The following is a 459,286-nucleotide window of genomic DNA, read 5'->3' as shown; positions in this document are numbered from 1 at the left end:
AGGTGCCACCAATACCAAGGCTGACGGAGCCATTGGTTGGGCCCAAATCGGAGACTGCTCCGGGAACGGAGTCCTCAAATCCTACAGAAATCGCGCCAGAAAACTTGTCGGAGAACCGCTGACCAACCCCAAGTGTGTAGGTGATGGTGTCGTCTTCATAGGCGAGGATGACATTGCCGGGATAGTTGGGCGACTCGATTGAGAGCTGCGACCAGTCAACCCAGCGCACAGAGCCAAACACCATCGTGTTCGAAGCTACTCCCGTCTGGAATTCAAGGTTGAGTGAATGCGGCGTTTTGAAATCGGAATAATGCGACCCGATGCTGCCGTTTTCGTCCATCCGGACGGTGTGGTCGATGGAAGAGTTGTAGGTCAGCGCCACTCGTGCTGCGATGTCGGGGCGTTCCCACGCGGCCCCCACCAAATAGCCCAAATCATAAGCCGTGCTGGAGGTCATTGAGTAGCCGGCTGCAGGGACATCAAGGTTGGCGCTGGCGCCTTGACCGCGCAAGCCGCCGTAAACGGAGAACCCGTTTTCCAGCCGCGCCCGCATGAGCGCGGTCAGGGTTTCGGTGGTCGCCTGAGCGCGCAGGTTGTCGGGCGATCCGGGGCCACCGGACAGGGGGTAGTCGGGGCTATAGTCAACTTTGGCGCCGAAAGGTTGGTCGTAGATGATGGCCACATCCAGCCGGTCATTGATCGATTGTTTGTAACCAAAGCCGGTGATGCCGTGGCCAACACCAACGTTGCCTGAGGGCGCACCGCCTAAGGTTCCCGACACGCTTGGGCTGACGAAACCATAGCTGAATTGGGCAACGGTGCCTTCTTCAAAGATCAGATTGATGCCTTGTCCCGAGCGATCAAGACCGCCGGCGAAGGCGCTTCCTGCGGAGATGGAGAGGGCGGTGAAGCCGAAAATCGTGTGTTTCATGCGTGTCCTTTAGGTGCGGTCAAAAGACCAATGCTCTGGCCCGCCCAAGGGCGTCACAAATGGTTAGTATTTGGTTTCTAATTGAAGCGGCTTCGCGGGTTACCAGACGGCAATTCCGCGATGGAATTAGGGGGCGGTTCCGAGTGGGGCCAGTTGACGTTTAGGGCAACGTTGAGTTTGGGCGGGAACCTGCCCGTTAGCGTTTCATCCTGGCGAACACCCGCCCATCCAGAACCAACAAACCAAGGGCCAACAAGGCAAAGCCAGCGTAGGCGCGCGGTGCAAGGGTTTCCCCAAGCGTCAATGCGCCAAGAACGATGGCAAATGGTGGGATCAAGAGCGTCACAAGCATCAAATTGCCGCTGCCTGCCATGTCGAGAACCCGGTAATAAAGCAGATAGGCGCCAGCGGTGGCAATGCTGGCACAATAAGCGATGGCGACCCATGTTATGGGCTCGAGCGCAAAGGTGATTGGCCCGTCAAATGCAATCGCCAGCGGCACAGCAAACAGCGACGCGCCGGTCAGCATTCCGGCGGCAGCAATCTGTGGAGGCTGACCCGCGAGGCGTTTGCGCGCCCAAACGCCCGCCAGCGCGTAGGACAGCGTGGCGGCGACTGCGGCAAGTTGGGCGATGCTATGGGGATTAAAATTCGTGAGATTGTGCAGGCCGATTGCTGTTGCGACACCAAGAAAGCCCAGCGTGACCCCAACCGTTTTGCGCAGGGTCAGGCGTTCGTCGGGCAGCAAAAGCGCCGCGACAAGCACACCAAAGATCGCCGTGGTGGCATTGAAGATCGAGGTGAGACCGGTTTCGATGTGGAGTTGCGCCCAGTTTAGCAAGCTGAAAGGAATGATGTTGTTCAGCAGCCCCATAACGAGGAAGGCGACCCAAACCGAGCCGGAGCGCGGAATGGGCAAACGCCGCATAAGAACCACGCCCCAGAGGATCAAAGCGGCCCAGAAAACACGGTGGGCGACTAGCGTAAAAACAGGCACCTCGTTGAGCGCGACCCGTGACGCCAGAAAAATGCCGCCCCAGATGACGGCAAGCAACAAGAGTTCGATCCATGCTTGGGCGGAGAGAGATTTTTGGTCAGCCATGAGGGCATCCATACGGGAATGTCAGACCCACGCGACCCGTTCCTTGCGCATTGCGCTGGTGGTGCATCACTTTTTTGCCGAGCTCAATCTGGATTCAGTAATAATATTCAAGTAATTACCGCTGAATATTAAGGCAGCACCGATCACAACAAAGATGTCGATGGTTTCGTTATAAAGCAGCGCCCCCACCAGAGCGATCAAAGGCAAGCGGACAAAATCGATGGGCATAACCACTGCCGCAGGCGCGAGACCCAGTGCCGTTGTCAAACAGAAATGCGCAACAAGACCGGCACAGGCAATGAGCACCAGCCACGGGGCCGTTGCGGCAGATGGCAGAGCGATGTCGCCGTCAATGCCTGCGCAAATCACGCCAAACGCCGCTTGCATGACTGTCAGGTAAAACAGGATGCAGGTGATGGGTTCTGTGCGCGTCAGCTTGCGGGTGAAAAGCGCAGATAGTGCGAAGCCGATGGCGGCCATGAGCGCGGCAAGCTGACCGAAGGAGACGCTGTCGGGCGTGGGGCGGGCCACAATCAGAATGCCGACAAATCCGATGGCTGCCGCCACAAGGCCAATCGGGCGCAAACGTTCGCCAAGGATCAGCGGAGACAGCAGAATGGCCCAGATGGGTGAGGTGAATTCGAGCGCGAACACCTGAGCAAGCGGGATCACGGTGATCGCGTAAAACCACAGATTTTGCCCCGCGAAGTGGCTGATATTACGGATAAAATGCAGCCCCAATTTGCGACGATGGATATGTGAAAGCGTGCCGCAGAGGCGCGCAGCGATGACAACAATCACGATGCCGACGAAACTGCGGTACATCATGATTTCGAAGGTATCGAGTTCAAGAGATACCGCACGTCCGGCGATGGCCATGGACGTGAAAGACGCAATGGCCCCCGTCATCCAGAGAGCGGCTTTGAGGGTGTCGTTCATGCTGGGAGCTCTTTGACCTGATAGGTGCGTTCAATGCCTTTGGTTGTAAAAAACCACGGCGACGCTTTGGTGCGTGTTTGATGTGCGTCGAACGCGGCGCGGTTGATGAAGAGTTCCGACACATGAAACCGGTTCGGAAGCTGCGGATCCTGGGTGACGTCAAAGGACAAACAACCGGGCTCTGCGCGGGTCAGCGCGATGTGCTCTGAGAGGGCCAGTTTTACAGCCTCAAGGCGATTATCAGGCACATCAATATGGCCGGTCAGTTGGATTTTGGGATCAGTCATAGCCTGAAAATTCCATAAGGTCGCTGAAGGAGTCGTTGAAAGCGGTTGCGACTTGGGGTGGGAAAACGTCGTGCCATTGGCCGGAGGAAGGGTTGCGCACGTGTTTGGACAGCGATTTGGTGGCGGCATACCCACCTGCGATGCGGCGCCACAGGGCGCGCTCGGCGCGGTTGAAACCGTAGTGGGCGGCCAGTGCCTCAAAGGCGGCCGGTTCGTTGCCGAGGATGTCCTCGTAGCGCAAGATCAGGAGGTCCGAAGGCGGCGAGGCGAGCCATTGCGCCATGGCGTCAAAATGATGGGTGCGGAAAGCGATTTCGGCCATCAGGCCCTCAGCCAGTGGCAAGCGGTTAAGGCAGTCTGTGAAGCTTTCGCCTTGGCGCATTTGTGGTGGGACAGCGCTGTTTACGTGACGCCAATCTTCTGGCGCGGGATCGACCATGTGGCACCATTTTTCAGCGCCGCGTTTGTGGTAAAAATAGCCTGACACCACCAGATCGCGCGGGTCCCGGACAAACAGAGATGCGCGCGGGGCGTTGGAAAGCTGCGCGAGATCAACAAAGTGGTTGTTGACGGACGCCATATCCAGTTGGGGCTGGGCTTGTGCGAAGGTTGTGATGTTGCTGTTGAAATGGGCGCGTTGACGGCCCGTTGCGTAGGCAAAGGTTTCCGCGACGCGGTTGTAGTATTTCGTGAGATTTTTGTGGAAAGAAAAATGCACGACCGGCGTGGAAGACCGCAGCGGGTAGGTGGCCCCGCGCCAAAGGGCGGCAGCAGCAGTGGTGAGCGTCGTCATCGGGGTCTTTCCAACCTAGGTGTCCCTTGGTCGCGCAAAGACGAAGAAGATGCCACAAAAAAAACGCCGCCCGGATCGGGGCGGCGTCTTCTCAATTGGTCTGATCCTCGGCACAGCGTCAGGCGTTCGGCGCTGAAAACAGTCCGACGGACTGTTTTCGGGCACGCCTCATTCCCACTCAATCGTGCCCGGAGGCTTGGAGGTGATGTCGTAGGTGCAGCGGTTGATGCCTTTGACCTCATTGATGATGCGCGTGGCGGTTTCACCAAGGAATTCGTGGCTGAACGGATAGTAGTCCGCGGTCATGCCGTCCACCGAGGTCACCGCGCGCAGAGCACAGGCGTAGTCATAGGTGCGGCCGTCGCCCATCACGCCAACGGTGCGCACAGGCAGGATGGCGACAAAAGCCTGCCAGATATCGTCGTAAAGGCCGTGTTTGCGGATCTGGTCGATGTAGACCGCGTCCGCTTCGCGCAGGATGTCGAGCTTTTCACGGGTGATTTTACCGGGGCAACGGATCGCAAGGCCCGGTCCGGGGAACGGGTGGCGCCCGATGAAGGATGCCGGCAGGCCAAGTTCGCGACCCAAGGCGCGCACCTCGTCTTTGAAGAGTTCGCGCAGGGGTTCAACCAGTTTGAGGCCCATTTTTTCGGGCAGGCCGCCAACGTTGTGGTGGCTTTTGATGGTCACAGACGGGCCACCGGAGAAGCTGACGCTTTCGATGACATCAGGATAAAGCGTGCCTTGCGCAAGGAATTCGGCGCCGTCGATGGTGTCGGCATGTTTCTGGAACACATCGATGAACAGCTTGCCAATGATTTTGCGTTTGGTTTCCGGATCAGACTGGCCGTCGAGTTCACCCAAAAACAGGTCGCTTTCGTCGGCGTGGATCAGTTTGATGTTGTAGTTGTCGCGGAACATCGCGACGACCTCGGGGGCCTCGTTCTTGCGCAGAAGACCATGATCGACAAACACGCAGGTCAACTGATCGCCAATTGCTTCGTGCAGCAGGATGGCCGTTACCGAGCTGTCGACGCCGCCCGAGAGGCCGCAGATAACCTGTTTGTCGCCAACCTGTTCGCGGATTTTGGCGATCATTTCCTGACGGTAGGCGCCCATGGTCCAGTCACCGGAGAAACCGGCAATTTTGACGAAGTTTTCATATAGTTTCGCGCCATTGGGAGTGTGGTGCACTTCGGGGTGGAATTGCACGGCATAGAAGTGGCGAGATGGGTCGGCGGTGATCGCGTAAGGCGCGTTCGGGGAGGTGCCGTAGACCTCAAACCCCGGGGCGATGTCGCTGACGTGGTCGCCGTGCGACATCCAGACTTGTTCGTCACCGTCGGCAAACCAGCCATCCAGAATGTCGAGTTTGCTTTGCGGGGTCACGTAGGCGCGGCCAAATTCGGCAGTGCCGTGGCCGCTTTCGACTTTGCCACCAAGCTGGGTCATCATCGTTTGCTGACCGTAGCAGATGCCGAGGATCGGCACGCCGTGCGCGAAAATCTCTTGAGGTGCGCGCGGGCTGCCCTCGCGGGTCACGCTGTCGGGACCACCGGACAGGATCACGGCCTTGGGATCAAAATCGCGGACAAAGTCCATATCGACGTTCTGATAGGGGTGGATTTCGCAATAGACGTTCAGCTCGCGCAAGCGCCGGGCGATCAGCTGTGTGACCTGGCTGCCGAAGTCAATGATGAGGAGGCGGTCATGGGAAATATCGGACATATGCGGCGCATAGGCCATGGCGGGCTTTGGCGCAAGAGACTCTGTGTGTGGGGCACAGATTTGTCGCCTTTTTTGACCGATTGGTCGTGTTTGCGGGGTCTGACGTGGCGCGTCGAGGTCAGAAGTGTCGTAAAGCAATTGTATATTTAAGGTATATACATGAATCTCTGGATATCGACCGACCTGACGAACGGTGCTCTGAATTTATTGTTGGCGTTGACCTGTGGTGCGTTGATTGGATCGGAGCGGCAAGTGCGGCAACGCATGGCCGGGCTGCGTACAAATGCGCTCGTGGCTTTGGGTGCTGCGAGTTACGTCGTGTTTTCTTCGCTGTACCCGAACGAAGTCAGCCCGACCCGTGTGGCTGCGCAGGTTGTGTCCGGTATCGGTTTTCTAGGTGCCGGAATCATCTTTCGGCAGGGGTTTACGGTTCATGGGCTTAACACGGCCGCTACGTTGTGGTGTTCGGCGGCGGTTGGGCTGATGGCAGGTGCCGGGCATCCGGGGTTTGCAGCGATCGCAACCGCGATGGTGGTGTTTGTCAATCTGGGGCTGCGGCCCTTGGTGACATGGTTGAAACGCAAAACCCGGGCCGGTTTGCCGCTCAATCAGGAATATGAGGTTCAGCTTACCTATGCGCCGAAGGAAGAAGAGGTTGTGCGGGCGCTGGCTATCGGGGCGTTGACGCAGATGGGCGTTCTGATCACCACCATCGAACGGCGGGAAAGGGATGCAGAGAAAGCGGTTTTGGGGATCCTTCTTACCATTGAGGAGCGCAGCGAGGTGCAGTTGGCGCAGCTGCTGGCGCCATTGATGTTGGATGGACGCGTTTCAAAAGTTGCCTGGGACGCCAGCGACGGGGGCTAAATTCCCAAAAGCGACGATTGTCGGGGGGTATGTCGCAATCTTGCGTCAAAGGCCGCTAATGCGCCGCGGCAAGGTCGCAAGGCGGGCTACACCTTCAAAGAGATTGTGACCAAGACAACGCTTTGGAAGGACCAACCATGGCAGAAGCAGCAACCCGTAGACGGGGTGGCGGAGGTGCAGCGCGGCGCGCGGCACGGACCGGTGTGAAAATCGAGACTGCAAAGTTCATCGAGCGCAACATACCGCTTTACGAAATCCTCAATGACGAGGCTTTGGACATCATCGAAGCCAACGCCGAGACCTTGCTGGAAGAGGTTGGTGTTAACTTTGTGAACAACAAAGCCGCTCTGGATCGCTGGAAAGAGGCCGGAGCCACAGTGGATTATGAGGCGGAGCGCGTGCGTATCCCGCGTGGACTTGCACGTGAGTTGTGCAAGACGGCGCCGTCCAAGATTGTTCAGCATGCCCGGAACCCTGAAAAAACCGTGGAAATTGGTGGAAACACGTTGGTGTGCGCGCCAGTTTACGGCCCGCCGTTTGTGCGTGATGCCGAAGGTGGTCGCCGCTATGCGACGATGGACGATTTCCAGAAGTTCGTGAAACTGGGGTATATGTCCAAGTGGTTGCATCATTCGGGTGGCACGGTGTGTGAACCGACAGATGTGGCCGTGAACAAGCGCCACCTTGATATGTTGTTGGCGCATATGACTCTGAGCGACAAGCCGTTCATGGGGTCGGTGACCGAACCAAGCCGCGCGCAGGATAGCGTGGACATGTGCGAAATCCTGTTCGGTAAGGAGTTCGTGCAGGAAAACACGGTGATGACCTCGCTGATAAACATCAACTCGCCAATGACGTTTGATGACGTGATGATGGGTGCGTTGGAGGTTTACGCCAAAAACAACCAGGCCTGTATTGTGTCACCGTTCATAGTGGGCGGCGCGATGGCGCCGGTCTCGGTGGCGGGAACATTGACGCAAGTGATGGCCGAAGTTCTGGCAGGCATCGCTTATAGCCAGTTGATCCGGTCTGGCGCGCCAGTGATATTTGGGGCCTTTGTGACGTCGATCGACATGAATTCTGGGGCGCCGACATTTGGCACGCCGGAAGCCAGCCAGATCCTTTATGGTGCCGGTCAGTTGGCGCGGCGTCTTGGCTTGCCCTTCCGTTCGGGTGGTGGGCTATGCGGGTCGAAGTTGCCCGACGCGCAGGCCGCATATGAGACCGCACATACCCACAATGCGGCCTTGATGGGCGGCGTGAATTTTATGCTGCACAGCTGTGGCTGGCTAGAAGGTGGGCTGGTGTCGAGCTTTGAAAAGTTCGTGATGGATGCTGACCAGTTGGGCACGTTGCACAAGATGGCTCAAGGCATCAGTTATGATGAGGCCGCACAAGCGATGGACGCGGTCCGCGAAGTGGGGCCGGGCGGTCATTATCTTGGCTGTGCGCACACGCAGGAACACTTCAAAGAAGCGTTCTGGCGGTCCGAATTGCTGGATTATAAGCCGTTTGAAACCTGGTCAGATGAAGGCGCGCGCGATACGCAGGCCTTGGCCTCGGCACGGGTTGCCACGTTGTTGGCAGCATATGAGCAGCCGCCGCTGGATCCGGAAATCGAAGCCCGGTTGCGCGCTTATGTGGAGCAGAAAAAGGCGTCTATGCCAGACGCCTTTGTGTGACGCGGGTCCGCTGCTGCACTAGCCCTGTGGTTGGGTCATGCGCAACAATCGCGCCTCAGCCATAAGAGCAATCAAGACATCGACATGGGCCACCAGCGAATAGCCGGTGGCCTTTTGTGTGCGCGCAACATTGAGCGCGGACTCTTTGTCAATCAGACGCAAAACCGCAGCCCCATGTTTGGGTAGTTTTCCGGGGCCGAGGTGTCGGTACAAATGGGCCTCTCGTCGGTAAGCGTCACATCCGGCGCGCGCAGCGCGGACCAAGAGGCGTGGGCGTTTCAATCCGTCGAGTATTGAAAAAATGTCGTGCATGGAATCGGCCTCATTTTGTTTGGCGTCGGCAACAAAGCACAACCAATGAGGGTGTTGCGCGTCTGCAAAATCTACGTACGCGTGATTTTCCAAGCGTTTAACCTTGAGCAACAGGCTTCTTGCGACCCGGTTTTGCCACTGGGTGCCCGCCTGACAAGTCCAAATATGTTGATAAATTTGGGGACAAGGCTGGGGGAAACAATGGCAATATTTTTGACCATTTTTCAGTAAGGAGTTTGTTTATGCGTTTTGATTTGCCTCGTTCCAGTGGTCTGCCGGCTTGGGTGCCGCAAAGTGTTGCGCGCTATGTGGCGCATACAGAACACGGCCTGTCTATCCGCGAACTGGCGCGGCGCGACGGGTGTCATGCGTCAACCGTTTTGCGCCAGATCCGAAAGTTGGAAACCATGCGCGATGACCCGATGATTGACGCGGCATTGGAGCGTTTTCGGGCCTCAAGCCTTGCGGGAAAAGGGCGTAAAACCAAAGCGTTGACTATTGGGGCTCAAGTTATGCCCGAGGCCGCGACTTTGCAGCGAGAGGCGCGGCGTATATTGGCGCGCCTGTGTGAAACCGGAGCCGTTCTTGCGGTGGCAGAGGGCATGGAGAACGCGGTTGTTGTGCGTGATATGTCCCAAGGCGAGACACTGCGCACGGCAACTGTGGCGCAAGGGGTCGCGCAGGCTATGGCCTTGAAAGATTGGATTCAGAGCAGCGGTCAGGGCAAAGTGAGGCGCTATTCTATCACAGCCGGTGGGCGTGCTGCGCTGAACAGGATGTTGGCCGATGAAGCCAACATTGCTCAGGGCTTTGCCGAGGCACAGGACACCTTTGCACCAAGCGGCGCGCTGCAACCCTCGGTGACCGGCACGCGCCCCGTGAGGTTTACTGCAGCAGAAAGCCCGCTGGTGGCTTTGTCGCGGCGTAAAGACAAGGAAGGCGCGCCATTTTTGGACACGGGGTTGGTCGCCGCAGGGGAGCGGTTGCGAGAGGATTTTGAATTGGCGCAGATGGGGACAGAGCGCACCCAAATGTGGCACGCATTTTTGCGCGACACAGGGCGGGTCGCCTATGCGACAAACGGTACGGATGCGGCAGAGCTGGCCCGCCTGCGGGTGTCGGATGCCCTATGTGATTTGGGCGACGGGCTGGCCGACGTTGCGTTGCGTTGTTGTTGCTATCTTGAAGGGCTGGAAACGGTTGAAAAGCAGCTTGGATGGTCGGCGCGCTCGGCAAAAATTGTACTGCGGATTGCGTTGGGACGGCTGCGGGATCACCATGCCGATCGGGCTGGCGGTAGCGGCGATTATATCGGGTAGTTTTCCCACAGGCGCCGAATTGGCAGAAACCTGCAGGCCGCATTTGTGTCAGAACTTGAATACAGCGCCGATTCTGGGGCCGTGAGTGACCGTGTCATACGTGAAGTGAGATGGCGTGCCTGCCACGCCACTTTCGAAGTCAACGCCTTGGGCCCGATAGCCGATTTCCAAAGCAAATTTTTCATTTGCATACCATGTTACGCCTACCAAGGCGGTCCAGGCAAAGTCTGAAGCGATGCCAAATCCGCCAATGTCGCCCTGAAGGTTGAGGGCCCAATCGCTGTTGGGAAGCTGTTTTTCAAAGCGGATACCGATGTGCGGGTCCACCCAGTTGTCGCCCATCGAGACGTTGGCACTTGTTGCTCCGAGTGTTGCTGCCACGTCGATGTCTGTGTCCCACCAGCGGACACCACCGTAAACGTCGACCAAGGTGTCGGGGGTGTCGACAACACGGCGGAAGAGCGTCGCCGTAAGGACGCCTTGAAAAATATCAGCGTCAGCGGTCCCGAGGCCGCCGGCAAAGGTTCCGCTGTCGCTGAGGTCCATAAAACCGTAGTCGAAGTTGAAACCCCAACCGTTGGCGTTGTATCCCTCGAAATATCCCATGAAACCTAAATCAAGACGCTCGATGATGTCCGCAGGATTCACGCTCAGCCCGACATCGGTCAACCGGCCCAGCGAGGATGTGCCGTCAATGCTTGGTGCAAGTACGTAGGGAGCTAACTTCCAACTCCAATTGTTTTCTGCCAGCACAGCAGACGGAAGGATGGTCGCAGACATCAATGTCGCATAGATCCATTGGGAATTTCTCATGAGTCACTCCTCGGCAAAATCTTGTGAGGATGATAGCGCGCCGAAGCTGTGTCGGGGGAAGTTTTTTCAAGCGTGCGTGGAAAACAGTAGGCACGTAACACACAAACAAACGCCCGCTGCTGAATTTGCAACGGGCGTTTAAGGAATCCAGTGCCGCGTTATGGCGATAATGCCTTAAGCGGCGGTCTCGACGTTGGCCGCTTCAAGATACTTCAGAAGTGTCTCTGGCGAGCTCTCGCCATAGGGATCTTCGCCAAAGTTATCATCAAGGCCGGGCTCTTCGAACCACGCCTCAACAACGCCGTTGTTGATGATCGCGGCATAGCGCCAGGACCGCAGGCCAAAACCGAGGTTGTCTTTGCGCACGAGCATACCAACCTTGCGGGTGAATTCGCCGGAACCGTCCGGGATGACGTCGACGTTTTTGACGTCTTGGGCTTCGGCCCATTTGTTCATCACGAAGCTGTCGTTGACGGACATGCAGTAGATAGAGTCGATGCCAAGTTCCTGAAAACGTGCGAAGTTATCCTCAAATCCAGGCAGTTGATACGTCGAGCAGGTTGGGGTGAAGGCGCCGGGCAGCGAGAAGAGAACAACGCGCTTGCCTTTGAAGTAATCGTCGCTGGTCATGTCCTGCCAACGGAACGGGTTGGGGCCACCAACGGCCTCGTCGCGGACACGGGTTTTGAAGATAACATTTGGGAGCTTTGCGCCAACTTGCATCGGTATTTCCTTGGTAGTGGGTTGCTTTGCGCCCGATCTATATTGATTCCAAATTAGCGTGCAATGCTGCATTTGCATCATGCGATGCTGCGACTGAATATGCACAAAATTTGATCGGAATGCATAGCTGGGTTGCAGCTCTGGCCCTAGCGGGTCAGGTGCACTATGCTATGCAGTCAAGAACTATAATTTACCCTGGGGAAACGACCTTGCGTGATCTGAAAGTGCCTGAGCAGCGGCATCCGGAAAAAGCCCACCGCCCGGACAATGCCCAGCCGAGAAAACCCAAATGGATTCGCGTGAAAGCGCCAACGGGTGAGGGGTATAACGCCACCAAAAAGATCATGCGTGAAAACAAGCTGGTCACAGTGTGCGAAGAGGCGGGGTGTCCGAACGCTGGCGAATGCTGGAGCCAAGGGCACGCGACCATGATGATCATGGGTGAGGTGTGCACGCGCGCCTGTTCATTCTGTAACATTGCGACGGGCAAGCCGCCAGAAGCATTGGATGCGTTTGAACCCGGCCGCGTTGCGGATGCGGTGGCAAAGCTGGGGCTGAACCATGTTGTGGTGACCTCGGTAGACCGTGATGACATCGAGGATGGTGGTGCAGAGCATTTCGCGCAGACCATCCGCGCGATACGGCACCGCAGTCCGGGAACAACAATCGAGATTTTGACACCAGACTTTTTGCGCTGTGATCCCAAGGTGTTGGAGGTCATAATTGAAGCACGGCCAGATGTGTTTAATCACAACCTGGAGACCGTTCCAGGGCTTTATCCTGAGGTGCGGGCCGGTGCGCGGTATTTCCACAGCTTGCGGCTTTTGCAGCGGGTCAAGGAAATGGATCCGACGATGTTCACAAAATCCGGCATCATGGTTGGTCTGGGAGAAGATAAGTTGGCGGTGACGCAAGTCATGGATGACATGCGCGCAGCCGACATCGATTTTCTGACCATCGGTCAGTATTTGCAGCCAACGCCAAAGCACCACGCGGTGGATCGGTTTGTGACGCCTGAAGAATTTGAGAGCTATGAAAAAGCGGCCTATGGCAAAGGCTTTTTGATGGTTTCTGCAACGCCACTTACACGGTCGTCGTATCACGCGGGTGACGATTTTGCCCGTCTGCGCACCGCGCGTGAAGCGCAGCTGAACAAGGCGTAAAGTATAGCCGGTAACGTTGAAAAAGGCCGCTCTTTCGGGCGGCCTTTTGTTTTTTATCAAGCGCTTAAGGCAGAGCCTTAAGATAGGCCGTTACAGCCTCTCGATCTTCGGGTGTCAGGCGTGCGAGGTTTTCCACCACATGCGCCATATGTCCACCTGCGCTGTCGAAATCCGGGGTAAACCCAGTTTCAAAGTAATAGGTCAGATCGGCGTCAGACCATGATAGTTCGGCGGGGGTGATGTTGGGGATCGTGCCCTTGCCGGACGGATCGGGCGCGCCCGTAAGCCAAGCCGATTGATCCATGGCGCCAAGTACGTTGCGGGGTGTGTGGCATTCGCCGCAATGGCCCATTGCCTCGACAATATAGCGACCACGTTCAAGTTGCTCGGTACTTGCGGGCATGATCCAGTTATCGTTCAGATAGAGCCATTTCCACCCACCGACGCTGCGCCGAATGTTGAACGGGAAGCCAACCTCGTGCGGTTGGCTGGGCGTGACGCTCGCGGGCAAGGTCGCAAGAAAGGCGTGCAGGTTGACCACGTCTTGCGGCTGCATCCGTATGTAGGACGCGTAGGGAAAGGCGGGATAGTAATGCTGTCCCTCTGGCGAGACACCGCGCAGCATGGCGTTGGCGAGGTCGGTTGCGGTCCAGCCGCCGATCCCGTGTTTTGGGTCAGGCGAGATGTTGGGAGCAACAAATGTTCCAAAGTCAGACGGGAATTTTTGACCACCTGCGAGCAAAGGAGTGTCTGAGGCTTCAGCCCCGGGTGCCGTGTGGCAGGACGCGCAGCCCGAGGCGTGAAACACGGCTTCGCCAAGGGTCGCGTCGGCTGTAAGGCCCTCAAGGGTATCGGCCTGCAAAGTGTCGGCGCGGGTGATCCAGAGGAAGACGGCGCCGCCGAAAAAAGCGAGCGCACAAAAAGACATCAAAAAGCGTTTCATGAAGCCACCTTAGCACAAAAAAGACCGGCAGCCGAGAGCCGCCGGTCTAAAGAAATTCGAGTTAGTCTAATCAGTTGGCCGGTTCGCGATAGGCTTTGTGGCATGCACCACACGCGCCACCAACTGCACCAATCGCGCCACGCAGTGCGGCGAGATCTGTGCCAGCCGCGGCTTTCATGGCCACTGCGGCCTCGCCAAGCGCCATGCCTTTGGCTTGAACGTCTGGGAAGTTGGACCACATGTCCGCCTTGGCACGGGTTTTGTCGTTGGACGCACTGTCAGAGCCCTGTGGCCAGAACGCGCCGGGGTGCAGCATGGTGACAGCGGCAAGATTGTCGGCGGCTGCAGATGCGGCTGCGGCGTCATAGTCGACGTCGCCTTTGGCCATCGCGCCCAGTGTGCCAAGCGAGAAGGCGTAAAGCTGCATTTGTGCCTGACGGGCCTTGATGGCGCTGTCGATGTGGTCATCTGCGAATGCGGTAGCACCGACAAGGGTCAAAACCGCGGTGAGAGTGGTCAGGGCAAAAGTGCGTTTCATAAGGCTACTCCTGAAATGTGGGATGTTGGCAATCATATCTTCAAGAAAACTCTATCTGTGAAAAAATCGAATACCATTTGTAATTTTTGCAGGGTATATATGCGATTTATGCACAGTGAGAATTGGGACGACTTGAGATTTGTTCTGGCGGTGGCGGAAAACGGCACCGTCAGCGGCGCGGCGCGTCAACTGGGGGTGAACCACGCCACGGTTTTGCGCCGGGTGGCGGCATATGAGACACGCTTTGGTGTGGCGATTTTTGACCGCACGGCAAAGGGTTACACGGTGCGGCCTGAACGCCTTCGTATGATCGAAGCTGCGCGAGAGGCAGAAAACGCGGTCCAGTCGGTGGCGCGGATGTTGCAAGGCGAGCAAGCGCCGGTGATGGGGTCGGTACGGGTGTCGAGCACGGATTCGCTGTGCCAATTTGTGCTGCCTGAAATCGTCGGCACGCTTCACAAGGACGTGAGCGGGCTGCGAATTGCGCTGATGAGCACCAACGCCCGCAGTGATTTCAGCCGCGCGCAGGCCGACATTGCGGTGCGCCCGACGGATGAGTTGGGCGAGGACATGGTGGGCGATGTTGGCGCGCAGCTTGGGTTTGGCGTGTATGCAACGCAGGAGACTCAGGCGGATTGGTTGGGCATGGCGGGGCCATTGACGCGGTCTTTGGGCGCGCGTTGGATGGCGGAGCGTGTGGCACCTGAGCAGATTGTCAGCGCGGCGGACAGCTTTGTGGTTTTGACCTATATGGCGGGAATGGGGCTTGGCAGGGCGGTGATCCCCTGTGTGCTGGGCGATGCGGATGTGAGGCTGAAAAGGCTGGATGACGGCGGGTTGCCGTCAGCACCGATCTGGGTGGCAAACCATGTGGATATGGCAGGTGTTAGCCGGATCGAGGCGACGCGGCGCTATCTACTGGAGGGGCTCGACGGGATGAAAGAGAGGTTGTTGGGGCGCGTTTAGGGCGTGGTCTTGATCCGAACCTTGGTGGCGTTCAGGTCTGGCAGTATGTCATCGAGACCAAAGAGTTTCTCGATGCCGGCAATTGCGAGACAGATGGCGATCACGCAAAACACCAGGATAACCCGCTTTTTGGATGGCGGACGCCGCACCCACATCGCCATCTTCATAAAATGGCGCGGGTTCATTCCGTAAAGCGCACCTTGCCGATGAAGGGCAGGTTGCGGTTGCGTTGGGCAAAGTCGATGCCATAGCCGACCACAAATTCATCCGGAATGGAAAAACCGATCCAGTCGGCGGCAATGTCAGCCTCGCGGCGGGAGGGTTTGTCCAGCAACGCGATGGTTTTGATTTTGGCCGGGTTTCGCGCAGTCAGAAGGTGCATCACATGGGTCAGGGTGTGGCCGGTGTCGACAATGTCTTCGACGACAAGAACGTCGCGGCCTTCAATCTCGCCGCGCAAGTCTTTGAGAATACGCACTTCCCGGCTGCTTTCCATGGCGTTGCCATAAGAGCTGGCCTCAAGAAAATCGACTTCGACTGGCAGATCGAGTTCGCGCACCAGATCGGCGATGAACACGAAAGAGCCGCGCAAAAGGCCAACAACCACAAGCTTGTCGGTGCCTTCGTATTCGCGTTCGATCTCGGAACTGAGGCCCTCGATACGCGCCGCAATCGACTTGGCTGAGATCATTTGATCGATGACATATGGACGCTCTGACATGAGACCCTCTTGATTTACCCGGTGTCGCGCAGCTATGTGCGCGGGCAGGACAGTGCATAGCGACCCAGTTTGGCGCTGTCACGACGAAAATGGAACGACATGCCGACGCACTCTGAAACTCGCACGCTGCCGTATTCGGCACAGCAAATGTATGATCTTGTGGCAGACGTCGCGGCCTATCCGCAATTTTTGCCATGGTGTTCTGCCGCACGTATTCGGTCGCGGACGCCGCGAGGCGCCTCGGAGGAGATGCTGGCGGACCTTGTGATTTCCTTCAAAGTGTTCCGCGAGCGGTTTGGCAGTCGCGTGGTATTGCTCCCGGATAGCAAACACATAGACACTGAATATCTGGACGGGCCGTTCAAATACATGAAGTCGACGTGGGATTTTGCGGATGTGGACGGGGGCGTTGAGGTGAAGTTCTTTGTGGACTTCGAGTTCAAGAACATCATCCTGCAAAAGGCGATAGGTCTGGTGTTTTACGAAGCCATGAACCGGATTGTTGGCGCCTTTGAGACGCGGGCAAAAGCGCTTTACAGCTGAGCACAAGGAGAAAGACCATGATCACCGAGAAACTGGCGGCGTTCGTGGCGGATTTTCCGGCAGAGGCGGTTCCTGAAGACACAAAACACATGCTGCGCTTGTCGATGCTGGACTGGGCGGCGTGCGGCATCGCGGGCGTAGGTGAACCCGTTGCGCAAGCGTGCCACGCTTTGGCAGTGGAAGAAGGCGGTGCTGCGCAGGCCAGTTTGTTTGGCGGAGGCCAAGCGCCAGCGCGGACGGCCGCATTGGTAAATGGCGCGACCAGCCACGCGCTTGATTATGACGATACGCATTTTGCGCACATTGGCCATCCAAGTGTTGCTGTGTTTCCGGCGGCCTTGGCTGTGGCGGAACGGGAGGATGCGGACGGAGTGGCCATGCAACAGGCCGCTCTGTTGGGGATCGAAGTTAGCATCCGCGTTGGTGTCTGGTTGGGACGCGACCATTATCAACACGGCTTTCACCAAACCGGCACGGCCGGAGCGTTTGGCGCGGCTGCGGCTGCGGCGCGGTTGTTGGGATTTAGCACGGCACAGGTGGCGGCGACGTTTGGATTGGTGGCCACACGCGCCAGCGGACTGAAGGCGCAGTTCGGGACGATGGGCAAACCGTTTAATGCGGGCATTGCCGCGAGTAACGGGGTTGAAGCCGCGCTTTTGGTTGCCAATGGTTTGGCCGGCAATCCGCATGGGCTTGAGGCCGCACAAGGGTTTGGGCCAACGCATCGCGGCGTTGCTGACCTGTCCGCGCTTAACGGGCTGGGCGAGGCTTGGTTGATGGACAGCATCAGCCACAAGTTTCATGCCTGTTGCCACGGGCTGCATGCCACTCTGGAGGCGCTTGGTGGGATGAACCGGCCAGCGGCAGAGGATGTCGCGTCGGTTGAAGTCACGACGCATCCGCGCTGGATGTCAGTGTGCAACCAGCCGGCGCCGACCGAAGGCTTGGGCGCGAAGTTTTCTTATCGCGTGGTGGTGGCGATGGCTTTTCTGGGGCACGACACGGCGGCTTTGGCGAGCTATTCAGATGCACTTTGTGCGGATGCCGATGTGATTGCGGTGCGCGATCGGGTGGCATTGGCGGAAGACCCTACGCTGAGCGAAATGCAGGCGCGTGTGCGTGTGACATTGAACGATGGAACCTGTCTGGACGCGTTCCACGATCTGGATGCGCCGGTTTTGCTTATGGACCGTGAGGATCGGCTGCACGCAAAGGCTGTGGCCTTGGTCGGAGCGGAGCGGCAACAGGCGCTTTGGGAGATGATTTGCGCGGCTGAGATGTCGACGCGGATCGGCGCCGTGCTGCGCTGATCGCAGAGGAGATGTGCATAATAAAGTAGAGTATGTCTGCAAACACCGTTTGCAACAGGAGGCCGGTCATTCGCTGCGGTGAAGGCTTAAGTCGGCAGTGGTGGGACAATGCTGCCGCTCGCCTTTTTGGGATCAAGGATCCGCAGGCAGCCCAAAGCAGAAGTAGCAATTGTTTGCTGCTTCAGTTTAAGCGGACATTGGCGGAAATTGAATGGGCGTCTGCGATGCGGGGCAGAGCTGAAAATCGATTGAAAATTGAAAAGGCGGTGTTATCGGATGGCGACGTTAAGCAGCTCATCTATAGACTTTGCCTTTCTTTCCATCGCCCTCAACATCTCACTCTCGGACCGAAACAAACCTACTTTTAGGTTTGCGACCTCAATTTGCACACGTCTGAAGTGCTCCTGAGCCAAGTCGAAACCAAGATCTGTTGGAGCGAAAACGAAGTGCGACGTTTGTTCTGCAATTATCTCGTAATACGCGATCGATCTCGACGTTTCCGCTCCCAAACTCTCAAAATCTAAATCCGTGCCTTCGACCCCTGAGAGGTCGGTCAATTCTAGCATCCCTGGCGAAAAATCAGGGTGTTCAAGCGTGTTGAACGTAGCTTGCTCTAGTTCGCAGGTCTCCACAAAGCCCCAAAACTTAGTGTAAACCAAGTTCAACTCTTTATGCACCGACACTTGAAAGCTCATCTGAAGATGGAATGTTTAGCGCAGCAATAAGTCAACCGCTAAATGTATGTTATGTGCGACAACGCAGTGACAAGCCACTTTGCGCTCTTCGCTGTCGTTTGACACACTTGCCAACTTGGTCCGTTATCGGGCGCTGTCGTTAACTTTGCAAACCCCACTTCCTGCGCTTTGCTAGCATTGATGAAGAGCGCAGCATTTTGCAGAGTTGGGCTCAAAATGAGAGTTCGCCTCCTAGAGCCCATTGTCTGTTTCCAAATCGCCGTGTCCAAGACCAAATGCGGGCATCACCAAAAAGAAAAGGGGCGACCCGAAGGCCGCCCCAGTTGGAGTGTCGTTCCAGTATCTTATGAGGCGATGTCGTAGGCGCGTTCGCCGTGCACCGCGAGATCAAGGCCGTTGACTTCGGTTTCCTCATCCACACGCAGAGGCGTGATCAGGCCGACCAGTTTTACCAGCACGAAAGTCACGACCACAGTGAAGACGCCAACGATGGCGAGGCCGCCAAGTTGGGCAACCCAAGCGCCCTGACCGAAGACCGCGATCATGAGTGTGCCGAAGATGCCGCCGACGCCGTGCACTGCAAAAACGTCAAGCGTGTCGTCGATGTTGAATTTGTTGCGTATGAGGTTCACAGCTTCCTGACACAGGATACCCGCGATGGCACCGATGAGTAGTGCCTCAACCGGGCCTACAAAACCCGACGCAGGGGTGATCGAGGCAAGACCAGCGATCGTGCCTGTGACCAGACCAACCAGAGAAGCTTTGCCGTATTTGATGCGTTCCCACAAAGCCCATGTCAGAGACGCGGTGGCGGCCGAAATGTGGGTCACTGTGAGCGCCATGGCTGCGCCGCCATCTGCTGCGAGTTGCGAGCCGCCGTTAAAGCCAAACCAGCCAACCCAAAGCATGGCAGCACCAATCATCACCATCCAAGGCGCGTGCGGCGGCGTTGTGCGGTGTTTGCGGGCGCCGAGCATCACAGCCAGCACCAGAGCAGCAAGACCTGCGGTTTCGTGCACCACAATGCCACCGGCAAAGTCACGCACGCCGATTTCACCAAAGATGCCGCCGTCGGCCAACATGCCGCCGCCCCAGATCCAATGCACCACAGGCGCGTAGCACAAGAGCATCCAGAGGCCGGAGAACAACAACACAAAGCCAAAACCGATACGTTCAACATAGGCGCCGACAATAAGTGCAGGCGTGATGATCGCGAAAGTCATCTGAAAGGCAAAGAACAGTACTTCGGGCAGGGTGCCCGACAAGCTGTCAGCGGTGACGCCTGAGAGGAACATTTTGCCAAGGCCGCCCCAGTAGCCCGATCCGCCGCCGCCAAAAGCGATGGAATAGCCAAATGCCAACCAAAGAATGCTCATTAAACAGGCAATGGCGTAGGTTTGCATGAAGACGCTGAGCACATTTCTTGCCCGTACAAGGCCGCCGTAAAACAGCGCCAGCCCCGGCAGTGTCATGAACAGGACCAAGGCTGTCGCCACTATGATCCATGCGGTATCCGCTCCGTTCATATTTATTCCCTCTTATTCCGTAAGTGATGGTTTTCAGCCAAAGAGCCGAAAAGCTGCTCAGAACAAAGGCGCAAGTGTGAAGGGTGCGCCTCAAACATGGGCGTTTTGCAATGTGATTAAAAAATGGGCGAGAAGGAGTGCTTGATGATTATTTTGACATCAACTTTCTAAGGCGGCTTTACACAGCAGCGCCATCGCATGATTCCGAGCGGCCTCGCGCACTTGCCTGCGACCCAAAGCGCCAAACTCCACGGTTTCAGTGGTGCAGGTTCGGCCGATTGCGAGGCCAAAGCATACGCGGCCTTCGGGTTTGAACTCTGATCCGCCGGGGCCTGCAATGCCTGTGACCGACACCACCAGTTGGGCATCGGAGTTCACCAGCGCCCCAAGAGCCATTTCTCGGGCGACGTCCTCGGAGACCGCCCCAACCGCCGAAAGCGTCGCTTCGCGCACGCCAAGCATCTCGGTTTTGGCGAGGTTGGTATAGGTGACAAAGCCACGCTCAAACACGTCGGAGCTGCCGGCGACTTCTGTCAGCGCGGCTGCGACCATGCCTGCGGTGCAGCTTTCGGCAGTTGCGATGCGCAGGCCGGCTTTTCGGCAGGCCTCAAGGAGTGCGGCGACGTCCACCACTACATAAAGGCCGCGTGCCAGGCATAGCCCAACAGGCCGACGCAAATCATTGCAAACAAACCGGCGAACACGTCATCAAGCATTATGCCAAGGCTGTTGTGGAGGCGATCTGCCCAGCCAACAAGGCTTGGCTTGGTAATATCAAAGAGGCGGAACAGGACAAATGCGGCGATCAGGCCGGGCCATAGTTTCCAGATGGGAACGCCAGCGTGCTGTGCGCCAAGGCTTACAATCCAAAGGGCGAGCCATTGGCCGACCAACTCGTCGATGATGATTTCGGAGGGGTCTTCGGTCGGGCGGGCAGCTACTTGATCCGCAGTGGCCCACCAACCGATAAAGAACATGGCGAGTGTGCCAACGACAAGCGCATAAAACCCGCCAATCATGTGAATAAAAACGGCAAGAGGCACAGCGGCGGCTGAGCCTAACGTGCCGGGCATGGAACTGAGGAAACCGAGACCCAGCATCGTCGCAATCATTTTGCTCATTTTGTCACCAATGTTGCGGTCGCGATGGCTGCGATGCCTTCTTCCCGACCTGTGAAACCCAGTGTTTCGCTGGTTGTGGCCTTGATGGAAATGCGGTTTTCCTCAAGCGTCATAATTTCCGCCATCCGCGCGATCATCGCGGGCGCATGTGGACCGATTTTTGGCCTCTCGCAAATCAGAGTACAGTCAATATTGGCGATTTTGTAGCCCATATCGGCGGCCAGTTGCACCGCATGTTCAAGGAAAATGCGGCTATCGGCACCTTTCCATTTCATGTCGCTAGGCGGGAAGTGGCGGCCGATGTCACCTTGCGCCAGCGCGCCGTAGATGGCGTCGGTGACCGCGTGCATCCCAACGTCGGCATCGCTGTGACCCTTGAGAGCTTTGTCGTGAGGAATGCGCGCGCCACATAATATCACATGGTCACCTTGCTCAAAGGCGTGCACGTCAAAGCCATTTCCCAAGCGTATATCCATAGGGCCTCTCAGGTGTTGTTCCAGCCGATCAAAGTCGTCAGCAGTGGTGATTTTCAGATTGGTTTCGCGGCCTTCAGTGATGGTCACGTCAATCCCTGCGGCGCGTGCGATTTCCACGTCGTCTGCGGCCCCGCCGACATGTGCGCGGTGGGCTGCGAGAATTGATTTGAAGTCAAAGCCTTGCGGGGTCTGAGCGCGAAAGAGGCCTTCGCGGTTTTGCGTGCCTGACACCGCGCCTTCGTCGCCTTGCCACAAGGCGTCGGTGACGGGAAGCGCAGGGGCGGCGCCTGTCGCGCCGTTTTGTAGCGCCTTGATAACGCACGTAATGGTGTGCGGGTCAATTCCGGCGCGGGCCACGTCGTGTATCAGGACGTGTGTTGTGTCGCTCTGCGCCAGTGCTTCCAGCCCATTGCGCACCGAGGCATCACGGGTCGCGCCGCCGGAAACATGTTTGCCCGGCAACGACCTGCCAAGCGCAAGGTCGTCAGGGTGCAGAACCAGAACAATCTCGTCAACGTCTGGATGGCGGTCAAAGGCCGCCAAGGTCCAGTCGATCACGCGTTTTCCCGCGAGAGGGCGCCATTGTTTGGGCGCGCCCGGACCAGCGCGCGTTCCGCGCCCTGCGGCAACGATCACCGCCGCCGTTTTTTGAAGAGAGTTGGTCATGCACTCTGTCTAAATCCTGCAACGCCGAGAGGCAATCGACCCCTTGGGTGTGATTAAAAATTAGGCAAATGCGTAAAACTGTACCTTTTTGAGCTACATATCGATTGAGGGCATGAAGAGACTCGGATACCTAGACCTCAATGCACAAGGATTAAGCAAGTGACCGTTCAAGTCGCACATCTGACGTTAGACCCGCCGGTTTTTCTGGCGCCGCTCGCGGGCATCACGGATCGCCCGTTCCGCGATTTGGTGTCGCGGTTTGGCGCAGGTCTTGTGGTGAGCGAGATGGTCGCAAGTCAGGAAATGGTACAGGCAAAGCCCGGTGTGCGGGAGCGCGCGGAACTTGGGTTCGGCGAGGCGACCACATCGGTACAACTGGCCGGACGTGAGGCCCACTGGATGGCCGAAGCCGCGCGACAGGTTGAAGCAAGTGGTGCGACGCTGATCGACATCAACATGGGCTGTCCGGCGAAGAAGGTGACCAGCGCCAGCGGTGCAGGGGCCAGCGGGTCGGCTTTGATGAAAGACATCGACCATGCGTTGACGCTGATTGAGGCGGTTGTGGGCGCGGTGGATATTCCGGTGACGCTAAAGACCCGGCTGGGGTGGGATGGCGACATGCTGAATGCGCCTGAGCTTGCAAAGCGGGCGGAGGACGCGGGCGTTCAGATGATTACCATCCACGGGCGCACACGCTGCCAGTTTTACAAAGGTCACGCCGACTGGGCCGCAATTGCGGCCGTCAAAGATGTGGTGTCGGTTCCAGTGATCGCAAACGGCGACATTACCAACAGCGCGGAAGCGCGTGCAGCAATTGAGGCGTCAGGTGCGGATGGCGTGATGGTGGGGCGCGGGGCACAAGGCAAGCCGTGGGTATTGGCACAGATCGCAGCAGAGCTGCTTGATGCACCTGCGCCAGTTGTGCCCACCGGCGCGGCGCTTTGTGATGTGGTGCAGGGGCACTATGAGGCGATGTTGTCATTTTACGGCGCCGATTTGGGGCTTCGGGTGGCGCGCAAACATTTGGGCTGGTTCATGGACGGCGTCGGTACGGGATCTGTAGTGCGTCGGCAGGTCTTGACCAGTCGCGACGCGGCCGAGGTGCTGGCATTGCTGCCGGACGCGCTCGCAGGTCAAAACAACAAAAATACCAAAGAAGAGGCCGCATGAGCACCGACAACCCGATATGGAATTCAATGCCGGTCCCTGCGTTGTTGGTGGATCGCCACGACAATATCCTTAACCTCAATCCCGCAGCCGAGACGTTTCTGAACGCATCTACAAAGGCGATGGCAGGTCAGCCAATTTGGGACAAGGTAATGATCGACGCGCCTCTGGAAGATGCGTTTCGACGCGCGCGTGTTCATGGCACACCTTTGTTTGTGAATGACGCGGACGTTGGCACCGGCGAGGGACCGCCTGTGCAATGCAATCTGCAAATTGCGCCGCTGACGGAATCTGACGGCGAGATGCTGTTTATGATTTCTTCGCGGGAATTGGCCGGGCGCTTGACCCGCAGCCACGGCGTGAAGTCTTCGGCTAAATCGGCAATTGGCATGGCGGAAATGCTGGCCCATGAGATTAAAAACCCGCTGGCGGGCATCACCGGTGCCGCGCAGTTGCTTTCCATGAACCTCAGCCAGGAAGATCTCGAACTTACGGATCTGATTGTTGAGGAAAGCCGCAGGATTGTGAAATTGCTCGAGCAAGTCGAGCAATTTGGGAACCTGTCACTTCCTGCGCAGAAACCTGTCAACATTCACGACGTTCTGGATCGTGCGCGGCGGTCTGCTTTGTTGGGCTTTGGCGCACACATGGCCATCATAGAGGACTACGATCCGTCGCTGCCACCGGCAGCTGGTGATGCGGACCAGTTGGTTCAGGTGGTGCTGAACCTTCTGAAGAACGCCTCGGAAGCTGCTGACAAAAAAGGTGTAATCAGGATCAAGACCTACTACGAACACAGTTTTCGGTTGCGGCGGGCAGATGGCGGTGGCCGCCTGTTGCCTCTGCAAGTGGAAATCATCGACGACGGTCCCGGATTGCCGCAGGACATTCAGGGGGACATTTTTGACCCCTTTGTGTCTGGGCGCGAAAACGGCACCGGATTGGGGCTGGCACTGGTCAGTAAAATCATCTCGGACCACGGCGGTATGATCTCTGTGGACAGCGTGCCCGGGCGCACGGTCTTCAAACTTTCTTTGCCGCGTGCCGGTAAGGACACAATAGCAAAATATGAGGAGAGCCACTGATGGATGGCACGGTTCTGGTCGCGGATGATGACCGCACGATCCGCACGGTTTTGACGCAAGCTTTGACGCGGGCTGGGTGCAAAGTGCACGCAACTTCGTCGCTGACCACCCTGATGCGCTGGGTCGCAGAGGGCAAAGGCGACGTGGTGATCACGGATGTAGTCATGCCGGACGGCAATGGCCTTGAGATGTTGCCCAAGATTGCTGAGGACCGACCCGGTTTGCCGGTGATTGTGATTTCCGCACAAAATACGATCATGACCGCCATTCAGGCGGCTGAAGCGGAAGCCTATGATTACCTGCCCAAGCCGTTTGATCTGCCAGATCTGATGAAGCGCACAGGGAAGGCATTGGAGTTGAAACGGCGCGCACCTACAGAGCCGCAGGGTGACAAAGACCGTCCGGATGAATTGCCGCTGGTTGGGCGCACTCCGGCGATGCAGGCGCTGTATCGGCTGGTTGCGCGCGTGATGAATACGGATCTTCCCGTGTTGATTTCCGGTGAAAGCGGAACGGGCAAGTCGTTGATTGCGAGAGAAATTCATGACTTTTCTGACCGTAGATCGTTGCCTTTTGTGGTGGCAAACGCATCGGAACTGGTGGACCTGGAGGGCCCTGCGCGGGTCTTGGCCAAGGCCAAAGGCGGCACCATTCTGATTGATGAAATCGGAGATATCGACGACGAAATTCAGGCGCGGATTGTGCGCATGATTGACGCGCCGGGTGAACAAAACCCGCGGTTCATGGCAACCAGCCAGATTGACCTTCAGCAGGCCATGGAAAAGGGCCGTGTGCGGCAAGACCTGTATTACCGATTGAATGGGGCAACCGTGCATGTGCCCAGCCTTCGCGAACGGGTGGACGACATTCCTTTGCTGGTGGACCATTTTCTAAATCGGACAGAGCGCGACGGCGCGGCGACGCGTGTTTTCTCGGAAGACGCAATTGAAATGTTCAGGGCCTATAGTTGGCCGGGCAATGTGCGCCAGCTTGAGAATGCGGTTCGGCGTTTGGTGCTTACCGCGCAAAGCGAAGAGATTTCGCGAACCGAAGCCGAAATGGTGCTGGGTGCGCAGCCTCAGGTGGGTCCGCTTTTGGGTGGCGAGGATACCGAGAAATTGTCGGCATCGGTTGCGCGGCATTTGCGACGCTATTTTGATCTGCACGGTAATATGTTGCCGCCCGCGGGCTTGTATGGGCGTATTCTGCGCGAGATTGAACTGCCATTGATCGAGATCGCTTTGGATGCCACCGGAGGAAATCAGGCAAAATGTGCCGATTTGCTTGGCATCAACCGAAATACCCTGCGAAAAAAGATAACCGATCTGGATATTCACGTGACACGCAGACGCAAGTTGATGTAAATAGGCCACATAACCGTGATGTTTTGGCCGCAGGTCATTGATCACACATAATATGGCGGTGTGTTGCTTCGTCGACACTATATCAATTGAGGTCGTCGGGTGTTTAGCCGGACTGAAACCACGCGGTGGGTTAGATTTCAACGTTTGCGGCGCCTAAGGCGTGTCCAGAATGTCGCAACGTTGGCGTTGGTTGTTTTGGGACCAGCTTTGGCCCTGAGTACGTTTTTAGCGATGGGCCCATTTGCGTTGGGTGCTTCGTCAGGAGCGTTGCGCTCAATCTTGTTGGCAGATTTGGTCTACGTGCTGGTCGTGGCGGCGTTGGTGTTGCGCCGCGTTGCCAGTGTGATCTCGTCGCGGCGGGCAAAATCGGCCGGATCACGGTTGCACCTGCGCCTTACGGGTGCGTTTGCGGTGCTTGCGCTTGTGCCGGCGGTGACCGTGGCGGTCTTTGCAGGTCTCACCGTAAATATCGGTCTGGAAGGCTGGTTCAGCGACCGGGTGCGTCAGGTGATTGGCAATTCCGTTGCGGCTGCGCAGGCTTATGAAGCGGAACATGTGATCGACCTTGAGGCGGATGCGCAGGCCCTGGCGGAGTTTCTGGACGAAAATCGCAGGCGCACTTTCGTGATGGATGAAGGCGACCTGAGGGTGGTTTTGACCAATGGGCAGAGCCAGATCCAGCGTGGTTTAAGTGAAGCGTATGTCATTGATGGGACTGGGGAAATCCGTGCACGCGGAGAACGGTCTTATTTGTTTGGCTATGACGAACCAGATCGTGAAACATTTCAGGCAGCGGCCAACACCGGATTGGAAATCGTTCGTGATCTGGAAAACGGGGAGTTGCGGGCCTTGGTCCGTCTTGATGCTTTTACCGACCTGTTTCTTTATGTGAGCCGCGAAGTAGATGCCGAGATTTTCCATCTGCTAGACGAAACGCGGGAAACCGCGAAGCTTTACGAGCAATTGGAGAGCGAGCGCGGGCGGGTTCTGTTTGAATTTGGCCTCATTTATATTGGATTTGCGTTGATCCTGATTTTAGCGGCCATTTGGATGGGCATGTGGTTTGCCGAGCGTTTGTCGCGCCCTGTCGGGCGCCTGACTGGTGCTGCGCAGCGCGTTGGCGCGGGGGATCTGGATGTTCAGGTTCTGGAAGAAGACGGTGATGACGAGATTGCGATGTTGGGTCGGTATTTCAACCAGATGACCAAACAATTGAAAGCGCAGCGCGAAACTCTGCTGGACAGCACGCGTCAGATCGAACGGCGGCGACGGATGTTTGACAGCGTGTTGAGTTCTGTGACGTCAGGGGTTGTTGGTCTGGACGGCGAGGGGCGCGTGGCCTTTGTGAACCGATCGGCACAGCGGCTGCTGGAATGGTCTGATGATCAACAGGACGTGGTTCTGGCGGTTGCGGTTCCTGAGTTTGGGGCGTTGTTGCTAGACCTAAAGGACAGTGGGCGTGAAGTCGCGCAGCAGGAAATAAAGGTCACCCGCAGTGGTCGGTTGGAAAACCTGTTGGTGCGTATGGCGACGCGCCGCCGCGAGGACGGATCGCTCGAAGGATATGTGGTGGCGTTTGATGACGTTACCGATCTGGTGTCGGCTCAACGCATGGCCGCATGGGGTGACGTTGCACGGCGCATTGCGCATGAAATCAAGAACCCGCTGACTCCTATTCAGTTGAGCGCGGAACGGATCAAACGTAAGTTTGCCTCGAAGGTGGGGGAAGATCGTGCCACGCTGGAACAGATGACCGACGTGATTGTGCGCCAAACCAACGATCTGCGGCGCATTGTGGATGAGTTTTCCAAATTTGCCCGTATGCCTGAGCCAGACCGCAAAGATGTGGACCTGACTGAATTGGTTGAGGCTGTGCTGTTGTTGCAGGAGACGGGTCAACCAGACGTGACTTTCCGCAACGATATTCCTGATGCGGCGGTGATTGTGGAACTTGACGACACCATGATCACGCAGGCGTTGACCAACTTGATCAAAAACGCCGGTGAAGCCATTGAAAGTCTACAGGAAAAAGACCCTGGACTGGTGGTGACGCCGGAGATTCACGTGGCATTTTCAGTGGATAGCGACGCGGCAGTGATCACGATAGCGGATAACGGGATCGGCTTGCCAGCCGATCGCGCGCGGTTGTTTGAGCCTTACGTGACAACACGAGACAAAGGCACGGGCCTGGGCTTGCCGATTGTTAAGAAGATCATCGAAGAACACGGCGGCCAGCTTGAATTGCTGGATGCGCCGGAATTTGAGCAAAATTCCCACGCAGGCGCGATGGCGAAGATCACTTTGCCGATCCGCAAGACCGGATCTAATGCGGGTAAAGATAAGAAGAAAGGTGAGTTGGCAGTATGAGTGACATTCTGATTGTGGACGACGAGCGCGATATTCGCGAGTTGATTTCCGACATTCTGGAAGACGAGGGTTTTACGACGCGCAAGGCCGGAAACTCCGACGACGCAATGAAAGCTGTTAATGAGATGCAGCCGGCGCTGATGATCCTCGATATCTGGCTCAAGGACAGCAATATGGATGGCATCGACATCCTGAAGGCGGTCAAACATGATTATCCTGAGGTGCCTGTGGTGATCATTTCAGGACACGGCAATATCGAGATTGCCGTCGCAGCGATCAAGCAAGGCGCATACGACTTTATCGAAAAACCTTTCAATATTGACCAACTGATGGTGGTCATCCGGCGCGCAATGGAAACAAGCCGATTGCGACGCGAGAACACCGAGTTGAAACGGCAGGACGGCACACCAGCGGATCTGATTGGCGAAAGCGCGGCCTTTAAGGCGATGGTTGGCCAATTGGACAAGGTCACCCGCTCAAATGGTCGGGTGATGCTGACCGGTCCCGCAGGCGGCGGCAAAGACGTGGCAGCGCGCTATATCCACACCAATTCCAATCGCGCGGCGGCGCCGTTTGTCACGGTTAACTGCGCAGGCATGGAGCCGGACCGGGTGGAAGACATGTTGTTCGGTCGCGAAAGCGCTGAGCGCGGTGTAGACCCTGGATTGCTAGAGCAGGCGAATGGCGGCATCATTTATTTTGATGAGGTGTCGGATATGCCGCTTGCGGCGCAGTCGAAAATTTTACGCGTGCTTGTCGATCAGCAATTTCAACGGGTCGGCGGGTCTGAAAAAGTCAAAGTCGACTTGCGGGTAATATCGTCTACGAACAAGGATTTACAGGCAGAAATCGAGGCGGGCACATTCCGGCAAGAGCTGTTTCACAGGCTGAATGTCGTGCCGATTGCTGTGCCGTCGCTTGAAGAAAGGCGCGAGGATATTCCGGCCTTGGTGTCGCATTTTATCGCGAGCTTTCATGAACAACAGGGGCTGCCTTTGCGGGACTTGAGCGATGACGCGATTGCTTTGATGCAGACAATGGTTTGGCCGGGAAATGTGCGCCAGCTGAAGAATTTGATCGAGAGAGTTCTGATATTGGGCGACTCCAGTGATGCCATTGAGGCCGGTGAATTGCCTGACGAAGGCGGTGCAAGCGAAGAGGAAGGCCGAGTTGTGCTGTCTGGCGCTTTGGCGACTTTGCCGCTGCGTGAGGCGCGTGAGGCGTTTGAGCGTGAGTACCTGTTGACCCAAATCAATCGGTTTGGCGGCAACATCAGCCGCACCGCCAGTTTTGTCGGCATGGAGCGCAGCGCGCTGCACCGCAAACTCAAATCACTGGGTGTGGTCACCTCAAACAAGGCGGGTGCACGGGTCGCGCGCGTGTCTGACGAGGACGACACCGACGAGGACACGCGCCAAGCGATCTGACGGTCGGTGCAGGGCAGCGACAGGCGGTCAGCGCCTAGATTGGCTTGCTTAGGTCGACCAGCACGCGACCGCTATCGGTGCGCAGGCCACAGATGTTGGTCGACAGCGCTGGCAATGTCGAGATCGGGGCGAACGAGCGGCCCGCAATTTGCTCTTCTTTGCAAAATGGGATCGTGGCCCATTCATAGCCGCCCGCGATCATACAACTGCGCGCGCCTTCGCGGCGGCGGGCTTCGTTGATGTCATATTGCTCCACACGGTGGCTGATGACTTGGCCATCACCGTTAAAAACTGGCACCCAATCGGTAACAATTCGAGGTGGGTATCGCGCGGCAGCATCTGAATTGCACGCGCCCTGATCAATGTTGAGCTGAGTGCGGGTGACCCCCGGTTTGTACATCTGGCGAAAGTCCGTGCAGCCAACGACCAGCGTCAATATCAAGCAGGCAAACGCGATACGTTTCATAACGGCAGTCCTTTCAAAGCGGTTTGTTGAGGTCGATCAAAACCGTCGTGCGGTTTTCCGTTCGCACCGCGCAGATGTTGGGAGACCCGCCAGTGGGTGGGCGCGCGACGGTCTGGTATTGTCTTCCGCTCAATTGCTGCGTCGTGCAGATCGGATGCACCACCTGTCGATAGCCCTGAAGGGTCATACAGTCGCTGAGATGTTGGGCTCGTAAGGGTGCGTTGGCGTCTCGGGCCTGAACATAGCTGCCGCCAAAGCCTCCGCCATACCCGCCGGTATAAATGCTGCCATAGCCGCCAAAACCGGGGGTGGATTCGGTAAACACAGCGGCGGGGAACAGGCCGTTGGCCTCTTGTCGGCATTGCGCGAAGGTGCGCGTGGTGGTGTCACCGGATGCACCGGACTTGGAGTAACTGACGTAAGAGGTTGGCGCGCAGGCGCTTAGCGCGACCCCAAAGACCAAAACAGTGCTGATTGATCTCAACATAACGGAACCCCCTGATAACACTCTAAAAGAAAGCCTGAACCATGCGTAAAGGTCAATGGTAGTGTTTGACGCGGCTATTGGCATCTGTCATCTCTTGACGCAAAGCCGACGGGGAAAACTCATGAAGGTCATAATCTGTGGGGCCGGGCAGGTCGGGTGGCAGATCGCCCGCCATTTGTCAGGTGAAAACAACGATGTGACGGTGGTGGACAGCAACCCCGAGCTGGTTCGCCGCGCCACTGATACGCTTGACGTACAAGGCATTGCAGGCTTTGCAAGTTACCCTGAAGTTCTGGATCGGGCCGGCGCGCGCGACGCCGATATGGTGATCGCGGCCACCTATTCGGACGAGGTAAACATGGTCACGTGCCAAGTGGCCCATTCGGTTTTTGCTGTGCCACGCAAGATTGCGCGTCTGCGCAGCCGGTCTTATTTGAGTGCCGTCTATTCAGACCTTTACCGGCGGGATCACATGCCAATTGATGTCGTGATTTCTCCGGAACTTGAGGTGGCTGAAGCGGCTCTTAAGCGATTTAGCGCACCGCGCGCGTTTGACACAGAGATGTTTTTCAAAGGCAAGGCGCAGATGCTTGGCATCCGGCTTGAGGAAGACTGCCCTGTGGTGAACACGCCGCTGCGGCAGCTGACAGATCTGTTTTCGACACTGCGCGCGGTTGTTGTGGGCGTTCGGCGTCATGGCCGCCTGTTTGCCCCGGAACCCGGAGACCAGCTTTTTGTTGGCGATGAGATTTACGTCTTTACCTTTGCCGAGGATGTGGCGCGCACGATGGAGGTCTTTGGCAAGACCCAGAAAAAACAGGATCGTGCAATTATCATCGGCGGTGGCAATGTTGGTCTGATGGTGGCACAGCGCCTGGAAAGTCAAGTCAATCGGGTGCGTACAAAGGTGATTGAGCGCAATCGTGCGACGGCTGAAAAAGCGGCTGAGAAGCTGGAGCGTACAATTGTTTTGAATGGCGACGGTTTGGACGGTGCATTGTTGGCTGAGGCCGGTGTGGAACGCGCTGATGCGGTGCTGGCAGTGACTGACGATGACAAAACCAATATGCTGGCGTCGGTGCGGGCAAAATCGGCGGGGTGTCCGCTGGCCATTGCCTTAATCAACGATCCAACGCTGACTCCCTTGATGCAGCCATTGGACATTGATGCATTCATCAATCCCCGTGCCACAACCGTAAGCTCGATTTTGCGTCATATTCGGCACGGTCGGGTGAAATCAGTCTATTCGGTTGGCGATGCTGAAGCGGAGATCATCGAGGCCGAAGTGCTTTCAACGTCGCCGATTGCTGGTCAACTGTTGCGCGACATTGATTTTCCGGAAGGGGTTTTGATCGGGGCAATCCTTAAAGGAAACGAAGTGCACAAGCCCCGTGGCGGCATACGCATCGAAGAGGGCGATGTGATCGCGGTATTCAGTCTTTCTGCGGATGTTCCTGAAGTCGAGCGGCTCCTTCAGGTGTCGATCGATTTCTTCTGACGTTATGAGCACGCGCGATCTTAAACTGCCGCTGTTTCTTTACATCGTTGCCGCATCCGGTGCGGCCATGTTTGTGCCAGCGATTGTTGCGTCTGTTCAGGACTTTCATTTCTTTGCGAGGATGTTCTTTTACAGCGGTTTGCTGGTGCTGTTTGTCAGCGGCATGATCGCGCTGGCGCTGGCAGGAACCCAGCGCAGAACACGCACAGTGGACAATCTGCGCGCTTTGTTTTTTGCGTTCACCGTTTTGCCGGTAATCCTTGCGTTGCCGTATTACGAAGCGATGGGGTCTATCACTTTTGTGGACGCCTATTTTGAGATGCTGAGCAGCCTGACAACCACGGGTGCAAGTGTCATTCGCCATCCCGAGGCCGTGTCGGATGCCATTCACTTGTGGCGGGGTCTTGTGGGCTGGTTTGGCGGTTTGTTGATGTGGGTGGCGGCAGGCGCTGTGTTTGCGCCTTTGTCGTTGGGCGGATATGAAGTCACGGCGTTGGGTGAACCCGGGCAGGCAAGCGCGTCGTACGGCCAGATGCAACGGGCGGACCCTATGAAACGCTGGTTGCGCAGTTTGCAAACGCTTCTGCCGATTTATATTGGGCTGAGCATTGCGCTTGCTGTCATGCTTTTGGTTCTTGGTGAGAGGCCACTGGATGCGGTGATGTATGCCATGGCGACGATGTCCACCAGTGGGATCACGGCGTCACGGGGCGTTTCTGAGGGCCTGTCTGGTATCGGCGGTGAGCTCATTATCTTTCTCTTTTTGCTTTTCGCCCTGTCGCGGGCGACATTTTCTGCGGACACCGGCAATGTGCGACGTTCTAATTTGTGGCTCGATCCTGAATTGCGCCTTGGGTTTTTGATTGTCGTCGTCGTGCCAACCTTCCTGTTTCTGCGGCACTGGGGCTTTACGCTTAGTGAGGAGAGTGGGGCGGATTGGTCGTCTGCGTTTTTGGCCGCTTGGGGCGGGCTTTTCACAACCTTGAGTTTCCTGACCACCACCGGTTTTGAGAGCGCGGGATGGGCGGACGCGCGCAATTGGTCGGGACTTGGGACACCCGGGTTCCTTTTGATGTCTCTTGCGCTGATTGGTGGTGGCGTGGCCACCACGGCCGGAGGGGTCAAACTATTGCGGGTCTATGCGCTTTACTTGCAGGGTTTGGGAGAGATGGAGCGGCTGGTGCATCCGTCCGTTGTTGTCGGCAACCGTCGTGCTGGTGCCCGCCGGATCAGGCGGCGGGGCGCGGTGATTGCTTGGGTGTTTTTCATGCTGTTTGCGATGTCACTGGCTGCAGTGACCGTGGCGCTTGCAATGTTTGGCAGCAGTTTCGAGGACGCGCTGATCCTCGCGATTTCGGCGTTGACCACGACAGGTCCGCTAACGCAACTGGCACCTGAGGTGCCGATTGAACTTTACGACCTTAACAATGCCAAAAAACTGATTTTGTGCGTCGCGATGGTATTGGGCCGACTGGAAACCTTGGCGATTATCGCGCTTCTGTCGCCTGATCTGTGGCAGAAATGATGCGATCCGGTTCAAGCCCTTGCTCGAAACGAACATTTTGGGCTGGAAAGTCTTAAAATCGCACTCCATACTCCGACCGCACGACTTACCCGCACCCGATGCACACACAAGAACAAAGGCAAGCACAATGGCTTCGGATCGACAGAATCTTCAAGACGCATTTTTGAACCATGTCCGGAAAACCAAAGTTCCGGTCACTATCTTTTTGATCAACGGTGTCAAACTTCAGGGTGTTATCACCTGGTTTGATAATTTTTGTGTGTTGCTGCGCCGAGATGGGCAGAGCCAGTTGGTCTATAAGCACGCGATCTCGACCATCATGCCTGCACAACCTATCTCGCTTTATGAAGGTGAAGACGCCTCTTGATGGAGCATGAAACGCAGGTTACCCGCGCTTGGGTCCTGCATCCCGATATTACTGGCGCCGGCGATCGGCGTGAGGCCTCTTCCGCTTTGGAGGAGGCTGTCGCTCTTGCGGCTGCTTTGCCGAACCTGGAAAGCGTCGGGTCTACGACTGTGCGGCTGTCTAAGGCCCAGCCCGGCACGTTGTTTGGCACGGGCAAGATTGAAGAGCTTCGCGCGATGTTCGAAGCCAACGAGGTTGAACTGGTCCTGATCGACGGGCCTGTCAGCCCAGTCCAACAGCGCAATCTTGAAAAAGCGTGGAAAGTCAAAATTCTTGATCGTACCGGTTTGATCCTCGAGATTTTCTCGGATCGGGCGCGCACGCGTGAAGGCGTGTTGCAGGTCGAGATGGCCGCGCTGAGTTATCAGCGCACGCGATTGGTGCGGGCATGGACCCACCTTGAACGCCAACGTGGTGGGCTTGGGTTTGTTGGTGGTCCCGGCGAAACCCAGATTGAGGCCGACCGGCGGGCGATTGATGACCAGTTGGTGCGTTTGCGTCGGCAGTTGGCCAAGGTGGTGAAAACCCGCGAGTTGCATCGCAAGGCGCGCGCGAAGGTGCCGTTCCCGATTGTTGCACTGGTTGGGTATACCAACGCTGGCAAATCTACGCTGTTCAATCGGGTGACTGGCGCCGATGTGATGGCAAAGGACATGTTGTTTGCCACATTGGACCCAACAATGCGTGCGGTGGAATTGCCCAACAACGGGCCTGAAGTGATCCTGTCCGACACTGTGGGATTTATCAGCGATCTGCCTACGCAGCTGGTGGCGTCGTTCCGCGCAACCTTGGAAGAGGTTTTGGCCGCCGATTTGGTGCTGCATGTCCGTGATATTTCCCATCCGGAGACGCAACATCAATCAGAAGATGTCACCGCGATCCTTGAGACGCTTGGGCTGAGTGAGGCCACACCACAGATCGAAATCTGGAACAAAATTGATCTTCTGTCGGGCGAAGACCGCGAAGCGGTGGTGGCGAAAGCGGCGCGGGAAGAGGCGATCTTTGCTGTGTCGGCTGTTAGCGGGCAGGGTTTGGACGAGATGTATGCGGCCATTGGACAGTCTTTGGCTGGTGACAAAACACGTGAACAGCTCACGCTGGCTTTTGCCGACGGGAAAGGACGCGCGTGGTTGTTCAAAGAGGGCGTGGTGGAAAGTGAGACCCAAACGGAAGATGGGTTTGAGATCACCGTTCTATGGACTGCAAAGCAGCGCGCGCAGTTCGAAAGCATATAATTCTTGTTTGCCACACGGACCGCCGAAACGCGAATGTCGCAGCGGGAATGATTGTCAAAGAAAGACTGAGCATTGGCCAAGTTGTTAAGGCCAAACTGAAGTATCCAATCACGCGCGAGCGAGGCCGGGGCTTAAATTACAGACTCCGCACCGAGCAAGAAAACACAGATCTGGTTCTCTGCATTCTTACGACGGCCCGTTGACAGGTTTGGTTGCTATGGCAGTGAAGGCGTAAGAGTGGTCACTCCGACAGCTGCGGCGCGGGCGAGATCTTCGTCCAGTGACATCGGGATATATTCGCCACGCCGCCAGAGTTGCGCCATATCATCATAAAAACGTGACAGAAAATGCCCGGACTGACCTGTCGAAATAATGAAAATTGAGCTGTCCGGATCAGCAAAGTCATAGACACCGCGATATCCGGCGGCATGTACGTTTTGGAACGGGCGCTCGCCTTTGCCGCTTGTTAATCCACGTTGCAGGGTGTTGTCGCCGCCAGAGGTGGATTGGCGGATGTTCACAAAGTAGCGCAGCACCGGCACGTTGCCGAGCACCGGGTGGTCGTGGGTCGCCTGATGCACGTCGCCCCATCGTAGGCTTTCAATCTGGCGCCCATAACGTTCTTCGATTGTAATCAGCGCGTCATCCAGAGCAAGCCGCGCCATGTCGGCGCAGGTTTCTTCGGGGGCACTTTGGCGCACATTGCACCATTCGGCCGCGCCATCGACATTGCGAAAAACCCGCTCGATAAAGACCGGATCCACGTGGGTAAACACATCGGCAAGCGTTCCTATGTCGTCACGTATCAAGCGATCCTGAAGGGCCCGCATCCACGCGGCAAAAATCAGCGGTTCAGGCAAGTGTTCGTTCATCTCGCCGTTCCATTCTGACAAAAGCGTCAAGGCGCGCTGGCGCTGGTGTTCGCGCGTGCCTTTGGCTGCAGCCTCGCCGGTGAACCACAGATCGGCGCCGACCAATGGCAACAAGGCGCGGGCGGTGAACGATACGGTATCAAGCTGGGCTTCGACAAAGCTGTCTCGGGTGTGCACTTCGCGGGCCTGCATCAGGCTTTTCCAACGCTCCACCCGTTGGCTATCGCCCCAAACATAGGACATGTGAAGTGGAAACGGACGGTCGACGACCTTGTTGTTGGTGTTGCCGACGATGCCGCCGACAGGTGCCACAAACCCCGGATTTGTTGTGAACGGGAAGGCGCCTTGCCAACGGTTTTCACTGCGCCAGCCAAGGCTTGGCATGCGGCCTTGAGATTGATGATCGGTGGCGCGGCGAGGCAGTTTTCCGATGACTTTGAGGGCGATGTTTTCTTTGTCCGCTAACGTCAGATTCAGGACAGGTGCAACGTGCGCCTCCGAAACAGTTATCGCTTGAGCGATGTTTCTGGAGCGCATCAATCCAATGACGGCGCTCATTGATGTGTCGGTGTCGCTAAGCGCCGTCCAAGCCAGAGAGGCAACATGTCCGGGTGGTGTGACGCTTACGATGTCATAAAGAGCGCCGGGCAAAACCGGGCCATTGTCGGTCCAACGCAGTGTGATCGTCACTGGCGCGGAGTCCTTGATACTGATGATAGACTTGCGGGTTCGGAACCGCTTGAAGCCTGTCGGTGTGCGGTATTCTTCGGAATTGTCCGGGTTGAGTTCCTCGATAAACAGGTCCTGATCGTCGGCATGCGCGGCCGTCAGCCCCCAGCCAAGATCGTCGCCCCGTCCGGTTAGGACCGCAGGGATTCCTGGAATTGTGCCACCGATCACGCCGCCTGTTTCCAATTCAAGCCGTGCAAGATACCAAATTGCCGGCGCCGACAGGCCGAGATGGGGATCGTTGGCCAAAAGGGTGCCGCCGGACGCGCTCCGCGTGGTGGCCGCTGCCCATGCATTAGAGGCGCCAGCCAGTCCATACTGCGGAAAGGGCGAGAGCGGTGCGGACGCTTTAGGTGGCAGTGCCGCATAGCGCGGCATCTCTGGCATAAGAGCGGCGTACTCGGGCAGGGCGGCGATGCCGGTTCCCGGCGCCAACGGAAGAATGTCGTCAATGCGTTTGGGATCAGACAATGTCAGCGACAGGCGCGCACGGATAACTTCGTGTTCAAGATGTCCTGTCATTTGCAGCGCCATCAGTTTCTGGACGCCGATGGAATCCGCGGGTACCCAAGGGGAAATGGACTGAGGAAAAATGAAGAGTTCAGGCGCACCGCGGCCAAGCGCGTTCAGGTTGATCTCGTCGATGCGGGTGTTGACGCCGTTGGCGTAGGCCTTGAGCGCGGTCAGCGTTTCCGGGGTTTGAACTGCAACCGAGGCGCGTGCGTGACCTGCGAGATCCAGACGGCGCATGAGCGTGTCAGTTTCAAGCGTTTGGTTGCCAAGTGCTTCGGACAGGCGACCTTGCACCGTGCGCCGCAACATGATCATTTGCCACAAACGGTCCTGAGCGTGGGCATAGCCGAGCGCGAAAAAAACGTCCTGATCGGTTTCGCCAAAGATATGCGGGACATTGGCATTGTCGCGCACGATCTCGATGGGCGCGCTTACGGCGGAGGTTTGCAGAAGCTTGTCGTATGTCGGTAGGGATCGGGAGGCCAAATAGTAGGCCATTGTCACAGCGCACACGCTCAGAATCACAAGTGCACTGGCGATGCGCAAAAGCCATTGAAACAAGAGCGTCATAAAGGTGTCCCGGATAATTCCTTGCCATTTTGCCAGTCAGGCGAGACAAGTAATACGCTGATTGAAGTTGAGGGGAAAGTAGATGGCGAAAGTTGCCTTTTTGGGTCTGGGCGTAATGGGGTATCCGATGGCCGGACACCTTGCAAAAGCAGGCCATGATGTGTGTGTGTTCAACCGCACCACCGCCAAGGCAGAGGCCTGGGCGAAGGAAAATGGCGGGCGGTTCGGCGCCACGCCTCAAGACGCCGTTGCGGGTGCGGATTTTGTAATGTGCTGCGTTGGTAACGATGACGATTTGCGGCAGGTTTGCGTAGGAGATTCTGGCGCGTTTTCAGGTATGTCTGAGGACACGATTTTTGTGGACCACACAACGGTGTCCGCAAAAGTGACCGCCGAGCTTTACACAGAGGCCAAGACGCGCGGAATTTCCTTTGTCGACGGACCGGTTTCTGGCGGTCAAGCCGGGGCGGAGAATGGCGTTCTGTCGATTATGTGCGGCGGAGATCAGCAAACCTTCGATGCAGCAGAGCCGCTCATGCAGGCTTACGGTCGCTCTATCAAGCGATTGGGAGAAAGCGGCGCAGGGCAGTTGACCAAAATGGTCAATCAGATTTGTATTGCTGGATTGGTTCAGGGCCTTAGCGAGGGTCTTCATTTTGCCGAAAAGGCAGGACTGGACGGACGTGCGGTCGTTGATGTGATCGCAGGCGGTGCGGCTGGTAGCTGGCAAATGGCGAACCGCTATGAGACCATGATCGATGACGAGTTCGAACACGGATTTGCCGTCGATTGGATGCGCAAAGATTTGGGCATTTGTCTGGATACGGCTGACGAGGTTGGAGCTTCGCTTCCGGTGACGGCTTTGGTCGATCAGTTTTACAAAGATGTGCAAAAACTTGGCGGCGGGCGTTGGGACACCTCGAGCTTGATCAAACGCCTGCGCGCGATGGGTTAAGCAATCCGGCGCTGCGGAAAAGTTGCATCATCAGCGACCAATATGGCGTCCCATCCGGGGCGTCATCTTCTAACAAGGCTTGCGCCGGAGCGTTGTGGCCTTTTCGTGCGCAGATGTGAACCGCGAGTGGCGCGTTTGCATCTTTGGCAGCCCGATCTGCAAGCCGCGCGTTTTCAGGTGAAACCACCCGATCATAGTGGCTGTGGATCATCATACTGGGTGGTCCATTCGGATCCAGCGCCCAGGGGTGCACCAAGGCGGAACCAAGCCCGACAACGGCGTCAGGACGGCAGTTGGTTTTTAAGTTTTCTGCTGGGTGCGCGGCCGCCAGTCCGGCAATTCCACCCGCCGAGATCCCGAGTACGGCTGTCTTTTCTGGTTTTATGTCATGGGCTTGTCGATGAAACGTCAAGTAGGATTGTGCGGCGCCAAGGTCTTGGCGTGCTGCCTCAAAGGCGCTGCCCATAAGCCTGTCCGCTAGTTTCACGCCACTGCGTTTTGAACGGTGCTTGTTGGTTTTGACCGCCAATCGCGTCTCTTCTGACAAGGACTGTGGCGGCGTGCCAAGCCGATAGGATACGGCGGCCATCGCCAGCCCTTCGGCCGTAAGCATCTCCGCAAAACGGGTGGTGCGTTCGCCTTTACGACCACCCTTGAAAAAGCCACCTCCATGAGCGTGGATAACGGTGCCTGACGCAGGACCGTCGGGCAAAAACAGATCGAGCGCCAACGGGACCCCGTGGCGCTCGGTGTAGATGATATCCGGCAAACACCGCATTCGCGGGTTAGGGGATGATGCGCGAGTATTTGACGCCTTCAAGTGTTGCGCCAACTTTGAGCCCGGCCTGGGCAAAAATCACAGCGATGACCGGAGCCAACAGGTTTGTGGTTTCTGCGCTCATATTGCCCGCCTCGTTGGCGACAACATATTCCATTCCGGCGCCGGCGGCCCAGCCGCTGGAACGGCGGAATTCCGAAAGGGCACCTTCGGTCATGAAGAACAAGACGTGCGCGTGCTGTTGCGCGCCAATCTGGAGGCCAAAGCTGCCTTTGGTGGCGGAATAATAGTCTACCGTCGTGTTGTTGATACGCAGCGCGCCGCGCCCATAGCCGGCGCCAAAACCAAAGCCCGCCTCGGTGATCACCGGCATCACCAGAATACCGGTGGCCTTGTCTCGCAGGTCGGTTGTGTTTGGGTATTCGGAGTAGAGAAAATTCAACGTTGCATCGACTCGTGCGTCGATTTCGTTGGCGCCGTTGGAGCCTACTCCGTTGCCGCATGCAGCGGTCATGCCCGCCGCTGCCATTCCGCTGAGCGCGAAGCCGCGCCGTGTCATGTTGTTCATGTCATTTGCCCGTATGTGGTTTGTATCTTGTTTTTACTGCTTCTACCGCCGGTTTTTCCGGTTTGGCATTACTATACGCAATTATAGCGGTTCTGTCACCCTATGCGACAGCGTCGACATGTCATTGTTTATTCAAATATTGCGCCACTTTGGGTGCGAAATAGGTCAGGATGCCGTCGCATCCAGCCCGTTTGAAAGCCATCAGGCTTTCCAGCATGGCCTTGTCGCCATCGATCCAGCCGTTTTGCGCGGCAGCCGAAATCATCGCGTATTCGCCACTGACCTGATAGGCGCATGTCGGCACGCCAAAGCTGTCTTTGACACGTCGGCAGATATCCAGATACGGCATGCCCGGTTTGACCATGACCATGTCGGCGCCTTCGGCCAAATCGCGTGCGACACAGCGCAATGCCTCGTCGCTGTTGGCTGGGTCCATTTGATACGTGGTTTTGTCGCCCTTGAGCGCGCCTGATGCGCCTACGGCATCGCGGAAGGGGCCATAAAAGGCGGAGGCGTATTTTGCGGCATAGCTCATCAGCGTTACGTTTTGATGGCCGGAGGCCTCCAGAGCGGCGCGAATGGCACCGATGCGGCCGTCCATCATATCGCTCGGCCCAATGATATCGGCGCCCGCGTCAGCTTGGGCAAGGGCTTGTTTGACAAGGGCTTCGACGGTTTGATCATTCAAAATCTGTCCATCCACAACAAAGCCGTCATGGCCGTTGATATTGTAGGGATCGAGCGCCACATCGGTCATCACAGCGATTTCGGGAACGGCGTCTTTGATGGCGCGGGTGGCGCGGTTTGACAGGTTGTCGGGGTTCCAGGCCTCGGCACAGTCTTCGGTCTTGAGCGACGGGTCAGTGTAAGGAAACAGGCAAATCACCGGAATGCCCAGATCAGCGGCTTCACGAGCGGCCTCGACGATTCTGTCCACCGATCGGCGCATGACGCCCGGCATTGAGGTCACGGGTTCTTCAATTCCTTCGCCGTCGCGTACAAACACAGGCCAGATCAGATCATCCACCGTCAGAGTGTTTTCGCGCACAAGTCCGCGGAAAGCTGCGGATTGACGAGTGCGGCGCAAGCGAGCGGTCGGGAATGGGGCAGGCAATTGGGTCATGTTGTCCTCAGCGTAACGGCTATGTCAGAGGTGCCACGTAAATTCGCGCACCTCAAGGGCTAGGAATTGCCGGCGCAGCGCGGTATGTCGGTTAGAAATCTTTACAGGCAGACATATCTTGGACCTGAGCCAGACAATTTTCGAACTCATCGACATGCGCAGCTTCTCCAACCTTTGGTATTGGATCGCCTTGGCCGTGGCTTGGTCATCCGCCAGCCACTGGGTGTTGGGTGTGCCTTGGGACACCGTTTTGCGCGCCCGCCGCGTAGGGGGGCAGTCTGTGGTGGACCTTCACGATCTGGTCCGTATCAACACCAACCGCATTCTTCATATCGCGGATGTGTCCGGCATATGGTTGATACTACTCGCGTTTTTTGTTCATACCTCGCTGATCGGTCTCGGTTTTTTCTACAGTGTAGAATTTGCTCAGGCGGTGTTTTTGTTGATGGGGCCGATGACTTTGGTGGGTGCCATGAGCGTTCGCACTGCACGCAGGGTGCAGGCTGAGGAGAGTGAAGGCGAAGATTTGTGGCGGCGACTGGGGCGCCACAGATTCTGGGTGCAACTTGTTGGGATGCTTTCGATATTTGTGACCTCTCTTTGGGGCATGTATCAGAACTTTCAGATTTCTCCGCTGGGCTAACGCCCGGCGCGGCCATGACTGGATGAACAGACCATGCGTGATGCGCAACACATTCTGGTGGGCGGTGCGCCCGAAGGCTATGACGCCAAGCTGATTTTGCAAGAGATTGCGAGCTCTGGCCGGCCGGTGATTCACGTGGCCCGCGACGACAAGCGGTTGGCGGCCATGCAGGCGGGGCTTGCGTTCTTTCAACCTGATATGCCGGTGATAGCCTTTCCCGGTTGGGATTGTCTTCCCTATGACCGGGTGTCGCCCAATGCGGATATTTCAGCCACGCGCATGGCGACGTTAGCGGCGTTGGTGCACGACATGCCGTCGCAGTTTGTTTTGCTGACAACCCTGAACGCGGCGACCCAGCGGGTTCCGGCGCGGGAATTGTTGAAAGAGGCGGCGTTCAAGGCGCAAGTTGATGGACGGATCGACGAAGGCGCGCTTCGCAACTTCCTTGTACGTATGGGATTTACGCAAGCACCTACGGTGATGGAGCCGGGCGATTATGCTGTCCGTGGTGGGATCATAGACATCTTCCCCCCAGGTGACAGCGGGCCAGTCAGGTTGGATCTTTTTGGCGATGTTCTTGATGGGGCACGTCGGTTTGATCCGGCAACTCAACGCACCACCGAGAAACTGGAACGTGTCGAGCTTGCACCCGTCAGCGAGATCATTTTGGATGATGCTGCGATCACGCGGTTCCGGCAAAATTACCGGATCGAATTTGGCGCGGCAGGCACTGATGATCCGCTTTACGAGGCCGTTAGTGCAGGGCGCAAGCATCAAGGTGTCGAGCATTGGTTGCCGTTCTTTCATGAACGACTTGAAACTTTGTTCGACTACTTGCCGGATGCCGCAATTTCGCAGGACGATCAATCAGATGCGGCCCGAATTTCACGTTGGGAGTCGGTGGTAGATCAGTACGAGACCCGCAAAATAGCGATGGGTCAGAAAAGCCGCGTCGACACTGTCTACAAACCAGTTTCACCGGAACTGCTGTATCTGGATGAGACTGCTTGGGATGAAATTGTGACCGGACGGCGGGTGTTGCATTATAAGCCGTTGCCGCAGGCAAGCGGACCGGGCGTGATCGATGCAGGTGGGCGCATCGGGCGCAACTTTTCACCAGAAAGACAATTGGAAAACGTAAGCCTTTTCAGTGTTTTGGGTGACCATATTCGTGCAAAAATGGCGATGGGTCCCGTTGTCGTTGCGAGCTATTCGGAAGGCGCACGGGAGCGTCTGAGCGGGTTGATCGAGGACGAAGGTCTGGCTGAGACCATCCCTGTGACCGATTCAAGCAGGATTGGTAAAGCCGGATTGTTCCTTGCCGTATGGTCGTTGGAGCATGGCTTCGAATCCGACGCTATGACGGTGATATCCGAGCAAGATGTGCTTGGTGATCGCCTGATCCGCGCGCCGCGTAAGAAGCGTAGGGCCGAGAATTTCCTAACCGAAACCCAGGCCCTCAGTCCGGGTGATCTGGTGGTGCACGTGGACCACGGGATCGGGCGGTTTACCGGCCTTGAAGTGGTCACCGCGGCGGGTGCGGCACATGAATGCATAACGCTTGAATATGCCGAACGATCAAAGCTTTACCTTCCAGTCGAAAACATAGAGTTGTTGTCGAAATTCGGCCATGACGAAGGGCTGTTGGACAAGTTGGGTGGCGGTGCTTGGCAGGCCAAGAAAGCCAAGCTCAAAGAGCGTATCCGCGAAATGGCAGACCGGCTTATTCGCGTAGCAGCGGAGCGGGAATTGCGTAAGGCGCCAGTTCTGGAGACGGAGCACCACGTCTGGGAAGAGTTCTCAGCGCGTTTTCCGTATCAGGAGACGGACGACCAGCTGCGTGCGATTGAAGATGTGATTGGCGATCTTGGGTCGGGGCGACCGATGGATCGGTTGATTTGCGGCGACGTTGGTTTTGGCAAAACCGAAGTGGCGATGCGCGCGGCCTTTGTTGCGGCGATGTCGGGTCAACAAGTAGCGGTGATCGCACCAACCACGCTTTTGGCCCGGCAACATACCAAAAGTTTTGCAGAGAGATTTCGTGGATTTCCGTTGGAAATCAGATCCCTGTCGAGGTTTGTGGGCGCAAAAGAGGCCGATAAAACCCGAGACGGTCTGAGCCGTGGTACTGTGGATATCGTGATCGGCACCCATGCGCTTTTGGCGAAAAGCATTCGGTTCAAGACCCTCGGGCTATTGATCATCGATGAAGAGCAACACTTTGGTGTTTCTCACAAAGAGCGGCTCAAACAGATGCGCAGTGATGTGCATGTGTTGACCCTGACCGCGACGCCGATCCCACGCACATTGCAACTGTCGTTGTCGGGCGTGCGGGACTTGTCGATCATTGGAACGCCACCGGTCGACCGTTTGTCGATCCGCACCTATGTGAGCGAATTTGATGCCATCACAATTCGTGAGGCTTTGCTGCGCGAGCACTATCGAGGCGGACAGTCGTTTTATGTTGTACCTCGTGTGGCTGATCTACCTGATATTGAAGCGTTTTTGCGAGATCATGTTCCTGAGGTCAGCTTTGTTGTGGCCAACGGCCAGATGGCGGCCGGTGAGCTTGATGACCGGATGAACGCGTTTTACGACGGCAAATATGATGTGCTTTTGGCCACGACAATTGTGGAAAGCGGGTTGGACATTCCGACGGCCAACACCATGGTTGTGCACCGGGCAGATATGTTTGGTCTGGCGCAGTTGTATCAAATTCGCGGCCGCGTTGGACGATCCAAGACGCGGGCCTATGCCTATTTGACCACAAAACCGCGGGTGAAACTGACGCCGGCGGCGGAGAAACGGCTGCGGGTATTGGGGTCGCTGGACACATTGGGAGCCGGATTTACCCTTGCTTCTCAAGACCTTGACATTCGAGGCGCAGGTAACTTGCTGGGCGAGGAACAGTCAGGGCAGATGCGGGATGTGGGCTATGAGCTTTATCAATCCATGCTTCAAGAAGCCATTGCCAAGATCAAAGCTGGAGAGCTTGAAGGATTGTCAGAAGCGGATGACCAATGGGCGCCGCAGATCAATCTTGGTGTACCGGTTCTGATCCCAGAAAACTATGTGCCGGATCTGGATGTGCGTCTGGGTCTGTACCGCCGTCTGAGTGGGCTTCAAGGGAAAGTCGAGTTGGAGGGTTTCGCCGCCGAACTGATTGACCGGTTTGGGAAATTGCCGAAAGAGGTCAATACCTTGCTGTTGATTGTTCGCATCAAGGAGATGTGCAAGAAGGCCGGTATTGCCAAGCTGGATGGGGGGCCAAAGGGTGCCACTTTGCAGTTCCACAATGACAAGTTTGCATCACCTGCGGGGTTGGTCGAATTCATTCACGATCAGCAAGGGCTGGCCAAGGTCAAAGACAACAAGATCGTGGTGCGGCGCGATTGGGCCAAAGACAGCGACAAGATCAAAGGTGCCTTTGCGATAGCACGTGATCTGGCGCAAAAGGTGGTTACCGAGAAGAAGCGCAAAAGGGCGGCAAAATCCACGTCGGCATAGCGTCGGTATCGCGGATGTAATGCGTCAGTGCCGTTTCAAGGCAAAATAGCGGGGCAAGGTCTGCAGGGATCGCGCACCGGTTGGGGCAGTCACACTGCGATTTGCTCCAGACGTCGCATGTGCAACATTAGCCCGAAGCTGAGGGTCAAGAGAACCGTCAGGGACAACGCTAGAGGCAATGCGGTGCCGTCATACATCAAGGCGATGGGTGCTGCCAAAAACGCCCCGAGTATGGTGGACACGGCGCCCATAACCGAGGCGGCTGTACCGGCCATATGGCCAAGAGGTTCCATGGCAAGAGCGTTCAGATTGCCGATGGTCATGCCGACAAAGAAGAATCCGCAAAGCTGCCAAAACGCAAAAGCGTAGAATTGCAGGTCGAGGTTCTGGATGATGGTCGCGGCGATCATGGCGATGCCGATGAACACCTGCAAGCCAAGCGCCACTGTCACCAGATACCGCATGCCGAGCCGCATCACGAGGCGGGCATTGAGCAGGCTGGCGGACCCGGAGAGCAGGGCAATCCCAGCAAACCAGTAAGGGAATTCTTCGGCGCGTCCGTAGGTTTGGTCGTAGATCGGATGAACCGAGCTGATCAAAGCAAAGAGGCCACCAAATACCAAAGATTGCACCATCATAGAGGTGCGGACCGCCGGGATCTTCCACATGTCGCGCATACCTGAGATGATTTTGGCAATGCTGAACGGGCGGCGGTTTTCCACAGCCAGCGGTTCCGGCAGGCGGAAACCAATCCATAAAACGGAAATCAGAGAAAAGATGATAAACGCGACGAAAATGCCCCGCCAAGATGAAACATCAATAATGAACTGACCGAGCAGCGGCGCAATCGCCGGAACCAAGGTAAAGACCATCATCGCGAACGACATAATCCGCGCCATTTCGCGGCCGGAATACAAATCGCGCACAATGGCAAGCGTCACAATGCGCGGACCCGCGGCACCGAGACCTTGCATCAGACGGGCAGCAAGCACCCATTCCAGTGTTTCGCTGTACCAGCCGATGAAAGCACAAAGCGAGTAAATTGCCGCGCCGCCGATCAGCACAACTTTGCGCCCAAAGCGATCCGAAAGCGGGCCGGTGAACAGCGTGCCAATGCCCATGCCCATCACAAAGGAGGTGATGATCAGCGTTGCGCGGTTGAGGTTGCCCGGGCTGAGTTCTTCGGCAATCTCGGGCAAGGCGGGCAGCATCGCGTCAATCGAGAAGGCGATCGTTGCAAACATCATGGCACAAAGCGCGATGAATTCGACCTGCGACATAGGCAGGGAGTCTTTTGTCATGTCTGCTTCCTTCGCAACACCCGGGCGCAGGCTGCTAAGAAGACGCCGCGCGTCTTGTTGGCAGGCCAACGGCTGGGGTCAACTTGAATATGTTATCCGGCGTCCAAAATGGGCCGCGGGATTGTTATTATTTAACGCGGGGACGAAAGAGCGACAAGACAGAAAGTGAACATCTGTTCAGACTGTTTTAGCTATCTTGCTGCGCCTTAAGTTCGTTCATGACCTGACGCCAAAGTTCAACCGACTGCGCCCCCGGAACAGCGTGTTGGTTTGCGACAATGAAGGTCGGCACAGAGTTCACACCCATTTCGCGGGAATGCGCGTCACGTTGCTGAATGCTTTCGATGTCGGCATCGCTGCTTAGAAGTTTGGCAACCACAGCGGCGTCCATTCCGGCGGTGTCTGCCAAATCGGCCAAAACCTCGGCGTTGCCAATGTCGCGGCCCTCTTTGAAGTAGGCTTTGAACAAGGCGTTCACCACGTCGTTTTGTTTGTTTTCGATACCGGCCCAATGGATCAGACGGTGGGCGTCCACGGTATTTGGGGTGCGCTGGATGGCACCAAAATCGATATCAATACCTTCTTCTTCGGCGTGGCGGGCGATTTCGTCATACACACGTACGGCGTTTTCTTTGCCGCCGAATTTGGTTTCGAGATACTCGCGCCGGTCCATGCCTGCTTTGGGCATGTCGGGATTGAGCTGGAAAGGATGCCATTCGATCGTAAACGGGTGGTCGTCTTCGGCTTCCATCGCTTTTTCCAAGCGGGTTTTGCCAATAAGGCACCAAGGGCAGATGGGGTCGGACAGGATGTCGAGTTTGATCATGATTGGGCCTTGAATTGGTCGCGCAGGGCGCGTCGGCTGAGTTTGCCATTGGGGTTTGTCGGCAGGGTGTCCAGCCGTTTGAAAAGTCGCGGTTGCTTGTAGCGCGCAAGCGTCTCTTGGGCAAAGGCTTTGAGCGCGGTTTCGTCCAGATCGTGATCGGACGTGTAAAACGCGGCAATGACGCGCACGTCGGTTTTTATCTCTACGTCGGTGGCGGCGACGCCGGTGATGCCGGAAAAGCGGGACAGGGCGGATTCAACTTCGATTGGCGAGACGCGAAAGCCGCCGGCGTTCATCATGTCGTCGGCGCGGCCCGAATAGGTGATGTAGTTGTCTCTATCCATCGTGCCGCGGTCGCCGGTCAGAAACCAGTCGCCTGCATATTTGTCAGCGGTGTCTTGCGGGGCGCCGAAATAGCCAAGCATCAGACCCGGATCGGTGTGGTGTACGGCGATGGTGCCTTCTTCTCCCAAAGCTATGGCATCCCCGTTTTCGTCCAACAGTGCGATGCGGCGGCCGTTTTGCGGGCGGCCAAGGGTGCCTGCGTGCGCCGGCGCGGCGGGGCTGGAAGAGATAAAGGTGGAGCACTCTGACATTCCGTAAGCCTCATACAGAGCGGTGTCTGTCGCAGTGGCCCAGTCTTCGCGGATGGTTTCGGAAAGTTTTTCGCCGGCGGTCAGACCGTGGCGCAAGTCGGGCAGGTGGATATCGGGGGTATCGGACAGCAGCTTGCGAAATACGCCCGGAGCCGCGGCAAAGATCGTGGCTTTGTGTTTGGCCAATAAGGCGGGCAGGGCGGTTACGGCTGTGCCCTCGGCAGGGATCAGCGCAGTGGCGCCGATTGACCATGGATCCATCAAGCCGGTGCCCAGCGTGTAGGTCCAGTTAAACGCGCCGGCATGCAGCAAGCGATCTGATTGATGAAGACCGTACCAGCCATCAAACATCATTTGACGCGCCCAGATGGCGCGATGGGCGTGCATCACAGCGCGGGGTTTGCCGGAGGTTCCTGACGTGTAGATGATGTAGGCTAGCCGGTTCGGATCACCCATCGCATAGTCCGCAGGCGGCAGGTCACGCATGGCATGCAGAGTGTCAGTGGCGAGGATTTTGCAGCCCGGATTTTTGGGGCAGGGCACATCGGGGTCGTGAAGGATCGCTTTGGGCGCGAGGTCCGAGACCATCTTGGCAACGTCCGCTTCGGTAAGCTGCGACGACGTGGGCACGGGGATCAGGCCAGCGGCGATACAGGCGAGGTAGGCAATTGGGAATTCCACAGTATTGCCAAGACGCATTAGGATGTGATCGCCGGGGGTGAGGCCGTGGTTCAAGAGGCCGGTTGCGGTGCCAAGCACGGCAGACTTGAGCGCGGCATATGTCCATGTCTCGGAGGTGTCACCCAGCACCGTCAGCGCAATTTTGTCGGGCAGGTCATCGGCATGTGCCAGCACATGCGCCGCCATGTTGAAAGGTGCGGGGCAAGGGCGAAACGGGCCGTTGTCAAAGATGGATTGCATGTGCCTTGCGTAAGCGCGCGGGCACAGGGTTGCAAGGGGAACGGTTGCGCCCTGCGGTATGGTTGCGCTAAATGCGCGGTATGACAGGAAAAGACCCAAAATCGTTGATCCGTATCGCCCGCGAGAGTGGTGGCCATGATCATGTGGAGCCGCTTGATCTTGGTGTGCGGGTGCGTGAGTTGCGCAAAGCGCGCAACTGGACGCTGGAACAGGCAGCCAATCAAGCGGGATTGGCGCGCTCGACGCTTTCCAAGATCGAAAACGGGCAGATGTCACCGACCTATGATGCGGTGAAAAAGCTGGCGGTCGGGCTGGAGATTTCGGTGCCGCAGCTGTTCACGTCTCCGCAAAAGGAGCAGGTCAACGGGCGCATGTCTGTGGTCAAATCCGGCGAAGGCACGCATCAGGTGACCACCACTTATGAGCATGAATTACTGGCCGAAGGGCTGCGCAAAAAGGCGATGTTGCCGTATCGGGCGCGGGTGCGCGCGCGGTCGATGGACGAATTTGACGGCTGGGTGCGCCATGACGGTGAAGAGTTCCTTTTCGTGCTGACCGGCGTGATAACGCTTTACACCGAGTTTTATGAACCGGTGGAGATGCGGCGCGGGGACAGTGCCTATTATGACGGGACCATGGGGCACAATGTGGTGTCACTGAGTGACGACGATGCCACTATTCTGTGGGTGACCTCGTTGGTCTAAGCGCGGTGAACGCAAGCGATTGTGTCGCACAGAGCATGTGACACTACTGCTTGCCCTGCGATAAAATCCCCTGCTAATTGGTAATCAAGACTTGATACATTCGTGTGAACCTTTAACGCGGATAGAGAAGCAGCAGAAATGGCAGGCCATGAAAGATTCGGTACAGGTTGAACAAACGGAAAGTGCGCGCAATTGGGTTCGCACACTCGCCAAGTATCGCGAACCGAATTCTTTGCGCAGCGGGTTTGAGCTTGGTGTCAGTCTTGGACCGTTTGTAGCACTGTGGGTATTGGCCTGTTGGGTCGCACATTACAGCTATCTCGGCGCATTTCTGATTTCGGTTCTCAATGGTCTGTTCCTGTTGCGTCTGTTTTGCATTCAACACGATTGCGGCCACGGTTCGTTTTTCGCCAACCGTGACGTAAGCGACTGGATCGGGCGCGGCTTGGGGATTGTGACGCTGACACCCTATGACGTGTGGCGGCATTCACATTCCATCCACCACAGCCATGCCGGTGACCTTAGTCATCGCGGCATCGGTGACATCATGACCCTGACCACGGAAGAATATCACCAGCGCACACCATTTGGCCGTTGGTTGTATCGCCTTTACCGCCACCCTGTTGTGCTGTTTGGTCTGGGCCCGACTTATATCTTTATTTTGCAAAACCGGCTGCCGGTTGGCTTTATGAAACAGGGCAGCAAGTTCTGGGTGTCGGCGATGGGCACCAATGTGGGCATTGCGGTTCTGATGACTGCGATTGCGTTTTTTGGTGGGTGGCAGGCGTTGTTCCTGGTGTTCTTGCCTACCATCCTGATCGCGGCGTCGATTGGCATGTGGCTGTTTTACATTCAGCACCAGTTTGAGGAGACCCAGTGGGACGACTCTGAGGATTGGCAGTTGCACGAGGCCGCTTTGCACGGCAGCTCGCACTATGACCTGCCGCCGATCCTGCGCTGGTTCTCTGCCAACATCGGCATCCACCATGTGCACCACCTGTATGCGCGCATCCCGTTTTATCGGCTTCCCGAAGTTTTGCGGGATCATACGGAGCTAAAGGACATGGGGCGGATGACGCTCTTGGAAAGTCTGAAATGCGCCAAGCTCGACTTGTGGGATGCAGGCAGCCGAAAACTTGTGAGCTTCAAGGAAGCGCGGCGTATGGCCAAAGCGAGATCCGGTGCCACATAAACATTAAAGCGCGGCGAGAGCCGTGCCGAGATCACCGTACCCTGTAAAACGACGTTCAAAAGCCAGCCCGAGACGATCGGCGCAGGCTTTTGCTTTTTCAGTCAGGGCCGCGTCGTCGGTTTGCGCCTGATAGACCAGTTTCTCGTAGTTTCCGAAGTACATGTCTCGCAACTCGGGATGCCGGTCCAACCCCATAGGTTTGATAATAAACGCATCAAACTGGCGGACGAGGAAGTCGGTCAAATAAAAGGCGGTGAACTCGTCTTCGGAAATTTCTGCGAAGCGGTCGTTGCCTTCAAAGAAGCTGTAGCAATGTGGTCCGGCAATCATTTCGACGCCAAGGTCATCGCAAGCCTGTTGAAGCAGGCCGCCAGTGCCGCAGTCTGCATAGACAACAAATATCTGATCATAAGCGTCGCGGTGTTTGGCGACAGCTTCGCGCACAGCGGGAGTGATTTTTTCGGGATGGATGTGAAAAATCGCAGGCAAACAGGTCAGGTCCATGTGGGACCAGTTGTTGAGCTTGATCAGGTCGAGGATTTCACGGGCCAGAGCGCCGCATGCAAGCAAAAGCGCGCGGCCTGAGGGATGGTCAGGCGTCATGCCCGTTTCCGTTAGTGTTGTGTCGTTTGGCAGATCCATAGCGCCACCTTAAAGAAAAATGGCCCACCCCTTGGGGCAGGCCAGACCCGGAAATCCGGGGGGAGTGGTTCTGGCCAAAGAGCGCGTTATGCGCTCATTTGATTGTGTTTGCGTGCGACATAGTCTTTGGCGGTTTCCACCGCCACGGCCGCATCACGGCAATACGCGTCAGCGCCGATGGCTTTGCCGAACTCTTCGTTCAGGGGCGCGCCTCCGACAAGCACGATATAGTCATCGCGCAAGCCTTTTTCGATCAGCGTGTCGATTACAACCTTCATGTAAGGCATGGTTGTGGTCAGCAGAGCAGACATGCCGAGGATGTCGGGTTTGTGCTCTTCTAGCGCTTCAAGATAGCTTTCGACCGGATTGTTGATGCCCAGATCGACCACTTCAAAACCGGCGCCTTCCATCATCATAGCGACGAGGTTTTTGCCGATGTCGTGGATGTCGCCTTTGACAGTGCCAATCACCATGGAGCCCATACGCGGCGCGCCGGTTTCTGCCAGCAGCGGTTTCAGGATGGACATGCCGCCCTTCATTGCGTTGGCGGCCAAAAGAACCTCTGGCACAAACAGGATGCCGTCGCGGAAATCATTGCCCACGATGGTCATGCCACCCACCAATGCCTCTGTCAGCACACGGTAGGGCGCCCAGCCGCGTCCCAGCAGGATATTGACGGCTTCCATGATCTCTTCTCTGAGACCATCATAGAGGTCGTCAAACATCTGTTGAACGAGTTCTTCGTCATCAAGTTCGGACAGGATGATGTCGTCTTCTTCTTCGGACATGGCGGAATCCCTGAAAATCGCCGGCGTCTATCGCGCGGAATTGGTGGTCATTATGTGTCCAGCTTTCGACAATTTGTCGCGGCTGCACTGTCTGATTAGCGACATAGCCCGTGTCGGGTGCGACCTGTAGTTTAGAAATCCCCCAAAGCGCTGAAAAATTTTCATGGTTATCATGGGGTCGTTGCATGTGTTCCCTATTTGTTCTATTTGTGAGGCATGTCTGGTGATTTGTCTTTGAAAGTTGAGGCCGAGCGTCGCCGCGGGCGTGGTGCGGTCAGCAATGCGTCCGGCCGGTTTGAGCCTGTACGCGAAGAGATTCAGGACGGGTGGGAGATTGAGGAGGCACGCAACGCTTTTCGCACCTTTGTCGAAGAAGAACGGCCAAGAAGCGTGATCAGCCGCAACACCTCGCCGGATCTGAATTTTGATCGCTCGATCAACCCGTACCGCGGCTGTGAGCATGGCTGTATTTACTGTTTTGCGCGGCCAACGCATGCCTATCTGGGATATTCACCAGGGTTGGATTTTGAAACCCGTTTGGTGGCACGACCCAAGGCGGCGGAAGTTCTGGATCAGGAGCTGCGGCGCAAAGCTTATAGTGTTGCGCCTATGGCCATCGGGACCAACACGGACCCGTATCAGCCGATTGAGCGACAGTATCGTGTGATGCGGCGGGTGCTAAAGGTGCTGCGCGATTTTCGCCATCCGGTGGCAATTGTCACCAAAGGCACGTTGATTGAGCGTGACATTGATATCCTGAGCGAGATGGCGCGCGACGGGTTGGTGCATGTCGGGCTGTCAATTACCACGCTGGACAATGAGACGTCACGCAAGATGGAACCGCGCGTTCCGCGCCCGGCGCGACGGTTGGAGACGATGCGGCGCCTTGCGGCTGCGGGGATACCGGTACGGGTCATGATTGCGCCGGTTGTGCCCGCGCTGACGGATCACGAATTGGAGGGCATTTTGGAGGCCTCTCGCGAGGCCGGAGCCACGGCAGCGAGTTGGATCATGTTGCGGCTTCCGCGTGAGGTGTCGCCGCTGTTTCGGGAATGGCTGGAAGAGCATTATCCGGACCGCGCATCACGGGTGATGGCGCGGGTGCAAGAGATGCACGGCGGGCAGGATTATGACGCGCAATGGGGCAAGCGCATGCGCGGTGAAGGCTTTTACGCGGAGATCATTGCGCAACGCTTTGAGGTGGCGCGCAAACGGTTTGGGCTGGCAAAGGTGCTGCCCGATCTGCGCACAGACCTGTTTGAGGCGCCTCTGGCGCAGGGCGATCAATTGGCGTTGTTTTGAAGCCTGAAGTAACAGCCAAGCCAAAGTTTTGAACAGTTTTCTGTTGGTCCGAACGATCGTTCTGTGTAGGGGGGAGCCACCACTCAGAACGTAAGAAGACCAATGAAAAAACTGATACTGGCCATCATCATGATGATGGCGACACCGCTCGCGGCGGATGTCCATGTGCGCGATGCGGACACGATTGTTGTAGACGGCACACCGGTGCGGTTTCAGGGCGTCGATGCGCCAGAGTTGAAAACCCGGGCGGGTCAGGATGCCAAGCGTTGGATGGTGAATTATCTGCGCGGTCAGAAGGTGAACTGTGATTTGACGGGAGAGCGGTCTTATGACCGCTACATCGGGGTTTGCTATGTCAAAGGACAGGACATCGGCGCGGCTGTGATCGCGGCAGGGCATGCGCTCGATTGTCGGCGTTACTCTGGCGGACGGTATCGGCACTTGGAGCAGCCTTCGGCCAAGAGCCGCATCAAACGGGCAGGATATTGTTCCTGAGAGGTGTTCTGGATTTTAGGGGACATTGCCGCAAAAAGAACGTTGATTGAGCGCGCGCTCATTGAGGTGTCTAAATTACGTGGGCCGCGAAAAGTTGCGGTGAGGCCATAAGTTACGCGGCCTCTCGGCGCTCTGACGGTAGGCTCTGCGTTTGGTGTCCATCACCCAGAACTGAGTATCTTTCGTTAGGTGTCTGAAGCCGGGTCGGAGAGATGAAAAAGGTCGATTGCGTCTGCGAGCCCGCGCACCTCGTGCGACCCGCACCCTGTAAACAGCTCGGGAGTTGCCTCGGCAACTGATCTGGTTGCCAACACCCGTTGCCCTATGAGTTTTGTCAAACCTTCGATCCTGCTGGCGACATTGACCGCTCTGCCAAGTACAGTGAAGTCCAGTCTTCCAGGGCTCCCGATATTTCCATAACTGACCTGCCCTGCATTTATGCCAATGCCAATGTCGAGAGGCGGCATTTTTGTCTTTGCGCGCTGTTTATTGAGCGCAGCCAATCCAGTGAGGACTCCTTTTGCTGCGCGTGTCGCCTGCTGGCACTGATGGGACCGATCTGCGGGCGACCGAATTGGAAAGATAGACAGGATGCCGTCGCCGATAAACTTTAAGACGTCTCCGTCCATTTCTTCTACTGACTGCACGACAACGTCAAAATAGCCTTCCAAAGCGTCAAATACGTCGGTCTCGTTCGAGCTGTCGGAAAGCGCCGTGAAACCGCGTAAATCAGAGAACATGACAACCGCTTCCAGAGTTGTACGTTCCCCGCGTTGAATGGCCCCGCTCCAAACCGCCTCGCTTGGGCCGTCGCCAAGGTAAGTGCGGAGCAAGCTTTTTGAAGATTTTCGCATGGTCACCGGTTCCAGCGCCGAAGCGAGTCCGGGTTTGGCGGCCTCGATCATCTCTAGGTGTTTGGGCGAAAAACCATTTGGAGATTGGGTCGCGAAGGTACAGCCGTGTTGTGATTCATCGCCATAGGTTAGCAACGTGGCGTAATAGTCCGTGCCACCTGCTTGGGCGAATTCCAGATAAGAGACGTGGTCTTTTTCTGGATCAAGGTCACGTAAACTTTTGTGCAAGGGGCGCTGGTTCTCCAGAATATATTCGAAAGCGCTTCCCAAATAGCCGTCGGTCAACATGCGCGCATGCGTGACATCGTATGTTTCCGTTGCTTCAGGCGTCCAGACAACCCCCCAGGCAATAAGGAGCGGATTGGCAAAGCGTTGCCCGATATTCACCCGCCAAAGCGGGACACCTGCGTCGATCAACGTCGCGCATAAATGCGAAACGACCTTGGTCGGGTCGTTCGAGACACGGCCCTCTGTTATCATCCAGCGGTTGAGATCATCGATTGCATCCATAGACCCAGACTAGTCACTCAAATTGGAAACTACAAAGGTCGCGGGACAGGCGGGGTATGGTGGGAGGCTCGCAAGCTGATGTGCGTTTGGTTTTTTAGGAGCAGCCGGTCATCCATCAACAGATTACGATCGCTTTGTCCTGCTTGGCGGACACTCAAGGTCCGCCCATGCTGTGCCGAGTTTCCACAATTTGTCGTCGGCTGAAATCGGCTGCGCCCGAACGGTCTCAGCAGCTCGGGCGCAGTGTTTCTGAGTCGGTCAGGTCGCCCGACGACGTCCGCGACGCTCGCGCTTGGGGGCGCCAGCGTCATCGCCAGTGCCATCGGTCGCTGAGGAGAAGCCGCCAAGTTTTTCGGCGATCTGCTCGAGCGTCGGGCGCTCGCCGCGCGGGCGGGTTTCCAGCGCCTTGCGCATGGCGTTCAGGTGTTCGGGCATGGTGCCACAACATCCGCCGATGATAGTTGCGCCGCAGTCCCGCGCCATGACAGCATAGTCTCCCATAAGTTCGGGCGTGCCGTCATAGTGGATGTGACCGTCGTGATACTTTGGGATGCCGGCGTTGCCTTTGGCCACGATCAGCTTTTCGGTGCCCTGAGCCGAGAACCCAAGAACAGTGCGAAGAAGGTCTGATGAGCCGGTGCCGCAGTTGGCGCCAAAGCCAAGCGGGGCATTGGGGATGTCGTCGACCATTTTCACCATGTCGGCGGAGGTCACGCCCATCATGGTGCGCCCTGCAGTGTCAAAGGACATGGTGCCCACCCAAGGCATGTCGGCCAGCGCGAAAGCTTCGGCGGCGGCTTTGTATTCTTCGGGGGCGGAGATGGTTTCCAGCCACAATACGTCGGCGCCGCCTTCTTTGAGGCCTTCGGCTTGTTCGTGGAAGATTTCGACCGCATCTGCGTGGCTGAGCGTGCCGACTGGTTGCATGATGTCGCCGGTGGGGCCGACAGAACCTGCGACAACAACTGTGCGACCTGAGGCATCCGCGACGTCGCGGCCCAGCTCTGCGGAGATGCGCGAGAGTTCACGGGCGCGGTGGGCGGCATCGTGCAGCTTCAGGCGGGAGGCGTTGCCGCCGAAAGAGTTGGTCAGGAAAATGTCTGAGCCGTTGTCGACCGCAAAGCTGTAGAGCTTTTTGATGCGGTCGGGGTGCTCTTCGTTCCAGAGTTCCGGCGCGTCGCCCGAGCTGAGGCCCATGTTAAAAAGGTTGGTGCCGGTGGCGCCATCCGCCATAAGCCAGTCACGGGTTTCCAGAAGTTTGGAAAGAGCATTTGTCATTGGAGTCTCCGTGGAAAATCACAAGGGCCGAGCAAGCCTTGGGGGTGTTGAGTTGGCCGTCATGTGCCACGCGCGCGTGCGGGATACAAATGCATATTACACATGACGATTATGAGGCCAGTGACAGAGTGTCAGAGTTGGCATTGGGCACGGGCGCGTCACTTTGTGTGCTGCTGATCGGGGTGGCTGGTGCGCTGCGCAGGTTGACGGCGCGGATCACATCAATGGCGGCGAATGTCAGTTGGGAGGCCGATGGGGCCGCCATAAACAGCGGCTGCCAACTTGGGGCGAAAGAGGATTTGAACTGGCGCAGGCCCGATCCGCCGCCATAGGCATAGAACTGCGCGCGCAAGAAGCGCTCGATACGGGGTTTACCGGTGGGCATTGCAGGCGCGGCAGCGAGTGACAGGCGCGGCACGGCTGTTTTGGCCGCGCTTTCGATGGCGGTTTGCACCAGCAGATGCATGGTGCCGTCTGGCGCATCCGGAAGAACACGCATCAGATCCAGACACCATTCATGCGCGGTGGCGTGAAAGCTGACGAAGCCCTGCAGAATGCCGTCGCGGTAAGCAAGAAACACTTTTTGGCGGTGGATATAGCCTTCCTCAAAGCGGCCCATCGTAACACCGCGGGGCACGCCGTGTTGGTCTTCCCAAAGGGCAGAAACGCGGGCCATGTCTTGGAGCGGCAGATCGACGGTCTTGTCGCAAACCCGCACATCAGCCTTTTGCGCCTGACGCAATTTGCGGCGCAGCTGCCGGCGTGTTGGACCGTCTGTTGTGTGGCTTGAAGGCGTGAGGACGGCCTCGTCCGAGATATGCGCAACCGACCAGCCGGATTTGCGCGCATAAACGGCCTGACGGGCGCCGATCTTGTATTTGCAAGCGATGCGGTTTTGATCGCGGGCCGCTTTTCGCAGGACTGGCATCATGGCGCCAGGGTTGCCTTCGACCGGGTCAAACAAAGCCAACAAGGTCTGGCCAGTGCGGACTGTGCCACAAGAGCCTGTGGCGTAGGTCAGGATGGCGCCACCGTTTTGGCGGATGACGCCCAATTCGGCGCGCGACGCGGAAGATGGCGTGGACGCTTCAAACGGCACAAAAGTGTGGTTAGAACGACTGTGTTCGGTCCGCATTGGTTGCCAAACGCGGTGAAGTAACACGGCGGCGGCCAACAGCGCAGGCAGCGCATAATAGACCGCGCGGAAGGCCAAAACCGCGCAAAGTAATCCAGTCTCGGGATGCTGTGGCAGCAGCGCAATTAGCGTGAGTTCAAACGGGCCAACGCCACCGGGAGATCCGGAGAAAATGGCGGCGCCCAGAGCAATTAGAAAAACCGGTATCAGCGTGGCGAAGGGAAGGGCTGTTTCCGGTGGCAGCAACATCCAAAAGGCCAACGCGGCGAATCCCGTGTCCAGAATACACAGTGCCAGAAGCGTGCGCAGGGCCGACAAGGTTGGCAAGCTGAGCTTGCGGTTTTTGCTATTGAGGACGGGAAAGAAAAAGGCAATCAGGCAGACCACAGCGGCGGCGATCAAAATCACCAGTGGTAGAAAAGGTGGCACATGTGGTGTCGGCAACGCCAACGCGGCCAGTGAGATGGTGACTGCGAGTGTGCCCAAAAAAGTCACAGTGACAAAACCTGTCACCTTGGCTGCGTCTTTGGCAGATGTGTCGGGGTGCATGCGCCAGCGCACAAAGCCGCCGACAATTGCCCCAGCGCCGGTGGTCTGTCCAATTGCGATGGCCGTAGCGCCTTCTAGCATGGCCTCACGCTGTGGGTGGCGCATCTGGAAGTGACGGCGCGCGATGACATCATAGCGTGAAATGGCGAGAAAGCTTAGCAGAGTGGCTAAAAGTGCCACCATCCAATTGCCAACCGGAACCGACAGCACAGCAGCCCAAACTGCGGCGAGATCGAAGGTGCCAAGCCGCGACGACAGCATCCAAAGACAGGCGCCACCAAGCAGCACAGGCAAGGCATGGCGCGACAGAACACGCAAAAGTTTAGGACGGGCAGGGATCATGCTAACTCGAAACCGACAGGTGCCAATTGCACCTAAGCCAGAGTTACTCCGGCAGATGTTTCTGCAGGATTAACATGAGAGCCCCAAAAGGGAATTGTCGAAGCGACGCCAAAGACCGAGCGGTCACATTTGGCGTTCTAGGAAAAAACGCGCAGGCCGGAGCCTGCGCGCTAGATTTCGAATGCCGCCGGATCAAAGTTCCTGGAGCATCTGATATTTGGCTTCACCCATCATTTCCACGAGTTTGAGGCGTACGTGGGCCTCTGTGGTCAGGTCGCCAAGATAGCTCATGACTGCTTCAACCACGTCTTCGTCGCCCACTTCCTGAAGATCTTTCTTTACGAGCTCACGGCCGAAGGCGCGGGCTTGTTCAACAGTTTCACCTTTTTTGGCGGACGCCCAAACGGCCATAAACCGGTTGCGGCGCATGCGCGCGATGAATTCTTTTTGTTCATCTCTTGCAAATTTGGCTTCAAATGCGGCTTCGCGTTCATCAAAAGTGCTCATTTGCCCCTGTCCCTCCAGTGGATATTCCATGATTCACTTATGCGATTTGGGAGGTATTTTGGCAAGCATTGGCCCGCCGCTTGCGACAATCTCACCCATAGCTTAAGAGAGCGCCTAAATCCGGGACTCATCCCGCGTGAAAGGAACATCGCCATGGCCCGCGGCAAGAAAATCTATGAAGGCAAAGCCAAGATCCTGTTTGAAGGCCCAGAGCCCGGCACGATTGTGCAATACTTCAAGGACGACGCCACCGCGTTCAATGCCGAAAAACAAGATGTGATTGACGGCAAGGGCGCGTTGAACAACCGCCTGAGCGAGTATTTCATGACCGGGTTGAACCACATTGGCGTGCCGACCCACTTTCTGAAACGTCTGAACATGCGTGAACAGTTGGTGCGCAGCTGCGAGATCATTCCGTTGGAAGTGATTGTGCGCAACTATGCCGCTGGATCGATGTCCAAACGGTTGGGCATTGAAGAAGGCACGCAACTGCCGCGGCCGATTGTGGAATATTGCTACAAAGACGACAGTCTGGGTGACCCGTTGGTTTCTGAAGAGCACATCGCTGCGTTTGGCTGGGCCAGCCAGCAGGATATGGATGATATTCTGGGGCTTGCGCTGCGGGTGAACGATTTCATGAGCGGTGTGATGTATGGCGTCGGGATCAAGCTGGTGGATTTCAAAATTGAGATCGGCCGCGTCTATGAAGGGGATTTCCAGCGATTGGTTGTTGCGGATGAGATCAGCCCGGACAGCTGCCGCTTGTGGGATCTGGAAACTGGTCAGAAGCTGGACAAAGACGTGTTCCGCCGCGATCTGGGCAGTCTGACAGATGCCTATGCCGAAGTCGCACGGCGTCTGGGTGTGATGCCCAAGGGCACCGGCCCAAAGCCGACCTTGGTGAACTGAACAATTGACGCCTGTGCCCAAGATGGGCGCCGGTTTTGAATTATTGGAGCCTGTCACCGCAAACGTGACAACCAACCGGAGAGAGATCAAATGAAAGCCCGTGTGTATGTCATGCTGAAAAACGGTGTTTTGGACCCACAGGGTGAGGCCGTGCGTCACGCGCTTGGAAGCCTTGGCTTTGATGGTGTTGAGGGTGTGCGTCAGGGCAAAGTGATTGAGCTGGATCTGGCAGAAGGGTCCACCGAGGCCACCGTGACCGAGATGTGCGAGAAGCTTCTGGCCAACACGGTGATCGAAAGCTACCGGGTGGAGATGGGCTGATGAAAGCAGCGGTCATTGTTTTTCCGGGTTCCAACTGCGACCGCGATCTTGCGGTGGCCTTTGAGCAAGCTGGCGCAGATGTCACGATGGTTTGGCACAAAGACACGGCGTTGCCGGACGGCATAGACATTGTCGGCGTTCCGGGTGGCTTTAGTTTTGGCGACTATTTGCGCTGCGGCGCGATTGCGGCAAATTCCCCTATTTGTCAGTCTCTTATCGGTCATGCTGAACGTGGCGGCTATGCGTTGGGTGTTTGCAACGGTTTTCAAATCCTGACTGAGACGGGCCTTTTGCCTGGCGCGTTACGTCGCAATGCGGGGCTGAAGTATATCTGCCGCACGGTTGGTCTTAAGGTCACGACCGCGGACACCGCGTTTACGTCAGGCTATGGCGTCGGTGATGTGGTCAACGTGCCGATTGCGCATCATGACGGCAATTATTTTGCGACCGACGAGAAGCTGGCGCAGCTGCGGGACGAAGACCGGATTGCCTTTACCTATGAAGACAACCCGAATGGTTCGGTGGCCGACATAGCCGGTGTCGTGAGCAAGAACCGGCGCGTTCTGGGAATGATGCCGCATCCGGAAAGGGCAGCGGATGATGGCCATGGCGGCACTGACGGTGTGGCGATGTTCCGCGCGTTGATGGACCAGTTCGCCACAGCGTGACTTGAGCACAGCCTGCGCGGCACGTAAGCTGTGCGAATGACAGATGACAAGGCTTACGATCTCATGACCGCCCGGCCATTGTTGGCGACGTGGCTGACACGCGTGGCTTTGTTGCTGATCGTGGCAATTGCCGGTGTGACGATGTATGTCACCAACAGCTTTTTGACGGATCGTTTCACAGAAAATACCCGCAATCGGGCAGAGCTGCGGCTTGCGCTTTACTCGGGCAATCTTGTGAGCGAGTTGCGCCGCAATGCGATTGTGCCGCAGTTACTGGCCAAAGATCCGGCCTTGATTGGCGCGCTTAATTCCAGTGATTTTTCACGATCCACCGCGCGACTGATTTCTTTTGTCGATGAAATCGGTGCTGCATCGCTTTTGTTGCTGGATGAAACCGGCAGGACGGTTGCCGCAACGGACCGCACTCGGCTTGGTGCCAACTACCGCAGTTCAGAATTTTTTGTGAACGCGCAACGCTCCAACGTGACGCTTTTTACGCTGGCGGTCGACGAGGCTGGGGTGCACCGGTTTGTGTATTCCCGCAAGGTCGAAAACCTTGGCGGAACAATCGGCGTGATCGCAGTCGAGGTGGATTTGCGCAAGTTTGAGCGGACCTGGGCGGGAATTTCGGATGCGGTGTTTGTCACGGATAGCGAAGGCACCGTTGTACTGTCCACCGAGCCGCGTTGGCGTGGGTTGACCGAGGTTGAAGCCTTGGAGCGACAACCGGCGCAGGGTGCGATCGAAAGGGCGTTGCAGGTCACCAATGATTGGACCCAAGCGCCGGCGGACGCTTATTTTGCCGGCGAAGCAGTGATGCGGATGAGTTCGCGCATCCCGTTTCGCGGGTGGACGATGACGTCCTACACTACATATGCGAGTGTTCGCGAGAAGGTGAATGCGGTTTTGGCGCTGGAAGTGATGGGATTCGCCATGCTGATCGCATTGGTGTTTTATCTTTCGAGCCGAAAAAGTGCGTTGCGAATGGCGCTTGTTCAGCGGGAGTCGGTGGAACTTCGCGCATTGAACAGCCGCCTTCAGCGGGAAATAGCCGAGCGTGAACGTATGCAGTTGAGCCTGGAAGTGGCCGAACAGAGCCTTGCGCAGAGCTCAAAATTGGCCGCTTTGGGAGAGATGTCGGCAGCTGTCAGCCACGAGCTTAATCAACCGCTGGCGGCCATGCGAACATACCTTGCGGGCGCGCGTTTATTGGTCTCAAGAAACCGCCCCGATGAGGCGCTTTCCTCGTTTCAGCGCATCGATGATCTGATCTCACGCATGGGGGCGATCACTAAGCAGTTGAAGTCATACGCACGCAAGGGTGGGGATGAGTTTCGCCCTGTAAATATGGGTGATTCCGTGTTGTCGGCGTTGTCGATGATGGAACCGCAACTGCGACAACGTAAGGTCAAAATTAGTAAGATTGTACCGGATCAGCCGGTGCGCGTGATGGGGGATCAGGTCCGGATTGAACAGGTGATGATCAACCTGTTGCGCAACGCGTTGGATGCCACCGAAAGTGTGTCGGATCCAGAGATTGAAATCTTGCTTGCCGCAGGGGAAACTGCCACTCTAACCGTGCGGGATAATGGCGCTGGAATCAAAGACCTGGATAACCTTTTTGAGCCATTTTTTACAACCAAAGCACCCGGCGACGGAGTCGGTTTGGGCTTGGCAATTTCGTCAGGGATCATAAGTGACTTGGGCGGGCGGTTAACGGCCAGAAATGGTCAGTCCGTGGGCGCTGTATTTGAAGTGCAGTTGCCAATCTTGAATGAAGATATTGAAGCAGCGGAGTAATTACGCGTGGCACAGGGCATGAAGATCGCCATCGTTGATGACGAACAGGATATGCGCCAGTCGATCAGCCAGTGGCTGGCACTGTCGGGGTATGACACAGAAACATTTGCGAGCGCCGAAGATGCGCTCAAGAAGCTGGGGCCGGATTATCCGGGCATTGTGATCAGCGACATAAAGATGCCGGGTATGGACGGCATGCAGTTTCTTAAGAAGCTTATGGGCAGCGACAGTGCTTTGCCTGTGATTATGATCACCGGACATGGTGACGTGCCGATGGCCGTTGAGGCGATGCGCGTCGGTGCCTTTGATTTTCTGGAAAAGCCGTTTAACCCTGATCAGATGACTGCGCTGGCCAAAAAGGCCACAAATGCGCGTCGCTTGACGATGGATGCGCGGGCATTGCGCCGCGAATTGAGCGATGGCAGCCAGATCATGAACAAACTGATCGGTACGAGCCCGGTCATGGAGCGCCTGAAAGAGGATATTCTGGACCTTGGTCAAGCCGATGGTCACGTGTTGATTGACGGCGAAACAGGCACCGGTAAAACGCTGGTGGCGCATGCTTTGCACGCTGTTGGCAGCCGCGCCGGTAAGAAATTCGTTTTGGTGAGCTGTGCGGCCTTTGAAGAAGATGCTTTGTCCAAGCGGCTTTTTGGTCCGATGAATCCGGAAGACAGCCAATTGCCCGCCGTTGAAGAGGCGCGTGGTGGCACCTTGGTCCTGGAAGACATCGAAAGTCTGAGCGATACAGCCCAAGCCAAGCTTTTGAATGTGATCAACGAGCAGGGCACACCCGCTGAGACCCGAATCATCGCGATCTCAAATATGCAAGAACAGGACCGCACCTGCGAGGATGCGTTGCGGTCTGATCTATTCTACCGACTGGCCGCGCTGCGCATCACGGTGCCACCGCTGCGTCAGCGGGGGGAGGATATTCTGTCGCTGTTTACCCGCCTGTCGGAGCAGTTTTCCGATGAGTATGGCTGTGATGCGCCCAAAGTCAGCGCGCAGGAAGCCGCGCAGCTGTTGCAGGCGCCTTGGCCTGGAAACGTGCGTCAGTTGATCAATCTTGCGGAACGCGCCGTGTTGCAGTCCCGACGCGGCGGTGGAACAATTGCGTCGCTGCTGATGTCGGATCACGATGAGATGCAGCCTGTCATGACCACCGAAGGCAAGCCGCTTAAGGAATATGTCGAAGCGTTCGAACGCATGTTGATTGACAACACCATGCGCCGTCATCGCGGCTCGATCGCTGCAGTGATGGACGAGTTGCGTCTGCCGCGCCGGACACTGAACGAGAAGATGGCCAAATATGGCTTGGCGCGGGCGGACTATTTGTAAGAGTACTCGGCTTTGTGAAGAAACGAATGCCGCAGATCCAGTTGGACCAGCGGCATTTTCCTTGAAACAGGTATCTTAACCCTCCATTGTTTTTCCAAGCTTTGGTGAGGTGAAGAATGTATCGTGTTTTGATGTCTTTGACGGCGGCGATTTCTGTTATTGGCTATGCCGGTTCGGCGACGGCCGATGATGACGAAAAATTGGCAGACGATCCCACCAAAATCATCACAGTTGTCGGGGTAAGCTATTCCGACAAAGTGACGGTGTCAGGGTCGGTCGCGATTGGTCCGGTTTCCAAGATCAATGTCCGCGTGTCGGACACCGGAGAGTGGTCTGTTGGCGGGTCCTATTTGTTCTCGTTTGGCATTGTAAATGTTGCGGCGTCGCAGCGAGAGCTTAATTCCGGTGTCACCCAGACCCAGTATTCCATTGGAAGTTTTGCGCCACTGATCAACCCAAAAGATGACCCGAAAGGATGGCGGGTCTTTGCGGCCTTCGGGGTCAATTGTACTGAAGGCGTGATTGCCAATTCAGCTTTGGATATTGGCGGTCTGGATGGGCTAACGGTCACCAGCCGTGGTGGCTACATTGGGGCAATGGCCCTCAAGCCTTTGTCTGATGCGATCACTTTCAAAGGGGTCGCCATGGTGTCGCGTGGAAGCAATAATTACGAAGGCTACGGAGTCGGGGGAGGTCTGACATTCAATCTGTCGGATCGGGACACAATAAATGTAATGGCGTTTTACTCGGACAACAGTTTCGGTCAGAACGACAGCTTTAATATCGGGTACCGCCGCGAGTTCTAAAGTGTGGCACCACACGCCCAAAGAGGCGTTTTTCATCGGGACATAGATTTAAGTTATGACATTGAATATCGCCGCCGAAGGCTTTTTGTTCGACATGGACGGCCTGCTTTTGGACACGGAACGGCTGTTTCTTCGCGCGTTTCTGACAATGACTACGGATTTGGGCATCGCGGCAGCCAAGGCCGAGGCATTTTTTGTGACGTTGGTGGGGACTTCGAGTGCGGTGACAACATCGCGTTTGTCCGCGTTTTTGCCAGAAGGTGTCGATATTGCTGAATTTGATGCCGAGTGGCGGGATCTGCATCTTCAAAACGTGGCCCAAGGCGTGCCGCTTAAGCCACACGCGCGTGAGATTGTGGATGCAATCAAGGCGCGTGGTTTGCCGGTGGCAGTGGTCACCTCGACGCGCGCACAGCCTGCGCGTCATCATCTGGAGCAGGCCGAGTTGTGGTCGTTGTTTGACGCCGTCATCGCCGGTGATGAGGTCACAGCCAACAAACCCGATCCCGAGCCCTATCTGGCCGGCGCGCGTCGTCTTGGGCTGGCCGCATCGTCTTGCATCGCATTTGAAGACAGCGATCTGGGCACCACTGCGGCTGTGCGGGCAGGGTGCCATACGTTTCAAATTCCGGACCTGCGTTCGGCAGATGTGCCTTTGCCGGATCTGGGACAGACGATCGCCCGCGATCTTGGGCAAGCTGGTGAAGACATTGGTTTACTAGATGGGTGTCTCCGCAAATAGTTTTGGGATGAGAAAACCTGTATTTCGCCCCGGTTAGGACTTCGGTCGGCTTTGCGGGATAAAGCGCTATTTCGCTGCGGCTGCGCCAATGTCGGGTTTCAAACTAACGCGCTCTCAACGCATCCAGCATCGGGCAATCGCTTAGTCCCTTCGTGCAGTTTGCGACCAGCTCAGCCAAAGCACTCTCAAGCTGTTGAAGCTCTGCCAGCTTCGCCTGCACATTGAATAGATGCTTGCGCCCAAGTTGCTCGACCGTCTCACACGCGTCTGATGGGGCATTAGCCAAATGGCGGAGCGCAACGGCGTCGCTTATTGAGAACCCCAAATCACGGCTTCGCTTGATAAACCGGAGTTCAGATATTTCAGCATCTGTATAGGTTCGCCGCCCAGACGCGGTCCTTCCTGCTGTAGATATGATCCCCTCACGCTCATAGTAACGGATTGTCTCTATTGAGACGCCACTAAGGCGGGATGCCTCACCAATTGCAATCATGTGATCGAACTCCACTTGCTTCTGTAGTGGCTACAGGATGCATAACTTCTCGCATGATGTCGAATACTGAAAATCTTGAAGATGATGCCAAAGGGCCGAACAGGCTACTGATTGGCGGCGCTGGCTTCCTTGCTTTGCTAAGCGCATCCTGCTGCGTTTTGCCAATTGGTCTTTCAATCATAGGGTTGGGTGGAACATGGCTTGTCATGCTCGGGCCATTTGTCGAGTATCGGGTCGAGTTACTGGTTGTCGTAGGATTGGTGCTGGCTTGGGGATGGGTTCGCCTTTGGAGGCGTTGGAAATGCGCGAGTCGCAGACGTTCAACCGTTGTCATTCTTGGCTTCACAACGCTGGCCTTTTTTCTTGCCGCCAGTTCCCCCCTCTGGGAAGAAGACGCGGCGCGAGCGATGTTTGCTTTTTTTAGACAAAATCGATGAGGGCCTGATGCCGATAATTTCAGGATTTCTACCACTCATGGGATACACGCAATGGCGACGCAAATAATCAATGTGAACCTTCAATCCACAATCACATGCCCCGAATGCGGTCACGTTGCGGAGGAGACTATGCCGACCGATGCGTGCCAGTGGTTCTATGAATGCAAGTCCTGTCACACGGTTTTGAAACCGCTTGAAGGAGATTGCTGCGTTTATTGTTCTTACGCGACTGTGCCGTGCCCTCCGATACAGGAAGGCAAGTCCTGCTGCGCATAGCTGCCGTTAGGGAGTTCGCAGTAAGTAGTAAAATGGGCTCAAAGTGAATATTCGCTGCGGTCGTTCCAAAGTCCGCTTTCGAGAGTGCTTGGACCGACACGACGTGCGGACATGGCCTAATAGATCGTGGTTTAACAACGCCAGCCTGGCGGTTGGTCGATTCCCCATTGTGTTTTCCACAGGGGTGCCTTTATGTAGAGGAGTCGGATTGCGCACCAGATGCGCTCCGAATGAGTTTCGCTGATCAGTGTGCGTTACGAGCCCTTTAGACCAATATAGCGTCACAGGGCGACCGCCTGATTAGACCGATTGGGTCCGGGAAGCCGGACCAGATAAGACGCCCCTTTTCGGGCTTAGAACAGGCGTTGGCGTGGCACGGCCCGCAACGTCGGAGAAGAAACGCGATGAAGCGCGCGACGATATTTAAAGACCGAGCAGAGGCCGCCCGCGGCCCCCTCGGCCGCGCGCATCCCCTCGCTCAAACAAGACACCCCCGACAATCCCTTAACCTCGGTCCCCCGGGACGCGGGCGATTGCGGCGGTGCGAATGGACAACATGCCAAAGAAAATGCTTATCGATGCCACCCACGCGGAAGAGACCCGCGTTGTTGTGGTTGATGGAAACAAGGTCGAGGAATTTGACTTTGAATCGGAAAACAAACGCCAGCTAGCTGGCAACATATATCTCGCAAAAGTTACACGGGTAGAGCCATCGCTTCAGGCGGCCTTTGTGGACTATGGTGGAAACCGCCACGGTTTTCTTGCGTTCTCGGAAATCCATCCGGATTATTACCAGATCCCAGTTGCGGACCGTGAGGCGCTGCTTGAAGAAGAGCGCGCCTATGCCGAGTCTTTGAAGGCTCGCGACGAGGAAGACGATAAACCAAAGAAAACACGCTCGCGCAGCCGGTCTCGGACGCGCAAGAAAACAGACGAGGCCGCAGTCGCGGACGGGTCTGCAGAGGGTGTGTCTGAGGCTACTGAAACGGATGATGCAGCTGCGGTGCAATCTGAGAGCGGTGCTGATGAAATCTCCGGTATGGAGACCATTGATCTGACATCTGACGCTGAGGAAAACGGCGCGGAAGAGGCCGTGGCCGACGCTGAGGTGGTAGAGGCCCCTGAGGCGGCTGAAGAGGCCCCGGCCGAGATCGCGGAAGCGGATGAAAGCGCAGCAGATGAAAGCGCGCCGGAGCCTGAGGTGGTTGCCGAGGTTGAGGTTTCTGAGGACGCAGCCGCGGCCAAGGATGACGACGCCAAGGGTGACGATGCCAAAGGCGACGAGGACAAAGGTCCTAAGACGATTGCGGCATCAACCGAAGGCGAAGACGCCAAAATCAGTATGGATCCGGAGACCGGAGAGGAAACTGAGGTTGAAGCTGAGGCGCCTGTAAAGGCTGAAGCTGAGGCTGAAGCGCAACCTGCTGATGAGGCCGTGGTTGAGGCGGACGTATCTGAGGAAACTGCAGAGGCGCCAGAAGATGCTGCGCCCGCAGAAGAGACTGCTGAAACGACGGCTGAAGAGACCGCGGACGCGTCTGCCCAGGAAACGTCCACTGAGGAGGCGGATGCCGGCAGCGATGAAAGCAGCGACGAGGAAGACGACGGCAAACGCACACGTAAGCGTCGGTCGCGCAGCCGGTCCAAGCGGTCCAACGCAGCGGAAAAAGACGAAAGCATCGAGTCGGTCGCAGACGACGACGACAGCGAGGACATTCGTCCGCCGCGCAAGCCGCGTGCCCGTCGTTACAAGATCCAAGAAGTTGTCAAAGTGCGCCAGATCATGTTGGTGCAGGTTGTCAAAGAAGAGCGCGGCAACAAAGGCGCTGCCCTGACGACGTACCTGTCGCTGGCGGGTCGCTATTGCGTGCTTATGCCCAACACCGCACGCGGTGGTGGCATTTCACGCAAAATCACCAACGCACCCGACCGTAAGAAACTCAAGGAAATCGCGACCGAGATCGACGTGCCAACCGGCGCCGGTTTGATTGTGCGCACGGCAGGGGCCAAGCGTACCAAATCCGAGATCAAGCGTGATTATGAATACCTGCAACGCATGTGGGAGCAGATCCGTGAGCTGACGCTGAAATCCATTGCGCCTGCAAAAATCTATGAAGAAGGCGACCTGATCAAACGGTCGATTCGTGACTTGTATTCGCGCGAAATCGACGAAGTTCTGGTGGAAGGCGAGCGCGGTTACCGCATCGCCAAGGACTTCATGAAAATGATCATGCCGTCCCACGCAAAGAACGTTAAACAGTATCAAGAAACACTGCCTCTGTTTGCGCGCTATCAGGTGGAAACCTATCTGGGCGGGATGTTCAACCCGACCGTGCAGCTGAAATCCGGTGGCTACATCGTGATCGGTGTGACAGAAGCGCTGGTTGCTATTGACGTGAACTCTGGTCGTGCCACCAAAGAAGGCTCGATTGAGGAAACTGCGACCAAAACCAACCTTGAGGCCGCCGAAGAAGTGGCGCGTCAATTGCGTTTGCGCGATCTCGCCGGTTTGATCGTGATCGACTTTATCGACATGGACGAGCGCAAAAACAACGCCGCCGTTGAGAAACGGATGAAAGACAAGCTCAAGACTGATCGTGCGCGCATCCAAGTGGGCCGTATCTCGGGCTTCGGTCTGATGGAAATGAGCCGTCAGCGTCTGCGTCCCGGCATGATCGAGGCCACCACACAACCGTGTGCGCATTGCCACGGCACAGGTTTGATCCGTTCGGACGACAACCTTGCGCTGTCGATCCTGCGTCAGATCGAAGAGGAAGGCACCCGCGGCCGGTCTCGTGAGGTTCTGGTCAAAGCGCCTGTGTCGATTGCAAACTATCTGATGAATGCCAAGCGCGAACATGTCGCTCAGATTGAGGCCCGGTATGGTCTGTCTGTGCGCATCGAAAGTGATCCGCATCTGATCTCGCCGGACTTCTCGATTGAGAAATTCAAGACAGCGACCCGTGTTGTGGTTGAAGCAATGCCGGTTGTGTCCGTTGACACATCGATCATGGACGAGATCGACAGTGCCGTGGATGTCGTCGAAGGCGAAGCGGTTGAGGTGACCAACGACGAAGCCGCGCCAGAGGCCGGGCCAGAAGCCGGTGACGAAGAGAACAAACCCAAGAAGCGCCGTCGTCGTCGTCGTCGCCGGAAGTCTACAGGCACTGGCGAGAACGGTGAGGCAGGTGACACTGACGCGTCAGCAGCGGATGGTGCTGACAACGCAGACGCCAGTGGTGACGAGACGCCGAGCGACGAGAGTGAAGCTCAGACAACCGAGGATGGCGCAGAGCAATCTGAGGCGGAAGAAAAGCCCAAGAAGACACGCTCGCGCAGTCGTTCCCGTAGCCGGCCACGGTCCAAGAAAGTGACGGATGACACTGTATCTGAGGCGGATCAAACGCCGGCCGAACCTGTGGAAGGTGAAGTTGAGGCTGTTGCTGAGGCACCTGCGGAAGCAAGCGCTGAACCTGCTGCACCCGTGGCTGAAGAGACCGTAGTCACGGAAACCCGTGTCGAGGACGCCCCACAGGCTGAAGACGCAGTTGCAGCTGAGCCGGTTTTGGAAACAGCGACTGCAGAGGTTGAGGTTGTTGCGGCCGTCCAAGAGCCGGTTGCGGTTCCTGAGCCTGCGGCACCGCCGAAGCCCAAGCGTCGGGGCTGGTGGTCGCGCTAAGCGATTATTGATACACTAAAAAACGCCGGGCGATTTGCCCGGCGTTTTTGTTTTGGCGGTCTGTGTCAGCCTTTGACGATGACAAATTCCAGAGTTCCGGAGTTTTCGGTCATGCCTTGCATTTCATGCCCCGCCTCGTTGCAGAAATGCGGCACGTCAACAATGGCGGCGGGATCATCCGCGAGCAGGCGAATTCTTGTGCCACTGGCAAGCGGCATCATGCGCTTACGTAGGCGCAGAACGGGCAGGGGGCACAGCAAGCCGATGGCGTCGATTTCGTGATCCATGTCATTTACTTAGGCGGGCTGCGGATTACTGTCCACAGAGTTGTGACTTTGCTTGGCGTGACGTTGGCAAAGCGATGGGGTAAGGCTGAGACATGTTTGGAATCGACGTCATAGATGCGGGCCTGTTGCCCGCCATGTTGGTCGCGCTGTTTGCTGGCGTGATCTCATTTCTTAGCCCCTGCGTTCTGCCGATTGTGCCGCCATATCTGGCGTATATGAGCGGGGTGAGCGTTAGCGAGTTGCACGAAGAGAAAGCTGCGTCGCGCAAAGCAACGTTGACGGCTTTGTTTTTTGTGCTTGGCCTGTCCACGGTGTTTCTGTTCTTGGGATTCACCGCGTCGGTATTCGGTGCGTTCTTTTTGCAAAACCAACAGGTATTCAACACGGTCGCGGGTCTATTGGTGATGCTTTTTGGGGCGCATTTTGTTGGGGCTATCCGTATCCCGTTTCTGTTGAAGGAGGCCCGCGTCGACGCCGGCGATCGCGGTGGGGATGCGTTTGGTGCTTATCTTTTGGGATTGGCGTTTGCGTTTGGATGGACCCCCTGCATCGGCCCGATCCTGGGCGCGGTGCTGTCGATGGCCGCGAGCGAAGGCAATCTGGCGCGTGGCACAATTCTGTTGGGAGTCTATGCGATTGGCCTTGGCGTGCCTTTCATTCTTGTGGCGGCCTTTATGCACCGCTTGAGCGGGTTTATGACCTGGATGAAGCGCCATATGGAGCAGGTTGAGAAAATTATGGGCCTGCTATTGTGGACCATTGGCCTGTTGATGCTGACCGGTGGCTTCTCCAGTTTTTCATATTGGCTTTTGGAGACCTTTCCGGCGCTGGCAACCGTGGGATAGGGCTTAATTTTGTCGGATTGGCGGGTTAGGGTCTCGCCAAGGAGACAGAGCGAGATATGGGCAAGAGCAGCCACAGTGCGGTGCGAAAGCGTCGGGTGTTTTACATCCCGGGATATGACCCGATCCACCCGCGGCGATATCGCGAACTCTATCGTAAGGAAGGCGCTTCACAGGCGGAGATTTCCGGCTATGACGTCGCCTTGTCCGCCAAGGTGGCGGGCGACGGTCCATATGGGTGGCACGTGGCCGCAATCATCGAGGACGCGCAGGTTCACTCAGATTTTGAAGTGCTGGTGTGGTCTGACATCGTGCGCGACAGTATGGATCAGGGGATACTTGGCACCTACGGGCAACTGATCCGGACGGCGGTAACCTATATCGGGTCCGGCGCGTTGTGGCGGTTGATGAAGTTGCGAAAAGGCCCTGTGATTGCTGCGCTTTATCCGGTGTTATTCCTGTTGGTTCAGCTCGGTGTGGCCTTGTTGGTGGCGTGGGGTATTGGTGCGCTTATCGGAATTTGGTTGCCTGACTGGGTCGGCCTGGCTGGATTGGCGGTGGTCCCGCCGATTTTGAATTGGTTCCGAAAAAAAGACGGCAAATTCTTCGCCTACTACTTGATGCATGACTACGCTTATTCAGCCCAATCAAAGGGCGAAGATCCCCCAGAGCTTGCCGCGCGCATGGCTGAATTTACGGACAGGATTGCGGCGGCGTTAGAAGACGACGTAGACGAGGTGCTGGTGGTTGGTCATTCCAGTGGTGCGCATTTGGCGGTGTCCATTCTGGCTGATTTGATCCGCGACGGACGGGTATCGTCAGGCGGGCCGTCATTGGGGTTTCTGTCGCTGGGTCAAGTGGTGCCGATGGTGTCGTTTTTGCCTAAAGCCCATCGTTTGCGCCGCGATCTCGCGTTTCTGTGTCAACGAGATGAACTGACTTGGGTGGATGTGACTGCGCCGGGCGACGGGTGTGCCTTTGCGCTGTGTGATCCGGTCAGCGTCAGTGGTGTTGCGCCCGAAACTGGCAAACGCTGGCCGTTGGTGGTCTCAGCAGCTTTCACGCAGACCTTATCAGAGGCGCGTTGGGCGGAGTTGCGGTGGCGTTTTTTCCGGCTGCATTTTCAATATATGTGCGCGTTTGACCGACCCGGAGATTATGATTATTTCAGCATCACCGCAGGCCCAAAAACGTTGGCTGAGCGGTATGAGGGTCGTGGCCCGTCAAAGTCGCGCATTGAGCATCCGGTGAACAAATTTTCGCAGGTGGAACCATGAGCGAGAGCGGGCAAAAGCACCCTCCGAAGCCGCCGGCGAGGCCGGATAGAGTGTCGCTTCGTCAATATGTAACGCTGTTTCGCAAAGACATTCTGTCGGCGCAACCTCAGCGGCTTTATCGGGCATGGATGGCTGAGTTCAAGACACCATTTTTCCGCTCGTTCATGATCAATCAGCCGGATTTGGTGAAGACGGTTTTAAAGGATCGGCCGGAGGAGTTTCCAAAGTCCGAACGGGTGACCGAAGGTTTGCGTCCGCTGTTGGGAAATTCGGTGTTTGTCAGCAACGGCGAGGTGTGGAAGCGGCAACGGCGCATCATTGATCCAGCATTTGAAGGTGGACGGTTGAGAGACACCTATCCGGCGATGTTGGCGGCGGCTGAGGCTGCTGTGGCGCGGTTGGGCGAGCGGGCGGGCGACGTGGTGGAGATTGAGGAAGAGACGTCTCATGCGGCGGCGGATGTGATTTTTCGCACGTTGTTTTCTATTCCGATCGAGCATCACGTTGCCCGCCGTGTCTTTGACCAATTCAAAATCTACCAACGCAGCCAACCCATTGTGAACATTGCTGCTTTTGTGCCAATTCCAAAGTGGTTTCCGAGGTTTTTCAAGCGGGACACCAAACAATCCGCAAAGATGATCAATCATTTGATCCGGCAGTTGACCGAAGACCGCATGAAGGCGATTGAAGCGGGCACCGCGCCGGACGACCTCGCCACGAAGATAATGACAACCGAAGACCCTGTGACTGGAAATCGGTTCGATACGGATGAAATGATTGACCAGGTGGCGATATTTTTTCTCGCCGGACATGAGACCAGTGCCAGCGCGTTGGCGTGGGCGCTGTATCTGATGGCGACACATCCAGAGTGGCAGGAAAAAGTTGCGTCAGAAGCTCAGGATTTTGGAGGGGAATTCTCTGATGTGTCGCGGCTGCGTATCAGTCGCGACGTGTTTCGCGAAACATTGCGGCTGTATCCGCCGGTTCCGATGATGGTGCGGCAAGCGGGGTGTCCGCAGACCTTTCGGGAAAGAGCGGTTCCTAAAGGGTCGCAGGTGGTTGTGTCGCCATGGCATCTGCATCGCCACGAGCGGCTATGGGACAATCCCGACGGGTTTGATCCGGCACGATGGGAGACGGAGAACGGCAAGGTATGTGCGCGGGAGGCGTATATTCCGTTTTCGACCGGCGCGCGCGTCTGCACGGGCGCCGGATTTGCCATGGTTGAGGGGCCGTTGATCCTGTCGCTGATCCTGAAACGTTTCAAGGTTCAACCGGTTGGGCCGGAACCGGTGCCAGTCGCGCATCTGACGGTGCGGTCCAAAGATGGCATCAAGCTGCGACTTCAACGGCGATAATGTGTGTGTGCGAACACTGAGGTCGTGACAGTCAGGCGACGGTTGGCTCTTTGGCAACGCTGTTCAACCAGTCGGCCCAACTCAACCGCCAGTCGCCTTCGAAGGTCGTGGCACCTTCAAAAATATCTGCGTCCGCGTCACGGTCAGCAAAGCTGAGTTTAAACCGCAGCTGGTCCTCGGCCAGTGCGAACTCTGGTGGGGAGGGCAGCTTTGTTGCGATCAACTCTGTTTGGCTCCAATCCGACGATGCGTCGGCCACAACACAGCAGGCGTGCGGCGCGTCGCGCAGCGATGTTCGCGGCTGGCGGCCAAAGATTTGCAATTCCGGTGATATCAACGTCAGGCTTTGGATGTGGGGCGCGATTTTTGCAGTGGGTTTTGTCAAGGAGGACAGCCATTTCAGGGCCACCATCGTTCCATTTCCGATAGCTGCGATGTGCAACGGAGCGGTTTGCGCTCCCATGGTCGAGATCATCTCGGACAAATCGTTGACGCGCGGGGCAAACCGCTCTTTGCCGTTCGGATTCCAAAGGCGGCGCCAAGCCACTTTGGCCACCGGATGAGACGCGGCGGCAAGGGCGGCATAGATTTTTTCTTCTCCCGCAAAGTCGCGCGCGCGCTCGCTGGCCGTGAGTGGCATGATGAGTACCACTGGTGCGTTGCCCGGTTTTGAGGATTGAACTGGGTGACTTAAGATAGCGTGTCGCGTTTCTGCGATAATTACCGAAGCCTCAGCGGGCGAATGGGCAAGGACGGTCATTTCTATTGTCCTGTCGAGTTGAGTAGATCTGCTCCGGCTTAACGGAGCGGGAAACGAAAGCGCCGACCCGTGAGGTCGGCGCCAGCCTTGATTTCCGTGAGTGATCAGACAGGTCTGTCTGGATCCGCAAGTCCGCCAAGGCTAACGGGTGCGGAGATCAGAGCCGCCCTAGGGGGAGGGAGGGAGGGAGGGACGACCCTGATCAACCTTGGCAAAGGACAGCAATGCGTCCTTGCATGATCTTCAAATAGGGTTTGATACGTCGATTCAATTGAGAGTTTTTCACGTTTGTTTGTGTATTTCTGCCAAACGGCAAAAGTTCGCGAGGAAAATGACAAAGAGGCAATAAATCGCCTAAAAAATTGGGATTCAGGCGACAAAAATCGCCGCCTACGTTTGACCGATACTCCATTCAATCCGGCTTTGGTCTTTCATGTAGCGGCGGGTTGACCTCTTGGACTGGCTGCCGCCTAATCAGTTCAAATTTTCAGGGGCAAATATGCGGTTCTTTTTTCAGGTGCTGGCTGAAGCGTTTAGCGAGTTTCAACGCAAAGGCGGGTTTGTACGCAGTTCGCATTTGGCGCTGTCGTTCATGTTTGCCTTGTTCCCGTTTTGCATTTTTGCCCTGTCGTTGGCGGCAGTGTTCAGTCGCGCTGCGGATGTGGACCTTTTGATCGATTTTGTGCTTGGGTATTGGCCGCCGGAAATCGTCAGCCCAATCGAACGGGAATTGCGTGCCGTTTTGCAATCAGGGGCGGGGTCTTTGACGTTTGGCGCCCTGCTGTCGATCGTGTTTGCCACCAATGGCGTTGATGCGGTGCGTGTTGTGGTCACCGAAGCCTATCGCGACACCGATCCGCGACCATTCTGGCGCGTGCGCCTCTTGGCGCTGTTGTTTGTGGTGGTTGGCACAGTTTTGATCCTGTCGACGGGCATGCTGAGCGTGGGGATTCCATTGGTCTTGCTGTATTTTGAGGACGTGGTGCCTTGGTTGACCCAGTCGATTTTGAGCAACGATCAGTTTCGGAGTGCGCTCACCATTGGTCTCTTACTCTTCTTTCTTTATGCCTGCCATCGCTGGCTACCGGGTGTGAAACATCGCTTTCGGGATGTGGCACCGGGTGTTGTTCTGACGGTTTTGTTGTGGAGTGGCGCGTCTAAGGGATTTGCATTCTACATCAGCAACTTTTCAACCTATTCCGTGACCTATGCCGGATTGGCTGGGATAATGTCGGTATTGGTTTTTCTGTATGTGATGAGCGCGATCTTTGTGTTGGGCGCCGAGTTTAACGGCCGCTTAATGGTGCGTCGCCACGCTGATGAGACGTCACAGCACAGGGGCAAACAGGCGGGCGACGGGTGACAGGACCCGCACCCACAGTGGTTGCTGATGCAGCGGTGTTGTAAGTTTGAGGCTGCGCGAAAAATCGTCTTCAAACATGATTTCAAGGTCGCGGGCGGCAACTGTGTCAAACAAAATGGCAGTCTGTTCAAAATTCAACTGACAGGACCGATTGTCGAGGTTGAGTGTGCCAACGGAGGCAATTGTGTCATCCACAAGCACGCATTTCTGATGCATGAAACCTTGTTCATAGGTGTAAAAAGAGACGCCTGATGCGCGCAGCTCATCAAAGAATGCAAAGGCCGCCAGCCATGTGATCCAGTGGTCGGCTTTGGCGGGCAGAAGGATGCGTACGTCGATTCCCTTGAGGGCCGCCAGATGCAATGCCGAGACGATGTCGGCATCTGGTACGAAATAAGGCGAGGCAATCCACAGCCGTTCTTGGGCGGCGGTAATACAGCCATTGAAGTAAAGGCTGCCGGTGTCCATCTTGTCGGCGGGACCTGCGGCCAGGATCAGCCCGTCCTGATCGGCAGGTTGAACATCCATAACCCAGTTTAAGTCATCGATCAGGCTTTCTTGCGCCGCCCAATGCCAGTCTTCTGCGAAGATCAGTTGGAGTTGTTGCACCAAAGGACCCTTAATACGGCAATGGGTGTCACGCCATGGGCCGAAGGCTTCGTCGAGCCCCATGTATTCTTCTCCGACGTTCAGGCCGCCTGTAAAACCTACGTCTCCATCAACCACCAAAGTCTTGCGATGGTTGCGGAAATTAACCTGGAACCGTTTGGTGGGCCCACGCAATGCGTTGGTATCCAACATGCGAACGCCGGCATCCGTCAAACGTTTGATATAGGAGCGGGTCAGGCGGCTGCACCCTACTGAATCATAGAGAAAGCGGACCGATACGCCCCGTTCACGTGCCGCGAGCAGGCGGTCAGCGAGAGCTTGTCCGGATGTGTCGTCGCGTACAATATAGAACTGGACCAAAATGTAATTCTCGGCGGCTTCAATTGCCGCATGGATGGCGCCAAAGGTTTCATCTCCATCGATCAGCAAATCGAACTTGTTGCCTGAAATGACAGGACTGGCGGCAATGGTTTCAAAAAACTTGGCATCTGCGTTCTGGGCGGCGGGTTTGGGAGGGAAATCAAGCCGTGTGGCTTCAATCCTAGCGGCGAGTTCTTTGCTGTCCCGTCGGGCCGTGACGTAGCCCCTGACTTTGGAATGGCCAAGAAACAGGTATGCAAAGACCGCGATGTAGGGCGCTGCAATTAGGAAAACAACCCAGGCCACTGCGCCTTGGGGCGTGCGTGATTGGGACAAGGCGCGAAAGGCAAACAGAACAGCAAGCCCTTCTAAAAGAATTAAAAAAACGAGTGAAATCGAAACAGTCATAAATGGTCCGCCACGTACTATTACGGGTAAGAGAGCGCTTTTCGCGGTAGTGATGCGTCGATAGTGTTACGCGAATTTCGGGGAGAGGAAAGTTTTATGAAAACGATCGACGCATTGTTTGACGCCCGCAGTCGGGAGTTTTCGGCGCAGGACTTCCTTGTTGTGCCATCTGATGCGGGACGCGCGTATTATCCGGATGGGGTAAACTGGAGCTACGGCGAGGTTGCAGCGCAAGTTGATGCGCTGTGCGGAGCCTTGAGGTCCGCGGGATATGGGCATGGTCACCGGATCGCGGTTTTGCTGGGCAATCGGCCTGAAATGATGGTGTGGAAGCTGGCCTTGGCGCGGTCGGGGATTTCGTGGGTGCCGGTCAATCCGGACTATCGCCCCGCCGAGGTCGCCTATTTGCTGCAAGACAGCCAGTCAGTGCTGGCGATTTCAACGCGGGAGTTGCGCGACTTGATGGATGCCGGCGTGGCGGAGGCGGGATTGACTGTGCCGGTTGTCGTGATTGGTGATGGAGCGGCGTTTCCGACCGCTGCCTATGCGCCACCAAAAGCCGACCAATCGGTCACCCGCGAAACAGAAGCCAGTCTGATCTACACGTCCGGTACCACGGGGCGGCCAAAGGGCTGTATCCTGAGCCACGGATATGAAGTCGAGATGGGCCAGTGGTATGCGGGACGCGGCGGATTGATCCGGTTTGAGGCGGGCGTGACGCGGGTCTATTGCCCGCTGCCGTTGTTTCATGTCAACGCGGCGATCCTGTTGTTTTTGGCTGTCGTTGAGAGCGGGTCTGCGCAGATCATGCCGGAGCGTTTCAGCGCCCGGTCGTGGTGGCGCGAGATTGTCGAAACCGGTGCGACGGCTGCGCACTATCTTGGCATTGTCATTCCCGCGCTGATGAACAGAGAGCCGGATGAATATGAAAAGAAACATAAAATTCAGTTCGCGGTTGGCGCAGGTGTCGAGCCGACATTGCATCGCCCCTTTGAAGAACGGTTTGGATTTCCGCTGATTGAGGTTTGGGGCATGTCAGAGATGTGCCGGATCCTAGGTGATTATGAGGAGCCCCGCAGCATCGACACGCGTGCAATTGGCCGACCAATGCCGGGGCTTGAAGTGCGGGTTGTGGATGGCGATGACAATGAGGTTGCGCGCGGGATGCCTGGTGAGATGGTCATTCGTTACAGTGCGGAGACCCCGCGCAGGGGCGCCTTTTCCGGCTATTTGAATCTGCCGGAAGTGACCGAGGAGGCGTGGAAGGGCGGATGGTTTCATACCGGCGATACGGTAACGATGGACGACACGGATATGATTTGTTTTGTGGATCGCAAGAAGAACATCATTCGCCGGTCGGGTGAAAACATTGCCGCTGCCGAGATTGAGGCGTGTTTGCAGGAACATCCCAATGTGGAACGTGTCGCCGTGATCGCGGTGCACGATGACATGCGCGACGAAGAGGTCATGGCCTGTGTGCAATGTATTCACAACGACGATGGGGCGGCTGCGCAAGCGCTATATGACCATTGTTTTGCGCGGTTGGCTTATTACAAGGCGCCTGGATGGCTGCGGTTTGTGCCTGAGGTGCCGGTGACCGGCACACAGAAGGTACAGAAACACGCGATGTTTGCGGAAGGTGAAGACCCGACCGCTGAGGCGCATGATTTCCGGCATTTGAAGAAACGGGGCTAACGCCGCCTACTTTTCAGGTGATCAACCAAAATGGGCCAAGCTTTGGAAGTCAAAGCCTGGCCCGAATTTGTTGTGTGCTTTTCGTTAGCGCTTAAGCGCGACGACGGCGGCTGCCACGACGACCACCACGGCCACCAGCCTCTCCATCCGCTGACGGTGGCTTGTTGGTGCGGATCCATTGCGAGCCAGAGTCGTCGTTGTTGGTCAGGAAGTTGGCGGCGCGGATGGCCTCCATTTCCTTACCTGCGCGGGATTTGGTCGAACCGATGCCAAACAGGCGGCAGATGGTTTCGTCGTCCATACCGTCGGGGATCACGATGCCCGCTGCTTCGATTTCGGCGCGCTTTTCGGCCAGTTTCTTTGGACCAACGGGAATGGCAACCGGGTTCATGATGGCGGAAGTCATGCCAGCGCCCATGGCCATCGGTAGGAAGGCGTTATTGATGCCGTGGCGGTTGGGCAGGCCAAAGGAGATATTGGACGCGCCACAGGTGGTGTTTACACCGAGCTCTTCGCGCAGGCGGCGCACAAGGGTGAAGACCTGAAGCCCGGCGGTGCCCATGGCGCCAATCGGCATCACCAGCGGGTCAACCACGATGTCATGCGCGGGAATGCCGAAATCCGCGGCGCGTTCGACGATCTTTTTGGCGACAGCAAAACGCACGTCGGGATCTTCGGAGATGCCTGTGTCGTCGTTGGAAATCGCGACAACAGGTACGTTGTATTTTTTGACCAGCGGCAAAACCAGCTCAAGGCGTTCCTCTTCGCCTGTGACCGAGTTCAGCAGCGGGCGGCCTTCGGCAGCAGCGAGGCCATTTTCCAGCGCGCCGGGGACCGAACTGTCGATGCAGAGCGGGCAGTCGGTGACTTCCTGCACTTTTTCGATCAGTTGGCGCATCAAGGTTGGCTCAACAAAGTTGTTGTCTGCATAACGGGGGTCTTCGGCCATTTTGTTGGAGAAAACCGCGCCGGAGTTGATGTCGAGCACGGTCGCGCCAGCGGCAACCTGTGCGATGGCATCGGCTTGCACTCGGGTGAAATCTCCGGCTTCCAGCTCGGCGTTGAGGATTTTTCGACCGGTTGGGTTGATGCGCTCCCCGATCACGGTGAAAGGCTGATCAAAGCCCATCACCGCGGTTTTGGTTTTGGATTCAATAATTGTGCGGGTCATGCGCGGTCCTTAGTTGGCGTTGGCGGGCTGTGCCGAGGCACCACCGTTTTCAATGGCCCAGTTGGCATTCGTTTTGATGCCGCCAAGCGGGAAGAAGTGCACCGATTCAATGTTGAAATCGGGATTTGCGGCCTTGTGAGCCGAGAGTTCCGTGAGAACGTCGGTTGGCTCATACGGCAAAAGCAGTTTGGAGACATCCATCGCGCGTTTTTGCAGCACTTTGAGGGACGGGCCGACACCACAGGCGATGGCAAATTTGATCAGGGTCTGCAGCTTGGCAGGGCCAGCGATGCCGATGTGGATTGGGATATCAATGCCTGCAGATTTCACGCCGTTGGCCCAGTCGATAATCGGGCCAGCCTCAAAAGCGAATTGGGTAGCAAGCGCCATTTGCGCGTCGGAACGGTTTGAAAAATCCTGTTTCCACTGCAAAGCCGCGTCGACGTTGGCGGTGCCGCCGGTCGGGTCGATGTCTTTATTGCCTTCAGGGTGGCCCGCAACGTGCAGTCGGGTGAAGCCGGCTTTGTCAAACAAGCCGGTTTCCAGAAGCTGCATTGAGTCGGTGAAATCGCCGTGTGGTTGGGCGACGCCACCTGCCAGCATAAGCCCCTGTTTCACGTCAGCTTCGCCCTGATACATGGCTATCCAGTTTTCCAGAGTGGCGGCATCTTTGATGATGCGCGCTGGGAAATGCGGCATCACGTCATAACCTTCGTCGGCAATACGTTTGGCCGTGGCAACCATGTCCTCGATCGGGGTGCCTTCGATATGGGCGATATAGACGCGTGTACCTTGCGGCAGAAGTGCGCGAAAATCCTCAACCTTGGAAGCCGTGCGCGGCATGACCTCAATGGAGTAGCCTTGCAGAAAAGCCTGCATTTCGGGAGACGTGGTGGTTGTTTCGTCTGTCTTACGCTTAAAATTCAACAAAGCCATTGCGGCCTCCCAAAACGAGGGGCGTGTCATGCCCAGCCTTCATTAGCGATCAGCGTTTTGAGGCGCTCTTGATCGAACTCTTCTTCGAGCCGGGCCACTTCGCTGTCGCAAATGGCCTGCGCCTCTCCCTCAACCGGATAGGGTGTCGCCTTGCGCCATTCGGCAAGATAGGCGTCTGCATCCTTGGCCCCAATCTTCATCGCCGCGCGGTCGATCGCCTGTTCAAAGCGCTCGGCCAACGGTTTCTTGGATCCACGACGGCCTTTGCCCACGATGACCTGGGCTGGGATGTCGCGCCAATAAACGATGGTGACGTCGGGCATGGGGGTGATTCCTCCGGTGTTGGTAGATTCATTCGTAAGTCAGACGCGCCAACAGTTTTGGCTCATTTTCGACAAGGTGATCGCTTTCCGCGACCTCACGTCGTTGTAGCGACCCATGGCGGGGGTGCACAGGCGTAGCGGCTTGAAACTTTTGCATGAAGAAGTTGAGGCCAAGCAGGCGGGCAGGGGATTGCGCCCTTGTCGGGGACGCACTACGTTGAAGGCAACACGATATGGAGGGCGTTACAAATGGCGCCCAAGCGTCCCGAAGGTGCGGGCGCGTTCCCAAAACCGGTTGAAAGCCCCGCGCCGAAACCGCCCGATCCGAGCACGCTCTATGCGGCGCTCGATCTGGGCACGAACAGTTGCCGCATGCTGATTGCCCAACCTAAGGGCAGTCACATTCATGTGGTCGACAGCTTTAGCAAGTCTGTCCAGCTTGGCTCCGGCCTTGAGACCACGGGACGGTTGTCGCGTGGATCGATGCGGCGGACGATACAAGCCTTGCGAATCTGTCAGCAGAAATTGAAGCGTCACAAGGTCAAACGCATGCGTTTGGTCGCCACAGAAGCCTGTCGGCGCGCCAAGAACAGCCGTGATTTTATCCGCCAAGTGCGGCGTGAGACTGGCCTGCAGTTGGAGATTATCCCAACAGAGGAAGAGGCGCGTCTGGCAGTGATTTCCTGCGCGCCTTTGGTGAGCACCAAAACGCAGCAGTTGTTGGTGGTGGACATTGGTGGCGGATCGACCGAGCTGGTGTGGATTGATTTGACCTCGGTGCCAAGTCGCGACCGGCCCAAAGCGATCATGCGGCTGCACAGTGGATTTCGTGGCGACGACAGCCCGTTTCCAGGTGCAAAGGTGGTGGATTGGATCAGCGTGCCGTTGGGCGTTGCGACATTGCGTGACCAGTTTCGCGATGTAGAAGACGATGCCGCGCGGTTTGCGCTGATGAGCTGGTTTTTTGAAGAAAACCTAGCGGAATTCGCCCCGTATAAAGATGCGCCACCCAGCGAAGGGTTCCAGATTGTCGGCACCAGCGGTACGGTGACAACCGTGGCCGCCAGCCATTTGGGGCTGCGGCGTTATGATCGCACAAAAGTTGACGGGTTGCGCATGACCAGTGACCAGATCGACAAGGTGATCCGCGGCTATCTGGAGCTTGGTCCGAAAGGGCGGAAAGATGATCCGCGTATCGGGCAGGACCGGCACGCATTGATCATGTCGGGTTCAGCAATTTTGCAAGCGTTGTTGCGCTGTTGGCCAACGACGCGGCTGTCTGTTGCTGATCGTGGGCTGCGCGAAGGACTGCTTTACGCCCAAATGAGCGCAGATGGCGTGTTGGAAGACGGCCCGTATTGAGGTATTGGCCAAGTCTTCGAAGAAGAATGTGCGGAAAACTCAGTGACCGCGTGAGGTGATGTAATGGCTAAAAGTCCAACGGGTAAAAATACCTCGGGTCGCGGGTTGCGCGATCTGACGGTTAAGGTGAAGACGGCGCGAGGGCGCCGGTTGAGCTCGACGCGCTGGTTGCAGCGACAGCTGAACGATCCTTACGTGCAGCGTGCCAAGGCCGAAGGCTATCGCGGTCGCGCGGCCTTCAAGATCATGGAAATCGACGACAAATACCGTTTTCTCGTTCCGGGTGCGCGGATTGTGGACCTTGGTTGTGCGCCGGGTGGCTGGTTGCAAGTGGCTGTGCCACGGGTGAATGCGCTTGGTGAGAAATCCGGCAATAAAATCGGCACCATTTTGGGCATCGACCTGCAAGAAGTGGAAGCGGTTGCAGGGTGCGATATCCATCAGCTTGATTTCATGGACGAAGGGGCTGACGAGCAGGTTAAAGAATGGCTTGGTGGCAAGGCTGATGTGGTGATGAGCGACATGGCGGCGTCGAGTTCCGGCCACAAACAAACCGACCACTTGCGCATTATTTCGTTGTGCGAAGCCGCAGCCTATTTTGCCTTTGACGTATTGGACGACGGCGGAACCTTTGTGGCCAAAGTCTTGGCAGGGGGCGCTGAAGGTGAGCTGCAAAAGCTGCTCAAGCAGAAATTCACCAAGGTGGCAAATTTCAAACCGCCGAGCAGCCGTTCGGATAGTTCCGAAAAATTCGTTGTAGCTTCGGGGTTTAGGGGGCAATCCTAAACCTACTTCCGGCCTAGGCCGCCGGCCGTAAGGATGCTGACGCGGTTTTTACGAGAAACTCGCTGACAAAATCAGGTTGAGTGGTGGAGGCTGGTGTTTTGGCAGATTGCTGCACCAGGTTTTCTTGGCGGATGAGTTCAAACAGACGCTCAAAGCGCGAGGTCTGAACCAGCGCGAACGCAGGCACATGTTTCAAGGCAGATCTCCATAAGCAGCGTGACCGCGAGCAGGCGGGTCACATTATGAAAGCTCTGTATGAAGGGGGTGAATGGCGATTCTGGCCCCGAATTGGGGCTATTTTGCGGACGGCGCGGCCGTGTCACGGTCCGCACTGGTGTCATTTCCCGCGTTTTTCCAGCGGTTGTGGGTCCACATCCATTGACCCGGATGCGCCCGAACCTGCGCTTCGAGGCTCTCGTTGAGCGCTTTGGTCATTTCCTGAATTGTGGTGTGCGGAATGGGAGCCTCGGTAACAATTTCGTAGTTTCCGTCTGGCTGGCGTACTCCGTAGCAGGGTACCAAATCAACTTTGTACTTTAGAGCCAGTTCCGCCGCCGATTCCGCAGTGCGGGCCGGTTTGCCCATAAAATCATAAAGCGGTGCGTTGTTGATGCGCTGATCATGGACAATGCCAACAAAGCCACCGCCGCGAAGATGCTTGATCATATGTGACATGCCACGGCGGCTGCGTTCAAACATCGGCTCGCCAAAATCCGCCATTGCAGCCACATAGTGATCGTTGAAATATGGGTTGGACATGCGCTTATAGAGCACGCCAATTGGCATGCCGCGCGACAAGAATGATCCGCGAACAGCAAGGTAGTTCCCGAAATGACCGGTCACCAAAAGCGCGCCTTTGCCATCGGTATGCGCCTGCTCGAGCACAGCGTTCCCGGGGCCCGAGATCGGCGCCTTTGCAGTGCGGTCAAGGAATGTCTTATCGGAATAAGTCTCCATGAGCATCCGACCCATCGATCGAGGTGCCTGCCTAACAATGGATTCTCGCTCTTTTTCAGAGAGTTCCGGCATCGCCAGTGCGAGATTTTCCCGGATGCGTTGGCGGTTACCCGTTGCGGGAGCAAGCACATTGGTGGCCAGCCAGCCAGCCATACTCAAGCGCGTGTCATATGGCAGGACTTTAACAGCGGCCAGAAAAGCGCGAATTGCGTAGTCTGACAGCTTGTAGCCGAGGTTTCCTTTTTGGGCACTCATCGTGGCAGTCCTGCACTGGAATTGGTGAATTGGTGTAAGGTCGGATATGTAGTGCTCAGCACGGGTCGCTGCAAGGTGTGATGAGCGCGCGATTGCGGTTGCAACGGCGCATTTGGGTTCGTATTTCACAATGAGCCCTTTAGATTAGCTGGCCAAATGCAATGGAGACGCAAGCATGATCCTTGGACATATCGGTGCACGCAAAGGCTCCAAAGGGGTCGTGCGGAAAAACTTTAAGGAATTGGGCGGCAAACCGTTGATCGACTGGTCGCTTGATCAATTGTTTGCGCATCCGATGGTGGATGCCGTGGTGGTGTCCACGGACGACGAGGAAATTTACGCGCATGCCGTTGCCAAAGGTGCCTTGGACATCGGTTTGCGGCCGGCACATCTTGCCACTGACGCCGCCCCGAAATGGGGTGTCTGGCAACACGCTTTGGAGGCCGGACAAAACGCCGCCGGGCGCACGGCCAGCGCATTTCTGGATCTGGATTGCACGTCGCCTTTGCGACAGCCAGAAGACATCACAGGTGCATTGAAACTGTTTCAGAATGACAAGCCTGACATGGTGATGAGTGTCTGTGAGGCCCGCAAGAACCCCTACTTCAATTTGGTGGAACCAGATGAAACCGGGGCGTTGCATGTATCAAAACCCCTGCCAGGAGGCGTGTGGGCGCGTCAGGCCGCGCCGACGGTTTATGAACATGCTGCCAGCACGTATGTGGTGGATCCGGACTATCTTCGAAATGCGTCGACGATTTATGAGGGCCGCGTTGTGCCTTTTGAGATGCCGGCAGAGAGGTGCATCGACATCGACTCGCCATTGGATTTTGCCATGGTTGAGTTTCTGCTGGCGGACTTTTTGAAACGAGATGAGGACAAGTGAGCATGGGTAATCAACTGGACGGACGCACGGTTTTCATCACAGGATCAGGTGGTGTTTTGGGATCCACCTATGTGCGACGCATGTTGGATCAGGGCGCAAAAGTGGTGGCCACAGATCTGGAAGGACCACGCGCGGACAGCTTGGTCGAGACGCATGGCGGTAACCCAAACTTTGGCTTCTATCATCTTGATGTTGGAGACGAAAATGCCGTAACGGGCATTTTCCAGAGGGTTATGGCCGATGGCTGGAAGCCAAATGTCGTGCTGAACAATGCGGCCATTACTGGTGAGATGTTGATGGGGGCTGGCAAGCCTTTTCCGGACTTTGCGGATACATCGGTGGACGATTTTGAGCGCACGATGCGCACCAATCTGACGGGTGCATTTATGATCGCGCGGCAGATGGATCGTGACATTATCGGCAAATACCCCGCGAGCCTGATCAATGTGGCGTCTATGTATGCGTTAAACGGCGCGCACCATCCGATTTATGAGGGCATGCCGTTTAAAAACTTTAGTGCCTATGGGGTTTCGAAAGCCGGTATTCATGGTCTGACAGTTTGGTTAGCCGGTTATTGGGCGCAACGAGACGCAACGGTGAACACGATTTCTCCCGGTGCGGTGTTTAATGGACATAGCGAAGAGTTTCAGCGCCGCGTCGGTGAATTGATCATGCAGAATAGGATGGCCCAACCGGATGAAATCGCGGATGTCATGCTGTTTTTGGCCAGCAAACAATCGGGGCACATGACCGGACAGATGGTCAACGTGGATGGTGGCTTTTCCGCATGGTGATCGCCGTCATCGGTGCAGGCTCTATCGGGCGACGGCATTTTGCCAATCTAGAGGCGTTGGGCGAGAAAGCCGAGTTAATTGGCTGGCGCGGCTTTGATCAGGTAGCTTTTGAAGCGCGTGACGATATCGAAGCGGTGGTGATCGCCACCTCAACGCCGATCCGGCTTTCGCTTATCGAGATGTGCGCTGATAAAGGCTGGCCATTTTACGCAGAAAAGCCATTGGCGTGGCGAGTTGCGCAAGCCGAAGCCATTCACGACGCGGGGCAGGCGGTTGCGGATCGGTCAATGGTCGGGTTCATGATGCGGTATCATCCGGCGGTGCGCGACCTTGCCGCGCGCGATTTGAGCCAAGTGTATGGCTTTCATTTCGAGATCGGCCACGATGTCCGACAATGGCGTGAGAACTGGTCTTTTGCTGGAAGTTATGCGGCTGAGCCTGAGGGCGGCGGCGTTTTGATGGATCTGAGCCACGAGATAGACCTCGCGTTGGCAGTGTTGCCGGGTTTGCACCTGCAGGCTGTGGACAGTGTTGGGCACACGAACTTTCCTGAGGTGGACTTTGCCACGCGACTGCACCTGGCCTCGCCAAGCGGCGCGGTGGGGTCCGTGGCGATGGATTACGTCAGCCCGGTGTCGCTACGGCGCGCGGGACTGCGGGGTAGAGACGAAGTAATCGATCTCGATTTTCTCAAACCAGAGATGAGGGTTGAAAGCGGTGCGGACACGAAGGTCACGCCCTATGTATTTGATAGAAATGACATGTTCGTAGAAATTATGCGTGACTTTGTGGCGCTGGTGCGAGGTCAGAAAACGTCAGAGAACCCTTTGATGCCCCGATTTGATCGGATGCGGGACAGCAGTCTCTTGATTGCGAAAGCTTGGGAAACACGACGGTTCAACGGCGCGGTCGATATGGACATGAGCTGACGCAAACCGCTCCAATCGGGCGGAGTGACTTTCGTTAAGCTAGGTTGGTGGTGCGTTTAGTCGATGTCATGGAAGGCTTTTTGCAGCGTTTGATCCCAGAAATCCGGGTCCTGCAGGATTTCAGCAAAACGATCCGCAGCGCGACCTTCGCCGAAACCTGTGTGTGGCGCGTGCCGTTGGCCCCATTGAGTGGTTAGAAAGTCGGAGATCGCGGCGCGGTCGTCTGCCGCGCAGGTGACCACCGATCCCGATTGGGCACGATTGGTCTGTCGCGTGCCGATATCGAGCGACGGCAGGCCAAGAAAGGGTGCTTCGCGTACGCCGGCGGACGAGTTGCCGATCATGCAGGCAGCGGTCTTCATCAACTCGGAAAAGTGATTAAACCGCATTGACGGAAATTGCCGGAACCGGTCGGTAGGCAGCGTATCCAGCTCTGCAAAGATTGCCGTGGAGCCCGGATCGTTGTTCGGAGCAATCACTACAAAGTTCCGTCCTGATGCCTCCAGCTCGCTAAACAGGGCATGAGCCTGTGCACCGATAGTTTCTTGTTCCGAGGTCACCGGGTGAAATGTCACCAGTCCAAAATCATCAAACGGAATTTCGTAACGCGCTTTGACGTCCTCCAGAGTGACGCCAGACGGGGCCGCGTGAAAATCCAGCTCTGGCGAGCCTATTACATGGATTGAGCCCTCGGGTTCTCCCATGGCCATAATCCGGCGCTTGGCGTCTTCGGAACTCACAAAATGATGGCTGGACAGTTTGGTGTTACAATGCCGGAAGATCTCGTCGATCGTGCCAGACACTTCGCCGCCCTCAATATGGGCGCACGGAATGTAATTGGTCGCTGCCACCAAGGCCCCCGCAAGCGCCTCGATGCGATCACCATGCACCACCACAAGATCCGGACGGGTTTCGGTGACATAGTCAGAAAAGCCCACAACGGTTTTGGCCAGAATGATATCTTGTGGATCATCAGGGCGTTGATTTAGGAACTCATGCACCGTGGCGCCGTGTTGACGGTGTACTTCGATCTTGGTCAAGCCATAGCGATCCAGCATGTGCATGCCGGTGACGAAATAGCTGACTGAAAAATCCGCCGCCTGCAGGGCTGCTGCGAGCGGTTCCAGTTTACCAAAGTCGGCACGGGTGCCAGTGAGAAAGAGAATTGATCGGGTCATGTAATTCTCATGGCGCGGTTTTGGGACGTGTGCAAGCCCGTTTGAGAGATAGCTTTGGTTAGACAGGCACGTCGCGGGCGTACCCTAAGATGTCAAAATCGCGCTGGTAAAGCTCGTGCATCAAGGCCAGATTTTGATCATCAAAGTAGTCTGTGATGGGTTTTTTGGCGGCTTTGGTGACGTTGCTTCGCGCGATGGAAACCCCGTCTAGTCCTAGCCACTCCGCCGCCTCAGAAAAATCTTGGTCAAGGGTTTCAAAACGCAACAACCGATCGACCGCGATCTTGCCGTCTCTGTCGACGACGAAGTGCGTCTGATCTGGCAAATGCGCAAAAAAATGCTCAGTAGGCAAAGCGGGTTTAAGGCGAAATTCGAGGTATTCGGTAAACGTCATGGCGCCGACCTTCTCGGCTGTCCGACGGTTGCGATACTGTTTCATATATTCAAAATGGGAAACTGCATGCGTGTAGGGATTGCGCACCACGCCAAAAGTTTTGAAGCGGTCGAACTCTGGCCGGCCAAGTTTTCGAATAAAGCCACGAGCGGTTTCATGTCCTTTAAAGTGTGCTTTGTCAGCGGCTTCCTGAATTGGCAGACGCCGTGAAAAGCGGCGCAAAAGGGATTTTTTGTCTGCGTCCCTGCTGAACGGGAGAAGGGCGGCCATGAGCGATTGGCCGGCCGTCTTTGGAACATGCAAAAAAATAAAATTATATTCCAGCGACAGTATCATTTCGGTGTCCGCTTCTTCACGTGCTCATGGTTTTCGGTCTGAGCCGCACAGGCATTTGAGGCCATCGCAATCACTGGCCAGTCTTTGTGGCGGCAATACGCGTCTAGTTTGCTCATACCAGAGTCCCTAGTCCAAATCCGACCAGCGCAACTGAGTGTTACGGCTCACGGCTTTGTTCAGTGTCTTGCCGACCACTTTGTCAAAATCATACCCCGCAATTTCGCCGGAGCCCGGGCGGCGGGCCCAGATGTCGGCTTCGGTGATGAGGTGGCCTTCGGGCAGGTCTTTGTCGGCCACAACAGACGCACGGGCGAATGCATAAACCGACTCTTCGGCCTGAGTGCGCTGTTTTGGATTGTTTGCCGCGATCCAGATCTCGCGGGAGCGGTCGATAAGGTGGCGCAGTTCCGACGGATCCATTGAGTTGATGATATCGGGGCCGGCGCGGTAGCGAGTGTCTGTGTAGTGGCGTTCCAAAATGCAGGCGCCCAAGGCCACGGACGCCAGCGCCATTTCCGGGCCGATTGAGTGGTCGGAAAACCCGACGACGGCGTTTGGGAATGCTTCTTTGAGGTCTGTTACCCCGCGCAGGGACACAATTTCGGGCGGCGACGGGTACAGATTTGTACATTCCAGCAAGGCGTAGTCGATGCCAGCGTCCTCGAGAATGGCAACGGAACGGCGCATGGTTTCGATGGTTTGCATGCCGGTCGACATGATCACCGGCTTACCAAACGAGGCGATGTGGCGGATCAAGGGAAGGTTGTCGGCTTCGCCTGAGCCGATTTTAAATGCCGGCACGTCTGCGGCGGCCAGAAAATCGGCGGCTTTGCGCGAAAACGGCGTAGAAATGAAGATCATGCCAAGCTCTTGGCAATAGCGCATCAATTCAAGTTCGTCTTCGGCTGACAGGGCGCATTGCGCCATGACGTCCCAGATCGATACATCCGCGTTGGGTGGAAATATCTCCTTGGCTTCATCGGTCATTTCATCTTCGACGAAGTGGGTCTGGTGCTTGATCATCTCGCAGCCCGAAAGCGCCGCAAGACGTGCCATTTCCTTGGCAACAGCAAGGTCTCCGCCGTGGTTGATGCCGATTTCGGCAATGACCAAAGGCGGCTGATTGGGTCCGATCTCACGGTGGGCGATTTTCATGGTCGGTTCCTTCGTCAAGCAAGGCTGCAGTCAAGAGAACTGCTAGCCGCTATGGCGCAGGGTGTAAAGTTTTCGGGTTGGGTGCCGACGTAGAAAAGAGATGATGAGAGGATCATGGAACAAGGGGGCCACGACATCAAATCAGAGACCCTTGCGCGGCGGTTTTATCGGAGACAAGCCGCTTGGTACGCGGCATGTCCCTGTACAAACTGTGTTGGCCCCAATGAATTTCATGTCAGCGCCGCGTTCCAGCTTAACTGAGCATTTGGCCATGCACACTTGTGCACTACGCTATGCCAACCGGTCCTGATTTTTGTAAGTCACGGGTTGTTGCGCGTTCAAGGTTTTCCGCGTCAACATCAATCAAAATGCTCAACATGGATTCAAGTGTGAAATAGGCCCGCATCACTCTGAAAATCAGGTACTCAGGCAGCGCGATTATCCCTTTGGGAACACCATTCAGTAGGGTGGCGCAAATGGCCACAATCGATGGCGCGCCCGTTGTTACTGCCACGACGGATTGCCAGACAATCGGGCTCATTGGGTTAAAGGCAAACAGAGTCTCCAGAGCGCCAAATATGATGAGCGGAACAAGCATCGCCCGACGGGCCGAATTCACCAACATGTAGGGTAAGATGACCTTGCCGCGCAACGATCGGTTCGACGAATAGATCAGATCCCGGCACCGCGAAGAGATGTGATAGACAGACCGGAACCAGCGCATTCTCTGTTCGCGCATGTGTTTGTATGAGGCCGGTACTTCAGACACGTAGCGCAACTTTGGATCAACGACAGAGTGATATCCCAATTCACCGATCCGGAGAGAGAGGTCGGTGTCTTCGCCGTTCATCCCTTCGACAAATCCGCCAAGATATCTGGGATGTTCCGTTCGCATGACAACGAACATGCCCGGAATGCCGACAACGCCGTTCACGGCCCCCATGGCGACTGAATAGAATCCGTGTTTTACCTGAACTTCGAGAAGGCGCGCGCGGTCAAAAAGGGCTCCTCCCGGGGGCACGGGAACGCCGCCCACTACGCCGACACTGGGATCAGTAAAGAAAGGCATCGCACGGGAAAAGTTGTCTTCACCAACAAGAGTATCGGCGTCCACACGGATGAAGAATTCGGTCTGAACCGCATCGAGTCCTGCGTTTAAGGCATTTGATTTTCCGGGTTTGGGGACATTGATGACTTTGCCGGATGCGGCTTCGCAAGCGGCAAGCGTCGCGCGGGCGATGCCTTCGGTGTCATCTGACGAGTTGTTATTCATGATCAAAATGTGGACTTCACCGCCATAGTGTTTGGCCGCTGTGTCCATGGCCCGGATAGTATCTTCTATAATGTACTGCTCGTTATGCGCGGGTACGACGACCGAAATCGGCGGACGGTACTTTACGGTTTTTGCCACCATTATATCCCAGATTGCCAGCAAATAGAGTTGCCCGAATAGAACGGGCAGGAACAGAAACACACCGGGACCGATGCCGCCCAGAAGTGTCCAGGACCGCATGGTTTTGACTGCGTCGAGATCCATCGATCCGACCCAAAGTGACACCATCGACGCGACCAATAAGGCGGTGGAAAGACGAATGACAGCGCGGGTCGATTTGACGGCTCTGTGTTCAATTCTGATCCTTGAGGGCATAAAGCCGCGCTCAAGTAGCTTAAAGGAATAGACCGCGAACCCGACCAAGCCGGAGACTATGGCGCTAAAGTGCAACGAAAATGATACGTTAAGCCAATATTGTGCGGAGAGGTTTGCAAGGTCGAGCAGGCCACAAATCATGAGGAAAGTGATGGTCATATCTGCCGCAAAGGACAGGCGGGCGATCAGGGTACCCGAACTAAAGCAGCCAAAGGCAATATAGAACGAGACCAGAAAAATTCGGATCGCAATCGCATGGTTGCCTTCGTAGGGAGAAAACACAAAATCCCGGTTCGGAAAGATCTGCGCGCCCGCGGGAGTATTCACCATCCAAAGAAGCATTGCAGCGATCAAAGTGAAGACCGCTAGGGTGGCGGGCGCGCGCCAGACCGGGATAAATCCCGCGAACTTTTTGGGCGCACTGTCAACTGAGATGAAACTGATCTGGTCGCGATTGTCGCTTTGGATTTCTGTTGTCATGTTGCGACCTCCGACAAATCCACAAGTAAAGTGACAGCGGTTGTCTCGGATCCGCGATAATCCGATAAAATGTGCGCCAACGCGTTTCCGTTTTCGTCAAAGGAAATCATCCAAACGGAGTCCATTGATGCAACCTGCCACCGAGACAACGACGCGCCGCGCGGCAAGACATGAACTGTCGGCACATTCGCCAAGTCCTCAGTTTGTGGTCTGTCCGGCAAAACGTTGGACAGCAATGCAACGGCGACTTCCGCCTCCGGTGCTGTCAGCGCATTATCGACGGCAATCTGGCGCCCATCTGCCTGTGCAAGCGTGTTGCGGACCGTCATAAGCGGTGCAGAGAAAGACGTTGATCCCGCGATTAGCGCCGTTTGACTTGTCAATTCCGCAAGAAGGACCGGACCCTCATTGCAATTTCCTGCTGGTTCAGAACTGGACCACGCTACAATTTCAATGACGTTTTTCCGAGCCGGACGGCTGTCGGATAAATCAATTGAACGGGTCAGTCTTGTGGCACCAGCGTTTAACAGCACTTGGTCAATCAGGCGACCATTGAGTGTCACTGTTACTTGCCACCCGGACTCAAAAAGCATTGCGCCGAGCACAATGTCCAAAGAGAATTCAGCAGGCAGAATCGGATTTTGGGCCTCCATCAAATCGTATCGGATCCGCCATGAGTGCATGCCTTGGAACCGGCGTAGGCCAAAGACGGAGCTAGTCGGTGCGAGAGCATCAGACCAGGCAAATTCGGGCTGTTTTGTCGGGCCATTTGAAGGCAAAGCCATGACCGCGGTTTCTGGATTGATTGCGTCGGCGCCCCCTCCAAATTGCACTTCCCAACCCGAGACAGACAACTCGTGTGCTGCGAGCAAGGCCACGACGCTCTGCTGGGGGTCATTACTCCAAAGCAATGCCACCCGACGGCCCGCCATGTTCGCGCGGTCCCGAACACTGAGTGTTGGTTTGTCTAGTGCCAGAAAAAGGGCGCTGGTCGTTTCGATCTCGACGACGGCTTCTAAGCCTTCGTCTTTGCCGCAAGGGGTGAGTGGGCTTTCCCCTTGGAGACTGAACGAAACGACCAGCCGCTCTCTCGTGAGATCTTCCGTGGTGAGGTCAATCCTGAGAGAACGCCCTGCCTCTCCTGGACGCAGCAACAGATCGGCGCGGCGGGAGTTTCCGATTGAGACGCGTAGAACGCCCTCAACCCCAGCCAGCACTTGAACCGTCACATCAAGTTGGAGGTGTCCAGAAGTAGGGCGCGAATCCGTTGGCAAAAAAAACGTCGCACCCTGATAGGCAGGTAAGCCGGATAAGATGATAGGCTCATCCGGGTTGATGCGCTGAGCGATCACATGAGATCGCCCTGTCGCGCTTTGTGGCGAATGATGCGAGGTTTCAAATCGCAATTGGGGACCCTGAAAGACTTCGACAAGCGTTCGCGTGCCGAGTTGCAGGGATTCGGATCGTGAGAGAAAAAGGGCGATGCCAGCCAAAAGGAAAGCAGCGAGGCCCATGCCAATCAATCGCATTTGAGGTCACCACACATTTACCTGAAATACCGGAAGATCCCTGAGCGCACCTCCAAGCGCCCTCAAGGATCAAGCAGGTATCAGGCCGCTTTCTTAACCACGCCGGGGCGTTGATTGTCGGTCCAGGTCGACACACATGGGATCATTTTGTGGATGCACCTGTGAGCGAACTTCGCTGCAACCTCCTGTGTTTCTTCCATCAGACCATCGGCAAGCGTCGTTGGCTGCAAGCCCAAATCCAGGAAAGTTTTGTTTGAGACACGGAGGTCGTTTTCGGCAGCTTCGTTTCGGGGATTGTCCACGTTGGCAATCTTTGCACCTGAAATTTTGGCAACCAACATCGCCAGATCACGCACTGTGTGGGTTTCTGTCATCTGGTTCAAAATGGCGACCTTGCCATTTGGCGCAGGTGGGTTTTCCACGGCCAGTGCGATACAGCGGACTGTGTCTTTGATGTGGATAAAGGCGCGGGTTTGCCCGCCGGTGCCGTGAACGGTCAACGGGTGGCCGACAACTGCTTGCATCAAAAAGCGGTTCAAAACCGTGCCATAATCACCGTCGTAATCGAACCGGTTGACCAAACGAGGGTCGAGCTTTGTTTCGTCGGTTTGCGTGCCCCAGACGATGCCCTGGTGAAGATCGGTGATCCGCAACCCGTCATTTTTTGCGTAGAACTGAAACAGGATCTGATCCATCGATTTCGTCATGTGATAGACGCTGCCAGGATTGGTCGGGTACAGAATGTCACGCTGGTAAATCCGCTGGTCATCCCCTGGAATGTAAACGTTAAGATACCCTTCGGGGATTTCGATGCCGTCGTCGTCATACCCATACACACCCATCGTGCCAAGGTGCACGACATGTGGGTCGATCCCCAGTTCGGTCACGGCAGCCAGAATGTTGTGTGTGGCGGAAATATTGTTGTCGACCGTATAGCGTTTCTCTTCGATCCCTTTCATGGAGTAGGGCGCCGCACGTTGTTCACCAAAGTGGACAATCGCATCCGGCTTGACCGAAGCAAGCAGCGCGGTAAACCGGTTGAACTCGCGCGCTACGTCGATGCTTTCGAAGTCGATGACAAGACCGGTCGCTTCGGTCCAAGCCGCCAAACGCTCTTCTACAGTGGCAATAGGTGTCAGGCTGTCGGCACCCATTTTTTCATCGATCCAGCGCCGAGACAGGTTGTCGACAATCGTAACTTTATGACCAAGCTTCGAAAGATGAAGCGCCGTCGGCCAGCCACAAAATCCGTCGCCGCCGACCACAATAATCTGTTTTTCATTCTTACCCATCGGAGTACCTCACCCAAATTCAAATGCGCTATCAGCGCGTTTCAAGATGGGTTCAGACTATGATAGACGACCGCGCCGCGGGTGATGGTGAAAGAGTATTCTCGGGTTCTGAAGCATGGGCGGCATATGCTAAAGTATAGTCGCGTTACCCGTCTGATGGCGAAAGGAAAGACTTGATGGCAACGGCGGCTGCATCAGCCTCCGTTTGTGCTTGTTTGAGCGCTGCCAGGTAATCCTCAGTCTTTTCGATAGAGCTTGCCCGATCCAATGCGTTTTCGACGCTCTGCAATCCCAACAAACCTGCAGAGCCGCGCAGCTTGTGTACCATTTCCGATATTACGGTTGCCTCGGTGGTGGGTGATTTTTGGGCGAGGGCCCCAAGACCTTCTTTCAATTCTGCAAAAAACCGATTTGCCGTTTGCTGTGTTTTCGTGTCTCCGAGCGCTTTGCGAAGGTCATCAATAACCTCGAGCGCAATCGGGTCCTCCAAACTGGTGCCGGATCGGTCGTTTTCGCGGATCCCAGACAGAGTGAGCTTCAATTCGGAAAGGCGGAGCGGTTTTGTGCAGAACCCGTCCATACCGGCGGTCTTGGATTTTGATCGGTATTCCTCCCGTCCGTGGGCGGTCAGACCAAGAATATAGGTTTGGGCATTTGGACCATTTCCCTGACGGATGCGGCGTGTTGCCTCAATACCGTCCATGAAGGGCATACTGATATCCATGATGATCAAATCGAACTTTGTGCCTTGTGCCTTCTTAAAACCTTCAAGGCCATTGTCAGCTTCGGTCACGGCATGCCCAAAGCCGGTTAACATTTCGCGCAGCACCGAGCGGTTGATTGCGTTGTCTTCAACGATAAGAACCGACTTAATGATCTCCGAGGAAACATGACGCGCCTCAGGCTGTGTTTCGGAAAATTCGGTGGCAACACGTAGCAGAGGAACCGACAGAGTGAAGGTGCTGCCATCGCCGTTATGGCTGTCGACTTTCAGATCTCCGTCCATCAGGCGCGCAATCTTTCGCGAAATTGACAGGCCGAGACCGTCGCCTCTGTTTTGTCGCCCTTCTGAACGGGCAAGAGCAACAAAATCCTCGAAAATGGCCTCAAACTTGTCCGCTGGAATGCCGTTTCCTGTGTCGCGAACCTTAATCCGAACCAGTGTTGTTTCGGGACCATGGATACCCTCAACCGCAACAGTAACTCCACCTTCGTCGGTGAACTTGATCGCGTTGCCGATTAGATTTGTAAGGATTTGATTTATCCGACTGCCATCGCCAAAAAAACTGCCGTTCATTGAGGTATCTATGTCCACTTCCAGTGAGAGACCTTTTTCATCTGCCAGTGTGCGGAGGACGTCGGCGACCCGTTGAACCGTTGCGCGAAGTGAAAACTCGTCGGGAGACAGCGACATAACCCCGGATTCGATGCGGGTGATGTCGAGGGCCTCGTTCACATTCTCCAACAGGATTTCACCGGAGGCCGCCGCCACCTGAACGAAACGTTGTTGTTTCTTGTCCAGTGGTGTCGTTTTCAGAAGATCGAGAACACCCAAAATCCCATTCAGTGGTGTGCGCATTTCGTGACTCATCACCGTCAGAAACTGGGATTTTGCTTTGTCCGCGCGCTCAGCCCGATCTCTCGCCTCGACCAGTTTCTGTTCATTGATTTTGCGCTCGCTGATGTCTCTTATGTAGGCAATGAAGACTTTTTCGCCGTCCCGTTGGGTTGACGTGATGTTGAGCTCGATAGGGAACTCCTCGCCGGATTTACGCAGAGCGGACAACTCGATCCTACCGGCATCGATTACGTGTGGATCCCCTGTGGAAAGGTAGCGCTCCATACCGCTTTCGTGCGCGGATCGATGGTGTTGCGGAACAAATGTCGCCGACATTTTTTGACCTAGAATTTCGACGCGGGACCAGCCGAATATGCCAACAGCGGCTTCGTTGAATTCAATGACTTCGCCCGCTTGATTGGAAATCACGATGCCATCCAGTGACGCGGTCACAGTTGAGGACAATCGATCGGCCGTTGCCCGCAAGGCATCGTCTTTGCTGCGGGCACGTACAAGCAAACGGTCGAGGAAAAGGAGAGCGCCGACGATGCCGGCAATCAGGACAATTGCCAAAAACCCAACGCCGCGAAGCTGGTTGGCAAACGCAACCCTCTCTGCCTCTTTTGCTTCGGTTCCAAGCGTCACTCCGAGAATAGCAAGCCGCCGAACGTCCGGACGCAGGCTGTTGGTCAAAGCGCTAAGGCGGACAATGTCTTGTTTGGAAAGATCCCCTAATTTGTCGATCAAGGCTGTTGAGGCTCTGGTGAAACCTTCGAGCCGCGCAATTATTTCGCGTGCCTCCGGACTTTCAACCCAGAGGTCGCGCCCCAATCCTTTGGTGACCAAATTCACCCGGCTCAGCGTAATGTCGGTCCTAAAACGAAGCGCTGAACTGTCCGGTGCAGGAGCGTTTTCGGCTTGCGCCAAAGCAACGCTCAGGTTTGCGAATTCGGTTTCAAGTTGGAAAACCGTCCATTGTGTGTCGTCGGTTTCAGCGATCAATATTGCACGAAGCTGGCCCGGAAGCCCTGACCACAGCAGGATCAACAAGATTGTTAGGCCCGAAATAGCCCCATAAATTGCAAAGCGTTTTATCAAGCTGGCATTCCGTTTACGTGGACGTCCTACGTTATTTTATGACCAAAAGTTTGCTTAGTTGCCAGACAGAACGCGCGTAGGCCGTTTTTGTACGGTAAGACGGATCGGCGTCATACGGAAATACCATCCAGTATGGGCCTTTGTCGCGCACCGGCATTTCTGTGCCGTTCATACGGGTTGCAACAATCGGATAGTCTTTTCCAATTTCCGCCATTGGAAAATCGACAGAGTAGTCATTTAGTGCTGACATTCTTACGATTGCGCCGGAAAAGCCCGCTTCATCCAAGATGGCGCTCAAAGAGACACCAGAAAAGGCGACGACGCCGTCGGTCCAAATGGTCGATGTTTCAAAGGATGTCTGGGGAAGATTGTCCAGGGTCTCTAAGGAGAACTTTCTGGACGATCCATCTGGTCCCTGAACGCTTACTGAATGCCCCTCGGCCAACACCACACCCGGGCTGAAAACCAGCGAGGCAACTACGGAAAATATCGATGAATACTTCATTGCACACCTCCAAGTTTGCAAGCAACGGTTTGTCAGAATTTAACCTACTCGTGGGAAAGCATTGGGGTAGGGAGCTATACTTAAGTATACGACTGGACTAGATCGGGCGCCTTTCGCGAGGCATAGTTGCACGTGGTGGGTGTGTTAAAGGAGTAACGAAGTGGCGAATGTACTAGTCGCAGACGACCATGATTTGGTCCGGGACACGATCGCAGCCTATCTCGCGCAGTCTGACGGTTTCACGATTGAAACCGCGTCAAGCCTTGGTGAATCCATGGAAAAACTGGCGGGGGCGACACTTTTTGATCTATGTATTTTGGATTATCAGATGCCCGGAATGGATGGTCTTTCGGGTTTGAAGGCCGCAGCAACTGCACACCCTGCGGTAAAGTTTGCGTTGATGTCAGGCGTGGCAACACCAGAAGTTGCTCAGGAGGCCATGGGAACTGGAGCCGTCGGTTTTTTCCCGAAATCCTTGGGGGCGGGATCGCTGGCGAACGCAGTCCGCTTTGTACTGTCCGGCGAGCGATACTTCCCATTTGATCTGGCCGTCGAAGCTGCGCAGCCCGGAAACTCTACGGACTATCGCGGCCTAACTGAACGGGAACGTGAAACGCTCAGAGGGTTGTGCGCCGGCAAGTCTAACAAAGAGATTGCTCGGGATCTTGATCTTCAGGAAGTAACAATCAAACTCCATGTGAAGAAAATCCTCGCAAAACTCGGCGCTAAGAACCGTACTCAGGCGGCTCTTCAGGCTCTTGAAGACAAGTTTAAGTAGCGCGTCTTGAGGTGCCCCTAGTTTCCTAAACGCCTGCCTCGTTCAATTTATTTCGTTCTGTTTCATAGTCGACGGGCGCCAGCATGACGTTGTTGGTGTGTTTGAGCGCGTCCGTAAACCGTATTTCCTCGCTCATATCCGCCTCTCCTTGGTTTCAAAACTACCAAAAAGCCGTCTAAAAATCTTGGGGCACCTGACGCAGTGACAACCGTTTTGCGGTCATCACTGCGCATGCTGCGGCTTAAGAACGCTCTATTGGATATACTTTGCTACGATCGCATCGTAGGTGCCATCTGCCTGAAGCTCTTCAATGGCAGCCTTTAGCTGAGCGGCGATTTCCGGATCGAACGTCAGATTGGAAGCAAGCCACATCGGCGCCTTTTTAATCGGCGCTCCAAGGACAATACTCGAGGGGTCAAAGCCTGCACTTTTTGTCACAAAACGGGCGCGGTGATCAAAGGTATACCAAGCGTCTACGCGCCCCCCTTGGAGCATGCGCGCGGAAGTGAGCGTGTCCACCGCTTCGTTTATCTCTGAAATGCCAGCCTCTTTCAGACGCTTGGTCCTTGGCGACCCCATCAGAGAGGTAACCGTGCCAACAGACCGTGCTTCCTCAATGGAGTTGACCGGCTTGGATGTCGTGGCAAAAACCTCGTTTGTGACGATTACCTCGACAATCCAATTAAACAGATCTTCTCGAGCGGGGCTGCGAAGTGCCGTCATCACAAGGGAGTCAGGTGTTTCTTGGATTTGCTTGGTCATACGTTTGAACGGCAGATATTCAATGTCGAATTCCAAGTCGGTTCGCGCACTGATCTCAAGCAGAAGTTCGTGTGAAATGCCTGGCAGGTCAGGTTCACCAATTGAGAATGGAGGCAATACGGCCGCATAGGTCTTGATCGGCTCTGCCGAGGCGATCGAAGCGCCGCCAGTGGCGAAGGCAAAGCCGATAATTGTAGAGGCAACAAATTGTTTGAACATAGTCAAAGGTCCTTTTTGGGATTTTCGTCCGAAGCATTGGAAAGCTCACAGTCCGAATCGCTGGCCAAAATTCCTTTGTTTTATGAATAAACCGTGTACCGGATGCCAAAATGGATCCTTCAACGTGCGCGGATTTTCGGTCGCAAGACACGCATTTGGCCTAACCAATTATGACGAAACAAAAAACGATGAGTCTCCCCTATTCGGAGTGGTCCGCTCCTGTGATTAGGAAAACTGTGTGCCGAAGATAGCAATTAAGTGACCCGGATTCGAAAGGATTGAATGTAGCTCAGGCCACTGGCGCGCTGCTTTCCTCACTCGCAGATCGCATGTACGGCAAAAGGCGAAGCTCCGCTCGTCCAGCAACGCCCCGTGTCGCTGCTTGCCTCGCGGCGATAAGGCCCACTCTTCGGCAAAATCCTTAGTGCTAGCCAGACTTTATACCGTGCTGCTCACGCGGTGGTTTTTGCCGCCCAAATAAACGGAACTTTGCCAAACATGGCTGCCGGTTCGCTTGTAGACGCGATCTTTACCGCCCAGAATCGAGTGTTTTTCGGCCATTTTTTTACGCACCTCCAACATGTGTCATTTTGTGTAAGAGATGTGTAACGCTAACCCAGAGTCGGTTATGCGCAACTTCACGTCAATTTTGACGCGTAAATTCTAAAATAGCTGTTTTTTATAAGATGGTTAGTGGCGGAGAGACAGGGATTCGAACCCTGGGAACCCGTGAAGGCTCAACGGTTTTCGAGACCGCCCCGTTCGACCACTCCGGCACCTCTCCGCGGTAGGGTCTTGGTGAGGGCGTCGTTTAATCATCTTGGCGATCGGGCGCAAGCAGCTTTTGCATTGTTTTGCCGGGTAAATGTTCTAGCTTTAGAAAATGTCATATTCTGTTCAGGCCCGCGCCGTCCCGTTTCGTCAATCAATGCCGTCGTCCCGGATCCTGTGGGGCGCATTCTTGGTTGCATTTGTTACCGTTCTGCTATGCGCCGGATCAACCCGTGCGGCGGAGCGTGACAAGGTTACCGCGTTTCTTCAGGTCACCGGTTTTGATGTCGCCATCGATTCCATTGCTCTTTCTGCCAGCACAGCACCCTTAATGTTGGGGTTAGAAGAAGACGCGTTCGGGTTGGAATGGACGCTGTTGTCCAAAAAGGTGTTCGACCGGGATCTGATGCAAACCCGCGCGACCGACATTCTGGAAGCCACGTTGAGCGATGAAGTTCTCGCGCATGGTGCGTCATTTTATGCGTCTGAACTGGGACAGCGGTTGGTCACGGTCGAAAATGAGTCACATTTGGCGGATGACGATGAAAAAACAGCCGAAGGTGACCGGTTACTGAAAAACTGGGGAGAAGAGGGCGCTCAGAGAGAGGCTCTTTTTAACCGAATGCACGTTGCCATCGACCCACAGGATATTGGATCGCAAGCGGTTGCCGAAATACAGGTGCGCTTTATTCTGGCGGCGTCTTACGCCGGAGTTGTGGAATTGCGCGCAGATGAAGACGGTTTGAGATCGATGCTTCGGGAAAGTGCGGAAGAGTTTGCCCAAGAGCGTGAGCAGTCCGCGTTGCGCAACGCGGCCTTTACATATCAGACATTCTCGCTTGAAGAGTTGACTGCCTATACCGAAGCATTGGAGGACCCGATGATGATGCAACTTTACGAATTGATGAATGCCGTGCATTTTGAAGTCATGTCCAACCGGTTTGAAGCTCTGGCAAGTGCCATGGGGCAGATTCAGCCGCAGCAAGAACTTTGAAGCTTAATCAAGCAACATGCGCGACCTGTTGGGCGGCGGCGGCCCCCCGCGTTTAAGGCTTGACTTACCCTGAAAACCAACGGATAAGCCCGCATTCGGCGTGAGGTTCGTTCTTTGCGCCGTGTTTTTGTTGACACACAGCCCGAAAAGGGCGCGCTGTTCGAGGCGGCTTAGCCAAAACACCGGAGCCGAAAGGCAAAGGGGCCACAGAATGCGGAGAGATCGAAGGAAATAGGACATGTTCGCAGTCCTCAAGACCGGCGGCAAACAGTATAAAGTACAAGCAGGTGATATCCTGCGTGTCGAAAAACTGGCTGCAGACGCTGGCGAAAAAATTCAATTCAACGACGTGCTGATGGTTGGCGGTGACAAAACCGTTGTTGGCGCACCTTTCGTTGACGGCGCTGCCGTGCAGGCCGACGTGATCGACCAGATTAAAGGCGAAAAGCTGATCAAGTTCGTGAAGCGTCGTCGTAAGCACAGCTCCAAGCGTACCGTGGGCCACCGTCAGAAACTGACATTGGTTCGCATCACCGACATTCTGGCCTCAGGTTCTGAAAAGTCCGACGTTAAAGCCGCGATTGGTTCCGGTTCCGTTGCTGCCGTGGCTGTTGCCGCTGCTGCTCCGAAAAAAGCCGCTGCCAAGAAAGCCGCTCCGAAGAAAGCTGAAGCGAAAGCCGAAGCACCTGCGGGCGCGGACGATCTGAAAAAGCTGTCCGGCGTTGGCCCGGCACTTGAGAAAAAGCTGCTCGCCGCTGGCGTAACAACTTTTGCTCAGATCGCAGCATGGGGCGAAGCCGATATTGCCGAGTTCGACGAAAAACTGTCGTTCAAAGGCCGCATCGAACGCGAAGGCTGGGTTGCACAAGCAGCTGAGCTGGCGAAGTAAGCGAAGTATAGGAGACTAACGATATGGCACATAAAAAAGCTGGTGGTAGTTCCCGTAACGGTCGCGACTCCGCAGGTCGCCGTTTGGGCGTGAAGAAATACGGTGGCGAAAGCGTCATCTCTGGCAACATCATCATGCGTCAGCGTGGCACAAAGATGTGGCCTGGCGAAGGCGTGGGCATGGGCAAAGATCACACCATCTTTGCAACCACCGACGGCAACGTGAAGTTCCACAAAGGCCTCAAGGGCCGCACCTTTATTTCGGTTCTCCCGCTGGCGGAGGCCGCAGAGTAAGCCGACCTTAAGGTTAATGAGACAATTAGGGGGCCGGCTGACACAGCCGGCCCCTTTTTATTTTTGAGCTGAGAGGTTCGCGATGAGCGTCGCCATTGCACAATTTGCCGTTTTTGCCGCAAGCCAGGTGGGCACACCTGGGCCTGCGAACATGGCGCTGTTGGCTACCGGCGCGCGTTTTGGGTTCGTCGCGGCGCTGCCATTTGTGGCCGGTGTTGCGCTTGGCAAACAGTTGATTATCTGGCCCATCGGTTTCGGCCTGATGGCTATGGCCGAAACGATGCCGTGGCTGTTTGAGGCCCTTAAATGGGCCAGTGTGGCGTATATTTGTTGGTTGGCTTGGAAAGTTGCGAATTTGCGGTTGTCACCGCAGAGCGGCGCGTCAGAGAAACCACCGGGTTTTCTGGCCGGTCTTTGGGTGCATCCACTGAACCCTAAAGCTTGGGCAATGATTGTCACAGGTTTTACCAGTTTCGTGAGCCCCGACACACCAACGTTGCAAGCCACAGCGACCATAGCCATCTGTCTGCTAGCGACGCAGGCAATATTTCACCCGATCTGGACGTATGGGGGAGACCGGATCGCACAGCTCGTCGCAGGACGCCCTGCGGAGCGGTATTTGATGAGGACCTTGGCGGCTTTGACCGTCCTGTCGGTTCTTGTTGTATTACTCTGAGGAGGAGAATGGTATGAAACTTGATACCATCGTGAACCAACCCGTGATGGAGGCGGAGCGTTTTGTGCTGCGTCCGTTGCGGCGGTCAGATCAAGGGTTGATCGATATGTATGCGGGTCAGGAAGGAGTGGCACGTATGACCACGTCCATTCCACATCCGCTGCCGCCCGGTGCCACGGAAGCATTCATTTTGCGTGCGCAGACCGAGGACCGTGTGGAAGACGTTTGGGCCATTGACGGATCGCGGGACGGTCAGGCCGAAGTCATGGGTGTGATCGGATTGACCCGTGTGGACGTTGGTCAAGTGGAGATCGGGTATTGGATTGGTCCCGGTTTCTGGAACACGGGTCTTGCCTCTGAGGCGGTACGCACTTTGATTGCGGCCAACCCGCTGGACAGCACTACGATTTTCGCCAGTGTGTTTCAGGACAACCCGGCGTCAGCGCGGGTTTTGACGAATTGCGGCTTTGAATATCTTGGAGACGCGGAAAGCTTTTCGGTGTCTCGCGATGCAAACGTGCCAACGTGGACCTATTCTCTGAAGATGGGCTGAAACCTGATTGAGCCTGAGCGCGCGGCGCGCTATCAGGCACAATGCCTAAAAGGAACCAAAAGACATGAAATTCCTCGACCTAGCCAAAGTGTATCTCCGTTCCGGCGGCGGCGGGTCGGGCTGTGTCTCGTTCCGACGTGAAAAATACATCGAATACGGTGGGCCCGACGGCGGGGATGGCGGCGGCGGTGGTTCGGTGTATGCCGAGGCGGTCGATGGTTTGAACACGCTGATCGACTTCCGTTATCAGCAGCACTTTTTTGCCAAGTCGGGCATTCCCGGAATGGGACAGCAGCGGACGGGTAAAACCGGCGATGACATCATTCTGCGTGTGCCGGTGGGCACCGAGATTCTGGATGAGGATCAGGAAACTGTGGTGGCCGACCTGACCGAAGTGGGACAGCGCGTATTGCTGGCCAAAGGCGGCAATGGCGGCTGGGGCAACCTACACTTTAAATCCGCCACCAATCAGGCACCCAGACGTGCCAACCCGGGCCAGCCAGGCGTTGAACGGACTATTTGGTTGCGCCTAAAGCTGATTGCGGATGTGGGCTTGTTGGGGTTGCCAAATGCGGGCAAGTCGACGTTTTTGGCGGCGACATCAAACGCGCGGCCCAAGATCGCGGATTATCCCTTTACCACGCTGCACCCCAATCTTGGGGTTGTTGGCGTTGATAATGTGGAATTTGTGGTGGCCGATATTCCAGGTTTGATCGAAGGCGCCTCAGAAGGACGCGGGCTGGGCGATCTGTTCTTGGGGCATGTGGAGCGTTGTGCGGTGCTCCTGCATTTGGTGGACGGCTCCTCTGGCACATTGCTTGATGACTATAAGACCATCGTGCAAGAGATTGGAAACTATGCCGAAATCCTTGCGGAAAAACCCCGTGTGATCGTGCTTAACAAGATCGACACGCTTGATGAGGAAGAGCGTACTTTTCTCAAGGAAGAGCTTGAGGAAGTTGCCGGCGCGCCTGTAATGTTGATGTCCGGCATCAGCCATGAAGGCACCACAGAAGTCCTGCGTGCTTTGAGGGCGGAGATAGATGACGGACGCCTTCGTCAAAGAATTGCAGAAAATGCCGACGAGGAAGAAGAGCCTTGGCGACCCTGAGCGACGCAAAACGGGTTGTCATAAAGATCGGGTCCGCGTTGCTGGTGGACCGGAACAAAGGGGCTTTGCGGGATGATTGGCTACATGGGCTGGCCGAAGATGTGGCCATGCTCAAAGCGCGTGGCGCGGATGTGATCCTTGTGTCGTCGGGCTCGATCGCGTTGGGACGACGCGCGCTCAAGTTGCCAACCACTGAACTCTCGTTGGATCAATCACAGGCGGCTGCTGCAGTCGGGCAAATCCGACTTGCGCGGGCTTATGAAGAGGCTTTGGCGCCACATGGGATCACCACAGCGCAGGTTCTGGTCACGCTGGAAGACAGCGCAAATCGACGCCGATATTTGAATTCACGCGCCACTTTGGCGCAGTTACTGTCATTGGGCGTCGTACCAATTGTAAATGAAAATGACACAGTGGCGACCGACGAAATCCGCTATGGTGATAATGACCGACTTGCCGCGCAGATCGCTCTGACGACAGGGGCGGACCGGTTGGTTTTGCTTTCAGATGTCGACGGGTTTTATTCCGCCAATCCGATGGAAGACGCAGCCGCCCAACGCTTTGACATTATTGAAGACATCACCGCCGAGATCGAAAACATGGCGGGCGAGGGCGTTTCCGGGCTGTCTAAGGGTGGGATGATAACAAAAGTGATGGCCGCCAAGACCGCTACGGCTGGTGGTTGCGCCATGGCGATCACCGAAGGCAGTGTAATGCGGCCGATTTTGGCGCTTCAGAACGGTGCCAACGCCACATGGTTTACTGCCCAAGGCACGCCACAGTTGGCGCGCAAACGGTGGATCGGATCGATGAAACCACAGGGCACATTGGTGGTGGATGCTGGCGCCGCGCGCGCGTTGGGGCAAGGAAAAAGCTTGCTTGCGGCGGGTGTCGTCGACGTTCAAGGAGATTTCGGTCGAGGCGATCCGGTGGTGATTGCGGATCCGACGGGTCATAAAATCGGACAGGGGCTTGCAGCTTATAAATCTGGTGAAGCCGTTAAAATCAAAGGCCATCATAGCCGCGATATTGAACCGATTTTGGGGTATCCGGGACGAGCGGCCCTTGTTCATCGCGACGATATGGCGCTCTGATCTGCCTCTATTTTTCTGAACCTCATCGGCACAGATGTATTTATTCTGAAAGCATAAAGCGAAACGCAAAGGACCGATCTGATGAACGACATCGCAGATATCCCCGCCCTGATGACCGAGCTTGGCCAGAACGCCAAAGCCGCTGCAGCGGAATTGGCCTTCGCCCCGGCAGATGCCAAACGCAAAGCGCTTGAAGCGGCTGCTGATGCGGTCTGGAAACAGCGCGCCGACATCATTGCCGCCAACGCCAAGGATCTGGATTTTGGACGCAACAAGGGCCTTTCGGACGCGATGATGGACCGTTTGATGCTGGACGAGAGCCGCATTCAGGGCATTGTGGACGGTTTGCGCGCAGTTGCCGCGCAGACTGATCCGGTTGGCGAAGTGCTGGAGGAGTGGGAGCGACCCACTGGTTTGAACATCCGTCGTGTGCGCACACCTTTGGGTGTGGTCGGCGTGATCTATGAAAGCCGACCCAATGTAACAGCGGACGCAGGCGCTCTGTGTTTAAAATCTGGCAACGCAGTGATTTTGCGCGGCGGGTCCGAAGGCTTTCACAGTTCAGGTGCTATCCATGCTTGCCTTTTGGAAGGCTTGCGTGCTGCTGGTTTGCCATTAACCGCGATTCAGTTGGTGCCCACGCGGGATCGTGCGGCTGTAAAAGAGCTGCTGACAATGACCGACCATGTGGATGTGATTGTGCCTCGTGGCGGCAAGGGACTGGTTGGGCTTGTTCAACGTGAAGCCCGCGTTCCTGTGTTTGCACATCTGGAAGGCATTGTGCATGTCTATTTGGATAAAGCTGCAGACCCCAAAAAAGCCATGGAAATAGTCCTGAACGCCAAAACCCGCCGCACAGGCATTTGTGGCGCAGCGGAATGTCTTTTGATTCACGAAGACCTTGTCGACGGATTGGGCACGGAGGTTGTTTCAATGCTGGTTGACGCGGGTGTTCAGGTCCATGCGGATGGTCCGTTGCAAGGTATTGCTGGCACTGTGGCTGCAACCGACAAGGATTGGGGCAAAGAGTATCTTGATATGCACATCGCAGCGAAGGTGGTGCGTGATTTGGACGGTGCGATTGCACATATCCGCGAGTTCGGGTCCGATCACACCGATTGCATTGTGACCGAGGACGAAGCGGCGGTTGCGCGCTTTTTTGAACGCGTAGACAGTGCGATCTTGATGCACAACGCGTCAACTCAGTTTGCCGATGGTGGCGAATTCGGCATGGGCGCGGAAATTGGCATCGCAACGGGCAAAATGCATGCCCGTGGCCCGGTCGGCGCGGCGCAACTAACCAGTTTTAAGTATCTGGTGACTGGCAACGGAACGACGCGGGCCTAACCCACCCAAAACGTCAGTTCCAGCTGGGTTTCGGTCCAGTTGGCGCTGAGTTTTCGGCCGGTTTGCTGAGCCGCAAGAGGCAACATGCCAAACTGCACTTTGGCAGGCGCGAGGTCCTCCGGCAGGTTGCCGGTCTGAACAGCGGACCACAGGGCACTATCCACCCGCAACTTTTCGCTTTCACCGGTCAGGCGCCAGTTGCCTTCGTCACATTGCACGCTGACCACGCCGCCGAAGGGCAGGGCGGTCTCAAAGCAGAGCAGTCCCAGGAACGCCATCCGCAACTCCGTGCGTTCGACGTGTCCTTGAACCGTCCAATCCACTATCATGCGGGCACCGATGGCCACATGGTCCAAAATGGTATGAATTTCTTGCTCACCCACCTGTTGATCAGCAGACGCGCGGCCAAAAGCAACTCGGAAAAGCCGGATTTTGGCGTTGGCGTTCTGAACACTTTCGCCGATCAAGCCAAGCTCAGGGCCGTTGGCGGACCCGGCAAGTTCGATAAGTTCCATTCCGTTGCCGATGGCTCCAATCGGGCTAATCAGGTCGTGGCAAATGCGGGAGCCTACCAATGCGGCCAAATCCGGTTTATGTGTCATGCTCATCACTCCTGATGCGTGGACTTAGTATGGACGAACTCAATGCCTTTCTTGAACCCGGTGCGCTGGTCACCCATCCGACCGAACCCGATTGGGGTGTAGGTCAGGTGCAGTCCAACATCGGTGGAAAAATCACCGTGAATTTCCGCGAGGTGGGCAAAGTGGTCATCAACGGCAGTCGCGTGGTGCTGTTAGTGGTAAATGAGGATTAACAAGTTAAGATTTAGTTCACGTGTGCCGGTAGGCGTCAACTGCCGGCGGGATTTTTCCCATTTCTGCCAGCTTGGTTGATTTAAGGCAATGCCGCGCCTAAAAAACGCGGCAACAAGAGGCGCAATAGCAGTACCATGACCGCACATACCCCTGATTTTGAAGTGAGACTTGCCAGCTCGGACGAAGATCTGAACGCTGCGCAAAGATTGCGTTATCGGGTCTTCGTCGAAGAATTGGGTGGCGGCGGTGCAATGGTCGATCACGACGCACGGCTTGAGCAAGACAAGTTTGATCCTTTTTATGACCACATGATTTTGATTGATCGCGCGCTTGGGTGCGATCCTTTGGATAAAGTCGTGGGCGTTTATCGCCTTTTGCGCCAGGACATGGCCCTAAAAATGGGGCAGTTTTACTCTGAAGATGAATACGACCTTAGCAAGCTAAAGGCGTCAGGTCGCAAGTTGATGGAGCTCGGTCGGTCATGCTTGTTGCCGGACTATCGCGGCGGAATCGCGATGTTTCATCTGTGGTCGGCGCTGGCAGCTTATGTTGCGGAACATGACGTCGAGATTTTGTTTGGCGTCGCGAGTTTTCATGGCACAGATGTGCACGCGCTGGCGCAACCACTGTCTTTGTTGCACACGCGGCACCTGGCGCCAAAAGACATTCGCACACGTACACAGCCGCAGCATTTTCAGAGCATGGATTTGGTGGCCGAAGATCAGATCGACCGGCGCGCGGCGATGTTGGAAGTACCGGCATTGATCAAAGCATATTTGCGGTTGGGCGGTTTTGTGGGCGAGGGGGCCTTTGTGGACCGTGCGTTCAACACCACAGATGTGTGTCTGATACTGGACACAGCCCGCATGAATGAGAAAAACCGCGCGCTTTATACAAAGGCGCGCCCCGCGTGAGTACCTGGGAGGGCCCAGAGGGGTATTTGCCGCACAAACCCCTGAACCTAGGAGGCTGGATTCGCGTTATCCTGCGCGGTGTACCTTTGGGAATATTGGTTTTTGGCTGCTTGATGCTGTTGCTTTTGGTGCGCATGTTTGAGGCGCCGATGTATGGTCTGCGTCGACCCTGGACGCCGTATATCACACGGTTTGTCTGCCGCGCGGCTTTCCGCATTCTTGGGATCGGATTTTCTTCAAAGGGAACGCCAATGACCCTCCGCGGGGCTGTTGTGGCAAATCACAGCTCGTGGCTGGATATCTTCACGCTGAATGCCCGCAAAAACGTTTATTTTGTTTCCAAAGCAGAGGTGGCCAAATGGCCGGGTATCGGCTGGTTGGCGCGGGCCACCGGGACAGTGTTTATCAACAGGGACCGCCGCGAGGCCGCCGCGCAAAAACGGGTTTTTGAAGACCGGCTCCTGGCGGGACACAAATTGCTGTTTTTCCCTGAAGGCACCAGCACCGATGGGCAACGTGTTTTGCCATTCAAATCAACGCTTTTCGCAGCCTTTTTCGACGCGCGATTGCATGATGAGATGCACATTCAACCAGTGACCGTGCGCTACATCGCTCCGAAAGGCGAAGATGCGCGGTTTTACGGATGGTGGGGAGACATGGGTTTTGGACCACATCTTTTGGTGACTTTGGGAGCTCGCCGGCAAGGTCATGTCGTCGTGGTCTATCACGAAGAACTGAGGGTCGCCGATTTTGACAGCCGCAAGGCATTGGCAGAGGCCGCGGAGCAAAAGGTCCGCGGCGCTTTGGTGTCAAAAGCCTAGCCGTTGTCGTGGGCCTGCGCCCGCTGATAAGCAGGCCGGGCGTGTATCGCTTCCACGAAGCTTGCCAGCGCTGGGTACTGTTTTGCGCCCTCGCCACGCACCGCGATTTCTGCCGGAAAGATCATCATCACATCCACCGCCGAAAGATCGTCTAACACAAAGTGTCCGGAGGGGCGCAGTTGGCTGTCCATATAAGAAAAGTGATTGTGCATCTCGGAGGTGATACGCGGCTGCAAGGGCGCGGCGGCGTCTCCTAGAATTGAGGTATACAGCCCCAAAAGCGGCGGCAGCATGGCGGACCCTTCCGCGAAATGCATGAGCTCCAAATGATCGACATAAGACATCGTGCCTTGTTCCGGGATCATTTGAGGCGCGTGTTTGGCGCAGACCATCTCCACTATGGCGGCGGATTCCGCAATCACACGCCCGTCCATTTCAATGACGGGTGACTTGCCCAGAGGGTGCACCTCGCGCAGCTCTGGCGGGGCCAGCCGCGTCTGTTTGTTGCGGTGGTAGGCCAAAAGATCGTAGTCGACGCCTATCTCTTCGAGCAGCCACATAATGCGCAGAGACCGAGACTTGTTAAGGTGATGCAAACGGATCATGGAAAGGCTCCTTGAGGGATGTCTGTGTGAACTGTACAAAACACCTGTGGCAATGTGAAAATTTTGCAGATTTTGGAACGCGGCGTCACGAGATGTTCGTAAATTCAGAACAAGCTGCGATTGCGGGTTGCACCGCCCAAGTTCCTCGTATAGACGCGCGACATTCAAACCCGCAGGCGGGGTTTGGGCTCGCGCAGGGGAGACATCCCTGTCAGTCCGCCGGTTGGAGCATCCGCTCTCACTTCTCCCCGCCAAGGCGTAAACCGGAAAAGGAAATACAAGCATGGCTCTTCCTGAGTTCTCCATGCGTCAGCTGCTGGAAGCTGGCGTTCACTTTGGCCACCAGACGCAACGTTGGAACCCCCGCATGGGCGAGTTCATCTACGGTTCGCGCAACGGCATCCACATTCTCGACCTGACCCAAACCGTTCCAATGCTGGACGCTGCACTGAACGCAATCCGTGAAACGGTTGCAAAAGGCGGCCGCGTTCTGTTCGTTGGCACCAAGCGTCAGGCAGCTGCACCGATTGCAGACGCGGCTGAAAAGTCGGCTCAGTACTACATGAACCACCGTTGGCTCGGCGGCACATTGACCAACTGGAAAACCGTTTCCCAGTCGATCAACCGGCTGAAAGAAATCGACGAGAAAATGGAATCGGGCGCCGATGGCCTGACCAAAAAAGAACGTCTGGGCATGGAACGTGACCAGGAGAAACTGCAAGCGTCGCTGGGCGGTATCCGCGACATGGGCGGTGTTCCTGACCTGCTGTTCGTTATCGACGTGAAAAAAGAAGCTCTGGCAATTGCAGAAGCCAACAAGCTGGGCATCCCTGTTGTGGCGATCGTTGACACCAACTGCAGCCCCGATGGCGTTGACTATATCATTCCTGGCAATGACGACGCGGCACGCGCTATCGCTTTGTATTGCGATCTGGCAGCCCGTTCGGCTCTCGACGGCATGACCGCACAGATGGGCGCAGCAGGCGTTGATCTTGGCGCATTCGAAGAAGCACCGGTTGAAGAAGTCGTTGCAGAAGAAGCACCGGCTGCAGAAGCCGAAGCGTAACAATTCTTACACGGGGGCAGGGTATAGCCCGCCCTCGTATATCCAATTCTGACGAGGAGAGCCAAAAATGGCGATCACAGCAGCTATGGTCAAAGAACTGCGCGAGATGACCGGCGCAGGTATGATGGACGCGAAAAAAGCGTTGACCGAAAATGATGGTGACCAAGAGGCAGCAATCGATTGGTTGCGCACCAAAGGTCTGGCGAAAGCGGCCAAGAAATCCGGTCGCACCGCGGCTGAGGGCCTTGTGGCCGTTAAAGTTGACGGCGGCAAAGGTGTTGCAGTTGAGGTTAACTCTGAAACCGATTTTGTTGGCAAAAATGCAGACTTCCAGTCGATGGTTTCCGCGATTGCTGGCGCTGCGGTTAACGTGTCTGACGTTGACGCGCTGAAAGCGGCAGATTTGGGCGGCAAGACCGTTGAAGAAACTGTTACCGACGCGGTTGCGACTATTGGTGAAAACATGTCCGTACGTCGCATGGCGACTGTGGAAGGCGACGTTGTGACTTCTTATGTTCACAACCCGGCCACCGACGGCATGGGCAAAATCGGCGTTCTGGTTGCGCTGAAAGGTGGCGACGAAGCCTTTGGTAAGCAAGTAGCGATGCACATTGCTGCTGCAAACCCGCAGTCGTTGTCCGAAGCAGACCTGGACGCGACCATTGTTGAAAAAGAACGCAATGTTCAAATCGAGATCGCCCGTGAATCCGGTAAGCCGGAGCAGGTGATCGAGAAAATGATCGTTGGCCGCATGAAGAAATTCATGTCCGAAGTGACCCTGTTGGGCCAAAACTTCGTGATCAACCCTGACTTGACCGTTGAAGCCGCCGCCAAAGAAGCGGGTGCAGAAATCGTCGGTTACGTCCGCATGGAAGTGGGCGAGGGCATCGAGAAAAAAGAAGAAGATTTTGCTGCAGAAGTGGCAAAAGCTGCTCAAGGCTAATCTTGCCTTAAAAGCGCAATAGAAAGGGCCGGTTCGCTGAACTGGCCCTTTTTTCGAGAAACTCAAGGGAACCTTGGTTTAAGCGTCAAAAAAACGACGCCATCCTGAGGACGGCGCCGTCTCTTTTTCTCGGTCTCCAAAACATGGGGATGGGGAGACCACCGAAAATTGCCAGCCTGAAAACCAAAATTAATCTTCAGACTGACGTCCGGGATTTACCGGTCAAAACAGAGAGCTTCGATATTGCGAAGATCCGCTCTGATATGTTCCAAAGGCCAAAGCCACCACTCACGGAACTGTTTCAGTTTGCCATTGTGTGGGCTAATTGGGCAAGTCAGGGTTACCTTACTAACAAAAAAATCAGGGTCGCGGCGCTTCAAGAAGATATATTTGCTTCATAAATGACGCTTTGAGCAGGGCTTGTGCGGTCGTCTCTACATTCATGGCATCGCGGGCCAACCTGAGGTGCTTTTCAACAGTCGCAGGAGTGCGCTCGATCAGCATTGCAATGTCTTGAATTGTTTTGCCATCGCCGACCCATTCAAGAACTTCACGCTGGCGGCTGGTTAATTCCCGCTCTGAATTTGCATGGGGCAGGGACTGTACTTTGAGGTGAGCAACGTTGTTGATGAGTTCGATCTCCCGTCCGTGTTTGTCCCACATTTCATCAATGTCGGCCTGCGGCAGATCACTGCGTGCCGCCAATGAAATCGCACCTTTGGTGCGCGAAGAAACCGTTGGGAAGCTGACTGTGTAGCCGGCCTGGATTCCAAAACTCTTGTTTACCTCAAGTACGTTTAGCTGTTGATCGCTCAGCGCGCCTTCGTTTAGCGCTTTGGCCGCCATTCCCCAGCTGGCGGCTCCAGAATTGTTCAAAGTCCACTGAAACATGGGCCCGTGAAAATACAGGCCTTCGCCAAGAAACCTGTGCAGATAGGCGGGATCATGATTGGACAGGATAAAGAAGTCATCTACATCGCCAACCATCATGCCGCTGCGATAATTGGTATAACCATAAATGATGCGGTCAAAGCCGAATTTGGCCATGTAGTTGCAGTGCTCTGGCCAAAGCTCTTCTAGTCGCGTGTGTCGGGTCAGATTTTCAATGTAGGCGAGCGTTTCGTTCATTCAAATGGGTCTTTCAAAGTATTCATACACGCGACATATCAACGACACGCCGAGTGGTGTGTACTTGTGACAAGTCGCCAATATCTGTGGTTTTGTGGTGGGTGAACAGTATGAGGAAGCGCGCAACTCTGTCCATAGTAGAATTCGTTGGTGTTTTCGGTACTTTAGGTCATGTAAATATAACATAATACCTATTATGCGCACTATGTTTCCTGACTGGTGACCTGGAACGGTATCCATCAACAAGTCAGATGACTCAATCTGCCCTGCAACAGAAACAGCAAAACTTTGGTTTAACCACCGCCATTAACTTGTTGTATTTGTGGAAATTACCCGCAGGGAAAGCTGGTCCAAGTCTCTAAAACTGCATTGGAGACGCCCGTTAAAAACTTTTGTTCCAAAGTCATCCTAGCGCGTAACCAGCGCCCCGAACCGTGCGCAAAGGATCTTCTCCACCTTGAGCACAAAGAGCTTTGCGAAGGCGCCCAATATGGACGTCCACTGTGCGGCTATCAACATAGATGTCACGCCCCCAAACACGATCCAGCAGCTGTTCGCGGCTCCAGACACGCCCCGGTTTTTCCATGAATGTCGTTAAGAGCCGAAACTCGGTTGGACCAAGCTTTAGCTGCTTTTCGCGGCGTGTGACGCGATGGGTTTCTGCGTCGAGTTCGATGTCTTCAAATTTAAGACGTTGTCCGACGGCCGCCGGTCGGACGCGGCGCAATTGGTTTCGGACGCGCGCCATAAGTTCCAAAACGGAATACGGTTTTATGACGTAGTCGTCAGCGCCGGTTTCAAGCCCCCTCACCCGGTCAACTTCCTCGGAACGCGCGGACAGCATGATAATCGGAATGCCAGCCGTCTCGGTCCGCGTTTTCAGTTGTCTACAGACTTCGATGCCGGAGGTTCCAGGCAACATCCAGTCCAGAACGATGATATCTGGACATACCTCTTGAACGACAATCAAAGCTTCGTCGCCGTCGGGTGCCGTTTCCACATAAAAACCTTCTGCCTGGAGATTGTAGGACAGAACTTCGCGTTGTGCGGGCTCGTCTTCGACAACCAGAACTGTGGGGTGATCTTTACTCATGACAACTTTCCCGTTTGGTCATTCTGCTTCGAGGCGCGTTGCCTTTGGGCGGTTTTCATCTGGCATGTTGCCGGAAACGAGGTAGATGACCTGCTCTGCCACAGACGTGACGTGGTCCCCCATGCGTTCTGTGTTTTTCGCGATGAAATGAAGATGCATACAGGGCGTGATGTGGCGCGGATCCTCCATCATGAAGGTGATGAATTCGCGGAACAAAGCGTTGTACATTTGATCGACGTCTCGGTCTCGTTCGAGAACTTCCTGCGCTTTGTCCATGTCACGCATAATAAACGCGTCTAGCACGTCTTTGAGCATTAGCTGAACTTCGCGTGCCATGCGTTGCAACGCGCCACGAGCGCCCTCGATGGGAGTCATGTGAACCAGCACTGCGTTACGTTTCGCGAGGTTCTTGGCGTAGTCACCAATGCGCTCAAGGTTGCTTGAGATTTTCATCACGGAAAGCACAACGCGTAAATCCAGCGCTGCCGGCGCGCGCAACGCAATTAAGTTGGCACATTCCTCGTTGATCAGTGAATCGAGCGCGTCAATTGCTTGATCACGCTTGATAACTTCGGCGGACAGTTCTTCGTCTTGATCGCGCAGCGCCTGGGAGGCGTCGACGATGGCGGCTTCGACCAAGCCACCCATCTTCATGATGTGAGCCTGGATTCCTTCAAGGTCACGGTCAAACGAGGAAACGATATGTTGATCAGGCATTTGCTGGTATCTCCTTAACCGATCCGGCCAGTGATGTAGTTTTGCGTCCGCTCGTCTTGCGGGTTTGTGAATATCTGCGAGGTGTCGCCGTATTCCACTAGGTTTCCGAGGTGGAAAAAGGCCGTTTTTTGACTCACCCGTGCGGCTTGCTGCATGGAGTGCGTGACGATCACTACTGAGAACTGATTGCGCAGCTCATCAATAAGTTCTTCAACCTGTGCTGTCGCAATGGGATCAAGTGCCGAGCATGGCTCATCCATCAACAGGACTTCGGGTTCCGTCGCCACGGCGCGTGCGATACACAAACGCTGTTGCTGACCGCCAGACAGTCCAGTGCCCGGAGCATCAAGGCGATCTTTGACCTCGTCCCAGATGGCACCGCGACGCAGGGACTTTTCAACGATAACATCAAGATCCGCTTTGCTATTGGCAAGGCCGTGAATTCTGGGACCGTACGCGATGTTGTCATAGATCGACTTCGGGAACGGGTTTGGTTTTTGGAAAACCATGCCCACTTTGGCCCGCAACTGAACAGGATCCACACGTTTGTCGTAGATGTCCTCGTTGTCGATCTTGATGTCGCCCACAACGCGGCACACGTCAATTGTGTCGTTCATCCGATTGATACAGCGCAAGAAAGTTGACTTGCCACACCCCGACGGGCCGATGAAAGCCGTGACCGTCTTGGCGTCAATATCCACGTTCACATCTTTGATAGCGTGCGTGTCGCCGTAGTACACTTGCACATCGCGAGCAGAGATTTTTGTTGTCTTCTGATTCACGGCATCCCCCAAAATTGGTGCGTCATACATGTCTTGATTTTCCTAAGCTTACCAGCGGCGCTCAAAGCGGCGGCGCAAGATGATAGCGATGGCATTCATAAACAGCAGGAATACCAGTAGCACAATAATGGCCCCGGAGGCGCGCTCCGCAAAGGCCGGGTCGGCGCGTTGTGTCCAGTTATAAACCTGAACCGGCAATGCGGCGGCAGGATCAAACAGACCTTCTGGTGGCGCGCCCGGGAACTCGCGGACAAAGGCGACCATCCCGATCAACAGAAGTGGCGCCGTTTCACCAAGTGCCTGCGCAAGCCCGATAATGGTGCCGGTCAAGATGCCCGGTGCAGCCAGAGGCAAAACGTGGTGGAAGACCGCTTGCATCTTGGAGGCCCCTACCCCCAATGCTGCATCTCGGATCGATGGCGGCACGGCCTTGAGCGATGCACGTGTTGAGATGATAATCGTCGGCAACGTCATCAATGTCAGCACGAGGCCACCCACGATGGGCGCCGATTGCGGCAGTCCTGCGAAGTTGATGAAAATCGCAAGGCCGAGAATACCAAACACGATCGACGGGACCGCCGCGAGGTTTGAGATGTTGACCTCGACAATGTCGGTAAACCAGTTTCTGGGAGCAAATTCCTCGAGATAGATCGAAGCAGCCACCCCGATTGGCAGCGTCAGAAAGAGCACCACGCCCATCATGTAAAGTGAGCCCAGAATAGCGACGCCAAGACCCGCGGCCTCGGGACGGTTCTCCGAAGCGTCCGCTCGCGTAAGAAATCCCCAGTTGAAGGACGTTTTCAAAAGGCCCGCGTCTTTAAGCTTATCGGCGAACATCAGTTGTTCAGGAGAAATGTTGCTGTCGCGCTCCGCGCTCTCCATCGTAACCCGGCCCTTGTAATAGCCGTCAATGCGGCCAGAGGTGAGAAACTTGAAGCTGACGGTTTCGCCAATCATGTCCGGGTTATTCAACACGAACCGACGCATCTCAGCGGCGGCCTCTTTAGACACCATCTTGGCCGCGTCTTTGGCTTTCAGACCCTCAACGGCCATGCCGGGCGAGTCCATTTGTGTTTGCAACGAATTCTTGATCAGTGGCGCATATCCAAACGTCGAAACCTTGCGGATCTTGTCAAGATCGCGGGATCCGTCTTTGTCCAGCTTGGCCGGATCGAGGTAGATCTCCAGCGTGACAAAGGTCTGTTTGAAGGCCGACAAGCCGTTGCTCAGAATTGATGTCATCAGACCAGCGAGCGCCAGCATTGCCAACACAATGGCGATTACACCGTACACGCGAAACCGTTTTTCGGCAGCGTTGCGGCGACGCGTACGGTCGTCGACAGTGAGAAGTGACGAAGTGGGTGAAACGTCGGTCATTCGTACTGCTCCCGGTACTTGCGAACGATGTAAAGCGCGAGAACGTTAAGTCCAAGCGTCAGGACAAAAAGTGAAAGGCCAAGTGCGAATGCAACCAGCGTTTCAGGGCTGGCGAACTCGGTATCACCGGTCAGCTGGCTGACGATTTTTACTGTGATGGTGGTCATGGCCTCAAGCGGATTGAGGCTGAGCTTGGCCGCGGCCCCTGCCCCCATGACCACAATCATCGTCTCGCCAATGGCGCGCGAGGCCGCCAAAAGAATGGCGCCGACGATGCCCGGCAAAGCCGCCGGTATGATCACTTGTTTTACGGTTTCCGATTGCGTTGCCCCAAGGCCGTAGGACCCATCGCGCATTGCTTGTGGAACCGCATTGATCACGTCATCGGACAGCGAAGACACAAAGGGGATCAACATGATGCCCATAACGATACCAGCGGTCAGAACGGAAGAAGACGACTGCCCAAGTCCCAAAGGTTGCGCGAAATAGTCTCGCAACAAGGGCCCCACCGTGATTAGTGCGAAAAGACCATAAACAATCGTCGGGATGCCCGCGAGAATTTCGACGGCCGGCTTCACAATCGAGCGCACTCTATTGGTCGCGTATTCGGACAAATAAACTGCGACGAACAAGCCGATTGGCACGGCAAACACAAGCGCCACAAAAGAGACGTAGAGCGTCCCCCAGAGAAGAGGAATAAACCCAAGGTCAGAGCCGCCGGTGAACTGCGGGTTCCAGGTCAGGTTAAAGAAAAAGTCTTTGGCGGGATACAGTTGGAAGAAGTGCAGCGTTTCAAAAACCAGCGATGCGATGATGCCTACAGTGGTCAGGATCGCAACGAGAGACGACAAGATCAGCAGCGCCTTGACGGCTTGTTCTGAAACATTGCGCGCACGGTATTCCGGCTTAATACGGGTCAAAGCAAAAACAAGACCCAACACACTCAGAGCAAGTGCGACGACGGCCATTGCAACCCGCAGCGTGCTGGTCAAAATTCGGAACTCTTTCGCGGCAGCCAGAATATTCTGCTGCACGTCCGAGGCCACAGCCACACCAACCTCTGCCAACAATGCGCGCACATCGGTGGACGCGGTGTTTAGCTTTTCGATGCCAGTTTCGCTCAGCTTTCCAGCTGTCACAGCAACATCGAGGCCATTTGCAATCCGGCGCACATCCGCCATTACCAGCGTGCGCGAACTGCCTTCGGCGATGTCCCCAGAAACGATCATGCCGGAGATTTGGCTTTCGACAAACATTGGTTGCAAAATCAGCCACGCAAAGGTCACCAAGAGCGCGGGAACGGCTGCGAACAGAAACGTCGCTTGTCCGTAATAGCTCGGCAGGGAATGCAACTGGCGAATATCGCCACCTGCTGTGCTGAGAGATTTCGCTCTCCCAACAAAAAAGCCGACGGTCGCAACAGCGACGACGGCGAGAATTACAAGACCGGCGCTCATCTTAACTCCATACGCAGTAAGGTGGTGTCGAGTGATGGCGCCCCCATTTGCAGGGGCGCCATCGTGATCATTGCTCGCTTAGTTCAACGGAGCCATTGGTGTGCCGTTGGCAACCATTTCCTGAGTTGCGGCCAGTTCCGGATCGGAAACCAGACCATACTCTGCCAGCGGGCCATCAGGGCCAGCCATGTCGTCAGATACGAAGAAGTCGATGTATTCCTGCAGGCCAGGGATCACACCCAGGTGCGCTTTCTTCACGTAGAAGAACAGCGGACGGGACACAGGGTATTCGCCGGACGCAACGGTTTCAGTCGACGGAGTAATGTCGTCCATTGTCGCAACAATCAGCTTGTCTGTGTTGTTCTGGTAGAATGACAGACCAAAGACACCGATGGCGTTTTTGTTGGCGTCCAGACGGGCCAGAGTTTCGGTGTAATCACCGTCGATGTCGACAGACAGGCCGTCGGTGCGCAACGCGTGACATGCTTTCTTGTCGCCCAGCAGTTCCAGAGCGCCGGTTGCTTTACAGCCAGCTTCCAGAACTTTTTTGTCGAACACTTCGCGTGTGCCGTGCTTGGTACCCGGGATGAAAGCCAGGATATTGTTGGCAGGCAGGTCGGCATTGGCGTCGGCCCAAGTTTTGTTTGGGTTGGCAACCAGCTTGCCGTCTACGACAACTTCCTTGGCGATGGCATTGAACCAGTCAGCCGGAGTGAAGGCGAAGGACGGGCCGTTGATGTCGGATGCGAACACGATGCCGTCATAGCCAAAGCGCACTTCCATGATGTCGTTCACACCATTGGTTCCGCACAGATCGATGTCGGACTGTTTGATGCGCGAAGAAGAGTTCGCGATGTCGATGGTGTTAGGGCCAACGCCTTCGCACATTTTCTTACGGCCAGCACCGGAACCGCCACCTTCAACAACGGGTGTTGGAAATTCGAAGTTCTCACCGAATGCTTCGGCAACGATTGTGGCGTATGGCAGAACGGTCGACGATCCAGCGATCTGAACCTGATCACGAGCGGCGACCGATGTAGCGGCGATGGCTGCAACGGCGATGGCCGAAGCGGTCAGTTTGACGGACATATGTGTAACTCCAATTGTTCGTGACTGTCGGGCGACAGCCTTGGTGGCCGAAGTAAGCCTCCTAAACAAAGCTTTTGTGACACGCATGTAACAGCAATATGACAGTTCCGGAGGTCGGCGGAAAATCGTCAATGAACCGGTAAGAAAACACTTATCTCGGTACCTTCCCCAAGAACACTTTCAATCTCAAGGCGACCCCGATGGCGGTGGATGATGTGTTTTACGATCGCGAGGCCCAATCCTGTGCCGCCTTTCTCGCGAGATCTGTGGGAATCTATCCTGTAGAACCGTTCTGTGAGGCGCGGCAGGTGAATCTCATCGATTCCCGGCCCGTTGTCGCGAATCGTTAGCCGGACAGCGGGACCGCGCACCCCAAGAACCCGTGGCAGTTCACTCAGAGACAAGGTGACATTGGTTCCTTGCCCACCATATTTTATTGCGTTTTCAATGAGGTTCGTAACCACCTGAAGCAATTGGTCAGAATCGCCAAGCACAGTTTGGTCGCTATTTTCGTTCTCGAAAGTCAGTGCGGATCGATTTTCTTCTGCCAAAGGCGATAGGTTTTGAACTGACGCGTTCACAATGCGGCACAGATCCACTGGATCGGTCGGTCGCATTCGGGAAACTTCTTCGACTTTGCTCAGCGAAAGCAGATCGCCAACCAAACGATTCATGCGGCTTGCTTCGTTGGACATCGTGGTCAGAAAGCGTTCCTGAGCAACGGGATCGTTTTTCGCCGGTCCTTGAAGCGTTTCGATAAAGCCCAGAATGGCCGTCAAAGGCGTACGCAACTCATGGCTGACATTTGCCACAAAGTCCCGCCGCATCTGGTCCAGTTGGCGCTCTTCTGTGACGTCACGAAAACAGACTATACCGCCGCCGCCTTCGACCGGAGAACACAGCACTTCGTATCGGTGCTCCTGACGCCCGTCGTTGTGTAGATACAGACTTCGCTGCTGCTGACGCGTTCGAAGGCATTTTTCCACCGCGTCGTTTAACGCAGGTTGTCGAAAAACCAGAATAAGCGGCCGGTTCTCGCTGGCCTGTGGCTGTAGTTCAACCGCGCGCGCGTTTGCGGCGGTAACACGGCCGTCGGCATCCACAAAGAAAGCCGGTAACGGCACAGCTTCTAGGACGGAGGCGTTGAAGTTCTCGGTCATTGGGTCAGTTGTCTCGGTTACGTTGCTTTTAACGCAAACCAGACGTGTCCTTTTCAACAAAATTATGACAGTCGGCACACATTGCGTTTAATCGGCAATGTGACGCAGCCCACCGGAAAAGCGCCGCGCATTGTTTTGGTAATGCAGGGCAGACATCTGCAGGCCCTGTATCGCCTGATCATCAAGTTGGCGTACAACTTTGCCCGGCGCGCCCATCACCAAACTGCCGTCTGGAATCTCTTTGCCTTCGGTGATCAGGGCCCCTGCCCCAATCAGACAGTTTTTACCAATCTTGGCCCCGTTCAGAACCGTGGCACCCATGCCAATCAGGCTGCCATCGCCAACCGTACAGCCGTGCAGCATGGCCTTGTGGCCGATCGTGCAATTTGTACCGATGGTCAGAGCAAAACCGGGGTCTGTGTGCATGACAGTGTTCTCTTGAACATTGGATCCGGCGCCGATGTGAATTGTTTCATTGTCGCCCCGCAGAGTGCAGCCAAACCACACAGAGGTTTGAGCCTCAAGCACCACGTTGCCAATGACATTGGCATCGGGCGCCACCCACGAATTTGGATCTATGGAAGGCGCCACACGATCAAGTTCGTAAATTGGCATTATGGCATCTCCTGAAACTGGTCCTGCAAGTCCCGCACATGTGATTGAACGGCGGGTTGTTGTTCCCGCCGCATGCGCTCAGCCGTGATAATGGTCTTGAGCTGCGCCTCCGTGGCGTCCAGATTGTCGTTGATCAAGACATAGTCATATGCGCCCCAGTGGCTGATTTCGTCCCAACTTTTGAGCATGCGCTTGGCGATCACGTCTTCGCTGTCTTGCGCACGCGACACCAGACGGCGGTGCAACTCTTCAATTGACGGCGGCAAAATGAAAATCGAAAGCGCATGTTTGCCCAAATCGGAATTGCGGATTTGCTGCTCACCCTGCCAGTCAACGTCAAAAAGCACGTCATTACCTGCTTCGATTGTGTCTTTAACCGGTCCCGCGGGAGACCCATAAAAGTTGCCAAACACGTGCGCATGTTCAAGCATCTGGTTCTCGGAAACCTGTGTTTTGAAGTCGTCCTCGGAAAGGAAAACGTAGTCTCGCCCATTCTCTTCGCCCGGTCGTGGCTGGCGGGTGGTTGCGGAAACCGAAAAACTAAGGCCAGAATCCCAAGTCATCAGCCGTTTTGCCAAAGTCGATTTGCCCGCGCCGGACGGCGACGACAGAATAATTAGGAGCCCGCGTCTCTGTGTCATGTTTCTATTCCACGTTTTGAACCTGTTCGCGCATCTGATCGATCACGGCTTTGAGGTCCAGACCAATTTGAGTCAAATCCACTGATTGCGCCTTGGAGCACAGGGTATTGGCCTCACGATTGAATTCCTGCATCAGAAAATCGAGTTTGCGGCCGATCGGTCCTTCGGTGGCGAGCAACGTTCTCGCGGCGCCAACATGCGCATGCAGACGGTCTAGTTCCTCCATTACATCGGATTTCACCGCAATCATCGCAAGTTCCTGTGCAACGCGCGCTTCATCGGCGCCCTCGGTGTTTTCCATTACCCGCGCAAGGTTTTCGCGCAGCGTTTTCGCAGTGGATTGGCGCCGGGATTCGGCCGCAACCGACGCGGATTTAGTTAAAATTTCAATTTGACTCACTTGTTCCATGAGCACGTCATAAAGGGACTGACCCTCGGCTTGACGCATTTCGACAAAGCTTGAAATCAAGTCCGGAAGCTGCGCAGCGAGCGCGCCCAACAATTTTTTCTGTCCGCTGTCCGGAGCTACATTTTCCAAAACGCCACGCACCGCCATCAGATCTGATGCGCGCGAGGGCTGCAAAGCCACCCCCTGGTCCATGGCTGTAGTTTCGACAACTTGCAGAGCTTGGATCACGGCCTGTAGCTGCTGTTCGTTTACGGCGAGTGTGCCCTGCTCATCGCCTTTGTTTACACGCAGATTGAGGTTTACAGAGCCCCTCCCCAAAGACTTTGACAATGCGCCCTTCACGACCGCTTCAAGTCCTTCGATCCAATCCGGCATGCGCAAACGGATGTCCAATCCTTTGGCATTCACGCTGCGCAAATCCCACGCCCACGTGTATCCGTCTTCCTCACCTTTGAGGGCCGCAAAACCGGTCATCGAATGCAACATGGACTTCTCCTTTTGTCCGTTGATTACTTGATACCTAAAGGCATTGGTCGACTTAGAGCAATGTCGCATGCTATCAGTTAACCATTACAATGGCTTTTTATCGCAAATTGGGAAAAATCTTATTAAACATAAAGGGCATCGGGGGATGTCTCGTGGAATAATTAGTCGCTCTTTTTGACGCGATCCATGTGTGCAATTGGTCGGGAATTTAACTATGGATAAAACTGTAAGCGATTTATCAGTCGAAAATGGGCGAGATGGTGCGCTGGTTCTCGACCGAATGGAGGACTATTGGAGCGGTCTCCGACGTGGAAAGACCGTGCCTTACCGCTCCGATGTTGATCCACGTTCGGTTCAACGCATGCTGCGGCACGCTTTCATTCTGGAGCGGTTAGCGCCAGGTGTCGGAAAGCTTCGGGTTTCTTGCAGCACGCTCACAGATCTACAAGGCATGGACATGCGCGGAATGCCAATCGCGTCGATCATTTCCGAAGAAAGCCGCGAAGAGTTCGCGGAAATTCTGGAACAGGTCTTTGCAGGCCCCGCGACTGCGCGACTTGAATTGTCGACGTCGCGCGGTTTCCGCAAGAACGGCAAACGGGCGTCTATGCTTCTCCTGCCCTTGCGCAGTGATTCCGGCGAGATCAACCGTGTTCTTGGGGCTGTTTCAGTGTTCGAAATTGGTAGGAATGGACCGACCCGCTTTGACCTCACGGAAAGCCTTTTGCACGACGTCAGCGTCAAAGACGACGGTTTGGCCGAGCGCCTTTCCGCGCGTCCGGTCACTTTAGTGGATCGGCAAAAAGCGCTTTCAGCGGATGAGCGTCAGGCCAGCACGGTGGCCACCCGGCATGCGCATCTTAGATTGGTTGTGTCTGATACTTAACAGCCAGAAGGCATAAGTGTCGTACAGAAAAGGGCGGAGCCACTGGACATGGCACTCCGCCCTTTTCTATTTTTGGAAACGCGCGGTGGCCCAAAAGGAAAAGGCGCCTCAATAAAATGAGGCGCCTTTTTTGTTTCTGCTTTGATAGCGATGTTAGACGGCGGCGGCTTGCCGCGTTTCATTCATCGCCGAAAGCTCTTCAGCCACCAAGAAGGCCAGTTCCAAAGACTGCGACGCGTTCAACCGCGGATCACACGCGGTGTGATAGCGGGCTGACAGATCTTCGTCGGTCACCGCACGAACGCCGCCTGTGCATTCGGTGACATCTTGACCCGTCATCTCGAAATGCACGCCGCCCGGTATGGTACCTTCAGCCTTGTGGACACCAAAGAATTCCCGAACTTCGCGCAGCACGCTTTCAAACGGACGGGTTTTGTACCCCGTGGCCGATTTGATTGTGTTGCCGTGCATCGCGTCACAGGTCCAAAGCACATTTGCGCCCTCTTCCTTGACGGCTTTGATCAACCGGGGAAGGTGCTCTCCGACAGAGCCGGCGCCAAAACGCGCGATCAAGGTCAGTCGACCAGCCTCGTTTTCCGGGTTCAGCTTTTCCATCAGAACCTTGAGGTCCTCAGCAGTTGTAGTTGGGCCACATTTCAGGCCAATCGGGTTTTGAACCCCGCGTGCAAATTCCACGTGGGCACCGTCTGGTTGACGGGTGCGGTCGCCGATCCAGATCATGTGACCAGACCCAGCGAGCCATTTGCCCGATGTTGAATCCAGACGCGTCAGCGCCTCTTCATATTCCAGCAAGAGCGATTCATGACTTGTGTAGAAATCCACAGTTTGCAGCGAATGCATCTTGTCCGACGTCACACCAGCAGCGCGCATGAAATCCAAGGTATCGCTGATACGGTTGGCCATATCGCGGTATGTCTCGGCCTTTTCTCCCTCGGTAAACCCAAGCGTCCAGGCATGCACCTGATGCACATCTGCGTAGCCACCCGTTGAAAATGCGCGCAACAGGTTCAGCGTGGCTGCGGCCTGCGTGTAGGCCTGAAGCATTTTTTGGGGGTCGGGTATGCGGGATTCAGGCGTGAAGGCCAGCTCGTTAATGATGTCGCCGCGATAGCTGGGCAGGTCAACGCCATCAACAGTTTCCATTGGCGCAGAGCGCGGTTTGGCGAATTGACCCGCCATACGGCCCACTTTCACAACCGGAACCTTGGCGCCATAGGTCAGCACCATCGCCATCTGAAGCATCACTTTGAACGTGTCGCGGATGCCATCGGCAGAGAACTGTTCAAAACTCTCGGCGCAGTCCCCACCCTGCAACAAAAAGGCCTCACCGCGAGACGCGGCACCCAGTTGGGCTTTCAGGCGGCGCGCCTCTCCGGCAAAGACCAATGGTGGATAGCTGGAGAGCTTGGCCTCGACGGCCTTCAGCGCTGCTTCATCCATATACTCAGGCATCTGGATCCGGGGCTTGTTGCGCCAGTCAGATTTCTGCCATTCAGCCATTGTCTTTACTCCAATTAGACAGTCAGAGCCCGCGTTATACATGTGGGTTTATGATAGCGCTATATGCTAAATTCGGCTCTTGACTGCACCTGCGTTTATAGCGCTAAAGTCGTTGCCTAGACCGGGCTGAGGGGCTCTGTCGCCTTGCAGGGGAAAAGGCTTAAATGTCAGACACTTCCATGACAAATATTTCTACGGGAGATCAGAAGCCAAAACGCTTTGTGTTTGTGCTTTTGAATGATTTTACCCTCCTAAGCTTTGCCTCGGCGGTGGATTGTCTGCGTCTCGCCAATCGAAGATTGGGCCGCAAACACTATTCTTGGGTGCTGGCTGGCGAAAATGGTGACTCGGTGTCTTGCTCCACCGAAACCGAGTTCAAACTGGACGAAGAGCTTGGCGAAACCCGTCGGGACGACACCATTGTCTTGTGTGGCGGGATAAACATTCAGGCGGCCACTACCAAACGTCTTTTGAACTGGTTGCGTCGCGAGGCTCGAAAAGGGCCTTCGATCGCTGGCCTTTGCACCGCGTCATTTACCATGGCAAAAGCTGGATTGCTTGATGGCAAGCGCGCGACCATCCACTGGGAAAATCAAGACAGCTTTAGTGAAGAGTTTGAAGATGTAGAGCTGTCCAAATCGGTGTTCACCATCGATGGAAACCGGATGACCACCGCTGGTGGAACGTCGTCGATTGATCTGTTTTTGCAGATCATCGCCAAGGATCTTGGTGATGAGATCGCCAATTGGGTTGCGGATCAGCAGATTTATAGCTCGATCCGCACAGATCAGGACACGCAACGCCTGTCGGTGCCAACCCGCATCGGCGTGCGCCACCCAAAGCTGAGCATGGTTATCCAGATGATGGAAACCAACATCGAAGAACCGATAAGCCCGTCGTTGTTGGCCAAAGAGGTTGGCATGTCCACCCGTCAGCTGGAACGGTTGTTCCGCCGATATCTGAACCGCTCTCCGAAACGCTATTACATGGAGTTGCGGCTGCAAAAGGCGCGTAATCTGTTGATGCAAACCGATATGAGCGTGATCAACGTGGCCTTGGCCTGTGGGTTTGCCTCGCCCAGCCATTTCTCAAAATGCTACCGTGCGCATTACGAAACCACGCCGTATCGCGAGCGTGGCACGCAATCGGCACGGCTTTCGATTTAGTCAGAACAATGCGTTTAAGTCGTGGAAATCCAAATCATATCTGATGTCCAAAATCTTGCGGATGTTTTCCCGCGAATGCATGAAAAGATAGATATAAAGATAGTCGCCGTCAGACGTCCAATATGACAAAAGCTCCTGCCGGAAGCCGTTTTTGAGTGCTTGCGAACGCACCGTCGCAGATCCCAAAAAATCTTCTTCAAAGAACAGTTGCATCTGGCTGTTGATGGCCCCGCGCTCTTCAGCGCTCATGTTAAGATCAGTCCGGATCAAGTCGATGGCATCGCCGATCTTACGTTGCATCACCAACTCGTTGAAATTGGCCAGACCTTCATTGAACTGGGTGCGCTGGTTTGTTTGTGCACCGCCGGTGTTTGGCACCAAAAGGGCGCTGGCCAAGATCACGGCAAGAATTCTGAGCATGGGAATTTCCAATTTGGTCAATTGATTGTTCTGAAACATTACGGGGTTGGTCTCATTCGGTAAAGCGTTCCGCGATCTTCTGACAAAAACCATATACCGCCCTCAGGACCTTCACGAATATCGCGCACGCGTTTGGTCTCATTGGATTTGATTTGGTCTGTTTCGGTTAGGTTTGAACAACACAGCACGGAGATGTAGTCAAACTTGAGGCTACCCACGAACATGTGGCCCCGCCACTTCGGCCACAACTTGCCAGAATAGATCATCATGCCCGAAGGCGCGATGGAAGGATCCCAATAATGTGCGGGTTGCTTCATGCCCGCTTTACTGGTGCCTTCGCCAATTTTGCCACCTGAATAATGCTGGCCATATGATATCACAGGCCACCCGTAATTTGCGCCTTTTTCGATTTGGTTGACTTCATCGCCGCCCTTGGCGCCGTGTTCAACGGCCCAAAGCAGTCCCTCAAGATCCAGCGCCATACCTTGTGGATTGCGATGCCCGAAGGACCAGGTTTCATCCCGCGCGTCGCTGCGCCCAAGATACGGATTGCCAGATGCCGGATCACCGCTTCGGGTGATACGCAAGATTGACCCGTTGTGACGGTCAAGATCCTGGGCAGAGGGACGATCTCCGCGATCCCCGACAGAGACAAAAAGCGTGCCATCATTAGCTTCGACCAATCGGCTGCCAAAATGACGCCCACCGCTGCTGCCCTCGCTGATCTCAAAGATCACCTTCACATTCGACAAGCGCTTAGCGTCTACGTTCAATTGACCGCGTGCGACCGCAGTGCCTTCGCCGTTTGGCTGCTTTTTCGCGAAGGTTAAAAAAATTTCCCGCCGCTGTTCAAAATCACGCGGTACCAACACATCCAGCAAACCACCCTGCCCTTTGGTCTGCGATTTGGGCACGCCGGCAATTGTGCTGCGTCCTCCGTTTGGGCCGATATGGATCAGCTTCCCGCCAAGCTCCGTGATTAAAAGGCCGCCGTCTGGAAGGAATCCAAAACTCCAAGGTGTCTTGAGTTTGGTTACCACAGCTTCAAAGGTCATTGCTTCCGCCGCGTCACTCGCCATTGGCGTCACAAAAGCCGAGAACACCGTCACTAAAAGACATCGATATAAGTATTTGAAATATGACATAATTAACCACCCATTTAGAGGCCTTCGGCAACTCCTAAAACGGTAGCATCAAACACCTGCCTCGTGTGATCAAGTTTTGGGCAGTTGCCTCTTTTCTTTTGAAAACTCCCCGCTTAGGCTCGCGGCAGTTAAAAAACGAAACGGGAGTGTAAAAATGAAAAAAATGCTTATGGCGACGGCAGCGACCGCGCTAATCGCAGGGGCCGCATCGGCCGAAGACATCAAACTGGGCATCATTCTGGGCTTTACCGGCCCGATTGAATCTCTAACGCCCTCCATGGCGGACGGCGCTGAACTGGCGATGAAAGAAGTTTCCGACAGCGGCAAGCTGCTGGGCGGTTCTACTGTTATGCCTGTGCGTGCTGACTCCACCTGTGTTGACGCCGCCGCTGCTTCGGCCGCAGCCGAACGTCTGATCACATCAGATGGCGTAAAAGGCATCATGGGCGCGGACTGCTCCGGTGTGACTGGTGCGATCCTGAACAACGTGGCGCTGGCCAACGGTGTTGTGATGATCTCTCCTTCGGCGACGTCTCCAGGCTTGAGCCACATGAACAACGAAGACAACGGTTTGTTCTTCCGCACCGCACCTTCGGATGCGCGTCAAGGCGTGGTCATGACCGAGGTTCTGATGGAAGAAGGCATCAAAGAAGTTGCCGTCACTTACACCAACAACGACTACGGCAAGGGTCTTGCTGATGCGTTCCAGGCTGCGTTCGAAGCGGCTGGTGGTACAGTGACAATCAACGCAGCCCACGAAGATGGCAAAGCCGACTACTCGGCTGAAGTTGGTGCGCTGGCTTCCGCTGGTGGTGATCGTCTGGTTGTCGCGGGTTATGTGGACCAAGGTGGTTCCGGCATCGTTCGTGCCGCGATTGACTCTGGTGCGTTTGACACGTTCCACTTCCCTGACGGCATGATCGGCGCCAAACTGGAAGAGAACTTCGGCGACGAAATCGAAGGCTCCACCGGTCAGCACCCTGGCACTGACAGCGCAGGTGCCGCCAAGTTCGAAGAACTGGTCGCTGGCGCGTTTGACGCAACCTCGCCTTTCACACCAGAAAGCTATGACGCGGCAGCTCTGATGATGCTGGCGATGCAGGCGGCAGGCTCTTCTGACCCAGCTGACTACAAAGGCAAAGTCATGGATGTTGCTAACGCACCCGGCGAGCAGATCTTCCCTGGTGAGCTGGCCAAAGCGCTGGAAATTATCGCTGGTGGCGGTGAAATCGACTATGTCGGTGCAACTGCTGTTGAGCTGATCGGCGCAGGTGAGTCGGCTGGTAACTACCGCCAGATCGTCATCGACGGCGGCGCAATTACCACGGCTAAGTACCGCTAATCGCTTACTGATCCGAACTCGAAAACAGCCCGGCTTGTCCGGGCTGTTTTTCAATATATAACGCGCAGCAATGAACTGTGCAGGGGGTGTAACATGATCGTCGTTGAAGACGTTCACAAACATTTTGGGGGCTTTCGTGCTGTTGACGGTGCCAGCCTTCGTATCGAACCGGGATCCATCACCGGTCTCATCGGTCCAAACGGTGCCGGAAAAACCACTCTTTTCAATGTAATCGCTGGCGTTCTTGAACCAACGTCCGGTCGCGTGACCATGGACGGCGAAGACATCACTGGACTGCCGCCGCACACACTTTTTCACAAGGGCCTGCTGCGGACGTTCCAGATCGCGCATGAATTCAGCTCGATGAGCTGCCGCGAAAACCTGATGATGGTGCCCGGCGCGCAATCTGGTGAAACGCTTTGGAACACATGGTTTGGCCGCAAACGCATCGCGGATGAGGAGCGCGCATTGCGGGCCAAGGCCGACGAAGTGCTTGAATTTCTTACCATTGAACATCTTTCCGACCACAAGGCCGGTCAGGTCTCCGGTGGTCAGAAGAAGCTTCTGGAACTTGGCCGCACGATGATGGTGGACGCCAAGATCGTGTTCTTGGACGAGGTCGGCGCGGGTGTGAACCGCACGCTGCTGAACACCATTGGCGATGCGATTATCCGGCTCAACAAAGAGCGCAATTATACCTTTGTGGTGATCGAACACGACATGGATTTCATCGGCCGCCTTTGCGATCCGGTGATCTGTATGGCCGAGGGCAAAGTGCTTGCCCAAGGCACGTTGGATGAGATCAAGGCCAATGAACAGGTGATCGAGGCGTACCTCGGCACCGGGCTTAAAAACAAGGAAAAGCTGAACGCATGAGACGCTGCAGAACGTCGGTAAAACGGCTGCAAAGCGACAGTGCAAATTCAGCGGGGAGTGAGTGATGACGGGCAATCCGTATCAAGACGATCGTGGCAACAAAGATGCCTCGATCACCAATCCCAAAGGCGGCGGAGAGATGACTCCTGCTGTCGGGACTGGCAAAGAAATGAACACAACAGACGCGTTTCTGGTCGGCGACAGCATGACCGGTGGCTATGGCAAAGACGGGCCGGACATCCTGCATGACTGCACGATTGCCGTGAACCCGGGCGAGATTGCCGTGATTGTTGGCCCGAACGGTGCTGGCAAATCTACGGGCATGAAAGCTGTGTTTGGCATGCTGAACCTGCGCCAAGGCTCGGTGCGGCTGGATGGTGAAGACATCACCAATCTCAGCCCGCAAGTGCGCGTGTCAAAAGGCATGGGGTTTGTGCCGCAGACCAACAATATCTTTGGCTCCATGACGGTCGAAGAAAACCTCGAAATGGGCGCGTTCATTCGCAAGGATGATTTTGCCGACACAATGGAGCAGATCTATGGCCTGTTCCCGATCCTTAAGGACAAGCGCAACCAGCCTGCGGGCGAGCTGTCAGGTGGTCAGCGTCAACAGGTGGCCGTGGGCCGCGCGTTGATGACCCAGCCAAAGGTTCTGATGCTGGATGAGCCGACCGCAGGCGTGTCGCCCATCGTGATGGACGAATTGTTTGACCGCATCATCGAGGTCAGCCGCACCGGCATTCCGATCCTGATGGTCGAACAAAACGCCCGTCAGGCGTTGGAAATTGCCGACAAAGGCTATGTGCTGGTTCAGGGGCGCAATGCCTTTACTGGCACTGGCAAAGACCTGCTCGCGGACGAAGAAGTCCGCAAGTCGTTCTTGGGGGGCTGATTGATGCAAGCACATCTTCAGAATACAGCTCTCCCAGCAGCCGCAATTGCCTTGTTGTCGTCTTGCTCCACAGTGGGTGCCACGGACTATTTGGTTACTTGCCAAGTGGAGTCCAACCTTAGCAGCGGCACTCAAACGCTGCGAGTGTGGGACGAAAACGTGGGTGACGATTGCCCGCTGGTCGCAAGCTTTGAAGGCAGCGACGGTATGGAGTGTTTTCAGCAGTTGAAAGGCAGCGAAGAGTTGCGTTTTGCTGGGACCGATACTGACACGTACATCACCGTTCAGACTTCTGGACGCGGTGCGTATGTTTCCTCAGCCGGAAATGACTTCGTGTTCATGACTGGCACATGCGAGGTGTTGAACTAATGGACTTCCTTAACGCCATTGTGGCGCTTTCCAACTTTGTCATCATCCCCGCGATTGCCTACGGCAGTCAGCTCGCGCTTGGCGCGCTGGGGGTGACGCTGATCTACGGCATCCTGCGGTTCTCCAACTTTGCCCATGGCGACACCATGGCGTTTGGCGCCATGCTTGCCGTGCTGATCACCTGGTGGTTCCAGTCGATGGGTATGAGCTTTGGCGTTCTACCGACCGCCCTGCTTGCCCTGCCCTTTGCCATTCTTGGCACCATGGCTTTGATGCTTATCACCGATCGCGTGGTCTATCGGTTCTATCGAGAACAAAAGGCCAAACCCGTGATCCTTGTGATCGTGTCGATGGGCGTGATGTTCATCATGAACGGTCTGGTGCGCTTTATCATTGGGCCGAACGATCAAAAGTTCGCAGATGGCGAGCGGTTCATCATCTCGGTTCGCGAGTTCAAGGCGATGACGGGCCTTAAGGAAGGTCTGGCGATCAAAACCACGCAAGGCATCACGGTTGTGGTGGCGATCATCTGTGTGGTGTTGCTGTTCTGGTTCCTGAACCGCACGCGCACCGGTAAATCCATGCGCGCCTATTCAGACAACGAAGATCTGGCGCTGCTCTCCGGCATCAACCCCGAACGCGTGGTAATGTACACATGGTTGATCGTGGCCGCTCTCGCGACCACCGCCGGTGTGCTTTACGGTCTGGATAAATCCTTCAAACCCTTTGTCTACTTCCAGCTTTTGCTGCCGATCTTTGCGTCAGCGATTGTCGGCGGTCTTGGCAGCCCGCTTGGCGCCATCGCCGGTGGGTTCGTGATTGCCTTTAGCGAGGTCACAATCACCTATGCTTGGAAGAAAGTGTTGAAATATTTGATGCCCGAAAATCTGGAACCCTCCAGCCTCGTGCAGCTTCTCAGCACAGACTATAAATTTGCCGTCAGCTTTGTGATCCTGATTGTGGTTCTGCTGTTTAAGCCGACGGGCCTGTTTAAGGGGAAATCGGTATGAGCGAACCTGTGAAAAATACCGTTCTTTTCGTGCTGGTCTTTGCGATGATCGCGTTGACCGGATTTATGCAAAGCTGGAACGTCGCGTTGCTCATTCTCAACATGGGGCTGATTTCGGCCATCATGGCGCTGGGTGTGAACCTGCAATGGGGCTTTGCCGGACTGTTCAACGTTGGTGTCATGGGCTTTGTGGCGCTTGGCGGCTTGGCCGTGGTTCTGACATCCGCGGCCCCTGTTGAAGGTGCCTGGAGTGCGGGCGGGTGGCGCATTGTCATCGCTCTGCTTGCGGGGGCTGGCACCATCATTGGCACCGTCATGGTGCGCCAACGCATGGCGGCGGGTCGCGCGCGCAACATCGCAACCGTGGCCATTCTTGCAATCGGGTTCTTCATCTATCGCGGCATCTTTGATCCCGCTGTGGAAGCGGTCGAAGCCATCAACCCTGCGCTGCAAGGCAACCTGGGCGGCCTGAATTTCTGGGCACTAGGCCGAACAGCGGACGAGTTGCCACGGCCAGATTATTTTGTTCTCGTCGCCTGGCCAATGGGCGGTCTGCTGGCCGCTGGTGTGGCCTGGTTGATTGGTAAGACGGCGTTGGGTCTGCGGTCAGATTACCTGGCGATTGCGACGCTGGGCATCGCCGAGATCATCATTGCCGTGATGAAAAACGAAGACTGGCTGGCACGGGGAGTGAAGAATGTAAGTGGTATACCGCGACCAGGTCCATACGAAATCACTTTGCAGGCCACAACTTCCTTTGTAAGCCGAGCAGAAGGACTTGGTCTGGATCCAACTACAGCCTCGTCGATCTTTGTGAAACTCAACTACTCGGTTCTGTTCGCTGTTGTGCTGGTTCTAATCTTTGTGATGGCACAGCTCGCCTTGAAAAGTCCTTGGGGCCGCATGATGCGCGCGATCCGTGACAACGAAGTCGCGGCCGAGGCCATGGGCAAAGACGTCACCAACCGTCATCTGCAAATCTTTGTACTCGGCTCGGCTGTGTGCGGCATTGGCGGCGCGATGATGACGACACTGGACGGTCAGCTGACCCCCGGCACATATCAGCCGCTGCGCTATACCTTCCTGATCTGGGTGATGGTGATTGTTGGCGGGTCCGGCAACAACCTTGGCGCTGTGCTGGGTGGCTTTCTAATCTGGTTCTTGTGGGTTCAGGTTGAACCTATGGGCCTGTGGTTGATGCAGTTGATCACATCCGGCATGGCTGAAGGCAGCGGGCTCAAGAAGCATCTGATCGACAGTGCTGCGCATATGCGCTTGTTGACCATGGGCGTGATCTTGCTCTTGGTGCTCAGGTTCAGTCCAAGGGGTCTTATCCCGGAGAAATAAAGAAAAAGGGCGTCCCACGGGGCGCCCTTTTTTGTTGTTAAATAGTTCGGTGGCGCAATCAACGTCCCTTGAACAAGCCGCCCAACACGCCGCGCACAATGCGCCGGCCTGTGGTACCGGACAATTCCTTCACAACCATCTTGGTCATGGCCTCGCCAAACGTATCATCGGCTCTGACGCGCAAAGTGCGCGACGATGACCGCCGCACACGCGCACCTGAGTACCGTCGTGCCGAGGAAAATTCACGCTCTGCCACGCTCATCTCTTCTTCTTTGGCCTCAGCGTCTTGCGCCGCCGCCGCCGCCTTGTCCGCCCGCTCTTTTAAAATTTCATAGGCGGAGCGTCGGTCTTTCAATTGATCGTATTTGCCGGCCATTGGCGAGGCCGCCATCACTGCGCGTCGTTCTGAAAGACCAAGCGGGCCAAGTTGTGAGCTCGGCGGGCGGATCAGTGTGCGTTCCACAATACCCGGAACACCTTTTTTCATCAGCATCGATGTCACGGCCTCCCCGACCCCGACTTCTCGGATCGCTGCTTCGGTGTCAAAACGAGGGTTGGGTCGATAGGTTTCAGACGCCATTTTCAACGCTTTGCGGTCGCGCGCAGTAAAGGCGCGCAGCGCGTGTTGGACGCGATTGCCAAGCTGGCCAAGGATGTCTTCGGGAATATCGTCGGGGTTTTGCGTGACGAAATACACCCCCACCCCTTTGGAGCGGATCAAACGCGCGACCTGTTCAACCTTGTCGACCAAGGCCTTGGGCGCGCCGTCAAACAACAAATGCGCCTCATCGAAAAAGAAGACCAACTTGGGTTTGTCGGAATCACCAACTTCGGGCAACTCCTCAAAAAGTTCAGACAAGAGCCACAGCAGGAAGGTTGCGTAAAGACGCGGCGCACCCATCAGCTTGTCGGCTGCCAGCACATTGATCTGTCCCCGTCCGTCGGCACCCACATGCATGATGTCCATCAAATCCAGCGCCGGCTCGCCAAACAAATTGCTCGCCCCCTGATTTTCCAACACCAGAAGGCGCCGTTGAATGGCGCCAATGGAATGCACGGACACATTGCCATAGCGCAACGCAATTTCGCCCCGGTTTTCACCAAGCCAAACCAATAGGGATTGCAGGTCCTTCAGGTCCAGCAACGGCAACCCTTTTTGGTCTGCCAATCGGAACGCAATGTTAAGAACACCTTCCTGCGCCTCGGTCAGTTCCATAAGACGCGCCAACAACAGCGGGCCCATTTCCGACACAGTGGTGCGCACCGGATGCCCCCGATCGCCAAACAAATCCCAGAACGTGACCGGAAAAGACTCATAGATATAGTCATCAAACCCGATCTGTTCGGCGCGATCGGTAAACGCCTGATGCAGTTTAAACGTCTCGCTGCCCGCAGCCGCCAGCCCCGAAAGATCACCTTTCACGTCGGACAGGAACACAGGAACGCCCGCGTTGGCAAAGCCTTCGGCGAGAATTTGCAAAGTCACAGTTTTGCCGGTTCCGGTGGCCCCTGCAATAAGGCCGTGCCGGTTCGCATATTTGAGCGACAGACCCTGCTTGTCCTTATAGCCTTCGCCGCCGCCGCCGATAAATACTTTGCCGTCCATATCCGTCCCCGGTTTTGAATATCTTTGTTGGCCTTTCGGCTTATTGCCAAGATAGGCCGGGTTGGTCGCCGTCGCCAGCCCTCAATCCGCATAGCCCAATCAGGCTGAAACCTTCATCCGTGTTGAATTGCACAAGATAGGGCGACAAATTCGTTAACAAGTAACCTATCGAAATCCCAATGAAAAATCCGAAACTTGCTGTTGACGGTTCGTAAATAAATTCGTAGCTTCCCTGCAATGAATAAGTCGGCCAGTCCGACGGGGAGTGAAATTAAAAGGGGCCCACCTTGTGGGCCCCTTTTTTTATTCCAACAACCGGCGTCTTTTGCAGGCATCTTATTTCCGAGTATAGAAATCCCGGACGCCCTCTCGATCTTTGTTGCGCTTTTTTCTGACATTCGATGAAGGGCATGCTAATCGGAACACAACTTCACGCTATTGATGGGAAATCTCATGCCCAAGTTTTACCACCTCCTCGTTGCCGCGGTTTTCGCGGTCTTTTCTGGTCCGGCCTTTGCACAGGTTGGATCACTGTCAGACGGTTCGCTGTCTGTTGGCCAAAAGGTCGAACAAGCGCCGCAAGCTCCAACCGGCACGGCCGCAGATGTCACGTCGGTAATTCACGGCGATTGGGACCTTCAGTGCGCCAAGGACGGTCCTGAACCCCGCCCTTGCCGTTTGTACCAGTTGATGAAGGATCAAAACGGCAGCCCTCTGTCGGAGATAACACTGTTCAAGCTGCCTGTCCCTGATGGGACCGCAGTGGCCGGCGCGACCATCATCGTGCCGCTTGAAACCCTTCTTCCTACGCAATTGACCATCACGGTTGATGGTGTGAATGCGCAGCGATACCCGTTTGCCTTTTGCAACCAAGTTGGCTGCATCTCGCGCGTTGGATTGACCGAAGAAGATATCGCAGCGCTTAAGGCCGGTACCGAGGCGTCAATCGTGATTGTTCCCGCCGCTGCGCCAGATCAGATCGTAACAGTCACGATGTCGTTGAAAGGCTTCACCAATGCCTTTGACAACGCCGTTCCGGTTCCAAACTGATCCTTAAGTCTTTTCAAATAAAGAGAAAGCCGCCCACTCCTGAGGCGGCTTTTTTATTTGGGTAACTGATCAGAACCGACGAAGTGCGAGCACTGCGTTCAACCCGCCAAATGCAAACGCGTTGCTCAGTGCAACTTCGACGTTGGCGTCGCGGGCTTCGTTGGGCACCACGTCAATGGCGCATTCCGGGTCTGCTTCTTCGTAGCCGATCGTTGGGGCAACAATGCCATCACGCACCGCCATAATACAGGCCAACAACTCTACTGCACCGGTACCACCAATCAGGTGACCGTGCATGGATTTGGTGGACGACATCATCAAAGCATCAGCGTGCGGGCCAAACACATCCGCAACAGCGCTGCATTCGGTTTTGTCGTTGGCGGCTGTGCCTGTGCCGTGCGCATTGATATAGCCTACGTCCTCGCGGTTTAGTCTGGCATTTTCCAGTGCGCCGGAAATCGCGCGCGCCGCGCCCTGCTTGGATGGCATCACAATGTCTGCGGCGTCTGAACTCATGGCAAAACCCACGATTTCGGCGAGGACGTCGGCACCACGGGCCTTTGCGTGCTCGAGTTCCTCAAAAACAAAAGCACCAGCCCCTTCGCCTTGCACCATGCCATTGCGATTGGCTGAAAACGGCCGGCATGCGTCTTTGGACATAACGCGCAACCCTTCCCAAGCTTTGACCCCGCCAAAACACAACATCGACTCCGCGCCACCTGTGATCATCACCGGAGACATGCCGCTTTGAACCATCTGAAAAGCTTGCGCCATCGCGTGGTTGGAGCTGGCACAGGCGGACGCCACCGTAAAACTGGGTCCCTTGAGGTTGAATTCCATGCTAACGTGGCTGGCAGCCGCATTGTTCATCAACTTGGGCACCACAAACGGGTGCACCCGGTTTTTGCCGTCCTCATACACGGTGCGGTAGTTTTCATCGAGCGTCTGCATACCGCCGCCGGAATTGCCAAACACAACGCCTGATTTGGCGGCGAGATCGCCGTGGAATTCCAAGCCTGACTGACCAATGGCCTCGCGCGCTGCGACGAGAGCAAACTGTGTGAAGCGGTCAAACAGCGCTATCTGTTGGCGGTTAAACAGCTTCTCAGACTCGAAATCCTGTACTTGCGCGCCAATTTGGACCGCAAGCCGTTCAACATCTCGAAGGTCCAAAGGCCCAATGCCACAGCGCCCTTCGCGCATTGCCTCTAGCGTTTGATCAACATTGTGGCCAAGCGCGTTGACCGTTCCTGCTCCGGTGATTACCACCCGTTTCATAGTGTTATCCCTGCCCACGCAGTTCTGCGTGTGATTTTAGGCCTGCTCCGAAACCAGTGACTGGATTCCGGAAATGATGCTCGCGACCGATGAGATGTCAAAATCGCTGGCGCTTGGTTCATTGGCATTGAACGGCACAGATATATCAAAAGCTTCTTCAATTGCGAAAATGCTCTCTACAAGACCAAGACTGTCGATCCCTAGGTCTTCGAGGGTACTTTCAAGGGTCACATCCGAAGGTTCCAAAACCGCCTGTTCTGCAATGATTTCAATAACCTTGTCTTGAATGCTCATGTGATATCCTTTCCAAGCCTCGACTCGATTTAGTCATTGGACCCACGTTTGGAAACAGATTTTTGAAGCTCCGCCATCTGTTTCATAAATCGTGGCAATCTGCGTAGGCTTTTGTACATTTCCAGATTGGTGTCCATCTTGACGGCAGGGTAACCCAACATCACCTGTCCCGCTGCGACTTTGGTCAGGATCTTGGTGCCGCCTCCGGCAATAACGTTGTCACCGATAGTGGTATTGTCGGTCACGCCAACTTGGCCGCCGAAAACCACGTTGTTGCCAATCACCGTTGATCCGGCGATGCCTGACTGAGCGGCAAAAAGACAATCGTGGCCAACCGTTACGTTGTGCGCAATGTGCACGAGATTGTCGATCTTGGTGCCGTTGCCGATACGCGTGTCACGTATGGTGCCATAATCGATACAGGTGTTTGCGCCAATTTCCACGTCATCCCCGATCGTGACGGCGCCCAACGAATGAATGCGCGCCCAGGTCTGGCTGTGCACTTCACCTTGATCCCCGAGGCTTTCGCGGGCTTTTTCCACCCCGGATTCCTCAGGTGTCACGAATGACATGCCATCGGCACCGACCCGCGCGCCGGGTTGGGCACGAAAACGTGCGCCGATAGAAACCCGCGCGCCAATCGAAACATGGTCGCGCAAAAACGCGTCATCGCCCAAATCGCAGTCCGCACCAATATGGCAAAACGGTCCGATCACACAGTTTGAACCGATGCGGGCCCGCGGGCCGATCACCACAAATTGGCCGATTTGCACATCGGCGCCGATCTCGGCGGTTGTATCAATCTGTGCCGTTGGATGGATGCCCGGCGCATAATGCTGTCCAAGGTCCATCATTTCGGAAAGACCGGACATGGCGTATCGCCCACGTGTTGGGATGATCGCCGCCTCCAGCCCCATGGCTTGCCAGTCAGCGCCGGGCCAGAGCATCGCGACCCTTGCCTGGCCCTGCGAAAGGCCGTCCGCAAATTTTGGATTGGTCAGCAAGGCCAAATCGGTGGAACTGGCGCTTGCTGGTTCCGCAACACGTTCAACTACGATGTCGATGTTACCGAAAGCCTCGCAGTCCAAGGCTTTTGCAATCTCATGTACGGTGTATGTCATGGGTTCTCCCCGGGATGCACTCCGGGGGCTATTTATCCCTGTTGACCCGGCAATGCCACCCCTTCATTGGCCAGCGCTTTCCAGATTTTGGCATCCCGACCGTAAACATCACGGCGGTATTGCACCGGCCCTTTGGCCTCGGTGTAGGCCGTGCGGTAAATGATGTGAACGGGAATGTTGACCTCAAGATCAACTCTGGTTTCACGTCCAGTTTTCAAACGTGAATGAAAGAATTCCTTTGGGTTCTCTTCCTGCTTTGCAAGCAGGGCATAGGCGAAATCAAAGGGCTGTTGCAGGCGAATACACCCGTGGCTGTAAGCGCGTGTTTCACGGGCAAACAGTGCCTTTTGTGGGGTGTCGTGCAAATAGATGTTGTGTTTGTTGGGGAACATAAACTTCACCAGCCCCAACGCATTGCGGTTGCCCGGTGCCTGTTTCATGTCAAACGGGAAGTTGCGCGTGGAGAATTGGCTAAAGTCCACCTCACTGCGATCAACGGTCTGTCCACGCGCGTTCACCAGACGCAAATACCCAACCGCATTTGGGTTGTTCTGCAGCATCGGCAGGTATTCCTTGGTAGCGATCGAACGCGGCACATTCCACGTTGGATTGATGACCATATGCTCCATCGTATCCGAAAATTCCGGGCTGCGGCGGTCTGATTGGTTTTTCCCAACAACCGATCGAGTGCGGAACGTCAGTTTGCCGTCGTCAAAAATTTTGGCGGTAAAGTCGGCCAGATTAACGAGGATTTCACGTCCCTCAATCGACCTGTCCAACCAGCGTTCCCGCTCCATTGCGACCATAACCGACTTTAGCCTGTGCTCGGGGCTGCGGTTGATTTCTTCGATTGTTCCTTTGCCGGAAACGCCGTCGGCCTCAAGTCCGTGGGCAATTTGAAAAGCCTGAACAGCCTTTTCCATCGTGCGATCATAACTGGCGGAAGACGAGCGTTGCATAAAGCCCAATGCAATCAGCCGGTCGCGCAGCATCGTCACAGATGCACCTGAGTCGCCGGGTTCGTATTTTCCGCTGGGAACCTGTGCACCCCAACCTCCCGAGGCAATCAGCCCCTCAAGGCGCAGGCGTTCTTTCTTAAGCCGCAGGTATTCAGGGGTCTGAGGCGCCAATCCTTGCATAAAGCCGTTTGGATCCTGGGACGCCACAAACGAGTCCATCAGCTCTTGTTTGTCGCGATAGGCAATTTTGCGCACCAAGCCGTCGTCGATTTTTGAGGGCACCAACATGCCGGACGTCAAATCACGCGCGTACTTAAGATAGATCTGCGTCATCGCCACTTCGACAAGGCCCAAATCCCGGCGCGACCGTGCCGCCGCCATTTGGCCTACCAATGCGTCCACATCGTAACGCGCAGCAGGCAACCCATGCTCATCAGAATTGGCCAAAGCGCGGATCAAAGCTTTGCGTCGCTCGCGGGAAATCTCGGTCTCTGCGGTCCAAACGGCGTCATACTGGACCGACCTATAATAGGCGGCGACACTCGAATTGTGCGCAGCAGCCTCCGCGACGGCCTGTTTGAATACTGGAAACGCGACGGCCGGACTGGCTGTCAAAACTGTCCCCGCAAGAAGCGCTGCACCGATTTTGGACACAACGTGGCGTTGGAACCCTAACAACATATTTTGACCCTCGAACTGTTTTATGTCCGCAGCTTGGCGGTTTGTTTGGTCTACCATCATTAACTGCGTACTTGCTGTCTAATCACAACTTCTTCAAACCACAAACCCCCTGAAAAGTGTGGCCCGGAAACCCGTCAAAAGCGCTGCATGTCGTCAATTTTATAGAACATTTAGCGAACAGTTTGTGCGCCAGAGGCCCCTATATGAGCGTATTGCCACCTGTTAAGCAATTTTTCGCCTAATTCGGTCAGTATGCAAATCAAGTGGAAAACAGTTCTTGGAGCATGAATCCATGTGTGTCATAAATTTCCGACATCTGTGGGGATGGTTCACGAGCTGCGTAACATCGCAGCAACAGGCAAGCGACGGGACAGGCGCTGAAACTATGATTGATAACAGCTCTTCGAGCATTTCTAGGCGCGCGGTATTGGGCGCCTTTGCAGCAACCGCACTCGTAGCTGCACCGACATATTCCAACGCAGCAGGTTTTCTGCGTGGCGGCGGCGATATCCGACGTATCCGCATGTACTCCGGCCGCACGGGCGAACGCCTGGACACAATTTATTGGGTCGAAGGCAAATACATCAAAGACGCCGTGAAAGAGATCAACGCATTCATGCGTGACTGGCGGTCCAATGATGTGATTTCGATCGACACACGCACCATCGACATTATGGCGGCGTCCCATAACCTTATGGATGTTAGCGAACCTTACATGTTGCTGTCCGGTTACCGAAGCCCGGCGACCAACGCCATGCTGCGGTCGCGGTCGCGCGGTGTTGCCAAGAATTCGTTGCATATGACCGGTAAGGCGGCTGACCTCCGCCTCTCATCGCGTTCGGTGAACCAGATGGCCAAAGCCGCCTCAGCATGTCGCGCTGGTGGTGTCGGACGTTATTCCGGATCAAATTTTGTGCACATGGATTGTGGGCCTATTCGCAATTGGGGCCGGTAAGGCACCCTACCCTGTCCAATTTGAGAGGCGTCCTTTTAGGACGCCTTTTTTGTTACTGTCACTGGTTTTGGCTGATCAAAGGCATCGCTTGACTTGAGTATCAACTCGAATTTCACCCGCGCTGCACTCAACTCCTTGTAAAAGTTCAACAACAGCCGCCAAGGCCCGTTGATCCGCTCCAACGCTGAAATTGCCGCAACCACTGTGCCGACGTCGGACAGGCCTTCGCGCATCAACAAGCCGCCGATCAATAAGATGCCCACAAGGCCGATGCCGCTGATGACGTTCATGGCCATCTTCATCGACAGTTTGAGTTTGAAAATACCCCGCCGAGTGAGGAAGATTTGGTCAAAATCCTGCAGGATCTTTTCCTGCACGTGATGAATGTTTTGCACCTCTTCTTCGGAAATGTCGGAAGACGCCTGTCGCAACACAATGGTGCGCTCTTTTACGCGCCGGTTCACCCGCTCCTGCAGGACCAAAACAATCGCGGCCTGCGGCAGGATGATTAAGACCAGAAAACCACCAAGATAGGGCTGCGTTGCGGCGACATAACTGACCACAGATACCAATGTGCCGACCTGCAAAAGCGGGTTCGCCACGGCCTGTCCCACAAAGCGCCCCACTTCCTCGGCCTCGGCCGCGATGATCGTGGCCAATGTGCCGGTGTTTGGTTTTCGTTTGGTGTCAGGGTTATGGTGGGCGCCATAGATACTGGCTCGGATGCGACGAATGATGTCTTCGCCGAGAACGGAACTTTTGTAGTTGAGCGCAAATTTGAAGATGTTGGTGACAATGATCACCGCCAAATAGCCACCACAGAGCCAGAGCAGCTGAGCGATTTCCAAATCCGGCCCAAGACTGTTGATAATGTCTTTCTGGAACTGCAACGGTGCGGCGGCCAGTGCGGCCACGATCAGCGAAAGCACCACAAGTGTCAGCTGTGCCCGTCCGGTGTTGCGCCAAATTCGCGCATAAAGGTCCCACATAGATCGCCATCCTTTTCTTGTGAGTTCACTATTTCACGCTTTGGCGGAAAAGCCAGCCACGGTCGGCGTGTCCAATCAGATCAGGCGCTTTATCAAATTGAACGGCGCAATGGCGCGCGCGTACAAGGTCATTTTGCTGTCTGCTTCCATCGCTAACTCTGCCGGATCAAGTGCGAAATCATCGGCAAATTCCGCCAGATCGGCCGCACCGACACAGCGTTTCCAGTGTACATCGCCCTTGCGCGGGCCATCGTGATTGCCGTGCCCGCATCCTTTGGCCACCAGCGGAGACCGCCACGGGGTCAACTCCGCAACCATCGACTGCGCAGCGTGCCGACCCAAGACGCGCAACAGGCCAAATTCGTTTTCAGCGCTGTTTTTCGCCTTGTCCAAAAATCGCGCAAAGTCAGGGGTGTAAAGCGTCGCCGTATCGTCAAACAGCGGCAGTGAAAGAAAATCTGGCCACCATCGATTTATCCTGTCGGCAAGCATTTCGGCAAGAAAGATGCGGCAACTGCCACAGGTGTGGTGGAACTCGTCGATGCGCAATGCAGCAGTCAGAGAGAATCCTGCGCCATTGGTTTGAAGCGCAGCATGAAAGCCGCGGGTCACAACCAATCCTTCGTCGGATTGTCCCATCGCCGACAAAGCCTGCTGCGCAAAATCACGACGCACCAAATCGTCGCCGTCCAAGAACATCACCGCCCGCGCCCGATGATTGGTGAGCGCCAGGTGCGCGCCTAACAGGTGTTTCTTGCCCTTGTCCTCGCGTACATCCAAAACGTTTTCGGTCCACTCCGGACCATCGCCCAGCAGAACAAAAGTCACCTTCGATCCCATCGCATCGCCCCACGCTGGGATTTTGTGGCACATCACAATGACCGAAATGTCGTCGTGAGATTGCGACAGGCAGGAGCGAATGGTTTGCTTAAGCAACCACTCTACCGCGTTGTAGTCTTTAATATTTCCCCCGCTTGGATGAACGACGGGAATGATAAAACTCACCCGGTCACCTACCACGTTTTGAGGCTCTACGGCCTGCCGCCCCCTTAGGATCGATGGCAACTCTTCCAACGCCGCAAAAGATTGCGTGTCGCCAAACCGATCGCGCCAATTGGGTAAGCTATTTCGCGGCGCCACGAACAATGTGTCACCGCTTGCGGCCACCTGATCCAAGCCCTGTACCGCTCTGCCAAAGGCACAGGCATCAAATTGTTCCAAAACATCCGGGACATTCGGTGCTCTCAATGCATGCTCAATCTGGCCGAACTGCCAGGTCGATGGCATGCGCAATCCAGCGGACAAGCACAGTTGAACAAAGTCACGCTTGTCCCTCGCTCCGAGTTCGGCCGTAATGAGTTTTTGCAAAGACCTCGACATGTCTATCCTTTTGGTAAAGACCAAAATGCCTGCCAAACGGTTCAAGTCAAAGGAAAATGGCGCACCCAGAAGGATTCGAACCTTCGACCTTCGCCTTCGGAGGGCGACACTCTATCCAGCTGAGCTATGGGTGCGTCATTGGCTCTATATCCACAGGAGCCTTTGGCCGCAATCGCAAAATCGCGGCCAAGATTGGTTCAGGCAAACAACTCGTGCGCCAGATGAAGCGCGTCGATCAGAACGTCAACTTCCTGTTCGGTGTTGTACAGGCCAAAGCTGGCCCGGCAGGTGGCGCTGACGCCAAGATGCTCCATCAAGGGGCCGGCGCAGTGGTGGCCCGCGCGCACAGCGACGCCCTTCTTGTCCAGAATGGTCGAGATGTCATGCGCATGCCCTGCCCCGTCGAGCGTAAAGCTAAAGATCGCGGCTTTGTCAGATGTGGTGCCTTGCACCTGCATCCAATTCAGCCCGGCAAATTTTTGGGCCGCATAGTCGCGCAAGCCCGCCTCATGTCTGGCGACGTTGTCCATCCCCAGGTCCATCAAGTACTGCAGCGCCACACCAAACCCGATTGTCTGTACAATCCCCGGCGTTCCTGCCTCAAACATCATCGGCGGATCGTTATAGATCACAGCCTCCTTAGAGACCTCCTTGATCATATCCCCCCCGCCGATAAACGGACGCATCTCCGCCATACGCTCGGCTTTGCAGAAGATCGCGCCGGATCCTGATGGACCGTACAGTTTGTGGCCCGTGATGGCGTAGAAATCACAATCAATGTCTTGCACATCGACAGGCGCGTGAACCGACCCTTGCGAGCCATCCACGAGAACCGGCACTCCCACGGCATGCGCACCAGCTGTGATTGCCTTAACGTCGACCATCGTGCCCAAAACGTTGGAACACTGCGTTACGGCCACCAACTTGGTTTTTGGACCAATCGCATCGATCACGGCTTGCGGATCAAGCGCGCCGGTGCTGTCGACATCCACCCATTTGATCACCACGCCCTGACGTTCGCGCAGAAAATGCCAAGGTACGATATTGGCGTGATGCTCCATCACGGACAGCACGATCTCGTCGCCTGCTTGCATACGTGGCATGGCCCAACCGTAGGCCACCATATTGATGCCCTCTGTCGTGCCCGAATTCAGCACAATTTCGTATTCGCTGGCGGCGTTCAGGAACTTTGCAATGGTGCCACGCACAGCCTCATACTTGTCTGTCGCCAGATTAGAAAGGTAGTGCAAACCCCTGTGAACATTAGCATATTCCATCGAATACGCCTGCGTGATCGCGTCAATCACCACCTGCGGCTTTTGCGCAGATGCACCGTTGTCGAGATAGACCAGCGGCTTGTTATTCACCTCCCTGGACAGGATCGGAAAATCAGCGCGAATTTTGTGAACATCATACATCTCAGGACATTCCAATGACGGTTGCGGTGAACAAAGAAAGGAAAACAGACAGCCCGACAGTCAAGCCCACAGCGGACAAGACAATCACGCCAATGGCTTTGCCAAAGGTTTCAAAACCATGTGCTTCTTTCAGATAGTTGAGCAAAATCCAAACGCCGTATAGGCCAGCAGCCATAACAAACATCTGGGCAAGCGATGGCGACAGGATCATCAGGACAAGGGATGCAACTTGCACGGCAAGCCGCATGTATTGCAGCCACCCGACCATCAGCAAAATGGTGTCAAACGACGCCCGACCACCAAGGCTATGGCCAACCCAATAGAAGGCAAAAACAAAAATGACCGTGGAGGAGCCCAGCATGAACCAAACCAGATAGGGTTGGCTCAAAAGCGGAATAGACATCTCGACAGGTGCGGGAAACAGGGTAATCGACAGGAAGTAGACCAGCGTGTTCAGCGTTACAGCCAGCGCCAGAATGGTCCAACCCGTCATACGGTCAAATCGTATGTTAGACAGAACCTGCGCCGCCTGCGCCGGATCACGGATTGTCAGGCCAAACAGTTGTATCAATTGCTTTTTCATCAGATCCCTTTTCCGGCCTGCAACATGCCGGACATCCAAAACCACAGAAAACAGACCAGCCAGACCAGGCCGACAATCGACAATTGAATCCCCTCGCCGATGAAGCCAGCCACAAGGCCGTGAAGCAAGATCAAGGGCGATGCAGCCAGCATGGCCCAGAACAGCGCGACACGGGATCCATAGGGCGTTTGTTTGCGGCGCAATGCGCGGAAAACAAAATGAATTGCAAAAGCCAACGCGTAGGCCAAAAGCGGCGCAATAAAGAGCCACGCCATGAGCGTGCCACCCAACAACGGGTTAAGCTCTTGGCCGGTCACATGCGCTTCGCGGGCCAGCCGCGGCCACTGCCCTATAAAGGTCACCACACAAGCCGCCATAAGGATCACAAATGCACGGTCCTCACGCTCGCCCATGGCCAAAAGGCGGGCCACAACTTTGTGTGGCCCACGGTAAGTTGCTGCGATGTCGCGAACGACCGGCATCAGTCGCGCCGCCGTTCCAGCCAGCCTTCAAGCCGTGCAAGGATTTCGTCACGCAAGTCTTCATTTTCGATTTCGTCAACGGCCTCGGCGACAAACGACAGAACCATCAGATCCGTGGCGATGTCTTTTGGAACACCGCGCGCGCGCAAATAAAACAACGCATCCTCATCGATCGCACCCGAGGTAGAGCCGTGCGAACACGCCACGTCATCGGCGTAGATCTCAAGCTCAGGCTTGGCGAGAAACTGGCTGTCTTCATCAAGCAAAAGCGATTGGCTTATCTGATAGCCATCGGTTTTCTGAGCGCCGGGTTGCACAAGGATTTTGCCTTGAAACACACCGGTCGCGCCATTGCGCAGCACTTTTTTATATACCTGACGGCTTTCACAGTTCACCGCGTCATGGGTCACAAACACCGTATCGTCGTGGTGGAAATCACCATCACCCAGACAGGCGCCGGCCACATGTGCCACGGCATCATCTCCAGTCAGCTCCAAAATGGCTTCGTTGCGGGTCAGTCGGCCATTCACCGTCAGCGTGAAAGACTTGAACACGCTTTCTGTGCCAAGACGCCCGAAAATATGCGTGACTGCGCGGCGTTCATGATCGCGACCTTGCGCCCGCACATGATGGAATGACGCGCCATCAGCCACATCAACTTCCATGGATTTGTTGAAACGCGCTGCCGCAGGACCGTTTTCCAAAACCGTCAGTTCAGCACCGGCATCAAGTTTGATCACGTGGTGCAGGATCGCGTCCGAAGAATTTGAATTATGGCGGTAAATCAGGTTCACAGGCTTGGACACCTTGCCCGTGACATGGATCACAACACCGTCAGTGGCAAAGGCAGAGTTCAGCGCAGCCAGTGGACGATGCACGGGTGTCTGTCCGTTGATTTCCAACGCCCCATAAAGGTCGCGCACCCAATGGATGTCTTTCTGTGCAACATCCGCAAGGCGTTCAATGCTCAACCCTTCGCAAGCAAGGTCATCTGATTGCGCGGCATCAAACACACCATCCACAAAAACAACTTTGAGCCGGTCAAACCCGTCAAACAGAGGGGTTTCTTGGGCGTCAAATACCAACGCCTCAGGAGCATCGGCCTGTGTCAACGTGTCGGGACGGGTGTATTTCCAATACTCATCACGACGATCCGGCAAACCCATTTCACGCAGGCGCGCCAAAGCGTCCTCGCGCGCCTCGGTGGCCCATTTGCCACCAGCAGGAAGGTTCATACCTTCCAAACGTGCGGCTGTGGCATCCATTTTCTTTGCAGTTACGGCCATTACGCCATCTCCGCCAGAATGTCGGCATAGCCGTTCTTTTCAACTTCAAGCGCCAGCTCGGGGCCACCGGTTTTGATAATCCGACCATCGGCCATGATGTGAACAACGTCCGGTTTGATGTGATCCAACAAACGCTGGTAGTGCGTGATGACCAAAAACCCACGACCTTCGTCGCGCAGCGCGTTCACGCCTTCAGACACCAATTTCATCGCGTCCACATCCAGGCCGGAGTCTGTTTCGTCCAGAATGCACATCTTTGGCTCAAGCATCGCCATCTGCAGGATCTCGTTGCGTTTCTTTTCACCACCGGAGAAGCCAACGTTGACTGGCCGTTTCAGCATGTCCGCGTCGATCTTCAGCGTTTTTGCCTTGGCGCGGATTTCCTGAAGGAAGTCTTTGGCGGACAATTCTTCTTCGCCACGTGCCTTGCGCTGCGAATTCACCGCTGTGCGCAGGAATGTCATATTGCCCACCCCGGGAATTTCGACAGGGTATTGGAACGCAAGGAAAAGGCCCAAGGCCGCGCGTTCTTCTGCTTCCAGTTCCAACAGGTCTTCGCCGCTCAAAGTGGCGCTGCCTTCGGTGACTTCATAGCCATCTTTGCCCGAAAGCACATAGCTGAGCGTGGATTTACCAGAGCCGTTTGGCCCCATAATCGCATGCACCTTGCCAGCTTCGACTTTCAGGTCGACGCCTTTCAGGATTTGCTTGTCTTCGTCTTCAAGTTGGACCTTCAGGCCTTTGATTTCCAACATAATTAATTCCTTCGCGTTTCCTTGGGCGGCCCGAGGCCTGCCCGCTTATTCTACTGTGACCGCTGTGCCGCTGGCCGAAACCATCAACATGCTGTCACCCACAACTTCATAATCCAGATCAACACCGACCACTGCGTTGGCACCTTTGGCAACCGCACGTTCTTCAAGCTCGGCCAACGCGGTTTCACGCGCATCCTGCAACTTGCTTTCGTAAGCACCTGACCGGCCGCCCACGACGTCGGTGATGCTGGCAAAGAAATCCCGCACCACATTGGCGCCCATGATCGCCTCGCCCACGACAATGCCGTGATACGTAGCGATTTTGCGCCCTTCAACAGACGGTGTGGTTGTCACGATCATCGCGGCGGTCTCCTGATCCGTTAGCCCACAGAGCCTTCGAGCGAAATTGCTACAAGCTGTTGGGCTTCCATGGCAAATTCCATCGGCAGCGCTTGCAGCACTTCCTTGGCAAACCCGTTCACGATCAAGGCCACGGCCTCCTCTTCGCCCATGCCGCGCTGGCGGCAATAGAACATCTGCTCGTCATCCACTTTCGATGTCGTCGCCTCATGTTCCACGCGCGAAGAATTGTTGCGCACCTCGATATAAGGCACGGTATGCGCCCCGCATTTGTCGCCAATCAGCAAGCTGTCACACTGTGTATAGTTACGCGAGTTCTTGGCTTTTGGATGCATCGACACCTGACCACGATAGGTGTTTTGCGCCACGCCTGCGCTGATACCTTTGGAGACAATCCGCGATTTGGAATTTTTGCCCAAGTGGATCATCTTCGTGCCGGTATCGGCTTGCTGGTGGTGGTTCGTGATGGCGATGGAGTAGAACTCGCCTTGGCTGTCGTCGCCGCGCAGAATGCAGGACGGGTATTTCCACGTCACAGCCGAGCCGGTTTCAACCTGTGTCCACATGATTTTGGCGCGATCACCACGGCAATCGGCGCGTTTGGTCACAAAATTGTAGATGCCGCCTTTGCCGTTTTCATCACCGGGGTACCAGTTCTGAACGGTGGAATATTTCACTTCGGCGTCTTCTTCGATCACAATCTCGACCACAGCGGCGTGCAATTGCGATGTGTCGCGTTGCGGCGCGGTACAGCCTTCAAGATAGCTGACATAGCTGCCCTTGTCGGCGATGATCAAAGTGCGTTCAAATTGGCCGGTGTTTTCCGCGTTGATGCGAAAATATGTGCTCAGCTCCATCGGGCAACGCACGCCGGGCGGCACGTAAACAAACGAGCCATCCGAGAACACAGCGCTGTTGAGCGTGGCATAGAAATTGTCAGAGACAGGCACCACAGAACCAAGGTATTTCTTGACCAACTCGGGATGCTCTTTGATCGCTTCCGAGATGGAGCAGAAAATGACACCGGCGTCTGCAAGCTCTTTTTGGAACGTTGTGCCCAATGAAACGGAGTCAAACACCGCGTCCACGGCAACCTTGCGGCCTTCGGCGGGTGCATCTTCTGCACCTTCGACACCTGCCAAAATCATCTGCTCTTTCAAAGGGATACCGAGCTTTTCGTAGGTCGCCAACAGCTTGGGGTCAACCTCGTCCAAGGACTTGGGCTTTTCTTCCATGCTTTTGGGGCGGGCATAGTAGTACTGATCCTGAAAATCGACTTCAGGATAGTCCAGCATCGCCCAATCAGGTTCTTCTTTGGTCAGCCAGCGCTTGTACGCTTCTAGCCGCCATTCGGTCATCCACTCAGGTTCGTCGTTTTTGTCCGAGATCAGGCGGACAATGTCCTCGGTCAGCCCTTTTGGGGCATATTCCATTTCGATCTCGGTTTCCCAACCGTATTTGTATTTGCCGCCGACTTCGCGGACAGCATCTACGGTCTCCTGATCGACGCCTTCTTTGACCTGTGTTTGGTCTATTGCGGCCATGTCGTTCTCCTGTTCGTTCGCTCTCACGCCGTTGCTCGCGCAGCCCGTACGTGGTGTTTCCTCATCTGGGTCAGCCACTTATCGGCAAATCCCAGAACGTCCTGTTCTTGTGTTTCCGGACCCAAACTGATCCGGATCGCGCCTGCAGCGGTGGCGTCGTCATACCCCATGGCCTTGAGCACGCGACTTGCGCGCACCTTGCCTGAGGAACAAGCCGAGCCTGCCGAAATCGCATAGCCCGCAAGATCCATCTGCATGACCTGCGTCTCGCCTTTCCAACCTGGTGTGGCGAGGCATGTCGTGTTGGGCAGTCGCGTTGCCGCTTGCCCAATAATGACTGAGTCTTTTGCGTCGGTTTGCAATCTCTCTTCCAGCAAATCGCGCAGCTGTGCAACCCGTTCCCATACGCCATCGGACAAATCTTGCGCTGCTGCCGTTGCGGCGGCTGCAAAACCAGCGGCACCGATCACGTTTTCCGTTCCAGCACGGCGGCCCATTTCCTGCCCGCCACCCAAAAGTTGCGCCGCAACATCTGTGCCGCGTTTCACAACCAGTGCGCCAATGCCCTTGGGACCGCCCAGCTTATGGGCCGAAATCAAAGCCATCGTTGCGCCGGACCAATTGAAGGCCACCGGCAGTTTGCCAAACGCTTGTGTCATGTCACTCACGGCAAGGCCTTCCGGCAAGGTTTGCACCACGCCGGTTTCAGAATTTGCCGCCTGCAACGTGGTTTGTTTCGGATCCAACACAGTCACACAACCGTTAAGGTCGACGTCAAGATCGGCCGTGACCCAGGCACCAACCGCATCATGTTCAATGTCACCCGCATGCAAATCACGTCCGCGCATCGCCAGTGCGGCCGCTTCAGTCGCAGAGGACGTGAAAATCACGTCAGCACCGTCAGCGCCGAATGCCGACGCAATATCGGCCCGCGCGGTTTCAACCACTGCCTTGGCTTTGCGGCCTTCGCCATGCACGCTGGACGGATTGCCGACCACGTCCATCGCCGCGATCATCGCGTCGCGCGCCTCACGCCTGAGAGGCGCGGTTGCATTATGATCCAGATACGTGCGCATCAGGCGTCTTCATCCACCACGGAAAACAATGTTGGCACTGCCGGGCATGGGGCCAATTCATTGCTGATTACGTCTGACAGGCGGGTTTGATGCAAAAACACATAAACATGGGCCGACAGCCCTTCCCACAAGCGGTTCGCCATGCTCTGTGCCCGCGAGCCGCTGGACCCACCGCTGGCACCTGCACCAGTGTGCAAGGCAGACACGGTTTCATCCACCGCAGTCAGTATATCCACGACCCGAATATCGGACGGTGTCCGCGCCAAACGATACCCGCCGCCTGGGCCGCGCACTGATTCCACAAGGCCAGCGCGCCGCAATTTCACGAAAAGCTGCTCCAGATATGGCAGTGAGATGTCCTGTCGTTTGGAAATTTCGGACAAATTCACGAGGCTTTCACCGGGCTGCAACGCAATATCTGCCAGTGCAACCACTGCATATCGCCCTTTTGTTGACAGTTTCATCGTCTTACCCCGCGAATTGATTGACCTTGGGCGCAGCTGTGCTTATCTCGCTTAAGCCCTGTGCGGATTTCGATCCGAGATCAGAAGTTAGAACCGTTCTAAAGTGACCGAGCAATTTCGTCAAGAAATGCTTTACCGAATTTGTAGGAGATAAGCGACACACATGCCCGAGGTGATTTTTCCTGGACCCGAAGGCCGCCTCGAAGGCCGCTACCACCCGCAAAAAGAAAAAGACGCGCCAATTGCGATCGTCTTGCATCCCCATCCGCAATTTGGCGGCACGATGAACAACAAGGTTGTCTACAACCTGCACTATACGTTCTTCAACATGGGTTTCACTGTCCTGCGCTTTAACTTTCGTGGCGTAGGCCGCTCGCAGGGTGAATATGACCAAGGCGTTGGCGAACTCTCTGATGCAGCAAGTGCGCTGGATTACCTGCAGTCGATGAACACCAACTCCAAACATTGCTGGGTTGCCGGTTTCTCGTTTGGCGCGTGGATTGGCATGCAACTTTTGATGCGGCGTCCGGAAATCACCGGCTTCATCTCGATTGCGCCTCCCGCAAACATGTATGACTTCTCGTTCCTTGCGCCCTGCCCCAGCTCGGGTCTGATCCTGAACGGCACCAACGACCGTGTTGCGCCGCCAGCAGACACCCACACGCTGGTCAACAAGCTGCACGAACAAAAAGGCATCACCGTCACTCACACTGAGATCGACGGGTCCGGACACTTCTTCGAAACCGAAGAGTACATGGACCAGATGACAGGCAACGTTAGCGAATACGTGAAACGGCGCCTGACAGAGACCACACGCTGATGGGAACGCTAGATCGGCTGGCTGAAAAGCTGGCCGAAGATACCATGAAAGCGCAAAAAGAACTGGAAAATGAGCGGCTTTTTGTTGAGGTCGGCAGCATCTTGGCGGCTTCTTCTCAGTCACTGGAAGAAGCCTATTTGACCGAGATGCGGGTGCGCATGGCCGAAGAAAAGGCCCGCAACTTCCTGATTAAAAAAGTAAAAGACGCCAGAGCCGCCAAAGCAGAAGCACCGGATGCCTCTGAATGAGCGACCGACTGACGCAACAGCTCGCCTTTCTTAGCGAGGCCGACAAGCTCAAGTCTGTTTATCGCGCGACCAAAGTACTCGATGGTCATCGCCAAGAGGACAGCGGCAGTCACAGTTGGCACATCGCGCTTTATGCGATGATTTTGGCCGAACACGCGACCCGCCCCGTCAACGTCGACCGCGTAATCCGAATGCTGCTAATTCACGATCTTGTCGAAATAGACGTCGGCGACAGCCCTATTCACGGCGATCATGACATTTCCGCTATGGAAGCCGCCGAAGCAAAGGCCGCAGATCGTATCTTTGGCCTTTTGCCCGCTGAACAACGCGAAACCTATCGCGCCCTTTGGGATGAATTTGAAGCTGCCGAAACCGATGACGCGGTGTTTGCCAAATCCATCGACCGGGTTCAGCCGGTCATTGGCAATCTTGAAACCGGTGGCGGCACTTGGCCCGAGTACAATGTGACGGCCAAACAACTTGAGGATCGCGTCGGCTGGAAAGTCGCCAAAGGCGCGCCCGCAATTTGGGACCATTTGCGGATCCGGATTGCCAATTGGTTCGCCCAAAACAGCTGAGATTTACCAGCACTGAGGCCAGCCATAGCCCCACCGCCACGGCAGCCCGGAGCAAGGCGCGCCGCCAACACGCACAGCGTCAAACATCCGGTTTGAAATAAATTCAAACGCTGTCTCGATGGTCTCTTGCGATTGCCCATACAGAAGTTGGAGCGCGGCGCCCTCGCTCTGTGCAACCTCTTGCACGCATTGGCGCAATGTCTCATCTGCAGACAACCGCGCGAAATATCCTGCCTTTGGTGAAACGTCCGCACCGCCAATGTGATAGGCCACATCGTGTTCGACGCAGCATGACTCCCACGGTGGTGTCTCGCCCTGCGTGTCGCGAAAATCCGGAAAGGTTTGCGCAATGGCGCGCCAAACCGACGACATGCCGCCGGAACAGCCATCGGTGGTAAAAGCCGCAAGCATTGCACCGTCCTCGGACCGCGCTTCTGCCAGCCGCTGATGCCACCAGATTTCAAGCTCGGCTATCGTACCAAGCTCTTCCTCTGCGCCAGCCGCGCCTGTAACCACACTCAACAACACAACCCAGACGCCAAAGCGCGCTTTACTCAAACCACATCTCCAGATCCAACCCGATGTAGCCCGCCAATCCTAAAATCAACCGCTCAGATCCGCTGAGATCACGACGCTCGGACAGAACCAAACGGGCCAGTTCCGGTTCATCCGTAATCAGGCCATCCACCCCCATAGAAATCATCGCCGACATCGCCAGTGGGTCATTCACTGTCCAGACATAGACCTTTTTCCCGACCGCTTGGCTTTCGCGTACCAATCGATGGCTTGTGGTCGCGCTGTTTACCGCTAAAAAATCCGCGTTCAGGGTCCACATCTGACCAAGCGACGCGGACGCCAGAAGACCAATGGACCAATCGGGGCGAAGCGTGCGCATTTTTTCGACCGCATCGTATTTCAACGACATGATCTTGACCTGACCAACCATCCCCTCGGCCTCGACAATTTCGGCGACACGCTGCTCCAGTTTTTCGTCATGGCCATAGTATTTCAGCTCGATCAAAACCCCGGACTTGTCTTTTGCCGCCCGCAAGACATCCTCAAGCAGCGGCGCGCGCTCTTGCGCAAATGCGCTGTCAAACCAGCTGCCGATGTCGATGTCCGCGATATCACCGACCGTGGCGTCCCAAACCGTCAGCGGGTTTCCAGCCTGTTTCATAAAATCGCTGTCGTGCATGACGATCACGGCGCCATCCGCCGTTTCCTGAACATCAATTTCAACCCAATCCGACTTTACCCGCACCGCCTCATTGATTGCGGCCATGGTGTTTTCAGGCTTGATTGCGGACGCACCGCGATGCGCGATCACCGCAACTGGCTGGCCGGCGTCAACCGGCGAAATATCCGCCAGCCCCGCGGCACCTGCTCCCCCCAAAACCGCGGCCACCACGGTTACGGCCACCAACGCCGTTTTGGGCACGGTTTTCTGTGCAGCCGCATTTCGGGGCCACCCCGCCTCGTCAAGGATCAAGACGGCCATTGCGCCGGTTGTGAGCGCAGACATCAGAATATTCACCACCACCAAAACCAAGACAATCATCGCCAAGACAACAACCAGAACCTTGGTGCTTTGTGGGACAATCGCCAAAAGCAGATCCGCCAGCAACGACACCGCCCCAAGACCAAGCGCCACAAGTCCTGCACTGAGCGCGCCCCAGACAGCCATGCGTGCCAAAAATGCCCACATGCGCCCCTGCATGCGCTCGCGGCTTTCACGCAACGCATGCGCCGGCGGCGTGCCAGCAAATACCACCAGCGGCAGGCTGAGGGTCCAGCCAAGTAACCGCCACGCCAGCAGCCCAATCCAGACCGCAAGAACAACACCAATCACACCACCTGCACGCCAGAAAATCGGGGGTCGATGGGTCAGGTAATAGTTTATGTCAAACTCAGTCAGCCAACGCAGGAATATGCCGCCCGCGACTGCGAGAAACGGCAAGCTCAACACCAAAATATGCACAGTTAATCGCAACGCCAACGACAGCACCGCCGGCGTGTGAGGTAAGACAATCGCGGCACCATCCCACAGCCCTACTCGGCCATGTTGATGATCATGATGCGCGGCGCCCATCATAAACGCCACGTTCATCACCGCCAAAACCAGCGCCATCGAAATCAGCAAGACGCCGCCAACGGCACCGGCCGGCGACACCAAAAACACGGCGATGTCAAAATCGGCCAACGCCGGTTTTCCGGACATCATCAACGCGGCCTGAACCGTCAACGCCATGATCGGGGCAAACACCACGGCCAGCAAAACGTTGAACGCCAGGTTGGTTTCCACAAACGGCCAGCGAAGTCGCCAACTCGTGACAAATCCATCCTTAACATCCTGAATGGTCGCAGAAATCATGACATGTCCCCTACCGGTTCTCCCCTACACTAACGAGGCATCATTCAAGCGTCGACAAACAAGAGCTTTCGCCTGCATAGTTATCTCGGCGATCAGACATCCAAATCAGTATACAATTGCATACATCTCTTTTTATTCATCGCCAGTTCCGCTAAGGAAGGCCACAACGCGACTCGGTTCACAGGAGATCCTCATGACCAAGATCAAAGTCGACAATCCGATCGTTGAAATGGACGGCGATGAAATGACCCGCATTATGTGGCAGTTCATCAAAGAAAAGCTGATCCTGCCATATCTTGACCTCGACTTGCTGTATTACGATCTCGGCATCGAAGAGCGGGATCGCACCGAGGATCAAATCACCATCGATGCGGCGGAAAAGACCAAAGAGGTCGGCGTTGCGGTGAAATGCGCAACCATCACACCAGACGAAGCCCGCGTCGAAGAGTATGGCCTCAAACAGATGTGGCGCAGCCCGAACGGCACCATTCGAAACATTCTCGGTGGCGTTGTGTTCCGCGCGCCGATCATCTGTAAAAATGTCCCGCGTCTTGTTCCGGGTTGGACCAACCCGATTGTCATCGGCCGCCACGCTTTTGGCGACCAATACAAAGCCAGCGACATGAAATTTCCGGGACCTGGCAAGCTGACCATGAAATTTGTCGGCGAAGACGGCGAAGTCATCGAGAAAGAGGTCTTTGATGCACCGTCCTCCGGTGTTTACATGGGCATGTACAACCTTGATGCCTCCATTCGCGACTTTGCCCGCGCATCGATGAACTACGCACTTAACCTCAAGTGGCCGCTGTACCTGTCGACAAAAAACACCATCCTCAAACAATATGACGGGCGTTTCCTTGAGCTGTTTCAGGAAGTGTTTGACGCGGACTTTGCGGACAAATTCAAAGACGCTGGCATCTGGTATGAACACCGCCTGATCGACGACATGGTCGCCTGCGCCATGAAGTGGAACGGCAAGTTTGTTTGGGCCTGCAAAAACTACGACGGCGACGTGCAATCGGACACCGTCGCGCAGGGGTTTGGCTCTCTTGGCCTGATGACCAGCCAGCTGATGACGCCTGATGGAAAAATAGTCGAGGCAGAAGCCGCCCACGGCACCGTTACCCGTCACTATCGCCAGCACCAGAAAGGCGAAGCCACTTCGACCAACTCGATTGCGTCGATCTATGCGTGGACTGGCGGGCTAAAACACCGTGCCAAACTCGACAACAACACAGCCCTGAACAAATTCGCCGAAACGCTGGAAAAAGTGATCGTGGATACGGTGGAAAGCGGCCACATGACCAAAGATCTTGCACTGCTGGTCGGCCCTGATCAGGGCTGGCTCACCACAATGGGCTTTTTGGAAAAAATCGACGAGAATCTCAACAAGGCGCTCGCTGGTTAATCCGGCTGATCGCGACACACACCAAGGGGCAAGACGTCAGTCTTGCCCCTTTTGCATTTTTTGCATATCGGCCATGCGCTTGCGCCTATGGACAGGCCCGCATTCTCGGGTCAAATGCCCGCCATGGTTAGTTTTCTTGAATCTCCAACCGCCGAGCAACACAGCATTTTTGATGATGTGCAGGGGTTGCTTGTGGGCACGCTTCTTGTGGCGATTTCCGTCCAGTTCCTGCAAGCCACCAATCTGTTCACTGGCCAGATTGCCGGGCTGTCTTTGGTGGGTGCCAAGGCCTTTGACATGCCGTTTGGCATGCTGTTCTTTCTGCTGAATCTGCCGTTTTACGCGATTGCCTTTGCGCGCATGGGCCTCATGTTCACGCTGAAAACCTTCACTGCCGTTGGCCTACTCACGGCGTGGAGCTTTCTGCTGCCGCACGTCATGACCTTTGCCGACTTGCACGTGGCCTTCGCCGCGATCGCTGCGGGGGTTACCGCGGGCGCCGGCCTTATTGTGTTGTTTCGCCACAACGCCACGCTTGGCGGAGTTGGGATCGTTGCTGTTTGGCTTCAGGATTCATACGGAATCAAGGCTGGCTGGGTACAGCTTGCATTCGATGTCTTGGTATTTGCACTCGCTGTGTCGTTTTTTCCCATCAACGCGGTCTTTTACTCCCTTCTAGGCGCGGCAATCGTCAATATTATGATTGCAACCAACCATCGGCGCGATCGCTACATCGCGCGCTAACTGCTCCTTTTGTGACAGGTGAACTATGCCTAAGGCCTATCTGTTTTTGATGATCGCCGTCGTTTTTGAAACCGTCGGTACAACCGCCCTTCAGGCCAGCAACCAGTTTTCCAAAATTGTTCCCTCTGTGATCGTGGTCATCAGCTACGCCGCTGCGTTCTATCTTATGGCGCTGACACTTCGGTATCTGCCGGTTGGGATCACCTATGCGATCTGGTCGGGTCTGGGGATTGTTCTGATTGCTGTCATTGGGTTTTTGGTTTTTGGCCAGAAACTGGATTGGCCGGCGCTATTGGGAATGGGCATGATCGTGCTTGGAATCTTGGTAATTCACCTGTTTTCCAACACTGCAGCACACTAATCACACAATGGGTATGGCCTTTTGCTGCGCCCCGCGTTAGGGCGGGCGCGAACAGGAAAAGGCCAGATTCATGGATCTTCGCAACATCGCCATCATCGCGCACGTTGACCACGGGAAAACCACCCTCGTGGACGAACTGCTGAAACAATCCGGCGCTTTCCGGGAAAATCAGGAAGTGGCAGAACGCGCCATGGACAGCGACGCGCTTGAGCGCGAGCGTGGAATCACGATTTTTGCAAAGCCAACTTCGGTTGAGTGGAAAGACACCCGCATCAACATCGTGGACACGCCAGGCCACGCCGATTTCGGCGGCGAAGTGGAGCGTATCCTGAGCATGGTGGATGGCGTTGTTTTGTTGGTTGATGCCGCCGAAGGCCCAATGCCACAAACCAAATTTGTGACCTCCAAAGCACTGGCTTTGGGACTGCGTCCGATTGTGGTTCTCAACAAGGTCGACAAACCCGACGCTGAACCAGATCGTGCGCTGGATGAATGTTTTGACCTGTTTGCGTCCCTTGACGCAAACGACGACCAACTCGATTTCCCGCATATGTATGCGTCAGGCCGTAACGGCTGGGCAGACAACGAGCTGGACGGTCCACGCAAGGATTTGCACGCGCTGTTTAATTTGATCGTCAACCACGTGCCCGAGCCCAAACAGGTGCACAAACAAGGTGACGATTTCCGCATGCTGGCCACCACTTTGGGCTCTGACCCGTTTGTCGGTCGCATTCTGACGGGCCGTGTTGAATCCGGCACGCTCAAAGTTGGTGCAACCGTTCAGGCGTTGACGCGCATTGGCCAAAAGATCGAACAGTTCCGCGTCACCAAGGTTCAAGCATTCCGCGGTTTGGCACAACAGGACATCGAAACGGCACAGGCCGGTGACATCGTTTCCATCGCAGGCATGTCCAAGGCGACCGTGGCCGACACCATCTGTGCGCTGGCAGTGGATGACCCGCTTGAGGCACAACCGATTGACCCGCCGACCATCACCGTGACGTTTGGCATCAACGACAGCCCGCTGGCTGGTCGTGACGGCAAAAAGGTTCAGTCGCGCGTCATTCGTGACCGCCTGATGAAAGAAGCCGAATCCAACGTCGCAATCAAAATCGCAGACACCCCGGGTGGTGAAGCCTTCGAAGTCTCTGGTCGCGGCGAACTCCAGATGGGTGTTTTGATCGAAAACATGCGTCGCGAGGGTTTTGAACTCTCGATTTCCCGCCCACAGGTGATTATGCGCGAAGAAAACGGTCAGCGCATGGAGCCTGTCGAGGAAGCCACCATTGACGTGGATGACGAATACTCCGGCGCCGTGATCGAAAAGCTGACAGGCACACGCAGGGGCACGCTTGTTGACATGCGCCCTGCCGGTGCTGGCAAAACCCGTATCATCGCGCATGTACCGTCGCGCGGCCTGATTGGTTATCACGGCGAGTTCCTGACCGACACACGTGGCACCGGTGTACTGAACCGGGTGTTCCACGGCTGGACTCCTTTTAAAGGCGCAATCCCCGGCCGTCGCGCAGGTGTTCTTATTTCCATGGAAAACGGCAGCTCGGTTGCGTTTGCTTTGTGGAACCTTGAGGACCGCGGCAAAATGATGATCGGTGCACAGGCCGAGGTTTACACCGGCATGATCATTGGTGAGCATTCCCGCGAGAACGATCTCGAAGTGAACCCGCTCAAAGGCAAAAAGCTAACCAACGTGCGGGCTTCCGGCACCGACGAAGCCGTGCGTCTGACAACACCTGTGACATTGTCACTGGAAGAGGCGATTGCCTACATCAACGATGACGAGCTGGTTGAGGTCACGCCGCAAAATATTCGTCTGCGCAAACGTTATCTTGACCCACATGAGCGCAAGCGGATGGCAAAAGCGGCGCAATAAGCCCGACAAGCCAGTTTGAACTGACAAAAGGAAAAGCCGAAGCATTGCTTCGGCTTTTCTTTGTTTGGCTTAGAGCAACGGGCGGAAGTCCTCGATCGTCACACCATCCTGAGTAAACGTGCAAAACGATCCCGGCGGCACCTCGTCCCAACCTTCTTCGGCCTGTACCAATGGCTCGCTGACCACGGCGCGCCCACTGCGGCTGTCGCTTTTGCGGTGATACACTGTCGGTGCGCGCCTGTCGGAGGCATAGCGGATCGCGTAGAGCGTCTCACCATCTGAAAACGCCGCCGCCAATCGCATATGTGGCGTCACGCCCCGGTCCCGGCTCATGCGCTGCAAAATCCCCACAGCGATTTCCATCGCTTCTTTGGGGGTGTCATCCATGCCTTCGGTCAGCCCCAGCAGAAACAGAACTTCGCTGTCTGTCGCGCCCTTGCGGTCACCATAAAGCGCGTCGGGAATGAGCATGTCCGCGTGACGGCGAAATGTCTCAAATCCACCAATTTGCCCATTGTGCATAAACGACCATTTCCCGACCGCAAAAGGATGGCAATTGTTGCGGCTGGTCGCGGTCCCGGTCGATGCCCGAACATGCGCTAGAAACAGCGGTGATTTCACCTGCGCCGTCAAAGATCTCAGGTTCGGATCTGACCAGGCCGGCAAAAGATCACGGTAAAGACCGGGCTCGGGCCGATCCCCGTACCACGCCAAACCAACGCCATCGCCGTTGGTTTGGGTTTTGCATTCGGTCGCTTGCATACTTTGCTGGATCAACGAGTGATCTGGCCGGGTGACGACATCTTCGATAAATACTGGTGCCCCAATATAGGCAGCCCAACGACACATCCGGCCAATCTCCTGTTGTTTAGTCTGTGGTCTCCACGACCATCAATTCCCGCTCGCTCGCGCCACGCGCATGATTGAGCGCCTCTTGGTATTCTGGGCTGTGATAACAATTCACAGCCGCATCAACGCTCGGAAATTTGGCCACCACATTGCGGGGCCGTTCTTTGCCCTCAAGCTGCACAAAACGCCCACCACGGGCGACAAATTCGCCGCCGTGTTTGGCAATCGCGGGCCCGGCGAGCTCAGCGTATTTTCCATATGCGTCGGCATCCGTGACCGTCACATGCGCAATCCAAAGTGCACCCATCTCTTATCCTCCCAAAACAGCTTCGGCCGCTGCGATCGCAGCATCCGCATTGCTGGCGTCTTTGGCGCCACCCTGTGCCATATCAGGGCGACCACCGCCACCCTTGCCACCAAGCGCCGCAACCGCAGCACGCACCAAATCGACGGCCGAATGTTCACCTTTAAGGTCATCGGTCACGCCCGCAGCCACAGCAACCTTGTCGCCTGTGTCTGCAATCAACAGAACCGCGCCGCTTTCAAGGCGCGTTTTGTGCTCATCCATCAACGGCGGCAGGTCTTTTCCGGACACACCAGATAGAACCTGCGCAAAGAACTTCACGCCGTTGATCTCTTTGGCTTGCGGTGCGCTGTCCTGCCCTGCACCCCCGGCCATCGCCAGTTCACGTCGCAGCGTAGCAACCTCGTTTTGCAAGGCTTTGCGCTCATCCAAGAGAGCCTTAACGCGATCAACGATCTCTGCAGGCTGCGCCTTCAAAGCTGTCGCAACAGCCGCCGCGCGCTTGGCTTCGGCCTCAATATACTTAAACGCGACCTCTCCGGTCAGCGCCTCGATCCGGCGCACACCAGCGGACGATGCGCTATCGCCCAAAAGGACAAAGACACCGATGTCGCCGGTCTGCTTCACATGCGTCCCGCCGCAAAGCTCGAGACTGTAGGTGTCGCCGTTCAGGCCTTTGCCGGTGTTGGCACGCCCCATCGACACAACGCGAACCTCATCGCCGTATTTCTCGCCAAACAGAGCCTGAGCGCCAATGCCGCGCGCATCGTCCGGCGTCATGATCCGTGTTTCTACGGATGTGTTTTGACGAATATAGGCGTTCACATCCAAGGAAACGCGGGCAACTTCATCAGCCGTCAGCGCCTTGTTGTGGCTGAAATCAAACCGCAGGCGGTCACTCGCGTTCAATGAGCCGCGCTGCGCCACATGGTCACCCAATGCCTCGCGCAACGCCTCGTGCAACAGGTGGGTCGCCGAGTGATTGGCGCGGATCGCTTTGCGGCGCACATGGTCTACATCAAGTGCAACGGCATCGCCTTTGGTGATCGCGCCTGTGCCGACCGTCACCTTATGGGCAAACACCTTGCCATCAGCAAATTTGTGTACGTCAGACACGTTGGATACGTCGCCTCGGTTTTCGAGCCGCGAGATGATTCCGTGATCCGCTACCTGACCGCCGCTTTCGGCATAAAACGGTGTCTGGTTCACAACAACCCAGCCTTCAGCGCCTTCTTCCAGGCGATCGACCAAATCGCCATTTTTCACCAGTGCCAAGACCTGACCTTCGGCGGTTTCGGTGTCATAGCCAAGAAATTCGGTTGTGCCGCCGTCTTCGGCGATATCAAACCACAACGCAGCTTCTGCTGCGTCGCCTGATCCCACATGGGCCGCACGCGCCTTGGCTTTTTGCTCTGCCATCGCAGTGTCAAAACCGTCGGTGTCGACTTCGCGGCCTTTCTCGCGCAGCGCGTCCTGCGTCAGATCCAGCGGGAACCCGAAGGTGTCATAGAGTTTGAACGCGGCCGCGCCGGGCAACGGTGCGCCGTCATCCAGACCGCCGAGTTCGTCATCCAAAAGTTTGAGGCCACGGTCCAGCGTCTGCTTAAACTTCACTTCTTCTTGGTTGAGCGTCTCTTGGATCAAAGCCTGTGCCTGTCCCAACTCAGGATAGGCTTGGCCCATCTGCTGAACCAGCGACGGCACCAGTTGATGCATGACCGGATCTTTGGCCCCCAACAGGTGCGCATGGCGCATGGCGCGACGCATGATGCGGCGCAACACATAGCCACGACCATCATTGGACGGCATCACCCCATCCGCCATCAGGAACGAGGTCGACCGCAGGTGATCGGCGATCACGCGGTGGTGTACGTTCTGATCCCCATAGGGATCGGTCGACGTTGCATGGGCCGAGGCCTCGATCAACGCCTTGAACAGATCGGTGTCATAGTTGTCATGGCTGCCCTGAAGCAACGCGCCAATCCGTTCCAGCCCCATGCCGGTGTCGATCGACTGCATGTCGAGCGCCTTCATCGAGCCGTCCTCAAACTGCTCGTTCTGCATGAAAACAACGTTCCAGATCTCAATAAACCGATCGCCATCTTCCTCAGGTGACCCCGGAGGACCACCCCAGATGTGCTCACCGTGGTCATAGAAAATCTCGGTACAAGGCCCGCACGGACCGGTCGGGCCCATCTGCCAGAAGTTGTCAGACGTGGCGATGCGGATAATCCGATCCTCGGGCACACCCATTTTCTTCCAGATGTTAAAAGCCTCGTCATCGGTGTGATACACCGTCGTATAAAGCTTTTCTTTCGGGATCTGGAATTCTTCGGTGATCAACTCCCATGCAAAGCGGATCGCGTCCTCTTTGAAATAGTTGCCAAACGAAAAGTTGCCGAGCATCTCGAAAAACGTGTGGTGACGTGCCGTGTACCCGACGTTGTCCAGATCATTGTGCTTGCCACCAGCGCGCACACATTTTTGCGCTGTCGTCGCCCGCTGATAGTCACGCTTTTCCACACCGGTGAACAGGTTTTTGAACTGCACCATGCCCGAGTTGACGAACATCAGCGTCGGGTCATTTCGGGGCACCAACGGGCTGCTGTCCACGATTTCGTGACCCTGCTTGGCAAAGTAATTCAGGAAGGTCGACCGGATGTCGTTCAAGCTTGGCATCAGAGGGCTCTCTTAGCATGGTTTGCTGTATCGAAGAGGGTTTATAACCAGAGCGCTGGCCTGTCCACATGGCATTGGAAAAACCCGATATCTATCTAGCCATCAGCCTTACGCAAAACATCACCCGTCCGGATCACGCCATCTTGCACAACCGAACATAAAAAGCCGCGCAAACGATAGGCTCGATGTGCAGGATCACGCACCCAGTGATACACATCCGCGCCATAGCGGGCTTTCCATTTGACGCAGCCGTCGTTGAAAACCTCAGACACCCGCAAAACCGCAGAACCCACAGTCAACAATTGCCCTTCCGGAAGGTTTGCCTCGGACGGATCAATATCGGCAGAAAACGTGTCGCCAGGATGCAATGCCTCTCCGTCAGGCGACCAGACCAGATCCAGGATGCGTTTTGGAATGACACAGACCTGAATGCCGGGATGCGGCGCGCCGCCTTCAAGCCGCAACCACGGCTGCGTTGCCCAGCGTTCTCCGGGGATGCCTTGGGCTTTTGTCAGCGTGATCTCATCCACAAACCGCCGCGCATTGCGCTTTGGCCTCAGGCATAAATGCGAAATGGCCGCCCCGTCTTTGGGGGCGGCCAACACATGAGGCAAAGCCTCAGTCAATGTTTCTAGAGACGGGATCAATCTTCGACCAGATCTTCGTCGCCGGGAGGCATCTCAAAATCCAACCCGTGTGCTGCGCGGATCTTGTCTTCGATTTCATAGGCGATACGGGTGTTTTCCTTCAGGAAGGTCTTGGCGTTCTCACGCCCCTGCCCGATCCGTTCGTCCCCATACGAGAACCAGCTGCCGGATTTTTCGACCACGCCCGCTTTGACCCCTAGATCCAAAAGCTCGCCGGTCTTGGAAATGCCTTCGCCATACATGATGTCGAATTCGACCTGCTTGAACGGCGGGGCCACTTTGTTTTTCACAACTTTGACACGGGTCGCGTTGCCAACAATTTCATCCCGATCTTTGACCGCACCAATGCGGCGAATGTCCAGACGAACAGAGCTGTAAAACTTCAATGCGTTGCCACCGGTGGTGGTTTCGGGCGAGCCGAACATAACGCCGATTTTCATCCTGATCTGGTTGATGAAAATCACCATACAGTTGGACCGTGAAATTGTGCCGGTCAGCTTGCGCATCGCCTGACTCATCAGGCGGGCATGCACACCAACGCTGCTGTCACCCATGTCGCCTTCTAGCTCGGATTTTGGCGTCAGCGCCGCAACCGAGTCGATCACAACCATGTTCACAGCACCGGAGCGCACCAGCGTATCAACGATTTCAAGCGCCTGTTCACCGGTGTCGGGCTGCGAAATCAGCAGCTCGTCCAGGTTCACGCCCAGCTTTTTGGCGTATTGCGGATCCAGCGCGTGTTCCGCGTCAACAAACGCACAAACGCCGCCTTTTTTCTGCTCTTCCGCGATGCAATGCAGCGTCAGAGTGGTCTTGCCCGAGCTTTCCGGCCCGTAGATCTCGACAACCCGCCCCTTGGGCAAGCCACCGATTCCCAGTGCAATGTCCAAGCTCAGAGAGCCGGTGGAAGTCGATTCAATCTCCTGCGCGGGGTTGTCCGCGCCAAGTTTCATAATGGAGCCTTTGCCGAACTGACGTTCGATCTGCGCCAAAGCGCTGTCCAGCGCCTTTTGCTTGTCGTTGGATTTCTTGCTGCTCATTGTCAAAAGATCTGCCGTTGCCATGTGTCTGGCTCCTTATTCCATACCCGCGCCTAAGCGGCAATCACTGCCTGCGTTCACCTCTTGTTCTATTTCGTTATGAGATCAAAAGGAGAACAAATCAATCAAAATCTATAAACACAAATTTTCCGCACAACGGTTAAGGAGTAGTTTACAAAACCCGAACAAAATGAACGAAACACCACCCAACTTACTCCGAGGCGCAGTAGATGCTTGTTTTCTGGACCAAAAAGCTTGTGTTCCTGTCGGTTCCAAAAACCGGCACCACTTCCATCGAAGAGGTGCTCAGCCCGCACGCCGACATGGTAATCTCGCATCCGCCCGAGCTTAAGCACGCGCCGCTATACCGGTATAACCGCTTCTTTCGACCTATGTTTGAACGCGCCTGCAAGACGGATGACATGGAAACAATGGCAGTTATGCGCGAACCCGTAAGCTGGCTTGCCAGTTGGTATCGCTATCGGCGCCGTGATGATCTGCATGGGCTCCCAAACTCCACTGCGGATGTGACCTTTGAAGACTTCGTTCAGGAATACATGAAGGGCGAACAAAAAGCGTCATTTGCCAATGTCGGCAGTCAGGCCCGTTTTTTGGAACCCCGCAAAAACGGCCTCAAAGTCGACCACCTGTTTCGCTACGAAGATCAACCCAAGCTGTTGAATTTCCTGGAAACCCGACTGGACCTCAAGATCGACCTGCCGCGTCGCAACAGCTCACCGGACATGCCATTGTCTTTGTCGCCGGACACCCGCACCAAGTTGCTGCGCAAATGTGCCGATGAATTCGAGCTCTACGAAAGCCTTACTTAGTCAGCTTAACTTTGGACGAAACAGCCTCGGTCAAATCGCTCAAGCTAAAGGGTTTGGGCAAAAAGCTCGAATGCGTGATTCGCGCCTGATCGTCGCTGAAACTGTCCTCGGCATAGCCTGACACAAAGATCACCGGAACCTCGGGATAGCTGGCACGCGCTTGGCGCACCCACGTCGGGCCATCCACGCCGGGCATGATCACGTCAGTGACAAAAACGTCGACCTTGGGGTGGTCATTTTCCAGCAACTCGAGCGCTTCTTCGCCCGAACTTGCCTCAAGAACAGTAAATCCGCGCATTTTGAGCGCACGCGTCGCAAACGAGCGAACCGGCGCTTCATCCTCGACCAGCATCACAACGCCGTTGTGGCTGAGAGTTGGCTCCATCGCTGTGCGCTCGATCGTCTCAACAGGCGCAGGTTCGCCCTCACCCAGATACGCCGGAAACATCAACGAGAATCGCGTGCCCTCTCCGACGGTGCTGTCGATAAAGATATATCCGCCGGTTTGTTTGACGATGCCATACGCGGTGGACAACCCAAGTCCGGTGCCCTCTCCGGTGCGCTTGGTTGTGTAAAACGGCTCAAACACCTTTTGCAGCTTATCGGGTGGGATTCCCACGCCTTGGTCCGTGACGCTGATGGTCACGTATTTCCCAATCGGCACCACAACCCGGTCGCGCTCCATGGGTTCCGTCAAATCCAGCCCCTCGGTCACCACGCGGATTTCGCCGCCGTTTGGCATCGCATCTCGGGCGTTCACCACAAGGTTCATCAGCACCTGTTCCAACTGGCGTTTGTCCGCACGAATGGCGGGCAGTACAGGATCGTTGCTCAGGCTAAGGCTGACCTTTTCGCCAACCAAACGGTTGAGCAGATGTGTCAAATCCGCCAGTGAGTTGCGCAAATCCACGATCTCGGGCCGCAGGTTTTGCTTGCGCGAGAACGCCAAAAGTTGCCCCACCAGCGCCGCCGCACGATTGGCGTTCTGGTTGATCTGGATAAGGTCGGCAAAATCTGGATCCCCCTGGTCGTGACGCAACAACAAAAGATCGCAATGCCCTGATATCGCTGTCAAAAGGTTGTTAAAATCATGCGCAACACCGCCCGCAAGCTGCCCGATGGCTTGCATCTTCTGGCTTTGGACAAACTGCGCCTCAAGCGATTTCAGCTCGGTGGCGTCGCTAAGAACAGCAATCAAAGAACTGGTGTCGCCCTCAACCACACGGTTCAGGCTTACCTGAACAAAAGTCTCTTTCTCGTCGCTCTTCAGACGCAGGAATTCGGAATGATGGCCGCCACGACCAGACGCGGCCTCCGCCAACCAATCCGCAATAGATCGCCCAAGCCCTTCCAGAAGGTCGCTCAGCAATGTGTCATCGGTAAGTTGGTTGTCCAACAGCCCCCGCGCAGTGCGGTTGGCCATGATGACTTTGCCGTCCCGGTCAACCTTCAACAAAGCCACAGGCAATTCGTCAAACAGAACCGCCCCTTCCCGCACCACCGGTACTTCTGTGGGCAGCAGATAGATCTCGCGACGGCCAGCCGTGGCCGCAAATTCGGCCACAAGGCATTGCTGCTCTCCGTTGGCCGTCAACACCATCGTGGCCTCGCTCGGAGCGCCCGACCGGTCACCAAACACATCACCCAGCGTCTTTTTACGTTCGCCCAACAAGCTTCGCGCGGCGGCATTCATAAACAATATCGTTCCGGACCGCCCAACCGTCAGCATCGGCAGACGCGGTGTTGCACCATGCGAATGTTCCGCCGTTGGATGAAATGTCTCAAAAATCCAGTGAATCGTCCCGTCAGGCAACCGGGCAACCCGCACTGACAGTGATCCGTCGCGTTGCGGTACCGTTTCCTGCCCTTGGCCCGTTTCTGCCGCCATATCAAGCAGCCGGCTGACCAGGCCTTCACCGTCTACGGCCCGCCGTTTCGCAATGTCTGACACGGTTTTGTCGCGCAACTTAAGATGCGCTTGCGCCGAGATGTTGGCATACAGGATCACGCCTGTTTCATTTGTCAGAATCTGTTCAGTTTTTTCCTGATCACAAAGTGCTTTGACAATTGGCAAACCCGGAGATGCGCCACCAGATGGCTTCGCGCGCCCAAAACTCAACGCCAGCAAGGACACGACAATCACAGCCGCGGTGCCGATCAACGCGATCTGCACCATTGGCTGCGGCACAAAAGCGGAAGCTACCAGAAGCGCCAACGCCGCCAATCCTATTGGAAGAGCACGCCGACGGAATTGCGACTCCACTTGAGGCACGGCCCCGGGGGACCCATCCGAATTGGTCACTTGAACACCTAAAAAATCCTGCAGTTAACGCAAATATGATCCGGATTTTGTTAAACCCGCATTAACACTGCAATGGAATACCGCTTTTTCGTGATTTTAGGCTGACTCGCGCCGAAACTGCGCCACGAAAAACCCATCGCCGTCGCTGTTCATTGGATACCTGCGCGATGCGATGACCGTCCAGTCGCCATGTGTCTTTACAAATTGCGCCAGCTGATTTTCGTTCTCAGCCTGCAACAACGAACACGTCGCATAGACCAAAGTTCCGTTCTGCGCGACCAAACCGGCCGCTTTGGTCAATATCTCGGCCTGCAGGTCGGTCAACTCGGACAAATCCTCTTGCGTGAACCGCCATTTTGCATCTGGTGTGCGCCGCCAGGTGCCGCTGCCGGAACACGGCACATCGCAAAACACCAGATCGTAGGGAGCCTCAGAGCTGGCATCCTCAAGTGTTTGGACGGAAATCCCCGCGCGTTCGGCACGCGCCGGCAAATCTCGAAGTCGCACAGGGTTGGCGTCATGGGCAAAATACTGACCATCACACAGCGCCGCCATAGCAAGCGTTTTGCCACCGCCACCTGCGCAATAATCCATTATTTTCATATTGTTACGAAGCGAAAGCGATGCAACTGCAGCCTGGCTTGAGGCGTCTTGCAGTTCCACCAACCCATCGCGATACGCCGCACTTTGGGCAACGCGCCGAGGGCCTTGGACCACTTGCAGCGCGGTGTCTGCCAACGACAATGGCACCGTCTCGACGCCGTCCTCACGCAGCTGTGCCTGTGCTTCCGAAATCGAAGCTTTACGCAGATTGACCCTCAGGCTCACCGGAGCCCGCGCGCGGATTGCGTCCATTGTGGTGTCAAATTCGTCGGCAAGACTATCTCGCAAAGGGTCAACCAACCACGCAGGCACGTCCAATGGCCTTACGTCGTCCGTTTGTACATCCCGTTCCTCATCGCTCAGAACAGAGGCGGCATAGCCTTCGCCCGTAAACATCGACTCGGGGTCGACGCCGGATAAGCGCAGCACGCCAATCATGACGCCGCGCCCGTCGGCACTGCCACCTGCCTGCGCGGCGGACGCACGTTGGCGCAGCCCGTCAAACACATGATCACGCACCGCCGCCCGATCTTTGGAGCCTGCGAATCGATTGCGCCGCCCCCAACCTGTCAGACATTTCTCCGCCGGAACCCCCGCAAAGATTTCATCCAACAACTCAATCGCAGTCGCAATACGTGCAGCAGGTGTCATTAACCGATCCTATAATTTGGAGATTCGCGCGTGATTTGCACGTCATGCACATGGCTTTCCTTAAGCCCCGCGCCAGTGATTTTCACGAACTTACACGCCTTGCGCATGTCCGCGACCGTGGCGTTTCCGGTATACCCCATCGCCGCGCGCAAACCGCCCACCAACTGGTGAATAACGGTTCCTGCCGGACCTTTGTAAGGCACCTGCCCCTCGATGCCTTCCGGCACCAATTTGTCGCTCGCGGCGTCTTTCTGGAAGTAACGATCGGCTGATCCGCGCGCCATTGCCCCCAAAGAGCCCATGCCTCGATAGGATTTATACGAGCGGCCCTGATACAGGATCACCTCGCCCGGGCTTTCGTCAGTGCCGGCAATCATGCTGCCAACCATGGCACAGCTCGCGCCCGCCGCAATCGCTTTGGCAAAATCGCCCGAGAACTTGATGCCCCCGTCAGCAATCACCGGCACATCGCCTGCGGCCCTGGCGCAATCGTCAATCGCCGTCAGCTGCGGCACGCCAACTCCGGCCACCATGCGTGTTGTACAGATCGATCCCGGCCCGATGCCGACTTTAACCGCATCCGCGCCCGCATCAATCAACGCTTTGGTCGCCTCTGCTGTGGCCACATTGCCTGCAATTACCTGAACCGAATTGGACAGTGATTTCACGCGTCTCACCGCGTCAATTACGCCTTCTGAATGGCCATGTGCCGTATCGATCACCACGATATCGACCCCCGCATCGATCAACATTTCCGACCGCTCAAAGCCGCTGTCCCCAACCGAAGAGGCCGCCGCCACGCGTAGGCGCCCCAGCTCGTCTTTGCAGGCAGTGGGGTTCAAAACCGCTTGCTCGGTGTCTTTCAGTGTCAACAGCCCGGTCAGCTTGCCTTGACCATCATGCACCAGCAACTTTTCAATACGCCGCGCCCGCATCAGGCTTTTGGCTTCTTCCAGATCGGCAGGCTCTGCGAGCATCGCGAGATCGTTGGTGGTCATCATTGCGTGCACTGGTGTGTCATCGCTTTGCGCAAACCGCATGTCACGGTTGGTCACGATGCCCACAACGCGGCTCTGCGCGTCCACCACCGGAAAACCGGTAAACCGATAGCGCTCTATCAGCGCTTTGGCATCCGCCAGCGTCTGGTTCGGGGTCAACGTGACAGGGTTGTAAACAATCCCGCTCTCAAAGCGTTTTACCCGCCGCACTTCGCGCGACTGTGTTTCCGCATCAAGGTTCTTGTGGATCACCCCCATGCCGCCCGCCTGTGCCATGGCAATCGCCATGCGACTTTCGGTGACGGTGTCCATCGCCGAACTCAGCAGAGGTATATTGAGATCAATGGCTTTCGTGACTTTGGTGCGCGTATCTGCCGTTGATGGCAGAACCACCGACGCAGCCGGAACCAACAAAACATCATCGAAAGTAAGCGCCTCACGAATCTCCATCGCACATCTCCTTGGGGGAACCTCGTTTGGCACGTCCCTATCGCATGGCTTGCCCCTGTGGAAAACCCCAAAAACCCGACCGGGATGGCAAAACCCGCCAACGCGGCAGGTCTTTGCCAGTTTTGCGCGCCTTCCCCACAGCATTGGCAAAAAGCGACGCCTTCGAGCGTGACCATGCCGCTCCTTGCCTTTCGCCGCAGATATCGGCAGGTATTCTTCAGCCAAGCGAACAGAACTGAGGCCCAAAGATGAGCAGCGATCCTCTGGTGATTTTCACCCCGTCCGGCAAACGCGGACATTTCCCGATAGGCACCCCAATCCTGACTGCCGCACGGCAATTGGGCGTAGATCTCGACAGCGTCTGCGGCGGGCGCGGCATCTGCTCCAAATGCCAGATCACACCCTCCTACGGTGAGTTCCCCAAACATGGTGTAACAGTCGCCGAGGGTGCCCTGTCGGACTGGAACGCGGTTGAGCAACGCTATGACGACAAACGGGGGTTGCCCAAAGGCCGCCGCCTTGGTTGTCAGGCGGCGGTGCAAGGCGACATCGTGATCGACGTGCCGCCGGAATCGCAGGTGCACAAACAGGTGGTGCGCAAACGCGCCGAAGTGCGTGACATCACGCTGAACCCAACCGTCAAACTGACCTATGTCGAGGTCGAAGAGCCCGACATGCACAAACCCTCCGGCGACCTAGAGCGGCTGCTGACTGCGCTCAAGGCCGCCACCGGCCATGCACAAATTGACGTGGACACGCATCTGTTGCGCGCGCTGCAGTCCATTCTGCGCAAAGGCGCATGGACAGCGACGGCAGCCATCCATCAAGGCCGCGACGACGCAATCCCGCGTCTGATCGCGCTTTGGCCGGGCTTTTACGACCAACCGCTGTTTGGGCTTGCTGTGGACCTCGGCTCCACCACTATCGCAGGCCATCTCTGCAATCTGGAAACCGGCGAGGTTGTGGCCTCGTCTGGCCTGATGAACCCGCAGATCCGCTTTGGCGAAGACCTGATGAGCCGCGTCAGCTATGCCATGATGAACAAAGGCGGCGATCTGGAGATGACAGAAGCCGTGCGCGCCGGGTTGAACCAGCTTGTCACAGACATCGCCAGCGACGCCGAAATCGACAAAACCCAAATCTTAGACTCGGTCTTTGTCATGAACCCTGTCATGCACCATTTGTTCCTTGGCATCGATCCGTTTGAATTGGGCCAAGCGCCTTTCGCACTCGCTACGTCGGATGCGATGGACCTGAACGCCACTGATCTGGGTCTCGATATTGCGGCGGGCACCCGCGCCTACCTTCTGCCCTGCATCGCAGGGCACGTCGGGGCGGACGCCGCTGGTGTTGCCCTGTCGGAGGCACCAAACAAATCCGACGATCTCGCGCTCGTGGTTGACGTCGGCACCAACGCCGAAATTCTGCTGGGTGACAAAGATGGCGTGATGGCCTGCTCGTCCCCAACCGGCCCTGCCTTTGAAGGCGCGCAGATCAGTTCCGGCCAACGCGCCGCGCCCGGCGCCATTGAACGGGTTGAAATCGATCCCGTCACCAAGGAGCCGCGGTTCCGCGTGATCGGGTCCGAGCTGTGGTCTGACGAGGACGGCTTTGACGCAGCCATTGCCACCACCGGTGTAACTGGCATCTGTGGCTCGGGCATTATCGAAGTCATTGCCGAGATGCGCGTCGCGGGACTTGTGGACGCCTCTGGCCTGATCGGGTCAGCCGAGCAAACCGGCACAGATCGATGCTTTCTAGATGGGCGCACCAATTCCTACCGCCTGTGGAATGGCGACGAGGACCAGAAAGAAATCACGGTCACCAACGGCGACATCCGCGCCATTCAAATGGCCAAGGCCGCGCTTTATTCCGGTGCACGCCTGCTGATGGACAAACGCGGCGTTAATAAAGTCGACCGCGTGGTTCTCGCCGGTGCGTTTGGCGCGCATATTTCGGCGAAACACGCGATGGTTCTAGGGATGATCCCCGACTGCCCGCTTAACAAAGTCACCTCCGCTGGCAACGCCGCAGGCACAGGCGCGCGAATTGCGCTTTTGAACCGCGCGGCGCGAACCGAAATCGAAACACTTGTTCGCCAGATCGAAAAGATCGAAACCGCCGTCGAGCCCCGCTTTCAAGAGCATTTTGTGAACGCCTCCGCCCTGCCAAACTCGGCGGACCCTTTCCCGATCTTGCGCGATCTCGTGACGCTTCCGGATGTCAGCTTTAACACCGGCGGCGGCGATGGCGCCACTGGCGGGCGCAGACGCCGCCGTCGCGGCTGACAAAACACTGAAGGTTTGCACGTATAGGGCGATCCGATTAGGATCGCCTTAATCATTTTCAGAAAGCCCATTTTATGTCTCGCAAACTTATCATCTGCTTTGACGGCACCGGCAACGAGGTTGAGAAAAACGAGAGCAACATTTTGCGGCTCTACAAATGCCTGAAACACGACGACAATCAGCTGGTCTATTACGAGCCAGGCGTTGGCACTTTGTCGACCCGCCCGTTTGCCACAACGCCGTTTTCCAAAGCCCGTCTTGTTCTGGGACTTGCCGCTGGTCTTGGCCTGCACAAGAACGTCATGCACGCCTACGAGTTCCTCTGCGAAAACTACCGCGAAGGCGACAGGCTTTATTTCTTTGGCTATTCGCGAGGGGCATATACCGCGCGTGTGCTGGCGGGTTTCATCAACGATTTCGGCCTCGTTGCACCGCATGAAATGCACCTGATCGGCCCGGTGTTCAAAACCTGGCGCAAGATCCCCAAAGACGCCCCGCGCGAGGCATATGCGCCGCTTCGAATTTCCGAGCAGTTTTTCCACATTCGCCGTCCCTCGATCCGCTTCCTTGGGTTGTGGGACACGGTCAGCTCGATGGTCCGCATCCGTCTGAAATGGGGCACTTTCCTCGAATTCGGCTCCAACTCCAGTGTCGATGAAAACCCCTCGGTCAAGGCCGTGCGCCACGCGCTCTCCATTGATGAAACCCGCCGGTTCTTCCGCCATCAGTTCTGGACTGAAGGTCAGGATTATCACGGCACCCGTTTCAAATCCAAAACCAACCCGCCCAAACAGGACGTGACCCAAGTCTGGTTCCCCGGAACCCACACAGATGTCGCAGGCTCGATTCCTGAAAGTGAGGCCGGACTGTCCAAACTCACTCTGGTCTGGATGCGCAACGAAATCGACGGCCTTGGCGTGGACAAGCTGGAGTTCCGAGAGCCGTTTTATGCCCGCTACGTGCTGGGCAAAAAGGACAAGGTCACCGAACGCATGGGATTGGAAATTTCCGAACCCAACGCGCTTGCACCACTCCACAGCCAGATGAAGTTGCGCAAGTTCTGGCCCGTACTGGAAATCATTCCGCGAATGACCAAACGCAGCCGTTGGCCCGATCAAAAAGGCTGGTTTGGCTACTACCTGCCCTTGGCGCAGGAACGCTACATCCCCCCCGGCAGCTTGATTGACCCGTCTGCCTATGAACGCCGCAAAGGCGTGCCTGACTATGCGCCCAAAAACCTGCATCCTTTCCCCGAAGACGACGCGCCGTCATAACCGTCTTCCCCTCAGGTCACGATTGTCCGGCCTGTCGCCTGCCGCTAGTCTGCCTGAAATCCATTAGGTTTCGGAGCCCCCATGTCGATCACCCAATACGAAGTCATTGGCAAAACCGCCGTACTGACGCTGTGCAATGGCGAAAACCGCCAAAACCCTGCCTTTGCGGCGGCCATGCTCGAAGCGCTGAAAATGGTCGAGGAGGACAGGTCCCTTCGTGCCCTTGTCATCACCTCGACCGATGAGAAAAACTGGTCGCAGGGCATCGACCTTAACTGGATGATGGGCGCGCAGCAGTCCGGCAAAGGCGCGGACATCCAAGCCTTCCTGCACGACATGAACACCGTGTTTGGCAAATTGCTGACCCTGCCCGTTCCGGTCATCGCCGCGATCACCGGCCACGCCTTTGGCAACGGCGCCATGCTTGCCAGCTGCTGTGACTTCCGCTTCATGCGCGCGGATCGCGGTTATTTCTGTTACCCCGAGGTGGACGTGAACATCCCCTTCCTGCCCTCCATGGTGAAATACATCCGCAAAGCTGTGCCCGAACACCGCTTTAACGAAATGGCCCTCACCGGACGCCGCCTGACCGCCGAAGAAGCCGCGGCAGACAACATTCTAATGGCAGCGCTGCCCGACGCAAACGCGACCTTCAAGGCCGCCATGGACTACGCAGCATCCTTCAACAAAGGGCGCGGGATTTTTGGCATGCAAAAACAGCGGATGCACGGCCACATTCTGGAAACCATGAAAACCGAAGATACGCCGCTGATCAACGCGAGTGCGCTCACGGCCTAAGCGTCAAAACCAACAGCGCGGCCATTGACGCGGCCGCGCGAACTCTCTAGCTAGCAAGCCCACGGACGCGGGTATGGTGAAAAGGTATCACGGCAGCTTCCCAAGCTTTAGTTACGGGTTCAATTCCCGTTACCCGCTCCAAAAATCACATCAAGTTGACATCATAACGCATCGCTCTTCATAGATTATATGAAAAGCTACCTGTCGCGGTGGTGCCGTATCTTTTCTAACAAGCGTACCGTTGACGCACTTGTGCCTTCCGGCACATCCTGGCCTTCAACCGCTGGCACCAACCCGCCTGCGAGTTCTTTGCCCAATTCGACGCCCCATTGGTCAAACGAATTGATGCCATAGATCACGCCTTCGACAAAAACCCGATGCTCATACAACGCCACGATCTGACCCAACACATAGGGCGTCAAACGCGGATAGAGTAACGTGGTCGACGGACGATTGCCTGAGAAAACCCGATGTTTCGCCAGTTGATCGAGCTTTGCTCCGTCAACGCCCTGTTCAACCAACTGCGCCCGCGCTTCGTCCTCGGTGCGCCCGCGCAACAGCGCTTCCGACTGCGCCAGACAGTTTGCAACCAAAGCCCGATGATGCGCCATCAACTCCGGCTCATGTCCTTCGGCACCAATCAAGAATTCGCACGGCACAACCTGCTGCCCTTGGTGAATCAATTGATAAAACGCATGCTGGCCGTTGGTTCCGGGTTCCCCCCAAACAATCGGTCCCGCCACGCGGTCCAGCGGACTGCCGTCCAGCGCAACTGACTTGCCGTTTGATTCCATTTCCAACTGCTGCAGATACGCGGGCAGACGCGCCAAGCGTTGCTCATAAGGAAGCACCGCACGCGTCGGATGGCCACACACCTGTTGGTTCCAAATACCCGTCAGCGCCAGCATCACCGGCATGTTTTTCTCAAACTCCGCGTTCTGGAAATGCTGATCCATGGAGTATGCGCCGCGCAGAAAGCTCTCAAACGCCCCCGGTCCAATCGCCAACATGATCGCGAACCCGATCGGGCCCCACATCGAATAGCGGCCACCAACCCAGTCCTCAAACCCAAACACCCGCTCGGCAGGGATGCCAAATTCGGCACATTTTTCAACCGCAGTGGAAATTGCGACAAACCGGCCCAATGCCGCCTCACCGCCTGCCCATGCCAAAGCGGACTTGGCGTTCAACAATGTTTCCTGGGTGGTAAAGGTCTTGGACGCGACGATAAACATCGTGCTTGCCGGATCCAGCCCCGCCAACGTGTCCGTCAGATCGCCGCCATCCACGTTTGAAATGAAATGACATTTCGGTCCATCGTGATACGGTGCCAGAGCCAGCACAGCCATCAAAGGGCCAAGGTCAGAGCCGCCGATGCCAATATTCACCACATCGGTGATGCGCCCAAAACTGCCGTCACGCACGGACCCCGCCAGCGCACTCATTCGCGCGCGTGTGGCGTTCACCTCAGGCAACACGTTTGCCTCATCAACCATGACGGCGTCCGCGTCCAGAGCCCGCAGCGCGGTATGCAAAACCGCCCGCCCTTCGGTTTCGTTTATGGCCGCACCGCCAAACATCGACGCCCGTTTCTCGGCAACTCCCGCGGCCTTGGCAAGCGCAACAAGAGCAGCGCGTCCGTTCGAATCCATTGATGTCTTGGAGTAGTCAAACAACAGTCCGTCGGTCTCAACCGAGAACCCTTCCGCTCGTGCTGTATCGGCCCCAAACAAATCTGCAATTGCACGCGTTTTCGCGTCCTCCGACATGGCGTCCAATTCTGTCCACATGGCGTTATCCTTTGCTCCAATGCACGTCTGCACCGCTCAGCACAGCTTTGATCGGGGCCTTCTCAACCGACAAATCACCCGCCGCCTTGAGCGCGGCTTTCTTGTCATCGCCTTTGATGACCAGATGCTTGCGCATCGCGCTGTTTAGCACCCGTGCTGACAACGACACCCGCACGTCGGGCAAATCCGGCTTGCGCACCGGCACCAAAATTGGCGCGTCGTTCGCCAATGCCGCCACAAGACCGTCGCTGTCGGGAAACAACGACGCCGTGTGCATATCCGCGCCCATACCGAGCAAGGCCACATCGACCGGCATCGCGGCAAACAACGCCGCTTCCACGTCGCTCAACACATCTTCAGGCTGCTTGGACGGCGCATAAAACGGCAAGAACCGCGCCCCGACCGCGCGGTTGGTAATAAGCCGCGCCTTGACCAATGCGGTGTTGGACCGTTCATGGTCTTCTGGCACCCAACGCTCATCGGTCAGCATCACATTGACCCGCTCCCACGGCAAATCCACCGCGCTCAGCGCATCAAAAATAGGTCCGGGCGTTGTGCCGCCTGGCACAGCCAAGGTCACGCGGTCTTTGGTGTGCAGGGCCTCGGCCAGATCGTCCGCCAGTACGTTGGCGACGTCCATCATCATCATGTCTACGTCGGGATATGGGATGAAATTCACTTGCTCAGTCCTTTCCATTCGCGCCCGTCCCGGCGCATCATCAGCGTGGCGTCGTCAGGCCCTGCGCTATAGGCATCATAAGGTTTGGGCACATCGCCGCGCGCTTCCCAGCCACGGATAATCGGATCGGTCCACGCCCAGGCGGCCTCGACCTCATCATTGCGCATGAACAACGTCTGATTGCCGCGGATCACATCCATAATCAGCCGCTCATAGGCATCTGGCGTGTCCGCGTTGGGCCCCAGCGCCTCAGCGAAACTCATGTCCAGCGGCACATCCACCAACCGCATACCACCCGGCCCCGGTTCTTTGATGGTTACACCCAGCGTTATGCCTTCGTTTGGCTGCAACTGAATGGTCAGCTCATTGCGATGCCGCCCGGCCTCGGGGCCAAAAATCGAATGCGGCGTGTCTTTGAACACAACCGTAATTTCGCTGTCGCGATGGCTCAACCGCTTGCCAGTGCGCAGATAAAACGGTGTTCCCGCCCATCGCCAGTTGTTGAGATGGCATTTTAAGGCCACGAAACTCTCGGTCTTGGATCTTTCATTGCCCACGTCTTCGCGATAGCTCAACGCACCGTCCGAGGCTGTGTATTGCCCACGCACGATATGATGTGGTTGAACCACATCAAGCGCACGGATCACCTTGAGTTTCTCATCGCGCACCGCATCAGGATCAAAATGCGCCGGTGGCTCCATTGCAATCAAACACAGCAATTGCATCAGGTGGTTCTGCACCATGTCCCGCATGGTTCCGGCGCGATCGTAAAACTCGCCACGCCCCTCGACACCCACGGTTTCTGCGACGGTGATCTGGATATGGTCGATGTATTGCGCATTCCACAGCGGTTCAAACAGCATATTGCCAAACCGCACCGCCATCAGGTTCTGAACCGTCTCTTTGCCGAGATAATGATCGATGCGATAGATTTGGCTTTCGTCAAAATACCGCGCCAACTGCGCATTAAGCGCCCGCGCGCTGTCCAAATCCCGACCGAAGGGTTTTTCCACCACCACCCGGCTGGCTTCATTGGTCAAACCAAAGCGTTGCAGTTTCTGTGCAATTTCAGAAAACAGGCCCGGACCAACCGAGAAGTAGAACGCCCGCACCGCATCGGGTGCAGCCCCTGCCTCCATCAAATCCGTCAAATCTTGCCAGCCGTTGTCGCCGCGCGCATCAATCGCCACGTAATCCACCGTGGCACAGAACTTCGCAACCGCGTCTTCGTCCAGGGCAATCTCGCCCGCGAACTCGCGCAAAGCGTCGCGGACAAACGCGCGATATCCATCTGTGTCAAACGCCCGCCGTGCAGCGCCAATCAACCGGCTTTCGGACGCCATCTGGCCAGAACAAAATCTTTTGAACAAAGCAGGCAGGATTTTGCGCCGTGCAAGATCGCCTGTTCCGCCGATCACCACCAGATCAAATGAGTCCACTGGAATTGTGCGCGAGACCATGTCGTTTGTCTTCCCTGTCATCGCCAGGCCATTCCAGCCCAAGCAACGTTCATTTTGAAATTCGTTAGCGCTAACGAAGCCGTTAACTTGGATGTAGCACCCCGATAGTATCATCGCAAGCGCGCATCACAACTGTGTCACCCATCCGCAAAGGTCTTTACCAGTTGGCCACTTAACGGCTACCTCCGTTGCACCAAAAAGAAGTGACAGGCACATGAAAGACCACGCGACCCCGCTCCCGCTCTCAGCTAAATTTGTGGACCCCCATCTGACGGCCAAAGGCGACACGCGCGCAACCGTATCACTCACGGACCCGCAGACCCTTTGGTTCAACACCGGCACGCTGTGCAATATCGAGTGCGAGAATTGTTATATCCTGTCCTCACCCAGCAATGACGCGCTTGTCTATCTCACGACGGACGAAGTCTCGAGCTACCTCGATCAACTGGAGGATCGAAACTGGGGTGTGCGTGAGATCGGGTTTACGGGCGGTGAGCCCTTCATGAACCCTGAAATGGTCGACATGACCCGCCGCGCGCTGGAGCGAGGCTATGAGGTTCTGATCCTCACCAATGCCATGCAGCCGATGATGCGAAAACGCGTCAAGGAGGGTCTTCAATCTCTAAAGGACACCTACCGCGACAAGCTAACCTTCCGTATTTCCGTGGACCATTACGGCGCTGATTTACACGACAAAGAACGCGGATCCGGAAGCTTTGAGCGCACCCTTCAAGGCATGCGGTGGCTGCGCGACGAAGGCTTTAGAATGGCGGTTGCTGGCCGCACTGTCTGGGGCGAAAGCGACGCAGATTCGCGAACTGGCTACGCGCAACTTTTCGCGGATGAACGCTTTGATATCGATGCGCAAAGTCCTGCAAACACAATGCTTTTTCCGGAAATGGACGAAACTGTGGATGTGCCGGAAATCACCACGGATTGCTGGTCGATCCTGAACAAATCCCCAACCGAGGTCATGTGTTCAAATTCCCGCATGGTGGTGCGCCACAAGGGCGCTGATGCCCCTTCGGTCATCGCCTGCACGCTGCTTCCGTATGACCCGCAATTCGACATGGGTGCCACCTTGGCGGAGGCCGAGCGCGACGTTGCGCTCAACCATCCGCATTGTGCCAAGTTTTGCGTGCTTGGCGGGGCCAGCTGTTCGGCTTAGAGGCTGACAACGTGACCGTCGCGCGCGCTTGCCTGCCCGGTCGCCAATGCGCCGTATACATCGGCGACGGCCTCAAGTCCTGCGTGCTCTTTAAGGTCCAGCCACGCGCTGGCATCCGCTGCGAGCCGCTTCCAACCCGCTGTGATTTGCCGCTCAATCTCGCCGGGACCCCATTCCGCGCGACGTTTCTCAATCTGGCTTGGGGCAAAGAAGAACTGCGGCTTCACGCCAGCAAGCTCCTGTTTGCGCTGGAATTGATCCCAATGGCTGGTGCCCACCGCGCTGGAATGGCGCAATTCTTCAGCCAAATGCGCGTGTAGCTTTTGTTTGACGACTGCATTGCCGGACATGTCCACATAGACCGATGGCACTTTGTCCAGCGTTTCAATCGCATCATAGGTCACAACTTTGTCCGCGCCGGATTGCGCCGCCACATAGGCAGCATTGCCCGACGATGTCAGCCCGATAATCTTGACAGGCTGCCCCTCAAGTTCTGCCAAAAACTTGCAAAGCCCAAGTCCGGTTTTGGATGAAGCACTGCCCACAATCACTTGCTTTGCTTCAAAAAAACTGTTGTCCCGCAACCAATCACTCAACAGGTATGACGTCGCCAACAGCGGCTGCAAAAGCGACTGATACCCCTCGAGGTCTGCGGTTTTTTCCGTGCTGCGGGTATAGCGGTTGTAGACCACCGGCAGTTTTGCGCGATGCTCGCTGGCGTCCAGCACGGTCTTGCCACCCATATCCTGCGGCGTGATTACCAACTCGTCCGCCATTGGCCAAAACCCATAAAGCCGCTCACCAACCTCCAGGACCTCGGAACTGCTTTCAGTCACTTCGGCAAACCCCCAGACCGGCACAATGCCCTGACCTTCGATGCCGGTTGGAAAGAAATGCCAGTAGCCAATCATGAAACCCGACGCAGCATAGGTCACATTGTTCGCCGTCAGCGCAAATCGCCGGATTTTCATCCGCGCTTGCCCCTTGGACAACGCCACAGATGCGACCTCTTGGACTTGAGTCTTTGTAATATCGGCCTGATCTACCAAAATGCGTTGCACAGCGCGCCTCCCTAACGGTCCCTTGCTTCGTATCTAACCTAGCGCGAAGCCACACGCCGCCCAAGCCGCCGCCCCGGTTTTCAACGCCACGTCACCAGCTCGCGCAACCGCGGATTACCGCCCTGACTTGCCTTTCCTCACCTCAGCCATTGCACCCTATATCCTGCCTCTGATATACGTTTTGTAACAAGATATTGACCGCCACAAAGAAGCGAGACCGGGACTTGAGCGACACGCCAGAAACCCCTGAAAACGAAGAAGAATCCACTCACCAGAGGATGATCCACGACGGGCCGACTGTCACCATCGAAGAAGAGATGAGTGCGTCCTATCTCGATTACGCCATGAGCGTGATCGTCAGTCGCGCTATTCCAGACCTTCGTGACGGCCTCAAACCGGTGCACCGACGCATTCTTTACGCGATGCACGAGACCGGAAACAGCCACGACAAAGCCTACCGTAAATCGGCGCGCGCAGTTGGCGAAGTCATGGGTAAATACCACCCCCACGGCGACAGCGCGATCTATGACGCGCTTGTCCGGATGGCACAGGATTTCTCCATGTCACTGCCGCTTCTTGATGGTCAGGGCAACTTCGGCTCGATGGATGGTGATAACCCGGCGGCGATGCGTTACACCGAAGTCCGCATGGACAAACCAGCGGCGTCCCTGCTGTCTGACATCGACAAGGAAACCGTCGATTTTCAAGACAACTATGATGGCAAGGACCAAGAACCAACGGTTTTGCCGGCCCGTTTCCCCAACATGCTGGTCAACGGCGCAGGCGGCATCGCGGTTGGCATGGCCACCAACATTCCGCCGCACAATCTCGGCGAAGTTGTCGATGCCACGCTGGCCTTGATCGAAGATCCCGATCTGACAAGCGAGCAGCTGATTGAATACGTTCCCGGCCCCGATTTCCCGACCGGTGGCATCCTGCTTGGTCGAACCGGTGCTCGCAAAGCCTATCTTGAGGGACGCGGCAGCGTCATCATTAGGTCCAAGACCCGCGTCGAAGAGATCCGCAAAGACCGGTGGGCCATCGTCATCGACGAGATCCCCTATCAGGTCAACAAAGCCTCGATGATCGAAAAGATCGCAGAAACCGCGCGTGAAAAACGCATCGAAGGTATCGCCCACGTTCAAGATGAATCTGACCGCAACGGCGTGCGAGTAGTGATCGAACTCAAACGTGACGCCACTGCCGAGGTCGTTCTGAACCAACTTTTCCGGTTCACGCCGATGCAAACCTACTTCGGCTGCAACATGCTGGCGTTGAACGGTGGCCGCCCAGAACAACTTACCCTTCGCAAGTTCCTGACATCCTTCATTTATTTCCGCGAGGAAGTCGTTGCGCGCCGGACCGCGTTCATGCTCCGCAAGGCCCGCGATCGCAGCCACATTCTCTGTGGCTTGGCGGTCGCAGTCACCAACGTCGACGAAGTGGTTGCAACCATTCGCAGCTCTGCCGACGCGGCCGAAGCGCGCGAAAAACTGATGACCCGTCGCTGGCCTGCCGAAAGCATCGCCGCCTACATCCAACTGATCGATGATCCGACGCATACGATGAACGACGATGGCACCTACAACCTGTCCGAAACACAGGCCCGTGCGATCCTGGAACTGCGCCTGCAGCGCCTGACTCAAATTGGCGTCAAAGAAGTCACCGACGAACTCGAAGAACTGGCAGCTAAGATCAAGGAATACCTTGAAATTCTTGGCTCCCGCGAGCGTATCATGGGCATCATCAGTGATGAGCTGCACGAGGTGCGTGAAAACTTCGCTGTGGATCGCCGTACGCAAATCGTCGACTGGTCCGGCGACATGGACGACGAAGATCTGATCGAACGCGAAGACATGGTCGTGACTGTGACTTCCGGCGGTTACATCAAACGCACACCACTTGCCGATTTCCGCGCTCAGAAACGGGGTGGCAAAGGTATCTCGGGCATGCAAACCAAAGAAGAAGACGTGGTCACCACGCTCTTTGTTGCCAACACCCACACGCAGCTTCTGTTCTTTACGACCGATGGCATGGCATACAAGCTCAAGACATGGCGCCTGCCTCAAGGTGGTCGCACCGCCAAAGGCAAGGCCATCGTTAACATTTTGCCGATCCCGACGGGTGTCTCGATTGCGGCAATCATGCCGGTAGACCGCCCCGAAGAAGAATGGGCCGACCTGCAAATTGTCTTCGCGACTTCTGCGGGAACTGTACGCCGTAACCGCCTGTCCGACTTCACAAATGTGAAATCCAACGGCAAAATCGCAATGAAGTTTGAGGACGACAACGCCGACACAAAACTGATCAACGCGCGCATCTGTACGGAAGAAGATGATGTTATGCTGGTGACCAACTCGGGCCGCGCGATCCGCTTCCCGACAACCGAGGTTCGGGTCTTCAACTCCCGCGCTTCTGTCGGGGTTCGCGGCATCAAGTTAAGCGGCAAGGACGAGGTGGTCTCAATGTCGATCATCCGCCATTTCCGCGCCGAAAGCAAAGAGCGTGCCGCCTATCTCAAAATGCGCCGCGCTGTGGCCGGCTTGACGGATGAAGAAACCGACGACGAAGACATCCCCGCGGGCGAACTCAGCCAAGAACGCTATGCTGAGATGTCTGCGGCTGAAAACCTGATCCTGACAATCACCTCCGGTGGTGCGGGCAAGATCAGCTCGAGCCATGACTATCCTGTTCGGGGTCGTGGCGGCATGGGTGTGGCTGCGATGGACAAGGCCATGCGTGGCGGTGAACTCGTCGCCTCCTTCCCGGTTGAGATGGGCGACCAGATCATGCTGGCAACCTCCAAAGGCCAATCCATCCGCGTGCCTGTGGACGGCATTTCCTTCCGCTCCCGCTCAGCAGGTGGTGTGAAGGTCTTCAACACCGGCAAAAACGAAGAAGTCGTCTCTGTCGCTTGGATCGCAGAGCAAAATGACGACGAAGAGGACACAGATGTCAGCGAAAGCTGATCCTCCTCCATCAAAGACCCGCTTAAACGGCGCCTCAATCGGGCGCCGTTTTTTCTTGGCTTGTCATCCCGATAGCCACATCGCATGTTTACCGGAAACACATATATATTGGAGCCAAGTGATGAAAACACCTGCACTTATCGCGGCCTGCCTTTTTGCGGTCCCGACCTTCGCTTTGGCTGACATGAAACCCGTAGACGCCAGCACTGCCCATGCCGCCTTCAGCGGGGCAAACTACACATGCACTTTGCTCAAGAAGGAGTATGAGATGCAGTTTGCGGATGTCCCTGCCGATGCGCGGGAGTTCCCGTATGAAATTCGCACAGCCAATCAGGTAACACAGGACGCCTATATTGTGACCGATGACGGAGAGATCCATCTGCAAAGCGGGGACATTATTCGCTACCTTGCCTTCAGCGAAGACTCGTTGAACATCGCAAAGACAAGCGTCGGACAAGCTGCGGTCTGCTTGCGCGAGTAGGTCACCTGATGTCGACCGCCACGCTGCCTTTTTTGCGACTCTGACTTCCAACGTTCCCCCTCCTGGCATGAGACGCTGAGACAAGCGTGGACATTGACGAACGGTCTTTTAGCGCATGCTCCTTTTCAAACTGGAACGCAGGCTATGGAACATGGCAATCGTTGAAACTCAGCATGCGTTCAAGGCATTAGATTCAGCGCTTTGACGGTTTAAACATCCTGCCTTTTGGCGGCTCGGCGTACCTTCCCAGTTCACAACGAAAATACTTGCACTCACGGACGTGCAATCTTCTGCATTGCCGCGGCTTAAGGTAAGTGAGATTCTTTGAGTGGAATGAAATTGGAACATCATAAAAAAATAATTCTGAGGCGAGAAATGTTTAAAGATAATGACTTAGCCGCACCGGTCGTGGCTAAAGGAGTTTTGACAACTTGCAGAGTTGTCATAGCCGCTCTTTTGGCCGAACAGGTGTATCATTTTGCAACAAACTCATTTGACAAAACTGTGTTTAGCTCGCTCAATGTCGTTCTTGAGCCAGAGTGGATTAAGGACATAATTTGCGGTCAGCTTGGTGTTGCAGCCGTTCTTCTGGCTTTGGGAGTGAGCAGCCGACTTGTCGCCCTTTGGGCAATAACCGTTGTCATCGCGCTGACTTCTTTCCTTTTTCAAAACGGAGCGGTTTTGTCCGAATTTGTAGCTGCCAGATTTCTTGTGTTTGTCGCTGCAACCTCGCCCATTCTTCTGTTCGGAGGAGGAAGTCTGAGCATCCGACCGACAGGCTGGCACGTGAATAGACCTCCAACGATCAAGTTGGCAGAAAGCTAATGTATCGCGCCTGAAATCACCGCGACCAACTTGGGTATGCTCGATTTGTATCTGAGCATGCCTCTTTTTTTGAACCGAAGAAAAATCTAAGGCGTAAAAGTCAGTGTACTGAAAAATTTTTTCCAAAACAAATTTGAATGTTTGGACAAATATTTCGCATTCGTTGTGAGTTTGGCAGTTACCCAACCACCCACCCAAGTCCGAAACGCAACTCGAAACGGGCTTCAACGAAACCAATCGCTTGATAAGGAACGCTATGGACAAAATGGAAAAACTAAACTGGGATGACCTTCGGGTCCTTTCTGCTGTGATAAAAACGGAGAACTTAACCAGCGCAGCGCGGCGTTTGCAAATTGATCCAACGACGGCCTCTCGACGAATAACGCGGCTTTCAAGTTCAATTGGGTTTCCTGTCTACACCAAGCTGTCCGACGGATGGCGCTTAAACCCACAATTGCAAACTTTTTTCGGCTTGGTAGATGAATTTTGCCACGAAATGGAAAGGGAAATGTCGAAGTTTAAAACTCCTGCGTATGGAAAATCCAGTTCACGTCACGAGCTAGCGTTATCCGCCCCAGCTTCTGTTGTTGCGGGCGTTTTCCTGCCACACCTCTCTGACTTAACTGCGAAGCATCCGGAACTGGGGCTTTCTTTGCATTTTGGCACGCTCATAAAGGTCCTGGGAAACAACGACCTAATAATTACGACTAGTCAACCGTCTCAGGGACGATTGATGGTTCAAAAGCTCGGGCAACTCACTCTTGAAGCTTTCGCGCCAAAAACAATGAATCCGAAAGACCGCAGTAGGTGGATCGGCGGTGTCGGTTTGGAGGATCCGTTTGGGGTTGAAATGTTTGGAAAGACCTTTTTTGGACAAGAGCCTGAACATCGTGTGGACACCTTTGCTGACGCCTTACAACTTTCTCTGAGCAATGGCGCACCAAGCATTCTGCCGAGAATAACCGCCCGCCCAAAACTTGAATTGCTAGACCGATTGGATCCAAAAAACCCCTTAAAAATCAATCTTTTGATGTGTTTCCATGAAAGCAGAAAGGACGATGCGGGCCTCCGAGCTGTCATTGAATGGTTAAAATGGGCTTTCAGCGTAGAGGCTGAAGTATGTCGATCCGCTTACGAAGGCGAATGATTGCCAACCAATCATCCATCGCTTTTGTGCACGGCTGTATATGCAACTATGACGGTTGATATTTCCTCTAAATAGGCGGTTCCTAAGAACACGAGCACTACAACTTTAATTTATAATAACAAAAGTTGAGGCAAAAAAAATGTTAAACCGAACTCCCTCTTTGGGGCCTGCTTCAAGCGCCCTTCTAATCATATGCAAGCTCACTATTGCCGTTCTCCTCGCAGAGCAAATCGTGTACTTTACCCTTGGGGTTGAAGACAAATCCTTGTTGAGTTCTCTCGATCAAATACTTGAATCGTCGAACTTGAAGTTTGTAGTTTGCGGTCAATTGGCGATTGCAGCTGTGTTGTTGACTTCCGGCATCTATAGTCGCGTTATCACGGTTTGGGTGTGGCTTATGGTAATCTCCCTAACGTCTTTCCACTTACAAAATGAAGCAATTGTCACGGGATTTTGGGCGGTAAGAGTGCTCTTGGTTCTCGTCGCTTCCGCCCCAATCCTTCTGTTCACCGAAGCAAAACAATCCAAGCGTCTGCCAACTCGGCGCGCGGGAATTCGTGGTTAAAATTGGTCTAAACCTGCCAAAGCAATGACCACCACGGACACCTGGGCGCGCTCTCGCAAACGTACCTCACCGCAGAGCGCGCCAACTTTTTTACAGCTTGTAGATATCGCCAAACTTGGCTTCCAGATAATCCAGCAACGGCTCACCACTCGGTGCGGCACCTGTCGCGTGAACAATGGTGTCGGCCGGTTTGCGCAGCCCGCCAAATTGCTGCAGGTTTTCTCGCAGCCACCCGGTTGCCACAGACGTGTCCCCCTGTGCCAGTTGGACGTCCAGATCCGGCACCGCCTTGCGCAACGAGTCGTTCAAACATCCGGCATAGACATTGCCCAACGAATAGGTCGGGAAATATCCAAACAGCCCGACCGACCAATGCACATCCTGTAAAACGCCATTGGACGGTTTGTTCACCGCATACCCAAAATCTGCCTCAAACCGATCGTTCCACGCGGCCTCAAGATCATCGACTGCCAGATCGCCCAGCATCAACGCCCGCTCCAGATCAAAGCGCAGCATAATGTGCAGGTTATATTGCACCTCATCAGCTTCGGTCCGGATATAGCCGTCGTTAACGCGGTTCACAGTGCCATAGAAATCCTCAGCGTTATCAACACCAAAATCGCCAAATGCCTCTTTCATTTGTGGGAACAGCCAACCGGAATAGGCGCGGCTGCGGCCCAGTTGGTTTTCATAAATCCGGCTCTGGCTTTCGTGCACCCCCATCGACACACCGCGTCCCAGCGGTGTCAACAAATACGCATTGTCGATGCCTTGCTCATAGGCTGCATGCCCAACTTCGTGGATAGTGCTGTAAAAACAATTGAACGGCTCATCCGTGGTCCGCGTGGTGATCCGAACGTCCAACCCGCTGCCTGAACAGAACGGATGCGTGACCTGATCAATCCGCCCGTGGTCAAAGTCATAACCAAACGACGCCGCCAGCTTTTCTGTCAACGCCATTTGCGCCTCAGACGGAAAGGTTCCGGTCAGTTTCGGCGGGGCTTTCGCTGCCAGAACCGCTTCGCGCAACGCCACAAGTCGGGGCCGCATCGCATCAAACATCGCAGCAATTTCGTTGGCCGTCATTTCCGGCTCGTAGTCATCAACCATGGCGTCATAGACATCGCCACCCGCTGCCAGCGCCTGACCTTCCTGCTGCTTTAGGCCCACAACTTCTTTTAACGTTGGCAAAAACGCAGCCACATCTTCATCGGCCCGCGCCTGTGCCCAGATGCCTTGGGCCCGGCTGGTGACCTTGGCAATCTCTGCTGCCAGATCCGCAGGCACTTTTGACGTCCGCTCAAACGATTTGCGGATGTGGCGCTTTTGCGCGCGCTCAACGTCACCAAGCTTTGCGTCGTCAATCTCGGCCAGCCACGCCCCAACCTTTGGGTCAATCCGGCGCGCGTGCAACACGCTTTCCATCGCGGCCATTTCCTCGGCCCGCTGCGGGGCTGCACCCGCTGGCATGATCGCCTCCTGATCCCAGCCCAAACGGCCGGCAACCTGACCCAAAGCCTGAGTCGTGTGCTCAAACGCCATCAACTGCTTATATGCAGGCATTCTTGTTTTCCTCTTTTCAGGTCGCGTCGCGAACGGACGATGCAATCGGATAATGGCTCAGGAACCGCGCCCGCAGGATCAGTGCCCAAACCGCAATGGCCACGCCCTGATGCACAATCGCGATGTGCACGGGTGCAGCGTAAACAACGGTGGCAACGCCAACGGCAATCTGCACGGCAATCGCGGCAATTGCAGCATTAAACGCAAATCGGGTGGCCGCGTGGGCGGAGCCCTGCGCACGGCGCCAGACAACCACTGCGAAGATCACCAACAGATACCCCCAGATGCGATGTACAAACTGCACAAGTCCAGGATTTTCAAAGAAATTCCGCCACACGGGCTCCAGCATCATGGGATCGGGCGGGATCACCTGCCCGCCCATCAGCGGCCAATCGGTATAGCTGCGACCCGCATCAATACCGGCCACCAAAGCGCCGAGCAGAATCTGCACAAAGCTCATGTGCAACAGGCCTGTCGACAAGCCAAACAACTTTGCCTCTTTGCCGCGCCGCGCCTGCATCAAATCACGCTCTAAGCGCCCCATCATCAGAATGTACCAGCCGATAAAGCCCAAAATGATGAACGCCAGCCCCAGATGCGTCGCCAAACGATAGCTCGCCACCGTGGTCACGCCCTGACCAGAGGTCACGCCGCTGGCAACCATCCACCAACCCACAGCGCCCTGCGCGCCACCAAGCGCACCAATCAACACCAGCCGTCCGGTCCAACCGGTCGGGATTTGTCGTGCCACCAGGAAACCAAAGAACCCAAGCGTCCAGACAAGTCCGATAACCCGCCCCAGCTGACGATGACCCCATTCCCACCAATAGATCGTTTTGAAATCCGCCAGCGTCATCCACTGGTTCTCGATCTGCCACTGGTCGATCTGTTTGTATTTGTCGAATTCCGATTGCCACTCGACTTCACTCATCGGCGGCATCGCCCCTGTCACAGGCCGCCATTCAGTGATCGACAACCCGCTGTCGGTCAGGCGGGTTAGTCCGCCCACCACAATCATCGCCACCACCAGCGCAAAGAGCACCATCAACCAAGCCCGGATGCCGCGCCGCGCGCCCTTGGTGCCGCCATCGATAACCCCAACGGCTTTTGGCGCCTCTTTGGGGGTCTCACCGGATACATCTTCGAAAATGCTGCGTTTCTGGCTCATCGCTGCGCTCCTGATTTGGCTGCGAGGTTATGTCTCTTCTGGGCGCGCTTCAACCACAGATGAACCCTTATTCAGAGCGATCTTTCCAGCGCACCATTTGCCGCATCACGCCGTGCAACATCTGCACGTCCGCCCGTGTCAAACGCATACGGCTCCACATGTTACGCAGATTGATTTTCATACCCTCTGCCTTGGGCGCTGGATAAAAGAATCCTGCCTCATCCAAACGCTCTTCATAGTGACGCTCAAGCGCTTCCATTTCCGAATGCGTCGCCCAGTCGGTTTTCGCCATATCGACGCGCTCAGCCACAAATTCCGTGCTCGCCCGCCGCCATTCATAAGCGGTCAGCAACACGCATTGCGCCAAATTCAGCGAGGCATATTCAGGGTTCACCGGCACATTGATAATGGCGTTCGCGCGCGCAATATCCTCATTCTCAAGTCCTGCCCGTTCCGGCCCGAACAACACCGCAACTTTTTCGCCGCGTTCGATCATCTCCGCTGCCTGCAGCATCGCCTTCTCCGGCGTGACCACCGGCTTGGTCAGCCCCCGCGCCCGCGCCGTAGTGGCAAAAACATAATGACAATCCGCAAGCGCCGCCTCGGTGGTTTCGGTCAGCAAAGCCCCGTCCAAAACCCGTCCAGCGCCCGACGCCATCGCCACAGCCCGCTCGTTTGGCCAACCATCCCGTGGGTCCACAATGCGCATCTTGTCGAGCCCAAAGTTCAGCATCGCCCGCGCGGCACCACCGATGTTTTCGCCCATCTGGGGACGCACCAAGACAAAAGCAGGCTGCGGCTGATCGCTGGACATATCGGCACTCCATGTGGAAATCCGCCCGCTGATACCCCCTCACTCGCTTCTAAACAAGCGCCCCCGCTTCCTCTTGCTGTAAATATCCGCGCCGCAGGCCTAATATCTCTGCATCCAACACGGAGGAATCACATGCCTTATGATGAAGGACACGCCACTCTGATGCGTGAAGAACTTGTCGACATCGCAGGGATCACCGAGAAAAAGATGTTCGGCGGGCTCTGTTTTCTGCTGCACGGCAATATGGTCTGCGGCGTTCACAAAGGCGGCGGAATGGCCCGCGTCGGCAAATCGCGCGAAGCCGAAGCCTTGGAAATCGACGGCGTGGATCCCTTGTCCTTTACCGGACGCCCCATGGGCGGCATGGTCGACATTTCCGAAGACCTTCTGGCCGACGACAACCTGCGCGCCAAAGTCATTGCGCTGGCGCTCACAAACGCACGCAGCTTGCCGCCCAAATAACCTAACCCGCATAGCCAATCCCGATTTTCCGCGTTATAGCGGCGCAAACACCTCGACAGGTACCTAAGGAGAGCCTCGCATGGCCGACACAGAGCAGCCGCAGATCTATCTGATCACGCCCCCGGACATTGAACTCTCCCGTTTTCCCGACCAGCTTGCCGCCGTTCTGGACAGCGCCGATGTGTCTTGTGTGCGCCTTGCCCTTGCCACCCGCGACGAGGACCGCATCTCGCGGGCGGCGGACGCGCTGCGTGACATCACATTTGAACGCGATGTCGCGCTGGTGATCTCCGAGCATGTCCTGCTTGCTGAACGTCTTGGTCTGGATGGTGTGCATCTGACCGACGGGGCGCGTTCTGTGCGCAAAGTCCGCAAAGACTTGGGCGATGACGCTGTCATTGGCGCGTTTTGCGGCGCGTCCAGCCACGATGGCATGACCGCCGGCGAACACGGCGTCGACTACGTCAGCTTTGGCCCCGTGGGAAACACTCCGCTGGGCGACGGCACACTGGCTGAAAAAGACCTGTTTCAGTGGTGGTCACAAATGATCGAAGTGCCGGTTGTGGCCGAAGGCGCTCTTGACACCAACATCATCGCACAGCTGTCGCCCTTCACCGACTTCTTCGGAATTGGCGAAGAAATCTGGAAAACCGACGATCCGGTTGCCCAACTCGCCGAGTTCCGCGCCGCATTCACCGCCTGAGACGTTTTATGACCCAGCCGCCAGACATTCTTTGCATCGGTTCAGTCCTCTGGGACATCATCGGGCGCGCGCCAAGCCACATGCGTCAAGGCTCCGATGTGCCGGGCCGCATCTCCCGCCTGCCCGGTGGCGTGGCCTGGAACATCGCCATGACGCTGGCCCGTTTCGGGGTGCGTCCTGCGACGCTCACCGCCATCGGTCGCGACGCCGAAGGTGACGAGCTTATGACCGCCTGTTCTGAAATGGGCGCGATGATGGATTATGTGTATCGCTCGGCTGATTTGCCCACCGATACGTATATGGCCGTCGAAGGCAAAAACGGCCTGATCGCCGCCATTGCCGATGCCCATTCGCTGGAGGCTGCAGGCGACAAGATCCTGACTCCGCTCGAAGACGGCACACTTGGGTCCCAAACTGCGCCCTATCCCGGCCTGATTGCGCTCGATGGAAATCTGACGCAACGCCTTCTGGATCAAATCGCACGCAGCCCACTCTTTGCAGCCGCCGATTTGCGTGTCGCACCGGCCTCTCCGGGCAAAGCTGAACGCCTGATGCCGTTTCTGATGCATTCGCGCGCCGTGCTTTACGTGAACTTGGAGGAAGCCGGCTATCTCTGCCAAAAAGAGTTCTCCACCTCCCAAGCTGCCGCACAAGGTCTGCTGGATCGCGGCGCCGCTCGCGCGCTGGTCACAGATGGCGGCAACGACGCCTCCGACGGCTCGGACAAAGGCATTATCACACAACAACCGCCCGCAGTTCTGGTGACCCGCGTCACCGGAGCGGGCGACACCTTTATGGCTGCCCATATTGTGGCCGAATCCCAAGGCTGCGCTCGCAAAGAAGCGCTCGACCGCGCCCTCACCGCAGCTGCCAAATACGTTTCCGGAGAACACGCCACATGATGACCCTGACCCGCTCCCCCGAAGTGATCGATGCGCAGAAAAACGGCGCCCCTGTGGTGGCTCTTGAAAGCACCATCATCACTCACGGCATGCCCTATCCGCAAAACCTCGAAGTCGCGCGCCAGGTTGAGGCTGATATTCGCGCTGCCGGCGCAACGCCCGCCACAATCGCCGTGATCAACGGCACATTGCACGTCGGCTTGACCGACGCCCAACTCGAAGGCCTCGCGCAAGCCAAGGATGTTGCCAAAGTGTCCCGCGCCGATATGCCCGTGATCATGGCCAAAGGTGGCATGGGGGCCACCACCGTTGCCGCCACAATGATCGCGGCACATCTGGCCGGCATTGATGTCTTTGCCACCGGCGGCATCGGAGGCGTGCACAAAGGCGCCGAACTCAGCTTTGACATCTCCGCCGATCTTCTGGAACTCGCCGCGACCCCCGTGACCGTGGTGGCCGCAGGTGCCAAAGCCATTCTCGACATCCCAAAAACGCTTGAGGTGCTGGAAACCCACGGCGTGCCTGTGATCGCATTCGGTCAGGGCAGCTTCCCCGCCTTCTGGTCGGCAACCTCTGACCTCACCGCGCCCCTTCGTATGGACAGTGCCGCTGAAATCGCCCGGGCGGCGCTGACGCGTCAGGCCATGAACCTTCCCGGCGGCCAACTCATCGCCAACCCGATCCCTGCAGATGATGAAATCACAGCCCAAGTGCTCGCTCCGGTGATCGCTCAGGCCACGCAAGAGGCCGACGCCCAAGGCGTCTCGGGCAAAGGTGTGACGCCTTTCCTTCTGCAACGCATCTTTGAACTGACAGATGGCAAGTCCCTCGTCGCCAACATCGCTCTGGTCCGGAACAACGCCCGCCTTGCTGCCAAAATTGCCACTGAAATGAGCAGTTTGCGCACCAAGTCTTAAAGTCCCTGTGTCACAGCGGCGCGACCTAAGGTAAACCCGTTGCGCCGCCACGCCGAAATGCCTAACTAGAAGGCAAGGGAACAGCGGGACCAGTAATGACAACACCATTTGATGAAGAGAAACGCAAAGCCAGCTTTTTGGGGCGCCTGCGCTCCAGTTTTCTAACCGGCATCGTTGTCATTTTGCCCATCGCGCTGACCATCTGGTTGTTATGGACACTGGTCGGCTGGGTCGACAGCTTCGTGCTGCCACTTATCCCGGACACGATCCAGCCCGAGAAATACATCGGCATCAACCTGCGCGGTGTCGGCCTGATCATCTTCCTGATCTTCACCGTGGTGGTCGGCTGGATCGCCAAAGGCTTGCTCGGCCGCTCACTCATTCACTGGGGCGAAGGGCTGGTCAGCCGCATGCCCGTGGTGCGTTCGATCTATTCCGGCGTCAAACAGATTGCCGAAACCATCTTTGCACAAACCGAACGCAGCTTCGAAAAAGCCTGCCTGATCGAATACCCGCGTCGCGGCATCTGGGCAATTGGCTTCATCTCGACAACTGCCAAAGGAGAAGTCGCCGACACCGCCGCCACAACCGGCGATTTGATGAGTGTTTTTGTCCCGACCACGCCCAACCCGACCTCAGGATTTCTGCTGTTCTTCCCCAAAGACGACATCGTTGAACTCGAGATGTCGGTTGAGGACGCCGCCAAACTGGTGATCAGCGCGGGTCTGGTCTATCCCAACGCCAAAGACCCCACACAGCCGCCTGAGGCTTGAACAGTCCCACTTCCTCTTGCCCAAAATATCCTGGGGTAGTGACAGCCTGCTGTCACAGGGGCAAAGCCCCTCACCGGCGCGCAGCGCCAGACAAAGCGCGCGCCGCAAGGGGCGCACCGTTAAATCACATCACATCGCAGTCCAACCGCCATCCACGCTGATCGTGGTGCCCGTGATCTGTGCCGCCGCATCGCTGGCCAGAAAGCACACCGTGCCGCCCAATTGCTCCACTGTGGCGAATTCGCGGCTCGGCTGGCGCTCCAGCATCACTTTCTTGATCACCTCATCGCGGTCCATGTCGTATTTCGCCATAGTGTCCGGAATTTGCGCTTCCACCAGGGGGGTTAAAACATAACCCGGACAAATCGCATTACAGGTGATTGGCTCCTCGGCGGTTTCAAGCGCCACGGTCTTGCTCATGCCCACCACGCCATGCTTGGCCGCCACATAGGCCGCCTTGAATGGCGACGCCGTCAAACCGTGCGCGCTGGCGATATTGATCACCCGGCCCCAGCCACGCGCCCGCATGTGCGGCAATGCGGCCGCTGTGGTGTGAAACACCGAATTCATGTTGATCGCGATGATGGCGTCCCATTTGTCGACCGGAAATTCATCGATCGGCGCCACATGTTGGATCCCGGCGTTGTTCACCAGAATATCGCAGCCGCCTGCGGTCTCTACCAAGGCCCGACATGCGTCGCCTTGGGACATGTCCGCCTGAATATAGCGTGCCGCGACACCAAACTCCGCGCTGATCTCTGCGGCCAGCGCGTGATCGTTTTCGTGGTCGGTGAAAGAATTGAGAATCACTTCCGCCCCCGCACGCGCCATTTCCCGCGCCACGCCCAGACCGATTCCCGAGTTAGATCCGGTGATGATCGCGGTTTTGCCCTTCAGGCTCATATCGATTCCCTTCCTTCATTTGTCGCGGCCGCATCATAGCATGCTGCATCAGCAAAATAAGGGAGATCGACCCGCATCCGTAGTCTTACGTAACCCGCGCACCCCAATCACAATCAGGCAAAAAAAAACGCCCGCACGAAGCGGGCGTAAAGTTATTGAGGCAGGTTTCATACAGGCAAGAAACCTATCGAGCAGTGACACCTTTATAAGCATTTGTGCGCCGCACTCCAAGCTAAAAGTTTGAAAAGCCTCATAACCCCCGCTACTGCTAGGCCTAACAAAACAAAGGCAAGTCGGGATTGTTGAAGTAATGAAACCAGTATGTTTCTCGTTAAGAATGGCCCTGACGGCCGCTGCAACCGTTGTTTTCATAGGCTCGCAGGGAATCGCTGACCCGAGCCACGGCATCGCCATGTATGGCGCGCCTGCCCTTCCCGCCGATTTTGACGCCCTGCCCTATGCCAACCCGGACGCGCCCAAAGGCGGGCGGATTGTGACCGGCAACACCGGTGCATTCGATTCGCTTAATCCGTTTGTGCTCAAGGGCAACGCCCCGTGGCAACTACGATTCTTTGTTTATGAATCACTTATGGGCCGCAACCGCGCCGAGCCTTTTGCGCTTTACGGCCTGCTCGCCGAGTCCATCGAGACCGCACCGGATCGCAGTTGGGTCGAATTCACTCTGCGCGACGAGGCCCGCTTCTCTGACGGCTCCCCCGTGACGGTCGAAGATGTCATCTGGTCTTACGAAACCCTCGGGACCGAAGGTCACCCGCGCTACCACTCGCTTTGGAAGCAAATGGAGAGCATTCAGGCCACCGGCCCGCAATCCGTTCGTCTGACGTTCAACACCGACAACCGCGAACTTGCCCTGATCGCCGGTCTGCGCCCAATCCTCAAAAAGGCGCAATTCTCCGATGATGAAATCGCCGATGTAACTCTGAATAATTTCCCGATTGGCTCAGCACCCTACGTCGTGAGCGATTTTGATCCCGGGCGTCAGGTGACTTTGTCGCGCAATCCCGACTACTGGGGCGCAGACGTCCCAGTGCGGCGTGGCACCAATAACTTTGACGAAATCCAGATTGATTTTTACGGCGACGGAGAGGTTCTCTTTGAAAGCTTCAAGGCCGGCTCAGTGTCCTACGCGCGTGAATTCAACGCCGAGAAATGGGCCAACCAATACGACTTTCCCGCGACAGTCTCCGGCGATGTAGTGAAATCCGAGATCCCCCATCAAAAGCCCTCAGGCATCACCGGTTTCGTGATGAACACCCGACGCGCGCCGCTGAATGACATTCGCGTGCGGGACGCGCTGATGCACAGTTTCAATTTCGAATACATCAACGATACGATGACCGGCGGGCGCCAGCCGCGGATCAGTTCCTTTTTCTCAGGCTCGCAACTCGCGATGCGCCCGGGCGCGGCCCAAGACGAGACCGCCGCGTTGCTCACGCAATTCGCCGATGACCTCCCTCCGGAAACCCTTTCCGGCTACACCCTGCCCGCCTCCGACGGATCCGCCCGCGACCGCCGCAACATGCGCACCGCAATCAAGTTGCTCGACGAGGCTGGCTGGGACGTGGTCGAGGGGAAAATGCAAAACGCGGATGATGAGGCGCTGGCGCTCGAAATACTGCTGCCGCAAAATGACTCCCAAAACAAGGCCATCGTCGACATCTGGCGCAAAGCGCTCGAGAACCTCGGCATCGACGTGAGTGTTTCTCTGGTGGACAACGCGCAGTACGCGCAGCGCCTTGGATCGTTTGATTTCGATATCACCAAAGAGCGCCGTGCGCTTTCCCTCAGCCCGGGCAATGAGCAGCGCCTGTATTGGGGCTCGGACGCTGCTGCGCAGCTCGGCTCGCGCAACCTCGCGGGCATCACCTCGCCCGCCGTTGACGCCATGATCACCGAAATGCTGACCGCCGAGTCACAAAAGGACTTTGTCGCGGCAACCCGCGCATTGGACCGCATCCTAACCTCAGGTCGCTACATCATCCCGATCTGGACCTACGCGGTGGGCCGCATCGCGCATCGTCGCGAAATGCGCTTTCCGGATGAGCTGCCGATCTACGGCGATGGCGCCGACTGGATGCCGCAATTCTGGTGGTGGCAAGACTGAGCCCGTCCCCGACTGCGCCGAAATTGACACTGTCGCGATACAGCCGTGTTACCGACGCAATACAGACAGGGGTTTTTGGGAATTGTCCGCCCCCGCCAAAGTCGCTGAAGCGACCCGGCGAAAGGCGCGCGCTTAGGTCTAGAAAAACGCCTGCAAACCGGTCTGCGCGCGACCTAGGATAAGCGCGTGCACATCATGTGTGCCCTCGTAGGTGTTCACCGTCTCAAGGTTCACCATGTGGCGGATCACGCCAAACTCGAGGCTGATCCCGTTGCCGCCATGCATGTCCCGCGCATGGCGTGCAATCTCCAGCGCTTTGCCGCAATTGTTGCGTTTGATGATCGACACCATCTCGGGCGCTGCCTTGGCCTCGTCCATCAAACGCCCAACCCGCAACGCCGCCTGCAAACCCAGCGTAATCTCGGTTTGCATGTTCGCCAGCTTCAGCTGAAACAGCTGCGTCTGCGCCAGCGGTTTGCCAAATTGCTTGCGGTCCAAACCGTATTGGCGTGATGCATGCCAGCAATACTCAGCCGCCCCCATCGCGCCCCAGGCAATGCCGTATCGCGCGCGGTTCAAACATCCGAAAGGCCCCTTAAGTCCTTCTACATTCGGCAAAAGTGCGTCCTCAGACACTGCAACGTTTTCCATCACAATCTCGCCTGTAATCGACGCGCGCAGCGATGCCTTGTGCATAATCTTTGGCGCGGACAACCCCTTGGTGCCCTTGTCCAAAACAAAGCCACGGATCTTGCCACCATGCGCGTCCGACTTGGCCCAGACCACAAACACATCCGCAATCGGTGCGTTGGAAATCCACATCTTTGCACCGTTCAGCACATAGCCGCCGTCGACCTTCTTGGCCGTGGTTTTCATGCTGCCGGGATCAGATCCCGCATCCGGCTCAGTCAATCCAAAACAGCCGATCCATTCGCCGGACGCCAGCTTTGGCAGGTATTTGTTGCGCTGCTCTTCAGAGCCATAGGCGTAAATCGGATACATCACCAACGAGCTCTGCACCGACATCATCGAGCGATACCCACTGTCGACGCGCTCCACTTCTCGCGCCACCAGACCGTAGGTCACATAGCCCGCACCAATGCCGCCATATTCTTCAGGAATCGTTGTGCCCAACAGCCCCATTTCGCCCATCTCGGCAAAGATCTCAGGATCGGTTTCCTCTTTCTCAAACGCAGTTGAGACCCGCGGCGCCAGCTTTTCATCGCAATAGGCTTTTGCCGCATCGCGCACCATACGCTCGTCTTCTTCAAGCTGGCCTTCGATCAGAAACGGATCTTCCCAGTTAAAGCTTCCAAGATCGGGTTTGGATTGAGGTGCCAGATCCTTGGCCATGATTGTCTCCTTTGCGCACGTTGGGTGTCGCATACTACATTTTTATTGTGTCTCAGTCTGCCGAGGCCCGCCCTGGGGTCAAGGCGCCATGCCGCAACTGCCGCCGCGTCCGAGTGAGCTCGCCACAGCTATTGCGCAGAATTCAAGGCGATGCTAGGGAAATTTAACTTGTGTAAGACTTCTGCATCACCGCGCGCCTTGCATCGCAAACCTTACGAAAAAATCTGCTATGATTTTATATCATTCGGAACACCACTCAGAAACTGAAAGTCTGATATGAAACCCCTTGAAGGTTTAAAAGTTGTCGAACTCGCTCGAATCCTTGCGGGCCCATGGGCGGGCCAGTCTCTGGCGGATCTGGGCGCCGAGGTCACCAAGATCGAGGCCCCTGAAGGCGACGATACGCGCCATTGGGGCCCTCCTTTCATTGACCGTGACGACGACCACACAGCCGCATATTTTTATGCGGCAAACCGGGGAAAATCGTCGGTAGTAGCTGATTTTCGCACACCGGAAGGACGAGAGGCTGTCCAAAACCTGGTCAAAGATGCCGATATCCTGATTGAGAATTTCAAGGTCGGTGGGTTGGCAAAATACGGGTTGGATTACGACAGCCTGAGCGCGCTCAATCCGCGCCTGATTTACTGCTCAATCACAGGGTTCGGCCAAACCGGCCCATACGCCAACCGTGCTGGCTATGACTTTATGATCCAGGGTATGTCCGGCCTCATGTCCATCACTGGTGAGCCGGACCATCAGCCTCAAAAAGTCGGCGTGGCGGTTACCGATGTTGTCACAGGCCTTTACGCCACAATCGGTATCCTCGCCGCCGTTGAACAGCGTCATCGCACTGGCCGTGGTCAGCACCTGGATATGTCCCTGTTGGATTGTGCAACCGCCTTGTTGGCCAACCAAGGCATGAATTATTTGGCCACCGGCGATAGCCCCACCCGCAAGGGCAATGCGCACCCAAATATCACGCCTTATCAAGTGGTTCCGACACGCGACGGCCATATCATTCTTGCGGTTGGTAATGACGGTCAGTTCCAGCGCGCCTGCGGCGTTCTCAACATATCGCCGCTTGGCACACATCCTGATTTTGCAACAAATCAGGCCCGCGTCGCCAATCGCGAGGCGCTGACAACTCAGATAGAGGCCGCCACAAGTCTATGGACCTCGGCGGACCTTCTTGAAGCATTGGAACAGGCCACCGTGCCCGCAGGCCCGATCAATTCAGTCGAAGACGCTCTGAACAATCCGCAAATTCAGGCCAGAGGCATGGTCTATGAAACCGACGGCATCCCGGGCATTCGTGGCCCCTGGACCTTCTCAGATGCCGAGCTTGCTTTGGACAAGACAGCCCCCAAGTTACCGTCCGCCAAAAAGTGAACGGTTGGGATTAGATACGACCCATAAGCTATTGTTTTTAAACTATCCTACGATCAACTGCTTTAACTGAAGCGCTTCGTGTTCCAGCTCATTGAGACGGTAATTCACCAAATCACCAATGGTGATCATACCCGCCAGCCCCACGTCCGAGGTCACCGGCATGTGGCGAAACTTGCCTTCTGTCATGCGCTTGAGAACCGACACCAGCAAATCGTCAGGTGTGCATGTTTGAACCTTAGACGTCATGACATCTTCGACCTTTTGCGGCAGCGTCTGCCCCGGAGTGTCCGCCAGTTTGCGTACGATATCGCGCTCTGACAGAATTCCCTGCAACGCGCCGTTGGCATCCGTCACAACCAGCGCACCAATGCGTTTGTCGCGCAGAACTTTCACAGCCTCGCCCAACGTATCCTGCGGACGAATCGCAAACATATCGCCGCCCTTGCGGTCCAAAACCCTTTGGACTGTCACTGCTTCGCCCGACACATTGGTTTGTGTTGTCTGGCTCATAGTACGCGACTTTTCATCGGAATTGCGGTTGGGCGCCTGATAAGAACTGGGCATCAATGGGCTCCTTGCGTGCTGCTTATTCAACAAGTATGTGACCAGCTTAACCGCAAGATTTACCTTTGGGGATTTTTCTTTTGCCCGAGATCACGCTTTCGCCGCCACTGGCCACTGGCCTGTTTGTGCTTTTCGTACTTTCTGGGCATCGTTTTCGGAAGGTCTGGAAAGACGAAGGTCCGCGTTGGCAGCTGTGGCTGTCAGGAGTGATCGCGGCGGTGTGTCTGCTGACGGTCGCGCTGTTCCCGCTCACTGCATAAGCAAAAAAAACCCCTGATGAATCAGGAGTTTTCCGCATCCATTTGGTCAAGCATTTTGCGGGCCCGCGGGCATTGCAGGCGCTCGCGCAGCGGGCTGTCGGGATCAATGTCTTTGGAACAGACAACACATTTGTCGGACCCTGCGATTGCATTCAATCCGCCGCAACTGCCTTTGATCGTCCGTCCGCTAAAGATAACGCCGACGGACATGCCAATCGTCACAATCAGCAGAAAGAAAAAGGCCAGCAGAAAGGTTTCCAAAAGCGATACCCCTTAGGTCAAGGCCGCGAACTTGCTCGACGCGGCGGTCACAAACGCCTTTTCGGCTTTTGACGTGTCACGATCAATGAACAATACCGCGAGATCGTGCGCTTCGGCAACGATCATTCCACGCTCACGGCCCATTGCCAAAAGGCCGGTGGCCCAGGCATCCGCCAACATCGCGTTTTCCGCCAGCACGGTAACCGACGCGGTGTTGTGCGTGACAGGACGACCTGTGGTCGCATCAATAATGTGCGAATAGCGCTGCCCGTCTTCTTCAAAGTAATTGCGATAGTCGCCAGAGGTCGCCATGCCGAGGTTGCTGACACCAACAATCTTTTGCACGTCACGCAACAGCGCGTCGGGCGATTCGATTGCGATCTGCCACGCCATGCCTTCAGCATTCTTGCCTTTGGTCAGGATATCGCCGCCGATTTCGACCATATAGTTTTCGATGCCAAATTGCTCAAGCGTTTGACCGATTTGGTCCACGCCGTAGCCTTTGCCAATCGCCGACAAATACATCTCCGCCTCCGGGTTAAGCTTCTGCAGGCCCGCATCGCTCAGGCGCAGCGCATCGCCCTGCCCGACTTTGGTCATGGCACTGGCAATATCTGCTTCGGACGGCATGTGACCCGGTTTGCCTTTGGCACCAAATCCCCACACATCAATCAACGGGCCAACGGTCAGGTCAAACAGACCTTCGGTTGCCGCATGAACAGCGTTTGCACCGTCCAGCAGCTCTGCCATTTCAGCCGACACAGCAATCGGAGCCGACGTACGCGCGGTGTTGATCTTTGAAATCTCGGACCCAGCGTTCCAGTTGGACATCTGGTTGTCTGTCTTCGCCAGCGATGCATTGATCGCGGTCTGAAGCGCGTCCTTGCTGACCGAATTGGCCGGATCAACCGCAACAACGGTGTAATTCGTGCCCATCGTCTGCCCGCTCAGCAGGATATCAGCAGCGCCGCGTTTGCAGGCCGCCAAAGCGAGAGACATGAAAATAAAACTGCGTCGGGATATAGATGTCATGGCTGGCACGTCATTCAGGGTTGTGGCATCAATACGCTGTCACAGGCGGAACGCCGGACAAAAAAGATGCGCGTTTGAATTTGAGCGCACAGTATTTCTCTCCTCACGGAGAAACAATAGTAAAAACGGTTGAATAAGACTGGTTGAACGGGAAAAAGCGTCGTATACGCTGGCGCAATCAAAACCAGTTACTGATCAACCAAACGACAGGATGACATTGGCGTGCAGCATTTCGTGCTACGAAAAGGCCTGACTCTTCCAGTCACCGGGGCTCCCGGCGAAGGAATACATGAAGGTCCGGCAGTCAAGACCGTGGGGATACTCGGCTCTGACTATATAGGATTGAAACCTCGAATCTCTGTGGCCGAAGGCGATGTTATCGCTGCAGGCGCGCCAGTGATGGCCCATAAAGATTCGCCCGAGGCCGTTGTGGTCTCCCCCGTCTCCGGTCGGGTCAAAGCGATCAATCGCGGCGCGCGACGGGTATTGCAAAGCATCGAGATCGAGGTTGATGCTGATGCAGCGGCGCCCATCGACTTTTCGTCTACCGGTGACATCACCGCCCGCGACGGCCTTGTGGAGCGCCTTTGTGCCGCAGGCCAGTGGGGCGCGTTCCGCACGCGACCTTATTCCAAAGTGCCGGCTGCTGACGAAACGCCAGCGGCGATTTACGTCAACGCGATGGACACCGAGCCGCTCGCCGGTGATCCCGCAGTGATCATTGCTGACGCAAGTGACGCATTCGCCAAAGGCCTCGCCGCAATCGCGACGCTCAGCGGAGGCAAGACGTACCTCTGTCACGCCAAAGGCGCCGATGTGCCCGCCGCTGACGGTGTCGAAGTCGCGACATTCGAAGGCCGCCACCCCGCCGGCCTTGCTGGCACGCACATGCACTTCCTTGAGCCACCCACCGCGTCCAAAATCGTTTGGACCATCGGCTATCAGGACGTGATCGCCATTGGCCGCTTGCTGGAAACCGGCACTGTTGATGCAAACCGTGTGGTTGCTCTTTGCGGCCCGCTTTGTGCCAACCCGCGCTTGGTGCGCACGCTGACAGGGGCTTCAATGGCCGATCTGACCACGGGCGACACAACCGGTGACGCACCCGTGCGTCTGATTTCCGGTTCGATCCTAAGTGGCAAGGCCGGCGGCGCAGCGGAGGCTTATCTTGGCCGCTACGCGCGTCAGTTGACCGTTATCGAAGAGGATCCCAAGCAGATCCCGATGGGCTGGATCCGCCCGATGCCGTCCAAATACTCGTTCCTTCCGGTACTGGGCTCCGCGTTTTCCAAGAAACTCTATCCGCTGACTTCCAACATGAACGGCGGTCGCCGCGCCATGGTGCCACTGGGCACCTTTGAGGAGCTGATGCCGCAGGATTTCCTGCCAACACAGCTTTTACGCGCCCTTCTGGTTATGGACACCGATGAGGCCCAAAAATTGGGTGCGTTGGAGTTGGATGAAGAAGACCTTGGCCTCGTGGGCTTCGCCTGCCCGGCGAAATATGAATACGGCATGGCGCTTCGCGACAGCCTCACCAAAATTGAACGGGAGGGCTGACATGGGGTTGCGCAATTTCTTTGACCGCATCGAGCCGAACTTCGTCAAAGGCGGTAAATACGAAAAGCTGTTCCCCATCTATGAGATGGTCGAAAGCTTTATCTACACGCCCAAGACCGTGACAACAGCCGCGCCACACGCGCGGTCCTACGTCGATATGAAACGCATCATGACCTACGTTGTGATCGCGACGATCCCCTGTATCATCATGGGGCTTTATAATGTCGGCCTTCAGGTCAACTCGGCTTATGAAACCATTGACCCGACCGGCTGGCGCGCTTGGATCATCTCCTCGCTCGGCATCGGCTTCAACGCCGGAAACCCGCTGGCGAACTTTGCCCACGGACTGCTCTACTTCCTGCCGATCTATATCACCACGCTGGTCGTGGGCGGCATCTGGGAAGTGCTTTTTGCCACGGTACGCGGCCATGAAGTCAACGAAGGCTTCCTTGTGACCTCCATGCTGTTTGCCCTGATCATGCCCCCTGCCGCGCCATTGTGGCAGGTGGCTCTGGGTATTTCCTTTGGCGTCGTTATCGGCAAAGAAGTCTTTGGTGGCACAGGCAAAAACTTCCTTAACCCCGCCCTTACCGGCCGCGCGTTCCTCTACTTTGCCTATCCCGCCAATATGTCGGGCGACACCATCTGGACGCCGGTTGATGGCTTCTCAGGTGCGACCGCGCTGTCGATTGGCGCGTCGCAAGGCTATCAGGAACTTGCTGCCAACGGCATGAACTGGATGAACAGCTTCGTCGGAACCGTTCAGGGCTCGATTGGCGAAGTCTCTGCACTGGCCTGTCTGATTGGTCTCGCCTTCCTGCTGATCACCAAGATCGCCAACTGGCGCCTTGTGGTCGGTTGTATGGGCGGCATGATCGGCTTTTCTCTGCTGCTCAACCTCATTGGCTCTGACACCAACCCGATGTTTGCCATGCCTTGGTATTGGCACTTCGTGGTCGGCGGTTTCGCCTTTGGTCTCGTGTTCATGGTCACCGAACCGGTGTCCGCCAGCCACACCAACGTCGGGCGCTACATCTACGGGGCCTTGATTGGCTTCATGGTTGTGATGATCCGCGTGCTGAACCCCGCCTTCCCCGAAGGGATGATGCTCGCGATCCTGTTCGGCAACGTCTTTGCGCCTCTGATCGACTACTTCGTCGTCCAAGCCAACATCAAACGGAGGGCGCGTCGCCATGTCTGATGTTCCCAATCAAAACAAGGGTCCAATCGCCCGCTTTCTGGCTGCTCCACCCGACAGCGTCGGCAAGACGATCTTCATTGCGGTAACGCTGTGCCTTGTGGCGTCGATGATCGTGTCGGCCACATCCGTGGCCCTGCGTCCCCTGCAAGAGCAAAACAAGCTCAAAGACAAGCAGGCCAACGTTCTGCAAGTTGCCGGGCTCTATGAAGACGGCATGGATGTGATCGAAGGCTTCTCGGTTTTTGAACCACAGGTTCTTGAACTTGAAACTGGCATGTTCACCGACGCCTTTGACGCCGCAAGCTTTGACGATCGCGCTGCCGCATCTGATCCGGAACTGTCGGTGCGTCTGACAAATGATCCGGCAGGCATTGGCCGTAAGGCCCAATTCGTCACAGTCTATTTGCTGCGTAACGATGATGGCTCTTTGGACAAGGTGATCCTGCCGATCCACGGCTATGGCCTCTGGTCGACGCTCTATGGCTTCATCGCGCTCGAAGAAAACGGCAACGACATCTTCGGTCTGCAGTTTTACGACCACGGTGAAACACCGGGTCTGGGTGCCGAAATCGACAACCCACGCTGGAAAGCGCAGTGGAACGGCAAGAAGCTGTCTGACGATGACGGCACTTTGCAAATCACGGTCGCAAAGTCGACGCCGCCTGCGGGTGCCGATTACCACGTCGACGCACTTGCGGGTGCCACTCTGACGTCAGTTGGTGTGGACAACCTCGTGCGCTTCTGGATGGGCGAAGCCGGTTTCGCCCCCTTCCTTGAAAACCTCAAAGCGGGAGAGCTCTGATGGCCCAGACCAAGAGAGACCTTCTGATCGACCCGTTGGTCGACAACAACCCGATCACACTTCAGGTGCTGGGCATCTGCTCTGCCCTCGCCGTAACCTCCTCGCTGGAAGTTTCGATGGTGATGGCGCTTGCCGTGACCGCCGTGACAGGCTTCAGCTCGATGTTCATCTCGGTGTTGCGCAACCAGATCCCCGGCTCGATCCGGATCATCGTTCAAATGGTGATCATCGCCAGTCTCGTGATCATCGTGGATCAGGTGCTTAAGGCTTATGCCTATGAGGTGTCCAAAACGCTGTCGGTGTTTGTCGGCCTGATCATCACCAACTGTATTGTGATGGGCCGCGCCGAAGCCTTCGCCATGAAAAACCCGCCGATCGACAGCTTTGTCGACGGGGTTGGCAACGGGCTTGGCTATGGCGCTCTGCTGCTGACCGTTGGCTTTATCCGCGAACTCTTTGGCGCAGGCACATTGTTTGGCTTCACCATTCTGCCAACCGTGAACAACGGTGGCTGGTACGTGCCTAACGGCATGCTGCTGCTGCCTCCCTCGGCGTTCTTCATCATCGGGCTTCTGATCTGGGCTGTGCGCAGCTGGAAAACCGGACAGGTCGAAGAACGGGAATTTAAAATTCAAGTTGTGGAGGGCCACTGATGGAAGGGCTTCTCTCTCTGGCCGTAAAGGCCATCTTTGTTGAGAACCTCGCGCTCTCATTCTTTCTTGGCATGTGTACTTTTATCGCCGTGTCCAAGAAGATCTCGACCGCGTTGGGGCTGGGTATTTCGGTGATGCTTGTGCAAGCCATCACCGTGCCCACCAACAACCTCTTGCTGTCCTATTTGCTGGCGCCAGGCGCGCTGGCTTGGGCCGGATTTCCCGATGTTGACCTGACCTTCCTTGGTCTGATCTGCTACATCGGCGTGATCGCGGCTATGGTGCAGATCCTTGAAATGGTGCTCGATAAGTTCTTCCCGCCGCTCTACAACGCGCTGGGTGTATTCTTGCCGCTGATCACCGTGAACTGCGCCATCCTGGGTGGCTCGCTCTTTATGGTGGAACGCGACTACAACTTTGCCGAGGCGACCACATACGGCCTCGCTGGTGGCTTTGGCTGGGCACTGGCAATCACCGCAATGGCCGGTGTGCGCGAAAAGCTGAAATACTCCGACATTCCCGACGGCCTTCAGGGTCTCGGCATTACCTTCATCACCGCGGGTCTGATGGCTTTGGCCTTCATGTCCTTCTCCGGCGTGAAACTCTGAGGGGCGACACAGATGGAAACTTTTACACTCGGCGTCGTCCTCTTTACCCTGATTGTTCTGGCACTTGTCTCGATCATTCTGATGGCGCGTTCTCGGCTGGTATCAACCGGCAACGTCAACATCACCATCAACGGTGAAAAGACGATCTCTGTTCCCGCCGGCGGCAAGCTTCTGCAAACTCTGGCCGAACAGAAACTCTTCGTCCCATCCGCTTGTGGCGGCGGCGGCACTTGTGCCCAATGTCGTGTGCGTATTCACGCGGGCGGCGGCTCTATCCTGCCGACCGAAGAAAGCCACATCACCAAGCGTGAGGCCTCCTGTGGCGACCGCCTGTCCTGTCAGGTGGCGGTCAAGCAAGACATGGACATTGAAGTCCCCGAAGAGGTCTTTGGCGTCAAAAAGTGGGAGTGCACCGTGCGCTCCAACGAAAACGTCGCAACCTTCATCAAATCGCTCATTCTGGACCTGCCAGAAGGCGAAGATGTGAATTTCCGCGCCGGCGGCTACATCCAGATCGAGGCGCCAGCGCACAAACTGAAATACACCGACTTCAACGTCGAAGACGAGTATCGCGGCGACTGGGACAAATTCAATTTGTGGCAGTATGAATCGGTCGCTTCCGAACCCGTGGAACGCGCCTATTCGATGGCCAACTACCCGGACGAGCGCGGCATGATCATGCTCAACGTCCGCGTTGCCTCCCCGCCTCCGGGCAGCGAAGGCATCCCTCCGGGTCTGATGTCGTCCTATATCTTTAACCTCAAGCCCGGTGACAAGGTGACAATCTCGGGTCCGTTTGGCGAATTCTTCGCGCGGGATACGCAAAAAGAGATGGTCTTTATCGGCGGCGGTGCGGGCATGGCCCCCATGCGCAGCCACATCTTTGACCAACTCAAGCGTCTGGAAAACCGCGATCGCAAGATCAGCTTCTGGTACGGTGCGCGCTCCAAGCGCGAGATGTTCTTTGTCGAAGATTTCGATGGTCTGGCCAAAGACTTCGACAACTTTGACTGGCACGTCGCCCTGTCGGATGCGATGCCCGAGGACGATTGGGACGGCTACAAAGGCTTCATCCACAACGTGTTGTTTGAGGAATACCTCAAGAACCACCCGGCGCCTGAAGATTGCGAATTCTACATGTGTGGCCCGCCTATCATGAACCAATCCGTGATCAACATGCTGCTGGATATGGGTGTGGATCGCGAAGACATCATGCTTGATGACTTTGGCGGCTGATCTGAAATACCACCACCAAAACAAAAAGCCCCGTCAATAGGCGGGGCTTTTTCACGAAATGCAAGCGGAGCCGCAGATCGGTGACCGAATTCTCTGGGCCGGAAACCGCTTCGTGGTAGGAAACGTACGGATCACGGCACCTGCCCGTGCACCGGTATTTTGCTAAGCAGAGCGAGGCGTATGAGTGCAGCGAAAGTCTGGATTGAGCCCAGACCTACGGGCAATTGCAACTTAGCGCGGCATAGTATTGATCTGGGAAGACTTAGTCTCCCGTCAGAAATTCAAGGTAGCTCAAAATGAATGAACACGAACTCTATCAAGAGGTAGAGACAAAAGTAGAAGCGTTTTCGGACCATATTAACAATTTAGATCATACTCTTAGGAGTATTCCTGACGAAACGCTGCGCAAAACGGCTTTGCGATCCTTAGGTGATCTGATGGGCAATCTAGAGACCATCACTTACGAATTTCGGAAGCACCTTGGAACGACAACTCTCTAAGTCCAAACGGCAGCGAAGTCCGCAAAGCGGACGTTGGAAATCTCTAGGTCTCGCCCTGAGGTAAACCTAGGTCTGCAGCGACAAACAGCTGTGGTCTCTATTTTCAGGGGTTTATGGCGGACAGACAGGGATTCGAACCCTGGAGACGGTCTCCCGCCTACACACTTTCCAGGCGTGCGCCTTCGACCACTCGGCCACCTGTCCGTTCCGCGGGTTCTAACGCCAAACGATAGGCGGCTGCAAGAGGCAAAATCAGAAGAATCCCGTGAATTTTCTAGCCAGCCGGCCCATCGTCCAAATGGAGGTAGACGCGTCGGTTCTGCCGGCCCTTTTTCTCGATTTTTCCGATCCTTACGCGGCCGATTTCAGCGGTGTTGGCCACATGCGTTCCGCCACAAGGTTGCAGGTCCACTTGATCGTTGCCCTCGCCGATCCGCACAAGACGCACCTGCCCGGCCCCTTTGGGCGGCTGCACTGACATGGTTTTTACCAAACCGGGATTCGCCTCCAGCTCAGCGTCTGAAATCCACTGCTCACCGACACCCAACTCCCGAGAAATCAGCGCGTTCAACTGAGCCGCCAAACCTTCTTTGTCCTCTGGCGCCTCGGGCATGTCAAAATCCAGCCGACCCTTCTCGACATTGATAGACCCGCCGGTCACAGGCAATGGTATGACCACAGACAACAAGTGTAGCGCCGTGTGCACGCGCATATGGCCGTACCGCCGCCCCCAATCCAGCCGCTGCACCACCAATGTCCCAACTGGCGGCAAAGCCGCAGGTTCAGCCGGCACCAACACGATGTCCCCGTCCGGGGTTTTCATGGTCGTTGCAATTTCAAGCGATTGATGGCCCCACGCCAGAATGCCGCTGTCACCGGGCTGACCGCCTCCGGTGGCGTAAAACATCGTCTGATCCAACACGATGCCACCCTCCGGCGTGTGGGCAACCACTGCACCGTCGGTTTCCTTCAAATAGGCGTCTTCGCGAAACAACAGCTCAGTGGTCGTCACCGGTCTCTCCTTCAAAATCACTTTGGTCCAGATTGTGGGCGCTCTCGCCAGAAGACGCGTCTTTCTTTTTGGGCATCACCGTCTCTTTGGTAAAGTTATGCCGCGAGGATCCCGCAAAATTCTCGGCACCGGGCAACACTTCTGGATTGCGCAGCCACAGGTCTCGTTGCGCAAACGGGATCTCAAAGCCCTCCTCACCGAACCGGCGGGCGATTTCATGGTTCATGTCTGATTTGACCGACAAAACCCAGTTCACATCGCGCAAGATGGCCCGAATCTCAAAATCAAGGGAATCCGCGCCAAATCCCTGAAACACAATCCCCGGCGGAGGATTGGCCAGCACCATCGGGTGCGCTTCCGCAATCTCTCGCAGCACCTGCTCCACGTGTTTGGTGTCGGAGCCATAGGCCACCCCAACCGGCACTATGACGCGCCCCACCGTGTTTCCGCGGGTGTAATTCGTGACAGTGCCCGAAATGAAGTCCGAGTTGGGGACCACAACGTCTGTGCGGTCAAAGGTCTCTATCCGCGTCGCGCGTACCGATATGTCGCGTACATACCCCATCTGCCCGCCAACCTCGATCCAGTCGCCCTCGGTGATTGGCCTCTCGATCAACAGAATGATGCCGCTGACAAAATTTGACACAATGGTCTGCAAACCAAATCCGATGCCAACCGACAAAGCCCCGGCAAACAGCGCAACATTGCCAAGTTCCAGACCGGCGACATTCATCGCAACCAACGCAGCCAGAAAAATCCCGACATATCCCGCGCCCACAACAACGGCATTCTGACCACCGGGATCCAGCTTGGTTTTGGGCAGGATGCTGTCGCGCATCATGCTTTGCGCCAATCGGGTCAGGCCATGACCGACAAAATAGACCAACAAGAACACAAATACGGTGCGCGGTGACAACGTCATGTCGCCAATGCTCAGCCCGTCCGCCAGTTTGCTGCCCATCTCCTGAAGATCGACAACCCGAACGCCCCAAAACAACGCCAGAACCGGCAAAGCCGCCACCACAAGCGTCACACCTACCAAGACCGCCGCAAGCGAGGACTTATCGTCGTCGCTCCCTCCAAGGGCTGCAAAACTCTTTTGGATCAATCGTTGAACAACAAGCAAAAATGCGATCAACAAAACGGTCTTGCTGGTGGCAAATACCAAGAACCCGCCTGCCCGCGTTAACCCAAACACTCCAATCACAACGCTGATCGCCGCCGCCGCCAGCATGAACCGCGCCAAAAACACAACGATTAGCCCAATTGTTGTGTTCTGCGTCTCGTCCTTTGACACCATAAGTTGGCCATGACGTGAAATCAGCCGGCTAAGGATCACAAGGCAACCTGCCCCCAAAACAGCCCAAAGAAAGAACACAACCGACTGTGTGTTAACCTGCCAATTGTCATATCGCGCCAGCTCAGCAAACAGCGTGTTGGCCGCAAGGAAGATCCCGAGAGCATGCAAATCCCTGCGCCCCTGCAACTTTTCTTCTGAGCTAAGCATCACCATCAAAAGCGGGTCTTCATGGCGTGAGAAAATCCGCTCACCCAACCATTTGGCCACAAGGATCTGAAACGTCAGAAGCGGCATGATTGACAGGACAATATCGCCTCTTAAACCGGGCAAATCCGTCGCATAAAACGCTTTGGTCAGGGCAAACACGCCCAGCATCGGCAGAACCACCTGCCCAAACGACACCATAAACATCAAAACCCAGCGTCTGGCGGAGATCACATCGCGCGCCGCCAGCATACGCTGTAGCGTGTCGCGCACCCATCCGCTGCCCCTGAAGAGCAGCAAGCCGCCAATGGCCAAGTAGACAAGTGCCAACGGCAATGACTTCCTAAGCTCTTTGGTGCCGGTTTCGTGCACCCAACTTGTAGAAAGCTCCAGACCGATAAGCTCGAAAGAGCGCATCACATCAGCCAAAGCATCGCCCCAGATCGCTGGGTTAAGCGGCCAGGGCCCCGGTGAAAGCAACAAATCCGTTTGTCGATCACGCATCAGCACATCAATTGATCGGATCAGCTCGCGGGCTTCCGCTTGCGCCAGATCCGCCCGGATCGACGGCGCGCGTTCCATCGCGAGCCGCTTTTGCAATAGATCACGTTCCTGCGCAACATCGTCGGGCTCGCCGCCTTCCGGCACCGGTCCCAAACTGGTCAGCTGAGCATTTATCGTATCGACAGAAACCCGTCGCTTGCCACTTTCCGCACCGAATGAATCCCGCCAGTCGTGAAGCTGCGAGCGCAGTGAATCCATCGCGGCTTCGGAGGCACGGTTGTTGTCGATCGCCTCTTGCGCGCGGCTAACCACACGCTGCCACTCTTCATAGTCAGGTGGCGTACCCTGCGCAAAAGCAGCCGTCACCGACAGTGTGAATATCACCGCAACCGCTGCGGCCAGACGCATCATGGCTGTCATAAAGCCCCTCGCGTATCAGACGTCCTCAAAGACGCCCGGAATACTAGACGGTCCATTCTCGCCCAGCCATTCCGGCGTTGGCAATCCCTTTTCCCGCAAGAAGGTCGGATTGAACAGTTTGGACTGATATCGGGTACCGTAATCGCACAGGATCGTCACGATGGTGTTGCCCGGCCCCATTTGCTTGGCCATGCGCACCGCACCCGCCACATTGATGCCGGATGATCCGCCAAGGCACAAACCTTCTTCTTCAAGAAGATCAAACACATAAGGCAGTGCTTCCTCGTCCGAAATCTGGAAATTCATGTCAGGCGTGAACCCTTCCAAATTGGCAGTGATGCGGCCCTGACCAATGCCTTCGGTGATCGATCCGCCTTCGGATTTCAGCTCACCGTTTTCGTAAAAGTTATAAAGCGCCGCGCCCATCGGATCCGCGAGACCGATCTTTACGCCCTTAGGCTGCAAGGCCTCGGCCACACCGGCCAACGTGCCGCCGGAACCCACCGCACAGGTGAAACCGTCCACCTTGCCACCGGTCTGTTCCCAGATCTCGGGGCCGGTGGTTTCCACATGCGCCTGCCGGTTGGCCACATTATCAAACTGGTTGGCCCAGATCGCCCCATTGGGTTCGGTCTTGGCCAGTTCCGCCGCGAGGCGGCCCGAATAGCGCACATAGTTGTTGGGGTTGCGATAAGGCGCAGCCGGAACCTGAACCAGCTCAGCCCCTGCAAGACGCAGCATGTCTTTCTTTTCCTGGCTTTGCGTTTCAGGAATCACAATTACGGTCTTGAACCCCATCGACGCGCCAACCAGCGCCAGACCAATGCCGGTGTTACCCGCAGTGCCTTCGACGATGGTGCCACCGGGTTTCAGATCCCCCCGCGCAATCGCGTCCTTGATGATGTAAAGCGCCGCACGATCCTTGACCGACTGGCCCGGGTTCATGAACTCGGCTTTGCCGAAAATGTCACAACCCGTCGCTTCACTCACCTTATTGAGCCGGATCAGAGGGGTATTGCCAATCGCTTGGGCCAGATCACGCGCAATGTGCATCTCGGGTCGTCCTTTTCTTGTGTTCGCTTTTCTGTGTAGGCAAGCGCACCGGCAAACTCAAGCGGCAGCGCGCACACGCTCTCGGTGACGTGAAAGCCAAAGCAAAGCCAAAATCAGCGGCGCATTGTCCAACGCCTGACGGTCCACCAGACCCATCACCTCCTCAAAGGAGTAAAGATAGGACCGAATGTCCTCGGCCTCCACTTCAAGACCGGACACACCAACAACTTCATCCGGCAAATCCGCAACGCCAAGGTAGATGTGGAAATACTCGGTGCATCCGCCCGGAGAAGCATAGCATTTCCCTATGCTTTCCAGACGTTGCAAAGTAAGACCTGCTTCTTCTTGTGCCTCACGGTGCGCCGTCTGCACAGGTGTTTCCCCGCCATCCACACGCCCCGCAATTGGCTCCAACTGCCAGGGTTTGTCGTCGCCACGCGCGGTTGGGCCCAGTCGGAATTGCTCCACCAGCATCACCCGATCCCGCACAGGATCATAAGGCAGCACCAGCGCGGCATCCGTCCCCATGAAAACCGCGCGTTTCACGGTTTCAGACATGGTGCCGTCATACCGCCGAAAACTCAGCTCATATTCCTCCATGGAGAAAAAGTTCGCATATGGCCGCTCAAGCTTGCTCACCGTCACATCGCTCAAACTCAGCTGGCTCGGATTGTGCAAAATCTCCTGCGTGCCTGCGATCACCTTTGCGCTCGCCCGCGACTTGATGGTCGGCAACAGCTGGTCCACTTCAGCGCGGCTACGGCTGCCGAAATAACTCATTTCTTCCAGCGCCTTATGCACCGTGAACACCCCGTAAGCGGCCGCCCAGTCCGCGAGCGACCACAGGCCTTCCGGAACCCACGCCGCCGCCTCGCTGACGTAGACCTGCGCGTCCTCGATCCCCTGATCAGAGGTGACCTGCAATGGGATCAGCGCATAGTCATAGCCGCCTTCGTAAAAATCGAGCCTAGCCACGTCGGTTTCCGACAAACCACGCAGCAAAAGCCCGTCAGCATTGCCGTCACCTTTTGCCAGAAACGGAAAATCCTCTCCGCGCACGCCATGTACCAAATGCCCCGAAAGACGCGCCTGTGACATGTCAATCGCGTCCGCTTCCCGTCCCAGCACAACAGCCAAAAGAGGCACATGCCGAAGCGTGCCGTAGACAAACAGATTGGACATGAATTACCCCCAGCGCCGCCGCGCATAATCGGTCGAAACCCCGGACACCACGGCCCCGATCGCAAACATAACAAGGATCACCGGATGGGCCAGATACGACGCATACTCAAGTGAAATAGCAACAACTTGCTCAATGGCTTCAATAGGTTCGGTGTAATGCCGTTTCATTGCACGTTGCAGCATCTCATAGCCGCCAAACACCAGAAGTTCCACAAACACCAATACGACAACACCGGTGACTCCGTTGTTGATCGGCCCCGTACTGCGTGCCTTGGGTCCCATGATCACCCATCCAACGCACAGGCCGACGGCGGCCGCGACCAGAGTCATGGCGCCGGGATTAAACCCTTCGGGCAGCTGCGGTTTCACAAGTTCAGCCCCAAGCGCGCCAATAATGGCGAGACAAATTGCGGCAACCAGTTTGTTTGCGGTGGGCATCAGTTGGGTCTTGATATCGTAATTTGAGTCACGTCGCAGCTTCCACTGTGAAACGCCGCAGCACAAGAGGTCAGATAAAAATTCCACATCCGACGGAACCGAATGTCAAATCCCAGTGGCTGAATTTGGTCCCATCTGGCGTTAAACGTCTCAAACCAACGCCGCAAAGTCTGGCTGTAGCTCTCTCCAAACTCAATGGATCTCTCCACCACTAACCCGGCTCGCTCCACCTCACGGCGCAACGCCACAGGGCTTGGCAACATGCCCCCGGGAAAGATGTATTTCTGAATAAAATCAACATCTTTGCGATAAGAATCAAAGCGTTTGTTCGCAATTGTGATGATTTGCAATGTGGCGTTCCCACCGGGCTTCAACCGCTCCCGAACCGTATCAAAATAAACCGGCCAAAACTTTTCGCCCACAGCCTCGAACATCTCGATACTGGCGATCCCGTCATATGTTGCGGTTTCGTCACGATAGTCCTGCAATTTGAATTCAACCAGATCCGAAATTCCCGCCTTTTCAATGCGTTCCTGCGCAAACTTCAATTGCTCCTCAGAAATCGTCAGCCCGGTCACCCGCAAGCCACGTTCCTTGGCGGCATATTCCGCAAACCCTCCCCAGCCACAACCGATCTCTAAAACATGGTCGCCAGGTTGAACCCCCATCTGATCCACCATCGAGGCATATTTGGCCGTCTGCGCGGCCTCCATACTTTCTTGACCACTGTCAAAGATTGCCGAGGAATAGGTCATGGTTTCGTCCAACCACAATCCGTAAAATTCATTCCCTAAATCATAGTGATACGAGATGTTCTTCTTTGCTTGTGCGCGGGAATTGCGGTTCATCCAGTGGCGCATCCGCTCATAGATGCGCACAAATGCCATTCCCGGAAATCCATCATAGACATCATCGTTGTCAGACCGCAAAAAGTCGCAGAAAGCCTGCAGATCGGGTGTGCTCCACCAGCCATCAAGATAAGCTTCGCAAAACCCAAGCTCACCTTCGCGCATCAACCGCGCAAATGTGTCGCCGTTGTGCACATGCATTTCACACACCGGTCCGGGTAGTGCTCCCTCCGCCCGGAAAATACGTCCATCTGACATAACAAAATCAATGCACCCCTTGTTTGCGTTTTTGGCGATATCAAAAACCGCTGCAAAATACCGTGGCAGGTCGCTCTCATCCTTTGTCGTTGTCAGGACCATCCAAATCTCCCTGTGGTTGGCGTCGTGGGAGACAGGCTAGGCGCTCAAAAGCCTTCTGGGCAAGAAATTATTGCAATTTACGGCTCAAACACGCGGCAAGTGCTGTTGGTCAGCAGAGCTGCAGTCCCAAAAAATCATGGGACATAGATGAATAGCGACGCGCAAGACTTTAAAATTAAACAAAAAGCACATAAAAAGAACCGCGAAGCTTTCGCGGCCTTCTCAGAGTTGCATCACAGAACCGCGTCCAAACTTTCCATGAGCTTCTCGACTTCCGCCTCGGTGGTGTAATGCACAAAACTCAGTCGCAGCACGCCTTTGTTCATGTCCACACCACAGGCATTCAAAGCGCGCACCGCATAGAAATCACCGCCGCCAGCCATGATCCCGCGATCCGCTAGTTGTGTTGCCAAAGCCGCCCCGGGGACATTCGCCGCCAACGCCACCGTTGGTGCGCGGTCCTCGGCCTCCGCTGGACCGATCAGCCGAACGGAATTGCGTGCGGACACATAGTCGAGCAGTGGCTGTAGCAATTTGACTTCGCGCGCCCGCATTAGATCGTGCACCGCCACACCGGTGGCAGTCGGCGTCGCGCCAATCACCCCGTGATGCGCCGCCAATGCTTCGAAATAGTCGACCATGCCGGCGCATGCCGCCACTTGCGCGTGATCCGGTCCGGCTGGTGTGAACCGCTTATAAAGGCTGTCAGCATTGAAATAATGCCCTTGGTTTGGCAACAGCCGTGCAAGGCTTTCGCGCATCACCATGATACCCTGATGCGGCCCGTATGTTTTGTAGCTTGAAAACAGATAGATATCCGCGCCCAACGCGCCGACATCCGGCAAACCGTGCGGCGCATAACTGACTCCGTCCACGCAGACAAATGCGCCCGCCGCATGGCACAACGCGGTGATTTTAGCCACCGGATTGATCTCACCCACGACGTTGGAACAATGTGGAAAACACACCAAACGCACGCGATCATCCAGCAAATCGTTAAGCTTTTCAGGATCCAAATGACCGGTGTCCGGATCAATCTGCCACTCGCGTACTTCAATGCCGTCTTCGGCCAACCGACGCCAAGGCCCTGAATTGGCCTCGTGGTCCTGATTGGTCACGATGATCGCGTCGCCCGGATCCATCCACTGACGGAAAGCCTGCGCCAAGACATACGTGTTTTGCGTGGACGAAGGCCCAAAGGATATTTCGTCGCTCTCGACCCCTAAAAACCCAGCCAGACGCAGACGCGCCTCGTCCATCTCCGCACCGCCGAGTTCACTGGCACGGTAGGGCGCATAAGGCTGCACTTTGCGTTCGCGGTAAAACCGCGTCAGCCGGTCAATCACCGGCGCGCAGGTATAGCTGCCACCGGCATTCTCAAAAAACGCCTGACCTTGCAATGTCTCCTCGGCAAACGCCGGAAACTGCGCCCGTACAAAATCAATATCCAGCATTGCTCACCTCTTTCTGTTTGGGCGCAGCAAACCGCCGCACCCGGCGAAGGTCAAGACCGCTCGCAGCGCAGTTATGTCCGGTCACGCCAGTGCGGCGCGGATTTTGTCGGCTTGTTCTTTCAACACACCAAAATCCGCCATGGTTCCGGGGGGACGCAACTTAAGATCCGCATGGCGCGGCAGCACGTGATAATGCAGGTGAAACACCTCTTGGCCACCGGCCGTTTCGTTGAACTGTTGCACCGTCACACCTTCGGCACCAAAGGCTTGCATCACCGCACGGCCCATCTTTTGTGTGGTGACCAAACACGCCGTTAACTGCGCTGGCGTCGCGTCCAGCATATTGCGACATGCTGTTTTGGGGATCACCAGGCAATGACCGTCTGCTCGCGGCATAATGTCCATGAAAACAAAGGTGTCCTCATCTTCATAAAGCTTTTCACAAGGGATTTCCCCGCGCAGGATTTTTGCGAAAATGTTGTCGTTGTCATAGCTCATGGGCATCTGCCTCCGTCAAAATGCAAAAGCGGGCAAGTTTCCTCACCCGCTGTTGCCGTGATTTGTTGCGCTCTTAGGCGTTGACGTCAACCACAACGCGGCCCTGAACCTGACCTTGCAGAATGTCTGCACCCAATTGCGGCAGATCGCTTAGCGTCGCGGGTTTCACCATGGCTTCCAACTTGTCCATCGGCAGGTCTTTGGCAACCCGCTCCCAGGCGCGCAGACGGTTGTCATAAGGCTGCATCACACTGTCGATCCCCAAGAGATTCACACCGCGCAGCAGGAACGGAATGACAGTCGCAGGCAAGCCCGCACCACCTGCAAGGCCAACGGCCGCAACGGAGCCGCCGTATTTCATCTGACCCAACACCCGTGCCAACATCGCGCCACCAACGGCATCCACACACCCGGCCCAAGTCTCGGCCTCAAGTGGACGTTTCACCGTCTCGTTGATCTCTTCGCGAGCCACGACCTGTGTCGCGCCCAATGATTTCAGATACTCAGCACTTTCCGGCCGTCCGGTCACACCGGCAACCTCGTAGCCACGGTTGGCCAAAATCGCCACCGCCACCGAACCAACACCACCCGCAGCACCGGTCACCAGAACCGGCCCCTGATCCGGCGTCAGGCCGTGATCCTCAAGCGCCATTACCGACAACATTGAGGTAAAGCCCGCGGTGCCCACGGCCATCGCTTGCGCAGGTGTCAAACCCACAGGCAGTGGCACCAGCCAATCAGCTTTAACCCGCGCCTTCTGCGCATAGCCGCCCCAATGCATTTCACCGACGCGCCAACCGGTCAGCACAACTTTATCACCCGGCTTGTAGCGGTCGTCATTTGACGCTTCTACCGTGCCGGCAAAGTCGATCCCCGGAATATGTGGATAGTTGCGCACCAAGCCGCCGCCTTTGGGCGACAGGCACAGACCGTCTTTGTAGTTCACCGTCGAATATTCGACCGCCACGGTCACATCCCCATCCGGCAACGCGCTTTCGTCGATCTCCTTGATCACCGCGCTCGCCAGACCCTCGTCGTTCTGTTCCATCATCAGTGCTTTGAACATTTCATCTCTCCTTTGCGCCGACGGTCAGACCCATCAGCCTCATCTTGCATTATTTGTATGCGACAGAGGCCCTGCCCCCTGCAGCGTTCTCTATTGCCAAAAGGCTTCATAAACCGTCGCCGGACGCACCCCGTCCGGTGTCACCACATCAACTTCAGTGCCGCTGTTCCAATGCGTCATGCGGATCATGCCGATCGACACATTGGTGTTGAAATCAGGTGACCAGGCGCTGCTGCTGATATTGCCCACGTGTTGTTCGCCATCCATCACCGGCCACAGCTGGCCACACGGCGGAACTGGCGCGCCGTGAATTTCAACCGGCCGAATTTGACGCACAGGCCCTTCTTGCGCCACCCGCAACAAGGCATCACGTCCGACACAGCCAATTGCTGTGTTGGTGTTACAGAACCGCCCGAGCCCGCATTCGTGCGGCGTATTGTCGTCGGTCATATCGTTGCCATAGCTCAGCAATCCGCCCTCAATGCGTTCAATCAGGTTCGGACAGCCCGCATGCGCATCCAGATCTTTGCCCGCTTCCATAAGGGCGTTCCACAGCGGCATACCGATGTCACTTCCCTCAACGTAAATCTCAAATCCGCCTTGCTTGGAATATCCTGATCGCGCCACCACCAGACTGCGCCCCTGAAAATCAAACCAGCCGAACCGGAAAAACCGCACGCTGCGAATTTTTTCACCAAACACCCGCACCATCAATTCTTCTGCCTTCGGCCCTTGAACTGCAAGCGGGCTAACGTCCGGTTCATCCACAAGCACGTCAAGGCGATACCCATAGGCGATGCCTTTGACCCAAAACAACAAATCGCTGTCGGCAATCGAGATCCACCAGCGGTCTTCGGCCAGTTTCACCGCCACCGGATCGTTCAACATGCCGCCGGTTTCATCGACAATCGGCACATAATAACACTGTCCGGGCAGCATCCCGCGCAAGTCACGCGGTGTCAGCATCTGCATCAACCGGCTTGCATCCGGTCCGCGTACTTCGACTTGGCGCTCGACGGAAACGTCCCAAATCTGAACCGCCTCTTTCAGATGCCGATAGTCTTCTTCAACCGACCGGAACACGGTTGGCAAAAGCATACGATTATAGGTCGTGTAGGCTTTGACGCCTGCGGCCTCAACACCAACAGAAAACGGTGTCCGGCGCAGCCGCCGCGATGGAGAAATCAGTGCCATGAAGTGTCCTCCGGCATCAAAACAAGATCGGTATCACCCGGAGTCCGCCCAAAGCTTGTCAGCAATGCATGGATTTGCCCGCGATGATGGGTTTGGTGGTTAAACAGATGTACAGCGCACAGCCCCACAGGTTTGTGCATGTCTTTGTCCAGCATTTGCGCATACCACTGCAATTCACCACTTAAGCTTTCGGGGGTAACGCATTCCGCCCATTGCAAAATTCGCTGATCCATGCGCTGACGTTCCTGCGCCCAGATTGCAAATGTCGCGCAAAGATCCACATGATCTTTCGCGGCAACCGCAGGTCCATCACCTCCGTCAAACCGGCTCATCCACAGGGTATCGCCCCACAGAATGTGATTGAGCGTCGCCATGACCGAGCCGAAGAACGCACCACGATCGGCCCGCAAATTCGCCTCGGTCAGCTTTTCACACGCCGCCCGCAGCTGTCCGTTCTGCCACGCGTTATACTGCGCCATCACCAGACAATATTCAGGCGTCGCCATCATCAGCGGGGACCGTGCCAGTCGATCTGACAGATTTCGGCGGACCGACCGTCAAAATCCCACACCCGACCAAAGGCGCGCACCCGCCCCTTTGAGGCCGTCGCCACAGTGATATCCGGACCCATCCAGTATTTGGTATTGGAGATCACGATCTCCTCATCCGCATCTTTGCCTTCCACAGGGAAAACAACGCCATCGATTTTGCGACCCACAGTGATATGGCGCGTCTTGCCGTCGGTGTCATATCTGACTGGCTGACGCTCAACGCCAATGATTTCGCCAACCAGCACGCTAAACAGCCCGGTTGTGCCTTTGGCTTTTCCTGAGAAAATATCGATCAGCGCATTATACGCCGCGTCGCTGGCACGCTCGTCAATGAACAACGCAACTTTCCAGTTACCTCGGCTCATCATGCCGGGAATCTCGATCAACAGACCGATGTTCAGCCCCGACAAATCCACGTCACCGTATTGTCCTTCGTCGATGCGCACACCGCCCCAGGTCTGACAGTGACCTTCGGTTGGCGGGTGCAAACCAAGGCTGACAACGCACGGACAGAACACCGTACAGTTACAGTTCAGGATAAGTTCGCCCTTGATGGTCCAAGGGATTGTACCCAAACCGGATTTTGCCGCCGCCGGATGGCGGTTGTCGATCTTAGCGGGCGCTGTAGTGCGATCCGATGCCATGTTCAGTCCTCCTCAAAGTGTTCCGTTTACAGGGCGCCCACGGCGACCAAAGCCGCCAACGCCAAAAGCGCCGCGCCCAAGGGCCGTGTCACCCACCGCCCGATGTCGGGCAATTTCTCAAAAACCATGATCAGCGTGGCCAGCCCCATAAAGGCGAGGTTCATCACGCCGCCTACAAACGCCAACAACATCAGCGCCCAGCAGCAGCCTAAACAGGTCAACCCAAGCCGCAAACCGTTCCTCCACGCGCCCTCATCCCAGTGCTGCATGAAAAACGTCATCGGCATGCGGCATTTGCTCAGGCAGGCTTCTTTCAGTGTCGAGAACTGATAAATCCCCGCCACTGCGAGCAGCCCCGCTGACAGAAGATTTGACCGGCTTTCCCCCAACGCGCCCAACAATCCGCCCTGAAACAGCGCCATCTGAACCGCTGTGGCCGCCACCGAAAACCCGATCCAAACCACAAAATAACCTGCCACCTGCAGACCGAAGTTTGCCCCAGGCGCTTGCCGCGCTAGATCATCATAAGTGGCAAACGCGGGCAAAGCCGTCGGCGCCATCATCGCCGCGCTCATCACGACCCACATCAACAGCACGCGGGCAAATCCTGCGGCGTCCGGCGTGATCGTGCACAGGCTTGTCCAAAAGTCCGCGCCATAGACCGCATTCAACTGCCGCATCTCGGCAGGAACAGCCATAATGAACAACACAACCCACGCCACAATGATGCCGCCAAACAGCGTCAACCAATGCCAACCGGTCATGGAACGGATGCGATCTGCGACCATCCCGGCGATCCTCCCTTGCCGCGACTCACGTTATGCGATTTAAAATGTCAGACAATTAAACACTCCGCAAATACTAAATGTCAGACAAATGAAAATAGACCCAAAAAGCTCCGCCGACCTGTCGGCTCAAATCGCCAAAGCAATCCGTGACGCCATCGTCGGCGGCGAGATGATTGTTGACGAACGCCTGCCGTCCGAAACCGAGCTTTGCGACCAATTCGATGTCTCACGCTCCACTGTGCGCGAGGCCCTGAAACGTCTGGCCGCGCAAAACCTGATCCGCACCCAGCGCGGCGCCACCGGTGGCGCGTTTGTGCGCCGGCTCAGCTATGATGAGGCGCAGGCCCAGCACGTCACCACATCGACCCTGCTGCTGTCGATGAACGCGGTCGATTTTGAAACCGCCTGCGAGGCCCGCTTCGCCCTTGAACGTGCTTGCGCCCCGCTTTCTGCCGAACGCCGCACGCCGGACAACCTCGCCACAATGCGCGCGGAAATTCACCGCCAGGGTCAGCCGGGTTTGTCCGACGAACGGTTTTGTGATTCCGACGTCGCATTTCACCGAGCGCTTGTCGACGGAGCGGGCAATCCGGTTTTGTCTTATCAACTCGCCGGTGCGGTCGAGGCCATGCAGCCCCTGATGAATATGATCACTTTCACGCAGCGAAATCGTGATCAAATCATCAATCTCCACACCCAAATCGCGGACGCACTTGAGGCACAGAATGGCGTCAGGGCCGACACGGCACTTGCGGAATTGTCGGACTACACCCTGACACTGGGCCGTCAGGCCATGGAGGCCCGCGCCAACCGCGCCAAGTAGTAACCGCTGTGCCCGCTCAGGCGCGGCGATCTCGTCGCCGCTCACGTCCCGCGCTCACGCATATGTGCATCTCGGTACCCGATATGCTGTGGCATGATGGGATAACCCGTTCAAAGGAGCATATGATGCACGCACCTTTTTATAACCGCCGCTCATTCTTGCGCTCTGCCGGGCTGACAACCTTGGCGATTTCCGCGGGATTGGCCTCCCCGGTGACAGCGCAAACCTTCAAGCCAACCAAAACCATGCGGGGCGGTGCCAACAACTATCAACCCAATGCGCCGTTTCGCGACGCGCTTGGAGAGGGCTTCCACATCAGTGGCAAAGTTCGCCTTGCCGGCAAAGGCCAGCCCATCGGTAACGCGCGCATTCAGATTTGGGCCGCCACAACCATCGGCGGCGAGCGCGAACCGCGCAATCACGGCTCGGTGCTGACGCAGGCGGATGGATCCTATCATTTGGAAATGCACCAGATCGTTCCTAATTTCGGTCAACCACATGCGCATCTCGCTTATGATGACCCCCACTTCGAAACCGTGTTTCTGCGCCCTGTGATGCCAAGCGCCAAAGACACCTCCCTGAACGTCGACTTTGTCCTGACACCGGCGTAACCTGCCGTACATGGCGCAAACGGAAACAAAGCGAACACGCCGCTCAAACACCAGTTCCATTGTGATTTGGAGCGGGCTTATTCTCGCCTTGGCGACCCCGCTGATCGTTGCCAGCTTCAACCCCTATCTCGCCTATCGAAATCCCGCCTACATCGCAGCCGGTTTCGCGGGCATCTTGGCATTGTTGCTGCTCATCTTGCAGCCACTCCTCGCAGGCGGCCTCCTGCCAAACGTGCCCCCGCGCACAGCGCGCCTTTGGCACCGCGCCACCGGTAGCCTGATAATTGTGGCCGTTGTCGTGCATGTCGCCGGCCTATTTGTGACCAGCCCGCCGGACACGCTTGATGCATTGTTGCTGGTCTCCCCGACGCCCTTCTCACTCTATGGTGTGGTGGCACTCTGGGGCGTCATCCTAACCGGGCTACTGGTCACACTTCGCCGCAAATTGCCGCTGCGCTATTTGCCTTGGGCTATCCTGCACAACACTCTGGCTTTCTTGATTGTGATGGCGACCGTTGTTCATGCGCTCCTTATAGACGGCACGATGGGACCGCTTACAAAGTGGCTGGCCTGCCTCGTGGTTGTGTTGCTGACCACTTGGGTTTTGTACGACATCCGCATCCGACGGAAAAGGGCGCCCTCAAGCGGCTGAATACGCTGATCGGGTGCACGCCAAATGCACTCCCGCAATACCCACGCAATACCGACGCGTTGCAGACAGGCCTTTTTGGGCCTTTTCTACAAACCCTTGCGACTCGCGCGCGGCACGCTTATCTAAAGGATGTCTCTTCGGGGACTATGGACATAAACGCGCTTGCAATAAACGGATCGGACCCGGGGGCGGTACCCGGCGTCTCCACCAAACATCCTTCATTTGGGGATCATGGGGACGAAATAGGATCGACGGACGTCTAAAGAAGTTAGCTTTGTTTCGGCTGTCTGCCACCGTTATCGGCGAAACTTGTACAATTGCAAATGACAATCGTGCTCCGGCAATGGCAGTTGCAGCGTAAGCTGTAAATGTCGCCGAAACTAACTCCTTGGGTTTAGCGACCTAAGGCGGGGTTCGCAGGCACCTGGCAACAGAAGCCTGCACTTTCCTACACATCCGGTAACCTTTCGCTAACCAATTTGGGTTACTTCTTGACTTGGGGGCTTAGGGTAAAAGCCAATGAACAAAAAATCTATTCTCACCAACTGGTATCAACGCGTTTGGGTCGAATTTGATCTGACAGCCATTGACGAGTATCTCGCGCCCGACACTGAGGCAGAGGGCCTTCTGCCCGAGTTCTCGGTCGATGCTAAGGACTTTCGCGCGCTTGTTCCGATGTGTTTGGCCTTGGTCGAAAACTTGGAAGTAAGCGTCGACAAAGTCTTGGAAGACGGCGATTGGGCGGCTGCATTGATTTCAATGCGGGCAATTAGTCCCACGACAAGCCAGCCTGTGATGGTAACAGGGCAGCTATTTGCGCGCTTTAAAGAAGATAAGATCGTCGAAGCCTACAACGGGCTCGATACCATGTCTTTCTTTACGCAGTTGGGCTTGTTGCCAGAGCAATCCCTGGAATTCTGCTTGTCGGGGCAAAAGGTTGCCTAACGCAAAGGTATAGCTTGCTTTTTGGGGCGGCACGGTTAGCAAAGACACGTGCAACATCAAACGCCCCGATCCGAGCTTTTCCGCACCTTTGGGCGCATTGGGCTGTTGTCGTTTGGCGGTCCCGCCGCGCAAATCAGTTTGATGCACCAAAGCCTTGTTGAAGACAAAGGCTGGCTCAAGGAAAAGGACTTCCTCGGCGCACTGTCGTTTTGCATGTTGTTACCCGGACCGGAGGCCATGCAACTGGCCACTTTCTGTGGCTGGAAGCTGCGCGGAACTATTGGCGGTCTAATCGCGGGATTGTTGTTTTTCCTGCCCGGCGCTCTCGTTATTTTTTCCTTGGTTGCAGTCTATGCCGCGTTCGGAGACACCCCACTTATCAGCGCAGCGTTTTTGGGCGTCAAAGCAGCAGTGGTCGCCATAGTTTTGCAAGCTTTGATGCGTCTTGGCGCAAAAATGCTCACAACATGGCCAAACCGCTTGGTCGCGATGGCCAGCCTCGTTGCACTGTATACCGGGCTTTTGCCTTTCCCTGCGGTGATGGCCCTCGCGGCAATCGTCGGTTTGGCCTTCGGCGCCACATCCGAACCAACCCCAAGCCTCGCGCCATCACACCCAAACATCGCCCACACAGGCCGCACCATTTTGATCTGGGGTGCACTTTGGCTCATTCCTATTGCTGTTCTTTTCACGCTCGACGCGCCATTCCTGCAAGATGTCGCTCTGTTTTTCTCGCGCCTCGCTGTCGTGACTTTTGGCGGCGCCTACGCCGTACTGACCTATATGGTACAGACGGTGGTACAAGACTTCGGCTGGCTTACTACCGATCAAATGATGGACGCATTGGGCCTTGCTGAAACAACACCCGGCCCATTGATCCTTGTCACTCAGTTCGTCGCGACCCTTGCGGGAACACAATTCGGCGGACTCGGATTGGGAATTGCAGCGGGTTTGACGGCCCTCTGGTGCACGTTCACCCCCCTGTTTTTTATGGATTTTTGCAGGCGCCCCGCATGTCGATCGTATTCTTGCGGCCCCAAGATTAAACGCTGCACTGACCTATATTTCCGCGGCTGTTGTCGGCGTCATCGCCAACCTTGGCATCTGGTTCACGATCAATTTGGTTTTTGCGGAAACAGTCCAAACACAGGTCGGTCTGCTTCCTGATCTTTCTTCTATCGATGTCACTGCCGCGGCGTTAACAACGCTTGCCACAGGCTTGATGCTTGGTCTGCGTGTTTCACTTTTGACCACTCTGGGTCTCTGCGCTCTGGCGGCCATTATTGCCAGCCTCGCAGGCGGCGCGCTGTAAAGTCACAAGCCCAAGCGCTAAAATTCGCGCAGTCGTCTTTTGTTTCGCGCCGAATCTACTATGCTGACATCACGTCACTCAAAGAGAAGAGCCATGTCCCGCACCATCGATTATGGAAACCTCATGCACCGCGCCATGCGGTCGCTTATTCAAGATGTGCTCACTGATGTTCAATCCGATGGCCTGCCGGGCGAACACCACTTCTTTATCACCTTTGATACACAGCACCCAGACGTGGACATCGCGCCTTGGCTGATGGATCGTTACCCCGGTGAAATGACCGTTGTTATGCAGCATTGGTATGACAACCTCACCGTTACGGACGAAGGCTTCGGCGTCACGTTGAATTTCGGCGACAATCCGGAACCGCTGTATATCCCGTATGATTCCATCGAAACATTCGTTGACCCTTCGGTCGAGTTTGGCTTGCGCTTTGAAACGCAAGACGACGAAGACGAGGACCACGAACTGCAGGATGAAATCGAAGACGATATCGAAATCGAGGATGTGCCCGAAGAACCGCGCAAAGATGCCGAAGTTGTGTCTCTGGATAGCTTCCGCAAGTAACAGGCAGCCTTAAGTGCCACCCAAACCGTCGTCTTCGCCGCAAATTCTTTTGCGCCGTGCGCGGATTTCCTGTGCCACAAAATCTACAAACCGCCGCACCCGCATGGTTTTGCGCAACTCTCCATGCATCAAAAGCCAAATCCACCGGTTCAACTCAATCTCCGTCCCCGGCAGTTGCACAAAATCGGAATCACCATAGACACAGGACGCTGGCAAATAGCCAAACCCCATCCCGGCCCGGATCATTTCCTTTTGCATCACGACCTCGCGCGCCACATGCCGCGCGTTTGCTTTGCTATACAGGGTGCGGGCACTCCAACGTTGCACATCATCCGTATCGGTCCATGCCACCCAATCAAGCCCCTGCCCGTCCGGACCAGCGCGCGAGACTTTTTCTGCCAAATACGCGCGACTGCAATAGATCCCGATCGCTGTCTGCGCCAGTTTTCTCCCGACCACATCATCAGTCACATCATAGGCGACGCGGATCGACACATCCGCTTCAAAACGGTTGAGGTCCTCAAACTTGTTGGTCACCGAAATGTCCAACGTAATATCCGGATAGGTATCTGAAAACGCGCCAAAAATCTCCGGCAAGAAATCAAAAGCCAAGATCGGCGGCACGGACACTTTCACGATCCCAACAGCCTCCTGATCAAGGCCCAAAACCCGCGCCTTCGCGCCGTTCATGGCATCTTCTGCCGTTTCGGCGAGCGGCAACAAGCTTTCTCCGGCAAGCGTCAATGTCATACCGCCGCGCGTTCGATCAAACAGCCGAACACCATAGCTTTGCTCAAGTGCTTTGACATGGCGATCAACCGTCGCATGAGTGGCGCCAAGCGACAACGCCGCCGCTCTCAGGCTGCCATTGCGCGCAATCGCAAGAAAATACGGCATTGCTGACCAGTCCATCACGTGCGTCCTTGTCTTAAAAACTAACCACAACGTCTCAATTTCAACGGTTCCGGTTCAAAATATAGCCACTTACTTGTTCTTAACAACAGGAGGAGACACCAACATGCCCGAAGTCACGGTTCACACCACCATAAACGCACCAGTCGAGGACGTCTGGACCGCTTGGGATGACTATGCCCACATCGAAAAATTCAACCCTAACCTCAGCCGCTCATTTCTACTGGACGGCAGCCATAACACCGGACTGGGCGCCGAGCGTCAGTGCACTATGACGGACGGCAAGAATTTCATTCAGGAACGCATCGTTGACTACCAACCCAACCGCCGCATGAAAGTTGAAATCTTTGACGGAACCTTCCCGCTCAAGGAAAACTTCGCCACCATCGACATGCGCCAAACTGGTCCAAACAAGACCGAGCTTCATTTCAAAATGGAGTTTGTACCAAAATATGGCCTGCTTGGTCGGTTGATGGTGCCCATGATGAAGCCACAGTTTCGCAAACTTCTTGGGTCGCTGATTGACGCCAACAAGGCCTATATCGAACGTGGCGAAGTGGTCGCGCGCGCCGCGTAACCGACAAATTGCGGGGCTGCGACCATTCGCAGCCCCGCAATACGCCGTTTGTTAGCGGTATCCCACGGTATACAGCATTGATATTCTGGCCGCTTCCGCTAGAAAGCCGATGAACGTAACACCGGAGGTCATGATGGCAGATACCCGCACCGAAACCGACAGCTTTGGCCCGCTTGAGGTTCCATCCGACAAGTATTGGGGCGCACAGACGCAGCGCTCGATCATGAACTTCCCGATTGGCTGGGAAAAACAACCCGTCGCCATCGTGCGTGCGCTGGGCGTGATCAAACAGGCCTGCGCCATGCAAAACAAGGCCACTGGCAGCATAGACGCGACCATTGCGGACGCTGTCATTCAGGCCGCTTCCGAAGTTGTCGCCGGCAAATTTGACGACAACTTTCCATTGGTCGTGTGGCAGACAGGCTCAGGCACCCAATCCAACATGAACTCCAACGAGGTCATCGCCAACCGCGCGATCGAAATCCTTGGTGGTGTGATTGGCACAAAAGATCCCGTGCACCCCAACGACCACTGCAACATGGGGCAGTCGTCCAACGACACTTTCCCAACAGCGATGCACATCGGCGCCGCCATGATGGTACGTGACACCCTCCTGCCCGGCCTGACAAAGCTGGCCGAGGGTCTTGAAGCCAAATCGGATGAATTCAAAGACATCATCAAAATCGGCCGCACGCACACCCAAGACGCCACGCCACTGACATTGGGTCAGGAATTTGGCGGCTACGCTCACCAGATCCGCCAAGGCATCGCCCGCATCAACGCGGCCCTGCCCGGCATCTATGAACTGGCACAAGGCGGCACCGCGGTTGGCACGGGCCTGAACACCCAAAACGGTTGGGGCGAAGCTGTTGCGGCCCATATGGCAGAAATCACCGGCCTGCCCTTTGTGACCGCCCCCAACAAGTTCGAAGCGCTCGCCGCACACGACGCCATGGTCTTTATGTCCGGCGCTTTGGCCACTGTGGCCGGCTCGATGTATAAAATCGCCAACGACATCCGTTTCCTGGGTTCCGGTCCTCGCTCAGGTCTGGGCGAACTGATCCTGCCGGAAAATGAACCGGGTTCCTCGATCATGCCGGGCAAAGTGAACCCGACACAGGCCGAGGCCATGACGCAGGTTGCAGCTCACGTAATGGGCAACAACGCCGCTATGACGTTTGCTGGCAGCCAAGGTCACTTTGAACTCAACGTCTACAACCCGATGATGTCCTACAACCTACTGCAATCCATGCAGTTGTTGGGCGATGTTGCGGACAGCTTCACCACACGTATGCTCAATGGTATTCAAGCCAACGAGCCGCGCATCGACAAGCTGATGAAAGAAAGCCTGATGCTTGTTACCGCGTTGGCACCGACAATTGGCTACGACAATGCCACCAAGGTGGCCAAGACGGCGCACAAGAACGGCACAACGCTCAAAGAAGAGGCGGTCGCGCTGGGCTTTGTCGACGAAGCCACCTTTGACGCGGTTGTGCGCCCTGAACAAATGATCGGCCCCAAAGACTGATTTTATCGGCGGATCAAAAACTTAATGTGGCCTCCGGTTTTCCGGGGGCCATTTTTTTTCATAATATCTGCGACGGAAACCAGCGCTTTGAACGTGTCATATTCACACGCAAAGGAGATAACCGTGCAACGCTTCATTTCTCCCTACTATCTTTGGGTCATCCTCGCCCTGCCCGCAGCCATGATGACCAACCAGCTTGTGACTTCACCGGATCCCCGGATCGCTCATATTCTCCTGCATCCCAGCGGAGAGTTTGCCGCGCGATTTTTGATCATTGCGATGCTGGCGACCCCGCTTACCATGCTGTTCAAAGGCTGGCGTGGCCCGATCTGGCTCAAGAAAAACCGCCGCTATTTCGGGGTGGCATCTTTTGCATATGCTGCGTTGCATACCGTGCTTTATGTTGTCGATCTTGCCACGATTGACCGCATTGTCGCGGATTTACCCAAGTTTTGGATCTGGACCGGCTGGCTGGCTTTCGCGATCTTTATTCCACTTGTTGTCACCTCTAGCGACTATTTTGTGCGACGTATGGGGCCCGGCTGGAAGTCCTTGCAACGATGGACTTATCCCGCCGCGATTTTGACCTTTTTGCATTGGGTCGCTTTGCACAATTGGGAAACGCCAGCCGCCGCTCTTGTGCACTTTACGCCACTGGCCGCCCTAACGATATTCCGGCTGTGGGATTCTCAAAACCGACGCCGCAAACGGCGCTTATCGACACACGCCTAAAAGCGCGCAGCGTGGGCCTTGGCGCCCGCGCGCTCCCGGTTTAGGGTCGGGTCCATGAGCAATGTAACCAACCTCAATCAGTTCCGCAAAACCAAGGCAAAAGTGGCCCGAAAATCGCAGGCGGATGAGAACGCAGCAAAATTTGGGCGATCCAAAGCGCAAAAAAACTCTGAGCAGACCCGTCAGGAAAAATTGTCGCGCAATTTAGACGGCAAGGAAAAAGAATGACCCGACCGGTCAAACGCTCTCTTACCCTGCGCGGTCACCGAACCAGCGTGTCGCTCGAAGATGACTTCTGGCGCGCATTTCGCGAGATTGCGGAGGAAAAAGAGCTGCCAATCAATGCTCTTGCTGCGGAAATTGATGCCCAACGCGATCTCCAAGCAGGCCTCGCCACCGCGATCCGCCTGTACGTTTTGAACCATTACCGGAACAAATCTGCACCTTCCTAATGGCCTTATTGATGGCCGCTGTCCTTAGATTGCTTCAGAAGCAACCAGACGAATCCGCTCAATCATCGCCCGCAATCCGTTAGAGCGTTGCGCGCTCAGATGCTCGTTCAAGCCCAATCGGGTCAATTCCGCGCGGGCATCTATCTTTTTCACGTCAGCCACAGGCACGCCATTGTAAAGCCTACGCAGCACCCCAATAAGCCCGCTTACGATCATTGCGTCGCTGGCGCCCTCAAAGGAAAACACACCCGCCTCAATAGTGGGATGCAACCACACCTGACTGGCGCAGCCATCCACTTTGGTGGCCGCAACCCGCAGCGCATCCTCAAGAGGGTCCATCATCTTGCCTTGATCAATCACATAGCGATAGCGATCTTCCCAATCCTCAAGGAACTCAAAATCCTCGACAATCTCTTCAAAGGCTTCGGTGGCCATATCCGCGGTCTCCTTTTTGACGTTACCGAGTTAATCTCGGAACACCAAAAGGTCCAGCCTTGCCAAACAGACTTTTCAACTGGCCCGTGATCGGGTAACCCATTGAAACAAAGAATGAGGCCCCTTCGATGCGCATTGCCCTTGCTGTTCTCCTGATGTCCACGCTCACTTTGACGGCGTGCCAATCCCGTCTCAATCCATTCAACTGGTTTGGCAACGACCAGGAGGTGCAGGTTGACGTTGACGAAACCGCCGTCAATCCTTTGGTGCCAAATTCAAAAGGCGGCAACTCCATCTTTGGGGAACGGCCCGAACCTGTGTATAGCGGCACTATCGTGGCACAGGTCAAGTCGGTTCAAGTCCACCGTGTTCCTGAGGGTGCGATGATCGAGGTGATTGGCATTTCAAGCATTCATGGCGCCCACACAGTCAAGCTTGACCCGCAAAATGGCGGCCTACCCGAACGCGGCGTTCTGACGTACAATCTCTTGGCGATACATCCTCAGGGCGGCTACACCGGTGGGCCAGAGCAGTCCCGTGAAATCTCAGTGGCGCATATTCTGACACCTGCCCAGCTCGAAGGTGTGCGCACCATTCGGGTTGTTGCAGCCACAAACGCGCGCGAAACTCGGCGCTGAGGTACTTCAAACAAAAGCCCTACCACCGCCGTTTTGCATTGATTCCGCAAATACCAAGCGTGCGTCTCTTAGTCTGTCCCAATGACGCTTCACATCAGCGGTGTAAAAAGGAGAGACTTGGTGCGGCGTAAAAACCCGCCAAGTTCAAACTGGCTCCAAAAACTACGACGACGGGCACAACCAGACGCGAACCTCAAAACAAAATGCAATCTACTATTTGATCTATGAAGCTTTCAGCAAGCCCCAAGTGATCCTCGATAAGAATGCTTTGGGAATTTGACAAACGAATAGATAGATCGCCGTTTTCTTCCTGGGTTACGCCGTTCGCTATCCAGTCCGCCACATCGGTAAAAGTTGCCAATACATCGAATTCGGTTAAATCTAACACATCATGGCCGGTGCCATATGTTCTGAAGTCCGTAATAGTATCGGAAAAGAATCCATTATCGGATCTAAAGACAAATGTATCCGCACCCGTCCCACCGGTGAGCTCATTAAAGCCACTGCCTCCATGTAGGCTATCATTTCCGGTTCCTCCGTCCATGATATCGCTCCCAGAACCGCCATCCAGCACATCGTTGCCAAAAGAGCCATTCAGGCTGTCCGCACCGGCATCCCCGAAAAGGAAATCCGTGCCGGCACCGCCATCAAGGGTATCTCCGCCACTACCGCCATATAGCGTGTCAGCTCCGCCCCCACCATTCAGTGCGTCTAGACCATCCCCACCATCTAATGTGTCGTCGCCTTGTTGCCCTGCTAACTCATCGTTTCCGGTTCCCCCAATCAGCGTATCATGACCGTCGCCTCCTGAAAGGTAATCCGCGCCACTATCACCGGAAAGCAGGTCGTTATCCCTCCCTCCATGGAGAAAATCGTTACCGGTGCCGCCGTATAAGTAGTCATCATCGTCTCGGCCGTAGAGCGTATCTGTCCCGTTTTCGCCATAAAGAGTATCGTTGCCAGAAGCGCCGCCAAGTACGTCATCCCCTGACCCGCCTCTTACAGTGTCGTCTCCTGTACCTCCCCATACGCGATCTGACCCACCTCCACCGTCAATTGTATCGTTGTCGGCTCCCCCAAAAAGACGGTCGTTGCCTCCGCTTCCCGATAAATTGTCGTCGCCCATCGAACCAAACAAGCTATCATTGCCTGCCATTCCTGACAGATCATCGTTGCCGATACCGCCATATAAGGCATCCGACCCGCTTCCACCGGACAGTTCGTCTTCTCCGGAAGAGCCAAAAAGGCGATCTAAACCCTCGCCGCCGGACATAGAGTCGTCTCCGCCTCCACCATAAAGTAAGTCGTTGCCTCCTTGGCCAGACATCTGATCGTTGCCCGATCCACCCCATAATTTGTCGTTGATACCGCCACCGCTACCTTCTAGCGAACCGTTTGTGTCTCCGCCTAAGATCACGTCATCTCCTGGTCCACCGAAGATCGTGTCTTGACCGCTATCTCCAAACAACACATCGGCCCCAACACCGCCGATCAATCGGTCGGCGCCGTCACCGCCGTGGATTGTGTCATCACCGCTTTGACCAAATACGACATCTGCGCTGTTACCTGCAGAAATTTCGTCACTGTCTGCTTTTGCTAGGATAAGATCCTTGCCGTTGTGGCCACTAATTATGTCGGATGCAGAGGTCCCAAAAAACCGTTTTGGCATTGAATAACCCTTTCGTCAGGTAAAGATTACAAACTTTCAATTACCCTAAATTTTTTTGAGATCTCCAACATGTAGAATAAAGTATGGCGATATACCTCTACAGATTAGGCCCTATGTCCAAAAGGATAGAGACTCCAAAAAAAGGTGATCTCCGAAACTCAGACCAGTCACTCGTTTGGATCGCATGCCATCAGCCAGCGCGTGAAATATGGAGGGGATGTTCGCCAAACAACCTTTACAGGGGGTTGTTGGCTCCGGCGGTAGGGATCGAACCTACGACCAATTGATTAACAGTCAACTGCTCTACCGCTGAGCTACGCCGGAATGTGAGGGGTGATATAGCGATGGAATTCTGAGAGGTCCAGAGGCTTTGACCAAGTTTTTGCGATTTGTGCGAAAAAACTTCTACCGGCGTTCAAAAACCGCCAACTCACCCAAGTCTCCAACTGGATCCACAATGTTTTTCCCAACCAAATCAACCAGATGCGCAAACACATTGCGGGTCGCAGCAGGTAACAACGCCGCAGGCGTTTCCGTGTATATCCGGGCCGCCAAAGCCGCAGCCGTGGCAGGTCCATCGCTTAATGCAGCCAAAATCTCAGTCTCCCGCCCGAACCGATGTGACACCAACCATTCCAACCTTTCATGCGGCGCAACAATCGGCGCGCCGTGACCGGCATGAAACACACGCCAAGGCCGCGCCAGCAGTTTGGCGCAACTTTGCATGAAATCGCTAAGATCGCCGTCAGGTGGTGATACAAGCGAACTGGCCCAACCCATAACGTGATCGCCAACAAAACAAACATCGCCCCACGCCAGCGCAATGTGATTGCCAAAATGACCCGGTGTGTGAATCACCTCAAGCGCCCAAGTGTCTCCGGTGATTTCGTCACCTTCTTTCACAACAAGGTCCGGTGAAAACGCCACATCGACACCCTCGCCGCCGCCGGCCAGCCCCTGGGCGGCCAAACGGTCCATGACGGCGCTGCGCCCTGCCTCCGGACCTCCAAAAGCCCACACCTTGGCGCCCACTGTCTGTGCCAGTCGTGCCGCCAGTGGAGAGTGATCCACGTGGGCATGCGTCACCACGACATGCGTGATGGCCTGCCCCGGCCCGACAGCTGCCAAAATCGCATCAAGATGCGCGTCACTGTCAGGACCCGGATCAATCACACACAGTCCACGATTCCCAAGCAGATATGTATTGGTTCCCCGAAATGTCATTGGCGACGGATTGGGCGCCAGAACGCGGCGCAATTGCGGCTCCAACACCTCTGCGACACCAACTGGCGGATCAAATGCAAGAATTTCGGCGTCCATGGTCTTTCCTTCCCCAATGACTCACGGCAAGGTTTAGGCATGTTTTTCAAATGGCTCAAACGCTATATGCCTCGTGGCATCTATGCCCGCGCTGCGCTGATCATCGTTTTACCGGTGTTTCTGCTCCAAGTGGTCGTCTCTTTTCAGTTGGTGCGCCGACATTTCGAAGGTGTCACCAACCAGATGACCTTTGCCGCTGCGCGTGAAGTGCAACTGATCATCAACCTCGTCGAAGATCCGGATCTTGAGGCGGGCGTTGTTCCATCCGTTCTCGACGGGCTCGATATGACATTGACGACGCACAAGACATTGGACGCCAAGGACAGCCGGCTATGGTACGATTTTACCGGTATCATAATCATGCGCGTGCTACGCGAACAGCTGCCGCAATTGCGGGCCGTTCAACTGGCTGATGACAAGGTTGTGCGCCTATTTCTTCAGACCAAACCAACCGCCATAAGTGTAGAGTTTGAAAGGCGGCGCGCGTCGGCCTCCAACTCTCATCAGTTGATTGTCAGCATGGTGTTTTTTGGCATAATCCTGACCATTGTCGCCTACCTTTATATGCGCAATCAATTGCGCCCGATCAAGCGGCTCGCTGCGGCTGCCGAAGCCTTTGGGCGGGGGCGCACCGTGCCCTACAGCCCGGGGGGCGCCATCGAAATACGTGCGGCCGGAAGTGCATTTTTGGATATGCGCAACCGCATTGAACGCTTTTTCGAGCAGCGCACCTTGATGCTCTCCGGTATCAGCCACGATTTGCGGACCCCCCTCACCCGCCTCAAACTCGGATTGTCGATGATCGACGACGACGACCGTGCGGATCTGGAAAAAGACGTTGAAGAAATGCAGCGCATGATCGACGCCTTTCTGGATTACACCCGAAGCGACTACGAGGACCAGCGCACAAAAGTAAACGCGGCCGACTTTGTGCGCGACATTGTCGATGGATGCGCCCGCGCAGGCCAGAACGTCATACTTTATAAAATCAAAGGCGACGGCGACATCTCATTCAGCACCGACACCGTGCGCCGCGCCGTTGAAAACCTCATTGGAAACGCCGTGCGTTACGGAAACCACGCCGAGGTCTCGGTGCGTATTACCGACAAATCCGTGCGCATCCGTGTAGAGGACGACGGCCCCGGCATCGCGTCTCAAGACAGAGAGGAAGCGATTAAGCCTTTCGCCCGTCTCGAGCCAGCCCGCAACCAAAACAAAGGCCCCGGCGTAGGCCTTGGCCTATCAATTGCTGCGGACGTCGCACGTGCACACGGCGGTGTGCTTCGGCTCGGAGAAAGCGAACGCTTGGGGGGGCTGCGCGCGGATTTGGTATTCGGCCTCTAAGGCTTGTCGTGCTCGTTAAGTGATCCGTAACGGGATCACTGCTAAGCGCCGTCTCACAGGAGACCGCATGATACGTACCTCAAGAGACCGCAATTTGTTTGTCATCAGCTGGACGATGCTTAGCGTCGCTATGTCGTATGGGATCAGTTTTCCGCTATTGGGAATACCACGCGACGCAAACATTGTTGCGGCGGCCATTCTTTGTCCCCTGATTATCGCTCCAATTGTTGCAATCTGGACCGGCAACATGATGCTGCGCCTGCATGAAACCAGCCTGCAATTGCGCGCTGCGGCCGAGCGAGATCACCTGACCGGCATTTACAACCGCCAGTTTCTTGTCGGACAGCTTGGGTCTATCTCCGGGGCGCAAAAAGCGGTGGTATTGATGGCTGACATCGATCATTTCAAACGCATAAATGACACCTATGGGCACATTGCCGGCGACCGCGTGATAACCTACGTGGCCCAAAATCTCACCGAAAACTGCCGCGACGGTGACGCGGTCGCCCGTTTTGGCGGAGAGGAATTTGCCGTAGTGATGATCGGCGCGTCGCTGGAACATGGCCTGTCTTCTGCCGAACGCATGCGTCAGGCTGTGGCTGACGCGGACCTCGTTATTGATGGCCGCCACGTCCCCGTCACGATCAGCGTCGGCGTCGCTGTCCGGCACGACTCACAAGACGCAAACGATGTTCTGCATGCTGCCGACACCGCCCTTTACGAGGCCAAAGAAAACGGCCGAAACAGGGTTCAGTTGGCCGCCTGACCACAGTTGTCTATCCAAATACGTGACAAAACCCGCTTCCCAGCATTTGCGGTCTAAATGCCGCAACTTAAGGCCAACGCGCCAAGCTGCGCAGGGATAAACGTTACCTTGATCACAACTTAAAACCTTGTGATGACCGTGGCCCCGACCGATTGAAACTTGTTCATCTCCATCAAAGCAGTTGGCGCGTCAGCAAGGCTGATCCTGTCACCGACCAAACGCGCAGGATCGAGCTTTCCACTCGCAACCATATCCAACATCGCGCCATACCGGTGCGCCTGCATCCCATGCGAGCCCAGCAGTTCAATTTCCTGACCCACGATCTTGGGCATCGGCACAGCTGGCGCTGCTTGGTCTCCCAGCATAAGGCCCACTTGAATGTGCTTCCCCCTTGGGCGCAGGCAGAGGATCGAGTTGGTCATCGTCACCGAATGACCCAATGCATCAATTGACACATGCGCACCGCCTTTGGTTATCTCATGGATCGCTTCCGGCACGTTCGCCTCCGCGCCATTGACCACCGCCACCGCACCCAAGTCCGAGGCCAACGCCAGTTTGGCAGGATCCAGATCTACACCGATCACATTCGCACCCACAGCGTTGGCGATCATCACCGCGGACAAGCCGACACCACCGCACCCATGCACCGCCAACCACTGGCCGGCCGAGACCTTGCCTTGGTCGATCACCGCGCGAAACGAGGTTGCAAATCGGCACCCAAGACTTGCAGCAGCGGCGAAATCCATGTCTTCGGGCAACGCGACAACGTTCAAATCAGCCTGATGGATGCCAACAAATTCGGCAAATGATCCCCAATGGGTAAAACCGGGCTGCTCTTGGTTTAGACATACTTGCTGATGCCCTGCGTGACATTCCGAGCACGATCCGCACCCACAAATAAAAGGCACCGTGACACGGTCGCCCACCTTCCAATTGCTGACGTTTCTGCCAATTGCTTGCACAACTCCGGCAAGTTCGTGTCCTGGAATGTGCGGCAAGTCGATGTCGCTATCGTGGCCCATCCAGCCATGCCAATCGCTGCGACACACCCCAGTGGCTTCAACCTTCAGCACGACGCCATGTGGCTCTGGAATTGGGTCGTCCACAGTTGCGATTTTGGGGGTTTGCTGAAATCTTTCAAAGAGGACGGCTTTCATGACAGGGGCTTTCGGTAGTGGCGCATTTGAAACGACCTTAAGGAATTCTGAAGACACGTCTGTGCCAATCGTACAATTCCCTATCTCTTTTGGGCCGACTGAACCAAGATCAAAGCCACAGCATGGGTATTGAGAACCCAGCCAAAACCCGAGTACGTTCACTTTGCCAGTGCCCTGCACAGCCCTGCCTGCGTCGTCCAAGTCACCCTGTGGATCTCACCCATCCATTCACTCTCTACCGAGAGAAAATTGGAACAGCCACTGGCATAGAGCCGACATCTAGCCCCGTCGGCGCCGGCGGCATTTTGCCCGCCGATCGCACGGACTTCAACGCGGCTTGATCGATCCGGACATTGCCTGACGATTTAAGCAATTTGATCCCGGAAACCGCACCATTGGCTGACACAGAAAACCCAACAATCGCCCGCCCCTTGCCAACGCCTTTGGGCGCGTGGCGGGCAACACGATTGCGAATTTTCTGACCCCACTTGACCATCAATCTCTTGCGTTTCGCTTTTGAAATCGTGGCTGTGTCATCGCTTCCATTTTCGCCCTTTGCAGTGTCTCCCCCGGCACCAGCAGCTCGGCGTGATTGAACCTGAATTGCGCTTTGCGAGGCAGGCTTTGGTTTGGCCGCATCAGCAGGCTTTGGTGGCGCAATAGGCCTCGCTTGTGATGGTGGGACCGGTTCAGCCGGCGGCTTAGGGGCCGCCGGCACTTTCGTGGGTTGAGAAATTCGCGGCGGGCTTGCTTTTGGAATTATAGCGCTCTCAGCCGTTGGTTGCTGAGACGAAGGCGCGCTTGGCGATTGGAAGGAAAGCTTCGGTGGCTCAGCCGCAGGCGCAACGGGCAGTGGCGGCGCGTCAACTGCACTGACCGTCAAGCTAATCTCTTGAGCAGGCGTTGGCAGGTTGGGGTCGGAGACGACCACCAAATCGGCGGGTGCCATTGGCGAGGCTGTTGGCATAGCCGACGACATTTCAGCGACCTCAACAATCTCAGGTGGGCTGTCCCAATTTTCGACCAACATCGCGATGCTGGCGTTGGAGGCCATAACCTGCAAAATGTCCGCGCCCGCTGCACCTGCACTCTCCAAGCCAGTCTCCAACTGCGGCGACACCAGCGCCAGATGCACCGCGACCACCAAGCCGCCAATGACCAATACCTCTGAAGATGCCTGAAGCGTTTTCATCGGGAGGCCGACACAAGTTTCAGGCTTCGCACGCCAGCCGCCGCCAGTTTCGGCAGCAGCGCCGCGATTTTATCAGCACCCACCCCCTTGTCAGCCCGCAGCATCAACGGCGTCTCTTCTGGATAGTCTTGCAAGGCCGACAACACGGCGTCCTCTCCGCGCGCGTCTTCAAAGGCCAACTCACCACCGGCGGCGACAAAAAGGATGGCTTTCCCCTCGGCGGGCGCATCCACATTGGCGAGCGGAGGGTCCACTTCAAATGGCTCGGGCGGAGTGATCTGAGCGGTCATCAAAAAGAACACCAACAACAGAAAAACCACGTTTATCATCGGAACGACGCTTTCGCGCGCCGGGCGTTTTGTGTGGGGCCGAAATCGCATGGTTTCTACTCCACCAAAACCAGCGTTTCATATCCGGCGTCCGCCAGGCGCCCCATAACATCGACAACGCGTTGAAGATCCGCGCCGTCACGGGCGCGCACCACGATTGTGTCGCTATGGGACAACATCATCGCACCTAGATCCGCGAGCAGATCCTCCACCCGAGTGAGGCTTCCATTCAAGCTCAAATCATCGGGTCGCACTTCAACAAGTCTGGGTGGACCTTGGTAAGCGCGATCCGAAGCGGCGGAGAGCGGCAGATTGATCTCCATATCCTGCCCGAACCGCGAGGCGAGCATGAAAAACACAAGCAACAAGAACACGACGTCAATCATCGGCGTGAGACTTGGTTTGCGTCGTGTTGGAGCGGGCGTGAACTGCATTTACTCTGCCGCCAGCGGAACGTCTTGGGCGTTCGGAGCGCTGGTTTGAATTCGGGTAGCAGCGTCCTCCATGTCCTCCTGCGCACGTTGAACAACAGATTCAAACCACGTCAGCGCAACCGAGGCCGGAATGGCCACAGCCATGCCCGCGGCCGTGGTTAAAAGGGCCTCCCAGATTCCGCCAGCAAGGTCTGCGGGATCAGCGCGCGATCCCGCTTCCTGCAACGTTTGAAACGCCGCGATCATACCAAGAACCGTGCCCAGAAGCCCCAACAGCGGCGCGATAGTGGCGATCAATTCAAGTGCGCGCAGTCCCACACGGGCGTCGCCCAGTTTACGGCGTGCAACCCGTTCAATTTCTTCGCGCTGCTGAGCCGCACAAAGCCTGTTTTCTGCGGTAACGCGCATCGTCGCGGCCGCTACCACAGCCCTGAGCGATCGGCGCCCGCTGAGCACAGATTGCGCGCCGTTTCGATCACCTTGACACCAGAGCAACACGGCGTGCTCCGCAGTGCGCCCTGCCCATGCCCCCATCAACACCAGTCGCCATATTTTCCAAAGGATAAGCACACCAGTGATCACCGACAGCGCGGCGATCGCCCAGATTGCTGGGCCACCTTGTTGCAGAAATGAAAGCGCTTCGGCCCACCGTTCTTGAAGATGCATGTCAATGTGCTCCCATCGTGGCCATTTGCGGCAGTATGTATGTGCCGCTGGGCGGCGGCGTGTTGACCTGTACCGCGCAATTGTAGGCGCGGCTTAGCAAGTCGTTTGTCAGGATTTCATCGGGTGTGGACTGGGCAACAATGCGACCATCGCTGATCAAGGCGATTTGATCGGCAAACATGGCCGTTAGGTTCAGGTCGTGCATGACGGCCACAACACCGCCTCCGGCATTGGCAAAGTCGCGGGCGATTTTCATCACTTGCAGCTGATGTGCGATGTCCAACGCGGACACAGGTTCATCAAGAAACAACCAATGCGGGCCCGCCTCTGATATTGGCTCCCATACCTGCGCCAACACCCGAGCCAGTTGCACGCGTTGCTGCTCCCCACCTGAAAGCTCCTGATAAAACCGCGCGCCATAATCCGTCAGTCCAACGCGGGAAAGGGCGGCGGGGATAATTGCGGCTTGGTCGGCAGTCACACCGGAAATCAATCCCAGCCGCACGACCTCAGATACCGTGAAAGGAAAGGCGAGCGGCGTGGCCTGAGGCAGGACGCCCCGAATTGCAGCCAATTCCCACGGCTTGGCCGAGGTGATGTCCCGGTCATTCAACATAACCTGACCGTCGTGAGATGCCTCACCGGTTATGGCTTTCAGGAGCGTCGTTTTACCTGACCCATTCGGCCCAACGATGGCTGTCAATGCGCCGGGCTTGGCGTCAAACGAAACGTCGTGCAGCACGGTGCGTCGACCAAAATGAACGGTGATGTTTTCTGCTCTAAGCATCGATTACATGTCCAAAATGCCGCGACGACGCAGCAATATCCAAAGGAAAAATGGTCCACCGATCACCGCCATGATAATCCCGATCGGCAGTTCAGCCGGCGCGATGACCACGCGACTGATGATGTCGGCCACCAACAACAGCGCGGCGCCAAGCAAGGCGGAGTTTCTCAGCAGATAGCGATGGTCCGGCCCTACCGCCAAACGAAGCAGATGCGGCACCACGATGCCGACAAACCCGATGCCTCCGCTGACCGCGACGGCCGATCCTACTGCGGCGGCGACGGCCAAAATCGCGGTGTTCTTGGTGCGCTGAACCGCGATCCCCATGTGGCTCGCAGCGGTTTCGCCGAGCGCAAGTCCATTGAGTCCCTTTGCTATAAAGGGCGCGGCAATAAAGGCGACGATCATCAGCGGCGCCGCTGTCAAAAGCTTGGACCAGGTCGCCCCGGCGATTGACCCCATTCCCCAAAATGTCAGGGTGCGCAGCTGTGCGTCATCCGCGATGTAAACCAAAAGTCCCGAAATCGCGCCCGTCAACGCGCCAAGCGCGATGCCAGCCAGAAGCATTGTCGCGACAGACGTATGACCTTTGCGCGTGGACACCCGATAAAGGATTATTGTGCTGGCCCAACTTCCCAAAAAGGCCGCAAAGGGGACGAGATAGTATCCCAAGACATCCTGCAAAGCCAAAGGCAACAGCCCGCCCAGAACGATGGCGACAATCGCGCCAAAGCCGGCACCCGCGCTGACCCCAATCAAGCCAGGGTCCGCCAACGGGTTGCGAAACAACCCCTGCATGATGGCACCGGATACGGCCAACGCGGCACCGACCAGCGCGCCCATCAAGGTGCGCGGCAGGCGAATATCCCAAAGAACCACACGGTCTCTTAAACTTAAGTCTTCGCCGCGCAAAAAAGCCCACAGTGTCGACCACAGAGAAGTCCCCGAGGCGCCAATTGCCAGCGATGCAAGCACAGCGGCAACGAGGACCACCAAGAGCGCACCGGTCAGCCGGTTGGCCTGATGAGACCGATCTCCTGCCAGATACACTCCCCTTGGCACTTCAGTTGCCATCGCCATCAGCTTGCAACTTTCGCAAGTGCAGCCGCGAGATCAGAAATCGCCTGCCCTGTGCGCACAGAAAACCCGAGAAGAAGCATACCATCTATGCGTACCAAAGCGCCCTTCTGCACCGCTGGCGTTTGGCCCAGCGAGGGGTGCGCCTTAAGATCGGCCAGTGAGGCGTCATGATCACCTTCCCGATCCATCATCAAAATGACCTCGGCACCACTTGTCACAATGGCTTCGTCGGTGATCGGCTTGAAACCTTCGAACCCAATGGCCGCATTTTGCCCACCAGCAAGCGCGATAATCGCATCCGCACTGGTGTTCTGTCCGCCTGCCATGACGCGCCCACCGGCGGTGGAAAGAACAAACAAAACCTTGGGACGGTGTGTCGCGTCAATCCTGGTCATCGCGGCGGCGATTTCGGCATCCACCTTTGCGGCCAATGCCGCGCCTTTTTCCGGCACACCCAATACCGCGGCCACCGACATAACCTTATCGCCGATAGCGTCTCGGCTAAAACCGCCGTTGACTTCGACCACAGGAACCGCCGCTTCGCGTAGCAATTCGATGGTCTCGATCGGACCTGCACCGGTCTCACTCAGGATCATGTCAGGATTGACTGAAAGCACGCCCTCCGCCGACAAAGCGCGGATATAGCCTACGTCTGGCAAGTCCAGTGCCGCAGGCGGATGGTTCGACGTCGTATCGCGGGCCACAAGCCGGCCTTCTTCGCCGAGCGCATAAACAATTTCCGTAACCGCGCCACCGACCGCAACGACCCTCTGCGGCGCCTCTTCCGCTACTGACATAGAACCGAGTGAAAAGCTCAGCGCGACTGCCACGACTGCTGACGCCGCGGCGCGCGGACCGCACCAGATCATGCCGCCACCTCGGAGAATTCGCCCTCAAGCTCCGCTACTAATGCATTCCAGCGCGCACCGGCATCTTCATCACGCAACACCCCGAAGAACTGCGTGATCAAAGCCCCATCCGCGCCGAAAGCCTCGATAGAAATCGCAGGCCCACGCCGGGTGTTCTTTGTCACGGCATAGACCTCAGCAATGTGATCCTTGCGCAGATGCAAATCATGGCCTTTGTCCAGCACGTTGATCCACGGGCCCATATCGACGATGCGGCTTACGGGGCCAGTGTGGATTTCAATGCAGCCACGGTTGCCGACAAAAATCATGATCGGAATTTCCTTTTCCGACGCTCGGTGCAGTAAGGCCTCGACAACTTTTGGTGCGAGCTTGCGGGCGTGCGGCGCGCCAGCAAGACGATACGCGCCAAGCCGGTTCATCTTCAATTTGCGGGTCAGCTGCATGAACTGGTGCGTATCGGTCAGCTTGTCCCACTCCGCCCGCAATGTCTCAACTTTCTCAGGATCCCCTTTTGGGCCCTCAACCGGCTCGCGCGGATCAACAGTCAATGTGTCTGCCTGATCACTGATCTTCAGCTCATCAACAACAGGTGCCCATTCCTCGATGATCGAGGTCTCGCGCAAATGCACTTTGTGCACTGCGTCACCTGCCGCATCAAACACCTGAATGGAGCGTTTCAGGCCGCGATCTGTTGGTTTTTCCACGGCGAACGCATGTGTCCAAATGCGGGGAAACATGCGCAAATCAATCGCGTCATTAACCACCAAAGAGGCGTGTGCCCCCGATGTGTAGTTGGCATATTGACCTACCTTCTCAATCACACAAGACGGGTTTCGGGTCAGCGCCATGACCTCGCCCAGTCGTGCGAACGCAGCAAACAACGGATCCAGGTCTGCCGTGATCCGCGTCACGCCGTGGCCGACATGCGCAGCCACCAGTTCGGCTTCTGAAATACCCAGTTTGTCCGCGAGATCGCGCTCACGCAGTTTGTCATGTTCTTGTCTGGCTTCACGAATGTCACGCGGAGAAATAGCGGTCGCCACTGCCATGGTGCGCTCCTGTTGTTCTGTTTTTCTGGAAGGGCAGTCTGGCGTGCGACCGATTTGTCGCGTTTGGCTGGCGCCCGTGATCCGAGGGTGAATCACAATGTTGACAGAAATACTCATGTTTAATATCGAACGCAAGACGCTCGATGGAAACTTCGGGAATCAAATCAAAAAAGCTCCACGCCAGCGCCCCAAGCCAGCCCAAGGAATAATCAATTGGAAGGGGACACCTATGCGTGCCTGCATCTCTCGCAAGGCCGTGCTGCTGTGTAGCGCGGCCCTCATTTCGGCAACACCAGCGTTGGCGCAAGACGGACCGACAAACGACTATCTGGATGGCGTTTTGTTGTTGGACGAAATCGAGCTCAAGCGCTCCAAGCGTGACATCAAAACGGAAACCGCAACGTCTGTGACTGTTATAGAACAGGAAGAAATGGACGACCGACAAGCCACCACAATTGGCGAGTTGGTTGACAGTGTCCCGGGCGTGACATTGATCAACGGCGCAACGCCACAAGGTTCAGGGATAAACATCCGAGGGTTTGGTGCGAACGGAACATACGGCAGCGACCAGAAAGTTCTCATCCAAGTAGACGGGGCCACAGTTGGGTCAGAAGAACTATACCGCATCAGCACGCAACTGTTCACTGACCCGCAGCTTTATAAAGAGGTGACTGTTCTGCGGGGCCTTGGCGGGTCCTTTGAATATGGCTCTGGCGCCATTGGCGGCGTTCTGTTGTTGCAAACCAAAGACGCGGCCGATTTCACGGGCGGCGAAGTCGGGTTTCGCTTCCGCCAAACCCTGCAAGCCAACAGCAACGGCGATGGGATCTCCAGCTCTTCGATCCTCGCGTGGCAGCCCACCGAGAATTTCGAAGTTTTGGGCAACGTGACCTACAGCACTCAAAACAATCAGAAAGACGGGTCAGGCGCAGTGATCGGAAACTCCGAGTTTGCACTGCCCTCCTATGCTTTGAAAATGCGCGGACACTTTGGTGACGACCGCGCGCATCGTCTGGAATTCAGTCTCAGCAACTCTTCCGTTCAAGAGCGCGATGTGCCCTATGACAGCTTTGGCACAACCGCCGATTCCTTCGGCAACGTCGATCGCGACATCGAAAATACGGCAGGTGTGCTGACGTATGGCTATAACCCTGCCCACAACGATCTGATCGATCTGCAAGTGCAGTTCAGCTATGCCGATCAAAAGATTGACCAAAGCTATGTTGCTGGATCCTCCCCACTGGAGGGCACCGCAAGCTGGCCGTTTCTGGAACCGCTGGTCAATGCCGATCACCGTTATGAGACAAGCAAGCTTCTGCTCAAAAACAACGCGGTGTTCACCACGGGCCGCGCCAACCATGACATGCGGTTTGGCATCGAGCTGAGCCAGCGAAAGCGGCTAGACGCGTCCTCGGCTCCCGGCGGAACAGACGAACGGCTCGCGGTTTTCATTGTGGACGAAATCGATTTTGGCAATGGTTTGACAATCACGCCAGGCATGCGGTTTGAAGATCAGACCGTATCCCCAAACGACCCGCTTGACCCATCTTATGACAACTCTGCACTGATGGGCGGCGTGTCGGCCCAATACAAGTTTGCCAGCGGATGGTCGGTCTTTGGCAACGCCGGATATACCGAAAGTATGCCTGTGATTGACGATCTCGGAAATCCACTTTTCATGACGCAAAGTGAAAAGGCCCGGAACTATGAACTTGGTGTCGGTTATTCCAACACAGGGATCTTCAACGATCAGGATGCCGTCGCTTTCAAAGCGACCGTTTACAAGACCGACATCTGGAACATCACGTCCTACACTGTGCCCGGAGGCTTTGATCCAATCGACACTGTAGACATGCATGGTCTGGAACTTGAGGCGCGCTATTCTCACGACAACGGGTTCTATTCGGATGTAAACTTGAACCTGCAGCGCGGCGAATATCATTCCGACGCGGCAGGTACCGGCGGGGATTGGGAACAAATCCCGGCTGACCAACTGCGCGTAACTCTGGGCAAACGCTGGGGACGCGAATGGGATCTCAGCATGGAAGTGGTGGCCAACGCGAATATGAGCCGCAGCACCTCACCAAGCGCCTCCAATTTGGTCAACAACCTCCGCGCAACCTATCGTCCCCAAGCGTCTGGTTGGAATGGGCTTGAGGTGCGCATGGGCGTGGAAAACATGTTTGACGCCGACTACACACCGCATCTGGCCACTCGCCCCGCACCGGGTCGAACGTTCAAACTCTCCTTGGCCAAGACCTTCTAAAGGCATCATACCCTTAACAAACTCACTGCGGCGGGTCAGGCTCGCCGCAGTATTTTCAGGCCACCCAGCTTGATCCGACGACACCCATCCGCCCGACAATTCAAAGGTTCGCCAGATGACTCAAAAAGATCCGATCCGCCCCACCGACGACGACGCTAGAAACTTGGCGCGCGGCCTTTTGCGCGACGCAACCTACGGGGCCTTGGCGGTCTTGGATCCCCAAACCGGTGCGCCCTCGGTGACCAGAGTTGCCATTGGCACAACCCCACGCGGGATGCCAGTTAGTCTGATATCCCGGCTCGCCACACATTTCGCTGCTTTGGAGGCCGACCATAGATGCTCGCTACTAATCGGCGAGCCCGGCCCCAAGGGCGATCCGCTCACACATCCTCGTATGACGTTGACTTGCGACGCGACCTTCCTTCACAAGGGAGCGCCCGGACATGACGACTTGCGAACGCACTATCTTGCGTCACACCCAAAATCGAAACTCTACAACGATTTTGCGGACTTCTCATTTGTAAGCTTCGCTATTACAGGCGGCCTTCTAAACGGAGGATTTGGAAAGGCGTTTCGCATCACGTCCCAAGATTTGGCAGCAACGCTAAGCTAATCTATTTCCATCCAGAGCAAAACGGGTCCAAAGCAGCATGGAAAAATCGCCCTGTATCCGCCCAACAAAAGGCCGCCCGTTCAGCACGATAGATGCAAACGGGTCATCACACGACACCAACCAAGTCGTTGATTTGATGGTAGGCCCGGAGGGATTTGAACCCCCAACCAAAGCGTTATGAGCGCTCTGCTCTAACCGTTGAGCTACAGGCCCGCCTGCCTTCAGTGATTAGGCAAGCCGCCCAGCAGCGTCAAGGGGTCATTCCTTGCCATTTCTTCGGCAGTGCCTACGACCTCAAGCGTCAAAACGAACGGTTCCCTTTGCGGCAATGATGCAGTAAGGCAATGCGCCAACGGCACCCGGCAAGGATCACGGACATGAGCGACGGCAAAAACGGCATTACTTACGCAGACGCAGGTGTGGACATCGACGCAGGCAACGCTCTGGTGGAACGTATCAAACCGGCTGCCAAACGCACGAAACGCTCCGGTGTTATGGCTGGACTGGGCGGCTTTGGCGCGCTCTTTGATCTTAAGGACGCCGGTTACAGCGACCCCATCTTGGTTGCTGCCACTGACGGTGTCGGCACCAAACTGCGCATCGCAATCGACACCGGCAACGTTGACGGTGTTGGCATCGATCTCGTTGCCATGTGCGTCAACGATCTGGTCTGTCAGGGCGCTGAACCTCTGTTTTTCCTCGACTACTTTGCCACCGGAAAACTCGACACCGACATCGCTGCCCGCATCATCGAAGGCATCGCCGAGGGCTGTTTTCAGTCCGGTTGCGCGCTGATTGGCGGCGAAACCGCAGAAATGCCCGGCATGTACGAAGCTGGCGATTTTGACCTTGCGGGTTTCTCTGTTGGCGCGATGGAACGCGGTACGGACCTGCCTGCTGGTGTCAAAGACGGCGACGTACTGCTGGGTCTCGCGTCTAACGGCGTGCACTCCAACGGCTACAGCCTCGTGCGCAAACTCGTCGAAGTCTCCGGTCTCAAATGGGACGACACCTGCCCATGGGATAACAGCCAAACCCTTGGCGCCGCTCTGCTGACACCGACCCGTCTTTATGTCAAACAAGCCCTCGCTGCAGTCCGCGCCGGTGGCGTGCACGCGCTAGCCCACATCACAGGTGGCGGTCTGACCGAAAACTTGCCCCGCGTCCTGCCAGAAGGCCTCGGCGCGGAAATCGATCTTGACAGCTGGACCCTGCCCCCGGTCTTTCAGTGGCTCGCCAAAACCGGCGGCATGGACCAGGCCGAAATTCTCAAAACCTTCAACTCCGGTATGGGCATGATCCTATCCGTAGAGGCAGACCATGCAGAGGCTCTGACCCGGTTGCTCACTGACCAAGGCGAAACCGTCACCCGCCTCGGTTCCGTTGTAACAACCGAAGGTGTTGCCTACTCCGGCAGCCTGCTGTGAAAAAACGCGTCGCCATCTTCATCTCGGGCAGCGGCTCCAACATGGTGCGGCTTGTCGAGGATATGGCAGACCCAGACCACCCAGCCGAGGCCGTGTTGGTGCTCGCCAATTCCGCCGACGCCGGAGGGCTCGCCAAGGCGCGCGCGTTAGGTGTGCCAACCGTTTCCGTAGATCATCGTCCCTTCAAAGGCGACCGCCCCGCGTTTGAGGCCGCACTTCAGACGGAACTGGACAAAGTGAACCCCGACATCCTGTGTCTTGCAGGTTTCATGCGCGTCCTGACCGAAAGCTTCGTCGCCCCTTGGGAAGGCAAGATGCTCAATATCCACCCTTCCCTTTTGCCAAAGTACAAAGGCCTGCACACCCACGCCCGTGCTCTCGAGGCGGGTGATGCCGAACATGGCTGCACGGTGCACATGGTTACGCCATTGCTGGATGACGGCCCGATTTTGGGTCAGGCCCGCGTTCCGGTTCAAGACGGCGACACACCCGACACACTCGCGGCCCGTGTTTTACCTCAGGAACATCGACTCTATCCGGCCTGCCTTCGGCATTTTGCAGCCGGAGACACCTCCCGCATCGACCTCTAAGCCAGCTGGAATTGCATTCTTTGGCTTTTCTGCGTAGTGCTTGTGAACAACCAGAAAAGACCAGAGCAAGAAGACAGCCGCATATGAAAACCCTGACCACGACGGAAGACCTCGCCCAATTCTGCAAAGAGGCGCGCGAGCACCCTTATGTGACCATCGACACAGAGTTTTTGCGCGAGCGCACTTACTACTCCAAACTCTGTCTGGTGCAGCTCGCCATGCCGGGCGACACAGACGACAACGCCGTTCTGGTCGACCCTCTGGCAAACGGTCTCTCGCTCGAACCGCTTTATGATCTGTTCCGCGACACATCGGTGGTCAAAGTCTTCCACGCAGCCCGTCAGGACCTCGAAATCTTCTTTGTAGAGGCAGGCGTCTTTCCGGACCCGTTGTTTGACACACAGGTTGCGGCGATGGTTTGCGGTTTTGGGGAACAAGTGGGCTACGAAACGCTTGTTCGGCGCATCGCCAAAACCGGCGTCGACAAAAGCTCACGGTTTACTGACTGGTCGCGCCGCCCTCTCACTGACGCGCAAAAATCATATGCATTGGCGGATGTGACGCATCTGCGCAAGATTTATGAGTTCCTGGCCGCTCAACTTGAGAAGACCAACCGAACCCATTGGGTTCAGGAAGAAATTGGCATTCTGACATACCCGGGCACATATATCATCGAGCCGGAAAATGCTTGGAAACGCGTCAAGACTCGCACCACGTCTCCCAAGTTTCTCGCCATCGTACGGGAGCTTGCCAAATTCCGCGAAGGCTACGCACAAAGCCGCAATATCCCGCGCAATCGGGTTTACAAAGATGACGCAATGGTGGAGCTCGCTTCCACCAAACCGCGCGACCACGGAGACTTGGGTAAATCTCGCCTTCTGTTGCGCGAAGCCCGCAAAGGCGACATCGCTGACGGCATTCTCAAAGCCATCGCCGCAGGCGAAGCCTGCCCGGCGGACGACATGCCCCATGTGCCGCGCAAAGATGACAAACTGCAGGTCAATCCGGCTCTGGCCGATCTTTTGCGCGTCCTGCTAAAGGCCAAAACCGAGACCTCGGGCGTGGCCCCAAAACTGATTGCCACCGCCTCGGATCTTGACGCGCTGGCCGCCGGTCAGCGCGACGTAGCCGCGCTCTCGGGCTGGCGCCGCGAAGTCTTTGGCGATGACGCACTCAGGCTCTGTGACGGCGAAATCGCCCTTGCCGCCAAAGGGGCACAGGTCAAAATCGTCGCGCTCTGACGTCACGCGTCAAAGCCCTACTTCTTCGAGGTTTTCACCAGTGCCTTGGCAACAGCCGAGGCCAGACCAGGGGTAACCGCGCCCAATGGATTACGCGCCATATTCTTAAGCGCCTCCGCGGCTCCGCGTGCCTCATCGGCCGCTATGCGCACTTCGGTCTCAAGATCTTCAAGCGCAAGATCGCGCACCTCTGCAACCGCGTCCACTTCCTCACCAACCGCGACACGTCCGGCCGACATCATCAAAACAAGCGCCAGCAACAGATTGGCCAGTGCAACGATGACTGCAGCGGCCGCCTGCGACATGACCTCAGCCAACGCGAAGAATCCCGCCACATTCAGCATCACAAGTCCCACTCCCGCCGCCAACAAGGCCGCAGCGGCCATTCCGGTTTGGCGCCGAAACACTGCCATGTGGCGCTGCGCAATCAAACGCTCGGAGCGCAGGATAATCGAAATATTACGTGAAATTCGTTTGCTCATAATCCGCTCCTACCGCGACCGTCCAATTAAGTAACCCACCGCCAATGCCCCTAACGCCAGTAAAACCGGCTGTTTCTCGGGCAAGCTTTCGATGGTCTCCAACACCTCACGAACGTCCCGTTCCCAGTCAACGCTCGGTGCCTCTTCCTCCTGCTCCTGCGCAGGCATCTCGGGACGCCGGTCCTGTTCCCGCGCCAATTCAGCCCGCAACTGGATGACTTCCGCCTCAAGTTCCGTTTTTGTCGCCATTACGCTTGCGCCTCCTCAGCGCCAATATCATCGGACGGAGGCGGATCTTCCCCGCCCAATCGACCATCACCCGACATCAAAATCGCCAGCACCCGCGTTGATTTCATATGAGACAGCACAATCAAAAGACAGACAGTGATCGGCACACTCAAAAACGCCCCTGCAATACCCCAGATTGCTGTCCAAAAGGTCAGCGCCAGGATCACCATCAAAGGCGACAGGTTCAATGATTTGCCTGTCAAAGCAGGCTCCAGAATATTGCCAATGCCAAACTGCACCACCCCGCATCCCAAAATAATGACCAAAAATGGCGTCATGCTCTCAAACTGCACCAGCGCGACAATGCTTGGGATCAAGACGCCGATCAACGAGCCCAAGGTGGGTATGAAATTCAGCATGAAAATCAAAACAGCCCAGGTTTCAGCGAAATCAAGCCCCACAGGCTTCATAAAGCAATAGCTGCCCACGCCTGTCAGAATGCTGACAGAGGTTTTGATCCCCACGTAGCGTTGCAATCCCAGCGACACACCATCGCCGATCCGCTGAACGCGCGCCCGCACGTCGGGCTCAGGAAAGGCAATTTCCAGCTTTTGCCGCATCGGTCGACGCTCAACCATCATGAAAGGAATATAAAGCAACACCAGCAAGAGCCCGCTCAGGAACCCCCCTGCCGAACTGATGGCGCCGCTGGCAAACGCTGCAATTTCAAGATCCGCCAAAGCCGACTTCGCCGCCTCAAAATTCTGATCTCCAACGAGGGTCACGACACGGGTCAGGATGCTATCAAACCGGGCCTCATACCGCGGAACTGCTTCGCTGACCGATCCGGCCTGAGCCGCAAAGATGCTCACCATGATCCAAAGGCCAAAAAGCACCAGACACAATGCGCTCAAATGGGCAATCAGGCCGGGAATGCGTCTTGAACCTATGTGCAAATCGCTCACCCGATCCACAATGGCCGTCACCAACACAAAAAGCAGGATCGCAATGGATAGTGGCACCAACACTTCGGCGGCAAAGATTAGGCCGGCAATGGAAAAGAACGCGCTAACAACAACATACATCACGGTTTTGAGGCCGCTCGTTCCGCTTACCATGACCGTCTCCTAAAATGGGTTGCGTCAAAGCAATGTGCAACAACGTTGCGCGCAACTTGTATATCCGTCCCTGCAACCTTGGAAAGCATTGCCTCCCCAATCAAGTGTTTTGTGCCGCCAGAATACAGTTTCAACACTGTGATCTCCGCGCCACATCGGCAAGAAATCACCTCATTTCCGGCACCCACAAGCCCCACTGCTGTGCCATGTTACAAAAATCACAAGACGTCAGAAGGCGTCACCGGGCAACAGACCCGAAACCATTGGAGCAGTACAATGCCATATGTGAGCACCCCCGAGGGCCAAAAGCCCGCGCCGACAAGTAAGCCGGAAAGCAAAGCCCAACCCAAGCCGGAAAAGCCGAAACAGATTTTCACCGACTGGGCATCTATCTGAACCTTGCGCCTGTGCCGCAGCCGACTAAGCTGCAGGCATGAGCACCGCAATTTCATCGATCCGGAACCTCGGCCCCGCCTACGAGCAGGCTTGCGCCCGCGCGGGCATCTCCACCGCCGAAGAACTCCGCGAGCTTGGTCCGGATGAAACCTACGCGCGCCTGCTCAAAACCGGCACCCGCCCGCATTTCATCGGCTATTATGTGCTGGTGATGGGCTTGCAAGGCCGTCCATGGAACGATTGCAAAGGCAAAGAGAAAGACGCGCTGCGCAAGCGGTTCGACGCTCTCAAAGCCTCTTCCCACGACAAAGGCCGCTCCGATCTCGAAGCCGCCCTTGATAAGATTGGCGTCATAGAAAAACGCGCCTGATCTTCCTCTTGCTGCAAATATCCCGGGGAGCGCGAGGGGCTGGCCCCTCGCACCAAACCTCGCAGCAACAGAAAAACGCGAGAGGTCTCCCTCCCGCGTTTCAAATTCTTCCATCAGGAACGTGGCTGGCTTAGCCCACCAACTCCAGACCGGAGAAGAAGTATGCGATTTCAACTGCCGCAGTTTCTGGCGCGTCGGAACCGTGTACGGAGTTTTCACCAACAGATTCAGCAAACTCGGCGCGGATTGTACCGGCGGCGGCGTCTGCTGGGTTGGTTGCGCCCATAACTTCGCGGTTTTTCGCGATGGCGCCTTCGCCTTCCAGAACCTGAGCAACGATTGGCTCGGACGCCATGAATTCGCACAACTCGTCATAGAAAGGACGCTCAGCGTGCACAGCGTAGAACACGCCAGCTTGTGCTTTGGTCAGGTGAATACGCTTCTGTGCAACAACGCGCAAGCCTGCTGCTTCGAACTTGGCGTTGATCGCGCCAGTCAGGTTGCGGCGTGTGGCGTCGGGTTTGATGATCGAGAAGGTGCGTTCCAGAGTCATGTCTGTATTCCTCTAATTTCGGTGCGGACACCTTGCCCGCTTCCAGTTCCAAATTGGCGCCCCGATACCATGCGAATTCCAACTTGAAAAGCAGTGATTGACGCCACGCCCCGCATGGGTCACACCGCCCCCATGCTCAAGATTTCAGACATCTCATACTCCGTCGAAGGCCGCCCCCTGTTTGAGGACGCTTCCGCGACGATTCCCCCGGGCCACAAGGTTGGCCTGATCGGGCGCAACGGCGCTGGCAAAACCACGCTCTTTCGCCTTATTCGCGGCGAATTGGCGCTTGAGGGCGGCACCATTACCCTGCCCCGACGCGCCCGCATCGGCGGTGTGGCCCAAGAGGTGCCGTCCAACGAGGTCTCGCTGATCAACACCGTTCTGGCTGCGGACACCGAACGCGCTAATCTTATGGCCGAATCCGAGACCGCCACCGATCCCGCCCGTATCGCGGAAATTCAGACCCGTCTGGTGGACATCGACGCATGGTCTGCCGAAGCCCGCGCCGGCTCCATCCTCAAAGGTCTGGGCTTTGATCACGAAGAACAACTGATGCCCTGCTCCGCCTTCTCGGGCGGTTGGCGGATGCGAGTCGCGCTTGCCGCCGTTCTGTTTTCGCAGCCCGACTACCTGCTGCTGGATGAACCGACCAACTACCTCGATCTCGAAGGCGCGCTGTGGCTGGAAAATTATCTGGTCAAATACCCGCACACGGTTCTGATCATCTCCCACGACCGCGAACTTCTGAACCGCTCCGTGGGCGCCATCCTGCATCTGGATGAAAGAAAACTGACCTACTACACCGGCCCATATGATCAGTTTGCCAAACAACGCGCTGAACAACGCGCGGTACAGGCTGCGGCAGCCAAAAAACAAGCCGCCCATCGCGAACACCTGCAGGCATTTGTCGACCGTTTCAAAGCCAAAGCCTCCAAAGCCAAACAAGCGCAAAGCCGCGTGAAAATGCTGGAGAAGATGACCCCGATCACTGCGCCCGAAGACGCGGCACGCGTGGTTTTTACCTTCCCAACACCCGAGGAACTCTCCCCGCCGATCATCTCGATCGAGGGCGGCTCCACGGGGTATGGCGACACGGTTGTGTTGAAAAACCTCGACCTGCGCATCGATCAGGACGACCGCATCGCGCTATTGGGCAAGAACGGTCAGGGTAAATCCACGCTTGCAAAACTGCTCTCCGCCAGACTGGACCCGATGGGTGGGAAATTCGTCACCTCCACCAAATTGCGCATCGGCTTTTTCGCTCAGCACCAGGTGGACGAGCTCTACGTTGATGAAACCCCGATCCAACACTTGATGCGCGAACGCCCCGCCGAAGGACAGGCCCGCCTGCGCGCCCGTCTTGCCGGATTTGGCCTTGGCGCCGCGCAAGCCGAAACCGAAGTCGGTCGTCTGTCAGGGGGCCAAAAGGCCCGCTTGTCGCTGCTTCTGGCAACCTTGGACGCACCGCATCTTTTGATCCTCGATGAGCCGACCAACCACCTCGACATCGAAAGCCGCGAAGCTTTGGTCGAGGCGCTCACCGCTTACACCGGCGCGGTCATTCTGGTCAGCCACGACATGCACCTGCTGACACTGGTCGCGGACCGGCTCTGGTTGGTCAAAGACGGCACCGTCAAACCCTACGAAGAAGACCTTCAGGCGTACCGCAAACTTCTGCTCACATCTGACAAACCGATGGGCAAGGCCAAAACCAAAGCCAAACCCGCCGCCAAGAAAGCCAGTCGCGACGACATCCTCACCCTGCGCGCCGAAGTGCGCAAATCCGAGCAACGCGTCGAGAAACTCAACGACATGGCGGACAAACTGGCCAAAAAACTCGCTGATCCCGCGCTTTATGAGGACAGTAAACTTGGCGAGATGGAAGTTTGGCAGAAAAAATATGGCGAAGTGCGCGATGCACAGGACCGCGCCGAAGATCTTTGGATGAAGGCACTGGAAAAACTTGAACGCGCCGGAGGCTGACTGTTAGCCTGACCTCAGAATCGTCGCAGGGATACTCATGGAAACCACCGCGCTCATTTCGGCGTTTGTCACGCTCTTCGTGATTATTGACCCTATTGGGCTGTTGCCGATTTTCATTTCGCAGACGCAAGGCGTCCCCAAGGTAGAGCGTCGCAAGATCGCTATTCGGGCCTGCGTGATCGCCTCTGTCTTGCTGTGCATATTTGCCTTCCTTGGGGAAACCGTTCTCGGATTCATCGGCATTACCATGCCGGCCTTCCGGATTGCCGGCGGGTTGCTTTTGTTCATCACCGCTTTTGACATGTTATTTGAACGCCGTACCAAACGGCGCGAAGGCCAAGCAGAGGAAGCCGAAGAAGAAGACTATCAAGATCCCTCTGTATTTCCATTGGCCCTGCCTTTGATCTCCGGCCCCGGCGCGATCACCACGATCATTCTTCTGACCGGCCAATATAGCGAGATCGAAGACAAGCTTATGATACTTGGCGTGGCTTTCTCCGTCATTGCGCTGCTATTGATGCTCTTCCTCACCGCAGGTTTCGTGGAACGCCTCCTGGGCCGCACCGGAATCAATGTGGTAACGCGCCTTTTTGGTATGCTGCTTGCCGCGCTGTCTGTGCAATTTATCCTGGATGGGCTGCGCGACGTGGGCCTGATGGGCTAAGCCCTCTTTTTTTAACATGATTTCAGACATATATATTGTCCCACAGGAGGACATATGACCGACATCGACATTGGAAATCTGGTCTATCTGGTCTTACTACTTCTGCTGATCGGATACTTTTCCTTGGGCAGAGGCCGCCTGAACCTGAACAAAACGATGCAACACGCGGCGATCTGGGGGCTCATTTTTCTCGGCGCGATCCTGGCCTTCGGGCTGTGGGAAGACATCCGGTCCACTGTGCGTCCTATGCAGACCGTCCTGACAGACGAAGGCCGAATTGAGTTGCCCCGCGGTCCGGACGGCCATTTCCGCGCAACGCTGGATATCAACGGCGTCTCCGTGGATTTCATCGTCGACACTGGCGCCAGTGATCTTGTCCTGTCCAAGCAGGACGCTGCCCGCGCCGGACTTGACCCCGACACCCTGCCGTTTTTCGGCCGCGCCATGACTGCCAATGGCGAGGTGAAAACCGCGCCCGTCCGTTTGGAAGAAATCCGCTTTGGCGGCTACACCGACCACAACGTCCCCGCCAGCATCAACGGCGGCGAGATGCGGGGCTCGCTCTTGGGAATGAGTTATCTGAGCCGGTTTGAACAGATCACGATAGCCGGCAACAGGCTGATCCTGACGCGGTAAAGACCGGCCCTTGCAGTCGCCCCGCGAGGGCAGTTCGAGCTCTGCCGAATCTCTGTTTAGCCTCTGCCGGTTTTGGCCGTTCGTGTCACGTCGTGCGTCATCTTTGCGGTACAAGGCTGACTTCGCTGGCTGCAACACTGCTTATCAATGCGCCAGTGTTCACTGCACGATAAATCGAACGTGGCGGGCGAGCAGCTCCGTCAACATGACGTTGCACCCAGCTTCTAGCTTCCATTTTTTTCAGCGACTGCGACAAAGCACGATCTGTAATCGTTCGGAGGGTTCGCTTGATATCGTTGAACTGGCTCGGTCTGTGGATCGCTGTCAGCACAGGCAAAGTCCATGAGCGCCGCAGCAAATCCTGATCCTCATTGGCCGTGACCCTGTCGATTTTGCTGGCGATTGCCGCGGCCTGAACACCAAGCTCAGTCAATCGAAACTCTGGGCGCAGCGGGTGGCCGTAGCCCGGGTTTCGCTCCATCAATCCGATCGAGATAAGGTGGTCCATACTTTGACCAAATGCTGTCCTGCTCGCGCCAGTTGCAGCCAGCAACGGCGCCTGCCGCCCTGCAATACCATAATGCAGGTTCGCCAAAATCGGGATAGCCCAAGCCCTTGATGTGGTGTTGACAAACGTCTCTATGTCCATAAAGTATAGTTAGCATACTTTTAATAATAAGGAAAGAAAATGCCGCTTATTTCATTGGAAAAAACCATCACAATTTCGCTTTCAGTCAAAGATCGCCATGCAAGTGCCGAGTGGTACGAATCCATGCTTGGTTTCGACACAATCTACCATGCAGACGAGGCGGGTTGGTCAGAGCTTCAAACCAATACAACCGGGGTTACAATTGGTTTGGGCGAGCACACCAAACCTGCGCCGGGAAACTGTGTGCCCGTTTTCGGTATCGCCGATCTGGATATGGCGAGACTTAAACTGGAACAGGCCAACGTGAAATTTGACGGCGAAACAGATGTCGTCGAGGGCATGGTCAAGACGGCCACCTTCTACGACCCTGATGGAAACGCGATGATGCTTGCCCAAGATCTAACCGACGGCACTGCCTGACACGCGGGGCCGGAAAATTGCCGTAGTTGGGCTTTCTCGCAAAATTGAAAGCGGCCATCTGAAATGGTCGCAGCAAGGGTTAGATTGGCGCAAAAACTGCCATTCTCAGGGGGCGCATCAAAGCCCCTACCCCTCTTCCTTCTCCGCCTTCTTCTGCCACGCACCGCTTTCCTCAGACCAATACTGAGCCGCGCAGCCCGCGTCTGTCAGCGCCTTCCACTGCGTGCGCGCATAGGCCACCGCATCCTGATCATAGCCGTCAAACAAGATGCACACACGTTCTGATGCCTGCACTTCCTGCGGGCTCACAACCGCCCCGTCAATTGACATCAGGCACGCCGCCTCATTTGGCGCGTCCACTTCGGTTGTCAAAAGGATCGGCTGCAAATCATCATGCGCGCCCCCTGCAAGACCATGCGCCAGAAAACTGGCGTCCCCCTGTTGCCACAGCTTTTCATCCAGCCAGGCCATACGTTCGGAATTGGTGCCGCGCACGACAATACGCCAGCCAGCCCCGCGCGCCTTTTCCAAAAGGCGCGGCAGGGTCACGTCGACCGGCGCTTGTGTCAGGTGGTAAAAATACGCGGCACCCAAAAGATTTAGACCTCGAACTTGTCGGCCACCAACCGGCTCAGCGCCATCACGCCCCAGCCAGTCGCACCCTTCGGCGCCATCGCTGTGTCGCCTTTCACACTTGCCACGCCCGCGATGTCCAAGTGGATCCACGGCATATCTTCACCGACAAAACGGTTCAGGAATTCCGCTGCGGTGACCGACCCGGCGGGCCGCCCGCCGACGTTTTTGACGTCGGCAATCCGGCTCTTGAGCTGGTCGGCATACGATTTGCCCAACGGCATCCGCCAGGCACCTTCGCCCTCAGCCGCAGCCGCTTTCAGAAACCCGTTGCAAAATGCGTCATCGTTGGAAAACACACCCGCATTGTCATGGCCCAACCCGATGATGATCGCGCCGGTCAAAGTGGCCAGATCCACCATTGCTGCCGGGCTGAACCGCTCCTGCGCGTAATGCATCACGTCACACAGCACCAAACGTCCTTCGGCGTCGGTGTTGATCACCTCAATTGTGTCGCCCTTCATGGATGTCACAACATCGCCCGGCCGGGTCGCATTGCCGGACGGCATGTTTTCGACCAATCCGATCAGCCCGACCACATTGGCCTTGGCTTTGCGCAATGCCAGCGCTTTCATGGCTCCAGCCACAACGCCCGCGCCGCCCATGTCCATTGTCATGTCTTCCATGCCGCCTGCCGGTTTTAGGGAAATTCCGCCTGTGTCAAACACCACGCCTTTGCCCACCAGAGCCAACGGCGCGCTCCGGTCTTCTGCGCCGTTCCATTGCATCACGACAACTTTGGACGGGCTAACAGATCCCTGACCCACGGACAGCAATGCCCCCATGCCAAGTTCTTCCAACTTGTCTTCCTCAAGAACTTCGACATCCACGCCATAAGACTTCAACGCCACCAGCCGATCGGCGAACTCGGTTGTGGTCAATACGTTGGCCGGCTCGTTCACCAAGTCGCGGGTAAAAAACACGCCTTCTGCCACCGCCAAACGCGGTGCTGCGGCTGATTCCACCTCCGCTGGCTTGGACGCCATTACAGTAACTTCGCGCGCGTCGTCCGCCGGGTCTGCTGTTTTGTGCTGGTCAAAACCATAGTCACGCAATGCCAACCCGGCCACAATCTCCGCCGCCTTGGGGTGATTACCAAGCGCCGCAAGCAATGCCGCCGTGCCACGTTTTTTGGCCACCGCCGCCCCAGCTTTGCGGGCGTCTTCAATCGAGCACTGACGCGGCAAGAACACAATGTCCACAGCTTCCGCAGCCATACCTGCAGGCCATGCCAAGCTGACCACATCGCCCACTTTGGCAGTGTCTGCTTTGGCGAGCTGCATCCGCTCGACTGCGCCCTTGGTCAACCGGTTCACGCGCCGCGCCTCTTGTCCAAGATTGCCTTCAATGGGCACCAACAGCGCGACACGGCCTTCGGCTTTGGCAATCTCATCCAGCACGGTTTCGACAAAAGTGAACTTCAGAACTTCGACCACAACACTCTCCATATAGAAATCAGCTACTGCTCATGCCTAACGCGACATCTTCACCTTGACCAGATATCAGTTTTAAGCGCCCATCATTTCCATTAATGTCTGCCAAAACACTTGGGAAAAAATACTGGGGGGATTCTGAGCGGTGAGCAGATTTGACAGATATATCCTGTCCCAGCTCCTGACTCTGTTTGGCTTTTTTGCACTGGTTCTGGTGTCGGTCTACTGGGTCAATAATGCGGTCGGCTTGTTCGACGCTCTGATCGCAAGCGGTCAGAATGTATCGGTATTTCTAAGCCTCACAGTGCTCAGCCTGCCCAATGTCATCCGCTCCGTTCTGCCGGTGGCGGTATTTTTGGCGACGGTCTATGTAACCAATCGGCTTTCGACCGAAAGCGAACTCACTGTGATGCAAGCAACTGGCTTCAGCCCATGGCGACTCACTAAGCCAGTGCTGGTGTTTGGCGTGGCGGTGAGCTTCATGATGAGCGTGCTCACGCATTTTCTGGAGCCCGCCAGCCTGACGGAGCTCTCCAAGCGCCAACAGGAGATAACCGAAAACGTGGCGGCGCGGCTGCTCACCGAAGGCACCTTTCTGCATCCCACGCCCGGTATGACCTTCTATATCCGGGAAATCTCCTCCGATGGCGTGTTGCGCGACGTGTTCCTGTCTGACAGCAGATCGCCGGAACACACCACCACATACACCGCTGCCGAGGCTTATCTGGTCAACGATGACTCGGGCGCCAAGCTGGTAATGGTCAACGGTCTTGCACAGCAACACACCACGTCCAGCGACCGGCTTCTAACCACTGATTTTGCTGATTTTTCGTATGATATCAGCGCACTGACGAATGCCTCCGAAACGCGATCCAAAGACATCAATTACCTCAGCACCTATGACTTGTTGGCCAATGCCGACGCGGTGATGCAGCGCACCGGCCGATCTCCGGGTCAAGTGGCTTACGAGGCTCATGCAAGGTTCGCGCAGGCGTCGGCCTGCATTGTCTTTGCAGTGATCTCATTTGCGGTTTTGCTGATGGGCGGGTTTTCCAGGTTTGGCATGTGGCGGCAAATTCTGATTGCCTTCACCATCCTGATACTGTTGGAGGCGGTGAAAGCGGCGGTGGTGGATCCCATACGCAAAGACGCGACTCTCTGGCCGCTGATCTATCTGCCTACTTTGTTGGGCACCGTACTTTCAGTGGGTATTTTGCGTATGATTTCTGGCCCTTTCCGTATCAAGAAGGTGCCGGCATGACCGTCCATTTCTATTTCGCGCGCAAATTCCTTTGGATTCTGATGGGCATAACAATCGGGCTTTTTACGTTGATCTCTCTGGTCGACCTCATGGAGCAGTTGCGCAGGTTCGATGTCGAAAAAGTTGGTTTTGACACCGTGCTTCAGCTCACGCTCCTGCGCGCTCCGGAAGGCATATATGAGCTGCTGCCCCTCATCGTGATCCTCGCGACGGTTACGCTGTTTATCAACCTGTCGCGCACCTCCGAACTGGTGGTGGTCCGCGCCTCGGGCCGATCTGCAATCGTTTCTGTCATCTCGCCGATAATTGTTGCGCTTTTGCTGGGCCTTGTGGCCATTGGCTCACTTAATCCCATCGTGGCCGCCACATCCGCCTTATACGGAACCAAATCTGAAAAACTCCTGGCCAGCGGTCGCAGCGCGCTCTCGCTTGATGGCGAAGGCATCTGGATGCGCCAAGGCAGCGCCGATGGACAAGCCGTGATTCACGCCGCCCGCACCAACGCAGACGCCACGCTTTTTCAAAACGTCTCAATCGTGGCTTACACGCCGGGCATTGGTCCGGTGCGCCGCATAGAAGCCTTGTCCGCCAAGCTAATAGACGGCGCTTGGGAACTGACTGCGGCCAAAGAATGGCCGCTAGAACCCGGTCTAAACGCCGAGGCCAACGCCATCACCCACGACCTTTTGATTCTGGAAAGCAGTTTAACTCCAGATCGTATCCGCGACCGGTTTGGCAACCCGTCGGCAATCTCGATCTGGGATTTGCCAAAGTTCATCACCGAATTGCAAATCTCCGGATTTTCTGCGCGCCGACATCTTGTCTGGCTGCACATGGAATTGGCCCAGCCGCTGTTTTTGGTTGCGATGGTGATGATCGCCTCGGCCTTTACGATGCGTCACACTCGTTTTGGCAACACAGGCACTGCGGTACTCGTGACAATCCTGATCGGTTTCAGCCTCTATTTCGTACGTAATTTCGCGCAAATACTTGGCGAAAATGGCCAAATCCCGGTTCTGCTCGCAGCCTGGGCGCCACCTGTTGCAAGCATTTTGTTGGCCTCAGGCATACTTTTGCATATGGAAGACGGATGAAGACTGCTGCCCGCTGCCACAATTCCTCACGCCAACGGCTCCGCTTGCTGGCGCTTGTTCTGATGGCAACAAGCATAGCTGTGCCTGCGACGGCGCAATTGATTCCGACGCCAGTCATCGAAGCCCCTCAAAACATGGTTTTGGTTGCGGACAGTGTGTACATCACCGGGGACAAACAGCTCATCGCACGCGGCAATGTCGAGGCATTGGGCGATGATATTCGCATGCTCGCCTCCGAGATCATCTATGACTCCGAAACAGATCGCATCTTGGTCAAAGGTCCGATCCGCATCTATCAGGGCGAGGATATTGTTATCCTTGCCGAAGACGCCGAACTCGACAAAGATTTGCGCAATGGCCTTTTGCGCAGCGCCCGGTTGGTTCTCAGCCAACGCACACAATTGGCCGCGACCCAAATCAACAGGGTTGAGGACCGCTACAACGTTCTAACCAAATCCACAGTGTCGTCTTGTCGGGTCTGCGAGACCGGTAAGCCGCCGCTGTGGGAGATAAGAGCACGGCGGATTGTGCATGACGAAGAAGAACGCCAGGTCTATTTCAATCACGCCAGCCTTCGTGTGCGTGATGTGCCGGTGTTCTACTTTCCCCATTTGCGTATGCCCGATCCCACACTAGACCGCGCTCGCGGCTTTCTAATTCCCACGGCCCATTCTACGTCCCTATTGGGCTATGGCTTAAAAATGCCGTACTTCATCCCGATTGGGCAGTCCAAAGACCTTACGCTGACCCCATATATTTCAAGCAAATCCAAAACTTTGGAATTCCGCTTTCGGCAGGCGTTCAAAAAGGGGCGGATTACCTTGGAAGGCGCTGTCAGCGACGACGAGGTGAAACCCAACGACACACGCAGCTATCTCTTCGCCAAAGGGCGGTTTGGTCTTCCGAAAGATTTCACGCTCAGCTTCGATCTCAAGGCCACATCTGACGACAGTTACCTCAACGACTACGATTTTTCCGACGACGACCGTCTCAACAGTGATATCACCGTGCGCCGCTCCAACCGCGATGAAAACACCCGCTTTGCTTTGCTGCACTTTCAATCCCTGCGGGACGGCGAAGACAACAGGTTCCTGCCAACCATCGTAACGGTCGCTGAAACCGAACGCCGCTACTTCCCGACGTCCATCGGCGGCGAGCTTAGGACCACAGCCCAGTTTCACGGTCACTTTCGCGAAGCCAAGACCGATGTAACAGGACGGGACGTGCTGCGCGCCAATGCCGACATGCTCTGGCGGCGCAACTGGACGCTGGACAGTGGATTGCGCACCGCCGTGTCCGGGGAACTCGCCTTTGACGCCTTCCGGACCTACAACGACTCGACACATGCCAACTATGATTATGCACTGACGCCCACGATTGCCGCAGACTTCCGCTATCCAATGAGCAAGATCGGAGCCGACGGCGCGACCTATCTGGTTGAACCTATTGCCCAAATAGCATGGACAGGCGGCGACGATTTGGACGTGGCCAATGACGAAAGCACGCGCACCGAATTTGACGAGGGCAACTTGTTGTCGCTGTCACGGTTTTCCTCCTATGACCGACGCGAACGTGGGGTTCGCACGGCCGTGGGTCTGAACTGGTCCCGCATCGCCAAAGAAGACTGGCGCGCCAATTTTACCATCGGTCAGATCTACCGTGACACCTCAGATCCGGATTTCACCAACAGTTCCGGCCTGTCTGGCGCAACGTCGGATTTCTTGCTGGCCGGCAATTTTCAGAACCCTGCGGGGTTGTCCGTCGCCGGACGCACCCTTCTTGGGACTGACGGGAGCCTGTCCAAGGCGGCTGCCCGCCTAGGGTGGACCAACCAACGCCTGTGGCTGGACGCGAGCTTTATCTGGCTCGACGAGGACGCCGCTGAAGACCGCAGCGAAGTTCTGTCAGAATGGGCATTGGACAGCAGCTACCGCCTGAGCCGCCACTGGACAGGCCTGCTTGACTGGCGCTTTGATGCAGGTGCAGGACGCACTGCCGAGGCCGGCGTAGGGCTGGAATACCGCAATGAGTGCCTCAAACTTGAACTTTCTCTCTCGCGCAAGTTTTCAACATCCTCTACCGTTCAGTCGGACACGAAAATCGGCTTCTCCGTTGCCCTGCTCGGGTTCTCGGTACGCGCCCAAGACAAAAGCTACGACCGCACCTGCGGATGATCAAACAGGAAAGACCCAACGATATGACATCGTGCCTTATCAAACGCTTCGCACTTTCCACCGCTGTGGCAGCCTACGCTGTTCTCGGACTTACGGCCCCGGCTCTGGCTCAGGGCGCGTTTTCCCCGGCGATCACTGTGAACGACGGGGTCATCACATCTTATGAAATTGATCAACGCGCGCGTCTTCTGGTGATCATGAACTCCCCTGGCGACACGATTAGCGAAGCAAGGGAGCAGTTGATAGATGATCGCCTGAAGCTTCAGGCGGCTGGGGTTTTTGGCATTCAGGCATCAGAAGAAGGCATTCAGGCGGGCATTGCCGAGTTTGCGCAACGCGTGAACATGGAACCCGATGACATGCTCAAAGCCCTCGCCGGCGAAGGCGTCAACGAAGAAACCATGCGTGACTTCATCATCTCCGGAATTACTTGGCGCGGATACGTACAGACCCGTTTTGGCGGCAGCGTTCAAATCACCGAAGAAGAAATTGACCGCGCAGTGGCCTCCAACACCGGTGCTGGCGGCATTCGTGTCTTGCTCAGCGAGATTGTGATTCCGATGACCCCTCAAAATGAGGCTCAGGTCATGTCGCTCGCGGGTCAGCTGTCTGATATTCGCTCGTTTGACGACTTCGAAAATGCGGCGCGCGCGTATTCTGGTGCGCCGACCAAAGACAACGGTGGTCGCATTGAATGGATGTCGGTCACCAAACTGCCTCCGCAGTTGCGCCCCCTGATCGCGGCCTTGTCGCCGGGCGAAGTCACCGCTCCGGTTCAACTGCCAAACGCGGTGGCCCTGTTTCAGATGCGGCGCGTCGAAGAATCCGACCGACCTGCGCCGCGATATTCCGCGATCGACTATGCCATGTACTACCTGCCCGGCGGTCGCACCCCTGAAAATCTGGCCAAGGCCACCGAAATTGCGGGCCGTGTTGACCGCTGCGACGACCTTTACGGCATCAACAAAGATCAACCGGCCGAGCTGCTGACCCGGGACTCGCTGGCACTGGGCGAAGTGCCCCGCGACATCGCGCTCGAATTGGCAAAGATGGACGATCATGAGATCTCCACCTCTTTGACAACAGCCAACGGGCAATCGCTTATTATGCTGATGCTTTGCGGCCGTACCGCGGAACTTGGCGAAGAGCTTTCACGCGAAAATGTGGCCAACGCGCTGCGCAATCAGCGGCTTGAAAACTACGCCGAAAGCTTTCTCAGCCAGCTGCGCGCAGAGGCCCGCATCGTCGAAAAATGACCGCACCCATCGCAATTAGCTGCGGAGAACCCGCAGGCATTGGTCTGGATATCATCGAAAAAGCGTGGGACGCCCTCAAAGGGGATATGCGCTTTTTCCTGATTGGCGATCCGTCGCATCTGCCCGGCACGGTGCCGCATCGGATTGTCACGTCGCCTGGCGAGGCCGCTGACGTCATGCCCTCAGCGCTGCCCGTGCTGGCACAGGACTTTGGTACAGCTCGAATGCCGGGGGTGCCTGACGCGGCTCACGCCAAGCACATCATCACTGCTATCCGCCATGGCACCGACCTTGCAATGTCCTGCGCTGCGAGCGCGATCTGCACACTGCCTATTCACAAAAAAGCCCTCAAGGACGGGGCCGATTTCCCTTATCCCGGCCACACCGAATTTCTCGCCCATCTTGGTGGGGTCGATCACGTCGTCATGATGCTGGCCTCCGATCAGTTGCGGGTGGTGCCAGCCACAATTCACATCCCGTTGGCCGAGGTGCCGGACGCACTGACCCCTGACGTTTTGCGCGATACAATTCGCATCACCGCCGAAGGGCTGCGCACCCAATTTGGCATTTCCAATCCCCGCCTCGCAATTGCCGGCCTCAACCCCCATGCGGGCGAAGGCGGCGCGATGGGGCATGAGGACGCCCGCATCATTGCGCCAGTCATCCAAGAATTGCAGGCCGAAGGTTATGACCTCACCGGCCCCTTGCCCGCCGACACCATGTTTCACGCAGCCGCCCGCGCGCGCTATGACGCGGCGATCTGCGCCTACCACGATCAGGCGCTCATCCCGATCAAAACGCTGGATTTCGACCGTGGCGTGAACGTCACGCTCGGTCTGCCGTTCATCCGAACTTCGCCCGATCACGGCACCGCGTTCGACATTGCAGGCCAAGGCATCGCCAATCCCACAAGCACCATCGAAGCCCTGCGCATGGCCTGGAGGATGGCCTGCGCCGCTTGACGCTTCCTCTTGCCCGAAATATCCCCGCCGGAGGCACAGAAACGCGGCGCAGCCGCCAAAACCCAAAGGCCCCGACATGAGCGCCATCGACGATCTTCCCCCCCTGCGTGAGGTGATCACCACCCACGGCCTGTCTGCGCGCAAATCTCTGGGCCAGAACTTCCTGTTGGATCTCAACCTGACGGCCAAGATCGCCCGCCGCGCCGGAGAGCTGTCGGATTGCGACATCCTTGAAATCGGCCCCGGCCCCGGCGGGCTGACGCGCGGGCTTCTGGCCGAAGGTGCACGCAAGGTGCTGGCGATTGAAAAAGACGAGCGCTGCATGCCCGCGCTGGCCGAAATTGCCGACGCCTATCCGGGTCAGCTTGAGGTCATCAATGGCGACGCGCTTGAAATTGATCCGCTGAGCCATTTGACCCCGCCGATCCGCGTTGCGGCCAACCTGCCCTATAACGTCGGTACCGAGCTTCTGGTGCGCTGGCTCACCCCAAAAGAATGGCCGCCTTACTGGCAAAGCCTGACCTTGATGTTCCAACGCGAAGTGGCGGAACGCATCATCGCCACCCCCGGTTCCAAAGCCTACGGACGTCTTGCCCTGCTGGCGCAATGGCGGGCGGACGCAACAATCGTCATGTCGCTGCCGCCCGAAGCGTTTTCACCACCGCCAAAAGTGCATTCCGCCGTGGTGCATCTGACCGCCCTGCCCGAACCGCGCTATCCGGCCGATCCCGCGATCCTATCTCGCATCGTGGCCGCGGCCTTCAACCAGCGCCGCAAAATGCTGCGCGGCTCTCTCAAGGGACAAGCTCCCGACATCGAAGACCGCCTGATCGCTGCAGGCATCAAACCCACAGACCGGGCTGAGCAAGTCGGTTTGGAACAATTCTGCGCTTTGGCACGGATGTTTGAAAAAGACTGAGACATGCATCTTCATGTAAAGATCTTGAACGGCGTCTATTGTGTCCAATTGACACTCTTGTCTGTGATCGGATTTTTCCCCGACGACTTTCCATATTGGCTATCAAAGATGGCCGACACGCGCATTACCCGCTGTCGTGAATTATTGAGTTCAGGAAGCGATGCCAGCGTGGAGTTCTTACTACTCATAACCTTTGTTGTTCCCCTTGTATCAAGGCTTGCACGTGTACGATCAGCGCCAAGCACGCTCGAATTTGTCTTCTTCACGTTTGCTTCTCTGAGTGCAGCATTCGCTATCTGGCTAATTTCTCTGGATTGTGCCTCAGATGTCATCATGATGTTTTGGGACCCGGAAGCCCAACTCATCCTGTTTTTTTGGGGATGGGCAACGCTATCTCTAATACGTCTGCCCCGAACCTATTTGTCATAGATCGCTCCGCGCTTAGCCGAGATTCGCCTTAGAATGCGCCTGCCAAATAAAAAAACCCGCAGCCTGCGCCGCGGGGTTTCTCAAAATCTCTCCAAGCACTCAGATCACTCTGCCGCAGAGCTATCCTCGCTGGGGGCCTGCGCCTCAACAGGCGCCGCATCGGCCTCAACCGGCTTTTTACGCGGGCTGCGTTTGCGTGGTGGCTTCTTCGGCTTTGGCGCCTCGGGGGCGGTCTCGGGCGTTTCCACCAAACCGCTGTCCGCCACATCACCAATCACATCAGGTTGATCGGATTCCGAAGGATCCGCCGACACTGGTGAAGGTGCAGGAGAGTGCGCAGGTGCGGGTGCGGCTTTGTCGCCACCATTGTTGCCTTCACGCTCTTGGCGTTCCATCCGCTCACGCCGTTCACGATCGCGGTCTTGCTGACGCTCGCGGTTCTGGCGTTCTTGCTCTTCACGGCGCGAATCCTGCTCGCGCTGTGCCTCGTTGAGCATGCGTTGGTAATGCTCCGCGTGCTGCTGAAAGTTTTCAGTGGCCACACGGTCATTGCCCAATTGGCTGTCGCGCGCCAATTGGTTGTATTTGTCGATAACTTGCTGCGGGGTGCCGCGCACCTTGCCCTCGGGGCCGGAACTGTCAAACACACGGTTGACGATATTGCCGGAGGGACGGTTGTTGCGGTTGCCTTTGTTCCGCGAACGGGACTTGGAAGATCTCATATTCTTTGCAATCCAGACTTGGTCAATTGCGGTCGCTAACCCGTTTTGCGCCTCTTGCGCTCTGAATTCCGGTTGCGACGATTTCTGGCTTGGTGTCCACCGGGACCGCCCGTTATGGGCATCCACCGATCAGACGCGATATTCGTAGAACGCCAACGCGCAGGAGACAAGGCTTTTTATGCATCTAATTCACGCGAAATCAAAAAAACTGGCGGCAAAGCCACAATCAACGGCGATTTACGCCACAAACAACGCGGTTTCTTCCGTCCAAATCATTCAAAATCTCCACATCCTGCAACCCCGCCTTAGCAAACAAAGCTGCCACGGCAGGTCCCTGCTTCCAGCCGATTTCCACCATCAGCCGCCCGCCATCAAATAGATGCGCCATCGCGCCTGCGCTGATCTCACGGTATGCCGCCAACCCGTCGCCCTCATCGGTCAACGCAATACGCGGTTCAAACGCCAGTTCCGGCGCCAATTCGGCCATCTCGTCCAACGCGATATAGGGCGGGTTGGACACGATCAGGTCAAACTCGCCCGTGACCCCGGAAAACCAATCACTCCGGACAAACTCCAGCCGATCCGCCACGCCAATGGTCTCGGCGTTTTCTCGGGCTACCTCCAAGGCAGCTTCGGAAACATCCGACGCCACGCCTTGCGCATCAAGCCGCGCGGCCAACAATGAAATCGCAATCGCCCCCGATCCAGTCCCCAGATCCAATACACGCTTGAACGGTGTTCTTAATGCCACCGCCACCAATGTCTCCGTCTCAGGACGCGGGTCCAAAGTGTCCCCGGTGACTTTGAAGTCATGGGCATAAAACGCCCGCCGTCCCAAAAGATGCGACAACGGCTCCCGAGCGGCCCGCCGCGCCACCAGCGGCAACAACTTTTCCTGATGCTCAGACGAGGCCGCCTGCCCCATTTCCAACGTCAATCGCGCCATCGGCACACCTGTGACATGCGCCACCAGAAGCCGCGCTTCCCGAGGTGCGCCCTCGATACCCGCCGTTGTCAAAGACCCTGCCACCTGCGCCACCAAGTCGGAAATGGTCAGGCTCACGCCTCCATCTCCGCCAACGCGGTGGCCTGCGCATCGGCGGTTAGCGCGTCAATAATCTCATCCAGATCGCCTGCCATTACCTGATCCAGCTTATAAAGCGTCAGGTTGATACGGTGATCCGTCATCCGACCTTGCGGAAAGTTATAGGTCCGGATGCGTTCAGACCGATCACCAGAGCCAACCTGCCCCGCCCGATCCGCTGCGCGCTCGTCGTTGATGCGCTGCCGCTCCAGATCAAACAAACGCGTCTTCAGGACCTGCATCGCAATCTCGCGGTTGCGGTGTTGCGATTTTTCCGAGCTCACTACGATGATGCCGGTCGGCAAGTGGGTGATGCGCACAGCGGAATCCGTGGTGTTCACGTGCTGCCCACCGGATCCAGACGCGCGCATTGTATCAATCCGGATATCTTGCGCGTCGATCTGCACATCCACGTCTTCGGCCTCAGGCAACACCGCCACCGTGGCCGCCGACGTGTGAATGCGCCCACCACTTTCGGTGGATGGCACGCGCTGCACCCGATGCACGCCGCTTTCAAATTTCATCCGCGCAAAAACATTCTCGCCTTTGATATGCGCCACAACTTCTTTGATACCGCCCAGCTCGGTGGCGTTTTCCTCTAGGATCTCCAGCTTCCAGCCGCGCGTCTCGCAATAACGCTGATACATGCGCAGCAAATCACCCGCGAACAAAGCTGCCTCATCGCCCCCCGTACCAGGTCGGATCTCAAGAATAGCAGGCCGCGCGTCTGCCGCGTCTTTCGGCAAAAGCGTCAACTGCAACGCGTGCTCTGCATCAGGCAACGCAGCCTTCAGCTCCGGCAATTCTTCTTCGGCCAGCGCCTTCATATCCGGATCGCCAAGCATCTCTTCGGCGTCATCAATGTCGATCAGCAACCGCCGATAAGCCCTTATCTGCTCAACCACCGGTTTGATCTCGGCATATTCTTTGGCCAACGCCGAAATATCGCCGCTGCCTTCAGCCATCTGCGCTTCAAGAAATTCGAACCGCCGGGTGATCTGTTCAAGTCGTTCTAAAGGAACCATGCCGCTACCTGAGACAATCCGCGGGTTTGGTCAAGCCCGCGCTTTGTTGTAAACTACTCTCATGAAACGCTTGGCCCTGATCCTTTGCACCTTTGCTGCCCCCGTCTTTGCCGACGGGTTCATCAACGGCGTCCCTGTTGATTGCTACTGCACAGATAGCAAAGGCCAACGCATAGAGGTCGGCGAAACCATCTGCCTTCAAGTAGATGGGCGCATGTTTATGGCGCAATGTCAGATGTCGCTGAACGTGCCGATGTGGCGCGAGGTCTCGCCTGGCTGCCTCAGCTCCGGCTTAATCGGCGGTCAAAGCCGCAATCCACTGATCCACACGTACAGCATTGACGCCGAAATCCTTGCGACCAAATCGTGAGCGACCAAAAATCGCCAGCTGATCGCCCTGCATCCGAGCCGTCGTGAAATCGGGATAGCCCACCATACGTGTGCGCGACACAAAGGTGATCATGCCCTCGTCAACAGATCCATCCAGCACAGCGGTGCGCGGGTCGCGCAAAGCCACCTCAGCCAGCTTTGCCAAACCATCCGGCCCCGCATCCACCAACCGGCGCGCGCTGTTCTGCCCGTCGCTATTTTTGGTGATGTCTTTGGCCACATGCCAACGTGCGGTGTCACTTGGTGCCAGCCGTACATAAGCCAATAGGCCAAAGCCCAGCACCAAAACCACAATTACAATAGTCATTCTTTTCATCCCTCATCTGCACCTTACCGCAGTCGTTCTGACAAAGCCTGTCCTTCTTTGTCATTACGTCCGTCCGGCGCATCCGCATCAAAAACACTTTCTGTGCACAATGGCGCGCGGCCTAACATCCACAGGTCCCGCTGCATAGTGTTTTGTTAACACGAGATGAAATTGCGGGCGGCCTTTCCGATATCCGCCCGCAATCAGAACGTTATTTCAGCGGTTGCGCCGTTTCCACCAACCGCGCAAAGAACGACGCGCCAATCGGAGCAACGTCGTCGTTGAAATCAAACGCAGGGTTGTGCAACCCGGCACCCTCACCCGCACCAAGGAACAGATACGACCCCGGCCGTGCTTCCAGCATGTAGGAGAAATCCTCGGCGCCCATTTCCATATCCTGTGCGTCGTTCACCGCGCTCTCACCCGCAATGTCGCGGGCCACATCGGCTGCAAACGCTGTCTGCTGCGCGCTGTTCACTGTCGCCGGGTAGTTCACATCCAGATCAAGCTCCGCTTTCAACCCATAGGCTGCTGCGGTCCCTGTCACAATCTCGTTCAAACGGCGATGAATCATCGTCTGCACGTCTTTGTCAAAGGTGCGAATGGTGCCGTTGATCATGCCCAAATCGGGAATCACATTGCTCACCGAGCCCGCATGGATTTGCGTCACGGACACCACGGCCTCGTTGCGTGTGTCGTGGTTGCGGCTCACGATTGTCTGGATCGCATTGACCATCGCCACGGCTGCGACCACCGGATCAACCGTGTCCTGCGGGTAAGCGCCATGACCGCCGGTGCCCTGAATGTTGATTGTGAACGTGTCCACCGCCGCCATGATCGGGCCGGGCTTGGTGTGAAACTCGCCAAACGGAATGCCCGGCACATTGTGCAACGCATACACCTCTTTGACGTCAAACTTGTCCAAGACGCCTTCCTGCACCATGACCTCGCCACCGCCGCCTTCTTCTTCGGCAGGCTGGAACATCAACGCCACGCGCCCCGAGAATTTGCGCGTCTCCGCCAGATACTTCGCCGCACCCAACAGCATCGTTGTGTGCCCGTCATGCCCGCAGGCATGCATGCGCCCCGCAACTTCGCTGGCATACTCCACGCCTGACACCTCATCCATCGGCAACGCATCCATGTCCGCGCGCAATCCAACCGTTGGCCCATCGCCTTGACCGTTGATGATTGCCACCACACCAGACGTGGCGATGCCTTCGTGAATCTCGTCCACGCCAAACTCTTTCAGACGCGCCACCACAAAGGCCGCAGTCTCATGGCAGTCAAACTCCAACTCCGGATGCGCATGCAAATGCCGACGCCACCCCTTCATTTCGTCTGCATAATCGGCAATACGGTTAACAACTGGCATGGCTGGACACCTCTCTGAATATTCGTTCACTCTCATCCAAATCAAAAACCGGAGCCCTCTGCAATGGCCGAAGACCCCTTAATCCTGAATCCCAACGGCGGAATGCCGCGCCTTTTAGAGATCATGAGACGCCTGCGCGATCCTGAAACGGGCTGCCCTTGGGACATAGAACAAGACTTCGGCACCATTGCCCCCTACACGATCGAAGAGGCCTACGAGGTCGCCGACGCCATCGAACGCGAAGCCTGGGACGAACTCAAAGGCGAATTGGGCGATCTGCTGTTCCAGTCTGTGTTTCACGCACAAATGGCATCCGAACGCGGGCTCTTCACCTTCGATGAGGTGGCCGACACCATGTCGGACAAAATGGTCGCGCGCCACCCGCATGTCTTTGGCGACGAAAATCGCGACAAGTCAGCCGAACAACAAACCCGCGATTGGGAAACCGTCAAAGCCGCCGAACGTGCCTCCAAGGCACAATCGGGGACGCTGGATGGCGTTGCCCTCGGCCTGCCCGCCCTTTTGCGTGCGGTAAAACTGCAAAAGCGCGCCGCGCGGGTGGGCTTTGACTGGCCCGATATTTCGCAAGTGGTCGACAAAATCGTCGAAGAAGCTGGTGAGCTGGCCGAGGCCCGCGAAAAGCTCACTCAAACCGAGGTCGAAGAGGAATTCGGCGACATGCTGTTTGTCATCGCCAATCTCGCGCGCCACCTGAATATCGAACCCGAGGCCGCCCTGCGCGCCACCAACGCCAAGTTCACCCGCCGCTTTGAAGGCGTTGAGGCCAAACTGGCGGAACGTGGAAAACGCCCCGAAGACAGCGATCTGGCGGAAATGGACGCGCTTTGGGACGAGGTAAAAATCGAAGAAAAACAAGAGACTTAGACAGGCGACACATGCCATTTCGTACGTGAAGAAAATACCTGAATAAAATATTCAGGTATTGACCTGATAAAAAAACTCGGATTTAAAGCCTGCATCGAAACATCCACCGTGAGTGTGACATGACCAAAATTCTTTCTACGTCGATCTTCTTTGCCGCCGCAGCCAGCGTAGCCGCGCCCGCCATGGCCGAAGAGGTCAACATCTATTCCTATCGCCAGCCCGAGCTGATCAAACCGCTGACAGATGCGTTCACCGCCGAAACCGGCATCAAAGTGAACGTCGCCTACCTGCAAAAAGGCATGGTCGAACGTCTGCAAGCTGAAGGCAAACGGTCCCCTGCCGACATGATCCTGACCGTCGACATTTCGCGTCTGGCGGCCGTTGTGAATGCTGGTCTGACCCAGCCGATGGAAAGCGACACCATCACCGCCAACGTGCCCGCGCAATACCGTGACCCTGACAATCACTGGTTCGGCCTCACCACCCGCGCGCGTATCGTCTACGCCTCCAAGGATCGCGTGGCCGACGGCGAAGTCACGACCTACGAAGATCTGGCAGACCCCAAATGGGCTGGCCGCATTTGCACCCGCTCCGGAACCAACGCCTACAACGTTGCCCTCACCTCTGCTTTGATCGAGCACCACGGCATCGAGGGCGCCAAAACGTGGCTTGAAGGCGTGAAAGCCAACCTCGCCCGCAAACCCCAAGGCAACGACCGCGCTCAGGTCAAAGCGATCTGGGCCGGCGAATGCGACATCTCCATCGGCAACACCTACTACATGGGCAAAATGCTGTCGGACGACGAACAGAAAGCATGGGCCGACAGCGTGCGCATCGTTTTCCCTGAATTCGAAGGCAAAGGCACCCACGTCAACATCTCCGGCGTTGCTCTGACCAAGTCCGCTCCGAACAAGGAAAACGCCGTCAAGATGATGGAATTCCTGACCTCACCTGCGGCACAGGAAATCTACGCCAAGGCCAACTTCGAATACCCGATTGCACCGGGCACCGAGGCAGACGCTCTGGTCACAGGCTGGGGGGAATTCACCGCCGATGACGTGAACCTTATGACGCTCGCGGGTCACCGTTCGGACGCGCTGAAGATCACCGAAGAAGTCGATTTCGACGGCTAAGCCCGCCTGATCAACCACCGTAAAAGGCGGTCCCATGGGGCCGCCTTTTTTGTGTCGATCCAAAATTTCACACCTCCGCGATACAGACGTAATACCGACGCGATGCCGATCCGCGATATTTCTGACCGATTGATAAAATAAATTGCGCGAAACCCCGCCTGATGGCTAGACATCGCCGCTTGCCCTTGCCACCCTGCGCCGTCACAAACGACCAACAGGCACCAAGGAGAGGCCCCCATGAGCCCGCGCAAGATCATCATCGACACCGACCCCGGACAAGACGACGCCGTCGCGATCCTGCTTGCTCTCGCCAGCCCCGAAGACATCGACGTCTTGGGTATCACCGCCGTTGCTGGCAATGTCCCGCTGGCTTTGACACAGAAAAATGCACGTATTATCTGCGAGTTAGCCGGAAAAACTGAAACAAAAGTCTATTCCGGCTGCGACGTACCGTTGTCGCGCAAACTGGTCACGGCCGAGCATGTGCACGGCAAGACCGGCCTTGATGGCCCCACATTGCCCGATCCGACTATGCCTCTGCAGGATCAACACGCCGTCGATTTCATCATCGACACCCTGCGCAACGAGGATGCAGGGACCGTAACCCTGTGTCCCCTAGGCCCTTTGACCAACCTTGCAACCGCGTTTAACAAAGCGCCGGATATTGTTGAAAAGGTTCAAGAAATCGTCCTGATGGGCGGCGCCTATTTTGAAGTTGGCAACATCACCCCGGCGGCGGAATTCAACATCTATGTCGACCCCGAAGCCGCCGACGTGGTTTTCAAATCCGGTGTTCCGATCGTGGTTATGCCACTAGATGTGACCCACAAGACGCTTGTCACCAAACCCCGCAACGACGCCTTCCGCGCCATTGATACAAGTGTGGGCATCGCAGTCGCGGAAATGACTGATTTCTTCGAGAGATTCGACAAAGAGAAATACGGATCCGCAGGCGCTCCCTTGCACGATCCCTGCGTCACAGCCTATCTGATTGCGCCTGAGCTCTTCAAAGGCCGGCACGTAAATGTCGAAATCGAAACGCAATCCGACCTCACCCTTGGCATGACCGTTGCCGATTGGTGGGGCGTTACCGACCGCGCACCCAACGCACTTTTCGTCGGCGACTTGGATGCCGATGGCTTCTTTTCCCTTCTAACAGAAAGGCTTGCACGCCTATGACGACCGCTCTGCATCTCGCGAACGAAGCCGATTTCGCCAAGCTCGACCCGCTTGTTGAGGCCTTCCATGCTGAGATGCAGATCGAGTCCGACGACGACACTCGCCGCGCAGGCCTCCTACCGCTTTTGCAGGGCTCTCCTTATGGTGCGGCCTACTTGCTCGGCCCGCGTCGCGCCCCGGTTGGATATATCGTTGTCACGTTTGGCTGGTCCGTGGAATTCGGCGGAATGGATGCTTTCGTTGACGAAGTCTTTATCCGACCTCCAGTGCGGGGCCGCGGTATGGCCACCGAAGCCCTGGTCGGCTTGGCCAAAGCGCTGGAAAGCGTTGATGTTTGTGCCCTTCATCTCGAAGTCGATCGTTCAGATGAGAACGCGCAAAAACTATACCTACGCGCTGGTTTTAAGCCCCGTGAGCGTTACATGCTAATGACCCGCAAACTGTCCTGACCGGGACGTGATCACAGTGGCTCTGGCAATTCCCGATTTCGCCCGTATCTTAGGGGCATGAGCTTAAATATCCCATTTCAGAATACCTACGCCCGCCTGCCGGACCGCTTCTTCGCCAAACAGGCGCCGACGCCAGTGCGCGCACCCAAGTTGTTGGCCTTTAACGCGCCTCTAGCAGCATCTCTGGGCATCACCGGAACAGACGACGACGCCCAACTTGCTCAGGTGTTTTCCGGCTCTGCTGTGCCCGACGGTGCCGAACCTTTGGCGCAACTGTATTCCGGCCATCAGTTTGGAAACTGGAACCCTCAACTTGGGGATGGTCGCGCTGTTCTTCTTGGGGAAACAAACGGTTACGACATACAGTTAAAGGGATCCGGCACCACACCTTACTCGCGGCGTGGCGATGGTCGAAGCTGGCTTGGTCCGGTTTTGCGCGAATATGTTGTGTCAGAAGCGATGCACGCGCTTGGCATTCCAACGACCCGCGCCCTGGCGGCCGTTTCCACAGGCGAGGACGTATTCCGTGAGCGCCCAATGCCCGGCGGCGTCATGACCCGCGTCGCGTCTAGCCACATACGTGTCGGAACCTTCCAAGCGCTTTACGCGAGAAAAGACGTCGAAGGCCTTGAAACTCTAGTGAATTTCGCAATCAATCGCCACTATCCGGACGCGCAATCCGTTACAGAATTCCTCGCCTCTGTCATAGCAGCGCAGGCTGAATTAATCGCGCGATGGATGTCGGTTGGCTTTATCCACGGCGTCATGAACACCGACAATTGTGCCATCTCAGGTGAAACCATTGATTACGGTCCGTGCGCTTTTATGGATGCGTACAATCCGATGCAGGTGTTTTCCTCCATCGACCGACACGGCCGGTATGCCTATGACAACCAACCAGGCATAATCGTCTGGAATATGGCCCAACTTGCGACAACTTTGGTGCCTTTGATGCCGGACGGAGAGGCCGCCGTGCAATCTTTCTCGGCCCTTGTGCACGACATGCCAAACCAAATCGCGGCGCATCAGACACGGCTCTTTGCCGCAAAAATTGGCCTAACAGAAGTGCGCCAGGGGGATCAGACTCTGATCGACGACCTGCTTGACCTAATGACCAAAGACGGCGCGGATTTCACGAACACTTTCAGAGCCTTGCCTGCAGGTTCGGCGATGGATCAGATCGCGGACCGCGATACTTTCGCGGCTTGGGAACGGCGTTGGAGTGACCGCCTGCAGACCGAACCACAGAACCCACAAGCAACAATGCGCGCGACAAATCCCGCATTAATTCCTCGCAATCATCGCATCGAAGAGATGATTGGCGCTGCCATCGAAGGCGACATGGCACCATTTGAGCGTCTCATGGCGGCGCTCGCCACGCCATTTTCCGATCCCGCCGAATTCTCTGACCTCACACGTCCGCCTTTGGAAACCGAACGCGTCCACCAAACTTTTTGCGGCACCTAAGGACAGCTCATGCGCGTCGCCAGTTATAACTTGCAAAAATGTGTTGGCGTCGACATGCGTCGACACCCTGCCCGGTCGATGGTGGTCATCCGTGCATTGCGTGCGGACGTGGTTGTTTTGCAAGAAGCCGACAAACGCATCCCCCCGCGCCCCACTGCGCTCCCCTTTGATCTCATTGAAAATAAAGGGTTCTCCGCCGTTGACTTTGGACAGCCTACAGGATCATTGGGCTGGCACGGGAACGCCATGCTGGTGCGTGACGGCATCGAAGTGTTGGACACAAGCAAGCTCGCTCTGCCCGGCCTTGAACCTCGCGGCGCCATCTTCGCCGACCTCATGACACCGCTTGGCGCCTTACGTGTCGTTGGTGTTCACCTCGGTCTAATCCGCCGCTACCGTTTGATGCAGCTCAACACCATCGTGCATGCGCTGGCGCGGCTGCCGGACATGCCCACACTCATTGCCGGAGACTTCAATGAATGGGGGCCAAAGCACGCTCTGGATGCGGTGACGCCCGCCTTTGATTTTGTGAACACAGGGCACAGTTTTCCGTCGCCCCGGCCTGTTGCGGCTTTGGATGGCTTTGCCCTGACCACTGATCTGAAGGCCGACAAACACGGCGTGCTCAAGCGTATTCCAGCACATGTTGCGTCAGACCATCTGCCGATCTGGATGGATCTCAGCAGACGCTCGCCAACACCGGAGCCCACCCCATGACCGCTTACTCTGTTTACGATGTTTTCACGAAACAACCTTTTGGTGGCAATCAGTTAGCTGTCATTCCTAACGCAATTCACTTGCCCGAAATGGATCTGCAACGCATCGCGGCTGAGTTCAATTTTTCTGAAACAACGTTTGTTTATCCGCCAAGTGATACAAACAACACCGCGCATGTCCGGATTTTCACTCCTACGATGGAGGTCCCTTTTGCCGGGCACCCTGTGATCGGAACTGCGGTCGCGCTGGCAAGCGCTGGCCATGGTCCGCAGATGACGTTTGAACTCGGCGTTGGCCCGCTCAGTGTCCACGCCGAAAAGGGCGCGGCGTCCTTCACCACCTCGGCTGATCTTGAAATCCTGGCCCAACCCGACCTGGCGGTTGTTGCCAAAGCACTCGGTGTCGCGCCCACACACATCCGAACGGACCGTCATCCTCCGATCATGGTCTCTCTCGGACTTGCTTTTACTTTCACAGAAATCGACAGCCGCGAAGCGCTCGCTGCTCTTGAAACCGATGTATCCGCCTTTCGCCAAGGCAACGCGGCCTACCCGTCTGGTCTGGATTTCGCGCAATTTGTCTATGTCCGAGACGGCAACCACATCGACGCGCGCATGTTTGCACCGCTCGACAACATCCCCGAGGATCCAGCGACCGGCAGCGCCTGCGCGACATTGGCAGCGCTGCTGGCCCACAAGGAAGGCACCGATCTCACGTTCGACATCTTGCAGGGCGAAGACATGGGACGACCAAGCCACATCCAAGCCACAACAAACGGGCCGGCTGTGACCATTTCTGGCCACGCCGTGTGCACAATGCAGGGAACTTTGGTCTACTGACCTGATCTGGGTGTTATTTGGACGGGCCGCGCCGACCGCCACGACGGTTCCCACCGGGCTTACCACCACCGGAATTGCCGCCACCGGGGTGACCGCCACCAGGTTTGCCGCCCGGACGTCCGCCCGGTTTTCCGCCGCCACGATGTCCGCCACCGGCATTGCCGCCACCGGCACCACCGCCAGAACCACCTCCGCCGCCGCCTTTGCCGCGTGCGGGGCCGCCACGCCGACGTCCACCCGAAGGCTTCACTCCAGGCTTGATTTCGGCACCTTCCCAAGGACGACCGGAGGCCACGGGAATGTCGATCTTCATCACCTTCTGGATGGCTTTGAGTTCATCCACCTCATCGGGCGCGCAAAATGCAATCGCGGCCCCGTCCATACCGGCACGCGCGGTGCGGCCGATCCGGTGCACATAGTTTTCCGGCACATTGGGCAGATCAAAGTTATAGACGTGACGCACCTGCGGAATGTCCAAACCGCGCGCTGCCACATCCGTGGCGACAAGCACTTTGATTTCTCCACTGCGGAAAGCCTTGATCGCGCGTTCACGCTGTCCTTGGCTCTTGTTGCCATGCACACTGGTGGCCTCGAACCCGGCCCGCACGAGCGCTTTCATCAACCGCTCAGAACCGTGTTTGGTGCGTCCAAAGACAATCGCCGCCTCGTCGCGGTGCTTGCCCAGCAACTCGATCAACAATGCGGTCTTCTCCGATTTGGCGATAAAGTGGATCGACTGCTCGATCTTGTCTGCTGCCTTGCCGGGAGGGTTGACCTGCACCTTGATCGGATCGTCCAAATAGGTGTTGGCAATCTCGGACATCTGTTTTGGCATCGTCGCGGAAAACAGCATGGTCTGGCGTTTTTCCGGCAACCACTGCGCGATTTTACGCAGCGCATGGATAAAGCCCAGATCCAACATTTGGTCAGCTTCATCAAGCACGAGGAAATCTGTGCTGCCCAGATCCATCGCTTTGCGTTCCATCAGGTCGATCAAACGACCCGGTGTCGCCACCAGAATGTCTGTGCCTTTGTCGAGCCGTGCGATCTGGGGATTGATGCCAACCCCACCGACCACAAGCCCAACTTTGAACTGCGTGTCCTCGACCTGCGCCCGCAGGCTGGCAGCGATCTGACCGGCAAGTTCACGGGTTGGCGCCAGAACCAGACCGCGGACAGTGCGGCGCGCCGGGCGTTCGTCATAGCTGAGCATCTGCGCGATCAGCGGCAGACCAAAAGCGAGCGTTTTGCCGGTGCCGGTCTGTGCCAGCCCCATCACATCGCGGCCTTCCAGCGCCACAGGAATGGCGCCTTCTTGAATAGGTGTCGGTGTGGTCAGGCCCATCTTTTCCAGACGCGTCACCACTTGCTTGGGCAAGCCAAGCGATTTGAAATCAGCCAAGGGTATCTCCGGCGTATTGGTGGCACTTGTAACCTTGCCGCCTCTTGCGCCAATCGCGTCACCAATGCCTGTTGAGGTCGCGTGTGGCGACCTGATCGCGCCGCAATGAGCGCTTTGACAGCGCCTGTCAAGTGACCTATCGCATGCGCCTTGCGTCAAAATCGGTGGAATCGCGCACCGGCATTGGCTACACACAAAGAAACACCAAAGACCGGACTGTTCCATGCGCGCCAACAATGACACTATTATTTCACGTTGCGAGGCCAAGGGCCTGCGCATGACAGAACAGCGCCGCACGATTGCAGCCGTGCTTCAGGAGAGCAAAGATCACCCGGATGTCGAAGAGCTTTATGCCCGCGCGTCGGCGCGTGACAGCGGCATTTCTCTGGCCACGGTTTACCGTACGGTAAAGCTGTTTGAAGAGGCCGGGATCTTGGACAAGCTGGAATTTGGCGACGGCCGCGCGCGCTATGAGGACGCGGAACGCGAGCATCACGACCACCTTATCGACATCAACTCCGGTCAGGTCATCGAGTTTGTGGATCCTGACATCGAAGCACTTCAGGAAAAGATCGCCGCCAAACTCGGCTACACGCTCAAAGGCCACAAGCTTGAGCTTTATGGCGTGCCGTTGAAAAAGTAAGGGGCTTTGCCCCTGCGACAGCAAGCTGTCACCACCCCAGGATATTTTAAGCAAGAAGAAGCCGCAGGTTCAGGCCCGCAGGCGGTGTCCTTTGGGATCAAACGGCGGCTCGTGCAGAATGGTGGCTTTGTGGGGCTTGCCAAGCACCATGACCTCGACCTGATCGCCAGTACCTGCACCTTTGACATAGCCAAGCGCCAGCGACATTCCGACTGTGTAGCCATAAGCCCCCGATGTCACACGCCCGATCCCTTGCCCGTCCTTGAAAATCGGTTCCCCGCCAGTGGCGTCGGCATTTGAGGTTGTCACATCTGCTTCATCTAGTTGCAGAAGAACGAGCTCCTCACGAGGCGCGTTTTGCAGGACATCCGCCACAGCAGACTTGTTGAGGAAATCCTTTTGCATCTTGCAAAGCCGGTCCAGACCCACCTCTTGTGGCCAATATTCCGGACTGTATTCGCGACTCCAGCTGCCATAACCCTTTTCCACCCGCAGGCTCATCAAGGCTCGGCTGCCGACAGGGCCTGCACCAAGCGCCCGGCCCGCCTCAAGGAGCGCCGCATAAAGCGCGGCCTGATGCTCTTCTTTGCAATGCAGCTCCCACCCTAGATCGCCGGTGAATGACACGCGCAACGCCACCACTTCGATACCCGCCAAGTCGATGATTTTGGAGCGCATGAATGGGAAGTCCTCTGTCGCGAGGGGCACGTTCGTCAGGCGCTGCAGCAGGGACCGCGACTGCGGGCCTGCTACGTTGAAGCCACAAACCGCCTCGGTCAGGCTTTCGAATGTGGTGCCATCAGGCAGCGGAATCTGCTTGAAAAAGCGCGCGTGATACCGCTCCGCCATACCGGAACCAATGATCCAGAAACTGTCATCGCCCGTGCGTGTGACCGTGAAATCACCTGCAATCCCGCCGCGCTTGCCAATCAGCGGTGTCAGGCAGGACCGGCCTACCTCGCGCGGCATGACATTGGCGAAAACCGCATTAAGCCAGTCCTCTGCCCCTGCGCCTTTGCATTCGTATTTGGCAAAGTTGGAGATATCGATAATGCCGGCCCGATCGCGCAGCATCTTGCATTCTTCGCCCACTGGGCCCCACCAATTCTGCCGCGTGAATCCGTTGGTGTCCTGCGCATCCGGTGCATCCGCAAACCAAAGAGGATGCTCCCAGCCCGCGTTCAGGCCAAACACCGCCCCTAAATTCCGTTGCGTTTCATATGCGGGACGTTTTCGCGCCGGCCGCCCAGCGGTGCGTTCCTCATTTGGAAAATGGATCGCAAAGCGGTGCGCATACTGATCCTGCACCCGCGCTTTGGTGAATGCCTTGTCAGCCCAACTGTCAAACCGCGCCACATCCCAGCCAAACAGATCATATTCAGTCTCGCCTTCGATCATCCATTGCGCCGCCGCCAGCCCCATGCCGCCGGATTGCGAAAAGCCCGGAATGATGCCGTTACAGCAAAAATATCCGTCCAATTCGGGCACAGGCCCAAACAAGACGTTGCTGTCAGGCGACCAGATCATTGGCCCGTTGATCACGCGCTTGATCCCCGCCTCACCCACGACAGGAACGCGGTCGATCGCGCGCATCATATTGTCTTCGATACGCTCCAGATCATCGGCAAACAGTTCATGTCCAAAATCCAGCGGCGTGCCCTCTTCGGCCCAAAACCGCATGTCGCGTTCATACGCACCGACCAACAATCCCTTGCCTTCCTGCCGCAAGTAATACTCTCCGTCGCGATCCGCGACCGAGGGCAACCGCCGATCCATCGCGTCGATTTCGGCGATGGTCTCGGTCACAAAATACTGGTGTTCCGTTGGTTGCAGCGGCAAGATCAGCCCCGCCATCGCAGCCACTTCCCGCCCCCACAGGCCAGCTGCATTCACCACCCAATCGGTGTGAATGTCGCCTTTGGGCGTACGCACAATCCATGAGCCGTCATCCTGTGACTCGGTTTCCGTGACGGGCGTAAATCTATGGATTTCAGCCCCTCGTTGACGCGCACCCACAGCATAAGCATTGGTCACGCCAGACGGATCCACGTTACCGCCATCCGGTTCATACATCACGCAGCGCACACCCTGAAAATCCACCAACGGGTGAAGCTCCTGCGCCTCATCGATCGAGATTTCGTAGAAATTCATCCCGTAAAGCTTGGCCTTGGCTTCTTGCAATCGCAGCTGATGTTCGCGCGCCTCGGTCTGCGCCAAATAAAGCGAGCCCGGTTGAAACACCCCACAGCTCTGACCGGTTTCCGCTTCAAGTTCATTATAGAGAGTCATCGTATAATGCTGAATGCGGCTGATGTTGGTGCTGTCATGCAGGCCATGGATGTTTGCCGCCGCGTGCCACGTTGATCCGGACGTCAACTCGTCGCGCTCCAGCAAAACGACGTCTGACCAACCCAGTTTGGCCAAGTGGTAAAGGATCGAACAGCCGATCACGCCCCCGCCAATCACCACCGCCTGTGCTCTGTCGCGCATTTTGCTCTCCCTGACATCTGCTCCCCCAAGCCTGACGCGCCCCGAAGCGGCTCAATTGCCCCTTTGCGACGCATCCTGTCGTATTTTCACTTGCCCCAAAGTCCACCCACCCGTTTCATGGACCCAACAAACCTCGGAGGCTCCCCATGAAAACCACCACCCGCGTTGTCGTGATCGGAGGCGGCGTTGTCGGCTGCTCCGTGCTTTATCACCTCACCAAACTCGGCTGGTCCGACGTGATGCTGCTGGAGCGTTCCGAGCTGACATCAGGCTCCACATGGCACGCCGCGGGCGGGTTTCACACGCTCAACGGCGACACCAATATGGCCGCGCTTCAGGGCTACACCATCCGGCTATATAAGGAACTGGAAGAGATCACCGGCATGTCCTGTGGGCTGCATCATGTCGGTGGCGTCACCCTTGCAGACAATCAGGACCGCTTTGACATGTTGGTCGCAGAACGCGCCAAGCACCGCTTCATGGGGCTTGAAACAGAAATCGTATCGCCCGAGGGAATTAAGAAAATCGCCCCTGTCACCAACACCGACGGCATCCTAGGCGCGCTTTACGATCCGCTTGACGGCCACCTTGATCCCTCTGGCACGACGCATGCCTATGCCAAGGCCGCACGCATGGGGGGCGCCACTATTGAAACCCATACCAAAGTTATCGAAACCAACCAACGCGCGGACGGCACTTGGGACGTTGTGACCGACAAAGGCACCATTCACACCGAACATGTGGTCAACGCGGGTGGTCTCTGGGCGCGCGAGGTCGGCGCGATGGCGGGTGTGTATTTCCCACTACACCCGATGGAGCACCAGTATCTGGTGACCGAAGACGTGCCGCTGATCAAAGACATGATGGCGGACGGCATCGAGCATCCCCACGTCATGGATCCGGCTGGCGAAAGCTACTTGCGCCAAGAAGGCAACGGGCTTTGCATCGGGTTTTATGAACAACCCTGCCGCCCTTGGGCTGTGGACGGAACACCATGGGGTTTCGGGCATGAACTCCTGCCCAACGACTTTGACAAAATCGAAGACAGCATTGATTTTGCTTATAAACGCTTTCCGGACCTGGAAACCGCCGGTATCAAATCCGTGATCCACGGTCCCTTCACGTTTGCGCCGGATGGCAACCCACTCGTTGGCCCTGTGCCGGGCATGCGCAACTACTGGTCTGCTTGTGCGGTCATGGCAGGCTTTTCCCAAGGCGGCGGCGTTGGCCTGATGTTGGCGCAATGGATGATCGAGGGCGAATGTGAACGAGACACATTTGCGATGGATTGCGCCCGCTTTGGCGACTGGATCACGCCGGGCTATACCCGCCCGAAAGTCATTGAAAACTATCAGAAACGCTTCTCCGTGGCCTATCCAAACGAAGAACTGCCCGCCGCACGGCCTTTCCGCCAAACCCCGATGTATGACACCTTCGACAAGATTGGCGCGGTCTGGGGCCACCAGTTTGGATTGGAAGTCGCTAACTACTTTGCCGAAGGCGACGAGCCACGCTTTGAAACTCCGTCTTTTCGCCGCTCAAACGCCTTTGACGCCACCGCGCGCGAAGTCAAAGCCGTCCGCGAGGCTGTGGGGATCAACGAAACCCATAACTTCGGCAAATATATCGTCACTGGGCCCAACGCCCGTGACTGGCTCGACCGCATCATGGCCGGTCGCATTCCAAAACAGGGCCGCCTGAGCCTCACCCCAATGCTGTCACCTAAGGGCCGCCTGATCGGAGATTTCACCGTTTCCTGCCTGTCAGATCACGCCTTCCAACTGACCGCTTCCTACGGCTCGCAAGCTTACCACATGCGCTGGTTTGAACAGAACGAAGCCGAGGGCGTCAAAGTCGCTAATGTCTCTGATCGCTTGACCGGTTTCCAAATTGCTGGCCCCAAGGCGCGCGACGTGCTCGCTGCCTGCACCCGCGACGACGTCTCCGAGATGAAATTCATGGGTGTGCGCCAACTGACCATCGGTCTCGTCGACTGCCTCGTGCAACGCGTCAGCTACACAGGCGATCTCGGGTTTGAGATCTATTGCGACCCCATGGCCCAACGCGCGCTTTGGGACACACTTTGGACTGCGGGCGAGCCACACGGCATGCGCCCCTTCGGCATGCGCGCCATGATGAGTCTTAGGCTCGACAAATTCTTCGGCAGCTGGCTGTCGGAATTTTCCCCTGACTACACAGCGGCGGAAACCGGAATGGATCGCTTCATCTCTTTCAAGAAAAACACCGACTTCATTGGCCGCGCCGCCGCCGAAGCCGAGCGTGACACCGGCCCCACCCGCCGCCTCTGTGCGTTTGAGGTCGATGCAGATGACGCCGATGTAAACGCCTATGAACCAATCTGGCTGAACGGCGAGGTGGTCGGGTTTTGCACGTCGGGCGGCTATTCCCACTACGCGCAGAAATCCATTGCACAGGGGTTTCTGCCGTCGGATCGCGTCACGGATGGGCTTGAGGTCGAGATCGAAATTCTCGGTAAACTGCGCAAAGCCCGTGTTGTGACAACACCTCTGTTTGACGCCGACGGCGCAAGAATGCGAGGGTGAGCGCAACACTCTCAGGGACGCAAAATGCTCGCCATCCTCCTTCTTGCCGCAGGCCGATCCGCGCGTATGTATACGCGAGACAAATTGCTGGAACCAGTTGATAACGCGCCGCTTTTAAAGACGCTGACCAATCGAGCGGCCACAACAGGCGCACCGGTCTTTGTGGTGCTGCCTCCCGATCGGCCCAAGCGCAACGCCGCCCTTTCCGGCACCGTCGCACAGATCGTCATCGCCGATGACGCGCACCTTGGCATGGCGCACTCGCTGCGCGCCGGTATCGCCGCCCTGCCCGCAAACGTCAGCGCCGCCATGGTCTTGCCCGCCGACATGCCTGAAATCACCGCAATGGATTTTGCCGAAATGCACGCGGCCCACTCTGCACCGGGCGCTGGCTCCATTCAGCGCGCCACAACCGCTGATGGCACCCCTGGTCATCCAGTGATCTTTCCGCGCGCTCTGTTTCCCGACCTTGTGACCCTCGCCGGTGATCAGGGCGCTCGCGCGATCCTTATGAAACACTCCGAAAGCGTCGGGCTCGTTCCATTGCCCGACCGCCACGCTGTCATTGATCTGGACACGCCAGATGACTGGGACAATTGGCGCAAATCCCGTTTGTAATCTCTCTCTGACGCGAAACAGACGTGAAACCGCTTTCCGCTCCATTGCCCCTGTGGCATGCTGGCTGAAAGAGCAGAAAACGAACCGGATTATGCACGCATCACAGCCACCCTTGCTGGGACCCAAGTACTGCACTGCGCTGGATCTCGGGATATCCCTGACGTTTCGGTTTCAATTTGTTCTGTGCAAAACAACACGTGACCTGCCCGGTTTTCTGACCCGACCATTTGCCAACCGTGTCCTGCATCATCATGAGGCCCTGCCTATCTGCGACCTGTTGGACAGGGACGGAACTCCTTTGGGCGTTCTGCTTGGATACGGAATGGATCAAAACGGCACGCGCCTTGAAGACGCCTACAGTCTCGATTTCTCGGCCCAAGATACTGATGCTGTTGAAAAATTCGAAACTTGGATCACTTGGATGGCAGGTCGGTTTCTGGTCCTGACCGACGTGCCCGCCGCCGACAACGACCAAGGCCGTTCCCGCCGGATTTATCCCGATCCTGCGGGATCACTTGGGGCAGTTTATGATCCGCAATCGGGCATAGTTGCCTCCACTCCGCTCTTGTGTCTGGACCGCGACATCGACCCCGATCCCGGCTGCCGTCCCCCCGACGAGCTTTTGTCCAACAAGGGGCTTGCGGCTCTTTTGCCTGAGTTTGACCCCCAGGTGCCGGTCGGCGGCTATGGATTTGGCACCACGATTGACCGGCATCTGCGCCGCCTGATGGCCAACCGCTGGGTCGATCTTGACACTTTCACCGAACGCCGTTTCTGGGCGCCCGATCCTGAGATGCCTGACCTTTCTCCGGCCGATGCCGCCGATCAGATTGTGACTGTGATGCAATCCATGATGCAGGCGTTCTGCACCATCGGTCCGGGATATTTTGCAATCTCAGGCGGGCATGACAGCCGCATGTTGCTGGCTTGCGCACCCGACCTTTCGGCCACCGAAATGGAGCTTTACTGCTACGCCACCAACTGGATTGGCACTCTGGACGTGCGCGTATCCGAAGCGCTCGCTGCGACCTTGGACCAGCCTATGCTGGGACAAATCGCCGAAGCCGGCCCCAAAGGCTCCTTCATCACCAACCGCAACGCCGCAATGCGCACACGGCAACGATTTGCGCTTGGATCGGGCCTGTCACATTTGGGCGACCAGTGGTGGCAACGCGGCTACGCTCGACAGTTGCGGCAAGGCGACATTTGGTTGCGCGGCAACTTTCTGGAAATCATCACGGCCCGGGTGTGGCCGCGCCATGCGTTGACGCCCCAAGACGAACTGATGCACGCACTGTCCAACACCCGCGTCGCGCTTGGAAACGAGGCAGACGTGGCGCAAAAGCTTGGACTTTTTGATGCGTGGCGCCAAAGCTTTCCGATGGATGAAACACGGCACCTGCACGATCTCACCTATCTCGATCTCACCCTCGCCCCTGCCCAAGGCGCGTTTTACGGATTCTCCAGCCACACCTATATTGCGCCGGGCAACAATCGTCGGATTTATCAGCTCGCCATGCAGGTGCCTTGGGTCGCCCGCAAACACGGTGAACTTTATGACGCAATCATGACCCGAGCCAATCCAGCCCTCAACCGAGTGCCTTTGGTTGGCATGATCACATACCGTGCCCGCAAACTCGGTGTGCCTGCGCGGGAATATCTGGAACAAAAGATTGCGGCCCTTGCCTGAGCATCAAACCGCTCGAAAGCCAGTGCCGGAAAAGTGCCTAATCTCTGAGGCGTGATCCAAGGAAAGACCATGTGTGGGACAGAATGTGGGGCAACTACGGTCGTCCTATTTTTTTGTTTATTTACGGGGGTTTATGCGGGTATATTGGTGCCTCTCCCCGGACTCGAACCGGGACGCCCTTGCGAGCAAGAGATTTTGAATCTCTCGTGTCTACCATTCCACCAGAGAGGCTTTCCCGGTGATGTATCCAACCTTTGCGGCTACGTCCAGCCCAAAACACCCACTTTTCTAATGCCTCTTTCCGGTCGGCCAAGCCCCGCACATCACAGATTATTTGCTTGCACTTGGCGGCATATCCCCTAGGCACGTTTTAGAGACGACCAAAGGACTTACTTGATGCTGCGCGGCCTTTACGACTGGACAATGCGCCTTGCCGATCACCCGCGCGCGCTTTGGGCGCTGGCGATTGTCAGCTTTGTTGAAAGCTCGTTTTTCCCCATTCCCCCCGACGTCCTGATGATCCCGATGATTCTCGCTGCTCCACGCAAGGCGTGGCTGATTGCGTCTGTTGCGCTGTTGTCTTCGGTTCTTGGCGGAATGTTGGGTTATGCCATTGGCGCCTTTGCGTATGACCAGATCGGCCAACCGATTTTGGCCGCCCTCGGCAAAGGCGACGCCGCCGCCGCGTTCAGCACAAAATTCAATGACTTCGGGTTCTGGGCTGTTCTGGGCGCAGGCGTGACGCCTTTCCCTTACAAGGTCATCACCATTATGTCGGGCTGGACCGGCATGCCGATCGCCACGTTCATGGCCACATCCATACTGGCGCGCGGCCTGCGTTTCTTTGTCGTGGCTGCGCTTCTCTATCACTTTGGCGAACCGGTCCGCGCCTTTATCGAAAAACGCTTCGGCCTTGTCGCCACCCTCTTTGTCGTGCTGCTGTTTGGCGGCTTTCTACTCGTGAGTGCTCTATGAAACTTCTTGATATCCTGACTAAAAAACAATGGGTTGCCCTGCTGACTGCTTTCTCGGTCTTTATGGTGTTGGGCGCTTGGGGGTTTGAATTCATCGGCAACATGGCGCCATGCAAACTCTGCTACTACCAACGCTATCCACATTGGGTCGCCGGCGGCGCAGGCATGATTGCCCTCCTTATCGGCGGACAAGTCTGGCTCTACATCGGCGCATTGGGCGCGGCCACATCCGGCCTTGTCGCCGCCTACCACACAGGCGTTGAACGCAGCTGGTGGGAGGGCCCGACAAGCTGTACCGGCGGGCAAGCACTTGGTGGCTCAACCGAAGATCTGTTCAACCAGATCATGACCGCGCCAATGGTTCGTTGCGATGAAATTCCGTGGGAATTGTTCGGGTTGTCGATGGCAAATTACAATATGATCATGTCTCTGGCCGCTGCCGCACTCTGGCTGTACGCGGCGCGACGCTCTGCCTAAACCCTAACGGTCTTAGAGCGCGGCTCACCCCGATTTTTTTGTGGACAGCAACAGATTGGTCTCGCTTGTCGACACCCCATCCAATCTGCGGATGAGGCCCAATACCTCGTCCAGATCATCTAGCGTGTCCGTGCCTAGCTCCAGGATCAGATCCCAGCGCCCATTGGTCGAATGGATCGCCCGCACCGCCTTGATCCCGTTCAATTGCCGCACAATTCGTTCGGTGCCACGGCCCTCGATGCCCAGCAACATCAGACCGCGCACGGGGTCCGTCTTGGTCTCTTCCTGCAACACCACCGTAAAGCCGACAATATCACCGCGCTGACGCAACCGTTCGATCCGTGCGCGCACCGTGGTACGTGACACCCCAAGCTCCAACGCAAGATCGGAAAGAGACGCACGCGCATCGTGACGCAAAGCGGATATCAACTTACGATCAAAATCATCCATATCGGCACATTCTAAATCCGTTTTGATTAAGTACTTACCGTTTTGAGCAAATTGAGGGGTGAAAATCAACCCACTTTGCGCACATTTTTGCCAAAGAGAGAAACCACAGGAAATCAATATGACCGACCGCAACTGCCTTTTGGTAGGCGCGCCAGTCGACAGCGGCAAACAGCGTCGCGGCTGTCTGATGGGGCCTGACGCCTACCGCACCGCTGGCCTGAGCGAAAGCCTGAGCGATCTTGGATACACCGTCCGTGATCTGGGAAATGTGGCCCCGACCCCCCACACAGCTGACCCAGATGGCACCAAGCCACACAAGCTCAACGAAACCATCGCTTGGACCGCGGCTTTGACAAAGGCCGCCGAGACCGCGATGTCCGATGGTCTGCCAATCTTTCTGGGCGGTGATCACAGCCTCGCCGCTGGCACAGTAAGCGGCGTTGCCAACTATGCCGCCAGTCAGAACCGACCGCTGTTTGTTCTCTGGCTGGATGCGCACACCGATTTCCACACGCCCCGGACCACCGATTCCGGCAACCTACATGGCACACCGGTCGCCTACTTCTCCGGTCTTGACGGATTTGACGGCTTCCCGCCCGTGCAAAACCCTGTGCCACAGGAAAACATCTGCATGATTGGCCTGCGCTCGGTCGACGCCGCCGAACGGCGCGCCATTCAGGCCACCGACATTCGCACCCATGACATGCGCGATATAGACGAGAACGGCATTGCTCGTCCTCTTGCAGCCTTCCTCAAAGACGTCGCCGCACAGAACGGCCTGCTGCATGTCTCGCTTGATGTGGACTTTCTCGACCCGTCAGTCGCGCCTGCCGTTGGCACAACCGTCCCCGGCGGCGCCACGGTGCGCGAGGCACATCTTGTGATGGAAATGCTACACGACAGCGGTCTTTTGTCTTCGATGGACCTCGTAGAACTTAACCCCTTTTTGGATGAACGCGGACGCACCGCCAATCTTATGGTGGATCTCGCCGCCTCAGCCCTTGGTCGCCGTGTGTTTGACCGTCCAACCCGCAGTTTCTAACAAAAGTAGAGGAGCCACCCAATGACCCAACCTTCCCACAAAGCCCTCGTGCCATTTGTATCCGTCGATAACATGATGCGCTTGGTGCACCATATTGGCGTAGAACAGGTTCTCACCGATCTAGCTGCTTATGTCGAAGAGGATTTCCTCCGTTGGGAGCTGTTTGACAAAACCCCGCGCGTCGCCAGCCACTCTGACGTTGGCGTGATCGAACTTATGCCCACGTCCGATGGTGAGGCCTACGGCTTCAAATACGTCAACGGCCATCCTAAAAACACCTCCGAGGGTCTGCAAACCGTCACCGCATTTGGCCTGCTTGCGGATGTATATACTGGCTACCCTGTTCTGCTGACCGAGATGACCATGCTCACCGCCCTGCGCACCGCAGCCACCTCGGCGATGGTGGCAAAACACCTCGCCCCCAAAGGTGCAGACACCATGGCGATGATCGGCAACGGCGCGCAGTCGGAATTTCAGACATTGGCAATGAAGGCCATCCTCGGCCTGAAAACCGTCCGCCTTTACGACGTGGATGCCGCAGCCACCCGCAAATGCGCAGAAAACTTGAAAAACAGCGGTCTAAACGTTGTGACCTGCGGCTCTCCCGAGGAAGCTATTCAAGGCGCTCAGATCCTGACCACCTGCACCGCCGACAAACAATGTGCAACAATCCTAAGCGACAACATGGTTGGTGCGGGTGTTCACATCAACGCCATTGGCGGTGACTGCCCCGGCAAGACGGAACTCGCCAAAGGCATTCTGGAACGCTCCACCGTTTTTGTGGAATTCCCGCCCCAAACCCGGATCGAAGGCGAGATTCAACAAATGGACCCCGACTTTGCCGTCACCGAGATGTGGGAAGTCATTTCCGGCACCGCCAAGGGTCGCACCGATGCGCGCCAGATCACGTTGTTTGACAGCGTCGGCTTTGCGATCGAGGATTTCTCGGCCCTGCGCTACATTCGTGACAAGGTGGCCGATACCGCATTCAGCGAAGATCTCGACATGCTGGCTGACCCCGACGATCCCCGCGATCTTTTCGGCATGCTGCAGCGCGCCAAAGCCTAAGTGGCGCGCCCGTCAAGGGCGCTCCGCATACGTCACGCTTGCAATTCAGCGTCCCAATACAGAAAATCCATCCAGCTTTCGTGTAGGAAGTTGGGCGGAAACCGCCGCCCCATATTGCGCAACTCTTCCGCGCAGGGCTGTCTTGGCGGTTTGCGAAGTGCCATACCGGTCTGACGCAGGTTCTTGCTGCCTTTGCGCAAGTTACACGGGCTGCACGCTGCCACCACATTCTGCCAGCTTGTCACCCCACCCGCCGCGCGTGGCACCACATGATCAAACGTCAGATCACCGCGGCCGCCACAATACTGACAACAGAATTCGTCCCTCAGAAATAAATTAAAGCGCGTGAAGGCCACGCGCTTTTGAGGTTTTACATAATCTTTCAGAACAACAACCGACGGTATCCTGATAACCGTCGACGGGCTCCTCACCACTTGGTCATATTCCGAAACGATATCAACGCGGTCCATATACGCCGCCTTAATCGCATCCTGCCATGGCCACAGCGACAACGGATAATAAGACAACGGCCTGTAATCCGCATTCAGAACCAGCGCAGGGTGTTGCTTCAACCCTGTCGGCTGCCTTGTGAATTCCGTCCTGAAATCGCCATCCATCGGTAACGTCTCCTGCGGCGGTTTGCATCGGCAATGACCAGAATGCCCAGCTTATCGGCTTCCAAGGCGGGCGCACCGCCCCGGCTCTCTTCCACTATATATCGTGGCAGCTATCTGGCAAGCCTCACAATCTATGCGATTACGCATGTCAGTAGAGATTTTTCGTGACACCCCTGTGACGCAAAATGGCACGCCAAAAAAACAGGCTGTGAAACGTATCCACAGCCTGCTTGCCGATCATCTTGGCGATCAAATCAGTAGAATTTCAGCCCGCGCAAATCAAATGCCTTGGACAGGGTCAAAGAATAGCGCACGTCGTCCTGCGCCACCATTGTGCCCACTCCATACTGTCCGATCGCATTTGTTGCCCGCGCATCCACAGAAAAGCCGCTGTTGGCAAAGTTGTAACGCAGCCCTGCGGCCCAAGTGGCCGTACTGCCGTCCAGCGCAACCGGCGTGACTTCCCCGATCAATTCAAGCGCGTCGCTTGCCTTAAAATTCACGCCAAGGCCAAGCCCGCCAATTTCGGTGTTGCCAAAGGCTGCGACCTTTGGATTGGCCGTCAAAACAAACCGCCCTCCCGGCGTTTTATAACTCGCCATGGCTTCGGCGAAAAACACACCCAGCTTCTGCGCGTTGCTTTCGATCTGACGCCCGTAAAGCACCCGTGCCGCCAGAGAAAAGGCGTTGCCGTTGTTCTGATCCATAAACCGGAGCTTCGGGCCAATCATATAGCGCACGCGCGTTGTCGGCACCAAATTGGCTGGCGCGGTGGGATTGTCAGAATATTGCTCAAAAATCACTTGGATTTCGCCGTCACGATCCGGGCTAAATCCGATCAGGCCACCGGCATTGTTGTCGCTGCCATACCAGCCGCTGACCCGCATGTGACCCGGATCAAGCACATCCGCCGATCCAAGTGTCAAACCGTCCTGTTGTAACTGCGCCTGTCTGACCGTTGCCGGGGCCGCCGAGGCGCGATAGGTCACCGGGCGCTTGGCGCCGGGTGTATAGATCAAGCGCATACCGGCCAAAACCTCGTCCCCTTCCGGCCAGAACGTCAGAATGCTGGTTGCGGGCGTCATACCGAAACCATTCGTGACGTAGCCCTCCAGCGCCGCCTTGGGCGTCACGTTATAGCGGGCGCCCACCGTCCAAACCGGCTCGCGTGTATAGTTGCCTGCTGAATCGATGGTGTTGCTGCCGCTCACCGGCACGTTGATGCTGCCAAAAAGGCCAAAACGTTCACTTGGTTTATAGCTTGCGCCGGCGCCAATGCTCGCCACGGTGCCGTAAAAATTGGTGCCCCCTACCGAGCTCGGAAAAACCGAAACCGCGGGGGTCACATGAAGCTGAAGCCCCTGCCCGACGTTGAACGACAAAGGCGCTTTGATCGACCCGATCACCACATTGCTGTTGGCACCGCCAAACAGCGGAGAGTTCAGTTTGAGAAAACTCTCGACCGAGGCCTGCGCGGCAAAAGACACCCTTTCGTTGTCGAAAAACTGGTACTTGCCGGAAAAGGCCAGAATAGACGTGTCAATTAACGGTGTGCTGCCGCCAATAGGACCGGCCACAGGATCGTTAAAATTCTGAAAATCCACACCAAAACTCAACCGATCACTGACCGCATAGCTGCCGCTGCCATAATAGGTCTGCAGCCCCGTTCCCGGACCGCTTCCCGCTTGATGGGTGCCGATGGTCAGCTCCATCGATCCCGCATGATATACATTTGCAGTCTCAAAGGCACGCAAGCGCACCGGTTGATCCTCCAGAACCGAAGGCGCCTCCTGCGCGGCTGCGCCGCCAGCAACCAACATGAGGCCAGCGACAACGCGCGCAATGGCCGTGCCATTAACATCTACCGCTTTCAAAATCATTTTGTCGTCCAATGCAAATCTATGTGTCCGGACCTGTTTAACCTGCAAACCCACCTTGCCAAAGGAAATTAACAAAACACCCCCGCCTTTAGGGCGAGGGTGACCAATCAAACACGCAGGGCGGCAAATCCCGCCCATTTAACCGTCAAATCACGCTCACAGCCCCAGCTTGTCGCGCATAAATGCCAATGCCACAGACAACCCATCAGGGGCGATCCCATGTGCGGTGCCTTTCATGATGTGCGCATAGACGTCCTGAAATCCGGCTTTCTGCAAAGCTTCTGCTGCTTCCGGCAGCGATTGCGGCGGTACAACGTCGTCCTGATCGCCATGCACCAACAAAACAGACGGGCGCGACACAACCTCGTCCTCCAGCAGTTCCGGCTGCAACAACCGGCCGGAAAACGCGACGATTCCGGCAATTTCATCCTCACGGCGCGGCGCCACATGCAGGCTCATCATCGTGCCTTGGCTAAAGCCAAACAGCACCACTTGCTCCGGCAGCAGATCTTCGTCGACCATCACCGCATCCAAAAACGCGTTCAGATCATCCACCGCCGACATCATACCGCGCGCGGATTCCTCTTCGCTGGAACCGTCAATCCAAGGGATCGGAAACCACTGCCGTCCCACCGGCATGCCCGGAATTTCTTCAGGCGCATCAGGCGCCAGAAACAGCGTGTCCGGCAAGTGTTCCGCCAGCGGGTCCGCCAGCCCCATCAGATCCGCACCATTGGCGCCATACCCATGCAGGAAAATCACGGCTGATCGGGTCTCTCCCGACTGTGGTTCCTTACGGCTTGTCTGCAAAACACGGGTCATCTGCACTCTCTCCTAATCTCAGTTGCCCCTGTCTGTCACGCCCCGCACGCCATCGCAAGAACGCCGCGACGGCGCGGCTCGTCTTCATCGGCAATCTTGCTAGGGTTAGACAGCGCGACGGCGTGCTCAGGCAATGCCTTCCCGGTTTTTCTCAACGTGATAATAGGCCCATAGAATACGCGCCGCCACCGACCGCCACGGTGTCCACTCCTGCGCCATCTGGCGCAGATCCTTTTCCTTTGGCCGCTCCGGCAGATCAAACAGAATGCGTGCGCCTTCCTGAAGCGCCAGATCGCCGGGCGCGAACACATCCGCCCGCCCCAGTGAAAACATCGCATAGATCTCCGCCGTCCAAACCCCGATCCCCGTCACGGCCGTCAAGGTCTTCACAACCTCATCCGTCGGCGCTTGCCGCAGCGCTTCAAAGTTGATGTCCGCCGCCGCTAATGCCTGCGCATATTTGATCTTCTGTCGCGACAACCCGCCTGCCCGCAGCCCCTCGTCGCCAGCCGCCAACACCGCCTCAGGCGTCACCAACCCCAAATCTTCCAGCCGCGCCCAAATTGCGCGCGCCGAGGCCACGCTGACCTGCTGGCTGACAATCGCACTTAGCAATTGCGCAAACCCATCTGGACGCAATCGCAACGGCAAATCTCCCGTCTCTTGCAACGCCGCGCCAAATCGAGGGTCCGCCGCCGCCAACCATGCCGCGCCTTCGCTCACGCAGGCGTCGCCTATGATGATCCGTTCCACACCGTCCGACATGACTTCCCTCGTGTTTTCTGTCGCTGGACATTAGCCACCGAATTAGCCCGCGCCAAGCTCTGGACGTCTCTTGGTGAACAAGCTAACGATTTGCCCATGACCCAAACCATCGCCCCCCAACCCGCCGACGATTCCCGCGCCAAGCGCAATGTCGTCATCCTTGTGCTTGCCCAAGCGTTTCTTGGCGCACAAATGCCCCTGATCTTCACGATTGGCGGTCTTGCGGGGCAATCTCTGGCGTCAAATATCTGTTTTGCAACGCTGCCAATCTCTTTGATCGTTCTGGGGTCAATGTTGTCCGCCACCCCCCTGTCGGCGATCATGCAGCGCTACGGACGCCGCGTCGGCTTTCTTGTTGGCACAACCGGCGGCGCACTTGGCGGCGCGATTGGCGCCTATGGTCTCTATCTGAACAGCTTTCCGGTCTTCCTGTTTGGTTCATTCCTCACCGGTGTCTACATGTCGGCGCAGGGGTTTTACCGCTTTGCCGCCTCAGACACCGCTTCTGACGACTTCCGCCCCAAGGCGATCTCTTACGTTATGGCTGGCGGCCTGCTGTCGGCCATCATCGGCCCGCAACTGGTCAAAGTCACCTCGGATTCGATGGTTGTTCCGTTTCTCGGCGCCTACCTCACGGTCATCGCAATAAACGTGATTGGGTCCGCGCTGTTCTTGTTCATCGACATTCCAAAACCTGAAGTCCCAGCCGCCGACGCCCCCAAAGGCCGCACCCGTTGGGAACTGATCACCACACCACGCATCGCGGTGGCCGTGATCTGCGCTATGGTGGCCTATGCCCTGATGAACCTTGTGATGACCTCGACACCGCTTGCCGTCGTCGGCTGCGGGTTTGAACAGAACGACGCCGCCAATGTGGTCACCGCCCACGTGTTGGCCATGTTTGCGCCTTCGTTCTTTACCGGCCATCTCATCGCCCGTTTTGGAGTCGAAAAAATCCTGGGCACAGGCATCCTGATCCTTGCAGGCGCAGGCGCTGTGGCGCTTCAGGGCGTAGAGCTCGAAAACTTTTTCGTTGCGCTTATCCTGCTGGGTCTGGGCTGGAACTTCGGCTTTATCGGCGCCACCACCATGCTGGCGACCGCCCACTCGGTCGAGGAACGTGGCCGTATGCAAGGCATGAACGACCTGATCGTGTTTGGCGGCGTCACAGTTGCGTCTCTCGCGTCGGGTGGTTTGATGAACTGCTCAGGCGGCGACGCGGTGACCGGATGGACCTCGGTCAACCTTGCCATGGCACCTTTCCTGATGCTGGCTGGCGGCGCATTGATCTGGTTGGTCATGCGACCTAAAACCGCCTGAGAAACCACAGCTTTTCAGTAAGTTTTACCGACCGTCCGCAGGATCAAACCGGCCCGCTTGCCAAACTCGCTTTGCCCAAGTGTGCCGTCCTTGACCCGCTCTGGCATTCGCACCGCCTGACGCAAAATCGGGCCCGCCTGCCAAGCTGCCAACAACGCCTGCGCGGCAGGCTTTGACACCTCGCCCCGCCGGGCCTTTGCGCGTTTCAAGCGCGCCAACCCAGCCTCGGCCAAGGCCGCAACCGCCTCGGGTCGGCCATCCAAAAGCGGCACACGCTTGGCCTTTTCCAACGCAGGAATGGCCCGCAACCAATTGGCCAACCCCAAGGCATACCCAACGTCCTGCGCCACCTCGGTGGGGCACGCGCCCAATGTCTGTGTCGCAACCTGCATCAAACCACCGCTGGTGTCTTGCAGATAGCTTTCGAAATGCGCGGCGTCCTCAAACGGATCGCGATAAATGTCCCAGCGACGCGCCACCACAAGTCGGTCCAAAACCTCAGCGGCCTCGCCATCAATGACCAACGCAAGCGACGTCACCACGTCGTGGCGGCGTACAAATCCACCCGCGCGGATTTCCTCCAACGCATCGCGCCACCATTGCAAGCGCATCTCTGCAATCATGCTTTCTTGTGTCACCCATGGCGCGCGCGCGACCTCAACATTGAACGCATAGATCGGCAGCAGCATGTCCCGCGCCGCAGGTTTGGCGGCCAAAACGGCGACAAACCGGTCAGGATCGCCCCTTTGCACGATCTCCGCGCACGCCATCAGATCATCAGAACTGCTCAAGAAAAGCCCCCATCACCGCCGCCGTTTGCAGCGCATCCACGATATCCAGATGCCCAACGCCTTCCACCAAATGATATTGGCCCTTACCAGTCACGCCCGACATCAACGGCTCATACCCTTCGGCCACAAAACTCTCGTCTTTGGACCCGGCAATCAACACAAACTCCGGCAAAGCGGCAACTTCCTCCAGATAGGCCGCACGCGGCGCGAAAGATTGGTTCAACCGCCAGCTATACGCCAGCGTCGCCTGATATCCGGTTGGCCCGTCAACCACGTCCTTGGGCATGGAGAATTCGATCATCACCAGATGATCCAACGTCCGAATACCCACCATATTGAGCATACTCAGCCCGACAATGCGCCGCGTCATAGGCCGCGCCCACCCGCCTGAATTTGGCCGTGTTACTGGCGCGTCGTGCTTCAGGAACGGCGCCATCAACACTGCGCCATCAATCATGTCGCGATGATCCCCACCGGCAAATCGCACAACAAGCCCGCCACCGGAACTGTGCCCGCCAAGCACAACCGTCTGCCCGTCTTTGCGATGCGCCGCAATCAGGTCCGCCAGATCATCTTCCATCTGCCCTACATAGCCGACATCGCCGCGCGGCGCGGGTCCGTTGAAATGGCCTCTCAGGTTCACAGTCAGAACATCGGCCTTGTCTGCCAAAGCCCGCGCCAGCCCGTCAAACTGCCCGCCATGCCAGCCCGACCCGTGCACCAAGACCAAAAGCGGCGCACCTTCCGGTCCGGCGACAAATCCGGAAGTCAACGTGGCGCCGTCGCGCGCAACGGACCCCACCATGTCCAAAGGCGCCACCGCAGCACGCGCCAAAGTGCCCGAAAAATCCAGTCCCGCCCCTGTTTCAGCACCTAACTCACCTGACGGACGCTGCGACACGATCAATCCCATTGCGATGCACAAAAAAATCACCGGCGTTAAAACAACGCCCCATAGTAAATGGTTCATCGCAGTCTCAAATCCTCAAACAAGTCGCATAACACACAGAAAAATAATGGCTTTGTCCCGCTAAGCACACCAGGTCTCGGCGTGCGCCGCATCCCGCGCATCGCGTGCAATGCGGCCCAACCCATCAGGCCATTGGCCCCGTGTCCTCTTGCGCCAATTTCCAGTTCAACGCGTCCAACAGGGCCTCAAAACTTGCGTCCACTATGTTGGCCGACACACCAACCGTGGCCCAGCGGCGGCCCTCGCCATCCTCGAAGTCTATGATCACACGGGTCACAGCCTCTGTGCCGCCATTGGTGATGCGCACCTTGAAATCCACCAACCGTACATCGCTGACGATACCCTGATACGGCCCAAGATCCGCCTTGAGCGCCTGCCAAAGCGCGTTGACCGGCCCTTCGTCGGACATGTCCTCGGCGTGATCGTTTTTGAAAAAGCTCGTGGTCTTGGCGCCGTTGGGCAACTGCACCGTCACCACCGCTTCGCTCTCCACCACGGTTGCGCCGCGCGCATTGCGCCGCCGCTCGGAAATCACCCGATAGCGCTCGACATCAAAAAACCGCTGCCCCAAACCAAGCGCATCACGCGCCAAAAGCTCAAAGCTCGCCTGCGCCGTGTCATAACTATAACCCACCGCCTCGCGCTCTTTGATCCGGTTCAGGATCTCACCAAGCGCCGCGTCGCCTTTTTCGACCGCCAACCCCGCATCCGCCAGCCGCTTGCGCAGGTTGGATTGACCGGCCTGATTGGACATCGGAATAATGCGCTCATTGCCAACCACGGACGGCTCAACATGCTCGTAGGTGGTCGGGTTTTTCAGGATCGCACTGGCATGCAGCCCTGCCTTATGAGCAAACGCGCTTGCGCCCACATAGGCCGCTTGCCGCATCGGCACACGGTTGAGAATATCGTCCAAAATCCGGCTTGCCCGCGTCAAACCCGCCAGCGCCTCTCGGCTCACGCCGATCTCGAACTGGCTCGCGTAAGGCTCCTTGAGCAACAACGTCGGCACCAAAGTTGTCAGATTGGCGTTGCCGCACCGCTCACCTAAACCGTTCAACGTGCCTTGGATCTGCCGCGCCCCCGCATCCACCGCGGCCAGCGAATTCGCCACCGCGTGCTCGGTGTCATTGTGGGTGTGAATACCAACATGATCGCCCGGAATACCGGCTGCAATCACGGCCTTGGTGATCTCATAGACTTCGCGCGGCAACGCCCCGCCATTGGTGTCACACAACACAACCCACCGCGCACCAGCCGCATAAGCCGCCTTAACAGCCTCAAGCGCATAGGCCGGGTTGGCCTTATAGCCGTCAAAGAAATGCTCGGCGTCAAATAACGCTTCACGGCCTTGCGCCACCAGATAGGCCACGGATTTCGTGATGTTTTCAACGTTCTCCGGCAAGCTGATGCCAAGCGCCGTGGTGACGTGGAAATCGTGGGTTTTGCCGACCAGACACACGGCTGGCGTCTGCGCGTTGATCACCGCCGCCAACACATCATCGTTTTCCGCAGACATGCCCGCGCGCTTGGTCATGCCAAAGGCGGTGAACGTGGCCGCCATCTTGGGCCGGGCCTCAAAGAACTCACTGTCCGTCGGGTTCGCCCCGGGCCAGCCGCCTTCGATGTAATCGACTCCCATCTCGTCCAAAACAGCCGCGATTTGCGTCTTCTCTGATGTGGCAAATTGCACGCCCTGCGTCTGCTGCCCGTCGCGCAGCGTTGTGTCATAAAGATAGAGGCGTTCTTTGGTCATTGGCAGACCTCCCGCCCGGCAAAGCCGGGCAGCGCCCAACCGCCCCCATGGGCGGGCGTTTCGCTTCCGCCCGCGGTCAGGCGTTGCCCTGTGTTGGGGCGTCTCATCATCACAACAACCCCTCTAGCTTGCGTGCATCAAAGCCCGCCGCTGGCAGCAACTCGACACCCACCTTGCTCATCCGCACTTCAACGCCAGCATCGACCAGAACGCCCTTGATCCGGTCCACTTCGGAGAAGTCCTTACTCGCCATCGCCGCGTCGCGTGCATCCGCCAGCAACACTTCATACGCTCCAAGGTCTTCACCTCGCGCCCACTCGCCCAATTCGCCGGTCAGCAATCCCAACATCTGCGCGCCAGCCAAAAGCTCGGCGGCTTCGCCCGCACTGGCAAGCCGGTGCAGTTCAGTGATGGCTCCCGCGGTGTTCAGATCATCAGCCACAGCCGCAACAATTGCCGCGGGCACGTTGACCGAGGGCTCGACACCCTCGGTCAACGTCCGCCACTTGCGCAACGTCGCCTCAGCTTCGCCAGCCTTCTTGGCGGTCCAATCCATGGGCTTGCCGTAATGCGTGCTCAGAAACACAAACCGCATCACTTCACCCGGCACCGACGGCTGACCGTCATGCCCATCCAGCAAATCCCGCACGGTAAAGAAATTGCCCAAGCTCTTGGACATCTTCTTGCCTTCCACCTGCAGCATCTCGTTGTGCAGCCAGTAGTTCGCCATGCTCTGCCCGCCATTGGCACAGCAGCTTTGCGCAATCTCGTTTTCATGGTGCGGGAACATCAAATCATTGCCGCCGCCGTGAATATCAAACGATGCGCCCAGCAATTCGTAACTCATGGCCGAGCATTCAATATGCCACCCCGGACGCCCCCTCCCCCATGGGCTGTCCCACCCCGGGGTCGCGTCATCAGACGGCTTCCACAGCACAAAATCCATCGGATCTTCTTTGTAGGACGCCACCTCAACCCGCGCACCCGCGATCATATCGTCCACAGATCGGCCCGACAGCTTGCCATAATCGTCATACTTGCGCACCCGAAACAGCACATGGCCCTCATGCGCATAGGCAAACCCATCCGCGATCAGTTTCTCAATCATCGTCACCATCTGCGCGATATACTGCGTCGCACGCGGCATGTGATCGGGCTCCATCGCGCCAAGCGCGCCCATGTCGTCCAAATACCACTGCGTTGTCTCAGACGTGATCTCGCCAATGCTACGCCCGCTCTCGGCGGCGCGCGCGTTGATCTTGTCATCCACATCGGTGAAGTTGCGCACATAGGTCACATGATCGGCACCATAGACCTCGCGCAACAGCCGATAGAGCACATCAAACACCACCACAGGCCGCGCATTGCCAATATGCGCGCGGTCATAAACCGTCGGCCCACAGACATACATCCGCACATTTTCAGGATCGATGGGCGCAAAGATTTCCTTCTTGCGGCTCAGCGAGTTGTGCAGCTTGATCTCGGTCATAAGTGGCTCCTCAGCACACAGGGTTGGCACACGCAGTTTATCCGTGGCGGGCTTAGCAACTCTGAGACTTCATTGGAATAGAGGAACGGCCCGCCTGACGATGTCAGCAGGTAATGCAGCAGATAATAATGGTGCGTGCTTTGTTCATAAGGGCGACCCTAGGCCGCGCGTTGGTTTTGGTCAAGCATGTCCACATGAGCGTTGACGCGTATGGCGCTCTCACGCATCCTCACAGCATGAGCCGCGACCGCGTCAACACCATCTGCGCCACGTTTCCAGGCGCTGACCTCTCCGATCCCTGGGGCGGTGGTCATGATGCGTGGAAAGTCGGTGGCAAAATGTTCGCCAGCATGGGATCGGCCACGCCCGGCGTGTCTGTGAAAACCGACAGCGTCGAGACCGCGCAAATGCTGATTGATGCCGGCGTCGGCTCAAAAGCGAAATACTTCCACCGCAGTTGGATCAACGTACCGCTGGACGGTGACGAAGAAGAACTCCGCCACCGCCTCACGGTCTCCTATGACATTGTTCGCTCAGGGCTGACTAAGAAACTTCAAAACAGCCTCCCGCCGCGCGAAACAACCTGACATCCTAGCGGTTGCGCGCCTCGATCTCCTCAAGACACCCTTCACAGATAGCCATGATTCTTGCGTGGCCCTCAGAAACATCATTCCACACGCCTTGCTCTTCGAAGACGTCATTGCAGCTCCGGCACCACGCGCTACGAAACGGCCATTCTGGATCGTCGCCGTCGCCCTCAAAGAAGCCGATACCGCGCCCGTGCTGCAAATGACTGCAAATAAAGGCAGGCCTACGCAAACCGTGGCGACTACATTCCATTTTACTGTCTTTTGTCAGCGGTTTCCCCACGACTGCCTCCTCAGTTTGCCTTCCTAAAGCCTAGTTTTGCATGCCAAAATTGTGCTGGCAAGCACGCCCCCTCCCCAAGACATTAAAGACCTGCCGCACTCCCGTCTTTGCCTTGCCAACCGTGCAAATTCGAAGATCAAGCAGCCTGTTGCCGCGCACCTAGCAACGCTTCTGCTGCAGTGCGCGCACGCGGCCCGCCCTGCCAAACAGCGCCGCCCGCGTCCGCCGTCCAATCGGCAAGCCAATCCGCACCCGCCAACCGGTCTGCGCCGCAATCGTCAGAGCAATACCTACCGCCGTGACACCCGCGCCAACCCAGCTCACCAGCCCATAGCGCTCCCCAAGAACCACCACCGCGCTCAGCAATCCCAAAGCCGCCGCCACATAGCCGATCTGGCTTAGCAACACAGGCCCCCCAATCTTTTGCAGCCTGAAGTAGGCAGGAAAGGTCAGCGCCGCGGCGATCAGTTGTACCGTTGCCGCCCCCGGCACTTTTTGGATCGCCTCCACTGGCAGCCCCTCACCGCGCACAATTTGCACGCCGATCAACGCCAGCACCGCCACGAGATGCGCCCAGAACGCCAATGCCATCGGATGCGCCCCTGCAGGCCAATCCAGCGTGCGATAGACGTTGCCGACCGCCAAAACCACCGGAGTAGACAGTGCCAAAAGCGACCAGACCAACGTGCCGTCCACGCCGCCTCGGCCAAAAGCCACCATCAAGGCCCCAACAAGACCAACGCCAATCCCCACAATCCCAAGCGCGTTTGGCGCCTTCATGCCAAACATCAATGACACTGCCAGCGTCGCCACCGGCGACAACGCGAACATCATACCCACCTGTCCGGCTCCGATTTTGGGCACCAGCCCAAAGATCATCAGGTTGATCCCGGCAAAGCTGATCAGGCCGGAAATCACCACATAGCGCAGCATTTTGCCACGCGGCAGCCGCAGCAGGCCCTTCGCGGCGAGAAACGGCATCAACGACAGGCTCGCCCCAACCGACACCAATAACGCCCACATCACCGGCGGCACACCGGCGCCCGCCGCCACCTTGCCGAGTGGAAATGACACGCCCAACAACGTGCCACACCACAAGAGCAGCCCCACAGGGCCCACACTCCTTGCCTCAGTCATAGCTCACAACCTCATATTCGATGCCTTCTGGCCCGTCGAAATAGAACCGCAGACCCGGTTCGTAATCACCGTGGCTGTGTGGCTGGTATCCGGCCGCCTTGACCCGTGCTTCTGCCGCCGCCAAATCATCTACAACCACACCAATGTGGTTCAATCCCGCCACATGGCGATACCGCTCGGCCTCAGGCTTCAACGCGACTGCAGGTGCATAAACCGCCAGATAACTCTCTTCATTACCGACGTGCACGGTGTAGCCGTTGTCCTTCGCTGCACCCTCCCAACGCACGTGCCAACCAAACAAGTCACACAAAATTGCCGCTGTCGCCTTGGGGTCGCGTACACACAGGTTCACATGCTCAAGTCTCATCGCCTCAATCCTTCCAAAATTATTCGATGGACTCACTCTAATTCCTCAAGTTAACTTGAGCTCAACATACTTTTTCCAAACAAAAACAGTGCGCCATGAAAAAACATCTCCGCCTACGTCCCACTGGCCTCACCATCGGTCAAATCGCTGACCGCACAGGTCTCGCTGTTTCCGCCATCCGATATTACGAGGAACAAGCGCTGGTCTTCCCCGACCGCACCGACACCGGTCAACGCCGTTACGCCCGCAGCGACATTCGCCGCCTCAGCTTCGTGATGATCACTCAGGGTATGGGGTTCTCCATCGCCGAAATTCGCGCGGCGCTGCAACGTTTGCCGGAAAGCCGCACCCCCAACAAAGCCGATTGGGAAAACCTTTCCGCCCTGTTCCGCAAAGAACTCGACGCCCGTATTACGCAAATGCAGGCGCTGCGCGACAAACTCGACGGCTGTATCGGCTGCGGTTGCCTGAGCTTGACCAACTGCAAGCTCTATAACAAAGACGACCGCATGCAACGCCGCGGACAAGGCCCTCGGTTCCTTCTCGGCGACTCGCCAGACAGCCCAGCCTGAAATCTTTTTTGGTCTACAATACCTTTGAGCGAACTGGCGCCCGTCAACGGGCCAAGTCCCCTCAAACGGCACCGTCGCGTTACCTCCGCGTTACCGACGCAATACCGACACTTCAAAATACATCCACGACATCCACGCCGCGAATATGACCGTCATCACAGAATTGCATTTGACGCACCCCTTCTTTGGGTGCCACCACTCCGGCAAACAGGACTTCAGGGGGCCAAAAATGCAGCTTTCACAACGCATAACTCACATCACTGGCGGCGGCTCTGACGGCTGGGACGTCTTTTACAAGGCGCGCCGTATGATAGCCGACGGCGAGCCGGTGATCGAACTCACCATTGGCGAGCATGACATCGGCACGGATGCAGTCATTCTCGGTGCCATGGATCGGTCCGCACGCGGCGGCCACACCGGCTATGCCATGGTGCCCGGCACGCAGGATCTGCGCGAGGCTGTGGCGGCACGCATTCAGGAAAGAACCGGTGTTCCAACAACTTACGAGAACATCCTGATCACACCCGGAGGTCAGGCAGGCTTGTTCGCCGCCCACGTCGCAACCTGTAATGCCGGCGATCGCGCGCTCTATATTGATCCCTACTACGCCACTTACCCCGGCACCATCCGTGGTGTTGGTGCGGATCCTGTCGTGGTGCGCACCCGTGCCGAAGACGCCTTTCAGCCGCGTGCTGAAGACATCGAGACCGAGTCAAAGAAAGGCGCGGCATCGCTCTTGATCAACACGCCCAACAACCCGACAGGGATCGTCTACAGTGCTGAAACCCTTGAAGGCATTGCGCAAGTTTGCCGCGACAACAACATCTGGCTGATCTCTGACGAGGTTTACGACACCCAAGTCTGGGACGGCGAACACATCAGCCCGCGCAGCCTACCCGACATGGCAGAGCGCACTTTGGTTGTTGGGTCGATGTCCAAGTCACACGCAATGACCGGCAGCCGTGTCGGCTGGGTCTGCGGCCCCAAGGACGCCATTGATCATTTGATCAATCTTGCCACACACACCACTTATGGCGTGGCTGGGTTCATTCAGGACGCGGCGGCCTTTGCTCTCGAGCAAGGTCCCGATCTAGAAGAAGAAATCGCCGCCCCTTTCCGTCGTCGCCGCCAAATAGCGCGCGATATTCTAGCGGATCAGAACACGGTTGGCCTCGTCCCAGCACAGGGCGCGATGTATTTGATGCTCGATGTGCGCGCCACGGGTCTGTCGGGTGAAGACTTCGCCAATAGCCTGCTGGACACCCACAGAATCGCGACCATGCCCGGCGAAAGTTTTGGCACAGCCGCCCACGGCCATGTGCGCGTTGCCATGACCGTGGATGACGACACATTCGCCAAATCCCTGAAAACGTTGGTAGATCACGCGCAAACTCTATCGGTGTAGCCCATGAAATGCCTGTTTGCGACATATGTCGCAAACAGGTTGGACAGCTCCCCAAGTGACTTGCACACTGAGACAACACGGGGAGAAGCCATGCAAGGCGTTCGCAGCAAAATCAAGTTGGTGATACTCACCATCGGCGCTGACCGAGGCCGCGCTGCGCGTGGACGACCGTAAGTCAGATCAAAATTCTATTTTTGACTGACCTTACAGGACCTTAAGCACATGAATGCACCCGTTTCCCGCCGTTCCGGCGGCCGCGCCGCGCGTCGCGCCGCCCGCGCTGCCCCGCTCTCCCAAGAAATCCGTCCCGTACGTGCCGGCCTTGAGGGTGGCAGATACAAGCCTCTCACCGATCGCGACATGCAGCGCATCCACGAAACTGCGCTTGATGCGATGGAACAGATCGGCTTTGCCGATGCGCCGCAATCTGGCATCGGCTACCTGACCGCGGCAGGCGCCGAACTGGGCGATGACGGTCGCATTCGTATCCCTCGAGCATTGGTTGAGGATTCTTTGGCAAAGGCTTGTAAAGATATCACTTTGCCGGGTCGCGATCCAAAATTCGATCTGCACCTCAACGGGCATCGCGTGCACTACGGTACCGCCGGCGCCGCCGTGCATATGGTAGATGTAGACGGCAAAAACTACCGTGATTCCTCGCTGCAAGATCTGCACGATGCCGCTCGCATCACCAACGCGCTCGACAACATTCATTTTCTGCAACGCCCTATGGTGGCGCGCGATATTCTCGACAACAAGGAAATGGACCTCAACACCATCTACGCCTGTACCTCTGGCACCACCAAACACATCGGAACGTCGTTCACTGATCCAGCTTTTGTGCCGGACGCTCTGGAAATGTTGCACATGATTGCTGGCGGTGAAGACAAGTGGCGAGAACGCCCTTTTCTAAGCAATTCCAATTGCTTCGTCGTGCCCCCAATGAAATTCGCCACCGAATCTTGCGAGGTGATGGAAGCCTGCATTCGCGGTGGCATGCCAGTATTGTTGCTCTCGGCAGGCATGGCTGGCGCGACTGCACCTTCCACCATCGCGGGCGCCATTGTCCAAGCGGTCGCTGAATGCCTCGCCGGCATCGTCTATGTGAACGCCATCAAACCTGGCCACCCCGCCATCTTTGGCACTTGGCCGTTTGGTCTCGACCTGCGCACTGGCGCCATGACCGGAGGCTCCGGCGAACAAGCCCTCTTATCCGCGGGCTGTTCCCAGATGCACAAATTCTACGGCATTCCCGGCGGAGCAGCAGCGGGCATCGCGGACAGCAAATTACCGGATATGCAGGCCGGATGGGAACAGATGTGCTCCAATGTGATGGCCGGTCTGTCTGGGCTCAACATGGTATATGAGGCCGCCGGCATGCACGCCTCGCTGCTTGGGTTTTGCCACGAATCCCTGATCCTTGGGAACGACATCATCGGTCAGGCTTTGCGTTGCGTGCGTGGAATTGAGGTGGATGATGAGACTCTGGCGCTCGAGCAAATCAAAGAGGTCTGTCTTGGCGGAACCGGCCACTACCTCGGCACAGACGCCACGCTAAGCCGAATGCAAAAAGATCATGTATATCCAGAGCTTGGAGATCGAACCTCACCCAAAGAGTGGGCAGAGCGCGACAAGCCGGAACTGATTTCCAAAGCCATAGGCCGCAAAACTGACATTCTTGCAGAACCTTCGGCCGCCCGCTTTGACCCCATCCTCGACCAACAGCTCCGCGCCCGGTTCAACATACATCTCCCCACCTGAACCTTCCTCTTGCCCCAAAATATCCTGGGGGAGTCGTCGCGTGCGGCGACGGGGGCAAAGCCCCCACTTTCTTCATAAAAGACAAAAAAATTGGGGGGCAATTGCCCCCCAGTTTCGCCATTCAGGCTCACTCTTGATACCGCTCGATGTTTTTTTGCCTGCGGCCTGAATGTCGTCGGAGCAAGCGCACCCGCTCCGTGTCCTGCCAAGGCCTCGCGCGGCCCCGGAAAATCTCTATCTCGTCGGGGGCACAAAGGCCCCCTACCCAAGGCTCCCCCCGGGATCAGCTACAGCCGCTCGTGCCGCCGCATGTGTTGCATTTCATGCACGTGCCATTCCGCACCAGCGTGTAATTGCCACAATCGCCGCAAGGATCACCTTCGTAACCCTGCATCTTGGCTTTCACACGGACATCCATACCACCACTTGTGATCGTACCGCTTGATATCGCCGTGGTTGCGGCTGCTGCAACCGTTGTCGTGGCGGCAACTGCCGCCACAGCAGACGTTTCCGGTACCAAAGTGTTAAGTGTTGCCACCGGATCGCTCGAATTTTGTGCACCACCGTTCAGAACCACCAATTCTTGCGGCAAACGTTTGCGCAGATACCCTGTCGAAGAAATCTGTTTCAGAACTTCCAACGACCGAGTCGCAGCGCTTTCGCTCAACTCCGAAACATTGGACACACCCTCTTCTTCACCACGGCCGATGTCGTCAAACGTCGTGCCTTCGGGCTTGATGTGCGCCAGATCAGTGCGATCCAGATAAGACACCGCGAGTTCACGGAAGATATAATCAAGGATCGACGTTGCATTTTTGATGCTGTCGTTGCCCTGCACCATGCCGGCGGGTTCAAACTTGGTAAATGTGAACGCATCAACAAACTCTTCCAGCGGCACGCCATACTGCAGGCCCACCGACACGGCGATGGCAAAGTTGTTCATCATCGCCCGGAAACCCGCACCTTCTTTGTGCATGTCGATGAAGATCTCACCGAGGTTGCCGTCAGAATATTCACCTGTCCGCAGATAAACTTTGTGTCCGCCGACCACGGCTTTCTGAGTGTACCCTTTGCGACGTTCAGGCATTTTTTCACGCCCGCGCGCCACTTCTTTGACCACAATCTTCTCGATGATTTTCTCGGCCAGAACCTGTGCCTTTTCGTGGTTTGACCCACTTTCAAGCACCTCTGCTGCGTCATCATCATCTTCAACCAGCGCGGCCGCCAGCGGCTGGCTCAGTTTGGAACCATCCCGATACAGCGCGTTGGCCTTGATACCCAAAGACCAGCTCAGCTCGTACGCCTTCTGACAATCCTCAATGGTCGCATCGTTTGGCATGTTGATGGTTTTGGAAATCGCACCCGAGATAAACGACTGCGCTGCCGCCATCATTGTGATGTGACTGTCCACGTTCAAAAAGCGTTTTCCCGTTTTCCCACAAGGGTTTGCACAGTCAAAGATGTGATAGTGCTCTTCCTTCAGGAACGGCGCGCGTTCCAATGTCATCGTGCCACACACATGGTCATTGGCGGCTTCGATGTCGGCTTTGGAATAGCCAAGCGAGGCCAACAAATCAAAACTCGGGTCGTTCAGCTTGTCGGTTGGAATACCCAAAACATTGGTGCAGAATTCTTCGCCCAGCGTCCACTGGTTGAACACAAACCGAATATCAAAAGCAGACCCAAGCGCTGCCTCAACCTTGTCGATTTCGTTCTGACCAAAGCCGTGCCCGATCAATGACGTGTGGTTGATGCCCGGCGCGTTGCCGATGCTACCATGGCCCACTGCATAGCTGACGATTTCTTCGATCTCAGACGAAGAATACCCCAAGCCTTCCAGCGCTGATGGCACCGAGCGGTTGATGATTTTGAAATAGCCGCCACCCGCAAGCTTCTTGAACTTCACCAGTGCAAAGTCGGGCTCAATTCCTGTGGTGTCACAATCCATCACCAGACCAATGGTGCCGGTTGGCGCAATCACAGATGTCTGCGCGTTGCGATAGCCGTTCTTTTCACCAAGCGCCAGTGCTTCGTCCCAGCTTGTTTGCGCCAGAACCACCAGCTTTTGGTCAGGACAGTTTTCCATGTCCAGCGCCACAGGCCTGATCGCCAAGCCTTCATAGCCATCAGTCTCGCCATAAGACGCGCGACGGTGGTTGCGGATCACCCGCAGCATGTGCTCACTGTTGCGCGCGTACCCGCTAAATGGTCCCAACTCACCCGCCATCTCGGCAGAGGTTGCATAAGACACGCCGGTCATGATCGCGGTCAACGAGCCTGCAAGCGCACGGCCTTCATCGCTGTCATAGCCAAAGCCCATGTTCATCAGCAAACCACCGATGTTGGCATAGCCCAGACCCAAAGTGCGGAAGTCATAAGACAGCTGCGCGATCTCTTTGGACGGAAACTGTGCCATGGTGACCGAGATTTCCAGCGTCACTGTCCACAGACGTGTGGCGTGCATGTAATCTTCGGCTTGGAACTCGCCATCCTTCAAGAAGGTCAGCAGGTTCATCGACGCCAGGTTACAAGCTGTATCATCAAGGAACATGTATTCCGAACACGGGTTGGACCCGCGGATTTCACCGTCTTCAGGGCACGTATGCCACGCATTGACGGTGTCGTGGTATTGGATGCCGGGATCGGCACAGGCCCAAGCGGCGTGCCCCACGTCTTCCCACAATTTACGGGCTTTGATGGTCTTGGCGACCGACCCGTCTGTGCGGCGGATCAGCTCCCAATCGGCATCATCTTTTACGGCCTTCAAAAAGGCGTCGGTGACGCGGATCGAGTTGTTGGAGTTCTGGCCCGACACGGATGCATAGGCTTCGCTGTCCCAGTCTGTGTCATATGTCGGGAACTCGATGCTGGCATAGCCCTGCTTGGCATAATCCAACACGCGTTTGACATAAGTCTCTGGGATAGCAACCTTTTTGGCCTCACGCACGGCTGTCTTCAGCGCGTCGTTGGCTTTGGGATTATAGGCATCTTCCGCCTTGCCATCCCACGCTTTGATCGCCGCAAAAATGCCGTTCAACTTTTGCTCGTGCATCTTGGAGCCAGCCACGATTGATGCGACCTTCTGCTCTTCTTTGACCTTCCAGTTGATGTATTCTTCAACGTCAGGGTGGTCCGCATCCACGATCACCATCTTCGCTGCGCGACGCGTCGTGCCGCCCGACTTGATCGCCCCCGCTGCCCGGTCACCAATCTTCAAAAAGCCCATCAGGCCCGACGATTTACCGCCACCCGAGAGCGATTCCCCATCAGCCCGCAAGCTGGAGAAGTTGGTGCCCGTACCCGAGCCATATTTGAACAGCCGCGCTTCACGCACCCACAGGTCCATGATGCCGCCATCACCCACCAGATCATCGCTAACCGACTGGATAAAGCAGGCGTGCGGCTGTGGGTGCTCATAGCTGGATTTGGACTTCGTCAGCTTGCCGGACTTGTAGTCCACATAATAGTGCCCCTGCGCGGGACCATCGATGCCATACGCCCAGTGCAGACCGGTGTTGAACCACTGTGGGCTGTTGGGCGCGGCGCGTTGTGTCGCCAGCATGAACCGCATCTCGTCGAAATAGGCCCGTGCGTCTTTTTCTGTGCTGAAATAGCCGCCTTTCCAGCCCCAATAGGTCCAGGCGCCCGCCAGACGGTCAAACACTTGTTTGGCGCTGGTTTCACCGCCGATCTCTACATCATCGTTGGCAGGCACGGACCGCCAGAGAAATTCTGGAACGCCTTTTTCTTTTACCTTACGCATTTTGGACGGCACGCCCGCCTTGCGGAAGTACTTCTGCGCAATCACGTCGCTGGCGACTTGGCTCCAGCTGCTGGGAACTTCAACTTCGTCGAGGCGGAAAACAATCGACCCATCCGGGTTACGAATTTCCGACTCAGTCGTTACAAAATCCAGCTCCGCGTATGCGTCTTGATCTGCCTTGGTGAACTTTCTTTCGATTTTCATCGCTGCCTCGTGTTTCCGCTCAACTGTTCCCAACACGGCTTACCCACGCGACGCGTGAACGGCGAAACCGACCAAACAGGCAAAGATATTGCGCAGCCAACCGCCGCAAAAGCTGTTGGTGTGTGATGCCGGACTGCGCCGACTTACATTTTGAATTCAGTCCCTGTTCGGCAACTGCGCCACTATATGTTGTAGCGCTTCGCAACCGCTCCCACAAACTGGCGTATTCACCCCTAAATCGTCAACGACTAAATTTTGGCGAAACCCGGATTTCTGGTCTTGACCGAAGGTCCAGATTTAGCGTCCGGCGTGGTTTGCGCGATTCCCTGCCCAATGCGCCGCATCGCAGCAATTGGGCTCTCACATTATCTATCGAAGCAAAGGAATTGAAAACATGTGCTTTTCCGGTGTTCCCTTATCAAATGCTCAAAAAACACCAGATATAGCCGCGATGAAAAATTTAGCACAACATATACCGAATTTTAGCATTTCTGACACATTCAGGTGCGCAAAAATACGAATCAGCAGTCCGCCGCTTGCCTAATGGCAAGCAGTGGACTGTTGATTGGTATTCAGTGGAAAATGGTCGGGACGGCAAGATTCGAACTTGCGACCCCCTGTACCCAAAACAGGTGCGCTACCAGACTGCGCTACGCCCCGGACCGTGGAGCATCGTTTAGCCTGCACTTTCGAGAATGAAAACCCCAAAGAAGTCATTCACAGCGCCAAGATGCATTTTCTTGTGCGATATCTGCATGGCGCAGCTCGGTTCCGGCATCAATTCCCATCGCGCGGGCCAATCCGCCGTTAATTTCGAGCACATAACGCACGGCGTTGCCGCCGGGAATCGGCGACTCGTCCAGCGGCACGGCCTCGTGATGCACATGACGCACCACGCCTGCATTGTCGGCGAAAATCAGATCCAGAGGAATCAGCGTGTTGCGCATCCAGAACGACGCCGGTTGCGCGTACTCATATACAAAAAGCATACCCGCGCTCATTGGCATGCTCTCACGATGCATCAGGCCCTGCGCCCTTTCTGCATCTGTGTCGGCGACCTCAACCGTGAACCGGGCTTGCCCCCAGTCCCCGCGCAGCTCTAGCGAACCTGCCGTGCAGCCTGCCCAAACTGACGAAGCCGCGCCCAAAGACGCGGCCACACAGCCTGAAAACAGAGCTTTTTGGGCAAACCTGCCTAACCCAATGAAAGTGCGTTTTCCCATGCCTGAACCTCGGTCGCCATTCGGCCGCGCTTCCCGTCTATTACCCGCAACGCGAGCGCTTCACCCGGTTGAAGATCCGCAAGACCAGAGCGGCGCAGCACTTCGATATGCAAAAAGATATCCTCAGGTTGACCGAAAATATTGGCAAAGCCAAACCCTTTGCCTTTATCGAACCATTTTACCCGCGCGGGTTCCAACGGAGCGGAGCGAATCTCATCAAGATCCAACCCTTCGAAATCCGAAAGTGGCACAGCCATACCGGTCTCAGGCGGATCAATCTGGAACACTTCCACTGCCTGCGAACCGCGATCGGTCACTTGCACCGACACCTCGATCCGCGAGGTGTCCGCCACCGAACTCTGTCCGAAATTGCGCAACACATTCGCGTGCAACAAAATGTCGGAACCCCCTTCGTCCGACACTATGAATCCGAATCCCTTTACAGGGTCGAACCATTTCACCTCGCCCGTGATGCGCAAGATGTCATTCTCTACTGTAGTCAAAGCATTAACCTTAGTCTTTATCATCCCCATGATGATTTCAGAGTGAGGCATTCGTTCAAAATCGGCAAGCGCAAAATTGGTATGTTTTTCACCCGCTTGCCTTTTTGAAATTTTGTTGCTCAGGGATTAAGTCGCACAGTTTCCCAAGCATTATCAGGGCCTTCACGGGTCCACCGAAACCTATCATGAAGGCGAAACGCGCCGTCCGCCCAAAACTCAATTTCGCTAGGTGTGACCCTATAGCCACCCCAAAACGGTGGGCGTTTTGGCAAAGGACCATGCGAGGCTGTAATTTTTGCCACCTTCGCCATCAATTCTGTACGCGATCCCAAAGGCTGGGACTGACGCGAGGCCCACGCCCCTAGCCGACTCTTGAGAGAGCGAGATTCGTAGTATTCGTCAGCCTGCGGCCCCTCTTCCCTTGTTACCACACCTCTCACGCGAATTTGGCGGCGCAAAGATTTCCAATGCACAACAAAGGCCGCTTTGCCAGCACTGTCGAGTTCCTGTGCTTTGACGCTGCCATAGTTGGTGTAAAACACAAAGGCTCCGTCCTCGATGTCTTTCAAGAGCACCATGCGCGCATTCGGCAGGCCATCGCTGTCAACCGTAGACAAGGCAATTGCGTTTGCGTCGTTGGGTTCGCTCTGTTCGGCTTCTGCCAACCAGCGGCGGGCGACCACAAACGGGTCATCACCTTCGAAAATTCCGGTTCTATCGCTCATTTTGGCCTCCAATCAGGCTAATCAGTGGCACTTGATCACAAGCGCCGCACTTGATGCATGTGAATCAATCGCCTAAAGGACTTCAATACCGAATTCGGACTAGGAGCAACCGATGTCTAATCAATTGATGGCGGGCAAGCGTGGCCTGATCATGGGCCTCGCCAATGACAAGTCTATCGCCTGGGGCATCGCCAAGGCCTGCGCCGACGCTGGCGCAGAGTTGGCCTTCTCTTATATGGGCGACGCATTCAAAAAACGTGTGGTGCCTCTGGCTGAGCAGTTGGGCGTTGAAACTTTGATTGATTGCGACGTATCAGACCCCGCATCGCTTGACGCGGCCTTTGATGAAATCGAAGCCAAATGGGGCAAGATCGACTTCATCGTGCACGCCATCGGATTTTCCGACAAAAATGAGTTGCGTGGCCGCTACGTCGATACGTCCAAAGACAACTTCCTGATGACGATGGATATTTCGGTCTACTCCTTTACCGCTGTGATGCAACGCGCCGAAAAGTTGATGGGCGAAGGCAGCTCTGCCTTGACCCTGACCTACTACGGCGCAGAACAAGTCATGCCGCACTACAATGTCATGGGTGTCGCCAAGGCCGCGCTCGAAGCATCGGTCAAATATCTGGCCGAAGACCTCGGCAAAGACGGCATCCGCGTGAACGCAATTTCCGCCGGACCGATCAAAACGCTGGCGGCCTCTGGCATTGGCGACTTCCGCTATATTCTCAAATGGAACGAGCTGAACTCACCTCTGCGCCGCAATGTGACCATCGACGACGTGGGCAATTCCGCACTTTATCTTCTGTCCGATCTTGGCGGCGGCGTAACCGGCGAAAACCTGCACGTTGACGCGGGCTATCACGTGGTCGGCATGAAAGCCGTGGACAGCCCCGACATCGACGCTGTTTCTGGTCGCAAATAATCCTGCCGTTCCAACGACGTTTCTAAATCATTGGGACTTCGATCACAAAAAGGCGCAGCCCACAGGGCCGCGCCTTTTCTCGTATCTGATTGCAATTGTCGGCTTAAGCCGCTTCGGCCTCCGCCTCGGTTTCAGCGTCTTTCGCTTGCTTCCATCGCACCCAAACGTGGATGGGAATGCCTGCCAAAACCAGCACAATGCCCAACATCACCGCATCGCCCCCCGCGCCAACCAGCGCCCACATTGAATACACAAAACCCAACAACCCAAGGATGGTGGCCTTGGCCAGCTCACCGCCACGCATCACGTGTCCGCCGCGCAGCCGGATCATGACCTCGGCCACGGCGCAGAACGCATAAGGCAGCAAACTCGCGGTCACGGCCAAAAGCACGATAAAATTGAAAGCCGACACCAGCCCTTGCGAGAAATTCAACACAATCAACAGAGAGGCAAGCGTGTTGGAAACGACAATGGCGTTGGCCGGCGTGCCGTAACGCGACACCTTGCCCAGCGACTGCGGGAACACTTTGTCCAAAGCGGCTCCATAAGGCACCTGCCCCGTCAGCAACGTGAAACCGTTGAGCGTGCCAAAGGTCGAGATCACCGCACCAACAGCCACAATCAAGCCGCCCACAGTGCCAAACATCACCTTGGCCACATCCGCCACCGGCGCGGCCGAGGCGCCAAGTTGGTCCGGCGGCATAACGCCCATGCAAACAAACGTCACAAGGATATAGACACAGGCGGCAATGATAACACCCAATATGGTCGCGCGCGGAATGGTCTTTGCAGGATCAACAACGTCGCCGGACGGCACGGTCGCTGATTCCAATCCCAAATAGGCCCAAAGCGTCAAAGCGCCGGCCGCCGAAACGGCTGTAAAGGCTGGCATGCCGGACGGGTTCATCGGGCCAATGTTGTCCATCTGAACCCAAAACAGACCCAAAACCCCCACCATGATCAACGGCACAAGTTTGAGAAATGTCGTCACAATCTGCACAAATCCGGCTTCGGCGACACCGCGAATGTTGATCGCTGTGAGCGTCCAAATCGCGATCAAGGCGGCGGCAATGCTATAGGTTTCGGACTCTCCGATAGCTGGCACAAGAAACCCGAGGTAGCCGACCAAGGCCACCGCAACACCGGCGTTGCCGGTCCACAAAGCAATCCAGTAGCCCCACGCGATCAAGAACCCTGCAAAGTCCCCGAACGCTTCTTGAGAATAGGCATACGGCCCACCTGGCTTGGTCACGATTTTCGACAAACGCCCGAAAATCGTCGCCAATACCAGCGCGCCCATCGACGTGACGATCCAGCCGACCATCGCCAAAGGCCCAAACGGCGCAAGTGACGCCGGCAACAGGAATACGCCCGATCCGATCATGTTGCCGACGACCAAGGCTGTACAGGCGACCAAACCCAATGCGGGTGTGGCAGATTTGCTGGCTAGATCCCTGTTTGACATGAAATGTCCCTATGATTTCGTCGAAGTATTGATTTCGGCCACTATGCCCAGTTTTTAGCATCATTGCCAAAGCGTTAATCTGGCACCGGCGGAAAATCTCCGCCACGGAGCCCTTTATTTTATGCCAAAGGGCTCATGATAAATATCGCAAACAGTTTGCGCCCAAATCGGCTTCTGCTAAGACACAACAAACCGGTATATAAGGATGACATACCATGAGCGAACGTCTGCCGCACGAAAAGGGCTTCCACATCAGCTGGGACCAGATCCATCGCGACAGCCGCGCGCTTGCATGGCGTTTGGACGGCAAGGGCCCGAATGATGGCGCTTGGAAAGCGGTTGTGGCCATCACCCGTGGCGGCATGGCGCCCGCGATGATCGTCAGCCGTGAACTTGATATCCGCACCGTAGATACGATCAGCGTCAAATCTTACTATTCCGGCGGCGGAAAACAGGACAGCCAGCGCGAAGCGCAGGTTCTCAAAAGCCCCGACAAGGCCCTTATGGGCGACGGCGAGGGTATTTTGATTGTCGACGATCTGGTCGATTCAGGCAAAACCCTTGAACTGGTGCGCGAATTGTATCCCAAAGCACATTTCGCGACGGTCTATGCCAAGCCAGCAGGCGAGCCTATGGTTGACACGTTCATCACGGGCGTCAGTCAGGACACGTGGATTTTCTTCCCGTGGGACATGGCGTTGCAGTATGTTGAACCCTATCGCGGAACCGACTGACCCTGTCTCATTTTTAGACCGCTAGAACGCTCCGCGGGAGGTATTTTTGGAACAAAAAGCCTGAGTTTGCGCACAAATTGGCGGGCTTTCGTTTCCAAATACGCTTCCGCGCAGAATTCGGCTGTTTCCTCTGTTTTAAATAGGACACTGACCTATGACTTTGTCGCGCACTCAAGCCACGTTTGCCCCGCCCGTCATGGAGGCGCGCCGTTGGTTGGAAGGTGTGACCTTCACCGATGCAAAGCCGCTGATCAACGTTAGCCAGGCTGCACCGGTTGATCCGCCGCCCGCACCTTTGCGCGCCGAAATCGCCCGCGTGGCCCAAGACGTGCCCGAGGCGCACCTTTATGGTCCGGTGCTTGGCCTGCCAGAATTGCGGGCAGAAGTTGCAAACCATTGGAGCGCGGCCTATGGCGGCCCGATCGGCGCGGATCAGGTTGCAATCACTTCAGGCTGCAATCAGGCATTTTGCGCCTCAATCAGCGCCATCGCGGGTCAAGGCGACGAGATACTCCTGCCCACGCCGTGGTATTTCAATCACAGAATGTGGCTCGACATGCAGGGCATCACCACGGTGCCACTGGTGACGGGCGACAGTTTGTTGCCCGACCCCAAAGTTGCTGCAGCTTTGATCACCGACCGCACCCGCGCGATTGTCTTGGTGACCCCCAACAATCCAGGCGGCGTGGAATACTCCGCCGATCTTGTGCAAGCCTTCTTTGAATTGGCCCGGGACCGCGACATCAAGCTGATCGTGGATGAAACTTACCGCGATTTCGACCGCCGCTCCGAAGCGCCGCACGCGCTGTTTTCTGACCCGACTTGGGGCGACACGCTGGTGCAGCTCTACTCCTTTTCCAAAGCTTACCGCCTGACCGGCCACCGCGTTGGTGCAATGGTGGCGAACGCGGAATTCTTGGCAGAGGCCGAAAAATTTCTCGACACGGTCACCATTTGTCCCAACCAGCTCGGCCAATACGCCGCGTTGTGGGGGATGCAAAACCTAACCCAGTGGTTGTCCGGCGAGCGCGCCGAAATTCTCGATCGTCGCGCCGCAATCTCAGACAACATTTCGACGCTGTCCTCTCAAGGCTGGCGTTTGCTCGGCGCTGGCGCCTATTTTGCCTATGTTGAGCATCCGTTTGCGATGCGCTCTGATGATCTAGCCCAAGCCTTGGTGCGGGATCATCACGTGTTGTGTTTGCCCGGCACCATGTTCATGCCCGCCGACGACCCTGCCGGTGGCCGCCAGCTGCGGATTGCGTTTGCCAATGTGAACCGTGCAGAAATTGCCGTGCTGTTTGAGCGCCTTGCACAAGCAGACTACGCCAAACGTGACTGAAACCCCGCGCAATGTGGCAAAACCGCAAGCACCGCTTGCCCCCTTTTCCTCAACCGCGTAGACATCCGCGCAGACAACCCAAAGACCAAGACGTAAGGAACTGACATGGCCACGGAAAAACCAAAGGGCAAAACGTCCAAAACACTGGTGTGGATCTTGATGGCGATGCTCATTCTGGGTCTTGGAGGATTTGGCGTGACCAATCTCTCGGGCACTATCCGCTCGGTGGGAACCGTGGGTGGCAAAGACATCTCGGTGGATGACTATGCCCGTGGCCTGCAAGAAGAAATGAACGCCTATCAGGCCCAGATCGGCCAACCTTTGACCTTCGCCCAAGCGCAAATGTTCGGCGTCGATCGCAACGTGCTTGCACGGCTGGTAACCACCCGGTCATTGGATGCGGAAACCAGCCGCTTGGGACTGTCAATTGGCGACGAAAACCTGCGCCGCGAATTGCTGGCCATTCCGGCGTTTCAAGGGATTAACGGCGATTTTGACCGCGACGCGTATGCGTTTGCGATTGATCAGGCCGGCATGAGCGAATCTGTTTTTGAAGACAGTGTCCGCGAGGAAACAGCCCGTTCGCTGCTTCAGGGCGCGATTGTGTCAGGCATCAATATTCCCAACAGTTACGCCGCAACCGTGATCGACTTTGTTGCCGAGGACCGCGATTTTACGTGGACCAAATTGACGGCCGACAACCTGACGACACCTGTTGAGGACCCGTCAGAGGCCGACGTTCGGGCCTATTATGACGCCAACATCGACAGCTACATGTTGCCCGCCACCCGTCAGATTACTTTTGCCTGGGTCACTCCGGCCATGCTTCTGGACACAGTTGACGTCGACGAAGCCGCGCTCAAAGCCCTTTATGAGGAACGCGACGCGGAATTCAATCAACCCGAACGCCGTCTGGTGGAACGCCTTGCATTTGCCGATGCCGAAGCTGCAGAGACTGCACTGGGCAAACTGCGCACTGGCGAAACGTCGTTTGAAGCGCTGGTCGAAAGCCGCGGTCTGGCGCTCTCGGACGTGGATCTCGGGGATGTTTCCAAAGCCGAACTCAGCACCGCGGGCGAAGCGGTGTTTCTCACACCAGTGGGCGGCATCGCTGGCCCAGTGGCAACCGACCTTGGCCCGGCACTGTTTCGAGTGAACGGCATTTTGCCCGCGCGCTTTACCAGCTTTGAGGACGCGGTGACAGAATTGCGCAAAGATCTCGCGATCGACCGCGCCCGTCGCGTGATCGACTTGCAAGTGGACGTCGCCGACGATCTGCTCGCCGGTGGTGCCACCCTCGAAGAATTGGCAGATGAGACCGACATGATGATCGGCACCATCGACTGGCACAACAATACATCCGACGACATTGCAGGCTATGAAGGGTTCCGCGCAGCCGCGACCGCAGCCGCCGAAGGTGATTTTCCTGAGATCGTGTCACTGGAAGACGGCGGCATGTTTGCCCTGCGTCTAGAGGGCGAAACCGAAAGCACCCCTGCCCCGTTTGCCGAAGTAAAAGACGACGCCAGCGCGGCTCTCAAGGCGACCCACGTCGCCGAAGCCCTTGGCGCTTTGGTAAACACGCTTGAACCACAGCTGAAATCCGGCACGCATTTCACTTCCTTTGGCTTCAACGCCAATGAGGAAACCGACATGGACCGGTCCGATTTTGTCGCTGGCACCCCCGCAGATTTCATGTCGCAGGTGTTTGAAATGACCGTCGGCGAACTGCGTCAGATCCCGGCTGGCGATGGCGGTCTGCTGTTGGTGCGTCTGGATGCCATCGCTGCGCCCGATTACTCCAATCCGGAAATCTCTGGCCTGATCAACCTGATCAATCAGCAACTCAGCGGCGGCATTTCGCAAGACCTGTTCCAAGTGTACGCCGAAGCCTTGCAGGTGGCTTATCCGGCAGAAATCAACACACAGGCCATCAACGCCGTGCATGCGCAGATGCAGTGATGCAGCGCCGCATGACAGACAGAAAGGCTTGATCCCATGGATCTCGTCCCCTCCTTTGACGACTTCGCCCGCGCCTATGAAGCTGGCGAAAATCAGGTGGTCTATGCCCGCCTCGCAGCGGATCTCGACACACCGGTTTCGCTGATGCTCAAGCTCACTGGCGCCCACAAAGACGCCTTTATGCTTGAATCGGTGACAGGTGGAGAGGTGCGTGGTCGCTACTCTATCATTGGCATGAAGCCTGATCTGATCTGGCAATGCCACGACGGCACCAGCCGCCTGAACCGCACAGCGCGCTTTGATGGCGACGCGTTTGTTGATCAAGACGGTAACCCGCTGGACAACCTGCGGGATCTGATCGCCGAAAGCCGCATTGATCTGCCAGATAATCTGCCACAGGCCTCTGCTGGCCTGTTTGGCTACCTCGGATATGACATGATCCGCTTGGTCGAACACCTTCCAAACGTGAACCCTGACCCGCTTGGTCTTCCAGACGCTTGCATGATGCGCCCCTCTGTTGTGGCTGTGCTTGACGGCGTCAAAGGCGAAGTCACCGTGGTTTCGCCTACTTGGGTCAGCGAAGGTCAGTCGGCCCGCGCCGCCTACGCCCAAGCCGCTGAACGGGTGATGGACGCTGTGCGCGACCTCGAACGCGCGATGCCGCAAGCCGCCCGTGATTTGGGTGACGCGCACGAAGTATCACCGCCGGTCTCCAATTTCACCAAGGAGGGCTATATGGCCGCGGTGGAAAAGGCCAAAGACTACATCCGTGCTGGCGACATTTTTCAGGTTGTGCCTGCCCAACGCTGGACGCAGGATTTTCCGCAGCCGCCGTTTGCGCTCTATCGCTCTTTGCGTCGCACCAACCCCTCGCCGTTTATGTTCTACTTCAACTTTGGCGGTTATCAGGTTGTCGGCGCCAGCCCGGAAATTCTGGTGCGCGTCTTTGGCGACGAGGTCACAATTCGCCCGATCGCAGGCACCCGCCCACGCGGCGCAACGCCCGAGGAAGACAACGCACTCGAAGCGGATCTTCTGGCCGACAAGAAAGAGCTCGCAGAGCATTTGATGCTGCTAGACCTGGGCCGCAACGACACCGGCCGAGTGTCCAAAATCGGCACTGTGCGTCCGACAGAAAAATTCATCATCGAACGCTACAGCCACGTGATGCACATCGTGTCCAACGTGGTGGGTGAACTTTCCGACGACAAAGACGCGCTCGACGCGTTCTTTGCCGGCATGCCCGCAGGCACCGTCTCTGGCGCGCCCAAAGTACGCGCGATGGAGATCATCGACGAGCTGGAGCCGGAAAAACGCGGCATCTATGGCGGGGGTGTGGGGTATTTCAGCTCAGGTGGCGATATGGATATCTGTATCGCGCTGCGCACTGCGATTGTGAAAGATCAAAAGCTCTATATTCAAGCTGGCGGTGGCGTTGTTTATGACAGCGATCCGGAGGCCGAATACATGGAAACCGTGCACAAATCCAACGCCATTCGACGGGCCGCGGCGGATGCTGCGCGCTTCACCGGCAACGGAAACAGCTGATCAAGTTTCAAGGGACATGCTGTCCGGCTGAAACCCAGCCGTTCCGGCCGTTTCTTAGGGACGACTGACACCCAATATCTCAACGATATCGCTGTTGTCCCACAATCTTTCCCCAACAAGGCGCGCAGCAGCAGGCGTTAGGTGACCACCGTCCAAGGAAATTGCCCGCCCCTCGGGCGTAGTCGCGGGACAGGTCTTTGTCGCGGGACAGACGCTTGATTGTATGTCGAAATAGGCCGCAGCTTTGAGCGCACGCATCTTGGTGTTCGTCGCCACCACTTCATCTGACACATCCAACTCGGTCGTTGATCGCATGCCTTCTTCAATGACCCATACCTCACGTAAGTCACTGAAACCAAATTGTTTTGGACCAACCAAAATGACATTGGCGCCTGAATGCTCTGCGAGGTTTTCGAGTGTTTTCTCGACGAAAGGAACCTGCCACTCTGACCATTTGTGAGAAACAATAATCACATCCGCTTGCACCAAACTCCGCAACATAGCCTCGCTTTGATAGCGGTCCCACTCAGCGTCGCAAGCTTCAATATCGACGTGCTCGGAGAGACCGGTCTCGTCTTTGAGGAAAAACGGCGCGCAGGTATGCCCGATGGTCCAAAGCGCGAAATCCAACTGTGCCATCATGCCATTTTCTTGGAGCGCGTTCATCACATCACGGCCAAAGCTGTCCCCGACCATCGCCACTTTAGTGGCATCACCTGAGCCAACAAAGGCCTGACGCTGAAAACCCTTCCGAATTCCCCGATTGTAAGAGCTCGCTTCAACACGTGTGGTCGCAAAGAGGTTTTGGTCAGCCGCGCTATGGCGTTTCAAAGGCACATCGCTGAGATAGCCCGCAAGCGATATCGCAATCAACGCAGCCGCCGTCACAGTCAGGATCATACCGCGGAATTTGCGCAACATTGGCCGACCTTCCGCGGGGTGGCGGAAGGGTTGCTCAATCAAACGCCATGATCCGTAAGACAATCCAAGCACAAAGGCGATCAACACGATTGCGATGCCCAACTGGTCTGGCGCGAGTCCACGGATGCGCGAAAACGCAAAAACCGGTTGGTGCCACAAATACGCCGAAAAACTAATCCCGCCGATCCACCGCATTACTGACCCGCTCAGCACCGCAGAAACGCCCCCTTGCGCCGGCGCAAACACCAAAATCAGGACCGTTCCCAGCGTCGGCAACAGCGCATAGACCGATGGAAACGGCACCAGATCGTCGTAAAGCACAAACGTCGCCGCCAACATCAGCAGGCCTACGGCCGCAAGCGATCCATTCTCTGGTCGTTTGCGCCCCGCCAACGCCAAAGCCGCCACCGACCCAAGCAAGATTTCCCAAAATCTAGATGGTGAGAAAAAGTAGTTGGCCGTTGGTTCATTGCGCCAGCCCCATTCCGCCAAAAGGAGCGATGCGAGCCCAAGACCCACAACCGTCCACAACAATCCCCGCTTGCCGCCAAGTTTCCAACTGGCCCATGCCAACAGCGGAAACAGAATGTAGAACTGTTCTTCAACCGCAAGACTCCACGTATGCAGCAACGGGATCACCGACGCGCTGGGGCCAAAGTAGTCGACAAAGTTGATGAAAAAGCCGTTGGACAAAAACAGGACGCTGAAAAACACGCTGGCAGAAAAGTCCTGCAATTCCGAGGGTGTCAGAAAAATCCAAGCGTAAAGCGTAGTAACGGCCAGCACAAAAAACAGCGCCGGAAAGATCCGAAATGCGCGGCGCTTGTAAAAGTCGCGGAAAGTGAAACTTCCGTCAGCCAATCCTTTTTGGACGATGCCAGTGATCAAGAATCCCGAGATGACAAAGAAAACATCAACTCCGGCATACCCGCCCGGCAACCAGCCAAGCCCCGTATGGTCGATGATCACCGCCAGCACAGCAATGGCCCGCAAGCCGTCAATCTCTTTACGATAGTCCAATTACACCCTCGCCACATGAAAAGAAGCGCGCGCAGATCCTACAGGAAAACATAGAAGATGTGTCCGTAACAGCGTTCAACGCCACGCTTCAATTGGTGGCCTAAATTGGCCAATCAACTCGTATTTTCAGAGCAAAACACTTTGGCGCGCGCGCCAAATCGCAGGCAAAGCGTTTGTCGCAGCACTAAGAAGATTAGCCCTTGGGCTCTTCGATCTTCTCGTCACGCGCGGCTTTTTCCTCTTTGGTCAGCTTGTTACCCCAAACACCTTTACTGATGCCAAGATCATGTGGCATCGGCTTGGTTTTGCCTTTGCTGATCTTGCCACCATTGTCCAAAAATTGTTGGATCAGGTCGTCGTCGGTGGTTTCTTTTGGAACGTGCTTCATGACTCGGTGTCCCCTTGCGTCCGTCGTCCATTCACTCACCGCCCAACGTGACAGACGCGTGAAGTTTTGCAAGCCGTCAACGGCGCGTCACTTCGTCATGAAATTTCTTCCAGTCGGTCAAAAATGTGTTACACTTCTGGGGTTAACCCAAGTTCAGCGCCGCTGCTAACCGGCGATCAACCAAATCAACAAATCGAGGGTTCCATGTCCCAATTCACCTTGTCCCGCCGCCATTTCCTGGGCGCGTCCGCAGGCTTCATCGCGCTGCATCCGTTCTCCGCCAACGCAGCCACCAATCAGGCCCACCTGCGGATCATGGAAACCACCGATCTGCACGTGCATGTTTTCCCGTATGACTATTACGCTGACAAGCCGCGTGACACCGTGGGCCTCGCCCGCACCGCTTCCCACGTCAAATTAATCCGCGCCGAAGCGACAAACTCGATGCTGATCGACAACGGCGACTTTCTGCAGGGTAACCCAATGGGCGACTACATCGCCTATGAGCGCGGTATGAAAGACGGCGACATGCACCCGGTGATCACCGCAATGAACGCCGTTGGGTTTGACGCCTCCACTTTGGGCAACCACGAATTCAACTACGGCCTTGATTTCCTGATGAAATCTCTCGCCGGCGCCGATTTCCCGGTGATCTGTGCAAACGTCGCCCTCGAAGAAGGCGGCAGCCCGACAAAAGACAAAACATTGATCAAACCCTATGTGATTCTCGACCGTGAGATCACCGACGGCGCAGGCGAAACCCACCCGATCAAGGTCGGCCTCATCGGATTTGTTCCGCCTCAGGTTATGAACTGGGACCGCCGCCACCTCGAAGGCAACGTTGTGGCCCGCGACATCGTCGACACCGCCAAGGCCTATGTGCCGGTGATGAAGGAACAGGGCTGCGATTTGATCATCGCGCTGTCCCACTCCGGTATCGGGGATGCGGATCACTCCGACGGTATGGAAAACGCCTCCGTGCCGCTGGCCGCAGTGGACGGTATCGACGCCGTTTTGACAGGCCACCACCACCGCGTGTTCCCTTCGTCCGCTTATGACGGCATGGCCGGCGTCGATGTGGCAAGCGGCACCATCATGGGCAAACCCGCCGCAATGGGCGGCTTTTGGGGGTCTCACCTTGGTCTGATCGACCTGATGCTGGAACGCTCTGGCAACGAGTGGAAAATCGTCAGCCACAGTTCCGAGGCGCGCCCGATCTCCAAGCGCAACGACGACCGCTCGATCACCGCGCTGGTCGAAAGCCAACAAGACGTTCTGGACAGCGTACAAGCCGATCACGACGCCACTCTGGCGTATGTGCGCCGCGCCGTTGGTAAAACCGACGCGCCGCTGCACAGCTACTTTGCTCTGGTGGCCGATGACCCATCTGTGCAGATCGTGTCGATTGCCCAGCTTTGGTATATCGAGCAGATGATGAAGGGCACCGAGTACGAGGGCCTGCCGATCCTCTCGGCGGCTGCCCCATTCAAAGCCGGCGGCCGTGGCGGCCCCGAGTATTTCACAGACGTGGCCAAGGGCGATGTGGCGATCAAAAACGTATCCGATCTCTACCTCTACCCCAACACGGCCCGCGCGGTAAAAGTCACCGGCCAACAGGTCAAAGACTGGCTAGAACGCTCCGCTGGTATCTTCAATCAGGTCGAAGCTGGCAAAGCCGATCAGGTTCTGCTGAACCCCGACTTCCCGTCTTACAACTTTGACGTTATCGACGGGGTCACCTATCAGATCGACCTCAGCCAACCGTCAAAATTCGACCCCAAGGGCACCCTGACCAACGCAGACGCCAACCGCATCGTCGACCTGATGTTTGACGGAAAACCGCTTGATATGAATGCCGAATTCATCATTGCCACCAACAACTACCGCGCTGGCGGCGGCGGCAAATTCCCCGGCGCCATGGGCGACACAGTTGTGTTTGAAGGTCCTGACACAAACCGCGACGTGATCGTGCGCTACATCGTGGAAAAAGGCACCATCAGCCCACGTGCGGATGCCAACTGGACCTTCGCACCGCTGCCCGGCACCTCGGTTCTGTTTGACACCGGCCCCAAGGCCGCCGACTACGCCGCCGACGTCCAAGGCGTGTCAATTGCGCCCGCAGGCGAAGGCCCCGACGGCTTTGCCCGCTTCCGCATCGATCTGTGATCTGATCCGTCACCCAAATCCAAAAGGGAGCCTTCGGGCTCCCTTTTCACTACGCTCAATCCACACCGTTTCCCCCTCGCCCCTCTGGCCAATACCTGCCAAACTGGTGCCAACACATCTTGGCAAACAAGGGCAGTATTCATGAGTATCTCGCGTCGCAATTTCGCTTTGGGCCTATCCGCCCTCGCGCTTTCCGCCTGTAACAGCACGTTGCAGACAACGTCGAGGGCGCGTCCACCGACACCAACCGCTCTGCCCGCCGACCTGCAACCACAACTCAACCGTGATTATGCTGCGTGGATGGCCAGCTTCCGAGGCCGCGCCCTGTCGCAAGGCATCACCGAATCCACGCTGAACGCCGCTTTCCGTGACACCGGCTATTTGCCCGGCGTCATCAAACGCGACCGCAACCAAACCGAATTCACCCGAACACTAGAAGATTACCTGTCCATCGCCGCCTCCGACGAACGTGTCACCAAAGGCCGCGCCGCGTTTTCACGCCACCAAAGCACCCTGCAAAAGCTTGAACAATCTTACGGCGTTGACGCAGAAATCATCTGCGCCATTTGGGGATTAGAAAGCTACTACGGCGACCGCAAAGGCGACATTCCTGTGATCTCTGCCACCTCGACATTGGCCTTTGATGGGCGGCGTGGGAGCTTTTATGAAAAACAACTGATCGCCGCGCTGAAAATCCTGCAAAACGGCGACATTACTCCGGCTCGCATGACCGGCAGCTGGGCTGGCGCCATGGGCCACACCCAATTTATCCCCACCAGCTATCAGGCCTTCGCCGTTGACTACACCGGCGACGGCCGCCGCGACATCTGGTCAGACGACCCCTCTGACTCTCTCGCCTCAACCGCCGCCTATCTGCAACGCAACGGCTGGTCGCGCGGCACAAAATGGGGTCGCGAATTGCGCGCAGGCGAAAGCGCATCTCGCGTGATCCAACCCCAAACCGGTGGCCCGCGTTTTGCCGTCACCGGCAATTTCAACGCCATCAAGCGCTACAACAACTCCGACAGCTATGCGATTGGCGTGGGCCATTTGGCAGACCGTATCGGCGGCGCGGGCCCTCTGCGCACCGCCTTCCCGCCGGATAAATTCGGCTTGACCAAAGATGACCGCATCGCGCTGCAATCGCGTCTGACAGCGCGCGGCTTTGACACCGGCGGCGCTGACGGGGTTCTCGGTCCAAAATCGCGCGCGGCGATTGCGGATTATCAGCGCAGCCTCGGGTTGGACCCCACAGGTGATCCGTCCCAATCATTGCTGAAGTCTCTGGCCTAGCCGCTGGCGCGCAATATTGTCTGCTCGATTAGGGCATTCACCTGATCGGGCGTTTCGATTGTGCTGGAATGTCCCGCGCCTTTGAAAACGGTCAACTGCGCGCCCGTGATGCCCGCCTGAATGCGTTCCGATTTGGCGGGCACGGTTGCAACATCTTCCTCGCCCGCGCCGACGCCGACTGGCAGGTCAATCTGCCCCAGCAACGCGTCGCAGCCCTCGCGTGCAAACACTGCTGTCACCGCCCGCGTGATCCCGATCCGGTCACCAGACTTCATTGACTTGCGCCAAAACGCGCGCTCTTCCGCCCTCGCACGATCTTTCAAAAACGTCTGACCAAACATCGACTGCATTGCACTGCCAACCACAGATCCCAACCCCAGCCACCGCGCACAAAACGTCATCAGCGCATACTTTGGCCGGTTGGACGACGGTTCAGCTTCGGATGAGGTGTTCAGCAATGTCAGGCTTCGCAGCAACTCCGGACGCCGCGCCGCCAGCCGCATCCCAACAAATCCGCCCATGGACAGTCCGACAAAATGACACGGCCCAATGCCAAGGTGCGCAATCAAAGTCGCCGCATCTTCACTTAAAGTGTCCATGTCATAGCCGTCGTCGGTGACGCCGCTCTGCCCCTGCCCGCGATGATCAAACGTGATCACGCGAAAGCGATCTTTTAGATGGTCCACTTGCGCAGCGAACATACCGCCGTGATGCAGCAAGCCGTGGCTGAACACAACGGCATCGCCGTCCCCTCCGGTATCTGTGTAATGGATTTTCGCCCCGTTCAGATCGGCAATTGGCATCGCGTGCTCCTTCCCCTAAATGCGGATCAGCCTAACAGAGCGACACTCGGAATGCGCAAAATTGCCAATTGAAACGCAACGTCGACCCCAAAAAATGGGACCGACGCAATACTGACGCGATACCGTCGCGTTGCTGACAGGCAATTTGGCCTAGTTTTGGCTGGTCAACGCCACCGACACCGGCGCAAGCGCCACGGTGCCCGCGCGGTCTTGCAGCCCCCAAAGCACCAGCGCTGAAATCGTTTCTTCACGCAAACGGCCCACCATCACGACCCCACTTTCCTGTGGCGCCTTGAACGCCGCCTGATCAAGGAACCGCCGGATCACAACTGTGGTTTGCCCCTTGCCATCAAAGTCACGGAACACGCTGGCCGAAGGCACGCCCTCTTTGGCCGCCAGCTTCTGCGCCGTGTTCAAACCTTGTGAGAACAGCACCAGTCCATAGCCCTCATTGAGCGCCACATCAGCGACCTGATCGCTGACCACCTTGGCCCCCTGCAGCCCGTCACCCACACCTTCCATGATGCCGACAAAATCATCTGACACCGACAAATGTGCCTGCATCGCGACTTCAACATCCGACGCCCCGGCGCCCGCTGGCATGTCAATCATTGCCAAGACTTCCATGCCCTGGGATCGGTACTGTGCCGCCTTGGCCGCAACATCCGGATCCAGCGTCGAAACCGCGATGCTTAGCGGATATGGAAATCCAGCCAGAGCTTCTAGATTGACCGGCTTGCCTTCGTCAATCAGGACAATCGACATGACCGGCTTTCCCCCCACGTTTTCAAACGGTTGCGCGTTTTCAACAATGGGCTTAGAGGAATTCCCTCCAGGCGTTTGTGCGGTATCTTCCGCTTCATCGCCAACACTTGGAAGTCGTGTTGATGTGCGCTGCGCAAAACTCTCGCCTAACTCGCCAGCGGGCTTGAGCATCGACGTTTGCTCTTCTCCCGAGGACCCGTCTTCTGCGATTTCCTCCGCCTGCGGCGTTACATCTTCAGCTTCAGGCGTCGGTGCAGGTTCTGTCACCGACAGCGCCCCATCATTGTCTTGCTGTCCGGTCGGGAAAGCACTGCTCTCCCCTTCAACCGGCGCCTGCGGTTGCGGTGGGGTCACTGAAATGGACAACTCTGTGTCTTGGGTCGGCGCATCCGGGCTTGGTGCCTGCGGGTTGGGCAGCACCGGACTGTCGCCTTCCACCGCCAATGCACCGCCGTCTTGCGAGACATCCGGCGCCTGCAAGCTGGTTTCTGCCTCACTGGTTTCTGGCTTGGGTGCCGAGTCCGTGCTGCTCAGAACGGGTTGATCTTCACCGGCTGGCTCAGCAACGTCCGCGCTGGCTGCATCGCTGACGTCGGCATCGGTAACACCGCCAGCCACCGGCGCATTGGCCGCCTCGCCGTTGGTTTGTCCCTCAGTGCCTGCCGCCGCTTCGGTCTGTGGCGACACCGTCGCCGGCAAGGGCGCCAACAAAGACGCCACCGCCAGCACACCGCCGACGACCACGACACCCCAGATGAACCCTGACAATACTCCGCGCATCATGCCCGTTGCCCCCTAATTTCTTTCTTCGTTCTACCCGTGCTCTTTGGGTCTCTCAGGAGGTTTCATGCCTGTGCCCCCCTTGACCCTTTTGCCCAAGCCTGAACATGTATACCGCGACCATGGCCTCGGCCTCCACCCTGTTTCGCAAAACAGTAACGGAAGATGCAACATGTTGCTCCTAATCGATAACTACGACAGCTTTACCTACAACCTCGTTCACTATCTGGGCGAACTTGGGGCTGACGTACAGGTCTGGCGCAACGATGCTTTGAGCGTGCAGGACGCGATGGCCATGAATCCGGCCGGCATTTTGCTCTCTCCCGGCCCATGTGACCCGGACCAAGCCGGCATTTGCCTTGCTCTGACTGAGGCTGCCGCCGAAACCCGCATACCTTTATTGGGGGTCTGTCTGGGCCATCAGACCATCGGACAGGCATTTGGTGGCAAGGTTGTGCGCTGTGACGAGATCGTGCATGGCAAAATGGGCACGATGCACCACACGGGCAAAGGCCTTTTTGCCGGTCTTCCCACTCCATTTGAGGCCACGCGCTATCACTCATTGGTGGTAGACCGCGAAACGCTACCAGAGTGCCTTGAAATCACCGCCGAGCTCGAAAACGGCACCATCATGGGCTTCCAACACCGCGAGTTGCCAATGCAAGGCGTGCAATTCCACCCCGAATCCATCGCGTCCGAGCACGGCCACAAGATGCTGCAAAATTTCCTCGACACGATGCCGCAAACCAAAGGGGCAGCCGCATGAACGATGCAATCAAACCACTGATCGGTGCCGCCGCCGAACGCCCACTCACTCGCGAAGAGGCCGAGGCCGCATTTGCGATTCTTTTCGAAGGCGAAGCTACGCCAAGCCAGATCGGCGGACTTCTTATGGCGCTACGGACCCGGGGCGAAACTGTGGATGAATACGCCGCCGCCGCCGCTGTGATGCGCGCCAAATGCAACGCGGTCAATGCGCCAGAAGGTGCGATCGACATCGTCGGCACAGGTGGTGATGGCAAACACACGCTGAATATCTCCACTGCGACAGCCTTTGTGACAGCTGGTGCAGGCGTGCCTGTCGCCAAACATGGCAATCGCAACCTCAGCTCAAAATCTGGCACGGCCGACGTGCAAACCCAGATGGGAATCAACGTGATGGTTGGTCCTGATGTGGTTGAAAAGGCACTGAAAACCTGCGGCATTGCTTTCATGATGGCCCCCATGCACCACCCGGCAATTGCGCATGTGATGCCGACGCGTGCCGAACTTGGCACCCGCACGATCTTCAACATTCTCGGCCCGCTAACCAATCCGGCGGGTGTGAAACGTCAACTGACCGGCGCCTTCACACGTGACCTGATCCGCCCGATGGCGGAAACCCTCGGCAAACTTGGATCAGAACGCGCTTGGTTGGTACATGGCTCGGACGGCACAGACGAGCTGACCATCACCGGCGTCAGCTGGGTGTCGGCACTAGAAGCTGACGGAAGCATCAAAGACGTGGAACTTCACCCTGAGGATGCTGGCCTGCCCGTTCATCCGTTTGAGGCCATCGTCGGCGGCACACCGGAGGACAACGCCAATGCCTTCCGCGCCCTTCTGGACGGGGCAGACTCCGCGTACCGCGACGCTGTTCTGTTGAATACGGCGGCTGCACTTGTTGTGGCCGATGCCGCAAGCGACCTGCGAGAAGGCGTTGAAAAGGCTCGTGAAAGCATCGATTCCGGCGCCGCAAAATCCAAAGTCGAAGGCCTCGCTGCCATCACTTCCGCAGCATGAACCTATCCACCGCCAATCTCGGCGACTGGGCAGGCCTTCCTTTCTTTGCGCAAGACCTGCCCGCAATTGCCACGCAGTTCCAGAATGACACCCGCGACATTCTTCCGCCCTCAGATCAGGTCTTTGCTGCCCTTGAACGCACCCCGCTCACTAAGGTCCGGGTGGTCATCCTCGGTCAGGACCCCTACCCGACGCCAGGCCACGCGCACGGCCTGTCTTTCTCGGTGGCTCCACACGTCAAACCTCTGCCCCGTTCGCTCAACAACATCTACAAAGAGATGATCGACGATATCGGCTCAGCCCCGATGACAGGCGACCTCCGGTTCTGGGCAGATCAGGGTGTCTTGTTGCTCAACACCGTTCTCACCGTTCCCGCAGGCGAAGCCAACGGCCACAAGACCCTCGGCTGGCAACGCCTCGCACATCAGGTACTGGCTGCCAGCTCGGCCAAACCCTGTGCTTTTGTCCTATGGGGGAAACAGGCACAAAGCCTTGCGCCGCACATCACATCGCCTAAAGATGGCACCAACCCTGAAAACGGGCACCTGATGATCGAAACCGCACACCCTTCGCCTTTGTCGGCGCGTCGCGGCTTCTTTGGGTCAAAGCCGTTTTCACGCATCAATACGTGGCTTTCCAACCGTGGAGAGCCGCCAATTAACTGGACTGACGCATGACCGAAACCGTTCTGGACAAAATCAAAGCCTACAAACTCGAAGAAGTGGCCGCAGACAAAGCCGCAAAACCGCTCGAGGCGGTGGAAGCCGAAGCCCGCGAAGCCGGCCCGACACGCGGCTTTGCGGATGCACTGCACAAAGCATCGCGAACCGGGTATGGTCTGATTGCCGAGGTCAAAAAAGCCAGCCCTTCCAAAGGCTTGATCCGCGAAGATTTCAATCCACCGGAGCTTGCGAAAGCCTATGAAGACGGCGGCGCTAGTTGTCTGTCGGTACTGACGGATACGCCTAGTTTTCAGGGGGATAAGTCCTTTCTGACGCAGGCACGTGCGGCGACCAATCTGCCTGCACTGCGCAAGGACTTTATGTATGACACCTATCAAGTGGCAGAAGCCCGCGCGCTTGGGGCTGACTGCATCCTGATCATCCTCGCAAGCGTCAGCGACGCGCAAGCACAAGAACTCGAAGACGCAGCATTTGGCTGGAACATGGATGTTCTGCTCGAAGTCCATGACGCCGAGGAGCTGGAGCGCGCAAGTCATTTGAAATCCTCACTTATGGGCATCAACAACCGCAACCTCAAAACTTTTGAGACGACGCTCGACACCACACGCATCCTGTCCAAACAAGTGCCTGCGGACCGTTTGATTGTTTGCGAAAGCGGCCTGAACACGCCTTCGGAACTGGCTGATATGGCGCGCTATGGCGCGCGCACATTCCTGATCGGCGAAAGCTTGATGCGCCAAGACGATGTCGCGACAGCAACCCGCACGCTGCTCGCCAATCCGTTGACCACAGGAGCCCTGTAATGAGTGGCTTGACCCATTTTGACGGCAAAGGCGACGCCCATATGGTGGACGTCTCTGAAAAGGCCGTAACCTCGCGTGTCGCCACCGCCGAGGGTTGGGTGAAGATGGCGAAACAAACCTATGAAATCATTGCCGAAGGTCGCGCCAAAAAGGGCGACGTTCTAGGTGTTGCCCGCCTTGCCGGTATCATGGGTGCCAAGAAGTGTTCAGACCTCATTCCGCTCTGTCATCCTCTGCCGATTACCAAGGTCGCGGTGGAATTGACACCCGACGCCAGCCTGCCCGGTGTGCGCATCGAGGCCACAGTGAAAACCACAGGCCAAACGGGGGTCGAGATGGAGGCGTTGACCGCAGTCAACGTCGCAGCTCTCACCGTTTATGACATGTCCAAAGCCGTGGACAAAGAAATGGAAATTGGCGGCATCCGTGTGATCTTAAAGGATGGCGGAAAATCCGGGCGGTTCGAAGCCAAATGATTTCCGTTTCAGAGGCGCTCGACCAACTCTTTTTGCTCACCAAACAAATGCCAACCGAAACCATCCCTTTGGCACAGGCCAACGGCCGCGTACTTGCGCAACCGGTTGCAGCTACCCGCGATCAGCCACCGTTTTCGGCCTCGGCCATGGATGGTTATGCCGTCAGCGCCGAAGGCGTTGCGCCGGGCGCATCCTACGCTGTGGTAGGCGAAGCCGCCGCAGGCCACGCTTTTGACGGAACGATTTCTGCTGGTCAGGCCGTTCGCATCTTTACGGGGGCGCCAGTGCCGGCTGGCGCGGGCCACGTCGTCATCCAAGAAGACATTGACCGCCACGGCGACACAATCACGATCACCGATCGCCTTGGCAGCGGCACCAATATTCGCCCCGCCGGCGGCGATTTCAAAACCGGTCAAACCATTGATGCACCAAAACTTTTACGGCCCAATGACATTGCGCTGATGGCCGCAATGAACATTGCAGAGGTCACCGTCACCCGCCGCCCACGCATTGCGATCATGGCAACTGGCGACGAGTTGGTGATGCCCGGCGAAGCCCCCGGTCCGGATCAGATTATCGCGTCCAACTCCTTTGGCCTTCACGCCATGTTGCGCGATGCAGGATGCGACGTGCGGCTCTTGCCTATTGCCCGAGACACCGAAAGCTCGCTGCAAACCGCTTTTTCCCTAAGTGACGACGCTGATTTGCTGATCACCATCGGCGGTGCCTCGGTTGGCGATCACGATCTGGTCGGCGCCGTCGCGGCAAGTCTCGGCATGCATCGCAGTTTCTACAAAATCGCCATGCGCCCGGGCAAACCGCTGATGGCTGGGACGCTGACCAATGGCTCCATGATGATCGGCCTGCCTGGCAATCCGGTCTCCGCGCTTGTCTGTGGTCAGGTATTTGTGTTGCCGGTCATCCGCGCCATGCTTGGCCTTGGACGGACCGCCTCCCCACAACAGACCGCGCGCCTCTCTCACGACTTGCCGTCCAACGGTCCACGTCAGCACTACATGCGCGCCAGTGTCGAGAACGGCAATATCCGCATTTTCACCAATCAGGACAGCAGCTTGTTAACCATTCTGAGCACTGCCAATGCGCTTCTTGTTGCCCCGCCGCACGCCGAGGCCCTGCCAATGGGCGCCAAAGTCCAGTACCTTCCGATCTAGATTCTTTTAACTTTACAACAAGTTATGCATAATCTCGGGCAACTTCCTCCGCGTATGTTTCTGCTATGTTCACAAAAAGTTTTGACACAAAACAAGAACATGAATAGAACAAAGGTAATTAACCACAGGATCCGCTCACTCTAAGCGCGGTCCTTCTAAGGCAAAACCGGCCCGGGTCAAACACAAGGGGGAGCAGTCCCATGTTAACCAAAAAGCAGCTCGATCTTCTGGAGTTCATTCACACCCGTCTACAGCGTGACGGTGTGCCACCCAGTTTTGACGAAATGAAAGACGCACTCGATTTGCGTTCGAAATCCGGTATTCACCGGCTAATCACTGCACTTGAAGAACGTGGTTTCATCCGCCGTCTGGCCCACCGCGCCCGCGCAATCGAGATCGTAAAACTGCCTGAAAGCATGGGCGGCGCGCCCACGGTGGCGGGCTTTCAGCCCAAGGTCATCGACGGTCCCCACCCTTCTCCTGCGAAGCCTGCGAATCTGGCGTCGGAACGGATCCAAATGCACGCACGTGAATTGCCGGTTATGGGCAAGATCGCCGCCGGTGTTCCAATAGAAGCGATCAGCCATGTGGACCATCACGTTGCGGTTCCTGGACAGATGCTGACCCCTGGCTCAAGCCACTATGCGCTTGAAGTCAAAGGCGACTCTATGATCGACGCGGGTATCAACGATGGTGACATTGTCATTATCGCCGAAACAACAACCGCCGACAACGGCGACATCGTCGTGGCACTGGTCGAGGATCAGGAAGCGACGTTGAAAAAGTTTCACCACAACGGCACGTCCATCGCCCTGGAGGCCGCCAACCCGGCCTATGAAACCCGTGTTTATCCAGAGGATAAAGTCAAAGTTCAGGGCAAACTGGTCGGATTGATTCGTACCTACTGATCAAGTTTTGGCAGCGTCGCGTGCCACAGACGCTGCCCGCTGATTTGACGCGCGCTGATCACTTTGTAGCCGGAAGGGGCAACTTGGATCGCCACCGATCCAAGTTTGCGGAGGCTTTCAGGGTCAAATGTCTGGCATGCCCAACGCGTGTCTGTTCTCTGATTGGTGACCAGAATGTCCCCATGCTTGCATCCCTCAAACGCGGACATGGCGCGCTTGCCCGACACGTGGATCAAACGTCCCTGGCTTGAAAAGCGCATAATGGACAAACCTTTTTCCGTATCTTCCCAATGGCTTGCCGCGGCTTCCTGATCTCGCTTGCTGCCGTCATTTTCTAACCAGCTGCGGGCAGCAAAACCATTCCCGCGAGGCTTTGACAAAGCCCGCCCTTCACTGGTCATCAGCCCGACCAAGCCACCAGTGTCAGAAATTAGAATATCTGGACGCTCGGTTTGGCTCCATATGATTCCTGCCAAAACCAACCCGCCGATGCCACCCCACCGCGACGGCCTGCGCCAAAGGATCACCCACAGGGCGCCGATTGCCACCAACGGCAGAACCCAATCCCCAGGTGTGACAACAAAACTGCGCGCGCCATTAAGTGAGCTGAAAAAGACAGCGACATCCTGTATCCACCCCAATCCCTGCGCCATGACCCACAATGGCACGCCTTCCAACCCCACCACGCTCAGCACGCCTGCAACAACCGCCGCCGGGACCACGACCGTGCCCATAACCGGCACTGACAAAAGGTTGGCCGGCAAGCCGTAGTGCGCCAAGTGGTTGAAATGCATGGCTGCAAACGGCGCGGTCGCCAATCCGGCCACCAATGACGACACAAACAATGCGCTCACCGGACGGAACCACCTTGGACCCAAGGGGATCTCACGGTCACGTAGCCCGCCAAACACCGCCACAAGGGCGGTTGTTGCAGAAAATGACATCTGAAACCCCGGCCCCAAAAGGGCCTCAGGGCGCAGCAGCAACACAATTGTCGCCGCCACCGCCACCGCTCGCAAGCTAAGCGCGCGCCGATCAAGCAAGATCGCAGTCAACATTACCGCAGTCATCACAAAGGCCCGCTGGGTCGACACACTGCCGCCGGAAATAACGAGATACGCCCCCGATGCGGCCAATGCGATTATCGCTGCGGCCTTTTTACCGTTCAGGCGCACCGCCAATGGCGGAACCACGGCCACACCAACGCGGACCGCACCAAATACAAACGCCGCCAGCAAACCCATATGTAGGCCGGAAATCGCCAACAGATGCGCCAGATTGGCGACGCGCAATGCCTCCAGCACATCTTGGGAGATTGCCGAGCGATCACCGGTTGTCACTGCAGCCGCAAAGCCCGCGACCTTTGTTGGCATGCGCGCCTGAATTGCGCGCGACAGGCGCATCCGCAACGCCAGAACCGCCGCGTGTTCACCTGACTTGCTCAAATTAACCAGTGGTGTTCGGCTGTAACCAATGGCGCCCAACTTCTGAAACCATGCGTGCCTCTGAAAATCAAATCCGCCTGGCTCCACCGGTCCCGCCGGCGGCGACAAGTGCCCGGTTGTGCCCACAATCATTCCAGGCTGAGGTGTCGCGCCTTCCTCCCGCGCGTGCAACGACACCCGCACTTTGAACGGAGTTCTGCTTGGCGCCACGTTCTCCAGCACAACCTCGGTCAACGTCACTCGAACCGCGCCAGATGCCGATCGATCCAACCCAACAACCCGACCCTCAATCGGGCCATAGTACCGAAACGCCAACACCGGTTCTGCCACGCTTTGCGTCCGCACACCGGCCATCGTGAACCCCGTCACAATCAATGTCGCGCACCATATCACCGCCGCAAAATCAATTTCCCGTCCACGCGCAATCACCGCGCCGCTCGCTGCTATAGCCGCAAACAGCCAAAGCTGCGCCACAGGGGGATCAAACCGCAGAAGAAAATATGTCCCGATTCCACCGCCCAAACAGACAGGTACCCAATTAAACAGATGCCCTTGCTGCTCCAGAACGGCGATCCTGAAACTTCGGATCACATGCAAACTGGTGGCCTTTGAATAAAAACTTAAAACAATTATCAGGTTATGCAGCGATGATTACCGAAAGGTTAAAAGGTGGCCTCCAGATGTTTCCATCGCCGCCGCCGCCTTCACATTTCCGCCACTGATCGTGTGGCGCTCAGCTTGCCGTGCTGCACTGCTGCAATGAACCGTTCAAATTGTTCTCATTCATCAGCCATCGTTCAGCAATTGCCGGATACCGTATTTCTACGCAGGACAGGTAGCCGCAGCCGAGCTACATCCAATCATTCTCAAATATATCATATAAAACAATGGTATAGCCTGAGTCTACGTCCCCGGTCTGGCACCCGTACAATCTGTCACTTTGCCGCGATGGTATCCCTTTGTATACTGAACGAATTGACGCCGCACCTGCAAAATGTTAGCTCAACGCGCAAGACGCTTGCAGCCGCCTGGCGGGCCACTTTTTACGCTTGGGCGATGCGGATCCGCGAAATGACGAGATCAAGATCAAGTTGTGACGCCGGACCGCTGAAAACGCCACGCAGGCACTTAGAACAATGGGCGAGCCGCGCGCAACTGCACCGCGCCAAGCGCATGCCAAACACACATGGCGCCAAAACTGGCGGTCGCGACACGTGACCCCTGGCACTGGCAGGGACACAGCCACGGCTTGCCAGTCGTGCGCATGAAGAAAAGGAATACAGCGATGTCTGAGACTCAGAAAACTGCAACGCTAACAATTGACGGCGCGGCGTTCGACTTGCCAATCTACTCGCCCACCTCCGGGCCGGACGTATTGGACATCCGCAAGCTCTATGGTCAGGCTGGCGTTTTCACCTACGACCCAGGTTTCACCTCCACCGCATCCTGCGATTCGACGATCACGTATATCGACGGTGAGGCCGGCATCCTGACTCACCGTGGCTATCCGATTGGCGATCTGGCCGAGAAATCACACTATCTCGAAGTCTGCTACCTGCTGCTTTACGGGACGTTGCCAACCGCCGCCGAACTGGAAAAGTTCGAGCATACCATCACGCATCACACAATGTTGCATGAGCAGATGGTGAACTTCTTCCGCGGCTTCCGCCGTGACGCGCACCCGATGGCGATCATGACCGGCGTTGTTGGCGCCATGTCGGCGTTCTATCACGACTCCACCGACATCAACGATCCGCGCCAGCGTGAAATCGCGTCTCACCGCCTGATTGCCAAGATGCCAACCATCGCCGCGATGGCCTATAAATACACCATCGGCCAGCCGTTCGTGTATCCGCGCAACGATCTGGATTACGCATCCAACTTCCTGCGCATGTGCTTCGCTGTGCCTGCTGAAGAGTACGAAGTGAACCCGATCTTGGCGCGCGCCATGGACCGGATCTTCACGCTGCATGCCGATCACGAGCAAAACGCCTCGACCTCGACTGTGCGTCTGGCATCTTCTTCCGGTGCGAACCCATTCGCATGTATCGCGGCCGGCATCGCTTGCCTTTGGGGCCCTGCGCACGGTGGCGCCAACCAAGCGTGTCTCGAGATGCTCAAGGAAATCGGGTCCGTCGATCGCATCCCTGAATACATCAAGCGCGCCAAAGACAAAGAAGACCCCTTCCGTCTGATGGGCTTTGGCCACCGTGTTTACAAAAACATGGATCCACGCGCGACTGTGATGAAACAAAGCGCGGACGAAGTGCTGGAACTGATGGGCGTCGAAGACAACCCGCTGCTGCAGGTTGCCAAAGAACTTGAGCACATCGCGCTCAACGACCCCTACTTCAAGGACAAGAAACTGTTCCCGAACGTCGACTTCTACTCCGGCATCATTCTGGAGGCGATGGGCTTCCCGACGTCGATGTTCACACCCATCTTTGCCTTGTCGCGCACCGTCGGTTGGATTTCGCAGTGGAAAGAACAGCTGTCTGATCCGGGCCATAAAATCGGTCGCCCACGTCAGCTGTATCTGGGTGAAGACACCCGCTCCTACACAGACATCGAAAACCGCTGAAGTTTCGACACCTGTTGCAAGGCCGTCCCCATCGGGGGCGGCCTTTTTCGTTGCTATTGTGCTTAGAAACCGCGCGCGCTACAGATCCCTGAGGGTCCGCAGTTCACCCAGGCGCCGCCGGTCATCTGACTTTGCTAAACCTGCGACATGACTCTCGACAGCACCTTTGTTTCGTGCCGTCGACAAGGGCGGCCATCGACCCCCGTCTGCGGGGATGGCACTTCTGTCAAAGGATGCACACATGTCTCAGGACGTGACACCTCTTTATGTGGCCGATCTATCGGCCTTCACCAAGTCTTTGCGAAAATCCCTGAATGAGACCGGCGCATTGCCTGGCCACGCCGCCATGCTTGCAATGGTTTCCAAGGCCGCAGGGTATCGCAACCACCAACATCTCAAGGCCGATCAGCCCAAAACACCTGAATTGGACGAACTTGCTCTTAAACGCGCGCTACGGGTGTTTGACGCGCAGGGTAGAATGATCCGGTGGCCCAAATGGACCAAGGTTCAGGGCCTCTGCCTCTGGCCCTTTTGGGCGCTTATGCCCGCCAATCAGGATATGTCCGAGAAAGAGGTCAACGAGATTTTGAAGCCGGGCCTGACTTTTGGAGACCATGTGCTTGTCCGTCGGTCTCTGATCGACCACAAGCTGGCGACCCGCACCATCGACGGGCGTGTCTATCGCCGCATAGAACAAAGGCCAACGCCCGAGGCGCTGGCCCTTATGAATCGTCTAAAAAACCGCTGAGAAAGGATCAGCGCCCCTCGTAAGTCGCGGGGCGCTTGTCCAGAAACGCAACCACGCCTTCCTGAAAGTCACGGGTGCCACCCAACTTACCTTGACGCTTGGCTTCCTGTTCCATTTGCTTGGTCCAGTCGTTGCCCCAGGTTTCCTGAATAGCTGCCTTGATCTCGGCATAGGCCAACGTCGGCCCCTCTGCCAGATGCTTGGCGCGTGCTTTCCAAACGGCTTCAAACTCGCCATCTGCGACCGCTTCCCAGATCATACCCCACTGGTCCGCCTGACGCGCACTGATCTTGTCTGCAAACAGCGCCGCGCCCATGGCCTTGGCCGCCCCCATCGCGCGCGGCAACTCATAGGTGCCGCCCGCATCCGGCATCAGACCGATGCGCGAAAAAGCTTGCAGGAAATAGGCGCTCTCAGTCGCAATCACCACATCTGCCGCCAGCGCAAGGTTGGCCCCTGCCCCTGCGGCCGCGCCGTTCACGGCACAGATCGACGGAATTTTGCATTCCCGGATCGCACGGATCATCGGCATGTATTCGTCGCGCAAAGTGCGCTCAAGGTTGAGGTTTGCCGCACTGGATGCATCTCCCAGGTCCTGCCCGGAACAAAACGCCTTGCCGGCCCCGGTCAGCACAAGAACCCGAGCTTCATTGCCGGCTGTCAGCACCGCGTCGGTGATCTCGGCCCGCATCTGCTGCGTCATCGCATTATACGTATCCGGCCGGTTCAGCATTACAACCGCAACGCCGTCCGTCACCTCGTATGAAATTGTCTGATAGTCCATAAATCCCTCCGGTCCTGCTTACTCATCGCATTCTGATCCAACTTCTCCCAGCCGGACCCTGCGTCACTTTTTGAGGATTTCGTCCAATCTTGCCTGCTCTGTCTGGCTCAATCCGGCCTCCATTCGTGCTGGTGCTCTGGATCTGCCACGCAGATACCCGAAGGCCACACCAAGCGCCAACAACAGCATCAGCGGCCCCGCGAGATACAGCACCAAGTTTGTGCCAGTCGTACGAGGGCGCAGCAAAACATATTCGCCATAGCGATCTACGACAAAATCGACGACCGCTTCGTTGCTGTCTCCGGCAACCAGTCTTTCACGCACCAACACCCGCAAATCCCGCGCCAAATCAGCGTTGGACTCATCGATATTCTCATTGCGACACACCAAACACCGCAGATCCTGCGAAATCTCGCGCGCACGTTCCTCCAACACCGGATCATCCAGAATCTCGTCGGGTTGAACCGCCAGCGCAGGTATCGCCACAGCGACAACAAGCGCCGCCAAAATCCACTTCAAGGACTTCATTCCGCCGGAACTCCCGCCTTAGGGGCGGATTTGGCCCCTGCCGCCACGCGGTAGCGCCGGTCCACAAGGCTAAAGCAGCCGCCCAACGCCATCATGAAACAGCCAAACCAAATCCAATTGGTCAATGGCTTGATATAAGTGCGCACTATGTGGCCGCCATCGACCTGCGGATCACCCAAAGCCAAATAGACATCCCGCATAATCCGGTAATCAATCGCCGCCTCGGTCGTTGGCATCCCTGCGACAGGATAAAACCGCTTCTCAGGCTGCAACAGCGCCACATCCTGCCCGTCTTTGGTGACCTGAATGTCCGCCTTGGTGGTCAGATAATTCGGACCGCGCTCATCGCGCACGTCCAGCAACGTGAACTCATACGCGCCCACCGAATAGCTCTCACCTTCATAAGCCACGCGAATGTCTTCCTGCTGCCACGCCATCAAGCCAGCAACGCCAAACATCGTCACGCCAAGGCCCGCGTGGGCAATCGACTTGCCCCAATCGGCCCCCGGCAATCGCCGCAACCGTGCAAACCGCGATGCCATATCGCCGCGTCCGGTGCGCGTCCAAATGTCAGTCATCGCCCCAAACACAAGCCACGCGCCAAGAAACAACCCAACAGGCCCAAGCAAACTGCGCTCGGTCTGCATCGCCCAGACAAGACCCGCCAAAGCAACAGCCAGCACAAACGCAGGCACCAAGGGTCGGAGCGCCTTGTCCAGCTTGGCCCGCTTCCAGCTCAGCATCGCGCCAATCGGCATTGCGATGCCCAAAAGCACCATGAATGGAGTGAAGGCCATGTTAAAGAACGGCGCACCAACGCTGAGTGTGCGGTCAAACAACAATTCGCTCACCAAAGGCCAGATTGTGCCGACAAACACCACGAAACACGCCACCGCCAACAGGATGTTGTTCAAAACCAGCCCGCTCTCACGGCTGATCATCGCAAAGACCCCTTTGGCCTCCATCTGGCGGGCCCGCGCCGCGAACAGCATCAAGCCGCCGCCCATGAAAAAGGCCAGAATTGCGAGGATAAAGACGCCGCGTTCCGGGTCATTGGCAAAGGCATGCACCGAGGTGATCACGCCAGACCGCACCAAGAACGTCCCGATCAAGGAAAACCCAAAGGCCATGATCGCCAACAGGACCGTCCAGCTTTTCAGGCTTTCTCTCTTTTCCACCACAACGGCGGAGTGCAACAAGGCCCCCGCCAGAAGCCATGGCATAAACGATGCATTCTCCACCGGATCCCAGAACCAGAAGCCGCCCCAACCGAGTTCGTAATAAGCCCACCAGGAGCCCAACGCGATGCCGATGGTCAGGAAAATCCAAGCAGCCAAGGTCCAAGGACGCACCCAACGCCCCCAAGCCGCATCAACCCGGCCCTCAATCAACGCGGCAATGGCAAACGAGAACGCCATACTCAACCCCACATAGCCGAGATACAGAAACGGCGGGTGCAGCGCGAGGCCGACATCTTGCAAAAGCGGGTTCAAATCCTGCCCGTCAAATGGTGGAATGAGAACCCGGTCAAACGGGTTGGACGTGAATAGAATAAACGCGAAAAACGCAACGGCCACAGCACTTTGCACAGCCAAAGCGCGTGCGCGAATGCCCGGCGGCAAACTGCCCCCGAACCACGCCAAGCAGGCCCCAAACAGCGTCAGGATCAGCACCCACAACAGCATCGAACCCTCGTGATTTCCCCAAACGCCGCTGACTTTGTAGATCAGCGGTTTCAACGTGTGCGAGTTGGAAATCACCAGCCCCACCGAGAAATCCGACGTCACAAACGCATAAGTCAGCGCGGCAAACGCAAAGGCCGTGAACAGGAATTGTAATCCCGCCGCGGGTTCGGCCACGGCCATCCACGCGGGCCAGCGCTTTTGCGCACCAATGAGAGGGACAATAGCCTGCACCATTGCGGTGACGGCTGCGAGGATCAATGCGAAATGGCCAAGCTCTACAATCATTCTCCCTGTATAGGGGTGCAATGCGGCGCGGCCAATGCATTTCGCACGCCGCGCCCTTCACAATGTTGCGGCCTTTTGACTACCCCGTTTTCGTACGCTGCCAGTCCACAAGCGCCGCGTTGCTGTCATTGACATGATCCAGCCCGCGCACCTCTTCAATCGCCTCCACAACTTGCGGCACGCGCGCCACCGTTTGTGCAATCTGGCGCTGAAACTCTTGTCCCTTTGTCTGATGGCGCGCCCCAAAATAGAAACTCACCACCACCCCCAACAGCCACCACAACGGTTCCGGCACCAGCGACATGCCCGCCATCCGCTGTGAGAACCAAACCGGATCAACCATTGCCGCCGCAAACAACCCCAGACAGCCCAACGCCATCGCTGGTCGCGGCAGCCGGTTGACCCCGTCCATAAACCGATCAAACCAACCGCGCCTGCCGCCAATGAACTCTGCCTGAAACCCATCCATCGCGGCGATTTGCACATCCTGCGCCCGCTGCGCCCCGGCCTCCGCGTTTTCGCGAAACACCTCAACGGTCTCGCGCACCACGTTGCGCCCACCGCCAAACACCAAGGTCAACAACTTGCCCATCAGCCCCATTTGGCAATCCTCCGGCCAAACTCTGCGTCGCTCAAATGATACTTTGGCAAAATGAACTCTTCCGCCCGCTTGATCCACCCGCCCTTGCCGCCTTTGCGGGTCCGTGCAAATTTGCGCAAGCTCGGCCGCGCGTCCGCCAATTTCAGGTAATAATTCCGCCGCGCGATCCCGTAAGCATCCCTCAAGTGGCTTGGCGACACAGTTGCAGCGGCGTTTGTTGCCTGCGCCGTCTGCGGTCCTATCCGCCCGTCTACGGCCACCTCTTGTCCCATGTGGCCCAACAGACGTTGCAGGATCTTAACCGCGTTTGCCCCCGCGTTGACATACATGTCAAACACGCTCGCCTGCACCACTTCGGGCAAGGCGCCAATGCCTGGTCGCTCAAAATAGTGTTTTACAAAAACCGCTTCCGCATCCGCCCGTGTCAGTCCGCGAATGTCGGCCACATCGACGTCGCCATCGCCATCCGTGTCCAACCCCAAACTGCGTGCTGTGCCGATTGTGACTCCGTATTTTGTCGCACCACCTGGGTCATCAGGATCGTCCACAAATCCACCTTCGCGCGCCACAATTTCGCGCGCCACCGTTTTGACATCCAACATGACAGCCTCCCCGCTAAACTTGCGACACAGAGTGGAAGGCAAGTGTTAAAGCGTCGGTGGCATAACGCGCGGCTGTGTTGCGCAATGAAAAAGGCCCGCGGATTTCACCGCAGGCCTTTCAGTCAACTCTTTGAAAAGGCTTATGACCCTTCGTTCGGGTCCTGATAGACACCCTGTTCTTTCAGCGCGTCCATCACCTCTTTTGGCATGTAGGTCTCATCGTGCTTTGCGAGGATCTCTGTCGCCTCAAACACGCCATTCACGTAAGATCCTGTGCCGACCATGCCTTCGTTTTCCTTGAACAGATCCGGCAAAATTCCGTTAAAGCTGACAGGAATTGAGGCACCGCCATCGGTCACGCTGAAGGTTACTGTATCGCCCTGACCGCGCACCAATGTGCCCTCTTCCACAAGGCCACCAATGCGAAACACTTCGTTGGGCGCTGGCGGTTCCTCAGCCACCTGACTGGGCGAGCGGAAAAAGTTGATGCCATCTCGCATTCCATAGCCGATCAAACCGGTGGACACCATCAACGCCACGAACAACAGGATTATCACCTGCACCCGGCGTCGTTTTTTGAGGCTTTTCATCTCTCATTCTCCTGCGCTTTTGGCGCTGTCATCACGGAAAACACGGCGCCAGCATCAGGCCGGCGGTCTCATCTTCCCCGAGCATCAAGTTGGCGTTCTGCAACGCCTGTCCACTGGACCCTTTGGTGAGGTTATCCAACGCGCAAATCACGATGGCACGCCCTTCGATCCGATCGGCGGTTACACCGATGTGGCAAAAATTGCTGCCCCGCACGTGTCGCGTGCTTGGCATCTCGCCAAACGGCAGCACCTCGACAAACGGCTCCCCGCCATAGGCTCCTGCCAGCGTTGCATGTATCTCGGCAGCGTCGCCCTGCACATAGACGGTCGCAAGAATGCCGCGATTGGCCGGAACCAGATGCGGCGTGAACTGCACTTTAACAGGACGCCCCGCAATTGCGGAAAACTCTTGATCAAACTCGCCCAAATGCCGGTGCGTTCCGCCAACCGCGTAGCCATGATAGCCTTCGCTCAACTCTGCATGCAGGAGGTTCTCTTTGAGAGACCGCCCCGCGCCGGATACTGCACATTTCAAATCCAGAATGATCTGATCCAAATCAATCACCCCGGCTTCGATCAGTGGCCGGAGCGCAAATTGACCCGTTGCGGCGTTACAGCCAGTGCCGGCAACCAGCCGCGCGGCCTTGATCTCTTCACGGTAAAACTCGGTCAGACCGTATACGGCTTCTTTCTGCAATTCGGTTGCGTCATGTTCGCCGCCATACCACTTTGCGTATTCTTCAGGGTCGCGCAGGCGGAAATCTGCACTCAGGTCAACGACCTTAACATCAGATGGCAAGGCCTTGATAACCTTCTGAGATGTCGCGTGTGGCAGCGCGCAGAAGCACAGGTCAACGTTGGCGAAATCGATCTCGTCGATTTTGCACAGGACCGGCAAATCCAGATGACGCAGATGCGGGAAAACGGCGGCCATTTCCATGCCGGCCTTACGATCCGCGGACATGGCCACGATCTCCATGCCGGGATGGGTTGCGATCAAACGCACCAGTTCGGCTCCGGTATAGCCGCTGGCACCAAGAATTGCGATTTTATGGGTCATGGTATCGACCTCTTCCTTGTTCATAGCCCACGCAATTGCGTGGACTGCCCCGTCACTTGCGAGGCTAATTAATCAGAAATTGGGAGAATTGCGAGGGCCTGCGCCCTTACGCCGCTTCAAATGTGATTTGTCGTCGCAAGAATTGCGTCGCACGGTCTGACACTTTTTGCACGTTGCCCGTTGTCAGGAACAGGTTCTCTGTACCGGTTCCAACCATCTTCGGATGCCGCCCAAGGTAATCCGCCAGCGATTCCGCCACCAGATTGGCCTGACTGTAGACCTTCACATCTTCGCCCAATGCCGCCTGAAACGTGTCATGCATGATCGGGTAGTGCGTACAGCCCAAAATCGCCGCCTGCGGGTCGGGCATTTTGCGCTTAAGCGCATCAACATGGCTGCGCACCAAAGCTTCGGCCAAAATCATGTCGCCATCCTCGATGGCATCCACCACCCCGCCACAGGCCTGCGCCTCAACATCGACACCAATCGCACGGAACGCCAGCTCGCGCTGAAACGCACGGCTCGCCACCGTCGCAGGCGTTGCAAAAAGCGCGGTATGTTTGATTTCCACTTCGCGTGGCGGGCTATTGTCGCCCCAGCTACGTTCGGTCAGAGCTTCGATCAAAGGCACCAGCACGCCCAACACGCGTTTGTCCTGCGGCACCCAGCTTTCCTGCATCCGGCGCAGCGCGGCGGCGCTCGCGGTGTTGCAGGCCAAAATCACCAGATCGCACCCCGCATCCCACATGCGTTCAACCGCCTGTGTCGTCAGCCCGTAAACGTCGTCGGCATCGCGCACACCATATGGCGCATGTGCATTATCGCCGAAATACACAAACGGCACGTCGGGCAATCGCTTACTCACCGCGTCCAGCACGGTCAGACCGCCCAAACCACTGTCAAAAATTCCAACTGCCACACCACACCTCTTCGCGCCTTATGCGCGGTATTTCTCTTCAAACTCAAACCCATAGTCCATATTGGCCATAGGCCTCGGGCTCAGAGAATAAGTGCTGTCGCGCAGGAAGTCCATGAGCGCCTTGGTATCCGTGGCGCGGCTCTTGACCGCATCCGCATCCAACGGTTTGCCCACAACGACCCGCACGGGCGTGTCCACGCGTTTCTTAAACTCACGGATCAGAAACCCCATGCGCAGCGTCACATGCAGGTGGCTCGCGATCTGGAACAAACGAGACGTGTGGCCATCAAAGTAGACCGGCACCACAGTCGCTTCCGACTTCGCCACCATCCGCGCGGTAAACCCGCGCCACCCCGGATCCATCGGCAAACCAAAAGGACGCTCCGCCGTGCTTACCGTGCCACCTGGAAAAATCCCGATTGCACCTCCGCCTGCCAGATAATCCAGCGATGTTTTCCGCGTCTGCAGGTTCAGTTTCACCGCCTCTTTGGTTTCGTCAAAACTGATCGGCAGGATGATCTTGTTCAAATCCTCGGCTTTGCGGAACACTTGATGCGCCAGAATTCGGAAATCGCCTCGGGTCTGACTGAGGATATTGCCCATCATCAACCCGTCTAGAATGCCATAAGGATGGTTGGCGATCATGATCAACGGTCCTGTGGTCGGGATATTGCTCAACGATCCCCCCACAACCTCAAGCGTCAATCCATAACGCTCTCGCATAACCTCCCAGAAATCACGCCCTGCAGCGACTTCGTTCTCATAGCCCTGCGCCCGCTTTATCAGTTTCAAGCGCCCCGTGGCGTTCTCCATCACGCGTATCATCGCGCGTCCCCCCTTGGTTTGGGCGGAATAGGCATAACTGATGTCTCTGGCGACTTCGCGATTTGGAGTCATGGATTTGGCCTGCGTCCTGCGATCTCGGTGTCAGGCCAGCGTATGACAGTTGTACAACAGTTTTTTAACCCTCGACAAAATTCGCGCTCAAAAGTGTGGATTTTTCGCAAGAGGGGCGTGTCTGGCCCGGACTTTTCGCCCGGGCCAATATGTTTACTCCGCAGCGGTGGCCAATGGCCCCTGCTGCAATTCTGCCAACAACGCTTCGCGGCGCTTCGCCGCCTTGGCTTCGTTTTCAATCTTCAGCGGACCAAACCCGCGTATTTCCAACGGCAACTCCGCCAAGGCAATCGCAGCCTCTGGCGCGCCTGCGCCAAACTTGCCAATCACAATAGCCATGTCCGCCTCGTATTGCGCAATCAGAGCGCGCTCCATTTTGCGCTCGGGATGGCGGCCGAATGGATCAAACGCAGTGCCGCGCAGACGCTTGAACTTCGCAAGCACCGGGAACACGCGCATCATACTTGCCCCGTACTCGGTCTTCATCGGCCGTCCGTTCGGTCCTTCTTTCGCCAAAAGCGGTGGCGACAGGTGAACCTTCATCTTGAAATCACCGTCAAAAACCTCTTCGGCTTTTGCCCGCGTCTCAAGATGCAGACGTGCGACCTCGTATTCATCCTTATAAGACAGCAGCTTATGGTAACCCTTGGCGACCGCTTCCTTCAAGCGCTCGTCGCGGACACTTTCCACCAAGGCGTTATATTTGGTGGCCAGCTTTTCATCCTGATACTTCACCAGATGATCGGCACGGAACGCTATTTTCTCGGCCAGGGTCTTGGGTTTCTCAACCACTTTCGGCGCCAGCATGCCCGCGGCATCCGCCGGATACAGCACAGCCCAACGGCCGATCTCAAAGGCACGCAAGTTGCGCTCAACAGCCGCACCGTTGAGCTCGATTGCCGCGACAATCGCCTCATGGCTCAATGGCACGAGCCCCTTTTGCCAAGCCGCGCCAAACACCATCATATTGGAGAAAATGCTGTCCCCCAACGCGACCCGTGACAATTCTGAAGCATCAAACAACGACAGGTCTTCACGCAGGCGCGCTTGCAATGCAACTTCCAAGCGGCCAGTGGGCAGTTTGAATTCTGTATCTTTGGTGAAGTCGCCCGTGATGATTTCATGGCTGTTAACCACGGCACCCGTGCGACCCGTTGATGTCAAACCAAGTGTCTTTGCACCGGCGCTCACCACCAGATCGCCCCCGATCAACGCATCCGCCTCACCCGTTGCCACTCGTACCGCGCTGATGGCCTCAGATGTTTCTGCCAGACGACAATGGATATGAACCGCGCCGCCCTTTTGGGCCAGCCCCGCCATCTCCATCATCGCGGCTGCTTTGCCGTCGATCTGTGCCGCTTGTGACAGAATCGCGCCAATGGTCACAACGCCCGTACCGCCAACACCGGTGATCACCACGTTGTGCGTGCCATCAATGGATTTGACCTCGGGCATCGGCATCTCAGGCAAGTCCAGCGTCGCCGTCGCCGCCTTTTTGATGGTCGCACCTTCAACAGTCACAAAGCTCGGACAGAAGCCATTCACACAGCTGAAATCCTTGTTACAGCTGGATTGGTTGATCTTGCGTTTGCGGCCCAACTCGGTCTCAACCGGCTCGATGGAAATACAGTTGGACTGCACCCCGCAATCGCCGCAGCCTTCGCAGACATCGGTGTTGATAAACACCCGACGATCCGGATCAGGGAACAACCCCCGTTTGCGGCGGCGACGTTTTTCGCTGGCGCAGGTCTGCACATAAATAATGCACGATACGCCACTGATTTCGCGAAATTTCTTCTCCACATTCATCAACTCGGCCCGTTCGTGGAAGGTCAGCCCAGTTGGGAACACGGCCTGATCCACGTCTTCTTTTTCGTCATAAACCACGGCAACATTTTCAACGCCCATCGCACGCACTTCGTCTGCAATCCGTTGCGGGCTCAAATCGCCATCATTGGCCTGCCCGCCGGTCATCGCTACGGCATCGTTGAACAGGATCTTGTAGGTGATGTTGGTGCCCGCCGACATCGCCGCGCGGATCGCCTGAACGCCGGAGTGGTTATAGGTGCCATCCCCAAGGTTCTGGAACACGTGTTTGGTGTTGGAAAACGGTGCTTCGCCAATCCAGTTCGCGCCCTCGCCGCCCATATGGGTAAAGCCAGTGGTCTCGCGGTCCATCCATTGCACCATGTAGTGACAGCCAATGCCCGCATAGGCGCGGCTACCGTCGGGCACCTTGGTTGATGTGTTGTGCGGACAGCCCGAACAGAACCACGGCGTGCGCACGGCAATATCTTCTGCATTGTCGGCACGCTGCGCTTCTTTCAAGGCGTTCATCCCGGCCTTTACGCCATCTGTGCCACGCCCTTCATCGACCAGAATGTCGCCCAGCTTTTCGGCAATCATGATCGGATCAAGCGCACCGCGTGTCGGGAACAGCTCTTCGCGCCCCATCAGGCCAGCGCCACCTTTGTACCAGCCATACACTCGCCGCCCCTGACGGGAGTCAAAAATGGCCTCCTTGATCTGGATTTCGATCAGCTTGCGCTTTTCTTCAACCACCACAATGAGATCAAGTCCCTCGGCCCATTCGTTGAACGTGGTCATATCCATCGGAAAAGTCTGGCCAACTTTATACGTGGTGATGCCCAGCCGTTCCGCCTCACCCTCGTCAATACCCAGCAAATCCATCGCATGCACGAGATCAAGCCAGTTCTTGCCTGCAGCCACAAAACCGATTTTCGCACCGGGTGTTCCCCACATGCGTTTGTCCATCTTGTTGGCGCGCGAAAACGCCTCCGCGGCAAAGCGTTTGTAATCAATCATCCGCGCTTCTTGCGCGTGCGGCGTGTCTTGCAACCGGATGTTCAGGCCGCCTTCGGGCATGGCAAAATCTGGTGTCACAAACTGCAACCGATGTGGATCGCCGTCCACCACGGCGGTGGCCTCAATCGTATCTTTCATGGTCTTCAGGCCAACCCAGACACCTGCAAACCGGCTAAGCGCCAAGCCATACAGGCCGTAATCCATGACCTCTTGAACGCCAGCCGGTGACACCACCGGCATGTAAGCATCCACAAGCGCCCATTCGGACTGGTGCAATACGGTCGAACTTTCACCCGTGTGGTCGTCCCCCATCGCCATCAGAACGCCGCCGTTTTCAGACGTGCCCGCCATATTGGCGTGACGCATCACGTCACCGGTGCGGTCAACACCCGGCCCCTTGCCATACCAAAGACCAAAAACCCCATCGAATTTGCCTTCGCCGCGCAGCTCCGCCTGCTGGCTGCCCCACAGCTGAGTCGCGGCCAAATCTTCGTTCAGACCCGACATAAACAGCACGTCACTGGCCTTCAGCTCTTTGTCGGCGCGCAACATCTGGCTGTCGACCGCGCCAAGTGGCGAGCCGCGATACCCGGTCACATAGCCTGCAGTGTTTAGCCCCGCCTTGGTATCACGTGCCTTTTGCATCAACATCAGACGCACCAGCGCCTGCGTTCCGTTCAAAAGCACGTCCCGTTTGGTCAAATCCAAACGATCATTTAGCGATACCTTGTGAATGCTCATCTTGCGCTCCCCCCGCTTGACGGTCCAATTTCATCTTAACGCAACAATAGGTCACAATATCTGACCTATGCAAACAATTTTTTGAGATGCTTTGATAATGGTTTTTGCCTATGCTCTGACTTCGCAGGCTTTATTTGCATGCGTTGCAACGTAAGAAGACTTCGGACAAGAAAGTTACCCTGATGGATTGGGACAAGCTCAGAATATTTCACGCGGTCGCGGACGCCGGCAGCCTTACCCATGCTGGTGATGTGCTCCACCTGTCTCAGTCGGCGGTTTCCCGGCAGATTCGCGCGCTCGAGGAATCGCTCAACACGACCCTGTTTCACCGCCACGCACGCGGCCTGATTCTCACCGAACAGGGCGAATTGCTGTTTGATGCGACGTCTTCGATGAACAAGCGCCTTGATGCCGCCGCCGCGCGAATCCGCGACAGCGAAGAAGAAGTTTTTGGTGAATTGCGCGTCACCACCACCATCGGGTTCGGCACGCTTTGGCTGGCGCCGCGCTTGCCGCATCTTTATGACAAATACCCCGACCTCAATATCGATTTGATGCTTGAGGAAAAGGTGCTTGATCTTCCCATGCGCGAGGCCGACGTCGCCATCCGAATGAAAGAGCCAAGCCAGGCCGACCTGATCCGCAAACGCCTGATGAGCGTGCGCATGCGCCTTTATGCAACACAGTCTTATCTGGAAACCAACGGCACGCCGGGTTCGCTTGAAGAGCTCACCGACCACAGACTTATTTGTCAAAACCTCAAATCCGAACAAGTCGGCGCTGGTGCCACATACGTTCAGGGCCTGCTCGCAAACAACGTGACCTCGATGCTCTATGTGAACAATTACTTCGGCGTGCTTCAGGCGGTACTGCATGATCTCGGCATTGGGGTGCTGCCAGACTACGTTATCCAGGATTTCCCTGATCTGACCCGTGTTTTCCCCGAGTCTGAAAGCGCGGAAATCCCTGTCTTTCTGGCTTACCCCGAAGAAATGCGTCAATCCAAGCGCATTGCCGCGTTCCGCGACTTTGTGCAGGAAGAAATTATTTCACACCGCAAGCAGTTGAGACAGAAAGAGAATATTTGAGCTATGCAAAAATTGCATAGCGGGCATGCTGCGCCTGCGACATGATATCCCTTGAAGGATTCAAAACTGACTACTAATTCATCTCTTGAAGACGGTGATTGCTTAACAGCGCATCATCTTCATACCTCCCTGTTGGACTAAGGCCGAGCTTATCGCTCGGCCCTTTTTTTTGCCCAATCATCAAGCTATTTTTCCTTCTCACGCATCTTTTCTTGACGCCATGTGCATTCGTCCCGTCTTCTGTGACAAAGACTTTATTTTTTGGGTTGGTTTTATGACGCGTTATTTTTTCGTTCTGCTGCTTCTCGCAGCACCTTTGTTTGCGGCGCATTCCGCAAAGGCACAAGCTTTGCCGACGACAACACTCTCGACCGCCGCAGAGCCTGAGCCGGTCTCGCCAGAAGAGATGACTCCTGAAGCCATCAACGCGATGGTCGCGAGAATGTCGGACGACGCGGTGCGCGAACTGCTTTTGGACCGGCTGGATGCCGTTGCGATGCAGGACGACGCCGCAGCGCCACCGCAGTCCGTACTCGAAACGGCCCGTATGCTCTGGTTCGCCTTCAGCAATCAGCTCATGGACGCAGGGCAGAAACTGCCCAAACTCTTTCCAAAACAAATTGAGGCCCTTTCAAACTTTACAGCCAGCAACGGAGGGCTTGCCGGCGTGGTGACTCTCTTTGGCTTGATCGCCTTGGTGCTTGCGATTGGCTTTGCCGTTGAATTTGCGGTGCGAACCTATCTGGTAAAAATCCGCAATCCCGATCCGAGCGAGCCACAGCATTCGTTGCGCGAGGCACTCACTTTCCTGATCAAGCGCTTCTTCCGTGAAATATTTGGCCTCATTGTCTTCTACATTACAGTTCGCATTATCGGTCGCTTGGTCTTTGACGCCAACGACCTGATCTTTGTGGCACCTTTTGTTGGCTACCTGATTTGGATGCCGCGCGTCGCCGCCGCCTTCTCTCGCTTTATGATGGCGCCCGAACGATCTGACCTGCGTCTGGTGAATGTGTCTGACAAATGGGCTGCGTTCATCCACCGCCACATCACCGGATTGATACTCTTGGGTGGTTTCACGCTCTTTGTCGTTGGTTTTAACCGCGACAACGGTATTCCCCCTGGCGAAACACGCATTGGGTTCTGGATCGACAGTCTCGTCTATGTCTACCTCGCCTACATTGCGTGGACAGCCCGCGAAGGCCTCAGCGACATGATGCGTGGCAAAGACCCCGACAACACCGAGTTTGATGAAATGATGGCGCGCGGCTACCCCTATTTCGCGATTGGTGTGGCTGGCGGCATGTGGGTGATTGTGTCTACGCTTATTGGCCTAAACCAGGTACAAATGCTGATTGGCGGTGCGCATTACAGCACAATGTTCCTCCTTCTGATGACCCCTGTTATCGACACCGCTATTCGCGGTTTGGTGCGCCATCTTGTGCCCCCGATGGAAGGCGACGGCGCCGTCGCAGAGGCGGCTTATGTCGCCACCAAGCGCAGCTATGTGCGTATCGGCAGGGTCATCGCACTGGGCATCGTTCTGTCAATGATTGCCAAAACCTGGAACCTATCTCTTTTCGACTTGTTTCAAGACCGCGCGGGGATCGGAGACAACCTCTTCTCCTTCACCATGACGGTGATTGTGGGATATGTGGTTTATGAGGGCGTCTCTCTCTGGATCAACCGTCGTTTGGCGGCGGAATTCACTACCCTTGGCCTGTCCCAAGACGACGCAGGCGGCGACGAAATGGGCGGAGCGGGTGGCTCGCGGCTGTCCACAGTATTGCCCCTGACGTTGGTCACAGCCCAAGCCACGATAATTGTCATCTTCGCCCTGCTCGCCATCGGCAACCTTGGCGTCGACATCACGCCCCTTCTGGCGGGTGCTGGCATCGCCGGGCTTGCCATTGGTTTTGGCGCGCAAAAGCTGGTCACCGACGTGGTGTCGGGCGTGTTCTTCCTTGTGGATGACGCTTTCCGCACCGGTGAATATGTCGAAATCGACGGGACCATGGGCGCGGTTGAGAAAATCTCGATCCGCTCGATGCAACTGCGCCACCACCGCGGCCCGGTCCACACCATTCCCTATGGCGAAATCCCCAAGCTCACGAACTATTCGCGCGACTGGGTGATCATGAAACTCAAATTCACGGTGCCCTTTGATACCGACCCCAACAAAGTCAAAAAGATCTTCAAGAAAATTGGGCAGGAGATGCTGCAAGAAGACCTTTTCAAAGACGACTTCCTGCAGCCTTTCAAATCACAAGGCGTCTTTGACATCGACGATGTCGGCATGATCATGCGGGGCAAATTCATGGCCAAGCCCGGCAAACAGTTCATGATCCGCAAGGAAATCTACAACCGCGTCAAATCCGAATTTGCGGCCAACGGCATCGACTTTGCCCGCCGCGAAGTGCGCGTGGCCATTCCTGGAATGGACCACGAAAACATGTCCGACGCTGAAAAAGCCGCGGTGAGCGCCGCTGCTTCAGAGGCCGCACAACAGCAAGTCGAAACCGGCGATGCAGCCCCTGCAAAGGGACCGGACTAGGGTCAATGGTCCTGTGCAACTCTCTTCGTCGGTTTTGTTGCTCAGGCGCACTCATTGCCGCCCTTTTAAGTCCCGCGTTGGGTCTTGCTGACACAGGCACAGAGGTTCTGACCGACCAGATTTCCAAGGCCAATGCCGAAGACACCGGTTTCAAAAACGGCTCCGTTGTTGTCGCTCCTATCCCGTTTCGCAACGAACTCGTCGGCGCGGGGCTCGCGCTTGGCCTTGGCTACCTCCTGAAAACGGACGAAGACAGCGACACTTCTATGATTGGCATCGGCGCCCTGCGCAGCGAAAACGGGTCAGAAGCCGTCGCCGCAACAGCCAGCTTTGCTTTTCTCGAAAACACATGGAAACTCAACCTGACCGCGGGTCAGGCAGATATGTTCTATGACCTCTACATCGGCAATCTGAAATTTCCTGTGAATCAGGACGGCACACTGGTCAACGCCGAACTCCTGCACCAAGCTTGGCAAAACACCCATGTTGGTGGCCGTCTGCGCTATCTGGACACAACCCTCGCCTATAACACTGCATTACCCGCTCTTCCGGTTTTGCCGCTGGTCACCGCAGAGTTGGTCAGCCTGTCCGCGCTCTTGCGTTGGGACACCCGCAACGACACGTTTTCTGCCACGTCCGGCCACTATCTGGATGTCGAGGCCATGCACGGAGAGTTGCTGAACCAAAACAACCACAACTATCAAAAACTCACCGCGCGCTTTACCACCTACCGTGCCTTCAGCCCGAGAAACAGCGTCGCGCTGCGGGCCACAGCTTGTATGGCCTCAAGCTCTGCACCATTCTTTGACAAATGCTCCCTTGGCGGCACAGACAGCTTTCGAGGCTACAACCCCACCCGCTTCCTGAATTCCCGTCTGCTCTCCTTTCAAGGCGAGTTCCGCCACAACTTCACCGACCGTCTCAGCGGCGTGGCCTTTGCCGGCATCGGGTTCTCTGGCCCCTCTTTCGAGCGCTTAGACAACGGTGGAGGGCAGATCGCCGGCGGCCTCGGAGGACGGTATCAGCTTTCCAAGAAATTCAAGGCCATGTTCTCAGTAGACGTCGCCCGCAACGAGGCAGGAGAGAACACTCTTTACGTCTACGTCGGTCAGCGTTTCTGAGCCTGACCGCCTACCCCCTTTCCCTTTTGGCCCTGCTGTCCTAAAAGCCCCTCAAACGCTGTTTATTTTGGGGACTCTCGCGACATGCAGGAACCGGCCATCACCACCGATCTTATCGAAGCTCATGGACTGAAACCTGACGAATACGACCTGATCCTCGAGATCATCGGCCGCGAGCCCACTTTCACAGAACTCGGCATCTTCTCTGCCATGTGGAACGAGCACTGCTCATATAAGTCATCCAAGAAATGGCTGCGCACCCTGCCCACCGAGGGCCCGCAAGTGATCTGTGGCCCTGGCGAAAACGCTGGCATTGTCGACATCGGCGATGGCGATGCGGTGGTTTTCAAAATGGAAAGCCACAATCACCCGTCCTACATCGAACCCTATCAGGGCGCAGCGACTGGCGTTGGCGGTATCCTGCGCGATGTTTTCACCATGGGCGCACGTCCCGTGGCCGCAATGAATTCCCTGTCTTTTGGCGAACCTGCCCACCACAAGACCACGCAACTGGTGAACGGCGTGATCGAAGGCGTTGGCGGTTACGGCAACTGCTTCGGTGTGCCGACTGTGGGCGGCGAAGTCCGCTTTCACCCCGCTTATAACGGCAACTGCCTTGTAAACGCTTTCGCGGCTGGCCTCGCCAAATCTGACGGCATCTTCTACTCCGCTGCCTCCGGCATCGGCATGCCTGTCGTCTATCTTGGCGCAAAAACAGGCCGTGATGGCGTTGGCGGCGCCACCATGGCGTCTGCGGAATTTGACGACACGATCGAAGAAAAACGCCCCACTGTACAGGTTGGCGACCCCTTCACCGAAAAGCGCCTGATGGAAGCCACCCTGGAACTGATGCAGACCGGCGCGGTGATCTCCATTCAGGATATGGGCGCCGCGGGTCTGACCTGTTCTGCCGTCGAAATGGGTGACAAAGGCAAGCTGGGCGTAAAGCTCAACCTCGAAGACGTGCCGCAGCGCGAAGACAACATGACAGCCTACGAAATGATGCTGTCAGAGTCCCAAGAACGCATGCTGATGGTCCTCAACCCCGAGCTTGAGACCGAGGCCCGCGCCGTCTTCACCAAGTGGGATCTCGACTTTGCCATCGTTGGCGAAACCATCGCCGAGGACCGCTTCCTGATCCTGCACCACGGCGAGGTCAAAGCCGATCTGCCACTCTCTCCACTCTCAGGTCGCGCGCCGGAGTATGACCGCCCATGGGTTGAAACCCCTGCCGCCGAGGAACTCGCCGATGTCCCACAAATCGACGCTATCGACGGCCTCAAAGGTCTGATCACATCGCCGAACTACGCCGGAAAACAGTGGGTCTATGAGCAATACGACACCACCGTCATGGGCGACACCGCCCAGCGTCCGGGCATGGGGTCGGGCGTGATCCGCGTGCACGGCACAGACAAAAAGCTGGCCTTCACCTCCGACGTGACGCCCCGTTATGTCAAAGCCAATCCGATCGAGGGCGGCAAACAGGCCGTTGCCGAAGCTTTCCGCAACCTGTCTGCTGTTGGCGCAAAGCCTCTGGCCAGCACCGATAACCTGAACTTCGGCAACCCCGAAAAGCCTGAAATCATGGGCCAGTTCGTGGGCGCCATCAAAGGCATCGGCGAAGCTGTCGCAGCACTCGACATGCCCATCGTGTCCGGCAACGTCTCGCTTTATAACGAAACCGACGGCTCCGGCATCCTGCCAACTCCGACAATCGGCGCCGTGGGCCTGATTGCCGCCGGCGAAGAGCCCATCCTTGGCGAGGCCCGCGACGGCCACGTTGCCATGCTGATCGGCGACACCACCGGCCACCTCGGTCAATCCGCCCTGCTGGCAGAAGTCTTCAACCGCGAAGACGGCGACGCCCCACACGTGGATCTGAAAGCGGAGCGTTTGCACGGTGATTTTGTGCGCGATAACCGCGACTGGATCAAAGCCTGCACCGACTTGGCCGATGGCGGTCTGGCGCTTGCTGCCTTTGAAATGGCCGAGGCTGCAGGCGTTGGCGTGCACCTTGATATGGAAGACACGCCGACCCTCTTTGGCGAAGATCAGGCGCGCTATCTCGTGGCGTGCAACTTTGACCAAGCCGAAGCGCTGATGATCAACGCCCAGCAAGCGGGCGTGCCCATCGCTTCTGTGGGCCGCTTCACTGGTGACACGGTGAAATTCGGCAGCTCCGAGGCGTCTCTGGCAGAACTTTCAGAGACATTCCGCAGCAGCTTTGCCGCTGCTGTAGCCTAAGCCATGGCTGATAGAGTGCCAGATTTACCGGCACTTACCGACGATTGTTCAAGCTGCGCGGCACTTTGTTGCGCAGCTTATCCTTTTGAGGCCCATGAGGATTTCGCAATCCTCAAAGACATGGACAGCCCTTGTTCGAACCTTGCCAACAACTTCCGCTGCACCATTCACCCTGATCTCGCAATCAAAGGGTTTGGCGGCTGCGTAGCCTATTCTTGCGCCGGTGCAGGTCAGCGGGTGACACAGGTGTTGTTTGACGGCGAAGCATGGCGCGATGATCCAGACCTGCTGACCCACATGACCCATGCCCTGCGCGTATTGCGCCCGATCCACGAGGCGCTCAAAGTCTTACAAGAAGCTCATGCGCTCCCGCTGCCTGACGCTCTCAAATCCCGCGCCATCTCTCTTATGGCGGCGCTCTGCCCGCCCGCCCCAACCTCGGTCTGGGATTTTGAAGACGACGCCGTACAGGATGCTCTACACGCCCTGCCCGATTTCATCGACCAGCTCGCACCTCACGTCGACGCTTCTCTCTGAATCGCCTTGCAGAGCCAGCGCCGCATCCCTACATTTTTGACCAACCAAGACAAAGGACATCCCCGATGCCGATGAACCCGCACCAAATCGAAGACCTCCTGCGCGAAACCTTCCCGAATGCCGAAATCGAAATCGGAGGCACCGACGGTGTGCACATGTCCGCAATGGTCGTGGACGAGAGTTTTCGCGGCAAAAACCGCGTGCAACAGCAGCGTGCCGTCTACGCAGCGCTCAAAGGCAAGATGGATGGCAACAATGCCGACCTTCACGCGTTGGCCCTGACAACCCGCCCGCCGGAATAAGGACCTATTTATGGGATATGCGCTTTTGGGAATCGGGTTTGTGAGTCTGCTGGTGGTGATTGTCACCGCAGCCGAGTCCATGCGCCGTGCCCAGTCTCCGCTCGCGCCAATCCCCCCAAAGAAGGGTTGAGCTGATGGATTGGCTGATTCCAACTCTCGCGATTGCGATCATCGCAATGGCTGCTGTTCTGGCATGGCACCGCCGTGACGGCAGCCCGATTGAACAAGACGACACGGATCCAGACCACCACACACTGCGCTCTGATTACCAATCCGGCATGGGTGGCGGCAATGTCTCCACATGGAAAGTCCCGAAGGACCCACAGGCCTACGCCAAGCTGTTTGTACCATCGGACAAGAAAAAGTGACCGCGCCCGTCAAAGCCTGAAAACAGGCTGCATTGGCAAAACGAATGAATTCGCCCTATATGATAGGCAACCCAAATACGGCCCGACCGGCACAAGGAAACGCGACATGAGTGATGTAAACAATAAAATCGACGAAACCGTCAAAGCCAGCGACGTTGTGCTCTTCATGAAAGGCACCAAAGACATGCCCCAGTGTGGCTTTTCCTCCCGCGTGGCTGGCGTGCTGAACTACATGGGCGTCGACTTTACAGACGTGAACGTGCTGGCCGACGAAGGCGTGCGTCAGGGCATCAAGGAATACTCCGACTGGCCCACCATCCCGCAGCTTTACATCAAAGGCGAATTTGTCGGCGGCTGCGACATCATCACCGAGATGGTTCTCTCCAGCGAGCTGGACACAATGTTTGCCGACAACGGCGTGGCATATGACAAAGACGCTGCGGACAAAATTCGCGAAGCCAACGCGTAAGCTCTGCCTTTCAACATACTGAAAAGCCCTGCCAATTTGGCGGGGCTTTTTTGTTAAATGTCTGAACCGTCGCCGATCACGCGCGCCAAACCATGCGCTTCAAAGTGTCATCTTTGTCAATCACATGGTGCTTTATCGCGCCCAGTACATGCAACAGAACCGTGGCAATCATCACCTTGCCCATACCTGCATGTACGGTCCCGGCAATGTCATTCAGCGCTGAAATCTTCGGGCCACCGGAGACGGTGAACAACCCAAAAAAGACAATCGAATGACCGCCAAAGTAGGACATCATCACGCCCGAAACTGGCATCACAACAATTCCCACCAGCAAGATAACATGCGCCAAATGCGCCGCCTTGGCCTGCCAATCGTGATGCAATGGCGCCACAAACCCTTGAGTTAGGCGCCAGACCACCCGCCATGTGCCCAAGACAAGCGCTGCCAGGCCGACTGCTTTGTGCACATTGCGCACCGGCGCCGCTTGCGCGCCTTCCAGAAACAGATCCAACGCCAGCCCGCTGGCCAACAGGCCAATGATCAAAAGCGCCACAACCCAGTGGTTCACGCGCGAAACCCAATTATATGTCGTAAATTGTTCTGCCATTCCGGCCTCCGATACCCCAATCACTCGCAGCCAGCGGCCGTCGTATATTTCCTATACGCGGCTCCTCTACTTTTCCGGCGCGCCGCCCGACACCAAAAGCGCCTTAATCGCGCGACATGGGCAAGATCTTGCTTAAGCCCGTTCGTAGAAAGGAAATTCGCTCCTCGAAGGCCAACCCGCAAGACAATCTTGGGATATCGTAGACCGGGCTTTCACCTGAATGCGTTCAGGTAAAAAAAGCACTCAAACAAAGAAAAACCGGCGACACGCCATCGCCGGATTCTTCATTCAATCGATGGAAATCAGGACTAAAGCCGCGGCTCAGCCAACCTTTTCCTCTACCAACTCAGCGACGGCCTCTGCACGCGCCGTCAATTCCGACAACGTGTCCGTAACCTCAGCTGGCACCACCGGCACCTCCACCCGTGCGGGCTCGACCGATTTGGCCTCTTCAAGCGCGCCTTCGACCTCTGCCAGCTTGACTTCCATCTCGCGCAGCCGATCTTCCAGTCCGGCGGTCTTGTCCGCAAGCATCAACCCCGACATCAGCAACATGCGTCCTTCGGGAATGCGTCCGGCCTGTTCAACCAGCACCCGCGCCTCAGCGTCCAGCATCTTGGCCGCAGACTGCAGGAAATGCTGCTCACCATCCTGGCAGGCCACTTCGAAAACGCGACCGCCCACTTCGATTTGTACTTCAGGCATTACGCATCCTCCTCTTTGGTGGCTTCCGCGTCGGTCCCGTTTGCCACCGACAGCATCGGCGCAAGACCTGTAAGAATAACGTCCGCTTCCGCCATTTCCGCTTCGCGAAGCGCTTTAAGGCTGTCGATCTCGGCCTTTAAAGCGTCGTTGATCAAAGCCACATCCACAACTTTGTCTTCTGCCGCGGCCCGCAGGCGCTCGTTGTTTTCACGCACACCTTTGCCCATGCGGCGCATACGGCGCAAACGCTGCGCCATCTGCTCCATTGCCTCACGATTGGCCAAGAGGCTTTCTTCACCATCACCGGCACCAGCCGTCGCCAGCGAGTTGCGTGCGCTGTCTGCCGCTGCTTCGGCTGCGATCCGTGCAGATGTCTGAACCTCAAGTTGGCCTTCCAAAACAGCTACCTTTTCCGACAATTCCTCGATCCGCTCGTCTGCTTCCTCGCCAGCCGCACTGTCGAGATCAACCGTCGTCCGCAAATCGGCCACTTCGGTCACAGTTGCATCCGCCGCCTCATGCGCTTCTGCCAACTCCGCTTCTGCTTTTTCCGCCGCTTCGCGCGCCACAGAAAGCTCGGCTTCCACCTCGTCTTGCTTCTGCGTCACTGCACGCAGACGTTCTTCCAATTGCGCCGAAGCGCTGGCCTCATGCTCCAGAGCGCGCCGCAGGCTTGCAACCTCTTCGCTCATGTCCTGAACCGCAGGCACTTCCGCGTCCGCTGCCGCGGAAGCCGGACCCAATTTCGCAACCCCGCGGCCAATGCGCTCAAGCGCGCCGCTCAGTCTGCTTTCTAGGTCGCTGATGTCACTCATGTGCCTCGTCCTTGTCGTCAACCGGTCTGATATTTGTCGTTTGACTGTCACTTTGCCACGTTCTTTTTGCACGCGCCACACCTTGTCGTTGATTGAAACAAATTAGGGGCCGCCAAAAAATCCACCTACCCCCTTAAAACTGCCGCCGACGAGCCAATTTGTGCGCTCATTGGGCCGTTGCCCCTCAAATGGGGCTATCTGTGCTTGCAAGTTGTTCCGGCACTGGTATTGAGATTTCGAGCCCCGTTTTTGGTTTTATTGGAGCACGTTTTATGGACATCGCCACCCTCAAAGAAAACAACCCCGAGCACTGGATGAAGGCCGCCGCGATCCGCGCTCTGACCCTTGATGCCGTTGCAGCAGCGAACTCCGGCCACTCTGGCATGCCAATGGGCATGGCTGACGTGGCCACGGTTCTGTTTGAAAAGCACATGAAGTTCGACGTCGCCGCGCCAAGCTGGCCGGACCGCGACCGTTTTATCCTGTCGGCAGGCCACGGCTCGATGCTGATCTATTCGCTGCTCTATCTCATGGGCGATGCGCAGGTCACTCTTGAGCAAGTCAAAAACTTTCGCCAAATGGGCGCTCTGACAGCAGGCCACCCGGAAAACTTCCTGATTGATGCCGTGGAAACCACCACCGGACCACTTGGTCAGGGTCTTGCCAATGCCGTTGGCTTTGCGATGGCAGAAGAAATCCAGCGCGCCCAATACGGCCGCAAAATTGTGAACCACAACACCTACGTCATCGCCGGAGACGGCTGCCTGATGGAGGGAATCAGTCAAGAAGCCATCGGGCTTGCAGGTCGCCACTCGCTGGGCAATCTGGTCGTGCTCTGGGACAACAACAACATCACCATCGACGGCTCGGTTGACCTTTCAGACCGCACCGATCAGGTCAAACGCTTCAAGGCGTCTGGCTGGCATGTGCAGGAAATCGACGGCCACGATCCCGCGGCCATCGACGCCGCTATCACCGCCGCCAAAAAAGCAAAAAAGCCTTCGATGATCGCCTGCAAAACCCACATTGCCATCGGCCACGCAGCGCAAGATACCTCCAAAGGTCACGGCGCCTTGACCGATGCCGACCAGATGGCCGCTGCCAAAGCCGCCTATGGCTGGACAACCGGCCCGTTCGAAGTGCCCTCCGACATCAAAGCCCAGTGGGAAGCCATCGGCACCCGCGGCGCAGCAGATCGCGCCGAATGGGAGGCCCGTTTTGCCGATGTCTCCAAGCAAAAGCAGGCGCGCTTCAACCGCGCCTACGCGCTCGACGTGCCGAACAAACTGTCGGCCACCGTCAAAGCCCTGAAAAAGAAGATCTCCGAAGAGCTGCCCACGGTGGCCACTCGTAAGTCTTCTGAAATGACCCTCGCGGCGATCAACCCGATCATGCCCGAAACCGTCGGCGGTTCTGCTGACCTTACGGGTTCCAACAACACGCTTACGGCGGATTTGGGTGTGTTTGACACCGACAACCGTGGCGGGCGCTATGTGTATTGGGGCATCCGTGAACACGGTATGGCTGCAGCCATGAACGGCATGGCGCTGCACGGCGGTATCCGGCCTTATGGCGGCACCTTCTTCTGCTTCACCGACTATGCACGCCCCTCGATGCGTCTGGCCGCGCTAAGCAAAATCCCCACAGTGTTCGTGATGACCCACGATTCCATCGGCGTGGGCGAAGATGGCCCAACCCACCAACCGGTCGAACATCTGGCGATTTGTCGTGCGACGCCCAACACCTATGTGTTCCGCCCCGCCGACTCCGTGGAAACCGCCGAAGCTTGGGAAATCGCACTGTCCAGCAAGGACACGCCATCGGTAATGGCCTTGACCCGTCAAAACCTCCCCACTCTACGCACCGAGCACAAGCTCAAGAACCTGACCGCTCAGGGCGGCTATGTTCTGGCAGAAGCGGAAGGCAAACGTCAGGCCATCCTGATTGCCACCGGTTCCGAAGTTGCCACCGCAATGGAAGCCAAAAAACTGCTCGAAGCCGAAGGCATCGGCACTCGCGTGGTATCCATGCCCTGCATGGAGCTGTTTGCGGCACAAGACGAAGCCTACCGCCGCAAAGTTCTGCCTGCCGGTGGGGCCGTGCGCGTCGGCATCGAGGCGGCTGTGCGCGCAGGTGGTTGGGATCAATTGCTGCTGGGCGAACGTGCCCGTGCCGGCAAATCCGACTTTGTGGGCATGGACCGCTTTGGCGCCTCCGCGCCTGCCGGTGAACTGTTTGAGAAATTTGGCATCACCGCAGCCAACGTGGCTGAAAAGGCCAAAGCGCTGCTGTAAGCAACTCAAATACCTTCGCAAAAAGGCGCTCCAATCGGAGCGCCTTTTTCATTCGCTTGGGTGGCTGCCCGTGATCGGCCTCGGCGCCGGTTCACGCCGATACTCCCCCCCTTTCGCCCCTATCATTCCCCAGCGTAAGTCATTATGTGCACTAAGAGCTCGCTTTCGGGCACCCCGCCCTCCTGTCACAGGACCACCCCCATGCTCGCCACCTTCGCCAAGCGCTGCTTTTTGGTCCTTCTGGGTCCGTTCATCTTCCTTTTTGTCGCCTTCATCCCGGCGCTTTGCGGCAAACGCCCGGGCTTTCGGGGTTGGTTTTGGCGCACCGTTTCGCGCTCCTGTTCCTGGCTTTTGTGGTTTCTTGACGTGGACGTCGACATCTCTGACGCAGCCATCGAGGCATTGCGCACGGACGAAAACTCCGTCATCGCGGTGAACCACCGCAGCCACCTTGATGGTTTTTCCATGCTGCACGTGATCCCAAGCGACAAATGGGTCACGTTTGGTGCCAAGAAAGAACTCTGCGAAGCGGCCCTGCTGAAACGCGGCTTTGACGGAGCTGGCTTGCTGAAAATCGACCGCTCCAAAGGCCGTGACGCGCTCTCGTCGCTGATCGAAGCCGTCGACACCATGCCAAAACGCCGATCGCCCATTCTGTTTGTCGAAGGCACCCGTGCCACCAAACCCGGTCTGCCACAGTTCAAAGCCGGCGCTGTGCTGGTCGCGCAAAAAACCGGCCGCGCCGTTCGTCCATTTGTGATCAGCCACTCTGACAAGCTTCTGCCGCGTGGCAAATTCTTCCCGTTCAAGGGCACAATTCACATTGATGTACTGGACCAGATGTTTTTTGACGCCGAGGAAAACACCGACGCCTGCGTCGCCCGCCTGCGCGCAGCTATGGCCGCCGCTTATGACGCGCAAACCGGCGAGACCACCGACCTAGACCAGGTGTAATTTCCACTCAATGTCGGCAGCCTGTGCCTCCGCTTTTTCGGCGTCGATCACAGCTTTGGATGCCGCCATCTGTTCAAACGGCCAATCCTTCAAACCAAAGACTGCCACGTCCTGCGCCCCCACTGAAAACCCGGCATCAAATACCAAATTGCAGTCCGCCGCGCGATCAATCACAATCTTTTTTGAAGCACTCTCAGGCACGGCATCCGCAACAGCTAACTCTCCGTCCCAGCCTCCCAAAGGTGCGTAAGGAACGGTCGTGAACGGTTTGATATCAAACGCTTTATCAAGTCCGCCTAGGCAGTCCTCAAAATGCGCTTTCTCATCCTCTGGCGGAAACTCTTTCTGCGTGCACGCCATCCCGATGACCCGCATCCCATCCGTCCACTTTACTTTCTTGAACGCTTTGCGCGGCTTGCTCACATCTTCCGGATAATTCTCTGCAAACAGCCCCAAAAGCGTATAGCCATCGGTCCACTGCGTGCTTGTTCCCTTTTTCACATACGACGTCCGCGTCTGTACCGAATTGAACAAGGACCAAAAATTGAACCGCGCCTTCGGCTCTTCGCCCTTCTTCCCGGTGGGCTTGAAGAATTTGAAAATTTTCCCGCCCTGATACTCCTGATACCCCGGTCGCCCCGGTCGCCGGTCATTCAGCGTCCGATTGCCAATGATAAACACATCACGCATCGCCACCTGATCTGTCGAATACACCGCGTGGTTGTTGTAAAATCGGTTTTCCAGCGCATACCAGTTCTGCGCCCCATGTTCCGGTTCAATTGCATTGTCACGGATGAAGGCAAACCGGTTGCGATAAATCGCGACGTTCCTGTTGCGCTGTATGGACGGCCTACCATTGCTCTCCGTCGCGTACGTCTCGTCTATATCCATTCGGATCACATTGAACGCGTGGCTGACGTCACAATCGCGAACCGTAAGCCCGCCTTGGATATTGTAGCTGCCAAAAAATCCACCGTTCAGATGACTGTGATCCCGATATCCGGGCCAGGCTTTGACCTCTTCCCAGGTTACGCGCCCCTCCCACATATCAAAGTCGGGATCTTGTACCCATTGGCAGCGTTCAATCAGAATGTCTTTGGTCGGAACCTTATCGAGCTGCCGCGAATAGACAAAGAACCGCCCGCGTAACGCATGGCATTTTGAAATCGTAACGCGCTGCGCCGACCGCAAAAAGAACGCAGACGGCCAACACCGATCAAATTTCAATTCCTTGAAAATAATGTTGCAGGCACGGATCACCTTAAAGAACGCAAAATCCCCGTCCAGCGGCTCCATTCCCGCATGACGCCCGTGCTTTGGAGACCGCCCCCCATCCAACAATGGTGGCTGATCCGGCTCGAAAGCGCGAATGACGATTGGGTTATCGTCGTTTCCACTCACTGAAATCACCACAGGTTCGCGATAGGTGCCGGGCAACAGAAGAACCTCATCTCCGGGCTGCGCACGGTTCACTGCGGTCTGCAATTCGTCGATCCAAACCAATTTCTTGGTTTCGGCCTTTGACTCTGGATCGGGATAGTCGCCCGACACAGGTGCCGCAAAAATCGTGGCCATGGTGCCCTCGCAATCATTCAATCTATGCGAGCATTGAGAGGCAATCTGGCGACGAAATCAAGACTGGAGGCCCTTCAGACTCAACGCTCGGCCTTTTTGCCAGTGATAAGCCCAACAACCGGCTCGATCACAGTGGCCACAATCGGGATTAGCGCCAGCCCAAGTGCCAGACCAAAAACACCGTCCATTGTCGCCTTCGAAATCCACGCCACGGCGGCGCTCCAGCCAGCCGGCACAAGCCGCCCAACATCATCCGCCCAATCGTGGATGTGATGGCCCAGCCAGCCAAAACCCAGCTCCTCAAGTCCATGAATGACGATAGACCCACCGACCCACAGCATCGCCGCTGTGCCGATAATCATCAAAAGCTTCATAAACCCGGGCATTGACCGCACCAACCAGCTGCCAAAGCTGCGCGTCACCGCCAGACGCCCCTTGGCATACAGCATCAGGCCGAAATCATCTGCCTTCACAATCAGAGCCACCGAGCCATAGACCGCCACGGTGATGCCAACGCCCGCAACCGCCAACGTGGCGGCTTCAAACCAGAACGTGCTTTCAGGGATCGCTGCGAGAATGATCGTCATGATTTCCGCTGACAGGATAAAATCCGTCTTGATTGCGCCCGCCGCCTTGGCCTCTTCCAGATGTGCCGGATCATCACCTTCGCGCTCTGCCTTGCCCTCATGATGGGTCTCATGCGGCACAAGGACGTGGTACACTTTCTCTGCGCCTTCAAAACACAGGTAAGCGCCGCCAATCATCAACAATGGTGATATCAACCACGGCGCAAAACTCGCCAACAGCAACGCGGCGGGCAATAGGATCAACAGCTTGTTGCGGATTGATCCTTTGGCAATTTTCCAGATAATCGGAAGCTCACGCTCCGCCCGAAACCCTTGAACGTACTTCGGGGTAACTGCCGCGTCATCAATGACCGCGCCTGCCGCTTTGGCACCGGATTTCATCGCTTGTGCCGCAACATCGTCGATCGACGCCGCCGCAACTTTGGCAATCGCCGCCACATCATCCAACAGCGCCAGCAAACCACCTGCCATCAAACACCCTTTCCATTAGCGTTGATTCAGGCTGCCGTCAGACGCCAAAACAATCAAGCCTAAGCCCGAAAACCGCACCGTCGCGATACCGACGCGATACCGACGCGATACCGACAGCGTCAAACGTCGACATTTTCTCGCGCCAAAACAAAAGTATGAATGCCGAAAACCACCGCCTGCGTCTTTGGCAATCGCAGCAAACTTTGCCGCTCAGTGCGCAGAAAATCTCCTTCAAGCTCTTGATGACGCGGCGCATTTTCAGTCTGTGGATGAAACAAATCTGGGTCCCGATACCAGTGTGCATTTTTGCGCCACATAGGCCGCCCGACCTTGATGCCGTCAAACAATCGCTGCACCCGTCGAGCGATACTTTCGTCATACTCAGGCACAGGAACATGTATGGTTGTCAGAGGCTTACCTATCTTTTCCGCCAAGGTCCAACTGGCCGGAAAACACAGCACAGCCGCCGTCATCACATGCTCATCCCCCCGTTTTTCATGCACACAAAAATCCTGCTGCACGAGTCGTCCCAAGGTGGCTAGGGGGTCTTTTTGATCCACCTTAACCACCCGCCCGTCCGGACAGGTCACTTTGGTGTCCCCAACGGCAAAGTCGTCCCGCGCCTCAAGCACCGACAACACCGCTTCTAACAGTTCTTCACAAGCTGCCTCTGCGCCCTCGGTCGTCGCCAGAACATCTTGACGAACCTCAGCCAAAAGTCGTTCCCTTTCAGCCATTTGCCTGCCGTAGGCCTCATCTACCAAGATCCAATTTTCAGGGGGCATAGGAGCAATTCCCGGCAGGCCGACCATGGCCAAAGGATCATATGGAACGCGGGTCTGAAGTATCTTTCTCATGCAGTCTTGGTATCCCACACGCAGCCGACCTGCATCTGAAAACGAACGTTTCAGCGTCGCAAACAGGCGGGTAAGACCACGATTCTTGGTTTCAGACTGACCTTAGGGAGGCCACCATGAACCAACACTTCAGCGATACCCGCAAAATTGACCCCACGCGTGGCGCTACGCTGGGTGACAATACCCCCAACGACGCAAACCGGGTTGAGATCGGCCCAACCCGCCTCGCCATCCAGGAATGGTCTGCTGCTGGCCTAACGCAACCAGATCTGCAGGCCATGCGCCGATACCGCTGGGACCGTCTCACGCGACATATCGCCGATCGCGGGTATGCCGGGCTTTTGATGTTTGATCCACTCAACATCCGCTACGCTACTGACAGCACAAATATGCAACTCTGGAACACGCATAATCCCTTTCGAGCCGTGTTGGTTTGCGCCGACGGATACATGGTCATCTGGGATTACAAAAATGCGCCATTTCTAAGCAAATTCAATCCCTTGGTCCGCGAAGCACGATCCGGTGCCGACTTGTTCTATTTCGACCGAGGCGACAAGGTCGATGTGGCTGCGGATGTCTTCTCGAACGAAGTCCGTGTGCTTCTTCAGGAACACGCCCCGGGCAATAAGCGCCTCGCTGTAGACAAGATCATGCTTCACGGATTGCGTGCCTTGGAAACCCAGGGTTTTGATATCATGGAAGGTGAAGAAGTCACCGAAAAGTCCCGCGCGGTTAAAGGACCCGACGAAATACTTGCCATGCGTTGCGCCAGCCACGCCTGCGAATCCGCCGTGGCCGAAATGGAAAAATTCGCCCGCGCCAACGTGCCGGCTGGCAATACTTCCGAAGACGATATCTGGGCCGTGCTGCACGCTGAAAACATCCGTCGCGGAGGTGAATGGATCGAAACCCGCCTGCTCGCATCTGGACCCCGCAGCAATCCTTGGTTTCAGGAATGTGGCCCACGCATTGTGCAAAACAACGAAATCGTCGCTTTTGATACGGACCTTGTCGGCTCTTACGGCATTTGCGTGGACATCTCTCGCACTTGGTGGGTTGGTGACAAAAAGCCAACAGATGAAATGGTTTACGCTATGCAACACGGTCATGAACACATCATGACTAACATGGAAATGCTGAAACCCGGTGTGACGATTCCGGAACTGACCGCAAACTGTCACAAGCTGGACGACAAGTTCATGCAACAAAAATATGGCTGCCTGATGCACGGGGTGGGTCTCTGCGATGAATGGCCTTTGGTTGCTTATTCCGACAAAGCCGTGCCAGGCGCGTTTGATTATGCTCTGGAACCCGGCATGGTGCTTTGCGTCGAGGCCTTGGTCGGAGAGGTCGGAGGGGAATTTTCTATCAAGCTCGAAGATCAGGTACTGATCACCGAAGATGGATACGAAAATTTGACGACGTACCCGTTTGACCCCGCATTGATGGGAGAAGTGTAGCATCGCGCGCAGTCACCTTGCCGTTACCTTGGTGGCTCCCCCCTTTTCGCGGGCGCTTTGAGCGCGCATCCTGAGTGCAGATCCCACATAGGAGAGCCCCCATGCCTACGCAACGCGTCACATTCCCAGGCCACGACGGCGGCAATCTGGCGGCTCGGCTTGACCTTCCAGACGGGCCGCATTTGGGCACTGCGCTCTTTGCGCATTGTTTCACATGTTCCAAGGACATCCCCGCCGCCCGACGCATTGCAGGCCGACTTTCAGCGATGGGCATCGCTGTTCTGCGGTTTGACTTTACCGGTCTGGGCCATTCGGAGGGAGAATTCTCCAATACCAATTTTTCATCCAATGTCAGTGATTTACGCGGCGCATCTAAGTATTTGGAGTCCAAGGGCATGGCACCTGGTCTTCTCATTGGTCACAGCCTTGGCGGTGCGGCGGTACTGCGCGCTGCCGGAGAGATTGACAGCGTCAAGGCCGTCGCCACGCTCGGCGCGCCTTTCGACCCGAGCCACGTCACACATAACTTTGGCGGCGCTTTGGATGACATTGAAAAACTTGGCCACGCTGAAGTCAGTCTTGGCGGCCGCCCCTTCACGATCAGGCAAAGCTTTGTTGAGGACGTGAATGCAACCAACCTTGCGCCGGCCATCGCCTCGCTCAAACGCGCGCTGCTGGTATTACACGCGCCACGCGACCAAGTCGTCGGCATCGAGAACGCTGGCGCCATCTTTGACGCCGCGAAGCATCCCAAAAGCTTTGTAACGCTGGATGGCGCGGACCATCTGATTTCCATGGGTGAAGATGCCGAATATGCTGCAGAAGTGATCGCTGCCTGGGCAGGTCGGTATCTCGATCTCTCCCCGCCGGCGCCGCCGCCGGGTGCGCCCGAGGGAATCGTCCGAGTGTCCGAGGCCGATCAGAAGGGGTTCTTGCAAGATGTTAACTCCGGTCCCTTTCATCACGCGCTAGCCGATGAGCCTCTGGCTTATGGCGGCACAAACCAAGGCATGACACCTTATGGTTTCCTCGCCGCGGGTCTTGGCGCCTGCTCATCTATGACAATCAGAATGTATGCCCGCCGCAAAGGCTGGCCACTGGATCATGTCTGGGTCGACGTGAGCCACGACAAATTGCATGTGAAAGACGCCGAAATGCCAAAGGGAGAAAAGGTGGACACTTTCAAGCGGGTCATCCACCTGATCGGAAACCTGGATTCAGACCAGCGCAACCGATTGATTGAAATCGCAGACAAATGTCCGGTTCACAAAACCCTTGAGCGAACAAGTAAAGTGATTACGACAACAGGTTGATGTGTCACTCTTTGAGGGTTCCATCGGAAAACGACCCGTCAGCAGCAACAAACCTAACCTGTTGGCCCTGCACTAAGACACCATAACAATCCCAAAGGCCGCTGGGCGGCCACTGGCTGCAATACTGATTGCCGCGCACTTGCCAATACCCCCAACTGTCAGCACCCGCAGTGTACAGCGTTCGACCAGAGGCATAGAACACTTGTGTTGCACCATCATATGCAGCGCTTTTGTCTGTGAGCATTGCAGATATCTCTTCCCCTGACAAAACCTGCCACTCAGCCGCCGAAACGCTCCCGGCTGCCAACACAAAAACGCCTATACCAACGGCAATACGTCTCACTTTGCCCCTCCTGACTTGCTGATGACACCAACACAGTCTAAACCGCGCGCAACCCCAGCTTCACAACACAAGGCCGTGATATGATCCCTCGCTATGCCCGCCCCGATATGGTTGCCGTCTGGTCACCTGAAACCAAGTTTCGCATCTGGTTCGAAATTGAGGCGCATGCCTGCGACGCACAAGCCAAACTGGGCGTAATTCCGCAGGAAAATGCGGACGCCGTTTGGAAAGCCAAAGATGTCGAATTCGACGTCGCCCGCATCGATGAAATCGAAGCGGTCACCAAGCACGACGTAATTGCGTTTCTGACCCACCTTGCGGAACACGTTGGATCCGAAGAAGCCCGCTTTGTGCATCAGGGTATGACCAGCTCTGACGTTCTGGACACCACACTGAACGTGCAATTGGTGCGTGCCGCTGACATCCTGCTTGAGGGAATGGACAAAGTCCTCGCCGCTCTGAAAACCCGTGCCTACGAGCACAAAGACACTCTGCGGGTCGGGCGCTCGCACGGGATACACGCTGAACCGACCACAATGGGTCTCACCTTCGCCCGCTTTTATGCGGAAATGGACCGTAACAAAAACCGGCTTGAAAAAGCGCGTTGGGAAATTGCCACCGGTGCTGTTTCCGGTGCGGTTGGCACATTTGCGAACATCGACCCATCTGTCGAGGAACACGTCTGCGAACAGATGGGCTTGAGGGCAGAACCGATTTCTACCCAAGTGATTCCACGTGATCGTCACGCGATGTTCTTTGCCACGCTGGGTGTGATTGCTTCTTCCATCGAAAACGTCGCCACCGAAATCCGTCACATGCAGCGCACCGAAGTACTTGAAGGGGCCGAGTTCTTTTCGATGGGTCAAAAGGGCTCTTCGGCGATGCCACACAAAAAGAACCCTGTGTTGACCGAAAACCTGACCGGCCTTGCCCGTCTTGTTCGAATGGCCGTAGTTCCGGCAATGGAAAACGTGGCCCTTTGGCACGAGCGTGACATTTCTCACAGCTCCGTTGAGCGCGGCATTGGTCCCGACGCAACAATCACCCTTGATTTTGCATTGAACCGTCTGGCCGGTGTGGTCGAAAAAATGCTGATATTCCCTGAGAACATGCTTGAAAACATGAACAAATACCCTGGCTTGGTGATGTCGCAACGTGTCCTTTTGGCACTGACGCAGGCAGGTGTTTCGCGCGAAGGCGCCTATTCCATGGTTCAGCGTAACGCTCTCAAAGTTTGGGAAGAACGCGTAGATTTCCAAGAGCAATTGTTGGCGGACGCGGACGTTGTTGCGGCTCTTGGTATCGATGGCATCAAAGAAAAATTTGACATGGGCTATCACACCAAACACGTAGACACTATTTTCAAACGTGTGTTTGGTGCGTAAGCGCGCCACCCATAAAAGCACGAAAGCCGCGTTTTTAAACGCGGCTTTTTGTAAAATACCAATCAAAAACTTGCACTTACGAGAATTAACGCGCCTGTGATTTAGTGTTTATCCGCGCCTGTGTTACAGTCTTCACATATTAGATGGAGGCGGAAATGACAGTAAGATCTCTAATCATCGCAGCGGCCCTTGCAGCGACCCCCGGGTTGGCGGCGGCCATGGGCTGTGGTCAAGATCATGCAGTGGCATCTTGTGCCGATGGCACCTCGTGGGACACTGGACAACAACGCTGTGTGTCCAGCACCAGTTGATCTCAAAAATAATTCTGGCGTAATTATCATGTACCGCACCCACATCGGGTGCGGACCATTTTTGGAGTTTGTTTCGTTATGATGAAGGTTATTTTGTCCAGCGCCGTCGCACTTGTCGGGGCGAGTCCTGCATTTGCAGCAGGGGACGCGACACCAGTTGAACCAAAACCGGTGAAGGAATGCAAAAAAAACAAAGTCTGGAGTGAGAAAAAAAGCCGCTGCGTGAAACCTGAAAACGCTAGCCTGACCGATGACACTCTGTATGACAATGTGCGCTCGCTTGCTCACAACCAACGGTTTGAAGACGCCCAACTGATCCTGACCGCAATGTCGGACCAATCCGAAGATCGGGTGCTGACTTATTGGGGTTTCACCCACCGCAAACTCGGTGACGTCGATCTGGGCATGGCGTTTTATGACCAGGCCATCACTCAGAACCCAAACAACATTCTTGCGCGATCTTATCTTGGTCAAGCGCATGTAGAATCAGGAAATCTGGTCGCAGCGCGCGCTGAACTTACCGAAATTCGCAAGCGCGGCGGCGCGGGGACTTGGGCTGAAGCCTCTTTGGCCTCTGCTTTACAGACTGGCGTCACGTTTAACTATTGAATTGACCCGGCTTTGTTCAGGGATTCTTTAGGCTTGGGTGTTTCAGTGCACCCAAGCAAAGGAGAACCCTATGAGCTCGATTCCAATGGCACAGCTTCCCCCGTCGTCACCGATGGGCGGCGGATCGACTCTGTCGCGCAAGCATAAGGCGGCCATCATTGTTCGGTTTCTTTTGAACGAAGGCGCCGATCTGGAACTCACCAATCTTTCCGAAGAAAACCAATCCGACCTCACCTATCTGATGGGTGAGATGGGATATATCGATCGCGGCACTCTTGGCGAAGTTCTCATGGAATTCGCGCATGAGCTTGAATCAATCGGGCTGTCGTTCCCCAACGGCATTTCCGGCGCTTTGAATGTACTCGAGGGGAAAATCAGCCCCCTTACCGCAGCCCGCCTGCGCAAGGAAGCTGGAGTGCGGGTTGCAGGCCAGCCCTGGCAACGCATCAAAATGCTGTCGATCAGTGAACTGGTCGATTTGCTTGCAGCCGAAAGCATCGAGGTCTCTGCGGTTCTTATTTCAAAACTAAACGTCGACAAAGCAGCCACGTTGCTAGGCCAACTGCCGGGCGACAAAGCGCGGCGCATAACGCATGCAATGTCTATGACCGACCAAATCGGGCCGGAAGCCGTTGACAGGATCGGCCTGACTCTCGCTTGCCAAATCGATGACCGCCCGCCGCGCGCCTTTAATGATGGGCCAGATAGCCGCCTCGGGGCCATCCTTAACAACTCCACAATCGCAACGCGCGACGATATCCTCGGCTCTCTTGACGAAACCGACGCGGACTTTGCAATCAAAGTGCGCAAAACCATCTTCACCTATGCGCACATTCACAAGCGTTTGAAAAAGCTCGATGTTCCCACGGTGTTGCGCGATATTGACCAAAATGATCTGATCACGGCTTTGGCATATGCAACCGATGGCGACATTGGCGACACCTCAACATTCCTCTTGGAAAACATCTCTGTCAGGCTTGCGGATCAGCTCCGTGAAGGTGTCGAGGAACGAGGCAATGTAAAATTGGTCGAAGCGGAACCAGCCATGGCGGAGATCACAAAAACCGTAAGAAGTCTTGTCGATCTGGGAGACATCGACCTTATCATTCCAGACGAGGATTAACCCCTTCCTGAAACAGCTTACGGGCTGAAGTTAAGGAAGTCTTGCCGCCGCAAGGATCGGTCCGCCGTTTTTGACTTGCACCAAGACAACCACAGGCGCGTCACCCTTGGCCGCGGCATCTACCTTTAGCGGCGCACGGCCGTTCCATGTTTTGACCACCTTCCAATCATCAACGATGTTGGCGTAGGTCAACGTGCGCCCAGCATTCTCGCCGCGTTTGATCGCAACATCCTCAGACGCGCGGTAGCGTACCACATGCACGCTCATCTCCTTGCGCATATCGGTCTGGGCTTCGATCTTCACCCGATTGCCTTTGCGAACAACCTTCAGCGTCACTTTGGGGCTGGCCGCTTTGTGGGCTTTGACCAATCGTTCCACTTTATCGGGATGCGTGCCAACCACATGGTCAGCCCCATTCACAATCATCTGTGGCGTATAGACGGAACGGTGACCTGCGGACTGGGCGTATAGCTTTTGGCGGTTGGTAAAATCGGGATTGGCAAAGTTGTCTTTCCACCCGATGTAATCCCAATAATCCACATGAAGCGCGAGCGCGATAACATCTTCTCGACCCGCGAGATGTTTTCGAAAATACTCATCCGCTGGTGGACAACTAGAGCAGCCCTGCGACGTATAAAGCTCCACCACCACAGGATAAGTTGTCTGCGCCGCAACCGCGCTGGACACCGCAAACCAAACGATTGCGAAAAGAGCTGCCACTTTTGTCATTGATGGTCCATTCCGAGTAGTCGTCCCCTGACTTAGTTCTACGCATGCCAGCACCGTAACACCAATCAACGTTTTGCGAGATTACAGTGAACGCCACTTTCGAGTGGGGGCTTCCCCTTGATCCTAACCGCTCTTTGGGCAACTATTTCTGACATCAAGACCCAATTTTGAACCAAGGAGGCGCACATGCCCATCACAGTTGGAATTGACACGGCAAAAGCGCGCAAGTCGCTTTCGGTGAACGGGAAATCCTTGTCCTTCTATTCAATCCCGGCGGCTCAGAGCGCTGGGTATGGCGATTTTTCACGACTACCCGCCGCGTTGAAAGTGGTCCTAGAAAATCTTTTGCGGTTTGAGGACGGCGGGTTTTCAGTGTCCACTGACGACATTGCAGCGTTTGGAAAGTGGGCTGAGAATGGCGGTCAAAACCCGCGAGAGATCGCCTATCGTCCAGCCCGAGTATTGATGCAGGATTTCACGGGCGTACCAGCTGTGGTGGATTTGGCAGCGATGCGAGATGGGATTGTTGCTCTCGGCGGATCTGCTGCGAAGATCAACCCGCAAGTGCCCGTGGATCTCGTTATTGATCACTCTGTTATGATTGACGAATTTGGCAACCCTCGCGCCTTTCAAATGAATGTGGATCGGGAATATGAACGCAACCTTGAGCGCTATACCTTTCTAAAATGGGGTCAAACCGCGTTTGAAAACTTCCGTGTGGTGCCGCCCGGAACCGGTATTTGCCATCAGGTCAATCTGGAATATCTGGCCCAAACCGTCTGGACCGACACGGACCAGAACGGCGAGGACGTGGCCTATCCGGACACCCTTGTTGGCACTGACAGCCACACCACAATGGTCAATGGTGCCGCGGTATTGGGTTGGGGCGTGGGCGGCATCGAAGCGGAAGCCGCAATGTTGGGTCAACCGATTTCGATGCTAATCCCCGATGTGATCGGTTTTGAGCTGACCGGCGCAATGGTGGAAGGCACGACCGGAACGGATTTGGTGTTGAAAGTTGTGGAAATGCTGCGCGCCAAGGGCGTGGTTGGCAAATTTGTTGAATTCTTTGGCGATGGGCTGGACAGGCTGCCTTTGGCCGACCGGGCCACTATTGCCAATATGGCTCCCGAATATGGTGCAACCTGTGGCTTTTTCCCGATTGATGGCGAAACTCTGCGCTACATGCACAACACGGGTCGGGATGAGGACCGGATCGCGCTGGTTGAGGCCTATGCCAAAGAAAACGGTTTGTGGCGCGACGAAAGCTATGCGCCGATTTATTCCGATACGCTGCATTTGGACATGAGCACCATAGTGCCGGCCATTTCCGGCCCCAAACGGCCTCAGGATTTCATCGCGTTAAGCGACGGCAAAACCGCGTTCCACCACGAAATGAAGGAAACTTTTAAACGGCCTTTGGACAAAGAAACCGCCGTTGTTGGTGAAGATTACACGATGCGGAGCGGCAAAGTGGTGATCGCCTCGATCACCTCCTGCACCAATACCTCCAACCCTTATGTGATGATCGGGGCCGGTTTGGTGGCGCGCAAGGCGGCTGCTTTGGGCCTCAACCGAAGGCCATGGGTCAAAACCTCGCTTGCGCCGGGTTCGCAAGTTGTGTCCGCTTATCTGGAGGCTGCGGAATTACAAGACGATCTGGATGCGCTCGGTTTCAACCTCGTCGGCTATGGCTGCACCACATGCATCGGCAATTCCGGCCCGATCCAAAAAGAAATCAGCAACGCGATTGCCGAGGGCGATTTGGTGGCCACGTCGGTACTGTCTGGCAACCGTAACTTTGAGGGGCGCATCAGCCCTGACGTACGCGCCAACTATCTGGCCTCGCCACCTTTGGTTGTCGCCTACGCCATCGCGGGCACAATGGACATTGACCTGTCGTCTGATCCATTGGCTCAGGACATGAATGGGAACGACGTTTATCTCAAAGATATCTGGCCGAACGCCAAAGAAGTGGCTGATTTGGTTCAGAAAACCGTCACCCGAGATGCGTTTCAAAGCAAATATGCCGATGTGTTCAAGGGCGATGAAAAATGGCACGGTGTGGATGTACCCGATCAGGAAACCTATGATTGGCCGTCCGCCTCGACCTATATCCAGAACCCGCCGTATTTTCAGGATATGGGGCCGGAGCCAGGCACGATCGAGAACGTCAAAAACGCCAAGGTTCTTTTGATGCTGGGCGATATGATCACTACGGACCACATCTCTCCGGCCGGCTCTTTTGCGCAATCCTCGCCCGCCGGTCAGTATCTTGTGGACCGGCAAGTGGCGCCCAGAGATTTCAACTCTTATGGATCGCGCCGCGGCAATCATGAAATCATGATGCGGGGCACCTTTGCCAATATTCGCATCAAGAACGAAATGTTGGACAACGTAGAAGGCGGATTCACCAAAGGGCCCGATGGTCAGCAGGCCTCGGTTTTTGACGCCTCTATGGCCTATCAAGCCGACGGCACACCTTTGGTCGTTTTTGGTGGCGCACAGTATGGCGCAGGCTCGTCACGGGACTGGGCGGCAAAAGGCACAGCGTTGTTGGGCGTCAAGGCCGTGATTGCCGAGAGCTTTGAACGCATTCACCGATCCAATTTGGTCGGGATGGGAGTGATCCCGCTTGAGTTCACAAACGGGGATACACGCAAAACGCTGGGTCTCACGGGTGGTGAAGTGGTGAGTATTACGGGTCTCGATAGCGTGGAGCCGTTACAAGACGTGCCTTGCGAGATCACTTTTGTGGACGGCGACACCAAAACCGTCACGTTGAAATGTCGGATCGACACCGCGCCGGAGATTGAATACGTCGAACATGGCGGCGTGCTGCATTATGTTCTGAGAAATCTCGCAAAGGCGTAGCCGCACCGAGCGTTGCAAACAACAAAGGCCCTGAACTCACGTCTCAAGGCCTTTGTTCAGGTGAGCCGCCGGCTTATGCAGCCGTAAGCGGCACGCCTTCGACCGTCACCCGATGCATGTAGCGTCGATGCCCATGGTAGTCATTGATGGCTTTGTGCCATGTCGCCCGGTTGTCCCACATGGTCACGTCGCCAGCCTGCCAATTCACCCGGCACTGAAACTCCGGTTTCTGACAATGCACATAGAGCATGTTCAAAATGGCGTCGGATTCCTCTGGCGACAAACCGTCAATTCGAGTCGTAAACTGCGGGTTCACGAAAAGCCCCAACCGACCTGACAAAGGATGTTTGATCACAACCGGATGCAGAGCGTCTTGCGTGGCTATGTCAGCATTGCCCACACGCCCCGTTTGAGACGCGTCTGATTTGGATTGTGTTGCCCCAAACACGTGGCGCGACGAATGCCAAGCAATTAGGCCGTTCAGCAGCTGTTTGAAACGGTCAGACAAGGCATCGTAAGCCGCGCTCATCCCACAAAACACAGTGTCACCGCCATAGGCCGGTGTTTCGATTGCGTGAAGGATTGATCCCAACGCGGGGACCTGATCGTAAGCATGATCGGTGTGCCAAACTTCGCCGATTGCTCCGGTTTGGTCGGCTTCCTTCAACACAACGGCCACTTCGGGATGGCCGTCCAATGCTTTGAAAAATCGATTGACGTTAATGTCCCCCCAGCGTCGCGCAAATGCCAGATGCTCCTCCGGCGTGATGTTTTGGCCCCGCAATGTGATGACCGAGTATTGAGCAAACGCGCGTTTGATTTCGTCAAACTGCTTTGGGTCTTTGATATCAGCGCCGATTACTTCGGCGCCAAGGCTGCCCGTCAGGGGGTGAATCTCCATAGCTCTCTCCCATACTGATGCCAAAAGCGTAGAGGCTTTTGCCGCAAAAGACAGTGCAGAATCGTCGGTCTGTGCCGCAGGACGAGTGCCTAGCGCAGCTTTTCCATCGCGGGGCCAAGACGTTCATCGATCTGGCGTTGGGTCACCGGACCGGCGATGCGCAAAATCACATTGCCGTCCCGATCAATCAGATAGGTCTCCGGCACGCCATAGACCCCCCAGTTGAGCGCCATTCGACCTGTAGTGTCCGCGCCGCCTTTGGCATAGGGATCGCCAAGTTCGGACAAGAAACGCACTGCGTTAGCAGGCTGATCCTTGTAGTTAATACCAATGATTTCGACGCCTTCCGCCTTCATTGCCATAAGGTTCGGGTGTTCTACACGGCACGGCCCGCACCAGCTGGCCCAAAAGTTCACCAACTTCAGGCCGCCGCCGCGCAAATCCTCATCTGTGACTTCTTGCATGTCCGAAAACTGAGACACTTCAATAGCAGGCGCAGGCCGCCCGACAAGCGCACTTGGCAACTCATCAGGGTTCTCGCGGTTCATTCCCAACAGGAACAAAAGAGCCAACCCGCCAAACAGGATTGGCGGCAGCAGCATCAGAAAAGAGAGCCCCTTTTTCTTGGAACCCTCCCCGGTCACATCATCGGTCATCGCGCCGCGCCTCCGCTGCTTCCAATTCCTTGCGGGCCTTGCGGGCCGCGCGAATGCTGGCCAGAACCAAGACCGTCATCAATACAATCGATGCGCCGTAAGCCGTCAGGACTTCGGCTGCATATTTCCCAAGCTCAGGCATCAGCTCAGACGCTCCCGTGCCAAAAGCGCCGACGTGCGACGCTTGTGAATTTCTGTCCGCGTGCGCAAAAACACCAGCGCCACAAACAAAAGAACAAACCCGATCATACACAACAGCAGCGGGTAAAAGAAGACGTTGGAGACTTTCTCCTCGGTATCAGTCCCGGTCACAGCACCGGCACGCATCACGGATGCGCCTTGATGCAGCCCCTGATTCCAGAAGTTCACCGCATAGCGACTGAGTATTGCAAAGACCGAACCAACAATACACAGAACCGACGTCAGATCCGCGGCGGTGTCAGGATCGTCAATCGCCTCCCATAGCGCCAAGTATCCGAGGTAAAACAGAAAAAGGATCAGGAATGACGTAAGTCGCGGATCCCAGACCCACCAAGTCCCCCACATCGGCTGGCCCCATACCGCCCCGGTGATCAGCGCGATCAAGGTCATAACCACGCCAACGCTCGCAGCCCCTTTGGCGGCCAATACAGACACATGGTGGCGACGGATCAGCCAGATCAGCGACGTCACCAGCATCATCGCCCAGATGTTGATCGCCATCATCGCGGCGGGCACGTGAATATATATAATTTTGACAGTGGAACCCTGTCGAAAATCATCAGGCGTAAAGAAAAAACCCCAAACCAAGCCAGTGGCCAAAGTAACGGCGGCCAGTACAGTCACCCAAGGCAAAACGGCGCTCGCCGTTTTGCTGAATTTAACTGGATTGGCATATTCCCAAATCGACGCCATGGGTGTGTCCTACCTGTCTAATTTGTCCGCCGCACCCTACTTCGCTGAGTCTGCAAATGGCGACTTTGATTTCGTTTAATCTCTACCTGATTACCGCAGGTTTACACGCAAAACCAATGCACTCGCAAAGGGCAACAAAGCAATCACGCCAAATGTGATCCCGGCCAGCATCAGCAACGGCGTGGTCGTGGCCTGCCCGTCTGCGCCGCGCCGCGCCAATTCGGCGCCAAAGATCAATGTGGGCACGTAAAGCGGCAAAACAAGCAACGACAACAACAGACCGCCGCGTTTAAGGCCGACAGTCAGAGCGGCACCAAATGTGCCAACGACGCTGAGAGCCGGTGTGCCAATCGCCAACGACAAAACGAGCCAGAAATAACCGGGTTGTGGCAGGTTAAGAAGCAGCCCGAACAGGGGCGCGGCAATCACCATTGGCAGGCCAGTGGTGAGCCAATGCGCGAGGGCCTTGATCGTCACCACCCCCTCCAGCGGAAGCGGTGACGTCGCAACCAGATCAAGCGTGCCGTCTTCCCAGTCCAATGCCAGAATGCGATCAAGTGACAACAGGCACGCAAGCAGCGCGCCGAGCCACAAAACACCGGGCGCAATGTCGGACAACAGGCCACTTTCAGGCCCGACGCTGAAAGGCACAAGTATCACTACAATAAGGAAAAATGCGAGGCCGAGGCCAAAGCCGCCTCCGGCGCGGGTCGCCAATTTCAAGTCGCGGGTCAAGAGCGCAATCATAAGAAACTCTCGTCAAATCCGTTGGGGTCAGACCTGGTTCCACTGGCTTTGAACGACCCGACATCCAACACATCACCGTCAAGCCCAAGATCGATATGAGTGGCGATCAACACGCTGCCACCACCCGCAAGATGGCGCCGCACCGCGTCGGCAAATCGCGCCACAGATTGCGCGTCCAAAGACACCGTAGGCTCATCCAAAATCCAGATTGGCCGCCCCGTTACCAGCAATCTCGCCAGGCCCAATCGCCGTTTTTGACCGGCGGACAAGGTTCCGGCAGGACGCCCCAGAAGGTCTTTTAATTCAAAGGCTTGAACGGCGATATCAATCTTGGGCTGACCAAAGACCCGGGCCCAAAAATGCAAGTTTTCCTCAACTGACAACATCGCCTTAAGCCCGTCGCTGTGCGCGGCATAGGCGATGCTTTCCTCAGGCGCGGTCACAGTGCCCGATAGCGCTGGTTGCAACCCCGCCACAGTTCTCAGCAAGGTGGTCTTGCCAATCCCGTTAGGTCCTCGAAGGATCAAGGCACGGCCCGGTGCGAGTTCGAAACTCAAGCCTTGCAACACGGCTATGCCGCCGCGCGATACGGTCAGGTCAAAGACAGTCAAAGTCATGACATTGACTTAGCCCATCAAAGGCTACGACAAAAGCAAAATGGCGCGGCGGGCGCATTGGCCGCGACTCAAGTCTTAACGCGCTGAAAACGCGATAAAACAAGCTGTCTGCATCGCGTCGGTATCCGGTCGGTATCGCGTCGGTGGCGAAAACGCCAATCACCCCAGTTAATGATGCGTGCTTTTTGTTCCCAAAGTACCTCGGGGTTGAATTGGGCCGCAGGACCAAGAAGGGGCCGCGACCCTTGCAGGCTCTAGCCTGTGGCTAGAGCCACACCCAACCGGTGCAGCCGGGCGGGAGCAAACCCGTTCTGAGCATCAAACCGGTAAAAGAACCGCTGCCACGCGTCGGCCTTCACTGACCAAAACGTTGTAGGTGCGACAAGCTGATGGTGACGCCATCGGCTCTACGCCGATGCCGGCCGCCTCTACGGTTTCGCGGAAGGCTCGGTCGACCGGCAGCATGTCACCACCGGTTCCCATGAGGATGAAATCCACTTCGCCCGCCAAAGCCACGATGCTTTCCACATCGTCATAACCCTGCCAGCCCCGTGCGCCCGTGGCGGTGATGATCGCCGCGCCTCTGAGCACTTCGCCGTTGATACGAAAAAAGCCGGGGCCATAGCCGTCAATAGGCACAGCGTCGTCATATTGCACTTCGTGCATCTGCATGTTTCATCCTCCGCCGCTCAGGATCGGCAAACCTGAAATCGCCGCGCCTGCGATGATTGTATAGGCCACGCCACGGTATAGCCGCTCCCGCTCCGGATGGAAGAGGGCCGCACCCAACAAGTTGCCAGCAAGCGCCGGAAGCGCCAGCGCCAAACCAATCACAAATGCCAGTATGTCAAAACCGCCAAGCACCAGCAGCACGCCGATCAACATAAGGTCATAGAAAAACAGATATGCGGTGGTGTTGGCGCGCACCACGGACGCCGAGTGCGGACTGGCCATATAAAACAATATGACCGGAGGCCCCGGCACGCCCGCCGCGCCGCCCAAAAACCCACCTGCCCCGCCAATGCCCCAGACCATGGACGGCGTGACTGTGCCGCGATACCGCAGCCCCGAGATCAACACCACCAACATGCCCAGAGACAAAAGCGACACGGCATAACGAAAGACATCCGGCTCCACGCGGGTCAGCACCCAGAGACCCACTGGCAGCAGCAGAAGCACACCCCCCATCAGGCGCATCAGATCGCGCGGATGACCTTTGCGCAACGCGGCAGGGATGTGCACCGCTGGCGCGATGACATCCATCGCTGCCAGCGACAGGATGGTCCACAGCGGCGGCATGACCTGTGCGGCCACCGGCAGATAGATCAGAGCAGTCCCAAATCCGGAAAAGCCGCGCACAACGCCCGCGACAAAGGCAGCCAATGCAACCCAGGCAAGGCCCTCAAAGGCCATTGCCTGGGTCAGAAGGTCAGGCATCCACGTTGGAAAACTGGTTGCCGGAGGTGTTGTCAGGCTTGGACCAATCGCGTTTGACGCCGAGTTTCAAAAGCACCGCAGATGCGATGAAAACCGAAGAATACGTCCCCACGATCACGCCCCAGATCATCGCGAATACAAAGCCGCGGATCACGTCGCCGCCCAGCACATAAAGCGAAACCAACGCCAAAAGTGTGGTGACAGAGGTCATCACGGTCCGGCTCAGGGTTTCGTTGATCGAGATGTTCAGCACCTCTTTCAACTCCATCTTTTTGTATTTGCGCAAGTTTTCCCGCACGCGGTCAAACACCACCACGGTATCGTTGAGCGAGTATCCCACGATGGTCAGCAAGGCCGCGATAATCGCCAGATCGAACTTAATCTGAAGCTCGCTAAACACACCAATTGTCAGAACCACGTCGTGTACAAGCGCCGCCACTGCACCAAGCGCAAACTGCCATTCAAAGCGCAGCCAGATATAGATCAGCACCGCTGCAATCGCGAGGGTAACCGCCAGAACGGCCTTGGTGATCAGCTCACCCGACACTTCTGGGCCAACGGATTCCACCGCCACAAAGGTGATGTCAGGCACCACTGTCTGCAATTGGGCCTGCACCTGACGGATCAGGTCGGCAGACACGGCCTCTTCGCCAGCCTGGGCTTGAAATTTGATGATTGTGACGTTTTGATCGTCGGTAAAGCTGAGGTCATCCACTTCGACGATGGACACATCGCCCAGCTGTAGCGGCGTCAAGGCCTCGCGATACTCTGCGACCACAACCGGTTGCGCGCTTTCGGTGCGGATGGTCGTGCCACCGGTGAAATCGATGCCAAGGTTCAGTCCCTGAATGGAAAAGCTGACCAGCGCCGCAATCATCAACGCAGTGGAGATGCCAAGCCACAACAGCGGGCGGGAGAAGAAATCCCATTTGGTATTCTGGGGAACAAGTCTCAAACGCATGCGATCATACCTCGATTGTCTTGGGTCGGCGGCGTTCAAACCAGATAATAACCATCAAACGCGTCACAAAGATCGCGGTGAAGACAGATGTCATGATTCCAAGCCCCAGCGTGATGGCAAAGCCGCGTACAGGGCCGGAGCCCACGGCAAAGAGGATCACGGCGGTGATAAATGTGGTGATGTTGGCGTCAAGAATGGCCGAAAGGGCTTTCTCATAGCCAAGATCGATGGCGCGCGCCGGGCCTTTGGAGGTCTTGAGTTCTTCGCGGATACGTTCAAACACCAGCACGTTGGCATCCACCGCCATACCGATGGTCAACACGATACCAGCGATGCCCGGAAGCGTCAGCGTGGCGCCGATGACGCTGAGCAGGCCAAAGATCATGCCCACGTTGATGATCAGCGCGATATTGGCGAAGAGGCCAAAGGTTCCATAACTGAGGAACATAAAGACCAGCACGCCGACGAAGGCGACGATACAGGCGATGCGCCCGGCCTCGATGCTGTCTTGGCCCAATTCCGGCCCGATGGTGCGTTCCTCAAGGAAGGTCAGCTCGGCAGGCAAAGCACCTGCGCGCAGAAGAACGGCCAGGTTGGTGGTTTCTTCCACAGAAAACCGACCGGTGATGATGCCCGAACCGCCTGGAATGTGGCTTTGGATGGTGGGGGCCGACACCACTTCGCCGTCAAGCACGATGGCAAACGGGCTGCCGATGTTCTCGGCAGTGTAGTCCCCAAACTTGCGCGCGCCTGTGGGGTTGAAGCGGAAGTTCACCGCAGGGCGTCCGTTTTGGTCAAACGTGGGCTGGGCATCGACCAGCTCTTCTCCAGTCACAACCGGTGCGTTCTCCACGGTGTAGAAAACGCCTTCTTCGTCCAGGGATGGCAGATTTTGATTGCCGACACCTGCGGGGGCATCCGCGCTACCGACACGGCCAACAACGGGGTGGAACGTCAGCTGTGCCGTGGTGCCGATAATGTCCTTGAGTTCAGAGGCCGAACCAATACCCGGCACTTGGATCAGGATCCGGTCGGTGCCTTGGCGCTGGATGGTGGGCTCACGTGTGCCCACTTCGTCGATCCGACGGCGCACAATTTCCAGCGCTTGTTGAACAGTGCGTTGATCAGTGGCGAGCCGCTCGGCCTCCGAGAGGCGCACAATGATTGTGTCACCTTCGGTGCTCACCTGAATGTCAGTGGCCCCTGCCCCGGTCAGCGAAACCACCGGACGCGCCAGACCGCGCACGATGCTTGCGGCCTCTTGAATGGCGTCGGGTTTGGAGATTTTCACCCGCAACTCATCGTCGGGGCCGGGTTGCAGGCGAATGGTGCCGATGGTGGCACGTTCCTCGCGCAGCAAGTCGCGCACTTCGGGCCACGTCGCAGTCATGCGCGCCTTATAGACGTCCGAGACCTGCACCTCGGCGAGCAAATGCGCACCGCCGCGCAAATCAAGCCCGAGGTTAACCAGAGACGAGGGCATCCAGCTTGGCCAGCCCGCCGCCAGCTCTTCCAGCCCGTTGCCGGACATGCCGACCTCTAGGTCAGCAACCGCGTCGTTGTGGGCCTCGACCCGTGGATAAAAGGCATTTGGCAAAGCAAGGAACAAGCCCACCACACAGGTGAGCAAGATCAATACCCGTTTCCAGCCGTCGATTTGCAGCATGAATGCAGCCCCCGGTCAGGTCGTGTCAGATAGTGACGTCAAAATTCAGGCGGATCAGCCGTTTGCTGGTTCAGTTTTGGACAGAACCTGAGCGATGGTCGACTTAACCACGCGCACCTTGACGCCCTCGGCCACTTCGACTTCGACTTCGTTGTCTTCTTTGACTTTGACCACTTTGCCAATCAGTCCACCTTGGGTCACAACCCGATCGCCCTTGCGCAGCGCATCCACCATGCCTTGGTGTTCTTTGACCTTCTTTTGCTGAGGGCGGATCAGCAGGAAATACATGATCGCGAAGATCAGAATGAGCGGCAGAAACTGACCGATTTGTTCCATAGTGTGGCGTCCTTTGTCTGTGCGCGGGTCTCTCCCGCAAAGTCGCAGGGAACCTATGAGGGAAAGACGTCACTTGCAAGATGCGAAGCGCACCGCGGAGCAAGTGACTGCGATCTTCGGATTTTGCGGCTGGCACCACGTCGTTATGTAACCAGGCTTCCATTTAACACTATGGTAAGATGACTTCTTCATATGAGGCTCAGGAGGAGGGCCGACCCAGTCACGATACCGGCTCATCTTTGACCAAATGAATGAAAAGGATCGATCTGAATGTCTCTTAATACGCGTGTTTTGCTTAAGCCCCTCGCCGTCGCGCTTAGCCTGGCTGTTGCCCCGTTCGCGCAAGCCGCTGACGTCAACCTGATTACCGCGCAAATGCCGCCGTTTGCCAATGGCCCTGATGCGGAAGACAAAGGTATGGCGATTGATCTGGTGGCCGAAATGGTCAAACGCGCCGACTTGGAAATGACGGTGACATATGAACCTTGGCCACGCGCCGTCAAATCGATTGAGACAACCACGAACAACTTTCTGGCCCCCCCGTTTCGTACGCCTGAACGCGAAGACAAGTTCAGCTGGGTCGCGAAACTCCTGTCCGCCAATCAGATTTTCGTAACCCAAGGCGCCGCCATCAACTCTTTTGAGGACGCGCGCGGTTTGGAAAAGATCTCAGTCTTGCGCGGCAGTGCAATGGAAAAAGTTCTCACCGAGCAGGGATTCACAAATCTGCATCCGGTCACATCGGACGTTCAGGGCGAAAAGCTTCTGGTCGCAGGTCGTGTGGACGCGATGTACTCGGTCGACATTGTCACAAATGACGAGACAACTGCAGGGGGTTTCCTGCGGTCTGATTTCACAATGGGCGCACCGGTCGTCGTGTCGGAGAATTGGCTGGCAGCCAATCTGGATCTTGACCCGGCTGTCAAAACCGCAATGAGCGTCGCAATGGACAGCATGCGCACCGACGGCACCTATGAGGCCATCGTCACCAAATACCTGAACTAAGCCATGTCCGGTTAATGTCGACACATATGTGTTGATCCAAGCGCCGCGCCTTTGGGTGCGGCGTTTTTCGTTGTCTCCCAAACGCAATGTCGGCGAAGTTTCCCAACATGTACCAAAGCCTGCCCTTTTGCTTTTCCGTCAGCTCGGGCATAGGTGGGCCACTGATTCAAACCCGCACAAAGGACAAGACCGATGCACGACATTAAAGCGATCCGCGAAAACCCGGCCGCTTTCGACGCCGCCCTGACCCGCCGCGGGGACGCGCCCGTCTCGTCGTCCCTTTTGGCCCTTGATGAAGAGCGCCGCGCCAAGATTGGCGCAGCCGAAGCCGCACAGGCCGCACAAAAGGCCGCTGCCAAAGACGTTGGTGCCGCCAAAGCCAAAGGCGATGACGCCGAGTTTGAACGGCTGCGCGCGCTGGTGGGCGAGAAAAAGGCCGAAGTCGCCGCCATGCAGACCGACGCAAAAGACATCGACGCCAAGCTGACCGATGCCTTGGCCCGCATTGCCAACCTGCCTGCGGACGACGTGCCAAATGGCGGTGGCGAGAACGACAATATCGAGGTCACCCGCTGGGGCACCCCGCGCGCGATGGACTTCGCGCCGGTTGAGCATTTCGACATCAAAGGCGTGTCCGCCGCGATTGATTTTGAAACCGCCGCCAAGATTTCCGGCGCCAGGTTTGTGATGCTCAAAGGCGCCGTGGCGCGCATCCACCGCGCCTTGGCGCAGTTCATGATCGACACCCATGTGGATGAAAATGGTCTGTTGGAGGTCAACTCGCCCGTTTTGGTGCGCGATGAGGCGATGTATGGCACTGACAAATTGCCGAAATTTGGCGAAGACAGCTATCAGACCACAAACGGCTGGTGGCTGGTGCCGACATCCGAAGTGCCGCTGACCTATTCGGTTGCGGGCGACATTCTGGACGAAGCCGACTTGCCGATCCGCATGACAGCGCACACGCTCTGTTTCCGCAGCGAGGCAGGCAGCGCTGGCAAAGACACATCCGGCATGCTGCGCCAACACCAGTTCGAAAAGGTCGAAATGGTGTCCGTGGTGCATCCCGACAAAAGCGATGACGAGCAAAAGCGCATGTTGCGCTGTGCCGAAAACATGCTGGAGCGCTTGAATATCCCGTACCGCACCGTGGTTCTATGCACTGGCGACATGGGATTTGGCGCACGCCGCACCTATGACATCGAAGCCTGGATTCCGGGACAGGACACTTTTCGCGAAATCAGTTCGGTCTCGACAACCGGCGCCTTTCAGGCCCGCCGCATGAACGCACGGTTCCGCCCCACCGATGGCGGCAAGCCGGAATATGTGCACACGCTCAATGGCTCGGGTCTCGCTGTGGGCCGCTGCCTTATTGCGGTGCTGGAGAACGGTCAGAATGCGGATGGTTCCGTCACACTGCCCGAAGCGCTGACACCTTATCTGGGTGGCAAAACCACGCTGAGCGCTGAGGGCGTTCTGGTTTAAGCCGTCCACCCCATCAAACCAAAGGGGCGCGGCGGCAAATCTGCACGCCGCGCTTTTGGTTCCTCTTGCCAAAAATATCCCGGGGTGAATTGGCCCGTTCGGGCCAAGAGGGGCCGGCCCCTCCCTTCCCTCCGCCTCAAACCCGCGCTAGCTTGCGACGGCGCACACCCCAATCTCAAAGGAGACCCCCATGTTTATCGAACCTTTTGGCGTCGAAATCTGGATGAACGAGTGGGAAACCAAATGTGAGTGGAACCTCGCGGAGACCTGCGTTGAGAGCCTGACCATTGGCCAGTTGTTGCAGCTTGCGGGCAAGAACGACACCGACTTGTCCGAGCTTTTGACGATGAAGATGACCTATGGCGCGATTGAGGGATCCGACCGTTTGCGCGCTGCGATAGCTGACCTTTATGAACATCAGACGACTGAGAACTCGGTCGTCACCCACGGCACAATTGGCGCCAATATGCTGGTGCACAAGACGCTGGTGTCGCGCGGGGACCGCGTCGTTGCCGTCGTGCCGACCTATCAACAGCATTATTCGATCCCCGCCAGCATCGGCGCGGATGTGCATAAGCTGACCCTGCGCGAAGAAGACGGGTTCCTGCCCGATCTGGACGCGCTGCGGGCATTGGTGACACCCGATACGCAATTGATTGCGCTGAACAATCCTAACAATCCTACGGGTGCCTTGATGGATCGCGCGATGCTGGAGGAGATCGCCGAGATCGCACGGGCCGCTGATGCGTGGATTTTGTGCGACGAGGTCTATCGCGGCACGGACCAAGCGGGCGACGGCATGACGGTGTCGATCGCGGACGTCTATGAAAAAGGCATCAGCACGGCGGGCATGTCCAAAGCCTATTCGCTGGCAGGATTGCGGCTTGGCTGGATTGTGGCCCCCACGGAGCTGATCAAAGCGGTATCCATCCACCGCGATTATGACACGATTTCGGTGGGTATGATCGACGATCATTTTGCCGCCCTCGCGTTGGAGCATCGCGACAAGGTTCTGGCGCGGTCTCAGGCGATCACCAGGGGCAATCTGGCTATTCTGGAGGATTGGGTGGACAATGAGCCGCGCATCAGCTGGGTGAAGCCAAAGTCAGGCACCACAGCGCTGTTGAAATACGACGTGGCGATGACATCACAGGCGTTTTGCATCGCGCTTCTCAAACAAACCGGTGTGATGTTCACGCCGGGGTCGGCGCTGAACATGGAAGGTTTTGTGCGGATCGGGTACGCCAACACCCCATCGATCCTCCAAGAAGGTTTGACCCGCGTGTCTGAGTTTCTGAAAACCGTATAAAAAACGCGGCACCCACCCCGTTTTTGGATACGGCACCAAACGTGCTTGTTCTTTGCCCCACAGATTGAGCGAAAATGCTCGGATCGCCTTGGGCCATTCAACGGTCGGCAGATCATAGTCTGCGCGGATCATCTGATGGCATTTACGCAAATTGTAATGCGGGATGCGGGCGTTGAAATGGCGGATGTCGGGATAAGCGATGTTGGCCGGCGCCACCCCCATCCATCAAACAAGAGCCGCGCAGTCGAGCCCCGCAGCGTTACTCCCAGGATGCATGCCCCGCTTTTTCTTTGGGAATGTCGAGGCTCAGGTCAGGCGCGCAACCGCTGGTCTTGATATCTTGTTCCCTCGTGTCGCTCTGTGGCGAGCTTTTGAAAAGCCCCAACAGGCCAGCCGTAGAGTGGCGGGAAAACGGAGTTGCTGGATTTCCGCTAGGGTTGATTTTCACACCGTTTTGAGCAATATTTGCAGCCATATTACCAAAATTCATACCAAAACTGCCATTACGGATGAGAGATTGACCATGCAATTGGAAGTTGGCATCGAAGGAAATTCCACCGCTGAACAGGACGTTGCTGATGCTCAAGACCTTCTGAGCTGGCTCAAGGCCTCCAGGCTCAAAAACGTGGATGACTTGGCCCTCAAAGAGGTCCCGCCGGAAGAGGGCGAATTGGGTCCAACCGTTCTGGCGGTCATTGGCGCCATCCTCGGCGCGGAAGCCACGGTCGAGCTTGTGAAACAGGTGTTTTCCTGGCTCGAGGCGAAAAACAAGAAAATCGTTATCAATGTGGCACAGGGCGACAAAGAAATCTCAATTGACGCCACCAATCTCACCACGGAAGAGTTGGACCGCGTCACCACCACATTGGGCTTAGCGAGCGGATAATGCTCTCATTTCAGACCGGCAGTAAAGCGATCTTGATTGGTACATCGTTCTCGGAGAACGACCCGAAAAATTTGCCGGAAATCCCACAGGTTCTGACCAATCTGACCGACTTCAAGGAGATCCTTACCAATTCCTCAATTGTGGGTCTGGATCCAGACGACATCGAAATTGTCGCAAACGCGGACAACAGCGAAGAGTTTCTCAAGAAGCTTAAAGACGTTGCGAGCGAAGCGCAGGATACCCTGTTGGTCTATTACTGCGGACACGGGGTTTACGGCGACGCCCTGGAGCCGCTGTATTTCTGCACAACCGGCACAACGTCTGAGGACAAAGAGATTAACGGAGTTCCAATCTCCGGCGTCAAAAATGCCATCGCCAATTCGCCCGCGTCCAAACGCATATTCCTGCTGGATTGCTGTTATGCCGGACAAGCCATGGAGGGCGCGCTGGACGTTGTCGACGGGTTTGAATCCCACCTCGACGTCGATGGCACATTTGCCATTGGCGCAGTGCCCAGAGACAAAAAGGCGATAGCAGAGCCAGGGTCGCGCAATTCCGTATTTTTTGAGCACTTCAAGAAGGCGATAACAGAAGGAATTGATAACGGTCGGAACACTTTGTCTATGGCGGACCTTCATCGCGAGACAGAGCATTCCATCAGGAGAACCGCCAAATACCCCCTTCCAGTGAAACGCGTTTGGGAGGACGGCGACAAATTCGAGTTCTGTATCAACCAGTTTCACAACGCGTCCTTCACCCGGCAAGAGGTCGAGAAAATTGTCGAAGAGCGTCTGGCGGGGCTGGGAACCGTCAGCACCTCCGGTCTAAGGCGCGTCGTATTCCCAGCGCTTGTGGGCGCCGGAGCAATTGGCGCTGTGGTTGCCGCCATTGGCATGGTCTGGATTAGCCAGTTAAGTTTGGAGCATCAGGCCCTTAGCGGCAACGTTTCAGGAATATCTGACGACGTTTCCTCGCTGAGCAAAACGGATGAGGGACAGGCACAATTGATGGGTGCAACCAACCTCGGCCTTGCTGGTATCGGGAAATCAGTGGCAAACCTGCTGGGCACGGATGAGCAGCAGGGCGAACACCTGACGCAGTTATCCGATGTTGTGCTCAAACCGGATGGGCAAACCGAATTCAGCTTTTTCAGGGTGAATACAGATATCACGCCGGGGGAATACTTTCCCATCGACAGCAACAGCCCAAACCCAAAAAACGACCCGATCGAGCAGATCAAACGCCTGCTGTTACCACCTGAACAGTCCCAATTGACAAAGCTTCACAGGGTCGACGTCGACGAGAACAAGGCAGCTTATTATATTGAGAAGACCGAGCATAAAATTATGTATCGCGCCGGTTATCGCCTCCATGTTTTTCTGCAGCCTCAGACGCGAAACAACTATCTGGATGCCAACTACGATTTTCGAGAGCATCAGGTGACTTACGGGCTCAAGGTTGCCGGGGGAAAGACCAAGACATTTGACCCGACGAGCTACAACGAAATGAAACAGTATTTCGATTTCACCACAGACGCTTGTGACTTTCTTGCGCGCAAGGACGAGGCGTGGGGCTATGTGCCAATCAAACTTTGCTTTTCTGGTGGCGGTGGCGAAAATCCTTGCGGAGGACAAACAGGTGTCAGCCAAAAAATGCAGTTTGAGCTTAAAGTTACTGCTGTGCTGGAGAAATCTTTTGAGGCAGATAAGGTTTGCGAGAATGAAGACTAAACTGACGCGATGCGCGGTTCTGTTGGCGATTTTCCTGGGGAGCGCAGCAAAGGCGGAAACCTTCTGGACTGGCCTGTACAAAGGCGTGGACATCGCAAAGCAGCAGTTGTTTATCTCTTCGGAGGGCGAAGAGCTCTCGTGGTCTGGTATTCGCATCAGAACTGGCCATGCTCAGCTTCAACTTATTGATACAAAATCGTTTCTTGAGAGGCTGAACTTGTCAAAAGCAGGTGGCAAGTCAGTGTCGGGCGTCTCCTCGGGTTTGATTTCCACTTTTGGCTATTCTCTGGACGAGGTCTGGTTCGAAGTTGAGTCTGACCGCGATGTGAAGGCTGTTGTGCCAATTGGATATGTCGAGGAAAGCGGCAGCCCTCAGATTGCCGGGTTCTTCAAGAAGGCTGACAGCGTGAGAAATCCGCTGATGAACGCCCCCAACCTGACTTCGGTTTTCTGCCTGAATGCAGAGACTTTCCGCGCATCCAATAAGCCGGACGAAACCGTGTTTCAAACTGGCGTGGCCCCTTATTTGTTTGACGTGGAGACGCGCCAATCGGGTCTCTATCAGTATTTAGACGGTCAGGAGAGCCTTGATCTTTTGGAAGATCTGTCGCCGGGACGGTTGCAAGGGTATTTCGACAGTTGTCAGGACGCTGTGCAAGTTGGTCCCAAAGTGGCGTTTCCCCGGCGCCAGGAGGTCACCCGGGGTCGTGAACCAAGCCTTGCCGGGACGCGGAGATCTGCAGACACGGATGTTTTCAGGGGCGGACGCAAAGCGTATCGGACCTATTTTTCCTGGGATCTCAGGGGCGACATAACCATCTTCACCACCCTGTCGCGCGCGTCTCTGGACACTGTGTGGGAACTGATTTCTGACCGCGATTTCTATCGTGACAACGCTGACTGCAGCAGCTCTGGGATCACACTGAGCAAAGCCTGCGAATACTGGGTGGTCGCCCTGACATCGTTTGAGCACAGCGGCCTGATTTACCGGGACAAAGACGGGCAAGGCCAGCCTGTGCGACGCACGGATTCAGTTGTTCCCGCGGCTCTGGTGGTGAGAGTGATGGACAGCCCCGAATAAATTCGGCCCCCGCCCCTGCCTTACTCCGCCGGGACCACCCCGTTTGGTGCTGCCTTCGGGAACGGCACGAGGCGCCCCTGTTTTTCGTCCCAGAGTTTGAGCGAAAATGAGCGGATCGCTTCGGGCCATTCGATGGTCGGCAGATCATATTCCGCACGGATCATCTGATGGCACTTGCGCAAATTGTAATGCGGGATGCGGGCGTTGAAATGGTGGATGTCGTGATAGGCGATATTGGCGCTGGCCAGATCCATCCACCACCCCAGATCAAGCGCGGACGAGCCTTGAAGCGCGGCGATACGCGGATCCAGATCAGGACGACGGTCCCAATAGGTGTCCTCAAAATTATGCTGAAGATAGACCATGAACACACCAACCATGCCGCCAAATAGGCTGGCAAGGAACCAGATTAACACGCCGTTCCAGCCTGCAAGCGCAAAGAGCGCGCCCATGTAGGCAAAGATCACCGCATTGTGCAGCAGCACCGAGCGCCACATGGTGTCGGCGTTTTTGGGCCAGCGGTAGCGGATGAAATAAGTGAACAAACTGCCCAGCGGGATCAACACAAACGGATTGCGATAGAGCCGGTATTGCAGACGGGCCCAAAAGCCGGCCTCGTTCCATTCACGCACTGTCATCGTGTGGATCTCGCCGGTGTCGCGGTGGTCCAGATTGCCAAGGTGATTGTGGTGCATGTTGTGATTGTGGCGCATCGCGGCATAAGGCGCGAAAGTCACAATCGACAGCGCTTCTCCGGCCCAGTCGTTGTGCTTGCGGGATACAAATAGGGACGCGTGGCCAGTGTCATGTTGCAACACGTAAAGCCGCACAGCAGATAGACCATTCAGCCCCATCATCGGGATCAAAATCCACCACGTGCCCTGGTTGGCGATGGCCAGATAAAGTGTCAGGAAATAGACGGCAAAAGTGCCAAAAAAGCTGACGGCGCCGAGGCGGTCGTCCTGCACAGTATAGTCTTTCAGACGCGCACGAATTTCCACCGTGACCCTCGCTCTGTATTAAAAATTATATTGGCCCCGCCGTCTTTGACGAGAGACTTAGGAAAAATACGTATCGACAACGCGACTGGATCACGTCGCTGTGACTATAGCGCGAAAATTGCGCTTGCCAAATGGAGGACTACCCGACCTGAATTGCGTGCAATCCCCGCAAGTTAGCGGGAATCTCGGCCGTGAATGTGTTTGCGCAAGCGCGAGGGTGTCGATTTTTTTCTGCCTTTAAAGGGGTTCTTGTCCCCCTGCCCGCGCATTGTCAGGCGAATTGGCGCGCCCGGCATGTCGAAATCTTCGCGCAACCCGTTGACCAGATAACGCGAATAGCTTTCCGGCATTTTGTCTGGATGGGAACACATCACCACAAATCCCGGCGGGCGGGTTTTGGCCTGTGTCATATAGCGCAGCTTGATTCGCTTGCCCTGCGGTGCGGGCGGCGGGTGTTGCTCAAGCATGCCCGAAAGCCAGCGGTTGAGGTGCGCCGTCGACACGCGGCGGTTCCACACATCATAGGCGCGCAGAATAGCGTCATGCAGACGTTCCAAACCACGACCGGTTTTGGCCGATACGGTGATCAACGGTGCGCCACGAAGTTGCGGCAGCAAGCGTGTGAAGGATTCTTTGAGGTCGCGCAGTTTCTCCTGCTTTTCGTCCTCAACGTCCCATTTGTTCACCGCCAAAACCACAGCGCGGCCCTCGCGCTCGGCAAGGTCGGCGATGCGCAGGTCTTGTTGTTCAAAGGGAATCGCTGCGTCGAGCAGAACAACAACCACTTCGGCAAATTTCACAGCACGCAAACCATCGGACACGGACAGCTTTTCCAGCTTGTCCTGCACTTTGGCCTTTTTGCGCATGCCGGCGGTGTCAAAGATCCGCATCGGCGTGCCCGACCATTCGGTGCGCAGCGAAATGGCATCGCGGGTGATGCCGGCCTCGGGTCCCGTCAGAAGGCGGTCCTCGCCAACGATCTTGTTGATCAGAGTGGATTTGCCCGCGTTCGGGCGGCCAACAACGGCGATCTGCAACGGGCGTCGCTCTGTGATCAGCTCAGACGGCAACGCCGCGTCTTCGTCGTATTCCGCGTCTTCGTCCAGATCGACGTCAATCTCGATCTCGTCGTCAGCGTCTTCGGCACGTTTTGCGAAGTCATCTGCAATAGGCATCAAGTGCGTATAAAGATCGTTCAGCCCTTCGCCGTGCTCCGCAGACAGGCGAATCGGTTCCCCCAGGCCAAGCGAGTAAGCTTCGATCACGCCCGCATCTGCAGCCGAGCCTTCGCCTTTGTTGGCGGCAAGGATCACATGGGCCGAGCGTTTGCGCAGGATTTCCGCGAAAATCATGTCAGTCGGCGTCACTCCTGCACGGGCGTCGATCATGAACAGGCACACGTCCGCCATATCCACTGCGCGCTCGGTCAGGCGGCGCATGCGGCCTTCCAGACTGTTGTCGGTGGCATCTTCAAGGCCTGCGGTGTCGATCACCGTAAACCGAAGGTCGGCAAGACGCCCTTCGCCTTCGCGCAAATCGCGCGTCACACCGGGTTGGTCATCGACCAACGCCAGCTTTTTGCCAACAAGGCGGTTGAACAGCGTGGACTTGCCCACATTGGGGCGGCCCACGATGGCGAGGCTGAAACTCATAACAGGTCTCCGGAACGTCTGAAGTCGCTCCGATATAGTATTATTGCGTCAACGGAAAGCGTGCAATTGCCCCTTGCGGCTGACGATGTAGAGCACACCATTGGCCACAACCGGATTTGTCGCCGCCCCGCCGGGGATTTCGGCGCTGTAAACTTGCTCACCGGACTTGGGATCAAACAGGCGCAAAACTTCGTCTGAGGACGGAACAATCAGTCGGTTGCCTGCCATGATCGGGCCAAAGTGGGCATGAAGCTCGGCCTGACGCCGCGGCTTGTCTTTGATGAAATACGGCAGTTCGACGTTCCAGATCGGGGTGCCGTCGCGCGCATCCATCCGGATCAGGCGGTTGCGGTCGGAGACAAAGAACAGCGAATTGCCAGCGGGGAACACCGGGCTCAGCGACCCTTCGTCGGCTGTCCAGATACGTTCGCCGGTTTCAGTGTCCAGTGCGACCATACGGCCGGAGTGGTTGGCCACATAAAGACGGGATCCTACGACAACAGGATCGCCGGAGATGTCACCCACCCTGTTGGACGCACGTCCGGGACGCGTGTCAGACAGGCCAGCGTTCCAGCGGCTGACGCCGCCCCGGCGGAAAGCGGTCTGCAATTCACCAGACCCAAATGGGAAGAACACAAAGCGGTCGCTCACGGCCGGGGCCGCGGGGCTTTGAACGTTCTGCACGTCGGGCAGCGAAACCGCTTGCCAGATCACTTTACCGGTTTTGGCATCAATCGCCCAGCCGGTCGCATCGCCGGACACCACATAAACTATGCCGCCAAAAACTGTGGGTGTGCCGCTTCCGACAGCCAGCAATTTCTGCTCCCACACATCGGCGCCGGTTTTTGGATCAAACGCGCGCACCGAGCCAAAGCCGGTGGTGGCATACAAAAGCCCCTCTCCGTACGCCAATCCCCCTGTCGAAGCGTTGTCCGCCTTGTCACGTGCAGGTGTCAGATCCCGCGCCCAAAGCATGGCGCCGCCAGTCGAAGTCGCGGTCAACGTGGCCTCGGAATCCATCGTGAAGATGCGGCCTTCGGCAACCACAGGATCTGCAGTGATCCGGTTTTTGCGGCTGTTACCTTTGCCAACCGGAGCAGACCAAGCCAGCGTTGGCGCGGCCGACAATGCGGCATTGTTGACCCGATATTTCTGGGTGCCAATGCGGTGGGTCCAGCTGGTATTTTTCGTCTGACTTGCGAGGCTAATGGCGGGTGCTGCGTTTTCGATCGGTGCCGCGAGGGTTCGTAAATCTTCACGTTCACCCGGGAGCACCACTTCTTTTTTCGTGCAGGAGGCCACAAGCGCCACGCTCACAGCCGCCATAATCCAAGTCTTGCTATTCACTGCTCCGGGCCCCCACCAGGTAATTTTTATTGATCAAATCCGGCGCCTGAGACGTCCGCGGGTGTTCCCCCCAACGCCACAATCAACTGAGAAGCGCGACGACGCAAGCCTGCGGTTACAGATGCGTCTTCAACGATGCCGTTCAAACGCGCAATCGCGCCCGCCTGGTCGCCGTCTTCGATGTCCGCCAGCGCCAGTTGTTCTTGTGCCAAAAGCGCCAAAGGCGCGCCGGGATTTGCCAATGTTTCAAGGGCCGAGCGACGCTCGGCCATTGGCAGGTCTTCCGCGCGGGCCAGAATGGATTTAAAGGCTGCGATATCACGATAGATTTCTGGCGTGTCTCCGCCCGACAACGCAATCGCGTCAAAAGTCTCGGCGGCGCTGGCTGTGTCGTCGGCATTGATTTGCTCGGCGCCAAGCAGCAAATCCGCAACCACTTGGGCCTGCGCGGAGTCTGTTGTGACCTCCGCAAGAGAGGCCGCGGCGTTGTTATCGCTGCTTTGAAGGGCCGCCAGAATCGCATCGCCGCTGGCCTGTGCTGCCGTTTGCTGTTGGGATTTGCGCACCTCGTTGTAGGCGGCTCCGCCAACAATCAACAGCACCAAAAGCACCGCCACCCAGCCATAGCGCCGGATCATCGCAAAAAGTTTGTCGCGCTTGACCTCTTCGGTCACTTCTTCGATGAAACTGTCTGTGTCGCTCACGCCGCTCTCCCGCCGCATTATTGTTGAGTTTGCACCCTCTTATCCGTTTGTCTTCGAGCTGCCAAGGGGCGCGGCAAATCGGCAACAACTTCGCTTGCCCTCGGACAAAAATCGAAAGAATCTGAACTCATCGGTTCAGATTCTTCACGGATGAGCTTGTTTCCGCCGATGTTGTACCCAATATGTCGGTGAAAGATTTTGCGCGAACTAACAGGGAATATCACATGCGCCTGATTCCGGCTATCACAGCGATCCTTGTGACCGTTTTCCTTTTTGTTTTGGTCGTGGAGCGCGACACTCTACGCAGTTTCGCCTCTGGCGGCAAAACCGCCCCCACAGACGGGGCTACAGTCTCCGCCGATGTGGCGGAAACACCGGTGGACGAGGTCACAGAACAAAGAGTTCGGGTCGTGGCCATTCGGTCTGCCACCAAAACAATTGACAGCGCCGTCGTTCTGCGCGGCGAGACTGAGGCTAACCGATCGGTCGAAGTGCGCGCCGAGACTGGCGGGCTGGTGATTTCAGAACCGCTGCGCCGGGGCTCACATGTGGAGCGCGGCCAAGAGCTTTGCCGCCTTGAGCCCGGCACGCGTACTGCCATCCTTGCAGAGGCGCGGGCGCGACTGGCGGAAGCCGTGGCGCGTGGGCCGTCAACGCAGGCGGCCGTGGCCGAAGCCGAGGCCCGTCTTGAAGAAGCGATGATCAATGACAATGCGGCACGTAAGTTGATGGAGGGCGGTTTTGCCTCCTCGACCCGCGTGGCGTCGGCGGCGGCGGCTGTGCGTGCGGCCGAAGCCGGTGTGCAGTCTGCCCGATCCGGTTTGGAATCCACGCAAGCTGGCATCGAATCCGCCGAAGCTATAATGGCCGCAGCAGAACGCGATATTGAACGCCTGGACATCAAAGCGCCATTCGCAGGACTTTTGGAAAGCGACACTGCGGAATTGGGCAGTCTCGTCCAATCAGGCAACCTGTGTGCAACTGTTATTCAGCTCAACCCGATCCGCATCGTCGGCTTTGTTCCGGAAACCGACGTTAACCGTGTGAATGTCGGCGCATTGGCCGGCGCAATGTTGACCACGGGCGAGCAAGTGACTGGTCAGGTGACCTTTGTGTCACGCTCCGCAGATCCGTTGACCCGGACATTCCGGGTCGAAGTCGCAGTTCCAAACGATGACCTGCGCATTCGTGACGGGCAAACGGCAGAAATTTACATCGCATCCGACGGTGCCGAGGCGCACCTGATCCCGCAATCGGCGCTGACGTTGAACGATGAAGGCACGCTAGGCGTGCGGCTGGTGGGCGAGGGCGACATTGTTGACTTTGTTGCGGTCGAATTGCTGCGCGATGTGCCGGAGGGCATCTGGGTCGAAGGACCGCCCGAGGAAGCCAACATCATCATCATCGGTCAGGAATATGTCGAAAAAGGCGTCGCAGTCGCGCCGTTCTATGAGGAGCCCGCCTGATGGTTGGTATCGTCGATTGGGCCGCCGAACGGGCCCGAATGGTTCTCGCGTTTATCGCGCTGTCCCTTGTTGTGGGCGGCTATGCGTATTGGGGCCTTCCCAAAGAGGGTGAGCCGGACATTCAGATCCCCGGATTGTTTGTCTCTGTCCCCTTCCCCGGCATTTCCGCAGCCGACAGCGAGGCGATGCTGGTCAAGCCGATGGAGACCGAGCTGTCCGATCTGGACGGGCTCGACAAAATGTCGGCCACCGCATCGGAAAACTACGCCGGTATTTTCCTTGAGTTTGAATTCGGCTGGGACAAATCCAAAACCATGGCCGACGTGCGCGAGGCCATGAACACCGCCGAGGGGAAGTTCCCCGAAGGGTTTGAAAAATATACGATTAACGAGATTAACTTCTCCGAGTTCCCGATTGTAATCGTGAACCTTACCGGACGTGTGCCGGAACGCACAATGTTCCGCATTGCCAAAGACTTGCAAGACAAGATCGAAGGGCTTGATGCGGTGCTTGAGGCCGGTATTGCCGGACAGCGCGACGAGATGCTGGAGGTGGTGATCGACCCGCTGCGTCTGGAAAGTTACAACGTCTCCGCCCAAGAGCTGATCGACGTGGTTGTGCAGAACAACCAGTTGATTGCCGCCGGTGAAATAGACAGTGCGCAAGGGACGTTCGCGGTCAAAATCCCGTCCTCCTTTAGCGAGCCGCGGGATGTCTATGGCTTGCCGGTCAAGACAAACGGCGATCGCGTCGTCACGCTGGGCGATTTGGCGGAAATCAATCTGACGTTTGAAGACCGCGCTGGTACCGCACGGTTTAACGGCGAGTCCACTGTGGCGTTGCAAGTGGTGAAGCGCAAAGGCTTTAACCTGATCGACACCGCTGCCGAAGTGCGTGACCTTGTGGAAAATGCCAGCTCCGACTGGCCGTCGGAATTGCAGTCCGCTGTGCATGTTGGCACCTCCAACGACCAAAGCCGCGTTGTCGGCTCGATGGTGAGCCAGCTTGAAGGCTCGGTTCTTACGGCGATTGCGCTGGTGATGATTGTGGTTCTGACAGCCCTTGGCACCCGCGCCGCGCTGTTGGTTGGTTTTGCCATCCCGACCTCTTTCCTTTTGTGTTTCGCGCTGCTGGCAGCGATGGAAATCACCATCTCCAACATCGTGATGTTCGGCCTCATTCTGGCTGTGGGGATGCTGGTGGACGGCGCCATTGTTGTTGTGGAATACGCCGACAAACGGATCAAAGCCGGTGTCGGCCCGATGCACGCCTATGTCGAAGCTGCGAAGCGGATGTTCTGGCCGATTGTCAGCTCAACCGCGACAACGCTTTGTGCGTTCTTGCCAATGCTGTTCTGGCCCGGTGTGCCGGGTCAGTTCATGGGCATGCTGCCCGTTACGCTGATCTTTGTTCTGTCAGCCTCACTGGTGGTGGCCTTGGTTTACTTGCCGGTTATGGGCGGTGTTTCCGGCCGTCTAAGCCGCGTGTTTGGAAACGCCTCTGACGCTCTGCGGGCCCGCCTCCACTGGACAGTCCGTTTTGCATTGGTGCCTGTGGCACTATGGGTGTTATTCCTAGGTGCAATGCAGGCTCTTAATCCCGACTATATCTTGGGACTGGGGTCGGCAATCGAAGCCGTCGGTCAATTCGGGATAATCGGGCTACCGGTTCAAGCACTCCTGATTGGTGGGCCATTCATGGTTGCAGCAATGATCGCATCCATTGTCCTCACCGCCGCCCGGATCGAGCGGAAGCGCAAAAATATCAAAGCAGGCTTCCGCTTGTCGCCGTTTGGCTGGTTCATCAAGCTGATTGCCGGCAATCCGATCATGCCGCTGGTGTCCGTCGTCGCTGTGATTGCTGTTGTGTTGTCTGTTTTCGGGTACTTTGGCCAAAACAACAAAGGCGTTGAATTCTTTGTTGAATCCGAACCCGAACAGGCGATTGTTTATGTGCTGGCACGCGGCAACCTGTCGTTGGAGCAGAAAGACGCTTTGGTCAAACAGGCCGAAAGCGTTGTGCTTGCCCACCCCGGCATTCAGTCCTCTTTTGCCTTTGCTGGCGAGGGCGGGTTGAACACCAACACGGGCGGCGCACAGGCGCCCAAGGACATGATTGGTCAGATCCAGATCGAGACAATTCCGTGGGAAGATCGCCCGATACGCTCTGAGCCTTGGATCACCATTCCGGGCATCAACTATGCCATCAACCGCGAAGTCAAAGACGAGCGGTTTGGCGGACATCGCATCTTGAACGAGCTGACCGCCGAGCTGGAAAAAATCCCCGGTGTGAAGATCGAAATTCTCGAAGCGTCGCGCGGTCCGGCCTCTGCCAAGCCTGTGCATTTGCGTGTGAAGGGCGACAACTGGGAAGATTTGATCGCCGCCGCCACTCTGGTACGGGCGGAGATGGATCAGACCGCTGGACTGATCAACATAGAAGACACGCGCCCCCTGCCCGGCATCGACTGGGAGATTTCTGTGGATGTGGCCAAGGCAGGTCGGTATGGCGCCAACGTTGCCACTGTCGGCGGTATGGTACAGCTGGTGACCCGCGGTATCTTGCTGGACACCATGCGCGTGGACAGTTCGGATGAAGAGATCGAGATCCGTGTACGTTTGCCGGAAGAGGACCGTTTCCTGAGCACATTGGACACGCTCAAGGTACGCACCGCCGAAGGGCTGGTGCCGCTGTCCAATTTTGTCACGCGCAAGCCGGTGGCCAAACTGGCTGAGATCAACCGCGTCGATCAGACCCGCTATTTCGACGTCAAAGCAGGTGTGAGCAGCGGATTGACCATTTTGCACAATCCAGAGACCAACGAGCGCGAAGTGATCGACTCTGCGGTCTGGAACAGCGATGACGCGCTTAAGCAAGTTTGGGCTGACAAGGGGTTTGTCGCCGAGGTCATGACCCCCAATGAACGCATCACCACGTTGACGCAATGGCTGGAAACCAAGCCGCTGCCGGTCGGTGTGGATTGGGAATGGACCGGTGATCAGGAAGACGAAGCCGAAAGTCAGGCGTTCTTGAGCTCTGCCTTTATGGGCGCTCTGTTTTTGATGTTCATCATCCTGCTGGCGCAGTTCAACAGCTTCTACAACGCGTTCCTTGTGTTGCTGGCGGTGGTTTTGTCGACCACGGGTGTTCTGATCGGCATGTTGGTCATGGATCAGGCGTTTTCGATCATCATGACTGGCACGGGGATCGTGGCCTTGGCGGGGATTGTGGTGAACAACAACATTGTTCTGATCGATACCTATCAGGAATATTCTCGATATATGCCGCGCATTGAGGCGATCGTGCGCACTGCGCAAAGCCGTATCCGCCCGGTGTTGCTGACCACTATCACCACGATGGCCGGTCTGGCGCCGATGATGTACGGGCTGAGCCTTGATTTCATCAATGGCGGCTATGCGATCGACAGCCCGACGTCACTGTGGTGGAAGCAGCTGGCGACAGCTGTGGTGTTTGGACTTGGCATCGCCACCGTGCTGACGCTGGTGTTCACGCCGTCAATGTTGGCGATCCGCGTTTGGGCGGGCACATATTTCCAGTGGATGATGATGCTGCTCAAGCGTCTGTCTCTTGGCAGTGCCAGCAAAGCCGGTCAGGATTGGGCGTTGCGACGTGCCGCGCGCAAGGTGAAGCAGCCAGTGTTGCTTTGGGACGACGACACTCCGGTCGAAGCGGCGAAAGAAGATGCGCCTGCCAAGCCTGAACCAACTGCCGAAGATATTGCCGCAGCCGAAGCCGCGCAGGCAGTGCCTGTGATGGAACTCGCACCGGAGGTGGAAGCACCGCGGGAGGCAGCGGAAGGTGATGTTGATGCGCCACACAAAGGGGCTGACGGGCTGGCAGCGGAGTAAGAAAGTCAAGTGAGCTGAGGAGTCTATGCTGAAGGCTGCCAGATCACAGATAGAAAAAGGGCCTGATCTTCACAGAAGATCAGGCCCTTTTTTTGTCTCAGCTAACGGCGTCTTCGCTGAGTTGTCGTTGCCAAAGTTGGGAATAGCGTCCGCGTCGGTCAAGCAGATCAGTGTGCGTGCCTTCTTCGACGACTTCGCCATTTTCCAACACCACAATCCGATCAGCTTCCGCAATCGTGCTCAGGCGGTGCGCAATGGTGATTACTGTGCGCCCCTGCCCTGCATGCGCGAGGGCCTCCTTGATGTCCTGCTCGGTCTCGGTATCAAGCGCCGATGTGGCCTCATCCAACAACAGCAGTGGAGGATTTTTCAACAACGTGCGCGCAATGCCGACACGTTGCTTTTCACCGCCCGACAGTTTCAGTCCGCGTTCACCAACAGCAGTTTCATAGCCTTCAGGCAGGGACGCTATAAAGTCATGGATCTGTGCGGCCTTGGCGGCGGTGATGATGTCGTCCTCAGTCGCCCCATCGAGGCCATACGCGATATTGTAGCGAATGGTGTCGTTAAACAGCACCGTGTCCTGTGGCACCACGCCGATGGCATCATGCAGGCTTTCCTGCGTCACGTCGCGCACATCTTGACCGTCGATGCGCAACGCCCCGTCCTGCACATCATAAAACCGGAACAAAAGCCGCCCGATGGTGGATTTCCCTGACCCCGATGCGCCCACAATCGCGACAGTTTTGCCGCCTTCAACCGCAAGGCTGACACCTTTTAGAATGGTGCGGTCCTTGTCGTATCCAAAGACCACATTGTCGAGCTCGATCCGGCCCTTGGAAATCTTGATCGGTTTTGCGTCCGGCGCATCCGACACCTCGCTTGGTTGACCCAGCAGGTCGAACATTTCTCCCATGTCCACAAGGCTTTGACGGATTTCACGATAGACTGTGCCGAGAAAGTTCAACGGCATGGTGATCTGGATCATGTAGGCGTTCACCATAACGAAATCGCCCACCGTCAGAGCGCCGTTCTCAACACCGTTGGCGGCCATAACCATCACCACAACAAGCCCTGTTGTGATCAGGAAAGACTGTCCAAAGTTCAGGAACGCCAGCGAGTAAGACGTCTTGAGCGCGGCTTCTTCGTAGCCTGCCATTGCGGAGTCATAGCGCGCGGCCTCGCGCTTTTCGGCACCAAAATATTTCACGGTTTCAAAGTTCAGCAGGCTGTCGATCGCCTTTTGGTTGGCATCGGTGTCCTGATCATTCATTTGGCGGCGCAGTTTTACGCGCCATTCAGTGACCTTGAAGGTAAATGCCACGTAGGTGCCGATGGTCACCGCGACGACCACCAGATACCAGATATCAAACACCACCGCGAGGATCACGCCGATCAACAGCAGTTCCAATATCAGCGGGCCGATGGAGAAAAGCATAAAGCGCAGCAGGAATTCGACGCCTTTGACGCCACGCTCGATGATGCGACTCAGACCACCTGTTTTGCGGGTGATGTGATAGCGCATCGACAGGCGGTGAATGTGCTCAAAGGTTTCCAACGCCAGCTGTCGCAGGGCGTGTTGCGCAACTTTGGCAAACACCGCATCGCGCAGTTGCTGAAATCCGTTGGCCATCAGACGCGCCAAACCATAGGCGATCGTCAGCCCGACCGCGCCAAGAGCCAAAGGTGACACAGCATCTTCGGCAAGCGCATCCACGGCACCTTTGTAAAGCATCGGAGTGTAAACAGCGATTGCCTTGGACGCCAACAGCGCCAGCATCGCCAACACCACACGATATTTCACCCAAGCCTTGTCTTCCGGCCACAAATACGGCGCCACTTTGCGGACGGTGCGCCAGCCAGAGCGCTGTTCATTGCGCGCGAGTTCTTCGTCAGATGCGGTGTGCCACTGGGCCATGCTGCCTGCCTTGCAAAATAAATGAGCCGGACGACGTTACTGCCCGGCTCATCGGAATACCACCCGTGCAGACGCACAGATCACTCTGGAACGGTGAACACCTGTCCGGGGTAAATCAGATCGGGATCGCGGATCTTGTCTTTGTTGGCTTCAAAGACACGTACATACATCGGACCTTCGCCATACCGTTCGCGCGCAATGGCCCACAATGACGAGCCTGGTTGGACTGTGATGATCTGAACCGCAGGCTTTTTGGGTGTCACGGCCGGTTGCGATGCTGTGGTTGGCGCCGGAGCCGGCTGCTCTGGTGTGACCTCGGGCTGAGACTCAACAACAGGTTGCGAGGCGGCCTCGGAGGTTGTTTCTGCGCCTGCTTCAACGGCGGCCGCGACTTCGGGTTGGGTTTGTTCGACCGGTGCCGGTTCTGCTGCGGCCACTTGCGCCGCATCGGCTGCGGGTTCTGCGGGCTCGGCCGCCGGCGTGGCTGGCTCTGATTGCGGCGTATCAGCGGCCTGTGCCAACTGCCGCGCTTCGGCCACGCGCTTGGGTGTTTCACGTTTGAAAGGTGTTTCCACGCGGCTGAGCACCTTGCCGGATGCGTCCACCTCGTCTGCGCGCAACGTGTAAAGACCGGCGTCGATCTCCAGCAGCTCCGCGCGCCACTGTCCAGCCTCATCCACGGGCGCGGTTTCAATTGACGCGTTGTTCAAATAAAGCCGCACAAAGCTTTTGGCGAGACCGCGACCGGCGACAATAACAGCACCGTTGTCAGAATAGCTGATGGCGTCAATCGACACCGCCGATGTGACTTCAGCCTCATCAGAAGATGTTGCAGGTTGTACCACCCGCACACCGTCGGCATCAGACACCAAGACAGCGGGCGCTTTCGGGGTTTCTGATTGCGGCGCCTCTGCGGTTTCTTCTTCAGCGGTTTGCACAACGTCCTGTGCAGTAGCAACGGTTGTATCCGAGGCGGTTTCGGCGGGAGCTTGGGTAACTGGCGCGGCCGTTGTGACTGGCGCGGCGTCGACGGGTTCGGCCTCAGCGGTCTCAACAGGCTCGGCTGGCTTTGGTTCCGCCTCAGGTTTTGGCGCTTCAGCGACAACCACTGGCGCGGCAATCGGGGCTACAAGGAAGGAGCTTTCCGACATTAAATCACCATCGGCGCGCCGCTCAACCAGTAGGAGTTCTCTTGGTTGAGGGTTGGGGCCTAATGATATGAAGGTAAAGAATTTTCCGGCGTTGTCTGTTCCGGACTTGGCAATTTCGACACCATCCAGAAGCAAAATAATTTGTGCGTTTGGCGCCGCGGTGCCAGCGATCTGACCTTCGCCATCTGGCGCAATGCGCACAAGATCGAAAGCTGGCAAAATCACCGGTTCTACACTCGGCTGCTCGGGCGCCGGTTCCGGCGGGGTCGCAGAAACAACCTCTTCCGGCACAGGGTCAACCTCCGCCGCTTCCTCCTCGGGCTCGGATGTGGCCACCTCTTCTTGAGGCGTTTCTTGCATCGCTGGCGCGGGCGTTGCCGCAGGCTCAGCGGTGTCTTCTTCGACTTCGGCAATCGGGGGCGAAGCTTCAGCGGTTTTGGGCGCGGCTACGGTTGCGTCTTGCGGAACCGGTGCCGCCTCTTCGGGGCCTGTCAGCACACCGGAGGCCACCAGTGCAACCACAGCGACCGCGGTCGCAGCGACACCGCCGCCAACCAATGCTGCGTTGCTGCTTATAAATGTCGCGATCTTGCTCATCCGCCCTCATCCCCCGAATTCGGCGTTCATCTTGGTTGAGCGACATTAGCAACAGGGGTAATGCTGGTCAAAAGAGTTTGAACATATTGAGGAAAATCATGACCAAGCGTTCTGTCTGTGTCTTTTGTGGCTCACGTGCGGGGGCCGATCCGGCCTATTTGGACGCGGCTGATGCGCTAGGCGCGCGGCTGGCGGCGCATGATTGGCGGCTGGTTTATGGCGCGGGTGACGTCGGGTTGATGGGCGCTGTGGCCAACGCAGCGCAGGCGGCAGGGGCGGAGACTTTTGGGGTGATCCCAACGCATTTGCTGGACTGGGAGGTCGGCAAGCGTGATCTGAGCAGCTTCGTCATCACCGAGAACATGCACGAGCGCAAAAAGGTCATGTATATGAACAGCGACGCGATTGTAGTGTTGCCGGGCGGCGCAGGGTCGCTGGATGAGTTTTTTGAGGTCGTGACTTGGCGGCAGCTGGGACTGCACGAAAAACCGATCCTATTGTTGAACGTAAACGGGTTTTGGGACCCGCTGGTGGGGCTATTGAATCACGTCATTGAGCAAGGTTTTGCAGAGGAAAGCCTCAAGGGCTTTGTGCAGGTGGTGGACACGGTGACGGAGCTTGAATTGCGCCTGACGCAGGCGTTCGGCTAAGTTCAGACGGCGAAGAGAATTCTCTTCGCCGCGCCTGTCTTCACTTATCAGCCGTGGTCAGACACCAGGGCATTTTTTTTTGTCGCTGGTACTGCCTCCAAAGCTAGTCAAAACCTGATCACAGCGACCTTTAATATAAATATCAGCCAAACGCTTTCCGGACTCCCAATAGCGGAAGGTTGGGTCGCCGATGTTTTCAGTGACGGCCCCACGGCTGAGATTAAGCAAATGTTTCAACCATTTGGAGTTCACATCGTCAGCCGCCGCTGTGGTGCTTGGCGCGCCCCCGGACACATGAAGCTTTTTCAGATCCCCGAGCAAGGCTTTGCACTTTTCCCCCCGTTCTTTGGATTTGTTTTGCACGGGCAATGGCGCAGGCGAAACATCGTCATTTGCCGCCTGTGAGGTGATCTGTGCGGGCTCATCAGGATCCTTCAACTTGGCACAAGCCGCCCCGACACTGCGGGCAAAAAGATGTGACATATCGCGGTACGCCGCCAGAGAATTGCGCACGGCGGGAAGGTTGGATTTCAAATCAAGCAACCAAGTGCCGACCGCATAAGCCGAGGTCACATCAAACTTGTTGATCTCCAAACGGGCGCCAAGGTTGCGCCCTGTTCGCGCGACCACATCGCCCAATTCCCGCTGAACCTTGATGGACAAGGTCTCAAAGCTCAGGCTGGAGCCATTGACATTGCTCGTGGAGATACCCGTGCAATTCTGCAAGTCCGTGGCGGTGGCAAAACCACAATTGTCCAGCGCCTTTTCGAGATTGATCAGCGCCTCATGCGCTTTTAGCACGTCTTCGGCGGTTTCAACCGCAGAGTCCTTGTCATAGGCCGAGCTAAGCGCCACAGCCGATACAAAAGAATAGACGGTACGGTACCGGTCGGCGTGTTGATGAAAAGTAACAGCTTTTTGATATCTATCCGCGACGTGCGCGGCATATCCCCCTACTGAGTATGTTTCATGCTCCACAACTTCGCAGTTGGACAGCGCAATAAACGCCGGCACTAAAGCCAGTTTCAATAACTTCATAAAATATTTCCCCCAAAGTAACCTTGGGGAGAGTACATGAATCTTCGATCAACTCAAGAGTACTTAACGCGCATAAAAAATCCCCGGCCCAAAGCACAGACCGGGGACAATTCTTAACCTTTTTTCAAAAGCTTACATGCGCGAAGCGACGTTTTCCCAGTTCACCAGGTTGTCCAGGAAGTTGGACAGGTAGACAGGGCGCTTGTTGCGGAAGTCGATGTAGTAGGAGTGTTCCCAAACATCACAGCCAAGCAGTGCAGTCTGGTTGAAGCACAGCGGGTTCACGCCGTTTTCGGTCTTGGTCACAGCCAGCGAGCCGTCAGCGTTTTTCACGAGCCAGCACCAGCCGGAGCCGAACTGACCTGCGCCTGCGGCGGAGAACTGCTTTTTGAAATCGTCAACCGAGCCGAAGGATTCAACCAGAGCTTTTTCCAGCTCAGATGGCATGGCGTTTGCGCCCGGGCCCATCATTTCCCAGAACTGGTTGTGGTTCCACAGCTGGGAGATGTTGTTGAAGATACCGTTCTGCGCAACGGATTTGGCGTCATAGGTACCAACGATGATTTCTTCCAGCGTCTTGCCGTCCCACTCGGTGCCGGCGATCGCGGCGTTGCCGTTGGTCACATAGGCGTTGTGGTGCAGATCGTGGTGGAATTCCAGCGTCTCGGCGGACATGCCTTTGTCAGCCAGAGCGTCGTGGGCATAGGGAAGATCAGGGAGTTGAAAAGCCATTGCAGCATCCTCTTCTGTTGCGCGAATTTTGTCTGCCCCCAGATGCGGGGGATTTTGGGGGGAGGTCAAGTCCAAAGCGGTGACAGAGGGTGCGTTTTAAGCCCGATTCAGCGTCGGGCACAGCTGCCTTGGGCACTGAAATATTCAGGCGATGTGCCATTATAATTCAAAATGTCGATCCCCGGAGCGTTCAGGTTGGCGGTCGCCTTGTCTCGCTGTTTGAAATAACTCAGCGAATAATTCAGCGATGGACCGTAGCCCAAATCGGTTTTCACGCCTTTGAGCTTCCAGCGCAGGGTCAAGCGTTTGTCGGTGTTGGTCTGCACTGTCGCAGGAATGGGACCGCCTTTTTCCTGATTGATCAGGCTGTCAAAGACAGTGACGTTGCCGCCATCAATTTTGACAACAATGCGGCTGCGGATCCATTCGTTGGCCCCCTGACGGGGGAAACTGCAGTCAAAGGTCTGCGCGACGGCCAAAGGGGCGCAAAGCACTGTGGCCAGACAAGCCAGGATGAAAGACTTCATGGAAACGCCCTTTCGTAGGTTTTACATGCTACGGTATGAGGCCCTGTCCGGATGACTAAATCAAGTCAGGAGCGTCCAGTTGATCCCAAATCCGGGCTTGCCCGCGGATCATTTTTTGACCTTGCAACTGCCTGATGCGCTGAGATTGTTACTGAGTTCACGATCTATTCGGGCTTTGACCCGGGACGTGTTGTTGGTGACATTGATGGACGCTTTGTACTTTATGCTCACATCAAAGTTTTCCTTAAAATTGGTGCTAATTGGAACGTTCTCTATTTTCCAATCTAGTTGCATCCGCTTCTTGGTTGGACGCGACAGCACTGCCGGGATCGGCTTTTTGTGCATGGCTGAAACCATGTTGTCAAAAGCCGTTGCTGTGCCTTTGGCTTCGTCCACGAAAAAAATCGCCTTTTTTGAAAGGAAACCGCCCTGCCCGTGAACTTTGTAGTCGCAATGGTATTCCACGGGTGCCGCAAAGGCAGATCCAGCAGAAAAGAAAATGGCCGCAAGTGCTGCGGCGCCGTATCTTGTATTGGTCACTTGATCGTCTTTCGATTGGGCATTGTGGGCGCAGGCAATTCAACCTGCGCCGTGAGATAAACCCATAAGGTTCCGTTCAGGTTACTTGGCAGGGCGGCATTTGCCGGAAGCTTTGGTGTTGTTCAGGACGTCAATTGATGGCATCGCTCGCAAAGTGCCCTGCATCGTCTGTAAGTTGATCGAACCGCGATAACTCACGTCCACAAGCCGGGTGTCGCCGCTTCGAAACTTTGATGGGATTGCTTTAAGTTCCCAATAGAACTCCATCCGTTTCGTCGAGGCGCGCTTCATCTTCACGTCAATCGGTTTGCCGTGCATCTCTTTGATATAACCGTCATAAGCTTGGGCGGTGCCTTTGTCCTCATCAAAGATAAACAGCGCCGCATCGCCGACCCAGCCACCATATCCACGGCTGCTGTATTCACAGACAAACGCCTGTTCCGCGGCCAAAAGAGGCCCGGCCAGGGTCACGAGGCCCGTTGCGAGAGTGGCAGCATAAGCAAGTTTTTTCATTGGTGTCTTCCGTTTTGTCTTTCGCGGGGTATGCATGGATTCAGGCGCGGGCGAGGTCGCAAAAAGTTTCCCCTCAAAGCGCCGACCCCAAGCGCATCCCATTTGGTCACAGGAAATATCGAATTAACTATCGCAAAAATAGAATCTCGAATACCAGAAATATTCCTCTTATGACCGCTATTTGTGGCTCGACGCCAATAAGCGTCAAGGCTAAATGTCAAAAAACTATGGAATAACTGACCCACGTCGGCCACTTGCGCCGAAGCAGACATCCACTGTGTTGGAGAATTACCCCAAATGGTGGATTTCGCCGCCTTTTGTTGCCGACAGCCGCAAGACGTCAAACACATATTGCGCCACAGACCGGAAACAGATCACCTCAAAAGACTCGGTGCCGGTTTGCCAGAAGGCTGCGGGAACCTGCGCAATACGGGTGCGGCGAATTTCGGTCTCCGCGAAAACGCCCTGCGAAAGGTCAACGGGTGCCAATTTCGCCAGTACATCGCGGCATCCGGCGCCACGGATTTCAAACACAGCACGGGCGTCTGAGACGTTTGAAACAAGTGTGTGGCTGCCTGAAAGCGCGGCGTTCAATTTGGCGACGGTATCAAGCACGGTGGCGTAATCGACCACAACCAGCAATTCGTCCGGTGACATCCAAGCCACTTTGCCCCCGTTCCCAGCTGTGACTCTGCGTTGCGCCGGAACATCTGCATCGATCGCAGCTTTGATCGCGGCGCCCATGTCCTTGGACGCCAAATCGCCACGCACAGTGATCATGCCGCGCAAGCCGGTGTCCGTTACTGTCGCAAAACCTTCGAATATGGCCCCAGAAAGAGCGCTCACTGCCTCAGACATTTTGCTTCTCCCCGTCTTTGTCATAAAACACCGGATCAACCACGCGGGCCGCGACGGTACTGCCGTCCACCTTGTTGAACTCCACCACGTCGCCCAATCGGTTCATACCGCCATGCACCAGCCCCATGGCGATGCCACGGTCCAATGTTGGCGAATAATAGGTCGACGTCACACGACCCTGCACGTTGCGTTGGTTGTTGGCGTTGCTACCCTTGGCGACGATATAAGACCCGTCCGGAATAACAGACCCATCCAGCGTTTCAAAACCGGCCAGTTTCCAGCGATCCGTGCTGGCCATGTGGTCGCGCAGTTGCGCGCGTTTGCCAAGGAAGTCTTCTTTCTTTTTGGAAATCGCCCACTGCATGTTGAGATCCTGCGGGATCACCGTGCCGTCGGTTTCGTCGCCAATCATGATGAAGCCTTTTTCGGCCCGCATAACGTGCAATGCTTCGGTGCCGTATGGCATGATGTCGAACTCTTTGCCTAATTCCATGACAACATCCCAAAAGGCGCGGCCCTGACTTGCCGGAACAGCGATTTCATAGCTGAGCTCCCCCGAGAAAGAGATACGATAGGCCCGCGCATCAAACGCGCCGATCTTGCCGTCTTTCCATGCCATAAAGGGCAGCGCCTCTTCGGACACATCCATGTCGCCGCCGAGTTTCTCGATCAGATTGCGAGCATTAGGGCCGACGATGGCAATTTGCGCGTATTGCTCGGTGACATTTGCGGTATAGACCCGCCAATCCCACCATTCACATTGCAGCCAGTCTTCCATCCAGCCGTGGATGCGCTCGGCCCCGCCGGTGGTGGTATGGCAGAGGAACGTATCCTCATCGATACGCGCCACAACGCCGTCATCCATCAGGAAGCCGTTCTCATTGCACATCAATCCATAGCGACATTTGCCCGGCTTCAGGGTGGACATCATGTTGGTGTACATCATGTCGAGGAATTTTCCCGCGTCCGGCCCTTTGACGATGATCTTGCCAAGCGTGGATGCATCCAGAAGGCCCACGGAATTGCGGGTCTGGTTGATCTCGCGCGTTACCGCGTCGGCGTGGCTTTCGCTGCCACGCGGGAAGCAATACGGGCGTCGCCATTGGCCGACCGGTTCAAAGAACGCGCCGTTGGCTTCGTGCCAGTCGTGGATCGGCGTGCGGCGCAGAGGTTGGAACACCTCGTCGCGTGCCTCGCCGGCGATGGAGCCCATCGAGATTGGCGTATATGGCGGGCGGAACGTGGTGGTGCCAGTGGCCGGAATGGGTTGACCGAGCGCATCAGAAAGCACGGCGAGACCGTTGATATTGCTCAATTTCCCCTGATCGGTGGCCATACCCAAAGTGGTGTAACGTTTGGTATGTTCGACGGACTCATAGCCTTCCTGAGCGGCCAAGCGCACGTCAGACACCTTCACGTCGTTCTGATAGTCCAACCACGCCTTCATGCGCAGCTTTGGTCCGGCGCCTTGTGGCATCAACCAGCACGGCACAAGGGGTGCTTCTTCGTGCACCTCACCTTTGGGGGCCTCAGCAGCGGACACAGAAAACCCAGCAGCTTGGGCTGCGGCTTCGCCGGCTTTTTGACCATCCACAAGAACGTCATCGAGCTTTAACGGGCCGCTTGCCGAGCCTGCAGTCACAACAAAGGGCTTTCCATCGTGGCTTGTGGGGGAACGGTCTGGATCGGGACGGAAATGCGCTTGGCTCTCGTCCCAGATCAGCTTGCCGCCGCAATGGGACCAGAGGTGCACCACAGGGGACCATCCGCCGGACATGGCGACAGCATCACAGGCGATTTCTTCGAGCGCTGCGCCCTCGCCCGCTTGGTTGCAGATCTCAACACCCGTCACGCGTTTACCGCCTTTGACCTTGGCGATGGCTTTGCCATTTTCCACGCGGAAGCCTTGCTCGCGTGCGGCATCCGCCAGCGGGCCGCCACCGTTTGGACGCGAATCCAGAATGACGGGCACGTCGAGGCCGTGAATTTTCAGGGTAAAGGCCGTGCGATAGGCGTCATCATTGTTTGCAACCACAACCACACGATCCCCAGAGGACGTGCCGAAATTCACGATGTAGTCGCGCATGGCCGAGGCCAGCATGACGCCGGGAATATCGTTGCCCGCGAACGACAGCGGACGCTCGATCGCGCCGGTTGCGGTCACGATCTGCTTGGCACGGATGCGCCACAGGCGGTGACGCAGACCAGCCACAGCGGGCGCGTGATCGGTCAGTCGTTCATAACCAAGGAGATAGCCGTGGTCATAGACCCCTGCCCCCATCATGCGGTTTCTGAGCGTAACGTTGTCCATTGCTTCGAGCTCGGTCACGGTGGCGTCAATGAAATCCTCCACCTTCACACCGTCGACCTCGCCACCATCAACGGGCGCGCGGCCACCCCAATGCGCGGTTTGCTCCATCAGCAGAACAGTGGCACCCGCCAGCCCTGCGGCTTTGGCAGCTTGCAGACCAGCGACACCGCCGCCGACGATCACAACGTCAAAGAAGGCATAGTAATGCTCATAGCGGTCCGCATCACGATCTTTGGGCGCCTTGCCTAGACCGGCGGAGTGGCGCACGATCGGTTCAAAGACGTGTTTCCACGCCGCTGCGGGCGCCATGAAGGTTTTGTAGTAAAACCCCGCGGGCAAAGCGCGCGCGGCGTAGTTGTTCACCACGCCAACGTCAAATTCCAGCGAAGGCCAGTGGTTCTGGCTGGTGGCGCTCAGCCCGTCGTAAAGCTCGGTTGTGGTGGCGCGTTGGTTGGGCTCAAACTTGCCACCAGCGCCAAGGTTCACCAACGCGTTTGGCTCTTCGGCGCCCGAGGCGACAACGCCACGCGGGCGGTGGTATTTGAACGAGCGGCCCATCAGCATCTGGTCGTTTGCCAAAAGAGCTGAGGCGAGCGTGTCGCCCTCGTATCCGGTGAGTTGCTTGCCGTTAAAGCTGAACGTGACCTGCTTGGCTTTGTTCAACAGACGGCCGCCAGTGGCGAGGCGTGTGCTCATGAGAACTCCCTCCACGACCAACCGGGATATTTGGCCGAGATTTTGTCTTTGATGTCTTTGGGCGGCTCCAGCGTTTGCGCGGAATAGGTGCCAAACACCTCGAGCGTGGTGGTGGAGCGCGCCGCGTGGAAAAACTTGCCGCAGCCTGAGGCGTGCCGCCAGCGTTCAAAATGCACGCCTTTGGGGTTTTCGCGCATGAAGAGGTAGCTCTCGAAATCCGCGTCGTCACTGTCGGGCCCAAAGCGCTTCAGATGAGCCTCACCTTCGGCGTGAAGCTCGGTTTCCTCGGCCCAGACGCCGCAATATGGGCATTGCAGGGTTAACATTTAAGTCTCTCCAACGTTGGATAGCCAAACACAGAGATCATAGATCGCAGCACCGAACGCCCATTGAAGCGTCAACAGCACAGCTAAGATCAGCTCTCTTACATGAATTTTTTTCTCGTCATCTTGGTAGGCCAGTTCAGCACTACCAATATCGGCACCAGTCTCATTGTACTGCTGCTTCTCGTTTTCGCTAAGTTCTTCATACTCAGACGAACTCATTCGGTTTATGTCGTGGTAGGCAGAGCCGAAGAGGGCCTTCATGCTAGCGAGTTCTTCGGAAATCTTTTGTTGTTCCACGTATACATATGGAAGCAATGCAGCCAACCCCACAGCTCCGGCCGCCCCTAAAAGGTCTGATCGTCCAAGCGTTGCAGACGCGATGCAGGTGGCAATCCACCCCGCGATACCTATGAACCGAATTCTCCTAGCGGCCCGGCTCTCACGATGTAGCGATACATCAGCCATCAGTGCGCCACCCCAGCCGCAACACTTTCATCAATAAACCGGCCTTCAATAAACCGCTCCATACCAAACTCCGCGCTCAACGGACCCGGCTCGCCTTTGGCGATCAGCTCGGCCGTGGCCCAGCCGCCGCCCGGGATGGCTTTGAAGCCGCCGGTGCCCCAGCCCGCGTTGATGAAGCAGTTGCCCAGCGGGGTTTTGCCAATCACTGGCGAGCGGTCGCCGGTCACGTCCACGATGCCGCCCCACTGGCGCAGCATTTTCAGGCGTGACACCATCGGGAAGGTTTCACACAGCGCGCGAACGGTTTCCTCGATGTGGTGGAACGATCCGCGTTGGGTGTAGTTGTTGAACCCGTCGGTGCCCCCGCCAATCACCATCTCGCCTTTATCGGACTGAGACATATAGCCGTGCACGGTGTTGGCCATCACCACCACATCCATGCAGGGTTTGATCGGCTCACTGACAAGCGCTTGCAACGCCACACTTTCCATCGGCAGACGGAAACCCGCCATATTGGCGAGATCACCTGAATTGCCCGCCACAACAAGCCCAAGCTTGTCGCAATCAATCGGGCCTTTGGTGGTGTCGACGCCCGTCACCTTGCCGCCCTCTTGGCGCACACCGGTGACTTCGCATTTCTGGATGATGTCCATGCCCATATCAGAGCAGGCCCGCGCATAGCCCCAAGCCACAGCATCATGACGACCTGTACCGCCGCGCGCCTGCCAAAGACCACCCAGAACAGGATAGCGCGGCCCGTCGATGTTGATGATCGGCACCAGTTCCTTGACCCGCTCAGGCCCGATGAATTCGGTGGTCACGCCTTGCAAGGCGTTGGCGTGCGCTGTGCGTTGATAGCCGCGAATTTCGCTTTCGGTCTGCGCCAGCATGATCACGCCACGCGGGCTGAACATCACATTGTAGTTCAGATCCTGCGACATGGTCTCATAAAGCGAGCGCGCTTTTTCATAGAGCGCTGCCGAGCTGTCCTGCAGATAGTTGGAGCGGATGATCGTGGTATTGCGCCCCGTGTTGCCACCACCCAGCCAGCCTTTTTCGATGATCGCCACGTTGGTGATGCCGAAATTTTTGCCCAGATAGAACGCCGTGGCCAATCCATGCCCGCCTGCGCCGACGATGATCACGTCGTATTTCTTCTTGGGTTCGGGGGAGCGCCACGCGCGTTCCCAACCGGTGTGAAACCGGGCGGCTTCTCGGGCGATGGCAAAAGCTGAATAACGTCTCATGAGCAGTGATTCCGATACGGCGGGACTTTCGTCATTTTATGCCCTCTCAGCATCGGGGCGCACCCTGATTAAAGCGCCTATTTGCGATCCGGTTGCGACATGAGGTGACGGTTGCGTGATTTTCTCTTTTGCCTGCCGCCTGTCGGCATTAGATGTGAGGCTAACTTCTGGAGGTCCGATGCTTTTTTGGATAGTCGCAGCCGCTTTTGCCGTTGTTTGTTGTGCGTTGATCGCACTGGCCGTTCTGCGCCGCCCCGCGCATGAGGAACATCCGGCTGCCTATGACCTTCGCGTTTATCGCGATCAGCTCAAGGAGGTGGACAAAGATCTCGCACGTGGCGTGATCAATGAAGGCGACGCCGTGCGCATCCGCACCGAGGTCTCGCGCCGCATTTTGACCGCCGACGCCCAGCTTCAAGCTGAAAACGGCGAAGGCGGTTCCGACGGTCCGGCGCAGCGGGCTTTGGTGGCCGTGCTTGCGGGTGTCGTATTTGCGGGCAGTTTCGGGCTCTATTGGGCCATTGGCGAGGTTGGCGCGGCGGATCAACCGTTGCAGCTACGTTATGCCGACGCGCAATCCCGCATGGAAAGCCGCACCTCGCAGGCGGAGGTCGAAAGCAATTTACCGACGCCCGAGCCGATCAATCCGGATCCGGAATTTGCTGCCTTGATGGACAAGCTGCGCGCGGCCGTGAAAGAAAGCGCCGACGATCTGCGCGGCTATCAGTTGCTGGCGCGAAATGAGGCAAGCCTGAACAATCTGGTGGCGTCCCATCAGGCGCAGGCGCAAGTGATCCGCCTTAAAGGCAGCGACGCCAGCGCGTCGGACTACCTTGTTTATGCCAACACTTTGATTTCCGCGACCAACGGCTATGTCTCACCCGAGGCACAGGCCGCGCTGGAGGCGTCGCTGGCCCTGGAGCCGACCAGCCTTTTGGGGCGGTACTACTGGGGTTTGATGATGATGCAGAACGGCAGGCCCGATGCCACGTTCCGTATTTGGGATCAGGTTCTGGTGCAAAGCCCACCGGATGCGCCTTGGGTGGCGCCAATCCGGCAGCGCATCGTTGATTTGTCGTGGTTTGCCGGCGTTAAGGATTATCAACTGCCCCCCGCCGCCGGCCCACACGGCTCCGGCCTGTCCGGCCCAACAGCCGAAGACATGGAAGCGGCTGAGGACATGGAGGCAGGTGACCGGCAAGAAATGATCCGCAATATGGTTGCACAACTTGCAGAACGCCTTGCCACCGAAGGCGGCTCGCCCGAGGAATGGGCACGGCTGATTTCGGCTTATGGAGTGCTGGGCGACCGGGAGCGCGCCGCGCTGATCTGGGAAGAGGCGCAGGAGGTCTTCGGGTCAAATGCCGCCGCGCTGGAAACAGTGCGCGAAGGCGCGCGCAACGCGGGTGTGGCGCCGTGAACGTGATTTACGACAACTTTGAAGAGATGGCCGCAGCCCTGCCGCAAATGCAGGGATTGATGGGACTGGATCTGGGCACAAAAACCATTGGGGTTGCGGTGTCTGATGTGATGCAAACCGTGGCCACGCCAATCGAGACGGTGAAGCGCAAGAAATTCACACTGGATGCGCAACGGCTGGTGGAGATTATCAAAGACCGCCAAATCGGGGGTATCGTTCTTGGCCTGCCGCGTAACATGGACGGATCCGAAGGCCCACGCGCGCAATCGACCCGCGCCTTTGCCCGCAATCTGTTGCCTCTGGTGCCTTGCCCGATTGGGTTTTGGGACGAGAGATTGTCAACTGTTGCGGCAGAAAGGGCACTTCTTGAGGCAGATACGACACGAAAACGTCGCGCAGAGGTTATCGACCATGTGGCCGCCGGGTATATCCTGCAAGGAAGCCTCGACCGATTGAAGCACATCAGGAGCGCATCGTGAGCAAGGACATCGTCTGGAAACGCAACGAGGTGGAGAGCCCGTGCATCCAAGTTTGTGTGGTGCACCCTGAGGAGCGCATCTGCACCGGATGTCTGCGCTCGATTGATGAAATCACCCGGTGGTCCAAGATGGAGCCCGCTGAGCGCAGTGCCATAATGGTCGAGCTTCCAAGCCGGGCACCGCATTTGCGCAAACGCCGCGGCGGACGGAACGCGCGACTCAAGCGCTGACACTCAAAGTTATGAAAGTACGAAAAAACCGCGCCTAAAGAGGCGCGGTTTTTTCGTGTGTTCGTCGGGGTATCTTAGATGTCGACACGCGCAGAGAGACGCACGGCCTCTTGTGCCAGTGTCGCTGCGCGCAGCGCCACCGGGATGGGCGCCAGAAACACCAGCGCCCCCCAGTTGAGCTGTGCCAGATCAGCCAGCAAACTCATGGCACAATCGAGTCGGTGGCGATTTCAATCACCACGTCAGACGCCGCCAGAGACGGGTAGCCGCCCACAACCGATGCCAGCACCTCTCCGCCGTAGTTGATCATGGCAACACCTGGCGCTTCAGGATCTTCGGTCACTTCAATCGTGCCAATCACGCCGAAGGGCACAACCACCATGATCTGATCTTGGAACCGGTCAAAGTCTTCGATCACCGGTGAAACTTCGTCATCCTCAAACTCCAGCATAGACAAAACAAAATTGTCGCCGCCTTCGCCGCCTGTACCGGAATCTCCTGCACCGAGCCAAAGCATATCTTCCCCGTCGCCACCGACAAGCGTATCCCCTGACCCGTCGTCCTCTAGCGTGAGGCCGGCATCTGGCAGATTTGCTGGTGGAGGCGCAACGCTCAGACCAAACAGCACGTCTGAACCCGCTCCGCCATGCAGAACGTCAGCGCCAAGACCGCCATCCAGCGTGTCGTAACCCGCGCCGCCCATCAACGTGTCGTCGCCTTCGTCACCGTGCAGAGTGTCATCACCGCCCTCGCCCGCAAGCGAGTCATCGCCGATACCGCCGGACAGTTCGTCATTACCGCCGCCACCGTTCGCCGTGTCGTGGCCAAGGCCAGCCATCAGAGTGTCTTCGCCAATGCCACCTTCCAGCACGTCGTCGCCGTCATCGCCGTGCAACATGTCGTTGCCATCGCCGCCATCCAGCATGTCGTTATTAAGGCCACCGTGCAGAGTGTCATCACCAAGGCCGCCGTTAAGGACATCGTGGCCCTCACCGCCGCCGATCAGATCAGCGCCCGCGCCGCCGTCAACACTATCGTTGCCGTAACCGCCACCAATGATGTCGTCGCCGTCACCGGCAAAAATAGTGTCATCACCCAAGCCACCAAGAAGCGTGTTTTCACCTTCTTCATCGTCGATCAGATCATCACCAGATCCACCACGAACCAGGTCGTCGCCTTCACGACCGCTGATTGAATCATCGCCGTCGTCGCCGAGCATTAAGTCGTCGCCAAAGCCACCGATAATCCGGTCATCGCCGTCGCCGCCAACCAGCGAGTCATCGCCGTTGCGGCCTGCAATCCAGTCGTCACCGTCACCGCCGGCAACCAGATCATTGCCGCTGCCGCCTGTCAGGCTGTCTTCGCCAGCGCTACCCAAAATAAAATCGTTGCCGCCAAGGCCATTGATCGTGTCGTCACCATCATCACCACGAATGGCCTCGCCGTCTTCGGTTCCCGTAATTTCATCAGCGGTCAAAGAACCAAAAATATCAGTCGTAATAGGCGCGGGATCTACGGGATCCTCTTCGCCGCCATCGTCAACATCGCTAACGGACGATCCACCATCGCTTCCGCTTTCATCAATGGCCCAAACGACCAAACCTGCTCCAAGCAACAAACTTAAAGTTAATAGCATATTCAAATCCCCCCGGATTTTTCCCACCCGACACAAAGTTCACGATTAGTTAACACATTTTTGCCTCAATTACAGAAGTTTGTGTGGTTGTTTCCCAAGAAGAACCGATCCAGAGTAATTGGTTTTTCTGTTTCCAAATGGCAACTAAAAACGCCAGTTTTTCAATTCGTTTTTGGGTAATTCGATTGTCCCTCCAATAGGCCCCAAACAGCCAAAAAGATCACATTTGTGACCGGAGTCGCTTGTTTCGCTCGCCAAGCCCGGGGCGTTTTACAATCACGCAACATATTGGAAGCACAACTGCCGCGCGTGCGCGCCGGCTTGCTTGTGCGGAAACACCTATTTCGCGACAGGTTATGAGGGTCTTTTCCCGGCTTTTTCGTCGCCACATTCACGTCCGGACGCACACCATCCAACGGGGCGGCACCATTAAGGGCAGCCAAAAAAATGCGGGACAAAATGTGAAGCGAACTCACTCAACGGGACATCCTGCGATGCACTTGGCGGGACAAACGTGTCTACCAGCCCAAAGCTTTGCGCAGCATATTGAAGGCCACCAACGTCAGAAATACCGCGAACACCCGCTTGAGTGGCTTTGGGTCCATCGCATGGGCGATGCGCACGCCAATCGGAGCTGTGATTAACGTCATCGCAATGATGATGAAAAAGGCAACCAGATTGACCGCCCCAATGGTCAGTGGCGGGCGGTACGCAGGATCAATCGGCAGAAACAAAAAGCCGATCACCGATGGCACAGCGATGGTCACGCCAAAGCCTGCCGCCGTTGCAACCGCACGGTGGATCGGGATGTTGTAAAGGCTCATTAATGGTACGCCAAAGCTGCCGCCGCCGATGCCCATCAACACAGACAGAAATCCGACCAGCGGGCTCAGGACGGCCCGCAAGAGCCCCTTGGGCATAGCTTGTCCCAGCCGCCAATCCGCCCGCCCCAGCCCCATATAGGCGCCAATCACCAGCGCGAGACAGCCAAACACAAGTTGCAACGTGACCGACCGCAGATTTGACGCCACCAGAACGCCGACAATCGCACCGATTACGATACCTGGTGCCCAACTGCGCAGGATTTGCCAATCCACAGCGCCTTTTTTGTTGTGGCTCATGACGGACCGCACCGACGTCACAATAATTGTGGCCAAGGAGGTCGCCAAACAGATCTGCATCAATTGGGGCCCGTCATACCCAAGAGCCGTGAACGCATAGAAAAACGCGGGCACCAGAACGATGCCGCCGCCCACGCCCAAAAGGCCGGCCAGAACGCCGGCGAGCGCCCCGATCACCAGCAAAAGTAGCAACATTTGCAAAAGCAGCATGGGATCAGCGGTCATTAATAGGTCTCCGGATGGTCTGTTCTTAGGGTCTTCCCGCAGCTAAAGCGGAATTTCATCAATCCCGCAAGGCACAGTCCCACGCGCCACCGCTCCGTCACCAACTTTGCGCAGATCAGGCAGCGTCGCGTTGAACGAAGGCAAGTGCGGCCTCGACGGTCTCGGGGCCTGCGTCTGGCGACGGGGCGTTTTCGCTCAGATAGCGGCGCCACGCCCGCGCACCGGGACGACCGGCAAACAGACCCAACATGTGGCGAGTGACCTGATGCAGCTTGCCACCTGCGGCGAGGTGCGCTTCGATATACGGCAACATCTGGCGCACAACCTCAATCGGATCACTGTCGGTGCCAACGCCGTAGATGCGCCGGTCTGCCCCACACAGAATGTCAGCAGGGTTTTGGTAGGCCGCCCGCCCAATCATCACGCCGTCCATGCCCGCGGCCAGATGCGCCTCGGCCTCGTCGAGTGTGGCAATGCCACCGTTGATCGACAGATGCATGTCCGCAAAATCCCGCTTCATCTGATGCACCAGAGGATAATCAAGCGGCGGGATATCGCGATTTTCCTTGGGGCTCAGCCCTTGAAGCCATGCCTTGCGGGCGTGCACCGCCACGCGTGACACGCCAGCACGGCCCATCTGGTCCAGAAAATCTGGCAACACTTCTTTGGTGTCCTGATCATCCACTCCGATGCGGCATTTCACTGTCACTTCCACCGAAACGGCATCTTGCATGGCTTTGACGCAGTCGACGACCAGACTCGGCGATTTCATAAGTACCGCGCCAAATGTGCCTGATTGCACCCGATCAGATGGACAGCCAACGTTTAGGTTGATTTCGTCATAGCCGCGCGCTTCGCACAGCTTGGCGGCCTTTGCCAATTCATCGGGATCGGACCCGCCAAGTTGCAGTGCAACAGGGTGTTCTTCGTCGGAAAAATTCACCAGATGAACGGCCCCTCCCCGTACCAAAGCAGGCGCAGTCACCATTTCCGTATACAAAAGCGTTTCGCGCGAGAGCAGCCGGTGCAAAAATCGGCAGTGGCGATCCGTCCAATCCATCATCGGTGCCACGGAAAGACGGGCGGCCTTCCGAACCTCGGAAAACCCTATGTTTTCTTGTGTGCTTACATCCTGCATCATCGGCATTTCCCCGGGTTGGCCGCTTTCAGCCCCGTATTCGCGATCGATGCTACGGAATGTAGCACCGGCGCAGGCGTGTAGCACTTTTTTTCAGGGGAGTTCCAGAGAAGAACTCTGGACCACGCAGCCATATTCGTGACCGCGCAGTTTCTGGCCATGCGACCCGAACAAATCCGTCTTGGAGTCCTCCAAAATCCGGTTCCGGAAAATTTCACCAAACCTGTTTCCGGACCGTGGCTCGCTGAAATTTTAGAGGAACTCGGCGCGCGTCTAATCGAAGGCTAAAGTTCGCGCGTTTTGCCGCGAGGACCCGCTTAAGTGCCCTCTGCGGCCAGTGTCACGTCGAATTCCACGTGCAGGAATGGCTCCGTCACTTTGCCGGACAATTCCAGGCCTTCCGGGAACGCATCCGCCGGCTTTTTGTGATAAGTCATCACAAGATCGTCGCGCACGCCAAACACCGTGTCTTGATCCAGATACGGGTCATCCTCCGGGAAAATCTCTGTGACCAAAGTGCGATACCCCGGTGCCTTGATGATGTAATGCAAATGCGACGGGCGCCAGGGGTGACGGCCGCAGGCACGCAGGATGTCACCCACAGGACCATCGGATGGCACGGTGTATTCAACCGGTTTGACGGTGGTGAAACGATACCTGCCATCATCACCCACGGTCATCAGACCGTGAAACGAGAACGTATCCTGCTCGTCATCCTGGCTGGCATACATCCCATTTGGCGCGGTTTGCCAGATGTCGAGCTCAGCCCCGGCAATCGGATTGCCCGCCTCGTCTTTGATGGTGCCTTCGGCCAGCAAAACCGGCCCGCCGTAGTGGCGTTTCATGTCGCCTCCGATGGCCAAAGGTGGCGCACCTGAGACGTGAAACGGCCCCAGCACGGATGAACTCGTCGCGGTGGGGCTGGAGTGCATCATGTCGACCAGGGACGACAGGCCGAGCACATCAGAGGCCAGCACAAATTCGTGGTGGTCTTCGGTCTCGATCGCCGCGCAGCCTTCGAGGAAGGCAATACCGGTCCGCCATTCTTCGTGGGTCAGGTTCGTTTCGCGGGCAAAGTCGTGCAAGTGGCGCACAAGAGCGCCCATGACTTCGCGCACCCGCGGATTGGTGTCTTCGGACAGGTAGCCCATGAAAACGTCGGTGATGTTGTCTTTGGTAACGGTGCGCATGAGGTGGCTCCTTAGATGAGAGCGAGGCTGAGAATGGGGAATGCGATCAGGATGAACAGGATGATCAGCATAACGAATGCAAACGGCAGAGCGCCCATGAAGACGTCTTTGAGCGATATCCTGTCATCGTTGATGGTTGATTTGATGACAAAACAGGAAATCCCAAGCGGCGGAGTAAGCAAGCCGATCTCGGCGCCGACCACTGTGATGATACCAAACCAGATGAGCGACATATCCAGTGCTTCGGCAAGCGGCAGGAACAACGGCACGACAATCAGGATGATCGACGCCGTGTCCAGCAGTGTGCCGAGAAACAACATCAGCAACACGTAAAGCAGCATGATGGTCCAGAACGACGATGTGTTGCCTGCCAAAAGATCCTGGAGCTGATTGGGCAGCCCCGCAAGGCCAAGCATCCGGCTATAGATAGACGCCGCAGTGATCAGGAACAGGATGGCCGCTGTGATGTGGCCGGTTTCCAGAAGCGCGTCCCAGAAAGCGCGGCGCGACATTGATTTACGCACAATGGCAATCAACAAGGCCACAAAGGCACCGGTTGCGCCGGCCTCAACTGCGGTCAGCCATCCGGTGTAGATGCCGCCCAAAACAATGATGATAAGACCCAATGTCGGCAGGGTTTTGGAGGCAATTTCGCGCCCCGACATCCACTCGGTGTCCGCAACGACGCGGCCGCCGACAAAACCGGGAGTAAAGCGGCCCATGAACCAGATGGCACCGACATAAGCGATGGCCAGCAAGATGCCGGGAATGACACCCGCAAGGAACATGTCCCCAACCGATTGTTCGGCCACAAAGGAATAGATGATCAGCATCGCCGACGGCGGAATGATCATGCCCAGAACCGATGAGCCCGCAACGACACCAACGGCGAAACGCGGATTATAATCCTGCGCCATCATCTGCGGCACCGACACTTTGGTGAACACAGACGCCGAAGCGATGGACGATCCGGTAACGGCAGCAAACACCGCGTTCGCCCCCACTGTGGCCATGCCGATACCGCCTTTGACCTTGCGAAACCGCATGGTCATGACTTCGTAGATATCTTTGCCCAATCCCGCCTTTGAGACTATGAGCCCCATAAAGGTAAAGAGAGGAATGGTGGCAAAGCTGTATTCCATCGCGCTGTCGCCCACCGCAATTTTCAGCAGGTTGAGGGCCAAGGTGAAGTTGTCGCGCATAATCCAGATGGACAGGAACGACACCACGCCCAAGGCCACCGGTATGTAGACGCCGGAGTAGATAAGAAAGACGATGGCAATGACCGAGATCAGGCCAATTTCGATCGGAGTCATTTGGACGCCTCATCATGTTCAGGGGCTCGGATCATCTCGGGGCGGTCTTGCGCGCTGATGACCTTGAATACGAAAATCAGGCAAGACAGCGCTGTGCCGCTCGCGATGACCAATTTGACTGGCCACCAAGGCAAGGTGAACAAGCCTGGTACGCCGAAATAATCCTGTGTGTGCCACATGTGCAGGAACTCGGGGAATGTCACGTATGCGATCAATCCCATAAAGATCGCAGAGACCGCGTTGATGATGCGGCGCATGCTTTTCGCAACGCCCGGGCGGCGGTTGTGTATGACACCCAGAAACCCGTCGGATCGCGTCAGCCGGTCCACCCGCACAACGTCGGGCAGCTGCAAAAACACAATCATCACAACGGAAAACTGCACGATCTCGTAGGTGCCGCGCAGAGGTGCGTCAAACAGACCTCGGGCGATCACATCGACGTTTAGAATGACCACCAACGCCAGCACGACAAGCGTGCCCATTGCGTTGGTGGCAATAGCAATTGAGTTGGCGATCCGGGACAGGCCAGAAGCGGCTGACTTTAGCATTTTTCGGGCCTTTCATAGGTCGCCAAACAGGTGTTTATTTCATGGTCCAGTCGCGAACGCCGGTGTAACCCGCATCCGAAAGTTTCCCAATGTAGGCCGAAAGCATTGCGGTGCCATCTTCGCCTTTGCCGTTCAGCGTTTCGGCCCATTCCTGTGCCACATTCGGCATCGCATTGGCCCATGCGGCACGATCTTCATCAGACAGTTCCACGATTGTGCCACCGGCAGCGACATAGGCGTCACGCGATGCGGCTGCGCGATCCATGGCAATACCCGCAACGTGGTCACGGTACTGGATGGCCACATCTTGCAGGACATCTTTAACGCCATCAGGCAGTTTGGCCCAATAATCGGCATTCACGGTCACAGTCTTGGAGTTCACAGCGCCAAGGTCTGCGCGCAGCATGTAAGGCGCCACTTCGGCAATTTTGAATGTTTTGGCGGCTTCAGGCCAAAGCATCGCGCAATCCACCAGACCGGTTTGCACCATGTTGTAAAAATCGGTCAAACCGCCACGTACACCAGCTGCATCTTTGATGCCTTCCAGGTAGCGCAGGTTCAGGCCCGCACCGGCGATCTTGCGACCTTCGAGATCAGAAACCGAGGAGACTTCCTCAGAGCAGAACACCTGATAGGTGTCCAGCACAACGCCGGTCGCCAGATAGACTTGGTTCTGGGCTGCAAATTCGTTCTGCATGGCCGGGAATTCACGGGCGATTTCGTCAACGGCCTTGGCCACCGCACGGGCGTCGAATGCGATAAACGGTGTTGAGCCGGAAATGCCCTGGCTGGGCAGTTTGGACGAGTGGAAGATCGTGGTGACAATACCGATGTCGCCAAGCCCCAGCTGGACGCCTTCAAGCACGCCTTTGGGTTTCACGATCGACCCGCCATAGTTTTCCTGCCAGTTCATCTTGTAGGCGCCGGTTTCGGCCAGTTGCCGATCCACCTCGGGGATGAAGAAATTCGAGAATTCCTTTACCCACAGCGCCCGATCCGGATAGCCGTCGATCACGACAGCTGACACGCTTTCTTGCGCGACGGCCGGTACAGCCATAACAGCAGCCACAGCGGCGCCGATCAGGTTGATTTTGGTGCGTTTCATCATTTTTCCTCCCAGAAAGTCGGACCTTTTGGCCCTTTTGATTACACTTCGCCGGTCTTGACCCAATTCACAGTCAGGTCCGTTCCGGCCGCTTCGAACAATTTAGCAATCGCACAGTACTTTGCCGTTTCCGCGCCCACCTCTGCCAGTTCCTCCAAACTGGCAGAGGTGGTGCAATTCACCGTGAGTGTGATTTCGGGAAACGGCAGGTCGATCTCTTCTTCCATCAACACGCCGCGGCGGTCGAATTTGCAGTCCGCATCAATTGTGACCGTGCCCAGATCGACGCCCAGACGTTTGGCGTTCTTGTGGCCAATGACATTGGTGCAGGCAATCAACGCTGTCAGCGCTGTTTCAGTCGGGGTCGCGCCCAGATTTGTGCCGCCACGTTCGGCAGGCTCATCAACTGTGACGTTCAGATCGCGGATCGGGATTTCCGTGCGCGCGGGTGTTGGACACTGGGCAGTGGTTTTGTAGGTCACTACGGTCTTCATTCGAATGGCCACGGTGGTCCCTCCTCAGGCGAACGTGCAAACTTGATCAAAGGCAAATCGCGGCAGTTTCTGAAACAGCGCTGTTTCGTCCGCATAGCCGATGTTGCACAGAAAATTGGATTTCAGCGTGGTGCCTGCGAAGAACTCTTCGTCGACGATCTTGTTGGAAAATCCCGACATCGCGCCAACGTCCAATCCCACAGCACGGGCGGCAATCATAAAGTATGCGCCTTGCAGCGTGGCGTTTCGATCTGCTGTGTCTTCGACGTAATCCGGTTTGCCATCAAACAGGTGGCGACGGTCTTCGTGCGGGAACAGGAACGGCAGTTCTTTCCAGAATTCCATGTCCTGCGCGATAATAGCAGTGACAGGCGCACCCATCATCTTGGCCACGTTTTGCGGCTTTAGCGACTTAGCGAGCCGCGCTTTACCTTCGGGTGTTTTTACAAACACAAACCGCGCCGGCAATGAGTTCATGCTGGTCGCACCGTTGATGGTGATGTCATAGATCTCTTCGAGAAGTCCATCCGGAATGGGTTTATCCGTCCAAGCATAATGCGAGCGTGCCTGCCGCAAAATCAGATCGATAGCATCGCCAGACAGCCGACCGATGCGACCCCGCAGGTCGCGATGCTCTTGCTGAGCTTGGGCGCGCAACGCGTCCAGTTTTGCACCTGTTGGGGCATTCATTCTGCAGCGGCCTTTTCTTCAGCGTCTTTTTCATCAATCACGGGGCTTGCACAAATGCCAATTCCCTCGATTTCAATCTCAACGGTCTCACCGGGTTTGAGCCAGCGTGGATTTGGCTTTTTCGCATGTCCAACGCCCGGAGGTGTTCCCAAAGCGATCAGATCACCGGGCTCAAGCGTGGTGTATTCCGAAATTGTCGCAATCACTTTGCGCGCATCCCAAATCATATTGGCGGTGTTTGAGCTTTGCAAAATTTCGGAGCCAACGCGACTCTCGATCTTGAGCCCTGCTGCGCCTTCAGGAACTTCATCGGGTGTCACTGTGAACGGGCCAATGGCGCCGGTGTCGTCAAAGTTCTTCCCCGGTGTCCATTGATGGGTTTTGCGCTGGTAGTTGCGCACAGACCCGTCGTTGAACACGGTATAGCCAAAGACGTGATCAAGCGCGTCAGCTTCGGAGATGTGACGACCACCTTTACCGACGATCAGCATCAGTTCGGCTTCATAATCGAGTTGTTCGGAACAAGACGGACGCACCATCGGCTTGCCTGCAGCCATGATCGAATTTTTGCCGCGCATGAACAGGGCGGGATATTCTGGAATATCGTAACCGCCCTCTTTGATGTGGTCGGTGTAGTTCAACCCCATGCAGATAATCGTGCCGGGCGCCGCGACGGGCAAAGCCGGCGTGATCGAATCAACGGCGACCTTGGGCGCGGCTGCGATTTTCTTTGAAAGTGAGTCGGCAAGGCCCGGCTGTGAGATCACACCCATCAGGTCCGCACCCACAGAACTGTCCAAAGCCGTTAAATTTACGGCGTTTTCGCCATCTACAGCAAAAACAGAAGTGCCTTCTGTCGTCTCGCCCACCAGGTATTTCATTGTCGTCATCCTCGTCTGTTCTCTTGATTTCTGACGACTATTTTGTCATAAGTCAAATAATATCGATATTTTTGGAGAAGCAAAATGGTTGCTTGGACAGACTACAAATCAGAAGCAAAGAGCCGTGGCGCTCTGGCATTGGAGCTGTTCGTTGCGCACAGCACTCCGGCGAAAGCCCCTCAAGATGTTAAGGCATCCCTTCCGGACCACCTTGCATATCAAGCTGATCTGGAGCGTGCAGGTCAGCTGGCTTTTGCAGGGCCGATGTCGGATGAAACCGGCGCGCATATGCAAGGCGTCGGCCTGATTGTCTATCGTGCCGATAGTTTGGAGGCTGCGCAGCAGCTGGCCGAAAATGATCCTATGCACAAAAGTGGCGCGCGCAGTTACGTGATGCGTCGTTGGCTGATAAACGAAGGCTCACTTAACCTGTCCGTTGGGCTTTCGACCGGCGGGTCCACTCTAAGTTAATGACCCTTGCGGGCAATAAGCGGTAATTCGGGGAAAATGCGATCATGAACGTAATGCCTGACAGTGACAGCAAAGAAACTTCGGCTACGCATGGGGCGTATTTAAAGCTTCGTGAGTTGATTCTCACGGGCGAATTGCCACCGGGAGACAAGCTTAAGATCGAGCAGTTGCGCAAGCTTTTGGACACCGGAGCAAGTCCGGTGCGAGAGGCGCTGAGCCTGCTGACATCTGACATGCTTGTGGAACGGATCGACCAGCGCGGCTTTCGTGCGGCGCCGGTCGGCAAAGCCAATTTCGAAGAAATCCTGATGTTGCGTTGCACGCTTGAAGAAACTGCCTTGCGCGCGTCAATCCGCAACGCGGATGCCGCATGGGAAGACAGAGTGGTTTTGCGCCATCACCACATGAATCGCGCGGGCCTGCGTAAAGCGCCGGATTTTGAAGACGCCCACAAGGCGTTTCACATGGCGCTTCTGGACAACGCGCATCTGCCAATGCTCGAACGCTATTGTTCGCAACTCTATGACCTCAACATCCGCTACCGCTATCTTGCTGCAGGGGGTCCAAGCTACAAGAAACGGGACATCGCTGCCGAGCATCAAAACATTCTGGATGCGGCGCTCAACCGCGATGCGGATGCCGCAACGGCCCACCTCATCGACCATTATCGCAGCACCGGTGAATACCTCAGCAGTCAAATGGACGGCTAACATGCAACGAAACTGGTTTTTAGGCGATCTTCTGTCGCAATTGTTCGACCGCCGCGGTCAGATGCACGGCAAAGACGACGCCCGTTCTATCACCGAACTCTGTGAGGCACTTTTGTCCGCCGAGGGCGAAGTGTCCGGATTTCAATTGGCGTCCACCGTTTTGGATCGCTACCGCGCCCTAAGAGATGATGAAAAAGTTTTATTTTTCAGATACCTGAATGATGAACTTGACATCGACGCCGGTCAAGTTTCCGACCTTGCAATCCAATACTCCAAGGATCGCGACATCGACGCTTTCAAAGCATTGAGCGTTGCTGCGGAACCGCGCCGACAGGAGTTGCTGCGACGCCTGAACCAACCCACAGGAGCCACTCAAGACCTTGTTGCGATGCGCGTGGATCTCTTGCGCATTCTAAAAACGCACCCTGACCTGCGGCGCACGGACCTTGATTTTGTGCATTTGCTGCGCAGTTGGTTTAACCGCGGCTTTCTTGTGCTCAAACAAATCAGCTGGGACACGCCCGCGCGTATTCTGGACAAAGTCGTGGCCTATGAGGCGGTCCACCAAATCAGCGACTTAGAAGATCTGCGTCGCAGGCTTTATCCACCAGACCGCAGATGTTTTGCCTTCTTTCATCCCTCAATGCCGGATGAGCCGCTCATTTTTGTCGAAGTTGCCCTCACCGAAACCGTCCCCGGCTCAATCGACGAGCTGTTGTCCGAACAGCGCGACCCGCTTGAAGCAGATCAGGCAGAGGTGGCCGTATTTTATTCGATTTCGAACTGTCAAAAGGGGTTGGCCGGGATCAGTTTTGGCAATCTCCTGATCAAACAGGTGGTCAGCGAACTGGCCTTGGACCTCCCGGGTATCCAGACGTTTGTCACCTTGTCGCCCATCCCCGGTTTCAACCGTTGGCTGGAAACCCAACAGAACGATGAGACACACGGGCCTATTGCCGTGGCAATTCTTGCAGGGACAGCGCCGCAGGATGACCAGCGCGCGATGGCGGCCCGGTATCTGTTGACCGCCAAGCGCAAAGACGGGGTGCCCATCGATCCCGTTGCCCGCTTTCATCTCGGAAACGGCGCCGAAGTGCACGACATCCACGCGGGCGCCGACACCTCAGCCAACGGCATGGCCCAATCTAGCGGCGCGATGGTCAACTACCTGTACAACTTGAAATTCACTGAACAAAACCACGAAGAGTTCGCAACCCACGCCACCATTGCCGCATCCCGTTCCGTGCAATCATTGGCCACTGCTGCGTTCGTCACAAAATCCAAGGAAACAACCGCATGACCAACACCCTTTTTGATGCATTGTTCGCACCACATGTTGGAAACTCCGCGACGTTTCTTCACTGCGATGACGGCGCAACACTAACCTATGACGCGTTTCTCAAACGTGCCGCCCAATTGGCCCACACCCTGACCGATGCTGGTGTTCACCCCGGTGACCGCATCCTTGTTCAGGCGCCAAAACTCAGCGACACAATCGCGCTTTATGCAGCTTCGGTTCAGGCCGGCGCGGTCTACCTGCCGCTGAATACGGCTTATACTCAGGCCGAATTGGACTACTTCATCCAAGACGCGGATCCGCGTTTGATCGTGTGTGACAGCAAAGACGAAGCGACCGTAAAGGCACTGGCACAGCCTCGCGGAACGGCCGTTCTGACTTTGGGGGGATCTGACGGCAGCCTGAGCCGGACAGCAGACGGCAAGCCAACCAGTTTTACCCCGGTTGATCGCGCACCAGATGACCTAGCGGCCTTGCTCTATACGTCGGGCACAACCGGCCGCTCCAAAGGCGCGATGCTCAGCCACAAGAACCTTCTGTCCAATGCCGTTTCGCTGACGGAATTGTGGGAAATCACCTGCAACGACAGGCTTGTTCACGCGCTGCCGATTTTCCACACCCACGGATTGTTCGTTGCGATGAACACATCACTGCTGGCGGGGGCAGAGGTGCGGCTTTGCGCAGCCTTTGATATTGACGTCATCCTGAACGAAGTCCCCCGCTCCACGCTTTTGATGGGCGTACCGACGTTTTACACCCGCCTTTTGGCGGATGCGCGGTTCACGAAAGACTGCGTTCAGAACATGCGCCTTTTTGTGTCCGGTTCTGCGCCCCTGTTGGCCGAAACCCATCGTGATTTTGAAGATCGCACGGGCCACCGCATCCTTGAGCGGTACGGCATGACCGAGACCAACATGATAACCTCCAATCCTCTGAATGGCGCGCGCCTTGCGGGCACCGTCGGCTATCCGTTGGCTGGCACAGAGGTGAAAATTACCAATCCCGACACTGGCGCGACCCAGCCGTTTGGAGAGATCGGCATGATCGAGGTGCGCGGGGATAATGTGTTCCAAGGCTATTGGAACATGCCAGAAAAGACCGCCGAGGAACTGCGGGCAACCGGATTTTTCCTGACTGGTGATCTGGGAATTCAATCCGAAGATGGGCGCGTGTCGATCGTTGGGCGCTCCAAAGACCTGATCATTTCGGGCGGCTACAACATCTACCCCAAAGAGATCGAGGATGTTCTCAACGACATGCCGGATGTGAACGAAAGCGCGGTTTTCGGCATCCCGAACCCGGATTTTGGCGAAAGCGTCATTGCGGCGATAGTTCCCGAGCAAGGAGCAACGCTGTCCATCGAGGCCATGAAAGACCGCGTGCAAACACAGCTGGCACGGTTCAAGCACCCGCGCGAATATCTGTTGCTAGAGACTTTGCCCCGAAACACGATGGGCAAAGTGCAAAAGAATGTCTTGAGGGACACATACGGATCTTAGACGGCACGTTAGGCGACGTTGCGGCCCATTTGATTGGGCCGTCTTCTAAACCTTTAACAAAGACCGCGCTGCGGCGTCTGGCTTCAATCTGCGTTCATACCACAGCAGGGCCACGCCTATGCGCGGTTCCTCAGGAAATTCATGGTGATTTTTCAGCTAACGTCGAGACATTCATAGACACAGGAATTTTAGTGGATAATCCCGCTGCTTAAGGGCACGCTTTCCATAGGTTTTGTTTTGGAGTGTTTCTATGGCCGATTTCAACCGAAGATCTTTTCTTAGAACGGGCCTTTTGGGGGCCACATTTCTCAGTTCTTCAACAGCCATGGCCTTGGCCAATGCCATCCTCGTTGTCTGATGTTGGAAAACAACTCACGACCGAGGATCTGACCACGGTTTTCATCGGACAAAACATCGTCACCCTTGATCCTGACCTGCCAACAGCACAGGCAGTCGCGGTCGCGGATGGCCGCATCCTGGCGGTGGGTTCGGTGGACGATGTCAAAGCCGGCTTGGGGGATCGCGCATACCGCACCGACACGACTTTCGACACAAAAACCATCGTGCCTGGTTTTATTTCCCAGCATGCGCACCCCCTTTTGGCCGCACTCTCCATGTCGTCCGAAATCTTGTCGATTGAGGACTGGGAGCTACCTTCTGGAACCGTGCCGGCTTTGAAAGACAAAGATGACTTCATGACGCGCCTCGCCTTGGCAGAGGCAAATCTTGAAAGCCCTGAGGAGGTTCTTTTCAGCTGGGGCTATCATTTCGCATTCTACGGGCGGCTCAGCCGCAGTGATCTGGATAAGATCAGCACCACTAGACCAATTGTCGTCTGGATGCGCTCATGCCATGAATTTGTCCTCAATTCCGCAGCTTTGGCGCGGGGACAGGTATCGCAGGGCTTGGTTGATGGTTGGAACGTGACTGCGCAGGAACAATCAAATCTCGAAGATGGTCACTTTTGGGAACAAGGCATGTTCGCGGTCTTGGACAATATCGCCGAAATGGTCGCAAATCCCGAGAAAATCCAGGCTGGCCTCTATGTCATGCGCGACTACATGCATTCCAAGGGGATAACCTTTGGCAATGAGCCGGGCGGGATTCTGTCAAAGCCGGTGCAGGACATGATCAACTCCGTCATGTCTGATCCCTCGATGCCGTTTCGCTGGTCTTTTATGCCGGACGGAAAGTCATTGGTGCAGCTTTATGACGATGACGCGCAAGTCATCGCGGAAACACAGGCCCTTACCAGTTGGTTTGAAGGTATGACCGAATTTCATTCAGGAACGGTCAAACTGTTTGCGGATGGTGCGATCTATTCGTTGGCCATGCAGGTGCGGGATCCGTTTATTGGCGACTACCATGGCGAATGGATGATGGACAAAGAGTTGTTTGAACGGGCTTTCCGCATCTATTGGGACGCAGGATATCAGATTCATGTTCATGTGAACGGCGATGCCGGTCTGGACCGCGTCTTGGGGGCCCTCGAAGCCAATCTGGATCGCAACCCACGTGTGGATCATCGCACCACGCTCATTCATTTTGCGGTCAGTGCGCCCGACCAAATCGCGCGGATCAAGCGCCTTGGCGCCATTGTCAGTGCGAACCCCTACTATGTGACGGCTCTTGCGGATCAATACAGCAAAACGGGGCTTGGATCCGAGCGTGCCGACCAAATGGTCCGACTTGGCGATGTTGAACGTGCCGGAATTTCTTATTCGATGCACTCTGACATGCCGATGGCACCGGGCGATCCATTGTTTTTGATGTGGTGCGCAGTCAATCGGATCACAACGTCGGGCCGTATCGCGGGTGAAAATCAGCGTGTTTCCCGCGATGGAGCCCTGCGCGGCGTCACTCTTGAAGCGGCCTACTCGCTGGGGCTTGAGGCTGATAGGGGCAGCATCGAAGTTGGAAAGCTCGCGAACTTCACGATCCTTGAGGACAACCCGCTGACGGTTGATGCGGTGACGATCAAAGATATCGGTGTCTGGGGCACCCTGATGGAGGGCGAAGCACTTGCCGTTGGTGAAGGCGGGACAACAAAAGCTTCGTTGATCCCGGCGCAAACCGAGCCCGAAAGGCAAGGGATCGCAAAAGCTGCGATTGAACATGCCGTTCGGGCGATACACGCGCACACCTAAAGGCAAATTTCCGAAACACGCGCTCGGGTCATAGGTTGCCCCTCTGAACCAGAAAGGGCTGTTGGTCCGCAGGATGTGCTAGGCCGCCTGCCCCGCGCGCGCAAAACCACCGGCACGCGCCATTGAACTTCCGATGTGAGTTGGAAATACTCCTCCGCATGCGGCTTGCCATGACACATGGCGCCGCCAACACCCGAGGAGATTCAAATGCGCATTCTTTTTACTGGCGGTTCAGGCAAGGCTGGACGACACGTCTGCCGGTATTTGCGCGACGCGGGCCACCGAGTGGTCAATGTCGATCTCACCCCCTTGAAGGAACCCGGCATCGACGACCTGATCGCAGACATCACCGACAGCGGGTCAATGTTCAACGTCATGACCAGCTATGCCAACTTTGACGAGTTGGAGCCGGGCACCGGAGTGCCTGCGTTTGACGCTGTGGTGCACTTTGCGGCTGTGCCGCGTATTTTGATCGCGCCCGATCACGAGACCTTTCGCGTCAACACCATCGGCACCTACAACGTGATCGAGGCGGCTGTGAAACTCGGCATCAGGAAAGTGATCTTTGCGTCCTCAGAAACCACCTATGGCGTTTGTTTTGCTGACGGTATCGTCAATCCGGACTATTTGCCGGTGGATGAGGCGCATGACACCAATCCCATGGACAGCTATGGCCTTTCCAAGGTGGTCAACGAGAAAACCGGCCGCGCGTTCCAGCGCCGGTCTGGCGCGGACATTTACGGGCTGCGGATCGGCAATGTGATCGAACCCCACGAGTATGACAACTTTCCGGCCTATTTCGCCGACCCGGCAGTCAGACGCCGTAATATTTTCTGCTACATCGATGCCCGTGATCTTGGTCAGATCGTCGATCTGTGCCTGAAAACTGACAATCTCGGCTTTCAGATATTCAATGCCGGTAACGACACCAACTCGGTCGATCTGCCAGCCCACGACATCGCAGAACGCTTCTTTCCGGGTGTGCCGGTTGCGCAGGACATGGGCAAAACAGAAGCGCTGTATTCCAATCGCAAAATTCGGGACGTTCTTGGGTTTCGCGAGCAACATTCGTGGCACAAATATGTGAGTGAATAAATCGGCCAACTGAATGGAGCCGAAGCGGATCCCGGCTCGGCACAACAGGTTGGCGCAGAAAAACGATGCGCCAACTGGCGAATCCTTTTTAAGAGTTTCAGCCAAAACGGTGACAAGCCGACCCAAATACACGTCTAAGGGCACAACCTTCGGCGCCTCCCTCTGTCAGGGGAAATCGCCCGATGCGTCACTTCCTTAACATTTTCGGAAAATCTCGCAACTTTCCCAGCGTGACCGCATCGCGTGGGTTCGCTTTTAGTATTTAACATCAAGGCATTAAAATTCACACCAATTTAGATAAATCAAGGTCGGATTTGCCGGCAATTTCAGAGGTGTTCTCAACAATATCGGCTTTGGAATTCATTAACAATTGCTCACTACTCAAGACTAAGGGACCGCCGGCAGTAGAGTGTTTTTTACATTCCCGGCACACAGGTAGAGCCAAGAACTGAAGCTCCTGACGCAGAAAGCGGCGCGCAAAACAAACGATGCACCTTGGGTCATTTCTGGCCGGTATCGATTGGAAGCACCCGCCAACACGCCGCCCCAAGGACTGCTTCAGGATTTTCACCTATGACGACCACAGTCACCCTCGACACCTCCACTGCACCCATTGAAGTGCAGGAGGACATGTTTGGTACAAACATATTGGCCGACACCAACGAAACCGGCGGCACGCCTCATGACGAGTTCATCGAGGCTGCCGATATGCTGGGGGCAAGCCATCTGCGCTATCCCGGTGGGCGCGCGGAAGGCGAAGACATCACCCAGCTCGACACCACCGCCCAAGGGTTTGACCAATTGGACGGTGATCTGCGCGCCTTCTTGGATTGGGCGAAAGATACAGGAACCAGCGCGACATTGGTGGTCGCAGCCCTTAACGACACCCATGCAAACCCAGCCGAGTTAGAAGCCTGGGCCGAGCTGGTTTTGACCTACATGGGCGAAGATGCAGATCTGATCAAAGCGTATGAAGTCGGAAATGAATTCTGGCAGACCATCGATGAATCCACCTACGGTTCCAACGCCAGTATCATCACCGAGGCCCTAAGCGGTGTCACCGTCGACGGCGTGCGCCCGGACATTTATATACAGACCGCCAACGTGACCGGCGGACAGTCCAACTACAAAGGCACAAGCGGCGGATCAATCTCAGATGAAGATGCGTTGGCAGCCATGCAACATTGGGATGCCAGCTTCCGCCCGTCGGACTGGGAAGACGGCCAAAGCGCAGAAGACTACTACAATAGCCTGAACGATTATGAACAACGCATCATCAAGGGCAACCTTGAGCTGATGCAACAACTTGATGCTGATGGCGATCTCTCCAACGGTTTTCAGTTTGACAGCACAAACGGTTTTGACGGCATTGTCGCCCACTACTACATGAACGACTGGACCGATGGCTTCGATCTGTCAGAAGACGCAACCCGCATGGAAGTTCGCAATCTCGATCTGCGATTTTCCGTTTGGGAAGGCATAATCCCAAATGACATTGAGCTGCGTGTTACGGAATGGAACGTGGACACCGACAACTACAGTTCACAAGGTTTGCGGGCTGCGGGCACCCTGATCGAGCAGTTTTCCAATATGCTTGAACTCGGCGTTGACGGCGCCGAACTCTGGACTGTGCGACACAACACCAACACCTCGGTCGCCGGCGCGCCAGGGGGCGCGAACGAGGTCGAACTCACCCCCGCAGGTATGGTTCTGGAGCATTTGTCCAACCTTTATCAAAATGCACAAGGCGATCTGTGTCTTTATTCGGTGGGTGGCTTTGACGCGACCGAGATGGAAATCAACGTTTACGGCGACAATTACAGCCGTGTCGTATACGTCATGTCGCGCAGCGACGAATTCGGCGAAGAGTTTTCGCTCGACCTGTCTGGTGTAGCGGGCGGATCGACACATTGGAGCGCTGTGACCTTTGGGATTGATCCGACATCATCCGACGGGCTGAGCGAGCAGCGGGTTTATGACGAAGATGGCATTCTGGTCTCCCGCAACCCGAAACGAGAAGTCACCGAAGCAGAGCGTGACGCGCTGATCGCAAAACTCGGCGACGCCTACAGCAACGGCATGATTAAACTCGTCAATGGTGCGTGGATGACGTATTTGCCGGATGCAGACGACATCCTTGTTCGGCCGGGTGTGACCAATCCAACCGCGCTGGAAGACTTCTATTTCCCGACCGAAAGCGACGTCGTCGGGCTGGACACATTCTTTGACATGTCCGATTTGGGTCAATCGGTGACAGATATTTCTTTTGATCTCGATCCCTACGAAGTGATCGCGATTACGTTTGACGTCGCCTTTGAACAAAGCGGTGGCGACACATCGGATTACATCGCTGGCGGCGACGGTCGCGATATCATTCGTGGCAACGGTGGCGCGGACACCATCCGTTCCCGAGAGGGCGACGACACGCTGCACGGCCATGCCGGCGACGACAATCTTGTGGGCGGCTTAGGCAACGACGAATTGAACGGAGGCGGCGGTCGCGACCGTCTGGAAGGTGAAGGCGGAGAAGACGTGCTGCTTGGCCACAATGGACGTGACACGCTCTACGGCGGGAATGGAGGCGACACGCTCTATGGCGGGAATGGAGCCGACTCGCTCGATGGGGGCAGCGGCAACGATTCCCTTTATGGCGACTTGGGCGCTGACCATATCTCAGGCGGAACTGGGTCGGATCGGCTCTCAGGCGGAAACAACCGTGACAGCCTTTATGGCGGCCACGGCCATGACACCCTTTTTGGGGGCAACGGCAACGACCGATTGTATGGCGACGCGGGAGATGACGCGCTCATAGGCAACACCGGTTCCGACCGGCTCTCAGGCGGCAATGGCAGCGACATTCTTGACGGGGGCGATGGCGATGACATGCTCTTTGGGGGCAACGGATTTGACCTTTTGGAAGGGGGCGTCGGTGACGACGTGCTGGCCGGTCAGGTTGGAAACGACACGCTCACCGGCGGCGTCGGGGCGGATATATTTGAATTCAGAACCGGTGATGGCTTGGATGTGATCACAGATTTCAATGGCGGCGAAGGCGATCAGATCAGCTTTCGGGACATCACGGACATTGCCGATTTCGACGATCTGATAAGCAATCACCTGATCCAATCCGGCAACAACACCGTCATCTGGATAGACGACAACCACAATATAACCTTGGTAAACACAGACCTCGCCGATTTGACTGCTGAACACTTCTTGTTCTGATGGCGTCTAAACAAGACAGAGTATTGGCACCTGAATGAAAGTTGTGCCTTCTTTTGCATTACTGCTTCTTGTCTACAATTTTAGAGATCGCGCAACCCGTTGTCAGTACGCCAATTTTCCGTTTCGAATTGCGCGCCGGCTGACTTGCCAGGCAATTTAAAAAAATATTTGGAAAAATCGTTTTCACTACGTATAGTCCGCTCAAATCATAAGGGCAAAAATGCCCAGTCTGAGAACAAGAGCGGTGAATATTATGAATAGTTATGGGTATGCCGTCCGCGGTGCGGACGAAGGTGTGGTACGTGGACAGACTGCGGTCGCCGAGCACGGGATCATTCCGGTGTCACAAGCGTCAGATGTGTCTTTGAACCTTTCGCCGTTGGATGTGACGGCTTACACGCGTCAAGGTGGCGATCTTGTGATCACACTTGCATCCGGAGATACAATCACTCTTCAGGGCTATTTTGCCGGCGATCTGGCAGATGAGCGCGACCTGTTTCTCAGCAAAGACGGCCAGTTTCACAAAGTCGAACTTGGCGACCCAGTCGGCGACCAGTATTTCGCGCAATACGACAGTCTTTCGATGGACGACAAGTGGTCGGAACACGACGACTTGGCCTTTCTCGACCTAGAACGCATCGAACCGGTTGTGGCCCCGCTTGCGGCTGCGGTTCCGGGTATTGGAACCTTGCTTGGTTTGGGGGGCGCAGCGGCTGTGACCGGCGTGGTTGGAGACGACGGCGGCGGTGGTGGTGGTGGCGGTCCGATCATCCCCACGGTCAATGATCCGGATGTCGGCCGCGACGTTGGCGGCACTGGCCCTGACACCGTGATCATTACAGGCACAGGTGAGCCCGGGTCCGATGTTGCCGTGTCCGTTGGCGACACCACCGAAACCGTTATCATTGACGACACTGGCACCTGGGAAGTTGTCCTCGAACCAGGTGAGCTGCCTGCTGATGGGGTTTATGACACCGTTGTGACCGTAACAGCACCAGACGGCACCATTTACGATCTGGACGGCCCGACCGTCGACATCGACACCACCGCGCCCGATGCTCTGGTCACCGATGGCACGCAGTCGACGGGCGACCTCGTCAACGAAGCAGACCACGCCACAGGCCATGTTATCACCGGTACCGGCGAAGCGGGCGCGACCATTGCCGTCGAAATCGATGGCACCACCCACACCACCACCGTGTTGGACGACGGCAGCTGGTCGGTGACTTTTGCCACTGGCGAAATCGCCACCGGCGAATACGAAACCGCCGTGACCATCACCTCGACCGACGAACGCGGCAACGCCACCACGGTGACCGATGTTCTGGTGGTCGACACCATCGCCCCCGGCGCCACGCTTGGCACCGTCGAAGGCGACGATGTGATCAACGCGGGCGAAGCCAGCGACGGCGTTGTGCTCACCGGCACAGGTGAGGCCGGCAGCACGCTGACCGTAGACTTCCAAGGCACAACGCAAACCGTCACGGTTGACGACAGCGGCGCATGGTCCTTGTCTTATGGTGCCGCTGACATCGTGGCGGGCACCTATGACAGCGAAGTGACCATCACCGCAACCGATCTGGCTGGCAACAGATCCAGCGAGACTTTCACTGTGCATGTGGACACCGAAGGTGCCGCCGCGATCAGCACGCCGATTGCGGGCGATGGCACCGCCAACGCCGCAGAGCTTGGCGCGGGCCTGACCTTGTCGGGCACAGCCGAGGCCGGCTCGCAGGTTGCAGTGACCGTCGAAGGCGTCACCCACAACGTGACGGCGGACGGATCAGGCAACTGGACGGCAACTTGGACGTCCGGTGAAATCCCAAGTGGATCTTACGAAACCTCGGTGACCGTTGTGGCCACTGATGCCAACGGCAACAGCACCACCGTCAGCGAAACTTTCCACGTTGATACCGAAGTCAACGCAGGGCTGGATGCGGGACAGATGGGTGGCGACAACACCGCCAACGCAGCCGAAGTTGCTTCGGGCATCACTCTGACCGGCGTCGCAGACGCAGGCGCGCAGGTTCTCGTAACGCTAGAAGGCGTCACCCGCACCGTAATGGCTGACAGCTCCGGCAACTGGACCGCGTCCTGGACGCCTGCGGAAATCCCGTCTGGTACCTACGACAGCACCGTGACCGTTGTCGCAACCGATCCCGCTGGCAACAGCACATCGACCAACGGCACCGTGCACGTCGACACCGAGATATCGGTTGGCTACGACAGCGATCAGGCTGGCGGCGATGATATCGCCAATGCTGCTGATGTGGCGGGTGGTGTGATGCTGACCGGCACGGCCGATCCCGGCACTTTGGTGCAGGTTACACTTGCGGGCACCACCCGCACAGTGACCGCTGCCGCCAATGGCACATGGTCCGCGGCGTTCGGCGCTGGCGACATTCCTCAGGGCGAATATGACGCCGCCGTCACTGTGACCGGCTCTGATGCGGCGGGCAACGTGGCGACCACCACGGGAACGCTGCGCGTCGACACCTCGACCGCAGTGACCGTGGATGTGAACGCCGAGCTTTTCACCAGCCCTGTGAACGCGGCGCAGATGAACGGCGGTCTGGTCATGGAAGGCTCAGCCGAGCCCGGCGCCACGGTTTCCGTAACTGTGGACGGCGTTGTGCGCTCCGCGATCGCGGATGGCTCTGGCAACTGGTTTGTCACCTACGAAGCGGGCAGCCTGCCCGAAGGCACCTATACCGCCAACGCGACACTGTCGGTAACTGACCTTGCGGGCAACACCGCAACCACCACTGCCAGCTTTGACATCGACACCGAAGTCACCACGCCAATTGTGCAATCGGTGACCTTCTCCGACGACGATGTCAGCTCTGTTTCGCTGACCACAGAAGATCAGACTTACGAGGTTCACGCACTACATCAGAACGGCAGCACCTCGGAACTGGCCACAACAGAAGTGCCTCTGGGCGGCGATGAAAGCCTCTTCGTGCTCAATCCATCCGCGTCGGACGGCACCCACCTTGTGGTGTCCTCCACCGATGATGCCGGCAACCAGTCCGACACGCTTTTGGTATTGGACGACAACGTCACAAACGCCAGCACGCTGGATCACGCCTCTCTTGGCGGCTTCAATATCGAGGGCATCGAACTCGACTATGCGTCCGATGCGACCCTGACCCTGAACGAAGCCCAAATTCGCGAATTGTCAGACACGTCCGACACGCTCACGATACACGGCGGCATAGACGATCAGGTGACAGTGGCAGGCGCCCAGAACACAGGCCAAACCGTTGATATCGAGGGCGAAACCTATGATGTCTACACTGTGGGTGACGATGGTGTGACGCTGGTTATCGATCAAGACATCAACGTGATCGTCTGATCCTCAGGACCGGGACCGCGCCACGCACATCCACAGGACTTGGACACTGACAATGCCCCGACACCCGCTCAAAATTGGTCTCATGCCCCTTCTGGGGCTGAGCCTGCTTGGCGGGTGTATGCAATCGCTTCCAAAGATGGAAAAGCCGGCCTTTCTGAAAAACCTGTCCAAAACCGAAGCTGGCGCAGACACCGAAGTTTCCAAAGCGACCAACGCGTTTTCACAACCCGAAACCAAGGCGCAGTCCGACATTCTGGACACACTGGTGGCCCGCCGCTCGGTTCTGCCCAGCGACAGCAATCTGGCACATGTGTCCAAAGTCGCGCTGACGTCGTCCAACCGCGCAGCGGAGGCACAGCTCAAGACCGCCAAACTGCGCGCCGAAGCTGAGGACAAGAACTGGCTGCCGACGTTGGGCCCGACTGTCTCGCTGACATCGCTGGGTGATGTGGTGGCGGGGTTGGTGCTGGATCAGGTGATATTTGACCACGGTCGCAAAAAAGCCGAGCGGGCCTATGCGGCAGCAGACGTCGAAGTGGCGGCCGTAACCTTGTCGCAAGACATGAACGACCGCAGCTACACGGCGATGGCGTTGTATATCAAAGCCTTGCGTGGGCAAGAAAAAGCAGCTGTCGGCAACCGCGCGCTCAAGCAGATGAACCACTTTGGCGACATCGTCGAAGGGCGTGTTTCAGGCGGTGTGTCCAACAAAGGTGATTTGCGCATGGTGCGCACAAAGATCAGCACCCTGCGCACTATGCGCGATACTGCTTCTGAGAGCGTCGAGACCGCTTTATCGGAACTGACCGCCATGACCGGCACGCGTTTTGACCTCGCGCCGGTATCCGGCGTCGACGTCAATGACTCTGTCGAGGCCCTTGAGGTCATCAAGTCCAGCGCCGAAGCCAAACGCGCCGTCGCGCAGGCCACTGTGGAGCGTGCAGGTCAGCTGCCGGGTCTGTCCGCTTCAGGCACAGCCTCAACAGGTGGCAACTCTGCCTCATTGGATATCAGCACCGAAACCGGCCTGGGGTTCGGCACCGGAAAACGCATTCAAGCGATTGAATCCACAAAAGAAACCGCCAAGCGCCAAGTCGCTGAAGCCCGCGAAGACGCCGCCCGTTCCGAAAGCCGCCTGCGTCGTGAAATAGACAGCCTCGCGCGTCAGGAAACCGAGGCCGTCGCGCTGTCCAAGGACGGGCGCGAAACTTTCAAGCTGTTTCAAGCCCAGTTCCGCGCCGGACAGCGGTCGGTGCTGGAAGTTGTGGACGTCTATGAACAATCCACGTTCCGCGCGCTGGATGGCATAGACGCGAAATTCGACAAAATCCTCGCGCAACTCAAACTGGCCCGGGACATGGGGCTTTTGGCGGACGGAGACACAATTTGACCAAGGCCAAAGCCCCGGTTGTGCTCTCCATTGCGGCTGTGAAACCCGGCGCAGCGGCCAATGCGCCTCAATCGATCCCCACCAGCCCTAAACCAGCTGACCAAACCCACGCGCGCCCTGCCCCACGGCCCGCGCCGGCACCACAGTCTGACACAGCCAAGCCTGCAGACGCCCTTCACGATCTGGTGGAGGCCACGGCCACCCGCATTGAACACCGCGCCGGTCTTGTCGCCACACTGGCCGCACTCAATGGCGTGGACATTCCGGTGTCAGACGTCGCCGAGTTCATGTGGACAACCGCCCCCGGCGACGTGACCATCGGCGCATTGGCCAAAGCCTTGGGCCACACCGGCGTCGACCCCAAAATTCACAACCGCCTCGCCATCAGCCCCAAAAGCTGGCCCGCGATCGCGATGATGACCAACGGTCAGTCCGTGCTCGTTCTGTCTCAAGAAGACGACACGCTGACAGTGTTTGACGCGACCTGTGTCGACAACCGCGCCGAGGTGCCAGTGGCTGACTTCGCACCATTCTTTGCGGGCTCTGCCTTGGCCGCCAAGGTCTCTCTGCGCCAATTGGCGGACCGGCACGTGCCGCAACTGACCACCGGACACTGGTTTTGGGGGGAGTTCTCCAAGTACCGCCGCCATGTCGGCGAAATCATGTTGGGCTCGCTTGTGGCCAACCTGCTCGCAGTCGCTGTCGCGCTGTTTTCGCTGCAAGTCTATGACCGCGTGATCCCCCATCAATCTGAGGCCACGCTTTGGGTGTTGGCGATGGGCGTTGTTGCGGCAATCCTGCTTGAAGGCGCCCTGAAACTGGCCCGCGCGCGCATGAGCGATGCCGCTGGCCGCCGGATGGAGCTTTCGATCCAGCACCGGCTGATGAAGCGTCTGCTCGGCATGCGCTCGGACCGTCGGCCTCTGCCCCCATCCGGCCTGTTTGCCGCCATGCGCGACTTTGGCGCGGTGCGTGATTTCTTCACCTCGTCCACCATCGCCGTGCTGGCGGATATGCCGTTTATCCTGATCTTTCTTGCGCTGGTGGCGTCAATTGCGGGCAACATGGTTTGGGTTTTGATCGCGGGCGGCCTGTTGATGGTCCTGCCCGCTTATGTCCTGCAAAAACGCATGATCGCGCTGTCTCGCCAGACCCAAGGAGCGTCGACCAAGGTCGGGCGGCTTCTGCAAGAGGTCATCACCGAACTGGATACTGTCAAAACTCAACGCGGCGAGGACCGCGTGTTGCGTCTTTGGGACGAACTCAACGAGGTTTCCAGCCACTCCAGTGCCGAGCAACGCCGCCTTGCCGCCACCTTGACCCACTGGTCCCAAGGTGTGCAGCAGATCACTTATATTGCCACCGTGGTCATTGGCACCTACCTCGTGTTTGCCGGTGAATTTACCGTCGGCACCATCATCGCCACCGGTATTCTTACCTCGCGCACGCTGGCGCCGCTCACGCAGTTCGCCGGCACACTGGCGCGCTGGTCCAACGTCAAAGGCGCGCTGGAAGCGCTTGATACCATTGCTCTTTCCGAGCAAGAGAAAGACAGTACCCGCAAATATCTGCGCCGCGAAACCATCAAAGGTCAGTTTGAGCTGCGCGAAGTCAGCTTCTCTTATGATGAAGATGCCGCCCCCACGCTTGATGTGCCGGGTGTTGTGATCAAGCCTGGTCAGCGTGTCACCATTCTGGGCGCCAACGGCTCCGGAAAATCCACACTTCTGAAACTGCTCGCCGGTCTTTATGGCCCCACCAAAGGCCGCATCCTTGTGGACGGCGCCGACATGGGCCAGATCGACCAGCGCGACCTACGACGCGGCATCGGGTATCTGTCTCAAGACGTGCGCCTGTTTGCGGGCAGCTTGCGAGACAACCTCAACCTGACCCAACTGGAACGCGACGATGATCGCCTGATGGCCGCGCTTGATTTTGCCGGTCTTGGCGAATTCATTCGCAACCACGCCCAAGGCCTTGACCTGCAAGTGCGTGACGGTGGCGAAGGCCTGTCGATTGGTCAGCGCCAGTCCATCGGCTGGGCGCGGCTCTGGTTGCAAAACCCGCCCGTGGTGCTGTTGGATGAACCCACAGCCGCACTTGATCAAACGCTGGAACGCACATTGGTCAGCCGCCTTGGCACTTGGCTTGACGGGCGCACCGCGCTGATCGCCACACATCGCACGCCCATTCTGGCGCTTTCCACCCGCACCTTGATCCTGCAAAGCGGGCGTCTGGTGGTGGATGGCCCGCGCGAAAAAGTGCTGGCGCATCTCGCCGCAGGGGAGCGCGCATGACCAGCCTGACACCCGAACATTTTGACGACACCGACACAGCCTTTGACGACCAACTGCGCGCCTCACGCCTGACAATTCGCCTGATTGCAGGCGCTGTTTTGTTGTTTCTGGTCTGGGCCGCCTTTGCTTGGGTGGACGAAATTGTGCGCGCAGATGGCGAAGTCGTCAGTTCCTCGCGCAGCCAATCGGTGCAAAACCTCGAAGGCGGCATTCTCGCGGATCTGGCTGTGAAACAAGGCGACATGGTCGAAGCTGGCCAAGTTCTGGCCACGCTCAGCGACACCCGCTTCCGCTCTGCCTTTGACGATTTGCAGGATCAGATCGACGCACTGGAAATTCGCCGCATGCGGCTTGAGGCGGAAATCGCCGGCGCTTTTGAATTTGAAGTGCCTGCCGAATACGCCACACGGGCCACGCGCATTCTTGCGTCGGAACGCGCGCTGCTTAAGGCGCGCCAAACCGATCTGGACAGCCGCCGTGAGGGCGCGTTTACCCAACTTGAGCAAGCCAAAGAGGAGCTGCGCAACATGCAGTCCCTCTACAAAAAGGAATACGTCGCCCTTTTGGAGGTCAACAAGGCGCGGGAAAAGTCCGCCGAGGCCGAGATCCGCTATATGGACATCCTCACGCAGGCCGAACTTGAGTTGGCCGAGGAATACTCCGAGACCCTCAAAGACATCACATCGCTCAAACAGGAAATCCGCCTCGCCACAGATCAGCTGAACCGCACCGTGATCACCGCCCCCATGCGTGGCATCGTCAACAGCCTTGCGGTGACCACCATCGGCGGTGTCATCCGTCCCGGCGACGAAATATTTGAGATCATTCCTTTGGGCGAAGACCTGTTTGTCGAGGCGCGGGTGCGACCGGAAAACATCGCCAATGTAGAGCCCGGTCAGGAAGCGTCGATCAAACTTACGGCCTATGATTATACAATCTACGGCACGCTCAAGGGCAAAGTGGATTTCATTTCTGCCGATACATTTGAGGATGAGCGCGACCCGTCTTTGCCGCCGTTTTATCGTGTGACCGTGACGGTCGACATCGACAATCTGACAGAGCGTCAGAAAGCCATCGAGATCCGCCCCGGTATGCGCGCCAGTGTCGAGTTGCACACAGGGTCAAAAACCGTGCTGCGCTATCTGATGAAACCGCTCTACAAATCCCGCGAAGCCTTCCGCGAACCTTAGAGCCTCCCGTCGGTCATTTGCCTGTTTGACAGGCAGCCCCACAAAAGGTGTTCGGCTCAACCTCTTTCAGGCCATGACACCTCCGGCATTCTCCCCTAGCTTACGGCAAGGACAGCCGGAGCACGCCTTATGGAACTCACCCACATCATCGCCTTCAACATTGCCTTGCTGGCGGCCATTGCCAGCCCTGGTCCGGCCTTTCTTGTGGCTGTCAAAACCGCGGTGTCCAGTGGTCGCCGCGCAGGTATCGCCGTCGGCATGGGGCTTGGCCTGATGGCTGCGCTCTGGACCGGTGCAGCGCTCTTTGGGTTGGAAATTGTGTTTGTCGCCTTCCCATGGGCCTATACTGCCGTGAAAACCATCGGCGCGCTCTATCTTCTTTATATCGCGTTTGGCATGTGGAGGGGCGCGCGCGATCCGCTGACAGCTGATGTGAAACCCGCGCGTCACGCCTTTCGCCAAGGTATTCTTATCAATCTGATGAACCCGAAATCCGTGCTGTTTGCTGCCGCCGTTCTTGTGGTGATCTTCCCGCCCAACATGACATTTAGCGAGAACCTCTTGGTCCTCGCCAACCATCTTGTGGTGGAATGGATCGTCTATTCTGCGATTGCTATTGGCATGAGCACCGAGGCCGTCAGCCGCCGCTATTTGCGCGGCAAGCTTTGGCTGGACCGCATCGCCGCCAGCGTGCTGGGTGCGCTTGGACTGCGTCTGCTGATGGACCGCTAAGCCTTAGCCGCCCCGCATCATATGTTGCAAAGCCTCAGCGGTTAGCGTCGTGCCAACTGACACTGTGCGTCCGCCCATCGCGGCACGCGCCGACACAACAGACACCAGCGACGGTGTCTTGCCGTCTCTCAGCGCCAGAACCGGCGCGCCCGAGGCGCCAAAATCAACGTCACACGACATCACCAGCGTCTGATGCTGTGTCGCCAGAACCCGACAAGGATATTCCAGCACCGGGTCGTTGCGACTGCCGATCGTATAGCTCAGAACGCCCAGCATGTCGCCGGCCCCCAGACGGATGTCCTGTGCCATAGGCAACACCGCGCTGCTGTCAATCGGGCTGGTCAACCGCAGCAACGCCAGATCGTGGCCCACTTGCGCAGCGCCATTGCGGACATGGCGATAGTCGGGATGCGCCACCGCGCTTTGCACACGGCGCACGGCCGTGGCTTTGCCCTTTCGAAGCCCTGCTTGAAACTCGATTTGACCCGGCTCTACCCGGCGTCCTGTGCTGGTGTCATACAGACAATGTGCCGCCGTCAGCACCAGGTCCGGCGACACCAACGCGCCGGTGCACATGGCATTGCCGCTGACCATCAAACGCCCCACGGATGCCTCGCCCGGCAGGCTGTCTTTGATAGTGCGCACCTTGACGGCATCGGCAAAACCCGCAGTTGGCACAAGGCCAATAACGAAACAGGCTAGTTTTAGAATTCGCATGACGTCTCCTCTGGACAGCCTGATCAGATAGACGGAGCAGTTGGGCAGCATTCAGGCGAAAGCGGCGCCATTTGCCGCCCTTTTCGGCGCAATTGATGGCACCGTGCCGCCCTTGCGCCGCGGTCCTGCCGCAATCCTTGGCGCGCTGTTTAGGCACCGGCTTTCTACTTGAGCGCGCAGGCATGGAACGTTTTGTCACACCTGCCGCTGGGTCAGGCAGCCCCCTCAAAACTCACGCGACCGTGAAGAACGGCGCATTTGGCGGGGCCTGAGGCTTCATAACAGAGCCCTTATTTTCAAGTACATGACGCCCGTCTTGACAAATACTTTACAAAATTATCGGCGCTAACAGGAAATGTATTTACAGGATTTACGTTCCTTTTCCTCAGCTTATTTAGTTATTTTCCGATCTGTCTATTCTTTGTGAAGACGCTGCCCTGAGGGCGCAGCGGGGAGAAAGTTTCGAGATCGAGGAGAGGAGCCTCTATGTCACCTGATACAGCCGTAAACCACACGTTCCCGCCGTCCAAGGACTTGGCCGCCAACGCCCACATTGATGCGGCGCGCTATGATGAGATGTACGCCGCTTCTGTCACGGACCCTGAGGGGTTCTGGCGCGAGCACGGCCAGCGCGTGGATTGGATCAAGCCCTTCACGACGGTGCAAAACACCTCCTTTGCGCCCGGCAATGTCGACATCAAATGGTTTGAGGACGGCACGCTCAACGTGTCTGCCAACTGTATCGACCGCCATCTGGAAACCCGCGGCAATCAGGCCGCGATCATCTTTGAACCCGATGATCCCAACGAGCCGGCGCAGTCAATCACCTATGCCGATCTGCACCGCCGCGTCTGCCGTATGGCCAACGTGCTGGAAACCATGGGCGTGCGCAAAGGCGACCGCGTTGTCATCTATCTGCCGATGATCCCCGAAGCCGCCTATGCCATGCTGGCCTGCGCCCGCATCGGCGCGATCCACTCGATTGTGTTTGCCGGCTTCAGCCCCGATGCGCTGGCCGCGCGGGTGAATGGCTGCGACGCCAAAGTGGTGATCACCGCTGACTCCGC

General features: G+C 56.5%; 434 protein-coding genes, 8 tRNA genes and 1 other RNA gene (1 of these 443 cut by a window edge). 211 read left to right on the top strand and 232 right to left on the bottom strand.

Annotated elements, in window-relative coordinates:
- The 6 genes from SHIM_RS04745 to guaA all read right to left on the bottom strand — a co-directional run.
- Positions 1-931, bottom strand: the 5' portion of a protein-coding gene (locus SHIM_RS04745; protein WP_054001447.1) for an OmpP1/FadL family transporter. 137 nt of this gene lie to the left of the window's left edge; 931 of the gene's 1,068 nt are visible here — the first part of the coding sequence; its start codon is at positions 929-931; its stop codon lies beyond the left edge, outside the window.
- Between the two features lie 196 nt (positions 932-1,127).
- Positions 1,128-2,033, bottom strand: coding sequence for a DMT family transporter (locus SHIM_RS04740; RefSeq protein ID WP_054001983.1), 906 nt, complete (start codon positions 2,031-2,033; stop codon positions 1,128-1,130).
- A gap of 66 nt (positions 2,034-2,099) precedes the next feature.
- Positions 2,100-2,972 (bottom strand): DMT family transporter, encoded by an 873-nt coding sequence (locus SHIM_RS04735; protein WP_054001446.1) that lies wholly within the window; start codon positions 2,970-2,972, stop codon positions 2,100-2,102.
- A complete protein-coding gene (locus SHIM_RS04730; protein ID WP_054001445.1) occupies positions 2,969-3,259 on the bottom strand; it encodes a putative quinol monooxygenase in 291 nt (96 codons plus the stop codon). The genes SHIM_RS04735 and SHIM_RS04730 overlap by 4 nt, the downstream gene beginning before the upstream one ends.
- A complete protein-coding gene (locus tag SHIM_RS04725; RefSeq protein ID WP_054001444.1) occupies positions 3,252-4,052 on the bottom strand; it encodes a sulfotransferase domain-containing protein in 801 nt (266 codons plus the stop codon). Before SHIM_RS04725 ends, SHIM_RS04730 begins: the two co-directional genes overlap by 8 nt.
- Before the next feature lie 168 nt (positions 4,053-4,220).
- A complete protein-coding gene (gene guaA, locus SHIM_RS04720; protein ID WP_054001982.1) occupies positions 4,221-5,780 on the bottom strand; it encodes a glutamine-hydrolyzing GMP synthase in 1,560 nt (519 codons plus the stop codon).
- Positions 5,781-5,939: 159 nt separating this feature from the next.
- On the opposite strand from guaA, the gene SHIM_RS04715 reads away from it, so the two are divergent.
- Both SHIM_RS04715 and SHIM_RS04710 read left to right on the top strand, forming a co-directional pair.
- Positions 5,940-6,647 carry an MgtC/SapB family protein gene (locus tag SHIM_RS04715; protein ID WP_054001443.1) on the top strand — a complete coding sequence of 236 codons (708 nt, stop codon included), beginning with the start codon at positions 5,940-5,942 and terminating at the stop codon, positions 6,645-6,647.
- A gap of 137 nt (positions 6,648-6,784) precedes the next feature.
- On the top strand, positions 6,785-8,329 hold the full coding sequence (locus SHIM_RS04710) for a trimethylamine methyltransferase family protein (protein WP_054001442.1): 1,545 nt from the start codon (positions 6,785-6,787) through the stop codon (positions 8,327-8,329).
- Positions 8,330-8,347: 18 nt separating this feature from the next.
- Here the strand turns inward: SHIM_RS04710 and SHIM_RS04705 are convergent, their stop codons facing one another.
- Positions 8,348-8,641 carry a DUF6477 family protein gene (locus SHIM_RS04705; protein WP_054001981.1) on the bottom strand — a complete coding sequence of 98 codons (294 nt, stop codon included), beginning with the start codon at positions 8,639-8,641 and terminating at the stop codon, positions 8,348-8,350.
- On the opposite strand from SHIM_RS04705, the gene SHIM_RS20325 reads away from it, so the two are divergent.
- Together SHIM_RS20325 and SHIM_RS04695 are read left to right on the top strand one after the other, a co-directional pair.
- A complete protein-coding gene (locus SHIM_RS20325; RefSeq protein ID WP_193749856.1) occupies positions 8,636-8,872 on the top strand; it encodes a hypothetical protein in 237 nt (78 codons plus the stop codon). The two genes, SHIM_RS04705 and SHIM_RS20325, sit on opposite strands and share 6 nt — an antisense overlap.
- Before the next feature lie 11 nt (positions 8,873-8,883).
- Positions 8,884-9,960 carry a DUF6456 domain-containing protein gene (locus SHIM_RS04695; RefSeq protein ID WP_054001440.1) on the top strand — a complete coding sequence of 359 codons (1,077 nt, stop codon included), beginning with the start codon at positions 8,884-8,886 and terminating at the stop codon, positions 9,958-9,960.
- Positions 9,961-10,008: 48 nt separating this feature from the next.
- Here SHIM_RS04695 and SHIM_RS04690 read toward each other — a convergent pair whose 3' ends face one another.
- Positions 10,009-10,773, bottom strand: coding sequence for a hypothetical protein (locus tag SHIM_RS04690; RefSeq protein ID WP_054001439.1), 765 nt, complete (start codon positions 10,771-10,773; stop codon positions 10,009-10,011).
- Between the two features lie 174 nt (positions 10,774-10,947).
- Positions 10,948-11,496 carry a peroxiredoxin gene (locus SHIM_RS04685; RefSeq protein ID WP_054001980.1) on the bottom strand — a complete coding sequence of 183 codons (549 nt, stop codon included), beginning with the start codon at positions 11,494-11,496 and terminating at the stop codon, positions 10,948-10,950.
- Positions 11,497-11,705: 209 nt separating this feature from the next.
- Here SHIM_RS04685 and lipA point away from each other — a divergent pair, with 209 nt between their 5' ends.
- On the top strand, positions 11,706-12,659 hold the full coding sequence (gene lipA / locus SHIM_RS04680; RefSeq protein WP_054001438.1) for a lipoyl synthase: 954 nt from the start codon (positions 11,706-11,708) through the stop codon (positions 12,657-12,659).
- 64 nt (positions 12,660-12,723) lie between these two features.
- Here the strand turns inward: lipA and SHIM_RS04675 are convergent, their stop codons facing one another.
- Positions 12,724-13,602: a c-type cytochrome gene (locus SHIM_RS04675; RefSeq protein ID WP_054001437.1), complete on the bottom strand. Its 879-nt coding sequence runs from the start codon at positions 13,600-13,602 to the stop codon at positions 12,724-12,726.
- A 70-nt stretch (positions 13,603-13,672) separates the two neighbouring features.
- A complete protein-coding gene (locus SHIM_RS04670) occupies positions 13,673-14,140 on the bottom strand; it encodes a c-type cytochrome (protein ID WP_054001436.1) in 468 nt (155 codons plus the stop codon).
- Positions 14,141-14,248: 108 nt separating this feature from the next.
- Between SHIM_RS04670 and SHIM_RS04665 the strand changes: the two genes are divergently transcribed.
- Positions 14,249-15,106, top strand: coding sequence for a LysR family transcriptional regulator (locus SHIM_RS04665; protein ID WP_054001435.1), 858 nt, complete (start codon positions 14,249-14,251; stop codon positions 15,104-15,106).
- On the opposite strand, the gene SHIM_RS04660 is transcribed toward SHIM_RS04665, so the two are convergent.
- Positions 15,103-15,291 carry a hypothetical protein gene (locus SHIM_RS04660; protein WP_062946299.1) on the bottom strand — a complete coding sequence of 63 codons (189 nt, stop codon included), beginning with the start codon at positions 15,289-15,291 and terminating at the stop codon, positions 15,103-15,105. The two genes, SHIM_RS04665 and SHIM_RS04660, sit on opposite strands and share 4 nt — an antisense overlap.
- Entirely contained in the window at positions 15,288-15,827 is a 540-nt protein-coding gene (gene hpt, locus SHIM_RS04655) for a hypoxanthine phosphoribosyltransferase (protein ID WP_054001434.1), read from the bottom strand. Before hpt ends, SHIM_RS04660 begins: the two co-directional genes overlap by 4 nt.
- Before the next feature lie 99 nt (positions 15,828-15,926).
- On the opposite strand from hpt, the gene SHIM_RS04650 reads away from it, so the two are divergent.
- Together SHIM_RS04650 and SHIM_RS04645 are read left to right on the top strand one after the other, a co-directional pair.
- Positions 15,927-16,370: a type II toxin-antitoxin system RatA family toxin gene (locus tag SHIM_RS04650; RefSeq protein ID WP_054001433.1), complete on the top strand. Its 444-nt coding sequence runs from the start codon at positions 15,927-15,929 to the stop codon at positions 16,368-16,370.
- A gap of 17 nt (positions 16,371-16,387) precedes the next feature.
- A complete protein-coding gene (locus SHIM_RS04645) occupies positions 16,388-17,680 on the top strand; it encodes an MmgE/PrpD family protein (RefSeq protein WP_054001432.1) in 1,293 nt (430 codons plus the stop codon).
- A gap of 269 nt (positions 17,681-17,949) precedes the next feature.
- Here the strand turns inward: SHIM_RS04645 and SHIM_RS04640 are convergent, their stop codons facing one another.
- The 5 genes from SHIM_RS04640 to SHIM_RS04620 form a co-directional block, all read right to left on the bottom strand.
- The gene (locus tag SHIM_RS04640; protein ID WP_054001431.1) at positions 17,950-18,375 is read right to left on the bottom strand and encodes a hypothetical protein; all 426 of its coding nucleotides are present in this window, start codon (positions 18,373-18,375) and stop codon (positions 17,950-17,952) included.
- A 344-nt stretch (positions 18,376-18,719) separates the two neighbouring features.
- On the bottom strand, positions 18,720-19,901 hold the full coding sequence (locus SHIM_RS04635; RefSeq protein WP_054001430.1) for an ammonium transporter: 1,182 nt from the start codon (positions 19,899-19,901) through the stop codon (positions 18,720-18,722).
- A 159-nt stretch (positions 19,902-20,060) separates the two neighbouring features.
- On the bottom strand, positions 20,061-20,531 hold the full coding sequence (locus SHIM_RS04630) for a CinA family protein (protein ID WP_054001979.1): 471 nt from the start codon (positions 20,529-20,531) through the stop codon (positions 20,061-20,063).
- Between the two features lie 2 nt (positions 20,532-20,533).
- Positions 20,534-21,022 carry a phosphatidylglycerophosphatase A family protein gene (locus tag SHIM_RS04625; RefSeq protein WP_054001429.1) on the bottom strand — a complete coding sequence of 163 codons (489 nt, stop codon included), beginning with the start codon at positions 21,020-21,022 and terminating at the stop codon, positions 20,534-20,536.
- Positions 21,019-22,164 (bottom strand): bifunctional 2-C-methyl-D-erythritol 4-phosphate cytidylyltransferase/2-C-methyl-D-erythritol 2,4-cyclodiphosphate synthase, encoded by a 1,146-nt coding sequence (locus tag SHIM_RS04620; protein WP_054001428.1) that lies wholly within the window; start codon positions 22,162-22,164, stop codon positions 21,019-21,021. Before SHIM_RS04620 ends, SHIM_RS04625 begins: the two co-directional genes overlap by 4 nt.
- A 159-nt stretch (positions 22,165-22,323) precedes the next feature.
- Between SHIM_RS04620 and dusB the strand changes: the two genes are divergently transcribed.
- The 5 genes from dusB (at position 22,324) to ntrX (ending at position 29,574) form a co-directional block, all read left to right on the top strand.
- Positions 22,324-23,334: a tRNA dihydrouridine synthase DusB gene (dusB, locus tag SHIM_RS04615; RefSeq protein ID WP_054001427.1), complete on the top strand. Its 1,011-nt coding sequence runs from the start codon at positions 22,324-22,326 to the stop codon at positions 23,332-23,334.
- Positions 23,331-24,416 carry a two-component system sensor histidine kinase NtrB gene (locus tag SHIM_RS04610; RefSeq protein WP_054001426.1) on the top strand — a complete coding sequence of 362 codons (1,086 nt, stop codon included), beginning with the start codon at positions 23,331-23,333 and terminating at the stop codon, positions 24,414-24,416. Before dusB ends, SHIM_RS04610 begins: the two co-directional genes overlap by 4 nt.
- Positions 24,416-25,780, top strand: coding sequence for a response regulator (locus SHIM_RS04605; protein WP_054001425.1), 1,365 nt, complete (start codon positions 24,416-24,418; stop codon positions 25,778-25,780). Before SHIM_RS04610 ends, SHIM_RS04605 begins: the two co-directional genes overlap by 1 nt.
- 99 nt (positions 25,781-25,879) lie before the next feature.
- Entirely contained in the window at positions 25,880-28,147 is a 2,268-nt protein-coding gene (locus SHIM_RS04600; RefSeq protein ID WP_054001424.1) for a sensor histidine kinase NtrY-like, read from the top strand.
- Positions 28,144-29,574, top strand: coding sequence for a nitrogen assimilation response regulator NtrX (gene ntrX / locus SHIM_RS04595; RefSeq protein WP_054001423.1), 1,431 nt, complete (start codon positions 28,144-28,146; stop codon positions 29,572-29,574). The genes SHIM_RS04600 and ntrX overlap by 4 nt, the downstream gene beginning before the upstream one ends.
- Before the next feature lie 34 nt (positions 29,575-29,608).
- On the opposite strand, the gene SHIM_RS04590 is transcribed toward ntrX, so the two are convergent.
- Positions 29,609-30,040, bottom strand: coding sequence for a hypothetical protein (locus SHIM_RS04590; RefSeq protein ID WP_054001422.1), 432 nt, complete (start codon positions 30,038-30,040; stop codon positions 29,609-29,611).
- Between the two features lie 13 nt (positions 30,041-30,053).
- Complete coding sequence (locus tag SHIM_RS04585; protein ID WP_054001421.1) at positions 30,054-30,527, bottom strand: hypothetical protein; 474 nt, start codon at positions 30,525-30,527, stop codon at positions 30,054-30,056.
- 121 nt (positions 30,528-30,648) lie between these two features.
- Between SHIM_RS04585 and trkA the strand changes: the two genes are divergently transcribed.
- The 4 genes from trkA (at position 30,649) to hflX (ending at position 35,191) form a co-directional block, all read left to right on the top strand.
- A complete protein-coding gene (gene trkA / locus SHIM_RS04580) occupies positions 30,649-32,025 on the top strand; it encodes a Trk system potassium transporter TrkA (RefSeq protein ID WP_054001978.1) in 1,377 nt (458 codons plus the stop codon).
- 4 nt (positions 32,026-32,029) lie between these two features.
- Entirely contained in the window at positions 32,030-33,550 is a 1,521-nt protein-coding gene (locus tag SHIM_RS04575) for a potassium transporter TrkG (RefSeq protein ID WP_054001420.1), read from the top strand.
- 127 nt (positions 33,551-33,677) lie between these two features.
- Entirely contained in the window at positions 33,678-33,917 is a 240-nt protein-coding gene (gene hfq, locus SHIM_RS04570) for an RNA chaperone Hfq (protein WP_008204623.1), read from the top strand.
- On the top strand, positions 33,917-35,191 hold the full coding sequence (gene hflX, locus SHIM_RS04565; protein WP_054001419.1) for a GTPase HflX: 1,275 nt from the start codon (positions 33,917-33,919) through the stop codon (positions 35,189-35,191). Before hfq ends, hflX begins: the two co-directional genes overlap by 1 nt.
- A 215-nt stretch (positions 35,192-35,406) precedes the next feature.
- On the opposite strand, the gene SHIM_RS04560 is transcribed toward hflX, so the two are convergent.
- On the bottom strand, positions 35,407-37,875 hold the full coding sequence (locus tag SHIM_RS04560; protein ID WP_054001418.1) for a penicillin acylase family protein: 2,469 nt from the start codon (positions 37,873-37,875) through the stop codon (positions 35,407-35,409).
- An 82-nt stretch (positions 37,876-37,957) separates the two neighbouring features.
- On the opposite strand from SHIM_RS04560, the gene SHIM_RS04555 reads away from it, so the two are divergent.
- Positions 37,958-38,830, top strand: coding sequence for an NAD(P)-dependent oxidoreductase (locus tag SHIM_RS04555; protein ID WP_054001417.1), 873 nt, complete (start codon positions 37,958-37,960; stop codon positions 38,828-38,830).
- Here SHIM_RS04555 and SHIM_RS04550 read toward each other — a convergent pair.
- From SHIM_RS04550 to hemB, 3 genes are all read right to left on the bottom strand, one after another.
- Positions 38,805-39,608, bottom strand: a complete 804-nt coding sequence (locus SHIM_RS04550; RefSeq protein WP_054001416.1) for a hypothetical protein — start codon at positions 39,606-39,608, stop codon at positions 38,805-38,807. The two genes, SHIM_RS04555 and SHIM_RS04550, sit on opposite strands and share 26 nt — an antisense overlap.
- 7 nt (positions 39,609-39,615) lie before the next feature.
- Entirely contained in the window at positions 39,616-40,176 is a 561-nt protein-coding gene (locus SHIM_RS04545; RefSeq protein ID WP_193749855.1) for a lipid-binding SYLF domain-containing protein, read from the bottom strand.
- A 121-nt stretch (positions 40,177-40,297) separates the two neighbouring features.
- Entirely contained in the window at positions 40,298-41,299 is a 1,002-nt protein-coding gene (hemB, locus tag SHIM_RS04540) for a porphobilinogen synthase (RefSeq protein WP_054001414.1), read from the bottom strand.
- Positions 41,300-41,417: 118 nt separating this feature from the next.
- Here hemB and SHIM_RS04535 point away from each other — a divergent pair, with 118 nt between their 5' ends.
- Together SHIM_RS04535 and mfd are read left to right on the top strand one after the other, a co-directional pair.
- A complete protein-coding gene (locus tag SHIM_RS04535) occupies positions 41,418-41,942 on the top strand; it encodes a hypothetical protein (RefSeq protein WP_054001413.1) in 525 nt (174 codons plus the stop codon).
- A 33-nt stretch (positions 41,943-41,975) separates the two neighbouring features.
- Entirely contained in the window at positions 41,976-45,449 is a 3,474-nt protein-coding gene (mfd, locus tag SHIM_RS04530; RefSeq protein WP_054001412.1) for a transcription-repair coupling factor, read from the top strand.
- An 89-nt stretch (positions 45,450-45,538) separates the two neighbouring features.
- Here mfd and SHIM_RS04525 read toward each other — a convergent pair whose 3' ends face one another.
- The 3 genes from SHIM_RS04525 to SHIM_RS04515 all read right to left on the bottom strand — a co-directional run bounded on the left by SHIM_RS04525 (position 45,539) and on the right by SHIM_RS04515 (position 49,093).
- Positions 45,539-46,750, bottom strand: a complete 1,212-nt coding sequence (locus SHIM_RS04525) for a multidrug effflux MFS transporter (protein ID WP_054001977.1) — start codon at positions 46,748-46,750, stop codon at positions 45,539-45,541.
- A gap of 187 nt (positions 46,751-46,937) precedes the next feature.
- The gene (locus tag SHIM_RS04520) at positions 46,938-47,576 is read right to left on the bottom strand and encodes a DsbA family oxidoreductase (RefSeq protein WP_054001411.1); all 639 of its coding nucleotides are present in this window, start codon (positions 47,574-47,576) and stop codon (positions 46,938-46,940) included.
- Entirely contained in the window at positions 47,573-49,093 is a 1,521-nt protein-coding gene (locus tag SHIM_RS04515; protein WP_054001410.1) for a class I adenylate-forming enzyme family protein, read from the bottom strand. Before SHIM_RS04515 ends, SHIM_RS04520 begins: the two co-directional genes overlap by 4 nt.
- Before the next feature lie 80 nt (positions 49,094-49,173).
- Here SHIM_RS04515 and SHIM_RS04510 point away from each other — a divergent pair, with 80 nt between their 5' ends.
- Together SHIM_RS04510 and SHIM_RS04505 are read left to right on the top strand one after the other, a co-directional pair.
- Complete coding sequence (locus SHIM_RS04510) at positions 49,174-49,797, top strand: helix-turn-helix domain-containing protein (protein ID WP_054001976.1); 624 nt, start codon at positions 49,174-49,176, stop codon at positions 49,795-49,797.
- A gap of 148 nt (positions 49,798-49,945) precedes the next feature.
- The gene (locus tag SHIM_RS04505) at positions 49,946-50,989 is read left to right on the top strand and encodes a fatty acid desaturase (protein ID WP_054001409.1); all 1,044 of its coding nucleotides are present in this window, start codon (positions 49,946-49,948) and stop codon (positions 50,987-50,989) included.
- Between the two features lie 3 nt (positions 50,990-50,992).
- Here the strand turns inward: SHIM_RS04505 and SHIM_RS04500 are convergent, their stop codons facing one another.
- Positions 50,993-51,631: a DUF1638 domain-containing protein gene (locus tag SHIM_RS04500; RefSeq protein ID WP_054001408.1), complete on the bottom strand. Its 639-nt coding sequence runs from the start codon at positions 51,629-51,631 to the stop codon at positions 50,993-50,995.
- An 86-nt stretch (positions 51,632-51,717) separates the two neighbouring features.
- Positions 51,718-52,419: a corrinoid protein gene (locus SHIM_RS04495; protein WP_054001407.1), complete on the bottom strand. Its 702-nt coding sequence runs from the start codon at positions 52,417-52,419 to the stop codon at positions 51,718-51,720.
- 216 nt (positions 52,420-52,635) lie between these two features.
- Here SHIM_RS04495 and SHIM_RS04490 point away from each other — a divergent pair, with 216 nt between their 5' ends.
- Positions 52,636-53,721 carry a PA0069 family radical SAM protein gene (locus SHIM_RS04490; protein WP_054001406.1) on the top strand — a complete coding sequence of 362 codons (1,086 nt, stop codon included), beginning with the start codon at positions 52,636-52,638 and terminating at the stop codon, positions 53,719-53,721.
- A 102-nt stretch (positions 53,722-53,823) separates the two neighbouring features.
- A complete protein-coding gene (locus tag SHIM_RS04485; RefSeq protein ID WP_054001405.1) occupies positions 53,824-54,216 on the top strand; it encodes a thermonuclease family protein in 393 nt (130 codons plus the stop codon).
- A gap of 185 nt (positions 54,217-54,401) precedes the next feature.
- Here the strand turns inward: SHIM_RS04485 and SHIM_RS04480 are convergent, their stop codons facing one another.
- The 4 genes from SHIM_RS04480 to SHIM_RS04465 all read right to left on the bottom strand — a co-directional run bounded on the left by SHIM_RS04480 (position 54,402) and on the right by SHIM_RS04465 (position 59,421).
- A complete protein-coding gene (locus SHIM_RS04480; RefSeq protein ID WP_054001404.1) occupies positions 54,402-55,580 on the bottom strand; it encodes an adenylate/guanylate cyclase domain-containing protein in 1,179 nt (392 codons plus the stop codon).
- Between the two features lie 258 nt (positions 55,581-55,838).
- Positions 55,839-56,858, bottom strand: a complete 1,020-nt coding sequence (bmt, locus tag SHIM_RS04475; RefSeq protein ID WP_054001403.1) for a betaine--homocysteine S-methyltransferase — start codon at positions 56,856-56,858, stop codon at positions 55,839-55,841.
- Positions 56,859-56,967: 109 nt separating this feature from the next.
- Positions 56,968-58,884 (bottom strand): phosphatidylglycerol lysyltransferase domain-containing protein, encoded by a 1,917-nt coding sequence (locus tag SHIM_RS04470; protein WP_054001402.1) that lies wholly within the window; start codon positions 58,882-58,884, stop codon positions 56,968-56,970.
- Positions 58,885-59,076: 192 nt separating this feature from the next.
- Positions 59,077-59,421 carry a DUF1476 domain-containing protein gene (locus SHIM_RS04465; protein WP_241488791.1) on the bottom strand — a complete coding sequence of 115 codons (345 nt, stop codon included), beginning with the start codon at positions 59,419-59,421 and terminating at the stop codon, positions 59,077-59,079.
- 123 nt (positions 59,422-59,544) lie between these two features.
- On the opposite strand from SHIM_RS04465, the gene purC reads away from it, so the two are divergent.
- The 7 genes from purC (at position 59,545) to SHIM_RS04430 (ending at position 65,978) form a co-directional block, all read left to right on the top strand.
- Positions 59,545-60,300 (top strand): phosphoribosylaminoimidazolesuccinocarboxamide synthase, encoded by a 756-nt coding sequence (gene purC, locus SHIM_RS04460; RefSeq protein ID WP_054001401.1) that lies wholly within the window; start codon positions 59,545-59,547, stop codon positions 60,298-60,300.
- Positions 60,301-60,390: 90 nt separating this feature from the next.
- On the top strand, positions 60,391-60,621 hold the full coding sequence (gene purS / locus SHIM_RS04455; protein WP_054001400.1) for a phosphoribosylformylglycinamidine synthase subunit PurS: 231 nt from the start codon (positions 60,391-60,393) through the stop codon (positions 60,619-60,621).
- A complete protein-coding gene (purQ, locus tag SHIM_RS04450; protein ID WP_054001399.1) occupies positions 60,621-61,289 on the top strand; it encodes a phosphoribosylformylglycinamidine synthase subunit PurQ in 669 nt (222 codons plus the stop codon). Before purS ends, purQ begins: the two co-directional genes overlap by 1 nt.
- Positions 61,290-61,325: 36 nt before the next feature.
- Positions 61,326-63,089 (top strand): sensor histidine kinase, encoded by a 1,764-nt coding sequence (locus SHIM_RS04445; RefSeq protein WP_054001398.1) that lies wholly within the window; start codon positions 61,326-61,328, stop codon positions 63,087-63,089.
- A gap of 6 nt (positions 63,090-63,095) precedes the next feature.
- On the top strand, positions 63,096-64,430 hold the full coding sequence (locus SHIM_RS04440) for a sigma-54-dependent transcriptional regulator (protein ID WP_054001397.1): 1,335 nt from the start codon (positions 63,096-63,098) through the stop codon (positions 64,428-64,430).
- Positions 64,431-64,546: 116 nt separating this feature from the next.
- On the top strand, positions 64,547-65,236 hold the full coding sequence (locus SHIM_RS04435; RefSeq protein WP_054001396.1) for a hypothetical protein: 690 nt from the start codon (positions 64,547-64,549) through the stop codon (positions 65,234-65,236).
- Between the two features lie 55 nt (positions 65,237-65,291).
- Positions 65,292-65,978, top strand: coding sequence for an HAD family hydrolase (locus SHIM_RS04430; protein ID WP_054001395.1), 687 nt, complete (start codon positions 65,292-65,294; stop codon positions 65,976-65,978).
- 103 nt (positions 65,979-66,081) lie between these two features.
- Here SHIM_RS04430 and SHIM_RS04425 read toward each other — a convergent pair whose 3' ends face one another.
- The gene (locus SHIM_RS04425; protein WP_054001394.1) at positions 66,082-66,471 is read right to left on the bottom strand and encodes a MerR family transcriptional regulator; all 390 of its coding nucleotides are present in this window, start codon (positions 66,469-66,471) and stop codon (positions 66,082-66,084) included.
- Positions 66,472-66,527: 56 nt separating this feature from the next.
- Between SHIM_RS04425 and SHIM_RS20505 the strand changes: the two genes are divergently transcribed.
- The 3 genes from SHIM_RS20505 to SHIM_RS04415 all read left to right on the top strand — a co-directional run bounded on the left by SHIM_RS20505 (position 66,528) and on the right by SHIM_RS04415 (position 70,863).
- A complete protein-coding gene (locus tag SHIM_RS20505; RefSeq protein WP_152926447.1) occupies positions 66,528-66,908 on the top strand; it encodes a hypothetical protein in 381 nt (126 codons plus the stop codon).
- A gap of 51 nt (positions 66,909-66,959) precedes the next feature.
- Complete coding sequence (locus SHIM_RS20500) at positions 66,960-67,184, top strand: GDCCVxC domain-containing (seleno)protein (RefSeq protein ID WP_082358278.1); 225 nt, start codon at positions 66,960-66,962, stop codon at positions 67,182-67,184.
- Positions 67,185-67,740: 556 nt separating this feature from the next.
- On the top strand, positions 67,741-70,863 hold the full coding sequence (locus SHIM_RS04415; RefSeq protein WP_054001974.1) for an Rne/Rng family ribonuclease: 3,123 nt from the start codon (positions 67,741-67,743) through the stop codon (positions 70,861-70,863).
- A 65-nt stretch (positions 70,864-70,928) separates the two neighbouring features.
- On the opposite strand, the gene SHIM_RS04410 is transcribed toward SHIM_RS04415, so the two are convergent.
- Positions 70,929-71,150, bottom strand: a complete 222-nt coding sequence (locus tag SHIM_RS04410) for a sulfurtransferase TusA family protein (RefSeq protein WP_054001392.1) — start codon at positions 71,148-71,150, stop codon at positions 70,929-70,931.
- Positions 71,151-71,242: 92 nt separating this feature from the next.
- On the opposite strand from SHIM_RS04410, the gene SHIM_RS04405 reads away from it, so the two are divergent.
- The 3 genes from SHIM_RS04405 to SHIM_RS04395 are packed head-to-tail and all read left to right on the top strand — an operon-like array spanning position 71,243 to position 74,627.
- On the top strand, positions 71,243-71,995 hold the full coding sequence (locus tag SHIM_RS04405; RefSeq protein WP_054001391.1) for a cytochrome c biogenesis CcdA family protein: 753 nt from the start codon (positions 71,243-71,245) through the stop codon (positions 71,993-71,995).
- A gap of 56 nt (positions 71,996-72,051) precedes the next feature.
- On the top strand, positions 72,052-73,269 hold the full coding sequence (locus SHIM_RS04400; protein WP_054001390.1) for a hypothetical protein: 1,218 nt from the start codon (positions 72,052-72,054) through the stop codon (positions 73,267-73,269).
- Entirely contained in the window at positions 73,266-74,627 is a 1,362-nt protein-coding gene (locus tag SHIM_RS04395) for a cytochrome P450 (RefSeq protein ID WP_054001389.1), read from the top strand. The genes SHIM_RS04400 and SHIM_RS04395 overlap by 4 nt, the downstream gene beginning before the upstream one ends.
- Positions 74,628-74,658: 31 nt before the next feature.
- Here SHIM_RS04395 and SHIM_RS04390 read toward each other — a convergent pair whose 3' ends face one another.
- On the bottom strand, positions 74,659-75,267 hold the full coding sequence (locus SHIM_RS04390) for a hypothetical protein (RefSeq protein WP_054001388.1): 609 nt from the start codon (positions 75,265-75,267) through the stop codon (positions 74,659-74,661).
- A gap of 619 nt (positions 75,268-75,886) precedes the next feature.
- On the opposite strand from SHIM_RS04390, the gene SHIM_RS04385 reads away from it, so the two are divergent.
- The gene (locus SHIM_RS04385) at positions 75,887-76,750 is read left to right on the top strand and encodes a YihY/virulence factor BrkB family protein (RefSeq protein WP_054001387.1); all 864 of its coding nucleotides are present in this window, start codon (positions 75,887-75,889) and stop codon (positions 76,748-76,750) included.
- Here SHIM_RS04385 and cls read toward each other — a convergent pair.
- On the bottom strand, positions 76,715-78,127 hold the full coding sequence (cls, locus tag SHIM_RS04380) for a cardiolipin synthase (RefSeq protein WP_054001386.1): 1,413 nt from the start codon (positions 78,125-78,127) through the stop codon (positions 76,715-76,717). The two genes, SHIM_RS04385 and cls, sit on opposite strands and share 36 nt — an antisense overlap.
- Positions 78,128-78,223: 96 nt before the next feature.
- On the opposite strand from cls, the gene SHIM_RS04375 reads away from it, so the two are divergent.
- Entirely contained in the window at positions 78,224-79,822 is a 1,599-nt protein-coding gene (locus tag SHIM_RS04375) for an AMP-binding protein (protein WP_054001385.1), read from the top strand.
- 91 nt (positions 79,823-79,913) lie between these two features.
- Here SHIM_RS04375 and SHIM_RS04370 read toward each other — a convergent pair whose 3' ends face one another.
- The 4 genes from SHIM_RS04370 to SHIM_RS20615 are packed head-to-tail and all read right to left on the bottom strand — an operon-like array spanning position 79,914 to position 82,409.
- On the bottom strand, positions 79,914-80,993 hold the full coding sequence (locus tag SHIM_RS04370; RefSeq protein WP_054001384.1) for a methyltetrahydrofolate cobalamin methyltransferase: 1,080 nt from the start codon (positions 80,991-80,993) through the stop codon (positions 79,914-79,916).
- A gap of 9 nt (positions 80,994-81,002) precedes the next feature.
- Positions 81,003-81,929: a methylenetetrahydrofolate reductase gene (locus SHIM_RS04365; protein WP_054001383.1), complete on the bottom strand. Its 927-nt coding sequence runs from the start codon at positions 81,927-81,929 to the stop codon at positions 81,003-81,005.
- A gap of 26 nt (positions 81,930-81,955) precedes the next feature.
- Positions 81,956-82,252 (bottom strand): virulence factor, encoded by a 297-nt coding sequence (locus tag SHIM_RS04360; RefSeq protein WP_054001382.1) that lies wholly within the window; start codon positions 82,250-82,252, stop codon positions 81,956-81,958.
- A gap of 28 nt (positions 82,253-82,280) precedes the next feature.
- Positions 82,281-82,409 carry a hypothetical protein gene (locus SHIM_RS20615; protein WP_275043946.1) on the bottom strand — a complete coding sequence of 43 codons (129 nt, stop codon included), beginning with the start codon at positions 82,407-82,409 and terminating at the stop codon, positions 82,281-82,283.
- Between the two features lie 92 nt (positions 82,410-82,501).
- Here SHIM_RS20615 and SHIM_RS04355 point away from each other — a divergent pair, with 92 nt between their 5' ends.
- On the top strand, positions 82,502-83,614 hold the full coding sequence (locus SHIM_RS04355; RefSeq protein ID WP_054001381.1) for a Ppx/GppA phosphatase family protein: 1,113 nt from the start codon (positions 82,502-82,504) through the stop codon (positions 83,612-83,614).
- Between the two features lie 63 nt (positions 83,615-83,677).
- A complete protein-coding gene (locus tag SHIM_RS04350; protein ID WP_054001380.1) occupies positions 83,678-84,400 on the top strand; it encodes an RlmE family RNA methyltransferase in 723 nt (240 codons plus the stop codon).
- Positions 84,401-84,694: 294 nt separating this feature from the next.
- Here SHIM_RS04350 and SHIM_RS04340 read toward each other — a convergent pair whose 3' ends face one another.
- Positions 84,695-85,612, bottom strand: coding sequence for a lysophospholipid acyltransferase family protein (locus SHIM_RS04340; protein ID WP_054001378.1), 918 nt, complete (start codon positions 85,610-85,612; stop codon positions 84,695-84,697).
- A 175-nt stretch (positions 85,613-85,787) separates the two neighbouring features.
- On the opposite strand from SHIM_RS04340, the gene SHIM_RS04335 reads away from it, so the two are divergent.
- The 3 genes from SHIM_RS04335 to SHIM_RS04325 are packed head-to-tail and all read left to right on the top strand — an operon-like array spanning position 85,788 to position 88,221.
- Complete coding sequence (locus SHIM_RS04335; RefSeq protein WP_054001377.1) at positions 85,788-86,498, top strand: acylneuraminate cytidylyltransferase family protein; 711 nt, start codon at positions 85,788-85,790, stop codon at positions 86,496-86,498.
- A gap of 2 nt (positions 86,499-86,500) precedes the next feature.
- The gene (locus tag SHIM_RS04330; protein ID WP_054001376.1) at positions 86,501-87,292 is read left to right on the top strand and encodes an SDR family NAD(P)-dependent oxidoreductase; all 792 of its coding nucleotides are present in this window, start codon (positions 86,501-86,503) and stop codon (positions 87,290-87,292) included.
- Complete coding sequence (locus SHIM_RS04325; RefSeq protein WP_054001375.1) at positions 87,286-88,221, top strand: Gfo/Idh/MocA family protein; 936 nt, start codon at positions 87,286-87,288, stop codon at positions 88,219-88,221. The genes SHIM_RS04330 and SHIM_RS04325 overlap by 7 nt, the downstream gene beginning before the upstream one ends.
- 56 nt (positions 88,222-88,277) lie before the next feature.
- On the opposite strand, the gene neuC is transcribed toward SHIM_RS04325, so the two are convergent.
- The 8 genes from neuC to SHIM_RS04285 all read right to left on the bottom strand — a co-directional run bounded on the left by neuC (position 88,278) and on the right by SHIM_RS04285 (position 99,394).
- Complete coding sequence (gene neuC, locus SHIM_RS04320) at positions 88,278-89,399, bottom strand: UDP-N-acetylglucosamine 2-epimerase (RefSeq protein ID WP_054001374.1); 1,122 nt, start codon at positions 89,397-89,399, stop codon at positions 88,278-88,280.
- Between the two features lie 58 nt (positions 89,400-89,457).
- Positions 89,458-90,129 carry a sulfotransferase family 2 domain-containing protein gene (locus SHIM_RS04315; RefSeq protein WP_054001373.1) on the bottom strand — a complete coding sequence of 224 codons (672 nt, stop codon included), beginning with the start codon at positions 90,127-90,129 and terminating at the stop codon, positions 89,458-89,460.
- 126 nt (positions 90,130-90,255) lie between these two features.
- The gene (locus tag SHIM_RS04310; RefSeq protein WP_054001372.1) at positions 90,256-91,284 is read right to left on the bottom strand and encodes an N-acetylneuraminate synthase family protein; all 1,029 of its coding nucleotides are present in this window, start codon (positions 91,282-91,284) and stop codon (positions 90,256-90,258) included.
- 286 nt (positions 91,285-91,570) lie between these two features.
- Entirely contained in the window at positions 91,571-93,412 is a 1,842-nt protein-coding gene (locus SHIM_RS04305) for a glycosyltransferase (protein ID WP_054001371.1), read from the bottom strand.
- Entirely contained in the window at positions 93,409-94,764 is a 1,356-nt protein-coding gene (locus SHIM_RS04300; protein ID WP_152926446.1) for a cellulose biosynthesis cyclic di-GMP-binding regulatory protein BcsB, read from the bottom strand. The genes SHIM_RS04305 and SHIM_RS04300 overlap by 4 nt, the downstream gene beginning before the upstream one ends.
- Before the next feature lie 257 nt (positions 94,765-95,021).
- Positions 95,022-96,233 carry an NAD-dependent epimerase/dehydratase family protein gene (locus tag SHIM_RS04295; protein ID WP_054001369.1) on the bottom strand — a complete coding sequence of 404 codons (1,212 nt, stop codon included), beginning with the start codon at positions 96,231-96,233 and terminating at the stop codon, positions 95,022-95,024.
- 145 nt (positions 96,234-96,378) lie between these two features.
- On the bottom strand, positions 96,379-98,841 hold the full coding sequence (locus SHIM_RS04290) for a hybrid sensor histidine kinase/response regulator (RefSeq protein ID WP_054001368.1): 2,463 nt from the start codon (positions 98,839-98,841) through the stop codon (positions 96,379-96,381).
- A 79-nt stretch (positions 98,842-98,920) separates the two neighbouring features.
- A complete protein-coding gene (locus SHIM_RS04285; protein ID WP_054001367.1) occupies positions 98,921-99,394 on the bottom strand; it encodes a molybdopterin-dependent oxidoreductase in 474 nt (157 codons plus the stop codon).
- 160 nt (positions 99,395-99,554) lie between these two features.
- On the opposite strand from SHIM_RS04285, the gene SHIM_RS04280 reads away from it, so the two are divergent.
- A complete protein-coding gene (locus SHIM_RS04280; protein ID WP_054001366.1) occupies positions 99,555-100,172 on the top strand; it encodes a response regulator transcription factor in 618 nt (205 codons plus the stop codon).
- A 252-nt stretch (positions 100,173-100,424) separates the two neighbouring features.
- On the opposite strand, the gene SHIM_RS04270 is transcribed toward SHIM_RS04280, so the two are convergent.
- Positions 100,425-101,153 carry a substrate-binding periplasmic protein gene (locus SHIM_RS04270; RefSeq protein ID WP_054001364.1) on the bottom strand — a complete coding sequence of 243 codons (729 nt, stop codon included), beginning with the start codon at positions 101,151-101,153 and terminating at the stop codon, positions 100,425-100,427.
- Positions 101,154-101,847: 694 nt separating this feature from the next.
- Positions 101,848-101,937 (bottom strand) — tRNA-Ser (locus tag SHIM_RS04265).
- Between the two features lie 99 nt (positions 101,938-102,036).
- Here SHIM_RS04265 and SHIM_RS04260 point away from each other — a divergent pair.
- From SHIM_RS04260 to SHIM_RS04225, 8 genes are all read left to right on the top strand, one after another.
- The gene (locus SHIM_RS04260; RefSeq protein ID WP_241488789.1) at positions 102,037-102,918 is read left to right on the top strand and encodes a DUF2059 domain-containing protein; all 882 of its coding nucleotides are present in this window, start codon (positions 102,037-102,039) and stop codon (positions 102,916-102,918) included.
- A 238-nt stretch (positions 102,919-103,156) separates the two neighbouring features.
- A complete protein-coding gene (locus SHIM_RS04255) occupies positions 103,157-103,807 on the top strand; it encodes a 50S ribosomal protein L21 (protein ID WP_054001363.1) in 651 nt (216 codons plus the stop codon).
- A gap of 23 nt (positions 103,808-103,830) precedes the next feature.
- Entirely contained in the window at positions 103,831-104,100 is a 270-nt protein-coding gene (gene rpmA, locus SHIM_RS04250) for a 50S ribosomal protein L27 (protein ID WP_054001362.1), read from the top strand.
- 82 nt (positions 104,101-104,182) lie between these two features.
- Positions 104,183-104,776, top strand: coding sequence for a LysE family translocator (locus tag SHIM_RS04245; RefSeq protein ID WP_054001361.1), 594 nt, complete (start codon positions 104,183-104,185; stop codon positions 104,774-104,776).
- 13 nt (positions 104,777-104,789) lie between these two features.
- Positions 104,790-105,329 (top strand): GNAT family N-acetyltransferase, encoded by a 540-nt coding sequence (locus tag SHIM_RS04240; RefSeq protein ID WP_054001360.1) that lies wholly within the window; start codon positions 104,790-104,792, stop codon positions 105,327-105,329.
- 64 nt (positions 105,330-105,393) lie between these two features.
- Complete coding sequence (gene obgE, locus SHIM_RS04235; RefSeq protein ID WP_054001359.1) at positions 105,394-106,440, top strand: GTPase ObgE; 1,047 nt, start codon at positions 105,394-105,396, stop codon at positions 106,438-106,440.
- Positions 106,428-107,534: a glutamate 5-kinase gene (gene proB / locus SHIM_RS04230; protein ID WP_054001358.1), complete on the top strand. Its 1,107-nt coding sequence runs from the start codon at positions 106,428-106,430 to the stop codon at positions 107,532-107,534. Before obgE ends, proB begins: the two co-directional genes overlap by 13 nt.
- Before the next feature lie 81 nt (positions 107,535-107,615).
- Entirely contained in the window at positions 107,616-108,881 is a 1,266-nt protein-coding gene (locus tag SHIM_RS04225) for a glutamate-5-semialdehyde dehydrogenase (RefSeq protein ID WP_054001357.1), read from the top strand.
- Here SHIM_RS04225 and SHIM_RS04220 read toward each other — a convergent pair.
- Positions 108,878-109,483, bottom strand: coding sequence for a histidine phosphotransferase family protein (locus SHIM_RS04220; protein WP_241488788.1), 606 nt, complete (start codon positions 109,481-109,483; stop codon positions 108,878-108,880). The two genes, SHIM_RS04225 and SHIM_RS04220, sit on opposite strands and share 4 nt — an antisense overlap.
- A gap of 29 nt (positions 109,484-109,512) precedes the next feature.
- Between SHIM_RS04220 and SHIM_RS04215 the strand changes: the two genes are divergently transcribed.
- From SHIM_RS04215 to SHIM_RS04205, 3 genes are all read left to right on the top strand, one after another.
- Entirely contained in the window at positions 109,513-109,695 is a 183-nt protein-coding gene (locus SHIM_RS04215; protein WP_054001355.1) for a DUF3553 domain-containing protein, read from the top strand.
- A gap of 135 nt (positions 109,696-109,830) precedes the next feature.
- Positions 109,831-110,610 carry a GNAT family N-acetyltransferase gene (locus tag SHIM_RS04210; protein ID WP_054001354.1) on the top strand — a complete coding sequence of 260 codons (780 nt, stop codon included), beginning with the start codon at positions 109,831-109,833 and terminating at the stop codon, positions 110,608-110,610.
- On the top strand, positions 110,607-111,431 hold the full coding sequence (locus SHIM_RS04205) for a lysophospholipid acyltransferase family protein (RefSeq protein ID WP_054001353.1): 825 nt from the start codon (positions 110,607-110,609) through the stop codon (positions 111,429-111,431). Before SHIM_RS04210 ends, SHIM_RS04205 begins: the two co-directional genes overlap by 4 nt.
- Here SHIM_RS04205 and SHIM_RS04200 read toward each other — a convergent pair.
- Positions 111,428-112,036, bottom strand: a complete 609-nt coding sequence (locus SHIM_RS04200; RefSeq protein WP_054001352.1) for a glutathione S-transferase family protein — start codon at positions 112,034-112,036, stop codon at positions 111,428-111,430. The genes SHIM_RS04205 and SHIM_RS04200 overlap by 4 nt on opposite strands.
- A 283-nt stretch (positions 112,037-112,319) precedes the next feature.
- Between SHIM_RS04200 and rpsB the strand changes: the two genes are divergently transcribed.
- Both rpsB and tsf read left to right on the top strand, forming a co-directional pair.
- Positions 112,320-113,102, top strand: a complete 783-nt coding sequence (rpsB, locus tag SHIM_RS04195) for a 30S ribosomal protein S2 (RefSeq protein WP_054001351.1) — start codon at positions 112,320-112,322, stop codon at positions 113,100-113,102.
- A 67-nt stretch (positions 113,103-113,169) separates the two neighbouring features.
- Positions 113,170-114,045 carry a translation elongation factor Ts gene (tsf, locus tag SHIM_RS04190; RefSeq protein WP_054001350.1) on the top strand — a complete coding sequence of 292 codons (876 nt, stop codon included), beginning with the start codon at positions 113,170-113,172 and terminating at the stop codon, positions 114,043-114,045.
- 360 nt (positions 114,046-114,405) lie between these two features.
- Here the strand turns inward: tsf and SHIM_RS04185 are convergent, their stop codons facing one another.
- The 11 genes from SHIM_RS04185 to SHIM_RS04135 all read right to left on the bottom strand — a co-directional run bounded on the left by SHIM_RS04185 (position 114,406) and on the right by SHIM_RS04135 (position 124,999).
- On the bottom strand, positions 114,406-115,173 hold the full coding sequence (locus SHIM_RS04185) for a LuxR family transcriptional regulator (protein WP_054001349.1): 768 nt from the start codon (positions 115,171-115,173) through the stop codon (positions 114,406-114,408).
- Positions 115,174-115,576: 403 nt separating this feature from the next.
- Positions 115,577-116,266 (bottom strand): phosphate regulon transcriptional regulator PhoB, encoded by a 690-nt coding sequence (phoB, locus tag SHIM_RS04180; RefSeq protein WP_054001348.1) that lies wholly within the window; start codon positions 116,264-116,266, stop codon positions 115,577-115,579.
- An 18-nt stretch (positions 116,267-116,284) separates the two neighbouring features.
- A complete protein-coding gene (gene phoU / locus SHIM_RS04175; RefSeq protein ID WP_054001347.1) occupies positions 116,285-116,983 on the bottom strand; it encodes a phosphate signaling complex protein PhoU in 699 nt (232 codons plus the stop codon).
- Positions 116,984-116,997: 14 nt separating this feature from the next.
- A complete protein-coding gene (pstB, locus tag SHIM_RS04170; protein WP_054001346.1) occupies positions 116,998-117,795 on the bottom strand; it encodes a phosphate ABC transporter ATP-binding protein PstB in 798 nt (265 codons plus the stop codon).
- Positions 117,796-117,813: 18 nt separating this feature from the next.
- Positions 117,814-119,142, bottom strand: a complete 1,329-nt coding sequence (pstA, locus tag SHIM_RS04165; RefSeq protein WP_054001345.1) for a phosphate ABC transporter permease PstA — start codon at positions 119,140-119,142, stop codon at positions 117,814-117,816.
- Positions 119,139-120,599, bottom strand: coding sequence for a phosphate ABC transporter permease subunit PstC (gene pstC, locus SHIM_RS04160; protein WP_054001344.1), 1,461 nt, complete (start codon positions 120,597-120,599; stop codon positions 119,139-119,141). Before pstC ends, pstA begins: the two co-directional genes overlap by 4 nt.
- Before the next feature lie 78 nt (positions 120,600-120,677).
- Complete coding sequence (locus SHIM_RS04155; protein ID WP_054001343.1) at positions 120,678-121,688, bottom strand: substrate-binding domain-containing protein; 1,011 nt, start codon at positions 121,686-121,688, stop codon at positions 120,678-120,680.
- Between the two features lie 128 nt (positions 121,689-121,816).
- Positions 121,817-122,848: an ATP-binding protein gene (locus SHIM_RS04150; protein WP_054001342.1), complete on the bottom strand. Its 1,032-nt coding sequence runs from the start codon at positions 122,846-122,848 to the stop codon at positions 121,817-121,819.
- Positions 122,849-122,935: 87 nt separating this feature from the next.
- Positions 122,936-123,463: a gamma carbonic anhydrase family protein gene (locus SHIM_RS04145; protein ID WP_054001341.1), complete on the bottom strand. Its 528-nt coding sequence runs from the start codon at positions 123,461-123,463 to the stop codon at positions 122,936-122,938.
- The gene (gene gmk / locus SHIM_RS04140; protein WP_054001340.1) at positions 123,463-124,104 is read right to left on the bottom strand and encodes a guanylate kinase; all 642 of its coding nucleotides are present in this window, start codon (positions 124,102-124,104) and stop codon (positions 123,463-123,465) included. Before gmk ends, SHIM_RS04145 begins: the two co-directional genes overlap by 1 nt.
- 4 nt (positions 124,105-124,108) lie before the next feature.
- The gene (locus tag SHIM_RS04135) at positions 124,109-124,999 is read right to left on the bottom strand and encodes a YicC/YloC family endoribonuclease (protein WP_054001339.1); all 891 of its coding nucleotides are present in this window, start codon (positions 124,997-124,999) and stop codon (positions 124,109-124,111) included.
- Positions 125,000-125,213: 214 nt separating this feature from the next.
- On the opposite strand from SHIM_RS04135, the gene SHIM_RS04130 reads away from it, so the two are divergent.
- Positions 125,214-125,885: a PAS domain-containing protein gene (locus SHIM_RS04130; RefSeq protein ID WP_054001338.1), complete on the top strand. Its 672-nt coding sequence runs from the start codon at positions 125,214-125,216 to the stop codon at positions 125,883-125,885.
- 153 nt (positions 125,886-126,038) lie between these two features.
- Here SHIM_RS04130 and SHIM_RS04125 read toward each other — a convergent pair whose 3' ends face one another.
- Positions 126,039-127,406: a class II 3-deoxy-7-phosphoheptulonate synthase gene (locus tag SHIM_RS04125; RefSeq protein WP_054001337.1), complete on the bottom strand. Its 1,368-nt coding sequence runs from the start codon at positions 127,404-127,406 to the stop codon at positions 126,039-126,041.
- Positions 127,407-127,585: 179 nt separating this feature from the next.
- Here SHIM_RS04125 and SHIM_RS04120 point away from each other — a divergent pair, with 179 nt between their 5' ends.
- Entirely contained in the window at positions 127,586-128,572 is a 987-nt protein-coding gene (locus tag SHIM_RS04120) for a GlxA family transcriptional regulator (protein ID WP_446740596.1), read from the top strand.
- Here the strand turns inward: SHIM_RS04120 and SHIM_RS04115 are convergent, their stop codons facing one another.
- Together SHIM_RS04115 and SHIM_RS04110 are read right to left on the bottom strand one after the other, a co-directional pair.
- Complete coding sequence (locus SHIM_RS04115; RefSeq protein WP_152926445.1) at positions 128,573-128,992, bottom strand: hypothetical protein; 420 nt, start codon at positions 128,990-128,992, stop codon at positions 128,573-128,575.
- 38 nt (positions 128,993-129,030) lie between these two features.
- Complete coding sequence (locus SHIM_RS04110) at positions 129,031-130,071, bottom strand: PQQ-dependent sugar dehydrogenase (protein ID WP_241488810.1); 1,041 nt, start codon at positions 130,069-130,071, stop codon at positions 129,031-129,033.
- 220 nt (positions 130,072-130,291) lie between these two features.
- On the opposite strand from SHIM_RS04110, the gene SHIM_RS04105 reads away from it, so the two are divergent.
- From SHIM_RS04105 to SHIM_RS04080, 6 genes are all read left to right on the top strand, one after another.
- Complete coding sequence (locus SHIM_RS04105) at positions 130,292-131,479, top strand: ABC transporter substrate-binding protein (RefSeq protein ID WP_054001333.1); 1,188 nt, start codon at positions 130,292-130,294, stop codon at positions 131,477-131,479.
- 93 nt (positions 131,480-131,572) lie between these two features.
- On the top strand, positions 131,573-132,355 hold the full coding sequence (locus tag SHIM_RS04100) for an ABC transporter ATP-binding protein (protein WP_054001332.1): 783 nt from the start codon (positions 131,573-131,575) through the stop codon (positions 132,353-132,355).
- A gap of 64 nt (positions 132,356-132,419) precedes the next feature.
- The gene (locus SHIM_RS04095; protein ID WP_082358276.1) at positions 132,420-133,247 is read left to right on the top strand and encodes an ABC transporter ATP-binding protein; all 828 of its coding nucleotides are present in this window, start codon (positions 132,420-132,422) and stop codon (positions 133,245-133,247) included.
- A gap of 3 nt (positions 133,248-133,250) precedes the next feature.
- Positions 133,251-133,616, top strand: coding sequence for a hypothetical protein (locus tag SHIM_RS04090; protein WP_152926443.1), 366 nt, complete (start codon positions 133,251-133,253; stop codon positions 133,614-133,616).
- Positions 133,616-134,626 (top strand): branched-chain amino acid ABC transporter permease, encoded by a 1,011-nt coding sequence (locus SHIM_RS04085; RefSeq protein WP_054001330.1) that lies wholly within the window; start codon positions 133,616-133,618, stop codon positions 134,624-134,626. Before SHIM_RS04090 ends, SHIM_RS04085 begins: the two co-directional genes overlap by 1 nt.
- Positions 134,623-135,972, top strand: coding sequence for a branched-chain amino acid ABC transporter permease (locus tag SHIM_RS04080; RefSeq protein WP_054001329.1), 1,350 nt, complete (start codon positions 134,623-134,625; stop codon positions 135,970-135,972). The genes SHIM_RS04085 and SHIM_RS04080 overlap by 4 nt, the downstream gene beginning before the upstream one ends.
- Positions 135,973-136,030: 58 nt before the next feature.
- Here SHIM_RS04080 and SHIM_RS04075 read toward each other — a convergent pair whose 3' ends face one another.
- Positions 136,031-137,578 carry a helicase HerA-like domain-containing protein gene (locus tag SHIM_RS04075; RefSeq protein WP_054001328.1) on the bottom strand — a complete coding sequence of 516 codons (1,548 nt, stop codon included), beginning with the start codon at positions 137,576-137,578 and terminating at the stop codon, positions 136,031-136,033.
- 453 nt (positions 137,579-138,031) lie between these two features.
- On the opposite strand from SHIM_RS04075, the gene SHIM_RS04070 reads away from it, so the two are divergent.
- Positions 138,032-138,628 (top strand): invasion associated locus B family protein, encoded by a 597-nt coding sequence (locus SHIM_RS04070; protein WP_054001327.1) that lies wholly within the window; start codon positions 138,032-138,034, stop codon positions 138,626-138,628.
- A gap of 69 nt (positions 138,629-138,697) precedes the next feature.
- Here the strand turns inward: SHIM_RS04070 and SHIM_RS04065 are convergent, their stop codons facing one another.
- Genes SHIM_RS04065 through SHIM_RS04050 form a run of 4 tightly spaced genes read right to left on the bottom strand, consistent with a single transcriptional unit; the run spans position 138,698 to position 142,961 of the window.
- The gene (locus SHIM_RS04065) at positions 138,698-139,906 is read right to left on the bottom strand and encodes a beta-ketoacyl-[acyl-carrier-protein] synthase family protein (protein ID WP_054001326.1); all 1,209 of its coding nucleotides are present in this window, start codon (positions 139,904-139,906) and stop codon (positions 138,698-138,700) included.
- A 36-nt stretch (positions 139,907-139,942) separates the two neighbouring features.
- Entirely contained in the window at positions 139,943-140,200 is a 258-nt protein-coding gene (locus SHIM_RS04060) for an acyl carrier protein (protein ID WP_054001325.1), read from the bottom strand.
- A 29-nt stretch (positions 140,201-140,229) separates the two neighbouring features.
- Entirely contained in the window at positions 140,230-141,321 is a 1,092-nt protein-coding gene (gene lpxD / locus SHIM_RS04055) for a UDP-3-O-(3-hydroxymyristoyl)glucosamine N-acyltransferase (protein ID WP_054001324.1), read from the bottom strand.
- 32 nt (positions 141,322-141,353) lie between these two features.
- Positions 141,354-142,961 (bottom strand): L,D-transpeptidase family protein, encoded by a 1,608-nt coding sequence (locus SHIM_RS04050; RefSeq protein ID WP_054001971.1) that lies wholly within the window; start codon positions 142,959-142,961, stop codon positions 141,354-141,356.
- Between the two features lie 385 nt (positions 142,962-143,346).
- Here SHIM_RS04050 and SHIM_RS04045 point away from each other — a divergent pair, with 385 nt between their 5' ends.
- Positions 143,347-143,916, top strand: a complete 570-nt coding sequence (locus SHIM_RS04045; RefSeq protein WP_054001323.1) for a YcbK family protein — start codon at positions 143,347-143,349, stop codon at positions 143,914-143,916.
- A 35-nt stretch (positions 143,917-143,951) separates the two neighbouring features.
- Here SHIM_RS04045 and SHIM_RS04040 read toward each other — a convergent pair whose 3' ends face one another.
- The 12 genes from SHIM_RS04040 to SHIM_RS03990 form a co-directional block, all read right to left on the bottom strand.
- Entirely contained in the window at positions 143,952-144,905 is a 954-nt protein-coding gene (locus SHIM_RS04040; RefSeq protein WP_054001322.1) for an ABC transporter transmembrane domain-containing protein, read from the bottom strand.
- Positions 144,906-144,980: 75 nt separating this feature from the next.
- Complete coding sequence (locus SHIM_RS19860; protein WP_062946298.1) at positions 144,981-146,192, bottom strand: glycosyltransferase family A protein; 1,212 nt, start codon at positions 146,190-146,192, stop codon at positions 144,981-144,983.
- A gap of 150 nt (positions 146,193-146,342) precedes the next feature.
- Positions 146,343-146,419: transfer RNA gene (locus tag SHIM_RS04035), tRNA-Arg, on the bottom strand.
- Positions 146,420-146,482: 63 nt separating this feature from the next.
- The gene (locus SHIM_RS04030) at positions 146,483-147,703 is read right to left on the bottom strand and encodes a cysteine desulfurase (protein WP_054001321.1); all 1,221 of its coding nucleotides are present in this window, start codon (positions 147,701-147,703) and stop codon (positions 146,483-146,485) included.
- Position 147,704: 1 nt separating this feature from the next.
- Positions 147,705-148,286, bottom strand: a complete 582-nt coding sequence (locus SHIM_RS04025) for a YIP1 family protein (RefSeq protein WP_054001320.1) — start codon at positions 148,284-148,286, stop codon at positions 147,705-147,707.
- Entirely contained in the window at positions 148,286-148,768 is a 483-nt protein-coding gene (locus SHIM_RS04020) for a hypothetical protein (protein WP_054001319.1), read from the bottom strand. Before SHIM_RS04020 ends, SHIM_RS04025 begins: the two co-directional genes overlap by 1 nt.
- Positions 148,768-150,054 (bottom strand): Fe-S cluster assembly protein SufD, encoded by a 1,287-nt coding sequence (sufD, locus tag SHIM_RS04015; RefSeq protein ID WP_054001318.1) that lies wholly within the window; start codon positions 150,052-150,054, stop codon positions 148,768-148,770. Before sufD ends, SHIM_RS04020 begins: the two co-directional genes overlap by 1 nt.
- Positions 150,054-150,809 carry a Fe-S cluster assembly ATPase SufC gene (gene sufC / locus SHIM_RS04010; protein WP_054001317.1) on the bottom strand — a complete coding sequence of 252 codons (756 nt, stop codon included), beginning with the start codon at positions 150,807-150,809 and terminating at the stop codon, positions 150,054-150,056. Before sufC ends, sufD begins: the two co-directional genes overlap by 1 nt.
- 45 nt (positions 150,810-150,854) lie before the next feature.
- Positions 150,855-151,169 (bottom strand): heavy metal-binding domain-containing protein, encoded by a 315-nt coding sequence (locus SHIM_RS04005; RefSeq protein WP_054001316.1) that lies wholly within the window; start codon positions 151,167-151,169, stop codon positions 150,855-150,857.
- A 20-nt stretch (positions 151,170-151,189) separates the two neighbouring features.
- Positions 151,190-152,713 (bottom strand): Fe-S cluster assembly protein SufB, encoded by a 1,524-nt coding sequence (sufB, locus tag SHIM_RS04000; RefSeq protein WP_054001970.1) that lies wholly within the window; start codon positions 152,711-152,713, stop codon positions 151,190-151,192.
- Positions 152,714-152,736: 23 nt separating this feature from the next.
- The gene (locus SHIM_RS03995; RefSeq protein ID WP_054001315.1) at positions 152,737-153,792 is read right to left on the bottom strand and encodes a cysteine desulfurase family protein; all 1,056 of its coding nucleotides are present in this window, start codon (positions 153,790-153,792) and stop codon (positions 152,737-152,739) included.
- Positions 153,789-154,253, bottom strand: a complete 465-nt coding sequence (locus SHIM_RS03990; RefSeq protein ID WP_054001314.1) for an Rrf2 family transcriptional regulator — start codon at positions 154,251-154,253, stop codon at positions 153,789-153,791. The genes SHIM_RS03995 and SHIM_RS03990 overlap by 4 nt, the downstream gene beginning before the upstream one ends.
- Positions 154,254-154,416: 163 nt before the next feature.
- Between SHIM_RS03990 and SHIM_RS03985 the strand changes: the two genes are divergently transcribed.
- Genes SHIM_RS03985 through SHIM_RS03975 form a run of 3 tightly spaced genes read left to right on the top strand, consistent with a single transcriptional unit; the run spans position 154,417 to position 155,899 of the window.
- Positions 154,417-155,073 (top strand): alpha/beta hydrolase, encoded by a 657-nt coding sequence (locus SHIM_RS03985; RefSeq protein ID WP_054001313.1) that lies wholly within the window; start codon positions 154,417-154,419, stop codon positions 155,071-155,073.
- On the top strand, positions 155,073-155,321 hold the full coding sequence (locus SHIM_RS03980; RefSeq protein WP_054001312.1) for a hypothetical protein: 249 nt from the start codon (positions 155,073-155,075) through the stop codon (positions 155,319-155,321). Before SHIM_RS03985 ends, SHIM_RS03980 begins: the two co-directional genes overlap by 1 nt.
- Positions 155,318-155,899, top strand: a complete 582-nt coding sequence (locus tag SHIM_RS03975) for an HD domain-containing protein (protein WP_054001311.1) — start codon at positions 155,318-155,320, stop codon at positions 155,897-155,899. Before SHIM_RS03980 ends, SHIM_RS03975 begins: the two co-directional genes overlap by 4 nt.
- A 3-nt stretch (positions 155,900-155,902) precedes the next feature.
- On the opposite strand, the gene SHIM_RS03970 is transcribed toward SHIM_RS03975, so the two are convergent.
- Entirely contained in the window at positions 155,903-156,457 is a 555-nt protein-coding gene (locus tag SHIM_RS03970; RefSeq protein ID WP_082358275.1) for a hypothetical protein, read from the bottom strand.
- Positions 156,450-158,270 carry a glycerophosphodiester phosphodiesterase gene (locus SHIM_RS03965; protein WP_054001310.1) on the bottom strand — a complete coding sequence of 607 codons (1,821 nt, stop codon included), beginning with the start codon at positions 158,268-158,270 and terminating at the stop codon, positions 156,450-156,452. The genes SHIM_RS03970 and SHIM_RS03965 overlap by 8 nt, the downstream gene beginning before the upstream one ends.
- Positions 158,271-158,463: 193 nt before the next feature.
- On the opposite strand from SHIM_RS03965, the gene SHIM_RS03960 reads away from it, so the two are divergent.
- From SHIM_RS03960 to typA, 4 genes are all read left to right on the top strand, one after another.
- On the top strand, positions 158,464-159,678 hold the full coding sequence (locus SHIM_RS03960; protein ID WP_054001309.1) for an NADP-dependent isocitrate dehydrogenase: 1,215 nt from the start codon (positions 158,464-158,466) through the stop codon (positions 159,676-159,678).
- 123 nt (positions 159,679-159,801) lie between these two features.
- Complete coding sequence (locus SHIM_RS03955; protein WP_054001968.1) at positions 159,802-160,422, top strand: YitT family protein; 621 nt, start codon at positions 159,802-159,804, stop codon at positions 160,420-160,422.
- 25 nt (positions 160,423-160,447) lie between these two features.
- Positions 160,448-160,783: a DMT family transporter gene (locus SHIM_RS03950; protein WP_054001308.1), complete on the top strand. Its 336-nt coding sequence runs from the start codon at positions 160,448-160,450 to the stop codon at positions 160,781-160,783.
- A 70-nt stretch (positions 160,784-160,853) separates the two neighbouring features.
- Entirely contained in the window at positions 160,854-162,674 is a 1,821-nt protein-coding gene (gene typA, locus SHIM_RS03945) for a translational GTPase TypA (RefSeq protein WP_054001307.1), read from the top strand.
- A 69-nt stretch (positions 162,675-162,743) separates the two neighbouring features.
- Here typA and SHIM_RS03940 read toward each other — a convergent pair whose 3' ends face one another.
- The 5 genes from SHIM_RS03940 to recA all read right to left on the bottom strand — a co-directional run bounded on the left by SHIM_RS03940 (position 162,744) and on the right by recA (position 168,217).
- Positions 162,744-163,523, bottom strand: coding sequence for a class II glutamine amidotransferase (locus SHIM_RS03940; RefSeq protein ID WP_054001306.1), 780 nt, complete (start codon positions 163,521-163,523; stop codon positions 162,744-162,746).
- Positions 163,524-163,542: 19 nt separating this feature from the next.
- A complete protein-coding gene (locus SHIM_RS03935) occupies positions 163,543-163,830 on the bottom strand; it encodes a DUF1330 domain-containing protein (protein ID WP_054001305.1) in 288 nt (95 codons plus the stop codon).
- Between the two features lie 3 nt (positions 163,831-163,833).
- Positions 163,834-166,506 (bottom strand): alanine--tRNA ligase, encoded by a 2,673-nt coding sequence (alaS, locus tag SHIM_RS03930; RefSeq protein WP_054001304.1) that lies wholly within the window; start codon positions 166,504-166,506, stop codon positions 163,834-163,836.
- Between the two features lie 95 nt (positions 166,507-166,601).
- Positions 166,602-167,132, bottom strand: a complete 531-nt coding sequence (locus tag SHIM_RS03925; protein ID WP_241488786.1) for a hypothetical protein — start codon at positions 167,130-167,132, stop codon at positions 166,602-166,604.
- Positions 167,133-167,149: 17 nt separating this feature from the next.
- Positions 167,150-168,217: a recombinase RecA gene (gene recA / locus SHIM_RS03920; protein ID WP_054001302.1), complete on the bottom strand. Its 1,068-nt coding sequence runs from the start codon at positions 168,215-168,217 to the stop codon at positions 167,150-167,152.
- Between the two features lie 206 nt (positions 168,218-168,423).
- Here recA and SHIM_RS03915 point away from each other — a divergent pair, with 206 nt between their 5' ends.
- A complete protein-coding gene (locus SHIM_RS03915; protein WP_054001301.1) occupies positions 168,424-169,023 on the top strand; it encodes a sulfotransferase family 2 domain-containing protein in 600 nt (199 codons plus the stop codon).
- On the opposite strand, the gene SHIM_RS03910 is transcribed toward SHIM_RS03915, so the two are convergent.
- The 3 genes from SHIM_RS03910 to guaB form a co-directional block, all read right to left on the bottom strand.
- The gene (locus SHIM_RS03910; RefSeq protein WP_241488785.1) at positions 169,016-171,238 is read right to left on the bottom strand and encodes a hybrid sensor histidine kinase/response regulator; all 2,223 of its coding nucleotides are present in this window, start codon (positions 171,236-171,238) and stop codon (positions 169,016-169,018) included. The two genes, SHIM_RS03915 and SHIM_RS03910, sit on opposite strands and share 8 nt — an antisense overlap.
- 183 nt (positions 171,239-171,421) lie before the next feature.
- Positions 171,422-172,579, bottom strand: a complete 1,158-nt coding sequence (locus SHIM_RS03905) for an RsmB/NOP family class I SAM-dependent RNA methyltransferase (protein WP_054001300.1) — start codon at positions 172,577-172,579, stop codon at positions 171,422-171,424.
- Positions 172,579-174,027, bottom strand: coding sequence for an IMP dehydrogenase (gene guaB, locus SHIM_RS03900; RefSeq protein ID WP_054001299.1), 1,449 nt, complete (start codon positions 174,025-174,027; stop codon positions 172,579-172,581). The genes SHIM_RS03905 and guaB overlap by 1 nt, the downstream gene beginning before the upstream one ends.
- 248 nt (positions 174,028-174,275) lie before the next feature.
- Between guaB and SHIM_RS03895 the strand changes: the two genes are divergently transcribed.
- The 4 genes from SHIM_RS03895 (at position 174,276) to SHIM_RS03880 (ending at position 178,528) form a co-directional block, all read left to right on the top strand.
- Positions 174,276-176,315 (top strand): ASKHA domain-containing protein, encoded by a 2,040-nt coding sequence (locus SHIM_RS03895; RefSeq protein WP_054001298.1) that lies wholly within the window; start codon positions 174,276-174,278, stop codon positions 176,313-176,315.
- A gap of 74 nt (positions 176,316-176,389) precedes the next feature.
- Complete coding sequence (locus tag SHIM_RS03890) at positions 176,390-177,589, top strand: DUF2235 domain-containing protein (protein WP_054001297.1); 1,200 nt, start codon at positions 176,390-176,392, stop codon at positions 177,587-177,589.
- 81 nt (positions 177,590-177,670) lie between these two features.
- The gene (locus SHIM_RS03885; protein ID WP_054001296.1) at positions 177,671-178,387 is read left to right on the top strand and encodes an enoyl-CoA hydratase/isomerase family protein; all 717 of its coding nucleotides are present in this window, start codon (positions 177,671-177,673) and stop codon (positions 178,385-178,387) included.
- A gap of 67 nt (positions 178,388-178,454) precedes the next feature.
- Positions 178,455-178,528 (top strand) — tRNA-Gly (locus tag SHIM_RS03880).
- 56 nt (positions 178,529-178,584) lie between these two features.
- On the opposite strand, the gene pgi is transcribed toward SHIM_RS03880, so the two are convergent.
- From pgi to zwf, 3 genes are read right to left on the bottom strand one after another with little or no spacing between them, the layout of a single operon-like run.
- Positions 178,585-180,177: a glucose-6-phosphate isomerase gene (gene pgi / locus SHIM_RS03875; RefSeq protein WP_054001295.1), complete on the bottom strand. Its 1,593-nt coding sequence runs from the start codon at positions 180,175-180,177 to the stop codon at positions 178,585-178,587.
- 4 nt (positions 180,178-180,181) lie between these two features.
- A complete protein-coding gene (pgl, locus tag SHIM_RS03870; protein ID WP_054001294.1) occupies positions 180,182-180,856 on the bottom strand; it encodes a 6-phosphogluconolactonase in 675 nt (224 codons plus the stop codon).
- Positions 180,853-182,316: a glucose-6-phosphate dehydrogenase gene (zwf, locus tag SHIM_RS03865; protein ID WP_054001966.1), complete on the bottom strand. Its 1,464-nt coding sequence runs from the start codon at positions 182,314-182,316 to the stop codon at positions 180,853-180,855. Before zwf ends, pgl begins: the two co-directional genes overlap by 4 nt.
- Before the next feature lie 214 nt (positions 182,317-182,530).
- On the opposite strand from zwf, the gene SHIM_RS03860 reads away from it, so the two are divergent.
- Entirely contained in the window at positions 182,531-183,484 is a 954-nt protein-coding gene (locus SHIM_RS03860; protein WP_054001293.1) for a radical SAM protein, read from the top strand.
- Here the strand turns inward: SHIM_RS03860 and SHIM_RS03855 are convergent.
- Positions 183,481-184,545: a DUF2855 family protein gene (locus SHIM_RS03855; RefSeq protein WP_054001292.1), complete on the bottom strand. Its 1,065-nt coding sequence runs from the start codon at positions 184,543-184,545 to the stop codon at positions 183,481-183,483. The genes SHIM_RS03860 and SHIM_RS03855 overlap by 4 nt on opposite strands.
- 224 nt (positions 184,546-184,769) lie before the next feature.
- On the opposite strand from SHIM_RS03855, the gene gyrA reads away from it, so the two are divergent.
- The 4 genes from gyrA to SHIM_RS03835 all read left to right on the top strand — a co-directional run bounded on the left by gyrA (position 184,770) and on the right by SHIM_RS03835 (position 189,967).
- Positions 184,770-187,514 (top strand): DNA gyrase subunit A, encoded by a 2,745-nt coding sequence (gene gyrA, locus SHIM_RS03850; protein WP_054001965.1) that lies wholly within the window; start codon positions 184,770-184,772, stop codon positions 187,512-187,514.
- A 121-nt stretch (positions 187,515-187,635) separates the two neighbouring features.
- Entirely contained in the window at positions 187,636-187,995 is a 360-nt protein-coding gene (locus SHIM_RS03845) for a hypothetical protein (RefSeq protein ID WP_054001291.1), read from the top strand.
- A gap of 375 nt (positions 187,996-188,370) precedes the next feature.
- Positions 188,371-188,820: a hypothetical protein gene (locus SHIM_RS03840; protein ID WP_152926439.1), complete on the top strand. Its 450-nt coding sequence runs from the start codon at positions 188,371-188,373 to the stop codon at positions 188,818-188,820.
- A gap of 256 nt (positions 188,821-189,076) precedes the next feature.
- The gene (locus SHIM_RS03835) at positions 189,077-189,967 is read left to right on the top strand and encodes a LysR family transcriptional regulator (RefSeq protein WP_054001289.1); all 891 of its coding nucleotides are present in this window, start codon (positions 189,077-189,079) and stop codon (positions 189,965-189,967) included.
- 655 nt (positions 189,968-190,622) lie between these two features.
- On the opposite strand, the gene SHIM_RS03825 is transcribed toward SHIM_RS03835, so the two are convergent.
- The 3 genes from SHIM_RS03825 to SHIM_RS03815 form a co-directional block, all read right to left on the bottom strand.
- On the bottom strand, positions 190,623-192,095 hold the full coding sequence (locus SHIM_RS03825; protein WP_054001287.1) for a carboxypeptidase M32: 1,473 nt from the start codon (positions 192,093-192,095) through the stop codon (positions 190,623-190,625).
- A gap of 16 nt (positions 192,096-192,111) precedes the next feature.
- The gene (gene ctaA / locus SHIM_RS03820; protein WP_054001286.1) at positions 192,112-193,263 is read right to left on the bottom strand and encodes a heme A synthase; all 1,152 of its coding nucleotides are present in this window, start codon (positions 193,261-193,263) and stop codon (positions 192,112-192,114) included.
- A 67-nt stretch (positions 193,264-193,330) separates the two neighbouring features.
- Positions 193,331-194,077 carry an RNA methyltransferase gene (locus SHIM_RS03815; RefSeq protein WP_054001285.1) on the bottom strand — a complete coding sequence of 249 codons (747 nt, stop codon included), beginning with the start codon at positions 194,075-194,077 and terminating at the stop codon, positions 193,331-193,333.
- 132 nt (positions 194,078-194,209) lie between these two features.
- Between SHIM_RS03815 and SHIM_RS03810 the strand changes: the two genes are divergently transcribed.
- From SHIM_RS03810 to SHIM_RS03790, 5 genes are all read left to right on the top strand, one after another.
- Complete coding sequence (locus SHIM_RS03810) at positions 194,210-194,539, top strand: TfoX/Sxy family protein (protein WP_054001284.1); 330 nt, start codon at positions 194,210-194,212, stop codon at positions 194,537-194,539.
- A 79-nt stretch (positions 194,540-194,618) separates the two neighbouring features.
- Positions 194,619-195,242: a thiamine phosphate synthase gene (locus SHIM_RS03805; protein ID WP_054001283.1), complete on the top strand. Its 624-nt coding sequence runs from the start codon at positions 194,619-194,621 to the stop codon at positions 195,240-195,242.
- 8 nt (positions 195,243-195,250) lie between these two features.
- On the top strand, positions 195,251-196,144 hold the full coding sequence (locus tag SHIM_RS03800; protein ID WP_054001282.1) for a PfkB family carbohydrate kinase: 894 nt from the start codon (positions 195,251-195,253) through the stop codon (positions 196,142-196,144).
- Positions 196,141-197,061, top strand: coding sequence for a pseudouridine-5'-phosphate glycosidase (locus SHIM_RS03795; RefSeq protein ID WP_054001281.1), 921 nt, complete (start codon positions 196,141-196,143; stop codon positions 197,059-197,061). Before SHIM_RS03800 ends, SHIM_RS03795 begins: the two co-directional genes overlap by 4 nt.
- Positions 197,062-197,156: 95 nt before the next feature.
- Positions 197,157-197,834 carry a DUF502 domain-containing protein gene (locus SHIM_RS03790; RefSeq protein WP_054001280.1) on the top strand — a complete coding sequence of 226 codons (678 nt, stop codon included), beginning with the start codon at positions 197,157-197,159 and terminating at the stop codon, positions 197,832-197,834.
- 129 nt (positions 197,835-197,963) lie between these two features.
- Here the strand turns inward: SHIM_RS03790 and SHIM_RS03785 are convergent, their stop codons facing one another.
- Positions 197,964-198,737 (bottom strand): 3-hydroxybutyrate dehydrogenase, encoded by a 774-nt coding sequence (locus SHIM_RS03785; RefSeq protein ID WP_054001279.1) that lies wholly within the window; start codon positions 198,735-198,737, stop codon positions 197,964-197,966.
- Positions 198,738-199,074: 337 nt separating this feature from the next.
- Between SHIM_RS03785 and SHIM_RS03780 the strand changes: the two genes are divergently transcribed.
- A complete protein-coding gene (locus SHIM_RS03780; protein ID WP_241488784.1) occupies positions 199,075-200,862 on the top strand; it encodes an extracellular solute-binding protein in 1,788 nt (595 codons plus the stop codon).
- 138 nt (positions 200,863-201,000) lie between these two features.
- Here the strand turns inward: SHIM_RS03780 and SHIM_RS03775 are convergent, their stop codons facing one another.
- Positions 201,001-202,215 carry an acyl-CoA dehydrogenase gene (locus SHIM_RS03775; RefSeq protein WP_054001277.1) on the bottom strand — a complete coding sequence of 405 codons (1,215 nt, stop codon included), beginning with the start codon at positions 202,213-202,215 and terminating at the stop codon, positions 201,001-201,003.
- Positions 202,216-202,491: 276 nt separating this feature from the next.
- On the opposite strand from SHIM_RS03775, the gene SHIM_RS03770 reads away from it, so the two are divergent.
- A complete protein-coding gene (locus SHIM_RS03770; protein WP_054001276.1) occupies positions 202,492-203,604 on the top strand; it encodes a CaiB/BaiF CoA transferase family protein in 1,113 nt (370 codons plus the stop codon).
- Positions 203,605-203,646: 42 nt separating this feature from the next.
- On the opposite strand, the gene SHIM_RS03765 is transcribed toward SHIM_RS03770, so the two are convergent.
- Positions 203,647-204,168 (bottom strand): CBS domain-containing protein, encoded by a 522-nt coding sequence (locus SHIM_RS03765; protein WP_152926437.1) that lies wholly within the window; start codon positions 204,166-204,168, stop codon positions 203,647-203,649.
- Between the two features lie 65 nt (positions 204,169-204,233).
- Here SHIM_RS03765 and SHIM_RS03760 point away from each other — a divergent pair, with 65 nt between their 5' ends.
- Entirely contained in the window at positions 204,234-204,428 is a 195-nt protein-coding gene (locus tag SHIM_RS03760; RefSeq protein WP_241488783.1) for a hypothetical protein, read from the top strand.
- 21 nt (positions 204,429-204,449) lie between these two features.
- Here the strand turns inward: SHIM_RS03760 and nqrM are convergent, their stop codons facing one another.
- Together nqrM and SHIM_RS03750 are read right to left on the bottom strand one after the other, a co-directional pair.
- On the bottom strand, positions 204,450-204,689 hold the full coding sequence (gene nqrM / locus SHIM_RS03755) for a (Na+)-NQR maturation NqrM (RefSeq protein ID WP_054001274.1): 240 nt from the start codon (positions 204,687-204,689) through the stop codon (positions 204,450-204,452).
- Between the two features lie 12 nt (positions 204,690-204,701).
- Positions 204,702-205,721 (bottom strand): FAD:protein FMN transferase, encoded by a 1,020-nt coding sequence (locus tag SHIM_RS03750; RefSeq protein WP_054001273.1) that lies wholly within the window; start codon positions 205,719-205,721, stop codon positions 204,702-204,704.
- Between the two features lie 222 nt (positions 205,722-205,943).
- Here SHIM_RS03750 and SHIM_RS03745 point away from each other — a divergent pair, with 222 nt between their 5' ends.
- The 6 genes from SHIM_RS03745 to nqrF are packed head-to-tail and all read left to right on the top strand — an operon-like array spanning position 205,944 to position 211,781.
- Positions 205,944-207,281: a Na(+)-translocating NADH-quinone reductase subunit A gene (locus SHIM_RS03745; protein ID WP_054001272.1), complete on the top strand. Its 1,338-nt coding sequence runs from the start codon at positions 205,944-205,946 to the stop codon at positions 207,279-207,281.
- A gap of 1 nt (position 207,282) precedes the next feature.
- Positions 207,283-208,482, top strand: a complete 1,200-nt coding sequence (locus SHIM_RS03740) for an NADH:ubiquinone reductase (Na(+)-transporting) subunit B (RefSeq protein WP_054001271.1) — start codon at positions 207,283-207,285, stop codon at positions 208,480-208,482.
- On the top strand, positions 208,475-209,284 hold the full coding sequence (locus SHIM_RS03735; protein WP_054001270.1) for a Na(+)-translocating NADH-quinone reductase subunit C: 810 nt from the start codon (positions 208,475-208,477) through the stop codon (positions 209,282-209,284). The genes SHIM_RS03740 and SHIM_RS03735 overlap by 8 nt, the downstream gene beginning before the upstream one ends.
- Positions 209,284-209,937, top strand: a complete 654-nt coding sequence (locus SHIM_RS03730) for an NADH:ubiquinone reductase (Na(+)-transporting) subunit D (protein WP_054001269.1) — start codon at positions 209,284-209,286, stop codon at positions 209,935-209,937. Before SHIM_RS03735 ends, SHIM_RS03730 begins: the two co-directional genes overlap by 1 nt.
- Complete coding sequence (gene nqrE / locus SHIM_RS03725; protein WP_054001268.1) at positions 209,937-210,545, top strand: NADH:ubiquinone reductase (Na(+)-transporting) subunit E; 609 nt, start codon at positions 209,937-209,939, stop codon at positions 210,543-210,545. Before SHIM_RS03730 ends, nqrE begins: the two co-directional genes overlap by 1 nt.
- Positions 210,546-210,557: 12 nt before the next feature.
- Positions 210,558-211,781 carry an NADH:ubiquinone reductase (Na(+)-transporting) subunit F gene (gene nqrF / locus SHIM_RS03720; RefSeq protein WP_054001267.1) on the top strand — a complete coding sequence of 408 codons (1,224 nt, stop codon included), beginning with the start codon at positions 210,558-210,560 and terminating at the stop codon, positions 211,779-211,781.
- Positions 211,782-212,395: 614 nt separating this feature from the next.
- Here the strand turns inward: nqrF and SHIM_RS03710 are convergent.
- The 14 genes from SHIM_RS03710 to SHIM_RS03645 form a co-directional block, all read right to left on the bottom strand.
- Positions 212,396-212,485, bottom strand: a tRNA-Ser gene (locus tag SHIM_RS03710).
- Between the two features lie 70 nt (positions 212,486-212,555).
- Positions 212,556-213,293: an alanyl-tRNA editing protein gene (locus SHIM_RS03705; protein ID WP_054001265.1), complete on the bottom strand. Its 738-nt coding sequence runs from the start codon at positions 213,291-213,293 to the stop codon at positions 212,556-212,558.
- Positions 213,280-215,721 carry a DUF3772 domain-containing protein gene (locus SHIM_RS03700; protein ID WP_054001264.1) on the bottom strand — a complete coding sequence of 814 codons (2,442 nt, stop codon included), beginning with the start codon at positions 215,719-215,721 and terminating at the stop codon, positions 213,280-213,282. The genes SHIM_RS03705 and SHIM_RS03700 overlap by 14 nt, the downstream gene beginning before the upstream one ends.
- 15 nt (positions 215,722-215,736) lie before the next feature.
- The gene (locus SHIM_RS03695) at positions 215,737-216,774 is read right to left on the bottom strand and encodes a cysteine synthase A (RefSeq protein ID WP_054001263.1); all 1,038 of its coding nucleotides are present in this window, start codon (positions 216,772-216,774) and stop codon (positions 215,737-215,739) included.
- A 57-nt stretch (positions 216,775-216,831) separates the two neighbouring features.
- Positions 216,832-217,956 carry an NUDIX domain-containing protein gene (locus SHIM_RS03690; RefSeq protein WP_054001262.1) on the bottom strand — a complete coding sequence of 375 codons (1,125 nt, stop codon included), beginning with the start codon at positions 217,954-217,956 and terminating at the stop codon, positions 216,832-216,834.
- Between the two features lie 3 nt (positions 217,957-217,959).
- Positions 217,960-218,394 carry a TrgA family protein gene (locus SHIM_RS03685; RefSeq protein ID WP_054001261.1) on the bottom strand — a complete coding sequence of 145 codons (435 nt, stop codon included), beginning with the start codon at positions 218,392-218,394 and terminating at the stop codon, positions 217,960-217,962.
- Positions 218,394-219,602, bottom strand: coding sequence for an SAM-dependent methyltransferase (locus tag SHIM_RS03680; protein ID WP_054001260.1), 1,209 nt, complete (start codon positions 219,600-219,602; stop codon positions 218,394-218,396). The genes SHIM_RS03685 and SHIM_RS03680 overlap by 1 nt, the downstream gene beginning before the upstream one ends.
- Before the next feature lie 233 nt (positions 219,603-219,835).
- Entirely contained in the window at positions 219,836-221,056 is a 1,221-nt protein-coding gene (locus SHIM_RS03675) for an aminotransferase class V-fold PLP-dependent enzyme (RefSeq protein ID WP_054001259.1), read from the bottom strand.
- Positions 221,057-221,137: 81 nt separating this feature from the next.
- On the bottom strand, positions 221,138-221,560 hold the full coding sequence (locus SHIM_RS03670) for an HIT family protein (protein WP_082358273.1): 423 nt from the start codon (positions 221,558-221,560) through the stop codon (positions 221,138-221,140).
- A 67-nt stretch (positions 221,561-221,627) separates the two neighbouring features.
- A complete protein-coding gene (acuI, locus tag SHIM_RS03665; protein ID WP_054001257.1) occupies positions 221,628-222,620 on the bottom strand; it encodes an acrylyl-CoA reductase (NADPH) in 993 nt (330 codons plus the stop codon).
- A gap of 90 nt (positions 222,621-222,710) precedes the next feature.
- Positions 222,711-223,814: a dimethylsulfoniopropionate demethylase gene (locus tag SHIM_RS03660; RefSeq protein WP_054001256.1), complete on the bottom strand. Its 1,104-nt coding sequence runs from the start codon at positions 223,812-223,814 to the stop codon at positions 222,711-222,713.
- Positions 223,805-224,323: a DinB family protein gene (locus SHIM_RS03655; protein WP_241488782.1), complete on the bottom strand. Its 519-nt coding sequence runs from the start codon at positions 224,321-224,323 to the stop codon at positions 223,805-223,807. The genes SHIM_RS03660 and SHIM_RS03655 overlap by 10 nt, the downstream gene beginning before the upstream one ends.
- Entirely contained in the window at positions 224,323-225,009 is a 687-nt protein-coding gene (locus SHIM_RS03650) for a DUF1326 domain-containing protein (protein ID WP_082358272.1), read from the bottom strand. The genes SHIM_RS03655 and SHIM_RS03650 overlap by 1 nt, the downstream gene beginning before the upstream one ends.
- A gap of 26 nt (positions 225,010-225,035) precedes the next feature.
- On the bottom strand, positions 225,036-225,797 hold the full coding sequence (locus tag SHIM_RS03645) for a DUF2182 domain-containing protein (RefSeq protein ID WP_446740595.1): 762 nt from the start codon (positions 225,795-225,797) through the stop codon (positions 225,036-225,038).
- Between the two features lie 88 nt (positions 225,798-225,885).
- Between SHIM_RS03645 and SHIM_RS03640 the strand changes: the two genes are divergently transcribed.
- The 8 genes from SHIM_RS03640 (at position 225,886) to SHIM_RS03615 (ending at position 230,707) form a co-directional block, all read left to right on the top strand.
- Positions 225,886-226,620: a FadR/GntR family transcriptional regulator gene (locus SHIM_RS03640; protein WP_054001255.1), complete on the top strand. Its 735-nt coding sequence runs from the start codon at positions 225,886-225,888 to the stop codon at positions 226,618-226,620.
- A gap of 125 nt (positions 226,621-226,745) precedes the next feature.
- Complete coding sequence (locus SHIM_RS03635) at positions 226,746-227,231, top strand: twin-arginine translocation pathway signal (RefSeq protein ID WP_054001960.1); 486 nt, start codon at positions 226,746-226,748, stop codon at positions 227,229-227,231.
- A 10-nt stretch (positions 227,232-227,241) separates the two neighbouring features.
- Entirely contained in the window at positions 227,242-227,883 is a 642-nt protein-coding gene (locus SHIM_RS03630; protein ID WP_054001254.1) for a ferric reductase-like transmembrane domain-containing protein, read from the top strand.
- Between the two features lie 92 nt (positions 227,884-227,975).
- Positions 227,976-228,328: a transfer-messenger RNA gene (gene ssrA, locus SHIM_RS19855) on the top strand.
- 74 nt (positions 228,329-228,402) lie between these two features.
- Positions 228,403-228,828: an ester cyclase gene (locus tag SHIM_RS03625; RefSeq protein WP_054001253.1), complete on the top strand. Its 426-nt coding sequence runs from the start codon at positions 228,403-228,405 to the stop codon at positions 228,826-228,828.
- Positions 228,829-228,876: 48 nt separating this feature from the next.
- The gene (chrA, locus tag SHIM_RS03620) at positions 228,877-229,995 is read left to right on the top strand and encodes a chromate efflux transporter (protein ID WP_241488781.1); all 1,119 of its coding nucleotides are present in this window, start codon (positions 228,877-228,879) and stop codon (positions 229,993-229,995) included.
- Positions 229,883-230,140 carry a hypothetical protein gene (locus tag SHIM_RS20700; protein ID WP_446740600.1) on the top strand — a complete coding sequence of 86 codons (258 nt, stop codon included), beginning with the start codon at positions 229,883-229,885 and terminating at the stop codon, positions 230,138-230,140. Before chrA ends, SHIM_RS20700 begins: the two co-directional genes overlap by 113 nt.
- A gap of 93 nt (positions 230,141-230,233) precedes the next feature.
- Positions 230,234-230,707: an SspB family protein gene (locus SHIM_RS03615; protein WP_054001252.1), complete on the top strand. Its 474-nt coding sequence runs from the start codon at positions 230,234-230,236 to the stop codon at positions 230,705-230,707.
- 9 nt (positions 230,708-230,716) lie between these two features.
- Here SHIM_RS03615 and SHIM_RS03610 read toward each other — a convergent pair whose 3' ends face one another.
- On the bottom strand, positions 230,717-231,619 hold the full coding sequence (locus SHIM_RS03610) for a LysR family transcriptional regulator (protein WP_054001251.1): 903 nt from the start codon (positions 231,617-231,619) through the stop codon (positions 230,717-230,719).
- Between the two features lie 106 nt (positions 231,620-231,725).
- Between SHIM_RS03610 and SHIM_RS03605 the strand changes: the two genes are divergently transcribed.
- From SHIM_RS03605 to SHIM_RS03590, 5 genes are all read left to right on the top strand, one after another.
- Complete coding sequence (locus tag SHIM_RS03605) at positions 231,726-232,196, top strand: SRPBCC family protein (protein WP_054001250.1); 471 nt, start codon at positions 231,726-231,728, stop codon at positions 232,194-232,196.
- 133 nt (positions 232,197-232,329) lie between these two features.
- Positions 232,330-233,724 carry a class II fumarate hydratase gene (gene fumC, locus SHIM_RS03600; protein WP_054001959.1) on the top strand — a complete coding sequence of 465 codons (1,395 nt, stop codon included), beginning with the start codon at positions 232,330-232,332 and terminating at the stop codon, positions 233,722-233,724.
- A gap of 123 nt (positions 233,725-233,847) precedes the next feature.
- A complete protein-coding gene (locus SHIM_RS03595; protein ID WP_054001958.1) occupies positions 233,848-234,456 on the top strand; it encodes a sulfite oxidase heme-binding subunit YedZ in 609 nt (202 codons plus the stop codon).
- A gap of 54 nt (positions 234,457-234,510) precedes the next feature.
- Entirely contained in the window at positions 234,511-234,684 is a 174-nt protein-coding gene (locus tag SHIM_RS19910; RefSeq protein WP_082358271.1) for a DUF4169 family protein, read from the top strand.
- Positions 234,681-234,908 (top strand): ribbon-helix-helix domain-containing protein, encoded by a 228-nt coding sequence (locus SHIM_RS03590; protein ID WP_054001249.1) that lies wholly within the window; start codon positions 234,681-234,683, stop codon positions 234,906-234,908. Before SHIM_RS19910 ends, SHIM_RS03590 begins: the two co-directional genes overlap by 4 nt.
- Positions 234,909-234,932: 24 nt before the next feature.
- Here SHIM_RS03590 and SHIM_RS03585 read toward each other — a convergent pair whose 3' ends face one another.
- Complete coding sequence (locus tag SHIM_RS03585) at positions 234,933-235,343, bottom strand: SufE family protein (protein ID WP_054001248.1); 411 nt, start codon at positions 235,341-235,343, stop codon at positions 234,933-234,935.
- A 128-nt stretch (positions 235,344-235,471) separates the two neighbouring features.
- Here SHIM_RS03585 and SHIM_RS03580 point away from each other — a divergent pair, with 128 nt between their 5' ends.
- Positions 235,472-235,981 carry a hypothetical protein gene (locus SHIM_RS03580; RefSeq protein WP_054001247.1) on the top strand — a complete coding sequence of 170 codons (510 nt, stop codon included), beginning with the start codon at positions 235,472-235,474 and terminating at the stop codon, positions 235,979-235,981.
- Positions 235,982-236,174: 193 nt separating this feature from the next.
- Here the strand turns inward: SHIM_RS03580 and SHIM_RS03575 are convergent, their stop codons facing one another.
- The 3 genes from SHIM_RS03575 to SHIM_RS03565 all read right to left on the bottom strand — a co-directional run bounded on the left by SHIM_RS03575 (position 236,175) and on the right by SHIM_RS03565 (position 238,970).
- Positions 236,175-237,650 (bottom strand): calcium-binding protein, encoded by a 1,476-nt coding sequence (locus SHIM_RS03575; RefSeq protein WP_054001246.1) that lies wholly within the window; start codon positions 237,648-237,650, stop codon positions 236,175-236,177.
- A gap of 249 nt (positions 237,651-237,899) precedes the next feature.
- Positions 237,900-237,974: transfer RNA gene (locus SHIM_RS03570), tRNA-Asn, on the bottom strand.
- A gap of 81 nt (positions 237,975-238,055) precedes the next feature.
- On the bottom strand, positions 238,056-238,970 hold the full coding sequence (locus SHIM_RS03565; RefSeq protein WP_054001245.1) for an MBL fold metallo-hydrolase: 915 nt from the start codon (positions 238,968-238,970) through the stop codon (positions 238,056-238,058).
- Between the two features lie 39 nt (positions 238,971-239,009).
- Here SHIM_RS03565 and SHIM_RS03560 point away from each other — a divergent pair, with 39 nt between their 5' ends.
- Positions 239,010-240,314, top strand: a complete 1,305-nt coding sequence (locus tag SHIM_RS03560; protein WP_054001244.1) for an ATP-binding protein — start codon at positions 239,010-239,012, stop codon at positions 240,312-240,314.
- Positions 240,315-240,381: 67 nt separating this feature from the next.
- Positions 240,382-241,080 carry a GGDEF domain-containing protein gene (locus tag SHIM_RS03555; protein WP_082358270.1) on the top strand — a complete coding sequence of 233 codons (699 nt, stop codon included), beginning with the start codon at positions 240,382-240,384 and terminating at the stop codon, positions 241,078-241,080.
- A gap of 119 nt (positions 241,081-241,199) precedes the next feature.
- On the opposite strand, the gene SHIM_RS03550 is transcribed toward SHIM_RS03555, so the two are convergent.
- From SHIM_RS03550 to SHIM_RS03510, 9 genes are all read right to left on the bottom strand, one after another.
- Complete coding sequence (locus SHIM_RS03550; protein ID WP_054001242.1) at positions 241,200-242,237, bottom strand: zinc-binding dehydrogenase; 1,038 nt, start codon at positions 242,235-242,237, stop codon at positions 241,200-241,202.
- 235 nt (positions 242,238-242,472) lie between these two features.
- Positions 242,473-243,429, bottom strand: coding sequence for an energy transducer TonB family protein (locus SHIM_RS03545; protein WP_054001241.1), 957 nt, complete (start codon positions 243,427-243,429; stop codon positions 242,473-242,475).
- Complete coding sequence (locus SHIM_RS03540) at positions 243,426-243,809, bottom strand: biopolymer transporter ExbD (protein ID WP_054001240.1); 384 nt, start codon at positions 243,807-243,809, stop codon at positions 243,426-243,428. Before SHIM_RS03540 ends, SHIM_RS03545 begins: the two co-directional genes overlap by 4 nt.
- 5 nt (positions 243,810-243,814) lie before the next feature.
- Positions 243,815-244,192 carry an ExbD/TolR family protein gene (locus SHIM_RS03535; RefSeq protein ID WP_054001239.1) on the bottom strand — a complete coding sequence of 126 codons (378 nt, stop codon included), beginning with the start codon at positions 244,190-244,192 and terminating at the stop codon, positions 243,815-243,817.
- Positions 244,193-244,858 (bottom strand): MotA/TolQ/ExbB proton channel family protein, encoded by a 666-nt coding sequence (locus SHIM_RS03530; RefSeq protein WP_054001238.1) that lies wholly within the window; start codon positions 244,856-244,858, stop codon positions 244,193-244,195.
- Position 244,859: 1 nt separating this feature from the next.
- Positions 244,860-245,645 carry a heme ABC transporter ATP-binding protein gene (locus SHIM_RS03525; protein ID WP_054001237.1) on the bottom strand — a complete coding sequence of 262 codons (786 nt, stop codon included), beginning with the start codon at positions 245,643-245,645 and terminating at the stop codon, positions 244,860-244,862.
- Positions 245,646-245,648: 3 nt separating this feature from the next.
- Complete coding sequence (locus tag SHIM_RS03520) at positions 245,649-246,725, bottom strand: FecCD family ABC transporter permease (RefSeq protein WP_446740594.1); 1,077 nt, start codon at positions 246,723-246,725, stop codon at positions 245,649-245,651.
- Positions 246,725-247,594: a heme/hemin ABC transporter substrate-binding protein gene (locus SHIM_RS03515; protein WP_054001235.1), complete on the bottom strand. Its 870-nt coding sequence runs from the start codon at positions 247,592-247,594 to the stop codon at positions 246,725-246,727. The genes SHIM_RS03520 and SHIM_RS03515 overlap by 1 nt, the downstream gene beginning before the upstream one ends.
- Positions 247,591-248,643, bottom strand: a complete 1,053-nt coding sequence (locus tag SHIM_RS03510; protein ID WP_054001957.1) for a hemin-degrading factor — start codon at positions 248,641-248,643, stop codon at positions 247,591-247,593. The genes SHIM_RS03515 and SHIM_RS03510 overlap by 4 nt, the downstream gene beginning before the upstream one ends.
- Before the next feature lie 229 nt (positions 248,644-248,872).
- Here SHIM_RS03510 and SHIM_RS03505 point away from each other — a divergent pair, with 229 nt between their 5' ends.
- Positions 248,873-250,909: a TonB-dependent receptor domain-containing protein gene (locus SHIM_RS03505; RefSeq protein ID WP_054001234.1), complete on the top strand. Its 2,037-nt coding sequence runs from the start codon at positions 248,873-248,875 to the stop codon at positions 250,907-250,909.
- 115 nt (positions 250,910-251,024) lie between these two features.
- Positions 251,025-251,522: a HugZ family pyridoxamine 5'-phosphate oxidase gene (locus SHIM_RS03500; RefSeq protein WP_054001233.1), complete on the top strand. Its 498-nt coding sequence runs from the start codon at positions 251,025-251,027 to the stop codon at positions 251,520-251,522.
- 137 nt (positions 251,523-251,659) lie between these two features.
- Here SHIM_RS03500 and SHIM_RS03495 read toward each other — a convergent pair.
- Positions 251,660-251,735, bottom strand: a tRNA-Ile gene (locus SHIM_RS03495).
- A gap of 164 nt (positions 251,736-251,899) precedes the next feature.
- Here SHIM_RS03495 and purM point away from each other — a divergent pair.
- The 3 genes from purM (at position 251,900) to rnd (ending at position 254,780) form a co-directional block, all read left to right on the top strand.
- Positions 251,900-252,949, top strand: a complete 1,050-nt coding sequence (gene purM, locus SHIM_RS03490; protein WP_054001232.1) for a phosphoribosylformylglycinamidine cyclo-ligase — start codon at positions 251,900-251,902, stop codon at positions 252,947-252,949.
- Entirely contained in the window at positions 252,946-253,539 is a 594-nt protein-coding gene (purN, locus tag SHIM_RS03485) for a phosphoribosylglycinamide formyltransferase (RefSeq protein ID WP_082358269.1), read from the top strand. The genes purM and purN overlap by 4 nt, the downstream gene beginning before the upstream one ends.
- 83 nt (positions 253,540-253,622) lie before the next feature.
- Positions 253,623-254,780, top strand: coding sequence for a ribonuclease D (gene rnd / locus SHIM_RS03480; RefSeq protein ID WP_054001231.1), 1,158 nt, complete (start codon positions 253,623-253,625; stop codon positions 254,778-254,780).
- Between the two features lie 17 nt (positions 254,781-254,797).
- Here the strand turns inward: rnd and SHIM_RS03475 are convergent, their stop codons facing one another.
- From SHIM_RS03475 to SHIM_RS03465, 3 genes are read right to left on the bottom strand one after another with little or no spacing between them, the layout of a single operon-like run.
- Positions 254,798-255,262: a hypothetical protein gene (locus SHIM_RS03475; protein WP_054001230.1), complete on the bottom strand. Its 465-nt coding sequence runs from the start codon at positions 255,260-255,262 to the stop codon at positions 254,798-254,800.
- Positions 255,263-255,271: 9 nt separating this feature from the next.
- Positions 255,272-255,511 carry a hypothetical protein gene (locus tag SHIM_RS03470; RefSeq protein WP_054001229.1) on the bottom strand — a complete coding sequence of 80 codons (240 nt, stop codon included), beginning with the start codon at positions 255,509-255,511 and terminating at the stop codon, positions 255,272-255,274.
- The gene (locus SHIM_RS03465) at positions 255,511-256,608 is read right to left on the bottom strand and encodes an AI-2E family transporter (RefSeq protein ID WP_054001228.1); all 1,098 of its coding nucleotides are present in this window, start codon (positions 256,606-256,608) and stop codon (positions 255,511-255,513) included. The genes SHIM_RS03470 and SHIM_RS03465 overlap by 1 nt, the downstream gene beginning before the upstream one ends.
- Before the next feature lie 433 nt (positions 256,609-257,041).
- Here SHIM_RS03465 and SHIM_RS03455 point away from each other — a divergent pair, with 433 nt between their 5' ends.
- Positions 257,042-257,374 (top strand): TfoX/Sxy family DNA transformation protein, encoded by a 333-nt coding sequence (locus SHIM_RS03455; protein WP_054001226.1) that lies wholly within the window; start codon positions 257,042-257,044, stop codon positions 257,372-257,374.
- 130 nt (positions 257,375-257,504) lie between these two features.
- Here SHIM_RS03455 and ndk read toward each other — a convergent pair whose 3' ends face one another.
- Positions 257,505-257,927 (bottom strand): nucleoside-diphosphate kinase, encoded by a 423-nt coding sequence (gene ndk, locus SHIM_RS03450; protein ID WP_054001225.1) that lies wholly within the window; start codon positions 257,925-257,927, stop codon positions 257,505-257,507.
- A gap of 132 nt (positions 257,928-258,059) precedes the next feature.
- On the opposite strand from ndk, the gene SHIM_RS03445 reads away from it, so the two are divergent.
- Genes SHIM_RS03445 through SHIM_RS03435 form a run of 3 tightly spaced genes read left to right on the top strand, consistent with a single transcriptional unit; the run spans position 258,060 to position 261,213 of the window.
- Positions 258,060-259,913, top strand: coding sequence for an ABC-F family ATP-binding cassette domain-containing protein (locus SHIM_RS03445; protein WP_054001955.1), 1,854 nt, complete (start codon positions 258,060-258,062; stop codon positions 259,911-259,913).
- Positions 259,914-259,950: 37 nt separating this feature from the next.
- Positions 259,951-260,577: a MarC family protein gene (locus SHIM_RS03440; RefSeq protein WP_054001224.1), complete on the top strand. Its 627-nt coding sequence runs from the start codon at positions 259,951-259,953 to the stop codon at positions 260,575-260,577.
- A 54-nt stretch (positions 260,578-260,631) separates the two neighbouring features.
- A complete protein-coding gene (locus tag SHIM_RS03435; RefSeq protein WP_054001223.1) occupies positions 260,632-261,213 on the top strand; it encodes a retropepsin-like aspartic protease family protein in 582 nt (193 codons plus the stop codon).
- Between the two features lie 97 nt (positions 261,214-261,310).
- Here SHIM_RS03435 and SHIM_RS03430 read toward each other — a convergent pair whose 3' ends face one another.
- On the bottom strand, positions 261,311-261,862 hold the full coding sequence (locus SHIM_RS03430; RefSeq protein ID WP_054001222.1) for a winged helix-turn-helix transcriptional regulator: 552 nt from the start codon (positions 261,860-261,862) through the stop codon (positions 261,311-261,313).
- Between the two features lie 39 nt (positions 261,863-261,901).
- Between SHIM_RS03430 and SHIM_RS03425 the strand changes: the two genes are divergently transcribed.
- On the top strand, positions 261,902-262,282 hold the full coding sequence (locus tag SHIM_RS03425; RefSeq protein WP_054001221.1) for a VOC family protein: 381 nt from the start codon (positions 261,902-261,904) through the stop codon (positions 262,280-262,282).
- A 126-nt stretch (positions 262,283-262,408) separates the two neighbouring features.
- Here SHIM_RS03425 and SHIM_RS03420 read toward each other — a convergent pair whose 3' ends face one another.
- Positions 262,409-262,876, bottom strand: coding sequence for a DNA polymerase III subunit chi (locus SHIM_RS03420; RefSeq protein ID WP_054001220.1), 468 nt, complete (start codon positions 262,874-262,876; stop codon positions 262,409-262,411).
- A gap of 5 nt (positions 262,877-262,881) precedes the next feature.
- Positions 262,882-264,351: a leucyl aminopeptidase gene (locus tag SHIM_RS03415; protein ID WP_446740593.1), complete on the bottom strand. Its 1,470-nt coding sequence runs from the start codon at positions 264,349-264,351 to the stop codon at positions 262,882-262,884.
- 142 nt (positions 264,352-264,493) lie between these two features.
- Between SHIM_RS03415 and lptF the strand changes: the two genes are divergently transcribed.
- The 7 genes from lptF (at position 264,494) to SHIM_RS03380 (ending at position 272,443) form a co-directional block, all read left to right on the top strand.
- A complete protein-coding gene (gene lptF, locus SHIM_RS03410; protein WP_054001218.1) occupies positions 264,494-265,609 on the top strand; it encodes an LPS export ABC transporter permease LptF in 1,116 nt (371 codons plus the stop codon).
- On the top strand, positions 265,606-266,703 hold the full coding sequence (gene lptG / locus SHIM_RS03405; RefSeq protein WP_054001217.1) for an LPS export ABC transporter permease LptG: 1,098 nt from the start codon (positions 265,606-265,608) through the stop codon (positions 266,701-266,703). Before lptF ends, lptG begins: the two co-directional genes overlap by 4 nt.
- Positions 266,700-268,877, top strand: coding sequence for an LPS-assembly protein LptD (locus SHIM_RS03400; protein ID WP_054001216.1), 2,178 nt, complete (start codon positions 266,700-266,702; stop codon positions 268,875-268,877). The genes lptG and SHIM_RS03400 overlap by 4 nt, the downstream gene beginning before the upstream one ends.
- 23 nt (positions 268,878-268,900) lie before the next feature.
- Positions 268,901-270,133: a peptidylprolyl isomerase gene (locus SHIM_RS03395; RefSeq protein WP_054001954.1), complete on the top strand. Its 1,233-nt coding sequence runs from the start codon at positions 268,901-268,903 to the stop codon at positions 270,131-270,133.
- Positions 270,130-271,095 (top strand): 4-hydroxythreonine-4-phosphate dehydrogenase PdxA, encoded by a 966-nt coding sequence (gene pdxA, locus SHIM_RS03390; RefSeq protein WP_054001215.1) that lies wholly within the window; start codon positions 270,130-270,132, stop codon positions 271,093-271,095. The genes SHIM_RS03395 and pdxA overlap by 4 nt, the downstream gene beginning before the upstream one ends.
- A gap of 76 nt (positions 271,096-271,171) precedes the next feature.
- Positions 271,172-272,014: a 16S rRNA (adenine(1518)-N(6)/adenine(1519)-N(6))-dimethyltransferase RsmA gene (rsmA, locus tag SHIM_RS03385; protein ID WP_054001214.1), complete on the top strand. Its 843-nt coding sequence runs from the start codon at positions 271,172-271,174 to the stop codon at positions 272,012-272,014.
- Positions 272,015-272,017: 3 nt separating this feature from the next.
- A complete protein-coding gene (locus SHIM_RS03380; RefSeq protein WP_054001213.1) occupies positions 272,018-272,443 on the top strand; it encodes a hypothetical protein in 426 nt (141 codons plus the stop codon).
- A 104-nt stretch (positions 272,444-272,547) separates the two neighbouring features.
- Here the strand turns inward: SHIM_RS03380 and SHIM_RS03375 are convergent, their stop codons facing one another.
- The 3 genes from SHIM_RS03375 to prfA form a co-directional block, all read right to left on the bottom strand.
- Positions 272,548-273,165 carry a DUF4167 domain-containing protein gene (locus SHIM_RS03375; RefSeq protein ID WP_054001212.1) on the bottom strand — a complete coding sequence of 206 codons (618 nt, stop codon included), beginning with the start codon at positions 273,163-273,165 and terminating at the stop codon, positions 272,548-272,550.
- A gap of 226 nt (positions 273,166-273,391) precedes the next feature.
- Positions 273,392-274,228, bottom strand: a complete 837-nt coding sequence (gene prmC, locus SHIM_RS03370) for a peptide chain release factor N(5)-glutamine methyltransferase (protein WP_342585505.1) — start codon at positions 274,226-274,228, stop codon at positions 273,392-273,394.
- Positions 274,225-275,274: a peptide chain release factor 1 gene (prfA, locus tag SHIM_RS03365; protein WP_054001211.1), complete on the bottom strand. Its 1,050-nt coding sequence runs from the start codon at positions 275,272-275,274 to the stop codon at positions 274,225-274,227. Before prfA ends, prmC begins: the two co-directional genes overlap by 4 nt.
- Before the next feature lie 61 nt (positions 275,275-275,335).
- On the opposite strand from prfA, the gene SHIM_RS19905 reads away from it, so the two are divergent.
- Positions 275,336-275,644 (top strand): hypothetical protein, encoded by a 309-nt coding sequence (locus tag SHIM_RS19905; protein ID WP_082358267.1) that lies wholly within the window; start codon positions 275,336-275,338, stop codon positions 275,642-275,644.
- On the opposite strand, the gene SHIM_RS03355 is transcribed toward SHIM_RS19905, so the two are convergent.
- Complete coding sequence (locus tag SHIM_RS03355) at positions 275,567-275,971, bottom strand: DUF1499 domain-containing protein (protein ID WP_241488779.1); 405 nt, start codon at positions 275,969-275,971, stop codon at positions 275,567-275,569. The genes SHIM_RS19905 and SHIM_RS03355 overlap by 78 nt on opposite strands.
- A gap of 211 nt (positions 275,972-276,182) precedes the next feature.
- A complete protein-coding gene (locus SHIM_RS03350; protein ID WP_054001208.1) occupies positions 276,183-277,346 on the bottom strand; it encodes a M20 aminoacylase family protein in 1,164 nt (387 codons plus the stop codon).
- A 63-nt stretch (positions 277,347-277,409) separates the two neighbouring features.
- Here SHIM_RS03350 and mazG point away from each other — a divergent pair, with 63 nt between their 5' ends.
- The 7 genes from mazG to SHIM_RS03310 all read left to right on the top strand — a co-directional run bounded on the left by mazG (position 277,410) and on the right by SHIM_RS03310 (position 284,015).
- Positions 277,410-278,231, top strand: coding sequence for a nucleoside triphosphate pyrophosphohydrolase (gene mazG / locus SHIM_RS03345; protein ID WP_054001207.1), 822 nt, complete (start codon positions 277,410-277,412; stop codon positions 278,229-278,231).
- A 119-nt stretch (positions 278,232-278,350) separates the two neighbouring features.
- Entirely contained in the window at positions 278,351-279,364 is a 1,014-nt protein-coding gene (locus SHIM_RS03340; RefSeq protein WP_054001206.1) for a Fe(3+) ABC transporter substrate-binding protein, read from the top strand.
- Between the two features lie 237 nt (positions 279,365-279,601).
- Positions 279,602-280,543, top strand: a complete 942-nt coding sequence (locus tag SHIM_RS03330; protein WP_054001204.1) for a nucleoside hydrolase — start codon at positions 279,602-279,604, stop codon at positions 280,541-280,543.
- On the top strand, positions 280,540-280,992 hold the full coding sequence (locus tag SHIM_RS03325) for a GNAT family N-acetyltransferase (protein ID WP_054001203.1): 453 nt from the start codon (positions 280,540-280,542) through the stop codon (positions 280,990-280,992). Before SHIM_RS03330 ends, SHIM_RS03325 begins: the two co-directional genes overlap by 4 nt.
- A 57-nt stretch (positions 280,993-281,049) precedes the next feature.
- Complete coding sequence (locus tag SHIM_RS03320; RefSeq protein ID WP_054001202.1) at positions 281,050-282,459, top strand: protein adenylyltransferase SelO; 1,410 nt, start codon at positions 281,050-281,052, stop codon at positions 282,457-282,459.
- A 9-nt stretch (positions 282,460-282,468) separates the two neighbouring features.
- Positions 282,469-283,176: an endonuclease/exonuclease/phosphatase family protein gene (locus tag SHIM_RS03315; RefSeq protein ID WP_054001201.1), complete on the top strand. Its 708-nt coding sequence runs from the start codon at positions 282,469-282,471 to the stop codon at positions 283,174-283,176.
- On the top strand, positions 283,173-284,015 hold the full coding sequence (locus tag SHIM_RS03310) for a PhzF family phenazine biosynthesis protein (protein ID WP_054001200.1): 843 nt from the start codon (positions 283,173-283,175) through the stop codon (positions 284,013-284,015). The genes SHIM_RS03315 and SHIM_RS03310 overlap by 4 nt, the downstream gene beginning before the upstream one ends.
- A 13-nt stretch (positions 284,016-284,028) precedes the next feature.
- Here SHIM_RS03310 and SHIM_RS03305 read toward each other — a convergent pair whose 3' ends face one another.
- Positions 284,029-285,417 carry a DEAD/DEAH box helicase gene (locus SHIM_RS03305; protein ID WP_054001952.1) on the bottom strand — a complete coding sequence of 463 codons (1,389 nt, stop codon included), beginning with the start codon at positions 285,415-285,417 and terminating at the stop codon, positions 284,029-284,031.
- Between the two features lie 223 nt (positions 285,418-285,640).
- On the opposite strand from SHIM_RS03305, the gene SHIM_RS03300 reads away from it, so the two are divergent.
- Positions 285,641-286,060, top strand: coding sequence for a Fur family transcriptional regulator (locus SHIM_RS03300; protein ID WP_054001199.1), 420 nt, complete (start codon positions 285,641-285,643; stop codon positions 286,058-286,060).
- A 69-nt stretch (positions 286,061-286,129) separates the two neighbouring features.
- Here the strand turns inward: SHIM_RS03300 and SHIM_RS03295 are convergent, their stop codons facing one another.
- Positions 286,130-288,550 carry a GcvT family protein gene (locus SHIM_RS03295; RefSeq protein WP_054001198.1) on the bottom strand — a complete coding sequence of 807 codons (2,421 nt, stop codon included), beginning with the start codon at positions 288,548-288,550 and terminating at the stop codon, positions 286,130-286,132.
- 146 nt (positions 288,551-288,696) lie between these two features.
- On the opposite strand from SHIM_RS03295, the gene SHIM_RS03290 reads away from it, so the two are divergent.
- From SHIM_RS03290 to SHIM_RS03280, 3 genes are all read left to right on the top strand, one after another.
- Entirely contained in the window at positions 288,697-291,114 is a 2,418-nt protein-coding gene (locus SHIM_RS03290; protein ID WP_054001197.1) for a GcvT family protein, read from the top strand.
- Between the two features lie 24 nt (positions 291,115-291,138).
- Entirely contained in the window at positions 291,139-291,732 is a 594-nt protein-coding gene (locus SHIM_RS03285) for a nucleotidyltransferase family protein (protein WP_054001196.1), read from the top strand.
- 91 nt (positions 291,733-291,823) lie between these two features.
- Positions 291,824-293,422, top strand: coding sequence for a hypothetical protein (locus tag SHIM_RS03280; protein ID WP_152926435.1), 1,599 nt, complete (start codon positions 291,824-291,826; stop codon positions 293,420-293,422).
- Positions 293,423-293,567: 145 nt separating this feature from the next.
- On the opposite strand, the gene SHIM_RS03275 is transcribed toward SHIM_RS03280, so the two are convergent.
- Positions 293,568-293,653: transfer RNA gene (locus SHIM_RS03275), tRNA-Leu, on the bottom strand.
- A gap of 165 nt (positions 293,654-293,818) precedes the next feature.
- On the opposite strand from SHIM_RS03275, the gene SHIM_RS03270 reads away from it, so the two are divergent.
- Positions 293,819-294,397, top strand: a complete 579-nt coding sequence (locus SHIM_RS03270) for a YqaA family protein (protein ID WP_054001194.1) — start codon at positions 293,819-293,821, stop codon at positions 294,395-294,397.
- On the top strand, positions 294,394-294,873 hold the full coding sequence (locus SHIM_RS03265) for a disulfide bond formation protein B (RefSeq protein WP_193749852.1): 480 nt from the start codon (positions 294,394-294,396) through the stop codon (positions 294,871-294,873). Before SHIM_RS03270 ends, SHIM_RS03265 begins: the two co-directional genes overlap by 4 nt.
- 24 nt (positions 294,874-294,897) lie before the next feature.
- On the opposite strand, the gene SHIM_RS03260 is transcribed toward SHIM_RS03265, so the two are convergent.
- The gene (locus tag SHIM_RS03260) at positions 294,898-295,323 is read right to left on the bottom strand and encodes an Lrp/AsnC family transcriptional regulator (protein WP_054001193.1); all 426 of its coding nucleotides are present in this window, start codon (positions 295,321-295,323) and stop codon (positions 294,898-294,900) included.
- A gap of 118 nt (positions 295,324-295,441) precedes the next feature.
- Here SHIM_RS03260 and rocF point away from each other — a divergent pair, with 118 nt between their 5' ends.
- Both rocF and SHIM_RS03250 read left to right on the top strand, forming a co-directional pair.
- Positions 295,442-296,365 (top strand): arginase, encoded by a 924-nt coding sequence (rocF, locus tag SHIM_RS03255; RefSeq protein ID WP_054001192.1) that lies wholly within the window; start codon positions 295,442-295,444, stop codon positions 296,363-296,365.
- A 21-nt stretch (positions 296,366-296,386) separates the two neighbouring features.
- Positions 296,387-297,433, top strand: coding sequence for an ornithine cyclodeaminase (locus tag SHIM_RS03250; protein WP_054001191.1), 1,047 nt, complete (start codon positions 296,387-296,389; stop codon positions 297,431-297,433).
- A gap of 32 nt (positions 297,434-297,465) precedes the next feature.
- Here SHIM_RS03250 and SHIM_RS03245 read toward each other — a convergent pair whose 3' ends face one another.
- The 4 genes from SHIM_RS03245 to SHIM_RS03230 all read right to left on the bottom strand — a co-directional run bounded on the left by SHIM_RS03245 (position 297,466) and on the right by SHIM_RS03230 (position 301,517).
- Entirely contained in the window at positions 297,466-298,050 is a 585-nt protein-coding gene (locus SHIM_RS03245) for an HNH endonuclease (protein WP_054001190.1), read from the bottom strand.
- Between the two features lie 254 nt (positions 298,051-298,304).
- On the bottom strand, positions 298,305-299,930 hold the full coding sequence (locus SHIM_RS03240; RefSeq protein ID WP_152926433.1) for a hypothetical protein: 1,626 nt from the start codon (positions 299,928-299,930) through the stop codon (positions 298,305-298,307).
- A 156-nt stretch (positions 299,931-300,086) separates the two neighbouring features.
- Complete coding sequence (locus SHIM_RS03235; RefSeq protein WP_054001188.1) at positions 300,087-300,752, bottom strand: alpha/beta hydrolase; 666 nt, start codon at positions 300,750-300,752, stop codon at positions 300,087-300,089.
- 126 nt (positions 300,753-300,878) lie between these two features.
- Positions 300,879-301,517, bottom strand: a complete 639-nt coding sequence (locus SHIM_RS03230) for a DNA-3-methyladenine glycosylase family protein (RefSeq protein WP_054001187.1) — start codon at positions 301,515-301,517, stop codon at positions 300,879-300,881.
- A gap of 96 nt (positions 301,518-301,613) precedes the next feature.
- Here SHIM_RS03230 and SHIM_RS03225 point away from each other — a divergent pair, with 96 nt between their 5' ends.
- Complete coding sequence (locus SHIM_RS03225) at positions 301,614-302,837, top strand: MFS transporter (protein ID WP_054001186.1); 1,224 nt, start codon at positions 301,614-301,616, stop codon at positions 302,835-302,837.
- Between the two features lie 14 nt (positions 302,838-302,851).
- Here the strand turns inward: SHIM_RS03225 and SHIM_RS03220 are convergent, their stop codons facing one another.
- The 4 genes from SHIM_RS03220 to cysS form a co-directional block, all read right to left on the bottom strand.
- A complete protein-coding gene (locus tag SHIM_RS03220; RefSeq protein WP_241488777.1) occupies positions 302,852-303,628 on the bottom strand; it encodes a squalene/phytoene synthase family protein in 777 nt (258 codons plus the stop codon).
- Complete coding sequence (locus SHIM_RS03215; protein WP_082358266.1) at positions 303,615-304,598, bottom strand: alpha/beta hydrolase; 984 nt, start codon at positions 304,596-304,598, stop codon at positions 303,615-303,617. Before SHIM_RS03215 ends, SHIM_RS03220 begins: the two co-directional genes overlap by 14 nt.
- 124 nt (positions 304,599-304,722) lie before the next feature.
- Positions 304,723-306,354, bottom strand: a complete 1,632-nt coding sequence (gene cimA / locus SHIM_RS03210) for a citramalate synthase (RefSeq protein ID WP_054001183.1) — start codon at positions 306,352-306,354, stop codon at positions 304,723-304,725.
- 109 nt (positions 306,355-306,463) lie between these two features.
- The gene (gene cysS / locus SHIM_RS03205) at positions 306,464-307,843 is read right to left on the bottom strand and encodes a cysteine--tRNA ligase (protein ID WP_054001182.1); all 1,380 of its coding nucleotides are present in this window, start codon (positions 307,841-307,843) and stop codon (positions 306,464-306,466) included.
- Positions 307,844-308,079: 236 nt separating this feature from the next.
- Here cysS and SHIM_RS03200 point away from each other — a divergent pair, with 236 nt between their 5' ends.
- Positions 308,080-308,430, top strand: a complete 351-nt coding sequence (locus SHIM_RS03200) for an MmcQ/YjbR family DNA-binding protein (RefSeq protein ID WP_054001950.1) — start codon at positions 308,080-308,082, stop codon at positions 308,428-308,430.
- A gap of 4 nt (positions 308,431-308,434) precedes the next feature.
- On the opposite strand, the gene SHIM_RS03195 is transcribed toward SHIM_RS03200, so the two are convergent.
- The 3 genes from SHIM_RS03195 to SHIM_RS03185 form a co-directional block, all read right to left on the bottom strand.
- Complete coding sequence (locus SHIM_RS03195; protein WP_152926431.1) at positions 308,435-308,713, bottom strand: hypothetical protein; 279 nt, start codon at positions 308,711-308,713, stop codon at positions 308,435-308,437.
- 159 nt (positions 308,714-308,872) lie between these two features.
- Positions 308,873-309,850, bottom strand: coding sequence for a DMT family transporter (locus SHIM_RS03190; protein ID WP_082358265.1), 978 nt, complete (start codon positions 309,848-309,850; stop codon positions 308,873-308,875).
- A complete protein-coding gene (locus tag SHIM_RS03185; protein WP_054001180.1) occupies positions 309,843-310,217 on the bottom strand; it encodes a VOC family protein in 375 nt (124 codons plus the stop codon). The genes SHIM_RS03190 and SHIM_RS03185 overlap by 8 nt, the downstream gene beginning before the upstream one ends.
- Positions 310,218-310,312: 95 nt before the next feature.
- Here SHIM_RS03185 and soxR point away from each other — a divergent pair, with 95 nt between their 5' ends.
- The 3 genes from soxR to SHIM_RS03170 all read left to right on the top strand — a co-directional run bounded on the left by soxR (position 310,313) and on the right by SHIM_RS03170 (position 313,955).
- Positions 310,313-310,789, top strand: a complete 477-nt coding sequence (gene soxR / locus SHIM_RS03180) for a redox-sensitive transcriptional activator SoxR (RefSeq protein ID WP_054001179.1) — start codon at positions 310,313-310,315, stop codon at positions 310,787-310,789.
- A 229-nt stretch (positions 310,790-311,018) separates the two neighbouring features.
- Positions 311,019-312,194 carry a pyridoxal phosphate-dependent aminotransferase gene (locus SHIM_RS03175; RefSeq protein ID WP_054001949.1) on the top strand — a complete coding sequence of 392 codons (1,176 nt, stop codon included), beginning with the start codon at positions 311,019-311,021 and terminating at the stop codon, positions 312,192-312,194.
- 222 nt (positions 312,195-312,416) lie between these two features.
- On the top strand, positions 312,417-313,955 hold the full coding sequence (locus tag SHIM_RS03170; RefSeq protein WP_054001178.1) for a trimethylamine methyltransferase family protein: 1,539 nt from the start codon (positions 312,417-312,419) through the stop codon (positions 313,953-313,955).
- A 283-nt stretch (positions 313,956-314,238) separates the two neighbouring features.
- On the opposite strand, the gene SHIM_RS03165 is transcribed toward SHIM_RS03170, so the two are convergent.
- The 5 genes from SHIM_RS03165 to pdxH all read right to left on the bottom strand — a co-directional run bounded on the left by SHIM_RS03165 (position 314,239) and on the right by pdxH (position 320,373).
- Positions 314,239-317,922, bottom strand: coding sequence for a vitamin B12-dependent ribonucleotide reductase (locus SHIM_RS03165; RefSeq protein ID WP_054001177.1), 3,684 nt, complete (start codon positions 317,920-317,922; stop codon positions 314,239-314,241).
- 583 nt (positions 317,923-318,505) lie between these two features.
- Positions 318,506-318,582 (bottom strand) — tRNA-Pro (locus SHIM_RS03160).
- 53 nt (positions 318,583-318,635) lie between these two features.
- Positions 318,636-319,145 carry a DUF192 domain-containing protein gene (locus tag SHIM_RS03155; protein WP_082358264.1) on the bottom strand — a complete coding sequence of 170 codons (510 nt, stop codon included), beginning with the start codon at positions 319,143-319,145 and terminating at the stop codon, positions 318,636-318,638.
- On the bottom strand, positions 319,118-319,672 hold the full coding sequence (locus SHIM_RS03150) for a cold-shock protein (protein ID WP_054001947.1): 555 nt from the start codon (positions 319,670-319,672) through the stop codon (positions 319,118-319,120). Before SHIM_RS03150 ends, SHIM_RS03155 begins: the two co-directional genes overlap by 28 nt.
- 95 nt (positions 319,673-319,767) lie before the next feature.
- A complete protein-coding gene (pdxH, locus tag SHIM_RS03145; RefSeq protein WP_054001176.1) occupies positions 319,768-320,373 on the bottom strand; it encodes a pyridoxamine 5'-phosphate oxidase in 606 nt (201 codons plus the stop codon).
- Between the two features lie 112 nt (positions 320,374-320,485).
- Between pdxH and fabI the strand changes: the two genes are divergently transcribed.
- Complete coding sequence (fabI, locus tag SHIM_RS03140; RefSeq protein WP_054001175.1) at positions 320,486-321,304, top strand: enoyl-ACP reductase FabI; 819 nt, start codon at positions 320,486-320,488, stop codon at positions 321,302-321,304.
- 103 nt (positions 321,305-321,407) lie between these two features.
- On the opposite strand, the gene SHIM_RS03135 is transcribed toward fabI, so the two are convergent.
- Positions 321,408-322,769, bottom strand: a complete 1,362-nt coding sequence (locus SHIM_RS03135) for an amino acid permease (protein WP_054001174.1) — start codon at positions 322,767-322,769, stop codon at positions 321,408-321,410.
- 215 nt (positions 322,770-322,984) lie between these two features.
- On the opposite strand from SHIM_RS03135, the gene gpt reads away from it, so the two are divergent.
- The 4 genes from gpt (at position 322,985) to trpE (ending at position 328,355) form a co-directional block, all read left to right on the top strand.
- Entirely contained in the window at positions 322,985-323,503 is a 519-nt protein-coding gene (gene gpt / locus SHIM_RS03130; RefSeq protein WP_054001173.1) for a xanthine phosphoribosyltransferase, read from the top strand.
- A 154-nt stretch (positions 323,504-323,657) separates the two neighbouring features.
- On the top strand, positions 323,658-324,845 hold the full coding sequence (locus tag SHIM_RS03125) for an aminotransferase (protein ID WP_054001172.1): 1,188 nt from the start codon (positions 323,658-323,660) through the stop codon (positions 324,843-324,845).
- Between the two features lie 105 nt (positions 324,846-324,950).
- A complete protein-coding gene (locus tag SHIM_RS03120) occupies positions 324,951-326,807 on the top strand; it encodes a peptidylprolyl isomerase (RefSeq protein WP_054001171.1) in 1,857 nt (618 codons plus the stop codon).
- 36 nt (positions 326,808-326,843) lie between these two features.
- Positions 326,844-328,355, top strand: a complete 1,512-nt coding sequence (gene trpE, locus SHIM_RS03115; RefSeq protein WP_054001170.1) for an anthranilate synthase component I — start codon at positions 326,844-326,846, stop codon at positions 328,353-328,355.
- 54 nt (positions 328,356-328,409) lie between these two features.
- Here trpE and SHIM_RS03110 read toward each other — a convergent pair whose 3' ends face one another.
- Together SHIM_RS03110 and SHIM_RS03105 are read right to left on the bottom strand one after the other, a co-directional pair.
- Positions 328,410-330,296 carry an acyltransferase family protein gene (locus SHIM_RS03110; protein WP_054001169.1) on the bottom strand — a complete coding sequence of 629 codons (1,887 nt, stop codon included), beginning with the start codon at positions 330,294-330,296 and terminating at the stop codon, positions 328,410-328,412.
- A 193-nt stretch (positions 330,297-330,489) separates the two neighbouring features.
- A complete protein-coding gene (locus SHIM_RS03105; RefSeq protein WP_054001168.1) occupies positions 330,490-330,684 on the bottom strand; it encodes a hypothetical protein in 195 nt (64 codons plus the stop codon).
- A gap of 204 nt (positions 330,685-330,888) precedes the next feature.
- Between SHIM_RS03105 and SHIM_RS03100 the strand changes: the two genes are divergently transcribed.
- Positions 330,889-332,850, top strand: coding sequence for a bifunctional 2',3'-cyclic-nucleotide 2'-phosphodiesterase/3'-nucleotidase (locus SHIM_RS03100; RefSeq protein WP_054001946.1), 1,962 nt, complete (start codon positions 330,889-330,891; stop codon positions 332,848-332,850).
- Between the two features lie 141 nt (positions 332,851-332,991).
- Complete coding sequence (locus SHIM_RS03095; protein WP_054001167.1) at positions 332,992-334,143, top strand: lytic murein transglycosylase; 1,152 nt, start codon at positions 332,992-332,994, stop codon at positions 334,141-334,143.
- On the opposite strand, the gene SHIM_RS03090 is transcribed toward SHIM_RS03095, so the two are convergent.
- Both SHIM_RS03090 and SHIM_RS03085 read right to left on the bottom strand, forming a co-directional pair.
- Positions 334,140-334,946, bottom strand: a complete 807-nt coding sequence (locus tag SHIM_RS03090) for an alpha/beta fold hydrolase (protein ID WP_054001166.1) — start codon at positions 334,944-334,946, stop codon at positions 334,140-334,142. The two genes, SHIM_RS03095 and SHIM_RS03090, sit on opposite strands and share 4 nt — an antisense overlap.
- Before the next feature lie 150 nt (positions 334,947-335,096).
- Positions 335,097-336,494, bottom strand: a complete 1,398-nt coding sequence (locus tag SHIM_RS03085; RefSeq protein ID WP_054001165.1) for a divergent polysaccharide deacteylase family protein — start codon at positions 336,492-336,494, stop codon at positions 335,097-335,099.
- A gap of 169 nt (positions 336,495-336,663) precedes the next feature.
- Between SHIM_RS03085 and SHIM_RS03080 the strand changes: the two genes are divergently transcribed.
- From SHIM_RS03080 to lexA, 7 genes are all read left to right on the top strand, one after another.
- Positions 336,664-337,257 (top strand): anthranilate synthase component II, encoded by a 594-nt coding sequence (locus SHIM_RS03080; protein WP_054001164.1) that lies wholly within the window; start codon positions 336,664-336,666, stop codon positions 337,255-337,257.
- Positions 337,254-338,273 (top strand): anthranilate phosphoribosyltransferase, encoded by a 1,020-nt coding sequence (gene trpD / locus SHIM_RS03075; protein ID WP_054001163.1) that lies wholly within the window; start codon positions 337,254-337,256, stop codon positions 338,271-338,273. The genes SHIM_RS03080 and trpD overlap by 4 nt, the downstream gene beginning before the upstream one ends.
- Positions 338,270-338,950, top strand: a complete 681-nt coding sequence (locus SHIM_RS03070; protein WP_054001162.1) for a uracil-DNA glycosylase — start codon at positions 338,270-338,272, stop codon at positions 338,948-338,950. Before trpD ends, SHIM_RS03070 begins: the two co-directional genes overlap by 4 nt.
- Positions 338,947-339,759 (top strand): indole-3-glycerol phosphate synthase TrpC, encoded by an 813-nt coding sequence (gene trpC / locus SHIM_RS03065; RefSeq protein WP_054001161.1) that lies wholly within the window; start codon positions 338,947-338,949, stop codon positions 339,757-339,759. Before SHIM_RS03070 ends, trpC begins: the two co-directional genes overlap by 4 nt.
- Positions 339,759-340,235 carry a cyclic pyranopterin monophosphate synthase MoaC gene (gene moaC / locus SHIM_RS03060; protein ID WP_054001160.1) on the top strand — a complete coding sequence of 159 codons (477 nt, stop codon included), beginning with the start codon at positions 339,759-339,761 and terminating at the stop codon, positions 340,233-340,235. Before trpC ends, moaC begins: the two co-directional genes overlap by 1 nt.
- The gene (locus SHIM_RS03055) at positions 340,232-341,407 is read left to right on the top strand and encodes a molybdopterin molybdotransferase MoeA (RefSeq protein WP_054001159.1); all 1,176 of its coding nucleotides are present in this window, start codon (positions 340,232-340,234) and stop codon (positions 341,405-341,407) included. The genes moaC and SHIM_RS03055 overlap by 4 nt, the downstream gene beginning before the upstream one ends.
- 200 nt (positions 341,408-341,607) lie before the next feature.
- Positions 341,608-342,315 carry a transcriptional repressor LexA gene (gene lexA, locus SHIM_RS03050; protein ID WP_054001158.1) on the top strand — a complete coding sequence of 236 codons (708 nt, stop codon included), beginning with the start codon at positions 341,608-341,610 and terminating at the stop codon, positions 342,313-342,315.
- On the opposite strand, the gene SHIM_RS03045 is transcribed toward lexA, so the two are convergent.
- On the bottom strand, positions 342,309-344,234 hold the full coding sequence (locus SHIM_RS03045; protein ID WP_241488776.1) for a ComEC/Rec2 family competence protein: 1,926 nt from the start codon (positions 344,232-344,234) through the stop codon (positions 342,309-342,311). The two genes, lexA and SHIM_RS03045, sit on opposite strands and share 7 nt — an antisense overlap.
- Positions 344,235-345,045: 811 nt before the next feature.
- On the opposite strand from SHIM_RS03045, the gene gltA reads away from it, so the two are divergent.
- Together gltA and SHIM_RS03035 are read left to right on the top strand one after the other, a co-directional pair.
- Positions 345,046-346,341 (top strand): citrate synthase, encoded by a 1,296-nt coding sequence (gltA, locus tag SHIM_RS03040; protein ID WP_054001156.1) that lies wholly within the window; start codon positions 345,046-345,048, stop codon positions 346,339-346,341.
- 241 nt (positions 346,342-346,582) lie between these two features.
- On the top strand, positions 346,583-347,089 hold the full coding sequence (locus tag SHIM_RS03035; protein WP_054001945.1) for a DUF2087 domain-containing protein: 507 nt from the start codon (positions 346,583-346,585) through the stop codon (positions 347,087-347,089).
- Positions 347,090-347,096: 7 nt separating this feature from the next.
- Here the strand turns inward: SHIM_RS03035 and SHIM_RS03030 are convergent, their stop codons facing one another.
- From SHIM_RS03030 to SHIM_RS02985, 10 genes are all read right to left on the bottom strand, one after another.
- Entirely contained in the window at positions 347,097-347,873 is a 777-nt protein-coding gene (locus SHIM_RS03030; RefSeq protein ID WP_054001155.1) for an enoyl-CoA hydratase-related protein, read from the bottom strand.
- A gap of 63 nt (positions 347,874-347,936) precedes the next feature.
- Complete coding sequence (locus SHIM_RS03025) at positions 347,937-348,401, bottom strand: cytochrome c-type biogenesis protein (RefSeq protein WP_054001154.1); 465 nt, start codon at positions 348,399-348,401, stop codon at positions 347,937-347,939.
- On the bottom strand, positions 348,398-350,371 hold the full coding sequence (locus SHIM_RS03020) for a heme lyase CcmF/NrfE family subunit (protein WP_054001153.1): 1,974 nt from the start codon (positions 350,369-350,371) through the stop codon (positions 348,398-348,400). Before SHIM_RS03020 ends, SHIM_RS03025 begins: the two co-directional genes overlap by 4 nt.
- Before the next feature lie 79 nt (positions 350,372-350,450).
- Complete coding sequence (locus SHIM_RS03015; protein ID WP_054001152.1) at positions 350,451-350,972, bottom strand: holin family protein; 522 nt, start codon at positions 350,970-350,972, stop codon at positions 350,451-350,453.
- Entirely contained in the window at positions 350,963-351,574 is a 612-nt protein-coding gene (locus SHIM_RS03010) for a holin-associated N-acetylmuramidase (RefSeq protein ID WP_054001151.1), read from the bottom strand. The genes SHIM_RS03015 and SHIM_RS03010 overlap by 10 nt, the downstream gene beginning before the upstream one ends.
- Before the next feature lie 140 nt (positions 351,575-351,714).
- Positions 351,715-352,164: a cytochrome c maturation protein CcmE gene (ccmE, locus tag SHIM_RS03005; protein WP_054001150.1), complete on the bottom strand. Its 450-nt coding sequence runs from the start codon at positions 352,162-352,164 to the stop codon at positions 351,715-351,717.
- Between the two features lie 31 nt (positions 352,165-352,195).
- Complete coding sequence (gene argC, locus SHIM_RS03000) at positions 352,196-353,224, bottom strand: N-acetyl-gamma-glutamyl-phosphate reductase (RefSeq protein ID WP_054001944.1); 1,029 nt, start codon at positions 353,222-353,224, stop codon at positions 352,196-352,198.
- 106 nt (positions 353,225-353,330) lie between these two features.
- A complete protein-coding gene (locus tag SHIM_RS02995; protein ID WP_054001149.1) occupies positions 353,331-354,143 on the bottom strand; it encodes a glutamate racemase in 813 nt (270 codons plus the stop codon).
- 18 nt (positions 354,144-354,161) lie between these two features.
- Positions 354,162-355,040 (bottom strand): lysophospholipid acyltransferase family protein, encoded by an 879-nt coding sequence (locus tag SHIM_RS02990; RefSeq protein ID WP_054001148.1) that lies wholly within the window; start codon positions 355,038-355,040, stop codon positions 354,162-354,164.
- Between the two features lie 153 nt (positions 355,041-355,193).
- Complete coding sequence (locus SHIM_RS02985) at positions 355,194-358,607, bottom strand: indolepyruvate ferredoxin oxidoreductase family protein (RefSeq protein WP_054001147.1); 3,414 nt, start codon at positions 358,605-358,607, stop codon at positions 355,194-355,196.
- 182 nt (positions 358,608-358,789) lie between these two features.
- Here SHIM_RS02985 and SHIM_RS02980 point away from each other — a divergent pair, with 182 nt between their 5' ends.
- From SHIM_RS02980 to grxD, 8 genes are all read left to right on the top strand, one after another.
- Positions 358,790-359,695, top strand: coding sequence for a LysR family transcriptional regulator (locus SHIM_RS02980; RefSeq protein ID WP_054001146.1), 906 nt, complete (start codon positions 358,790-358,792; stop codon positions 359,693-359,695).
- Between the two features lie 274 nt (positions 359,696-359,969).
- On the top strand, positions 359,970-362,249 hold the full coding sequence (locus SHIM_RS02975; protein WP_054001943.1) for a mechanosensitive ion channel family protein: 2,280 nt from the start codon (positions 359,970-359,972) through the stop codon (positions 362,247-362,249).
- 77 nt (positions 362,250-362,326) lie between these two features.
- A complete protein-coding gene (locus tag SHIM_RS02970) occupies positions 362,327-363,370 on the top strand; it encodes a BamA/TamA family outer membrane protein (protein WP_054001145.1) in 1,044 nt (347 codons plus the stop codon).
- 84 nt (positions 363,371-363,454) lie between these two features.
- A complete protein-coding gene (purL, locus tag SHIM_RS02965) occupies positions 363,455-365,614 on the top strand; it encodes a phosphoribosylformylglycinamidine synthase subunit PurL (protein WP_054001144.1) in 2,160 nt (719 codons plus the stop codon).
- 3 nt (positions 365,615-365,617) lie between these two features.
- The gene (locus SHIM_RS02960) at positions 365,618-366,151 is read left to right on the top strand and encodes a hypothetical protein (RefSeq protein ID WP_054001143.1); all 534 of its coding nucleotides are present in this window, start codon (positions 365,618-365,620) and stop codon (positions 366,149-366,151) included.
- 65 nt (positions 366,152-366,216) lie between these two features.
- Positions 366,217-366,453 (top strand): BolA/IbaG family iron-sulfur metabolism protein, encoded by a 237-nt coding sequence (locus tag SHIM_RS02955; RefSeq protein WP_054001142.1) that lies wholly within the window; start codon positions 366,217-366,219, stop codon positions 366,451-366,453.
- Between the two features lie 134 nt (positions 366,454-366,587).
- Positions 366,588-366,821, top strand: coding sequence for a hypothetical protein (locus SHIM_RS02950; protein ID WP_054001141.1), 234 nt, complete (start codon positions 366,588-366,590; stop codon positions 366,819-366,821).
- Between the two features lie 106 nt (positions 366,822-366,927).
- On the top strand, positions 366,928-367,290 hold the full coding sequence (gene grxD, locus SHIM_RS02945; protein WP_054001140.1) for a Grx4 family monothiol glutaredoxin: 363 nt from the start codon (positions 366,928-366,930) through the stop codon (positions 367,288-367,290).
- A gap of 76 nt (positions 367,291-367,366) precedes the next feature.
- Here grxD and SHIM_RS02940 read toward each other — a convergent pair whose 3' ends face one another.
- The 3 genes from SHIM_RS02940 to SHIM_RS02930 all read right to left on the bottom strand — a co-directional run bounded on the left by SHIM_RS02940 (position 367,367) and on the right by SHIM_RS02930 (position 369,417).
- Complete coding sequence (locus SHIM_RS02940; RefSeq protein WP_054001139.1) at positions 367,367-367,897, bottom strand: cytochrome b; 531 nt, start codon at positions 367,895-367,897, stop codon at positions 367,367-367,369.
- A 321-nt stretch (positions 367,898-368,218) separates the two neighbouring features.
- Entirely contained in the window at positions 368,219-368,602 is a 384-nt protein-coding gene (locus SHIM_RS02935; RefSeq protein ID WP_054001138.1) for a cell division protein ZapA, read from the bottom strand.
- Positions 368,602-369,417 carry a hypothetical protein gene (locus SHIM_RS02930; RefSeq protein ID WP_054001137.1) on the bottom strand — a complete coding sequence of 272 codons (816 nt, stop codon included), beginning with the start codon at positions 369,415-369,417 and terminating at the stop codon, positions 368,602-368,604. The genes SHIM_RS02935 and SHIM_RS02930 overlap by 1 nt, the downstream gene beginning before the upstream one ends.
- A gap of 272 nt (positions 369,418-369,689) precedes the next feature.
- Here SHIM_RS02930 and tkt point away from each other — a divergent pair, with 272 nt between their 5' ends.
- Positions 369,690-371,711, top strand: a complete 2,022-nt coding sequence (gene tkt, locus SHIM_RS02925; RefSeq protein ID WP_054001136.1) for a transketolase — start codon at positions 369,690-369,692, stop codon at positions 371,709-371,711.
- Between the two features lie 201 nt (positions 371,712-371,912).
- Positions 371,913-372,665, top strand: coding sequence for a lysophospholipid acyltransferase family protein (locus tag SHIM_RS02920; protein ID WP_054001135.1), 753 nt, complete (start codon positions 371,913-371,915; stop codon positions 372,663-372,665).
- On the opposite strand, the gene SHIM_RS02915 is transcribed toward SHIM_RS02920, so the two are convergent.
- From SHIM_RS02915 to SHIM_RS02905, 3 genes are all read right to left on the bottom strand, one after another.
- Positions 372,651-374,240 carry a hypothetical protein gene (locus SHIM_RS02915; protein ID WP_152926429.1) on the bottom strand — a complete coding sequence of 530 codons (1,590 nt, stop codon included), beginning with the start codon at positions 374,238-374,240 and terminating at the stop codon, positions 372,651-372,653. The two genes, SHIM_RS02920 and SHIM_RS02915, sit on opposite strands and share 15 nt — an antisense overlap.
- A gap of 80 nt (positions 374,241-374,320) precedes the next feature.
- Entirely contained in the window at positions 374,321-375,298 is a 978-nt protein-coding gene (locus SHIM_RS02910) for a DUF808 domain-containing protein (protein WP_054001133.1), read from the bottom strand.
- A 119-nt stretch (positions 375,299-375,417) separates the two neighbouring features.
- On the bottom strand, positions 375,418-376,155 hold the full coding sequence (locus tag SHIM_RS02905; RefSeq protein ID WP_054001132.1) for a heme-dependent oxidative N-demethylase family protein: 738 nt from the start codon (positions 376,153-376,155) through the stop codon (positions 375,418-375,420).
- Between the two features lie 116 nt (positions 376,156-376,271).
- Between SHIM_RS02905 and dddP the strand changes: the two genes are divergently transcribed.
- Both dddP and SHIM_RS02895 read left to right on the top strand, forming a co-directional pair.
- Positions 376,272-377,615 (top strand): dimethylsulfonioproprionate lyase DddP, encoded by a 1,344-nt coding sequence (dddP, locus tag SHIM_RS02900; protein ID WP_054001131.1) that lies wholly within the window; start codon positions 376,272-376,274, stop codon positions 377,613-377,615.
- A 101-nt stretch (positions 377,616-377,716) separates the two neighbouring features.
- Positions 377,717-378,928: a bifunctional alpha/beta hydrolase/OsmC family protein gene (locus SHIM_RS02895; protein WP_054001130.1), complete on the top strand. Its 1,212-nt coding sequence runs from the start codon at positions 377,717-377,719 to the stop codon at positions 378,926-378,928.
- Positions 378,929-378,932: 4 nt separating this feature from the next.
- Here SHIM_RS02895 and SHIM_RS02890 read toward each other — a convergent pair whose 3' ends face one another.
- Positions 378,933-379,271: a hypothetical protein gene (locus SHIM_RS02890; RefSeq protein WP_241488775.1), complete on the bottom strand. Its 339-nt coding sequence runs from the start codon at positions 379,269-379,271 to the stop codon at positions 378,933-378,935.
- A gap of 80 nt (positions 379,272-379,351) precedes the next feature.
- Here SHIM_RS02890 and purB point away from each other — a divergent pair, with 80 nt between their 5' ends.
- The 4 genes from purB (at position 379,352) to SHIM_RS02875 (ending at position 382,699) form a co-directional block, all read left to right on the top strand.
- Entirely contained in the window at positions 379,352-380,656 is a 1,305-nt protein-coding gene (purB, locus tag SHIM_RS02885; protein ID WP_054001128.1) for an adenylosuccinate lyase, read from the top strand.
- 155 nt (positions 380,657-380,811) lie between these two features.
- Positions 380,812-380,967, top strand: coding sequence for an adenylosuccinate lyase (locus SHIM_RS20100; protein WP_152926427.1), 156 nt, complete (start codon positions 380,812-380,814; stop codon positions 380,965-380,967).
- Positions 380,968-381,189: 222 nt separating this feature from the next.
- Positions 381,190-381,576, top strand: coding sequence for a tetratricopeptide repeat protein (locus SHIM_RS02880; RefSeq protein WP_342585504.1), 387 nt, complete (start codon positions 381,190-381,192; stop codon positions 381,574-381,576).
- Positions 381,577-381,646: 70 nt separating this feature from the next.
- Positions 381,647-382,699, top strand: coding sequence for a FliG C-terminal domain-containing protein (locus tag SHIM_RS02875; RefSeq protein WP_054001126.1), 1,053 nt, complete (start codon positions 381,647-381,649; stop codon positions 382,697-382,699).
- A gap of 30 nt (positions 382,700-382,729) precedes the next feature.
- Here the strand turns inward: SHIM_RS02875 and SHIM_RS02870 are convergent, their stop codons facing one another.
- Entirely contained in the window at positions 382,730-383,428 is a 699-nt protein-coding gene (locus SHIM_RS02870) for a DUF1223 domain-containing protein (RefSeq protein WP_054001125.1), read from the bottom strand.
- A 186-nt stretch (positions 383,429-383,614) separates the two neighbouring features.
- On the opposite strand from SHIM_RS02870, the gene acnA reads away from it, so the two are divergent.
- The gene (gene acnA / locus SHIM_RS02865) at positions 383,615-386,302 is read left to right on the top strand and encodes an aconitate hydratase AcnA (RefSeq protein WP_054001124.1); all 2,688 of its coding nucleotides are present in this window, start codon (positions 383,615-383,617) and stop codon (positions 386,300-386,302) included.
- Between the two features lie 73 nt (positions 386,303-386,375).
- On the opposite strand, the gene SHIM_RS02860 is transcribed toward acnA, so the two are convergent.
- From SHIM_RS02860 to yajC, 11 genes are all read right to left on the bottom strand, one after another.
- Positions 386,376-387,203 (bottom strand): TauD/TfdA dioxygenase family protein, encoded by an 828-nt coding sequence (locus tag SHIM_RS02860; RefSeq protein ID WP_054001123.1) that lies wholly within the window; start codon positions 387,201-387,203, stop codon positions 386,376-386,378.
- An 89-nt stretch (positions 387,204-387,292) separates the two neighbouring features.
- Positions 387,293-387,859 (bottom strand): DsbE family thiol:disulfide interchange protein, encoded by a 567-nt coding sequence (locus SHIM_RS02855; protein WP_241488774.1) that lies wholly within the window; start codon positions 387,857-387,859, stop codon positions 387,293-387,295.
- On the bottom strand, positions 387,849-388,001 hold the full coding sequence (ccmD, locus tag SHIM_RS19850) for a heme exporter protein CcmD (protein WP_062946297.1): 153 nt from the start codon (positions 387,999-388,001) through the stop codon (positions 387,849-387,851). The genes SHIM_RS02855 and ccmD overlap by 11 nt, the downstream gene beginning before the upstream one ends.
- Entirely contained in the window at positions 388,001-388,753 is a 753-nt protein-coding gene (locus SHIM_RS02850; RefSeq protein WP_054001122.1) for a heme ABC transporter permease, read from the bottom strand. Before SHIM_RS02850 ends, ccmD begins: the two co-directional genes overlap by 1 nt.
- Positions 388,754-388,843: 90 nt before the next feature.
- On the bottom strand, positions 388,844-389,500 hold the full coding sequence (gene ccmB / locus SHIM_RS02845) for a heme exporter protein CcmB (RefSeq protein ID WP_054001121.1): 657 nt from the start codon (positions 389,498-389,500) through the stop codon (positions 388,844-388,846).
- Complete coding sequence (ccmA, locus tag SHIM_RS02840) at positions 389,497-390,117, bottom strand: heme ABC exporter ATP-binding protein CcmA (RefSeq protein WP_054001120.1); 621 nt, start codon at positions 390,115-390,117, stop codon at positions 389,497-389,499. The genes ccmB and ccmA overlap by 4 nt, the downstream gene beginning before the upstream one ends.
- A gap of 318 nt (positions 390,118-390,435) precedes the next feature.
- Positions 390,436-390,789, bottom strand: coding sequence for an Mth938-like domain-containing protein (locus SHIM_RS02835; RefSeq protein WP_054001119.1), 354 nt, complete (start codon positions 390,787-390,789; stop codon positions 390,436-390,438).
- Positions 390,790-390,792: 3 nt separating this feature from the next.
- Entirely contained in the window at positions 390,793-391,554 is a 762-nt protein-coding gene (locus tag SHIM_RS02830; protein ID WP_054001118.1) for a TSUP family transporter, read from the bottom strand.
- Positions 391,547-392,515, bottom strand: coding sequence for a protein translocase subunit SecF (gene secF / locus SHIM_RS02825; RefSeq protein ID WP_054001117.1), 969 nt, complete (start codon positions 392,513-392,515; stop codon positions 391,547-391,549). The genes SHIM_RS02830 and secF overlap by 8 nt, the downstream gene beginning before the upstream one ends.
- 4 nt (positions 392,516-392,519) lie before the next feature.
- Positions 392,520-394,181, bottom strand: coding sequence for a protein translocase subunit SecD (gene secD, locus SHIM_RS02820; protein ID WP_054001116.1), 1,662 nt, complete (start codon positions 394,179-394,181; stop codon positions 392,520-392,522).
- Between the two features lie 54 nt (positions 394,182-394,235).
- Entirely contained in the window at positions 394,236-394,517 is a 282-nt protein-coding gene (gene yajC / locus SHIM_RS02815; RefSeq protein WP_054001115.1) for a preprotein translocase subunit YajC, read from the bottom strand.
- Positions 394,518-394,787: 270 nt separating this feature from the next.
- Here yajC and SHIM_RS02810 point away from each other — a divergent pair, with 270 nt between their 5' ends.
- The 3 genes from SHIM_RS02810 to SHIM_RS02800 all read left to right on the top strand — a co-directional run bounded on the left by SHIM_RS02810 (position 394,788) and on the right by SHIM_RS02800 (position 398,316).
- Positions 394,788-395,522 carry a substrate-binding periplasmic protein gene (locus SHIM_RS02810; RefSeq protein WP_054001114.1) on the top strand — a complete coding sequence of 245 codons (735 nt, stop codon included), beginning with the start codon at positions 394,788-394,790 and terminating at the stop codon, positions 395,520-395,522.
- Positions 395,523-395,714: 192 nt separating this feature from the next.
- Positions 395,715-397,007 carry a serine--tRNA ligase gene (gene serS, locus SHIM_RS02805; RefSeq protein WP_054001113.1) on the top strand — a complete coding sequence of 431 codons (1,293 nt, stop codon included), beginning with the start codon at positions 395,715-395,717 and terminating at the stop codon, positions 397,005-397,007.
- Between the two features lie 190 nt (positions 397,008-397,197).
- Complete coding sequence (locus SHIM_RS02800) at positions 397,198-398,316, top strand: aminotransferase (RefSeq protein ID WP_054001112.1); 1,119 nt, start codon at positions 397,198-397,200, stop codon at positions 398,314-398,316.
- Between the two features lie 259 nt (positions 398,317-398,575).
- On the opposite strand, the gene SHIM_RS02795 is transcribed toward SHIM_RS02800, so the two are convergent.
- On the bottom strand, positions 398,576-398,902 hold the full coding sequence (locus SHIM_RS02795) for a hypothetical protein (RefSeq protein ID WP_152926425.1): 327 nt from the start codon (positions 398,900-398,902) through the stop codon (positions 398,576-398,578).
- On the opposite strand from SHIM_RS02795, the gene SHIM_RS02790 reads away from it, so the two are divergent.
- Genes SHIM_RS02790 through SHIM_RS02780 form a run of 3 tightly spaced genes read left to right on the top strand, consistent with a single transcriptional unit; the run spans position 398,840 to position 402,013 of the window.
- Complete coding sequence (locus tag SHIM_RS02790; RefSeq protein WP_054001110.1) at positions 398,840-399,202, top strand: effector-associated constant component EACC1; 363 nt, start codon at positions 398,840-398,842, stop codon at positions 399,200-399,202. The genes SHIM_RS02795 and SHIM_RS02790 overlap by 63 nt on opposite strands.
- Positions 399,202-400,932 carry a caspase family protein gene (locus tag SHIM_RS02785; RefSeq protein WP_054001109.1) on the top strand — a complete coding sequence of 577 codons (1,731 nt, stop codon included), beginning with the start codon at positions 399,202-399,204 and terminating at the stop codon, positions 400,930-400,932. Before SHIM_RS02790 ends, SHIM_RS02785 begins: the two co-directional genes overlap by 1 nt.
- Positions 400,922-402,013: a hypothetical protein gene (locus tag SHIM_RS02780; RefSeq protein ID WP_054001108.1), complete on the top strand. Its 1,092-nt coding sequence runs from the start codon at positions 400,922-400,924 to the stop codon at positions 402,011-402,013. Before SHIM_RS02785 ends, SHIM_RS02780 begins: the two co-directional genes overlap by 11 nt.
- A 20-nt stretch (positions 402,014-402,033) precedes the next feature.
- On the opposite strand, the gene SHIM_RS02775 is transcribed toward SHIM_RS02780, so the two are convergent.
- The 4 genes from SHIM_RS02775 to SHIM_RS02760 form a co-directional block, all read right to left on the bottom strand.
- Positions 402,034-403,014 carry a fatty acid desaturase gene (locus SHIM_RS02775; protein ID WP_054001107.1) on the bottom strand — a complete coding sequence of 327 codons (981 nt, stop codon included), beginning with the start codon at positions 403,012-403,014 and terminating at the stop codon, positions 402,034-402,036.
- Between the two features lie 173 nt (positions 403,015-403,187).
- Positions 403,188-404,666: a ribosome biogenesis GTPase Der gene (gene der, locus SHIM_RS02770; RefSeq protein ID WP_054001106.1), complete on the bottom strand. Its 1,479-nt coding sequence runs from the start codon at positions 404,664-404,666 to the stop codon at positions 403,188-403,190.
- 48 nt (positions 404,667-404,714) lie between these two features.
- The gene (locus SHIM_RS02765; protein ID WP_241488773.1) at positions 404,715-406,013 is read right to left on the bottom strand and encodes a PQQ-binding-like beta-propeller repeat protein; all 1,299 of its coding nucleotides are present in this window, start codon (positions 406,011-406,013) and stop codon (positions 404,715-404,717) included.
- A gap of 26 nt (positions 406,014-406,039) precedes the next feature.
- A complete protein-coding gene (locus SHIM_RS02760; protein ID WP_054001104.1) occupies positions 406,040-406,717 on the bottom strand; it encodes a hypothetical protein in 678 nt (225 codons plus the stop codon).
- A 224-nt stretch (positions 406,718-406,941) separates the two neighbouring features.
- On the opposite strand from SHIM_RS02760, the gene SHIM_RS02755 reads away from it, so the two are divergent.
- Both SHIM_RS02755 and SHIM_RS02750 read left to right on the top strand, forming a co-directional pair.
- Positions 406,942-408,183 carry an efflux RND transporter periplasmic adaptor subunit gene (locus tag SHIM_RS02755; protein WP_054001103.1) on the top strand — a complete coding sequence of 414 codons (1,242 nt, stop codon included), beginning with the start codon at positions 406,942-406,944 and terminating at the stop codon, positions 408,181-408,183.
- Positions 408,183-412,052, top strand: a complete 3,870-nt coding sequence (locus SHIM_RS02750; RefSeq protein ID WP_082358259.1) for an efflux RND transporter permease subunit — start codon at positions 408,183-408,185, stop codon at positions 412,050-412,052. Before SHIM_RS02755 ends, SHIM_RS02750 begins: the two co-directional genes overlap by 1 nt.
- 97 nt (positions 412,053-412,149) lie before the next feature.
- On the opposite strand, the gene SHIM_RS02745 is transcribed toward SHIM_RS02750, so the two are convergent.
- Complete coding sequence (locus SHIM_RS02745) at positions 412,150-413,970, bottom strand: ABCB family ABC transporter ATP-binding protein/permease (RefSeq protein WP_054001102.1); 1,821 nt, start codon at positions 413,968-413,970, stop codon at positions 412,150-412,152.
- 80 nt (positions 413,971-414,050) lie between these two features.
- Positions 414,051-415,718 (bottom strand): LysM peptidoglycan-binding domain-containing protein, encoded by a 1,668-nt coding sequence (locus tag SHIM_RS20495; RefSeq protein ID WP_054001101.1) that lies wholly within the window; start codon positions 415,716-415,718, stop codon positions 414,051-414,053.
- 98 nt (positions 415,719-415,816) lie between these two features.
- Here SHIM_RS20495 and SHIM_RS02735 point away from each other — a divergent pair, with 98 nt between their 5' ends.
- Positions 415,817-416,368 (top strand): LOG family protein, encoded by a 552-nt coding sequence (locus tag SHIM_RS02735; RefSeq protein ID WP_054001100.1) that lies wholly within the window; start codon positions 415,817-415,819, stop codon positions 416,366-416,368.
- Between the two features lie 57 nt (positions 416,369-416,425).
- Here SHIM_RS02735 and SHIM_RS02730 read toward each other — a convergent pair whose 3' ends face one another.
- From SHIM_RS02730 to SHIM_RS02685, 10 genes are all read right to left on the bottom strand, one after another.
- Positions 416,426-417,406, bottom strand: a complete 981-nt coding sequence (locus SHIM_RS02730) for a hypothetical protein (RefSeq protein WP_054001099.1) — start codon at positions 417,404-417,406, stop codon at positions 416,426-416,428.
- Positions 417,407-417,538: 132 nt separating this feature from the next.
- On the bottom strand, positions 417,539-418,138 hold the full coding sequence (locus tag SHIM_RS02725; protein WP_054001098.1) for a superoxide dismutase: 600 nt from the start codon (positions 418,136-418,138) through the stop codon (positions 417,539-417,541).
- A 107-nt stretch (positions 418,139-418,245) separates the two neighbouring features.
- Entirely contained in the window at positions 418,246-418,665 is a 420-nt protein-coding gene (locus SHIM_RS02720; protein ID WP_054001097.1) for a hypothetical protein, read from the bottom strand.
- A gap of 108 nt (positions 418,666-418,773) precedes the next feature.
- The gene (locus SHIM_RS02715) at positions 418,774-419,205 is read right to left on the bottom strand and encodes a hypothetical protein (RefSeq protein WP_054001096.1); all 432 of its coding nucleotides are present in this window, start codon (positions 419,203-419,205) and stop codon (positions 418,774-418,776) included.
- Positions 419,206-419,286: 81 nt separating this feature from the next.
- Positions 419,287-419,718 (bottom strand): hypothetical protein, encoded by a 432-nt coding sequence (locus tag SHIM_RS02710; RefSeq protein ID WP_152926421.1) that lies wholly within the window; start codon positions 419,716-419,718, stop codon positions 419,287-419,289.
- A gap of 288 nt (positions 419,719-420,006) precedes the next feature.
- Positions 420,007-420,576, bottom strand: coding sequence for a sarcosine oxidase subunit gamma (locus SHIM_RS02705; protein ID WP_054001094.1), 570 nt, complete (start codon positions 420,574-420,576; stop codon positions 420,007-420,009).
- Entirely contained in the window at positions 420,569-423,583 is a 3,015-nt protein-coding gene (locus SHIM_RS02700) for a sarcosine oxidase subunit alpha family protein (protein WP_054001093.1), read from the bottom strand. Before SHIM_RS02700 ends, SHIM_RS02705 begins: the two co-directional genes overlap by 8 nt.
- Positions 423,580-423,909 carry a sarcosine oxidase subunit delta gene (locus tag SHIM_RS02695; RefSeq protein ID WP_054001092.1) on the bottom strand — a complete coding sequence of 110 codons (330 nt, stop codon included), beginning with the start codon at positions 423,907-423,909 and terminating at the stop codon, positions 423,580-423,582. The genes SHIM_RS02700 and SHIM_RS02695 overlap by 4 nt, the downstream gene beginning before the upstream one ends.
- Positions 423,910-424,374, bottom strand: a complete 465-nt coding sequence (locus SHIM_RS02690; protein WP_054001091.1) for a hypothetical protein — start codon at positions 424,372-424,374, stop codon at positions 423,910-423,912.
- Positions 424,374-425,621, bottom strand: coding sequence for a sarcosine oxidase subunit beta family protein (locus SHIM_RS02685; RefSeq protein WP_054001090.1), 1,248 nt, complete (start codon positions 425,619-425,621; stop codon positions 424,374-424,376). Before SHIM_RS02685 ends, SHIM_RS02690 begins: the two co-directional genes overlap by 1 nt.
- Before the next feature lie 178 nt (positions 425,622-425,799).
- Between SHIM_RS02685 and ccmI the strand changes: the two genes are divergently transcribed.
- From ccmI to SHIM_RS02670, 3 genes are read left to right on the top strand one after another with little or no spacing between them, the layout of a single operon-like run.
- Positions 425,800-427,041 (top strand): c-type cytochrome biogenesis protein CcmI, encoded by a 1,242-nt coding sequence (gene ccmI, locus SHIM_RS02680; protein WP_054001089.1) that lies wholly within the window; start codon positions 425,800-425,802, stop codon positions 427,039-427,041.
- A 2-nt stretch (positions 427,042-427,043) separates the two neighbouring features.
- The gene (gene ruvX / locus SHIM_RS02675; protein ID WP_054001941.1) at positions 427,044-427,520 is read left to right on the top strand and encodes a Holliday junction resolvase RuvX; all 477 of its coding nucleotides are present in this window, start codon (positions 427,044-427,046) and stop codon (positions 427,518-427,520) included.
- On the top strand, positions 427,517-427,750 hold the full coding sequence (locus SHIM_RS02670) for a DUF1289 domain-containing protein (protein ID WP_054001088.1): 234 nt from the start codon (positions 427,517-427,519) through the stop codon (positions 427,748-427,750). Before ruvX ends, SHIM_RS02670 begins: the two co-directional genes overlap by 4 nt.
- A 74-nt stretch (positions 427,751-427,824) precedes the next feature.
- Here the strand turns inward: SHIM_RS02670 and SHIM_RS20610 are convergent, their stop codons facing one another.
- The 11 genes from SHIM_RS20610 to SHIM_RS02620 form a co-directional block, all read right to left on the bottom strand.
- Positions 427,825-427,956 (bottom strand): hypothetical protein, encoded by a 132-nt coding sequence (locus SHIM_RS20610; protein WP_275043945.1) that lies wholly within the window; start codon positions 427,954-427,956, stop codon positions 427,825-427,827.
- Positions 427,953-429,386: a calcium-binding protein gene (locus SHIM_RS02665; protein WP_152926419.1), complete on the bottom strand. Its 1,434-nt coding sequence runs from the start codon at positions 429,384-429,386 to the stop codon at positions 427,953-427,955. Before SHIM_RS02665 ends, SHIM_RS20610 begins: the two co-directional genes overlap by 4 nt.
- A gap of 518 nt (positions 429,387-429,904) precedes the next feature.
- Complete coding sequence (locus tag SHIM_RS02660; protein ID WP_054001086.1) at positions 429,905-430,732, bottom strand: sulfite exporter TauE/SafE family protein; 828 nt, start codon at positions 430,730-430,732, stop codon at positions 429,905-429,907.
- Between the two features lie 115 nt (positions 430,733-430,847).
- The gene (gene dusA, locus SHIM_RS02655; protein ID WP_082358304.1) at positions 430,848-431,873 is read right to left on the bottom strand and encodes a tRNA dihydrouridine(20/20a) synthase DusA; all 1,026 of its coding nucleotides are present in this window, start codon (positions 431,871-431,873) and stop codon (positions 430,848-430,850) included.
- Between the two features lie 314 nt (positions 431,874-432,187).
- Positions 432,188-433,060, bottom strand: coding sequence for a dioxygenase family protein (locus tag SHIM_RS02650; RefSeq protein WP_054001085.1), 873 nt, complete (start codon positions 433,058-433,060; stop codon positions 432,188-432,190).
- Positions 433,061-433,071: 11 nt separating this feature from the next.
- The gene (locus SHIM_RS02645) at positions 433,072-434,376 is read right to left on the bottom strand and encodes a TRAP transporter large permease (RefSeq protein ID WP_054001084.1); all 1,305 of its coding nucleotides are present in this window, start codon (positions 434,374-434,376) and stop codon (positions 433,072-433,074) included.
- Positions 434,373-434,924 carry a TRAP transporter small permease subunit gene (locus SHIM_RS02640; protein ID WP_054001083.1) on the bottom strand — a complete coding sequence of 184 codons (552 nt, stop codon included), beginning with the start codon at positions 434,922-434,924 and terminating at the stop codon, positions 434,373-434,375. The genes SHIM_RS02645 and SHIM_RS02640 overlap by 4 nt, the downstream gene beginning before the upstream one ends.
- A gap of 34 nt (positions 434,925-434,958) precedes the next feature.
- On the bottom strand, positions 434,959-436,029 hold the full coding sequence (locus SHIM_RS02635) for a C4-dicarboxylate TRAP transporter substrate-binding protein (protein ID WP_241488772.1): 1,071 nt from the start codon (positions 436,027-436,029) through the stop codon (positions 434,959-434,961).
- A gap of 41 nt (positions 436,030-436,070) precedes the next feature.
- Entirely contained in the window at positions 436,071-436,535 is a 465-nt protein-coding gene (locus tag SHIM_RS02630; RefSeq protein WP_241488771.1) for an OsmC family protein, read from the bottom strand.
- A gap of 12 nt (positions 436,536-436,547) precedes the next feature.
- Entirely contained in the window at positions 436,548-437,213 is a 666-nt protein-coding gene (locus SHIM_RS02625; RefSeq protein ID WP_082358257.1) for a malonic semialdehyde reductase, read from the bottom strand.
- Positions 437,210-438,094 carry a fumarylacetoacetate hydrolase family protein gene (locus tag SHIM_RS02620; protein ID WP_054001080.1) on the bottom strand — a complete coding sequence of 295 codons (885 nt, stop codon included), beginning with the start codon at positions 438,092-438,094 and terminating at the stop codon, positions 437,210-437,212. The genes SHIM_RS02625 and SHIM_RS02620 overlap by 4 nt, the downstream gene beginning before the upstream one ends.
- 84 nt (positions 438,095-438,178) lie before the next feature.
- Between SHIM_RS02620 and SHIM_RS02615 the strand changes: the two genes are divergently transcribed.
- From SHIM_RS02615 to SHIM_RS02560, 12 genes are all read left to right on the top strand, one after another.
- Entirely contained in the window at positions 438,179-438,565 is a 387-nt protein-coding gene (locus tag SHIM_RS02615) for a YciI family protein (RefSeq protein ID WP_054001079.1), read from the top strand.
- A gap of 44 nt (positions 438,566-438,609) precedes the next feature.
- The gene (locus tag SHIM_RS02610; protein WP_054001078.1) at positions 438,610-439,275 is read left to right on the top strand and encodes a GntR family transcriptional regulator; all 666 of its coding nucleotides are present in this window, start codon (positions 438,610-438,612) and stop codon (positions 439,273-439,275) included.
- 1 nt (position 439,276) lies between these two features.
- The gene (locus SHIM_RS02605; RefSeq protein ID WP_054001077.1) at positions 439,277-440,575 is read left to right on the top strand and encodes a malonyl-CoA decarboxylase; all 1,299 of its coding nucleotides are present in this window, start codon (positions 439,277-439,279) and stop codon (positions 440,573-440,575) included.
- Complete coding sequence (locus tag SHIM_RS02600) at positions 440,572-442,071, top strand: malonate--CoA ligase (RefSeq protein WP_054001076.1); 1,500 nt, start codon at positions 440,572-440,574, stop codon at positions 442,069-442,071. Before SHIM_RS02605 ends, SHIM_RS02600 begins: the two co-directional genes overlap by 4 nt.
- 350 nt (positions 442,072-442,421) lie before the next feature.
- Positions 442,422-444,218 (top strand): amidohydrolase, encoded by a 1,797-nt coding sequence (locus SHIM_RS02595; RefSeq protein ID WP_241488770.1) that lies wholly within the window; start codon positions 442,422-442,424, stop codon positions 444,216-444,218.
- Positions 444,219-444,425: 207 nt separating this feature from the next.
- Positions 444,426-445,313 carry an NAD-dependent epimerase/dehydratase family protein gene (locus SHIM_RS02590; RefSeq protein WP_054001938.1) on the top strand — a complete coding sequence of 296 codons (888 nt, stop codon included), beginning with the start codon at positions 444,426-444,428 and terminating at the stop codon, positions 445,311-445,313.
- Between the two features lie 573 nt (positions 445,314-445,886).
- Entirely contained in the window at positions 445,887-448,538 is a 2,652-nt protein-coding gene (locus SHIM_RS19845; protein WP_062946296.1) for a calcium-binding protein, read from the top strand.
- A 253-nt stretch (positions 448,539-448,791) separates the two neighbouring features.
- Positions 448,792-451,893: an Ig-like domain-containing protein gene (locus SHIM_RS02580; RefSeq protein ID WP_054001074.1), complete on the top strand. Its 3,102-nt coding sequence runs from the start codon at positions 448,792-448,794 to the stop codon at positions 451,891-451,893.
- Between the two features lie 82 nt (positions 451,894-451,975).
- Complete coding sequence (locus tag SHIM_RS02575; protein WP_241488769.1) at positions 451,976-453,283, top strand: TolC family protein; 1,308 nt, start codon at positions 451,976-451,978, stop codon at positions 453,281-453,283.
- 20 nt (positions 453,284-453,303) lie between these two features.
- Positions 453,304-455,580 carry an ATP-binding cassette domain-containing protein gene (locus SHIM_RS02570; RefSeq protein ID WP_446740599.1) on the top strand — a complete coding sequence of 759 codons (2,277 nt, stop codon included), beginning with the start codon at positions 453,304-453,306 and terminating at the stop codon, positions 455,578-455,580.
- On the top strand, positions 455,577-456,770 hold the full coding sequence (locus SHIM_RS02565; protein ID WP_054001072.1) for an HlyD family efflux transporter periplasmic adaptor subunit: 1,194 nt from the start codon (positions 455,577-455,579) through the stop codon (positions 456,768-456,770). The genes SHIM_RS02570 and SHIM_RS02565 overlap by 4 nt, the downstream gene beginning before the upstream one ends.
- A gap of 129 nt (positions 456,771-456,899) precedes the next feature.
- Positions 456,900-457,502, top strand: a complete 603-nt coding sequence (locus SHIM_RS02560; RefSeq protein ID WP_054001071.1) for a LysE family translocator — start codon at positions 456,900-456,902, stop codon at positions 457,500-457,502.
- A gap of 3 nt (positions 457,503-457,505) precedes the next feature.
- Here the strand turns inward: SHIM_RS02560 and SHIM_RS02555 are convergent, their stop codons facing one another.
- Positions 457,506-458,219: a trypsin-like serine peptidase gene (locus SHIM_RS02555; protein WP_082358302.1), complete on the bottom strand. Its 714-nt coding sequence runs from the start codon at positions 458,217-458,219 to the stop codon at positions 457,506-457,508.
- Positions 458,220-458,705: 486 nt separating this feature from the next.
- Here SHIM_RS02555 and SHIM_RS02550 point away from each other — a divergent pair.
- A partial coding sequence (locus SHIM_RS02550) for an AMP-binding protein (protein WP_152926415.1) occupies positions 458,706-459,286 on the top strand: 581 nt, incomplete at its 3' end.

The sequence above is a fragment of the Shimia sp. SK013 genome (genome assembly GCF_001292625.1).
GTDB lineage: Bacteria > Pseudomonadota > Alphaproteobacteria > Rhodobacterales > Rhodobacteraceae > Shimia.
This window is presented reverse-complemented; position numbering and strand designations above follow the sequence as displayed.

What these genes read in the sequence shown, in the direction of transcription:
- SHIM_RS03090 (WP_054001166.1), bottom strand. Translation starts at nt 334,946, where the DNA reads ATGCCAATTGCCGATCTGAACGGGGCGAAAATCCATTACACAGATACC.
- SHIM_RS03085 (WP_054001165.1), bottom strand. Translation starts at nt 336,494, where the DNA reads ATGATGCGCGGAGTATTGTCAGGGTTCATCTGGGGTGTCGTGGTCGTC.
- SHIM_RS03290 (WP_054001197.1), top strand. Translation starts at nt 288,697, where the DNA reads ATGAAAACCACCACCCGCGTTGTCGTGATCGGAGGCGGCGTTGTCGGC.
- SHIM_RS04625 (WP_054001429.1), bottom strand. Translation starts at nt 21,022, where the DNA reads ATGAGCAAAATGATTGCGACGATGCTGGGTCTCGGTTTCCTCAGTTCC.
- SHIM_RS04710 (WP_054001442.1), top strand. Translation starts at nt 6,785, where the DNA reads ATGGCAGAAGCAGCAACCCGTAGACGGGGTGGCGGAGGTGCAGCGCGG.
- SHIM_RS04435 (WP_054001396.1), top strand. Translation starts at nt 64,547, where the DNA reads ATGTATCGTGTTTTGATGTCTTTGACGGCGGCGATTTCTGTTATTGGC.
- SHIM_RS03330 (WP_054001204.1), top strand. Translation starts at nt 279,602, where the DNA reads ATGAGCCCGCGCAAGATCATCATCGACACCGACCCCGGACAAGACGAC.
- SHIM_RS03465 (WP_054001228.1), bottom strand. Translation starts at nt 256,608, where the DNA reads ATGGTAAGCGGAACGAGCGGCCTCAAAACCGTGATGTATGTTGTTGTT.
- SHIM_RS04305 (WP_054001371.1), bottom strand. Translation starts at nt 93,412, where the DNA reads ATGACAACAGAAATCCAAAGCGACAATCGCGACCAGATCAGTTTCATC.
- SHIM_RS02835 (WP_054001119.1), bottom strand. Translation starts at nt 390,789, where the DNA reads ATGCAGATGCACGAAGTGCAATATGACGACGCTGTGCCTATTGACGGC.
- SHIM_RS03560 (WP_054001244.1), top strand. Translation starts at nt 239,010, where the DNA reads ATGTTTTTCAAATGGCTCAAACGCTATATGCCTCGTGGCATCTATGCC.
- SHIM_RS03025 (WP_054001154.1), bottom strand. Translation starts at nt 348,401, where the DNA reads ATGAAGTCCTTGAAGTGGATTTTGGCGGCGCTTGTTGTCGCTGTGGCG.
- SHIM_RS04215 (WP_054001355.1), top strand. Translation starts at nt 109,513, where the DNA reads ATGGACGAACTCAATGCCTTTCTTGAACCCGGTGCGCTGGTCACCCAT.
- SHIM_RS03055 (WP_054001159.1), top strand. Translation starts at nt 340,232, where the DNA reads ATGATTTCCGTTTCAGAGGCGCTCGACCAACTCTTTTTGCTCACCAAA.
- SHIM_RS02860 (WP_054001123.1), bottom strand. Translation starts at nt 387,203, where the DNA reads ATGGAGATTCACCCCCTGACGGGCAGCCTTGGCGCCGAAGTAATCGGC.
- SHIM_RS03955 (WP_054001968.1), top strand. Translation starts at nt 159,802, where the DNA reads ATGGTTAGTTTTCTTGAATCTCCAACCGCCGAGCAACACAGCATTTTT.
- purQ (WP_054001399.1), top strand. Translation starts at nt 60,621, where the DNA reads ATGAAAGCAGCGGTCATTGTTTTTCCGGGTTCCAACTGCGACCGCGAT.
- SHIM_RS02800 (WP_054001112.1), top strand. Translation starts at nt 397,198, where the DNA reads ATGTTTATCGAACCTTTTGGCGTCGAAATCTGGATGAACGAGTGGGAA.
- SHIM_RS03565 (WP_054001245.1), bottom strand. Translation starts at nt 238,970, where the DNA reads ATGGACGCCGAAATTCTTGCATTTGATCCGCCAGTTGGTGTCGCAGAG.
- SHIM_RS04620 (WP_054001428.1), bottom strand. Translation starts at nt 22,164, where the DNA reads ATGACCAACTCTCTTCAAAAAACGGCGGCGGTGATCGTTGCCGCAGGG.
- trkA (WP_054001978.1), top strand. Translation starts at nt 30,649, where the DNA reads ATGAAGGTCATAATCTGTGGGGCCGGGCAGGTCGGGTGGCAGATCGCC.
- SHIM_RS02660 (WP_054001086.1), bottom strand. Translation starts at nt 430,732, where the DNA reads ATGACCGCTGATCCCATGCTGCTTTTGCAAATGTTGCTACTTTTGCTG.
- SHIM_RS02665 (WP_152926419.1), bottom strand. Translation starts at nt 429,386, where the DNA reads ATGCTATTAACTTTAAGTTTGTTGCTTGGAGCAGGTTTGGTCGTTTGG.
- SHIM_RS04060 (WP_054001325.1), bottom strand. Translation starts at nt 140,200, where the DNA reads ATGAGCATTCAAGACAAGGTTATTGAAATCATTGCAGAACAGGCGGTT.
- SHIM_RS03430 (WP_054001222.1), bottom strand. Translation starts at nt 261,862, where the DNA reads ATGGACATAGAGACGTTTGTCAACACCACATCAAGGGCTTGGGCTATC.
- SHIM_RS03120 (WP_054001171.1), top strand. Translation starts at nt 324,951, where the DNA reads ATGGCCACGGAAAAACCAAAGGGCAAAACGTCCAAAACACTGGTGTGG.
- moaC (WP_054001160.1), top strand. Translation starts at nt 339,759, where the DNA reads ATGAGTGGCTTGACCCATTTTGACGGCAAAGGCGACGCCCATATGGTG.
- SHIM_RS03860 (WP_054001293.1), top strand. Translation starts at nt 182,531, where the DNA reads ATGAAAGACCACGCGACCCCGCTCCCGCTCTCAGCTAAATTTGTGGAC.
- SHIM_RS03355 (WP_241488779.1), bottom strand. Translation starts at nt 275,971, where the DNA reads ATGACTATTGTAATTGTGGTTTTGGTGCTGGGCTTTGGCCTATTGGCT.
- gpt (WP_054001173.1), top strand. Translation starts at nt 322,985, where the DNA reads ATGAGCGAACGTCTGCCGCACGAAAAGGGCTTCCACATCAGCTGGGAC.
- SHIM_RS04025 (WP_054001320.1), bottom strand. Translation starts at nt 148,286, where the DNA reads ATGAAAAAGCAATTGATACAACTGTTTGGCCTGACAATCCGTGATCCG.
- SHIM_RS03815 (WP_054001285.1), bottom strand. Translation starts at nt 194,077, where the DNA reads ATGTCCAGCGATCAGCCGCAGCCTGCTTTTGTCTTGGTGCGTCCCCAG.
- SHIM_RS04220 (WP_241488788.1), bottom strand. Translation starts at nt 109,483, where the DNA reads ATGACACATAAACCGGATTTGGCCGCATTGGTAGGCTCCCGCATTTGC.
- SHIM_RS03310 (WP_054001200.1), top strand. Translation starts at nt 283,173, where the DNA reads ATGACCGCTTACTCTGTTTACGATGTTTTCACGAAACAACCTTTTGGT.
- SHIM_RS02750 (WP_082358259.1), top strand. Translation starts at nt 408,183, where the DNA reads ATGGTTGGTATCGTCGATTGGGCCGCCGAACGGGCCCGAATGGTTCTC.
- SHIM_RS04145 (WP_054001341.1), bottom strand. Translation starts at nt 123,463, where the DNA reads ATGCCAATTTACGAACTTGATCGTGTGGCGCCTTCCATAGATCCAAAT.
- SHIM_RS03245 (WP_054001190.1), bottom strand. Translation starts at nt 298,050, where the DNA reads ATGGATGGCGATTTCAGGACGGAATTCACAAGGCAGCCGACAGGGTTG.
- SHIM_RS04200 (WP_054001352.1), bottom strand. Translation starts at nt 112,036, where the DNA reads ATGATCCGTTTGCATCACCTTAACAAGTCTCGGTCTCTGCGCATTATG.
- SHIM_RS20500 (WP_082358278.1), top strand. Translation starts at nt 66,960, where the DNA reads ATGGCGACGCAAATAATCAATGTGAACCTTCAATCCACAATCACATGC.
- SHIM_RS03105 (WP_054001168.1), bottom strand. Translation starts at nt 330,684, where the DNA reads ATGAAGCACGTTCCAAAAGAAACCACCGACGACGACCTGATCCAACAA.
- SHIM_RS04020 (WP_054001319.1), bottom strand. Translation starts at nt 148,768, where the DNA reads ATGCCGGTCGTTCGCGACATCGCAGCAACTTACCGTGGGCCACACAAA.
- SHIM_RS04375 (WP_054001385.1), top strand. Translation starts at nt 78,224, where the DNA reads ATGAAAACGATCGACGCATTGTTTGACGCCCGCAGTCGGGAGTTTTCG.
- SHIM_RS03530 (WP_054001238.1), bottom strand. Translation starts at nt 244,858, where the DNA reads ATGCATCTTCAAGAACGGTGGGCCGAAGCGCTTTCATTTCTGCAACAA.
- SHIM_RS04310 (WP_054001372.1), bottom strand. Translation starts at nt 91,284, where the DNA reads ATGAAAATCGCCCACCGTGAGATCGGACCCAATCAGCCGCCTTTGGTC.
- SHIM_RS03940 (WP_054001306.1), bottom strand. Translation starts at nt 163,523, where the DNA reads ATGTGTCGTTGGGCTGCCTATATTGGGGCACCAGTATTTATCGAAGAT.
- gltA (WP_054001156.1), top strand. Translation starts at nt 345,046, where the DNA reads ATGTCTGAGACTCAGAAAACTGCAACGCTAACAATTGACGGCGCGGCG.
- SHIM_RS03635 (WP_054001960.1), top strand. Translation starts at nt 226,746, where the DNA reads ATGCACGCACCTTTTTATAACCGCCGCTCATTCTTGCGCTCTGCCGGG.
- SHIM_RS03650 (WP_082358272.1), bottom strand. Translation starts at nt 225,009, where the DNA reads ATGGCATCGGATCGCACTACAGCGCCCGCTAAGATCGACAACCGCCAT.
- SHIM_RS04070 (WP_054001327.1), top strand. Translation starts at nt 138,032, where the DNA reads ATGCCCAAGTTTTACCACCTCCTCGTTGCCGCGGTTTTCGCGGTCTTT.
- SHIM_RS03035 (WP_054001945.1), top strand. Translation starts at nt 346,583, where the DNA reads ATGTCTCAGGACGTGACACCTCTTTATGTGGCCGATCTATCGGCCTTC.
- SHIM_RS03730 (WP_054001269.1), top strand. Translation starts at nt 209,284, where the DNA reads ATGGCCCAGACCAAGAGAGACCTTCTGATCGACCCGTTGGTCGACAAC.
- SHIM_RS02950 (WP_054001141.1), top strand. Translation starts at nt 366,588, where the DNA reads ATGGATTGGCTGATTCCAACTCTCGCGATTGCGATCATCGCAATGGCT.
- SHIM_RS04605 (WP_054001425.1), top strand. Translation starts at nt 24,416, where the DNA reads ATGGATGGCACGGTTCTGGTCGCGGATGATGACCGCACGATCCGCACG.
- SHIM_RS03340 (WP_054001206.1), top strand. Translation starts at nt 278,351, where the DNA reads ATGACCAAAATTCTTTCTACGTCGATCTTCTTTGCCGCCGCAGCCAGC.
- SHIM_RS03660 (WP_054001256.1), bottom strand. Translation starts at nt 223,814, where the DNA reads ATGGCACTGATTTCTCCATCGCGGCGGCTGCGCCGGACACCGTTTTCT.
- SHIM_RS04575 (WP_054001420.1), top strand. Translation starts at nt 32,030, where the DNA reads ATGAGCACGCGCGATCTTAAACTGCCGCTGTTTCTTTACATCGTTGCC.
- SHIM_RS04370 (WP_054001384.1), bottom strand. Translation starts at nt 80,993, where the DNA reads ATGACCCGCACAATTATTGAATCCAAAACCAAAACCGCGGTGATGGGC.
- SHIM_RS03990 (WP_054001314.1), bottom strand. Translation starts at nt 154,253, where the DNA reads ATGAAACTGTCAACAAAAGGGCGATATGCAGTGGTTGCACTGGCAGAT.
- SHIM_RS20495 (WP_054001101.1), bottom strand. Translation starts at nt 415,718, where the DNA reads ATGAGCAAGATCGCGACATTTATAAGCAGCAACGCAGCATTGGTTGGC.
- SHIM_RS02565 (WP_054001072.1), top strand. Translation starts at nt 455,577, where the DNA reads ATGACCAGCCTGACACCCGAACATTTTGACGACACCGACACAGCCTTT.
- SHIM_RS04350 (WP_054001380.1), top strand. Translation starts at nt 83,678, where the DNA reads ATGGCTAAAAGTCCAACGGGTAAAAATACCTCGGGTCGCGGGTTGCGC.
- trpE (WP_054001170.1), top strand. Translation starts at nt 326,844, where the DNA reads ATGGATCTCGTCCCCTCCTTTGACGACTTCGCCCGCGCCTATGAAGCT.
- SHIM_RS04095 (WP_082358276.1), top strand. Translation starts at nt 132,420, where the DNA reads ATGACGGGCAATCCGTATCAAGACGATCGTGGCAACAAAGATGCCTCG.
- rnd (WP_054001231.1), top strand. Translation starts at nt 253,623, where the DNA reads ATGAAAACCCTGACCACGACGGAAGACCTCGCCCAATTCTGCAAAGAG.
- SHIM_RS02875 (WP_054001126.1), top strand. Translation starts at nt 381,647, where the DNA reads ATGAGCTCGATTCCAATGGCACAGCTTCCCCCGTCGTCACCGATGGGC.
- SHIM_RS03810 (WP_054001284.1), top strand. Translation starts at nt 194,210, where the DNA reads ATGCCTTATGATGAAGGACACGCCACTCTGATGCGTGAAGAACTTGTC.
- SHIM_RS03080 (WP_054001164.1), top strand. Translation starts at nt 336,664, where the DNA reads ATGTTGCTCCTAATCGATAACTACGACAGCTTTACCTACAACCTCGTT.
- SHIM_RS04660 (WP_062946299.1), bottom strand. Translation starts at nt 15,291, where the DNA reads ATGAACCCGCGCCATTTTATGAAGATGGCGATGTGGGTGCGGCGTCCG.
- prfA (WP_054001211.1), bottom strand. Translation starts at nt 275,274, where the DNA reads ATGGTTCCTTTAGAACGACTTGAACAGATCACCCGGCGGTTCGAATTT.
- SHIM_RS04500 (WP_054001408.1), bottom strand. Translation starts at nt 51,631, where the DNA reads ATGGATCTGCCAAACGACACAACACTAACGGAAACGGGCATGACGCCT.
- SHIM_RS04640 (WP_054001431.1), bottom strand. Translation starts at nt 18,375, where the DNA reads ATGAGCTTTCAAGTGTCGGTGCATAAAGAGTTGAACTTGGTTTACACT.
- SHIM_RS02590 (WP_054001938.1), top strand. Translation starts at nt 444,426, where the DNA reads ATGCGCATTCTTTTTACTGGCGGTTCAGGCAAGGCTGGACGACACGTC.
- phoB (WP_054001348.1), bottom strand. Translation starts at nt 116,266, where the DNA reads ATGAGTAAAGATCACCCCACAGTTCTGGTTGTCGAAGACGAGCCCGCA.
- SHIM_RS03805 (WP_054001283.1), top strand. Translation starts at nt 194,619, where the DNA reads ATGGCCGACACAGAGCAGCCGCAGATCTATCTGATCACGCCCCCGGAC.
- SHIM_RS04005 (WP_054001316.1), bottom strand. Translation starts at nt 151,169, where the DNA reads ATGATCGTGACAACCACACCGTCTGTTGAAGGGCGCAAAATCGCTACG.
- SHIM_RS03435 (WP_054001223.1), top strand. Translation starts at nt 260,632, where the DNA reads ATGACCGACATCGACATTGGAAATCTGGTCTATCTGGTCTTACTACTT.
- SHIM_RS04285 (WP_054001367.1), bottom strand. Translation starts at nt 99,394, where the DNA reads ATGAAGTATTCATCGATATTTTCCGTAGTTGCCTCGCTGGTTTTCAGC.
- lexA (WP_054001158.1), top strand. Translation starts at nt 341,608, where the DNA reads ATGTTAACCAAAAAGCAGCTCGATCTTCTGGAGTTCATTCACACCCGT.
- ndk (WP_054001225.1), bottom strand. Translation starts at nt 257,927, where the DNA reads ATGACTCTGGAACGCACCTTCTCGATCATCAAACCCGACGCCACACGC.
- SHIM_RS03680 (WP_054001260.1), bottom strand. Translation starts at nt 219,602, where the DNA reads ATGGTCCTGACAACGACAAAGGATGAGAGCGACCTGCCACGGTATTTT.
- SHIM_RS03225 (WP_054001186.1), top strand. Translation starts at nt 301,614, where the DNA reads ATGACCCAAACCATCGCCCCCCAACCCGCCGACGATTCCCGCGCCAAG.
- SHIM_RS04315 (WP_054001373.1), bottom strand. Translation starts at nt 90,129, where the DNA reads ATGATACTGTCGCTGGAATATAATTTTATTTTTTTGCATGTTCCAAAG.
- SHIM_RS02935 (WP_054001138.1), bottom strand. Translation starts at nt 368,602, where the DNA reads ATGCCTGAAGTACAAATCGAAGTGGGCGGTCGCGTTTTCGAAGTGGCC.
- SHIM_RS03640 (WP_054001255.1), top strand. Translation starts at nt 225,886, where the DNA reads ATGAAAATAGACCCAAAAAGCTCCGCCGACCTGTCGGCTCAAATCGCC.
- SHIM_RS04495 (WP_054001407.1), bottom strand. Translation starts at nt 52,419, where the DNA reads ATGTCCGAAGAAGAAGACGACATCATCCTGTCCGAACTTGATGACGAA.
- secD (WP_054001116.1), bottom strand. Translation starts at nt 394,181, where the DNA reads ATGCTGCAAATCGACGGCTGGAAACGGGTATTGATCTTGCTCACCTGT.
- SHIM_RS02555 (WP_082358302.1), bottom strand. Translation starts at nt 458,219, where the DNA reads ATGCGAATTCTAAAACTAGCCTGTTTCGTTATTGGCCTTGTGCCAACT.
- cimA (WP_054001183.1), bottom strand. Translation starts at nt 306,354, where the DNA reads ATGACCAAAGAACGCCTCTATCTTTATGACACAACGCTGCGCGACGGG.
- SHIM_RS02870 (WP_054001125.1), bottom strand. Translation starts at nt 383,428, where the DNA reads ATGACAAAAGTGGCAGCTCTTTTCGCAATCGTTTGGTTTGCGGTGTCC.
- hemB (WP_054001414.1), bottom strand. Translation starts at nt 41,299, where the DNA reads ATGACCCAATTGCCTGCCCCATTCCCGACCGCTCGCTTGCGCCGCACT.
- SHIM_RS04155 (WP_054001343.1), bottom strand. Translation starts at nt 121,688, where the DNA reads ATGTCCGTCAAACTGACCGCTTCGGCCATCGCCGTTGCAGCCATCGCC.
- ccmB (WP_054001121.1), bottom strand. Translation starts at nt 389,500, where the DNA reads ATGATTGCGCTCTTGACCCGCGACTTGAAATTGGCGACCCGCGCCGGA.
- SHIM_RS03610 (WP_054001251.1), bottom strand. Translation starts at nt 231,619, where the DNA reads ATGGACTGGTCAGCAATGCCGTATTTTCTTGCGATTGCGCGCAATGGC.
- SHIM_RS02640 (WP_054001083.1), bottom strand. Translation starts at nt 434,924, where the DNA reads ATGCTAAAGTCAGCCGCTTCTGGCCTGTCCCGGATCGCCAACTCAATT.
- SHIM_RS03775 (WP_054001277.1), bottom strand. Translation starts at nt 202,215, where the DNA reads ATGGCCAAGGATCTGGCACCTCAATCCAAACCCGATCTTGGAAGCTTT.
- SHIM_RS04555 (WP_054001417.1), top strand. Translation starts at nt 37,958, where the DNA reads ATGGCGAAAGTTGCCTTTTTGGGTCTGGGCGTAATGGGGTATCCGATG.
- rpsB (WP_054001351.1), top strand. Translation starts at nt 112,320, where the DNA reads ATGGCTCTTCCTGAGTTCTCCATGCGTCAGCTGCTGGAAGCTGGCGTT.
- typA (WP_054001307.1), top strand. Translation starts at nt 160,854, where the DNA reads ATGGATCTTCGCAACATCGCCATCATCGCGCACGTTGACCACGGGAAA.
- SHIM_RS03175 (WP_054001949.1), top strand. Translation starts at nt 311,019, where the DNA reads ATGCAGCTTTCACAACGCATAACTCACATCACTGGCGGCGGCTCTGAC.
- SHIM_RS04100 (WP_054001332.1), top strand. Translation starts at nt 131,573, where the DNA reads ATGATCGTCGTTGAAGACGTTCACAAACATTTTGGGGGCTTTCGTGCT.
- SHIM_RS03265 (WP_193749852.1), top strand. Translation starts at nt 294,394, where the DNA reads ATGAAACTTCTTGATATCCTGACTAAAAAACAATGGGTTGCCCTGCTG.
- SHIM_RS03185 (WP_054001180.1), bottom strand. Translation starts at nt 310,217, where the DNA reads ATGAGACTTGAGCATGTGAACCTGTGTGTACGCGACCCCAAGGCGACA.
- pstB (WP_054001346.1), bottom strand. Translation starts at nt 117,795, where the DNA reads ATGTATGACGCACCAATTTTGGGGGATGCCGTGAATCAGAAGACAACA.
- mfd (WP_054001412.1), top strand. Translation starts at nt 41,976, where the DNA reads ATGCGTGATGCGCAACACATTCTGGTGGGCGGTGCGCCCGAAGGCTAT.
- SHIM_RS02905 (WP_054001132.1), bottom strand. Translation starts at nt 376,155, where the DNA reads ATGAGAAAGATACTTCAGACCCGCGTTCCATATGATCCTTTGGCCATG.
- guaB (WP_054001299.1), bottom strand. Translation starts at nt 174,027, where the DNA reads ATGGAGATTCGTGAGGCGCTTACTTTCGATGATGTTTTGTTGGTTCCG.
- SHIM_RS03170 (WP_054001178.1), top strand. Translation starts at nt 312,417, where the DNA reads ATGAATGCACCCGTTTCCCGCCGTTCCGGCGGCCGCGCCGCGCGTCGC.
- SHIM_RS02910 (WP_054001133.1), bottom strand. Translation starts at nt 375,298, where the DNA reads ATGGCAGGTGGTTTGCTGGCGCTGTTGGATGATGTGGCGGCGATTGCC.
- SHIM_RS02610 (WP_054001078.1), top strand. Translation starts at nt 438,610, where the DNA reads ATGAACGTAATGCCTGACAGTGACAGCAAAGAAACTTCGGCTACGCAT.
- SHIM_RS04330 (WP_054001376.1), top strand. Translation starts at nt 86,501, where the DNA reads ATGGGTAATCAACTGGACGGACGCACGGTTTTCATCACAGGATCAGGT.
- SHIM_RS03150 (WP_054001947.1), bottom strand. Translation starts at nt 319,672, where the DNA reads ATGATAAAGACTAAGGTTAATGCTTTGACTACAGTAGAGAATGACATC.
- SHIM_RS02560 (WP_054001071.1), top strand. Translation starts at nt 456,900, where the DNA reads ATGGAACTCACCCACATCATCGCCTTCAACATTGCCTTGCTGGCGGCC.
- SHIM_RS04130 (WP_054001338.1), top strand. Translation starts at nt 125,214, where the DNA reads ATGGATAAAACTGTAAGCGATTTATCAGTCGAAAATGGGCGAGATGGT.
- SHIM_RS03575 (WP_054001246.1), bottom strand. Translation starts at nt 237,650, where the DNA reads ATGCCAAAACGGTTTTTTGGGACCTCTGCATCCGACATAATTAGTGGC.
- SHIM_RS02920 (WP_054001135.1), top strand. Translation starts at nt 371,913, where the DNA reads ATGCTCGCCACCTTCGCCAAGCGCTGCTTTTTGGTCCTTCTGGGTCCG.
- SHIM_RS03545 (WP_054001241.1), bottom strand. Translation starts at nt 243,429, where the DNA reads ATGAAAACGCTTCAGGCATCTTCAGAGGTATTGGTCATTGGCGGCTTG.
- der (WP_054001106.1), bottom strand. Translation starts at nt 404,666, where the DNA reads ATGAGTTTCAGCCTCGCCATCGTGGGCCGCCCCAATGTGGGCAAGTCC.
- fumC (WP_054001959.1), top strand. Translation starts at nt 232,330, where the DNA reads ATGGCAGATACCCGCACCGAAACCGACAGCTTTGGCCCGCTTGAGGTT.
- SHIM_RS20505 (WP_152926447.1), top strand. Translation starts at nt 66,528, where the DNA reads ATGTCGAATACTGAAAATCTTGAAGATGATGCCAAAGGGCCGAACAGG.
- SHIM_RS03525 (WP_054001237.1), bottom strand. Translation starts at nt 245,645, where the DNA reads ATGCTTAGAGCAGAAAACATCACCGTTCATTTTGGTCGACGCACCGTG.
- SHIM_RS03240 (WP_152926433.1), bottom strand. Translation starts at nt 299,930, where the DNA reads ATGATTTTGAAAGCGGTAGATGTTAATGGCACGGCCATTGCGCGCGTT.
- SHIM_RS02930 (WP_054001137.1), bottom strand. Translation starts at nt 369,417, where the DNA reads ATGAGTGACATCAGCGACCTAGAAAGCAGACTGAGCGGCGCGCTTGAG.
- SHIM_RS04645 (WP_054001432.1), top strand. Translation starts at nt 16,388, where the DNA reads ATGATCACCGAGAAACTGGCGGCGTTCGTGGCGGATTTTCCGGCAGAG.
- SHIM_RS03765 (WP_152926437.1), bottom strand. Translation starts at nt 204,168, where the DNA reads ATGCCCAGTTCTTATCAGGCGCCCAACCGCAATTCCGATGAAAAGTCG.
- SHIM_RS03095 (WP_054001167.1), top strand. Translation starts at nt 332,992, where the DNA reads ATGAGTATCTCGCGTCGCAATTTCGCTTTGGGCCTATCCGCCCTCGCG.
- SHIM_RS03285 (WP_054001196.1), top strand. Translation starts at nt 291,139, where the DNA reads ATGCTCGCCATCCTCCTTCTTGCCGCAGGCCGATCCGCGCGTATGTAT.
- SHIM_RS03540 (WP_054001240.1), bottom strand. Translation starts at nt 243,809, where the DNA reads ATGCGATTTCGGCCCCACACAAAACGCCCGGCGCGCGAAAGCGTCGTT.
- SHIM_RS03155 (WP_082358264.1), bottom strand. Translation starts at nt 319,145, where the DNA reads ATGGGAAAACGCACTTTCATTGGGTTAGGCAGGTTTGCCCAAAAAGCT.
- SHIM_RS02785 (WP_054001109.1), top strand. Translation starts at nt 399,202, where the DNA reads ATGCTCTCATTTCAGACCGGCAGTAAAGCGATCTTGATTGGTACATCG.
- SHIM_RS02705 (WP_054001094.1), bottom strand. Translation starts at nt 420,576, where the DNA reads ATGTCTGAGGCAGTGAGCGCTCTTTCTGGGGCCATATTCGAAGGTTTT.
- SHIM_RS03895 (WP_054001298.1), top strand. Translation starts at nt 174,276, where the DNA reads ATGAGCAGCGATCCTCTGGTGATTTTCACCCCGTCCGGCAAACGCGGA.
- SHIM_RS04360 (WP_054001382.1), bottom strand. Translation starts at nt 82,252, where the DNA reads ATGCCCGACGTCACCATCGTTTATTGGCGCGACATCCCAGCCCAGGTC.
- neuC (WP_054001374.1), bottom strand. Translation starts at nt 89,399, where the DNA reads ATGACCCGATCAATTCTCTTTCTCACTGGCACCCGTGCCGACTTTGGT.
- SHIM_RS03200 (WP_054001950.1), top strand. Translation starts at nt 308,080, where the DNA reads ATGAGCCGCGACCGCGTCAACACCATCTGCGCCACGTTTCCAGGCGCT.
- ntrX (WP_054001423.1), top strand. Translation starts at nt 28,144, where the DNA reads ATGAGTGACATTCTGATTGTGGACGACGAGCGCGATATTCGCGAGTTG.
- SHIM_RS03010 (WP_054001151.1), bottom strand. Translation starts at nt 351,574, where the DNA reads ATGTTGGATGTCAAAACGGTGGCGCGCGAAATTGTGGCGCGCGAAGGT.
- SHIM_RS03615 (WP_054001252.1), top strand. Translation starts at nt 230,234, where the DNA reads ATGTCCCGCACCATCGATTATGGAAACCTCATGCACCGCGCCATGCGG.
- SHIM_RS04415 (WP_054001974.1), top strand. Translation starts at nt 67,741, where the DNA reads ATGCCAAAGAAAATGCTTATCGATGCCACCCACGCGGAAGAGACCCGC.
- phoU (WP_054001347.1), bottom strand. Translation starts at nt 116,983, where the DNA reads ATGCCTGATCAACATATCGTTTCCTCGTTTGACCGTGACCTTGAAGGA.
- guaA (WP_054001982.1), bottom strand. Translation starts at nt 5,780, where the DNA reads ATGTCCGATATTTCCCATGACCGCCTCCTCATCATTGACTTCGGCAGC.
- SHIM_RS03840 (WP_152926439.1), top strand. Translation starts at nt 188,371, where the DNA reads ATGTTTAAAGATAATGACTTAGCCGCACCGGTCGTGGCTAAAGGAGTT.
- SHIM_RS02735 (WP_054001100.1), top strand. Translation starts at nt 415,817, where the DNA reads ATGACCAAGCGTTCTGTCTGTGTCTTTTGTGGCTCACGTGCGGGGGCC.
- SHIM_RS03735 (WP_054001270.1), top strand. Translation starts at nt 208,475, where the DNA reads ATGTCTGATGTTCCCAATCAAAACAAGGGTCCAATCGCCCGCTTTCTG.
- SHIM_RS04650 (WP_054001433.1), top strand. Translation starts at nt 15,927, where the DNA reads ATGCCGACGCACTCTGAAACTCGCACGCTGCCGTATTCGGCACAGCAA.
- SHIM_RS02650 (WP_054001085.1), bottom strand. Translation starts at nt 433,060, where the DNA reads ATGCGCACCGTTACCAAAGACAACATCACCGACGTTTTCATGGGCTAC.
- SHIM_RS03655 (WP_241488782.1), bottom strand. Translation starts at nt 224,323, where the DNA reads ATGATGGCGACGCCTGAATATTGTCTGGTGATGGCGCAGTATAACGCG.
- SHIM_RS03605 (WP_054001250.1), top strand. Translation starts at nt 231,726, where the DNA reads ATGCCCGAAGTCACGGTTCACACCACCATAAACGCACCAGTCGAGGAC.
- SHIM_RS03960 (WP_054001309.1), top strand. Translation starts at nt 158,464, where the DNA reads ATGACCAAGATCAAAGTCGACAATCCGATCGTTGAAATGGACGGCGAT.
- SHIM_RS03320 (WP_054001202.1), top strand. Translation starts at nt 281,050, where the DNA reads ATGAGCTTAAATATCCCATTTCAGAATACCTACGCCCGCCTGCCGGAC.
- SHIM_RS03295 (WP_054001198.1), bottom strand. Translation starts at nt 288,550, where the DNA reads ATGCGCGACAGAGCACAGGCGGTGGTGATTGGCGGGGGCGTGATCGGC.
- SHIM_RS03890 (WP_054001297.1), top strand. Translation starts at nt 176,390, where the DNA reads ATGTCTCGCAAACTTATCATCTGCTTTGACGGCACCGGCAACGAGGTT.
- SHIM_RS02915 (WP_152926429.1), bottom strand. Translation starts at nt 374,240, where the DNA reads ATGGCCACGATTTTTGCGGCACCTGTGTCGGGCGACTATCCCGATCCA.
- SHIM_RS04715 (WP_054001443.1), top strand. Translation starts at nt 5,940, where the DNA reads ATGAATCTCTGGATATCGACCGACCTGACGAACGGTGCTCTGAATTTA.
- SHIM_RS04385 (WP_054001387.1), top strand. Translation starts at nt 75,887, where the DNA reads ATGCGGTTCTTTTTTCAGGTGCTGGCTGAAGCGTTTAGCGAGTTTCAA.
- SHIM_RS04090 (WP_152926443.1), top strand. Translation starts at nt 133,251, where the DNA reads ATGCAAGCACATCTTCAGAATACAGCTCTCCCAGCAGCCGCAATTGCC.
- cls (WP_054001386.1), bottom strand. Translation starts at nt 78,127, where the DNA reads ATGACTGTTTCGATTTCACTCGTTTTTTTAATTCTTTTAGAAGGGCTT.
- SHIM_RS03905 (WP_054001300.1), bottom strand. Translation starts at nt 172,579, where the DNA reads ATGACACCTGCTGCACGTATTGCGACTGCGATTGAGTTGTTGGATGAA.
- SHIM_RS04080 (WP_054001329.1), top strand. Translation starts at nt 134,623, where the DNA reads ATGAGCGAACCTGTGAAAAATACCGTTCTTTTCGTGCTGGTCTTTGCG.
- nqrE (WP_054001268.1), top strand. Translation starts at nt 209,937, where the DNA reads ATGGAAGGGCTTCTCTCTCTGGCCGTAAAGGCCATCTTTGTTGAGAAC.
- sufC (WP_054001317.1), bottom strand. Translation starts at nt 150,809, where the DNA reads ATGTTGGAAATCAAAGGCCTGAAGGTCCAACTTGAAGACGAAGACAAG.
- SHIM_RS03235 (WP_054001188.1), bottom strand. Translation starts at nt 300,752, where the DNA reads ATGACCCGTGTTTTGCAGACAAGCCGTAAGGAACCACAGTCGGGAGAG.
- SHIM_RS02605 (WP_054001077.1), top strand. Translation starts at nt 439,277, where the DNA reads ATGCAACGAAACTGGTTTTTAGGCGATCTTCTGTCGCAATTGTTCGAC.
- SHIM_RS04560 (WP_054001418.1), bottom strand. Translation starts at nt 37,875, where the DNA reads ATGACGCTCTTGTTTCAATGGCTTTTGCGCATCGCCAGTGCACTTGTG.
- cysS (WP_054001182.1), bottom strand. Translation starts at nt 307,843, where the DNA reads ATGACCGAGATCAAGCTGCACAACTCGCTGAGCCGCAAGAAGGAAATC.
- SHIM_RS04400 (WP_054001390.1), top strand. Translation starts at nt 72,052, where the DNA reads ATGGGCAAGAGCAGCCACAGTGCGGTGCGAAAGCGTCGGGTGTTTTAC.
- SHIM_RS03230 (WP_054001187.1), bottom strand. Translation starts at nt 301,517, where the DNA reads ATGTCGGACGGTGTGGAACGGATCATCATAGGCGACGCCTGCGTGAGC.
- SHIM_RS03750 (WP_054001273.1), bottom strand. Translation starts at nt 205,721, where the DNA reads ATGACATCTATATCCCGACGCAGTTTTATTTTCATGTCTCTCGCTTTG.
- sufB (WP_054001970.1), bottom strand. Translation starts at nt 152,713, where the DNA reads ATGGCCGCAATAGACCAAACACAGGTCAAAGAAGGCGTCGATCAGGAG.
- SHIM_RS03690 (WP_054001262.1), bottom strand. Translation starts at nt 217,956, where the DNA reads ATGTCCAATCTGTTTGTCTACGGCACGCTTCGGCATGTGCCTCTTTTG.
- SHIM_RS03015 (WP_054001152.1), bottom strand. Translation starts at nt 350,972, where the DNA reads ATGGGGCTGATGGGCAAGTTGTTGACCTTGGTGTTTGGCGGTGGGCGC.
- SHIM_RS02975 (WP_054001943.1), top strand. Translation starts at nt 359,970, where the DNA reads ATGACGCGTTATTTTTTCGTTCTGCTGCTTCTCGCAGCACCTTTGTTT.
- SHIM_RS02745 (WP_054001102.1), bottom strand. Translation starts at nt 413,970, where the DNA reads ATGGCCCAGTGGCACACCGCATCTGACGAAGAACTCGCGCGCAATGAA.
- SHIM_RS03915 (WP_054001301.1), top strand. Translation starts at nt 168,424, where the DNA reads ATGCTTGTTTTCTGGACCAAAAAGCTTGTGTTCCTGTCGGTTCCAAAA.
- zwf (WP_054001966.1), bottom strand. Translation starts at nt 182,316, where the DNA reads ATGGTCTCGCGCACAATTCCAGTGGACTCATTTGATCTGGTGGTGATC.
- SHIM_RS03835 (WP_054001289.1), top strand. Translation starts at nt 189,077, where the DNA reads ATGGACAAAATGGAAAAACTAAACTGGGATGACCTTCGGGTCCTTTCT.
- SHIM_RS20610 (WP_275043945.1), bottom strand. Translation starts at nt 427,956, where the DNA reads ATGAGTTTGCTGGCTGATCTGGCACAGCTCAACTGGGGGGCGCTGGTG.
- SHIM_RS04635 (WP_054001430.1), bottom strand. Translation starts at nt 19,901, where the DNA reads ATGAACGGAGCGGATACCGCATGGATCATAGTGGCGACAGCCTTGGTC.
- SHIM_RS02810 (WP_054001114.1), top strand. Translation starts at nt 394,788, where the DNA reads ATGTCTCTTAATACGCGTGTTTTGCTTAAGCCCCTCGCCGTCGCGCTT.
- SHIM_RS03625 (WP_054001253.1), top strand. Translation starts at nt 228,403, where the DNA reads ATGAACAAAAAATCTATTCTCACCAACTGGTATCAACGCGTTTGGGTC.
- SHIM_RS02700 (WP_054001093.1), bottom strand. Translation starts at nt 423,583, where the DNA reads ATGAGCACACGCCTCGCCACTGGCGGCCGTCTGTTGAACAAAGCCAAG.
- SHIM_RS04240 (WP_054001360.1), top strand. Translation starts at nt 104,790, where the DNA reads ATGAAACTTGATACCATCGTGAACCAACCCGTGATGGAGGCGGAGCGT.
- SHIM_RS04030 (WP_054001321.1), bottom strand. Translation starts at nt 147,703, where the DNA reads ATGTATGATGTTCACAAAATTCGCGCTGATTTTCCGATCCTGTCCAGG.
- SHIM_RS04050 (WP_054001971.1), bottom strand. Translation starts at nt 142,961, where the DNA reads ATGTTGTTAGGGTTCCAACGCCACGTTGTGTCCAAAATCGGTGCAGCG.
- SHIM_RS04335 (WP_054001377.1), top strand. Translation starts at nt 85,788, where the DNA reads ATGATCCTTGGACATATCGGTGCACGCAAAGGCTCCAAAGGGGTCGTG.
- SHIM_RS02580 (WP_054001074.1), top strand. Translation starts at nt 448,792, where the DNA reads ATGAATAGTTATGGGTATGCCGTCCGCGGTGCGGACGAAGGTGTGGTA.
- SHIM_RS04485 (WP_054001405.1), top strand. Translation starts at nt 53,824, where the DNA reads ATGAAAAAACTGATACTGGCCATCATCATGATGATGGCGACACCGCTC.
- SHIM_RS03350 (WP_054001208.1), bottom strand. Translation starts at nt 277,346, where the DNA reads ATGCCAGTTGTTAACCGTATTGCCGATTATGCAGACGAAATGAAGGGG.
- SHIM_RS03590 (WP_054001249.1), top strand. Translation starts at nt 234,681, where the DNA reads ATGACCCGACCGGTCAAACGCTCTCTTACCCTGCGCGGTCACCGAACC.
- SHIM_RS02710 (WP_152926421.1), bottom strand. Translation starts at nt 419,718, where the DNA reads ATGAAAAAACTTGCTTATGCTGCCACTCTCGCAACGGGCCTCGTGACC.
- SHIM_RS03270 (WP_054001194.1), top strand. Translation starts at nt 293,819, where the DNA reads ATGCTGCGCGGCCTTTACGACTGGACAATGCGCCTTGCCGATCACCCG.
- recA (WP_054001302.1), bottom strand. Translation starts at nt 168,217, where the DNA reads ATGGCAACGGCAGATCTTTTGACAATGAGCAGCAAGAAATCCAACGAC.
- SHIM_RS03700 (WP_054001264.1), bottom strand. Translation starts at nt 215,721, where the DNA reads ATGACAGCCATGATGCGTCTGGCCGCAGCGGTTGCGGTGATATTCACA.
- SHIM_RS03550 (WP_054001242.1), bottom strand. Translation starts at nt 242,237, where the DNA reads ATGAAAGCCGTCCTCTTTGAAAGATTTCAGCAAACCCCCAAAATCGCA.
- bmt (WP_054001403.1), bottom strand. Translation starts at nt 56,858, where the DNA reads ATGACAAATGCTCTTTCCAAACTTCTGGAAACCCGTGACTGGCTTATG.
- SHIM_RS03770 (WP_054001276.1), top strand. Translation starts at nt 202,492, where the DNA reads ATGAAACCCCTTGAAGGTTTAAAAGTTGTCGAACTCGCTCGAATCCTT.
- SHIM_RS03785 (WP_054001279.1), bottom strand. Translation starts at nt 198,737, where the DNA reads ATGAGCCTGAAGGGCAAAACCGCGATCATCACCGGATCTAACTCGGGA.
- SHIM_RS04105 (WP_054001333.1), top strand. Translation starts at nt 130,292, where the DNA reads ATGAAAAAAATGCTTATGGCGACGGCAGCGACCGCGCTAATCGCAGGG.
- acnA (WP_054001124.1), top strand. Translation starts at nt 383,615, where the DNA reads ATGCCCATCACAGTTGGAATTGACACGGCAAAAGCGCGCAAGTCGCTT.
- SHIM_RS03100 (WP_054001946.1), top strand. Translation starts at nt 330,889, where the DNA reads ATGTCCCAATTCACCTTGTCCCGCCGCCATTTCCTGGGCGCGTCCGCA.
- SHIM_RS03630 (WP_054001254.1), top strand. Translation starts at nt 227,242, where the DNA reads ATGGCGCAAACGGAAACAAAGCGAACACGCCGCTCAAACACCAGTTCC.
- SHIM_RS02730 (WP_054001099.1), bottom strand. Translation starts at nt 417,406, where the DNA reads ATGAAGTTATTGAAACTGGCTTTAGTGCCGGCGTTTATTGCGCTGTCC.
- SHIM_RS04210 (WP_054001354.1), top strand. Translation starts at nt 109,831, where the DNA reads ATGACCGCACATACCCCTGATTTTGAAGTGAGACTTGCCAGCTCGGAC.
- ccmI (WP_054001089.1), top strand. Translation starts at nt 425,800, where the DNA reads ATGCTTTTTTGGATAGTCGCAGCCGCTTTTGCCGTTGTTTGTTGTGCG.
- dddP (WP_054001131.1), top strand. Translation starts at nt 376,272, where the DNA reads ATGAACCAACACTTCAGCGATACCCGCAAAATTGACCCCACGCGTGGC.
- SHIM_RS03400 (WP_054001216.1), top strand. Translation starts at nt 266,700, where the DNA reads ATGAAGACTGCTGCCCGCTGCCACAATTCCTCACGCCAACGGCTCCGC.
- SHIM_RS03935 (WP_054001305.1), bottom strand. Translation starts at nt 163,830, where the DNA reads ATGGGTGCACTTTGGATTGCGCATGTGACGGTCACGGATGCCGACGCA.
- SHIM_RS03535 (WP_054001239.1), bottom strand. Translation starts at nt 244,192, where the DNA reads ATGCAGTTCACGCCCGCTCCAACACGACGCAAACCAAGTCTCACGCCG.
- SHIM_RS02645 (WP_054001084.1), bottom strand. Translation starts at nt 434,376, where the DNA reads ATGACTCCGATCGAAATTGGCCTGATCTCGGTCATTGCCATCGTCTTT.
- SHIM_RS04075 (WP_054001328.1), bottom strand. Translation starts at nt 137,578, where the DNA reads ATGGACGGCAAAGTATTTATCGGCGGCGGCGGCGAAGGCTATAAGGAC.
- SHIM_RS02960 (WP_054001143.1), top strand. Translation starts at nt 365,618, where the DNA reads ATGGCTGATAGAGTGCCAGATTTACCGGCACTTACCGACGATTGTTCA.
- pdxA (WP_054001215.1), top strand. Translation starts at nt 270,130, where the DNA reads ATGACCGCACCCATCGCAATTAGCTGCGGAGAACCCGCAGGCATTGGT.
- purC (WP_054001401.1), top strand. Translation starts at nt 59,545, where the DNA reads ATGGCCCGCGGCAAGAAAATCTATGAAGGCAAAGCCAAGATCCTGTTT.
- SHIM_RS03440 (WP_054001224.1), top strand. Translation starts at nt 259,951, where the DNA reads ATGGAAACCACCGCGCTCATTTCGGCGTTTGTCACGCTCTTCGTGATT.
- SHIM_RS02725 (WP_054001098.1), bottom strand. Translation starts at nt 418,138, where the DNA reads ATGGCTTTTCAACTCCCTGATCTTCCCTATGCCCACGACGCTCTGGCT.
- SHIM_RS03585 (WP_054001248.1), bottom strand. Translation starts at nt 235,343, where the DNA reads ATGGCCACCGAAGCCTTTGAAGAGATTGTCGAGGATTTTGAGTTCCTT.
- SHIM_RS04085 (WP_054001330.1), top strand. Translation starts at nt 133,616, where the DNA reads ATGGACTTCCTTAACGCCATTGTGGCGCTTTCCAACTTTGTCATCATC.
- pstC (WP_054001344.1), bottom strand. Translation starts at nt 120,599, where the DNA reads ATGAGCGCCGGTCTTGTAATTCTCGCCGTCGTCGCTGTTGCGACCGTC.
- yajC (WP_054001115.1), bottom strand. Translation starts at nt 394,517, where the DNA reads ATGGAACAAATCGGTCAGTTTCTGCCGCTCATTCTGATCTTCGCGATC.
- SHIM_RS04365 (WP_054001383.1), bottom strand. Translation starts at nt 81,929, where the DNA reads ATGGCTTTGTTGAATTTTAAGCGTAAGACAGACGAAACAACCACCACG.
- pgi (WP_054001295.1), bottom strand. Translation starts at nt 180,177, where the DNA reads ATGTGGACAGAATTGGACGCCATGTCGGAGGACGCGAAAACGCGTGCA.
- obgE (WP_054001359.1), top strand. Translation starts at nt 105,394, where the DNA reads ATGAAATTCCTCGACCTAGCCAAAGTGTATCTCCGTTCCGGCGGCGGC.
- SHIM_RS02830 (WP_054001118.1), bottom strand. Translation starts at nt 391,554, where the DNA reads ATGCCTGACCTTCTGACCCAGGCAATGGCCTTTGAGGGCCTTGCCTGG.
- grxD (WP_054001140.1), top strand. Translation starts at nt 366,928, where the DNA reads ATGAGTGATGTAAACAATAAAATCGACGAAACCGTCAAAGCCAGCGAC.
- SHIM_RS02855 (WP_241488774.1), bottom strand. Translation starts at nt 387,859, where the DNA reads ATGACCGATGATGTGACCGGGGAGGGTTCCAAGAAAAAGGGGCTCTCT.
- SHIM_RS04585 (WP_054001421.1), bottom strand. Translation starts at nt 30,527, where the DNA reads ATGTTGAGATCAATCAGCACTGTTTTGGTCTTTGGGGTCGCGCTAAGC.
- SHIM_RS02575 (WP_241488769.1), top strand. Translation starts at nt 451,976, where the DNA reads ATGCCCCTTCTGGGGCTGAGCCTGCTTGGCGGGTGTATGCAATCGCTT.
- SHIM_RS02720 (WP_054001097.1), bottom strand. Translation starts at nt 418,665, where the DNA reads ATGAAGTCTTTCATCCTGGCTTGTCTGGCCACAGTGCTTTGCGCCCCT.
- ctaA (WP_054001286.1), bottom strand. Translation starts at nt 193,263, where the DNA reads ATGAGCCAGAAACGCAGCATTTTCGAAGATGTATCCGGTGAGACCCCC.
- SHIM_RS04510 (WP_054001976.1), top strand. Translation starts at nt 49,174, where the DNA reads ATGACAGGAAAAGACCCAAAATCGTTGATCCGTATCGCCCGCGAGAGT.
- SHIM_RS03695 (WP_054001263.1), bottom strand. Translation starts at nt 216,774, where the DNA reads ATGCACATTGCGCGTGATCTGGCCCAAGCGATTGGCAATACCCCTCTG.
- SHIM_RS04735 (WP_054001446.1), bottom strand. Translation starts at nt 2,972, where the DNA reads ATGAACGACACCCTCAAAGCCGCTCTCTGGATGACGGGGGCCATTGCG.
- SHIM_RS03790 (WP_054001280.1), top strand. Translation starts at nt 197,157, where the DNA reads ATGACAACACCATTTGATGAAGAGAAACGCAAAGCCAGCTTTTTGGGG.
- SHIM_RS03800 (WP_054001282.1), top strand. Translation starts at nt 195,251, where the DNA reads ATGACCCAGCCGCCAGACATTCTTTGCATCGGTTCAGTCCTCTGGGAC.
- SHIM_RS04110 (WP_241488810.1), bottom strand. Translation starts at nt 130,071, where the DNA reads ATGGCGAGTGACGCGGCGGAAGCAATGACCTTTGAAGCTGTGGTAACC.
- SHIM_RS04225 (WP_054001357.1), top strand. Translation starts at nt 107,616, where the DNA reads ATGAACGACATCGCAGATATCCCCGCCCTGATGACCGAGCTTGGCCAG.
- SHIM_RS04470 (WP_054001402.1), bottom strand. Translation starts at nt 58,884, where the DNA reads ATGATCCCTGCCCGTCCTAAACTTTTGCGTGTTCTGTCGCGCCATGCC.
- SHIM_RS03965 (WP_054001310.1), bottom strand. Translation starts at nt 158,270, where the DNA reads ATGATTTCTGCGACCATTCAGGATGTTAAGGATGGATTTGTCACGAGT.
- SHIM_RS03845 (WP_054001291.1), top strand. Translation starts at nt 187,636, where the DNA reads ATGAAAACACCTGCACTTATCGCGGCCTGCCTTTTTGCGGTCCCGACC.
- SHIM_RS04445 (WP_054001398.1), top strand. Translation starts at nt 61,326, where the DNA reads ATGACAGATGACAAGGCTTACGATCTCATGACCGCCCGGCCATTGTTG.
- SHIM_RS03215 (WP_082358266.1), bottom strand. Translation starts at nt 304,598, where the DNA reads ATGAACCATTTACTATGGGGCGTTGTTTTAACGCCGGTGATTTTTTTG.
- SHIM_RS03250 (WP_054001191.1), top strand. Translation starts at nt 296,387, where the DNA reads ATGACCCAACCTTCCCACAAAGCCCTCGTGCCATTTGTATCCGTCGAT.
- SHIM_RS04675 (WP_054001437.1), bottom strand. Translation starts at nt 13,602, where the DNA reads ATGAAACGCTTTTTGATGTCTTTTTGTGCGCTCGCTTTTTTCGGCGGC.
- SHIM_RS19910 (WP_082358271.1), top strand. Translation starts at nt 234,511, where the DNA reads ATGAGCAATGTAACCAACCTCAATCAGTTCCGCAAAACCAAGGCAAAA.
- SHIM_RS04685 (WP_054001980.1), bottom strand. Translation starts at nt 11,496, where the DNA reads ATGCAAGTTGGCGCAAAGCTCCCAAATGTTATCTTCAAAACCCGTGTC.
- SHIM_RS03260 (WP_054001193.1), bottom strand. Translation starts at nt 295,323, where the DNA reads ATGGATGATTTTGATCGTAAGTTGATATCCGCTTTGCGTCACGATGCG.
- acuI (WP_054001257.1), bottom strand. Translation starts at nt 222,620, where the DNA reads ATGTTCAAAGCACTGATGATGGAACAGAACGACGAGGGTCTGGCGAGC.
- SHIM_RS02620 (WP_054001080.1), bottom strand. Translation starts at nt 438,094, where the DNA reads ATGAAATACCTGGTGGGCGAGACGACAGAAGGCACTTCTGTTTTTGCT.
- hflX (WP_054001419.1), top strand. Translation starts at nt 33,917, where the DNA reads ATGGAGCATGAAACGCAGGTTACCCGCGCTTGGGTCCTGCATCCCGAT.
- SHIM_RS04115 (WP_152926445.1), bottom strand. Translation starts at nt 128,992, where the DNA reads ATGCTCAGAATTCTTGCCGTGATCTTGGCCAGCGCCCTTTTGGTGCCA.
- SHIM_RS03125 (WP_054001172.1), top strand. Translation starts at nt 323,658, where the DNA reads ATGACTTTGTCGCGCACTCAAGCCACGTTTGCCCCGCCCGTCATGGAG.
- SHIM_RS04515 (WP_054001410.1), bottom strand. Translation starts at nt 49,093, where the DNA reads ATGCAATCCATCTTTGACAACGGCCCGTTTCGCCCTTGCCCCGCACCT.
- SHIM_RS04135 (WP_054001339.1), bottom strand. Translation starts at nt 124,999, where the DNA reads ATGTTGCATTCGATGACCGGTTTTGCGGCCCTCAAAGGTGAGGAAGAC.
- gmk (WP_054001340.1), bottom strand. Translation starts at nt 124,104, where the DNA reads ATGACACAGAGACGCGGGCTCCTAATTATTCTGTCGTCGCCGTCCGGC.
- SHIM_RS04490 (WP_054001406.1), top strand. Translation starts at nt 52,636, where the DNA reads ATGTCTGGTGATTTGTCTTTGAAAGTTGAGGCCGAGCGTCGCCGCGGG.
- SHIM_RS04065 (WP_054001326.1), bottom strand. Translation starts at nt 139,906, where the DNA reads ATGAAACGGGTGGTAATCACCGGAGCAGGAACGGTCAACGCGCTTGGC.
- SHIM_RS03555 (WP_082358270.1), top strand. Translation starts at nt 240,382, where the DNA reads ATGATACGTACCTCAAGAGACCGCAATTTGTTTGTCATCAGCTGGACG.
- SHIM_RS04045 (WP_054001323.1), top strand. Translation starts at nt 143,347, where the DNA reads ATGATTGATAACAGCTCTTCGAGCATTTCTAGGCGCGCGGTATTGGGC.
- tsf (WP_054001350.1), top strand. Translation starts at nt 113,170, where the DNA reads ATGGCGATCACAGCAGCTATGGTCAAAGAACTGCGCGAGATGACCGGC.
- SHIM_RS04295 (WP_054001369.1), bottom strand. Translation starts at nt 96,233, where the DNA reads ATGGGTAAGAATGAAAAACAGATTATTGTGGTCGGCGGCGACGGATTT.
- SHIM_RS03985 (WP_054001313.1), top strand. Translation starts at nt 154,417, where the DNA reads ATGCCCGAGGTGATTTTTCCTGGACCCGAAGGCCGCCTCGAAGGCCGC.
- SHIM_RS03445 (WP_054001955.1), top strand. Translation starts at nt 258,060, where the DNA reads ATGCTCAAGATTTCAGACATCTCATACTCCGTCGAAGGCCGCCCCCTG.
- SHIM_RS04430 (WP_054001395.1), top strand. Translation starts at nt 65,292, where the DNA reads ATGACATTGAATATCGCCGCCGAAGGCTTTTTGTTCGACATGGACGGC.
- SHIM_RS03580 (WP_054001247.1), top strand. Translation starts at nt 235,472, where the DNA reads ATGCGCATTGCCCTTGCTGTTCTCCTGATGTCCACGCTCACTTTGACG.
- SHIM_RS03475 (WP_054001230.1), bottom strand. Translation starts at nt 255,262, where the DNA reads ATGAGCAAACGAATTTCACGTAATATTTCGATTATCCTGCGCTCCGAG.
- lpxD (WP_054001324.1), bottom strand. Translation starts at nt 141,321, where the DNA reads ATGACATACACCGTACATGAGATTGCAAAAGCCTTGGACTGCGAGGCT.
- SHIM_RS03380 (WP_054001213.1), top strand. Translation starts at nt 272,018, where the DNA reads ATGCATCTTCATGTAAAGATCTTGAACGGCGTCTATTGTGTCCAATTG.
- SHIM_RS02990 (WP_054001148.1), bottom strand. Translation starts at nt 355,040, where the DNA reads ATGACTCCAAATCGCGAAGTCGCCAGAGACATCAGTTATGCCTATTCC.
- SHIM_RS04390 (WP_054001388.1), bottom strand. Translation starts at nt 75,267, where the DNA reads ATGCCACTCACGGCCAGCGAGCGCGCGCGCGACTTTGCGGGAGAAGAA.
- SHIM_RS03825 (WP_054001287.1), bottom strand. Translation starts at nt 192,095, where the DNA reads ATGCCTGCATATAAGCAGTTGATGGCGTTTGAGCACACGACTCAGGCT.
- SHIM_RS03470 (WP_054001229.1), bottom strand. Translation starts at nt 255,511, where the DNA reads ATGGCGACAAAAACGGAACTTGAGGCGGAAGTCATCCAGTTGCGGGCT.
- SHIM_RS03500 (WP_054001233.1), top strand. Translation starts at nt 251,025, where the DNA reads ATGACTCAAAAAGATCCGATCCGCCCCACCGACGACGACGCTAGAAAC.
- SHIM_RS03315 (WP_054001201.1), top strand. Translation starts at nt 282,469, where the DNA reads ATGCGCGTCGCCAGTTATAACTTGCAAAAATGTGTTGGCGTCGACATG.
- SHIM_RS04590 (WP_054001422.1), bottom strand. Translation starts at nt 30,040, where the DNA reads ATGAAACGTATCGCGTTTGCCTGCTTGATATTGACGCTGGTCGTTGGC.
- SHIM_RS04355 (WP_054001381.1), top strand. Translation starts at nt 82,502, where the DNA reads ATGGCGCCCAAGCGTCCCGAAGGTGCGGGCGCGTTCCCAAAACCGGTT.
- SHIM_RS03975 (WP_054001311.1), top strand. Translation starts at nt 155,318, where the DNA reads ATGAGCGACCGACTGACGCAACAGCTCGCCTTTCTTAGCGAGGCCGAC.
- SHIM_RS04665 (WP_054001435.1), top strand. Translation starts at nt 14,249, where the DNA reads ATGCACAGTGAGAATTGGGACGACTTGAGATTTGTTCTGGCGGTGGCG.
- SHIM_RS04395 (WP_054001389.1), top strand. Translation starts at nt 73,266, where the DNA reads ATGAGCGAGAGCGGGCAAAAGCACCCTCCGAAGCCGCCGGCGAGGCCG.
- lptG (WP_054001217.1), top strand. Translation starts at nt 265,606, where the DNA reads ATGACCGTCCATTTCTATTTCGCGCGCAAATTCCTTTGGATTCTGATG.
- SHIM_RS02690 (WP_054001091.1), bottom strand. Translation starts at nt 424,374, where the DNA reads ATGGCTGATGTATCGCTACATCGTGAGAGCCGGGCCGCTAGGAGAATT.
- SHIM_RS02790 (WP_054001110.1), top strand. Translation starts at nt 398,840, where the DNA reads ATGCAATTGGAAGTTGGCATCGAAGGAAATTCCACCGCTGAACAGGAC.
- rpmA (WP_054001362.1), top strand. Translation starts at nt 103,831, where the DNA reads ATGGCACATAAAAAAGCTGGTGGTAGTTCCCGTAACGGTCGCGACTCC.
- rsmA (WP_054001214.1), top strand. Translation starts at nt 271,172, where the DNA reads ATGAGCGCCATCGACGATCTTCCCCCCCTGCGTGAGGTGATCACCACC.
- SHIM_RS04150 (WP_054001342.1), bottom strand. Translation starts at nt 122,848, where the DNA reads ATGACCGAGAACTTCAACGCCTCCGTCCTAGAAGCTGTGCCGTTACCG.
- SHIM_RS19860 (WP_062946298.1), bottom strand. Translation starts at nt 146,192, where the DNA reads ATGCCATCGACCTGGCAGTTCGGCCAGATTGAGCATGCATTGAGAGCA.
- SHIM_RS03135 (WP_054001174.1), bottom strand. Translation starts at nt 322,769, where the DNA reads ATGTCAAACAGGGATCTAGCCAGCAAATCTGCCACACCCGCATTGGGT.
- SHIM_RS04125 (WP_054001337.1), bottom strand. Translation starts at nt 127,406, where the DNA reads ATGGCTGAATGGCAGAAATCTGACTGGCGCAACAAGCCCCGGATCCAG.
- SHIM_RS02985 (WP_054001147.1), bottom strand. Translation starts at nt 358,607, where the DNA reads ATGAGCATTCACAAGGTATCGCTAAATGATCGTTTGGATTTGACCAAA.
- pstA (WP_054001345.1), bottom strand. Translation starts at nt 119,142, where the DNA reads ATGACCGACGTTTCACCCACTTCGTCACTTCTCACTGTCGACGACCGT.
- SHIM_RS04545 (WP_193749855.1), bottom strand. Translation starts at nt 40,176, where the DNA reads ATGAACAACATGACACGGCGCGGCTTCGCGCTCAGCGGAATGGCAGCG.
- SHIM_RS02780 (WP_054001108.1), top strand. Translation starts at nt 400,922, where the DNA reads ATGAAGACTAAACTGACGCGATGCGCGGTTCTGTTGGCGATTTTCCTG.
- SHIM_RS03885 (WP_054001296.1), top strand. Translation starts at nt 177,671, where the DNA reads ATGTCGATCACCCAATACGAAGTCATTGGCAAAACCGCCGTACTGACG.
- SHIM_RS04705 (WP_054001981.1), bottom strand. Translation starts at nt 8,641, where the DNA reads ATGCACGACATTTTTTCAATACTCGACGGATTGAAACGCCCACGCCTC.
- ccmE (WP_054001150.1), bottom strand. Translation starts at nt 352,164, where the DNA reads ATGAAAAGCCTCAAAAAACGACGCCGGGTGCAGGTGATAATCCTGTTG.
- purM (WP_054001232.1), top strand. Translation starts at nt 251,900, where the DNA reads ATGAGCGACGGCAAAAACGGCATTACTTACGCAGACGCAGGTGTGGAC.
- hpt (WP_054001434.1), bottom strand. Translation starts at nt 15,827, where the DNA reads ATGTCAGAGCGTCCATATGTCATCGATCAAATGATCTCAGCCAAGTCG.
- SHIM_RS04740 (WP_054001983.1), bottom strand. Translation starts at nt 2,033, where the DNA reads ATGGCTGACCAAAAATCTCTCTCCGCCCAAGCATGGATCGAACTCTTG.
- SHIM_RS03670 (WP_082358273.1), bottom strand. Translation starts at nt 221,560, where the DNA reads ATGCCCATGAGCTATGACAACGACAACATTTTCGCAAAAATCCTGCGC.
- SHIM_RS02625 (WP_082358257.1), bottom strand. Translation starts at nt 437,213, where the DNA reads ATGAATGCCCCAACAGGTGCAAAACTGGACGCGTTGCGCGCCCAAGCT.
- SHIM_RS03520 (WP_446740594.1), bottom strand. Translation starts at nt 246,725, where the DNA reads ATGGCGATGGCAACTGAAGTGCCAAGGGGAGTGTATCTGGCAGGAGAT.
- SHIM_RS02635 (WP_241488772.1), bottom strand. Translation starts at nt 436,029, where the DNA reads ATGAAACGCACCAAAATCAACCTGATCGGCGCCGCTGTGGCTGCTGTT.
- SHIM_RS04325 (WP_054001375.1), top strand. Translation starts at nt 87,286, where the DNA reads ATGGTGATCGCCGTCATCGGTGCAGGCTCTATCGGGCGACGGCATTTT.
- SHIM_RS03280 (WP_152926435.1), top strand. Translation starts at nt 291,824, where the DNA reads ATGCACGCATCACAGCCACCCTTGCTGGGACCCAAGTACTGCACTGCG.
- purS (WP_054001400.1), top strand. Translation starts at nt 60,391, where the DNA reads ATGAAAGCCCGTGTGTATGTCATGCTGAAAAACGGTGTTTTGGACCCA.
- SHIM_RS04695 (WP_054001440.1), top strand. Translation starts at nt 8,884, where the DNA reads ATGCGTTTTGATTTGCCTCGTTCCAGTGGTCTGCCGGCTTGGGTGCCG.
- SHIM_RS02980 (WP_054001146.1), top strand. Translation starts at nt 358,790, where the DNA reads ATGGATTGGGACAAGCTCAGAATATTTCACGCGGTCGCGGACGCCGGC.
- secF (WP_054001117.1), bottom strand. Translation starts at nt 392,515, where the DNA reads ATGCGTTTGAGACTTGTTCCCCAGAATACCAAATGGGATTTCTTCTCC.
- serS (WP_054001113.1), top strand. Translation starts at nt 395,715, where the DNA reads ATGCACGACATTAAAGCGATCCGCGAAAACCCGGCCGCTTTCGACGCC.
- alaS (WP_054001304.1), bottom strand. Translation starts at nt 166,506, where the DNA reads ATGCCAAGCTTGAACGACATCCGGTCGACCTTCCTGAATTACTTTGCC.
- SHIM_RS03395 (WP_054001954.1), top strand. Translation starts at nt 268,901, where the DNA reads ATGACATCGTGCCTTATCAAACGCTTCGCACTTTCCACCGCTGTGGCA.
- dusA (WP_082358304.1), bottom strand. Translation starts at nt 431,873, where the DNA reads ATGATGCAGGATGTAAGCACACAAGAAAACATAGGGTTTTCCGAGGTT.
- SHIM_RS02850 (WP_054001122.1), bottom strand. Translation starts at nt 388,753, where the DNA reads ATGGCGTCGATTTGGGAATATGCCAATCCAGTTAAATTCAGCAAAACG.
- SHIM_RS03030 (WP_054001155.1), bottom strand. Translation starts at nt 347,873, where the DNA reads ATGGACTATCAGACAATTTCATACGAGGTGACGGACGGCGTTGCGGTT.
- SHIM_RS04040 (WP_054001322.1), bottom strand. Translation starts at nt 144,905, where the DNA reads ATGTGGGACCTTTATGCGCGAATTTGGCGCAACACCGGACGGGCACAG.
- purB (WP_054001128.1), top strand. Translation starts at nt 379,352, where the DNA reads ATGATCCCTCGCTATGCCCGCCCCGATATGGTTGCCGTCTGGTCACCT.
- SHIM_RS04550 (WP_054001416.1), bottom strand. Translation starts at nt 39,608, where the DNA reads ATGCGGTGTTTGCCGGATATCATCTACACCGAGCGCCACGGGGTCCCG.
- mazG (WP_054001207.1), top strand. Translation starts at nt 277,410, where the DNA reads ATGGCCGAAGACCCCTTAATCCTGAATCCCAACGGCGGAATGCCGCGC.
- SHIM_RS03740 (WP_054001271.1), top strand. Translation starts at nt 207,283, where the DNA reads ATGGGGTTGCGCAATTTCTTTGACCGCATCGAGCCGAACTTCGTCAAA.
- SHIM_RS04260 (WP_241488789.1), top strand. Translation starts at nt 102,037, where the DNA reads ATGTCATATTCTGTTCAGGCCCGCGCCGTCCCGTTTCGTCAATCAATG.
- nqrF (WP_054001267.1), top strand. Translation starts at nt 210,558, where the DNA reads ATGGAAACTTTTACACTCGGCGTCGTCCTCTTTACCCTGATTGTTCTG.
- SHIM_RS04690 (WP_054001439.1), bottom strand. Translation starts at nt 10,773, where the DNA reads ATGAGAAATTCCCAATGGATCTATGCGACATTGATGTCTGCGACCATC.
- SHIM_RS04520 (WP_054001411.1), bottom strand. Translation starts at nt 47,576, where the DNA reads ATGATCAAACTCGACATCCTGTCCGACCCCATCTGCCCTTGGTGCCTT.
- SHIM_RS04270 (WP_054001364.1), bottom strand. Translation starts at nt 101,153, where the DNA reads ATGTTCAAACAATTTGTTGCCTCTACAATTATCGGCTTTGCCTTCGCC.
- SHIM_RS03795 (WP_054001281.1), top strand. Translation starts at nt 196,141, where the DNA reads ATGATGACCCTGACCCGCTCCCCCGAAGTGATCGATGCGCAGAAAAAC.
- fabI (WP_054001175.1), top strand. Translation starts at nt 320,486, where the DNA reads ATGTCTAATCAATTGATGGCGGGCAAGCGTGGCCTGATCATGGGCCTC.
- SHIM_RS02695 (WP_054001092.1), bottom strand. Translation starts at nt 423,909, where the DNA reads ATGTTAACCCTGCAATGCCCATATTGCGGCGTCTGGGCCGAGGAAACC.
- SHIM_RS02895 (WP_054001130.1), top strand. Translation starts at nt 377,717, where the DNA reads ATGCCTACGCAACGCGTCACATTCCCAGGCCACGACGGCGGCAATCTG.
- SHIM_RS04185 (WP_054001349.1), bottom strand. Translation starts at nt 115,173, where the DNA reads ATGAACGAAACGCTCGCCTACATTGAAAATCTGACCCGACACACGCGA.
- SHIM_RS04245 (WP_054001361.1), top strand. Translation starts at nt 104,183, where the DNA reads ATGAGCGTCGCCATTGCACAATTTGCCGTTTTTGCCGCAAGCCAGGTG.
- SHIM_RS03300 (WP_054001199.1), top strand. Translation starts at nt 285,641, where the DNA reads ATGCGCGCCAACAATGACACTATTATTTCACGTTGCGAGGCCAAGGGC.
- ccmD (WP_062946297.1), bottom strand. Translation starts at nt 388,001, where the DNA reads ATGCCTGAGCTTGGGAAATATGCAGCCGAAGTCCTGACGGCTTACGGC.
- SHIM_RS03455 (WP_054001226.1), top strand. Translation starts at nt 257,042, where the DNA reads ATGAGCACCGCAATTTCATCGATCCGGAACCTCGGCCCCGCCTACGAG.
- SHIM_RS04725 (WP_054001444.1), bottom strand. Translation starts at nt 4,052, where the DNA reads ATGACGACGCTCACCACTGCTGCTGCCGCCCTTTGGCGCGGGGCCACC.
- SHIM_RS03165 (WP_054001177.1), bottom strand. Translation starts at nt 317,922, where the DNA reads ATGAAAATCGAAAGAAAGTTCACCAAGGCAGATCAAGACGCATACGCG.
- SHIM_RS03645 (WP_446740595.1), bottom strand. Translation starts at nt 225,797, where the DNA reads ATGGTCGCAGATCGCATCCGTTCCATGACCGGTTGGCATTGGTTGACG.
- SHIM_RS04480 (WP_054001404.1), bottom strand. Translation starts at nt 55,580, where the DNA reads ATGGATGCAATCGATGATCTCAACCGCTGGATGATAACAGAGGGCCGT.
- SHIM_RS20100 (WP_152926427.1), top strand. Translation starts at nt 380,812, where the DNA reads ATGACAGTAAGATCTCTAATCATCGCAGCGGCCCTTGCAGCGACCCCC.
- soxR (WP_054001179.1), top strand. Translation starts at nt 310,313, where the DNA reads ATGAAAAAACATCTCCGCCTACGTCCCACTGGCCTCACCATCGGTCAA.
- sufD (WP_054001318.1), bottom strand. Translation starts at nt 150,054, where the DNA reads ATGGCCGTAACTGCAAAGAAAATGGATGCCACAGCCGCACGTTTGGAA.
- hfq (WP_008204623.1), top strand. Translation starts at nt 33,678, where the DNA reads ATGGCTTCGGATCGACAGAATCTTCAAGACGCATTTTTGAACCATGTC.
- SHIM_RS03510 (WP_054001957.1), bottom strand. Translation starts at nt 248,643, where the DNA reads ATGGCAGTGGCGACCGCTATTTCTCCGCGTGACATTCGTGAAGCCAGA.
- SHIM_RS04525 (WP_054001977.1), bottom strand. Translation starts at nt 46,750, where the DNA reads ATGACAAAAGACTCCCTGCCTATGTCGCAGGTCGAATTCATCGCGCTT.
- SHIM_RS03425 (WP_054001221.1), top strand. Translation starts at nt 261,902, where the DNA reads ATGCCGCTTATTTCATTGGAAAAAACCATCACAATTTCGCTTTCAGTC.
- trpC (WP_054001161.1), top strand. Translation starts at nt 338,947, where the DNA reads ATGACCGAAACCGTTCTGGACAAAATCAAAGCCTACAAACTCGAAGAA.
- SHIM_RS04730 (WP_054001445.1), bottom strand. Translation starts at nt 3,259, where the DNA reads ATGACTGATCCCAAAATCCAACTGACCGGCCATATTGATGTGCCTGAT.
- SHIM_RS04405 (WP_054001391.1), top strand. Translation starts at nt 71,243, where the DNA reads ATGTTTGGAATCGACGTCATAGATGCGGGCCTGTTGCCCGCCATGTTG.
- purL (WP_054001144.1), top strand. Translation starts at nt 363,455, where the DNA reads ATGCAGGAACCGGCCATCACCACCGATCTTATCGAAGCTCATGGACTG.
- rocF (WP_054001192.1), top strand. Translation starts at nt 295,442, where the DNA reads ATGACCGACCGCAACTGCCTTTTGGTAGGCGCGCCAGTCGACAGCGGC.
- SHIM_RS04465 (WP_241488791.1), bottom strand. Translation starts at nt 59,421, where the DNA reads ATGGAATATCCACTGGAGGGACAGGGGCAAATGAGCACTTTTGATGAA.
- SHIM_RS03375 (WP_054001212.1), bottom strand. Translation starts at nt 273,165, where the DNA reads ATGAGATCTTCCAAGTCCCGTTCGCGGAACAAAGGCAACCGCAACAAC.
- SHIM_RS04410 (WP_054001392.1), bottom strand. Translation starts at nt 71,150, where the DNA reads ATGGATCACGAAATCGACGCCATCGGCTTGCTGTGCCCCCTGCCCGTT.
- SHIM_RS03675 (WP_054001259.1), bottom strand. Translation starts at nt 221,056, where the DNA reads ATGCTGGATATTGATTTTGTACGGGCGCAGTTTCCGGCGTTTGCCGAG.
- SHIM_RS19845 (WP_062946296.1), top strand. Translation starts at nt 445,887, where the DNA reads ATGACGACCACAGTCACCCTCGACACCTCCACTGCACCCATTGAAGTG.
- SHIM_RS04670 (WP_054001436.1), bottom strand. Translation starts at nt 14,140, where the DNA reads ATGAAACGCACTTTTGCCCTGACCACTCTCACCGCGGTTTTGACCCTT.
- SHIM_RS04425 (WP_054001394.1), bottom strand. Translation starts at nt 66,471, where the DNA reads ATGATTGCAATTGGTGAGGCATCCCGCCTTAGTGGCGTCTCAATAGAG.
- SHIM_RS04255 (WP_054001363.1), top strand. Translation starts at nt 103,157, where the DNA reads ATGTTCGCAGTCCTCAAGACCGGCGGCAAACAGTATAAAGTACAAGCA.
- SHIM_RS03980 (WP_054001312.1), top strand. Translation starts at nt 155,073, where the DNA reads ATGGGAACGCTAGATCGGCTGGCTGAAAAGCTGGCCGAAGATACCATG.
- SHIM_RS04340 (WP_054001378.1), bottom strand. Translation starts at nt 85,612, where the DNA reads ATGAGTGCCCAAAAAGGAAACCTCGGCTACAAGCTGTCAGACTACGCA.
- trpD (WP_054001163.1), top strand. Translation starts at nt 337,254, where the DNA reads ATGAACGATGCAATCAAACCACTGATCGGTGCCGCCGCCGAACGCCCA.
- SHIM_RS03325 (WP_054001203.1), top strand. Translation starts at nt 280,540, where the DNA reads ATGACGACCGCTCTGCATCTCGCGAACGAAGCCGATTTCGCCAAGCTC.
- SHIM_RS03950 (WP_054001308.1), top strand. Translation starts at nt 160,448, where the DNA reads ATGCCTAAGGCCTATCTGTTTTTGATGATCGCCGTCGTTTTTGAAACC.
- SHIM_RS02685 (WP_054001090.1), bottom strand. Translation starts at nt 425,621, where the DNA reads ATGAGACGTTATTCAGCTTTTGCCATCGCCCGAGAAGCCGCCCGGTTT.
- SHIM_RS02755 (WP_054001103.1), top strand. Translation starts at nt 406,942, where the DNA reads ATGCGCCTGATTCCGGCTATCACAGCGATCCTTGTGACCGTTTTCCTT.
- SHIM_RS19905 (WP_082358267.1), top strand. Translation starts at nt 275,336, where the DNA reads ATGAAACGCTTGGCCCTGATCCTTTGCACCTTTGCTGCCCCCGTCTTT.
- SHIM_RS03190 (WP_082358265.1), bottom strand. Translation starts at nt 309,850, where the DNA reads ATGACTGAGGCAAGGAGTGTGGGCCCTGTGGGGCTGCTCTTGTGGTGT.
- SHIM_RS02955 (WP_054001142.1), top strand. Translation starts at nt 366,217, where the DNA reads ATGCCGATGAACCCGCACCAAATCGAAGACCTCCTGCGCGAAACCTTC.
- pdxH (WP_054001176.1), bottom strand. Translation starts at nt 320,373, where the DNA reads ATGAGCGATAGAACCGGAATTTTCGAAGGTGATGACCCGTTTGTGGTC.
- SHIM_RS02600 (WP_054001076.1), top strand. Translation starts at nt 440,572, where the DNA reads ATGACCAACACCCTTTTTGATGCATTGTTCGCACCACATGTTGGAAAC.
- SHIM_RS03070 (WP_054001162.1), top strand. Translation starts at nt 338,270, where the DNA reads ATGAACCTATCCACCGCCAATCTCGGCGACTGGGCAGGCCTTCCTTTC.
- SHIM_RS20615 (WP_275043946.1), bottom strand. Translation starts at nt 82,409, where the DNA reads ATGCAAAAGTTTCAAGCCGCTACGCCTGTGCACCCCCGCCATGGGTCG.
- SHIM_RS03505 (WP_054001234.1), top strand. Translation starts at nt 248,873, where the DNA reads ATGCGTGCCTGCATCTCTCGCAAGGCCGTGCTGCTGTGTAGCGCGGCC.
- SHIM_RS04610 (WP_054001426.1), top strand. Translation starts at nt 23,331, where the DNA reads ATGAGCACCGACAACCCGATATGGAATTCAATGCCGGTCCCTGCGTTG.
- SHIM_RS03685 (WP_054001261.1), bottom strand. Translation starts at nt 218,394, where the DNA reads ATGCCCACCGCAAACAAACTGGTTGCCGCAATTTGTCTCGCCATTATT.
- SHIM_RS04505 (WP_054001409.1), top strand. Translation starts at nt 49,946, where the DNA reads ATGAAAGATTCGGTACAGGTTGAACAAACGGAAAGTGCGCGCAATTGG.
- tkt (WP_054001136.1), top strand. Translation starts at nt 369,690, where the DNA reads ATGGACATCGCCACCCTCAAAGAAAACAACCCCGAGCACTGGATGAAG.
- SHIM_RS02940 (WP_054001139.1), bottom strand. Translation starts at nt 367,897, where the DNA reads ATGGCAGAACAATTTACGACATATAATTGGGTTTCGCGCGTGAACCAC.
- SHIM_RS02615 (WP_054001079.1), top strand. Translation starts at nt 438,179, where the DNA reads ATGGTTGCTTGGACAGACTACAAATCAGAAGCAAAGAGCCGTGGCGCT.
- SHIM_RS04120 (WP_446740596.1), top strand. Translation starts at nt 127,586, where the DNA reads ATGACAAATATTTCTACGGGAGATCAGAAGCCAAAACGCTTTGTGTTT.
- ccmA (WP_054001120.1), bottom strand. Translation starts at nt 390,117, where the DNA reads ATGACTTTGACTGTCTTTGACCTGACCGTATCGCGCGGCGGCATAGCC.
- SHIM_RS03020 (WP_054001153.1), bottom strand. Translation starts at nt 350,371, where the DNA reads ATGATTGTAGAGCTTGGCCATTTCGCATTGATCCTCGCAGCCGTCACC.
- argC (WP_054001944.1), bottom strand. Translation starts at nt 353,224, where the DNA reads ATGACCCATAAAATCGCAATTCTTGGTGCCAGCGGCTATACCGGAGCC.
- SHIM_RS03515 (WP_054001235.1), bottom strand. Translation starts at nt 247,594, where the DNA reads ATGATCTGGTGCGGTCCGCGCGCCGCGGCGTCAGCAGTCGTGGCAGTC.
- SHIM_RS03780 (WP_241488784.1), top strand. Translation starts at nt 199,075, where the DNA reads ATGGCCCTGACGGCCGCTGCAACCGTTGTTTTCATAGGCTCGCAGGGA.